The 461373-nt window shown below is 55.6% G+C and carries 359 protein-coding genes, 3 tRNA genes, 1 other RNA gene and 1 riboswitch (1 of these 364 only partly in view); of the genes, 170 read left to right on the top strand and 193 right to left on the bottom strand.

The window, feature by feature from the left end; translation table 11 throughout:
• The 3 genes in view from CA54_RS01815 to CA54_RS01805 are tightly spaced (at most 35 nt apart) and all read left to right on the top strand, a layout consistent with a single transcriptional unit that may run on beyond the window.
• A protein-coding gene (locus CA54_RS01815; RefSeq protein ID WP_146369169.1) for a transglutaminase family protein crosses the window boundary here: on the top strand, positions 1–849 show its end. The gene continues 2553 nt to the left of window position 1, outside the view; 849 of the gene's 3402 nt are visible here — the last part of the coding sequence; its start codon lies off the left edge, out of view; its stop codon occupies positions 847–849.
• Between the two features lie 35 nt (positions 850–884).
• Positions 885–3452 carry a circularly permuted type 2 ATP-grasp protein gene (locus CA54_RS01810; RefSeq protein ID WP_146369168.1) on the top strand — a complete coding sequence of 856 codons (2568 nt, stop codon included), beginning with the start codon at positions 885–887 and terminating at the stop codon, positions 3450–3452.
• Entirely contained in the window at positions 3449–4333 is an 885-nt protein-coding gene (locus tag CA54_RS01805) for a transglutaminase family protein (protein WP_146369167.1), read from the top strand. Before CA54_RS01810 ends, CA54_RS01805 begins: the two co-directional genes overlap by 4 nt.
• A 154-nt stretch (positions 4334–4487) precedes the next feature.
• On the opposite strand, the gene CA54_RS01800 is transcribed toward CA54_RS01805, so the two are convergent.
• The 7 genes from CA54_RS01800 to CA54_RS01770 form a co-directional block, all read right to left on the bottom strand.
• On the bottom strand, positions 4488–4820 hold the full coding sequence (locus CA54_RS01800) for a response regulator transcription factor (protein WP_146369166.1): 333 nt from the start codon (positions 4818–4820) through the stop codon (positions 4488–4490).
• A gap of 29 nt (positions 4821–4849) precedes the next feature.
• Positions 4850–5011, bottom strand: a complete 162-nt coding sequence (locus tag CA54_RS30125; RefSeq protein WP_390815384.1) for an ATP-binding protein — start codon at positions 5009–5011, stop codon at positions 4850–4852.
• A 501-nt stretch (positions 5012–5512) separates the two neighbouring features.
• Positions 5513–6178, bottom strand: a complete 666-nt coding sequence (locus CA54_RS01790) for a carbonic anhydrase (protein ID WP_146369164.1) — start codon at positions 6176–6178, stop codon at positions 5513–5515.
• 184 nt (positions 6179–6362) lie between these two features.
• Positions 6363–7232 carry an aldo/keto reductase gene (locus CA54_RS01785; protein WP_146369163.1) on the bottom strand — a complete coding sequence of 290 codons (870 nt, stop codon included), beginning with the start codon at positions 7230–7232 and terminating at the stop codon, positions 6363–6365.
• Between the two features lie 46 nt (positions 7233–7278).
• A complete protein-coding gene (locus CA54_RS01780) occupies positions 7279–8589 on the bottom strand; it encodes a sulfatase-like hydrolase/transferase (RefSeq protein WP_197532125.1) in 1311 nt (436 codons plus the stop codon).
• Positions 8590–8677: 88 nt separating this feature from the next.
• Positions 8678–10081: a sigma-54-dependent transcriptional regulator gene (locus CA54_RS01775; protein WP_146369162.1), complete on the bottom strand. Its 1404-nt coding sequence runs from the start codon at positions 10079–10081 to the stop codon at positions 8678–8680.
• Positions 10078–11526 carry an ATP-binding protein gene (locus tag CA54_RS01770; protein WP_146369161.1) on the bottom strand — a complete coding sequence of 483 codons (1449 nt, stop codon included), beginning with the start codon at positions 11524–11526 and terminating at the stop codon, positions 10078–10080. The genes CA54_RS01775 and CA54_RS01770 overlap by 4 nt, the downstream gene beginning before the upstream one ends.
• A 398-nt stretch (positions 11527–11924) precedes the next feature.
• Here CA54_RS01770 and CA54_RS01765 point away from each other — a divergent pair, with 398 nt between their 5' ends.
• On the top strand, positions 11925–12941 hold the full coding sequence (locus tag CA54_RS01765; protein ID WP_146369160.1) for a DUF1559 domain-containing protein: 1017 nt from the start codon (positions 11925–11927) through the stop codon (positions 12939–12941).
• A gap of 32 nt (positions 12942–12973) precedes the next feature.
• On the opposite strand, the gene CA54_RS01760 is transcribed toward CA54_RS01765, so the two are convergent.
• From CA54_RS01760 to CA54_RS01735, 6 genes are all read right to left on the bottom strand, one after another.
• Entirely contained in the window at positions 12974–13588 is a 615-nt protein-coding gene (locus tag CA54_RS01760) for a cytochrome P460 family protein (RefSeq protein WP_146369159.1), read from the bottom strand.
• 11 nt (positions 13589–13599) lie between these two features.
• Positions 13600–14754, bottom strand: coding sequence for a Gfo/Idh/MocA family protein (locus CA54_RS01755; protein ID WP_146369158.1), 1155 nt, complete (start codon positions 14752–14754; stop codon positions 13600–13602).
• A 4-nt stretch (positions 14755–14758) separates the two neighbouring features.
• Positions 14759–15709: an amidohydrolase family protein gene (locus tag CA54_RS01750; protein ID WP_146369157.1), complete on the bottom strand. Its 951-nt coding sequence runs from the start codon at positions 15707–15709 to the stop codon at positions 14759–14761.
• An 89-nt stretch (positions 15710–15798) separates the two neighbouring features.
• Positions 15799–16788 (bottom strand): WD40 repeat domain-containing protein, encoded by a 990-nt coding sequence (locus tag CA54_RS01745; protein WP_146369156.1) that lies wholly within the window; start codon positions 16786–16788, stop codon positions 15799–15801.
• A gap of 38 nt (positions 16789–16826) precedes the next feature.
• Positions 16827–18119 carry a DUF1501 domain-containing protein gene (locus CA54_RS01740; protein ID WP_146369155.1) on the bottom strand — a complete coding sequence of 431 codons (1293 nt, stop codon included), beginning with the start codon at positions 18117–18119 and terminating at the stop codon, positions 16827–16829.
• 100 nt (positions 18120–18219) lie between these two features.
• On the bottom strand, positions 18220–21078 hold the full coding sequence (locus CA54_RS01735; RefSeq protein ID WP_146369154.1) for a DUF1549 domain-containing protein: 2859 nt from the start codon (positions 21076–21078) through the stop codon (positions 18220–18222).
• Between the two features lie 316 nt (positions 21079–21394).
• Here CA54_RS01735 and CA54_RS01730 point away from each other — a divergent pair, with 316 nt between their 5' ends.
• Positions 21395–23698 (top strand): serine/threonine-protein kinase, encoded by a 2304-nt coding sequence (locus CA54_RS01730; RefSeq protein ID WP_197532124.1) that lies wholly within the window; start codon positions 21395–21397, stop codon positions 23696–23698.
• A gap of 97 nt (positions 23699–23795) precedes the next feature.
• On the opposite strand, the gene CA54_RS01725 is transcribed toward CA54_RS01730, so the two are convergent.
• The 3 genes from CA54_RS01725 to CA54_RS01715 form a co-directional block, all read right to left on the bottom strand.
• Complete coding sequence (locus tag CA54_RS01725; protein ID WP_146369152.1) at positions 23796–24581, bottom strand: SDR family NAD(P)-dependent oxidoreductase; 786 nt, start codon at positions 24579–24581, stop codon at positions 23796–23798.
• Between the two features lie 95 nt (positions 24582–24676).
• The gene (gene epmA, locus CA54_RS01720) at positions 24677–25744 is read right to left on the bottom strand and encodes an EF-P lysine aminoacylase EpmA (protein ID WP_231962930.1); all 1068 of its coding nucleotides are present in this window, start codon (positions 25742–25744) and stop codon (positions 24677–24679) included.
• Positions 25745–25837: 93 nt separating this feature from the next.
• Complete coding sequence (locus CA54_RS01715) at positions 25838–26692, bottom strand: hypothetical protein (protein ID WP_146369151.1); 855 nt, start codon at positions 26690–26692, stop codon at positions 25838–25840.
• Between the two features lie 93 nt (positions 26693–26785).
• Between CA54_RS01715 and CA54_RS01710 the strand changes: the two genes are divergently transcribed.
• Together CA54_RS01710 and xerD are read left to right on the top strand one after the other, a co-directional pair.
• Positions 26786–27049 carry a hypothetical protein gene (locus tag CA54_RS01710; protein ID WP_146369150.1) on the top strand — a complete coding sequence of 88 codons (264 nt, stop codon included), beginning with the start codon at positions 26786–26788 and terminating at the stop codon, positions 27047–27049.
• 150 nt (positions 27050–27199) lie between these two features.
• The gene (xerD, locus tag CA54_RS01705) at positions 27200–28150 is read left to right on the top strand and encodes a site-specific tyrosine recombinase XerD (protein WP_146369149.1); all 951 of its coding nucleotides are present in this window, start codon (positions 27200–27202) and stop codon (positions 28148–28150) included.
• Positions 28151–28174: 24 nt separating this feature from the next.
• On the opposite strand, the gene CA54_RS01700 is transcribed toward xerD, so the two are convergent.
• From CA54_RS01700 to CA54_RS01665, 8 genes are all read right to left on the bottom strand, one after another.
• A complete protein-coding gene (locus CA54_RS01700; protein WP_146369148.1) occupies positions 28175–28669 on the bottom strand; it encodes an ExbD/TolR family protein in 495 nt (164 codons plus the stop codon).
• Positions 28670–28777: 108 nt separating this feature from the next.
• On the bottom strand, positions 28778–29260 hold the full coding sequence (locus CA54_RS01695) for an ExbD/TolR family protein (RefSeq protein WP_146369147.1): 483 nt from the start codon (positions 29258–29260) through the stop codon (positions 28778–28780).
• A gap of 81 nt (positions 29261–29341) precedes the next feature.
• Complete coding sequence (locus CA54_RS01690) at positions 29342–30235, bottom strand: MotA/TolQ/ExbB proton channel family protein (protein WP_197532123.1); 894 nt, start codon at positions 30233–30235, stop codon at positions 29342–29344.
• Positions 30236–30393: 158 nt separating this feature from the next.
• Complete coding sequence (locus tag CA54_RS01685) at positions 30394–31545, bottom strand: tetratricopeptide repeat protein (RefSeq protein ID WP_197532122.1); 1152 nt, start codon at positions 31543–31545, stop codon at positions 30394–30396.
• Between the two features lie 293 nt (positions 31546–31838).
• Positions 31839–33068: a hypothetical protein gene (locus CA54_RS01680; RefSeq protein ID WP_146369145.1), complete on the bottom strand. Its 1230-nt coding sequence runs from the start codon at positions 33066–33068 to the stop codon at positions 31839–31841.
• On the bottom strand, positions 33058–34551 hold the full coding sequence (guaB, locus tag CA54_RS01675) for an IMP dehydrogenase (RefSeq protein ID WP_146369144.1): 1494 nt from the start codon (positions 34549–34551) through the stop codon (positions 33058–33060). The genes CA54_RS01680 and guaB overlap by 11 nt, the downstream gene beginning before the upstream one ends.
• A gap of 117 nt (positions 34552–34668) precedes the next feature.
• Entirely contained in the window at positions 34669–35601 is a 933-nt protein-coding gene (rsmA, locus tag CA54_RS01670) for a 16S rRNA (adenine(1518)-N(6)/adenine(1519)-N(6))-dimethyltransferase RsmA (RefSeq protein WP_146369143.1), read from the bottom strand.
• A gap of 54 nt (positions 35602–35655) precedes the next feature.
• The gene (locus CA54_RS01665) at positions 35656–36252 is read right to left on the bottom strand and encodes a riboflavin synthase (protein ID WP_146369142.1); all 597 of its coding nucleotides are present in this window, start codon (positions 36250–36252) and stop codon (positions 35656–35658) included.
• Positions 36253–36555: 303 nt separating this feature from the next.
• On the opposite strand from CA54_RS01665, the gene CA54_RS01660 reads away from it, so the two are divergent.
• The 6 genes from CA54_RS01660 to CA54_RS01635 all read left to right on the top strand — a co-directional run bounded on the left by CA54_RS01660 (position 36556) and on the right by CA54_RS01635 (position 44619).
• Complete coding sequence (locus CA54_RS01660; protein ID WP_231962929.1) at positions 36556–37122, top strand: LOG family protein; 567 nt, start codon at positions 36556–36558, stop codon at positions 37120–37122.
• A 63-nt stretch (positions 37123–37185) separates the two neighbouring features.
• The gene (locus tag CA54_RS01655) at positions 37186–37866 is read left to right on the top strand and encodes a hypothetical protein (RefSeq protein ID WP_146369140.1); all 681 of its coding nucleotides are present in this window, start codon (positions 37186–37188) and stop codon (positions 37864–37866) included.
• A 137-nt stretch (positions 37867–38003) separates the two neighbouring features.
• The gene (locus CA54_RS01650) at positions 38004–39314 is read left to right on the top strand and encodes an aminotransferase-like domain-containing protein (protein ID WP_146369139.1); all 1311 of its coding nucleotides are present in this window, start codon (positions 38004–38006) and stop codon (positions 39312–39314) included.
• A 205-nt stretch (positions 39315–39519) separates the two neighbouring features.
• Positions 39520–40203 (top strand): YkgJ family cysteine cluster protein, encoded by a 684-nt coding sequence (locus tag CA54_RS01645; protein ID WP_146369138.1) that lies wholly within the window; start codon positions 39520–39522, stop codon positions 40201–40203.
• A 631-nt stretch (positions 40204–40834) separates the two neighbouring features.
• Entirely contained in the window at positions 40835–43375 is a 2541-nt protein-coding gene (locus tag CA54_RS01640) for a thioredoxin domain-containing protein (protein ID WP_146369137.1), read from the top strand.
• Positions 43376–43533: 158 nt separating this feature from the next.
• Positions 43534–44619, top strand: a complete 1086-nt coding sequence (locus CA54_RS01635) for a Gfo/Idh/MocA family protein (protein WP_146369136.1) — start codon at positions 43534–43536, stop codon at positions 44617–44619.
• Between the two features lie 277 nt (positions 44620–44896).
• Here the strand turns inward: CA54_RS01635 and CA54_RS01630 are convergent, their stop codons facing one another.
• Positions 44897–45661, bottom strand: a complete 765-nt coding sequence (locus CA54_RS01630) for a hypothetical protein (protein ID WP_146369135.1) — start codon at positions 45659–45661, stop codon at positions 44897–44899.
• Between the two features lie 566 nt (positions 45662–46227).
• On the opposite strand from CA54_RS01630, the gene CA54_RS01625 reads away from it, so the two are divergent.
• The 3 genes from CA54_RS01625 to CA54_RS01615 all read left to right on the top strand — a co-directional run bounded on the left by CA54_RS01625 (position 46228) and on the right by CA54_RS01615 (position 47907).
• The gene (locus CA54_RS01625) at positions 46228–46752 is read left to right on the top strand and encodes a macro domain-containing protein (protein ID WP_146369134.1); all 525 of its coding nucleotides are present in this window, start codon (positions 46228–46230) and stop codon (positions 46750–46752) included.
• Positions 46753–46845: 93 nt separating this feature from the next.
• Positions 46846–47265, top strand: a complete 420-nt coding sequence (locus tag CA54_RS01620; protein WP_146369133.1) for a hypothetical protein — start codon at positions 46846–46848, stop codon at positions 47263–47265.
• 84 nt (positions 47266–47349) lie between these two features.
• On the top strand, positions 47350–47907 hold the full coding sequence (locus CA54_RS01615; RefSeq protein ID WP_146369132.1) for a hypothetical protein: 558 nt from the start codon (positions 47350–47352) through the stop codon (positions 47905–47907).
• A 20-nt stretch (positions 47908–47927) separates the two neighbouring features.
• Here CA54_RS01615 and CA54_RS01610 read toward each other — a convergent pair whose 3' ends face one another.
• A complete protein-coding gene (locus CA54_RS01610) occupies positions 47928–49769 on the bottom strand; it encodes a glutaredoxin family protein (RefSeq protein ID WP_197532121.1) in 1842 nt (613 codons plus the stop codon).
• Between the two features lie 469 nt (positions 49770–50238).
• On the opposite strand from CA54_RS01610, the gene CA54_RS01605 reads away from it, so the two are divergent.
• Positions 50239–50601, top strand: a complete 363-nt coding sequence (locus tag CA54_RS01605) for a hypothetical protein (RefSeq protein WP_146369130.1) — start codon at positions 50239–50241, stop codon at positions 50599–50601.
• 34 nt (positions 50602–50635) lie between these two features.
• On the opposite strand, the gene CA54_RS01600 is transcribed toward CA54_RS01605, so the two are convergent.
• Positions 50636–52384: a glutamine--tRNA ligase/YqeY domain fusion protein gene (locus tag CA54_RS01600; RefSeq protein ID WP_146369129.1), complete on the bottom strand. Its 1749-nt coding sequence runs from the start codon at positions 52382–52384 to the stop codon at positions 50636–50638.
• A gap of 73 nt (positions 52385–52457) precedes the next feature.
• The gene (gene gltX / locus CA54_RS01595) at positions 52458–54020 is read right to left on the bottom strand and encodes a glutamate--tRNA ligase (protein WP_146369128.1); all 1563 of its coding nucleotides are present in this window, start codon (positions 54018–54020) and stop codon (positions 52458–52460) included.
• Between the two features lie 323 nt (positions 54021–54343).
• Between gltX and CA54_RS01590 the strand changes: the two genes are divergently transcribed.
• The 3 genes from CA54_RS01590 to hisB all read left to right on the top strand — a co-directional run bounded on the left by CA54_RS01590 (position 54344) and on the right by hisB (position 57610).
• The gene (locus tag CA54_RS01590; protein ID WP_146369127.1) at positions 54344–55669 is read left to right on the top strand and encodes a Gfo/Idh/MocA family protein; all 1326 of its coding nucleotides are present in this window, start codon (positions 54344–54346) and stop codon (positions 55667–55669) included.
• 78 nt (positions 55670–55747) lie between these two features.
• Positions 55748–56821 carry a histidinol-phosphate transaminase gene (gene hisC, locus CA54_RS01585; RefSeq protein WP_146369126.1) on the top strand — a complete coding sequence of 358 codons (1074 nt, stop codon included), beginning with the start codon at positions 55748–55750 and terminating at the stop codon, positions 56819–56821.
• A gap of 201 nt (positions 56822–57022) precedes the next feature.
• Positions 57023–57610, top strand: coding sequence for an imidazoleglycerol-phosphate dehydratase HisB (gene hisB / locus CA54_RS01580; protein ID WP_146369125.1), 588 nt, complete (start codon positions 57023–57025; stop codon positions 57608–57610).
• A 227-nt stretch (positions 57611–57837) separates the two neighbouring features.
• On the opposite strand, the gene CA54_RS01575 is transcribed toward hisB, so the two are convergent.
• The 7 genes from CA54_RS01575 to CA54_RS01545 all read right to left on the bottom strand — a co-directional run bounded on the left by CA54_RS01575 (position 57838) and on the right by CA54_RS01545 (position 65767).
• The gene (locus CA54_RS01575; RefSeq protein WP_146369124.1) at positions 57838–58038 is read right to left on the bottom strand and encodes a hypothetical protein; all 201 of its coding nucleotides are present in this window, start codon (positions 58036–58038) and stop codon (positions 57838–57840) included.
• Between the two features lie 118 nt (positions 58039–58156).
• On the bottom strand, positions 58157–59134 hold the full coding sequence (locus tag CA54_RS01570) for a hypothetical protein (RefSeq protein ID WP_146369123.1): 978 nt from the start codon (positions 59132–59134) through the stop codon (positions 58157–58159).
• Positions 59135–59180: 46 nt separating this feature from the next.
• Entirely contained in the window at positions 59181–60326 is a 1146-nt protein-coding gene (locus tag CA54_RS01565; RefSeq protein ID WP_146369122.1) for a 2-aminoethylphosphonate--pyruvate transaminase, read from the bottom strand.
• 198 nt (positions 60327–60524) lie between these two features.
• Positions 60525–61943 carry an aldehyde dehydrogenase family protein gene (locus CA54_RS01560; RefSeq protein WP_146369121.1) on the bottom strand — a complete coding sequence of 473 codons (1419 nt, stop codon included), beginning with the start codon at positions 61941–61943 and terminating at the stop codon, positions 60525–60527.
• A 116-nt stretch (positions 61944–62059) separates the two neighbouring features.
• Positions 62060–63070, bottom strand: a complete 1011-nt coding sequence (locus CA54_RS01555; protein WP_146369120.1) for a hypothetical protein — start codon at positions 63068–63070, stop codon at positions 62060–62062.
• A 185-nt stretch (positions 63071–63255) separates the two neighbouring features.
• Positions 63256–64515, bottom strand: a complete 1260-nt coding sequence (gene phnA, locus CA54_RS01550) for a phosphonoacetate hydrolase (RefSeq protein WP_146369119.1) — start codon at positions 64513–64515, stop codon at positions 63256–63258.
• A 253-nt stretch (positions 64516–64768) separates the two neighbouring features.
• Positions 64769–65767, bottom strand: a complete 999-nt coding sequence (locus CA54_RS01545; protein WP_146369118.1) for an acrylyl-CoA reductase family protein — start codon at positions 65765–65767, stop codon at positions 64769–64771.
• Positions 65768–65986: 219 nt separating this feature from the next.
• On the opposite strand from CA54_RS01545, the gene CA54_RS01540 reads away from it, so the two are divergent.
• Both CA54_RS01540 and CA54_RS01535 read left to right on the top strand, forming a co-directional pair.
• The gene (locus CA54_RS01540) at positions 65987–67234 is read left to right on the top strand and encodes a sulfatase family protein (protein WP_146369117.1); all 1248 of its coding nucleotides are present in this window, start codon (positions 65987–65989) and stop codon (positions 67232–67234) included.
• Positions 67235–67282: 48 nt separating this feature from the next.
• The gene (locus CA54_RS01535; protein ID WP_146369116.1) at positions 67283–67708 is read left to right on the top strand and encodes a peptidylprolyl isomerase; all 426 of its coding nucleotides are present in this window, start codon (positions 67283–67285) and stop codon (positions 67706–67708) included.
• A gap of 19 nt (positions 67709–67727) precedes the next feature.
• On the opposite strand, the gene CA54_RS01530 is transcribed toward CA54_RS01535, so the two are convergent.
• Complete coding sequence (locus CA54_RS01530; protein WP_146369115.1) at positions 67728–68237, bottom strand: STAS domain-containing protein; 510 nt, start codon at positions 68235–68237, stop codon at positions 67728–67730.
• A 132-nt stretch (positions 68238–68369) separates the two neighbouring features.
• Positions 68370–70808, bottom strand: coding sequence for a tetratricopeptide repeat protein (locus tag CA54_RS01525; RefSeq protein ID WP_146369114.1), 2439 nt, complete (start codon positions 70806–70808; stop codon positions 68370–68372).
• Positions 70809–71377: 569 nt separating this feature from the next.
• On the opposite strand from CA54_RS01525, the gene CA54_RS01520 reads away from it, so the two are divergent.
• Positions 71378–72664: a glucose-1-phosphate adenylyltransferase gene (locus CA54_RS01520; RefSeq protein WP_146369113.1), complete on the top strand. Its 1287-nt coding sequence runs from the start codon at positions 71378–71380 to the stop codon at positions 72662–72664.
• Positions 72665–72762: 98 nt separating this feature from the next.
• On the opposite strand, the gene CA54_RS01515 is transcribed toward CA54_RS01520, so the two are convergent.
• Together CA54_RS01515 and CA54_RS01510 are read right to left on the bottom strand one after the other, a co-directional pair.
• Positions 72763–76164, bottom strand: a complete 3402-nt coding sequence (locus CA54_RS01515) for a PVC-type heme-binding CxxCH protein (RefSeq protein WP_197532120.1) — start codon at positions 76162–76164, stop codon at positions 72763–72765.
• Between the two features lie 370 nt (positions 76165–76534).
• Positions 76535–77068: a helix-turn-helix domain-containing protein gene (locus tag CA54_RS01510; protein ID WP_146369111.1), complete on the bottom strand. Its 534-nt coding sequence runs from the start codon at positions 77066–77068 to the stop codon at positions 76535–76537.
• A gap of 1108 nt (positions 77069–78176) precedes the next feature.
• Here CA54_RS01510 and CA54_RS01500 point away from each other — a divergent pair.
• From CA54_RS01500 to CA54_RS01485, 4 genes are all read left to right on the top strand, one after another.
• The gene (locus tag CA54_RS01500; RefSeq protein ID WP_146369109.1) at positions 78177–79781 is read left to right on the top strand and encodes a cation:proton antiporter; all 1605 of its coding nucleotides are present in this window, start codon (positions 78177–78179) and stop codon (positions 79779–79781) included.
• A gap of 105 nt (positions 79782–79886) precedes the next feature.
• Entirely contained in the window at positions 79887–81560 is a 1674-nt protein-coding gene (locus CA54_RS01495; RefSeq protein ID WP_146369108.1) for a serine/threonine-protein kinase, read from the top strand.
• A gap of 545 nt (positions 81561–82105) precedes the next feature.
• Positions 82106–83275: a DcaP family trimeric outer membrane transporter gene (locus CA54_RS01490; protein WP_197532119.1), complete on the top strand. Its 1170-nt coding sequence runs from the start codon at positions 82106–82108 to the stop codon at positions 83273–83275.
• Between the two features lie 325 nt (positions 83276–83600).
• Positions 83601–84035, top strand: a complete 435-nt coding sequence (locus tag CA54_RS01485) for a Fur family transcriptional regulator (protein WP_146369106.1) — start codon at positions 83601–83603, stop codon at positions 84033–84035.
• 12 nt (positions 84036–84047) lie between these two features.
• On the opposite strand, the gene CA54_RS01480 is transcribed toward CA54_RS01485, so the two are convergent.
• Genes CA54_RS01480 through mreB form a run of 4 tightly spaced genes read right to left on the bottom strand, consistent with a single transcriptional unit; the run spans position 84048 to position 88909 of the window.
• On the bottom strand, positions 84048–86321 hold the full coding sequence (locus CA54_RS01480) for a penicillin-binding transpeptidase domain-containing protein (RefSeq protein WP_146369105.1): 2274 nt from the start codon (positions 86319–86321) through the stop codon (positions 84048–84050).
• Positions 86322–86323: 2 nt separating this feature from the next.
• Positions 86324–86860 (bottom strand): rod shape-determining protein MreD, encoded by a 537-nt coding sequence (mreD, locus tag CA54_RS01475; RefSeq protein ID WP_197532118.1) that lies wholly within the window; start codon positions 86858–86860, stop codon positions 86324–86326.
• A gap of 22 nt (positions 86861–86882) precedes the next feature.
• Positions 86883–87836: a rod shape-determining protein MreC gene (gene mreC, locus CA54_RS01470; protein WP_146369103.1), complete on the bottom strand. Its 954-nt coding sequence runs from the start codon at positions 87834–87836 to the stop codon at positions 86883–86885.
• Between the two features lie 29 nt (positions 87837–87865).
• Positions 87866–88909 carry a rod shape-determining protein gene (mreB, locus tag CA54_RS01465; protein ID WP_146369102.1) on the bottom strand — a complete coding sequence of 348 codons (1044 nt, stop codon included), beginning with the start codon at positions 88907–88909 and terminating at the stop codon, positions 87866–87868.
• A gap of 359 nt (positions 88910–89268) precedes the next feature.
• Here mreB and CA54_RS01460 point away from each other — a divergent pair, with 359 nt between their 5' ends.
• Positions 89269–91869, top strand: a complete 2601-nt coding sequence (locus CA54_RS01460; protein WP_146369101.1) for a tetratricopeptide repeat protein — start codon at positions 89269–89271, stop codon at positions 91867–91869.
• A 58-nt stretch (positions 91870–91927) separates the two neighbouring features.
• On the opposite strand, the gene CA54_RS01455 is transcribed toward CA54_RS01460, so the two are convergent.
• Positions 91928–92461, bottom strand: coding sequence for a hypothetical protein (locus tag CA54_RS01455; RefSeq protein ID WP_146369100.1), 534 nt, complete (start codon positions 92459–92461; stop codon positions 91928–91930).
• A 102-nt stretch (positions 92462–92563) separates the two neighbouring features.
• A complete protein-coding gene (locus CA54_RS01450) occupies positions 92564–93037 on the bottom strand; it encodes a hypothetical protein (RefSeq protein ID WP_146369099.1) in 474 nt (157 codons plus the stop codon).
• A gap of 633 nt (positions 93038–93670) precedes the next feature.
• On the opposite strand from CA54_RS01450, the gene CA54_RS01445 reads away from it, so the two are divergent.
• The 3 genes from CA54_RS01445 to CA54_RS01435 all read left to right on the top strand — a co-directional run bounded on the left by CA54_RS01445 (position 93671) and on the right by CA54_RS01435 (position 99728).
• Entirely contained in the window at positions 93671–96097 is a 2427-nt protein-coding gene (locus tag CA54_RS01445) for a DNA gyrase/topoisomerase IV subunit A (RefSeq protein ID WP_146369098.1), read from the top strand.
• Positions 96098–96211: 114 nt separating this feature from the next.
• On the top strand, positions 96212–98134 hold the full coding sequence (locus CA54_RS01440) for a DNA gyrase/topoisomerase IV subunit B (RefSeq protein ID WP_146369097.1): 1923 nt from the start codon (positions 96212–96214) through the stop codon (positions 98132–98134).
• A gap of 202 nt (positions 98135–98336) precedes the next feature.
• On the top strand, positions 98337–99728 hold the full coding sequence (locus CA54_RS01435) for an arylsulfatase (RefSeq protein WP_146369096.1): 1392 nt from the start codon (positions 98337–98339) through the stop codon (positions 99726–99728).
• 197 nt (positions 99729–99925) lie between these two features.
• Here CA54_RS01435 and CA54_RS01430 read toward each other — a convergent pair whose 3' ends face one another.
• The 3 genes from CA54_RS01430 to CA54_RS01420 all read right to left on the bottom strand — a co-directional run bounded on the left by CA54_RS01430 (position 99926) and on the right by CA54_RS01420 (position 103047).
• The gene (locus CA54_RS01430; protein WP_146369095.1) at positions 99926–100321 is read right to left on the bottom strand and encodes a hypothetical protein; all 396 of its coding nucleotides are present in this window, start codon (positions 100319–100321) and stop codon (positions 99926–99928) included.
• A gap of 188 nt (positions 100322–100509) precedes the next feature.
• Positions 100510–101565, bottom strand: coding sequence for a D-cysteine desulfhydrase family protein (locus CA54_RS01425; protein ID WP_146369094.1), 1056 nt, complete (start codon positions 101563–101565; stop codon positions 100510–100512).
• A gap of 288 nt (positions 101566–101853) precedes the next feature.
• A complete protein-coding gene (locus CA54_RS01420) occupies positions 101854–103047 on the bottom strand; it encodes an amidohydrolase family protein (protein WP_146369093.1) in 1194 nt (397 codons plus the stop codon).
• Between the two features lie 191 nt (positions 103048–103238).
• Here CA54_RS01420 and CA54_RS01415 point away from each other — a divergent pair, with 191 nt between their 5' ends.
• The 5 genes from CA54_RS01415 to CA54_RS01395 all read left to right on the top strand — a co-directional run bounded on the left by CA54_RS01415 (position 103239) and on the right by CA54_RS01395 (position 108043).
• Positions 103239–104192 (top strand): sugar phosphate isomerase/epimerase family protein, encoded by a 954-nt coding sequence (locus CA54_RS01415; RefSeq protein WP_197532117.1) that lies wholly within the window; start codon positions 103239–103241, stop codon positions 104190–104192.
• Between the two features lie 73 nt (positions 104193–104265).
• Complete coding sequence (locus CA54_RS01410) at positions 104266–105369, top strand: sialidase family protein (RefSeq protein ID WP_231962928.1); 1104 nt, start codon at positions 104266–104268, stop codon at positions 105367–105369.
• A gap of 158 nt (positions 105370–105527) precedes the next feature.
• Complete coding sequence (locus CA54_RS01405; protein ID WP_146369091.1) at positions 105528–106160, top strand: SMI1/KNR4 family protein; 633 nt, start codon at positions 105528–105530, stop codon at positions 106158–106160.
• A gap of 43 nt (positions 106161–106203) precedes the next feature.
• Complete coding sequence (locus tag CA54_RS01400; protein ID WP_146369090.1) at positions 106204–107220, top strand: hypothetical protein; 1017 nt, start codon at positions 106204–106206, stop codon at positions 107218–107220.
• Positions 107221–107251: 31 nt separating this feature from the next.
• The gene (locus CA54_RS01395) at positions 107252–108043 is read left to right on the top strand and encodes a sugar phosphate isomerase/epimerase family protein (protein WP_146369089.1); all 792 of its coding nucleotides are present in this window, start codon (positions 107252–107254) and stop codon (positions 108041–108043) included.
• Between the two features lie 141 nt (positions 108044–108184).
• On the opposite strand, the gene CA54_RS01390 is transcribed toward CA54_RS01395, so the two are convergent.
• The 5 genes from CA54_RS01390 to CA54_RS01375 all read right to left on the bottom strand — a co-directional run bounded on the left by CA54_RS01390 (position 108185) and on the right by CA54_RS01375 (position 112588).
• On the bottom strand, positions 108185–109807 hold the full coding sequence (locus tag CA54_RS01390; protein WP_197532116.1) for a sulfatase family protein: 1623 nt from the start codon (positions 109805–109807) through the stop codon (positions 108185–108187).
• 56 nt (positions 109808–109863) lie between these two features.
• Positions 109864–110640, bottom strand: coding sequence for an enoyl-CoA hydratase (locus CA54_RS01385; protein WP_197532115.1), 777 nt, complete (start codon positions 110638–110640; stop codon positions 109864–109866).
• A gap of 196 nt (positions 110641–110836) precedes the next feature.
• A complete protein-coding gene (locus tag CA54_RS29075; RefSeq protein WP_197532584.1) occupies positions 110837–111004 on the bottom strand; it encodes a hypothetical protein in 168 nt (55 codons plus the stop codon).
• Complete coding sequence (locus CA54_RS01380) at positions 110985–111827, bottom strand: hypothetical protein (RefSeq protein WP_146369087.1); 843 nt, start codon at positions 111825–111827, stop codon at positions 110985–110987. Before CA54_RS01380 ends, CA54_RS29075 begins: the two co-directional genes overlap by 20 nt.
• Positions 111828–112039: 212 nt before the next feature.
• Positions 112040–112588 (bottom strand): hypothetical protein, encoded by a 549-nt coding sequence (locus CA54_RS01375; protein WP_146369086.1) that lies wholly within the window; start codon positions 112586–112588, stop codon positions 112040–112042.
• A gap of 771 nt (positions 112589–113359) precedes the next feature.
• On the opposite strand from CA54_RS01375, the gene CA54_RS01370 reads away from it, so the two are divergent.
• Positions 113360–114133, top strand: a complete 774-nt coding sequence (locus tag CA54_RS01370; RefSeq protein WP_146369085.1) for an STAS domain-containing protein — start codon at positions 113360–113362, stop codon at positions 114131–114133.
• A gap of 295 nt (positions 114134–114428) precedes the next feature.
• Positions 114429–115673, top strand: coding sequence for a GspE/PulE family protein (locus tag CA54_RS01365; RefSeq protein WP_146369084.1), 1245 nt, complete (start codon positions 114429–114431; stop codon positions 115671–115673).
• A 722-nt stretch (positions 115674–116395) separates the two neighbouring features.
• On the opposite strand, the gene argH is transcribed toward CA54_RS01365, so the two are convergent.
• Positions 116396–117775 (bottom strand): argininosuccinate lyase, encoded by a 1380-nt coding sequence (gene argH / locus CA54_RS01360; protein ID WP_146369083.1) that lies wholly within the window; start codon positions 117773–117775, stop codon positions 116396–116398.
• Positions 117776–118130: 355 nt separating this feature from the next.
• On the opposite strand from argH, the gene CA54_RS01355 reads away from it, so the two are divergent.
• Positions 118131–119054 carry a hypothetical protein gene (locus CA54_RS01355; protein WP_146369082.1) on the top strand — a complete coding sequence of 308 codons (924 nt, stop codon included), beginning with the start codon at positions 118131–118133 and terminating at the stop codon, positions 119052–119054.
• A 4-nt stretch (positions 119055–119058) separates the two neighbouring features.
• On the opposite strand, the gene CA54_RS01350 is transcribed toward CA54_RS01355, so the two are convergent.
• Positions 119059–120825, bottom strand: a complete 1767-nt coding sequence (locus CA54_RS01350) for an FHA domain-containing serine/threonine-protein kinase (protein WP_146369081.1) — start codon at positions 120823–120825, stop codon at positions 119059–119061.
• Between the two features lie 637 nt (positions 120826–121462).
• Here CA54_RS01350 and CA54_RS01345 point away from each other — a divergent pair.
• On the top strand, positions 121463–122635 hold the full coding sequence (locus CA54_RS01345; protein ID WP_146369080.1) for a peptidase: 1173 nt from the start codon (positions 121463–121465) through the stop codon (positions 122633–122635).
• A 178-nt stretch (positions 122636–122813) separates the two neighbouring features.
• Here CA54_RS01345 and CA54_RS01340 read toward each other — a convergent pair whose 3' ends face one another.
• Complete coding sequence (locus tag CA54_RS01340; RefSeq protein WP_146369079.1) at positions 122814–123647, bottom strand: DUF1571 domain-containing protein; 834 nt, start codon at positions 123645–123647, stop codon at positions 122814–122816.
• A 685-nt stretch (positions 123648–124332) separates the two neighbouring features.
• The gene (locus tag CA54_RS01335; RefSeq protein ID WP_146369078.1) at positions 124333–125862 is read right to left on the bottom strand and encodes a HEAT repeat domain-containing protein; all 1530 of its coding nucleotides are present in this window, start codon (positions 125860–125862) and stop codon (positions 124333–124335) included.
• Positions 125863–126677: 815 nt separating this feature from the next.
• Between CA54_RS01335 and CA54_RS01330 the strand changes: the two genes are divergently transcribed.
• Positions 126678–127622, top strand: a complete 945-nt coding sequence (locus CA54_RS01330; RefSeq protein ID WP_146369077.1) for a histone deacetylase family protein — start codon at positions 126678–126680, stop codon at positions 127620–127622.
• Between the two features lie 28 nt (positions 127623–127650).
• Here the strand turns inward: CA54_RS01330 and CA54_RS01325 are convergent, their stop codons facing one another.
• Positions 127651–127890: a biotin/lipoyl-containing protein gene (locus CA54_RS01325; RefSeq protein WP_146369076.1), complete on the bottom strand. Its 240-nt coding sequence runs from the start codon at positions 127888–127890 to the stop codon at positions 127651–127653.
• Between the two features lie 74 nt (positions 127891–127964).
• A complete protein-coding gene (locus tag CA54_RS01320; RefSeq protein ID WP_197532114.1) occupies positions 127965–128309 on the bottom strand; it encodes a rhodanese-like domain-containing protein in 345 nt (114 codons plus the stop codon).
• Between the two features lie 147 nt (positions 128310–128456).
• Here CA54_RS01320 and CA54_RS01315 point away from each other — a divergent pair, with 147 nt between their 5' ends.
• From CA54_RS01315 to CA54_RS01260, 12 genes are all read left to right on the top strand, one after another.
• Complete coding sequence (locus CA54_RS01315) at positions 128457–129452, top strand: Gfo/Idh/MocA family protein (protein WP_146369075.1); 996 nt, start codon at positions 128457–128459, stop codon at positions 129450–129452.
• Positions 129453–129746: 294 nt separating this feature from the next.
• Positions 129747–130379 (top strand): RNA polymerase sigma factor, encoded by a 633-nt coding sequence (locus tag CA54_RS01310; RefSeq protein WP_146369074.1) that lies wholly within the window; start codon positions 129747–129749, stop codon positions 130377–130379.
• 73 nt (positions 130380–130452) lie between these two features.
• Positions 130453–131139: a phosphate signaling complex protein PhoU gene (gene phoU / locus CA54_RS01305; protein ID WP_146369073.1), complete on the top strand. Its 687-nt coding sequence runs from the start codon at positions 130453–130455 to the stop codon at positions 131137–131139.
• 236 nt (positions 131140–131375) lie between these two features.
• Complete coding sequence (gene panC / locus CA54_RS01300; RefSeq protein WP_146369072.1) at positions 131376–132233, top strand: pantoate--beta-alanine ligase; 858 nt, start codon at positions 131376–131378, stop codon at positions 132231–132233.
• Positions 132234–132277: 44 nt separating this feature from the next.
• Complete coding sequence (gene lgt / locus CA54_RS01295) at positions 132278–133366, top strand: prolipoprotein diacylglyceryl transferase (RefSeq protein WP_146369071.1); 1089 nt, start codon at positions 132278–132280, stop codon at positions 133364–133366.
• A gap of 264 nt (positions 133367–133630) precedes the next feature.
• Positions 133631–134206, top strand: coding sequence for an RNA polymerase sigma factor (locus tag CA54_RS01290; protein WP_146369070.1), 576 nt, complete (start codon positions 133631–133633; stop codon positions 134204–134206).
• Positions 134207–134359: 153 nt separating this feature from the next.
• Entirely contained in the window at positions 134360–135871 is a 1512-nt protein-coding gene (locus CA54_RS01285; RefSeq protein ID WP_146369069.1) for an anti-sigma factor family protein, read from the top strand.
• A 154-nt stretch (positions 135872–136025) separates the two neighbouring features.
• Positions 136026–137339, top strand: a complete 1314-nt coding sequence (locus CA54_RS01280; RefSeq protein WP_146369068.1) for a PQQ-binding-like beta-propeller repeat protein — start codon at positions 136026–136028, stop codon at positions 137337–137339.
• A gap of 102 nt (positions 137340–137441) precedes the next feature.
• Positions 137442–138239 carry a ComF family protein gene (locus CA54_RS01275; RefSeq protein WP_146369067.1) on the top strand — a complete coding sequence of 266 codons (798 nt, stop codon included), beginning with the start codon at positions 137442–137444 and terminating at the stop codon, positions 138237–138239.
• Positions 138240–138296: 57 nt separating this feature from the next.
• Entirely contained in the window at positions 138297–139448 is a 1152-nt protein-coding gene (locus CA54_RS29070; protein WP_197532112.1) for a DUF502 domain-containing protein, read from the top strand.
• A 188-nt stretch (positions 139449–139636) separates the two neighbouring features.
• Entirely contained in the window at positions 139637–140569 is a 933-nt protein-coding gene (gene hemC / locus CA54_RS01265) for a hydroxymethylbilane synthase (RefSeq protein ID WP_146369066.1), read from the top strand.
• Positions 140570–140636: 67 nt separating this feature from the next.
• Positions 140637–141479: a phytanoyl-CoA dioxygenase family protein gene (locus CA54_RS01260; protein WP_146369065.1), complete on the top strand. Its 843-nt coding sequence runs from the start codon at positions 140637–140639 to the stop codon at positions 141477–141479.
• A gap of 1 nt (position 141480) precedes the next feature.
• On the opposite strand, the gene CA54_RS01255 is transcribed toward CA54_RS01260, so the two are convergent.
• Both CA54_RS01255 and CA54_RS01250 read right to left on the bottom strand, forming a co-directional pair.
• Positions 141481–141765, bottom strand: a complete 285-nt coding sequence (locus CA54_RS01255; protein ID WP_146369064.1) for a hypothetical protein — start codon at positions 141763–141765, stop codon at positions 141481–141483.
• Between the two features lie 56 nt (positions 141766–141821).
• Positions 141822–142094 (bottom strand): hypothetical protein, encoded by a 273-nt coding sequence (locus tag CA54_RS01250; protein ID WP_146369063.1) that lies wholly within the window; start codon positions 142092–142094, stop codon positions 141822–141824.
• 179 nt (positions 142095–142273) lie between these two features.
• On the opposite strand from CA54_RS01250, the gene CA54_RS01245 reads away from it, so the two are divergent.
• A complete protein-coding gene (locus tag CA54_RS01245; protein WP_146369062.1) occupies positions 142274–143896 on the top strand; it encodes a sulfatase family protein in 1623 nt (540 codons plus the stop codon).
• A 150-nt stretch (positions 143897–144046) separates the two neighbouring features.
• On the opposite strand, the gene CA54_RS01240 is transcribed toward CA54_RS01245, so the two are convergent.
• The 6 genes from CA54_RS01240 to eno all read right to left on the bottom strand — a co-directional run bounded on the left by CA54_RS01240 (position 144047) and on the right by eno (position 148203).
• The gene (locus CA54_RS01240) at positions 144047–144616 is read right to left on the bottom strand and encodes a hypothetical protein (protein WP_146369061.1); all 570 of its coding nucleotides are present in this window, start codon (positions 144614–144616) and stop codon (positions 144047–144049) included.
• Between the two features lie 164 nt (positions 144617–144780).
• Complete coding sequence (locus CA54_RS01235) at positions 144781–145035, bottom strand: hypothetical protein (protein ID WP_146369060.1); 255 nt, start codon at positions 145033–145035, stop codon at positions 144781–144783.
• Positions 145036–145119: 84 nt separating this feature from the next.
• Positions 145120–145389 carry a hypothetical protein gene (locus tag CA54_RS01230; RefSeq protein ID WP_146369059.1) on the bottom strand — a complete coding sequence of 90 codons (270 nt, stop codon included), beginning with the start codon at positions 145387–145389 and terminating at the stop codon, positions 145120–145122.
• A 131-nt stretch (positions 145390–145520) separates the two neighbouring features.
• A complete protein-coding gene (locus CA54_RS01225) occupies positions 145521–146105 on the bottom strand; it encodes a M50 family metallopeptidase (protein WP_146369058.1) in 585 nt (194 codons plus the stop codon).
• A gap of 149 nt (positions 146106–146254) precedes the next feature.
• Positions 146255–146758, bottom strand: coding sequence for a hypothetical protein (locus CA54_RS01220; protein ID WP_146369057.1), 504 nt, complete (start codon positions 146756–146758; stop codon positions 146255–146257).
• Between the two features lie 167 nt (positions 146759–146925).
• A complete protein-coding gene (gene eno / locus CA54_RS01215; RefSeq protein ID WP_146369056.1) occupies positions 146926–148203 on the bottom strand; it encodes a phosphopyruvate hydratase in 1278 nt (425 codons plus the stop codon).
• A gap of 616 nt (positions 148204–148819) precedes the next feature.
• Here eno and CA54_RS01210 point away from each other — a divergent pair.
• On the top strand, positions 148820–149800 hold the full coding sequence (locus tag CA54_RS01210; protein ID WP_231962926.1) for a phosphatidylserine decarboxylase family protein: 981 nt from the start codon (positions 148820–148822) through the stop codon (positions 149798–149800).
• A complete protein-coding gene (gene pssA / locus CA54_RS01205; protein WP_146369055.1) occupies positions 149797–150663 on the top strand; it encodes a CDP-diacylglycerol--serine O-phosphatidyltransferase in 867 nt (288 codons plus the stop codon). Before CA54_RS01210 ends, pssA begins: the two co-directional genes overlap by 4 nt.
• Positions 150664–150690: 27 nt before the next feature.
• Here the strand turns inward: pssA and CA54_RS01200 are convergent, their stop codons facing one another.
• Both CA54_RS01200 and hpnE read right to left on the bottom strand, forming a co-directional pair.
• Entirely contained in the window at positions 150691–151674 is a 984-nt protein-coding gene (locus CA54_RS01200; protein ID WP_146369054.1) for a potassium channel family protein, read from the bottom strand.
• A 135-nt stretch (positions 151675–151809) separates the two neighbouring features.
• The gene (hpnE, locus tag CA54_RS01195; RefSeq protein WP_146369053.1) at positions 151810–153225 is read right to left on the bottom strand and encodes a hydroxysqualene dehydroxylase HpnE; all 1416 of its coding nucleotides are present in this window, start codon (positions 153223–153225) and stop codon (positions 151810–151812) included.
• Between the two features lie 484 nt (positions 153226–153709).
• On the opposite strand from hpnE, the gene rpsD reads away from it, so the two are divergent.
• Positions 153710–154318: a 30S ribosomal protein S4 gene (gene rpsD / locus CA54_RS01190; protein ID WP_145375370.1), complete on the top strand. Its 609-nt coding sequence runs from the start codon at positions 153710–153712 to the stop codon at positions 154316–154318.
• A 78-nt stretch (positions 154319–154396) separates the two neighbouring features.
• On the opposite strand, the gene CA54_RS01185 is transcribed toward rpsD, so the two are convergent.
• Both CA54_RS01185 and CA54_RS01180 read right to left on the bottom strand, forming a co-directional pair.
• Entirely contained in the window at positions 154397–155689 is a 1293-nt protein-coding gene (locus CA54_RS01185; protein WP_197532111.1) for a neutral/alkaline non-lysosomal ceramidase N-terminal domain-containing protein, read from the bottom strand.
• Positions 155690–155896: 207 nt separating this feature from the next.
• Positions 155897–156256 (bottom strand): SpoIIAA family protein, encoded by a 360-nt coding sequence (locus tag CA54_RS01180; RefSeq protein ID WP_145375372.1) that lies wholly within the window; start codon positions 156254–156256, stop codon positions 155897–155899.
• A gap of 158 nt (positions 156257–156414) precedes the next feature.
• Between CA54_RS01180 and CA54_RS01175 the strand changes: the two genes are divergently transcribed.
• The 6 genes from CA54_RS01175 to CA54_RS01150 all read left to right on the top strand — a co-directional run bounded on the left by CA54_RS01175 (position 156415) and on the right by CA54_RS01150 (position 162567).
• Positions 156415–156723, top strand: coding sequence for a Rieske (2Fe-2S) protein (locus CA54_RS01175; RefSeq protein WP_146369052.1), 309 nt, complete (start codon positions 156415–156417; stop codon positions 156721–156723).
• Positions 156724–157146: 423 nt separating this feature from the next.
• The gene (locus tag CA54_RS01170; RefSeq protein WP_146369051.1) at positions 157147–157608 is read left to right on the top strand and encodes a hypothetical protein; all 462 of its coding nucleotides are present in this window, start codon (positions 157147–157149) and stop codon (positions 157606–157608) included.
• 366 nt (positions 157609–157974) lie between these two features.
• A complete protein-coding gene (locus CA54_RS01165; RefSeq protein WP_197532110.1) occupies positions 157975–159486 on the top strand; it encodes an ATPase in 1512 nt (503 codons plus the stop codon).
• A gap of 153 nt (positions 159487–159639) precedes the next feature.
• On the top strand, positions 159640–160587 hold the full coding sequence (locus CA54_RS01160) for a tetratricopeptide repeat protein (RefSeq protein ID WP_146369050.1): 948 nt from the start codon (positions 159640–159642) through the stop codon (positions 160585–160587).
• 72 nt (positions 160588–160659) lie between these two features.
• Positions 160660–161523: an HDOD domain-containing protein gene (locus CA54_RS01155; RefSeq protein WP_197532109.1), complete on the top strand. Its 864-nt coding sequence runs from the start codon at positions 160660–160662 to the stop codon at positions 161521–161523.
• A gap of 81 nt (positions 161524–161604) precedes the next feature.
• The gene (locus tag CA54_RS01150; RefSeq protein ID WP_146369048.1) at positions 161605–162567 is read left to right on the top strand and encodes an L-threonylcarbamoyladenylate synthase; all 963 of its coding nucleotides are present in this window, start codon (positions 161605–161607) and stop codon (positions 162565–162567) included.
• A 237-nt stretch (positions 162568–162804) separates the two neighbouring features.
• Here CA54_RS01150 and CA54_RS01145 read toward each other — a convergent pair whose 3' ends face one another.
• Positions 162805–163299, bottom strand: a complete 495-nt coding sequence (locus CA54_RS01145; RefSeq protein ID WP_146369047.1) for a hypothetical protein — start codon at positions 163297–163299, stop codon at positions 162805–162807.
• Between the two features lie 434 nt (positions 163300–163733).
• On the opposite strand from CA54_RS01145, the gene CA54_RS01140 reads away from it, so the two are divergent.
• Positions 163734–165260 (top strand): amidase, encoded by a 1527-nt coding sequence (locus CA54_RS01140; RefSeq protein WP_315851688.1) that lies wholly within the window; start codon positions 163734–163736, stop codon positions 165258–165260.
• 98 nt (positions 165261–165358) lie between these two features.
• Here the strand turns inward: CA54_RS01140 and CA54_RS01135 are convergent, their stop codons facing one another.
• The 4 genes from CA54_RS01135 to CA54_RS01120 form a co-directional block, all read right to left on the bottom strand.
• Entirely contained in the window at positions 165359–165742 is a 384-nt protein-coding gene (locus tag CA54_RS01135) for a hypothetical protein (RefSeq protein WP_146369045.1), read from the bottom strand.
• 103 nt (positions 165743–165845) lie between these two features.
• Positions 165846–167462 (bottom strand): DUF1254 domain-containing protein, encoded by a 1617-nt coding sequence (locus tag CA54_RS01130; RefSeq protein ID WP_146369044.1) that lies wholly within the window; start codon positions 167460–167462, stop codon positions 165846–165848.
• Positions 167463–168198: 736 nt separating this feature from the next.
• The gene (lpdA, locus tag CA54_RS01125) at positions 168199–169584 is read right to left on the bottom strand and encodes a dihydrolipoyl dehydrogenase (protein WP_146369043.1); all 1386 of its coding nucleotides are present in this window, start codon (positions 169582–169584) and stop codon (positions 168199–168201) included.
• A gap of 176 nt (positions 169585–169760) precedes the next feature.
• The gene (locus CA54_RS01120; RefSeq protein WP_146369042.1) at positions 169761–171161 is read right to left on the bottom strand and encodes a DUF1501 domain-containing protein; all 1401 of its coding nucleotides are present in this window, start codon (positions 171159–171161) and stop codon (positions 169761–169763) included.
• Between the two features lie 256 nt (positions 171162–171417).
• Here CA54_RS01120 and CA54_RS01115 point away from each other — a divergent pair, with 256 nt between their 5' ends.
• Positions 171418–171879 (top strand): SMI1/KNR4 family protein, encoded by a 462-nt coding sequence (locus CA54_RS01115; RefSeq protein ID WP_146369041.1) that lies wholly within the window; start codon positions 171418–171420, stop codon positions 171877–171879.
• 248 nt (positions 171880–172127) lie between these two features.
• Here the strand turns inward: CA54_RS01115 and CA54_RS01110 are convergent, their stop codons facing one another.
• The 3 genes from CA54_RS01110 to odhB all read right to left on the bottom strand — a co-directional run bounded on the left by CA54_RS01110 (position 172128) and on the right by odhB (position 174531).
• Complete coding sequence (locus CA54_RS01110; protein ID WP_146369040.1) at positions 172128–172541, bottom strand: hypothetical protein; 414 nt, start codon at positions 172539–172541, stop codon at positions 172128–172130.
• A gap of 214 nt (positions 172542–172755) precedes the next feature.
• Positions 172756–173256 carry a hypothetical protein gene (locus tag CA54_RS01105; protein WP_146369039.1) on the bottom strand — a complete coding sequence of 167 codons (501 nt, stop codon included), beginning with the start codon at positions 173254–173256 and terminating at the stop codon, positions 172756–172758.
• Positions 173257–173343: 87 nt separating this feature from the next.
• Complete coding sequence (odhB, locus tag CA54_RS01100; protein WP_146369038.1) at positions 173344–174531, bottom strand: 2-oxoglutarate dehydrogenase complex dihydrolipoyllysine-residue succinyltransferase; 1188 nt, start codon at positions 174529–174531, stop codon at positions 173344–173346.
• A gap of 205 nt (positions 174532–174736) precedes the next feature.
• Here odhB and CA54_RS01095 point away from each other — a divergent pair, with 205 nt between their 5' ends.
• Positions 174737–175006, top strand: coding sequence for a hypothetical protein (locus CA54_RS01095; protein ID WP_146369037.1), 270 nt, complete (start codon positions 174737–174739; stop codon positions 175004–175006).
• Between the two features lie 9 nt (positions 175007–175015).
• On the opposite strand, the gene CA54_RS01090 is transcribed toward CA54_RS01095, so the two are convergent.
• The 8 genes from CA54_RS01090 to CA54_RS01055 all read right to left on the bottom strand — a co-directional run bounded on the left by CA54_RS01090 (position 175016) and on the right by CA54_RS01055 (position 181647).
• Positions 175016–175936, bottom strand: a complete 921-nt coding sequence (locus CA54_RS01090) for a cobalamin-binding protein (protein WP_146369036.1) — start codon at positions 175934–175936, stop codon at positions 175016–175018.
• Positions 175937–175946: 10 nt separating this feature from the next.
• Positions 175947–177026 carry an alpha/beta fold hydrolase gene (locus tag CA54_RS01085; RefSeq protein WP_146369035.1) on the bottom strand — a complete coding sequence of 360 codons (1080 nt, stop codon included), beginning with the start codon at positions 177024–177026 and terminating at the stop codon, positions 175947–175949.
• 125 nt (positions 177027–177151) lie between these two features.
• Positions 177152–177808 (bottom strand): DUF6580 family putative transport protein, encoded by a 657-nt coding sequence (locus CA54_RS01080; protein ID WP_146369034.1) that lies wholly within the window; start codon positions 177806–177808, stop codon positions 177152–177154.
• Positions 177805–178470, bottom strand: coding sequence for an adenine nucleotide alpha hydrolase (locus CA54_RS01075; RefSeq protein WP_146369033.1), 666 nt, complete (start codon positions 178468–178470; stop codon positions 177805–177807). The genes CA54_RS01080 and CA54_RS01075 overlap by 4 nt, the downstream gene beginning before the upstream one ends.
• A gap of 33 nt (positions 178471–178503) precedes the next feature.
• Entirely contained in the window at positions 178504–178839 is a 336-nt protein-coding gene (locus CA54_RS01070; RefSeq protein WP_146369032.1) for a hypothetical protein, read from the bottom strand.
• A gap of 99 nt (positions 178840–178938) precedes the next feature.
• Positions 178939–179754, bottom strand: coding sequence for a DUF1559 family PulG-like putative transporter (locus CA54_RS01065; RefSeq protein WP_231963102.1), 816 nt, complete (start codon positions 179752–179754; stop codon positions 178939–178941).
• Between the two features lie 376 nt (positions 179755–180130).
• Positions 180131–180333: riboswitch (cobalamin riboswitch) on the bottom strand.
• Between the two features lie 173 nt (positions 180334–180506).
• On the bottom strand, positions 180507–181310 hold the full coding sequence (locus tag CA54_RS01060; RefSeq protein WP_146369030.1) for a hypothetical protein: 804 nt from the start codon (positions 181308–181310) through the stop codon (positions 180507–180509).
• Positions 181288–181647 carry a PadR family transcriptional regulator gene (locus CA54_RS01055; RefSeq protein WP_145375397.1) on the bottom strand — a complete coding sequence of 120 codons (360 nt, stop codon included), beginning with the start codon at positions 181645–181647 and terminating at the stop codon, positions 181288–181290. The genes CA54_RS01060 and CA54_RS01055 overlap by 23 nt, the downstream gene beginning before the upstream one ends.
• A gap of 236 nt (positions 181648–181883) precedes the next feature.
• On the opposite strand from CA54_RS01055, the gene CA54_RS01050 reads away from it, so the two are divergent.
• From CA54_RS01050 to CA54_RS01030, 5 genes are all read left to right on the top strand, one after another.
• Entirely contained in the window at positions 181884–182642 is a 759-nt protein-coding gene (locus CA54_RS01050) for an RNA polymerase sigma factor (protein WP_146369029.1), read from the top strand.
• A 385-nt stretch (positions 182643–183027) separates the two neighbouring features.
• Positions 183028–185187: a serine/threonine-protein kinase gene (locus CA54_RS01045; RefSeq protein ID WP_146369028.1), complete on the top strand. Its 2160-nt coding sequence runs from the start codon at positions 183028–183030 to the stop codon at positions 185185–185187.
• Between the two features lie 66 nt (positions 185188–185253).
• The gene (locus CA54_RS01040) at positions 185254–185664 is read left to right on the top strand and encodes an acyl-CoA thioesterase (protein WP_146369027.1); all 411 of its coding nucleotides are present in this window, start codon (positions 185254–185256) and stop codon (positions 185662–185664) included.
• A 125-nt stretch (positions 185665–185789) separates the two neighbouring features.
• Positions 185790–186182, top strand: a complete 393-nt coding sequence (locus CA54_RS01035; protein ID WP_146369026.1) for a BlaI/MecI/CopY family transcriptional regulator — start codon at positions 185790–185792, stop codon at positions 186180–186182.
• 1 nt (position 186183) lies between these two features.
• Entirely contained in the window at positions 186184–189789 is a 3606-nt protein-coding gene (locus tag CA54_RS01030) for a M56 family metallopeptidase (RefSeq protein WP_146369025.1), read from the top strand.
• Between the two features lie 144 nt (positions 189790–189933).
• On the opposite strand, the gene CA54_RS01025 is transcribed toward CA54_RS01030, so the two are convergent.
• Positions 189934–190926: an FAD:protein FMN transferase gene (locus tag CA54_RS01025; RefSeq protein WP_197532108.1), complete on the bottom strand. Its 993-nt coding sequence runs from the start codon at positions 190924–190926 to the stop codon at positions 189934–189936.
• A 59-nt stretch (positions 190927–190985) separates the two neighbouring features.
• On the opposite strand from CA54_RS01025, the gene CA54_RS01020 reads away from it, so the two are divergent.
• Positions 190986–192137, top strand: a complete 1152-nt coding sequence (locus CA54_RS01020) for a formylglycine-generating enzyme family protein (protein ID WP_231962925.1) — start codon at positions 190986–190988, stop codon at positions 192135–192137.
• A gap of 146 nt (positions 192138–192283) precedes the next feature.
• Positions 192284–193639, top strand: a complete 1356-nt coding sequence (locus CA54_RS01015) for a Gfo/Idh/MocA family oxidoreductase (protein WP_146369023.1) — start codon at positions 192284–192286, stop codon at positions 193637–193639.
• Positions 193640–193699: 60 nt separating this feature from the next.
• On the opposite strand, the gene CA54_RS01010 is transcribed toward CA54_RS01015, so the two are convergent.
• The 3 genes from CA54_RS01010 to CA54_RS01000 all read right to left on the bottom strand — a co-directional run bounded on the left by CA54_RS01010 (position 193700) and on the right by CA54_RS01000 (position 198603).
• Positions 193700–197227: a PVC-type heme-binding CxxCH protein gene (locus tag CA54_RS01010; RefSeq protein WP_146369022.1), complete on the bottom strand. Its 3528-nt coding sequence runs from the start codon at positions 197225–197227 to the stop codon at positions 193700–193702.
• 80 nt (positions 197228–197307) lie between these two features.
• Positions 197308–197577: a hypothetical protein gene (locus CA54_RS01005; RefSeq protein WP_146369021.1), complete on the bottom strand. Its 270-nt coding sequence runs from the start codon at positions 197575–197577 to the stop codon at positions 197308–197310.
• Between the two features lie 240 nt (positions 197578–197817).
• Positions 197818–198603 carry a M90 family metallopeptidase gene (locus CA54_RS01000; protein WP_146369020.1) on the bottom strand — a complete coding sequence of 262 codons (786 nt, stop codon included), beginning with the start codon at positions 198601–198603 and terminating at the stop codon, positions 197818–197820.
• 249 nt (positions 198604–198852) lie between these two features.
• Between CA54_RS01000 and CA54_RS00995 the strand changes: the two genes are divergently transcribed.
• On the top strand, positions 198853–199980 hold the full coding sequence (locus tag CA54_RS00995; protein ID WP_146369019.1) for an LptF/LptG family permease: 1128 nt from the start codon (positions 198853–198855) through the stop codon (positions 199978–199980).
• Between the two features lie 265 nt (positions 199981–200245).
• On the top strand, positions 200246–200902 hold the full coding sequence (locus tag CA54_RS00990) for a GntR family transcriptional regulator (protein ID WP_146369018.1): 657 nt from the start codon (positions 200246–200248) through the stop codon (positions 200900–200902).
• 57 nt (positions 200903–200959) lie between these two features.
• Here the strand turns inward: CA54_RS00990 and CA54_RS00985 are convergent, their stop codons facing one another.
• Positions 200960–201724 carry a hypothetical protein gene (locus CA54_RS00985; RefSeq protein WP_146369017.1) on the bottom strand — a complete coding sequence of 255 codons (765 nt, stop codon included), beginning with the start codon at positions 201722–201724 and terminating at the stop codon, positions 200960–200962.
• Positions 201725–202136: 412 nt separating this feature from the next.
• Between CA54_RS00985 and CA54_RS00980 the strand changes: the two genes are divergently transcribed.
• Positions 202137–202535: a VanZ family protein gene (locus tag CA54_RS00980; protein WP_146369016.1), complete on the top strand. Its 399-nt coding sequence runs from the start codon at positions 202137–202139 to the stop codon at positions 202533–202535.
• 25 nt (positions 202536–202560) lie between these two features.
• Here the strand turns inward: CA54_RS00980 and CA54_RS00975 are convergent, their stop codons facing one another.
• The 4 genes from CA54_RS00975 to CA54_RS00960 all read right to left on the bottom strand — a co-directional run bounded on the left by CA54_RS00975 (position 202561) and on the right by CA54_RS00960 (position 209268).
• Positions 202561–203619 (bottom strand): sigma-54 interaction domain-containing protein, encoded by a 1059-nt coding sequence (locus CA54_RS00975; RefSeq protein ID WP_146369015.1) that lies wholly within the window; start codon positions 203617–203619, stop codon positions 202561–202563.
• A gap of 436 nt (positions 203620–204055) precedes the next feature.
• A complete protein-coding gene (locus CA54_RS00970) occupies positions 204056–206341 on the bottom strand; it encodes a HEAT repeat domain-containing protein (RefSeq protein ID WP_146369014.1) in 2286 nt (761 codons plus the stop codon).
• Between the two features lie 511 nt (positions 206342–206852).
• On the bottom strand, positions 206853–208130 hold the full coding sequence (lysA, locus tag CA54_RS00965; protein WP_146369013.1) for a diaminopimelate decarboxylase: 1278 nt from the start codon (positions 208128–208130) through the stop codon (positions 206853–206855).
• A gap of 112 nt (positions 208131–208242) precedes the next feature.
• Complete coding sequence (locus CA54_RS00960) at positions 208243–209268, bottom strand: aspartate-semialdehyde dehydrogenase (RefSeq protein ID WP_146369012.1); 1026 nt, start codon at positions 209266–209268, stop codon at positions 208243–208245.
• A gap of 345 nt (positions 209269–209613) precedes the next feature.
• Here CA54_RS00960 and purD point away from each other — a divergent pair, with 345 nt between their 5' ends.
• From purD to CA54_RS00940, 4 genes are all read left to right on the top strand, one after another.
• Positions 209614–210885 (top strand): phosphoribosylamine--glycine ligase, encoded by a 1272-nt coding sequence (purD, locus tag CA54_RS00955; RefSeq protein WP_146369011.1) that lies wholly within the window; start codon positions 209614–209616, stop codon positions 210883–210885.
• A 51-nt stretch (positions 210886–210936) separates the two neighbouring features.
• Entirely contained in the window at positions 210937–211503 is a 567-nt protein-coding gene (locus CA54_RS00950; protein WP_146369010.1) for a DUF456 domain-containing protein, read from the top strand.
• A gap of 314 nt (positions 211504–211817) precedes the next feature.
• Positions 211818–213227 carry a parallel beta-helix domain-containing protein gene (locus tag CA54_RS00945; protein ID WP_146369009.1) on the top strand — a complete coding sequence of 470 codons (1410 nt, stop codon included), beginning with the start codon at positions 211818–211820 and terminating at the stop codon, positions 213225–213227.
• Positions 213228–215384 (top strand): SO2930 family diheme c-type cytochrome, encoded by a 2157-nt coding sequence (locus tag CA54_RS00940; protein WP_146369008.1) that lies wholly within the window; start codon positions 213228–213230, stop codon positions 215382–215384. It abuts the gene before it with no gap.
• Between the two features lie 346 nt (positions 215385–215730).
• Here the strand turns inward: CA54_RS00940 and CA54_RS00935 are convergent, their stop codons facing one another.
• The 5 genes from CA54_RS00935 to CA54_RS00915 form a co-directional block, all read right to left on the bottom strand.
• Positions 215731–217242 carry a hypothetical protein gene (locus tag CA54_RS00935; RefSeq protein ID WP_146369007.1) on the bottom strand — a complete coding sequence of 504 codons (1512 nt, stop codon included), beginning with the start codon at positions 217240–217242 and terminating at the stop codon, positions 215731–215733.
• Positions 217243–217380: 138 nt separating this feature from the next.
• Complete coding sequence (locus CA54_RS00930; RefSeq protein WP_146369006.1) at positions 217381–218853, bottom strand: hypothetical protein; 1473 nt, start codon at positions 218851–218853, stop codon at positions 217381–217383.
• A 450-nt stretch (positions 218854–219303) separates the two neighbouring features.
• On the bottom strand, positions 219304–220599 hold the full coding sequence (locus CA54_RS00925) for a twin-arginine translocation signal domain-containing protein (RefSeq protein WP_146369005.1): 1296 nt from the start codon (positions 220597–220599) through the stop codon (positions 219304–219306).
• A gap of 527 nt (positions 220600–221126) precedes the next feature.
• Positions 221127–222551, bottom strand: a complete 1425-nt coding sequence (locus tag CA54_RS00920) for a DUF1501 domain-containing protein (RefSeq protein ID WP_146369004.1) — start codon at positions 222549–222551, stop codon at positions 221127–221129.
• A 154-nt stretch (positions 222552–222705) separates the two neighbouring features.
• Positions 222706–224187: an HTTM domain-containing protein gene (locus tag CA54_RS00915; RefSeq protein WP_146369003.1), complete on the bottom strand. Its 1482-nt coding sequence runs from the start codon at positions 224185–224187 to the stop codon at positions 222706–222708.
• Between the two features lie 317 nt (positions 224188–224504).
• Between CA54_RS00915 and CA54_RS00910 the strand changes: the two genes are divergently transcribed.
• On the top strand, positions 224505–225857 hold the full coding sequence (locus tag CA54_RS00910) for a DUF1501 domain-containing protein (protein ID WP_146369002.1): 1353 nt from the start codon (positions 224505–224507) through the stop codon (positions 225855–225857).
• A 104-nt stretch (positions 225858–225961) separates the two neighbouring features.
• Here CA54_RS00910 and CA54_RS00905 read toward each other — a convergent pair whose 3' ends face one another.
• Together CA54_RS00905 and CA54_RS00900 are read right to left on the bottom strand one after the other, a co-directional pair.
• Positions 225962–227254 carry a DUF1501 domain-containing protein gene (locus tag CA54_RS00905; protein WP_146369001.1) on the bottom strand — a complete coding sequence of 431 codons (1293 nt, stop codon included), beginning with the start codon at positions 227252–227254 and terminating at the stop codon, positions 225962–225964.
• Positions 227255–227369: 115 nt separating this feature from the next.
• Positions 227370–229226 (bottom strand): DUF1549 domain-containing protein, encoded by a 1857-nt coding sequence (locus tag CA54_RS00900; RefSeq protein ID WP_146369000.1) that lies wholly within the window; start codon positions 229224–229226, stop codon positions 227370–227372.
• 595 nt (positions 229227–229821) lie between these two features.
• On the opposite strand from CA54_RS00900, the gene rpsU reads away from it, so the two are divergent.
• Positions 229822–230013 (top strand): 30S ribosomal protein S21, encoded by a 192-nt coding sequence (rpsU, locus tag CA54_RS00895; RefSeq protein WP_146372229.1) that lies wholly within the window; start codon positions 229822–229824, stop codon positions 230011–230013.
• 283 nt (positions 230014–230296) lie between these two features.
• Here rpsU and CA54_RS00890 read toward each other — a convergent pair whose 3' ends face one another.
• On the bottom strand, positions 230297–230641 hold the full coding sequence (locus CA54_RS00890; RefSeq protein ID WP_146368999.1) for a hypothetical protein: 345 nt from the start codon (positions 230639–230641) through the stop codon (positions 230297–230299).
• A 305-nt stretch (positions 230642–230946) separates the two neighbouring features.
• Between CA54_RS00890 and CA54_RS00885 the strand changes: the two genes are divergently transcribed.
• Positions 230947–231867: a sugar phosphate isomerase/epimerase family protein gene (locus CA54_RS00885; protein WP_146368998.1), complete on the top strand. Its 921-nt coding sequence runs from the start codon at positions 230947–230949 to the stop codon at positions 231865–231867.
• A gap of 323 nt (positions 231868–232190) precedes the next feature.
• Positions 232191–233507, top strand: a complete 1317-nt coding sequence (locus tag CA54_RS00880; RefSeq protein WP_146368997.1) for an SH3 domain-containing protein — start codon at positions 232191–232193, stop codon at positions 233505–233507.
• 96 nt (positions 233508–233603) lie between these two features.
• Here CA54_RS00880 and CA54_RS00875 read toward each other — a convergent pair whose 3' ends face one another.
• The 6 genes from CA54_RS00875 to CA54_RS00850 form a co-directional block, all read right to left on the bottom strand.
• On the bottom strand, positions 233604–234971 hold the full coding sequence (locus tag CA54_RS00875) for an MFS transporter (RefSeq protein ID WP_146368996.1): 1368 nt from the start codon (positions 234969–234971) through the stop codon (positions 233604–233606).
• Positions 234972–235104: 133 nt separating this feature from the next.
• On the bottom strand, positions 235105–236379 hold the full coding sequence (locus CA54_RS00870) for a nucleoside permease (protein WP_146368995.1): 1275 nt from the start codon (positions 236377–236379) through the stop codon (positions 235105–235107).
• Between the two features lie 234 nt (positions 236380–236613).
• Entirely contained in the window at positions 236614–236943 is a 330-nt protein-coding gene (locus CA54_RS00865) for a hypothetical protein (protein WP_146368994.1), read from the bottom strand.
• A 169-nt stretch (positions 236944–237112) separates the two neighbouring features.
• Positions 237113–239239 carry a heparinase II/III family protein gene (locus CA54_RS00860; protein WP_146368993.1) on the bottom strand — a complete coding sequence of 709 codons (2127 nt, stop codon included), beginning with the start codon at positions 239237–239239 and terminating at the stop codon, positions 237113–237115.
• A 52-nt stretch (positions 239240–239291) separates the two neighbouring features.
• On the bottom strand, positions 239292–241451 hold the full coding sequence (locus tag CA54_RS00855; RefSeq protein ID WP_146368992.1) for an alginate lyase family protein: 2160 nt from the start codon (positions 241449–241451) through the stop codon (positions 239292–239294).
• 6 nt (positions 241452–241457) lie between these two features.
• On the bottom strand, positions 241458–242531 hold the full coding sequence (locus CA54_RS00850; RefSeq protein WP_146368991.1) for a class I SAM-dependent methyltransferase: 1074 nt from the start codon (positions 242529–242531) through the stop codon (positions 241458–241460).
• A gap of 422 nt (positions 242532–242953) precedes the next feature.
• Here CA54_RS00850 and wecB point away from each other — a divergent pair, with 422 nt between their 5' ends.
• The 6 genes from wecB (at position 242954) to CA54_RS00820 (ending at position 251277) form a co-directional block, all read left to right on the top strand.
• Positions 242954–244108 carry a non-hydrolyzing UDP-N-acetylglucosamine 2-epimerase gene (wecB, locus tag CA54_RS00845; RefSeq protein ID WP_146368990.1) on the top strand — a complete coding sequence of 385 codons (1155 nt, stop codon included), beginning with the start codon at positions 242954–242956 and terminating at the stop codon, positions 244106–244108.
• Between the two features lie 150 nt (positions 244109–244258).
• Positions 244259–245470, top strand: coding sequence for a UDP-N-acetyl-D-mannosamine dehydrogenase (gene wecC / locus CA54_RS00840; protein ID WP_146372228.1), 1212 nt, complete (start codon positions 244259–244261; stop codon positions 245468–245470).
• A gap of 120 nt (positions 245471–245590) precedes the next feature.
• On the top strand, positions 245591–246427 hold the full coding sequence (locus CA54_RS00835; RefSeq protein ID WP_146368989.1) for an ABC transporter permease: 837 nt from the start codon (positions 245591–245593) through the stop codon (positions 246425–246427).
• A gap of 25 nt (positions 246428–246452) precedes the next feature.
• Positions 246453–247265, top strand: a complete 813-nt coding sequence (locus CA54_RS00830) for an ABC transporter ATP-binding protein (protein WP_197532106.1) — start codon at positions 246453–246455, stop codon at positions 247263–247265.
• Between the two features lie 85 nt (positions 247266–247350).
• Positions 247351–249147: a glycosyltransferase family 4 protein gene (locus CA54_RS00825; RefSeq protein WP_197532105.1), complete on the top strand. Its 1797-nt coding sequence runs from the start codon at positions 247351–247353 to the stop codon at positions 249145–249147.
• Positions 249148–249873: 726 nt separating this feature from the next.
• The gene (locus CA54_RS00820) at positions 249874–251277 is read left to right on the top strand and encodes a hypothetical protein (RefSeq protein ID WP_146368986.1); all 1404 of its coding nucleotides are present in this window, start codon (positions 249874–249876) and stop codon (positions 251275–251277) included.
• A gap of 80 nt (positions 251278–251357) precedes the next feature.
• Here CA54_RS00820 and CA54_RS00815 read toward each other — a convergent pair whose 3' ends face one another.
• Positions 251358–251966: a MarC family protein gene (locus tag CA54_RS00815; protein ID WP_146368985.1), complete on the bottom strand. Its 609-nt coding sequence runs from the start codon at positions 251964–251966 to the stop codon at positions 251358–251360.
• A 361-nt stretch (positions 251967–252327) separates the two neighbouring features.
• On the opposite strand from CA54_RS00815, the gene CA54_RS00810 reads away from it, so the two are divergent.
• Positions 252328–252642 carry a Dabb family protein gene (locus tag CA54_RS00810; RefSeq protein WP_197532104.1) on the top strand — a complete coding sequence of 105 codons (315 nt, stop codon included), beginning with the start codon at positions 252328–252330 and terminating at the stop codon, positions 252640–252642.
• A gap of 61 nt (positions 252643–252703) precedes the next feature.
• Positions 252704–253915: an FG-GAP repeat domain-containing protein gene (locus CA54_RS00805; RefSeq protein WP_146368983.1), complete on the top strand. Its 1212-nt coding sequence runs from the start codon at positions 252704–252706 to the stop codon at positions 253913–253915.
• 115 nt (positions 253916–254030) lie between these two features.
• On the opposite strand, the gene CA54_RS00800 is transcribed toward CA54_RS00805, so the two are convergent.
• The 5 genes from CA54_RS00800 to CA54_RS00780 form a co-directional block, all read right to left on the bottom strand.
• Positions 254031–257522, bottom strand: coding sequence for a PVC-type heme-binding CxxCH protein (locus CA54_RS00800; protein WP_197532103.1), 3492 nt, complete (start codon positions 257520–257522; stop codon positions 254031–254033).
• Positions 257523–258022: 500 nt separating this feature from the next.
• Positions 258023–258646: a hypothetical protein gene (locus CA54_RS00795; protein ID WP_146368981.1), complete on the bottom strand. Its 624-nt coding sequence runs from the start codon at positions 258644–258646 to the stop codon at positions 258023–258025.
• Positions 258647–258869: 223 nt separating this feature from the next.
• Positions 258870–259580 (bottom strand): hypothetical protein, encoded by a 711-nt coding sequence (locus CA54_RS00790; protein WP_146368980.1) that lies wholly within the window; start codon positions 259578–259580, stop codon positions 258870–258872.
• Positions 259581–259794: 214 nt separating this feature from the next.
• Complete coding sequence (locus CA54_RS00785; RefSeq protein ID WP_146368979.1) at positions 259795–260463, bottom strand: hypothetical protein; 669 nt, start codon at positions 260461–260463, stop codon at positions 259795–259797.
• A 430-nt stretch (positions 260464–260893) separates the two neighbouring features.
• The gene (locus CA54_RS00780) at positions 260894–263746 is read right to left on the bottom strand and encodes a serine/threonine protein kinase (protein ID WP_197532102.1); all 2853 of its coding nucleotides are present in this window, start codon (positions 263744–263746) and stop codon (positions 260894–260896) included.
• Between the two features lie 257 nt (positions 263747–264003).
• On the opposite strand from CA54_RS00780, the gene CA54_RS00775 reads away from it, so the two are divergent.
• The 10 genes from CA54_RS00775 to CA54_RS00730 all read left to right on the top strand — a co-directional run bounded on the left by CA54_RS00775 (position 264004) and on the right by CA54_RS00730 (position 274991).
• A complete protein-coding gene (locus CA54_RS00775) occupies positions 264004–264528 on the top strand; it encodes a glutaredoxin family protein (RefSeq protein ID WP_197532101.1) in 525 nt (174 codons plus the stop codon).
• 39 nt (positions 264529–264567) lie between these two features.
• A complete protein-coding gene (locus CA54_RS00770) occupies positions 264568–265245 on the top strand; it encodes a TIGR04282 family arsenosugar biosynthesis glycosyltransferase (protein ID WP_146368977.1) in 678 nt (225 codons plus the stop codon).
• A gap of 83 nt (positions 265246–265328) precedes the next feature.
• A complete protein-coding gene (locus CA54_RS00765; RefSeq protein WP_146368976.1) occupies positions 265329–265793 on the top strand; it encodes a response regulator in 465 nt (154 codons plus the stop codon).
• A 92-nt stretch (positions 265794–265885) separates the two neighbouring features.
• Positions 265886–267148 carry a class I SAM-dependent rRNA methyltransferase gene (locus CA54_RS00760; protein ID WP_146368975.1) on the top strand — a complete coding sequence of 421 codons (1263 nt, stop codon included), beginning with the start codon at positions 265886–265888 and terminating at the stop codon, positions 267146–267148.
• 505 nt (positions 267149–267653) lie between these two features.
• Positions 267654–268979 carry a DUF1501 domain-containing protein gene (locus tag CA54_RS00755; RefSeq protein ID WP_146368974.1) on the top strand — a complete coding sequence of 442 codons (1326 nt, stop codon included), beginning with the start codon at positions 267654–267656 and terminating at the stop codon, positions 268977–268979.
• 428 nt (positions 268980–269407) lie between these two features.
• Positions 269408–270256 carry a DUF6159 family protein gene (locus tag CA54_RS00750; protein WP_146368973.1) on the top strand — a complete coding sequence of 283 codons (849 nt, stop codon included), beginning with the start codon at positions 269408–269410 and terminating at the stop codon, positions 270254–270256.
• Positions 270257–270550: 294 nt separating this feature from the next.
• Positions 270551–271633, top strand: a complete 1083-nt coding sequence (locus tag CA54_RS00745; RefSeq protein WP_146368972.1) for a substrate-binding domain-containing protein — start codon at positions 270551–270553, stop codon at positions 271631–271633.
• A 54-nt stretch (positions 271634–271687) separates the two neighbouring features.
• Complete coding sequence (locus CA54_RS00740; protein WP_146368971.1) at positions 271688–272923, top strand: ABC transporter permease; 1236 nt, start codon at positions 271688–271690, stop codon at positions 272921–272923.
• Between the two features lie 125 nt (positions 272924–273048).
• Positions 273049–274578 carry a sugar ABC transporter ATP-binding protein gene (locus tag CA54_RS00735; RefSeq protein ID WP_231962923.1) on the top strand — a complete coding sequence of 510 codons (1530 nt, stop codon included), beginning with the start codon at positions 273049–273051 and terminating at the stop codon, positions 274576–274578.
• Between the two features lie 65 nt (positions 274579–274643).
• A complete protein-coding gene (locus tag CA54_RS00730; RefSeq protein WP_146368970.1) occupies positions 274644–274991 on the top strand; it encodes a hypothetical protein in 348 nt (115 codons plus the stop codon).
• Between the two features lie 30 nt (positions 274992–275021).
• Here the strand turns inward: CA54_RS00730 and CA54_RS00725 are convergent, their stop codons facing one another.
• From CA54_RS00725 to CA54_RS00715, 3 genes are all read right to left on the bottom strand, one after another.
• Positions 275022–275570 (bottom strand): Uma2 family endonuclease, encoded by a 549-nt coding sequence (locus tag CA54_RS00725; RefSeq protein ID WP_146368969.1) that lies wholly within the window; start codon positions 275568–275570, stop codon positions 275022–275024.
• 76 nt (positions 275571–275646) lie between these two features.
• Entirely contained in the window at positions 275647–277068 is a 1422-nt protein-coding gene (locus CA54_RS00720) for a sulfatase family protein (protein WP_146368968.1), read from the bottom strand.
• A 102-nt stretch (positions 277069–277170) separates the two neighbouring features.
• The gene (locus tag CA54_RS00715; protein WP_146368967.1) at positions 277171–277914 is read right to left on the bottom strand and encodes a sugar phosphate isomerase/epimerase family protein; all 744 of its coding nucleotides are present in this window, start codon (positions 277912–277914) and stop codon (positions 277171–277173) included.
• 397 nt (positions 277915–278311) lie between these two features.
• Between CA54_RS00715 and CA54_RS00710 the strand changes: the two genes are divergently transcribed.
• Positions 278312–278758 carry a hypothetical protein gene (locus CA54_RS00710; RefSeq protein ID WP_146368966.1) on the top strand — a complete coding sequence of 149 codons (447 nt, stop codon included), beginning with the start codon at positions 278312–278314 and terminating at the stop codon, positions 278756–278758.
• Between the two features lie 225 nt (positions 278759–278983).
• Here the strand turns inward: CA54_RS00710 and CA54_RS00705 are convergent, their stop codons facing one another.
• The 9 genes from CA54_RS00705 to CA54_RS00665 form a co-directional block, all read right to left on the bottom strand.
• Entirely contained in the window at positions 278984–280552 is a 1569-nt protein-coding gene (locus tag CA54_RS00705; RefSeq protein ID WP_146368965.1) for a hypothetical protein, read from the bottom strand.
• Positions 280553–280598: 46 nt separating this feature from the next.
• Positions 280599–281861, bottom strand: coding sequence for a rhomboid family protein (locus CA54_RS00700; protein ID WP_146368964.1), 1263 nt, complete (start codon positions 281859–281861; stop codon positions 280599–280601).
• 116 nt (positions 281862–281977) lie between these two features.
• On the bottom strand, positions 281978–282832 hold the full coding sequence (locus tag CA54_RS00695; RefSeq protein WP_197532100.1) for a DUF58 domain-containing protein: 855 nt from the start codon (positions 282830–282832) through the stop codon (positions 281978–281980).
• A 40-nt stretch (positions 282833–282872) separates the two neighbouring features.
• Complete coding sequence (locus tag CA54_RS00690) at positions 282873–284495, bottom strand: ABC transporter permease (protein ID WP_146368962.1); 1623 nt, start codon at positions 284493–284495, stop codon at positions 282873–282875.
• A gap of 63 nt (positions 284496–284558) precedes the next feature.
• On the bottom strand, positions 284559–285563 hold the full coding sequence (locus CA54_RS00685; protein WP_146368961.1) for an ABC transporter ATP-binding protein: 1005 nt from the start codon (positions 285561–285563) through the stop codon (positions 284559–284561).
• Between the two features lie 54 nt (positions 285564–285617).
• Complete coding sequence (locus CA54_RS00680) at positions 285618–287672, bottom strand: hypothetical protein (RefSeq protein ID WP_146368960.1); 2055 nt, start codon at positions 287670–287672, stop codon at positions 285618–285620.
• Positions 287673–287848: 176 nt separating this feature from the next.
• On the bottom strand, positions 287849–288928 hold the full coding sequence (locus tag CA54_RS00675) for an AAA family ATPase (RefSeq protein ID WP_146368959.1): 1080 nt from the start codon (positions 288926–288928) through the stop codon (positions 287849–287851).
• A gap of 67 nt (positions 288929–288995) precedes the next feature.
• A complete protein-coding gene (locus CA54_RS00670; protein WP_146368958.1) occupies positions 288996–290399 on the bottom strand; it encodes a DUF4175 domain-containing protein in 1404 nt (467 codons plus the stop codon).
• Between the two features lie 187 nt (positions 290400–290586).
• On the bottom strand, positions 290587–291039 hold the full coding sequence (locus tag CA54_RS00665) for a hypothetical protein (RefSeq protein WP_146368957.1): 453 nt from the start codon (positions 291037–291039) through the stop codon (positions 290587–290589).
• 197 nt (positions 291040–291236) lie between these two features.
• On the opposite strand from CA54_RS00665, the gene CA54_RS00660 reads away from it, so the two are divergent.
• Together CA54_RS00660 and CA54_RS00655 are read left to right on the top strand one after the other, a co-directional pair.
• Positions 291237–291554 carry a hypothetical protein gene (locus CA54_RS00660; protein WP_146368956.1) on the top strand — a complete coding sequence of 106 codons (318 nt, stop codon included), beginning with the start codon at positions 291237–291239 and terminating at the stop codon, positions 291552–291554.
• A gap of 100 nt (positions 291555–291654) precedes the next feature.
• Complete coding sequence (locus tag CA54_RS00655) at positions 291655–291852, top strand: hypothetical protein (protein WP_146368955.1); 198 nt, start codon at positions 291655–291657, stop codon at positions 291850–291852.
• Between the two features lie 28 nt (positions 291853–291880).
• Here CA54_RS00655 and rfbD read toward each other — a convergent pair whose 3' ends face one another.
• Together rfbD and CA54_RS00645 are read right to left on the bottom strand one after the other, a co-directional pair.
• Positions 291881–292729, bottom strand: coding sequence for a dTDP-4-dehydrorhamnose reductase (gene rfbD, locus CA54_RS00650; protein ID WP_146368954.1), 849 nt, complete (start codon positions 292727–292729; stop codon positions 291881–291883).
• 129 nt (positions 292730–292858) lie between these two features.
• On the bottom strand, positions 292859–293599 hold the full coding sequence (locus tag CA54_RS00645) for a class I SAM-dependent methyltransferase (protein WP_197532099.1): 741 nt from the start codon (positions 293597–293599) through the stop codon (positions 292859–292861).
• A 692-nt stretch (positions 293600–294291) separates the two neighbouring features.
• Here CA54_RS00645 and CA54_RS00640 point away from each other — a divergent pair.
• From CA54_RS00640 to CA54_RS00625, 4 genes are all read left to right on the top strand, one after another.
• Positions 294292–294373 (top strand) — tRNA-Leu (locus tag CA54_RS00640).
• Between the two features lie 75 nt (positions 294374–294448).
• Positions 294449–295540: a hypothetical protein gene (locus CA54_RS00635; RefSeq protein ID WP_146368952.1), complete on the top strand. Its 1092-nt coding sequence runs from the start codon at positions 294449–294451 to the stop codon at positions 295538–295540.
• A gap of 209 nt (positions 295541–295749) precedes the next feature.
• Positions 295750–296193, top strand: a complete 444-nt coding sequence (locus CA54_RS00630) for a putative signal transducing protein (protein WP_146368951.1) — start codon at positions 295750–295752, stop codon at positions 296191–296193.
• 250 nt (positions 296194–296443) lie between these two features.
• Positions 296444–297487, top strand: coding sequence for a hypothetical protein (locus CA54_RS00625; protein ID WP_146368950.1), 1044 nt, complete (start codon positions 296444–296446; stop codon positions 297485–297487).
• Positions 297488–297508: 21 nt separating this feature from the next.
• Here CA54_RS00625 and CA54_RS00620 read toward each other — a convergent pair whose 3' ends face one another.
• The 6 genes from CA54_RS00620 to mazG all read right to left on the bottom strand — a co-directional run bounded on the left by CA54_RS00620 (position 297509) and on the right by mazG (position 309136).
• Positions 297509–299230 (bottom strand): glycerol-3-phosphate dehydrogenase/oxidase, encoded by a 1722-nt coding sequence (locus tag CA54_RS00620; protein ID WP_146368949.1) that lies wholly within the window; start codon positions 299228–299230, stop codon positions 297509–297511.
• A gap of 177 nt (positions 299231–299407) precedes the next feature.
• On the bottom strand, positions 299408–301258 hold the full coding sequence (locus CA54_RS00615) for a hypothetical protein (protein ID WP_146368948.1): 1851 nt from the start codon (positions 301256–301258) through the stop codon (positions 299408–299410).
• Positions 301259–301436: 178 nt separating this feature from the next.
• Positions 301437–305888 carry a tetratricopeptide repeat protein gene (locus CA54_RS00610; RefSeq protein WP_146368947.1) on the bottom strand — a complete coding sequence of 1484 codons (4452 nt, stop codon included), beginning with the start codon at positions 305886–305888 and terminating at the stop codon, positions 301437–301439.
• 422 nt (positions 305889–306310) lie between these two features.
• Positions 306311–306820, bottom strand: a complete 510-nt coding sequence (locus CA54_RS00605) for a hypothetical protein (protein ID WP_146368946.1) — start codon at positions 306818–306820, stop codon at positions 306311–306313.
• A 69-nt stretch (positions 306821–306889) separates the two neighbouring features.
• Positions 306890–308089 carry a methyltransferase domain-containing protein gene (locus CA54_RS00600; RefSeq protein WP_146368945.1) on the bottom strand — a complete coding sequence of 400 codons (1200 nt, stop codon included), beginning with the start codon at positions 308087–308089 and terminating at the stop codon, positions 306890–306892.
• A gap of 132 nt (positions 308090–308221) precedes the next feature.
• Positions 308222–309136, bottom strand: coding sequence for a nucleoside triphosphate pyrophosphohydrolase (gene mazG, locus CA54_RS00595; RefSeq protein WP_146368944.1), 915 nt, complete (start codon positions 309134–309136; stop codon positions 308222–308224).
• 196 nt (positions 309137–309332) lie between these two features.
• On the opposite strand from mazG, the gene CA54_RS00590 reads away from it, so the two are divergent.
• The 4 genes from CA54_RS00590 to CA54_RS00575 all read left to right on the top strand — a co-directional run bounded on the left by CA54_RS00590 (position 309333) and on the right by CA54_RS00575 (position 315123).
• Positions 309333–310238 carry a formylglycine-generating enzyme family protein gene (locus CA54_RS00590; RefSeq protein WP_231962922.1) on the top strand — a complete coding sequence of 302 codons (906 nt, stop codon included), beginning with the start codon at positions 309333–309335 and terminating at the stop codon, positions 310236–310238.
• Positions 310239–310566: 328 nt separating this feature from the next.
• The gene (locus CA54_RS00585) at positions 310567–312354 is read left to right on the top strand and encodes a S1 RNA-binding domain-containing protein (protein ID WP_197532098.1); all 1788 of its coding nucleotides are present in this window, start codon (positions 310567–310569) and stop codon (positions 312352–312354) included.
• A 187-nt stretch (positions 312355–312541) separates the two neighbouring features.
• Positions 312542–313777 carry a peptidase T gene (gene pepT, locus CA54_RS00580; protein WP_146368942.1) on the top strand — a complete coding sequence of 412 codons (1236 nt, stop codon included), beginning with the start codon at positions 312542–312544 and terminating at the stop codon, positions 313775–313777.
• A gap of 665 nt (positions 313778–314442) precedes the next feature.
• Positions 314443–315123: a methyltransferase domain-containing protein gene (locus CA54_RS00575; protein WP_197532097.1), complete on the top strand. Its 681-nt coding sequence runs from the start codon at positions 314443–314445 to the stop codon at positions 315121–315123.
• A 398-nt stretch (positions 315124–315521) separates the two neighbouring features.
• Here CA54_RS00575 and CA54_RS00570 read toward each other — a convergent pair whose 3' ends face one another.
• The 3 genes from CA54_RS00570 to CA54_RS00560 all read right to left on the bottom strand — a co-directional run bounded on the left by CA54_RS00570 (position 315522) and on the right by CA54_RS00560 (position 322267).
• Positions 315522–319772 (bottom strand): outer membrane protein assembly factor BamB family protein, encoded by a 4251-nt coding sequence (locus CA54_RS00570; RefSeq protein WP_197532096.1) that lies wholly within the window; start codon positions 319770–319772, stop codon positions 315522–315524.
• Positions 319773–320009: 237 nt separating this feature from the next.
• Positions 320010–321776, bottom strand: coding sequence for a hypothetical protein (locus CA54_RS30070; RefSeq protein ID WP_146368939.1), 1767 nt, complete (start codon positions 321774–321776; stop codon positions 320010–320012).
• A gap of 2 nt (positions 321777–321778) precedes the next feature.
• Positions 321779–322267 (bottom strand): hypothetical protein, encoded by a 489-nt coding sequence (locus CA54_RS00560; RefSeq protein WP_146368938.1) that lies wholly within the window; start codon positions 322265–322267, stop codon positions 321779–321781.
• A 538-nt stretch (positions 322268–322805) separates the two neighbouring features.
• Here CA54_RS00560 and solA point away from each other — a divergent pair.
• Entirely contained in the window at positions 322806–323942 is a 1137-nt protein-coding gene (gene solA / locus CA54_RS00555) for an N-methyl-L-tryptophan oxidase (RefSeq protein ID WP_146368937.1), read from the top strand.
• Between the two features lie 21 nt (positions 323943–323963).
• Positions 323964–325409 carry a sulfatase gene (locus tag CA54_RS00550; protein ID WP_146368936.1) on the top strand — a complete coding sequence of 482 codons (1446 nt, stop codon included), beginning with the start codon at positions 323964–323966 and terminating at the stop codon, positions 325407–325409.
• Between the two features lie 147 nt (positions 325410–325556).
• Here the strand turns inward: CA54_RS00550 and CA54_RS00545 are convergent, their stop codons facing one another.
• From CA54_RS00545 to CA54_RS00515, 7 genes are all read right to left on the bottom strand, one after another.
• Entirely contained in the window at positions 325557–328673 is a 3117-nt protein-coding gene (locus tag CA54_RS00545) for an AAA family ATPase (RefSeq protein WP_197532095.1), read from the bottom strand.
• The gene (locus tag CA54_RS00540) at positions 328670–330067 is read right to left on the bottom strand and encodes a metallophosphoesterase family protein (RefSeq protein ID WP_146368934.1); all 1398 of its coding nucleotides are present in this window, start codon (positions 330065–330067) and stop codon (positions 328670–328672) included. Before CA54_RS00540 ends, CA54_RS00545 begins: the two co-directional genes overlap by 4 nt.
• Positions 330068–330181: 114 nt before the next feature.
• Positions 330182–330910, bottom strand: a complete 729-nt coding sequence (locus tag CA54_RS00535; RefSeq protein ID WP_146368933.1) for a hypothetical protein — start codon at positions 330908–330910, stop codon at positions 330182–330184.
• Positions 330911–331100: 190 nt separating this feature from the next.
• Positions 331101–332567, bottom strand: a complete 1467-nt coding sequence (locus CA54_RS00530; protein ID WP_146372224.1) for a DUF1501 domain-containing protein — start codon at positions 332565–332567, stop codon at positions 331101–331103.
• A gap of 67 nt (positions 332568–332634) precedes the next feature.
• Positions 332635–336183, bottom strand: a complete 3549-nt coding sequence (locus tag CA54_RS29065; protein WP_197532094.1) for a DUF1553 domain-containing protein — start codon at positions 336181–336183, stop codon at positions 332635–332637.
• A gap of 205 nt (positions 336184–336388) precedes the next feature.
• Complete coding sequence (locus tag CA54_RS00520) at positions 336389–336799, bottom strand: KOW motif-containing protein (protein WP_146368932.1); 411 nt, start codon at positions 336797–336799, stop codon at positions 336389–336391.
• Positions 336800–336878: 79 nt separating this feature from the next.
• Positions 336879–337460 (bottom strand): hypothetical protein, encoded by a 582-nt coding sequence (locus tag CA54_RS00515; RefSeq protein WP_146368931.1) that lies wholly within the window; start codon positions 337458–337460, stop codon positions 336879–336881.
• 125 nt (positions 337461–337585) lie between these two features.
• On the opposite strand from CA54_RS00515, the gene CA54_RS00510 reads away from it, so the two are divergent.
• Together CA54_RS00510 and CA54_RS00505 are read left to right on the top strand one after the other, a co-directional pair.
• Complete coding sequence (locus tag CA54_RS00510) at positions 337586–337888, top strand: DUF167 domain-containing protein (RefSeq protein WP_146368930.1); 303 nt, start codon at positions 337586–337588, stop codon at positions 337886–337888.
• 68 nt (positions 337889–337956) lie between these two features.
• On the top strand, positions 337957–338727 hold the full coding sequence (locus tag CA54_RS00505) for an SDR family NAD(P)-dependent oxidoreductase (protein ID WP_146368929.1): 771 nt from the start codon (positions 337957–337959) through the stop codon (positions 338725–338727).
• A 57-nt stretch (positions 338728–338784) separates the two neighbouring features.
• On the opposite strand, the gene truD is transcribed toward CA54_RS00505, so the two are convergent.
• Entirely contained in the window at positions 338785–339828 is a 1044-nt protein-coding gene (gene truD / locus CA54_RS00500) for a tRNA pseudouridine(13) synthase TruD (RefSeq protein ID WP_197532093.1), read from the bottom strand.
• A 94-nt stretch (positions 339829–339922) separates the two neighbouring features.
• Here truD and CA54_RS00495 point away from each other — a divergent pair.
• Both CA54_RS00495 and CA54_RS00490 read left to right on the top strand, forming a co-directional pair.
• A tRNA-Glu gene (locus tag CA54_RS00495) sits at positions 339923–339995 on the top strand.
• 138 nt (positions 339996–340133) lie between these two features.
• Positions 340134–340655: a hypothetical protein gene (locus CA54_RS00490; protein ID WP_146368927.1), complete on the top strand. Its 522-nt coding sequence runs from the start codon at positions 340134–340136 to the stop codon at positions 340653–340655.
• 64 nt (positions 340656–340719) lie between these two features.
• Here the strand turns inward: CA54_RS00490 and CA54_RS00485 are convergent, their stop codons facing one another.
• From CA54_RS00485 to CA54_RS00460, 6 genes are all read right to left on the bottom strand, one after another.
• Positions 340720–341565: a LolA family protein gene (locus CA54_RS00485; RefSeq protein ID WP_146368926.1), complete on the bottom strand. Its 846-nt coding sequence runs from the start codon at positions 341563–341565 to the stop codon at positions 340720–340722.
• Positions 341562–342092: an RNA polymerase sigma factor gene (locus tag CA54_RS00480; protein ID WP_146368925.1), complete on the bottom strand. Its 531-nt coding sequence runs from the start codon at positions 342090–342092 to the stop codon at positions 341562–341564. Before CA54_RS00480 ends, CA54_RS00485 begins: the two co-directional genes overlap by 4 nt.
• 297 nt (positions 342093–342389) lie before the next feature.
• A complete protein-coding gene (locus CA54_RS00475) occupies positions 342390–343043 on the bottom strand; it encodes a hypothetical protein (protein ID WP_146368924.1) in 654 nt (217 codons plus the stop codon).
• A 200-nt stretch (positions 343044–343243) separates the two neighbouring features.
• A complete protein-coding gene (locus CA54_RS00470) occupies positions 343244–343711 on the bottom strand; it encodes a hypothetical protein (protein ID WP_146368923.1) in 468 nt (155 codons plus the stop codon).
• The gene (locus CA54_RS00465; RefSeq protein WP_146368922.1) at positions 343701–345113 is read right to left on the bottom strand and encodes a neutral/alkaline non-lysosomal ceramidase N-terminal domain-containing protein; all 1413 of its coding nucleotides are present in this window, start codon (positions 345111–345113) and stop codon (positions 343701–343703) included. The genes CA54_RS00470 and CA54_RS00465 overlap by 11 nt, the downstream gene beginning before the upstream one ends.
• Positions 345114–345247: 134 nt before the next feature.
• Positions 345248–348313 carry an FHA domain-containing protein gene (locus CA54_RS00460; protein ID WP_197532092.1) on the bottom strand — a complete coding sequence of 1022 codons (3066 nt, stop codon included), beginning with the start codon at positions 348311–348313 and terminating at the stop codon, positions 345248–345250.
• Between the two features lie 126 nt (positions 348314–348439).
• On the opposite strand from CA54_RS00460, the gene htpG reads away from it, so the two are divergent.
• The 7 genes from htpG (at position 348440) to CA54_RS00425 (ending at position 355982) form a co-directional block, all read left to right on the top strand.
• Entirely contained in the window at positions 348440–350557 is a 2118-nt protein-coding gene (gene htpG, locus CA54_RS00455; protein ID WP_231962921.1) for a molecular chaperone HtpG, read from the top strand.
• Positions 350558–350869: 312 nt separating this feature from the next.
• Positions 350870–351541, top strand: a complete 672-nt coding sequence (locus CA54_RS00450) for a DUF1326 domain-containing protein (protein ID WP_146368920.1) — start codon at positions 350870–350872, stop codon at positions 351539–351541.
• 228 nt (positions 351542–351769) lie between these two features.
• Complete coding sequence (locus tag CA54_RS00445; protein ID WP_146368919.1) at positions 351770–352447, top strand: hypothetical protein; 678 nt, start codon at positions 351770–351772, stop codon at positions 352445–352447.
• Positions 352448–353065 (top strand): hypothetical protein, encoded by a 618-nt coding sequence (locus CA54_RS00440; protein WP_146368918.1) that lies wholly within the window; start codon positions 352448–352450, stop codon positions 353063–353065.
• A gap of 69 nt (positions 353066–353134) precedes the next feature.
• Entirely contained in the window at positions 353135–354085 is a 951-nt protein-coding gene (gene mch, locus CA54_RS00435) for a methenyltetrahydromethanopterin cyclohydrolase (RefSeq protein WP_146368917.1), read from the top strand.
• 32 nt (positions 354086–354117) lie between these two features.
• Positions 354118–354993, top strand: a complete 876-nt coding sequence (locus tag CA54_RS00430; RefSeq protein ID WP_146368916.1) for an ATP-grasp domain-containing protein — start codon at positions 354118–354120, stop codon at positions 354991–354993.
• Between the two features lie 47 nt (positions 354994–355040).
• Positions 355041–355982, top strand: a complete 942-nt coding sequence (locus CA54_RS00425) for an alpha/beta hydrolase family protein (RefSeq protein ID WP_146368915.1) — start codon at positions 355041–355043, stop codon at positions 355980–355982.
• 219 nt (positions 355983–356201) lie between these two features.
• Here CA54_RS00425 and CA54_RS00420 read toward each other — a convergent pair whose 3' ends face one another.
• The 4 genes from CA54_RS00420 to CA54_RS00405 all read right to left on the bottom strand — a co-directional run bounded on the left by CA54_RS00420 (position 356202) and on the right by CA54_RS00405 (position 363355).
• Positions 356202–357389 carry an exo-alpha-sialidase gene (locus CA54_RS00420; protein ID WP_146368914.1) on the bottom strand — a complete coding sequence of 396 codons (1188 nt, stop codon included), beginning with the start codon at positions 357387–357389 and terminating at the stop codon, positions 356202–356204.
• Positions 357390–357450: 61 nt separating this feature from the next.
• Positions 357451–361254 carry a hydantoinase B/oxoprolinase family protein gene (locus CA54_RS00415; protein ID WP_146368913.1) on the bottom strand — a complete coding sequence of 1268 codons (3804 nt, stop codon included), beginning with the start codon at positions 361252–361254 and terminating at the stop codon, positions 357451–357453.
• A gap of 139 nt (positions 361255–361393) precedes the next feature.
• Positions 361394–362461, bottom strand: coding sequence for a protein-methionine-sulfoxide reductase catalytic subunit MsrP (gene msrP / locus CA54_RS00410; RefSeq protein WP_146368912.1), 1068 nt, complete (start codon positions 362459–362461; stop codon positions 361394–361396).
• Between the two features lie 114 nt (positions 362462–362575).
• The gene (locus CA54_RS00405) at positions 362576–363355 is read right to left on the bottom strand and encodes a glycerophosphodiester phosphodiesterase (RefSeq protein WP_197532090.1); all 780 of its coding nucleotides are present in this window, start codon (positions 363353–363355) and stop codon (positions 362576–362578) included.
• A 219-nt stretch (positions 363356–363574) separates the two neighbouring features.
• On the opposite strand from CA54_RS00405, the gene CA54_RS00400 reads away from it, so the two are divergent.
• From CA54_RS00400 to CA54_RS00390, 3 genes are all read left to right on the top strand, one after another.
• Complete coding sequence (locus CA54_RS00400) at positions 363575–364186, top strand: hypothetical protein (RefSeq protein WP_146368910.1); 612 nt, start codon at positions 363575–363577, stop codon at positions 364184–364186.
• Between the two features lie 3 nt (positions 364187–364189).
• Positions 364190–366283: a flotillin family protein gene (locus tag CA54_RS00395; RefSeq protein WP_146368909.1), complete on the top strand. Its 2094-nt coding sequence runs from the start codon at positions 364190–364192 to the stop codon at positions 366281–366283.
• 284 nt (positions 366284–366567) lie between these two features.
• Entirely contained in the window at positions 366568–371994 is a 5427-nt protein-coding gene (locus CA54_RS00390) for a DNA repair ATPase (protein ID WP_146368908.1), read from the top strand.
• Positions 371995–372090: 96 nt separating this feature from the next.
• Here the strand turns inward: CA54_RS00390 and CA54_RS00385 are convergent, their stop codons facing one another.
• Genes CA54_RS00385 through CA54_RS00370 form a run of 4 tightly spaced genes read right to left on the bottom strand, consistent with a single transcriptional unit; the run spans position 372091 to position 376165 of the window.
• Positions 372091–372336: a hypothetical protein gene (locus tag CA54_RS00385; protein ID WP_146368907.1), complete on the bottom strand. Its 246-nt coding sequence runs from the start codon at positions 372334–372336 to the stop codon at positions 372091–372093.
• A gap of 3 nt (positions 372337–372339) precedes the next feature.
• On the bottom strand, positions 372340–373335 hold the full coding sequence (locus CA54_RS00380) for an FAD binding domain-containing protein (protein ID WP_146368906.1): 996 nt from the start codon (positions 373333–373335) through the stop codon (positions 372340–372342).
• The gene (locus CA54_RS00375; protein ID WP_146368905.1) at positions 373332–375536 is read right to left on the bottom strand and encodes a xanthine dehydrogenase family protein molybdopterin-binding subunit; all 2205 of its coding nucleotides are present in this window, start codon (positions 375534–375536) and stop codon (positions 373332–373334) included. Before CA54_RS00375 ends, CA54_RS00380 begins: the two co-directional genes overlap by 4 nt.
• 2 nt (positions 375537–375538) lie before the next feature.
• Complete coding sequence (locus tag CA54_RS00370; RefSeq protein ID WP_146368904.1) at positions 375539–376165, bottom strand: (2Fe-2S)-binding protein; 627 nt, start codon at positions 376163–376165, stop codon at positions 375539–375541.
• A 423-nt stretch (positions 376166–376588) separates the two neighbouring features.
• Here CA54_RS00370 and CA54_RS00365 point away from each other — a divergent pair, with 423 nt between their 5' ends.
• Together CA54_RS00365 and CA54_RS00360 are read left to right on the top strand one after the other, a co-directional pair.
• Positions 376589–376879 (top strand): hypothetical protein, encoded by a 291-nt coding sequence (locus tag CA54_RS00365; protein ID WP_146368903.1) that lies wholly within the window; start codon positions 376589–376591, stop codon positions 376877–376879.
• Positions 376880–376927: 48 nt separating this feature from the next.
• Positions 376928–377896 carry an aminotransferase class IV gene (locus tag CA54_RS00360; RefSeq protein ID WP_146368902.1) on the top strand — a complete coding sequence of 323 codons (969 nt, stop codon included), beginning with the start codon at positions 376928–376930 and terminating at the stop codon, positions 377894–377896.
• Between the two features lie 86 nt (positions 377897–377982).
• On the opposite strand, the gene CA54_RS00355 is transcribed toward CA54_RS00360, so the two are convergent.
• Positions 377983–378459, bottom strand: coding sequence for a YMGG-like glycine zipper-containing protein (locus tag CA54_RS00355; protein WP_146368901.1), 477 nt, complete (start codon positions 378457–378459; stop codon positions 377983–377985).
• A 395-nt stretch (positions 378460–378854) separates the two neighbouring features.
• Between CA54_RS00355 and CA54_RS00350 the strand changes: the two genes are divergently transcribed.
• From CA54_RS00350 to CA54_RS00330, 5 genes are all read left to right on the top strand, one after another.
• On the top strand, positions 378855–380504 hold the full coding sequence (locus tag CA54_RS00350; protein ID WP_146368900.1) for an alkaline phosphatase D family protein: 1650 nt from the start codon (positions 378855–378857) through the stop codon (positions 380502–380504).
• A gap of 52 nt (positions 380505–380556) precedes the next feature.
• The gene (locus CA54_RS00345; protein ID WP_146368899.1) at positions 380557–381525 is read left to right on the top strand and encodes an acyl-CoA acyltransferase; all 969 of its coding nucleotides are present in this window, start codon (positions 380557–380559) and stop codon (positions 381523–381525) included.
• Between the two features lie 138 nt (positions 381526–381663).
• Complete coding sequence (locus CA54_RS00340; RefSeq protein ID WP_146368898.1) at positions 381664–383076, top strand: sialate O-acetylesterase; 1413 nt, start codon at positions 381664–381666, stop codon at positions 383074–383076.
• A 226-nt stretch (positions 383077–383302) separates the two neighbouring features.
• The gene (locus CA54_RS00335) at positions 383303–384964 is read left to right on the top strand and encodes an SLC5 family protein (RefSeq protein ID WP_146368897.1); all 1662 of its coding nucleotides are present in this window, start codon (positions 383303–383305) and stop codon (positions 384962–384964) included.
• A 4-nt stretch (positions 384965–384968) separates the two neighbouring features.
• A complete protein-coding gene (locus tag CA54_RS00330) occupies positions 384969–385202 on the top strand; it encodes a hypothetical protein (protein ID WP_146368896.1) in 234 nt (77 codons plus the stop codon).
• A 37-nt stretch (positions 385203–385239) separates the two neighbouring features.
• Here CA54_RS00330 and CA54_RS00325 read toward each other — a convergent pair whose 3' ends face one another.
• The 5 genes from CA54_RS00325 to CA54_RS00305 form a co-directional block, all read right to left on the bottom strand.
• Entirely contained in the window at positions 385240–385539 is a 300-nt protein-coding gene (locus CA54_RS00325) for a hypothetical protein (RefSeq protein WP_146368895.1), read from the bottom strand.
• 57 nt (positions 385540–385596) lie between these two features.
• On the bottom strand, positions 385597–388008 hold the full coding sequence (locus tag CA54_RS00320) for a hypothetical protein (protein WP_146368894.1): 2412 nt from the start codon (positions 388006–388008) through the stop codon (positions 385597–385599).
• 488 nt (positions 388009–388496) lie between these two features.
• Positions 388497–389408, bottom strand: coding sequence for an Lpg1974 family pore-forming outer membrane protein (locus CA54_RS00315; protein WP_146368893.1), 912 nt, complete (start codon positions 389406–389408; stop codon positions 388497–388499).
• Positions 389409–389422: 14 nt separating this feature from the next.
• Complete coding sequence (locus tag CA54_RS00310; RefSeq protein ID WP_146368892.1) at positions 389423–390385, bottom strand: Lpg1974 family pore-forming outer membrane protein; 963 nt, start codon at positions 390383–390385, stop codon at positions 389423–389425.
• A 14-nt stretch (positions 390386–390399) separates the two neighbouring features.
• On the bottom strand, positions 390400–391365 hold the full coding sequence (locus tag CA54_RS00305; protein WP_146368891.1) for an Lpg1974 family pore-forming outer membrane protein: 966 nt from the start codon (positions 391363–391365) through the stop codon (positions 390400–390402).
• Between the two features lie 1325 nt (positions 391366–392690).
• On the opposite strand from CA54_RS00305, the gene CA54_RS00300 reads away from it, so the two are divergent.
• Positions 392691–393149, top strand: a complete 459-nt coding sequence (locus tag CA54_RS00300; protein WP_146368890.1) for a Fur family transcriptional regulator — start codon at positions 392691–392693, stop codon at positions 393147–393149.
• A gap of 47 nt (positions 393150–393196) precedes the next feature.
• On the opposite strand, the gene CA54_RS00295 is transcribed toward CA54_RS00300, so the two are convergent.
• Together CA54_RS00295 and CA54_RS00290 are read right to left on the bottom strand one after the other, a co-directional pair.
• Positions 393197–394318 (bottom strand): ZIP family metal transporter, encoded by a 1122-nt coding sequence (locus CA54_RS00295; RefSeq protein ID WP_197532089.1) that lies wholly within the window; start codon positions 394316–394318, stop codon positions 393197–393199.
• Between the two features lie 82 nt (positions 394319–394400).
• The gene (locus CA54_RS00290; RefSeq protein WP_146368889.1) at positions 394401–394685 is read right to left on the bottom strand and encodes a hypothetical protein; all 285 of its coding nucleotides are present in this window, start codon (positions 394683–394685) and stop codon (positions 394401–394403) included.
• Between the two features lie 143 nt (positions 394686–394828).
• On the opposite strand from CA54_RS00290, the gene CA54_RS00285 reads away from it, so the two are divergent.
• The 5 genes from CA54_RS00285 to CA54_RS00265 all read left to right on the top strand — a co-directional run bounded on the left by CA54_RS00285 (position 394829) and on the right by CA54_RS00265 (position 397811).
• On the top strand, positions 394829–395599 hold the full coding sequence (locus tag CA54_RS00285) for a HoxN/HupN/NixA family nickel/cobalt transporter (RefSeq protein WP_146368888.1): 771 nt from the start codon (positions 394829–394831) through the stop codon (positions 395597–395599).
• A gap of 149 nt (positions 395600–395748) precedes the next feature.
• The gene (locus tag CA54_RS00280; protein WP_231962919.1) at positions 395749–396057 is read left to right on the top strand and encodes an ArsR/SmtB family transcription factor; all 309 of its coding nucleotides are present in this window, start codon (positions 395749–395751) and stop codon (positions 396055–396057) included.
• Between the two features lie 66 nt (positions 396058–396123).
• Positions 396124–396471: a hypothetical protein gene (locus CA54_RS30120; RefSeq protein ID WP_146368886.1), complete on the top strand. Its 348-nt coding sequence runs from the start codon at positions 396124–396126 to the stop codon at positions 396469–396471.
• A gap of 298 nt (positions 396472–396769) precedes the next feature.
• Positions 396770–397132, top strand: a complete 363-nt coding sequence (locus CA54_RS00270; protein WP_146368885.1) for a hypothetical protein — start codon at positions 396770–396772, stop codon at positions 397130–397132.
• A 205-nt stretch (positions 397133–397337) separates the two neighbouring features.
• A complete protein-coding gene (locus tag CA54_RS00265; RefSeq protein ID WP_146368884.1) occupies positions 397338–397811 on the top strand; it encodes a Fur family transcriptional regulator in 474 nt (157 codons plus the stop codon).
• 345 nt (positions 397812–398156) lie between these two features.
• On the opposite strand, the gene CA54_RS00260 is transcribed toward CA54_RS00265, so the two are convergent.
• Positions 398157–398241 (bottom strand) — tRNA-Ser (locus tag CA54_RS00260).
• A gap of 509 nt (positions 398242–398750) precedes the next feature.
• Here CA54_RS00260 and CA54_RS00255 point away from each other — a divergent pair.
• A complete protein-coding gene (locus CA54_RS00255; protein ID WP_197532087.1) occupies positions 398751–399761 on the top strand; it encodes a PIG-L deacetylase family protein in 1011 nt (336 codons plus the stop codon).
• A 75-nt stretch (positions 399762–399836) separates the two neighbouring features.
• Here CA54_RS00255 and CA54_RS00250 read toward each other — a convergent pair whose 3' ends face one another.
• Entirely contained in the window at positions 399837–400643 is an 807-nt protein-coding gene (locus tag CA54_RS00250; protein WP_146368883.1) for a phosphatidylinositol-specific phospholipase C/glycerophosphodiester phosphodiesterase family protein, read from the bottom strand.
• A 189-nt stretch (positions 400644–400832) separates the two neighbouring features.
• Between CA54_RS00250 and CA54_RS00245 the strand changes: the two genes are divergently transcribed.
• The 4 genes from CA54_RS00245 to CA54_RS00230 all read left to right on the top strand — a co-directional run bounded on the left by CA54_RS00245 (position 400833) and on the right by CA54_RS00230 (position 405750).
• Positions 400833–401057 carry a hypothetical protein gene (locus CA54_RS00245; RefSeq protein ID WP_146368882.1) on the top strand — a complete coding sequence of 75 codons (225 nt, stop codon included), beginning with the start codon at positions 400833–400835 and terminating at the stop codon, positions 401055–401057.
• A gap of 171 nt (positions 401058–401228) precedes the next feature.
• On the top strand, positions 401229–402557 hold the full coding sequence (locus CA54_RS00240) for a DUF1501 domain-containing protein (RefSeq protein WP_146368881.1): 1329 nt from the start codon (positions 401229–401231) through the stop codon (positions 402555–402557).
• 158 nt (positions 402558–402715) lie between these two features.
• Complete coding sequence (locus CA54_RS00235; protein WP_146368880.1) at positions 402716–402919, top strand: hypothetical protein; 204 nt, start codon at positions 402716–402718, stop codon at positions 402917–402919.
• Between the two features lie 908 nt (positions 402920–403827).
• The gene (locus CA54_RS00230) at positions 403828–405750 is read left to right on the top strand and encodes a hypothetical protein (RefSeq protein ID WP_146368879.1); all 1923 of its coding nucleotides are present in this window, start codon (positions 403828–403830) and stop codon (positions 405748–405750) included.
• A 19-nt stretch (positions 405751–405769) separates the two neighbouring features.
• On the opposite strand, the gene CA54_RS00225 is transcribed toward CA54_RS00230, so the two are convergent.
• Entirely contained in the window at positions 405770–406723 is a 954-nt protein-coding gene (locus tag CA54_RS00225) for a sulfotransferase (RefSeq protein WP_197532086.1), read from the bottom strand.
• A gap of 321 nt (positions 406724–407044) precedes the next feature.
• Between CA54_RS00225 and CA54_RS00220 the strand changes: the two genes are divergently transcribed.
• Positions 407045–408487, top strand: coding sequence for an MBOAT family O-acyltransferase (locus tag CA54_RS00220; RefSeq protein ID WP_146368877.1), 1443 nt, complete (start codon positions 407045–407047; stop codon positions 408485–408487).
• On the top strand, positions 408456–409778 hold the full coding sequence (locus CA54_RS00215; protein ID WP_146368876.1) for a multidrug effflux MFS transporter: 1323 nt from the start codon (positions 408456–408458) through the stop codon (positions 409776–409778). The genes CA54_RS00220 and CA54_RS00215 overlap by 32 nt, the downstream gene beginning before the upstream one ends.
• Positions 409779–409818: 40 nt before the next feature.
• On the opposite strand, the gene CA54_RS00210 is transcribed toward CA54_RS00215, so the two are convergent.
• Together CA54_RS00210 and CA54_RS00205 are read right to left on the bottom strand one after the other, a co-directional pair.
• Positions 409819–412128, bottom strand: coding sequence for an efflux RND transporter permease subunit (locus CA54_RS00210; protein ID WP_231962918.1), 2310 nt, complete (start codon positions 412126–412128; stop codon positions 409819–409821).
• 250 nt (positions 412129–412378) lie between these two features.
• Entirely contained in the window at positions 412379–414349 is a 1971-nt protein-coding gene (locus CA54_RS00205; RefSeq protein WP_146368875.1) for a redoxin domain-containing protein, read from the bottom strand.
• 502 nt (positions 414350–414851) lie between these two features.
• Between CA54_RS00205 and CA54_RS00200 the strand changes: the two genes are divergently transcribed.
• The 3 genes from CA54_RS00200 (at position 414852) to CA54_RS00190 (ending at position 418578) form a co-directional block, all read left to right on the top strand.
• Positions 414852–416186 carry a sulfatase-like hydrolase/transferase gene (locus CA54_RS00200; RefSeq protein ID WP_146368874.1) on the top strand — a complete coding sequence of 445 codons (1335 nt, stop codon included), beginning with the start codon at positions 414852–414854 and terminating at the stop codon, positions 416184–416186.
• A 295-nt stretch (positions 416187–416481) separates the two neighbouring features.
• The gene (locus tag CA54_RS00195) at positions 416482–417846 is read left to right on the top strand and encodes a DUF1501 domain-containing protein (protein WP_146368873.1); all 1365 of its coding nucleotides are present in this window, start codon (positions 416482–416484) and stop codon (positions 417844–417846) included.
• A gap of 261 nt (positions 417847–418107) precedes the next feature.
• Positions 418108–418578 carry a CBS domain-containing protein gene (locus CA54_RS00190; protein WP_197532085.1) on the top strand — a complete coding sequence of 157 codons (471 nt, stop codon included), beginning with the start codon at positions 418108–418110 and terminating at the stop codon, positions 418576–418578.
• Positions 418579–418853: 275 nt separating this feature from the next.
• On the opposite strand, the gene CA54_RS00185 is transcribed toward CA54_RS00190, so the two are convergent.
• The 10 genes from CA54_RS00185 to CA54_RS00140 form a co-directional block, all read right to left on the bottom strand.
• The gene (locus CA54_RS00185) at positions 418854–419228 is read right to left on the bottom strand and encodes a putative signal transducing protein (protein ID WP_197532084.1); all 375 of its coding nucleotides are present in this window, start codon (positions 419226–419228) and stop codon (positions 418854–418856) included.
• Between the two features lie 94 nt (positions 419229–419322).
• On the bottom strand, positions 419323–419760 hold the full coding sequence (locus CA54_RS00180) for a VOC family protein (protein WP_146368870.1): 438 nt from the start codon (positions 419758–419760) through the stop codon (positions 419323–419325).
• Positions 419757–420104 (bottom strand): DUF1805 domain-containing protein, encoded by a 348-nt coding sequence (locus CA54_RS00175; protein ID WP_146368869.1) that lies wholly within the window; start codon positions 420102–420104, stop codon positions 419757–419759. The genes CA54_RS00180 and CA54_RS00175 overlap by 4 nt, the downstream gene beginning before the upstream one ends.
• A gap of 136 nt (positions 420105–420240) precedes the next feature.
• Positions 420241–420438, bottom strand: coding sequence for a cold-shock protein (locus CA54_RS00170; RefSeq protein ID WP_145375567.1), 198 nt, complete (start codon positions 420436–420438; stop codon positions 420241–420243).
• Positions 420439–420673: 235 nt separating this feature from the next.
• Positions 420674–422113, bottom strand: coding sequence for a DUF1501 domain-containing protein (locus CA54_RS00165; RefSeq protein ID WP_146368868.1), 1440 nt, complete (start codon positions 422111–422113; stop codon positions 420674–420676).
• Between the two features lie 4 nt (positions 422114–422117).
• Positions 422118–424577 (bottom strand): PSD1 and planctomycete cytochrome C domain-containing protein, encoded by a 2460-nt coding sequence (locus tag CA54_RS00160; protein ID WP_146368867.1) that lies wholly within the window; start codon positions 424575–424577, stop codon positions 422118–422120.
• A 65-nt stretch (positions 424578–424642) separates the two neighbouring features.
• Positions 424643–425800 carry a sialidase family protein gene (locus tag CA54_RS00155; protein ID WP_146368866.1) on the bottom strand — a complete coding sequence of 386 codons (1158 nt, stop codon included), beginning with the start codon at positions 425798–425800 and terminating at the stop codon, positions 424643–424645.
• Between the two features lie 1025 nt (positions 425801–426825).
• Positions 426826–427371: a hypothetical protein gene (locus CA54_RS00150; protein WP_146368865.1), complete on the bottom strand. Its 546-nt coding sequence runs from the start codon at positions 427369–427371 to the stop codon at positions 426826–426828.
• A gap of 113 nt (positions 427372–427484) precedes the next feature.
• Positions 427485–429050 (bottom strand): HTTM domain-containing protein, encoded by a 1566-nt coding sequence (locus CA54_RS00145; protein WP_146368864.1) that lies wholly within the window; start codon positions 429048–429050, stop codon positions 427485–427487.
• Positions 429051–429108: 58 nt separating this feature from the next.
• Positions 429109–429756: a hypothetical protein gene (locus CA54_RS00140; RefSeq protein ID WP_146368863.1), complete on the bottom strand. Its 648-nt coding sequence runs from the start codon at positions 429754–429756 to the stop codon at positions 429109–429111.
• 322 nt (positions 429757–430078) lie between these two features.
• Here CA54_RS00140 and CA54_RS00135 point away from each other — a divergent pair, with 322 nt between their 5' ends.
• The 4 genes from CA54_RS00135 (at position 430079) to CA54_RS00120 (ending at position 434625) form a co-directional block, all read left to right on the top strand.
• Complete coding sequence (locus CA54_RS00135) at positions 430079–431461, top strand: TAXI family TRAP transporter solute-binding subunit (RefSeq protein WP_146368862.1); 1383 nt, start codon at positions 430079–430081, stop codon at positions 431459–431461.
• Positions 431462–431551: 90 nt separating this feature from the next.
• The gene (locus tag CA54_RS00130; RefSeq protein WP_146368861.1) at positions 431552–432097 is read left to right on the top strand and encodes a 3'-5' exonuclease; all 546 of its coding nucleotides are present in this window, start codon (positions 431552–431554) and stop codon (positions 432095–432097) included.
• Positions 432098–432500: 403 nt separating this feature from the next.
• Entirely contained in the window at positions 432501–433166 is a 666-nt protein-coding gene (locus CA54_RS00125; protein WP_146368860.1) for a hypothetical protein, read from the top strand.
• Positions 433167–433512: 346 nt separating this feature from the next.
• Complete coding sequence (locus CA54_RS00120; protein WP_197532083.1) at positions 433513–434625, top strand: fatty acid desaturase family protein; 1113 nt, start codon at positions 433513–433515, stop codon at positions 434623–434625.
• A gap of 21 nt (positions 434626–434646) precedes the next feature.
• Here CA54_RS00120 and CA54_RS00115 read toward each other — a convergent pair whose 3' ends face one another.
• Positions 434647–434949 (bottom strand): hypothetical protein, encoded by a 303-nt coding sequence (locus tag CA54_RS00115; protein ID WP_146368858.1) that lies wholly within the window; start codon positions 434947–434949, stop codon positions 434647–434649.
• Positions 434950–435163: 214 nt separating this feature from the next.
• On the opposite strand from CA54_RS00115, the gene rnpB reads away from it, so the two are divergent.
• Positions 435164–435533: RNase P RNA component class A (gene rnpB / locus CA54_RS00110), an RNA gene on the top strand.
• A gap of 66 nt (positions 435534–435599) precedes the next feature.
• Positions 435600–436376: an SMI1/KNR4 family protein gene (locus tag CA54_RS30115; RefSeq protein ID WP_390816711.1), complete on the top strand. Its 777-nt coding sequence runs from the start codon at positions 435600–435602 to the stop codon at positions 436374–436376.
• A 479-nt stretch (positions 436377–436855) separates the two neighbouring features.
• Here the strand turns inward: CA54_RS30115 and arfB are convergent, their stop codons facing one another.
• Positions 436856–437275 carry an alternative ribosome rescue aminoacyl-tRNA hydrolase ArfB gene (gene arfB, locus CA54_RS00100; protein WP_146368856.1) on the bottom strand — a complete coding sequence of 140 codons (420 nt, stop codon included), beginning with the start codon at positions 437273–437275 and terminating at the stop codon, positions 436856–436858.
• A gap of 40 nt (positions 437276–437315) precedes the next feature.
• Positions 437316–437744 carry a GNAT family N-acetyltransferase gene (locus CA54_RS00095; RefSeq protein ID WP_146368855.1) on the bottom strand — a complete coding sequence of 143 codons (429 nt, stop codon included), beginning with the start codon at positions 437742–437744 and terminating at the stop codon, positions 437316–437318.
• A 376-nt stretch (positions 437745–438120) separates the two neighbouring features.
• On the opposite strand from CA54_RS00095, the gene CA54_RS00090 reads away from it, so the two are divergent.
• Positions 438121–440268: a terpene cyclase/mutase family protein gene (locus CA54_RS00090; protein ID WP_146368854.1), complete on the top strand. Its 2148-nt coding sequence runs from the start codon at positions 438121–438123 to the stop codon at positions 440266–440268.
• 43 nt (positions 440269–440311) lie between these two features.
• Complete coding sequence (locus CA54_RS00085) at positions 440312–440824, top strand: CBS domain-containing protein (RefSeq protein ID WP_146368853.1); 513 nt, start codon at positions 440312–440314, stop codon at positions 440822–440824.
• A gap of 8 nt (positions 440825–440832) precedes the next feature.
• Here CA54_RS00085 and CA54_RS00080 read toward each other — a convergent pair whose 3' ends face one another.
• The 6 genes from CA54_RS00080 to CA54_RS00055 form a co-directional block, all read right to left on the bottom strand.
• On the bottom strand, positions 440833–441834 hold the full coding sequence (locus CA54_RS00080) for an ABC transporter permease (RefSeq protein WP_146368852.1): 1002 nt from the start codon (positions 441832–441834) through the stop codon (positions 440833–440835).
• Positions 441831–442838, bottom strand: a complete 1008-nt coding sequence (locus CA54_RS00075) for an ABC transporter permease (protein ID WP_146368851.1) — start codon at positions 442836–442838, stop codon at positions 441831–441833. The genes CA54_RS00080 and CA54_RS00075 overlap by 4 nt, the downstream gene beginning before the upstream one ends.
• 20 nt (positions 442839–442858) lie before the next feature.
• On the bottom strand, positions 442859–444382 hold the full coding sequence (locus CA54_RS00070; RefSeq protein ID WP_146368850.1) for a sugar ABC transporter ATP-binding protein: 1524 nt from the start codon (positions 444380–444382) through the stop codon (positions 442859–442861).
• 69 nt (positions 444383–444451) lie between these two features.
• Positions 444452–445411 (bottom strand): amidohydrolase family protein, encoded by a 960-nt coding sequence (locus CA54_RS00065; RefSeq protein ID WP_146368849.1) that lies wholly within the window; start codon positions 445409–445411, stop codon positions 444452–444454.
• Positions 445412–445469: 58 nt separating this feature from the next.
• Positions 445470–446486 (bottom strand): SMP-30/gluconolactonase/LRE family protein, encoded by a 1017-nt coding sequence (locus tag CA54_RS00060; protein ID WP_146368848.1) that lies wholly within the window; start codon positions 446484–446486, stop codon positions 445470–445472.
• On the bottom strand, positions 446459–446962 hold the full coding sequence (locus CA54_RS00055) for an acetolactate synthase (RefSeq protein WP_146368847.1): 504 nt from the start codon (positions 446960–446962) through the stop codon (positions 446459–446461). Before CA54_RS00055 ends, CA54_RS00060 begins: the two co-directional genes overlap by 28 nt.
• 268 nt (positions 446963–447230) lie before the next feature.
• On the opposite strand from CA54_RS00055, the gene CA54_RS00050 reads away from it, so the two are divergent.
• The 10 genes from CA54_RS00050 to CA54_RS29705 all read left to right on the top strand — a co-directional run bounded on the left by CA54_RS00050 (position 447231) and on the right by CA54_RS29705 (position 461074).
• Positions 447231–447854, top strand: coding sequence for an HAD family hydrolase (locus CA54_RS00050; protein WP_146368846.1), 624 nt, complete (start codon positions 447231–447233; stop codon positions 447852–447854).
• Positions 447855–448349: 495 nt separating this feature from the next.
• A complete protein-coding gene (locus CA54_RS00045; protein WP_146368845.1) occupies positions 448350–450905 on the top strand; it encodes a M1 family aminopeptidase in 2556 nt (851 codons plus the stop codon).
• A gap of 45 nt (positions 450906–450950) precedes the next feature.
• Positions 450951–451241: a putative quinol monooxygenase gene (locus CA54_RS00040; RefSeq protein ID WP_146368844.1), complete on the top strand. Its 291-nt coding sequence runs from the start codon at positions 450951–450953 to the stop codon at positions 451239–451241.
• Positions 451242–451298: 57 nt separating this feature from the next.
• Positions 451299–452171, top strand: coding sequence for a GGDEF domain-containing protein (locus CA54_RS00035; protein WP_197532081.1), 873 nt, complete (start codon positions 451299–451301; stop codon positions 452169–452171).
• A 77-nt stretch (positions 452172–452248) separates the two neighbouring features.
• Positions 452249–452551, top strand: a complete 303-nt coding sequence (locus CA54_RS00030) for a Dabb family protein (protein ID WP_146368842.1) — start codon at positions 452249–452251, stop codon at positions 452549–452551.
• An 18-nt stretch (positions 452552–452569) separates the two neighbouring features.
• Positions 452570–454573, top strand: coding sequence for a YjhG/YagF family D-xylonate dehydratase (locus CA54_RS00025; RefSeq protein WP_146368841.1), 2004 nt, complete (start codon positions 452570–452572; stop codon positions 454571–454573).
• Positions 454574–454646: 73 nt separating this feature from the next.
• Entirely contained in the window at positions 454647–456053 is a 1407-nt protein-coding gene (locus tag CA54_RS00020; RefSeq protein WP_146368840.1) for a c-type cytochrome, read from the top strand.
• Between the two features lie 47 nt (positions 456054–456100).
• Positions 456101–457051 (top strand): hypothetical protein, encoded by a 951-nt coding sequence (locus CA54_RS00015; protein WP_146368839.1) that lies wholly within the window; start codon positions 456101–456103, stop codon positions 457049–457051.
• Positions 457052–457801: 750 nt separating this feature from the next.
• Entirely contained in the window at positions 457802–459763 is a 1962-nt protein-coding gene (locus tag CA54_RS00010; protein WP_146368838.1) for a cytochrome c3 family protein, read from the top strand.
• A 555-nt stretch (positions 459764–460318) separates the two neighbouring features.
• Positions 460319–461074, top strand: coding sequence for a response regulator (locus CA54_RS29705; protein WP_231962917.1), 756 nt, complete (start codon positions 460319–460321; stop codon positions 461072–461074).
• The last annotated feature ends 299 nt before the right edge of the window (positions 461075–461373 follow it).

The raw sequence follows: 461373 nt of genomic DNA, 5'->3' as shown, positions 1-461373 counted from the left end.
AAACTGTATTCGCCCGACAGTGCGACGGGACGCTTGGGATTAGTGGAGTTTCGCGCCTTTGAGATGCCCCCGCATTGGCAAATGAGTCTCACACAACAGTTGTTGTTGCGAGCATTGGTCGCACGGTTTTGGGAAAAACCTTATCAGGCGAAGCTGATGGACTGGTACCGCTCGATTCATGATCGCTGGATGTTGCCGCATTTCATTCGGCAGGATTTCAACGATGTGATTGAAGAAACAGCAGTGGCTGGGATTTCATTGGACGCGGATTGGTTTGCGCCGCACTTTGAGTTTCGTTTTCCGGTCATCGGTGAAATGGAGCAAATGGGGATTTCGCTGGAACTGCGGACCGCTGTGGAACCGTGGTACGTGCTGGGTGAAGAACCGGCTGGCGGCGCTACGGCCCGCTACGTCGATTCGTCCGTACAACGACTGCAGGTCAAGGCACGGGGCATGTTCGATGCGCGTCACGTGATCACGTGCAACGGACGCAAGGTGCCTTTGCATCCCACCGGCACAGCGGGCGAATTTGTGGCCGGTGTGCGGTATCGGGCTTGGCAACCACCGAATTGCCTCCATCCTACAATTCCTGTCGATGAGCCGTTGGTGTTCGATGTGTTGGATACATGGTTGGGCCGTTCGGTCGGTGGTTGTAAGTACCACGTCGGACATCCCGGCGGTCGGAATCCGGATGATTTCCCTGTCAATGCGTATGAAGCGGAGGGCCGCCGTGCTTCTCGGTTCTTTAAGATGGGGCATACCGGCGGAGCAACAACGATTCCAGACGACGAGCAGAACGAAGTGTTTCCGTTTACGCTTGACCTTCGCCGAAATCGCGTCAAAGTATAGACTTCCGATTTATTTCGATTAGCGAATCGGGCGTCATGGTACAACTTCAGGAACCGAACGACATCGTGCCCACATCCCCTCTGTCCGTGAACGGTCTGATTCAAAATTACGCGCCGCCTGGCGGGGCTTATGATGAATTTATTGCCGCTAATGGAACTCCGCGCGCACATACCCGCGGCTTTTTGGATTCCATCAATGGAATCGGCCGTGAAGAATTTGCGCGGCGTTGGCAGCAAGCGCAGCGGACGGTGCAGGCCAATGACTTTGCGTTTGGCGGCTATGCTACGCCCGAAGACAAGTTGCGGCCGTGGGAGCTGGATGCGATTCCGCTCATGATATCCGCAGCGGAATGGGATAAGGTTTCCGTGGCGCTGACACAACGCGCCCGGTTGCTGAACCTGGTCCTGCAGGATTTGTACGGTGAGCAAACACTCGTTAAGCAAGGGTTATTGCCGCCGGAATTGTTGTACGCGCATCCGGGATTTTTGCGTCCGTATCACGGACAACTGAATCCGTCCCAGCACATGCTCCACTTTTATGCAGCGGATTTGGCGCGTTCGCCCAACGGAGAATGGTGGATACTGGCGGACCGAACGGAAGCTCCCTCGGGGCTGGGATATGCCTTGGAAAACCGTATCGTCGTCTCGCGGATGTTGCCGGACATTTTTCATCGCTGTCAGGTCGAGCGGTTGGCTCCGTTTTTTATCGCGGCCCAAGAGACATTGCACAGTCTTGCTCCGCAACATACGGAAAACCCGCGGGTGGTGTTGCTGAGCCATGGACCGACGAGCCTAAACTATTTTGAAGATTCCTATCTGGCTCGCTATCTGGAGTACACCCTGGTCGAAGGGGGTGATCTGGCCGTGCGGAACGACCAAGTCATGCTCAAGACTTTGGGCGGATTGCTGCCGGTCGATGTGATCCTGCGGCGGCAGAACAGCAGTGATTGTGATCCGTTGGAGTTGGGATCGAAGTCGGGGCTGGGTATTGCCGGGTTGCGACAGTCGACGCGTAACGGCACGGTGGGCGTTGCCAATGCCTTGGGGAGCGGGCTGGTCGAATCCGTGGCGTTTATGGCATTCATGCCGCGGTTATGCCAACTGTTGCTCGGCGAGGAACTGTTGATCCCCGGCGTGGCGTCGTGGTGGTGTGGACAACCGGACGGTTTGGCACACGTACTGAAAAACCTGGACAAACTGATTATTCAGCCGGCGTTTCGCAATCGTGGAAAAGATGGCCCCACGCGCGAGGCGTTGGCGAATATGTCCTCAACGGAGTTAGCGAACACGATCAAAGCCAATCCGGTGCAATTCGCGGCCCAGGAGAAGGTAGCCCGTTCCACGGTTCCCATTTGGAGGCGTGATCTGCATCCGGCCTATTTGGCGTTGCGGGGCTATTTGGTGACGGATGGCGAGAAATATACAGTCATGCAAGGGGCATTGGCCCGCACGTCCTCAGCGCTCGATCCGCTCGAACTGTCGGTTCGCAAGGGAGAAGGCAGCAAGGACGTTTGGATCTTAGCCGACGGACCGGTCGATCAGGTGACCCTGTTGGAAGAACCGGGCCGGGCCATTACGCTGCGGCGCAGCGGAGCCGAGCTTCCCAGTCGAACGGCCGACAACTTTTTTTGGCTGGGACGTCAAATGGAACGCGCCGAGGCAACGGCGCGACTGTTGCGATCCGCAGCAAGCCGGCTCAGCGGCGAAACGCGGTCCACCAGCGACGTGGAAGTCCCGGTGCTGCTTAGATGTTTGGCGGACCAGGGCCAAATCGAACCGGGTTATGCCATCAACAAAATGCGCGGCCAACTGCCGGCGATTGAATACGATTTGCCGATGGCGGTCTTCGATTCTTCGCAGCCCTCCTGCTTGCGTTCGATCTTGGACGAAGTCTATCGGTTGGGGGCAATCGTACGCGATCGCATTTCGCTCGATACCTGGCGAATTATTCACGGCATCGACGAAGATTTTCGCCCAGCCGAACATGGGACGACGACCCTGTCGGACTTGTTGGCGATGACCGACGAGTTGATTGCCAAATTCGCGGCGTTTAGCGGGGTGATCATGGAGAGCATGACACGTACGCAGGCGTTTCATTTCCTGGAATTGGGACGGCGGCTGGAACGTTCGTTGCAGATCATCAGCTTGGTGAAAAACTGTTTCATCCCCATGCCGGAATTTCCTGGGCCGGTTTTAGGAACTGTTCTGGAGGTTGCCGACAGCCTGATGACGTATCGCGCGCGCTATCTGGCCAACCGGCAGTTGGCGGCAGTCCTCGATCTGGTGCTCACGGACGAAACGAATCCGCGTGCGCTGGCGTTTCAGTTTGTGCAGTTGGTTGAACATGTGGAACAGTTGCCGCGCGATAAAACCTCGCCCGATTACGCAGCCGAACAACGGTTGGCCATGTCGTTGCTGCATTCCGTCCGCCTGATGGATATTCAAGCCATCGCCGAAGTGCATGCGTTGGGCGATCATGAACCGTTGGAGCGACTGACGGCCGAATGGGAGTCCCAACTACCAAAACTTGCTGAAGCGATTTCGCATCGCTACCTTGTTCACGCAGCCCCATCTCACCAGCTTGCTGATATTAGCCCGCAGTGAATTACCACATCACCCACACCACGAAATATATGTACTCCGAAGCGGTACCGGTGTGCCATAACTTGGTGCATCTCGCTCCGCGGACGATGTCCAACCAAGTCCCTGACGAATTCCGTCTGTTGATTCATCCCGAGCCATTCTCGGTGAGTTATGGCAGGGATTACTTCGGCAATAACGTCTCCTATTTTTCGATTTATCAAACGCATCGCGGTCTGACCGTTACGGCGACGAGCGACGTGGCGGTTTCCGCTGCCCCGGAATATAATCCCGACGACACGGCCTCGTGGGAGCACGTGGCGGCCCAGTTGAAGACGGACCGGTCGGCCGACGTACTCGATGCGTATCAGTATGTGTTTGATTCGTCGAGTATTCAGCGTTTCCCAGAATTAGCGGAGTACGTCAAGCTATCGTTTCCCTCAGGGCGACCGATTTTGGCGGGCGTGATCGACTTAACTGCACGGATCTACAACGACTTCACTTATGATCCCCGGGCGACGACGGTCCACACGCCGATCCGGGAAGTCTTTGAACAACGCCATGGCGTTTGCCAAGATTTCGCTCATTTGCAAATCGGCTGTCTGCGCTCGATTGGCTTAGCGGCGCGCTATGTGAGCGGCTATTTGAGAACCGAGCCGCCGCCGGGGAAACCGCGACTGGTGGGCTCGGACGCGTCGCATGCCTGGCTAGCGGTGTATTGTGGAGATGTCGGCTGGGTCGGCATCGATCCCACGAACAATGTCTTGGCTTCGACCGATCACATCACAGTCGGATGGGGACGCGAGTACAACGACGTCTGTCCGATTCAAGGCATCATCATTGGCGGTGGCGAGCACCGTATGAGCGTCGAGGTCGATGTTGTTCCGCCCGAAGTAACAAGCTGATGCCGCTCCCAACAACATTTGTCATTCGCACTGCAGCGCGGTGTGAAAACGCAGTGATCGAGTTAGCCTTCCCCGACCGATGTGACGTTCTATACTGAGAGACGCCGCCGCATTCTATATGATTGGCCAACCGCGAAATGCGTGAGGATCTGCTTCAATGCAGGCCGTAGCGGCTCATTTTATAATGCAGCGTCCGCACACTGACCCCGAGTGCTTTTGCGGTTTGTTCGCGGTGGCAGTCGGAGGCGGCCAATGCAGCTTGAATGGCATCCTTTTCGGCATCTTCGGCGACTTCCGTCAGCGAGCGGATACGCGTTGGGGCGGCCGTGGAGACGAGGCGGTAATCCCCCTCGTCAAATATTTCTAGCGCATGGTGGACGTCCCGAGCGGTGGCAATGACGTCCGCCTCTTTCATGAGGCCATTGGCCAAACCGGAGCGAATGTTGGGTTCGTCATCGACAATTAATATGTTGAATCCGTCGTGCATAGCTGCGTGAAATTCCGTCAAAAAATGCCTTAACCCAACGGAAGCGTGATGGTGAAGGTGGTTCCTTCATCTCCACTGCGAAAATCGAGGCTGCCACGGTGTTGGCGGATGATCTTGTCACACAACGCAAGTCCCATGCCAGTCCCATGATATTGCGCAGCGATTCTTGCGATGAGCGGTAAGCTCGCCACAGTAACACGACCGCAATACCAGTCACAATCAGATTCAGTACGACGAGGATTGTTAGGCGAAATTGCCAGCGAAGTTCACCGGCCAGTTCTTCGGCAGAGGTCTCGGGGCGCCGGCGGGTAGGAGTTGGATCAGATTTTGAACAATCTCTTGTTACCGCAGATAAACGACCATGATCCAAACGGTGACGGCTAAGGAGACGACGCTTAGCGTCAATAGACCGACGATCGCTAGCCGATAAGTTCTATCATTTTCTGTAGATTGGACTTCGAACATCGAGTCTCATCTAAAGACTATGGGATGTGTCAGTCAGCAGTCCAAGTGGGCACTTCTATTATAGTCCCGCGGCATGACATTTTGCGGGAAGTCATTGCGCGTCTTGTCATCAACGAGCAAGCGAATCAGACAACGACTCCGGTGTAGATCCTATGCATTGTTACACAGAATTGGGTCGGTGAGGAGTACGCAAAGAGCGAAGCATGCCGCTGGAATTCAATCCACCTTTAAATGGGGGGGAGCGACCAGTCGGATTGGTTTTGGGGCCGTTCCACATCTTCGACCGGCAGGAACTGACTCTTGTCAGGATTAAAAGCGAACACATCGCCTGTCTCAAACTTGTAGACCCAGCCATGCAGTTTGAGGTCGTTGCGACTCAGTGCGGCTGCCACTGTTGGATGGGTACGTAGGTTTTCGAGTTGGACGAGCACGTTTTCTTCGACAGTCAGTGTCAGTCGTTTTTCGGGGTCGGTGATATGCGTATAATTTTCTTCGACGATGCGGCGTGTCGCTTCGGCGTGATCCAAATAGGCCTTAACGGCCGGCATTTTTTCGATGCTCGCTTGGTCCAACAGTCCACTCATTGCCCCGCAGTGAGAGTGTCCGCAGATAATGATGTCCTTCACCTTGAGAGCATTGATAGCATATTCAATCGTTGCCGCCTCTCCCCCCATGACTGCACCGTAGGGGGGCACGATGTTGCCCGCAGTCCGTTGGATAAACAGTTCCCCCGGTTTCGTCTGGGTGAGCCAATTGGGGTCGATGCGGGAGTCGGAGCAGGTGATGAATAACGCCAGCGGTTTCTGTCCGTCCACGAGTGTCTCAAACAGCCGTTGGTTCTGGCTGAACAAACTTCGTTGGAAACGGTGAATACCTTCGATCAATTTTTGCATGACTGTCTCCCGTTGAAAATTGCTCTCGTGCCGCTTCTCGACATGCAGAAAGTTGCATGCATCCTGCAAATATCTGCACTCTTTGTCGGGGGAGGTGAACGGATCTTCACCCATTCGTTGGATTATATCAGATGGCTAGAGGCAAAAAAGGGGGGAGACGGTGGTTCGGCTGCCAGTTCAACGATTATTTAGGCAGGGCATTCAGTGCTTGGTCGACGTGTGACTGGTTGCGGGCGCCGATGAGGACGGACGTAATACCCGGTTGGCTGAATGTCCAGGAGAGCGCCAGTTCAATCATGCTGCGACCGGTCCGTTCGGACTCAGCCCGCAATTCGTCCAAAACGCTGAACCCACGCTCAGTGAAATAAATGGGTTGATGGCCGGGAATCACGTCGAAGCGGGTTCCGGCGGGGACCTCACCGTCGCGGCTGTATTTGCCCGTGAGAAATCCGGCGGCCAATGGGCTGTAGCTGATCACACCGATCTGTTGTTCGGCACACAACGGCAGCAGGTCGGTTTCGATATCGCGTTGCACGAGATTGTAGGGCGGCTGCACCGATTCCATTCGCGCACCACCGGACGCTTGGGTGATTTCCAATGCGTCGCGTAATTGTGCAGCCGTCCAATTGCTGCAACCGAGATAGCGCACCTTGCCTTGATCGACCAAGGCGGATAACGCCGCCAGTGTCTCTTCCAGCGGCGTCTCGTTGTCCCAACTGTGCAATTGAAACAGATCAATGCAGTCGGTCTGCAACCGTTGCAGGCTCTCTTCGGCGGAGGAGAGGACCCGCTGTCGGGTGAGCGTGCCGGAGACCTTTGTGGCTAAGACGATCTTGTCTCGCACACCACGGTCGGCGATCCATTCACCGAGGACAGTCTCCGAGGCGCCGGCGGCGTATGCTTCAGCTGTGTCGTAGAGAGTGATTCCCTGTTCGTAGGCATGATCGAGAATCGTGAATGAGGTCTCTCGGTCAATCTCGCGACCGAATGTCACGCAGCCCATCCCGATGGTGCTGACTTTCAAATCCGTGTTGCCGATCGCTCGATATTGCACGTTGCGTTCCTTGTTCGGGCAGAAAAATTGCGTACTGATGGGGATGTCAGCGATCGAATTGAAGTAACGATTGCCCTTCGCTGGGCATCGACTGCAGTGCGGCTGCCAATTTCTTTTTGGCAGCAGCGGCAGCACTGCCCACTTCGATTTGTTGTATGGGAGATTTCTCAAGCACGTCATTCGCGACGTCATAAAACCGACCGTCGCCGTACAGTTTCCAGCGTTGGTCGCGGACGAAGCGGCTCGGCGTGGTTCTTTCCGGTCGCGAACAATAGTAGCAATAGATCCATTCTCGCGGCGTTCCGGTTTGGCCCTGCAATTGCGGCCAAAAACTACGCCCATCCAGTCCGTCAGGAACGGGTGCTCCGACGGCCTGTAAAGTGGTGGGGAGCATATCGGAGAAGTCGACAAGATCCTCGCACACGCTTCCTACAGGGACGGTTCCGGGCTGCAGTGCGACCAGTGCCACGCGTGTTCCGGCGTCGGTCATCAGTCCCTTTCCCCCTTGGATCGCGCGACCGTTGAGCTGTGACGTGATTTTTTTGTTCGTTCCATTGTCGCCGACAAAAAGGATCAAAGTCCGCTCGGCAATATCCAGTTCTTCTGTCGTGGTGACAATCCGTCCCACGAGTTTGTCCATATAGGCAACCATGTCCTCAAAATTGCGTTGCTTTTTCTTTTTATTGGATGACTGGCTATCGGGCGTTGGTACAAACGGGTTGTGGACGAGAATCATGGGGTAATACACAAAGAATGGTTCGTCCTTTGAGCGTTTCATAAAATCAATCAGATAGTCGCAAGCCACCTCGGGTCCGTAGTGACTTTTGTCGAATTGGCGGTTCTTGCCATCGATCTGCAACAAGGGCGCTTTGTACCGCTCTCCCAGGCGATCGACTTGCCACAAACAGAAGTTCTCGAACCCCGCATCCCCGGGCAGCGTCCCTTGGCCGCGGAAGCGCGGCTTGTAGTGCTCCGCGCCATACAACTGCCATTTGCCGGCCACGGCTGTCCGAAATCCTGCATGGCCGAAGTAATCGCCGATTGTTTTTTGACTTTTGTTGAGCACCGAGAACGCCGAATAGTTGCGGGCATTGGACAGGCCCGTCATCAGTTTTACGCGACTTGGTGTGCAGAGCGGTTGTGAATAGCAATGCGTAAACCGCATTCCCTGCGCGGCCATCGCATCGATATTTGGTGTGCTGTATTGCCGACTGCCGTAACAGCCGAAGCATTCGTAGCCGATGTCGTCGGCCATGATCAGAATCACATTGGTCCGCGGCGTCTGCTCAGCAGCTGCGGCCATTGAAGCCGAAATGGTGGCTACAATCAGGCAAGCCATGCTGGGGGCGATTCGCATCGTCGATCCCTTTCACTCACAACGGGAAGTACAAAGTATCCATCTGGATTAGCATACCCAGAGAGTGAGCACGATTGAAGGGGTGCGCCTACGGCGCTTCGATACGATGCTGGGAGAGTTTTTGCCGCAACGTCGTGCGGTGCATCCCTAACCAGCGTGCAGCGTGTGAACGGTTCTGCGAACAGCGCGCGATCACCTCGGCAAGCAACGGGGGCTCGACGAGGTTGAGGAACCGTTCGTATAAATCGCCCTCGTCGGATTCACTTTCCATCTGGTCGGTCAGCCAGTCCGCCATCAGGCCACGCAATCGATCATCAGTCGACATCGTTTCAGCGTGTGTTGGATTCGCCGGCGGCGGTAAGTGTTCTGGAGCGATGGTCTCACTCCGAGCAACAATCGAGGCATGCTCGAGGGCGTTTCGCAATTCGCGGACATTGCCATGCCAGGGGCGCGCACAGAGTTCCCGCATCGTCTCCTCACTCAGTCGCAGGTTCTGCAAACCGTTGCTGAACTTTCTGAGAAACGATTCCGCAAGGAGTGGAATATCGGTCGTCCGTTGGCGAAGCGGTGGGATTTCAATATGAAATACGCTCAAGCGGTAAAACAGGTCTTCGCGAAATTCTCCGGAAGAAACCATCTTCTGCAACGGACGGTTGGTAGCGGCCACGATGCGAAAATTCGCGGCGTGCGGCGAAGCGTCTCCGACCGGTGTGACTTCCCTGCGTTCGATGGCCCGCAACAGTTTGACTTGCAGTGGAAGGTGAATATCGCCAATTTCATCGAGGAAAACAGTCCCCGCATCGGCGATTTCTAAGAGTCCTTTGCGGTCCGTTTCCGCGCCGGTAAATGCTCCGCGGACATGTCCAAAAAGTTCACTCTCAATGACGTTGGAACTCAGCGCGGGCACACAGACCGGCAGAAACGGCCCATTGGCACGGCGGCTGTGCCGGTGGATAGCAGTGGCAACGAGGTCTTTTCCGGTTCCGCTTTCCCCGGTGATCAGTACCGGCGTGTCGCGCGGCGCCACCAGCGCAATCTGCTTGAAGATATTCTGCATGACGGGCGACTTGCCGATCAGCAGATCTTCATTGTCCTCGGTCGGCAATTCGGGTTGTGTCACCGAGGCGGCATCTGTTCCTTCCGTAGCGCGCAGTAGAACCTGAATGGCGTCCTCGAGTTCGAACGGCTTAGGAAGATAGTCGAATGCGCCGGCTTCGACCGCGCGTACGGCGATGTCCAGACTTCCAAATGCGGTCATCACGATGATCGGCACATGGCCAAGGCGATCGCGGAGATGTTTGATCGCCGTCAGCCCGTCCATCCCGGGCAATCGAACATCAAGCATCACCGCATCGGGAGCATCCTCTTCAATTCGGGCCAAAGCCTCCTCGGCTGAAGGCGCCACGCTGACCTGATGGCCTTCATCAGTGAGCAGCTCCCGGAAACCCCAACAAATGCTCGGCTCGTCATCAACAATCAAGACATGACTCATTGGGAGCTCACTCCTAGCCGCAATGGTGTCGGCGTATTCAAACGGGGTGATGCGGCTGATTCGTGGGAGGGGGTGTCGTCGTCGGCCAGGACCGGCAAGCAGAACGTGAATACCGTGCGGTTCTCATCGCGCCGCCAAGAGAGCGTCCCGCCATTGGCGGTCGCAGCCATCTCGGCGAGGGACAACCCCAGTCCGACTCCTTCAGGTTTGCTGCTAACAAACGGGTCTAAGATACGATCCTGCATGGCATCCGGCGGACCCGGGCCGCTGTCGGTCACCGAGATCTCTAGTAAGCCAGCGCGGCAACGTGCCGATAACCGCAGCGATCCGCCGACTCCCGCGGCTTCTATGCCGTTTAGCAGCATGTTTAAGATGGCCGCCTTAATGTCTGCTCCCGACGGAACACTAAGGCTGTTGTCCTCCAAGTTATCCGTGCGCTGAAAGTCGATTTGTGTGTGTCGGCAGACCGGATCAATCAGTGCGCTGACTTCATCGAGCAGCGGAGCAACTTCGACGGGGGGGAGTTTTTCAACACGATCCTTGCCCAGCGCCAGCAGGCCTCTCAACTGTTCTTCTGTCAGCGTCAATTGCTGCAACGCCACGTTGAGGCTTTCGTCGTCGCCTTCATTGGGAAAGCGGCGTTGATGCAATTGGATCGCCATACGCGCACCCGTAACGGCGTTGCGCAATTGGTGCGCTAAGCCGCCGGCCAATTGCGCCAACAACCGCAGACGCTCAGTGCGCGAAAATTGATCGCGCAGCGTCGAGAGTTGGTCCGAAAGACTATTGGCCGACAACAGAAGATCCCGGATTTCATCGTCGAGCTTGCCGACTTTCGCGTGATCAAAATGTCCGTCAGCCAGCTTGGCAAACAGTCCGCGTACCGCCTGAATCCGACGATCCAAGCGACGTGATAACGTCATCGAGATGAGGCTCATGAGCAGAATGGTCACTCCGCAGACCAACAGGGGAGCCCAGATGGCATCGCGTTGAATTTGCAGCCAGTCCGCCTCGGGATAGAGGACGTACAACGAAGAAGCATTACCCATCCGCGCCGGTTCGATGTGCGCGACGAAATACCGACTGCCGCCAATATCGACAGAGGGGAAATCGGTTAACGTCTCAATGGTGGCCGATTCCGGGGTGCGACTGCGGATGGCAGCGGGATCTACGGGGTGGGTGAGCGTGGTCGCTAAAATACGATCTTGCGGATCAATTGCCAGGAAATGAGACCCTGACAATCCGCGCATTTTATCCACGACACTTTTTGTATAGGGGAATGTTGACTGGCCGAGTGTTTCCACCACATTGCGAATTCCCCGTAGGGATTCCGCGCGGCTGCGGCGGGCATCGAGGTAGGCGGTCGCCAGCGCGGTCGTGGTTACGGCAACAACCAGGGTCGCTGCGTAGGGGACCAAAATCTGGTTGCGAATGGGCCAACGCATGCGTTGCCCTCCTATACACGTCACTCGAGCAGTTTCATTGATGTCCTTACCATCATACACTCAACCTGCAGAAGATGCACACCGGCTTGGGGACCAGAAGGCGAAATGGCGCTGTCGCAATAATGTCCGCCGGTGTCGAAAAAATGTTCAGCCGTGTCGAGTGTATTGCCAAGTCATACAGGGGCAACACCGGGGATATTCAGGTTTTCTCGCCGCTCGCGGTCTGACATTGGCACGGCATGAAAATTGCGTCTTCTCGTGAACTAGCACGCGTGACGTGATTGTCTGCGCGGGCCGAGAAACACGACTCGACTCTCCAGTGCTCGCGGAGTCTTGTTGACTAGATGGAATCACCTTTAGAGCTCGACAACCAGAACACACGAAGAAAGTCGCTCACGATGCAAAAAACCGTACAACGCCGTCAGCACGGCTTTACACTCATTGAGTTGCTAGTGGTGATTGCAATCATCGCCATTCTCATCGCCTTATTGTTGCCGGCAGTCCAGCAGGCGCGCGAAGCAGCGCGGCGTACGCAGTGTAAAAATAACCTCAAGCAGATCGGGCTGGCGATCCACAATTATATGGACGTCGCCACCGTCCTGCCCCCCAGTGCCTGCATCAATCCCGATATCACCGCAACGGGGAATAACGGTTCATGGGGCGTGCATGGACGGATTCTGCCCTTTTTGGATCAAGGCAATCTGTATAACGCCGTCGATTTGACCGAAGCCTGGGACTTTCAAGCCGCCATCGATGGCTTAAAGATTCCGACGTACGTTTGTCCGAGTGATCCCCAAGGAGATACCGCCCGCGATCCCGGCAGTGGAAAAGTGACTTTGTATCCGACCTCCTATGCGTTTAACTTTGGGACATGGTTTGTGTTTGATCCGGTGACCGGTCGTGGCGGCGACGGCGCGTTCCATCCCAATGCCCGGTTGCGGTTTTCCTCATTCACTGATGGAACCAGCAACACGCTCTTGACCGCTGAGGTGAAAGTCTGGCAACCCTATCGTCGCAACGGAGGCCCGCCGGTCACGACAATTCCCGACAACGTCACCGATGCCGAAGCGGCGATTGCCAGCGGCGTCCAATTCAAAAATACCGGCCATACCGAATGGCCCGACGGACGCGTGCATCACCATGGTTTCACGACGGCCATGACGCCCAACACCGTCGTCAATTGTACCGATGGCACGGAGACCTTTGACTGCGACTACAACTCGTGGCAAGAAGGGAAAGACGGCGTTGCTGGAAATCCCAGCTACGCCATCGTCACATCGCGGAGCCACCATACCGGAATGGTGAATGTTGTCTTGGCCGATGGTTCAACGCGTTCGATTTCGGAGAATATCGACCGCTCCATCTGGAGGGGGCTCAGCACGCGAGCCGGCAGCGAAATTCTCGGCGAGTTTTAGTCGAGACGGTTGTGCATAGACTTCGGACCCCGCTATTTCGTCGACTTCTGCAAGCGACGTAACGAGGGGTAATACTGCACAAAGACGTTGTCGACCGCACCGTGTTCGGCGTGGCAGTCGTAGCATTTGTTGGTTGCGAAGGCTTTCGCGCTCTTTCGTAGTGCGTATTGGCCTTCTTTCGGTGAGAAGTCGAAGTAGGTCCAACCGTCCTCGGAATTCGCACGATCTTTGACGGCCAATTCCACCGCCAAGAATTCCCCTTCGAAGGCTCCCTGTAGTTTTAATTTTCCCAGCGGCTTTTTCTTGCCTTGCCGGTAGACGGCCATTGCTAGCATCGTTTTTTCGGGGAAGCTGCCGATGCGTTGGAATTGTGCATAGGCGGGCGGCGTGATGTAGACGTTGGTGAATTTCTCTTCGTCTTCGTACGGACCATGCTCCGAGTAACTCAACCCCAATGCGGCGCCGACAAAAATCCATTCGCGAAATTCGCTCGGCAACTTCAATTCACCGTCGTCTGTGTATTGCGGGATGTATTTTGGCGCCGCCGTTTTTTTATCGGGTTGCTCGTCACTTTGCCCGTGATGCGTCCAAATTCCCAAACAAATGGCAAATGTAACCGCGCTGATTGTGAGTCGTCGTTGGATCATCTGTAAATCGCTCAACTTTCATGGGGAATCGTGACGGGTTGTCCCTCAGCTGCCGATTGATAACCGGCCAGAATGACTTCGAGCGCGTGCGCGCCCAGAGCTACGGGAACGTCGCTCGGGCGGCCTTGCTCCAGGCAATCCAGAAAACTGACCGCATCGTCCGCGACCGCCGGTTGTATGGGCAGCCAATCCGTTTTGGCTTGCACTCCGCCGGCGGTTTGCGTGCTCGACCAAAACCCCATCGGATCTTCGGGATGTCCAATCGCCGGTTGCCGCCAAGCGGGACCGTCGTTGTGGATTTCTAAACGCGGCTCATACGCATCCAAATCCACCGAGTCCGTTTCACCGACGAGGTGGATTTTGTGAAATCCGTGCGAGGGATGACTCGACCAACCCGTGCGACCGCAGGTGACGGTTGCTGTGAGTCCCCCTTCCATCTCCAACAACAGGCAGGAAAAATCCTCGACGTTGTTGATTTGGTGTTCGGCAAAAAAATAGTTACTCGTCGTCGCATAGACGCTCGTCACGCGCCGTCCGGTGAGCCATGGGAAAAATATCAGCGGATACCAGCCAACGCAAAACAATTCCCGTTTAGAGTCGACGAACGTAAACCGCTCGGCGGCCGCTTGTTCCTGGCGCGGACGGGTCAGGTCGGCCGTTCCGGCTATCCCCTTGGCGAACATCAGCTCATAGTGGATCGCTGACAAATCCCCCAGTCGCCCCGATTCGACGATCTGCTGCGCGTGGTACGCCGTGGGGGTGTGCACCAAACTGAACAGATGATTGGTCACACCCGCCTCGCTGACGGCAGCGACGACGTGGCGCGCGTCTTCAATGGTCGTGCCGAGCGGCTTGTCGATGTAAAGATGTTTTCCCGCCCGCGCGCACTGTGCGGCAATGCGTCCACGACGTTCCGGTTCGGCGCAGATGCTGACAATCTGCACATCATCACGCGCTAGCGCCGCAGCCAAATCGGGCAGCAGGGGGATTCCCAATTCATCGGCCAGCATGCGGTTCAGTTCCGCTCGCCGCGGCGGAATGTCTGCTTCATCCGTCAAACCAATCAGATGGCAACGGGGATCAGCCGCCAGCGCCCGCGCATAGTTTTCCTGATGCGTCAGGTTCCCGGCGATCAATAGCAGTCCATAAGGTGGATTGGTTGGCATGCGGCTAACTCAGTTTGAGGACGCGGGTCGCATTGCCTTTGAAGATCTTCTGCTCAACGTCCGCGGGAAGTTTTAATTCGGTGAACAAATCAAATTGCGGAACGGCTTGTCCGGGGGCGAGATAGTCGGTCCCAAACATAATCCGGTCCTGCCGACGAATGAGAAATTCGCGGCCGAATTCCAGGTCGCGGGCGATGGAATTGTTTCCCGATCCGGCGGAGAGGTCCCCATAAATGTTGGGATAGTTTTCCATCAAACGGTCGATGGCGCCTCCGGGTTGTACTTTGTCTTTGGGGTAGCCGCCGAGTTGTTTTTGATCCAAACCGCCGGAGATCGACGCCCACCAACCCGGTCCATGTCCGATGAAGTTCAATTCCGGAAACGTGCTGACCGCATTTTCCAACCGCGTCAATCCGGGCACGTCTTTGCCGCGAATGTTGTCGATATGAAACAGCAGCGGAATGCCCACTTCCTGACAGGCTTCGTAGACGCGCATCATCAGCGGATCATCGAAGTTGAGTCCGACCTTATGTTCGCCAAACCCCTTGGCCCCTTGGTCTACCCAGGCCTGTATGATCTTCACCAACCCCTTTACGCCGCCGCCGACCATTTGCCGCGGGTCGATGGAACAAAAGGGAATCAAGCGATCGGGATGCGCTTTACCCGCTGCGAGGGCGGTGTCGGTCAATTGCAGGAACGTGGTCGATTCGGGAGAAGTCAGCGGTAGTACAACCGCTTTTTCGATATCATTTTCGTCCATCCAGGTCAGCAGTCCGTCGACAGTCAATTTTTTTGTCGGATCGGTATAGCTGCCGATGTGTGTATGTACATCGATATATTTCGTAGCCCGCTTGGGAGCAGGTTCGGCGGCAAATAGTCCCGGCATCGTGAGCATCCCAGCCAGCGAAGCGGCTCCGGTGGCAATCGATGACGAGAATTGGCGGCGGTTGAGCATGATGAAGATTCCTGGGGCAAGACATCAAGAGATTGTTGATGGCGAGTTTCTCAGTATAACGCACGTGGCGACGAACCGCGAATGGCCGATTAAGCCTTGGGCGTCATGCTGCTGATGCGGATGTGGTGGTCGTAATGCGCTGTGGCAATTCGCAGACCATCGGGATGCAAGTCCATATCGCGGACCGTGTCGGGAAGCTTAACGGTATGAAACGGTTTGTCCTGATCTGGTTTCCAAAAGAACAGCAAGCCGCCGCCGCTGCCGCCGCAACCCCCGATCAAAAATGCGTCGGGATGATAGACCACCCGCCAGATGATGCCCTTTTTCCCATCGGAAAAGTGCGAGACCTTCTTCTTTTGTGATTCCCATTCAAACAATTCTACAAGCGGCTCGTTCACCGCACCTAGCGGGTTACTCGCCTTATGCAGGCCGCCGCAGGCGAAGTGCTGGCCGTCGGGGCTGAGCGCCATGCTGCGGATTCCGCCGTAATCAACCGCTTGTCCGCCGTTGTAGGTGTGTAATGTTTTGGCATCGAATTCCCGCACCAACTTGCCTGTAGCAACCTTCCATTGTTTCACTGTACCAAGCAATGTACCGGACAGGATAAACTCGCCGCCCGGATGAAAAAACGTGCTGTAGACGTTGCTGTCGTGCGACGGAGATTCGTGAATCAGCGTGCCATCGGCGATATTCCACAGCTTTAAGCGGTTGTCATTGCCGCCGCTGGCGAGGATTTTACCATCCGGACTGACCGCGAGAGCGCGAATCCAACCATCGTGTGCGGCCACCATGCGTTGTGGCTTGGGCTGCGCATCGGCAACCGGCCACCAAACCAGTTGCCCATCACTGCCGCCGGAAACCATCGTTGCGCCATCGGGTGTGAACGCAAAGGCACGGACCCAGCAGTCATGCTCGGGCAAAGTCACCTTGGTGCCGGTGTCGACCTCGAAACGATGAATCGCATAATCCTCAGCCCCGGCAAATACGTAGCGGCCCTGCGGATCGAATCGACAGCAAATGAAGCGGCTGTCGTGTTTCCACTGCGTGGCGACGTGTGTTTGTTTCGGGTCAGCTGCCATGTGAGGAACTTTGCTAATGGGATTTCAGTTTGCGGATTCTAGACTAACAATTCGTCGATTGCCGAAGCCGCGGGATCGGCCATGGGCAATTCACGACCTCCGACATGGAAGCTTTGCGTGGAATCCAATCCCACAGCCTGCAGGTAGGTATGGAACAATTGCCCGTGGTCGACTTCTTTGTCAGAGACGGCGGTACCGTTCTTGTTGGTCGCACCATAGACGGCGCCGGGATGGATGCGGCCGCCACCCAAAACCACCGACCAAGCGGTCCCCCAGTGGTCGCGGCCGTAACGGGAGTTGATTCGTGGTGTGCGGCCGAATTCGGACATGACGACGATCAGCGTGCTCTCCAACATGCCCCGCACGGCTAAGTCGTTGACAATGGCAGAAAACGACCGGTCGAATTCGCCCACTTGTTCGAGGTGGAAATTGAAATTTTCGTTGTGCGTGTCGTAATTGGAGTGCGAGACCTGTACGAAGGTGATACCGCTTTCCAGCAGCCTCCGTGCCAGCAAGCAATGTTTGCCGAATGCGTGTGTTCCATATCGTTCGTGATCAGCGGCCGGTTCTTTCGAGACGTCGAACACCTCTCCTTGCCGCATCAACTGTTGCGCCTGTTCGTAGTTGTAGGTATAGACATCGGTCTCGGCGGTCTTTCGACGAGCCGTAAAGCGGTTGTTCAGTTGGCGGCGAAATGCGTTGCGGCGGCTATCCGCATCAACGGTCAGTTCCGCTGCACGTGCTGAATTTTGCGGCGGCTTGCCATTCCCCAGAATAATGCTGGCATATTTGGGGCCTAAGTAGGCGGCGTTGTCGCTGCGACCGCCGCTGCCACCGGGCGTGATGTGGATGTGTCCCGGCAATGTGGCGTTTGCGGGGGACAAGGCCTTGGCGGCCACAGCTCCGATATGCGGATATTTCGCCCCGGCCATTTGCCGGCGTCCGCACTCCATCATAAACCTGCCTTTGCCGTGCTCGTTCTCTTTGGTGTTCACGCTCCGCACGATCGCCAAATGATGCATCTGTTGTGCAGTGAGCGGTAGCAGTTCAGAGATATGCGTCCCTGGCACGCTGGTGGGGATGGCGCGAAACGGTCCGCCGGTGTCGGTCTTGGGCTTGGGATCCCAGCTTTCTAATTGGCTCAAACCTCCCGACATAAAGAACAACAACACGCGTTTTTGCGACGTTGCCAACTCCTTGGCGGCGGCTGGTTGGGCCAAGGTCCCGAGACCACCGACGATGCCCGCCGCACTCCCGGCTGCCAAGCCGCCGAGAAATTGACGACGCGCAATTCCATGATCCGCCGTTCCACAAGCATAGTCACAACGCATGACGGTGATCTCCAGTGTTTGAGAGGTGTGAGGCTTGAGAGTGAGGTTGCCGTAACCGACAAACGCACCGTTTGTAGTCCTGTAGCCTGACTCCTATCGTTCAGTGTCCAAAACGAAACTCGGCTGATGTCAGCATGGCCCAGGCAATTTCCTGAAAGGCGGCTGTTTGGTCTGATTCCGACTCGACCTGGAGGTACTCGACCACTGCGGTCGCTTCTTGCTCGGTCGGCCGGCGGGTGAATATTGCCAAGTAGAGCTCCTCGGCGCAAGCCGCGGGGTCTTTTAATTTTTTAAGCCGATCGGTCAAATTGCCACCGGAAGGGTTCAGCCAACTTTGAATTTTTTTCCCGTTGGTGAAAAACAGGGCTTGGTCGACCGTGGCGAAAAACTCGTCCTGGGGCTGTCCGCCGCCGGCACCAAAGGTTTTTATGAACAGACGGACGTTGCCCTTTAATTTCTCATTGACTGTGGCTTCCAGCAGTGTCTCCCGTTGCGGCGGCGCGGGTGGATTCTTTTTGTCCAATTTTGCAACGGCTGCGGAGGACTGTTTCGCGACGACTCCCGTCGCCTGCATGATGCTCCAGGACAATTGTTCCGGCGTCAGCGGCTTCAGCGCGCTGGTTGCGAACCGTCCTGCGAATTGTTCGGTCAGATCCTGGTAGCCCATGTCAACCAGTGCGGTGTGCGTTTGCTGGGCCTGGAGAGCAGCTTGTAGTTTTGCGTCAGTATCGATGGTGAGCTGTTTGGCCTGTTGCTGTTTCTCCTGCGCAGCTGCCAGTTCTTTTTGTGCGGCATGCATTACGGCGGCGGCTTCGGTGACCTTCGCTTCGGTCATTCTGAGTTGCTCGGTGAGCGGCGATAGGTCGTTGTTTAATTGTGCGGCCAATTCCGCCAATTGGCCAGTGCTGGACTTGAGGCCTTCGTCTTCAGGGAGCAAAGCCAACGCTGCCTGTCCGGCTGTGGCTGCTTCGGACACTTGCCGGGCGAGTTTGTGTTTGTCGGCGTGCTGCGCACGAATCAACTGGGCATGCTTTAGGGCCGTGGCATGCCGTTGCTGCGGCACGGTTACCTTGGCCAGAGCGGTTTCAACCTCCGACTCGGCTTGGAGGGCCGCTGTTTGCACGCGGGTCAATTCGTTGCGCGCTGTGGCAACATCGGCGACCAGTGCCTGTTGTTTCTCGGTCGATTGGCGATAGGCCAGGATCGCGTTGAGATGCTCCAGTTGTTGCTCGCGATGTTTGGCGAGTGTGCGTGCGTCACGATAGGCATAGAGTTTTTTCAGGTACAGTTTGCGAAGTTGCTCGACTGTCTGTGTTGCCGCTGCCAGTTTATCCGCTGCGGCCTTAGCGGCGCTGGCCGGTGCGACTGTTTTTTCCGCGGCGGCCTTTGCGGCAACGGTTTGTTTCTCGATGAGTGTCTTGAGCGCCGCAATTTCGTCCGTCGATGTTTTTACGCGTTTGCGATAGGTTTCAGCGGCCGCCGTGAATTCCGCATCTTTGGGAAACTGTTTGACCACTTCATCCGCTTTAGCCACTGCCTCGTTGAGCACAGTGAGCGCTTGTTCTTGTTTTGACAGCTTTTGCTTCGAGTCCGCTAAGGTTTTTGCGGCGGCGGTGCTCTGTTTTTGGACGGCGGCCAGTGCGGCGATGGCTTTGGTGTTTTCTGATTCGACGTCGAACATCGCTTCCTGCGCCGCCAGTACGCCATCAAGCAGGGTGTCGACTTCTTTTTCCAACACTGCGACAGCTGCGGCACGTTGGGCATGGTCGGCTGTGACGCGGGAAAGATGACTTTCAATGTCCGGCGAGTCAGCAGCCAATTCCGCCGGCATGTCGAATCCGCGACGATACGTCTTGGTCAGGGCCAGTTCCCGCAGGAAGGCCCGCATGTCAAAATTCATGGCGACAAATTCGTCGGCAAGCAGTTCCAACAACTCGGGATGCACAGGCGGATTGCTCGGATGGTGCAGGTCGACCGGCTCGACCAAACCGCGGCCCATCATGTGTGCCCACAGCCGATTTGCGATATTCCGATTGAAAACACGATTCGTGCCGTCGGTTGCGTGCTCTGCCAAGGCGGCACGGCGGCTGTATTTGGGAACGGGGCGGACATCTTTGGCCGGCTTGACGGTGTAAGCCTCAGCAGCAGCAATGGCTGGGTCCTCGATGATCAATTGACCTGGCAACCGAGGACCGGTCTCGCCTTTCACAGCAGTGAACACCGACGTAAAGACCGCTTCTCCGTCAGCTGTTTCGGCGAAGAACGATTTCTTGGCTTTTTTATCGACGAACAAAGTGCCGCGTTGGAGGAACGCAAAAATGCCGAAGTAGTCATCTTGCAGGTAATCATCAATCAACGGGTGGTCGTGGCATTGCGCGCATTGCATGTCGCGGCCGAAGAAAATGCGTCCGACATCGCGGGTGAGCAAATGCGGTTCACCCAGACGATCCAGATAGAACTTGGCGGCCGGTCGCATCGCATCGTCCACGCCATCCGCACTGAGGATTTCGCGGGCCAGTTGATTGAACGGCTTATTGGCGACCACCGAATCGTGCAAGTACGTGTGCCATTCGGGCGATTTGACATGCGTATCGCGGCGACGTTCCATCAACATCACATCCAACACCGTAGCCAGATGCCGGGCGTAACGTGGCCGGTTCAGTGCGCGATCCACCAGGGCAGTCCGTTTGTCGGGCGAGGGATCATCGAGAAATGCGCGGGCTTCGTCGGCGGTTGGGATGGTGCCGTTGAGGTCCAGTGTGACCCGCCGCAAGAATTCGGCATCGGTACAATCCTCGGCAACCGGGCCGATTTGCGTTTCGTCGATCAGCCGATCGATTCGCACATGCAGCGGATCATCGGCACGGGCTGCGGAGAACGCTCCCAGCAAAATCACCACGGTCAAACAACCGCGTCTCAGAGTCGAGGGAATGTCAAAATCCGCTTTTCGCTGCATCATGTCCCATTCTTCCGAGCGGTCATTGTGTGTACGTTGTGTGAACTACGACACATAAACATTTATTGACATGTTACCAGACCCACGCAGCGAGCGTCAATTGTTAGATTCTATGTCGGCGACCTTTTAAACATGGTGGTGAAACAGTTTGCGCCGCTTTCGTGATTGCATTTCGGGGCGCACGCAGTAGACTCAATAGCGGAGCGGCGAGCTACCAAAACAGTCTCAGCCGCGCGGTTCTTGCTAATGAATCGGGGCATACGCAGTGGACAGTCCGTCATCGCCATCGCCGAACGAACCGATAGACTCCGCTACCGATGTGGATAACAACACAGAAGTCGAGTCCAACACAAACACCGGCAGCGAAGCTTGGACATTATTGGCCGGGCATGTCGAAGGTTTTGTCGCCGCCTGGGACGGAGAAAACGCGCCCCCTTCGATCAGCGATTTCCTCCCCGAGACCACTGGCCCACTGCGTCGACTGGCGCTGTTGGAAGCAATCAAGATCGACTTGGAATACCGCTGGTTGCATCACAGCTTGCCGCGTAAGGTCGAGGAGTATCTAACGGAGTTTCCCGACCTGTCCGACGAAGGGTTTCCCTGTGATCTGGTTTACGAAGAATTTCATATTCGCAAACAGGCCGGCGAGGACGTCGATCCGCAGGAGTATTTCGAGCGTTTCCCCCAACAGGTGGAGTTGATCGGCCGACATTTGGGGATTGACACGCCTTATACGCCGACGGCGCTGTTTCAGCCCAAGGCAGCGGACAAACTTTTGGAGATTCAAGCGGGGGACCGTCTAGAGGATTTTGATCTGCTGGCGACGCTGGGCAAGGGGGCGTTTGCCACCGTGTTTTTGGCCCGCCAGATTTCGATGCATCGCATGGTTGCTTTGAAAATCTCAGCCGACCAGGGAGCCGAACCGCAGACGCTGGCGCAATTCGACCACGAAAACATCGTCCGCGTTTATGATCAACGAGCATTGCCTGATGCAGGTTTGCGGCTGCTGTATATGCAATGTGTTCGTGGCGGAACCTTGCACCCTGTCGTCAATCACGTGCAGGAAACACCCGCTGAGAAACGGACGGGGCGATTGTTACTTAAGGCGGTTGATCGCGCGTTGGATGATCATGGCGAAGCGGCACCCGCTGAATCGTCGCTGCGCAAACGGCTGGCCGGCATGCGTTGGCCGGAGGTCATCTGCTGGATCGGCAGCCGCTTGGCCGATGCGCTGGATTATGCCCATCGTCGCGGCGTATTGCATCGCGATATCAAACCCGCCAACGTGTTGCTCACCGGCGAGGGAGCACCCAAACTGGCCGATTTTAATGTCAGTTTCAGTTCTGCCGTTTCCGACGTAACACCCGCCGCTTATTTTGGCGGCAGCCTGCCCTACATGTCGCCCGAACAACTCGAAGCCTTCCATCCCGGCCACATTCGCGAAGCCGCGTCGCTGGACGAACGGAGCGATATCTATTCGTTGGGGGTCGTGTTGTGGGAACTCTTGACCGGATACCGACCGTTTCGCGATGGACACCTGGAAGAGGGATGGACGGCAACGCTCGATCAAATGATCGACCGCCGTCACGCAGGCGTCGGCGAAGAAGCCATCAAGTCGCTGCCTAAAAAAATCCCGCACGGCCTGAAAACCGTTTTGCTCTCCTGTCTCGCCGCCGATCCACAGGCCCGTCCACAATCGGGCCATGAACTGGCGCAACAACTCGAGTTGTGTTTGCAGCCCCGGTTGCAGGATATTCTCAATCCCCCCGAACGAGGATGGCAACGTTGGGTGTTGGCCTATCCAATGGTCGCGCTGATTCTGGCGGCTTTTGTGCCGAACCTCTTGGCGGCGCGTTTTAACTATGTCGTCAACAACGTCGATATCATGCCGTTGATCGAGGCCGCCTCGCCGTTGGCCCGGCCCACGTTCGAGAAACTGGTGATGTGGATCAACGGAATCGCCTTTCCGCTCGGCCTGGGCTTAGCCGGCTATTTGGCATCTCCCGTGTTCAAAACCATTCGCGAGCGCGGTCGCGGCGTGAAGCACAGCGTGGAACATCTGGCGCAGATGCGCAACCGGTCTTTAGAGTTAGGACACTATGCCGCCTGCATTGGAATCTTACTATGGACGATCGCAGGAATCGCTTATCCGATTTGTTTTCGCATCGTGGTTGGCAGTAATATGCCGCTGCGGGTCTATCCGCATTTTATCGCGTCCTTGTCGATTAGCGGTTTGATTGCTGCTTCCTATCCGTTTTTGGTGGTGACGTTCTTCACGATCCGCGCTTACTATCCGGCCCTCTTATCGCTCGATCAACTGCCGCGGCAAAACTTCGAACGGCTGGCCCGCTTAGGGCGTCGCACACGGATTTATTTCGTGCTGTCTGTGTTGATTATTTTTGTAACGATTTTAGTTTTGGTGGCTAGCGATACCAAAGCAAAATTCGCCGTCTCGATTTTGTGCGTCGCCGGAATCATCGGTTCCTATTTAGCATTTCTACTCTATCGCGCCATCCAAGGAGACTTAGCCGTCCTCTCCATCCCGGCGATCCAATCGGGCGAGTCGAGCGACATCCACAGCGAATCCGTCGAAGCCCTCGCCTCAGGCACATGGAATCCATGATTGTGGAGGCGTGAGGCTTGAGGGAACAGGCTTGAGGAGGAAGGGGACCGCCCACTGTCGACTTCTTTTCTGGCCACCGGCCACTCGCCACCGGCCACTATTTCGGCGGAACGCCCAGTGATTTCCCGCCGTCGATGCCGACAGCTGTGCCGGTGACCATGGTGGCGGCGTCACTGACGAGATACAGGACGCTCATGGCGATTTCGCGCGGGTCGGTCAGGCGGTTGTAGGCTTTGGCCAACGGGCTGGCATCGATGAATTTTTGCGCCATCGCTTCTCGATCCCCGGTCGCTTGTAGGTCCGCTTCCATCATGCGTGTTTGACCGACCGGGCCGGGACAGACGGCATTGATCCGCACGCGATCCGCCGCATGACACAGGGCCAAACTTTTGGTCAAGGAAATCAAAGCCCCTTTACTGATTGAATAGACCGGATCATGCGCCCGGGGCAGCAGACCGGCATTGCTAGAAACATTCACGATGGCTCCGCCCCCGGCAGCACGCATGTGGGGAATCGCAAATTTGCAACCAAAAAATGCCGCTTTGAAATTCGTATCCAGGCAAGCATCCCAGTCCGCTTCGCTGACGTCGTCAATCTGCTTGACCATACCGATGCCGGCATTGTTGACGAGAACTTTCAGTGGACCAACCGCGGCAGCTTCGTCGATGACTTGCTGTAACTCGTCGACCGAGCGGACGTCGCAACGGCGATGCTCGATGCTCAGATCGGCGAATTGCGATTCATTGGCATCCAGCGGATCGTAGTCGGCGACGAACACCTTGGCTCCCTGTTCAGCCAGCAAGACGGCACACGCGCGGCCAATGCCACTAGCGCCACCGGTAACAACGGCGACACGATTTTTCAGGTCGATGGAGAAATTCATGACAATTCCGTGGGTGAATGGGTATTGAGGGACTATCGTGCTTCGTCAAACCTGAGACATTGGCACTCTAATTTAAGCACAAGCTTTTTAAATCATTAAGCACGAGTGATTGGAAAGGCGGTCACGTCGGCGATATTGTTCGAACCGGTCAAAACCATCATCAACCGGTCGAATCCGAGTGCGACGCCGGAGCAGTTCGGCAGCCCGCACTCCATCGCTGCCAGCAGTCGTCGTGGTTCGGGCAACGGTGATAAACCCTCGCGTGCCCGTTTGGCTGATTCGCTTATAATGCGTTGCCGCAATTCGTCGGGGTCGGTCAATTCGTCGTACCCGTTACAGATTTCCAAACCATGGATATACAGTTCAAACCGCTGCGCGACTAGCGGGTTAGCAGGATCGATCCGCGCCAATGCGGCTTGGCTGGCGGGATAATCGTAAACAAAATCCGGACCCTGCCGACCCAGGTGCGGTTCAACAAGTTCAGCAATCAACAGATTCAACCAGCCATCGCGGTCGTCGTCGCCGAGCGTTTCCGGGATCGTCAATTGCCGTTCAGTCGCAATCCTTCGCAACTCGTCACAGCTTTTGTCTAACACCCCGCAGCCCAATTTGTCACAAAAAACTTCGTCATAGGTGCGGCGCGGGAAGGGCGTGTCGGTGAGTTGCAGTCCGGAGTATTCAGGAGAATCGACGGCGACGGCGCGGATCAATTGCTCGACAAAATCCATTTGGTCATGGTACGTGTCCCCGCTGCGGTACCACTCGGCCATCGTGAATTCGGGATTATGTAATTGTCCGTATTCGCCGCGACGGAAGGCGCGGGTGATTTGAAAAATCGCGTCCGCTCCGGCCGTCAATAATCGCTTCATCCCCAGTTCGGGAGACGTCTGCAGAAAATAGCGTTGTTCGACCACAAAGGGATCGAGATGCGCGTCGACGACCGATTCGTGCGAGAGGAGCGGCGTCTCCACTTCCCAATAACCGTGGTTGTTGAAGGTTTCCCGCAGACGGAGCAGTAACTCCGCACGATATTTTAAGAGCCGTAATTCGGCGGTTGGTAAAAAGTCGGCGGTCATAGCGATCGGGGCCGGCGGTACGCGGTTTTCGGGAGATAGCGATTCCCCCCTGTCATCGCGATTTTCAGCGCGGCTGTCAACCAGCATCGAACCGATCGCTGCGATCCACAATCCCTAGGCGATTCTTCGGGCGCAGCATAAGCCTTGATATCACGCGATTGAGCAGGGGAGGGCGGTGGTTTATTGAACCGTCTCGTGGGCATTCGTAGTGCGCGTATTGAACTCGCGATACAGCCAAACGAAGAAGACGGTGAAGATGACCGCGGCCATGCCAATCATCATCCGCACGCCCAAGATGGAATAGGGGCCAGGAACGATTTCAAACCAATCCAAGCCGGCGTACCAACGAAAGGCGGCGGCGTAGACCAGCATCGGCGGCAGGGTCCACAGCAGCACGTGGTAGCCGCATAAAAAATCCGACATCCCTCCCGGTACGATGTATTGTCGCCAGGAAAGTTTTCCGCCGCCGGTCGTCGCTTTCAGAAACTCGGCGTATGTGAGCGGTGCATCGTTCATCACATCGGCAAACCATGCGTGGCGATGCCGGAGGAATCCAGCCCAGAGCAAGATCATAATGCAGCACAATATCGACTGCAGTCCCAACCCATAGACATAGATGAAATCAGGATCGTGGTCGGTATACAACAACGCGCTGATGACCATATTGCCTTCGAGGGCAAGATCCGGAGATTGCAGCAATGTTGCCCAAACGTCGAACGCGATCCCGCCGACGATAAAACCAAAACCCATCCAAAACGGGAGTCGTGTCATGCGGCCTTGCCCCTTGGCAACAAACAGCATGGACAACAGCAACAGGCCGACAGCAGGGATCACCAATAGGTACGCCGCCCAGACATGCCACGTCACAGGAATGTCGACGATGAACAACACGGCAACACAGGCGGTCGCACAAACCGACAGCAGGATCGCCAGTGCCACCCACCGAGTTTGGTGGACAATATCCAATTCCGCTCCACTGTGATCAACATAGCTGCGATCAACACGGTGGCGTTCAGTCGGACGAGTTCGGTTCAATCGTTTCCCCATATCTTCAAAGTCAACGGGTGACGAGTTACGACATTGGTCGATTATACGCGAGAAGGTCAGGCACTGGAAAGGAAACTTTCTTTGGAATACTTGTTTCCCAACCAATGTGCGCAGCGTCCTCTCAATAATGAACAACGAAAAACCGGCGCCATATTTCGCGCGATTCCGGAAGAAGTTGAGGGACTACACCAAATTTATTTCGCCACGCAGCTTCGATTGCCTCAAAATGCAGCAGGTGCACGCGGCAGCGGCAGTGCTGCGGGCCTAGAGGGAACCTTTACCGGAAAAGGTTTCTGGGCTGCCATTGAAACGTTCATCGCCGGGATGCGATTTCGCCGATCTTAATACTACCAGTATCGCGTTGAAGAATGCGTGCCACTGGCGGCAAGTGGTCCGTTTTAGAATGTTTTTCAGACCAACGGTGTGTTGTATTGGAACACTGTGCTGATCTCGGCAATACAAACTTGTGCAACCGTCATTGGGAGTTAGCTATTTATGCCACCACGTAAAAAACCACGCAGTGCGGCGGCGGTGGCGGCGACGGGTGGGCAAAATCCGGCGCAGTATCTCACATCGTTTCTGCAATATCTCGAAGTCGAATGCGGTATGTCCGCCAACACACTGAGCGCTTATCGTTCGGATTTGGTTCAGTTCTTTACTTGGTACGCAACGCAACGGACCGTGCGGGTTGCAGATGTTGATCTCAAATTGCTGACCGGTTATCTACAACATCTCAATGAACGGCAGTTGGCTCCCACGACCGTGTCTCGACACTTAGTGGCGATCAAAATGTTCTTCCGCTATTTAGTGTTGGAAGGCATTTTGTTGCAAAACGTGGTCGACCTGCTCAACTCGCCCAAGCTGTGGCAGTACTTGCCGACGGTGCTCAGCCCTGACATGGTCGACAAATTGCTGGCAGCGCCTCAGGGCGAATTCGACCGGTACCCTCGACGGGATCGTGCGTTGTTGTCGCTCTTGTACGCCACCGGTTGCCGTGCTTCGGAGGTCTCCGATTTGACGTTATCCGACCTGCATTTGGATGAGAACTTCGCTCGCTGTGTCGGCAAGGGAAATAAGGAACGGATCGTCTCGCTCAATCCGCTCACTGTGGCGGCGATTCAAACCTATTTGGAACAGGAACGCCCCGAACTGGCCCAGTTCCGTGATGCGGATTGGTTGTTCATGTCGCGTAGCGGCGGGGGACTGTCACGGATTTCCATTTGGCGATTGGTGAAACGCTATGCCGCACGGGTCGGCGCCAGCCAGCGAGTCAGTCCCCACACACTGCGCCACAGCTTTGCCACACATCTGTTGGCCGGCGGCGCGGATATTCGCGCGGTGCAAGAACTGTTGGGGCATGCCAGCATTTCGACAACGCAGATCTATACGCAAGTCGAACACAGTCGGCTTAAAGCGGTCCACCGTGCCTGCCATCCCCGCGGCTAATTGGCGAGACGTTCTACCCGGCAGTCATTCCGCTTTGCGGGGTTGCGAGAATTTAATTTTCTCGATGTATTTCACCGGTTGGCCTTTGGAGTTCACTTTGCCGGTGCAGGCGCTGATCGCTTGGACGGTGTAGCGATAATGCAGACCAAAATCAGCATCGATCTCGACCTCCATGTCGCTAGTCAGCGGATTGCCGGGCTTGCCAATAACTCTGAGGATTCCGGTGTTGAGCCGTTCAAAGGCGACATCCGTGTTGCCCAGTTGTTGGTTATTCAATGAGACTCCGGCCAGTTGCCCGTTTTCGTCGGCCGTCAGGCGAACTTTGATCGGCAGTGTTTGGATATCTTCATTTGATGGGGCCGGAGCGCCGATCGGCATATTGATACTGAAGTCCCCCTCAGAGGAAACGACCTTCAACGTCAACATGAAGAAAATCAGCAGCAGAAACACCACGTCGATCATCGGCGCCATCTGTGCTTCAATGCGGCGATAACCGCTGCGCTGTTTAGAAAATCGCATGGAATTCTCGTCCGTTCGACCAATCGTTGCAAAACCGCGGTGCGCCGCCTCCGTTGGGGAGCACAGCGCGATGACCTAGCGACCGACTTTGTGGGAGGCTGAGTTTCGTCAAGGCTCTTCCGACTTGGCCTTGAGGTGAAATTTTTCGAACTTGGCTTCGCGACACAATTTAATCAATTCTTGAATCATCCCCGTGGGGACTTCGGCGTCGGCACGGATGATCACTGTTGTTTTGATGCTGTCGTTGGCGACCTTGTTTTTCCGTTGAAAGAACTCCGCTTCGAGATTTAATTTTGCCGCCATGTCCGAGATGCGAATTTTTTCGTCACCGGCATAGAAGACAAACGGTTCGGGATCGAGCGGATTCCCATCCTCATCCCGTACGAAACCGATATTGAGCACCAACTCCTGGTCGGGCTTGACTTTAGTCGGTCGTGCTAAGTCGCTACTGGGGAGTTTGACCCGCTCGTCCGCCTGAGTCGCTTCGAAGTTGATGATCACCATAAAAAACGCGATCAACTGAAACACGACGTCGATCATCGGCGTCATGTCGGCTTCAGACAAAAAGGGATCGTGTTTATGGAATCGCATGCGGTGTTCTCGAATTCACTTGTCGCTCGTGTGGAAACGCGATCACCGTGCGGTCAATCGCAACAAACCACTCGTGATCCACTACTCCTTGGACGCTTGTGAGGACCCGCCCGATGATTTTCGCGAAGGGGTCAACTGGGTGATCAAACTTTCGCTCACCATGCCGACTTCGCTTGACAACCGTGCCAAGCGGTTGCGAAGTACCAGATAAGCCACCATGGCGGGGATTGCCACAATCAACCCTTCGAGTGTGGTGAACAACGCCGTCGAAATCCCTTCGGCTAGTTGCGCCGGTTTGGGACTGGTTTCGCTGTTGGCGATCACGCGAAAGGAGGCGATCATACCGTACACCGTTCCCATCAGTCCGAACATGGGAGCGATTGAACCGATTAACGCCAAAAAGCTGAGCTTGTGTTCGATTTCCATCGCCTCTTGTTCGCCGGCCTCTTGCATGCCTTCCATGGCCTCTTTTTGTCCCCGGCTGATTTTACCCAATCCGGCTGTCATCACCCGTGCGAGATAGGAGTCGTCGTTGCGTGCTGTGTCATAAGCCGTTTGATAGTCCTTTTTCGCGATCTGCTGTTCGAACGTTTCGACGAAGGCGGGGGGGATGAAAATGTCACGGCGGATCTGCAGTGCATTCATCACGGACAACGCCACCATGACGAATGAGAGCAATAACAAGATCAGACCAAAGACTCCCGAAGCTTCAATCATCCAAAACAGTAAGCTGCGATCGCCTGATTTCTTGGCGGGGGTCGCTGCTTCAGCTGCGGGCGGCTCTGCGGCGGCGGGAGCGGGAGCGGCGGCAGGCTCTGCGTTATCGTTGGCGGCTGCGGGATCCGCCTGGGCGTGTACCGAGGCGGGGCCGATACCCGGTAGGTCGGCGGCCGCAAAACCAAGCAAAATGCCGGAAATTACCAACCATGACCAAAAGCGAATCCGTCCACCCGGCATACCAAAGCGGTTCAACATGTTCTGTTCCCCTTATGATCCGGCCAATTGCCGGACGTCATTGCGTAGAGCAAATTTCTGAATTTGTGATTTTGCGAACCGCAGAAACGGCGAAGACTTGGTGACTTACATTGTAAACCTGATGGTGACTCAAAATCCAGCAAAGGTGTTTTCAAACCTCAGTTGTCGTTCAATTGCTTGACCCACCGGCTCTCCGGAAATTTTGTTTCCAGCTTCATGCGGGCATCTTCCCCCCGCTTTGTTTTACCGACTTTCGGCCACAATCGCGTTAAATAGTACAGTGCTTCGGCATGCGGCCCTTGGGCTTGAAACAAGAGCGTATCGACGTGCAAAAACGACAAGACGGCTAATTTGTTTTGATCGGCCGCCATGTGGCATTTGCCTTGTTGAATGTAGGCGTTGGCCAGAACCTCTTCATCGGTAATGTTCGTATCGGAAACAACTTGGTCTAGAATTTCTAGCGATTCGGCATATTTCTGTTCGCGAACCAGGCAGCGGGCCAGTCCCAACTTCGCTTCAAACTGCTTGTTTTTTTCACTGGGGGACGATACATCCATTTTGATTACAGCATCGAATGCCGCCTTGGCAGCTGCTGTGTCATCACCACCCTGCGATAGCAGAATACGCCCTTCGCCGATTTTGGCTGTCATCTGGTATTCGGGCAGCGAGGATTTTGCTAGCTCCTGATAACTGCGTTCCGCATTGTCCCAAGCTTGTTGTTGAGTGTACAACCGGCCCAAGAGCTCGAGGCTTTTGTAGTAATGGTAGCTTTGCGGGTACGCCTTGAGAAATGCTTCGAGTTGAGCGACCGCATCGGCATCGTCCCCCTCGGATTGCAGTGCCAATTCCGCCGTGCAGTTCGCGATGCCGAATTCTAGGTCGGTCTTTAACTCTGCCGACGGGGAATTGATCGAACCTTGAATTTCCTCGTAGTCTTCCAACGCTTCGGCAAATCGTCCGCGGCGTTCATCGCCGCGCGCGATATTGAGTTTCGCCGGTTCCTTCGACCATTTGATTGCAGCCACGTCGTTGGCCGGAATTTTGACCGTTCGCGAGAGCGATTTCACCGACACCGAATCTCGGGTGATTTCAGAAACATCGCCGCTGACGGTCTTGTTGGTACTTTTTATCGTAACCGTGTCGGCCCCGTTGACCGTTGATAATTGTCCCGTCAGCACGACGAACATGGCACACAAACCGGCACGGAATACGCGGCCATTGGTCGCGAGAGCGGTCAAAGCGACTAGCTGTTCCCGATGTTTTTGCGACGTGGGCCGACTTATCCCGGTAGTGAAACTGATGTCTGTCATTTTGTTTTCGTCTCCCTGAAACCCAAAAAACGCCGCATATTTGTAGAAACGAGTTTTCAGGCGGCGCATTGCCGCAAAAAACAAAAAACCGCATCGAAAATATTCGATGAGGCACACTCGGTGAACCGGCGCATGTCAACGGGTTGGTCAACGTGCGTGTGAATCTGCGACGGTTGCCTCTTTAGAGCTACACTAGAGTTATACACTAGATATACACAAAAACACCCCCGTCGCGGTACCGCGACGGGGGTGATTCTTTTCCAAATTTTATGATTCAAGCGCGAAAGCCGGACCTACGGGAAGGCGTAGATCATGCCCGTATAAAAGGCGCCTGTGCGGACGGCGGCATCGGTATTCCACGGCACTTGATAGTACAAGTACGGGGCACATGTACCGGGACGGTACCAGCCCAGAGCGTATTGCTCCTCGCACATCGGATTGATTGACATCTGGTAGGGCAATCCGAAGAACTGCAGGCCGAATGTCCCAAAGGAGACAAAGGGTTGGAGCAAAGCATTGTGAGTATGGCCGTAACGCTCCAAGCTCACATCCTCGAAATACAACGGATAATGCCAAAAGTCGGTGGCCATCCATTGATAGTCGACGTGCGCCAAATTGCGGTGTTGATACAACTCATCCCCTAAGTCGACCACTTCGGGAAACTGTTTGCCTTGTTCGCTCTCGACGATACCATCTGGACGTGGGAAGACGTTGCGGTAGGGATCGGTTTCCAAAACTCGCTGGTCCGGCTCGTAGTCGAAGTACGGCTGAATTCCCGATAGCGGTTTGAGGTCTTGGGGACTGCTAATCAATTCCCCCAGTGGTTGGTCTTCAGGACGGTCGTCGAAGTTCGGAACTTGAGCGACGCGTGCCGGTTCGGCGTAGGTCGAATCGGTTGGCTCAGTTGCGGGCTGTTCGACGGACAAGTATTCATTGCCCGGTGAGTAATTCTCGACCGGTGCATATTGCTCAACTTCAGGAGCCGCGGTCGTATTGATGCGGATACGTGGGAATTCTTCTTCAATTTCCTGGTAAATCGAGTCGTCTGCTTTGGCCGGAGCTTGTGAGAACGTCGCAGCATCCTGTTCGACTAATTCAGAGGCGGGGAAGTCGCGTAGCATCTCGTCGTCTGCTCCGTCGGTGTCGATTAAATCGGAGCGCTCCGCAGGCAGTACCGGTTGTTCGTGGCCTGCATTGAGGAACTGATCGGCATTGGGAGACGGTTGGCGTCGCGGTGTTTCAAACACTCCAATCGCCGCATCCTCACCCGCATCAGGTTTTGCGGCGAAAGGCCGCTGCTGCGGATTGATCAGCGTCGCATCGTCCGCTGCGTTGTTGAGGCTCTCCCAGCGTTGCTGGGGCGAACGATTTTTTAGCCGGTCCAACGGCGATAGATATTGCCGTTGGCCTGTATTCGCGGGCGCTGCACTGCGCTGCGACTGTTCCTGGCCCTGAGTCCCGCTGGCCGTAGCGGCGACAAGTAGGATGCACGAGGCGGTTATGGCGGCGCATTTAGCCGGCATCCACCGGAGCGTGCTCCACCGTGTAGTTTGGTGCTTCTTGTGTGATACTAATGTCATGCGGATGGTTCTCCCTCACCGTCGCCGCGGAAATCTGTATGAATCGCGCGTCTCTCCGCAACTCGGAGATTGACCGCGTGCCGCAATAACCCATGCCAGCACGCAGGCCCCCAATCAATTGATAGAGAAAATCATGCAGAGGCCCTTTGTAAGGGACTCGGCCTTCAACTCCTTCAGGTACTAACTTTTTGTCCGTCTTTGCACCGTCGTTCGACAGGCTTTGGCGGTAACGTTCGCTACTGCCTTTGACCATCGCCCCCAACGATCCCATTCCCCGGTACCGTTTAAAACTGCGGCCTTGAAACAGGACCTGTTCTCCGGGACTCTCCGCCAAACCGGCCAGCAAACCGCCCAGCATGACGGTGTGCGCTCCGGCGGCGATTGCCTTGGCAATATCTCCGCTGTATCGAATTCCTCCATCGGCGATCACCGGAATTCCGGCGTCTTGTGCAGCCTCCGTCGCGCTGGCTACCGCGGTAATCTGCGGTACACCGACGCCCGAAATCATTCTCGTCGTGCAAATGCTACCGGGGCCGATCCCCACCTTCACCGCGTCCACTCCAGCGTCAATCAAATCACGGGCGCCTTCTTTGGTGGCGATATTTCCCGCAATTACATCAATTTCCCAACGCCGTTTGATTTCCCGTACGGTCTCCAAAACGTTCTTGGAATGACCGTGCGCGCTATCAACCACGAGCACGTCGACACCTTTGTTGATCAAAGCTTCAACGCGCTCGAAATCGTGGACACCGACGGCGGCCCCCACACGCAGGCGTCCTCGCAAATCTTTGGACGCCAGTGGAAACCGCAAATTCTTGTCAATGTCCTTAATCGTTATTAACCCTCTCAGTTGATAATTTTCGTCAACCAGCAAGAGTTTCTCGACTTTATTTTCTCTTAAAATCCGCTGCGCTTCCTCCAAGTCGGTGTTTTCTCCCGCGGTGACCAAGTTGTCTTTGGTCATAACCTCCGAGATCCGCGTCGCTTCCGACTCAAGAAACCGCAAATCGCGGCGTGTTAAGATGCCGCGTAAAGTTCCGTTTTCCGTAATCGGTACTCCGCCGATATTCCGCGAATCCATGATCTCACAAGCTTCCCCCACCGTCGCTGAGGGGGGCAACGTGACCGGATCGACGATCACGCCATGCTCGCTCCGCTTGACGAGGTCGACTTCGAGCGCTTGGCGGTCGATGGGCAAGTTTTTGTGTACGATGCCAATGCCCCCTTCTTGAGCCAAGGCAATCGCCATCTCGCTTTCCGTGACCGTATCCATCGGGCTACTGATCACGGGCAGATGCAAGGGAATATTTTGCGTCAGCCAGGTACTGACATCAACCTCTGATGGCATCACCTCGCTATAGGCCGGCTCCAGCAGCACATCGTCAAAAGTAATGCCCCGGTAAGCCAATCGTTCGCTAAATTTCATGACGCTCTCCTGATAAAAAATTATCCCTCCCCCGATCGCGACAATTCCATCGATGTCGTTGGTCGAGGCTCGTTTCGAGCGGGACCGGGGTGGGATACAGGTTTTTATAGTCTTCGTTTATGTGGGGTCCGCTGCGATTCGTGCCGGCACATCTAATGCGGCGCGAAATGCGGCGGCTAAGTCCACCAAGGTTTTGACGTCCAACTCTTCCGCCCGCGCCGTCTCCTTGAATTGGAACGGGGCCAGAATGGAGTCGATGTCTGGTTTGCTGAATTGTTTACGGTACATTCCCACCAACACGCTCCGCAGCAATTTGCGACGATGATGAAAGAGCCGGCGGACGAAATCTTGAAAGAAATCGCGATCCAAAATCCGCTTTTTCAACTTCGCATCGGGCAGCAGTCGCACAATGGCGGAGGTCACCTTGGGACGCGGCCAAAATACAGACGGCCGCAACCGTTTGAGCGTCTTCACCCGTGCCTGGGCTTGCAGCCAGACTGACAACGCGCCGTAGTGTGACGATCCAACCCGTGCCCCCATGCGTTGCCCCAATTCCCACTGTATCGTAACGATAATCGCTGACCAGGGGAGTTCGGTCTTGACCAGATTCGAGACCACCGGCGTGGCAATCACATAGGGCAAATTGGCGACAAGCTTCAGTTTGCGCCCCGGTCGCTCTTCTAGTTTCTCCGCAATCGCTGCCAAGACTTCCGGTGCGAAAGTGTTTTTGTTCTTCAGCGCGTCGCAGTTGAGCAACGTTACATTATCGAACATCATGACCGCTTCGCTGGCCAATTTGTGCATCACCGGGTCGACTTCGACCGATATCACCTCCCCCGCTTCGGCTGCCAGCATTGCTGTCATGCTGCCTGTGCCGGAACCAATTTCCAGAACCAAATCGTCGGGCGTCAAGCGCGCCTGTTCGACGATGTATTCCACCAAATTCAAATCGATCAAAAAGTTTTGACCAAGAATTTTGCGCGGACTGATCCCGCGTGAATCAAAGAGATCTCGCAAATGTGTTTGCGTTTGCCGCTCGGCTTCGGACATTCTGGGGAGGCTTGAGGCTTGAGGTTTCAGGCTTGAGGGAAAGTGGCAGCGAGGTTAACGGGTCGCACCCAACATTTTATCCATGTATTTTCCAATGATATCTGTTTCGAGGTTCACGCTATCGCCGACTTGTTTTTCGCCGAGCGTTGTCACCTCTAATGTGTGCGGAATCAGGGCGACGCTAAATCGGTCGGTTTCGACTTCGACGAGCGTGAGGCTCACGCCTTCGACGGTGATCGAGCCTTTGGAGACCATTTGATAGGTCAAAGCCGACGGCGCGGAGAACCAAATGGTGATCCATTCGCCATCGGATTCGATGTTTGCGACTTGGCCGACGCCATCGACATGTCCTTGGACGAAGTGCCCGCCCAATCGTCCGTCAGCCGGGAGTGAGCGTTCCAAGTTGACGTGACTTCCAACCGTAAGTTGGCCCAGCGTGGTTTTTGCCAGGGTCTCGGGCCCCGCTTGAAAACTCCAGACCTCGTCCCGTAGGTCGATGACTGTCAAACAACACCCATTAATCGCGATGCTGTCGCCCAGTTTTCCTTCGCCGGCAAATTCGGTGGGAACCTGAATCTCCAGGCGCACACCCGCGTCCTCCTGACGAATTTCCCGCACAACACCTTGGCCTTCGATCAGCCCGGTGAACATTGATGACTCGACTATCTTTGGAAGGAACGGACTGCCAACTCTGTCTCCCGAAACCGCACTGCCTCGGCTGACTTCGGGTGAATCACTTAGCTTGACGAGTTCAACACAATTCGTCTAGGCCAGCGACCGCCAAAATCCTGTTGCCGTGGCGGATTTCCCTTCAGCGGACTAGATTTTTCGCAATCATGGCCAAACAATCAACCATTCCAATTTCCCAACCGACCGCCAGCTCGCCAATTGAGCCAGGTTTCGTCATTCTCTGACCCTTCAACAGAATCAGTATTCCCAGCTATGCGAATTTGCGTGTTTTGCGGCTCCCAAACAGGTAGTCGCCCAGAATATCATCAACAAGCGGCCGAATTGGGGCGACTCTTCGTCGAACAAGGACATTCCCTGGTCTATGGCGGAGGGCAGGTCGGCTTGATGGGGATCATCGCTGATGCGGTCTTGGCCGCCGGCGGAGAGGTCGTCGGTGTTATCCCCGAGCAACTGGCAACCAAAGAACTGCTGCACACTGGCGTCACCGTCATGCATCGCGTGGATAGCATGCACGCGCGGAAGGCCAAAATGGAACAACTCTCCAACGCCTTCGTCGCCCTGCCGGGCGGTTACGGCACTTTGGAAGAACTCCTGGAAATCATCACCTGGGCTCAGTTGGGCATCCATCGAAAAAACATCGGGATTCTCAACACCTCCGGCTATTTCGACGGCTTGATTGGTCTGGTCGAACACGCGATTGCTGAGTCGTTTATGCGACCCGATCACCGCAAACTTTTGGTCGTGGCAAACAGCCCCACGGAACTGTTAGAGCGTCTACAGGAACACGAGTTGCCAACCACACGCAAGTGGTTCCGGGCCGAGGATTCTTAGAGCGCCGCTGATGGTTGCTGGATCACATCCCGCTCAAATCTCACAAAAGGAAACGATTCACCGATGCCCCGATTTCTCATTGTCATGCTGCTAGTCGTAACGCTGGTCTCCTGCACCGAAACTGAATCGACGTCCCCGCCTGAGGAGGCGGAGGTTGCAGGACAGGACCAGGTACCCGACAAAGGCTCTTGGGACTGGGAAGCTGAATTTCAAGAAATGAAAACGGCATTGGCGCTTGGCAAGGAGGACGCTGAGAAATTGCGGGCTGCTTTTGAATCGACAGGCCAGGAAATCGAAACGTGGTGGACGAACAAGGGCGACGAATTGATCAAACGTGAGGCGAAAATCAAACAAGCTGTCAAGGAGCGCGACTTAGCCGGCGTCAAATCGGCCACTGCAGCAGCCCGCCCACTCCGGAAAGAGATCACGGAACTGATCAAACAACGCAAGCAGGAATTGCTACTCGTGCTGCCACCGGAGTCGCAAACACAGTGGCAAGCGCACCAAGTCGCTGACATGTTTTTCGATATCGCCGAAGAACTGCAGCTCACCGACGAGCAAGTTGAGCAGGTCCAGGCCGCGGCGCTCACTGCGGTTGAGTCTTCAACTCAAGAGACGAATCCCCGCGCCGCCGCCTATCTAAAACTCGAGAAATCGATTGAGCAATCCATTCTTGAAGGGGGACAGATCGCCAAATTTGAAACCATCAAACGCAATAACCCCATGCGGTCGCTCAGTGAATAAACAGGCGAACCTTTGAGCCTCAACGGCCTCCTCTGTCGTAGTCTGCCAATATTCGCGGTTTGCCGTAGCACGCCCTCTCCGTACAATGGAAGTTCAGGGCTACGCTAGTTAATGAACCGTTGAGCGACCTATTTTCGATGAGCACCCAACAAGAAAACACCAACGCACCTCCCCCGTCGCGGCTCAGTTTGCGCCGGCATTGGGGGGGCGATCAGCCGATTAGCTTTTTGATGCAGCAGGGGGTTGCCAATCCCGACTGTATTTCGCTAGCGGCGGGATTGGTGGATCAAGGTAGTTTGCCCGCCAGCGAAGTTCAAGCCGCGCTGCAAGAGATGCTGGCGGACGACCATCTTGCCAAACGCGCTTTGCAATACGGCACGACGCATGGCAACGCCGAGTTGCGCGGGCAATTGCTTGGGCATCTCGCGCGATTGGAGCATGTCGACGTTGACGCGTTGGGCGTTGATGTCAATCAGGTGATCCTGACAACCGGCTCGCAGCAATTGTTGTCGATCGTGGGAGAAATCCTGCTCGATCCCGATGACATCGTCCTGGTGGCTGCTCCGACGTACTTTGTGTATTTAGGAACGCTCAACGGACTGGGTGCGCGGATCATCCCCGTGGCGACCGACGAGGATGGCATGCGGATGGATGCGCTCGCAGCGAAACTCGAGGAAATCGAAGCTGCCGGGGATCTGGATCGTGTGAAATTGATCTACTTGGTCAGTTACTACGAGAATCCCAGCGGCATCAGCTTGTCCGCACAGCGGCGCGCTGAGGCGGTCGCGATTGCCCAACGATGGTCGAAGTCGCAGCGGATTTACATTTTGGAGGATGCCGCTTATCGGGAATTGCGGTATGACGGCCCGGAATTGCCGAGCATTTGGAGTTTTGATACCGACCGTCAAACGGTGATATTGGCGAAGACATTCTCTAAGACTTTTGCGCCTGGATTGCGAATTGGCTTCGGCGTTGTGCCGGCCGAATTAGAACGTCCCATTTGTGATCGCAAAGGCAATGAAGATTTCGGTTCGGCGAATTTCAATCAACATCTGCTATCGCAGGTGTTCCGCATGGGCCTCTATGACTCGCACGTGGCAAGCCTACGGGAGATGTACACGGCAAAACGCGACGCCATGTTGAAGGCTGCGGAAACTTATTTCGGCAACATTCCCGGGGTGAGCTGGGTGCATCCCTATGGCGGGTTGTATGTCTGGATGACCTTACCCGAGTCGTCCGATACTTCGCTCGATGGCCAACTGTTCCGCGAGGCGGTGCAAACCCACGGCGTGATGTACGTGCCGGGCGAGTTTTCCTTTGCCGGCGAGCGCGCCGAGCGACCCAACCATCAGATGCGGCTCAGTTACGGCGTGCAGGATGCAGCCGGGATCGACCTGGGGATGCAGCGTCTCGCCGCCGCTGTCAAAAGCGTCCTCGCAGAGGTGTGAGGCTCACAGGTTTTAAGATAGCGCCCGCGCCTCCTGTGGCTGTCTCCAGATCGCCGCACTGCTCCTCTCAATAGTTGTCGAATCATCAACTTCGACTCAACCGATGGTATCGATTATTTCGATAACAACGTTTGAAGGGTGGCTCGATTTTCTAGTGTCCACCTCACTTGCCGAGGCGCTTGCCAAGAATCCGAAAGGGCCATCCATGAGTATGTGTGACTCGTGCCATGCCGGCTGTTGTCGCTCATATGCCGTGCCGATTTCCGGCGCAGACATCATTCGGATTACGTCCGATTTGGGACTCTCCTTTTGGGACTTCGTCTGCCGTTGGGAGGATCCCGACGGGGAAATCGCCCAAAAGTACGCTCCGCATTTTCATTTTGAAGATGAACCGGAAATGCCGTTTGTGATGTGCCTGATCCGCGGCGAAAGTCAAACATGGCCCGGCACCGGGAAATGCATGTTCCTGGAAGAATCGCCCGTGACCAAAGAGCATCCCTTGGGAACAGCCAGCTGCGGTATCTACTCCAGTCGGCCCGCCGCATGTCGAGCGTTTCCCACAAAACTGAATCCGTCGTCCGAATTGGCCATCATTTGCGATGTTCCCGATCGAGGACGACCGAGCACCGACCCGATCTATGAACTCTGCCCCGGGCCGTGGGAAAAAGAGGATTTTGATGCAATCCACACGGTGCAGGATCTGATCGTCGCCGAATACGAGATGCAGTTCTTCAATCGCATCGCCTCAGCCTGGAATCGCCAGCCCGGCCCGTTTTCCGCCTTCCCGGACTTTGTAAATACGGTGTATTCACAACGGATCCGCAAGCAAACTGCCGAGGACGTCGCTCGCAACGACCGTCCAGATAGCGACCTCAAACGCGCTGCCTAAGCGGAGTCGACAACGCCGCTCAGGAATAACTTGTGCACGCGGACGCGATTGCCGGGGGTTGGAAATCACGAAGGCGCATTGTCCGGCACAGATCGCACAATGCGATCGCAAGCATTTGGCTTGGATTTTCAACTGTCGCGCCCGATAAACTGTATTCTATCTGTGGCGAAGAGAATAACTGACACGCTTGTTTGCGGACGAAGGTCGCCCTGCGCTCTCAATTCACCTGTCGTCAAAGCTTCGCACAATTTGCTAGGTTGACAGCCCGGCTTCCCCCGGCCGCTGACTCGGCAAATAAAAAGTGAGAAATGATACGGACGTGGCGAATTTAGCCTGTTATAATGCCGCCAAGTTCGTAGTCACTTGAGTAGCGTGTCTTCAACTTGGAAGGGCGAGGCTCCTGCCGGGCCGCGGTGTAACCTAGCGCTGGCTTCGGCCATGGGAATTTCGACCTTTCCCTACACGAAACGCCTTGATACGGCTCAGCAACAGCTTCGCACTCCCGTGACGCTGAGAGGCGATTGCAAAAATATATTTTGAATACACGCTCTTAGGATCTCCAATACCCAAATTGTCAGTCACGCTCAGCCGCCGTTAGTGCGGTCAGAAAATAAACTCAGAGGATGCCAGGATGAAGTTGCCAATGTCGTTACGGGCGCGCGTTTTGTTGTTAACGTTTAACCTCGCGGTCGTCTCTTGCGGAGTGGGTATTGCTGCCGCTGCCGAAGAGAAACCGGACGCCCAAAATGAAAACCGCCTGGCCCATGAAACCAGTCCCTATCTGTTGTTGCATGCCCACAATCCCGTCGATTGGTACCCGTGGGGACCGGAGGCGTTGGCGAAGGCGAAAGAGGAAAACAAGCCGATCTTTCTGTCGATCGGTTACAGCAGTTGTTATTGGTGTCACGTCATGGAACGTGAGGTGTTTTCCAATCCGGAAATCGCCAAGTACATGAACGAACATTTTGTGAATATCAAAGTCGACCGGGAGGAACGCCCCGATATCGATGAGTTGTACATGACGGCGCTGCGTGTTTATTACCAGGCCCTTGGCGCGCCGCAAGCGGGAGGCTGGCCGCTCTCGATGTTTCTGACTCCCGACACAAAACCGCTGGTCGGCGGGACCTATTTTCCACCCGTCAACAGAGGGGGGAAAATCAGTTTTCCCGAGTTGACGGAGAAGGTGATTTCGATTTGGACCGACCAGCGCAAACAAGCCCAGGCCAATGCCGACTTTCTAACGACACACCTCAAGCGTGCGATGAAACCGAATCCCCTGCTTAAAAAGGTCACGTTGGATCGCGAATTACTCGACGGCATCTCCGCGGCGATCACGGCTGACTATGACGAGCAATACGGCGGATTTGGTTTCAGTGCCGACAACGATCAACAGCCGAAGTTTCCCACGCCGACAAAACTCGCCTACTTGCAATATCAAGCGGCTGCGCACGACGACAAGGCTGCGGCAGCGATGGTCAATAACACCTTAGATCACATGGCCGACGGCGGTATCTGGGATCATTTGGGCGGTGGGTTTCATCGTTACAGCACGGATCGATTATGGCGCGTCCCGCATTTTGAAAAGATGCTCTACGACAACGCGCAGCTTGCCGATATTTATGTCGCGGCATTCGAGCAAACCGGCAACGAAAAATATCGCCGGGTCGCCGAAGGGATCTTTGATTTCATTCAACGCGACATGACCGCAGCCGAGGGGGGATTCTACTCAGCTATCGATGCCGAATCCGATGCGGTCGAAGGCAAGTCGTACCTCTGGTCGGCCGAGGAAGTCAACGAGGTTCTCCCGGAAGCGGACGCCAAAATGTTCGCCATGGCCTATGGACTCAACGACGATCCGGAGCTTGAAGGCCGGCACGTTCTGCGGCGCGTGGCCGACACAGCTGCGGTGGCCGAGGAATTTGGCATCTCCGTTGAAGAAGCCGAGCAATATCTAAAAAACGCGCGCACGAAGTTGTTGGCAGTGCGCGATAAGCGGAAGACGCCGCTCACCGACGATAAGGTGATGGTCGATTGGAATGGGTTGATGATTCGCGCCTTGGCCAACGCTGGCGCGGCACTGAACCGGCCAGATTACATCCAATCCGCCGAGAAGGCTGCTGATTTTATCCTCAACAACATGCGCGGCCCGCAAGGGGGGCTGTTGCACACCTATCGGGACGGCAAGGCCAAATTCGCGGCCTATGCGGATGACTACGCATTTTTCGTCGAGGGATTGTTAGCCTTGCATGCCGCGACCGGTGAGGAAAAATGGCTGGCTGTGGCGCAGCGACTGACCGATCTACAGTTGGAGTTGTTCTGGGACAAAGAGCTGGGAGGCTGTTACTTCACCTCGCTGGGACATGAAGAACTATTGGCCCGTAGCAAACAAACATTCGACTCCGCCCGTCCGTCGGGCAACAGTGTCACCATCCGCAATTTGTTGCGGCTCGCCGCACGGACTCAGGACGCAAGCTATCAAGAAAAAGCCGCGCAAGCACTCCAAACATTTTCCCCGCTGCTGGAACAAGCCCCGCTGGGAGTGACCAACATGGCTTTGGGGGCGGCTGAATACCTCGACAAGCCGGACTTGGGCACTCGCAAATCCGGCAAACAAGATCAGAGCGCGGTCACCACCGCACCGCCGAAGATTCGACTGGCCTCAGCACTGCAACAGAAAAAGAAGGAGCCGGAAATCGTCACCGGCAAGGCGTACCTGTCGGTCGACAAACTTCCGCCGGGCAAAACCTGTGAGGTGATTGTCGTGCTCAAAATCGACGGCGGTTGGCACATCAACGCCAATCCCGCCGGCGACGAGTTTGCTTTGGCAACGGAATTCACGATGAATTCCAAACTCAAGACCAAACTCGGCAAGGTGCAGTACCCCAAGGGTAAAAAAATGGCGGTCGCCGGATTCGATAACCCACTGTCGGTGTATTCCAAATTCGCGGCCCTACGCGCCACACTGGAAGTCCCCGCTGCGGCAGCCGGTCAAAAGGAAGAACTGCTGCTGAGTATCCATTACCAAGCCTGCGATGACAAACGTTGCCTACGGCCCACGAAGCTGGAACTCAAAGTTCCCATTGCCGTCGCCCGCGAAGGGGAACCAGTCAAAAAGATCAACCAAAAGTTGTTCGCTAAGAAGAGAAAAAACAAAAAACGGGATGACAATTAGTCGGGGTGGGCGAAAACGATGACGAATAAGTTTGCATCACTGCGCAAAACCCGTTTAGACTTTGTGTGAGTTGCACTGTTGCTGCTTACTAGTCCCAACACTTCGCGCCGTTCTGCGAAGTACACAAGTCCCTCACACCCGCGCGGAGATCTCACGCTATGTCGCAAGTCGGCGTCGCTCTAATCGGTTCGCAGTTCATCTCCAGTATTCACTATGAGTCGCTGCAGCGCGTCGCCGCTGCCGAGGTCCGCGCGGTTGCTTCGCGGACCGAAGAGCATGTGCGGCAATTCGCCGAGGAACGCGGCATCCCCCATTGGACCACCGACTACCGTGAACTGCTCAAACGCGACGACATCGACATGGTCGTGCTTGGCGTGCCGAATTATCTGCATTGCGAGATTACCGTCGCCGCCGCCCAAGCGGGTAAGCATGTTGTCGTCGAAAAACCGATGGCAATGAATGTCGCCGAGTGCGACGAAATGATCGCCGCTTGCCACATCGCCGGCGTGAAGTTGATGTATGCGGAGGAACTTTGCTTTACTCCCAAATACGTGCGACTCAAAAAACTGGCCGACGAAGGAGCGCTGGGCGATCTGTTTTTGATCAAGCAATCCGAAAAACACGACGGTCCGCACGCCCCTTGGTTTTGGGACGTGGAAAAAAGTGGCGGTGGGGTCATGCTCGACATGGGTTGCCACGGCATCGAATTTGCCCGCTGGATTTTAGGCCGCCCGCCGATCACCAGCGTCTATTGTGACCTGAAGCTAAACATGCACGCCGACAAAACCCGCGGCGACGACACGAGCATTCTCATTGTCGACTTCGAAGGAGGCGCGACCGCTTACATCGAAGAATCCTGGGCCAAGCTGGGCGGCATGGATGACCGCGCCGAAGTCCACGGCACCGGCGGCGTCGCCTATGCGGATATTCTGCAAGGCACATCAATCCAAACCTACTCCAAGGAGGGTTACGGCTACGCTGTCGAAAAAGCGGGGGACACCAAAGGCTGGAGTTATACAATCTACGAGGAGGCTTGGAACTACGGTTTCCCGCAAGAGATGGAGCACTTCGTCCACTGTGTCCGCGACGACCAGCAGCCATGCATCACTGGCCACGACGGCCGCGCCGTCATGGAAGTCCTCTACGCCGCCTACGCCAGCGCCGGCCAAGGCCGCCGCATCGACCTGCCCTTTGAAACCGATGCTAAGACGCCGTTTGAACTTTGGGGCGGGGTGAAAGAGTAGGCAGAGCGCGGCTGGCAGTTCTGTAGAGCGACTGAACGGGAAAAAATCGTTCGTTGAATGCGTCCACGAAACGGTGGCGTGAATCCGTCACTGGTTCATCAATACGAACTTATTCGTGGAGGAGGACTTTAGGGACTCGATGAGCATTACCATCATTCGGTCGTATTTTGCAACCTAGGAGAAACGGTTGAATTGATGGGATTCGCAAACATCACTCAATTGCAATTCGTATCATTCACTGCGTGCAAAATCCTCTGCGCTCTACGAGAATAGGTGACTATCGTTTTTCCAGCAGATCAGGCACAGGTGGCTGAACGATCGATTCCCAACCTGGTGGAGTTTCCCATTTCTTCAAATGCTCGATTCTCCTACGCATTGCACGAGATTCTTCCTTTCCAACGTCTCTGTGATCGACCGGTCGATAACAATCAGGCGATTGCCCCGTTTGGACCCAGTTCGTTGCACATTGTAAGACCACGCTCATAGAAAAGAAGTAATAACGGCCTTCCCGTTCGCTGATGCCAAAGGCTGTGTCCAGTTCCACTAACGGACCATTTGCCTCTTGCGGTCGCCGGCCGTGCAACAGGATCTTGTAAGGATGGTTCAACATCACGGAATTGTTTCCAAGCAAGGAAAAGTTGTTCTCTGGGGTCGGAACGAATCTGCGAATATAGTCCAGTCGCGGGTTTTTTGAGCCGAAATCGAGAGTTACGAGTTCTACCTCCTCCAGATCAAACTCAAACAGCTTCGGTATTAGCCCTTCGTCTGGCCCCATGCTTCCAAAAATGGAATCGGTGTCTTCCCAAGGAGCGACATAGAAGTCGTGGATTGCCCGCATCGCCTCAATATCTTTGGCTTGATGTGCTTCCTTGTACCGCCTCAACAATTCGGGAATGTCGGTTGCGCCAAGCGTACCTTTTGCCGGTTTGGCTGGAGGTTTAGCCGACAAGGGCAAGCGCCAACCCCAATCCAGCTCATTCGATTTTTTTTCTTCGCAACCACAAATCAGGAGGAGACATGCCAGCTGGACAGCCAAAAACATTTGCGCACATCGCTGAGGTGTGGACATTATGACGCTCCCGTTGTTGTGCAATGATCGTCAAAAGGTTGGCGGAGTCCCATTGGCGACAGGTTAGTTTGGATTTCTCAAAACCATCTGTGCAGCGACTTCTGCACAGAGTACCAGCGTCGCCCCAATGCCAAATTCAATTGAGAGGCGTACAATACTCAATTCTATAACGGAGTACATACTATTACGACAGTGCTAGGTTGAATTCCACACACAGCGAGGGAGTTGAGTTCGCTAAATGCCCTTTTTGCGGAGTTTTTTTCGAGATCTTTTGATATGGCTCTTGCGGGCCAGTGCGTTTCGTTGTTGTGTGTATTGGATCGTGCTTGCCGTATGCTCCAGCAATTTGGCGAATGCGCATCAGCTACGTGACGCAGGGCAAGCTCCCACCGGCCATCGATTTCCGTTAGACTAACCACGGCAGGCAGGAGCCTGCCCTATGCGACTGCACTACGGATTCACGACTTTGCAACCCGATGCAAGATGTGAGACAATCTTCGTCAGGGTACACCAAAATTCCTACAAAGCGAGAAGAGCCGATGACGACTAGCGATCGCGTTCAATTCATCGTCGGGGATATTACCGCATTAGAGGTTGATGCCGTTGTCACCGCTGCGAATGAATCTCTTATTGGTGGGGGTGGGGTCGATGGAGCAGTACACGCTGCAGCTGGCCCTGGATTATTTGAAGAATGCCGGTCCATCGGGCTTTGTCCTGAAGGCGAAGCGCGCCTCACTGGCGGCTATCTCTTGCCCGCGAAACATATCATTCATACCGTCGGCCCAGTTTACGAGGACGGTTCATTCGGCGAAGCAAACGTGCTTCGCTCTGCTTACGAATCATCACTGCGTTTGGCGGAAGAGAATGCGATTCGATCCATCGCCTTCCCTTGTATCGCCACTGGTACGTATGGATTTCCCAACGCCGCCGCCTGCGAAATTGCGGTCGACACGGTCACTAAATGGCTAGAATGTCATGAGTCTCCTGAATTTATCGTATTCTGCTGTTTTGAAGAACCGGATATCTCGCTCTACCGCGAGCGACTAAGTAACGCAGTCACGTAGGGCAGGCTCCCGCCTGCCATCGATGTACGTTAGACTGAACACGGCAGGCAGGAGCCTGCCCTACGCTCAATGCTCGTCTACGGAGGGGAACGCATGCTGCGAATCACGCTTGGAGGGCTGCTGCTCTGTCTCGCCGGTTGTGCCTCGGGGGATCAAGAACAGACCTCTCTCACAGCTCAATTCGAAGAGACAGTTTCCAAATCGTTGCCAATGTTGGCCTGCCTGCACCGCCTGTTAGACACCCCGGTTGCCGCCGATGCGGGGATTCCTCAAACACCACCCGATAGTCTGGAGATTCTGGCGATTCCGACCCCCGAGGACCTGGCGCAAGACGGGTGCCGTTACACCTTACACATCGACCGCGCGGCGCAACGTGCCTGGGTCAAGACCGACGGCGGCATCGCCGACCACCTGCACGAGACAACCGGGCCTTGGCCGCTAATGAATGCCGACGTGAAAGCGCTCATGGCGGAGTTAGCCAAAGCCGAGAAAAAGTCTCGGGACGAAAAATAGTGCCGGATAGCCGCAGATGGGCGTCAAACACCGTTTCATTTCAGACGACAGTTAATGCGCGGCCGCTGATACGGTCAGTAGGTAATGACTGTCTCTACGAAAGACCAGTTGATCGTCTTTTTTGGCGCTTCCCTATATTCTGGAATTCTTTCCGGTTTTGCAGCGAGCATCCCTCTTTTGGGCACCCTTGCACCGGGCGCACTGTTCGGTTTTTGGCTCGCTTGGGCAATTGATACCACAATTCACCCCCTCCAATTCCGTCAAGTGGCTACTTTGGTCGCCTCTGCGACAGTGTCGTACATCATTGCTTTGATAATCTCTGTCAATTTCCCATTGAGGGAATTGAATATTGGGATGTGGTCAGTGGCAGTCCAAGGGGCGCTGGCCGGGGGAGCTGGTGCCTTCGGCCTTGCACTTTCGACTGTCGCCACTATTCCCCAACTCCGGTCATGGCAATTGTTATTCGCAATGAGTGTTGCCGGAGCAGCACTTGGCGGACTGTGTGAATTGGCTGCAATGTATATTCTTTTCCACACAGGATTGGTCGAACCGATATCGAACGTCCCGCTATTTATGTCATGGCAGATCGGCGTCGGCGCCACCCTTCCATTGACGGCCAAATTTGCAAATCGTGCCAAATAGTAACGTAGCGCAGGCCCCGGCTAAACCAGCCATTCCGGCTTGAAGATCATCACAACGCCCAGAGCGAGAATCAGTGCCCCGCTGACGAGTTTCAACCATCGCCCTTCTTTCTCTTGTAGCTTGCGGTGTCCCAGGGTGATTACCGCGATCAAGACCATCAGGCTGTCATCGAACATATAGGCCACGTTGTACAGAGCAAGATAGGCGTAGTTTTTTGCGGCGGGATATTCCTGCATCATGAGGACGTTGGTGTAGAGCGCCGGCAGTCCGGCGGTGCACAACAGCTCCACGATGTTGACGAGCACCGCCAATACAACAGCACCGGCCATTGCAGCCCACATAGTCTCAGCTGTCACAATCCGACGCGTCCGTTCGTAGATTCCGGGCTTGGCAGATTCAGGAATCGAGAGCGAGATTCCCTTCTTGAACGCGAAAAAATCCTTGACATGAATGCTGCCGACAACAATAGCCAGCACGCCCAGCGCGATCTGCACCCCCCTCAAATAGCCCAGGAACATAAATATGTTGAGCCAGGCCGCCATGAATGCAAAATAGGCAATCCCGCTGATCAATACGAACACGCCCGCAATAGCGAACATGCGGCTGCGGCTTTTCAGATGCACCAACACCGACAGCAAAAACAGTAGGACCCACATCGCACACGGGTTAAAGCCATCGACCAAACCGACGAATATTGTAAAGGCAGGCATGCCAACTTCAGAGGCACGCACTCGACCGAAAAAAGGTAGGTCCACTGAATCGTCATCGAGCGGTTCGATGGGTAGATCCAAAGGCGCATCGTCACTTGCGGAAGGAAACGGCGGTGGTGCGTCGTCACCTGGCAGGGGGAGATCGTTACCTGCCACAGGCGGCACATCACCTGAAGGCACAGACGGGAGATCAGAAGAGGGAATCGGAGGAGCATCCGACTGCGACGCAGGGACCGGTGCTTCACCCGGTAATGGCAATTCCACCGGATCTTCATCCGTCTCTGAGGATGTGGTTGCGGGCGGATCAGGATCGGCAAACAGTAAGCCGAACAAAACAACTGAAGCCGCCATCGACGATCTCGTTGATGAAAATCGGGATGCCGAGACTTTCCGGCCAGCTCGATCGACTGTGGACCTATTTTGGGGTCCTGGACAAGCCTTGGACCAGTAATCCAACGTCTTTAGGATTTGCCGTCCTGTGGTCTCATCGCGATCAAACCCGATTGTCAGCTTGTTGCAATAATGCACGACCGGCAGACTCGCCGCCTGTTGCTTGTAGCGGCGAATCACCGAGTCCATCTCATCTCGTGCCGTCTGATCGGAGACGACTTCCCGATAGACAATCTTGAGTGCCGGGTAGCGGGAACCATACTTGCCCAAAAACTCTTTTGCCGCCATGCAGTGGGGACAACCGCTCCGCACATAAGCCGTGAGAGTCAGGACTCGTTCCAAACGGTTTTGTTGTTGCTCTTTGGACGACAATTCTGCGAGAAGGTTATTTAACCCATAGATGGCCGGCAACTTCATCTCCGCTACGCCGAAATACTTCGCGATCTTCGCAGCTTTTTCTTGCGTTTTTTCGTTTTCATGCAGGTCGCGGAAATAGATGCGGAGACCCATACGCTTTGCAGCAAACTCCTCAAGAGCGGCCCGGAGTTCAGCAGCCTCGTCCACGCCGGAATCATAGAAAAAGTCCAGCGGAAAACACTGCAGCTGCCGCGCAGGTTGCGCAGGTAAGTCGCTGCTTCCTGCGCAGAGTACAGTTGCAGCCACAGCGATTAACCAGAAGTAGCGCCGGATACGCCGCCGTATCGCCTCGTTTGTAGACACTTGGATTGGAAACTCGGGGGTCGGCTGCACGTATCGTTTCATTGAACCATTTCCGACGAATCTGCGAACTATTATCTTGTGGAGAGGCCTTGCCATCGCAGTGCCTCCCGGTCATAAAAAAAGCCCTCCCGGCACTATGTGTGCACGGAAAAGCTCTCATTGCCAGTAGTGATAGCCAAACATCGGCTAGACAACCATGATTCTACCGACCAGGAGTCACAAATCAAACAGCTGGCATTAGACTGTGTGGCAAAACCTTCGTATTCGATCACAACGCGTTTGCCGCACAAGTCAGGGTCGAATCCGCAAAAACTGGATGGGCCGCCACTACAAGTCGTTTCAAAACCCTCTGATGCGTCCGGCTGACACTGATCTGCAAAGTCTGGGAACAAGCGTAACCGGGTCTTGACTCTAGTCCTAGCAAGATTCCCCTAACACTTCGCGGTGCTGAGGCATAGAATACCCTCAGAGGGCCTCAAAACTCCGATCGTATTCGAACTGAGCTCAAACCATGACTTCGCCACATCCTTTGCTGACTGAATGGCAACAACGGATCGATGAGTTGAACGAACGGATCGCAGCGCCGTCACGGTCGAAATGGCTGTTCGAGATTCGTGCCAAGATCTTGAAGTACTTTGTCTCCCGCTACGGTAAACAGCCGCCTCGAAAAATCGAAGCAGCCCGTACCCAAGCAACCACCGTGCGACCTCAAGCAACCACCGCCCGACGCCCCGCCTATTTCGCAGCCGGGACCACGACTCTACACGGCCGTGATCTCAAATCGCGGGCAACGATTCGCATGCTGCTTGATCGAATTCATCAGACCGTGCACCCCCCGCGCAGCAACAATCCCCGAAGCAAGTCGAATTCTTAAATTTGCGGATCTCAGTTGCCGTGCAGGCAGAAGCTTACTTCTTGCCTTTATTCTTACCCTGGCCTTTACCTTTGCCCTTTCCCTGTCCGCCACCCTGCTTGGCGATCTTGGCCCAGGCATCCCGCAGCGTGACCGTGCGGTTAATCACCAGGGCGTCCGGTTTTGAGTCCTTGGCATCGATGCAAAAATATCCCAGCCGTTCGAACTGCACGCGGGTGCCCGGTTCTAAGGTGGCGACCGAGGGCTCGACGATGGCTTTGCTCGCAACTTCCAAGGAGTTCGGGTTGAGGTTGGTTTTGTAATCCACTCCCTCCTCCACGTCGCTGGGGTCGGGGAGGCTAAACAGATGGTCGTACAACCGAACTTCCGCCGGCACGCCTTTTTCGGCCGAGACCCAATGCAGCGTCGCTTTGACCTTCCGTCCGTCAGGCGCAGATCCGCCGCGGGTTTCGGGATCGTAGGTGCAGCGAAGTTCAACGATTTCGCCGGTCGCTTCGTCCTTGATGACTTCCTCACAGGTGATGTAGAACGCATACCGCATGCGGACTTCTCGGCCGGGGGCGAGGCGGAAGAATTTTTTCGGCGGGTCTTCCATAAAGTCATCCCGTTCGATGTACAGCTCGCGCGAAAACGGTACCTTGCGGCTTCCGGCCGATTCATCTTCGGGGTTATTGACGGCGTCCATCTCCTCGACTTGCCCCTCGGGATAGTTGGTGATCACAACCTTGAGCGGATCGAGCACCGCCATCACCCGTTGCGACGTCTTATTCAAATCGTCGCGCAGACAGTGCTCGAGCAAGGCAAAATCGGTCGTGCCGTCGAATTTGGTGACGCCGATTTTTTTGCAAAACGCTCGCAGCGCCGCCGGTGTATAACCGCGGCGACGCAAGCCAACAACCGTCGGCATCCGCGGATCGTCCCAGCCATTCACGAATCCCCCCTCGACCAATTCGAGCAATTTCCGTTTGCTCATCACGGTGAAGGTCAGGTTCAGACGGGCGAATTCCGTTTGCTCAGGATGGTAGATCTCGAGCGCATCGAGAAACCAATTGTAGAGCGGGCGGTGGTCTTCGAATTCCAACGTGCAGATGGAATGTGTGATCCGTTCGATTGAATCGGATTGTCCGTGCGTAAAGTCGTACAGCGGATAGACACACCACTTGTCGCCGGCGCGGTAGTGATTTACGTGGCGAATGCGATAAATCGTCGGGTCACGCAAGTTCATGTTGGGAGAGGCCAGATCGATTTTCGCCCGCAACACATAAGCCCCATCAGGAAATTCGCCCGCTCGCATCCGCTCAAACAGATCCAGGTTTTCTTCCACCGACCGCGAGCGGCCCGGCGATGGCTTGCCCGGTTCAGTCAGCGTGCCTCGGTATTCCCGCATCTGATCGGCGCTCAAATCGCAGACGTAGGCCTTATCAGCTTTGATCAATTGCACCGCGAACTCGTAGAGTTGCTCAAAGTAATTCGAGGCATAGTATTCGTGCTCGCCCCAATCAAAACCGAGCCAGCGGACGTCGGATTTGATCGCTTCGACGAATTCGACACTTTCCTTCTCCGGGTCGGTGTCGTCCAAACGCAAGTGACAGACGCCGTCGGGGAACTCCTGGGCGATACCAAAGTTCAGGCAAATCGATTTGGCGTGGCCGATATGCAAATAGCCGTTCGGCTCGGGAGGAAACCGGGTGACGACGCGGCCGTCGAATTTGCCGGTGCGACAATCCTCGGCGACTTTCTCGCGGACAAAGTCAGAAACTGTTTCAGTATTATCGGCAGCCATTAACGGCGTCTCCGTTCGCGTGTGGATTATCCATTGAATTCTATAACCAAAACCGTCGGTTTCGGACCCTTCATTAAACGCGAGACAGCGCCAATGTAATCCGTGACACGCACCGCTCGCGGCCCAGCAGTTCCAAACAATCAAACATCCCCGGACCGGCCGGCTTGCCGGTGACAGCGATCCGCAGTGCATGGATGATCCGGCCGATCTTTGTGTCCTGTTCTTCGACAAACGTCTTCAGCGCCGTCTCTAAGTTTGCTGCGTCAAACGGCTCCACAGTTTCCAAAATCGGCTGGAATTTTGTCAAGAGGTTTACGGCGTCCTCGGGCTTGGTGATTCGCTTGGCAAAAGCTTTTTCATCGTACTGAAGTGCGTCGTCAGCGACGAAAAACTCTTCATAATCCAGAATGTCGCTGAACACCTTCAATCGGTCCGCCACCGCGGCGATCAACCGGCCGACAAATTCTCGTGTTTCGTCGTCGGCAGGGTCCTCGATAGCCTTGGCAGCGGTCAAATACGGCAAACAGGCCTCGATCTTTTTCTCGTCCGACAGTTCGCCCATCCAGTGCGCCTGATAACTGAGCAATTTGTCGGGATCCAACCCCGCCGGGGATTTGATCACGCGGTCCAACGTGAAGTTGTCGACGATTGTTTTCCGCGACATGATTTCCGTTTTGTCGTCCAGCGACCACCCCAGCCGCGCGAGGCCGTTGACCATGGCGTCGGGCAGATAGCCCATCCGTTCGTAATACTCGACCATCACCGGGTCGAGACCAGCCGAGTCGCCCAGACCGATTTTCGGCAGGATCACGTCTCCCCGCTCGAACAGGCGTTTGAACTGAGGATTGTTGCGGTATTTATCGAGTTTGCGTTTGCTGAGTTTTTCTTTGGTCCCTGGAGCAGCGACATAGGGCACGTGGGCGAATTGCGGCGGGGTGTGGCCGAGCGCTTCGTGAATTCGCAGTTGAATCGGGGTGTTGGAAAGATGCTCTTCGGCGCGGATCACGTGCGAGATTTCTGCGTGGGAATCGTCAATCACTGTCGCAAAATTATAAAGCGGCGTCTGATCGGTCCGCATAATCACCGGATCGGAAATTAGCTTCGGGTCGAACTCCACGCGGCCACGGATTAGGTCGTCGATGACGATCGCCTCGTCGCGGGGCATCAAAAAACGTACGACGTAGGGCCGGTTTTCTTCGTGGTATTGCTGTAGCTGTGCATCAGTCAATTCCAACGACCGCCGTACATGCACATACTGCCGCTTCTCCGCCTCTGCAGCGGCGCGATCGGCGGCGATTTCTTCCGGGGTGGAATAGCAACGATAGGCCAAACCCTGTTCCAGCAGTCGTGCCGCAGCTGCTTGGTAGAGGTCGCCCCGTTGGGACTGGAAATAAGGACCGTGTGGGCCGCCGACTTCGACCCCTTCGTCCCAATCGAGTCCCAACCAGCGGAACGCGCGGAGAATCGGCCCGATCGCCGCATCCATATTGCGTTGCTGATCGGTATCATCGATTCGTAGAATGAATTGCCCCCCATTGTGCCGTGCCCACAGCCAATTGAATAAGGCAGTCCGCATGCCGCCAATATGCATATAACCGGTGGGACTGGGAGCAAAACGCGTACGGACAGCGGACATGGGGTTCTCAACGGGATAATTAGAGCCAGTTTCAAAACCGGGTTGCGCTCGTTCCGGAAACTTGCAGATCAGTCTCAGCGGGACGCGTCAGTGGGTTTTGAAACGATTTGTAATGGTCGGCGATCATAGAAATCCCTGAGCCAACGGGTCAACCCCCACCGAACAAACAGCAGCGGCAGTGTGTCCTAGCATCGGTTCCACGGCCAAAATCACCCCAGATGCATCCACAACATCCCGGATTCCTTGCAAACCACGGGCCTGATTGCGACGCTATAGACTAGTTGTCACTGCCGAAATCAACCCGTTTCCCGGAGAATCATGCTATGGCCGACGAAATCACCCGCCGGAAGTTTTTGGCCACCACCGCCACCACGGCCGCAGCCATCGCCGCTGCGTCGGAAGCAGCGGCATTTGCACCACAACCGGAACGAATACGCGTCGGACTAATCGGTTGCGGGGGAATTATGAGCAGCCATGTCCGCAGGATCGTGGCCCGCGGCCTGCCGGTGGAATTTACCCACTTGTGCGACGTCGACGACCACCAACCGGAACGGCGGGGGATTGCTAAGGCAATCAGCGGGTTTCAAAAACAGGAGCCCCAACGAACCCGAAATTTTGAAGAGGTGCTGGACGACAAAACCGTGCAAGCGGTCATCGTTGCCACGCCGCACCACCAGCATGCGCCAATTGCCCTGCCGGCCATGCAGGCCGGTAAAGATATCTACCTCGAAAAACCGGGATCGCACGTCTTTGCCGAAGGCCCGCTGTATATTGCCGCCGCCAAGAAATACAACGTCGTGTTCCAACACGGCTCTCAAATGCGATCCAGTCCGGTGACCGAAAGCGCGGGGGAACTGTTGGCATCGGGAATCCTCGGCGAAGTCAAAATGACCAAGGCTTGGAATTGCCAGAACCGAGAGGTTCGCAAACCAGTCGCTGACTCAAAACCGCCGGCCGGGGTCGATTACGACCGTTGGCTGGGACCGGCCCCGGAGCGGCCATTCAATGAAAACCGCTTCCATCAATATTGGCGGGTCTTTCGCGATTACGGCAACGGCGACATCGGCGACGATGGGATTCACGATATCGACATGGCCCGCTGGGGACTGGGCGTGACCACGCATCCCAATCGCATCACAGCACACGGCAGCACGATCGCCAAACGGGGAGACCGCGATTATCCTGACAACATGATGGTCGCCTTTCACTACGACGACGACAAAGTGCTGTTATATGAGGACCGGTTGTTCACGCCGTATGGCTATCGCGGCTTCGACAGCGGAAACACGTTTTACGGCACCGAAGGCTATATGATTTTTTCACGCCGCGGTTACTATCAGGTCTATCTGGGAGCGAAGGAAAAAGAGGGGCCGACCGTCCCCAAGGAAATCCGCGGCGGTGCCGGACGGGGATACGATGAACACATGGTCGATTTCCTGAAGTGCGTCCGCACGCGGGAGACAGCGATCTGTACGCCGGAAATCTCGCACCTCTCCTGTTCGCTAGTGCACCTGGGCGAAATCGCCTTTCGCGCGCAAGACGTAATCAACTTCGACCCGGCGACCGAAACGATCCAAGACAATCCCGCCGCAGCCAAACTGCTGACGAAAACCTACCGCGCCCCCTACGGGTTGCCTACGGATCTATAACAACGTATCCGGCAGGAGCCTCGCCCTCCCAAAAGAGCATCACATTTTTTGTTAAACGACATCACGAGTTCCCCACCTATGAGCCTTTTCCGTCCGAATATCGATCGCATTGACGGCTATGTCCCCGGCGAACAACCGCAGACTACCGATTGGGTGAAGTTGAACACCAACGAAAACCCCTATCCCCCCTCGCCGCGGGTTTTCGAAGCCATCCAAGCCGCGGCGACTGACCGCTTGCGACTCTATCCCGACCCGATCGCCACGGAGTTTCGTACGGTGGCGGCGGAGCTTTTCGGTGTCGATGCCGATTGGGTTTTGCCCGCCAACGGCAGTGACGAGAATCTGACGATCATCATCCGTTCCTTCGTCGACCCGGGCGAGTTAGTGGTCTCCCCCTATCCGAGTTACATCCTCTATGAAACGTTGGTTGATATTCAGGGAGGCCGCCATGAGCGGTTGCCCCTCAATGCCGATTGGTCGTGGGACATGCAGACTTGCCGGCTGTTGATTGAACAAGCCAAGCTGGCGCTGGTCCCCAATCCTAATTCCCCTTCGGGCAATCGATGGAGCTTAGACGAGATCGCGGAACTCATTCCGCCCCAGGGGATGTTCGTCCTCGATGAGGCATACGGCGATTTTCCCGACCAGCCGCATTGCGGAGAAATCTTTTCCCGTCATGCTGGCGAGCGGGTGATCGTCACGCGGTCGTTTAGCAAATCTTATTCACTGGCCGGCATCCGCATGGGCTTCGCCGTCGCTCATCCTGATGTCATCACCGGCATGCGGAAGGTCAAGGACAGCTACAACTGCGATGGCATCGCTTTGGCCGCTGCAACCGCCGCACTACGCGATCAACAATGGATGCTAGACAACACCGCCAAAATTCAACAAACGCGGGCGACCTTGTCTGCGACGTTGGTCGACCTCGGTTTCAATGTCGTTAACAGCCAAGCAAATTTCGTTTGGGCTACGCACCCGCAGCGTGAACACTGCGAAATCTTTGAAGCCCTCAAAGAGCGAAAAATTCTGGTGCGGTTTATGACCTACCCCGATGTCACCTACCAGGACAAACCGCTCACCGGATTGCGGATGACCATTGGCACTAATGAGCAAAACGAAATACTCTCGGCCGCCTTACGCGAAATCGTCTGACGACCCCATCCCTCGGCTTCGTCGGGGGGCAGGCCGCTGGATTCACGCGGCCACAACGTTTGTTCCGGTTATATCGCTCAAATCGCCGGCGAACCGGGGGCGAATTTCCCAGGCCCCTACCGCGGCGCAATTCGCTGTGATACTAATTAGAAGTCGTTTCTCTCTCGACCGGACATTTTTTCTTTTGACGATGAGTCCACCATGAGTCGCACCGCCACCATCGATCGCAAAACGGCCGAAACGCAGATCACGCTCACGCTGAATCTCGACGGCATGGGACAATCCAAAATTCAAACCGGCGTCGGTTTTTTTGACCACATGCTGACGCTGCTCGCACGGCACGGTTTGTTGGACTTGGAGATCGACTGCAACGGCGACCTAGAAGTCGACCAACACCACACGGTCGAGGATGTGGGCATCTGCTTGGGGCTAGCGATCGCTGAAGCGTTGGGAGACAAACAGGGCATCACCCGCTATGGCGGCAAGACATTGCCCATGGAAGAGACGTTGATTACCTCAGCCGTCGATTTGAGCGGACGGGCGTGGTTTGTCTACAAGGTCGAATTTCCCACGGAGAAAATCGGCGAGTTCGATTCGCAATTGGTCGAGGACTTTTGGCAAGCGGTCTCGGCCAACGCCAAGATGAACCTGCACTTGGTCCTGCACCACGGCCGCAACAGCCACCACATCTCAGAAGGCATCTTCAAAACCACCGCCCGCGCCTTGCGCGAAGCGGTCAGCATCGATCCCCGCGAAACCTCGGTCCCCTCGACCAAAGGCTCGCTGTAGCTGCGCAGTTTCAGCGGCTTGGGTTCAGGGATCTTAGCCACAGATTAACACGAATCGAACACGGATAAAAAAAGATGGGTTCCGTGGCGCTTCTTGGTTATCTCCAAAATTCGTCTGTCGACCGACGCTGATTTGGCAGCTGTTAAGAGACCTAAAATAGCCAACTTTATCCGTGTTTCATCGGTGTTAATCCGTGCCTCACGATTTTGAAATGCACGTCACTGCTGCTAATGGCCGTAGGAGTGCTTTTCGTCGTCTCCGCGCGTATTCCAGGCGTCGCCAGGGATCGGATCTTCGACCGAGAAGAGATAGTGATCGCTACTGGGGCCTTCGCCGCGGTTGAGTAGATGACCGGATTCACATCCGACCACAGAACCAAACATCAACGCTGCAAGCGCGCAGAGAGGCAGACATTGCCGAATTCGCATGAGATTTTTCTCCTTGCCGAGGAAGTCCGGCGACAAGAATTGAGAGATGAAATGTAGAGTTGAGAGAGCGCGGATTCTATCGGCCACTGCCTAATGTGCCAAGACCAATCGCCGCCGTCTACATTCCATCCCGAAACGCGGCATGGCATTGTGAGCAGTGGTTTTGCAACCGCTGCATCAGTTTGGCTGAATCTTCAATCAACGTCTGGGAACGGTCTTTCGCCAACGCGCTGAGACGTCTGCTCAGCGTCGTGGCTGTCTCGTTCGCGGCGGACAATTGACGCAGATAGTCACCACATAGTTGTTTACTATTTTCGTTGCGGGCTAGTTCGCGAAAATGTTCGGCCAATTGCAACGCCTCTTGATCCGGCACGACATCGGGATGGTTGGGTAATGCACGGAAACCATGCTTTTGGATTTCCTTAAGCCGTTCCCAACAGGCATTAATCGTCACCATCGCTTCGACGGTGGTGGATAGCTGGGCAGTTTCAGGAAAGTCAGTCGGCACCTTGGCCAGGTCGTCTTTGGAGGGCATTTGAAACTCGCGGACGACGCGAAACAGTCCCGCATATTTGGGCGAGGTCTCCGCCTCCTGTAACCAGGCGAGGGCCGTCTCGTCATCCCATTTTTCCGTTGCCCGACAACAGATTGCTGCGGCAGCGGGACCACGGTGGCGGCCGTGATGACAATGCACGAAGACCGGACCATCAAGCGTTTGCGCCGCTTTGACAATTTGCAACATCCGTTGCGATTCGACGCCATCGTAACCAATCGGCAAATGCACATACCGCAGCCCGTGTTTGCGAGCAGCTGATACATCCGGCTTTGTCCCATCCACACTGATGATGGTTTTGACGCCAAGCTTTTTCAATTCACGAAACGCCGCCTCTCCCTCAGGTTGTGCCCCGCTCAGGAACTTGGGAGACAGCCGATGCAACCGGTCAATGGTCGGCGATTGAATGGACTCGGGGAATTCCTCGCCGTGACAAGTCACAGAATAGCCCAACAAACAAACCAGCAACCCAATCACCGGCACACACAACCACGCCCGGTTTCTTGCAAAAATGGCCTCGCACCAAAGCGTGGAAATCATCATCGAGCGCCTCTCCCTAACTTTCCGGCCACTGGCTACTAGCCACCTATCAACACGCAGCCACCATTGTCATGTCCAATTCCATTACTGCAATGGCATCTTCAATGGCTGCCAACAGATTCTCCACATCAGCGGGGAACATGTGTCCAATGGTGCCGATGCGAAAACAATTGACGTCGCCCAATTTGCCGGGATAGATAATGCTGCCCCGTTCTTTGAGCACATTATAAAACGTGTCGAAATCGAACTTTGGATCCGCGGGGTAATGAAATGTCGAGATGATGCAGCTTTGTTGTTCCGGCTGCAGGTATTCACGAAAACCGAGCCGCCGCATACCGGCGATCAGCGTGCAGCGATTCTCCTCATACCGAGTCGCACGACCCGCCATGCCGCCCTCAGCCTCAAGTTCGACCAACGCCTGTTCTAACGCCAAAAAACTATGTGTCGGTGGGGAGTAGCGAAACCGACCATGCGTTTCAAACGCTTGCCATTGGTCGAGTAAGTCCAGACACAAACTGCGGGCATGGCCTTCGCTCGCTTCCAAGACCGCGCGCCGCGCTAGTACAAACGAGAACCCCGGCACGCCTTGCAGGCATTTGTTGGCCGATGAAATCAAATAGTCGATCTGGCAGGCCGGTAAATCGATTGGTAACGCGCCAAAGGAACTCATGGCATCGACGGTATAAATCCGCCCCGCCGCAGCGACGATCTTGCCGATTTCTTCGATCGGATTCACGATCCCCGTCGTCGTTTCGCAATGCACGACGATCACGTTCGTAATATCCGCATCATCGGCCAAGGTTTGCCGCAATTGCTCGATATCGGGAATTTCATTTTCCTCAGAATGCAGCACCACTTGATCGATTTTCAAATGCTGCGCCATTTTGGCAATCCGCTCGCCATAGGCCCCGTTGACCAGCGATAACATTTTTCCGCCGGGCGGAACGCTGCTCCCGATCGCCGCTTCGACGCCAAACGAGCCGCTTCCCTGGAGAGGAATCGCTTCGTAACCCGCTACTTTCGAGACACCGGCGAGCGTCAGCAGTTGGTTTCGAATCCGCTGCACAATGTCAATAAATTCCTGGTCCCACGACCCCACATCGCGCAACATCGCCTGCTTAACCGTCGGACTCGTTGACAACGGCCCGGGCGTAAAGAGGACTTTATCGGGAGGGGAGGTTGGTGTTGAATTCATGAATCTAGTTTTCCAAGAAGAGTGATCCTGACCACCGGACATTTTGTCTAAATCGCTTGCCAATTACGACCGCAAGCGGTCAGTTTGGGAAAACTTCAGCCGTTCAAAAGAGGCTTGAGGCTTGAGGGGACAGGCGTGAGGTTGTGGTGGGAGAGCCAGGAACGGTGCGAACGTCTCTCTGGCCACTGGCCACTTAGCCTAAAAGGGCAGCGAAAACGTCTTCACGTTCGACATACACTTCATCGCCTCGATAACCCCCTCTTTAATGCCCAGGCCGGAATCTTTGACGCCGCCGAAGGGAGAGCACTCGATACGATAGCCGGGGACTTCGTTGATGTTGACCGTGCCGGTACGAATGCCTTTAACGGCTCGCAGCGCATGGTCCAGGCTGTCGGTGACGACGCCCGAGGACAAACCGAAATCGGTCGCGTTGGCCAATTCGATCGCATCATCGATGTCACGGACCGACATGATTGGCGCCAAGGGGCCGAACGATTCACAGACCACCATCTCCGCATCGCGAGGCACGTCAGCAATGACCGTTGGCGATAACTGAGCACCGCGCCGCTCGCCACCCAGCAGCACCTTGGCCCCGGCAGCGACCGCATCGTTGACGACCGACTCCAATCGCATTGCCGCCGCTTCGTCAATCACCGTCCCCACACGCGTCTGTTCCTCGGCGGGATCGCCGACAACATACTCCGCCGCCCGTTCCACGAATCGCTGTGTGAATTCGGCAAGGATATTCTCGTGCACCAACAACCGTTTGACGGCTGTGCACCGTTGGCCGGAATTGCGGAAACAGCCCTCGGCCGCCAAATGAACGGCCAAGTCCATGTCGGCATCATCAAGAATGATCAGCGGCGAGTTTCCGCCCAATTCTAAAACGACCTTTTTGTATCCGGCTTCGTGGGCGATCTGTTTACCAATGTTGACGCTACCGGTGAAGGTGACCAACTCCACGCGGGGATCAGTCACCATGGTTTTCGCCACTTCGTCCAACGGACCCAGCAGCACGCTCAACATCCAGCCGGGTAACCCCGCCTCGTAGAGCAGCTCCGCGCAGCGAATGGCGGTCAGTGGGGTTTTTTCCGATGGCTTGAGCAAGACCGGTGCGCCGGCGGCAATTGCCGGTGCCAATTTGTGGACGACCTGATTCAGTGGATGATTAAAAGGCGTGATCGCTGAGATCAATTTCACCGGTTCGCGCAGCGTAAATATCTTCCTTGCCTTGCCGGTCGGCGAGACGTCGCAGGAGAAAATTTGCCCGTCATCCTTCAGCGCTTCCATGGCGGCGAATTGAAACACATCGCTCGCCCGGCCCACTTCGTAGCGTGTTTCCTGCAGGCAGATTCCCGATTCGGCACAGATCAACCGCGCAAAGGCATCGCTGCGTTCCAGCAGCAGATCGCGGGCCGCGTTGAGAATCTCGTACCGCCGATACCGTGACAACGGCTCGCCCCCCTCCAGTGCCGCTTGGATCGCCTGCTCTGTCTCAGCAGGTGTGACCTGTGCAACCTGGGCGATGACTTCGTTGTTGTAGGGATTCGTAACGTCAAAAGTCGTGCTTGATGCAACGGCCTTGCCGGCGACGAAGCAGGGGAATATATCGTCCAAAATACTGCGCACCTATCAGAATTCAGCTTGGATGAAGCCAGTCGGCTATGGATTCGATGACGGTACAGGATTCACGCGCACCGTATATAAAAATAAAATCTTACCACTCGGTAAAACTATTCCGCCTTTGATTCGGCGGTTGATTCAACTGCTGCTTCCGCGGCCGGTTCCAGTACGTAACCTTCAATCGGATCAGCCGTGTCGGAGGACCATTCGCCGTCCGGTCCTAACTCACCGCTGGTTTCCAAGGAGAAGGAAATGTCGAGCGTCTTGCCCAACTCGACGATTGGCTTGCCATTTTCGTCGACCAGGAATCCCTTCATCGGAAAACAGATCTCGGCTTCATGCTCGTCTCTAGAAATCGCTCCGGTCACAATCCCGTGCACGATCGGTCCTTTATCGAGCACAAAGGTAATCGTGTCGTCCTTGTGGTAGACCCACTGCGTGTATTTTTTGTAGGTCCCCGGTTTCAGCCGCATGAATCCCGCGGGATACGGCCCATCCTTGCCCTTCACGTATTTCCCCGACGATTGCTCCAAAAATGCTTCCTGCAACTCGGCATCGTCGAGGCAACAGTGATTTAAATAGGGAGCCGCATTGAATTCGCCGTTGTACCATTCGACTTCGCAATTCACATCGTAGCCCCGCGACGTGGGATAGTAGCCCCCCTCGTGCAGCCAATATCCAGTTTCGTCGTTGTTGTCGACGTCGATCGTCAAGATGGCATAAAACCGCCCGGCAACGCGTACCTTCTGGCCTTTGCCCCTCCCGCGACCGCGTCGGCGACGCGTGTTGACCGGTCCGGTCGCACCGCGCTGCGTCCGGCCGAATTTTCCGGTTGTTTTGAAATAGGCATACAGATTCTCCGCATCGTGCGTGAATTTGAATTCGATCAAATCCGCGCCAGGATTCCGCACCGTCTTGGGTTTGTAGTCTTTGGTTTCTCCATCGGTATCGTGGCAGTCATACGCTGGATCCGTGTATTTGGGCAATTTGGCCCAGTCCAGAAATTTGCCGTCGATTTTGATTTCCGACGGCGGCGCAGCAACGCTCGTGATCGCCCCGCCCAAGGTCAGCATGATCACCGGCAAGATTAAGCTGCTCATTCGAATAAGTCGCGTGCTCATCGATCCCAAGTTCCTCGCTTGCAAACTCTTCACAGCGTAAAAAAGTCACACACCGGACATCAAACCGGCAACCCACAATTGTAACAGCCCACGCAACCTACGTATCTAGGCTCGGGCGGGTTTCACCGGTATTTCACCGTCAGATCATTGGTCTCTTCAATCCGCCACATCTCAAGCCTGTCGTCTCAAGCCTCAGCCCCCGTCCCATTGACGGCAAAATCGAACACGTCGAAATTTCGCGGATCGCCACTCGCCTTGCGGCGGTACGTATCGTTCAATGGCTCCGAGACCAGCAGCGGGACCATCTCCTCGTACCGGCCGCCATGCGAGCGGAGTCCGCTGGCCACCGCTTTGAGGTCATGGTGCCCCGGTGAGCGGCCCAACACAACGTCCCGTCCCGACAACACAACTAAATCGCCGATCCGGTCGGGGGCCAGTTCCAATTTTCGGACCGCCGAAGCCCGGCAATGGACTTCCGTAATTCCATCGATTTCCATCAGGCGAGAAATTACCGGATCAGTCCGCACCGAATCGGGCAGATGTACCATGGCCAATGACCCCAACGCCCCGTGATGCGCGACGTAGGGATCGGTGATCGGTAGAATGACCTTGATGTTTGCATCGAATTCTTCGGTCAACAGCGGTTCGAGGTAAATCACATTCGGGCTGCCGTCGGTTTTTTGTTTGGCGTTCATACCATGATCGGCGGTCGCCGCTACGATCGCCCCGGCGTCGAGTAGCCGTCCGATCTCCCGGTCGATCCCCGCATGGAACTCCAATGATTCTTCTTGCCAGGGATCAAACTTGTGTTGCATAAAGTCAGTCAGCGACAGATACAAAAAATCCGCCCGCCCCTGTTCGACCAATGCCGCTCCTGCTTGGAGCACATATAAACTGGCGTCGCCGCTATAAATCTCCGGCGTGGGGGCACCAACCAGTTCTTCGACGTCGTCGATGCCGTGCGTGGCCATTTGGGCTTCGTTTGCCTTCTCCGCCGAAAAAGCGATGCCCGTTAAGTTGTGCGACAGTATGTCCCGCAGTTTCTCTTTGGCCGTGACCATCGCGACCTTGCGTCCGGCGTTGGCCGCAGCGGCCAGAATCGTTTCGGCCCGTAGATATTTGGCCGAATTCATCATCACCTCTTCACCGGTATCGGGATCGAGGAAGAAGTTGCCGCAAATCCCATGCACCGCCGGCGTCACGCCAGTGCAGATGGATGAGTTATTCACGTTTGTGAACGACGGCAACGCCCCGCGGGCCAGCCCGCGATATCCCTCACCGGCAATCCGCGCCACGTTTGGCATGCGGCCTTTGGCGATCGAGATACTGAGATATTCGTCCGCACAGCCGTCGATACAAATCACCACGATCGGCCGCGCAGGCGGGCGATAGGTGCGGTCATTGATGGTAAATTCTTGGGTGGAGATGTCGCCGGATGTGGTCATGTGTCCCTGTCGTTTTCCATTCAATCACAAGCATATTTCAGTGGCGATTCGCCACCAAAATCAAATCTCAAACACAAACCACCACCCTAACGCCCCCCGCCGATCAAGGCAATCCTCGCCCTAAGTCCTTCGCCACCCGGTTCTATGTATGAGATTTACAACGTTCCATCATTTTCTTTTTTTTCGTGTCATTCGCGTTTTTCGTGGTTCTTCCGTCTGCATCCATCGAAACCATGCGCCCAACACTCAAGCATCACTCCACCGCCACCAACGTCCGGCCAGCGACTTCGCCGCGCAAGATTTTTTGCAACGAAGGTTCGATGTCGGCCAATGGTACCGTTTCGGTGAAATCCGCTAGCTTGTCCAACCGCCATTCGCCGCCGAGTTTCTCCCACAACTTCAAACGCAAATCTCGCGGATACCATCCCGAGTCGATCCCCACCAACACCGCACCGCGGAGAATGAACGGAAACACGGTCATATTCAATTTCGGCCCCGCCACCAAACCGCAACAGGTCACGCAGCCGCGTAGGTCGGTCGCTCGCAGGATCGACGTCAGCATGTCGCCTCCAACACAATCAACAGCCCCTGCCCAACGTGCGGACAACAGCGGCCGCGAACTGTCATCCAAAATCTCCTCCCGACCGACGACCTCCGTGGCACCAAATTCCTTGAGCTGCGCGTGCATGCTTTCTTTGCCGGTAACAGCCACGACTTGATAGCCCAGTTGGGCCAACAGCATCACAGCAATGCAGCCCACGCCGCCCGTCGCTCCGGTAACTACAATCTTTCCGCTCGCCGGTTCGATACCGTGATCAACGATCGCTTGCACCGACATCGCCGCAGTGAACCCCGCCGTGCCGTAGTGCATTGCTGATTCCAACGTGAGTCCGTCCGGTAACGGAATCACCCACTCGGCCGGCACGCGAATGTACTCCGCCCAGCCGCCCCATTGGCCGGCGCCCAGGTCATAGCCGGTGACAATCACCGGTTGTCCGGCCTGAAAATCGGCATGGCTGCTTTCGGCGACTGTCCCGGCCGCATCGATCCCCGGCACGTGCGGATATTTCTTCGCCACCCCCGGCTGCCCCGTCGCCGCCAGCCCATCTTTGAAATTCAAAGAGGACCATTGCACGCGGATCAACACCTCTCCCTCCGGCAAAGCCGCCAACGGCCGCCGCGTCATCCCAGCACGGACGGTACCGTCTTCGTCTTTTTCCACAAGATAACAGGCGAATTGTTCGGTCGACATGGGTTGGCTCCGATACGTTTATAAGCTGAGGGCGAAGGACTGTCATATTTGGCTCGTGTTCAGTGTGGCTTGTCCAACGTACGGGCCATGTTCTCTGGCAACTGATCTACCGGCCACTCGCCACTGCCTGCCGCTGTTGTACCTCACCACCACATCGGTCGCAATCACTTCAGCGACTCGTTAGCATGCACGAAGACCCATTTATTGCGGAGATTCTCGATGAAACCACTCGCCCTGTGCTTGCTCGCCCTATTTGCATTGCCGGTTAATGCCCAGGCCAAGCCGCCCAATGTCGTGATGATCATCTCCGACGACCAGGCCTGGACCGATTTTGGATTCATGGGGCACCGGGACATCAAAACGCCCAATTTGGACCAACTGGCGCGCGAAAGTGCGGTCTTCACTCGCGGTTACGTCCCGGCCAGTTTGTGCCGGCCTTCACTAGCGACAATGATCACCGGGCTGTATCCGCATCAACACAAAATCTCCGGCAACGATCCCCCCAAAGGGACCGATCGCCAGTTGATGCTCAAGCATATTCAAAACGCCCCCACATTGCCGCGGCTGTTGGGAAAACAAGGGTACCGCAGCCACCAGAGCGGCAAATGGTGGGAAGGCAATTACCGGTTGGGCGGATTCACCGCCGGCATGACGCATGGCGACCCCAAACATGGTGGGCGGCACGGCGATGATGGACTGAAAATCGGTCGGCAGGGGATGGAGCCGATATTTGATTTCATTCGCGAATCGAATGACGAACCGTTTTTTTTATGGTACGCCCCATTCTTGCCGCACAGCCCCCACAATCCTCCCGAGAGGCTGCTCAAGAAATACGAAAAACCAGGCCGCTCAATACACGTTGCTCGCTATTACGCAATGTGTGAATGGTTCGACGAAACTTGCGGAGAGCTGTTGGATTTCCTCGATAAGAACAATCTTGCCGACGACACGCTGGTCGTCTTCGTCACCGATAACGGTTGGATCCAGAGCACCGATTCGCGGCGCTACGCACCCAAAAGCAAACGCTCGCAGTACGACGGAGGAGTTCGCACGCCGATCATGTTGTGTTGGCCGGGGAAAATCGCTCCTGGTGAGAATACCACCTTGGCCAGCAGCATTGACTTGGCGCCCACAATCCTCAAAGCGTGCGGCATCGATCCGCCAACGTCAATGCCGGGAATCGATTTGGTCTCGGTCGCGGCGGGCCATCCGACGAAAAGAACTGCGATTCACGGCGAAATCTTCGCACATGACATCGCCGACATCGACAGCCCCCGCGCGAGTTTGCTATACCGTTGGGTCATTCAAGGGCACTGGAAATTGATCGTTCCCGCGGACGAGTCCGCCGGGGTTGAACTCTACGATCTGGATGCTGATCCGCATGAAACAAAAAATCTCGCGGCGGATCACGCCGACAAAGTTCGCGAACTGACTGCGAACATCAATGATTGGTGGGCGGCCCAATAATGGGCGACGGACCACAACACTAAAACTTATCCTCACAAGGGAAGACTCATGAAAACCGCGACCATCGTCACAAACAAAGGCACCATCACGTTGGAACTGTACGACGACAAGGTTCCCAACACCGTCGCTAACTTTGAAAAACTAGCCGGCGAAGGGTTCTACGACGGCTTGAAATTCCATCGTGTGATCGAGGATTTCATGATCCAAACCGGGTGTCCGCAAGGCACGGGCACCGGCGACGCCGGATACAAATTCGACGATGAATTTCACGCCGATCTCAAACACGACGGTCCCGGCGTCCTGTCGATGGCCAATGCCGGTCCGAACACGAACGGTTCTCAATTCTTCATCACCCACGTCGAGACCTCATGGTTGGACGGCAAGCACTCTGTCTTTGGCCGCGTGACGGAGGGGCAGGATGTTGTGAACTCGATTGAACAAGGGGACAAAATGGAGAAGGTCTCCGTCGCGTAGTCCCAACTGTGGACGACGTTTATTCCGTCACATCCTCGTCGGCCAATTCTTTGGACAATTGGTCAGCGACCAATTGAAACACCGCCGCCTGTGGGCCACCGATTTCGGCCAACAGGCGGTGGCATTCGATGGCGTGCAAGGTGAAGTCGCGCGAACTGGCCGGAGGCGTGGGGATCGGTGAGCGGTTTCCTGAACACTCCGGCGCGCGGTCGGTCAGTTTGAGAATCAAATCCAATCGTGCCGAAACCAGTAGCCGAGCGCGCGATTCTCGTGATGCTGCTACGATGAATCGTGGCCGCTCCGTCACAGAATACTTTTTGTGCAGCGAAATCAGGCCGCCCAAAAACGTACTGTCCATGTATTCGCAGCCATCGGTGCAGACGACCAACGCCGGTTCTTCCGCATGATCGAGCAGTTGTGTTACGAACGTGTGAAAGGCGGGGCCTTCGTTCATCGTCGCCCGACCCTCTAAAAACACGACGTAGCCAGCATCCGATCGCGCCACCGTCAAAGTCGAGGGGTCTGTCATGATCAGGCTTCTCCAGGAACACGAGCAATCGTTGCCGTGTTAGACATCATGACAAATTTCGAGCGACCGGCCAAGGTGACTTGTGCGAACTTCCCCGGAAATTCCAGCAAATCCGGCCGGGAGTAGGAAACCTTACTCCTGCTCTTGAGTGGCATCGGCCGCAGCCGGTTTGGGCTCCTCAGCAGGTTTCGCTTCGTCGTCCGGTTTTTCTTCTTTCGCCGGTTCCTCGATCTCATCCAGAAATTTTAGGTCGACGATGGCTGATTGCAGCACCTCTTTGGTCTTGTTGTTCTGCACAAAAGCAGCGAGTTTCAGTCTCACCGGTCCGATGGGATAAATACCATACTTGAATTCTTCTCCAAGCAGGTTGCTACGCATCTCTTCGTACGATTGCAGTTCGTCAAGCAATTGTTGACGGTAGTCTTCCAGCAAGAGCTCCGTTTGAAATGCCAATTTCCCATCTTGGGGAGCAATGCCCTCGGCTCCGCCCGGCATAATACGCACGAGATTTTCATGCAACAGCACACCGCTGGGTGTCTCGACTGCGACCTCTTCCTCCACCAACACCAACCGCAATCGAATGTCGTCTTCAAATTCTGAAGCCGACAATGCCTGGACGTCAATCTTCATCCTGTCTTCTTCGACCGTTGTGTTGAGTTTTAATTCGATGTCGACGGTCTCTACCAAGATCGGTTCCACCAATTCACGCAGGTATTTATAGATTGTTGCAGCATGTGTCAAACGCCCAGGCTCCACATTCACCTGCTTGCCATCGATATACATCAAAGGCACGACTCTTGAATTGTAATAGTTGAGTCGCTCCTTACATTGCGGACCAGCCATGGGGTCTGGCTCTTCCGTGGGCAAATGGTAACGTAGTGCCACGAGTTCTGACGGGCCAAAAGCGTGTGTCAAACCCGTCACAGCAACATCAATTCCCACACCGAGAGGAGCATCGGCCGTGGTGAAAAATTCCAATAACACCACGCGGTTTTGAGTCCCTGGTTTCGGCGGCCGCGGTTCCATTTGATCGCTCACAAAACTACGAATGCCATTGTGATAGGCTTTGAGAATGTGTCCGACAAACGCAGCTTGATCGCCGGCGTCTGAGCTATGCTTATCCCATAATTCCTGCAATTTTTTAGTCACAGGAGTGTATCCGGGCTGCCCTTCAAAAGTTTGATCCAGCGATTGCTTCATATTGGGCAAGCAGGCCAGTTCCGAATAGATCTGTAGTGCGCCGGCAAACTCTCCGCGAGACTCCAGCATCTCGGCTGCGTAGTAGGCGCCGAGCGGTTCGAACGGATGCAATTTATGAAATGCGTTCATTCGCTGCGAAGCCTCATCCAATTCGCCCATTTCTTGGTACATCAATGCTGCATGAAACGGAACCAATATCGTCCAAGTCTGCGGAGACGTGTCGGACAAAAACGCTTCGGCCTCAAGGAGGTACTTCAACGCCAACTGTGGATGTTTCTTCTGTTCGGCGATTGAGACGCCGGCATCGACAACCGCTTGTCGCCGCATCAGTTCACCCCAATATTCGGCGTTGTCGATGTAAGATTTTGCCAGCGCATCGATTTCTTCTTCCTTCAAACCTCGACCGGTTTCGGACTTCAACATCCTCATAAAAGTGTCCATCGCCAATGGACTCTCCGGAAAATCCTTGGTGAATTGTTTGTTCGCTGCAAATTCGTCTTCGGCGATGGTTGACTGGCTAAATTCATTCAATCCTAAGGAGGGTTTCACTCCGCCGGTTTGGGCCATCGCTTTTGCTGCTGTAGCTCGCAACTTGCCGGGACGTGCCGCATTCTTATCGGCGATGAAATTTCCGATCACTTTTCCGTCACGCAATCTACCTGTAAATACATAGGTGTGTTCAAAGGAGGAGTTCACAGGCAACACTACGACTCTTAGAGTTAAGATTCCGTCGGTGACTGCGATTGATTCAACGTGCACCGACTGGTTTTGGTTGTTGAAATCCACCACTTCGGCTGACACTTTGCCATCTTGATCTCTGATGTCCAAAACCCAAAAGGGAATATCGCGCCCTTGGATCGAAACCATTGCGACCCAACGACCGTTCAGCGAGGTCCGGTTGGCAATCATGGCATCTGGGGAGGAGGGATAGCGGTCGACCAATCCGATTAAGTCGGTCAGTAGAACCGTGTCGGCTGGTTGGTCCTCCTCAACCGGCAGGACCACCTCGCCTGATTTGTAGGGCAGAACGGAACTTCCGACGTAAGTCCATCCAGCTGCGTCATCGAGGCTCGGTTGCAACAAAATCAGATATTGTTGTCCCTCGTCAAACAGCACAGTGCTCAACGCTCCATCGTGGTCCACGACGACCGTTTCCTCTTTTCGTCCTCGGCCCCGCAACGCGCGATCGATTGATACCGTCACGCTGCCTGCCTCCCGCAGATCTGCCGTCTCCTGGGCGGTGGCGATGAGAACTCGCTTAGCGCGTGGCAACAAATCGGCCAATGGGGGTTCACTGCCATGCAATAGATCCGCAAAGTTGCCAAGCGTAACCATCGCGACAAACAGCGAAAACAACAATCGTGAAAACATCACTTGATTCCTAAAACTAGATCACCGTGAGAACTTGGGTCGGGTATTCAAACTGACTACGCAATATTCCGCCTGATCGTTGGCAAAATCGTGGTCGGGCGAATCCTCGGCACTGGCTTGGTCGATTAACCATTAGCCACCATCATAAACCACGAGCGCCGCCCTGCACAGCGTGGCCGCTACGGTCAAAACCTACAGTAACCCAGCCCCCATTCGGCCCTGATCGCAGCTGCAGCCTTGGTAAAACGGCAGAGAAATTCCGGTGTGATTACGAGTGAAAATAGGCGGCAATTGACGATTCTTCAGGACGGATCGTCCCTGCGCCGCGAATTGAATTTCTCAACGGCATATCGACCGACATTAAAATCTGGTAGAAAAATGGTAATTGAGCACACGGAGACACGCGGTCGGTCAAGGAGTAGGCCAGCAACTTAGACGTCGTGACGAGGGGGATTCAGCGCCAGAATGCCTTGGTTTGTTAGAACGCGAGGTTGCGAGGCGTGTCAGCCGGTGCAGCGACAAATGAATCAGCCGGCAACAACAAAGCCCTTCAGATTTGAGACCCTTTGATGAAAAACATCATCTCCTTAATCCTCGGCGGTGGCCGTGGAACGCGACTGTTTCCCCTGACCAAATATCGCTCCAAACCGGCGGTCCCCTTCGCTGCGAAATATCGCCTGATCGATATTCCGATCTCCAATTGCCTCAATAGCGGTTTGAATCAGGTTTATATCCTCACGCAATTCCTTAGCGTGAGTCTGCATCGCCATATCACCTCGACCTACAAATTCGACACATTCGCCGCTGGTTTTGTCGAAGCCCTGGCCGCGCAACAAACCCTGGATAGCACCGATTGGTATCAAGGAACCGCCGACGCAGTACGGCAAAATCTGCGATATATCCAACAGCGGGGGATCGAATATGTGCTCATCCTCTCCGGCGATCAGTTGTACCGCATGGATTACCGTGACATGATCAAAACCCATATGGATAACGATGCCGATGTGACCATCGGCACGTTGCCGGTACCGCGGGAGGACGTGAGTGGCTTTGGAGTGGTGAAGTTGGATGAAAACGGCCGAGTCGTCGAATTCGCCGAGAAACCTCAAACCGAAGAAGATATCAATCATTATCGGACTTCGCCGGAATGGTTGCGCAGCCGTGGATTAGAACCGCGCGGACGCGAACATCTCGCCAGCATGGGCATCTATCTTTTCCGCCGCGACGTCCTCGTCGACTTGCTGACTCGATACGAACATACCGATTTCGGCAAAGAGGTCTTCCCCAGTTCTATCGCCAGTCACCACGTGCAATCGCACCTCTTTGACGGTTATTGGGAAGATGTTGGAACCATTCGCTCCTTCATGAAAGCCAACCTGGATCTCACCACTGAAAACCCGCCCATGGCGCTCGACACTGAAGAGTTCCGCATTTTTACGCGGCCGCGCTACCTGCCCCCCACGCGAATGGCGGGTGCAATGATCACAGACAGCCTGATCGCCGACGGCTGCACGATCGGTTCAGGAACCGTTATCGAAAACTCCGTCATCGGCGTCCGTTGCCGTATCGGACGGGATGTGACCATCCGCGATTCCGTAGTCATCGGCGCGGACTACTATGAATCCGACCAAGAGTTTCAGCGAAAATCGCCGACTACACCCGCCGTCGGTATCGGCGAACGGAGTGTCATTCAAGGGGCCATCATCGATAAAAATTGCCGCATCGGTCGGGACGTCCGCATCATCAACGACTCTGTCACCGAACAAAAAGAGCGAGATAACGTGACAATCTGTGACGGCATCGTCGTTTGCGCCAAAAATACCGTCCTTGCCGACGGTTGGAAGCTAGGGCCTTAACGGGAACACACCGTAGACCTTTGTGTTTCACCGCCGACCGTCTCAACCATTGACGTGCGCCTGGGGCTCCCCCCGACTCTGGCCACAGTCTTCCCGCTCTATTTCTGCTCCCCACCGGCCGCTGTCGCTTCAACCCGCGGTTGTCCCAGGCTCTGTAAATACCGGTACAAATCCGCCAATTCCCCTGGCTGCAAATCCTTGAGCAACCCCGCCGGCATCAGCGATGTATTCACCAGACGTTGCGACTCGATATCCGTCGCTTCGATCCGATACGTCTGATTCAGACCGTTACGCAGTGTGACGCCATCCACGGAATGGTAGACAACCAATCCGGTGAAGAGTTTGCCGGATTTGGTCTCCACCACAGTCGTCTGATAGCGGGACGATACGTCACGATTGGGTTGTGTGATCGCCACAAACAAATCGTCGCGGGAAAAACGCCGCGCCACGCCTGCCAAGTCGGGACCAACCGATTTAGCTCCGCTGTGGCATTGGCTGCACGAACGTGCCTTAAAGATCTCAGCACCTCGAGCGGCATCCCCCGCCTCCCAATCCACCGCAGCGAGGCGCTCACGAAGCTGCGCCGCATCTTCTTCGTTGCCGCCGGTCAATTCGGTGGCGCGATCAGGAAATGTATTGGCCGCCCATTGCGTCCATTGATCGATCACCCCCTGCTGAGGGATCGCACCGCTATCACCAAATGCAAAACCAAAGTCCTGCTTCGTATCACGCCGCAACAAACGGATCGCTCGTTCTCGCAGGCGATAATCTTGCTTCGTGCCCTGCAAGCGTCGCAGCACACGCACTAAAGGCACCACTTCATCGGCCGATAATTCCGCCGGCAATTGCTCCAGTGCTGCCAGCGAAGAACTGATCACCTCAAATTGCGGCGACTCCAATCCGATCAGAAACTTCGAACGATCTTCGGCCTGTGGATCTTGGGACAAGGCCATCGTCACCGCTTCACTGAGCGGCATCTGTTCGTACAACTCCCGCAGATAACTCCGCGTTTCATCGTTCATCACATTCGCGATGGCGAAGACCACGTCGTTGTTCCAGGCATAATCCTCATCCGCGTTGACAGCCTGTAGCAACCGCTCGACCGCCCGCGGTATTTCTTTTTTACTCAAACCGTTCATGAACACCATATGCCCCGGATGCCCAAATTTGTCTTGCTCGATCAACTCGGCCGGCAATTCCGTATCGAGTTCCACCAATTGCAGATACATCTCGCGTATACGATCGGTCCAGTTCGTGTCTTCTTTCCAATCGCGCGCGGTCATCTTCGGCTCAATCTCCACCAGCGCCTTGGCAATGGCGGCCCGCTGTGTAGAATTTCGCGCGACCGGAATACGGCCGGCGATGAGCAAATGATGAATATCATCCGTCGGGCTCGACTCATCCGTAATCTGCGCGAGCACCTTGTTGAGCACGTCGGGATTGTAGGAGGTCAATACGGCAATCAACCGGCCCAACTCGTGGTCCAATACTTTATCCCCCGTAGGAAAAAGTTCGGCCAACACCGTGCGGGCGTCGTCGAGTTGCCGTTCTAGCGGCTCGATGTCCTCAGCGGCGGTATAACCCGACATCGCTGCCGGCACACCACGGCGTTGCGCCAATCCACCCAAACCAAGTTGCATAAGCCGTGTCGCGCGGATTTTTAATTCTGCCGGGTGGTCGCCTTTGAGCGCCAGTTGCGCCGCCCGGACCGCATACAGACTAATCCGAGTTTGCGCCGGATCACGGCGAAACAAAAAGCCAGCCGTGTTGGAAATAATGCCCGACCATCCCAATTGCGGGACCGCTTTCCCCAGCGCGCGAAACGTGGCATCGTCCAACTCACCCACAGCCCGCATTGCCGCATGCCGTACAAACCGATCCCGGTCCACCAGCGATAACGACATCGCCGGCAACAGGTCCCCGGCATTCGCAGCACCGGCTCCGCTGGCAAACGACTCGACCGCAAACCGCCGCACGGTGGCGTCGGGATCGATCAAGTAAACCTGCAGCACCTCCGCATCCAATTCCGCATCCGGCTTGCGTCCCAACGACCAAGCCACGGCAGCGCGGACCGCTGGCGACGCAGTCGACGAGACCTCGCTCGCCAATTCCCCCGAAATTCCCGTATAAACTTCCGTCAAAATCTGCACCGCGCGAATCCGCTGCGAGTCAGACAACTGCGTGTCGAGCACCGCTTTCTCAAACGGTCCGACCCCCAGTTTCTCCGCCACCGGCATCCACGCCTTGCGCGACCAACTGCTCAAGGGCTGCGGCGCATCCAGGCAGGCCAACAGTTCCTTTTGATCCGTAGGGGCTTCGGCGTTTGGCTTTTCAGGCTTCTCCGCAACAGTCTCCGCTTCAGGCTGAGCATCGGTTTCCGCCGCCGCTGTCTCTGGTTTCGGTTCGTCGCCGTCATATTGAATCCGATAAAGCCCGCCGCGCGTTCCCCGTCCGCCCACGCTGACGTACAAACTGCCGTCCGGGCCCACCTCGATATCGGTCGGCGCGAAACCAAATTCTCCTTTGCCCGAAATGAACTCCTGCGGCGCACTGGAATACGTCGAGCCTTCTGCCGCCAACGGCAGCGCGATCACCCGGCCGAAGGTCCAATCCTCGACGAACATCGCGCCGCGATACTGTTCCGGAAACTGCGTGTGGCGATAACAGACGACTCCCGAGGGCGAACCCCGGCCGAATGCTCCCACCACGGGTGGCATGTCCAGAAAATAATCGGGAAATTTCCAATTCCGGCTGACCCAACCCGCATCGCCTCCCGGTACAACGTGAAACACCCGCGTCGGCCGATACCAAGGAAGCGAAACCTCGCGTTCACCGTCGCTGTCGAAGGTGAAGAGATCTCCCGCTTCGTTGAAGTCAAAGTCATACGCGTTGCGAAAACCATCGGCGAAGACCTCGCCCCCGGTCAGATCCGGTTTGAGCCGCATCACCACTCCCGCCCGCGGATGTTTCACCGGCGAACGGGGCAACGTCACATATTCGTCGTTCACCCCGCTCATATTGCCGGCAATCAGATACCACCAACCATCGGGGCCTTTGCGGATCGCATGCGGACCGTGCTCGCCACCGACTTCCGTCTTCAAAAACCGATCCGGCGGTCCGTCGGCGACTCCGTCAGCATCTTGGTCGCGATAACGCAACAAGCCTTTGGCATCGACGCACAACAAATCATCGCCATGAAAATACATCCCCTGCGCGCCGCTCTCGGGACCGTCGACAAATTGCTGAGCCTCATCCGCTCGGCCATCTCCGTCACGATCGATCAACCGTTTGACATACCCGCGCCCCGAAACGACCAACCGTCCCTGCGAATCGAACGTCATCGAGAACACGTCGTGCGCCAAATCATCATCGGCAAACAGCGTGGCGGTAAATCCTTCAGGAACAGTCAACGAAACCGGTTCGTCGGCCGGCAATGCAGCGGGCAGGAAAGCAGTAACGGCGAGAAAAAGCAAATGGCATCGCGAGGCAAGTCTCGGCATGGATCGGCGATCTACGAAGCATGAATAAGGAAGAGCACCGCACCCGTTTCGGCGGTGGAGGGCACAACAGAATGAAGAGACCGGCAACGGCCGCACCATTCAATGCCCCGCATCTTACTCGCAGACCCCATTTTCAAGCAATGCGGCCTTTTTTCGGGGGGCCTGGTAGGCAGTAGGCAGTAGGCAGTAGGCAGTGGGCAGTGGGCAGTGGGCAGTGGGCAGTGGGCAGTGGGCAGTGGGCAGTGGGCAGTGGGCAGTGGGCAGTGGGCAGTGGGCAGTGGGCAGTGGGCGGGACAACTTGGGGTGGTTGACTTGGATTGAGATCCTATTCCGCTGGATTTACTGGTGAGTCCTAACCAGCAATATCACGTTAGGAGAGCACTGCTTTGCGGATTGTTTTCACCAATTGTGGTTTTAAGCCTTCTTCTCGTCGAATTGACAGAAAGGAATTGATGACGTTGATGATTGACGATTGCTCCACAATTTCCTCGTCCAGGAAGTTGTTAACGTGGAGCCATTCCGCGACTTCTCCCCAACTCCATAGCTTCTGGCCCGATTTTGTATCGCTCATAGGAGGCGGGAAATCCCCCGGGCCGCGTTGGCCCGAGACATATTGGTGCACCATTTGGCGGGAAACGGATAGACGGCGGGCGATGTCCGATTGTGTGACTTGGTCAGCCTCATCAATCCGCCACACTTGGTATCCCCCCCGATGCACGTCAGAGATGGCCGACAGCACAGCTTCAAGAAACGAATCCGCTTCTCGATCGAAGGCGATGAAGACACGACCGCAACTTGAGCCGCACGTCCCATCATCGCAGCCCGCCTCAAACATCGCGTTGGCAAATTCGTCCGTGGACTCGGTCATGCCATCAATGAACAAGGTGAATTCGTAGGTTTTCAAAAATCCCCCTTTAGTGCGGGCAACGATCTATGGCTCACATCAGTCGTCGCGCATGGTTCTGTGCATTGCGCGGTGTTGAGTAAATATTTTCGATGCAGCCGCCTCGTTCATTGTGCGGGCAAAACATTCTCCCCCATGCATGCCCGTGCGACATCACAATCATCCAACCGTTTCGTTCCGCGTACTGGACGGCTTCTTCGATGTGCTGACTGGGATGTCGCGGTCGGCTCATGTGTATTTTGAATTATACTTGTTGCTTGACGAATGTCAATCAGTTTGTTTTCAGGATTACGCGACAATGCTGGTTCACGCTGGCTGCTAGTGTATATTCGTGTCCACCGATTCTCACATCTGAGGGGCCTGCCCGATGATACGCCATCGATTGCTAATGTTTGTCGCGCATTTCATCTTGGAACTGAATTAAACATCGTTCCATGTACGCAACCGCTCGTTTCCGGTATCGCCAAGGTTTCGTTTTAGGCGGCAACCGGCTCAGCCAATGGGAATTGGGGCCCTGGCTGGTCCCGCGTTCTTGGGACAATCTTATCGTCGTGGGAAGTAGTTTTAGTGATAGCGTTCGAATGCAGGTTCGAAGTTCGTCGAGCGATGCGAACTCAAAGGTACATCCGTCAAACTCTATGAAAAATCGAGGATATCCTTCGCCAGGCACCGGTGCTGGGAGGGGTGGTTCAAAGGTCGAAACCCTTCGACCTGAAGCCGCATTCGTCTCAACGAGGACCCAAAATGTCATCGGTCCAGGTTTCCAGCGATCGCAATAATCAATCCAGTGTTTTTTCAATTGTTATCGTCGCATGAAAAAGTCCGCAGGGCGCGCAGAAGGCGACATCCTACCCCCTCCGCACCACCAAGTCACGAAATTTCCATCACCCATGCCACCCTCGGCTGCAATTCTCCGTCCCGGCCACGATTGCCACCCCCGCAGCGTATACACTGCCAAACTCGCCGCACACAGCCATTTCCGCTGCCAAGTTGCTTTTCTTCGGCCGCTGGATTTGCTAAGCATGGACCAACAGGAATCGGCGAAAGACCGCGGGGGACGCGGTTGGCTGCTTTGACGTCCGCAGACATTACTAGGAGTGAACGCTTCGTGTCCGGGAAGCTATCGCAGACAATCGAACCACTGAAACTGGCCAAACATCCGCGCAACCGTCGTGGCGCCTGGACTTGGCGATGGATGGCCCTGTTGCTGTTCGCCGCTTTGATGATTTCCGGCGGTCGACTTAATTCCGTCTGGGCGCAGGCGACCACTACGGACCATCCCCCAGCTGCCGGGGAACAGGCCGAAGGCGACGCAGCCCATGCAGAAGGCGCTGTGGAAGGCCATGAAGAAGGTCACGAAGAAGGGCATAGCGGGGGACACTCCGATCCAGTTGCGCCGCTATTGGCCGGAATTTGCATCATCCTGTTTTTGGCCAAAGTGGGCGGCGATCTCGCCGAGCGGGCCAAAATGCCGGCCGTCTTGGGCGAACTGCTGGTCGGCGTGCTGATGGGAAATTTCTTGCTACTCACCGGCTCCGACGTACTAGAATTCCTCAAACCACCCAACGCCGAACTCCTGATGGGGAATTTGGTGTTCGGGCCGCAGGAAAAAATCGGCGAGTTTGTCGCAGAGCGGATGGAACCGGGCGCGACGCTCGACATGCTGGCCCGCGTCGGCGTGATTCTGTTGCTGTTCGAAGTCGGCCTCGAAACCAGCGTGAAGCAGATGCTTTCGGTCGGCAAATCGTCTTTGTTTGTCGCCGTGCTGGGGGTGATCGTCCCCTTCGCCTTGGGTTACATCGTCTCCAGAATGATCATCCCCGCCGCCGGTAGCAACGCACACTTATTCATCGGCGCCACATTGTGCGCCACCAGCGTGGGCATTACCGCCCGCGTGCTCAAGGACTTAGGAAAGCATCAAGATAAAGAAGGCCAGATCATTCTCGGCGCTGCCGTGATTGACGACGTGCTAGGTTTGGTGATTTTGGCAGTTGTGACCGGAATCATCGAACATGGCAGCGTCGATCCAATGGCGCTCACCAAAACCATCGGCCTGACGATGGCGTTTTTGGGGGGAGCTGTGCTGTTGGGGACCGTACTGATCACCCGCCCGCTCTTCAAACTGGCCAGTGTTCTCCGCGGGCACGGGCTACTTGTAGCGACAGCACTGGTGATCTGTTTCGGATTCTCGTGGCTGGCGAACGTGGTCGGTCTGGCTCCGATTGTCGGCGCCTTTGCGGCTGGGTTGATCCTCGAACGGGCGCATTACAAGGAACTCGGTCAGAAGGAACACTTCGAACTCGAAGAAGCCTTGGAACCGCTGACCGCTTTGCTCGTCCCCATTTTCTTCGTGCAAATGGGCATCCAGGTCGATTTGCGGAGCTTTGCCAATACCGATGTTCTAACCTTGGCGGCCGGCATCACGATTGTGGCGATCATCGGCAAACAGGTCTGTTCATTCGGCGTACTTGAAAAAGGGCTGAATCGTCCCGCTGTTGGTTTGGGAATGATCCCCCGCGGCGAAGTCGGTCTGATCTTCGCCTCTATCGGCCGCGGACTCAAAGCCCCCGGCACCGGCGAAGCGATCATTGACGACGGTACATACTCCGCCGTGGTGGTGATGGTGATGGTCACCACCATGATCACCCCACCCGCACTCAAATGGCAATTGACCCGCAAACAGAGCGCGCCTCCACCTCCTTCGGAGGTATGAGGCTTGAGCGGTGAGGCGTGAGGGAGTAGGGTTGAGACGTAATGATCGTCCGGCCCCCCCCATTCTCTGGCCACCGGCCACTCACCACTGGCCACTCCCTAAAACATGTCCGACGACCGCGAAGCCCGTTTGGCGCAACTGATCGATGAGCTATTGCTGCGCACCCGCGATGGCGGGCAGGTCGACATCGAACAGGTTGCCGCTGAATATCCCGATCTAGCCGATGAGTTGCGCGAGCTCTGGACGACCGCCATGATCGCCGACGACCTGGGCTCCGTCGCAGCGGCCTTGCTCGAAGCGGACCTGTCGCTGACGGTCGACAGTCCCGAGAACGGCGACAATCCATCGCCTCTCCCGTCACAAATCGGCAAGACGATCGGTGATTACGAATTGTTGTCCGAATTGGGGCGCGGCGGAATGGGGGTCGTTTATAAGGCCCGGCAAAACAGTTTAGGCCGAACAGTCGCTTTGAAGATGATTCTCCGCGGCGACATGGCTTCCGCCATCGACCTGGCGCGGTTTCGCGGCGAAGCCGAAGCGGCGGCGCGGCTCGATCATCCGCACATCGTTCCGCTCTTAGAAGTCGGCGAACACGAGGGTCGGCCCTACTTCAGCATGAAGTACATCCCGGGCGAAACCCTGTCGCAACGACTTGTTGCCGGGCCGCTTTCCTCAAAAGCGGCAGCGGAATTGTTACTCCCCGTCTGTCGCGCCATCGCTGCCGCTCACGCCGGCGGAGTGCTACATCGCGATTTAAAACCGGCGAACATCCTCATCGATACCGATGGCCGGCCACACGTCACCGACTTCGGCTTGGCCAAACAGATGCGCGCTACTGATGACCCGCGGACGATGGCTCAAAGCCTCACCCACAGCGGCGCGATCGTCGGCAGTCCGAGTTACATGGCCCCCGAACAGGCTGCCGGGAATCGCGGGGACATCGGCCCGGCTGGCGACGTCTATAGCCTGGGAGCGGTGCTGTATCACATGCTCACCGGTCGCCCACCGTTTCAGGCAGCAACGCCCGTCGATACGTTATTGCTGGTCCTCGAACAAGACCCATTGCCGCCCCGCGTCTTGAATCCGGCAGTCGATCCCGACTTGGAATTGATTGCGCTCAAATGTCTGCAAAAGCCGATTGACCTGCGTTATTCAATGGCTGACGAATTGGCCGACGACCTACAGGCGTACCTACGTCACGAACCGATCTCCGCCCGCTCCTCGCACATCACACAAATCGTGGGCCGATTGTTTCGCGAGACGCACCATGCTTCGGTGCTGGAAAACTGGGGCGTGCTGTGGATGTGGCATAGCCTGGTGCTGCTGGTGCTCTGTTTGCTCACCAATTGGATGCAACTGAGCGGCATCGAATCGCGGCTGCCCTATTTGGCGGCCTGGGTCTTCGGACTGGGAACATGGGCTGCCGTCTTCTGGAATCTCCGCCGCCGCTCCGGACCGATCACCTTTGTCGAACGCCAAGTTGCCCACGTCTGGGGTTCGAGCATGGTCGCTAGCACGCTGTTGTATCTGGTCGAATATTTGATGGGGCTCACGGTGCTGGAACTCTCACCGGTGTTGGGCCTGATCACCGGCATGGTCTTCGCCGTCAAAGCGGGGATCCTCTCCGGCCGCTTCTATGTGCAGTCCGCCGCACTGTTCGCCACGGCAGCAGTGATGGCACAGTTCCCGACCTACAGCATCTCAATTTTCGGCGTGGTCTCAGCGGCCTGCTTCTTTTTACCGGGGTGGGAGTATTACCGCCGGTATCGCACTCGGTGATACCGCTTCGGCCATTCTGTTTCATGACGAAACTCCCCACGGGTTGTCATGACTGCAAATGTCAGCACCCGGCGGCACATGAGATCATCGTCCGCCTAACCGCTATAACCGTTAAAGTCAAACATCGTTAAGTGTCGAGATTGGAAGTGACGTCCTCTCCACTTCAGCGCGATTTGCCTCGCTGCATCTCAATACTTTCAATAAATTACTGCGCAATGCCGTACATCAGCCGCGCAACGACTTTCATTCTGCGAACAATGCTGCTTGCCGGAGTGTTGTTGGGGCAATGCGCATTTGCGCTTGGTGATGACCGATCTCAAAATTCCGAGCGTGATTCGGTCTCGGCTCTCTCAGAACGAATCGATACGGCAGAATCGGAACTGCGCGGTCTCAGGCGACGACTCGAGGAATTGGGAACGTCCCAATCGGTTGAGGCTGCCGGAGAGGCGGGCGTTGTTCAAATTGGGGAAGCGACTCTCCCGGAGGAAGAATCCACGCTGCAAACGAGTTTTGTTCGGCGTTCCTGGCAACAGGGGTCTTCGTTCATGGATTCGCTTCAAGTTGTCGACGGTCAGAATCTTGATCCGCGCTTCACCAACCAGGAATTCGAGGGGGAAGTCCCCTTTGATAGTCGCGGAGCGCGGTTTTATCGCTCACCGGATTTTGACGAAGGAATCATCATCGAAGGCGAGGGGGCCGCGATGAAGATTGGCGGTTTTGTCAAAGTCGACTTGATTCACGACTTTGATCCGATCGACTCGCAAGACACCTTTAATCCGTCCACGATTCCCATCGGAGCCCCCCCACGACAGAACACGCATTTTCAGGCCAACACGTCGCGGCTGAGTTTTGATACGCGGTGGCCGACCGAATATGGGACGGCACGGGCGTACATCGAAGGGGACTTCTTCAGCGAAGGAAATCGCTTCCGCCTCCGCCATGCCTACGGCGAGATGGGCAGGATCATTGTCGGCCAAACCTGGACGACGTTTACCGACATGCGGTCATTGCCACAGACACTCGATTTCGAAGGTCCGGTCTCGGGAGTCTCGCGCAGACAGGCGCAGATTCGCTGGACGGAATCGATTTTTATCGAAGAGCTCACATGGGCCACAGCTCTGGAAAATCCGCAAGTTATCTTTGAACTGCCGGAAATGGTACAAGGGGAACAGCGGACCGAGTCTCCGGATCTGGTTACTCATTTGCGGTACACGACCGATGATGTGCAACTGCAGGCAGCCGGTGTTGTTCGCCAAATTGGCTTTCAACCGGTCGGCGAACGCGTGAGTTCGGAAACCGCCTGGGGATTCAACTTCACCGGTTACATCCAACCGACCGAAAGCGACGCCGCCTATTATCAAATCTTGTTCGGCGACGGCATCGGAAGTTATCGCGGCCTGCCCGATGTTGCCCCGACCGGTCCCACGTCCGCCTTTTTGTTGCCCACGTTCGGTTGGCTGGTGGGCTACAAGCACAACTGGACTGAGGATCTAATGTCGAACTTCATTTACAGCCAAAGTCGCTTGTACCCCTCCGACTTCCAGTCGGCCGATTCCTTACGAGAGACGACGTATCTGGCTGCAAATGTAATTTGGAATCCGACGGAGCGATTTTTTGTGGGCGTCGAATATCTATTTGGAACCCGAGAAGACGCTGATGGAAGCCGGGGTGAGGCGAATCGCATCCAATCGAGTTTCGGGTTCTATTTGCCATAGGAAGTCCAAAACTTCCCCTCGAAGTTCCGTAGGTCGTGCCGTGCATGACGAGATTACGTTAGTGGTGCACAGGTACACGTGCTATGGTAGCTGCATGATTATCGCTGCCAACGCCCTTGCGTATTCGAACCCAGCACGCCAAGTCAAGGATCTTCTCAGGTAAAGCGAAGCCTGGTAACGAAGGGAGCAATGTAAGGGACGGTTTACCTCTCGCCGCAAAGAATTCTCGCTCGGAATCAGCGCCGCAATCTGATACCGTAAGGGCCAATGTCCTCTGCTGCCCGTTTTCCAATTATTAATTATTCGTTCAGGAACCCCGCCTACCATGGCTGATTCGCATGCCGATGAAGTCGCTGCTATACGTGCCCGGATTCGTGGAACCGGGTTGCGGAGCACTTCCGCGCGGATTGCCGTATTGCAACATATGCAAGCCGCCTCTGCACCGTTGACGCACGCGGAAATTGCCACAGAACTTGTTCCGCAAGGCTTTGATAAAGCGACCGTCTATCGCAACCTGATCGACCTCACCGATGCGGGCATTGTGTCGCGGTCCGAATTGGGCGATCACGTTTGGCGATTTGAGGTCCGCGGCGAGGGAGCCGGGCACGATGGCGAACATCCGCACTTCGTCTGCGTCTCTTGCGGGTCAGTCACCTGTTTGGGCGATGTGAAAATCACGCCCACCAAGAAAAAAGAATGGGCCGGCATTGCCGACATTAGCGAAGTACTACTCAAAGGGCATTGCGTGAACTGCGCCTAAGGGGAGGGAGTGTTATTCGCCTGAGGCCAATTCGAGTTTGCCTTCGACGAAATCTAATTCCACCAGTTTGCGCACGAATTCGCGCGCCAATGGTCCCGCAGCATGGCCGCCTGATCCAGCGTGTTGCAATACAACCACAAACGCAACTTGTGGTTGCTCAGCTGGTGCGTATCCGGCAAACCACGCGTGGTCCGCGCGATTGGCTCCGACTTCAGCCGTCCCCGTTTTTCCGGCAATCGCTACACCCGGCAGGCGGACGGTTTTATATCCCGTTCCATGCGATTCCTCGACGACACGCACCAGACCGGCGTGAATTTGCTCCAACGTTTCACCCGACAGCCCCGCCACGCGGTGCGGATTTCTGACTGCCCAATCGTACTCGGTTTCAGACTCATTGCCCGCCGCATGTATCGCCCCAACATGGCTGACCAGATGTGGTGTGACCAGATATCCACCGTTGGCCACGACCGCCATCAAGCGGGCAATCTGTAGCGGTGTGACCGTCAACGACGATTGACCGATGGCCAGTCCCAAGGTGTCGGCGATTTGCCAACGTCCATTACGTCCGCTGCCTGACTTCAACGTGGGGACATTGCCGCCCCGTTCGCCCGGCAAATCAATCCCCGTTGGTTGCCCGAAGCCCAACCGGGCGGCCCAGTCCACAATCGGCTGCGGTCCGCTCCGCCGCGCAGCGGAATAGAAATAAACGTTGCACGATTGCTCCAGCGCCGCCTGTAAATCGATGTGACCATGCCCCACACCGTAATGCCGGAAGATATAGCAACGATGATGCTCCGGATCATCCAGATACCCTTGGCAAAAGAAATCCTGATGCACACCGATCGCACCACTTTCTAGCACCGCCGCGGCAGTCAATGTTTTAAAAACCGATCCGGGGGGCAGCGTCATGCGGGTCACCCGTGGTAAAAAGGGACTGCGCTGATCCTTTCGTGCGGCTTCAAACACCTCTTGATCGCCTTGGGCCAACAGGTCCAAATCAAACCTTGGCGCCGAGGCCGCTGCCAGGATGGCTCCAGAATGCACGTCCAACGCCACGATCGCGCCGCCGGCTGGAATCGGCAACTCATCCTTTTCCGCTTCCTCAGTTACTGCAGGGCGACGATTCAGTGCCGCGTCCAACAGTTGTTCCGCATGACGTTGCAACCGCGTGTCCAACGTCAAGTTGACGTCGGGGCGTACCATCGGTTTGCGTTCAATTTCGGTGCGAATGATTTCCCCGCGGTGGCTTAGAAACCTCCGCCGCTGTCCCCGCAAACCGTGCAATTGCCGTTCATAAGCCCGCTCGATTCCCGTCTTGCCGATTCGGTCTCCCGCCCGATAGTCCAACGGATCCGCCGAGCCGAAGCGCGCTTGCCGCTCCGCCAATGCCTCGCCGCTGATTGGTTGGCGATAGCCGATGACGTGTGCCGCCAATTCCCCGTGCGGATAACGTCGCCGCGTCGATTCGACCAGCTTCAGTCCGGGAAACCGTTCCGGATGCGCTTCGATATGCATTCCACGTTTGAGATCGATTTCAAACAGGATCGTGTGGTAGTCCTGTTGTTCCCGCACAACAATCGGATCGAGCCGTCCACGATCCGGAGCAGTAGTCAATGCCTTCACAAAGGCGTTCCAGCCACGTTGCCAAGCGGATTGACCAGATTGATCCGACGACGAAGCAGTCTCCGACGACTGTTCCTCCTCAAATCGTTCCTCGCGCCGTTTTTCAACCAACTCAACGATCCGTTCCACACGTCGCTGGATGTCGCCTCTGCGCTGGGTGAGCTCCTTTTCATCCATTCCACTCAGCGCAGCCAATTCCTTCCACATGCGTTTTTGCTGTGCAAGGACTTCCAACTCGGCGGCTTCCACAAGTTGCGCGTCGCGACGCTGTCCACGCGTGAGCCGTTCGCGGGCCTTCATCCGCAACCATTTTGGGTCGGGAGGAGATTCCAGCCAGCGATAATATGCCGCCACTTGGAAATAGCCCACATCTTGGGCCAAAACCAGTCCATCCGCGCTGACAATCCGCGCATCCCGACTGGGCATCGATTCGACGGTTTCGCTGATCGTGGCGAAATCTTGTTGATATCCATCGGCCAAGTGAACCTGCAAATAGGCCACGCGGACGATCACAATTGACAACAACACCAAGACCCCGGCGAACAGACCCCACAATCTCCCCCGGGGATTTTCGTCAGGCGTCCAGGCGGAGGTCGCTGTGGACCTCGTCGTATCGAAACTTGTGACACGATTCCGCATAGTTGGTGTTTTGGATTTCCACATGATTACCAGGGAATCGCCGGCCGACTCCACTGCCGGTCCTGAGCCTCATGCCCAGTGAGGTGTCGCGTGCCGCGGAGCAGGATGTTGTGCGCCAAAATCGAGGCTGTCGCAATGGCGAAGGTATAGAGTGCATTGCCGGCCCACAAAACACCCAACTGTTGAGCATGCTCGACCAACCTCCGCAACGGCCAATTGGCGGCGATCTCGATCCCGCAGAGCATTACTACCGCCGCTGCGGCCGTGAGAAGAATTCGCATGGGTGAAATCGTTTTCCGTGGCTCGGTCTGTTGGAGCAGCACGGCCACCAGCGTAAAACCAATCATGTTGATTCCCATAGGTCCCGTCCCCATCGCATCGACCGCCAGTCCCCAAACCGCCGCGCCGCAGACCGCCCATTGCGATCGACGTCGATAAAAACAGGGCACGCACAGCGCGATGAGTAGGTTTGGTGTGAACGGTCCAAGAGCGATCGACGGGCTGAGCGTCGTTTGCAAAACCAGTAGGACATATGTCCCGATCACCCAAAACAGTACCTGCACGCGAATCCCTTTTTTCCTTAATTTATTGTGCCATCATTCGCAGCGGGTTGAGACTTTGACGCAAAACATGCACGCTGCGCAGCGCGTCAAGATTACCCGCCGGTTCGATGCGGATGTCCCATTCCACCGCACCGGGTCGCAGTTCCGCTTCAATCACTCGTCCGTAAAACATGGGATGGGGCAGGGCACCGTCTCCCTGCACGGAAAAAACCAAATCGCCCACGCTGACCAACTGCGTTGCCTCGATGGACCGCAGCCGACAATGCGCCGCTCCGTCACCTTCCAAACGCCCCGCAGCTCCCCAAAGCATGCCGCGATCTGATTTGCGCGCCAGCCGCGCTAATGCTTGATATTCTGGATCGGTGATCAAACGAATGGAACTGGTCCAACGCCCCACCGTGTCCACTCGGCCAATCACATTCCGCGCACTGTAGACATCCTGTCCAGGCTCGATCCCCGTCGTCGCACCCTGGTCCAACAACGGTTGTTCGCCATCTAAAACGTACGCCAACGGATCCACGGCATCGCGATTTCCGACATCGATGGCTACCGCTTGACGCAGGTGGTCGGCCGTTTTTTTGCTCAACACATTCGCACTTAACAAATTGGGGACGACCAACGGCAGACTGCCTTGCTTGGCGATGGGAATTCGCATTTCCGCCTGCAATGTGTCGCGTTCCTGTTGGAGCGTTGCATTCTCAGCCAGCAATTTTCTTTCGCGCAATTCAGCGCTGGCGAGATCGTGCCGCACCTGTTCCAACTCGGCGTATTCCTCGGCTTGGAATTGTGGAGCGGATCGCCAATCGCGCACACGCTGTTGCACGTCCACTAGAATGCGTTGTCCCGGTCTGAGCAGATCACGAAACGGAACGCGCAGCGCTGCTGCGGTCGACGCCGGTGATGCTGCCAGCACCAACCCGACCAGGCAGAGCAGACCGGCTGGCCAAATCGCGATTTGTGAACGTTTTTGTCGCACGCCTAGAGACCGCTCCCTTTGCTTCCGGATTACTCGTCACCGGCGTCCAGGCTTTCACGCCATTTTGCCAGGTGCTCGACGCAAATTGCCGTCCCGCGGGCAACGGTCGTCAGCGGGTCGTCTATCACCCGTACGGGGATTCCCAATTGTTCGTTCATCAACGAATCAATACCCCGCAGCAACGCGCCGCCGCCGGTGAGAACCAATCCATTATCCACCAGATCCGAAACCAATTCCGGATCGCATTGTTCAATCACGTTTTTCACGCCGGCAATGATTTTCTCCAACGGATCGAGCAAGGCCTGCCGGATCTCTTCACTGGTCACCATCGCCTTACGGGGGACGCCGCTAATCGTGTCCAACCCACGCACGTCGTGCGTCAATTCTTGTTCGAGCGGATAAGCATTTCCCAGACCAATTTTGAGTTTCTCAGCGGTCTGCATCCCAATTTTGAGGGAAAAATTTCGTTTCATATAGTCGACAATCGCCGCATCCATTTCATCGCCGGCCACTTTGAGCGACGTTCCTGCTACGATGTCGGACAGGCTCATCACGGCAACTTCGGTCGTTCCGCCGCCGATGTCACAAATCATGCTGGCCATCGGTTCGGCAATGGGCAGTCCCGCGCCGATACAAGCGGCCGTCGGTTCTGGAATCACATACACGCGCCCCGCACCGGCGCGTTCGGCGCTGTTAAAAACCGCGCGGCGTTCGACCGGGGTAATTCCCGCGGGAACCGCAATCACCACGCGGGGACGCAACCCACGGCGTTGTCGACTCGCCTTGCGCATGAAATACCGCATCATCGCTTCGCACAGTTCAAAATCGGTGATCACACCATCTTGCAACGGGCGGGCGGCCACGATCGAATCGGGGGTCCGCCCCAACATCTGTCGCGCGAGTTTCCCAACAGCCGTACCTTGCCCCAGAACGCGGCGTGTTCCCTTTTGCAGGGCAACAACGGACGGTTCGTTGACGACGATCCCTTCACCGGGCACTGCCACCAATGTATTGACCGTGCCGAGATCAATGGCCAGGTCTGGGCAGGCCCATCTGCGAAATCTATCGAGCATCCGTACTCTTAGGCGGGGTCAGGAGCGGCGTGACTTGCGGGCAGAGAAGGGGGATTCCCGCGAGTCGCCACATTAAAATTGGAAGGTTACGAACCGACGATGTCCGCAACCTGTGCACTTTGTACTGTCTAATCTGTAAATCAAAGCCGTCACGTGACTTGCAAGTCCGCAATTTGTACCGCTTGTCTCGAATTCTCGCAAGATGCACTTTGAACAGCACCGGTATCTCAAAACTCGCAAGCGGTCACAGGCAAACGGACATTGCCCTAAAACGGCGGCGCAGGTCTAATTGTTATTAGAAACTGCGGCCAATTCGTTTCGAGATAAGGCCGCCTTCCCGGCAATCAACTGTGAGTACGATGAATCGACCGACACGACAACTCAATTTTCCGCCCTCTCCGCTCACCCTAGCTTTATTGTTGTCGGCCCTGGTTCTGTTGGCTCCGCTGGGCGCTTGTGGAGACGAGGCGTCGCTCACAGCTCGCTATTTTGATGGACTGCGCAGCCGTCAGCTTTACGAAGTTGCCGAATTGTACGGCCGGGACCAACTGCTTCGAGACGATTTGCTACCCGAAGAACGCCTGGAATTCACCATCGAATTGTCGCGGACTCTGGCCGACCATGCGATGCACGCCGGCGACGCACAGCAACAGGCAAAATTATGGACCGAGGCACGTGAAATTCTCAACACGTTGATTCAGCAAACTCCGCAGCAGCAATTGTCGCTGGAGTTTCAATTGGCCCAGTTGGACGCCCTCCGCGGCCAATCCTTACGTTACCAGTCCCAAATCGCGCCGTACGACCACGTTCTCCGCGACCAAGCGGCGAAAATCCTTGTCCAGGCGATTGAACAATTTCGCGCCGTGCAACGCTCCGCGGTCGAGATATTGAAAGGATTGGGCCAAGCGACCAGTTCCGCATCGCCCTACACCGAGTCGGAACTTGCCGGTTTGGTGGCGCAGGTCAAACAGTCGGAGGCGACAGCGCTGTTTGATTTGGCCATGGTATTGCCCAGTGATTCACCCGACCGCGCGGTTGCCCTGATCGATGCGGCGAAACGGTTAAAAGAGTTGCCCAAAAGCAGCAGTGGTCCAGGAAAAATCCGCGCAGCTGAGGTTCAGTTGCTGTACGCGCGCTGCTTGCGATTGCAGCGTCACTATCAACAGTCATTGGATTTGCTCAACCAGTTTTCCAAAGCCGGCGCGAATTCGGTGATCGGCGATCGTGCCACCGGCGAGCGGATTCGCGCGTTATTGGGCATGAAACGGACGGATGAAGCGGCCAAACTGATTGACGATTTCACAATCGCCGGCCGGGAACTTCCCGCAGAGTTGGAGTTTCTCAACGTGCTCATCTTGTCCACGCAATGGCAACAACAAGTCGCTGAGGGCAATTCGGCTGCAGCGACCGGCTTGTTGGAATTGATTCATCAACAAGCGGAAAAGGCGCAAAAGCAAACTGGCGGGTATTGGGGAGCGCGCGCCTGGGCCTTGTGGGAGTTCAATCAAGAATCCAGCCAATACGGTGAGGAAGTCGCGCTAGCGATTCGCGAAGCCCGCGCCCTGTATACACACGGGAAGGTACTCGACGCGATCGAACGGTACGGCCAAGCCGCCTCGACGGCATTTAGAACGGGACAGCGCGACTTAGCGTTCGATTTGGCATTCACCCGCGCCTCGTTGCAGCTCCGCACCAAACAATACGATGTCGCCGCACGCGCGTTTGGCGAGCTGTTTGAAAAATTTCCACAAAACGCCCGCGCCGCCGATGCGTCATTGTTGCGCGCATTCGCCTTGGGACAGGTCTATAATACAAGACGTACTCAAAGCAAGCGGAAAGAATATACGCAGGCGTTGGAGCAACATCGCGAACAATTCGCCGACCATAAAACATCCGCCGCCGCCACGTGGATGCTGGCAGAATTGGAGGAGCAGCGGTTACAAACAACCGTTGCGCTTAGACTGTATCAATTAATTCCGGCCGACCATGCTCGCGGCCCCGCCGCGCTCGTTGCCATTGCCCGTTGCTATGAAAAAATCCTCAGCCGACTGCAATCGCTGGGGCGTCCGATGGACAGTTGGCTAGAGATTGCCACCACCGAATTGCAGGAATTCCTTCCGCAGCCTCCCAATCCCGGTTCCCCGCTCACAGAATCGCAGTGTGAGATTGCGACCTACTTGGCCAAGATTTATTTGCATGCGACGCCCCCCAATTTTGCCGCTGCGGATGCCGTGTTGGCGCGGGTGTTTGACGGCCGCGCCACTGGTGAATCGACAAACTATTCACCGCAATTACGCAAGACATTGGCCGCGGCAATGCAGCTCCGCGTGGTTTCTCTCGCCGGACAAAACCGGCTGGCCGATGCAGGTAAATTGCTCAATCAACTATCGGAAACCAGTCCGGTGGAAATGTTGGGCATCCTGGGCGGCTTGTCCAAACTGGTGGAAGGCGCCGGTAACGAAACGGGCCGCGATGTCGGCGCGCTGCAGCTACAAGCTGTCGAAAAACTCGACGCGCGACGCGCGCAACTCACCCCCGCTCAGGCAAAACGCTTAGACCAATGCCGAGCACAAGCCTACGAAGCCCTGGGGCGGATTGATGAAGCGATTGAGCTCTACGAAGCGTTGCGGGAAACGTTTCCCAAAGATCGCGAGTTACAAAGAAATCTGGGGGAGGCTCTGATTCATTGCGGAACGCAACGTTGTTTGAATCAAGCAACACAGTTGTGGGCGCGTCTCGAAGTGGCAAATAAGTCGGGGACACCCCGATGGTTAAATGCGCGCTACTATCGCGCGTTGACCGCTTTCACGCTCGAGGATTACGACCTCTGCCACAAATTGACGGGAATCGCTGCGCAGCTCTACCCCGAATTGGGGGGGGCGGAACTGAAGGCTCGCTACGAAGATTTGTCGAAGCAATGTGACGCCCAGCGCGCAAAAAACGGGACACAATCGCCCTAAGCAGCGATTGCGTCCCGTCTGAAAGTCCAATGGAACCTCTAAGAGACAGACTCGTGGGTTACCACGGTGTCCGCATGTAGTAGGCACCTTGTTGCATGGTGTCGGTCGGCCAGTAGACCATGGCGGGAGAGTTTTGTCCCTGCACCATCGGAGGGCGAGTCATTTGCCAACCGAACGGAACATGCGTCAATCGTGACGAGGGCAAGCCCCAGCCGTAATTGTATTGCTTGCAGACAACCGGCGCCAGCGGCACCGTGACCGGTACACCGTACCCTTGTTGGGAATTGATGTATTGATCGCGACAATCATTTCGGCTGAATGGCTCGGGTCGGCAGTAGCGCCGACGGTAGTCGGGGAGGTATCGCCTGCGGTGGCCATAACCGCCACCGTAGCCGTAGCCATTGCATTCGGCGCCGACATACCCCTCATCGACAACTGTCGATGAGGTCGTTTCGGGGCTGGTGGTGGTCACAGGGCCGCCGGTCGGTTCGGGGACCGGCTCCTGCGCTTGCCCATTATTCAGGCTAAGTGCTGAAACCATCAGGCAGGCCATCCCGCCTGTGGCAAGCACTTGAAAAAATCTGATTTGCATAGGTCAAATCCTAGGTCACGAGACGGGGGATTATTGGGAATGAGGCGGTCCGCATCACACGCGATTCCGCCCAACGGCCTTTTGGGCCGAGAATCGTGGGAATCAGCGTGGTGGCAGGAACAACGTTTTGAAGATCGAACGTTTCCGCTTATATTTCACAATGATTTCTGTGCCCTTCAATTTGCAGTTGCCTTTGCAACCACCCATACCGCACCGCGGACAGACATCTTCACCACATTCGTCGTTGCAGCGATTTCGGAGATGCTTGCCCGGCAGGCCGAAAGGACCGGTCTTGTGCTTGTAGTAAAACGGGGGCGCCAGGTAGTGATGCTCGTGAGCATACAAGTATTCGTGGGGATAGAACGCAGGGTTGGTGATGTAGGTGCCACCCATCCGCGCTGGGACGGTTTGGACCGGCATCGGATACAGACCGGCATTCATCACAGGCGCGGTCGTGCCCGGCCCGCCGTAGTAGCCCTTGTCCGAGTAGAAAATATCACCAGCCTGCGCGGCTTGCGAAACGATCAGTGTCAAGGCGACCCCTGCCAGGGCCGCGCACATTATCCGTCGGGTCATCGGTTTCCCTCCTTGGGATCAGTCTGCCATTTTTGGATTCGCGCCGGGTGCGCGGTTCCGGAATGAGTTCTCGGCAACCTCACCTCCGGCGAGGCCGTTTCAAATCTGCCGTTTTGTATCTTGGGTCGGTGCTCAACCGCACGAATCCATTCGTGATCCGGCTGAAAAAAAATCTCATCAATCGGCGCATCGCCTTGCGGCGGAATGGAGCCAATCAGTACAGAAATTCGGCTCATAATGACTACCGCAATTAGTCATTCCTTCCGCTCAGTTCGTATTCCGAGCATTTTTCCGAATTCTCATGCTGGTAAGGCCTTACGACTGCCGTCGCTTGTGGAAATACCGTCATGAGGACTACAATCCGAGCAATCGCGTGGAGTGAAAAAGTCGCTAAAATCGATACAGTCACGTTCGTGGAAAAGTAACGATTATTACGGTTGCATCAATCGCTGGAGTTGCCACAATTGGCGCCGCGGCATCGGCCCTGCATTCCGGCAGTGGTGCAAACACAGCGCAGGGAGGCCTCCGTCATATCGCCGCAGTGTCCGGCAGCACAGATGCGGTTGCCTTCGCTAACTTTGACAGACAACACGACAACTGGCAGTGGCAACACTGTGGCATACGGAGAAGACATTGGCCCCGAAACGTAACCCGAAACGCAAGCAGAGCAAAAAGGCCGTCGCCGCGAAAAGCAAAGGCGGCAATTCCAACGGCACCAACGGCAGTAACGGTGCAGATCGAATTGAGTACGTTTCCATCAGCCAGGAAACCCGTCGGCGCTACCTCAACTACGCCATGTCGGTCATCACCGCCCGCGCTCTGCCTGACATCCGTGACGGCCTCAAACCGGTCCAGCGACGCATCTTATATGTCATGTTCGACGGATTGCGGCTGACCTTCGATGCCAAGCACCGTAAGTGTTCCAAAATCTGCGGCGATACCACGGGAAACTTCCATCCCCACGGCGATGTGGCCGTCTACGAAGCGCTCTGCCGTATGGCCCAGGACTTTTCCTTACGCAAGCCGCTCATTGACGGTCAGGGCAACTTTGGCTCGATGATGGGACTTCCCGCCGCCGCCTCGCGGTACACCGAGGCGCGATTGACCACGATTGCTGCTGAGTTGATGAGCGAATTGCGGTACCAAACGGTCGACATGCGGCCGACCTATGACGCGGTCACTGAGGAACCGGTCGTGCTCCCCGCGCGATATCCCAATCTGCTCGTCAATGGCGCGCACGGGATTGCCGTGGGCATGATGACCAATATCCCACCGCACAACCTGGGTGAGGTCGTGTCCGCCTGTATTTACATGATCGACCACTCAAACGTCACCGTTGCCCAACTACTGAGATACATCAAAGGCCCCGATTTTCCGCTGGGAGGCCGGTTGATCACCGATCGTCGTTCGATGCGCAAAGTGTATGAAGAAGGCCGAGGATCACTCAAGGTCCGTGGGGAATGGAAGCCGGACCGCCAAGGACGCAAAACCCTTTCCAACCAGTTGGTGATTTATTCCATGCCGTACAGCGTGGAGTCGGGCAACCTCGTCAATGAGATCGGCTCGGTGGTGCAAAATCGCAAACTGCCGCAGTTGCTGGATGTGAATGATGAAACTAGCGACGACAACGGATTGCGGATTGTCCTGGAACTTAAACCGGGCGCCGATCCCGAAGCGGTGATGGCCTATCTCTACAAACACACGTCGCTGGAACAAAATTTCAATTTCAATTCTACCTCGCTCATCCCCGACGGGCATGGCCTCACGGTGCCGGCGCGGTTGAATCTTGTTGAAATGTTGCAGCACTTTCTCGACTTTCGTTTCACCACCGTCCGTCGCCGTTTCGAATATGTGCTTGAGCAACTCCGCAAACGAATTCACATCCTCGAAGGTTTTGAAATCGTCTTCAAAGGCCTCGACAAAGCCCTGAAGATCATCCGCAAAAGTCAAGGTAAACAGGATGCCGCCCAGAAATTGATGCGGGTATTTCCGTTGGATGAAATCCAAACCGACGCAATTCTCGTCATGCAGTTGTACAAAATCTCCACGCTGGAGATTGACAATATCCTCGAAGAACTCGCCGAAAAACGCGCCGAGGCGAGTCGTATCGAGCGGATTCTTAAATCCGACAAACGACTATGGGGCGTCGTCAAAAACGAATTGAAGGAACTGGCTGACAAGTACCCCGATAAGCGGCGGACCAGTATCGGATCGACCGACGAAATCGCCGAGTTTGATCCCGAAGCCTACATCGTCCGCGAAAACGCCAACGTCGTCGTTACGCAAGATGGCTGGATCAAACGGGTCGGTCGCATGGCGAAAGTCGAAAGCACGCGCGTGCGTGAAGGGGACGCGGTGCTAAACGTGGTTCCCGGCAGTACGTTGGATCAGATGATTTTCTTTTCGACCGAAGGGGTCGCCTATACGATGCGGATTGATGGCATCCCCGCTTCGGCCGGTTACGGCGATCCGCTGGGCAAGCACTTTCGCTTAGGGGACGGCGCCAAAATCGTTGCCGCCATGTCCACCGATGTGCGATTTGTTCCCGAAGACAAAAAGAAACGCGGCCAAGCCACACCCACGCCGTATCTGCTTGTTGCCACGGCGCGGGGCCAAGTGATGCGGATTTCGCTCAGCACATTTCGCGCAATTTCAACGAAAGCCGGTCGCAAGTTTTGCCGACTCAGCAAAGGGGACAAAGTCGTCTTCGTCGAGTTGGCTACTGAGGCGGAAACAATGTTTCTGGCAACGAAGTCCGCCCGCATTCTGCATTTCCCGATCGATGAAGTTCCGATCCTCGGCGGCCCGGGCAAAGGGGTTCGCGGCATCAAACTCCAAGACGACGACGAAGTACTCGGCGGCGTGCAGCTGATCGCAGCCCGAGATTGCTTGCGGGTAAAAAATGAACATGACAAGCTGTTAACGTTTGGCCAAATGAAATACAACGTCACCTCCCGCGGGGGCAAAGGGGTCAAAACCAGCCACCGCACCGATTTCGTCGAAATCATCCGTCCTCATATCGAACTCGTCGATTGGACAGCCATGGAAGAAACTGAATAATCACATTGGTAGCTCAGGCAGCCGTCTGACGAAGTTCACTACTCAAGGTTTGCATCCAATAACTCGCAATTCATGCAAAGCATGACCTACTTTAGACTCTCTTCATAATAAACTATGGCGACCGCGACACCGAAATCGAAATACACAGCCAAGAACATTGAGGTCCTAGAAGGACTCGAAGCGGTCCGCCGCCGTCCCTCGATGTACATTGGCGGCGTCGACAATCGCGGCTTGCATCACCTGCTGTGGGAAATCGTTGACAATGCGGTCGACGAATACCTCGCCGGCGAAGCAGATCGTTGTACCGTCACGCTGCACAAAGATGGTGAGTCGCTCACCATTCAGGACAATGGCCGCGGGATTCCGGTAGATAAACATCCCAAAACCAAAAAACCCGCGCTGGAATTGATCCTCACCACGCTACACTCTGGCGGAAAGTTTTCCGACAAAAACTACGCGCGGAGCGGCGGTCTGCATGGCGTTGGTTCCTCGGTCGTTAATGCTCTGGCCAGCGAAATGGTCGCCACGATTCATCGCGACGGACACGAATGGGTGCAACGCTATAAGCGAGGCAAACCGACAACTCCGGTCAAAAAAACCAAGCGATTTCGCGGTCACGGAACGACGATTTATTTCCGCCCAGATGTCGACATCTTTAAGCGTGTGCACTTCAATTCCACAGAGATCTTTCAACATCTGGAGGACATCTCCTATCTACACGCCGGATTGAAGATCGTTTTTCATGACGAGACCAAGGGCGAAAAACACGAATTCTCTCATCCCGACGGCATCGGGGCCTATGTCGACAAATTGATTGTCGATGGCGAAAAGAAATCGATTCACGAGGCGAAGTTTCAAGCAGAAAAAGACGACAAAAAATGCCGCATTGAGGTCGCCCTCAAATGGACGCAGAGCACTGATGAGCAGATCCGCAGCTACGTCAACGGCATCCGCACCCATGGCGGCGGGACGCATGAAAGCGGCTTCCGTAGCGGCATCGTCAAAGCCGTTCGCAATTATATGGACGTGCACAAAATCAAACCCAAGGGGATTTCACTGACCGCCGACGACATCCGCGAAGGCTGCGTCGGCATCCTGTCGGTCTTCCATCCCGATCCCATGTTTCAGGGGCAAACGAAGGAAAAACTCAATAACCCTGAAATGACCGCCCAGGCCGAGGGACTCGTTCGCCCGGCACTGGAAAGCTGGCTCAACAGCAATCCCACCGTCGCCGAAGAAGTCGTCGCCCGCATGGTCCTGTCCGCTCGCGCGCGGATGGCCAGTCGCGACGCCGCTTCCGATGTCCGTCGTAAATCGCCCGCGAACAAACGCGCCAATCTGCCCGGCAAACTTTTTGATTGTCGCACCAACAAACCGAGCGAATCCGAATTGTTCATCGTCGAAGGCGATTCGGCCGGCGGCAGCGCAGCTATGGGCCGAAACAGCAAAACGCAAGCCGTCCTGCCGCTGAGGGGCAAGGTACTCAATACCGAATCGATTTCCTCAGCCAAGGCCATGAACAGCCAAGCCATCAACGATCTCGTCGAAACGCTTGGCACTGGGATCGGCGACAAATTCGACCTGCACAAACTCCGCTACAACCGCGTGATTTTGTTAATGGACGCCGACAGCGACGGTCACCACATCAGCACGCTGCTATTGGCGTTCTTCTTCCGCCACATGCGAGATTTGATCCGCAGCGAACACCTCTTCATCGCACAACCTCCGTTGTACAGAATCGAATCAGGCAAACAGACGTTCTACGCCGCTGACGATCCGCACAAGGAAGAGATCCTCGCCGCGCTGCCGGAAAACCGCAACCCGGTCATCAGCCGCTTCAAAGGTCTGGGCGAGATGACCGCCAAGCAATTGCAAGAAACCACGCTCGATCCCAAAACCCGCACGCTATTGCGGGTCGACATCGAAGCCCCTTTGGAAGCCGACAAAACCTTCCAACAACTCCTCGGCAAAGACCCTGCACCCCGCTACGAAGCGATCATGCAAGATGCCAGCTTGGTGGATGAACTGGACGTATAAAGGAAAACGTTACAGCCAGCGCGCATTTTGTCGCCAAATCTATTATGCTGTAGGTTTTCGTCCTCATCCAAAAAAGCCGTGCGCCAAAACGCATAGCCGCCAAGAAAAACCGCAGTTCATTGCCTTTCTTCTTCTTTGCGCCTCCGCGTCTCTGCGCGAGATCTTTTTTAGTTTTACAAACACTCCCAGTAGGTGATCTCCCATGCCCCCACGCATCACCACCGTTTTCGTATTGGCCATCCTCTTCTGCGCGGCAACTAACCTTCCCGCCGCTGATCCGCCAGCGAAACCGAATATCGTTTTCATCATGGCCGACGATCTCGGCTACGGCGACTTGGGGTGTTACGGGCAAAAGCGAATCCAGACGCCGCACTTAGATGGCATGGCGCGCGAAGGGACGCGGTTTTTGCAGGCCTATGCCGGGTCGACGGTCTGCGCGCCGTCGCGGTGTTGTTTGATGACTGGTGTACACAACGGGCATGCGCGGATTCGTGACAATATTCCGCACGGCACGTTCTTACACGACGACGATGTCACATTGGCCGAAGTCCTCAAACCGGCCGGGTATCGCACCGCGGCCATCGGCAAGTGGAGCCTTGGCGTGCACGGTTCCGAAGGAAAACCCAACGATCAAGGTTTCGACGATTGGTTCGGACACCTCGATCAGGACCAGGCGCATTTTTACTATCCGCACTACCTGTGGAATAACGATCGCATCAAATTGCTGCGCGGCAATCGTGCCGAAAAGCGGGGTAAGTATACGCACGACCTGTTCACCAAGCGCGCATTGCAGTTCATTGAACAATCCGGTGACAAACCCTTTTTTCTATATTTGGCCTACACCTTGCCGCACTGGTCCGACTTTCCCGGCAACACGCCCGAATCGCTCATCGTCCCCAGCGACGCGCCTTATACCAATCGCTCCTGGCCGCAGGTTGAAAAGAACTACGCCGCCATGATCACACGCATGGATCGTGACGTAGGCGCCATTTTAGCATTGCTCAAAAAGCAGGGCCTCGATGACAACACGATTGTGTTTTTCACCAGTGACAATGGCCCCTGCGCGACAGCCAGCCAATCGCATCGCCCGAAGTACTTCAACAGCCGCGGTCCCTTTCAAGGACAAAAACGCGACCTCTACGAAGCGGGCATCCGTGTGCCGATGATCGTCCGTTGGCCGGGACACGTCCCCGCCGGACGCGAAAGCGATCAAGTCTGGGCCTTCTGGGATGTGATGCCGACCTTGGCGGAATTGGCGGGAGTCCCCGCTCCGGAATCCACGGATGGCATCTCCATGGCACCGGCAATATTAGGAAAGCCGCAAACTCAACAACACGATTTTCTTTATTGGGATTACGGACATTCACGCGGCAATTTTATGCAGGCGGTCCGCATGGGGGATTGGAAGGGCATCCGCAACGGCATCGATGCGGACATCGAGCTGTATGACTTAGCTGTGGATCCCGGTGAAAAGCAAAACGTCGCCACGGAGCACACGTCGATTGTCAAAAAAATCGACCGGGCGATGCAGGATTCCTTCGTCGAAACCCCCGCATACCCAATCGTCCATCCCCAAGACCGGAAAGGCCGCTGATGAGAATATTAGGTGCAAGTCGCTGGCATGGCGAATGACGTTATTGCTGACGATCTTCCGGGGCTTCAGCTGCGCATATAATTACCCTGATTAGAAAAAAAGACTCTCGCAGAGGCGCAAAGTCGCAAAGAAAAAGAGAGGCATTCGCAGACACATCTTGGCGACTTTTCGTGAGGCCTTTTACGATGCGTTGGCAATCATTCACCGCCAACATCGAAAACGTTAACACGGCGTTTCTCGTCTCCCTCTTTCCAATCAGGCGGAAACACGTCTAGGTGGGTATCGCTGCCGACTTGCTTTTCTTTTAGAAATGGAATGAGCCGTTGGATGACGTCCTCCGCTGATGCGGAGTCCACTTCTAAATCAATATTCCAGCCGGTGTCGCCCGCCCCTCCGCCTGAGACCATACCGTCGTCGCCCAGAAAATCCTGTAAATCCTCCTCTAACTCATACCGATCAACAGGCGCAGGCGACTTCGAGTAGATGTAAATTGAAGTCGTCTCTCCACCGACTTGTGAATTCAAGCTGTCATCGGGTGCGCAGCCGACCATCAATGCTGCAAACAAAATTGTGCATAAAGACCAAGTTTTCACGGTGGATTTCGCCTCAAGCACTTTGGGGTGTTTAACATTCTAACAGAAACAATAATTGTAGTTGCCGTTCAAATACTACCGTTCGTGTTTCGTATTTTCAAATTTCGACCAGTGTTGTTCGATGGTCGTTTCCTGTCTGTCAGCAATGATGTCGAGGCTCCGTGGATCTTGCCTTCCCGGTGGGGTCATTATTCCAGCTCGCGCGGTCCAATGCCTTGCATGATTTCGTCATTCAGCGAAAACAGCGCCGGGGTGCCGCCGGTGTGGACGAACACCACGTTTTGATCCGCTGTGAATCGGCCTTGGCGGATGTGGTCGATCAGGCCGGACATCGCTTTGCTGCTGTAAATCGGGTCGAGCAAAATGGCTTCTTCGCGGGCCATGAGTGAAATCGCTTCCAATCCGGCTGGTGAAGAGGTCCCGTAACCCGTCGGGCCGATGTACTCTTCGGACAGATCGATGTCATTTGATTCCACATCGATCGAAACGCCGATCAATTCGCCCGCTTCACGAGCAATCCGCGCCATATCGGCCCGCGTGTCCCAGGGCCACACGATTGGGGCACAATGCGTGATGGGTAAATTCAAACCCAAAGCTTTGCTCCCCGCCACCAAGCCGGCGCCCGTTGATCCGGCGGAACACAGGTAGACCGCATCGGGCGTGAACGATTGCGCGGCGGACTGTTCGGCGATCTCGATCATCGCGGTCACATAACCAATCGCCGCCAATGGCTTGACGACTTTGCGGTCCCAGGAATACACCGTCCGTCCCGCTGCTGCGTATTCGCGGCTGCGGTGCATGATATGTTCGTCGACATCGGGACCGATCGCGCCCTCAATAATTTCGACCTTCGCGCCGACCAGATAATCGAGCAACAAATTACCTTGAATCGGATCAGGCCCGTTCGCCGGACGACCACGACCCAGTACCAGATGAATATCAATGCCCGCCTTCGCGCAGGCGGCAGCGGTTTGACGGCAGTTATTGCTGTGGATGCCCGCCCCCCAGACGAAGATGTCCGCCTGTTTTTGAATTGCATCGCCCAGAATCAATTCATTGTGCCGCGTCTTATTTCCGCCAAACGTCAAGCCGGTGCAGTCGTCCCGCTTGATATAAATCTGCGGCCCGCCCAACAGCTTGGATAGTTTCGGCAGATGCTCCAGCGGCGTGGGAGTATGGGCCAACGGAAAATGCGGCAATTTCGCAACAGCAGCACGGAGTTCATCGGGGGTCAATCGTGGCATAGCAGTTCTGTTTTCGCAGTTTTCATAATTAAGCAGGTATCACGCGGAATCACAGGAGCCGTACTATTACCATGCGCAGGCCAGTTTTTCGACCGGTAACAGAAATTTCAGTCATCCCCCAAAACCGTCAAACAGAATACAGTCAAACAGAATTCCCTGCAAAAACACCGAAACCCCGAAGGGGTGAGACATCCTAGCCCAGGGTAAGCGGCAAAGCCGCGCCACCCTGGGAACGCGTGTCACCGTGGAGCGAACCCTGAAGGGGTTCCACTTTGGATGTGAGGAGAATTAACGCGCGATCCAATCCCCGGCGCACATCGTGGCGGTGATTTCGGTTTCCGGAGCAAACAATTCACCCGCCGCCCCATTCAAAGCCACAACAGCCATGTCGGCAGATTTCCCTGGCCGCAACGTGCCGATTTCGCCATCTAGTCCTAAGGCCCGCGCCCCGTTGTTGGTCCCCAGCGTTAACAACTCCGCCGGATCGACATCGGGAAACGTCCGTCGCAAAAATTGTAGTTCCCGCCACAGGTTCAAATCGGGATTCGATCCGCGGCTGTCGGTGCCGATCGCCACAGAGACACCCGCCTGCAGTAGACGTCGCCAGGGATGGGGTTCGTGAGCGAAATAAGCGTGCGTGCGGGGGCAGTAGACGACCGTGATGTTGGGATGCTCCGCCAGGAATGCGATTTCTTCCTCATCCAGATAATTACCGTGAATCGCCAACGCATACTCGGCATCCGCCAGTGGGCGGAGGTAATCCATTGGGCGCGATCCAGTCGGGATTGCCGTCGGATCCCAGACGCCGAATTCGCGGAGCATCTCCACAAACTCGCCGCTGCCGGAACTGAGCAATTCCAACTCCGCCCGCGTTTCCGCAAGGTGCACCGCCAAGGGGCATTGATGTTCCACGGCCAGTTGAACGAGCGCAGCGTACAACGCCGGACGCACGCTGTAGGGCGCATGGGGACTGAGACCGTAAATCAGCCGGTCCTGTTGTGGCTGCTGCAAATGTTCACGAGCGAGCGTCAATTGCGGATCGTGTTGCGCAGCCGCCAGTCCTAGGATTTCTTGAAACACCACGACGCGGGCAGCGGGCGGGAAAAACTCCGCAGCCTTCCAACCGGGCGAGGCAATTTCACCCAGCAGGGTCGTGCCGGTTCGTTCCGCTTCACGCTTGCCTGTGGCAACGGCACTTGTCGACGCATCGCGGCTGCGCCGATTGGCGACCAAAACGCGAATCCAATCCGTAAAGGGCAATGCCGGCCCAATCGGCTGCGTCAGGTCGCTGAACTCCAAATGCGTATGCGCATTGACCAACCCCGGCACGATCGCCACATCACCCAGGTCTTGCGCTGCGCTGTCGGTGCGGTCATGCACAGCGGCAATTCGCCCCGCCTCGATTTCAATCACTCCACGCTCCAGCGGCGGCCCGTCCCCGGGAAACACCCACCGCGCGCGATATGTCTGTCGCTGATTCATGTACCAAATGTAATCCAAACCAAGCCAGGATACCAAGCACCTCCCTCAAGCCTGTCCCCTCACGCCTCAGGACGAACCCCCGCCCTGTCTTGGACAGCCGCGGCTTTTACGTCATAATCAAACTGTTATCCGGCGGCGGCTGTCGTCTACGGTCCGCGTTCTTCAATGCCAACCACAAGGCTACAAAAATCATGTCGCAACCCAACCGACGAACCTTTCTCCACCAAACCGCACGTACTGGGTTGGCTCTGGCGGCCGGGGCGACCGTCTTGGGACAGTCTCGTTCAGCTGTAGCAGCGGAGGCGAAGACCGGAAATCCGCTCGCCGTATTCAGCAAAAGTTTCCAGGACCGCCCGATTCCTGAAGTTTGCCGCATATTCAAAGAGATCGGCGCCGATGGTTTGGACCTGACCGTCCGGCCCGGTGGGCATATCGCTCCCGAAAACGTCGCCGAAGAATTGCCAGCAGCTGTCCAAGCGGCCCAGGATGCCGGTTTGAAGGTTTATTTTCTAACAACCGCCATCACCGAGCCAAACGCGACCGCGGAAAAGCTCTTGGCGACCGCTAGTGATTTGGGGATCGACCGCATCAAATTGGGCTACTACAAATACAAAAAATTTGGTGCAATGGCTCAGGAGATGGATGCAGTCAAAAAACAATTGGCCGCTGTCATCAAATTGGCCAAACCGTATGGCGTGCTCCCCTGCGTGCACATCCACTCAGGAAAATCAATCCCCTCGCACGGCACGCATCTGTACGAATTGATCAAAGACTTTTCCCCCGAAGACATCGGCGCCTATGTCGACCCGCAGCACATGACCAAAGAAGGGGGTATCGACGGTTGGCGGCAAGGCTTGGATTTACTCGGCCCCTGGATTGCCCTCTCCTCGATGAAGAACTTTGCCTGGGAAAAAACCGACCGAGACAAATACGGCCAACAACATTGGCAAACAATCAACGTCCCCGTCGCCGACGGCGTCTGCCCGGTTCCCAAATTCATCGAAGCTCTGCATACGCTGGGATACCACGGCGTGATTTCGATGCACAGCGAATACAAAGGCCGGCACAGTTTCCAAAATCTAGATACCGACGGCTGCATCGCCCAGACGGCCAAGGACATTCAATTCGTACGGCAGTTTGTCTGAAGCGTCCAAGTCCCAAACCGACGGCTCTGCCGTCGCAATCGACTACCGCTTGGCAATGCAATGGAGCAAACTCATGAAGCGGTTTCTATACACCGTGTTGACGCTACTCTCGCTTTCCACGTTCGTTGGTGCCGATGAACCGCTCGGTCCTGCGGAAGACGCGCAGGGGAAGGATGCGGGTGACGTCATCCACACCATCTTCGAGGGCCAGTCTCCCGACAAACTTGTCTGCGACACCACGCTCCGCGCGATGCCGGACGGGTCGTGGGTCATGGTGATGCTCGGTGGAGGAGACAAGGAACCGTCGCCGCGAAACCGGATCTTTCTCACCCGGAGTCTGGACCAGGGGCGAACTTGGTCGGAGATGCAGCCGATTGATTTTGGTGTCAAGAAAAATGATCCCAACCGCGCTTTGGTCCCCACTGAATTGATGGTGCACGGCGAACGCTGCACCCTGTTTTTTACAACGCATGACGGCCGTTTCGGTGAGGCGCGGACATGGCAGGCACACAGCAACGACTCTTGTCGCACTTGGTCGGCAATGACCCCCGTGCCCGATCCGTTGCATAAAGCTAGTTTCATACGGAATCACATTGTGACCCGCGACGGACGCATCATGCTGCCGTTTCAGTTTTATGTCGGAGAACGATTCCCGCACAATCCGCGCAACGGCGTGATGATCAGCGAGGACGATGGCAAAACTTGGTCCGTCCACGGATGGATTAGGCTGACCGACAATGACAAATACCGAGGCTGGGCCGAAAACAACATCGTCGAGTTGGCCGACGGTACGATTTCGATGCTGATTCGCGCCGACAAATTGGGGGGCGTCTTGTATCGCACCGACTCGCACGACGGGGGCAAGACCTGGCCCGATTTCGCCACAAAGACCGACATCCCCAATCCCGGTTCCAAAGCCACCTTGTATCCTCTCGGCGGCAACCGTGTGGCGATCTTGCACAATCCCAATCCCAAGCAGCGCAATCCCCTGTCATTGTGGATCAGCGACGACGGTATGAAAACTTGGCCGTATCGCCGTGTCCTGGTCGACTCTCCCGGCCGCTTAAATTATCCCGATGGATTCGTCAGCCCCGACAAAGAGTATTTGCATTTCGCATTTGACGACAACCGTCACCGCGCGGTGTATGTCGGTGCCAAGCTACCGGCTGCGGATTAGCGGCACTGTAACGCAGGGCATCTATGTATTTCACACAACTCCCGCTGCTAGTGATTGCAACAGCGGCTGATGAACCACTCCGTTTGGCAGAGGAAATGGTCGCTATCAATGCCGATGAAGCAAGGATGTGAGCCATTTGAATTTGGGGACTCTTTGTCATGCAGTGGTTTCATCGCACAATCGAACTGTTGACAAAACATTTTGACAATGTGCGTTTACGTACGCCGATCACGGAGGACGAGATTATTGGTTTACAATTCCAACGCAGTACGGCAGCGGAGGAATTAAAGTATTTTTACACCCAAACGAACGGACTCGCCGTTGGACTCCATGATAGTGTAGTCGGGCTGATTTTCGAATTTGAAGAATCCCAGAAATTACTCTCTCTGATTTCACATAGGGATGGTGCGTATCAGCTACTGCCGGTTCGGGGCGACGGATGCGGTGATTACGACTGCTTAGTGATTGGGGGAGGCATCGCTGAGGGGGCTGTCGTTTTCTATGATCATGAAGTCAATGAAGCTCCCTCGCATTTGTTAGCGGGCTCGTTCGCATCCTACTTTCAGTTGTGGGCCGATTATCTCACCACGAAATATCAAGCTAATGGAGAAATTGACCAACGGTATGTCGCTCCTAAGCTTGAAGCATGGCCTTGGCTGGGAGAACCTCAGCGGAGGCATCCTTGGCCATTTGATGAGGCGTGGCTCAAGGTGAATGATGAAAAAGCGGCAATACTTCTCGAAGACGCTGCCACACGGTCCTGGCTGAACAGACAGAATGATTTGACGTGATGACGTACATAATTCATCGACAACGTATTATGAGGCAGGGCTGATGATGGAAAAACTTTGCGGCTCGCTGATTGTGTCGTTTCTAATCACAGCGGCCTCTGCCGACGACCGTCTCGGCCCGGCTGAAGAAACCATCGACATCCAATCCGGCAACCTCACCGTCCAATTCCGCGACAATTCCGCCTCGCCCAAGATCCTCAGCGGCGTGCAGTCGCTGTTCAATCAGCGCGATGCACTGGGGTACGATGCCTATGATCCCGATGGACGTGGCGCCTCGGCGGGGCTCAATTTTGAGCACATCATTTCCGGACACCAAACGCCCCACAACAAATTCACGCCGCGGCATGGGCGCTTCACACTGCACCGGCTGCTGGATCAGAATTCCGTGCAACTAGTGCGCCGCGCCGAAGACAGCCCTTGGAAGGTGAGTAGCACCCTGACCTATAAGGTCACCGCGCCACATTACATCGACTTCGAATTTTGCTGCCGGTTCCAAGACGCGGAGCTTTTTGGTGAGCGGGAGTGGGCGTTGTTTTTCTTTGCGAATTACATGAACGACGTTGCTGCCGTTCCGCTGCATTTTCGCGGCATTAAGCAGCCCGGCGACGAGGAAACCTGGATCGCCGGCGACGCACCAGCCGGTCCGGCCGATTGGAACACGGGAGGCACCTATCGGCACGTCGACGCTGCCCCGCTGAAGTATGACGACGACGTGAAATTTCGGCTCAATAGCTGGAGCTACAACGCACCGCGGTTCACCAAACCGTTTTATTACGGCCGGGCAGCACGCGACATGACGTTGATCCTCATGTTCGACAAGGCGCACACGCCGGTCGACGAGATGCGGTTAAGCCTGTTCAAATTCAAACTCTCCCAACATCCCCGCCCCGCTTGGGATTTTCAGTACGTCGTGCACCGCGTGGAAGAAAATCGCGAATACGGCTTTCGTGGGCGGCTGGTCTGGAAAAGGTTTGTCAGTCCCGCTGATTGCCTTGAGGAATACCAAACCTGGGCGAAGAACTTGCCAGCCCTCCCACCCGCCAACGAGCCGTCCAGTTGATTCTTCACGGCTTGAAGATTAAAAACACCACATGCCAACTTTAAAGAAAGCGGTGACCGCCGCCTGTTTGAATCTCCCCGTCCGGGAAACCTTGATCGCCGCCTCCGAAATGGGGGCTGAGGGAGTGCAGTTCGATGTACGGACCGAATTGCGTCCGTCCGATCTGTCGCACACCGGCCGCCGGCAGTTTTCGAAATTCCTCTCCGAAATGAATCTGGAACTGCCCTCGCTCCGCTTTTCTAGTCGCCGCGCGTTTTACAATGCCAACGACCTGGAACGCCGCATCGCGGCCACCAAAGCGGCGATGGACTTCGCCTATCAACTTGGCGCCAAGATCCTCACACTCCGTATCGGACGCATCCCGACCGATGCCGAATCGCCCGACTATTTGATTCTGCGGGAGGTGCTCAACGGCATCGCCCGTTATGGAAATCATGTCGGTGTCGCCGCCGCAATCACGCCCAGCGGCGATAATCCGGCCGATTTGGCGCGGCTGTTGGGAGATATCACCAAAGGCCCCTTGGGTCTCGATTTCGATCCCGCCGGGTTTCTGATGTCCGGCCACGACCCGTTGCCCATGCTTCGCGAATTACATCAATGGATCTTCCATGTCCAAGCCCGCGATGGACTGCAAGACGCCTCAGGCAGCGGATTGGAAGTGGCGTTAGGCCGCGGCGAGATCGATTGGCTGGAATTCGTCGCCACGCTCGATGAAATCGCCTATCGCGGCTGGCTGATCGTCACCCGCACCCAAGGTGAAGACCGCGCAGGCGACGCCGAACGAGCCCTAAAATACCTCCGCAACATCGACGCCCCCCAATAAGCCGGTTGCGTCCCCATGAGATTCGGTTCAATTCCCATTTTGTGCGGCCCCACACGGTCAAGTTTTTTTAAATCCGTGTTAATCCGTGTTAATCCGTGGCTAAAAAACTTGCCCAGATGATAGCGGCCCCGGCGTGATAATCTATTTCGGGCGGCGTTCTTCCACCCAATCTTGTTGTGGAACGCGTTCCGGATGCTCTTTCGCCCAATCCGGTTTGGGGAACCAACGCAACTTGCTGTAGCGGCGATATGTTTCCCAGATGTCGCCGCCGTCACTTGCCGTGACCCGCGCGTCGCCGGTCTGTTTGAGGTAATCCATCAGCCGCGCCGAAAGCTGTTGTTGGACTTCAGCAAAACGTGGATCCCCAGCCAGATTGTTCAGACAGCCGGGATCGGTGCGAATGTCGAATAGTTCCTCTGCCGGCCGTTTGTCGACTGCTAGATGGAAGAAGCGCGAGATTTTGGGATCGTCACGGTGCTCGATCAGAAAATCGAGAGCGGGGCAGGCGTCGATGTCGTGGTATCCGCCGTGTTCCGGACCCAGATCGTCGTTCGTCACCGCGGCCCCTTTGGCGTACTGTCCATGTCCAAATTTTCGCGGCGCACCGGCCGGCCAACGTTCGGGGCGAAAATTGCGAATGTACAAATAATCAGCCGTGCGGATGCAACGTTGCGGATAGCCCAGCGAATTGTATCGCGACGACGAATGCCGTTCGCGACCCGAGAAGATCGCATTCCGCTGCGGCTCAACGACGCCGCTTGCATCGGATTCCAATAACCCTAACAAACTCTTTCCCGAGAGCGGATATTTCTCCGGCGGTTTGACATCCGTTGCTGCGTAGATCGTGGCAGTGACGTCGATCAAATTGACCAGATCATTCACAACTCGGTCGCCGGGGATTTTTGCCGGCCAAGCGATCGCCAATGGCATGTGAATCCCGTATTCATAGGCGTTTGCTTTGGCAGCCGGGAAGGCCATCCCATTGTCGCTGGTGACGATCACCAACGTATTCTCCAATTCGCCCGCCTCTTCGAGCAGGTCCAACATGCGTCCCAGGTGCTGATCGAACCATTGGATTTCGTAGCAATAGTCCAACAAGTCGTCGCGGATTTCCGGCGTGTCGGGCAGAAAAGGCGGAACGACCACCTTGTCTGGATCCAGCCCATTGCGACGGCCAATTCCCTTCTCAAAAACCCGGTGCGGCTCCGAGCCCCCATACCAAAAACTAAACGGCTGATCTTTTGGACGCTCAGCCAGAAAATCAGCAAAGTTGGCTGCGTAGTCGGTGGCACGAATGCCGGGCGGGGTCTTCGCAGTCCGCTTAGAATACTGCGGCCCCGCGGGATTTCTCGTCCGCCCATCAGCCTCCCAATTGCCCGGTCCCCAGCCCTTGCCGGTGAACCCGACAAAATAGCCCGACTCCTCCAACTGGTCCTGGAAGCCGACGTATTTCGCTGGAAACGAACTGGCGTGCGTCCCGGCATGCTCCAATTGCCAGATATTTCGGCCAGTCAGAAAGGCCGCCCGCATTGGACTGCAGCCTGGCGCTGGGGAAAACGCATTGTGAAACAAAACCCCCTCCCGCGCGACACGGTCGAAATTGGGGGTCTGGATCGCCTGATATCCATATGCCGACGCGTGCGGATAGGACTGATCGTCCGAAACAGCAATCAACACATTCGGTCGTCGCTCGGCAGCGGCAAGGCTTGCCGTGAATGTGGTCGCTAAGATCAGACATCCAGCCATGCGAAAAAAAACGACCATGGTCAGCTCACATCAAACACGAGAATGGACAAAGAGGGGCGAGCGAAACGCGCGGGTTATTCAAAACTTGAAAAGTCGGGCGGACGACGTTCGAAAAATGCGGTCATCGCTTCCCGGGCTTCGGGTGATTTTAGCCGCTGAGCAAACGCTCCCATTTCCGCCTGCATTGTTGTTGCGACCGTCGGAGTTGCGAACTGTTTCATCAGTCGCTTCGTCTCCCGCAGCGCCGAAGGCGGCAGCGCTGCCAACTCTTGGCAGCATTCGACGGCAGCGTCGAGCACTTCGCCGTCGGGCAACACGCGGTTCACTAGGCCATACGCACACGCCGTTTCCGCCGAGAACGGCTTGCCAAGCAACAACAACTCCGCCGCCCGCTGATGACCGATCAATTGCGGCAGTAGATAACTGGAAGCCGCTTCGGGACAGAGTCCCAGATTCACGAACGGCAATTGCAACGTCGCGCCCGACCCGGCAAACACCAGATCGCAATGCAACAACATCGTGGTGCCAATACCAATCGCCGGTCCCGTTACAGCTGCGACCAACGGTTTGGTGGCGGTACTGATCGCCTGCAGGAATTGCGCAACCGGACTGTCCGCCTCCGCGGGGGGCGAGCCTAAAAAGTCCTTAAGGTCGTTGCCGGCGGTAAAACATTCCGCGGCTCCGTGGATGAGTATCGCCCGCACTGTCGGATCCGCTTCGGCTTGTCCGATGCCTGCAGCGAGTAATCCATACATCTCGACAGTGATCGCGTTTTTCTTTTCTGCGCGATTCAAGCCGAGTCGCACGACGCCTTCGTTGTTGGTGACGATAACCGGTGGTTGTTGATTCACGTTCCGTTTCCCTCTTTCCCGAATTGAAAGCTTCCGCAAACAAGTATGCACATTGCTCGACGGTGTGGGAAGTGACTGACGGAATCTGTTGCGACTCAAATGTGGTCGCGCAACTGTCATCGCGCAGCACTCATTGCGCAAAAAAGAACGCCGTTCGCGGGGAACGGCGTTCTTCAAGTGTCTCGACGTCAGTCGGTTACGGCGATGTGAATCCGTAGGCATCCAATTCGACCCACAAGAATCCAATCCCGGTGATTAATGCGGCGACAGATACGAACAACAAGGCGACGTAAATGTCCGCCTCGGGCGGGGGGCCTTGGGGCTTTTTCTTCGTGCGGCGACTGCTAGAGCTTCGTGGTGACATTGTCCCCCTCCTGAATCAGTCCGATTTTGGCAGTCGACAGCACTTCCGCGACAGCCATATCAGTCGATGTTTCTACAATTCTTAGTTCACCGAGGTATTTGCCGCCTCGATAGACGGTTAAAGTGTGTCCCTTGATCAAGCCATCGTCCGAGCCGATGTTCACTTCCACTAGGTCAACAGTGCCGCGACGATTTTTCTTTACGCGTCGCACACGACCATCAACATCTTGCGGGGGAGCTTGTGCAATCGGTCCCGGTGTGTCCGACAGGCCGGCCCGGCGTAACGCCGATTTGAGTTGAGCGATGTCACGCAATTGACCTTTCAGCGTTTCATTCAGCAGAGTCGTTTTCTCCTTCTCGGCCGTGAGCTCGACTTCCAGACGTAACCGTTCCTTCAGTTCTTCATGGCGTGAATCGGTAATCTGCTTGTTTTCTTTTCGCAGCGTGACCGCTTCGTTGGTCCGGTTTTCGGCGTGCTTCAGTGCGATCCGTGTTTGCTCCTGGGCCACATTGGCGTGGTTTTCATGGTCGTTTTGACGGGATTTGTATTGATTATTTTCATTCGTCAAATTTTGGACTTCAGCGACAAGCGTGTCTCGCTCTTTTTCTAATTCCGCCGTCAGCTTTTCCGTTTCAGCATCTAACTGCTCAAAACGGTTCTGAAGCGCAGTCATTTGATTCGTCTTAGACTCCAATTTGGCTTGGGTAGCTGCGTTTTCCTGTTTCCAGTTCGTATGCGTCGCAAAGACCGCACCGGCGAACGCCATGAAACAGACGCTCAACACGACCTGCAACACGACTAACAGTTTTCCAACGAACGACATGGAGGTGGCTCCCTCGAAAGTTGCGCTGACTAAAATTGCATGAGATAACGGGTGAAGAGATTGGGATGGCCCCTTGGATCGTCAGCTCGTGACGAGGCCCCCCTTATACTAAACGTTTTCTTCACCTGGGGATTGCCGACACTGTCCGGCAAAGTCTGTTTTTTAAAGTCTGTTTCTTCTGAACTGTCGTCCCGCAGGACGCCACCGTACGGCTAATTGTTTTTCAGTCTCTCGTTTCGCCGTTGGGTGGATTTCAATAATTCTTTGGCTTGGATGACTCGGTCTGCAAGTCGTCGGTCTTCCTCACGGGCGATTTCAATTTGTGAACGAAGTTCTTTCAACTGATTTTGCATGCGGACCACTTCTTCGTGCCGGTCGGTCGTTTGATTTTTAATGTCGATCACCTTGTTGCCGGTGACCGTGGCTTCTTTGGTCGCCGCAATGACTTGCCCATTCAACTCTTCAACCGCTGCGACCAGTGCGGCTTCGCGTGCGATGATCGCGGCGGTATCTGCCTCACGTGTTGCTTTGGCATCTTTTAAGGCGGCTTCGGCGGCTTGGAACTCTTCCCGCAACTGACGCAATTCGTCTTCCTGGGCTTTGACCTTCTCCGCATAGGTCATCGTGCCGCGGTCGACCCGTTTTTCAGTAAGAAACGTCTTCCAATTCGTGCTGCCCAATGACGTCACGGCGGCAAAGCCCATGAATGCCACACTGGCAAACGCCAGAAAGACGACCAGGCTTTTCCCCAATTTTGTCATCAAAACGAACCTTTCCGAGCCTATAACCTTTTGTCGCCGACACACACCCGCGAAAAGGGGGCGCCAGTTTTTTAGTTCAAAACAATAGCTACGCTGATTGAACGGCAGATTTCACTGTTGAGACTTTCATTCGCACGCTCCGCCGTAATGCGAGAGACTTTTATTTACGGCCATGCGATTCAGTCTTTAGTATACGGATCGAAAAAAACGGATGTCAATCAGAAAAGCATATCTTACCGGATTCCCCCAAACGTCCCTGTACCTGTCTCCGCCATCCCGTGTGGCCGCCATAACCAACACGACCGGACCAACTTCGCCTTTCCTTCACAATTCCAACAGGCCCCACGCCCCTGTTTTGTGGCTGAATTTGTAGCGAAGTCGCGGGAAAACCATAATAATGCTTGGATATTTTGTGCCAACTCGTGCAAAATAGCGGGAAACACTTTGTCTGCGAGTCTCAACACTTCGCTGGCGCGTGGGGGGGACTCGTGTGCTAGCCTCGTTTTCACTCACATGACACGTAATCACTATCGGCACCGTTCAATCGCAGGCTGCACTTAGCTGACGAATGACGGGGAAGTTGTTATCCTGAACGGCCACAGGAACGCGTGGCTCGCGGAAATGGCATGATTGTCATTATCGACGAGTCTTCACACATCGATAAAGTCTGCGTTCGCTACGGGTTTGATTTGAAAGGCACTGCCACGGGCTACCCGGCCGGTCCAGGGCTGTCTTTTTGACCACTTCTTGAACAACCTCGGAGAGATCCACGTGTCGACCAGCGATGCCCCTTATACTCTCGAAAAAACACGAGGGTACGTTGTCCTGTGCCTCTTGCCTAAGCTGAACGAAGTCCAGTGGGGCGACGTTCAACAGGTCGGTAACGAAATTATTCCCGATTTGGATGCCCTGCGGTCCCCCGCACTCCTGGTCGACCTCTCGGCATTGGACTACATGGGTAGTTCAATGGTCGCGCTGCTCGTCAGGCTCTGGAAAGCCGTTCAAAAGAAAAACGGTAGAATGGTCGTCCAAAGCGAACAGAAAATGGTCACGGAGGTCTTGAGCATCGCCGGACTCAATTCTCTATGGGACGTCGTCCCCACGCGCGATGAGGCCATCGGCGCCATGAAGCACGCGCCTCCGACTTCACAGAATGGACCTGCAGAAGCCTCTTGGACCGGACCAATCATCGCTCTGATTGCAGCAGTAGCCGCCGGTTGGGTTTGGTGGACCACACACTCCGGCGACCCTCTCTTCAACGACGCCAAACAATCGGTGTACGTGCTATTCGCGCTGGCGGCCGTTGCTGTTGTTATCAGCGGCTTGACGTTAGTCCGCAATGCCGGCGCTGCGCGGATTGTCGGCGGGCTAATTCTCCTCGTTGGCCTCGCAGTCAGCGTAGGTGGGTTCCAACAACTGTCTGCCGCAAATGCTGCTCCGCCCGTCGTAGATTCCGATGCTGCCGCCGCGGCGGATGCTACCGAGCAGACCCCCAAGCCACAATTAAGAATAGACCGACTCGACAGCGACAAAAAAGACAAGTGATCGTCGAATCGGTATGCCCCCCGCAGTCACATCCACCGGTCAACCAAGGGGTGCTGTCCGGCATGAATCACGCAGCCAATACGATGCGTTGTCTGGAACAAAGACGAGGAATTGCCCATTCTTGGCACGGATGCCATCAGCTACACGCGACGACTGGGGCACTGCCGAAATGATATTTATCAGCAGCGTACGTTTGTTTGCGGCGGAACTTCCAACAGCGTCCCGCCGTTTGATTTCAGCATCAATCGATAGATCCAGCAAAACCAATCATTCACGGTACTAGGGAGTTGCAACAATGGATTCCAAAAGTAAAGAACGCGACATTCGCCAAAAGGCCTTGCAGCAAGAATTAGGCGAGTTGGTGGATGTTGTCGGCCCCGGTCCATTGGTCGATTTGCTGCTCGAACGTGCCTTTCAACTCAACGCCACCGATGTCCACTTCGATCCCGACGAAAACGGAATCCGCATCCGGCTCCGCGTCGATGGCCTGTTGCACGCCATTTTGCACGTCCCTGCGGCCCAGGCCGCGCACATGATCTCACGCATCAAGTTGATGGGCGGCATGGATATCACCGAGAAACGTCTGCCGCAGGACGGCCACATTTCCAATCTGGTCATGGGCACCCAGCGCGATATCCGCGTCGCCTGTGGACCCACGAATTACGGCGAACGAGTCGTGATGCGTTTGATGCCCGGCGAACAGGCATTCCACCGCTTAGACGATCTCGGCTTCGATGATGCGCAACTCCCCATGCTCAAACGGTTCCTGAACATTCCTTACGGTATGATTCTCACGGTCGGCCCCGTCGGAGCGGGCAAGAGTACCACCATGTACGGTTGCCTCGACGAATTAAACGATCCCAGCAAGTCGATCTGCACAATCGAAGACCCGGTGGAACGCCGGATGGACGGTATCAATCAGACGCAGATCAATACACAAATCGATTTCACCTTCGCTCGCGCTCTACGAATGTTATTGCGGCAAGATCCCGACGTGCTCATGATCGGCGAAATTCGCGACCCCGAAACCGCGCAAATCGGTTCGCGCGCCGGACTGGCGGGAACATTGGTCCTCAGCACGCTCCACGCCAATGACACCACCTCCACGTTCGACGTGCTTCGTGGTTTCAATGTCCCACCGATGGTGATCGCCGATTCTGTGTATTGCGTCGTCACGCAACGTCTGCTGCGAAAAATCTGCCAAAACTGCAAGGTCGCCTACCAGCCTGACGAACCGCAATGCGAAATCCTGGGACTTGACCCAGCAGCCGCCGGTACGGTGGAAATCTTCAAAGGCACCGGCTGCGATACCTGTTTTGGCACCGGTTACCTCGGACGGACCGCCGTCTTCGAAGTCCTGGGCATGGATGCCGACCTCCGCCGCGCCGTCCTGCATCACAAACCACGACTCGACATTCTGCAAATCGCCAAAGAAAAGGGGATGGAAACCCTGGAAATGGCTGCGTCCCGCAAAGTCATCGCCGGACAAACCAGCTACGAAGAAATGAACCGCGTCCTCTCCGCCTTCCCCGGCGAATAAGCAAGGCGGCACAACCGCTTGGTGCGAGCTTCCGCTCGAAGGGCAGGGGCCCCGCTCCAATCCCCACTCCACCGGGCAACACACTCACTTGGTACAACGGCTACTGGAATTCCTGACCGACATCGATTCCTACACCCACTGCATGCTGGCCTTTTCAACCAAGTTGGTAATGTATGGTTTCATCGGCTTGCGCGGTCCGGTCGCATCGTGATGTAGGGTGAAACTACGTGCTTGCCAACGCAATTGACAAACCAAAATAAACACCTATGGCAAGACAAAATAACCATACGTAAGCCACATAGCGGCCCCAGCCGGCACCGTTAATAAGCCACAGAGTTGATGTGACTGAAATCAGTAGCCCGAACACCATCTCAAAGATTTCTTCAAAAGGGTGGCCCATTATCCCCGGTTGAGGTGGTGATTCCATTCGATAAACTGCACCAAAGACTGTTATGATCCCGAAAACTATATGAGCAATCGCGATACATGATCGGAAACTAGGAAAATGCAGACCCATCGTTGTACACACTCCTTTTGAAACCGGCACCAACACCGCGGGTGGCACGGATTGCTGACGGCAATCCGTGTGCCAAAGGCACAAGACGCAGCATTTCCAGCAGTCCGTGCCGATGAGGCTTCTCTTGCCAACGATTGAGGTAACTGCGGCTTCTTGCGGGCTACGCCCGCCCCGATTGCTGTGGCAATCGCGGCCACCCTGCATTTTACATTTTTAGCTCGTCTCGCCAATACTTGACGCGCTCCGCCACCGGTTCTTTGCCTCCGGAACCATAACTTTGGAAGGCGGCGATGGCGTTGGCTGTGCCGAGGACACTGTAGACGTCGTCGCTGATTTTGTCGCAGGCGTCTTGGAGTTCCGTCAGCGAAAGGTCGGCGAGTTTGCAGGATTTGGATTCGCACAGTGCGACCAGTTTGCCGACCGTTTCGTGGCCCGTCCGCATGGGGACGCCTTGTTTGATCAGGTACTCCATCAAGGTTGTCGCATCCAAGAAGCCCTCTTCGATGCGGGCGTTGATCGTGTCGCGCTGCAGTTCGGCTCCCTCAACAACGGCGGCTGCCAGTTCCAAACAGGCCGAGACGGTGTCGTGCGCGTCGAAGGCGGCCAGTTTGTCTTCCTGCAAGTCGCGGTTGTAGGCCATGGGCAGGCCTTTGATCAGTACCAGCAATTGCCCAACAGCGGCGATGGGGCGGGCCGATTTACCGCGGATCAGTTCCAACACATCGGGATTGCGTTTTTGCGGCATGATCGACGAACCAGTTGTGTACGCATCGGGCAGTTTGAGGAAACCAAACTCGGTCGTGAACCAAATGATCCACTCCTCGGCCCAGGTACTCAGGTGAGCGGCGATCAACGACAGGCAGAACGTGAACTCCACCAGAAAATCGCGGTCGCTGGAGACATCCAGACTATTGCCGGCCACAGCGGTAAAGCCCAGCAGGTCGGCCGTCATTTGGCGATCGATGGGAAGCGACGTCCCCGCCAAGGCCGCGGCACCGAGCGAGCAGACGTTCACGCGCTGCAGACAATCCTGCAATCGCGCGCGATCGCGGCTGAATTTATCGCAATAAGCCAGCCAATAATGCGCAGCTAAGACCGGCTGCGCGCGTTGCAGATGTGTGTAGGCGGGCAGCACCACATCGGCATCCCGCTCGCAGCGGGCGACGAAGGCGGACTGTAAATCGCGGAGTAGCCCGTCGATTTGCCCGATGGCGTCGCGGACGTACAGCCTCAAATCGGTGGAGACCTGATCGTTGCGGCTGCGGCCGGTGTGGAGTCGGCGTCCGATATCGCCCAGTTTTTCGGTGAGCGCCGACTCGACGTGCATGTGAATGTCTTCCAATTCCGTCCGGAATGGAAGTTGGCCGGCGGCGATTTGGCGGCCGATCTCGTCGAGCGTAGTGACGATTTGGTCCCGCTCGTCTTCGCTGATCAGACCGACGTGGGCCAGCATAGTCGCATGCGCTTGCGACCCCTGAATATCGTAGGGGGCCAATCTTGCATCGAAACTGATCGACTCGGTGAATTTTTCCACGCGCGGGTCGGTCGCTTGAGCAAACCGACCACCCCAGGCTTTTGCAGCCACGGAACTGACTCCTGTTGACGTTACTGATGAACAATCGCGGATTCGAAAAACCGCCTGACGCACTTTAGAGGCGAAGGAAACAGGAATCAACCACATCGCCGGTCAGGCCGTGATTGTGGGGGCAAATAACCAACGTTCTGGGATTTCCTTCTACGTAAGACGCAATGAACACAACTAGGTTCAGTTTGCATCACGTCCAATGCGGGAGCCGACCTGTGAGGGCTATGCCGGTTATAACGCTGCACCAAATCAGCTGTAGTCTCGGAAAGGTAACTTGCCGCAGTGGCCGTAAGCTATGCTATAAAAATGCCCCACAGGCCGGAATTCCGCTCCCTCGTCGTAGGCCCCAATCCCCATGACCGATGCTTCGGCCAAAAAACCTCCGGAACGCCGCACAAATTACCGGCAGTTGTTCTCCTTTGCCGTTTGCTGTGGCTTGATCTGTTGGATCATTGAGTACCCCATTCAGCCGGTTTTCGCCGCTGCGAATCAAAATACGTTGCTGATTGGCAAGCAGGCACTGTCGCAGGATTCCTATATGATTCCCATTGCGCCGGTGAGTTCGTTTGGCGGGATGACTGTTGAGGAAATCCTGCGATTGCGCGTCAAAGCGGTCTGGCAACAACCGCTGCTGATTGGCATCAATTATCGGCCGTCCGAAGCAGTGTTTTGCCGCCTGCGCAGCCGGTCTGCTTGGCGCGAATTGCCCGGCGAATCCCAGTCCGTGAGTGACGCTGAGCCTGAACTGTCGGCCGGGTCGGAGTATGTGTTGAATCCCTATTTGCTGGTAGCGGCGAAACTTGCTCCGCCGCCGGTCGAGCCAAACGTCGATGCTTCGGCTGGGCAGCTGTTTCCCATCTCGTTGTCTTGGGAATCCAATCAATGTCGCGCAACAGCAGTTTATGACGTGAGTAGAGACTTGCGACATTCCGAACGCTTGGACGTGGAACCGGTCTCGCTGGATGAAATTTCGCTACAGCTAGTGGGCATGAACGCGCGGGACATGAATCTGAATTATGCAGCCATCTTGCCCAACGAAGCGAACGGCGTGTGGCTGCCACAAAAACTGTCTGAGGCGGTGCTGATTGAACAATACCTGCGGCATGATCCGCACTGTGGTGCACCGGGCGGCTGCAACGAAGTCAGTCCGCCGCAAAAAGAATTCACCGGGCTGCGGCTTACGGACTTACCGGCGCGGATGACGATTCGCCTGTGGAGAGATCGACCTGAGTCTCCGGATGCAGCACCCGAGATGCGGTTCGTGCTTGAGTTCCGGTAATCGACTACCGTGCGAGAAACCACCACCAGGCGGTTGCGGCGGCGGCTCCGACTGCGAGGCTGGCTACGATGGCCGGCCAGGTGATGCGGGCCGACTGAGGTTGTTGGGCGGTGGTCATAAAGCGGAACCGCTGCAACTTGCCGAACGTGAGTTCATCCCCTGATTGGATCGCATGGGACTCGACCGATTGACCGTTGATTTGGATGCCGTTTTTACTCCCCAGGTCGGTGACCGTCCAATGCTGTCCATCACAGCGAAATTCGCAATGCCGGCTGGAAACACCCGCCCCGTCGATTGTGATGTCGCAACCTTCGTCACGGCCAACCACCAGATACGGTTGATAGAGCTTGATGGGTCGGCCGCCAGCTTGGGATGTCAAATAAGCCGGTGCAAATGTGGCTGATGCGATCGACTGTGGCCTGGACGAGGGAAACGGTTGCGTGCCCTGTTGTGGCCTGGACTTGGCTTTCATGTTAATGGTCGGAATTTTTGAGGCGGTATACGAGTCCAGCGGGTTGACGAGTGAAACGGCGGAGCGCCGCGGTCGCGTTTCGCCGGGAACACCAGTATCGACCCCCGCTTGCAGATGCTGGCTCGAGGAATCCAACATCATCCGTCGCGCCATCGAACTGGAGGAACTTGCCTCGGCTATTTTTCGTCGTCGTTGCTTGATCGCAGAGACCCGGCGCTGGGCGTCCTTACAACGCTCGACCAGCATGGCCGGAAAATCGAACGGGATCAGTTTGCGTTCGGCAAATGGCTCAAGCGCGGCTTTGACCTCAGCGGCGGTTTGAAACCGTTCGCCGGGATCTTTGGCCATCATCTTTTCGACGGCGGCGATGACCGGTTCGGGGAGCGACGGTACGAGCTCACCAATCGATTGCGGTGTTTTACTCAGATGCGCACGTAGTTTTTCCGGCGTGGTCTTGAGTGGAAACGGCACCCGGCCGCTGAGCAGGAAATACAGCGTGCACCCCAGGCTATAAAGGTCGGCGCGTGAATCGACCGCATAACTTTCGCGGGCTTGTTCCGGCGGGATGAAGTCATCGGTCCCCAAGCAATCATGGCCGAAAATCATCGCCAACGAAAATTCGTCTTCGTCGTTGCGGGTCAGCGCCAAACCAAAGTCTAAAATCTTCACCGTGCCCAATTTGTCAACGATTAAGTTCGACGGCTTGATGTCGCGGTGCACGAGTCCGTTGCTGTGGGCATGTTGCAGACCGGCCGCGGCCTGGCAAATAAAATCGCACGCTTGCGGAAACGAGGTGGGACCAGCCAGCTCTGACCATTCCTGCAGATTGATCCCCTCGACATATTCAGTGACGAGGAAGTCGACATCGCCAGTGTGTTCGGCCTTGTAGGCGTGGACGATGTTGGGGTGGTCGAGTTTTTGGCCGGCGCGGACTTCCAGCTTCATGCGAGCCTGCATATCGACAATATGCTGATGATGCTCTGAAAGAACTTTGAGCGCGACGACGCGGCCCGATTGCAGGTCCTCAGCTGTATAGACCCAGCCCATACCGCCGACACCGAGAATTTCCAGGACCTTGAAGTTGCCGATGAAAAAACCACGATAGCGGCCCTGCATCAAGCGGTCTGCTTGAAACCGCGAGAGCACCCCATTGAGCACCAGAGTCTTAGCGGCTTCGAACCCCGATGGCATTTCCTGGAGCTTTAACTTGCGCACCACCGCATTGAATTGCGCAGGTGGCAGCAATTCGCTCTTTTCGAGCAACTCCAAAAACGAGTTTGTCAGAAGCTGCGACGCCATTCTTCCCTCGCAAATAACAGCTGGGCTGAGCACATAGTACCGCTATCAGGATACCGATTGCGAGTACAAATTCGCACTAGAATAACGATCTCAGGGAAGATCATTAGATTTCGGCACATCCCTGAAGAACCGTCCAGTTTCCGACGATCAGCAACGAATACAAACTTGGGGTTTACCACTACCTGCACGGTCGTCGTTTTTTTGTCGGCCCACAAATGGCAAAACCACACGAAACGCCGCGGGAGACCTGCTCGTTGACCGACCGTGCAGCGCCCCACTTAAGTAGTGGGACTTACATAGGTAGTATTATACACCAATTTCACCCGGTGTGTACGCCGGAGGCGGTCTCTATCCGCGTCTTTGGGGCGCTGTCAGTTCAGACGAAACAGTTGGGCGGTCTGGGGAACTGTGCCACAAACTGATTGGATCACCTACCTTGGGGCGATTCGTCTAGCGGGTTGGACACTCTTAGTTTTGGCTGGAATGGCTTGGGTGGTCAGCGGTTGTTACAATGACACACGGCCTTTTGTGGAGGGTACGCCCTGTTCCCCTCAGGCTGACCGGTATCAAATCCCCTCAACGTTCGTGGGTCATGGCGTTTCAGGCGTCGGCCTTCCTTTCAGGTGGAGATCAACCGATGACGCGAAAACCGGCAACTTTGACGGATGTGCGTCCCCCTGCTAAGCGACCGACATTGACCGAGTTAGCAAACGCTCTCACACCCCTCCGCGAAGAGGTGCTGGCCAACCTGGCGATGTTGGCCCAGATCCCCGTTTCGGACGGCGTGGAATCACAGCGGAGGCGTTATCTGCTCGATCGCCTCGTCGCCGCTGGGCTCCCCGAGGCGAGTTCGGATGCTGCAGGCAACGCGATCGGATTTTTACCGGGAAAAACTGGTCTCCGCACCGTAATGCTGGTAGCGCACCTGGGCACCCCGATTTGCCATGCGACGGAGCCAGACGTCGTTATCGAGGCGGATCGCATTGTGGGTCACGGTGTGGCTGACAACTCTCTTGGCGCCGCGGTGATGTCCATGGTCCCTTGCTGCCTTAAAGAATTGGGCATCACGCTGGACTCGAACCTGCAACTTATCGGCTCGGTCCGATCGCTAAAACGGGGCCACGACGAGGGACTTCGATACGTTCTTGATCATGCAGAACGGCCCAGCGATTTCGGACTGGTGTTGGAAGGCATCAGGTTGGGACGGCTCAGTACGTTCGCCACTGGCACGGTTCGCGCGGACATCATCTGCAATATCTCTGGGGATAGCGGGAACGCGTTGATAGTCTTAAACCGGATCATTGACCGTCTGCTGAAGATCGCAATGCCGACGCGACCGTACACCAAGATTCGATTGGGGCAAATCAAGGCGGGCGAGTTGTATCACGTGGAACCGGTCTACGGTGAGTTGGGACTGGAAGTCCTCAGCGATTCCAGCGAAGAGTTGGACCGGATTGTGGGCGAGATCGAGGAGATTGTTGCGGAATCCTCAGCCAGCAGCGGTATCCAGACCCGTCTGGATTGCTTTTTCCGACGCGAACCGGGCGGAGTCCCTTTTTCGCATTCTCTTGTTAAATCCGTGGTCGATGTGATGTCGCAACTCGACATTCAACCCGCCCAGGACGATCGCCCCTCCGAGTTGTCGGAGTTTATTGCCGCGGGGATCCCGGCGGTGACTTTGGGGATCACTGACGGCCAAACGCATTTGCGCCGGCCAGATTTTGTGATGATCGAACCGATTCTCACCGGCGTCGCCCAGATTATCGGCGTGCTGCTGGAAATGGATCGTGGGGCGTGCGACGAACATTAAGACATCGTTCGTCGCGACGCATACTGCCGTCGCGTTTCACCTTGTTTGCACCCGGCCGTAATGGCACGGGCGCAGCTTTCAGGCAACCGTGATTGGCTAGGGGTTGCTACCGATTTCCACCTACAAACACTTACCGAAGTGCGACCAGATCCACAACACAATATGCGGGTGCACCGCCTTAGAAGTTGTACTGAGGATTGCGACGATCGAAATCGGCGTCGCGAAGTCCGACGTTGGTCTTGATGTTGGAGTAGGTGAATTCCTCGACGATCGGCGGTTGTTGTCCAGCGCGGCTGGGCCAACCGTACTGTTCCACACGGACGAGCAGTTTGGATTTTTTATCAACATAGACGCGGGTCATATGATACGTGAACTGCCGGCGCGGCGTGGGGTGGCTGCATTCAATCGCCATGCAGTCGACATTGCCCAATTTGGCGCTGTTGTAGTATTTGACGGTCGATTCGCCAACTTTGGATTCGCCTTCCCACTGCGCGATGACTTTGTCCACCATGTTTTTCAGACCAACCTTGGTGATTGGATAGCGGTTTTCCTTCATCACTTCGCTGGCGGTCGGAGCAAAAGTGAGCGTACCAACGAGCGACGCGATGCCGCTGCCTTCATGAACGACTAATTGGTTGTTATTGCGGCCGTTGACGTAAATCACTTCGCGACCTGCAGCGTCCTTGTTTTGGAAGAAAAAGTAGACGCTGAAAGGTTCCTCGCGAAATTTCATTCGCATGGTTTGCGACAACAGTTGGCGGCCGCCGCGGCCCAGGCGTTCCTTTTTCGAAAAGGTCGCGGTGTAGTCCTTAACGCCATCGAGTGCTTTGCGGCTTTGACGGACGATTTTTAGCGGCTTGACCAGCGGGTGCTCTTTCGGGGCCTCCTGACCATGTGCTTCACATGTGGCCATCCCCATGATGCCAGCGGTGATTGCTACGGCAATCGTGGCCCGAGACGCTAAGAGTTGTACTAAGAAACCAGAAACCCGCAACTGCCTAAACTGTCCCATGAACACACCTCGATCAAAATGATCATTCAAGCCGATGGAGTGGTTTGAGCTGCCGAGAAATTCAAATTTCCCATCCGCCCACCACAAGAAAGTATCCAAACCGCAACTTCAATTTCCCCTGTCGCCGAATTGACAGGAATTTCAAATGCCACGCAAAAAACGGAGTTTTGATTTTGAGATAAACGCGTCCCTCAACTCATCCGAGCTTTTTGCTTCGCGGCAAAAAAGCCTTACTCGTTTTCGGCAAATTTTGGCCAACTGTTCAACTGGAGCATAACCGCGCTGCAAAGTGACCCTAATTCTAAAGGTTGACAATAGTCGTGCCAACCGAACGTCAGGTATGTCACACTGGGCGGTTAATCTCAGAAGCGAGGCGGAAGATAGTCGATTCACGCCGGGTCCTGCCAGCCCAATTCCACAGAAACCGCTGTTTACGCAAACGGTGACCGAGCCAAACTCATCGTGTGGATGCGCACGCGGCAAAAAACGGCGACAGGCAGCACCGTCAGAGCGGGATTTTAGAAATTACCTGCAATTCCCCGCCGGAAATATGCCGCCGTTTCCCTAAACCTACGTCCTGGCGAGAAAATCTCCAACGAAGCGTTGATCGCAAAGTATCGCAAAAGTGGCGCAGCGAAAGCGGAAGTGGTGCGGTGGCAGCGGTGTGACAGCAGCAGGGCGGCGATTAATTATTCGCATCCGTATTGCTTGCGGTCGCACTCGAGATGGTGCCGGGAGCGCGGGATTGGTCGTCGCTGATGATTTCCTGGAAGGAATCGTGCACCTTGCGACTTTGCGGCGTGTTCGCCTGTATCCATTGCAAAATGGCATCCTGATCCTTGGAGTCAATTGGTTTTTCCACGAGGATCGAAAGGATCAACGGCAGTACCTGACCATACGCGCTATTGACCGTTTGTTTGATCGCCCCGTTCAGGCCATCCTTGTTGCTCAGGCCATGTCCACGCTCAATATTTGCCCGTGTATCCCCTTTAAACGCCAGATACAGGTTGTAAAAACTTTTCTTCCAGGCGACGTAATCTGGTTTCTGTTCATTTTTCACTGCATTGGCCGCCTCTTTTTGGAAGGCGTCGGCCATTTCCTGAGCGAGGGCGGCGATTTCAAAGGCAATCAGCCGTACGTTGATCGTGTTGTCCAATGAGAGCCGCCCCAGGGCTGCTGCGGCTTCACTGCGAGACCGATAACCTCGTTTTTTGTCCGCCAGTGCTTTTGTGAGAGCATTGACAACGACCGGTGTGCGATCACTGCCATTGATGATTCCCAATCTGCCAAGTTCTTCGGCAATGGTGGTGGCAAGCTCGTCGTTTTTCGGGTCGCCGTTTTGCAGCTCATTGACAAAAGCGGTAATAATATCGTCGCGTAATTTTTCGGGTGGCTGACCATCCCGAATCACTCGTGCTAAGCCCCGCACTGCGGGAACACGCACGACACCGAGTTGGTTTTCCTGTCCCAGAAAATCTAACAGCGGTTCTGTCACTGCCAATAACGGTACTGCAGGTTTGTTATTTTCTTCCGGGGTTTCGTTCAATTCGGCCAGTAGCACAGCCGCATTCAGCCGAGCAACCATATGGTACTTAAATAATTTGGGGGTTTCCCGCACAAGAGTGTCGACATACGCCTGGAAGATGGTTGGGCTAGCTTTGCGGGCGCGATCGACGTCACGAAGCCATTTTGAGCGCATGGCTCCAATTTGTTGTTGTTGGGCATTGGCGGTCAAATACTTTCGCAGCGTGAATTGCGATAACCGCCACTGCACGTATTTATCGAAGTTTTCGCGGTCCTCGGCGGATTCGAAATTTCCCCGGTTGAACACGGAGAGGAAGTCTCGTCGTGCATTGTCCGTCGCGCGTTTGCCTCCGTCTCCAAACTGCACGATCCATTCTTCATCGCTCGAGGCGCCCGGCGGGAGGACCGCGGGTGGCTTATACCCATAGGGTAACTGCGAGTCAGGTTTTTCCTGCTCTGCAGTCGCGGGGCTTTCAGCCGGAGCCGAATCCGCTGGCGTTCCGTCTGCTGCCATCAGCTGCGTCGGTCCGAACGCTGCTGCGATGGGCATCACCACCGCCATGGCAGCAACCGATAAAATCGGGGCCAGAAGGCGGGATCGGCGACGGAGTTGTAAACACATGGTCGGTTGATCGTCCCTGTTGACCATGCGGTTGCTAATTCCGGTCTCTTCGTTGAGTACTCGATTCATGTGTCGATTCAGTCGGGGCACGTTTAGAGAACCTAAGTAGTGGCTGAGTCTTCGAATTCTTTCTCAGGCACAATTCATGCAACACGTCGGTATCGCTGACATATTACCGCAAACACGCACAACATCCGACTGTTACGAAGGATGCTGCAGTTCGGCCGATAACCGGTCAAAGCTGACATTCTGATATTATGCCGGAGATCAATGGCCAAGAGTAGCAAATTTGCAGTCTCAGAGTCTTTTTTCGCAGGAATGATCGATTCGCAAGGATTTCATGAAGACCATTAGGCCGCGATCAATCGACCAATTCCACCTTACCCAATGAAAAGTGACCGAAAAATAACTCGGTTCCGAGGACATAGCCCTCTTAAGTCGGATGGCGCAAAAAATGCGAAATAAGGAATGACGTGGCCCTCGCCTTGACGGCGACCCGCAATGAAATGACTGAAAACGATAAAGAATAACAACAGTAATGAAAATCTACGTTATCACCGCAGAGTCGGAAGTGTCAAGTTGATTCCCTAAGAGAGCCACTAAAACTTTGGGACAAGTTTGCTGAAGTTCTGATTCTCAGGACGCAGCAGGCTGTGTGTTGACCATATCCCTTGGCAAACCCCCACTTCCATCCCGGCCTCTAAAATGACTCATTTCCAGTGCTGGAGACCAATCGTTTTTTCCAGTTATCGTGGCTGGATCGATTGTCCTGCCAAGCAAAATTCCGGATACTCTTAAACGTCTTAGCAATAATTGAGCATACGTCATACAACAGTAGGCGTCGGCTCTGAGCCGAACCGATTCTAGAATCGAACTCCCTCGCCATGCCTTTACTCTACACTGATCCGCTGTTTCTCGAACACGAAACCGGCCACCATCCGGAGTGCCCAGAGCGATTGTCGCGCATTCTGGAGAACATTGACGGATCAGAACTCAACAAACGTTATACGCGGCCCCAGTTCAAAGCGGCGACTGGTGAGCAAATTGCCCGCGTTCATAATTCAAACTACGTCCAATTGGTTTCAAAATTCGCTGAAAAAGGGGGCGGCCGTATCGAGGCGGACACCGTGGTCAGTCCCCAGTCCTACGACGCCACGCGCTTGGCATGCGGCGCGGGAATTGCCGCCGTCGATGCGGTGCTGACCGGCGATGAGATCCGCGCAGCCTGTTTGGTCCGTCCTCCGGGACATCACGCCTTACGGCATCAAGCTATGGGTTTTTGTCTATTCAACAACATTGCTGTCGCCGCCAAGCATGCAGTGGAACACCATAAGCTATCGCGTGTGTTGATTGTGGATTGGGATGTGCATCATGGCAACGGCACACAAGCGACGTTTTATCGTTCGGAAAATGTGTACTTTCTCTCCATCCACCGGCACCCGTTCTATCCAGGCACGGGGACCGAAGACGAGACGGGTGAGGGTCCCGGCCTGGGAACAACGATGAATCTGCCGATCGAATTCGGTACGTCGCGGGATGATTATTTTTCCCGCTTTCAAATCATGATCAAAGATATTGCCGCCCAGTGCCGGCCGGAACTGGTGTTGCTCAGCGCCGGGTTCGACGCGCATCGGCTCGATCCTGTTGGCTCGCTGGGATTAGAGACTCACGACTACATCATGCTGACACAACTGGTCGCCGACATCGCCAACGAATACGCCGATCGACGGCTGATCAGTTTCCTCGAAGGGGGCTACAACCTGGAGATCCTCCCCGATTGTGTGCGCGTGCATCTTGAGACATTGGCCGGCGATGCAGAGGGGATTTGACGAAAACGGCCTGGACCACGGGAAGTGCTTAGGCGGGGTGGATTTTCCCCAACGTCTCTCCTTCGGCAATCGACGCCCCTTCGCGAACATCAATAGCAGCCAAGGTCCCATTGCAACTGGCTGAGATGTCAAACGTCATGCCGGGCAGCATGACTTCCACCAAGCGGTCCCCGGCGAGCACCTCCTGGCCAACATCGACAAACCAGAGGCTCACCTGCAGCGGTTGACCTTCGAGACCGAGTTGGGGGACAACGATCGCAACGGCCATTTGTCCTGCCCTTTGCAATTTCTAAGAATGGTCGATCAACGCAGGGGTACCGCTTCGCGTGTCGACCGATTGCGTTAATAGCGGGTCAGCGCGGTGTCAATCTCCATCGCCCATTGGTCAATGCCGCCGGCCATGCTTTTAACGTTGGCAAAGCCTTGTCCGTGTAGCCATGTGGCCACCTGCAAACTGCGGCCGCCGTGATGACAGTGGATGATGATCTCGCCATCCTGATGCGGTTGCAACTCAGTAACGCGATCTTGAATTTCACTCATCGGCACCAACGCTGCTTCGGTGATATTCACGAGTTGATGTTCGTCTGCTTCGCGGCAGTCGAGAAAGAAAAACTCATCACCGCCATCGAGTTTGGCCTTCACGACGGTGCAACTGATTTCTAGCGGATGCAATTCCGGTTGTGACATAACAGACGACTCTCGTAGGATTTTTCTGCGGAATAAATTTCAACACGGGGCGATCCCCCAACGGTTGCGATCTTAGGCCGGTCCGATACAAATGACAACGCCGGACGCATCCTGCCGTACCCCGAGTCATCCTCATTGGAATCGCCGATGGACAGACAACAGCTGCCGTTAACACCTCCGGTCAAAGTCGCCTTGATCGGCTGCGGTCAAATTGGCCGCCTGCATGCACAACGGTTGGCCCGCGATCCCCGCGTGACATTGGCCGCATTCTGTGACCCGCTCCGCGACAACGCTGTGCAACTGGCGGAGGAGTACGCAGCCGACAGCCAAGTCTTTGACGACTTCGCAGCCTTGTTGGAGTCGTCAATCCCATTGGACGCAGCCGTCATCTGTACGCCGACGCAGTTGCATTTCGAGCAGACGACCGCCTGTCGTGCGCGGGGGTGGCATGTACTGTGTGAAAAACCGTTGGCCGAATCGCGGGAGCGGATTGTCGAGATGATCGACGCAGCCGGGGCGGGGGGGCCGTTGCTGTCGGTTGCCTATCAACGCCGTCACTGGGCGATTTATCAAATGCTGCGCCGCGAGTTGCAATCGGGCCGCTGGGGACCGATCCATACGGTGACATTCGACTTGGCCGAACGTTGGCAACAAACCATCGGCGGCACGTGGCGCGACAGCCATGAACACAATCCCGGAGGGTTTCTGGGCGATGCGGGCAGCCACAAAGTGGACCTGTTGTTTTTTCTCACCGGCCTTAAACCGGAGGAGGTGTACGCCGTCAGCCATCGTCATGGCAGCCATATTGAAATCGTCACGGCCATCGCCGGGAAACTCACAAACGATGTGACATTGAGCATGACGCTGACCGGCAATGCTGAACATTATCACGAAGATATTGTGATTTATTGCCGGGACGCTGATTTGATCGTCAAGCAAGATCGGTTGTGGCGTGCGGAGAACAATGATCTGCAGGAAATCCCCATCAACGAGACCTGTTCGGATCCAGATCGCGGATTCGTAGATTGTTTGGTAGCGGGGGCGGCGAATCCGGCGCCGGCGGATTGCGCGCTGCCGGTCTTTGACTTCACTGCGGCAGTCTTGCGCTCGGTCACAACCGGCCGGATGGTCCGTTGTGAATAGAACCCGGTTCAAAACCTGGTTGCGTTTGTTCCGGTAACTGACAGCCCCGTATCAGCGGAACGCACCCGAGGGTTTTGAAACAACTTGACGGGAATGCTCAAAACCTGTTGTCAATTTGCCGTCGTTCGGGATAACATCCAACTCGGTAATCCGCGGACGCGCGGCGGCCCACGTCATGATGAGAACCCGTTTCAAAACCCGGTTGCGCTTGTTCCCGAAACGGTCAGATCAGTGTCAGTGGGATGCGTCAGTGGGTTTTGAAACTGCTTGTAAACAGATCCAGGAGCGAATTGCATGTCCGACTCCGACGCACAACTTGTCGAACGCGTAAAACAGGGGGATACCGATGCGCTGGGGGAATTCATTGAATTGCGTCGCATGCAGTTGCTGGCATTCATCAACCGCAATGTCAGTTCCGCATTGGCCAGCAAAGTCGAACCGAACGACCTGCTGCAGGAAGTGACGATTCATGCCCTACGCGGTTTGCCGGACATGGAATTCAAAGACCGCGATCCGTTCAATTGGTTGTGCCAAATTGCCGAACGTCGAATTATCGACGCGCATCGAAAATACATCGGCGCACAAAAACGATCGGCGAACAAAGAGGTCTCGGGTAATTCGCCGGTGGGCGGTACGAGTTCCACGACGGGACAAGGGGGACTGATCGACATGCTGGTCGTGACCATGACAACGCCCAGTCAGGCGTTCTCCCGCGATCAGCGCGAATTCAAATTGCAAGAAGTCCTCGCCACGCTCCCGGCGGAAAGCCAAGAGGCACTGCGTTTGCGGTATGTCGAAGGTCTGCCGACCAAAGAAATCGCGCAAAAAATTGGCAAGACCGACGGTTCTGTCCGCGTGCTGCTCAGCCGCTCGTTGAACAAACTACAAGATCTACTCGGCCCGGACGCCAACCCCATGGGGCGGTGATTGCCCTGTTTGCGGGAATCGAAGTTTACTATTCGCAAGGACGATACATTCCTTCGCAAGGACGGACGTTTCATTGTCCAGACATCTCACACGGGATTTGGAAACCCTGCACCGCAACATGCTGCTGATGTGTGGTATGGCGGAAGAGTTGGTGCATAAGTCGCTGGCGGCGCTGCAGGAACCCGATTCGGCTGTTTGCCATGATCTGGTCACGCAAGACGATGCCATTGACGATTTGGACGTCCGCTTGGAAGAGGACTGCCTGAAAATTCTGGCGCTGTATCAGCCGGTTGCCGACGATCTGCGGCGGATTACCACAGTGTTAAAAATCACCGGTGAGTTGGAACGTGTGGCCGATTTGGGCGTGAATATCGCCGAGCGGGCCGCCAGTCTCGCCTCGGGTCCGGTGGTCACGATTCCCGAAACACTGGAGCGAATGGCTGGCGAAGCGTTGTCGATGCTGCACGATAGTATCGATGCGCTGGTCCAACTCGACAGCCACTTAGCGCGCCGCGTTTGCACACGGGACGAGACCGTCGACGAGTACAATCGCAACATCATCCAGGAACTGACCGAAACGATGAAGCGGACTCCGGATCTGATCGAACCAATGATGCATCTGTTTTCGGTCTCGCGCCACGTCGAACGTGTTGCCGATCATGCGACGAATATCGCCGAGGATGTGATCTATCTGGTAGAAGGAGAAATCGTCCGCCACCGGCCGGAAATCGGAGAGTCGCCCGACAGCGACGATGCATAATCCACGCCTGTCTGCTGCTCACCCCTGAGGTTTCACCGTCAGGTCTCGCCTTAAACGTCGCAAACCGTTAAAATTTCGGCGGAAATCCTCAGGACTTGGTCCCAGCGCATCATGAGGGGGCCGGTGGCATCCCCCTAAAAATTGAGACAAGCGATGGAGTGACTGGGAATACTTAAATCGCAAGCATTATCGGTGAAGGCGGAGACAGAAGGTTGGCTGCTACGGATCTGCAAACAATGAACATCGCAAAATCGATCGCCGACGTGCGAGCGGCGGTTGCTGTTGCTCGGCGCGCGGGGAAGAAAATCGGTCTGGTGCCGACGATGGGCGCACTGCACGAGGGCCATCTCAGTTTGATGCGTGCCGCGCGGGAGGAGTGCGATTTTGTGGTTGTTTCGATCTTCGTCAATCCCACCCAGTTTAGTCCGCGCGAGGATCTGGAACGCTATCCGCGGCCGATTGAAGCGGACCTGCGGGGCTGTGGTGAGGAAGGTGTCGACCTCGTATTTCATCCCGATGTGCCGACGATTTACCCGGCCGGCGACCAGACGATTGTCGAAGCAGTCGAGCTTTCGACCATTGTGGAAGGGGCGCATCGGCCGGGACATTTTCGCGGCGTCACGACGGTGGTCTTAAAGCTGCTGAACATCGTTGCGCCCGACGTCGGCTATTTCGGTCGCAAGGACTACCAACAGCAATTGATCATTCGCCAGATGTGTCGCGATTTGGCACTGCCGGTGGAAATTACCACCTGCCCCACCATTCGTGAGCCGGACGGATTGGCGCTGAGCAGCCGTAACCGCTATCTCAGTGAATCGGAACGGGAAACGGCGCTCTCCCTCAGCCAGTGCCTACAATTCGCTTGCGATCGGGTCGCAGCGGGGGAAACCGATTTAACAGCCCTCCGTCAGGAGATGGTACAGCGGATGCAACAAACTCCCGGCATTGAGTTGGACTATGCAACCATCGTTGATGCGGAGACGTTGAAGGAGGACGCACAACCAACGGCGCGTCTTGTGGCGCTTATTGCGGCTCGGGTGGGGACGACGCGGTTGATTGATAATATGGTCATTGAGCCAACGAATACTCCGTAAGCAAAACCAGATTTTTCAGACTCTCGGACAAGGATACACGCAGGATGCGGCAAACACTGTTCGTCATTCGATTTGATGGTGAGATTCCGCTGGGGTCGCTGGGCGACCTGCCGGTCTTCGGTCTAGGGTTACTGCTCGCGGTCTGGGCTGTGATCGGCGCGAGCTTACTCTATGTCCGTTATCGCGAAACCGAGTCGCTCGTGCCTTCGCTGTACGGGGTTGGGTTGTGGACAGCGGTTGCGTTAGCCATTTTTTACGCCCCACACCAACAGCGCTTAGTCGGGATCCCGATTTTTGGCTATGGGTTCATGTTGTTTCTTGGTTTCGTGTTTGCGACGACCATCGCCTCGTACCGCGCGAATCGGCAGGGATTCCCTGAAAGTGCCGTCTGGGATTTGACCTTTTGGGTCTTCTTGTGCGGGATCGGCGGCGCGCGATTGTGGTACGTGATTCAATACAGCGAGCGGTATTTTGGACCGGGCAAGAATCTGGCCAATCTGATCAATCTCCCGGACGGCGGATTGGTCTTTTACGGCGGACTGCTGGGCGGAGTTTTGGCGACGGTGATCTATTGTCGCGTTAAGAGTATTCCGCTGCTGAAACTGGGAGACATCGCCATCACGTCGGTGTTTGTGGGAATGATGTTTGGACGCATGGGATGTTTTCTCAATGGCTGCTGTTGGGGGGATGCCTGTGCACTCCCTTGGGCAGTGACCTTTCCGCCGGAGAGCGTGCCTTTCATGGCCGAAGTGCAGCGCGGGATCATCTTCCCCGACGCGGCCGGCAGTCGACCGCTGCATCCGACGCAAATCTACAGCGCGATCAACGCCCTCGTCTTGGCGGTGCTGACGTTTTGCTATTATCCCTATCGCCATAAGGATGGTGCGGTCTTGGCCGTTGGCTGGTTGGCCTATCCGATATCGCGGTTTACGATCGAGTTTTTACGAAACGACGAGGGGGGCAAATGGGGGACGCCGTTCACGCCGGCGCAGCTCTTTAGCTTCGGGTTACTGGCAACGGCATTGGCCTTTTTATGGTACGTCACCCGCCAACCGGAACGATCGTTTCAACCGCCGCAACCGACCCCGCTCAATTCAAAACCACAAGTAAAGTCAACCGCCAGCCCGGCATGAACCCAGCACGAACATAGTGGGGGCGGGGAGCGGTCTTCCCGGCAAAACCTGTGACTGAAGGCGGAGTTGGTAATCGCCGTGGAGTACTGACGACTCGATCTGCAGCGAAAAACCGGCCAACATATCTACTGATTGGGCCTGCGGTTGTGTAAAATCGTCGGTTTACGCGTATAAACGTCAGACGCAGGTGTCACAATTACTTCACAAAACTGTGGATTTAGGGAACTTTCCGCCGCCTCAGGGCGTCACATTGAACGGAAGACCGTGAAACAGGACGACCGAGAACTGATTGCCGATTGTCTCAGTGGCCAAACGCAGGCGTTTGGTGCGCTGGTGGAGCGCTATCAGGACCGGCTTTACAACAGTCTTGTTTCTGTGGTTGGATCCACGGATGAAGCGCTCGATGTCGCGCAGGATGCCTTTGTACAGGCCTTTGAAAAATTAGATTCATTCCGAGGCGATTCGGCTTTTTATTCTTGGTTGTTTCGCATCGCTCTCAACGCGGCTGTTTCCCGCCATCGCAAGAAACGACGTGCGACCGTCTCGATAGACGCCGCACGGGACAACACGGGACAGGAACCGGCCGACACACACCCACAAGCATTCCCCGGATTTGCACTCGAACAGACAGAACGACAACTTGCCGTCCGGACCGCTCTCGCCGAACTCCCAGAAGATTTTCGCACAGTTTTGGTCCTCAAGGAAATTGAGGGCATGAAATACGAACAGATTGCTGAAACGCTCGATTGTCCCGTGGGAACGGTTCGCAGCCGCATCCACCGCGGGCGGATCGAATTACGAGCAAAACTTCAGCGCATACTCAAGGACGAAGAAGTTTGACAGGAAACGTCCTACGCAGAACGGCCTATTTTATTTGAAGGGGTGAGCAGCGGTTTTTAACAGTCGGGTCGAGGGCAATGATTCCCCGGCAGCTGTGGCCGCGAATGTCTCACAGAAAATCGACGTGCCTGAGGCACATGTGATCGGTGCGGTATGAACGACAAAATATCCGAAGAATTGCTATCCGCGTATCTGGACGGGGAACTGTCGCAGAGTGAGCGCGCGGATGTGGCGCAGCTGTTGGAATCCTCTCCCGCTGCGCAGCAACAACTGGCGGACTTCCAAAAGCTCTCGCAGTGGATGCAGGAGCTGCCCCCCGCGCAGCCTCCGCAAGGATTCGCGCAAGAAGTCCTCCTCCAGGCGGAACGACGTTCATTGCTGCGCGAACCGACCCCTCCGGCCCCCGTGACCACGACCCGGCGATCCTGGCTGAAACCAACATTGGGAATCGCCGCCGCCGCAGCAGCTGTGGTGTTTCTGGTCCGCGCAGTGCCCGCCCCCCAACCGGTGCAGCAGCCCATGACAGAAGCGATAGTCGTGGAGGATATGGACAATCATCAGATGGAGGCCGAAACCGCTCCGGCCGAAGCTTTGACGACGGATGCCCAATCGGATCTAAAAACAGTTTCCCGGAATGCGGCAACCGTTGCATTACCAGCGATCAATAGCGGACAAACCGCTGACGCTGAGAAATTCATTGCGACGGATGAGGCCGACACGATGCTGCGGCAAAGCAAGCAGCCCGCGATAAAAAAAGACAAATTGGTGAGATTGCCCGCCGGTCAAAAATGGAACCGTAGCCGAATCGGCGAAGTCATCCACATGACGGAACTGGACGAGTCACAAGAGCAAGTGGCGGTTTTCAAGGCGGTTGTGGTCAATATCGATCAATGGATCGGTGGCACGCAAGTGGATGTCATTGGCTTGGAAGGCGCGCCCGATACGATTGCCATCCATCTAGAAGGCTCGCCGGAGGAATTGGCGGATCTTGTCGCCAATATCAACGACGATGGCGGCCAATTGCTGGACCTGGAGGCTGGCCAACCGATTCTCGTTGCTCAACTCTCCACCAAAGAGCAGGCCCACTTTGGCGCCTCTGGCGGTGAGCAAACCGATGATCGTGCTGACGATGCGCTATCGGTTCCCCCACAGTTTGGCAGCCGAACCTCTCCGCAGTCGCACATCCCCAAGGATGTCCCTCCCCCCGCACTAGGTTCGAAGAAACGATCGATCACGCGCAAGAATGAGACCGCAAAGGAAAGCCGTGGCGAGGGGCAAAGCGATGGGAAGCAAAAACCGAAGGCTTCGAGATTGGAAGGGAGCCAAATTGTTGGCCGCGCAATCGCCCGGCAAACAACACGAGCTCAAGTCACAGCCGTTCCCGAGGCTTTGCAATCACAGATTCCGGCAGGCACGGTCGACATTGAGAAAACGCCCAGCAAACCTGCAGTCCCCTCTTCGAGTGAAGAATTAGCGGACAAACCTGCCATTAAACTGGCCGAACAGGAAGCCATCGGCGTGGACAACGCTGAAATCAAAAAGCAAAACGCTGACGCGCCGCGACGTGTACGCATGATTTTACTCGTGCGGCAGCAATCGCCGGCGGCAAAAAAAGTCCCAGCCCCACCCGCGAAAAAAGCGGGGGACGGCGGCGGGGCTGCTTGATTTCGAGGCCTGCTGCCCGCTGCACGCAAACGGTGGTTGGCTTGGCACGCCATGCTGCGTATGATGCGGGGGTCGCGCGCATGGCCGGGAATTGGACATGCATCGCTAGAATCAGTTTGTCCAGCCCGCTCATCACACCTCCGGGAGTTCCTCGATGCCCTGCCGATTTGCCGTCGCGCCGACGACTTGCCTATCCTTCTGCTTTGCGGTCCTGCTGTTCGTGATCCCCATCCGCTCCAGTTTCGCCGAAGATTGGCCCCAATGGGGTGGGCCGCACCGGGATTGTGTTTGGCGCGAAGACGGGATCGTCGAGTCCCTCCCGCCGGGACCATTGCCGCGCGTTTGGTCGACTCCCTTGGGAGAAGGCTACAGCGGCCCGGCCGTGGCGGACGGACGGGTATTCGTTACCGATTACCAACCGGCGGACCGCCAAGAACGCGTCCTCTGCTTGAACGCCGAAACGGGCAAGGTTCTGTGGCAGCACGCTTACGACGTCCGCTACACAGTCAGCTATGCCCATGGCCCGCGGGCGACGCCGGTGGTCGATGGCAATCGTGTCTATACAATCGGCACGCAGGGAGACATGTTTTGCTTTGACGTCGAACAGGGAGAAATCCTTTGGAAAAAGAACTTCGTCGAGGAGTATGGGACCGCACTGCCGAACTGGGGTATGGCGGCCTCGCCGCTGGTCGATGGCAAACAATTGATCACCCTCGTCGGGGGCAGCGACGGCGCGTGTCTGGTCAGCTTTGACAAAATGACCGGCCAAGAACTGTGGCGGGCAATAGATGATCCGGCCGTGGGGTATGCTCCGCCGGTGATTTATGAGTTCGATGGAGTGCGGCAACTGATTGCTTGGCACCCCACAGCCATCACGTCTCTCAATCCAGAAACCGGCGAAAAATACTGGGAGTTCCCCTTCGATGTGCGCGTAGGGCTGACGGTGCCGACGCCGAAACGTCAAGGCAATCGGCTATTCGTCACTGCGTTTTACAACGGACCGCGGATGCTGGAAGTTTCCTCCGATCCCCCAGCGGCGAAACTGCTTTGGCAAGGAAATAGCGACAGCGAAAAAAAGACCGACGGCCTGCATTCGATTATGCCGACGCCGATTTTTACAGAATCGCACATTTACGGAGTCTGTAGTTTTGGACAATTGCGCTGCCTGGACGCCGAACAGGGAGATCGTGTTTGGGAGACATTTGAGGCGACGGGGGAAGACCGTTGGTGGAACGCGTTTTTGATCCCCCACAAGGACCGCGTGTTCATCTGCAACGAACAAGGCGAATTGATCATCGCTCGTTTGACGCCGGAGGGTTACGAAGAACTGAGCCGCGCAGAATTGCTCGAGCCAACACGCAAAGTCCGCCGTCGCCTGACAATCTGGTCGCACCCGGCCTTTGCGATGCAGAGCGTTTTTGCGCGGAATGATAAGGAAATCGTGCGGGTCAATTTGGCGGCTGAGTGAATCTTGAATTCTTTTTAGCCACGGATTAACACGGATGGACACGGATAAGAAATAAAAAAAGAGGATTTCCTTACTGGTTACCGGCGTGGGTTGGGGGAATCGATGGCATCACGATCAGAAATGCAAACGCTGAGATCTCGTCTGCCTGCGGCAGTCTCGGGGGCGATACAGGGCTTTGGGCGGTGCGCAGTAGATTTTGTTTATCCTCGCCACTGCGCCGTTTGCCAGACGGCCCTTCCGGAATCGCTGACGTGTCGTGCTGAGATTTGTGACGGTTGTCGACGTGACTTGTTGAGCAATGCGGGGGTGTCTTGTGATCGTTGCGGGGCGCCGATTGGACCGTATGTGGATCCGGCGCGTGGCTGTAATTTTTGTGTTCGCCAAAAGTTCGCCTTCGAACGGGTGATACGGTTGGGGATTTATGAGGATCAATTACGGCAAGCCTGTCTGGGAGCCAAAGGGGGGCGACAACAGGCATTGGCGGCGGGGTTGGCGGAATTGCAATGGGAGCGCCGAGTAGAAGCGTTTCGAGATACGCCGATTGACGTCGTCGTCCCGGTGCCTCACTTCTGGTTGCAACGCTTGTCCCGTCTGCACAATCCAGCGGAAACGCTCGCTGGTGTCTGGGCACACAACTTGAAGGTCCGTAAGAGTGACCATATACTTGTGAAGGCCAAATGGACCAAGCCGCAACGATCGTTACCGGCCGACCGGCGTCGCGAAAATGTGCGAAAAGCCTTTAAAGTCTGCCGTCCGGAAGAAATTCAAGGGGCGACGGTGCTGTTGGTCGATGATATTATGACGACCGGCGCCACGGCGCACGAAGCGGCGCGGGTTCTCAAACAAGCGGGTGCCGAGCGCGTGATTACAGCGGTCGTTGCCCGCGCCATGCGGAATTGATCGGCGACCGTGTGGCGCTTTGGAACAGTGAAAAATCAACCAGCGAGGCGGTTGCGCATGACCGAAGATGGAGCACGGATTAAAAAGAAATTGCCCAAAGGGGCCGCGACGCGCGTCTTCCTCCGCGGGCTGTCGATCAGTCTGCCGCCGATTTTGACGTTGGTGATCTTGCTGTGGGTCGGCCAAGGACTCAATACGTACATCATCCAACCGATTGGCGATGGTGTGCGATGGACCATCGCCAGTACGGTCAACGAGATTCGGCAAGAGCGGGAGCTGCTCCCCAGCGAAGAATTGCCGCCGCTTCCTACAATCGGAAACCGCTACCGCATTACACCGGGCCTGCAAAAAAAGATTCCCGAAATCGACAAGTTGATTGCCGAGAAGCGCGCTGCTTCCCCGGCAGGCAAGCGGGTGGATCAGCGGCATCTGTGGGAAACCATTATCCGCGAAGATACGGCAGAAAAGGACTTTGCCTACAACAGCGATGCACTCTCCAAGAACATCTACATCCCCATGGGGGGCGGGTATATTCCGCTGCACGTCTATGCGACCGTGGAGCGACAGGTCGGTCCACTAGCCATGCCGCCGACGGCGATCGGGGCGTATATGGATTACGTCACGACGCAATACTTCTACAGTTTTTGGCACCTGAGCGCGCTGGCGATTTTGCTCACCGTAGTGGGTGTTTATTTCGTCGGTCGATTGATGACGGCCCAGTTGGGCTCTTGGGTCGTGCACAAAATTGAAACGAAAATCCTGGCCAGGCTACCGTTGATCCGCAATGTCTATTCGTCGGTGAAGCAGGTCACCGATTTTCTGCTGACCGAAACCGAAGTCGAATACAGCCGGGTTGTGGCCATCGAATATCCCCGCCGGGGAATCTGGTCGTTGGGTCTGGTGACGGGCGAAAGTATGCTGGATATTGCCACAGCTGCGGGGGAACCAATGATCAGCGTGCTCATCCCCAGTTCACCAATGCCGGTGACGGGCTATACGATGAACGTGCCCCGCAGTGAAGTGATCGACCTGGACATCTCCGTTGACGAGGCCTTCCAATTCTGTATCTCGTGCGGCGTACTGGTTCCCGGACGTCAACAAGTCACCCCTGAAGTGCTCAAAAAAGCATTCGGCAAACAACTCCCCTCGGCGCTGCCGGCGATCAGCGACAGCGGTACAATTTTGACCGGTCCGCCCAAAACCGAGTAACGCGAATCAGTTTGTCGTGAATCGATTACGCGGTCGGTTGCTCCACAGCGCTGCATCGACGACACTGGCGGGAAACTGTCATTGTTAATATTGCAACGCCCGTCTTCGTTTTATTACGAAGCCCGAGTTCTTTTTTTGCAGAGCCCGTCTTCTTTTTTGCAGAGCAAAGTAGATCGAGACCCGACCTCGTGAGTGAGACACCGCCTATTCGGATTGCCACACGTTCCAGTCGTTTGGCGTTGTGGCAAGCCCATCATGTGCAGCAACTGCTCAGCGCCGCTGCGCCCAGTACGAGCATCGAAATTGTGCACGTGTCGACCATTGGCGACCGCGACAAATCGGAGCCGCTCTCCAGCCTGGGCGAATTCGGGGTCTTCACCCGTGAAGTGCAAAAAGTGGTGCTGGATGGCGATGCGGATATCGCCGTGCATAGCCTCAAAGATCTGCCCACCGAAATGGTCGCCGGGCTGACGCTGGGAGCGATTCCCCCGCGCGGCGCGGTGCATGACGCGTTGTTGCTACCCGCTTCACGCCGTGGTGGCGCTCTAGATGACCTGCCCGAAGGCGCTATCGTGGGGACCGGCAGTATGCGCCGCCGCGCGCAATTGTTGCACCAGCGAACTGATTTGAAATTTGCCGAAGCACGGGGCAACGTCGAAACCCGTTTGCGCAAACTCGATGAGGGCGAATTCGACGCCTTGATTCTAGCGGCAGCCGGATTGATGCGGCTGGAACTGGCCGAACGGATCGATTGTGAGTTGCAGCCACCGGTAATGTTGCCGGCCATCGGTCAAGGGGCATTGGGCATCGAATGCCGCAGCGACGACGTCGTTGCGCAGGAAATACTGGAAAAGATCAACGACTCGGCAACCCAGCAGGCGACGACTGCGGAGCGATCTTTGTTGCACGAACTACGCGGGGGCTGCCATGCCCCGATTGCTGCTGCAACGAGTCTGCAAAATGATCAGCTGGAATTAACAGCCGTTGTACTCAGTTCCGACGGCCAACAACGACTGATGGCGACCGCCATGGGTGAAGATGCCGTGGCTCTGGGGATCGCTGTTGCCGGCGACTTGCGCACGCAAGGGGCTGATGCGTTGATTACAGCTGCGGAGTTTTGAACGGCGCTGCTCGCAGCAGCTATGACAGACGGGAGTCTGCCCTATGGTTCTTTGGGGGATTGACGCGATGCACGACCGACCGCTGGAGAGGGATTGGCGGGCACTCGACCTCGGGGCCCAGATTCAGCACCTGGAAGTGGAAGGCTTTTTGGTGCTGCCCGATTTGTTGGATGCGGAGCACATTGCGCGGCTCAATCGTGAAACGCGCGAGCTGGACACCTTTGCGGTTGATTACAGCGTGCATCAACAAGTCTATCCGAATGTGCAATTCGCCGGCCCGGCAATCACCGAGTTGATCGCGCATCGGCCGACGCTTGAATTTCTCACGGCCTTGTTCGGTGATGAGATCGTGATGATGGATTACGGCTACGCCCGCTCTGCTCCCGGGCATCCAGGGATCAGTCTGCATTGTGACGGGCAGCCTTGGGGTTCGGAGATTTTTGGCTTTGAGCACAGTTGCCCGCGACTGATTCGCGTGCTGTATTATCTCGATGACCTGACGCCGGAAGTCTCGCCGTTTCGCGTGGTGCCGCGCTCGCATTTGTCGCTACATGCCGATGCGAATCCCTATTTGCGATACGAAGGACATCCCGAACAGGTGATGGTGACCTGTGACGCGGGGTCGGCGGTGTTGTTACAGCAGAACGTCTTTCACGGCAATTATCCGAACACCGGCGATTTCGCCCGCGAAATGTTGGCGATCGCCTATCGCCCCGCGTGGGCCGGACCGGCGGGGGAGGTGCGGGAGTGGGACGCCAGCGAATTGGCAAACGTGCCGCCAGAGGTCCGGACACTGATGACCGGCCGAAATCGCCGCGTCTGGTTCCCCGAAGGGGGAAACAAACCAGCAGGCATGCAGGACACAGCGACGGGAATCAACCCCAGCCGCTGGGGACGGGCGGAGGAGTAGGTTACTCCTCCGGTTTGCCAACGTCGACTTTCGACCAGTCGACTTCGGAGTCCGAGTCGGACAAGTCCGCTTGAATTTGGGCGTACACCTGCTGTGCCTTTTCGAGTTGTTCTTGCCGCACAATGATATCAACGCGACCTGGAGCTTCGGCGCGAAAACCGGCGGTGATGCCGCCGGTCGTCGAGGCTTCGACACCATGACCGGCCAAAGCGGCAACGATCATCGCCGCTTCGGTTTCAGCGTACAAGCTAGCGAGGACTTGCGGTTCGCGGGGATCGGTGGTCATACGGTTGAAGCCTTATTAAATCATTGGGCGAAATGACTAGCCGACGAGCTTCCCGGTTACTCCTCCGGTTTACCAACGTCGACTTGCGACCAGTCGATGTGTGATTTTTCTTCTTGGATTTCAGCGTACGCCTTTTTGGCAGCTTCGAGATGATCCTGGCGGACGACAATGTCGACATGCGTCACGCCTTCGACCGGAATACCAGCCGGATCGCCGCCACCGCAAGAAGCTTCAATACCCCGTTCAGACAAATCAGCCACAATCATCGTCGCTTCAACTTGGGAACGGACCGTTGCGAGAATTTCAGGTTCCAGGGGGTCGGTAGTCATGCGAGAATTTCCCTATTCATATTTAAATTCGGTGATTTCATGTCGTCGCCAATGGCGCGTTGTATATTGTACGTCGCTGGTGGTCTATGTGACAACATTACCCCGGAGTTGAACCTTACTCGGAAGTGGGTAGTAGAAAATTAGGCTCTTGCATTCGTTTTTTTGAAGTCCGCAAAAGCTTGTATTTCTTATTCATAATCGGTGAGAAAGCTGTCATAATCGCAATGAACACCAGAGGGCTGTCTCTGCCACTTGAGTCAAGTCTTGTTTCCTATCAGCTTGAAATGCTTCGTCAGGCAGCATTAGCGAGCCTGGAGTGCCACACTACACTTAATAAATGGGATGGGGCCCTCGTGCAAAACACTCCCACCCGGAACATCTTGTGGATCTGTGCCGACGATTTCTCCTGCGAAGCGTGCCAGCCATACGGAAATCGCATTGCGCAGACACCCCATATCAACCGGTTGGCTACGGAAAGTGTTAGATTTGATCGTGCCTACTGTACAGCTCCACTTTCAACACCCTCTCGCCAATCGTTTTTGACTGGTAAATTCCCCTGGTCCATCGGTGTCACGCTGTCACCGACTCCACTTCCAGATTACGAACTGACAATTGCCGATCGTCTGAGACGCCATGGATATCACACTGCCGCATTTGGTAAAACGCATTACTATGCTGATTTGAAACATCGCTTCGACAAGGCAATCGATCATAGAGACCATGCAGAATGGCTTGAGACGCACGGGGAATCGTCCTTGCCGCCGAGTACGCCCAACGGCAAGGTCTTGCCGGATTGGCGTCCGTTCTTTGACCCAGCAGCCGTCTGGCTGAATAGCATGGTTTGGCCTTACGCGGCAAGCGACGAGCAAATGTACGGCACGTACGTTGCCCAATCAGCCGTAGAATTCCTTTCGAAGCCCCCTGTTGAGCCATTTTTTGCGTACGTCGCTTTCCATGAGACGCACTCGCCATTTCATTTTCCGGTCAATTTTGAATACCGCTGCAAGCCTGAATGTGTTGAACCACCCGAACCACGCGTTGAACATTCAAAAATCCCGGAGATATTCGAGAGCCTGACCTGGAAAGAAAAGCAGGGCATCATTGCGTCCTACCACACCTGTGCGTCATACATGGATAAGAACATCGGTTTGATTCTCGACGCTTTGAGAAAATACAAGCTTGTCGAAAACACACTGGTGATTTTCACTAGTGATCATGGATACTTGCTAGGGCAGCGCGGCCGGTTTGAAAAACATTGTTGCTATGAGCCGGCAGTCCGCGTCCCGTTCCTTCTCCGAGTGCCCGGCGACACCGCTGGCGGAGCAGCGTGCGATAAACTGGTGTCGCTCGTCGATATCGTCCCCACGCTGCTGGATTTCTGTGATATCCAAATTCCCCGCGAGTTGCCCGGACGGTCGCTGTGGCCGTTGGTTATCGGCGAAACGTCGGATTGGCGACGCGAACTGATTTCACATTACGCGTACAACGAGGAAGCCTGCCTTGTGGAGGAACAGTGGAAGCTGGTCTATGGTACGGGAGCATGTTATTGGGATGATGGTTACCAGTTACGAAACCCCGTATTCGGACCAAAGTTCGAACTCTATGATCTCAAAAACGACCCGGACGAAGTAATCAACCTCGCTGAAACCTCCAAAGAACAGCAACGTGCAATGCGGATGCTAGAATCGCTTGAAGAGGCGATCTTAAAAACACATATCAATCAAAATGCCATCGCTAGCCGAGGGGGCTCCTTGTTCGAACGGCTCAATGCATGTTTGGCGCCCCCTGAGATTTTGCTATGAAATGGCTTCACCTTCGAGGTATTGTTTGAGTGCCATTAACCGTTAACGTGTTTCGCGTGCAAGGATGCATCGGATAGACGGTCTCAAGAGATACGCAAGGCACTGAGACTGTAGCTCAAAGCTGTAGCGGGCTGTGTTCCCGCATCGCACTTATTTCGGGGACAACTCTGCACTGGCGAAGGTCGGCTTCTTTTCCGCGAAACGCAATCTCGTCAAATAGAGCAGATGTAGGACCATCAAACCGGTGACCCATGTGGGAATTATTGCAGCGAAAAAGATGCTGGGGTGGACGTCGCCAAAGGCCTTTGCGATGAGCAGGATGATCAGCAACGCCACTGCGGAAGTGATATTTGCGATCAAGTAAATGCGGCGACGCCAATCAGCCGTTTCGGCGAGTTGCGGCGCGTCGTGGTTGCGAGAAAACTCGGCGACCCCGCGAAGCAATTGCCAAGTCATCAGCAGCTGCATTAAGGCGACCGGAATCGCCAGCAGAAACGACGATCTCGTGAACATCACAGTGCCTGCGACGCTCAGTACCGCGAAAAATAGACACAATCGCTGAACCTGGGTAAACTTCGCCGAATACTGTGCGAGATCCCGGCATGCGAGAGCGACGGCAATGTATCCAAACGCGACCAACAAGCCGCCTAGACCCTCGATCACTCCGCCGAACGCGACGAATAGCATGCCGCAAAACAGTCGATCGAATTGTTGAAACATGATTCAAACCCCGCGGTGCGTTGAGCAGTCCATATAGGATTAGAACCCATGATAACCCGCTTGGAACGCGTTATCGATTCCAATTGCAAACTGACGCGCATGGGGATGACTGATCAGAAGTTACGCACAGCTAGGAGCCCATCCGTGCAATTACGATTTCCAGTTCACCGGCCCCGCGCTTGAATGTATTGAGAGTAGAATTGTTGTGGCTGGTCCACTCGAAATTCAATGTGACCGCATTCGCCGCAAACGTAAGCCGTCACATCTGCCATGATTCGGTCCTTAAAAATCACCGCATTGGGTTTCCCATAGGCAACAGCTTTATAGATTCCCGTGGAATAGTGACCTTGGTCGACAATCCGCGCGTTAGTAATAATTTTTTCAGATTCGCAGATTTGACAGCAGGTTGGCTTTATCATGGCGGAGATCACGGTCCTTTGGAGTATGACCAATTGCCGAGTGCAGGCCATCGGCCTCCCATATCGGGGGGGCGAACCGGTCCGTCAAACCCCGCCCACGTGCGGCTGCCAGCCACGTTTCAGTGGTGAGCCGCGTCGTCGCGAGAAGAGACTGCGGCCTTGGATTGGCCGCAGTGTGCGGTAGGTGCAGTAGGCCAGTCCGCCCAGCCATTGCGTGGCGATGATCGTGACGAGCCAGAACATGCGGCCGCGGCTGGTTGGTTCGTGCTCGTTGATTCCCAACAGCATCCAAATCCCGAACCCTTCCATCAGCATCACGACAGCGATGACGAATAGTGCGATCAAGATTTTCATAAGATTCCCTCCTTAGCTCCTCCCCGCGGGCGCCGGGGGAGGAGCGGCTTTAAAACTCCTGGTTGTTTCTTGCTGTTTCTCTCAAGTTGGCCGCTGTCTGCTAGACAGAACGGGGCTAGCCCGGGTTCGGTTCAAAAAATCGCCCCGGTTTCTCCAAAAAATAACGACTCGACTAAAACCAGCAGCACAAACAGTACGGACAAGGCCACGGCGTGGGATTCCTTGACTCTGCCATGGGCAGATCCCAGGCCAAAATGTGGTCCCAGCCCATGCCACAGCCAAAACCCGGGTCCGATTGTAACGATGCCAAACAGAAATAATTGCCAGGCGGGCGCACCATGTTTGAGCAGGTCGCCGGCGTCGCCCACGCGGTCGAACGAGCCGATAGCTAGGTAGCAGCCGTTGGCGATCCAGCAGAATCCGGCGAAAAAAGCAGCGAGGTACGTCCACGAAGAGCGCCGCCAGCGGGCAAGGCTCCAGAAGATGAGTGGAATCAAACACCCGCCGACCGGTCCGCCCCAGATTTCCCACAGTGGATGCGGATTGGGATCTACGTCGGTTCGCGAGATAACCAACGGGCCCAAGACAACCTGGGTGACCGTTCCTCCAGTGAGCCAAGCCAGCAGAACGTGCCCAGCTTCATGCACGATCATCATGCCGAGCCAGGATGTCCCTAGCGTGGCGAAGATCAGCAGGGTTTGGTGTAGGCGCGACATGGGGGCGGCATTTGTGTTTTGCACGCGGTTCGGAAGCGAGCGACGGTTCTTCGCCCTTCGATATTGTACGTCGCTAGAAAACGTGTGCAACGCAGGTTTGCGAAGGGAATTCGTTGGTCCTACGTGAGACTGGTGCGTCGCGACGTATGCTACATGCGCGATGCGACCGGGCGGTGCAGGCCGATGAAACCGTACATCACTAACACGGCTGCGAAGGCCAGCATGCAGTCTGTGTAGGATTGGTTGTTGGTCAGAAATTCCAGCAGCGGTGTGTACCAAGCCAGGGTGTTGCCCGGCGGCGTGGGAATCGGGGCGGCGGCGATGGCGTTGAGCGTGAGGCCGTTGCCGACCGGGATGCGTTGTTCGGCTGGATTGACCGCGTCGAATTCGATGCGGGCCAACTCTGCTTGAAAACCGGGATCGCTTTGCAGCGCATCCTGCACGATTTTTAAATGTTCGCAATGCTCGCTAAGCGTGATCAATTGGGCCTGATTGTCGTCATGCCGGCTACTGAGTCGCGCGTGCGCGAGCAGTTTGGGGGCCAGAAATGGAATCGCAAACAGCGCAGCAGCTACGAACAAGCAGAGCCAGAATGCCATCGAGGGCACCCAGCTCTGCTCCAAGTTCGTCCGTTGTTCGAATGCGACTTTCATTCGGGTTAGGCCTTAGGCTGTCGGCTTTAGACGGTAGGGTTAGGAGTGGAGAACCAAATGTGGTGCGCGTCAGGCGGGAGCCTGACCTACACCTTTCTGGCCACTGGCCACTAACCACCGGCCACTCACTTCTGCCTACTGTCTTCCGCCGACTGCCTACTAAAAATTTACCGTCCCCAGATGCGGCCGCCGTAACGGGCGTCGTCTCCGAGGAGTTCTTCGATGCGTAACAATTGGTTGTATTTGCAGATCCGGTCGGTACGGCTGGCAGAACCGGTCTTGATTTGACCTGTCGCCAATCCGACCGCCAAATCGGCAATCGTTGTGTCTTCGGTTTCGCCGCTACGATGGCTCATCACAGCTGTGAAGCCGTTACGGGCGGCCAATTCGCAGGCGTCGATCGTTTCGCTCAAGGTGCCGATCTGATTGACCTTCACCAGGATGCTGTTGGCGATCCCTTCGTCGATCCCACGTTGCAGGCGTTTGACGTTCGTGACGAACAGGTCGTCGCCCACCAGTTGCACTTTGTCTCCCAGGGCGGTCGTCATGGCTTTCCAACCGTCCCAATCGTCTTCGGCACAGCCATCTTCGATCGAGCAGATGGGGTACTTTTCAACCCACGAAGAGAGCAGGGCGATGATGTCGTCGGAGCTATGCGGCTTGCCTTCCAGCGTGTACTTGCCGGTCTTCTCGTCGTAGAACTCCGTCGAGGCGACATCCAAAGCGATTTGAATTTGTTCGCCCGGTTTGTACCCTGCTTTTTCGATGGCGGTCATGATCACGTCGAGCGCCATTTGGTTGCTATCAAGTTCCGGAGCAAAGCCCCCTTCGTCGCCGACTGCCGTATTCAGGCCTTTGTCGTGCAATACTTTTTTGAGTTGATGGAACGTCTCGGTTCCGGCACGTAGGGCGTCGCTGAAATTATCAAACCCCAGCGGCATCACCATGAATTCTTGTACGTCGACGTTGTTGTCGGCATGCTCGCCGCCATTGATAATGTTCATCATCGGGGCCGGCAAGTACTTGGCGCCGGCTCCGCCCAGGTAGCGGAACAACGGCAAGAAACTTGTCTTGGCGGCTGCATGGGCACAGGCCAGTGAGCAACCCAGGATGGAGTTGGCGCCCAGGCGGGATTTGTTTTCCGTTCCGTCCAAGGCGATCATCAGCCGGTCGATCGTCAGTTGGTCGGCAACGTCCAGCCCCAACAATTCCGGGCCGATGACTTCATTGACGGCTTCGACCGCCTTGGTGACTCCTTTGCCCAGGTAGATCCCTTTGTCACCGTCGCGCAGTTCGTGGGCTTCGTGCACACCGGTGCTGGCTCCACTGGGAACGGCGGCGCGTCCGATATTCCCGTCTTCCAATTCGATATCGACTTCCACAGTCGGGTTGCCCCGGCTATCCAAAATTTGCCGTCCGTGGACGGCGACAATCGGCATGCTCATCTTTACGCTTTCCCTGAAATAAAAAACCAAATGGTCTGAAGTTTCGTGGTGTACTGTCCAGCGGTCCACAGTGGAATCGGCGGCTGCGGGCCAATCAAACCCGATCCCGACCGGACGCTGCAAACAATATTCCCACAGTAGCGAAGATGAGTCAGCGGTCCAGGTCCACGGTGGCAATTTTCGTGGTTTCTTAACGAAATCGCACGCAGGGATTCCCGACCACCGCAGACCGTTCCGATAGTCCAATTATCGACGCAAGTTCAATCCTAGCTTGAGGGTGCGAGCGTTCCCGCCACTCGTTTCCACCCGGATATGACGGTTGTGATTGCCTCAGTTTCCGAAAATAGGGAGAGCAACGGTTACATTGTCGCGATTATTGCGTCGTGTAGCTAAGATGAACCGTTCACGGCCGTTCAGAAATGCGCCAAGGAGCCAAGGAATATAGACTGTAAACCATAGGCTGTAGGAGGGAGTTGGATTACCGAACCCAACAGTCTGTCGTCTAAAGCCTACCTCCTAAAGCCTTTTTACTCTGTGTCCTCCGTGGTGAATTCCAACTTACCGCCAACCGCCAACTACAGACTAACGAGCGTACTGCAAAGAAAGTCCTCAGACGATGCCCGATTTCGTGGCTGAAGAAACGCAACGTACGGAATTGCAAACCTTGGATCCGCAGGTGACCACCATTCAACCGGGGGGAGGGATCTGCATGCAGATCGAACTTGCCTGGGGGGCACTGCGGCGGGCGTATTTGAAGACTTTTCGCCGCGGCTACGTGCGTAAGATGGCTGAGTTACGGCAGGGGACGGAGAATGTTTGTCCGCACGAAGTGCTCGATCCGCGCGACGTGAAGTTTTATCAGAATCAAGGCGGGTACTATTGGCGGCCTGAAGACGATCCCTTCACATGGCGCGACCGACTGCCGTTTGCCCGTGCGGGCTTAGCGGAACTGATCATATTGTCGGTGGTTTGTTTCGGGGCGACTGCTGTACTGGCGTATTATTATTGGCCGGCGGCGATTGTGCCGGCTGTGTTTGGTCTGTTCTTCGTTTCGTTTTTTCGCAATCCCAACCGCACGGTTCCGGCTGGAGCGGGGGTTGTGGTCTCGCCGGCGGACGGAAAAGTCACCACGATCGAGGAAATCGAGCATGACGAATTCATCGGCGGTCCGGCGGTATTGATTGGGATTTTTCTCTCGATCTTCAACGTCCACGTCAATCGTGTTCCGGTGCCGGCGCGGGTGATCGGCATCGTCTATCGCAAAGGCAAGTTCCTGAATGCCATGCGCGCCGAATCGGCACGGGAAAACGAACAACTCGCGGTCCGCATTGAAGAAAACCGCGCACCGTACCGTCGTATGACCGTGCGACAAATCACCGGTGCCATCGCTCGGCGGATTGTATGTTGGGTCAAGCCGGGGGATGAATTGGCTGCCGGCGAATTGTTCGGAATGATCAAACTCGGCTCGCGAACCGAACTGGTACTGCCCCGCGAAGAGGGGCTGGAGATTGTCGTGAAATTGGGGCAAACCGTGAAGGCGGGGGCGACCATCTTCGCACGGTATCCCGCTGCGTCGGCTGAGGAGTCAGCGTCATGAATGAACAGTTTGACGAATCGCTGGCCGTCCCGGCCAAGACGAAACGCACGCGCCGGCAAAAAATGTTTGCTGTGGTGCCGACGTTACTGACGTTGGGCAACGTCGCCTGTGGTTTCGGCAGCATCACCTTTGCCGCGAAACTCAACGGCACCGAGACAGATCCTCACAACCTGTTTGTGGCCGGTTTGTTGATCTTTATCGCCATGGTGTTCGACATGCTGGACGGCAGCGCCGCGCGATTGGCCAAAAACACCAGCGATTTTGGTGCGGAGTTGGACAGCCTGTGCGATGCGGTCAGTTTTGGCGTTGCGCCGGCGTTTATCCTCGTCAAGTTCTCCACACCGTTTCACGGGCGGATGTTGTGGGCGATTGCCGTGTTGTATGTGATGTGCGCGGTGTTGCGACTGGCACGATTTAATGTGGAAACAGGTGAAGAGGATACGCACGAATCGTTCAGCGGGTTGCCTTCGCCGGCAGCGGCCGGAACGGTGGCGGCCTTCGCTGTCGCCTACCCCGAGTTTTTAGAACGGATCACGGAATGGCAATCCAGCGCTTTGGAATCAGTGCGACCCGACCTGGATACTTTCGCTCGCATGGGACTCCCGTTTGTGACGTTGGCAGTCGGTTGCTTGATGGTTTCCCGCATCCGCTATCCGCACGTGTTCAACCAACTCTTTCGCGGCCGGCAAAACTACCACCACATGCTGCAACTGATTTTTACGATCGCTGCCGTCTACGTCGTGCGCGAGATGGCTGTGCCATTGATCTTTTGCGCATTCGCCTTTTGGGCACCGCTCCGGGCACTGTGGGCACAAATTGCCAATCGTGGTTGGCGAAACTCTAGAACCTCGGCCGGTGGATGACACCGGTGGATGATGTCCGCGGCGGCATCATTCGGGCATGTTGCCGATCATTTCATTGATCGCTGATGAACTACCGAACGCGAACAAGCAATCGCCCGACTCGATTTGAGCGGTTCCCGGCGGCGGCATCAGGCGTTCTCCGTTGTTGCGGCGAATGCCGATGATCATCACACCCATCGCGCGCAGATTGGTTTCGGTCAGTTGTTTTCCCACGTAGGGGCTATCGTCGGCGACTTGGATATCGACCAGTTCCAACTCCTGCCCCCGCTTGCCGGCGATTTCCAGAAAGTCCTCGACGTTGGGGCTGACCATAAATCTTGCCATCTTCAACGCGCCTTGGCGATAGGGACTGACGACACGATTGGCTCCCGCTTGTCGCATTTTAGCGGCCGCCTTGTCGTCGCTCGCGCGAACAACAATCTGCAATTCCGGGACCATCAACCGAGCGGTCAGGCAAACGTAGACATTGTCCGCGTCGGTGGGAAGTACGGCCGCTAACGATTTGGCCCGCTCGATCGCCGCCAATTGCAAAATTCCGTCGTCGGTGGCGTCACCCACGATATGGGGCCAATCTTTCGATTGGCAGAGCGAAATGACCCGTTCCTCGTCCGTGTCGATCACCACAAAGGGCTGCCCTTGTTCCTCCAGGTTGTCGCAGATCGTGCGTCCCATGCGACCCATGCCGCAGACGATGTAGTGCCCATCCAGTTGATCAATTTTTTTCTGCATGCGACGCAATTCCCAAAATGAGCGCATTTCCGCGCTGACCACCCATTGCCCCAACTGAAAGGCACTGTACGTGAAAATACCCAGACACGTGACCAAATAGAACGTGACGAACAACTTGCCTTCGTCGCTAAGCGGGTGGATTTCGTAGCCGACCGTCGTCACGGTCACGACCGTATAGTAGACGCAATCGATCCAGTCCCAGCCTTCGATCAACCGGAAACCGATGATCCCCACGGTCGTCAGCACGAGCAACAACAGTATGATGATCAGGATCCGTCGCATACGATATTGATGCCAAGCCAATCCGTGTCAGTGACGCAACCACTAGGGAAGGTCACGATGCCATGCACTAAGGTCCCTACCAATTCGAGTGCGTTTTCGCAGATGGCAAGATAACATGTTCCACCGGTCGTGCCACTACAAACCGAAGAGAAATTTGGAAAGCAAACTCACCGGCAGTTCCTCGTGAACCAGACGCATCGGCTTTCCGCTGTCGGTCAGGATCTGTTCCGCCGCCCAATACCCGCTGCGCACCGCACCTTCCATCGTGCTGGGCCAACCGGTCGCCGTCCAGTCTCCGGCGAAGTACAAACCGTCGATCGATGTCGCCGGTCTGGGGCGCAGCGCATCGACACCCGGCACCATGGAGAGCACTGCTTTGTGTTCCGTCACCAACCGTCCATGTTGCAATGTGGCGCCTTCTGCCTGAGGAGTCAGGCTCGTTAATTCTTGAACGATTTGTTCAATCACCTCCGCCTGCGGACGTCCTGAGAGTTCGTGCGAAGCACTGATCACCACTTGATAATAATGCCAACTCGCGTCGTCCCCTTCTTCACCGGGAATCGGAACTTCTCCGCGATAAAACACCCATTGGCTGAGCCGTCCCACGAGCACCGCATGTGGCAAATCCAATACCGCGCGGTCGAACCACAGGTGCACACTCGAGATGGGAGCGGTCTCCAAAGCTGTGGCCGCCTGAAACTCAGCCCGCCCCCCAATCGCCGCCGGAAACAACGCCGTGACACGATCCTGCGGAACGGCCAACACAATTCGATCCGCCTCGACCAATGTCTCGTCCCGCAACCGCACGCCCACCGCCCGCTCTCCTTGCAACTCAATGGCCGCCACACCGGTCTTCAGGCGGACCGACACGCCTAGTCGCGTAAACCGTTCGGTCAGTTCGTCGCCGTATAACCGATCGAGCGGGACTGAGGGAATTCGGACTTCCCAACCGCTGCGATTGGCCACAAATCCATCGGCAAATACTTTGCGGGCCGAGGCAATGCCGATGCGATCCAGCGATTCACTCAAAGCACTAACAAGCACCACTTGCCAAAAATGATCGATGAGTTCGGCCGTCTGTCCGTGTGCCGGTAACCATTCGGCCATCGATTGCTCATCATGTGCCGCAGCGGGTGACTTGATGAGCGCCGAAAGGCCGCGCAACAGCCTCAGTTTCTGCCGGAACGAAAAATGCCGTAGTCGTAGTAGAGCGGGAAGTAGATGTAGCGGAGCCGGTAACGGCGCGGCGGCAAAGCGGCTGCGTTCTCCTTGGGGACTGATGAACCACAATTCCCGTTGTGTGTGAATCAGGTGCGCAATGCCCAGTGACTCGCAGAAGTGATCGAAATTCGTACAACACCCCATCGAGACATGTTGGCAATTGTCGATCCGGCTTTCGGTGGTCGCGTCGACAAACGAACTTGCCCGCCCGCCCAGCCGTGGCCGGGATTCCAGCAGCGTGACGGAATACCCCGCTTGCCCCAGGGCAGAGGCTGCCGCTAACCCGGCCAACCCGCCTCCCACGACCAACACCGTTGTTTCAGATACCATGAATCCGCAAATTCCCCTTGGTTTCGCTACGAAACTGCCCCGAGGACGTTAGCACAACCCAGCGCGCGTATGAAGCGCAGCAATGCACAATTTCCGCTGTTTCAGCGAATGGTCTGTGTTATGGAATGGTCGTATGTCCTTTTCAGAGAGAGTGTTATGGGGTATTCTGTGCACCGACGGTCCTTATGCGCCTCTCTGCGTTAGAGGATATCTGAGAGGCGGATCCCTCCTCAAATCGTTGCGCAAAGCAAACATTCAGGCGAATCTTTGCCGGTCCGGTTGATTCGCGGTGGAGGCGTTTGTATAACACTTCTTTAGCATCGGGTTGACTGTCCGCGCACGGCTTCTGCGCGTGACGTCCCAGACGCGTGTCTTGCACGCGGACCGAAATACTGAAATACGGCAATTTCGGTGGCTGCGCCCCGACCAGCCTCGCGCCACAACTGACATGAAGTAAAACTGACATGAAAAAGGTACGTTGAGTATGGGTCACTACACTGGACCGAAGGGACGCATTAACCGCCGTCTGGGTGGAATCATCTTTGAGGACGCCGGAGCGCGTAAGGCTTATGAAAATCGGGATTTCCCGCCCGGTATGCACCAACGCCGCCGGAAAGTGACCGACTACGGACTCGCGCTGACCGAAAAGCAAAAAATTAAATACTATTATGGCCTGCGGGACAAAAAACTGCGGAGCTACTTCGATAAGGCGAAGCACATCAAAGGAAACACGGGTGAAAACCTGATGGTTCTGTGCGAACGCCGCTTGGACAACGTCGTCCGTCGTGCCGGTTTCTGTGCGACACGGCCCCAAGCCCGCCAGGGAATCGTACACGGCCACTTTTGCGTGAACGGCAAAAAGCTCGATCGTCCTTCCTATCTGGTTCGCCCCGGTGACACGATCACGATTCGCAATCGGCCGAACCTCAAAAAGCTGTACGCCGAATTGGCTGAGGCGCCCCGCCAAGAGGGAACCGGTTGGCTGAGTTTCGATGTGAGCGGACTGGAAGCCCAAGTCGCGGCCCTGCCCACACCGGATGACGTGAGCTTGCCCATCGATCTCAACGTGGTTGTTGCGTTCCTCTCGCGGTAACCCACAAAGCTGCAAACGAAAAAACCGCGGACCGATTCATTTCGGTCCGCGGTTTTCTTTTGTCATGGAGACCGTTAGTTACTTCGATGAATCGGGAGCCGGTGACTTCTTGACAAACTCCAATGATTTGTCGATCAGGATTTCGCCGGTCTGTTCGCCCAACGATGTCCCTGAAACATATTTGTAGCGATCAAAACTGCCGAAATCGACTTCGGTCAGAATATAACCAAAGGCGTCGTTAGTTAGACCGAACAGCAGGTTGTGTTTGCCGCGCATCTTGCGTTTCAGGAAAAAGCCGATGTTGGGCAGCGCTTCGCCGGGGATCGTAAGAATCTGAGCGTCACCGATGTTCACCAGATTGATGCGGGACGTGATGCTCTGATCCTTGTTGTGCGGGTATTTCAGCGGTGAGCCGGTAATGACTGCCCACATCAAATCAGAGTCGACAGGAAACCGCACGTCGATGGCGTCGCAAAACAGTTGTGGATTCTTTTGAATCGGAGCATCCTGAACGATCCGCTGCGCTTCGTCCGCCATCAGGTGTCCGATGCGGAGACATTCTTCCCAGGTCCGTGAATCATACCAATAGCCGGTCAGTGGATCCTTGGGCTTATTCAGATCACGATTGTCGGCGGTGATCATTCCCCCTTGCGCTCCATTCATAAACAGCGCCATCCCTCCGGTATCCTTCTCCAACTTGTCGCACAGCGGACCTACTAAGTCGGGACTCAGAACGCCTTCACTGTTGCCCAGCACCTCGGGGTGTATGGCGTAATTGACCAATGTGGCGATTGTCTTGCCTTCAGGGGTGACCGCCTGGATCACGCTCATCCGCCGGTCGTATAGATTGGGAGCGTAATAGTTGTAGGCAATTTTCCCTTTGGCTGCGCCGGTATTGATTTTCAAATACCCCGGCTGCAGATTGTCGATCGCAGTGTTGATCGCCTGAGCGGCCTTATTGCATACGTCGTCCATGAACTTCAAATTGCCGGTATGTCCGCCGGTCGGCAGTGGGAAGGCATAGCAATCCGGGCCGCTGTGCGTATGTGACGAGCCGATCATGATATTCCGTGCATCAATGCGCGGAACTTGTTTGCGGACACGATCGGCCAGCACCGAAGGGAATCCCAGCAGGTCCAGGCCAACCACCGCAACGGTCGTCTCCCCTTTGCGAAATACGATGGCCCGCGCCGTCAATTCGCCCTGTTTTCCCGTTGCCGGTTTCGGAATGCCCATGCCACCGGAAATTGGGAGGAGCGGATCGGGGGTAATGACCTGCATCCCGGTGCCTACTTCAAAGTCTGCAAAAGCAGCAGACGTTCCCAATAGGATCGAAGACATTGCGCACATAAAAATCAAGAGTCGATTCATCAGAGGCTCCGTAAGAAGGGATCCGTTTTTTGATCTGGTGAAACTGGCAGTGCAAACCTCATGAATCACCAGCGGTCTTATTAGACCTATCGGACGCGCACGACTATGCGCCCTCAGGCGGCCGGTCCGTCCGTGGGGCTATTCCATCCTGGCATGACCTCGGCATGCGGCGCTCTGCTTGCCGGTCTCAGCTCGCGTGATCGTCGATTACTCTTCCCGTAACCAAGCCCACGCTTTGTCGATGTCGGCGGCATCAAAGTATTCGATTTTGGCCATCGTGAACGGCTTGCAGACCATGGCCATCCATTTTTCCCAGGACTTGTCGCCCACCAATGCGATCCGTTCCATGGCGGTGCAGTGTTTCGTGGCAAATTTGATGTCATCCCAGAGTGCGTGCGTATCCCAGCCATGGAAGTCGTGGAATTGAGACAGCAAGCGAATCTTGCCGTGGGCTTCCACTGCGCGTTCTACGATCGGGACAAAGACCTTGTAGTCCTCGTCGTGCAATTTTCCGCTGAGTTGGAACGCTAAAATATTACTGTCGCTGGATTCAATTTCTGTAATCATGACTTTCTCCGTTTGATTCGTCACTTGATGAAAAACACAGCCTTGTTCCTTTGAGAAATATTACGCTGTCGAGCGCCAAAACTCCACCGGAATTGAATGCTCTTGGCCCGCTTGCTATGAATGGAGACGCCCCTTCCTATTCCTTGAGACCTGAGACGATGTCCAATCGCATACGTGTCGCTGCCGTAGCTGAGATTCCCCCGGGAACTGCTAAGGAGGTTCTCGCCGGCGAGCGGATTTTGGCAGTGTATCATGTTGAGGGCGAATTTTATGCACTGGACGGCATCTGCCCTCATGCTGGCGGTCCGTTGGGAGAAGGTACACTGCAGGGGAACATCGTCACCTGTCCCTGGCATGGTTGGCAATTCGACGTCACCTCCGGTCAGCATTGCCTCAACGATCACCTCAAGCATCCTTGTTTTCCGGTGACTGTTGACGGAGGCGAGGTCTTCGTCGAATTGGGATGACCGCGCGCCCGCAAAGTTTGCGCAGCTTTCCCCTGTTTTTCGCTAATTTCCAACAATCCGCTAAAACCGGTTTTCTCGTTATCACCGTGCGGACCGCTAGCCGATATCACCCAAGCAGGTCACTGTACCAGGCTGGATTGAGATCGACCTGTCGGGCCTTTCCGGTCACGGCGTGCTTCGCCATGCCCTTCAAACCAATGAAAATCGGGGTTTCCGGGAATTATGGATATGAGAATTCAAAAAATACGTTCTGTTTTGACTTTGGTGTTTCTGGCTGGCCTAACGAGCATGGCCTCTGCCGGTGACGATTATTGTGGCTGTTTTAGCAGCGAATACAACCACCCAGGTGGTTCACGCCAAAAATACAAATTTGGAAAAAACTGGCCTCCCTACGCCCGTCCGGTGGGATGTAAGGAGCCATACATGCACAAATACCATCGCGCCCACTATTGGCCGTACCCGTATATGTGCGACGATCGTTCGGTGATCCGTCAAGTCGTGCAACAGCAATCCGATAACGGCTGGATGAATTACACCACGCTGTATGACTACCACTTTGATGCATCCACGCAGGAGTTGAATCAAGCGGGACGTCTGAAATTGCAGTGGATCGCACTGTACTCCCCGGAACGATATCGCACGGCTTATGTCGCTGCCTCACTCGATCCGCGGGACAGCGAAATCCGCTTGGCGAATACGACTTCCTTGATTGCGACGATCTGCGGCTCGGAAGATGCGGCACCGCCGGTCATGCTGCGTCGTGCACAATCCATCGGTACGCCTGCCGAGGAAGTCTACTTGATTCGTGGTGCTTACCTGTTGAGCACGCCGGCACCGAGATTGCCTTATCAAGCCTACGGAGCCGATGCCCCCGAGGGGGAATAACGCCAACGGCAGACGGCAGCAAGAAGTCATAATAGACCGGGGCCGCGCGCGGCCCCGGTTTTTTTGATATTCCAGGCTCATCCTGGCGGCAGTCACGCGATTTTGCGTGTTACAGTTCATTGAAGACTCAAACTGCGCAGTTACCGTACGCATTCCGGCGGTTAGTCGGGTGTAAGCCGCAAAATCGGCACAGTTCGACTCCTTCGCCGTTGTCTCTGCAGTCCATCCACGACAGAAGAGTGTCGCGGGCCAATCAGTCAACTTCAATGAGAGTCCCCATTGTCCGAGCCGGTCGAACATCGGACAGGACATGTGATCACCAGGTGAGTTGACGTTTCACAAACATTGCTGCTCCAGGGGGGAGCCATGATCGATCACCGCAGGAATCAACCGGAATCACCCAGCACCGAATCGGATGTCAAGCCGCAGGGGCGGACTGCCGGCGGCGCGATCACTGAATTGTACGGGGAGCTATTCGAGAAAAAATGGTCGATGCCCAAAGAGGTGACCGCGATTCCTCGCTCTGAGGCGCCCCCCACAGCTTCCTTGCCACCGGGAGAAGGTATCCCGTCAATTCAACATTGCGAGGCCCCCTCTGCGCCCCAATCCTTGGAAGAAACCGGATTGGCGTTAATGCAGGTCTGCGATTTGATTCTCAAGCAACTCTACTTGCAAGGGGGGCTGTTGGGGCTGGATTTGGCCAAAGAGGCCCGCTTGCCATTCAACGTCGTCGATGAAGCCTTGCGGTTTCTCAAAGATGAAAAATGTATCGAAGTCGCCACTGGGGAATTGATCGGTCGCGTTTCCTACAAATTTCATTTGACCGACTTGGGCCGTAACCGCGCCCGCGACGCATTTGAACAGTGCCGGTATATGGGGCCCGCTCCGGTCTCGTTGGAAGATTATGTTCGTCAATGCCATCGGCAATCCGTTGTGGGCATGACCTGCAACGCCACCGCGTTGATGGCTGCTTTTGAGAATATGATCATCCGTCCCAATCTCATGCAGGAATTGGGGCCGGCGGTCTGCAGCGGCCGCTCGATTTTCATCTACGGCCCTCCGGGTAACGGCAAAACGATGATCGCCAAGGGGCTGGGGAATTTTCTCAATTCCGGCGGCGGCGAAATTTATGTGCCTTATGCGATTCAAACGGAAAACAGCGTCATCACGGTGTTTGATCCGACGCTCCACGACGTGACCGACAATGACGATGATTTGAGCGTCGATGATTCGGACGAATCGATGCGCCTGCTCAATGAAAACACTGTCGACCGTCGCTGGCGCCGCGTGCGGCGACCTGTAGTCATCACCGGTGGTGAATTGACGCTCGAAATGCTTGATCTGAGATACAATGCGACCGCCAACTTTTATCAAGCCCCGCTGCACATCAAAGCCAATGGCGGCGTGTTTTTGATCGACGACTTTGGCCGCCAAATCGTCAGCCCCCGCGACTTGCTCAATCGCTGGATTTTGCCATTGGAAGAACGGGAAGATTATCTCACGCTGACGACAGGCAAGAAATTCTCAGTGCCGTTTGAGCAGTTGATCATCTTCTCCACCAACTTAGATCCACGGGAATTGGTCGACGAAGCGTTCTTGCGGCGGATTCGTCACAAGATCCAAATCGGCCCGCCTTCGCGGGAACTGTACACGGAGATTTTTGAGCTATCTTGCAAGCAGCGGAATATCCCATTTGCCCAGCCCGCCGTGGATTACCTTTATCGCACGTTTTACGATGCCGGAAAGCCGCCCCGGTCGAGCGATCCACGGGATTTGTTGGAGATTTGCCAGTCGATCTGCCGATTCGAAGAGCAGGAAGTTGTGCTTTCCGAGGATCTAATCTCCGAGGCTGCGCAGCGGTTCTTCTGTCAGATCTAAACGTTGGGGAATTCCGTCGGCAATTCAAAAGCCGGCCCCCGCGGCAGAGAACAATCCTCTCCCTTCAATATCATTTCCGCGGACTTATCTTTTTATGATGCAGCATCGTTGCGCGCTCTGCGTAACGCCAATGCAGCACATGGAGGTGCCCCGATGTCTCGTCCTTCTCAATTCCAAATTTGGTTGACGCTTGCTGCCGGATTGACGCTTCTCGTTCCAGGCTGCGCTAGTACTTCCAATACGGATGTGTCGCTGAACGACGCCGGCTGGATGTCCTCGCTGAAAAAGAAGTTTACGCCCAAAACGGAATACGCAAAGATCATTCAGCCGACACATACCGGCGAACCAAGTTCGCAGTTGTTTGTCGCCTACGGGAAACTTGAGGAGAGCCGCAAAAATGTGAACAAGGCTCACGATGCCTACTCTACTGCGCTGGCCAAAGATCCCAAGTCCTATGAGGCGATCCTCGGTTTGGCTCGGTTGGAACAATTGGCCGGTCGGCCCGAAACCGCTGAACAAGGCTTTCTCAAAGCCCAAGCGATTGCTCCCGGATCGCCCGATGTGATGACCGCGCTGGGACAGTTTTATTCCGATCAGAACCGTTGGGATGAAGCAATCGCCCTGCATCGCCAAGCGTTTCAGGCCGAACCCACCAATACCCAACTCCGGTATGGTTTGGCACGCGTGCTGACACAGGCCGGTCGCGTTGATGAAGGCTTGGCCCAGTTCGAAGAGTCGCTACACGAAAACGTCGCAAACAGCACCGCTGCCGCGGAATACAACGTCGGCGTCATCTTGCACGAACAGGGCCGCTTTGTCGAAGCCGAACAACATCTACTCAAAGCCACCATTCACGACCCCAGCATGGCTCAAGCACAGGAATGGCTGGATGTGGTACGACGCGATAAGTCACGACAACAAGCGATTGCCGCCATCAATACCAATGGGAGACGCATTCAGCAAGTTTCGGCTCAGCAACACATGCAACAGCCTGCGGCCTCTGGGGTCTCACCGGCAAGTCACACCGAATACTCTCAACCACGTCCGACCGCCAACATTCAAGGCGTGCAACCGATCCAGGCCGGCAACCTATCCCGATAGATGGGCTCGGCTCCGCCTGCTGGATTCGCACAAAAGACAATCGACTACGACGCGTCTAACGCGGCCTGCGGTATGACTCCCATCAATACGACAGAACTGTTAAGGCAGGTGTGCGGCACGCAACCGCCGCCGATTCCCGAACCGGGGCTGCAGTTGTGTCTAGAGTTGGCCGCCGACGAGACCACCTCGCCCCGCTTCCTGGCCGACTCTCTCTCTGAGATGCCGTCGCTGAGTCGACGTTTTCTCATCTTAGCCAACAGCTTGTTGCCCACCTCGGCCGCCGCGCGCAATGCACAAACAGCCTGTGCGACAATCGAGCCCGCACTCACGGCCGACGTCTTGTGGGTCTTGGCGCTGAGCGATGCCATGCAACACACGGCAACGCGCAGCGGCCTCCGATTGTGGAAGCATTCCCTGTTGACCGCTGCCATGGTGCGTCACATCCAGCAACATCTGGTGAAGCCTCCCGGCGGGTCCGCTTGGGTGGCGGGAATGGCGCACGACATTGGACATCTCTTCCTGAACGGTCCGGCCACCGAGCAGGGCATCGACTGGCATGTCGAGCATGATCGACTGCTGGATCAAAATCCGGGACCGCTGCCGCAACGCAACCATTGCCTCATCGGTGCCGGCCTGCTGAGTCTGTGGAATACGCCGTCGGCGATCATCAGCGCAGCCCAATATCACCATCATCCGGCGGACGCAGATGCGGAAGTCCGTTCCCTGGTCGCGCTCGTTCGCGTGGCGGATCTAATCGCCGAACATGTCGATGCCGAACATCTCCGCGAGGAGTTAAATCTCGAACAATCCGCCGCTTGGCAAATTGTCAAAGACACGTGCGGAATGAAATCGCAAAGCGTCGAACAGCTCCTCGCCGACGTGCTGATCCCCGCCTCCCTGCAGGCAGACCGGCTGGCTGGATTGCTAGCCAAATAATCCAGCAGTGGTTGCAATCGCCCCTCAGGATCGCTATTCCTGCGGACTGTCGAATCTCGTTACTCATGCTTCACCCAGACAATGTCCACATCGGCCGACATCTCGCATGCCGCTCAACTTCTCCGCGATGGAGGGTTGGTGGCGATCCCCACTGAAACGGTTTACGGCCTCGCCGCTCATGCGCTCGATCCGTTGGCCGTAGCGCGGGTCTTCGCCGCCAAGGGGCGCCCTAATTTCGATCCCTTGATCGTGCACGTCCCCGAGCGCGAGGCCTTAGCCGATTTGGTCAGCGAGTTTCCCGCAACGGCTGTGAAACTGGCCGAACAATTTTGGCCCGGCCCGCTGACGATGGTATTGCCCAAACGCGATATCGTCCCCGACATCGTCACCGCTGGGCTATCCTCCGTCGCCATCCGCATCCCCGACCACCCCGTCGCCCAAGCACTGCTCAAAGAAGCCGGCATCCCCTTAGCCGCTCCCAGCGCCAATCCATTCGGACGGCTCAGCCCCACCACAGCTGCGCATGTTCGCGAGCAGCTCGGAGACGCGGTCGATTTCATTCTCGATGGCGGCCCCTGTCGCGTTGGTGTCGAATCCACCGTCGTGCAGATCACCGGCGATCAAGTGCAGCTGCTTCGTCCCGGCGGGGTGACGTTGGAGGAGTTAGAGGCAGTCGTCGGCAGCGTCGTCATCCCGTCTGCTAACGCGCATCCTTCCTCCGCCGCCCAACCCTCGCCCGGCACATTACCACAACATTATGCTCCCGGCACGCCGCTGATCTTGGCAACGGGCGATGATCAAGCTCCAGCATCCGGCAAACGGACCGGCCTCCTGTGCCTCACCGCCCCGTCCAACACGATCGCCTACGTCGTTGTCGAAGAGCTCTCAAACACCGGCAACCTCACCGAAGCCGCCGCCAACTTCTTCGCCGCGCTGCGCCGCTTAGACGCCGCCGGATTGGATGTCATCATCGCCCAACCCTTCCGCGACACGGGCCTAGGCCGCGCCCTCAACGACCGTCTAACCCGCGCCGCAACCAAGTAATCCCCCAACCAACCGCTAAAAGGCGTTCACCAACATTCCCCCTCTCCCCCTGGGAGACAGGATGGGTAGCCGTGTGGAACGGGTGCCGTTCGCGTGGGTGCGTGGGACAGTGCGGGCCGGCTGATTCCGAAATTCGGTCGTTTTTCGGGGTTGCTCTCGAGCATACGAGAAAATGAAATCATCTCGCTTTGTTTAGGATCGCTCAGGAGCAAATCACTTCACTCCATCCCATTCCCGTTACTCGCCAACCTTATGATCCAGCTTCCAACCGCGGATCTTGACGCCTTTAAGGTCGTCGAGCTTTACAACGGACCAGGTGGTCTGTTTCCTGGTCTTTACGGGTTTAGGGTCAGAGGGCGAAGCGCGTATCTCTGTGTTAGCTGGTACGATGCGATGCTTGATCGCATCGGCATTTACCAAAGCAGTCAAGGTGACCATGCGAGGCGCATCCGATTTGGTATTGATCGTCAATGAGTGCTCAAGGCGATACTGGCCCGTCTTGAGCTTCTGCACCACTTGAGCGCTAGTGCTTATTTGAATTCCGGAAGGCGTGCTTGATTGTCGTGTCTGCAATCTGTGGTAGTGCTTGGCGACATCACCGGTAATTTCCAGGATTACATTCGCACCGACGGTAACCGGAGGATTCGGTGTCTGCTTAGCCGGAAAAACTGATGTGAATGGGGAGAAGCAGAGGGCGATGACGGCTGCAAAAAAGAGTGCTGGCGGGCGCATTGGAAAACTCCTTTTCGTGGTAGATTATTGAACCAGCGGAGAGTACCGGATTTTCTGTGGACGACATAGCCCAAATTGAAATTGTCACTGCTGCATCACGACCGCGATGCATAGGGTTTGCCGAAATACGTTCGAGTGATCGGGCGCGCTCGCAGCTGATTCTGACGACAGGCGTTACGACAGTAAGGTTCCCAGAAAAAGTGAGTATTCCTGAATCGCTCGGAGGGTACCGAAGAAACATGGCTTTCCAGCACTTTGTCCCCGCCCAGTCAAACAGTTTGTGGTTGTTCGGCGTGTGTCCGGCACCTCGATTTTTTGGAACGATCCGCCGAACTCTCTGAAGTCGCGGACCGCGTAACCTGTGTCGTTGAGTAGACCGACGTTAGCGAATTCGCGAAGATTGCGTCAACTGTCATACCCAACTACCTAAAGCGGTGTTCAAAGTGACCGAGGGCTTCGCCATGGAAAACGCGGATTTGAGCATTGCCGAACTCCAAGCCTGTTTCGATCGCGGCGAACAGACTGCAGCGACCGTGTGCGAAGCCTTCTTGAAACGCATTGCGAGCATCGATCGTGCCGGACCTGAATTGCGGTCAGTGATTGAAATCAACCCCGATGCACTCGCCACAGCCACGGCACTGGACTCAGAACGACAATCGAAGGGGGCGCGTGGTCCACTTCAAGGCGTGCCGATGCTAGTCAAGGACAGCATCGACACGGCCGACCGGATGATGACGACGGCAGGTTCTCTAGCCCTCGAAGGAAATATCGCCACTCAGGATGCTTTCGTTGTTCAGAAACTGCGCGAAGCTGGCGTCGTTTTGTTGGGCAAGAGCAACATGAGCGAATGGGGTTACATGCGCTCAACCCGCGCCTGTAGTGGATGGAGTAGCCGCGGCGGCCAAACACGCAACCCCTACGTGCTCGATCGGAGTCCCCTTGGTTCGAGTAGTGGATCTGGAGTGGCGGTGGCGGCCAATTTGTGCCTGGGTGCGATCGGTGCGGAGGTTGATGGCTCGATTGTAAGGCCGGCTTCAGCCAACGGTATCGTCGGCCTGAAGCCGACCGTCGGACTCGTCAGTCGCTGTGGAGTGATCGGTGTCGCTGAGCCCCAAGATACAGTGGGCCCCATGGCCCGATGTGTGGCCGATATCGCGGCCTTAATGAATGTCATTTCAGGCACCGATCCGGAGGACCCGGCAACGGCCGCGGCAGATGAAAAGCGTCCTTCGGATTTTTGCGACGCACTTCAGCCGGATGCCTTACGGGGCGCTAGACTAGGCGTGGCTCGAGAATGCTTTTCGGGCCACGAAGGGACGAATGGCGTCATTGAGCGTGCCATCGCAACGCTCCGGAAGGTCGGAGCCGAGATCATCGATCCCATTCGAGCCACGTCATTACCTTTCTTCGGCCCACTAGAACGTGAATTATTCCAATACGGTATCAAATCAAATATTAACGCATACCTGGCAGCACACCCGACGGCCATGATTCGTGACTTCGACGAACTCATCGAATTTAACCGACACCATGCGGATCAGGTCATGCCGTATTTTAAACAAGAGTTTTTCGAAATGGCGCAAACCAAAGAAGGCTGGGACGCAGCACGATGCGTGGAAGTCCGGAATGAACTGCGCCGTTTGTCGCGTACCGATGGCATCGACAAAGCACTGTCGGAGCATCAACTCGATGCAATCATTGCCCCCACGGAAGGGTCACCGCCATTCGTGATCGACCCAATTGTCGGCGACCACATCATTCCATTTGGCTGCTCGACTCCTCCGGCGATTGCAGGTTATCCGCATATTACTGTGCCATCCGGTTTTGTTCATGGCTTACCAGTCGGACTCTCATTTTTTGGCGGAGCATTTCAAGACTTCAAGCTCATCGGGTACGCCTTTGCCTTTGAGCAAGCCACACACGCGCGGCAGTCTCCGCAGTTTCTACCGACCATCCCCTAAGGCGGCCGTCAACATGACGACGTCAGCGTGTTTGTCTGGCCCACCGACTTTGAATCCAACGATCATGCCAATTTGCTTCGGCACACCGACGCAACTTATCACCAGGTGCTCTTGCACACCCCGACGCCGTTTGCAAGCCACACCGCTTCGCGGAGGGCAGCGTCGCCCCCACCGAATACCCAGGCTCCACCATGCGTGTGCACCAAGACACGGTCCGCAAAGCGTTTGTCGATCTTTCTGGGCGTGATGAGATAGGTCCGGACGCCGGCGATCTTCCGGACTTCGTACGTAGCGCCGTTGTATTCGGCGCCCTTGCGGCCAGGCTCATCTCCTGGTGCATCGAACAGCTTTTGAAGCTCGAGCCATTCCTGCCTTGTCTTGGGCGCCGGGATGACCGGCGGGATTTTCCGCTCCTTGACCACCTTAAGCTTTTCTGGAGAGAGTGCTGCCGGGGCAGGGATCGTCCGTTCTCCTACCGTCATAACGCCTGGGAGTGCCGAAACTTGGTCCTGAGCATGGCTTTCTTCTGCAAAATGGTGTGCCCGCCTAGGATTTCAGATGTTGTCAATCGGGGTGTGACCAGACCTAGTCAGCCAGTTCAATTTCCCCCGGCCGCCAAGTCTTGTCGAAAAAGGATTCTAGCGGGCTGTACAGCCGCAGGATCACAAACCAACCCTTGTCCGGATCGGTCTGGATCCAATTGCCTCGGTCGACTCCATCGGGCCGCTCAGGAGCGAAGTAAATCGTCGTCGAACCGTCCCCGTTCATTGTGGCTGCTGGACTTGGATAGCTTTGGCTTCCGGCACGGGGGTACTTCTGCGGGGTCTGCAGCATCGATCGAGACTGGTTGTCATACACAGTAAATGACCAGAAGCGTGCCGCCGGAATGTCCTTGGGAAGATTGACCTTGTACGTTTTAGAACCGTCGAACGGCTGACCATTCGCATCAAGATTGGCAATGAGATATTGGGAGCCAACATTGGTCAAGAACATACACATTGCTGGTGTGATTCCAGTTGCGGTGTAAAAGAATCCGGTGCGGGAATGAACTCGACGTGCTCCTAGATTCGGAGACTGCTTGACTTCGCCATTTTCCATGATCTGCGGAGGGGGATTGAGGAACTGATACCCACCCTCGAACAGCATGTTCCACCACGCAGAAGATTCTTCGTAGAAACGCCAACGGTCGGTCGGGTGCGCTCCCACACCGAGTGTGCGGGACGCCGCATTTCCCACAACGACCGCTTTCTCCAAAACCTTCCTCATGCGGGCATCGGGGGCAAACTCTTTGCCCTTAACGATGCCGATAGCCGCAAATTGACCGGCAAGTTCCGGATCGAGCGCTTCGGCCGGCTCCATCTGTACCAACTGATTTAGCATTTCGAAGTGACCGAAGTCATTGGGCGGTATGGTGTTGACGACAAGACCTGATCCCTCGACGAATCGCGGGGTTGTGCGCTTGGAGGGCGACGTGACCAGCGGAGCCTTGCCGGACAGATAGCTGCCCACGCTGTTCCCGTAGCTTCCCGCTTGGTAGGGATAGATTTTTAGCGTCTCTTTGGTGCGGGCGATGGCGGGTGCGGGATCGTTCTCTTCAAGGAAAGCTCGAAACAACATCGTGACATGGTTCGTCCGCGATCGCAGAACAAAAAACCCACCTTCCGGAAGTGGTCCTTTGTAGCCGGGGCCCACGAGTAGAAAGGTCCCACCTTTCCCCTTGTCCGGTCCGGCAAGTCCGAAGTCTCCGACCCATCGGAACCAGAAATCGTCGAAGATTCCCAGAACCATTGGTGGCGTCTCAACCACAAGCGGCCCTGCAGCAAGATCAAGATTCCCCCAGAAATAGACCGTGTCCGCATTGGCAGTCAGGAACAGAGAATTCGAATCTAGCATCCTCGATGTGTAGATGAAATCGCCATCTTGCACTCCGACGTCCGCGAACCCCTTTCTAAGGGCGTAAAGAGAGACACCCTGAATCGAATTCATGAACGCATCGACGCCATGGAGATAGTCGAGTTCGTCACGAATCTTTTCCGCGGTTTCTTTAGTGGGGTATCCGTCTTTGAAGCCCAGAGCTCCAAGTTTCGATTGGACGTGATCCGGTGTCGTGACTTGCTTTGGAATTTCCCCCTGAGCCCGGGCTTGTGCGACGAATGCAAACGTCACTGTCAGCGCGATTAGAGATGTCGTCGGTCGCTTCATTTTGTTTCTCCGGTTGAACCGCCTGTGGGGGCGTAATCGGCATCCAGGCTGCGTTGGGAATTTGAACCGCTCCCGCTTCCATCCTGATTACGGACGAACCGGCTGGCCTGCCGAAAAAAAACGGAGAGGTGACAGGCACCCCTCCTTGGCACTGGTTAATCAGTGCCCAGTATCGAAAGTCTGCTCTCCTTGGTCAACTGACTACGGCTATGTCCCGAAATACGTTCCGTTGCCGAAACACGACGGTCGCACCCACGAATCAGGCTTTCACGTCGGTCACGGGCTCCCATATTTCCATCTGCGAATTCAAAATGCCATCCGTCCGTCGTGCAGCCGGTAGATGGCAATTGTTTCGCTGTGGCGAATTGGCAGACACCGCAACGCCGGCCGTGCTCAGCCAACAACTGAAATTCGTTCTGGTTAGATACCCAGTCGGTTCCCGTCACCTTCGTTTGAATTCGCTGGATAGAAGGCCGCAGGTACTTCACCGAGGACGACTTGCCAAAGCACGGTGCGCGAAACCCGCTGTCCCATTTCCAGTTACAACGATCTCTGAAATTTCTCGAAAAATGTCCTAAATCGCTTTACGAATTGACCAGTCCGCTGGAAATGAGATGTTAGGTGAGCGTGGTGCCCAACGATCCCAACGGTCGATCGAACGCCGGATTTTACCGACGTATTCGTCATCGGTTTGCCGAATCGGAAAGAGCTTCACAAAAATTCCTGTCTGCTCGGGTTACATATGCAATGCCCGCCCGTCCACCGCCAGTGACGCTTCCTTTACCGCTTCTGCCAACGTTGGATGCGCGTGGCAACAGCGGGCAAGGTCTTCGCTGCTGGCGCCGAATTCCATGGCCACTGCTGCTTCGGCGATCAAATCTCCCGCGTGCGGACCGATGATGTGTGCGCCTAAAATGCGATCGGTTTTTTCGTCCGCCAGAATCTTCACGCGGCCGTCGGTGTGTCCGATTGCTCGCGCGCGTCCGTTGGCGATGAAGGGGAATTCCCCCTTGCGATAGGCGACGTCGGCTTCCTTGAGTTCATCCTCCGTCTGGCCAACCGAGGCGATTTCCGGCGCAGTGTAGACGATGGCTGGAATCGTGTTGTAATTCACATGCCCGTATCCGTTGACGATCCCTTCGACGCAGGCGACACCTTCCTCTTCGGCTTTGTGCGCCAACATCGCGCCGCCGATCACATCGCCGACGGCATAGATTCCCTCAGCCGAGGTGGCGAGATGTTCATCGACAGGCACAAACCCGCGTTTGTCGGTCTCAATGCCGACCGATTCCAGGCCCAACTCTGCTGTGTTCGGTTTACGGCCCACGGCAACCAGTACGCGGTCGCAGTGGATCGCATCGGCCCCGTCGATGTCGACCGTGCAACCTTTGCCGTCGGTCGTCACGCCGGTCACTTTGCAGCCGAGTTGGAAATTCAGTCCTTGCTTTTTGAAGATTTTCAATGCTTCGGTGGCGATGGCGGAATCCATGCCGGGCAGAATGCGATCCAGATATTCCAGAATCGTTACGCTGGCTCCCAGTCGCCGCCAAACCGTCGCCATTTCTAAACCGATCGCACCCGCGCCGATCACCACCAGATGCCCCGGGACTTCGCCATAAGTCAATGCTTCGGTGCTGGTGCCGATGCGGTCTCCATCCAGTTCAATGCCCGGCAATGTCGCCGGCACGCTGCCGGTGGCAATAATGATTTTATCGGCCGTAAGTTCCGTCTCCCCCTCACTGCCCGACACAGTCACCTTGCCGGCAGCAGTGATACGACCGCGTCCTAGGTATCGGGTGATCTTATTTTTCTTAAATAGCGAATCGATCCCGCCGGTCAGCGCGCGGACAACGCGATCCTTGTTTTTGAGCATCTTCCCCAGGTCCAATTGCACGCCGTCGACCATGATCCCGTGCGACGACAGGTCCCCTTTGATCTCGGAGAATTGTTCGCTCGATTCCAACAGCGCCTTGCTGGGAATGCAGCCCACTCGCAGGCAAGTGCCGCCCAGAGATTTATCGAGTTCAATGCAGGCGACGTCCAAGCCGAGTTGGGCAGCACGAATCGCCGCCACATATCCACCCGGCCCGCCGCCGATGATGATGAGGTTGTGTTTGGTCATTTGTTCTTTAGTAGGCTGTTATTAGTAGGCAGTAGACAGAGGGCAGTAAAAAGTGGCCGGTGGTCAGTGGCCGGTGGTGGGTGCATGATCGTCGAACGGCATCGGGGCGCCAAGCCTACGGGCTATGGTCTATAGCCTAAAGCCTACTACCTCACGCCTGTCCCCTCGCGCCTCCGCTAAACCAACTGGCGGATTGGTTGCGGAGCGGTGATGATTTGTTCGACGTCTTTGGGGACGTTGGTGAGCAGGCGGACTTCGGCGATGTCGAATAGCGTGTGCATGACGGTCGCTAACACGTTTTTGCTGCTGATCGGATCCGAGGCGGGTGAGCCAGCGGTGCTGTCCGAACGGCCGACGACTTGGCCCATGTTTAAGCCGCCACCAGCAAACGCCAGCGTGCAGAGATTGCCCCAATGGTCGCGGCCGCCATGTTTGTTGATCCGTGGCGTGCGGCCGAATTCGCCCGTAATGACCAGCAGAATCTTTTCACTCAGACCCCGCTGCGCGACATCTTCAATAAACGCCGAAGCTGCTTTGTCGACCGCCGGGGTGAGCGAACTCAACCCGTCGGCCATCGTGAATTCCTTGCCTCCGCCATGCATGTCCCATCCGCCGCAAGTCACGGTGACAAAACCGCACCCCGCTTCACACAACCGCCGGGCTAACAACATTTGTTTGCCCAAGGCGACCGGTGAAAACTGTGTGGCATAACTGTTCCGCTTTTTAACCGCATCGGTGGGCTCAAATTTGCTGGTGTCGTAGCGAGCGACATTTTGCGGGTTTTCCTTCGACAAATCAAACGCATCCGCCACGCCGCGGGTCAGCACGTCGAACGCCTGTTGTTGAAATTGATTGGCCGATTCCACCACGCTGCCGGAATCAAATCGTCGTCGCAGTAGATCGAGTTCGTTGAGCAACATCCGCCGATCATCGAGCCGGTCCCCTTTGAGGTTCAGCCGCATGTTGTCGATAATTTCGCCACCGGCACTGGGGTCGAACGGTTTATAAACCGAGGACAAACTGCCTGTTTGCGAAACGCGACCGATGTTGTGGTACAGCTTTTTGTATTGGTCTCCCACCGCGCTGGGCGTGACCAGCGCATTTTCCGGCATGCCGGTCTTCGGATTGGTCAACCCGGCGACGCGGGCATACAGCGCCCCCATCATCGCCCCGGTTGAATTTCCCCCCGCCATGACATGCATGGCCGCCGGGCCGTGACTGGAGATGCCGTGCCGATACGACCGCACAACCGCCATTTTGTCCGCCAGCGCCGCCAACTGCGGAAACGACCCGCCGAACGTCACACCGGGCAGCGAGGTTTGGACTTCGCCCGTGATGCTGCGGATTTCCTGCGGAGCGGTCATCTTGGGATCGAACGTCTCAAACTGACTCGGTCCCCCTTGCAGGTTCAGCACCACAACCGATTTGTCCCGCACCGCATGACCTTTCGCTGCCGCCTGAGCCTTGAGCGACAACAACGACGCCATCGACAACCCACCGACAGCAGAGGTTCCGATTTGCAAAAACGAGCGCCGCGATCCTCCACGGCTGCGCGAATCACCAGAAATTGTGAGCATACCTCGACTCCCGAGGGGGTTTGAACGTTGAGCATAGGGAACGCAACAAATCGACGTTTGTTTATGCTACACGATCCGACGGCGTTTGTCGCTATGGAATTGATAGAAAGGGGTGGCCAACTGCTCAGCGATTGGGCGCCGTTCTTCACAAGACGCCTTCTCTCAGTTTACGGGGGTTTGCCACGGTGTTAATAAGGGAAAAGGCAGTGCGACAGAATGCCCCACTTTGCAATTGTTGAATCCACGGACGCTCCCTATGACGTCATTCACCGACGATGAAGTCCTTCAAATTTTTGAGGATCTACCAAATCATCTGGGCTGTTCGCCTGCAGATCTTGATGATGCCGAAAAGGCATTCGGCGCCGTCTTTCCCCCAATTTATCGTCGACTCATGTTGCTCGATGAACGCCGCATGCTTTCAATAGGCTGGATACTTCCTGTTGGCAAACTCGCTGCGTGGAAACGCGATGCGGAACATCTTCTAAAAAATGATGAACACACTTATCGGTTGGAACCCCATCATGTCGTTTTTGCTTGGTATGACATCCACTCATTCTATTTTTTTACCGCCGATGGTAGTGATGATGTCCCGGTATATCGCTTCAACTACTATTCTGACGACGACGATTGGCTCCCAGCTATCGAGTCCACTTCTGTGCGTGAATTTCTCATCAAGCGAATCCGATCGTATTTGAAGCTTAACTTTGCGGACCTTTAATATTGCCAGAATAATCTGACCGCCCAACGGCAGGCTGTCGTAGCATCTGGCAACTTCGTAACCCAGTTAATCCAAATCGGTCCGACCGCAGCGTTCACATTATTGGCCAAAGGCCAATATTCACTCTAGCCTAACAGCAACGCCCTAGGTGTCGAAGAGCGTAATTCCCCCCATTAGCCAACGCCCAACGTCACCCGTGGCGCCGTTCGTTACGTGTTGAATACGGCCTGCGGCCAAACCTGTGCGACTCAAATAATGCCGTAACCGATTTCTTCTCGCATCGTTGACCAGCACGCATTTGGGTCATCGAAGCAGTTTTTGTCGATCGCCAACATGAAATTGCTGAATATTCGAACTCGATCCTCATCCAGAACTTCGTCGGGGATGTTCCACATGTTGACTCTTTCAAAAGATTGCATCATCTGTGGAAACGACGAATTGATGAATATCAATCTACTTGGTTCTAGGAAGTGGACACTTCCCGTTTCAGGATCAACCACGACGGGAACGTCGACATCATTCCTCCCGATTTCAAAATAAGTCCACTCGCCAAATTGATGCGACATGAAATTGAAATCGAGCGAATACCGAACACTCAAGCACTCGAAGTCCAGTGTTTCGCCCGTGCGGCCGATCTGTTTAAGGTATTGTTGACGTTCCATGACGTGCCTCGATTCCGCTGCGCCCACCACATTGGCCAACGGCCAATATCACCGGGTCATGCTTTCGTCGCATTATGTATTTGGCCTTCAGCCAAAACCACGTTCTTGCGCTTCTCCCCTGGGGCGAATGCCCCAGGCTATGGTGTCGTAAGGCCTTCGGCCATACTTTCTAGACGGGAGGCGCTAGTATTTGAATTCACCGTAAACCAAACAATTATTGATTGCCGTAATAGTCTTCAAAAAGGTCATCAAAATCGCGGTAGCCGCACATCCCCAGAGTGGCGAAATGATCAAGGGGACTAAGGAAACGGCGGCGAACCCCCAAAATCTTCAGTGCCCGATTGATGGGTTCATTTGGACCCTTGTTCGGCACGATGACTTCCGTCGTCGCCGGCGCCATGATTTCCGCCGTCCCCTGATAGACGGCGGCTGCTTGCAAGCCGACTCCACCAAAATAGTCCGTTTGGATCACCGCGAACGGTGCTGACCCTGCCACTGACTGGACAATGTGATGTACCACGCAAGAATTCAACAGCGGGACGTCGGCTACATCGTCATGAATACCAAGTCGCTCAGCCCAGGCATCGACGTAGGCCGGTTCGAGTGCGATTACCGTGAATCCCTTGAGGCACGGTACGGTTTTGACGTCAAATTCGCGCGCACGCTTAGCATCAATTTCGCCGGCAACCACCACTGCCGAAATAGAATGACCCATATAAGAGTAAACCTCTTCAGGGCTGAATTACACTACTAACCCTACAGTCTAAGGCCTACTGCCTAAAGCCTGCGGCCAACGGCCGCGTCACACCTCCAACACCAAACGTGCCGGGTCCTCGATCACCTCTTTAATCCGCTTCAAAAAGCTGACTGCTTCGCGGCCATCGACGATGCGGTGGTCGTAGGTCAGGGCGACGTACATCATGGGGCGGATGACGACTTCGCCGTTGACGGCGATCGGGCGATCGATGATGCCGTGCATGCCGAGCACACCGCTTTGAGGCGGGTTGACGATGGGCGTCGAGAGCAGTGAACCGTAGACGCCGCCGTTGGTGATCGTGAACGTGCCGCCTTGCAGTTCCTCGATACCGATTTTATTTTCTTGCGCTCGGCGACCGAAATCGTTGATGTTTTTTTCGACTTCGGCAAAGCTCAGCCGTTCGGCATTGCGGAGCACCGGTACGATGAGCCCCTTGCCGCCGCCCACGGCAATCCCGATGTCGTAGTAGTTGTAGTACACCATCTCTTTGCCGCGGACCTGCGCATTGACCTGCGGGAATTCGTTCAAGGCGGCGACGGCTGCTTTGACGAAGAAGGACATGAAGCCCAATTTGACGTCGTGCTTTTTGATGAATGCGTCTTTGTACCGAGCGCGGGCATCTTTGACGGCTGACATGTCGATCTCGTTGAACGTCGTCAGCAGAGCGGCGTTTTGTTGGGCTTCGACAAGTCGTTCGGCAATGCGGCGGCGGATGGGACTCATCGGCACCGTTTTTTCCAACCGTCCGTTTTCTGAGGCGGCCGTCGCTGGTGTTTGTGGTGACGATTGGGGCGTGTCAGCGGCGCGCTGCACGTCCTCTTTGAGCAGGCGTCCACCCGGCCCGGTCGCGGTGACGTCGCTAGCGGCGATCCCCGTTTCGGCCATCATCCGTGCAGCAGCCGGCATGACAATCTGCTCTCCGGTTGAGGCGGTCTCGGATTTGGTTTTTCTCGCTGCTGCTGCGGTCGCTGCCGGTTCACTGCCGCCGGGATTCTCCACCGGCTCCAATTGCCCGATGATTTCCCCGATCGCCGCTTCCTCACCCGCCTCTTTGGTGATTTTAGTAATAATGCCGCTTTGCGGAGCGGGAACGTCAAACGTGGCTTTGTCCGTTTCGAGTCCGACAAGCGGTTGGTCCATTTCGATCCAGTCCCCTTCGGCGACGTGCCACTCGCCAATGAAGACCTCGTTGATCGATTCCCCCACCGTGGGGACCTTAATATCAATAGACATCAGTATACGTGCCTTTTTGGTGTGTAAGTATCAGTCCGCGCTGCTCAATGCGCATTGTTGATGGATTGCTTGGCTTTGTCAAAGCTTGTCTCGCCGAATTCACAGTCATATCATAGACTCGTTGAATCCCGCTTGTGGTAGTTTCAACGGGTAGATACAAGGGGCTTGGCGACGAACCATGAAACTTTTCCGGAAACAGCGGCAAATGCAATTTTTTAATATTCGCTGGGCCATGATTCTCTGTGTTGCCGCCGTGATCATGGTGGCGGCAAACAAATACGGGCCTTCACCGGCCTTCGCAGCGGATGCCACGCCCCCGGCCGAAGTGCTAAAACCGGCCGACGCACCTGTTCCTCCCTCGCCGGTGGTCGAGTCGAACAATCAGGTGTTCAAAATCACGCTGGCGGCTGTGTGCGGCGTCGGCGTCGCCTTGGCGGTCGGTTCATGGATCTTGTTTCGCAAACGCCCGTCGTAATCCCAATCGTTAAAGCAACACCCAACCGCTGTCGGCGTGGCCGAAATCGAACGTATCGGGATGCAAAATCTCGGCGAAAATCTCCGCCGATTCGACCAACCGGGGACCAGGGCGATTGAAGTATTGATTGCCGTCGGTCACACAAACCCGGCCGTTTTGCACGGCTTGAAGTTGTGACCACTGTGGCTTGTCCATGAGTATTGACATTTCCTTGCGGGCGCGGGGGATGTCGAAACCACAGGGCAGAATCGCGATTACCTCCGGATCGGCGTGGATGAGCTCCTCCCATGTCATCCAGGGCGAGTGCTCACCGGCTGTGCCGAATAGATTCGTGCCGCCGGCAATCCTCACCAACTCCGGCACCCAGTTTCCCGCCGCCATCAACGGGTCAATCCATTCGATGCAAGCGATGGTTGGTTTGTGCGGCAGCGACGTCGTGCGGCTTTCTAGTTCCGCCAAGCGCTGCTGCGCCGTGGCAATCAATTCCTCACCTTGCTGCGGCACATCAATCGCAGAGGCGACAGCGCGGATGTCGCCCCAAACATCTTGGAGCCAATTTGGTTCCAAGGCGACGATATTTGGTTGCGACGAGACCATCTCGCAGACGGCCGCCTCAACATCCTTAAGGCTGACCGCGCAGACTTCGCATTGTGTCTGCGTGATGACGACGCTGGGTTGTAGTTCCTCCAGCATCTCGGGAAACACGCGATACACCGAAACTGCATCCCGCAGAATCGCTTTCACACGGTCGTCGATCTGCCGACTCGTCCCATTAACATCCAGTTTGGCTTCGCTGCAAGCGGGGAGCTGTTCGACTGTGGGGGGATAATCGCATTCGTGCGAACGTCCGACCATTCGATCGGCGCAACCCAGCGCCGCCACAATTTCTGTCGCACTAGCGATCAGTGAAACAATACGATGTTCAGGCATGATCAATTTATCACTTGGCGTTTGGTGGGGAACCATTTTTTGCTTGTTCGACAACACGCAGGACAGCATCGATGACAACGTCAGGCCGATCATTCTGAATGTAATGCCCGGCGTCCTCTAAGGTTTGGTGTTTTGAATGTGTCGACCGACTTGCGAGATCGCGCTGAAGCTTCTCCCAGATTTGGCTGATTTCCATGGCGTCAGTCTCGCCAGTCGTTTCCATTGGCTTTCCCGCACTGAGCACTTCGAGCGGGAGGTCGCCCCAAGGAATCGCCGCATCCGCAGTTTGCCGCATACTTGGGAGTAGTGCCGCCATTTCCTCGGCAACTGCAGTCAATTGAGAGTGCCGAGCGGAGAGCGCCGTCTGTGTGCTTCGAATTGATTTTGGAATGTTGCTTTCATCGTTTTCCTCATCGCTGTCCAACAGACGGACCAGTCCGAATCGGGCGGTCTGGCTGAACAACCACAGCATCTCCTGAACTTGCTCAAACTGCTCGCGCACAGTGGGTGGGAATGTTTCCCATTGCTCTTCGTGGGAGGAATCAACCAGCACAATGCCTTTCACCTCTTCGGGGTAGCGGTACGAGAACATGCGAACGTGCACTCCACCAATTGAGTGGCCGACCAATACATACGGTCCTGCAATCCCCTGCGCCTGCAATGCCGCATGCAGGTCTTGCACCACAGCATCCGAGTCGCGTGGTGCCGGGGCTGGATCGCTCCAACCCAATCCCGCGCGGTCGTAGGTGATCACCTGCGTCGATTGAGCGACTTCCGCTGCAACGTGGTGCCAACCGAGGCTAAATTCGCCCAGACCAGCTTCGAAAATCACCGTCGGCGAGCCATGCCCCTGCACGTGCATATGAATCTGTCTGCCCTCGACATCCACCAATTCGCCCGATGGCGGATAGTTCGTTGCGATGCGTGCCAACGCAAATTGCTCGTACACAAACCCAGCGAACATCAACAGAGCAATAAACAGCACTGTCAACGCGAGTCCCCACTTCGCCAAGCGCATTATGCGACGAGGGCGGCGCGGTTTCGGCTGGGCTGGCCCGCCGTGCGAATCGTGTGGGGAAGGTTGTGTCATGAAGCGCGTAATCGGCTATAACGGGTCGTGACAAGCATGCTACCGGCGACGATTCTTGAGGTAAAGACGAACCGCCGCGGTGGCAAGTGCCGGAATCATGCAGGACGCTTGAATGAATGGCGGTCCTAGTTTTCTTTGGAAAGAATGTTAGCGGTCGGTTGCGTCAGGATCAGTTGAACGACCGCGAACGCCCCGAAAAACAGCGTGGTATAAAACGCATCACCGACAATCGTCGGTCGTAAAAACGGTAAACCGGCGACGTAACATTGAATCAATCCGGCCAACGTATGCGGATACGTCGTGTACATCATCCACATGCCGAAATTTGTAATCAGATAAAATAACAACGATCCGCCCAGCGTCGCCACGCACAAGGGAAACCCACGGCCCGCCGTACGTTTCCAGGCTGTTTGCGGTTCGGATTCGGTATGCTCCCAATTGGCACGGACTCTATGCCCCAACAAAACGTACAGCACATAAGACCCGTAGACAAATGGGATGACGCTGTGAAACGTGTACGTCATCACATCACCCCGCATCAGTCCCCAGGTGATATCACTGAGCAGCATGGCAGCCAGCGGAATGGCAAACGCCCAGCGCGAGCGGCTGAAATACACTCCGGTAAATAAGGCGATTCCCCCCACCGGCGTGAGGTTCCACGGTTGGCCCAACCACCGTAGCAGAGCGGGGAAAACGATGACCGCTGCCAGCAACCAATAGTTGATTTTGGGGCGCGTGTCGGAGGGTTCTATGTGCGGATGACTATTTTGATTTGTGTTCATTGTGGATTCAATTCACAAAATAGAAAGTTGTCGCGGTCGATGACTTCGCCGCGTGAAAAACAAACGGGTTCTCGAAACAACGGTCCGTCAAAAACGAATGAGTGGAATTCCCCATTCTCTCCGCAAGGATCGACGCCCTCGGGGAGATCATTCAGAAACTCGTCGTCGATGATTCGGCCCGCAAAGGAGGCGTCGAGTTTTCGTGGATCAACACACGTGGTGATAGCGCGGTAACCCAGATCGATAAACAACCGAACAAGGTCCGCCGTCTCACGTTGCCATAAGGGAAAATGACATTGCAGAGCATGTCCCGCTAGCTGTCGCTCGCGATACTCCTTGAGGTCTTGCAGAAAAATATCGCCGAATGCAATTGTGTCGATCCCGCTTTGGACGGCTTCTTTCCAGGCCCGTCTCATGGCCGATTCGTATTCGTCGTTATTGGCCTGTGGAGAAATGGCCACTTCCAACAGTGGGATTTCTAGTGCAACCGCCTGGCGGTGCAGCAACTCGCGGCGGACACCATGCATGCTGATGCGGTCGTATCCGGCGGTGATGGTCGTGATCAGTTTCACAACGTCCCACTCCCCGGCGGATTTCAGTTCGTGCAACATCAACAGGCTATCTTTGCCGCCGCTAAAACAGACGTAAATCAATGCGGACATGAGTTGAGTTCTCGTTGCGACCATTCAAGGCCGTTACTCTGGTAGCGGACCTTGTTCCTGCATCGCCAGCTTGTGCTGTGGACAGAGATACCCCGCAACCGGGCCGTTGTGTACATTCGGGGGCGGCACGACATACCAGTGCTGGCACTGCGGACAATACAGTGCCCGTTGCAGCGTCGCGCGACCGGTGTGCGGGTTGACCGCCGGGACCGGTTGCGGCGGTGCGGAAACATAGTTGCCGGTTTCAGAGCAACGATAGACAACATCGACCGGCTTGTCGGCAGGGGGGCCATTGGAACAACCCGTTGCGAATAGCACAGTCAGCGCAAGCGGTAGCAACATGGCTGCCACGGATTTCGAGAGTGACAAATCGACCTCCTGTCAGAAAAAAAGTGCAGGGAATAGCGAAGGACAAACCGCGGCGCCGAGGTGGCGCGCGGTTTTCCTTATTCAGCGTGACTCGCTTCACTATTCGCGGTCGTACAGCTCATCGTCGGGACCAATAAAACCAAGTTCATGGTCTCGATTGGCCTGAACGTCGGCGGGTGAAAACCACACCGGCAATTGAATGAAATCGGGCGTCTTCATTTCCACATGCCCGTCCATGAACGCCACGACGGCTGCGCCGCTATGCCGAAAGTGCACCGAAGGTTGCGTCCTGCTTGGTGGTTCGAGCAACCAGTTTTCTAGAAACGTACCGGTGGGATAGGTCCACGTGTTGTAAATGGCGCTGTCAGAGAACGCGATCGTTTGCGTCATTTGTCGGACAGCATTGAACCGGTAGGTCATTGGCTCGGAACTGACTGTGATCGTCGGCCAACTCCCATAATCGTAGTCCGTCCCTTTGCCCAGATAGTGCCCGTTGTATGCATACCCGCTGGCCATTTGCCCGAAACGAACCACGTCCACATCGGACTCATCGAAGTTGGGACATTGAAACACCGAGCGATTGGTTTCCAAATAGGGAGCCAATATGGCGGACTGGAATTCAAATTGTGTATTAGGGTCCGGGTTCGCGAAATCAACCGTGCCGAACCAAAACTTAGTCGTGCCCCGCACGCTACCCGCACCGATCTGATAAGCGATTTCCTGCGCATCATCAATGCGATACGGCGGCATCATTTCTCCATAAACATCCGCATAATTATGCACCGCCAACACAAGTTGTTTGAGCCGACTGCGGCACTGCGTCCGCCGCGCCGCTTCACGGGCTTGCTGTACAGCCGGCAGCAACAACGCTACCAAAATTGCAATAATGGCAATCACCACCAGCAATTCAATCAGCGTAAAACCACGCCGACGGCCAGTGGAGTGCGTCGGACCGTTGCGGCCAGGTCTCCCGACCTGGCCACTTTCCCGACCGCAGGTTTTCACAGTGCGGGGTCGTGAGACCCGCGCACAACCTAGCTGGGAAACCCGCGCAGAACCAAGCTGGCAATCGCGCTCAGAATTATTCTTCAAACTCATGACAATACCTCGTTGTCAAACATCGCCGCGCACAGCGCGCAGCTTCATCGCGAACGAATTAAAAACGAGGCAAAACAGCGGCGCAATCAGCCGAGACCCGGGGCGCGGAAAAAATCCCTCTAAAGGAGACGCGCAGCAGAATATCGTGCGTGGTCGTGGCGCAACGTCTTTGTCCTCGAAAGAGCCGTTCGCAAAAAAAATCGACGACTGGGCAGGTCTTCTGGCTCTCGGATCGCACTACTGACTGCACCTTCCCGCGGCATCCCGTGCCAACAGTGGTTTGTTGCAGCGTTCGTCCCCGATTACAGCGGCGGGACCGCAACGGATTTGCACCGTTTTCCCTATTCTTCTCCCGAACACCAAGTTACGAGAGACACCCAGGTCTTGTGGCACGTCCAGAGACCAATGTCTCCCAACGTGCGAAGTCCATCCTACCAATGCCGATTCGGTTGTCAATGGCGCGCCGGAACGGGGAGATCGGGTGATTGCGTGGTCCTTAGCTCATAAAAATTGGGGACGGAGCCCACGCTCCCTCCCCAATCACTTGGATCTATAAAACCCGCGTGTGCTTAATGACTAGCTGACATGGGCGCTGCCTGCGTCAGCATCGGCGGTCGCGGCGTTCCGCGTGAATTGCGCCACAAAAACAATCCACATACCGCAAACGGCAACAGCGGAAACAAAATCCGTCCCAGCAGATGCCGGTTCGTCGCAAACGAAATCGTATCCGTCTCCGCAGCGACAGCAGTTACTCCCCAGGCAGGAAACCCAAATCCGGTAGAGAGTTGTCCGTTACCCGGCTGCGTGGGCAGCGCCATTTGCGAATGAAACACGGCAGCGACCAATGTCACGATCAAACCGGCGGCCAACATCCACTTGGGACCCCGCGCCGTCCGTTGTGCCATCCAACAAAGTAAACAGGTCGTCAGCACAAACGGCGCCGCCGCCCAGATATAGAATGCGGTTTCCATCAACAACAGCGTCGTTGATGAGACCGTCGACTTAGTGATGCCCTGCTGTCCGTCGTTGAATTCCTCGACCAGTTCGGCAGTGCATACAAACACCAACATGCAAAGTATCCAACTCAATACCAACATTGGCAACGGTGCGATCAGAAACGTCAAAATCGGATGACGTCCCAGCCACGTCCGCCGGCGATACTCCTCGCCCGCTGCTTGGGCCAACTGTTCCGGTTTCCCGACCCGCTCCACCGGAGCATCGGGTATTTTTGTCGCGTCCATGACGTTCGTCTCCTCCTTGAGACATAGCGCGTGATCGAGCAGCTCATCCATAAGCCGCTCGGTATAAAGCCGCGGCAAGCCTTGCCGGGCGAGTTCCTGTTGTAGTTGGTTATGCCAATTCCGGTCGACCATGCGTCGCGCCCTCCAACACACCGCCGATGGCTGCCACAATCCGCCGCCAATGCGCCTCAGAAGCCGCCATGCGTTTTTTGCCCGCAGCTGAAGTGCGATACGTCACCCGTTTGCGGCCTCCTACGACGCTCTTTTCGCAGGTCAGTAGCTTTTGCGCTTCCAGCTTATGCAGCAGTGGATAGATACACCCTTCGCCGAATTCCAATACTTGGTCGGTCGACTGTTTAATTTCCTGCACGATCTCATAACCGTACATACTCCGCCGCGACAGGAGTCGCAAAATGAGTAGTTCCGGCACACCGTTGAGGAAGTCAGGATTGGTTCGTTTGCGTGTCATGGCGGGGGTGATACCTTTTAGTTCGAGGTATGTCAACCCGAAGCTTTCCCAAGAAAAGTCACCCTCGTCCGAATGTCTTTCCAGCCGACCGCTGGCGGTCTTGCGCCGGGTCCCACTGGCGGCTTGCCCGCCAGTGCTGGATCACAGCCACGACAGAAATCCCAAATAACCCGCCGCTCAGAAGTTTTCCCAAGTCCAATCACGTACCCGATTCATAGCGTGTTACAATACCCGGCATGCACACCGAACACCCCAGCCCATCACCGGTCCCACACCGCGCCGCGTTCGCCACGACGCGGTGGAGTGTCGTGTTGGCCGCCGGGCAACGTTCCTCACCCGCCGCCGACGATGCGCTTGCGACGTTGTGCCAAACCTATTGGTATCCCTTGTATGCATTTGCGCGGCGCCGCGGATACGCTCCGGAAGATGCGGCAGATTTAACGCAAAGTTTCTTCGTCAGTTTGATTGACAAAGGTTTTCTGCGGACCGCCGACCAACAGCGCGGTCGGTTTCGTTCGTTTTTGCTAACGGTATTCAAGCGGTTCTTGTCACACGAACATGAGCGGCAGCAGACGCAGAAGCGGGGTGGTGGACGGTCACTGTTTTCGATCGACGTCGCCGTGGGGGAACAGCGGTACCAATACGAACCCACCGATGATTGGACGCCCGAAAAGATCTACGCCCGTCGTTGGGCATTGACGCTGCTTGACGACGTGATGCTGCGTCTGGAAGCGGAATATCAACAGAAGGGCAAAGCGGACTTGTTCGCGCAATGCAAAATCTATCTAACCGCCGGCACACTCGCTCCCGCGCACGCGGAGGTCGCCGAAAAACTAGCGATGACCCCCGCCGCCATACGCGTCGCCGTGCATCGCCTACGACAACGTTATAAGGAACTGCTCCAAGAAGCGGTCGCCCAAACCATCGGCCCAGAAGAATCCATCACCGAAGAAATTACCCGCTTGCGCTTAGCCGTGCGTGGTGGTGGAGCGTAACAATATTTCACACCGTAGGCGTCTGACATCATAGCTCAGGGTCGCGAACGAAGTGAACGCACCCTGGGTAGAAACAAGCGGGACAGGCAACCCTGAAGGGGTTGTTCAATTGATCATCCCTTCTGAATTCACGTGCACAACAGGTCAGGAACCCCTTCAGGGTTCGGCCAACCCAATTCGGATTTTTCCCAGGGCGGCGCCGCTTTGCCGCTTCCCCTGGGCTATGTTGATGAACCCCTGCGGGGTGATTTTGAATCGACGTTCCATTCGGGTGAACGCGTTCAGGGCGAGAAAATTTCAAAATATTTCTGTAACATTATTTGGGGAATCCGCAAGTAAGGGGTGTCCACTCGTGCGAAGTTCTGATATTTGAGGCGAAAATATCATGGCGACTCTTCCCCAATGCCCGACTTGCGGCTGTGAAATGGCTTTTGACTTTCCGTCGGGGCTTTGCCCTGATTGCCTGTTTGCAGCCGGGCTGAATGATGACGACGGTGGCAATGATGGTGCCAGTTCCGCCGAAGCAGGGTTGTTGGTTGTGAAAACTCCACCAGCGGGCGGCTTCGTTCCGCCGCTCCCGACGTTATTGGCCAAGCATTTTCCACAACTGGAAATCCTCGCGCTGCTAGGGCAGGGGGGGATGGGAGCGGTCTATACGGCGCGGCAGAAAAAATTAGACCGGCTCGTTGCGTTGAAAATCATTCGCCCCGAATCAGCCAACGACCCCGCCTTTGCCGAACGCTTCAATCGCGAAGCCCGCACGTTGGCTCGCCTCAGTCATCCCGGCATCGTTGCTGTGCACGACTTCGGTGAAGTCGTGATGTCGCAGTCGGATCTCGGCGAAGAAACGCCCAGCGCGTTGTATTACTTCGTGATGGAATTTGTCGACGGTGCCAACTTGCGGCATTTGATCGCCGGCGGGGATCTCTCTGCTGTGCAATCCTTGGCCATCATTCCGCAGATCTGTGACGCACTACAATTCGCACATGAAGCCGGTGTGGTGCATCGTGACATCAAACCGGAAAACATTCTTCTGGACCGCAGTGGCCGGGTGAAGATCGCCGACTTTGGTTTGGCAAAGCTCGCCTCCGGTTCGGAATTAGACTTTACCCTGACCGGCACGCATCAGGTGATGGGGACGCCGCTGTACATGGCCCCCGAACAGATGGAGGGTTCGAATACTGTCGATCATCGCGCCGATATTTATTCACTCGGCGTGGTGTTCTATGAAATGCTCACCGGCCATCTTCCGCTGGGACAGTTTGATCCTCCCTCGCAGCAAATCGAAGTCGACGCCCGTTTGGATAAAGTCGTGCTGCGCGCCTTGGCCCGTGAACCGGATCGCCGGTACCAGCATGCCGGTGAAATCAGCGAGCAGGTGAATCTCATTCGCGGTATCTACAGCAGCGAGGCGCTCCAGAGCATTCAAGAGTTGGGCGGCGTCTGGCCGGGAGTCTCGACAATTTTTGAAGGCGCAGTCGGAAAAGTCGCCGGCGGCGTGCGGCCCAGAGCGATTCGCCGTTTCTTTGCCGCCCCAGCGGTCCCCGGCGTCGCGGCGGCGATTCTCAGTGTGATTGGATTCCTGCTGGCGTTTATTCCTTGGGCAAACAACACTCGGCATTCTAACAGTCACGGTTTGCATAGGTTCGGCTACGACCATTCGATCAGTGTTATTGTGACGGTTGTGTTTTTCGTCCTCGCATTGGCCATGATCGTTGGAACCACATCCAGAAAACGACCTTGGTGGCGGCCCTGGATTATTTTTCTCGCTAGCGTGACCTCGTTTTGTTTTGTTTTGCTGTATGCTGATGTGTGCCTGGATCGCACGGACGCAAACCCAAGCGTCGGATTCCTGATGGCCCTGGGGATCAGTATGGCCTTGATGATTGTTGGAACCTGGGATCTAAAGTATTGGCTACAACGACGTCCCTCAACTGAACGACACAATTCATTACAGCAAGCCATCAGTGCCGCGGGACGTGCAGTGCCATACTCAGCATCAACGTCGCCATCCACGATATCGCGCAACACCGGCCGTGATTGGGTGTCGTTGACGCGGCAGCAGGTCGAAACGGAATTGCTACCCGACGTCTGCATGGTCTGCGGAGTACCGGCGTTTGAACGCGTCAACCATACGTTCACTGATTATGGGATGTGTAAGCGAGTCGGCGATTATGGATTTATGAGAACGACACGCATGCGCATCCCTTGCTCGGTCTGTCCCAAACATCGCCGTCATTGGCGGCGGTTACTCAAATGGGCAATCAGTGGTCTAATCGGAGTATCGCTATTAACCGTAGTGACATTTATGATCTTAGCCGACGCCTATTGGAATGATCCAGACGTAGTCGTCGGGGGGACGATCACAGTGGGCACCCTTGCTGTCATTCTCTGGATCAGTGCCATCCTCTATATCGCTTGTACGCGTGTCAGCGCCGAATCTATCACTGACCAGCACATCAAACTGCAACGCGTATCTCCTGAGTTCGTGGCGGCGGTCTTGCAAAAATGGCCGGAGAATGCTTCCGCTGCTTCCACCGGTTGACGTCGACGGTTGCGAAACGTTTCAATGGCTGCCGTCACCCATTCACATCCCCAGACGAGCAGTCTCATGTCCAAATTGGCCTTCGACCTCGAAATCTATTCCTACCAAATCGATTTCGCGCAGCACGTCAGCAACATCGTCTATATCGAGTGGATGGAAATCGGACGGCTGCAATTGCTCAAGGCGATGGGCATGCCGCTCGACCGAATCGCCGAGCAAGGCTTTCATCCGATCTTGGTCGAGACGCAAGTCAGCTACAAAAAGCCATTTTTTTTGGGCGAAGCCGTTCGCGGGCACGTGTGGGTCACTGGACTCGCCAAAGTCTCCGTCTGGCTAGAGTTCAGCTTCGCCGACGAGCAAGGCGAAACCCGCGCCACCGGCCGTCAGCGCGGCCTATTCGTCGATTCAGCTACCAGCCGCCCAAAACGTTTGACCGCCGAGCAAGCCACGATCTTCGAACGCTTCAGCGACGAGTGATGCATCGCGGGAGACTACGTGCGACGTTTTCAGTCGATGTCGATTGACGACGGCAGGGAGTGCTACTACAATCGCATGTGCTACTGTGGTAGCATTTATTGAAGGGTTGAGGAGCATCGCTGCACATGAAGAAGAAACCGGCCAATCAACCGCTCGGACACCGTGAGCGGCAAATTATGGATGCCATATTTCGGTTGCGAGAAGCCTCCGTCCAAGAGGTCTTGGCGGAAATTCCCGATCCGCCCAGCTATTCGGCGATCCGTAAGATGATCAACGTCTTGGAGGAAAAGGGGCTGTTGGTTCACCGCCGCGACGGGACCAAATACATCTATCGGCCGACCACATCCAAACAAACCGCCAGCCGGTCGGCGGTCAAGCATTTGCTCACGACCTTCTTTTCTGGAACGGCCACCGATGCGGTGAACACCATTCTTGATGTTTCGTCGGCGAACATGTCCGATGAGGATTTCGACCAACTGCGGGAAATGATCGATAACGCGCGCAACAAGGGGAAATAACATGCTGCTCAATTCCACGACGTTGGCATTGGTTTTAGAGTTCACCCTCAAGTCGAGCCTACTGTTTCTCGCTGCTGCATTGGCGGCGTTGTTATTGCGACGGCAGACTTCCGCCCTGCGGCATCGCATTTGGTGTTTGGCATTCGCTGCAGCGGTGTGCCTTCCCCTGCTGTCGCTCATCATCCCACGATTCCAGCTGCCGATCCTGCACCCGGCAACTGATCCCGCAATCGCGCCGATCGATGTCACCGTGGCCAACGATAGTCCGCAGGGTCCCACGGATTTGAGCGAACTAAAATTCTCGACAATGGCACCCACAGATTCTGACACCGACGAGATATTACCCTCGCCACACCCGTCGGACCTCGATCAACCCCATGTTGCGCAGGTCCTCGCACAGCATGCGTCGCGCAATCAAGATGTCGCGGCAATCGGCGTCGCTCCAAAATCGAATTCCGCCGCCAAGTGGGGGCTGATGATCTGGTCGATCGGCTGCGTATTGGCGGTTTTCCCCCTTCTACTAGGTGCGGTCCGCCATGAACGGATCTTGTCGGCCGCTGTCATCGCCAATGATTCTGATTGGCAGCGCGAATTGCAGGACTGTGCAAATCAATTGGGCTTAAAACGTCCGATTCGGTTATTCATCGCCAATGACGACACGATTCCTATGACCTGGGGCATTTTTCGGCCCGTGGTCTTGCTGCCGTCGAGTTGTGCGCAGTGGAATCTGCAGCGGCGGCGGGTCGTGCTGTTGCATGAGCTGGCCCACATTCAGCGGTGGGATTGTCCGGCACAACTGGTGGCCCGTGTCGCTTGCGCGGTGTATTGGTTCAATCCACTCGCTTGGTACGGTTTGCACCGTCTGCGGAGTGAATGCGAGCGCGCCTGCGACGACACCGTCGTCAATGCCGGCCAGCGCGTCATCGACTATGCCACTGAACTGGTCGACATTGCCGCCGCCTATCGCATTCCGCGTATGCCGGAGGCGGTTTGCATGGCTGGACAATGCCAATTAGTAGAACGCGTCGCTTCGATGCTCGACCCGTCCCGCGCGCACACGCCGCTTACCCGCCGCGGAGCATTGAGCACGATTTTGGCAACCATGGCACTATTAATGGCAACGGCGATCATTCAACCAGTCACCCGTATCGTCACAGCGGAAGAAAACGCCCCACCCGCCGCCGATTCAACGGACAACGCCAAACCCACAGCCGAGACGAAACGCCCAACGACCGATGCGCTCGGGGACCCACTGCCCGACGCGGCCCTGCTCAGAATGGGAACGATCCGCTTCCGACATCCTTCCAGTGTCGTCGATATGGCGCTTTCCCCTGATGAAAAAACCGTTGTCAGCATGGACGAAGAATTTATCGTCTGGGATGCGGTCACGGGCAAGGAACGCTGGCGAGGAAATACGCAAGATTTCGGATACCGTCTGCCACACGCCGCGTACGGTAATCGCGCAATCGTCTTTGCGGCGGACAGTCAAACATTTTATACGCCCGGCCGTTGGAACGAAATCGTCGCCTGGAATGTCGCTACCGGTGACCATGAAGTGATTATCCTGAAAGACGAGCAGCCAGAGCCGCGACGTCCGTTAGGACATTACAGTTCCCTTTCCATTGACATGACACGCGACGGTCAAATGTTTGCCTACGGCAATAAATCGAGACTGGCAGTGAGCAACAATGCTGGACAAGTCCTGTATGATATCGCCAATAATCCTGAAAATCTCATCAAACCCCAAGACATGAATCGGGACCGCTTGCACGCTGGCGGTGACTTTAGCTACGGCCGGTTTTCGCCCGATGGCACGGTCTTAGCCGTGGTGAACAGCGAATCCCCCAAAGAAATCCGACTACACGAGGCTAAGACTGGCAAAGAACTCCGGCGGATTCCCGTCACCTCGCTGCTCGTCCGTTTGGCGTTTTCGCCCGACAGCAAACAAATCGTCGCCACCGAACGGGACAGCGCGGTTCGCCTGTATGAAGTCGCCACCGGCGAAAAACTATGGGACTACAAAATCGAATTGAAAAATAAGGCGGAAAGTTATACTAGCGCTGTCGCCTTCAGCCCGGACGCCGAGACGATCGCTGTCTGCGCGCCGATTGGATCCGATCACGACATTCACTTGCTCCGGGCAGCTGACGGAAAACGCTTCGGCAAGCTGATCGAACATGGTTGGAAACCGTGGGCGGTCGCCTTCACAGCCGACAGCAAGACGCTGTTTTCCTCCGGCTGGGGTGGTGAGATTTACCGTTGGGATGTCGCCACACAAAAACAATTGACCTTGCCCGGCGCCCTTCGCGCGGGAGGGGCCTCGGCTGCGTCACCCGACGGAACAGCGGTGGCCTTTTGCGACGGCGAGGGAACGGTGCACGTGCTCGATCTGCCCGGTGGTGGCGAGCGGCAGCAACTGAAAATCCCGGGGACATACTTTTCGCTATTGACCTTCTCTCCCGATAGTCGGCAATTAGCGGGGGCGGGAGTCGCGGGCGATCAGGTGCAGACCACCGTGTGGGACCTGGCGGCGAGTGAAGTCGTTCACCGCTGGGATTGGCCCAAAGGCCACGATACTCATTCAGACTTCACCGACCTTTGCTATTCACCCGACGGGCAATTATTAGCGGCTGCGGTCTTCCGTCAGGACACAGGTTACATTTGGAATCTGACGACTGGCGAGCAGTTAGCCAAGCTCCCGCACCAAGAAATCCACGGACTCTCATTCAGCCCCGACAACCGCACATTAGTCACAGCCGGCTGGGATAAAATGGTCCGTTTTTGGAGCACTGAAACTGGAGAGAAGCTCCGCGACTTCAACATCGGCCAGTTAAAAGACCCTAAACTTGAAGGCGATATACGGATGCATTCGGTCCGTTATTCACCGCAAAGTAATCTGCTGGCGACTTTGCATTTGGACAGCCTCGTACGCATCTGGGATGCGGATGACCTGAGTTTGATTTCGGAAATTGACAATGAGGCATCCTTTAGCCAAGGTGGCACGGGGTTCTCACCCGATGGGCAGTGGTATGCCACCGGGGATCGAAAGGGACAGGTGCGGTTATACGATCCGCTCACCGGGCAAATCGTCTGGGAGCGGGGTCGACATCAAGACAGCACCAAAGCCCGGGGATTCGGCGGCAATGGGGAAACATTAATCAGCAGTGGCGACGGCGTTTGCTATCTGTGGGACCTGGAACCGGCCGAGCTTCCACTCGACAAATCCGTCGATGAACTTTGGAAAGATCTAAGCGGCGAAGACAGCCCCGCGGCGTATCGCGCCATCTGGGCCTTGTCGAAACAGCCGCAAGCTACAGTGAAACTATTTGGCAAAAAACTGCGGGCCGTTGAGGACGTCGTCGACATGAGTCGCGTCGGCCTGGACCTGTCCGATGAGGAAGCAAACCGCCGCAAACGCTTGAAGCGGCTCATGGTCGCCAAAAAACCAAGGATGGAAACCTTACCCACCGTTCAACGCGCGATCTCCTTGCTAGTGCAAATCGGCACGCCCGAAGCGGTCGCGTTGATCGAGAAACTCACCATCGCCAACAACAAAGCCGTCAACCAATCCGCCAAACACGCGCTATCACGAATCGAGAAACGCTAAACGCACAAGTCATAGGGGGTGGCCCCGAAAGATTCTTTCGGGGCGGCGCAGCCGCCGGAGCCACTACCTTGTACTCTCTCGCAATTCCGAAAACTCTCCCACCGACTTCGTCGGCCCAGATAGAATCTATCTGGGTCACCCGCGTTATTCGTCCGCTGGAAATGCCTTCGAGGCATGCACGACCGGTTGGTCCTCTTCGAGCGTAACAATGAGCGCCGAAGTCCCGCAGGTTTTCTCAATCAATGCCAACCCTCGCTCGACACCCAACACGCTCACCGCTGAGGCCAAGGCATCGGAGGTAATCCCGTCGGCGGCGATCACCGTTACGCTGCTCCGCTCGGTGAGGCCGTAACCGGTTTGGCGGTCGATGATGTGTGAATAACGTTGGCCGTCGATTTCCACAAACTGCCACGCATCCCCCGATGTGGCGATGCCCGCGTTTTTGAGTGTCACAAATCGGCTGGGCGGACCGTCTCGTTTTTGTAGCGGAGCCATGCCGATGCGCCACCCATCTTTGCCCGGCGGCGGGTCCCCGACAACGATATCACCGCCGGCGTCAATGAGCGCGCGGGACACGCCATGCTTCTTCATTTCACCTAGCGCTTGATCAGCGGTATATCCTTTAGCGATCCCCCCCAGGTCAAGCCGCATATTCGGTTTAATCAGTCGTACTTTTGAACTCTGGGCGTCGAGAACGACGGATTCGTATCCCACTGCCGCACGGGCCTCGGTAAGTGCTTCCGCTGTGGGGAGTTGCCTTTTGCGGCGCGCCTTGCGCCACAGTTTGACCAGCGGTCCGACGGTGACGTCGAAAGCACCGTCGGTTTTACGAGAAACGCGTAACGAATGTTCCAGTACGACCTTGAGGTCTTGAGAGACCGGAATGTCGCGGTCACTTCCCGCTCGTGCGCAGAGTTGCATTAACTCGCTGTCGGGGTCGTAATCGCTTAGAATTCGGTCCAGTTGTTTAAACCGCGCAAAAGCGGCTTGGGCGGCATGTTTTGCGGTATCATCGTCGGTCGCATATAATGAAATCTTGACCGGAATACCCATGCGGATACGTTGAAATTCGTATCGATGCCAAGTTTCCGGTGCGTTGGGATTCGCTGACAACAGAAGTACACACAACAACGTCACCAAAATCTCACCTCGAGTCTCTCAGTTTTACGAAATTAGCCATCACTGTTGGAAACCGAATGAACCTACCTACCACACTATGCCGACTTGCCGGTTCACGGCAAGTCCACTGCCGCTCTCGCAATGTGAGCACGATTCTTTCTCGCCTGATGCGTGTGCAATCACCGTCAGCTTGGTCCTTTCTTATCGCTGCTGTCGTGACCCTCAACGTTTTGACCGCCGCGAACGCCGCTGATAAAGAAACAGCCGCTGCGGATGCCAAAACCGAAAAGGAAATGAAACCCTACAAGCAAACCATCACCGGAACCGACGTCACTTTCGAAATGCTACCGATTCCCGGCGGAACCTACACCATGGGCAGCCCCGAGGATGAAGCCGATCGGTATAAAGACGAGTCTCCACAACGAGAAGTGAAGATCGAACCGTTTTGGATGGGCAAATGCGAAGTCACTTGGGACGAATACGACATTTGGTCCTTCAGTCTGGATCAAAAAATTCGCAAAATCCGTGGTGTTGATCCGACGGAACGCGACAAAAAAGCGGATGCGGTGACACGTCCCACGCCCCCGTATACCGATATGACGTTCAGCATGGGGCACGATGGCTTTCCCGCGATCTGCATGACGCAATTGGCGGCAAAGACTTACTGCAAATGGCTCAGCGAAAAAACTGGCCATTATTACCGACTGCCGACCGAAGCCGAGTGGGAATACGCCTGCCGCGCCGGCACGACGACAGCGTTTTCCTTCGGCGATGATCCGGAAAAAATCGGCGACTACGCTTGGTATGGCGATAACAGCGACGATCAGTATCAAAAGGTCGGCAAGAAAAAACCAAATCCCTGGGGCCTGCACGATATGCACGGCAACGTCAACGAATGGGTGCTCGACCAATACCAGGAAACCTATCCGGCCCCCGACAAATCCGTTCAAGGACCGCTGCTGGGGCCCTTGGTTGTCGCCACGGAATTGTACCCCCGCGTGGTTCGCGGCGGTTCCTGGGAAGATGATCCAGCAGATGCCCGCTCTGCGACACGTCGCGGTTCTGAGGAGGATTGGAAGTACCAGGACCCGCAAATCCCGCAAAGCGTCTGGTATCATACCGATGCGCTGTTCGTCGGATTTCGCGTCGTGCGACCGCTCCGCGTACCCAATGACAAAGAACGAGCGGAATTAAAACTCGATGCAAAAAAGGTCGTCAACCAGCGTTGATGTTGCGGCCCGACGGTGATTACCAGATAATATACGGTGATTGCTTAGGCTGTTTTGGCGGATGACAAACCACACAGTTCGCCGCTCGCCGACGTAGAGAATAACTGTCCATCCCTATTTCTTTGATGCCAAATGGAAGGCCGATTATGTCCGAAAAGTCTAACGAATCCTCAACAAGGCGTGATTTTCTGAAGGCTTCGTCGGTCGTTGCCGCCGGCGCAGGCGTATTGGGTAACCTCAGTTTCGCCTCGCAGGCATTTGCCGCCGGCGACGACACGATTCGCGTGGGACTCATCGGTGCCGGCGGACGGGGACGCGGTGCTGCCTCGCAGGCGCTTTCCACCGAAGGCAATATCAAATTGGTGGCTATCGCTGACGCTTTCTCCGACCGACTGGAAGATGGTCTGACGCACATCAACGGGCAAATGCAGAAGAACAAGACGCCCGAGCGTGTGGATATCGCCGAAGAGAACAAGTTCGTCGGTTTCGATGCCTATCAAAAGGTGCTCGATAGTGACGTCGATGTGGTGATTTTGGCCACCCCGCCGGGATTTCGTCCGATTCATTTCGAAGCGGCCGTCAATGCCGACAAGCATGTCTTCATGGAAAAACCGGTCGCTACCGACGCACCGGGCGTTCGCAAAGTCTTGGCAGCCGCCCAAGCCGCTAAGCAAAAGAACTTAGCCGTCGGTGTCGGATTGCAACGGCATCACCAAAAGCCGTATCTGGAATTGGTCGATCGCGTACATAACGGCGCCATCGGCGACATCGTGGCCATGCGGGTTTACTGGAATGGCGGCGGCGTCTGGGATCCGCGTCGGACGCGCGAAGAATGCTCCGGAGAAATGGAGTACCAAATGCGGAACTGGTACTACTACACGTGGTTGTGCGGCGACCACATCGTCGAGCAGCACATCCACAACCTCGACGTCGGCAACTGGCTGATGAAGGCCAACCCCGCCACAGGAGAGGGTTATCCCGTTTCCGCGTCTGGCATGGGGGGACGGCAAGTTCGCACCGACAAAAAGTACGGCGAAATCTTCGACCATCACGCAGTCGAATACGTGTACGACAACGGCACGCGAATGTACAGCCAATGCCGGCACATGCCGGGTTGTCCCGGCAACGTCACCGAGCACGCGCACGGGACCAAAGGGGTTGTGCATCTAGGTGGCCGGGACTACTCCATCGAAGGTGAGAACAACACCAAATTCAAAGGCAAGTATCGCGATCCTTACCAAGTCGAACACGACCAATTGTTCGCCGCCATCCGCTCCGGCACGCCCTACAGCGAAGCCGAACGCGGCGCCTATTCCACGTTGACGGCCATCATCGGCCGCTTGGCGACTTATTCCGGGAAAGAGATCAAATGGAATCAAGCCCTCAATTCTGAGATCAGCTTGATGCCCGAGACTTATGCCTGGGACGCCGCCCCGCCGACACTGCCCAACGAGCACGGCGAATACCAGATCGCGCATCCCGGTTTAACGAAAGTCGTCTGAACCGGAATCACAATAGAATGATCAATCCCCCCAGCATCCCAAGATGCCGGGGGGATTTTTTTACGGCAACTCAAACGTCACATTGCCCCGCGCCTCGACCGACAACGTCAATCCGGCGGTTCCCCCGGCTTGGTCGAGCTTGAGCAGGATCAGGTTCTTCCCCTGCTTCAACTGCACGTCAACCTGGTCTTCCCCCGGCTTGAGGCCGCGCAGTTCAGGGAACTCGTGAATCTTCTTTCCCTCTAACCAAACTTGAATTCCGTCGTTGGATCCAATATTCAACCGTGCCGGTTGAGCGATCGCCGAATCCAGTACGACGGCGAAATAGTAGATAATATAGTCGTGCCGAACTTTGGCCCGCTCGGAGAGCCGCGTCAGGTCAATCGCCGGTGCGCCACCGTTGTAGGCCCGTGTATTTGAGTCGATCCAATGCACCGTATTCTCGCCCAGCCCCTTGTATTTCGCGGCGCCATCAAATTGTCCCGGCTCTTTCTCGGGACCGTAAACCGTGGTGCGGTGCTCCGGTTTATCATTTGCAAATGGACCCACCGCGCGGAATTGCGTTGCGTAAACCTCCGCATCCCGCAGGCTCACCAAATAGGCCAACAGATCGGCAGCATCTTGTGCGGTGACATTCTTCAGCACCAACTCCGGCATCAGGGACGTTTTTTGTTCCACGTCTTCTTCGATGTCGTCGTTGTTGATCCGCAACAAGTTGCCTTCGATGGTTTTGAGCACCACCGCATCGTCCGAACGCTGTTGCACAAACCCAGCGAACACCTTGCCCCGTTTCGTTTCCACGACGTGCGGCACATATTCCGGTGCGATGCCCGCGCTGGGGTTCATGATGGTTTCTAATAACGCCATGCGTTCATATTTGCGGCCTATCAGACTCAAGTCGGGACCAATGTCGGCTCCCTGGTTGCGGACGCGATGACAACGGTTGCATGAGGCGGCGCCACTACGCAAAAACACGCTCTTGCCCCGCTGTGCATCGCCGGTCAGCTTCAAAATATCGTCAGGCGTAAAGGATTGCCCCAACGTCTTGGGCCGCTGCGACTCCGGGACGAACTTTTCATAAAGCAGCCGCACATTCACATCCGCATGCTGCACTGCTCCGTCGATTGTCCGCTGCGCAAGTTCTGGCGACAGCCGTTTCTTTTCTACCAACGGCAGCAACATCACCGCTCCGCTCGAAGATTGCAGCAGCAAGTCGACAGCCTTGGTCTTCAATCCATCAGCCAACGTCGCATCGGCCAAGATTCCGGCGAGCGAATCGGTCACCTGCAGCGCCACCAAAGCTCGCAAGGCGGCATTTTGAATTTGTGCGTCTTCCGATTTCAAATACTTCACGATTGCCGGAGCGGCAGCATCCAACATTAGATTGGCCGCTACGGACATCGCTTTGATTTGAACCTGTTTGTCGGACGAATCGATCAGGCCCACCACGTCGCCGCCGAAATCTTTCAAACCCGCTGCGGCAATCACCATCAGCGCGTCGTTTTGTAACTGGGGATCGCCCAGCGACGCTCGCAAGCCGTCAGTGACTTCGGGCGACTTCTTAATTTCACTCCACGGCCCCGAGAGCTTTCGCATCAAGGCTTCCAGCGCCAACCGTTTGACATCTGCCGAGGCCTCCTGTGCGGTGAGCACGCCGGCCACCGATTTGCCTGCTGCGGGGGTGGTCACAGTTTCCAACGCCGACAGCAATGCCGCACGCGCCGCGGGAGTCACATCGGTCGTTTCCAATTTCGTCGCCAAATACTCCGTCGCATCTTCGGGTCGCAAGATCCGCACCAGATTCACCAACCGCGGGTCCACCCCAGCACCGGGCAGATCAACGACACGGCGAAACATCTCCTCCTCGCGTCTTCGGGAAGCAATGTGCAGCGTCTCCAACAAATACCGGTCGCCGCCGTCGTAGCGCTCGAAGAGATCAATTAGCGTTTCGGTCGCTTGCTGCGACTTCAAATTCGGCAGCGACAATGCGATTTCGCGGATCACTTCTGGATTGTCATCGTCAGCGACATTCAGGATTTCATTTTCATAGTCAGCGCCATGTCGGCGCAAAATCCGCACCGCCAACGCGCGGAACTTAGGATTGTCGGATGCGAGTTGCTTGGTGACATAATCGCGACCACTGCCGCCGATGCGGTCCAAAACCCACAGCGCACGAGCCTTGAGCCGCGCATCTTTCCCAGCGACCAACTCTGCCAATTTCGGCACCGCCGCTTCGCCGCTTTCCAAGAGTCGCTGCCGCGCCAGAAACGTCGTCGCATGATTCGGACTTCCCAGGGCGACGATGGCATCGGCATCGTTGTCGTACGGGCCCGGCTTTTCGCGGCGGACCAATTTCTTGCCTTTGGGGGTAATGCGATAAATCCGGCCGCGCGTCGGGTCGTTATAGGCATGTCCTCCCACGCCGCCGTCATACCAATCGGAAACAAACAGCGCCCCGTCGGGAGCAACGCAAACATCGTCGGGCCGGAAATAATTGTCCGTGCTGGTGATCACGTTTTCCGCAGTGACGCCGTATCCAATGCCCGTTTTTTTCTGCGGTTTGTAGCTGCGAACCTCACGCGGTCCGGCGTCGCAATGAAAAATCGCGCCGTCATATTGCGGACCGAATGCCGAGCCTTCGTAAAACGTCATCCCGCACGGCGAACCGAATCCGGTGATCAACGCGTACGGCACAAAGCCCGGTTTGTCCGCCCGCCAGTGGTGAATCGGATCAAAGCTGCCGTCGGGATTGCGGATGTTCTCCGGCCGGCCGAACCAGCCGTAATTGCCCCCTTCCAGAATCCAACAAATCCGCGTGCTCTTTAGCCCGTCGTTGTCGTTGTCGCTGCACCACACGTTGCCGTACGAATCGACCGCTAATTCAAAGGGATTGCGAAAATTGACGGCAAAGTCTTCCAACTGCGTGCCGTCCCCTTCGCAACGAATCATCGCTCCCCATTGAAACTTGATCTGTTTCCCATCCGGCCCCGTCACATCAAACCCGGTATCGCCTTGCGTCATATACAACTTTTGGTCCGGTCCAAACACCAAGCTGTGCACGCCGTGATCGTGATTCTGTCCCCCAAAACCGGTGAGAAACAGCTTGCGCGGCCCATCCGGCTTAAGGTCGCCATCGGCATCTTCGTAGACATAAATGTTGGGCGATTCGGGCACATAAATTTTGTCCCCCGCAACACAAACCCCCATGGCACAATTCAGATCGGCTGTGAAGACGGTCATCTTATCCGCGCGGCCATCGCCGTCGGTGTCTTCCAGAACCTTGATGGTGTCGATTGGGGGATTCTTTTGAGCGCGGCGATAGTTCACCCCTTCGGTCACCCACACGCGTCCCTGCGTATCGACGTCGATCGTGATCGGGTTGGAGATCATCGGTTCCGTGGCAAACAACGTCGCCTCGAACCCATCCGCCACCGTAAACGACTTAACCGTCTCCTCCGCCGGTTGTTGTGCCACAGCTGGAAGAGTGGCCAAACCCCAAGCGATGCCAACCGCCGCTGCAACGGTCAGAGCGCAGCGCGTGGCATTTTTACGAAACGAACAGACTGCGTGTCCCCTGGACGAGCACATCTCGGAAGCTCCTTGTTGAATATCCTAAGGCGATAACAAGGTTCCGATTCTCGGCGAAAAAAAGCCGAATTGCAATGCGCCTAGCGGAGGTGTGGGTGGGCTTTCAAGAATCCGGGGTGCTTCTTCAGGAATTCTTTCCGGTGGGGGTTGTTCTTAAATCCTTCGATCGATTTCTGGCGCATCTCTTCCTGATACATACGATCGGATCGGTACTTACCCAAGACAGCTCGCCTAGCTGCATGCTTCGCCTGGTACCCAATCATGCCCTCCTGCTGAGTTGCCAGAGAAATCACCAAGAATCCAGCAATAACAAAGCCCGCGACCAGGCGAGGATTGATGGATTTTTGCATAAGATCTCCATGCAGACCCGAGGAGTAATCGAGAGCTGTCCGACTTGACCGTAACCGCCCAGGCTGTAAGTCAACGAAGCGCCTTAGACTGCCACAGCTAACGCTGTGCGAGGCGGAGCGGCAGGAACACGCTTGAGTCAGTGAAGTGCTCTAAGTGAACTCTAGCACACATTCTGGCGTTGTGCGTTGATTACCCCGGTCATGATTCAGCGATGTGTTCGCGGACCCGACCTTCACTGCCTATCCATGTACAGACCTCCCCGCCGGATCCTGACGGTAATAATCACTCAACAACCCATACAACTCCGGTTGCCGTTTCCGCATCGCCTTCGAGCGTTCAAAGAAACACTCCGTCGCTACGGCAAAAAACTCCTGGGCATTTGTCGCCGCATACGGATCCAACAACGTCGGCCGGCCGTGGCGTAGGTCGTGGTGTAACTCTGCTTGGGCTTGTCGGGTGATCTGCTGCCACCGCTGTTGTTGGGCTTTGCCGGCCAGTGGCGGCATGCCGTCGACGACGCCGTCTAGCATGTCCAACTGGTGCGCGAATTCGTGAAACACCACGTTGCGTCCGTCCCGTGCGTTTTGTCCCCCTTCTAGAGCATTGGTCCAGGACAAAATTACCGGACCCCGCAACCAAGCTTCCCCATGCCGCGCCGAGGGCCCTTCTCGGACCACGCCGTCGGGGCCGACGGAACGATCGGGGACCACGTAATCGCCGGGGTAGACCAAAATTGTCCGCACCCGGTCGAACATTCCCTCGGGCAGCTCCAGCGCCAACAAGCAGGCATTGGCGGCGATGGTGACTTGGATCTCGTCGGACATCTTCAAGCCATTGCAGCCTTCCCAATCCTTCTCGGCAATAAACACCCGCAAGTCGTCGCGCAATTTCGCTTGTTGCGGCGGCGTGAGTTTTGAGAAAAACGCGGCATTGCGGTGCAGGAGTTCTTCCCACACGTCCGGGAACGGTTCCGCACACAGTTTGCGGCGACGTCGATTTCGCCACCAAGATCCAATGAGCAACATAGTTTTAAGATAAGGCCTGTTGTAAGAGGGAGAGTACCGTTTCACGCTATGCCATCTTACGCCGTGGTCCGATCCGGGCAAAGCGTGAGGCGCGCCCCTTCCTCAGGCCTGAAGCCTGTCGCCTCAAGTCTCCTCGGCCCCTTGATATTGACGTTCCGCCGGTTTTTATAGTAACCAATGCCCCACATCGGCGTTACCGGCTGCCTAGTTTCCGAGACGGGTTCTCTCCGCACCACGACTTGAACATCCATGTCCACATTTGATCGCTACATTTTACGCCGATTTTGGCATGTGTTTGTCGTCAGCTTCATCGCGATGATGGGGTTGTACATCGTGATCGATGCTTTCAACAACATCGATAATTTCTTCAACGAAGGGGACTCAGGAACGCTGGGCGTGATGGGGACCATGGCTCGGTTTTATCTCTTTCGTTCCAGTATGTTTTTCGACACCATCGGGGGAATCGTTTCGGTGACAGCCGTCACCGTGGTTCTGTCTTTGATCTTGCGACATGGTGAATTGAATCCTGTGCTGTCGGCGGGGATTCCCACCTATCGCCTGCTGTTCCCCTTGTTATGGGGCATGGTGATGGTTTCGGCGATCATGGTTATCAATAAGGAACTGATCATTCCACGCATCGCCGATGAGTTACAGATCGAAGCCGGGAAATCGGGTGATGAGGACGAACCAGTGGAACCGGTGTGGGACTTTGCCACGATGGTACAAATCTCGGGGGATCGGCTTTTCCCGGCACGGAATGCGATGACGCGGCCGGACTTTGTGTTGCCGACACCGGAATTCGTCGATAACCCGACCGCTCTGTCCGGCTCTGAAGCGATCTTCCTGCCCGCCGACGAAAACCGCCCGCGCTCCGGTTGGTTGATCAAAGAGGCCGAACCGTCGTTCGACAAATTGAAATTGACACTAAAGAAGGCGGGCCGCGCGACCATCACACGCGGATCCGCGGCCGATGAAATCTTCATCGCCACGGAGATTGATTTTGACCGCCTCTATCGCCCGAATAAAACCGTCGACTTTATCTCCACGCCGGAGCTAATTCGCAGAATCAAAAGTCCGGCCTACGATGTGCTATCGGTCCGCGAAAATAGCCTGTATCTGCATCAACGTTTTACGCAGCCGATCCTCAACATCTTATTGTTGTTCCTGATCTTGCCACTCATTGTTCGCCGCGAAGCGCGTGGACTGGTTGTGAGCATGTGCCTGTCGGGGTTGATGCAAGGCGTCGTTTTTGGAACCGCCCAGGCCTGTTTGTGGTTGGCCGGCATCGAGGTCATTGGACCGGATCTGGCTGCCTGGGGCCCCGTCATCGTCACCGGCGGTCTCGCCACTTGGTGCTGGCCGATGCTCCGCACCTAAAGGCGGGTTGTTGATCCGACGCAGGGTGACGTTTGCTTTTCCCAGCAGATTCAACCTTTGCTGCAACGGGGGCGGGACCGATTCGTCGACGTTTGTGGTATCGGCATCGCCCCGCAGCTCAGTTGACCACCTCCTGGCATTCCAGTAGCATTTCAGACGGCAATTGTTCTACCTGCACTTCAAAACGCGTAAATGTCCCGCTCTGCTGCCTCACCGGTTCGGTCTTTGCACTGCCGCCACGCGCCGACTATCTGAATCAACGACTATGACAACAGACAACCCATCCGGTCGCGCCCCATCCCTTAAAAATGTCGCCTACGGCCAACTGAAACAGTTGATCTTAGAGGGAGGAGTTGAGCCCGGCGCGGTCTTGTCGGTCCGGCAGTTGGCTGACCAGTTGAAGATGAGCAAGACACCCGTCCAAGCCGCTTTGGAACGGATGGAAGCGGAGGATCTGGTCACGTTCGCTCCGCAGCAAGGCGTGCTTGTCCGTCATGTGTCGATTGAGGACATCGCCAACCACTTTGAAATCCGCACGGCGCTGGAATCGTTCATTGTAGAACGTCTAGCCGGTGGTCTCACGGACGAGCAAATCCAGCGTTTGAAGGCCAATTTGACTGCGCAGCATGAACTGGCTCAATCGGGTGACGTGCTGGGCTGCGTCAAAAACGACACGGAGTTTCATTTGCTGCTGTGTGAATTCCATGGGAATCAAGAATTCGCCAAAGTGATGCACCGACTTCGCGACCGTGTCTTTCAGGTGGTCTTTCGCATCGTCAAGCAGTTTCCCAACCGCATTACGGAAACGTATGAGGAACACCACAAGATTGCGACCGCCATCTTCGATGGTGATGGCGAACTCGCCGCTCAGCAGTTGGTTGTCCATTTGCAAAATGGATTGAAGCAGTTTATCCCAGCCTGATCATTCGGCCACAGACAACTGTCGCTGTTGCAAGATCACAAAGCGCTTGCGGAAAGCTTACGGCTTCTTGGGAGCGGCATCGTCCGACGGGCGGTAGATCCATTCCGGATGGCCGTCTGGTTTGATCTCGCCCTCGTCTTGGTCCAGTTCATCGCCGGGGCGAGTATATTCTTGGATGATCGTGCGGCGGTCGATGCGGTCGTCGCCCACTTTGATGTAGCCGTTGGAAAACCCAGACATGAAAATCCTGAAGAAGTCAGTCTTGGGGTCCACACCCCGCCATATGGCAACGCCATAGGTCGATTGTTCCAGCTTGGCATCCGCGTCGGTCAATTCCGGAATCGCGCCAACGATCTCAACGGAATTCTTATACTTATTGCTGCCGGTCCGCCCCTCGCGGCGATTGATGGCGGCTTGTGCTGCAGGAATGATTTCGTCGAAGTAGACCTGCTGCACGCCGTTATCTTTGGTGACCAATTCAAATTCCGGTACGAACTTGGGACGTTTTCCGTCAGGTCCAACCGGCGGCAGACTACCTTTGATTTGCCGATTGACCACGCGATACGGCAGATACCAAATCAGTTCCTTCCGCAGTTCACCGGTCTTCGGGTCCGGAATCTCGACCCAAATCATTCGCACCGATTTGTAGTAGACTTCCAGAGCCCAGATGTCGGGTTGTCGCGATCGTTCCTCACCGGTCACCGTAGGCCGCACTCTGGTTTCCACACCTGGCGGAGCAGCGGGGGCCGATTCCGCATGGGCGATCATCAAGATTGCTGCACAGGCTGCTGGCAGAACTCGACCTATAGCGATGCGTGACATCCACGTAGCTCCAAAGCAATTTTGTCTATCAACCCAATCATCGGCCGAGACCACAAGGTCCCAGGAAAACGCAACCGATTCTCGTGAAAAACTCAGTCTCTACAGAAACTCCACTATATCACCCCGGAAAAGCACAGGTCAAGACGCGCGTTTTGCAAAGTCTGTGCAAGAGGCTCCCCCACCGTAATCCTGGCCGATTGTCGGGAATAGAACGGCTGACCGGTCACACACAGGGGCCTTTGTGGCCTCGTTGCGACAGAATCGGCCCGCCGTACAATATCATTCCCGCTGCAGTCGGTTCGTCTTCCGGTTTGTGGTAACGCCAACGTTGGCGGTGATCAGTATTTTTGTATAGTGTCCACAATTCCACAGCCAGCAGTCAATTTCTATCTTCGCGAATCGTCTCGGATTTATGATTTTTCAACGTTACCGAACTTGGATCCGGATCGTATTGATCGTCTATTGGTCCGCACTGTTTATCGGAACGCATGCACCAACGGTTCCCTCAGGAGTTGCGGAGGTTTCGGATAAACTGCTGCATTATCTCGCCTACGGCGGACTCGCCTTTTTGTTGGCGATGGACCAAAACGCGCGCGGACCACTCACGTGGCGGCGTCGAGGCCAGATTTTTGCCGTCGTGGCCGTTTATGCCGCACTGGATGAGTTGTTGCAAATCCCGGTGGGGCGGACGGCGGATATCCGCGATTGGGTGGCCGACATTCTCGGTGCCCTCTGCGGACTGGGCGGGCATTTTCTGTTTGGCTGGGGAATTCGACGTATCTTTGGCGAGACACCGACCCAGGACGGTTGAATCGTTGCGATGATGCGACAGCCGATTATTCCAACCCGTAGTCGGTGATCTTTTTGTGCAGGGTATTGCGATTGATGCCCAAACGCGTGGCGGCCTTGGTTTGCACGCCACGACAAGAGTGCAGGACCTGTTTGATCAATTCCCGTTCGACGAGTGACACGATCTGTTCGTGCATGTCCGTCGCTTCGTCGCTCGCGCGCTGCATGCCCAGTTCAACTAACTCGGTGCAGAGCATGCCGGGGTCCTTGACCGCTTGACGATGTAATCGAGCTGGTGCCAAGCCACGCACGTGCCGCGGGAACAATTCCGGCATCAGCTTGTCCCCTTCGCACAACACGATGGCCCGCTCCATGTAGTTTTGCAACTCGCGCACATTGCCGGGCCAGGCATACTCCATCAGAAGTTTCAAGGCTTCGGGCGAAATCACCGGTGGCGTCCGACCGTCCGCTTCGGAATAGCGGCCGATGAAATAGTCCGCCAACAACGGCACATCTTCTACTCGCTCCCGCAGTGGCGGCAGATCGATCGGCAGCACGTTGAGGCGATAGTACAGGTCCTCGCGAAACCGGCCCGCTTCGATTTCATCGAGCAAATCCCGGTTTGTGGCGGCGACAACACGGCAATCGACGCGAATGGTCCGCGAATCGCCCACCCGTTCAAACTCTTGTTCCTGCAAGACACGCAGCAGTTTGACTTGCAGCTTGTAGCTGACGGAATTGACTTCGTCGAGAAAAACAGTGCCGCCATGAGCTGCTTCGAAGCGGCCGGTGCGATTTTCATGCGCGCTGGTAAAGGCCCCTTTAACGTGACCGAACAGTTCGCTTTCCAACAGGCTTTCGCTCAGAGCCCCACAATTCACACGCACAAACGGGCCTGTCGCCCGACCGCTCAACTCATGCAAGGCCCGGGCAATCAGCTCCTTACCCGTGCCGGTTTCGCCGGTGAGCAATACGGTGGCTGAACTCGGCGCGACCTGTCGGGTCATACGGTAGACCGCTTGCATGACATCGCTGGCGCCGACACAACCCTCGAACATCGAAGGTTGGCCGTCCGTTTGAGCCGGTGCTGTCGGTGAAGCTACCATGTTTCAGTTGGCGACTTTCAAGGGGATGCCGAGCGAATTCATTAGGGTGAATCGAATGGGTGCGGCCGTGCACTAATTATTAGCACGCTGCTGGTCCGAAGTGAAGGCGAATGCAGCCATTGCCCGGTTTTTTATCGAAAGTCGCACTCTGAGTTCACTAAAACTTAACGGTCGCCTGTTTTTTGTGCATTCATGCTGCTGTGTAGCTTGATATGCGCGCATTTTGAGCGGTTTTGAACGAGGAGTCTTGACTGTCCTGCGCGCAACCATTCGCTAGAAAATCGTGCATCATGCGCAATGAGTTGGACAGTTCCCTCAATCTCAGCGGAGAAGCCGTCGCGGCGCTGCCAATATGGGGCGCCTCACTGTGCAACGGAAGCGCACCGGGAGGAAAGGGAATTCCATCGCCGATGCCTGTTGCAAAGGGGCGGGGCGATTAGGGTTGGATCAATTCCAAAGCGGGTTGCTCTTGGAATTCCTGCAACCGCTCACCCACGAGACGGGAATTAGGCCGCAGCGAACCGATTACAGCACCGACGGCAGTATGCAACGCCGGATCGCCGGGGGTTTCCCACATTTCGTGGATCTGAGCAATCTGTTCGTTACTAACAACGAGCCCGTGACGTTGAATATGGAAGGCCAATTGAATGGCTGCTGTGGCTCGCAGACGTGTCTCGACGCCATCGTCGAGTAGTAGCTCGGCCATCTTCTCTTGGGCTTCCCGCGAGGCAATCGTACCCAGGGCCAGCAAGCAGTTCTCCGTTAGCGGAACATTGTGAGCCGCTACCAAAAGCGAGGGGACCGCTGCTTGCAGGTCGTAAATCTTTGTCCGCTGCCCTTCGGCAATGTGGGCCAGCCAGTACGAAGCCACTTCGGCTTGGATCGCACGCTGTTCTTCGTTGAGTGGCGGAGCAGTCAAGTTTTTCAAAAACGGCGTCAATTGCGCCTGTAGCCCTTGGGTTGTTCCCGTGATACCGAAGTAGGTGACCAGCGGGTTGTCCTCGACATAGCGGTGCATGCGTCCCGAGAAATCTTCAGGACCGTACAGAACGATCGGAATGGAGGCGGTCCGCGAATCCGCACGGAAGTTCGACAGTGTTGAGCTCAGCGGCCATTTGACGGTCGAGGGGTGAATGAAGACGAGTTCGACATCCGCGTTTTCGGAGGCGAAACGAAAACCTTCGCGGCCCGTGGTACGCAAATGGGGAACGTAGCCCAATTCGTTGAGAAATCCAGACATTTGTGAGGCTCGATCCGGATTGGGATCAATCACCAAGGCAACCGGTTTACCTTGTCCGGTCAAGGCCCGCGATAAAATGCCGATCACGCGATCCACACCTGGAAATTTGGCTTGTGGGTCCAGTTGCATCACCGTTCCCGCCGCAGCGAATTGCACACGGGTGTCGGGATAGTTCAAGGCAGCCAATACCGGCGAACGACCGGCGTCGGCCGAACGGACCATCCGCAAGGTTCCAATTTGTCCGAGAACCCGCAAAGCGGCGACCGCGTTGGCGATTTGGCCCCCTTGAAGAGCTTCCCGCAAGACGTCGGCGACGACATCTTCGCCGGCAACCAATGACAGGTCGTGTGCCGTGCCTGGTCCGGTCGGCAGCGGCTTGTCCCAGCCAGCCAACATTCCGTCGGCGGCGAGTGTCATGCTCAAAAATAAGACTTGAATATCCCGCCGTTCCGGTGACAAAGCCAGGGCTTGACGGGCGAATTTGCTTCCTAAGATGTTCGAGGCCACGCGGGGCGGAACTTTCACCAAGACGACCGATTCCGCTTCCCGTTTCCAGACCCACAGCGAGACGTTTCCGTCATCGTCGACAAGCCAGTCATATTTGTGTTGATAATGCAAACGGGCCAGACGATTCAATTCGGTGACGACGCTTTCCACAGGGGAATCCGCCAAACGTCCGGCATCCATTTTGACGATGCGGGCAATCGCGTCGCGTGCGGCGGCTTTCACACCAGCGGGGACCTTGGGGGAATTGGCGTAATACCACAAATGGCTCAGGGTCTCGCGGTTGCCGACATGGCCCAAGACCGAGATCAATCCGGCGCGGACATCGTCGTCCGGCATGTCCAAGGCGGCGACCAAGGGAGCCTCGGCACGGTGTCCCAACAGCACCAAGATATGCAGAATGTTGCGTTCTTCTTCGGGCGTCGGACTATGTTGCAACATGTTGAGCAACGGCACGACGATGGCTTGTCCACCGTTTTTTAATTCGTGCTCTGCCAGCAGCCGCTGCTCGTTGGAGCCGCCTAGGTCAGCGACCAATTTTTGGATTCGCACGGGATCTCTGGCACGGTCTGCCATCAACCGATTCACTTCTTCCAGCAAATCGCTGGAGACCGGTTGTAATTCCTCGATGTTTGCCATCTTCATGAATTCGGCCGGACCGTACTTCAATCGCAGGTCCAACAGCGTCTGAGCATCGGGCTTCAGCTCCATCAATTGGTCCACATACAGCCGGGCCAGTTTGGGGCGGGCCAGATCGACCATCAGCACGGCCGCCTCGAACAAATCCGGAGCGGTCTCGGGCTGCAGCGGAAGTGGCGAGGTTTTGAGCAGATCTTCTCGCCGTTTCGCTTCGGCTGCTGCTGCTGCGTCCGCATCCACTGGAGATGCATCCTGAGCGATCAGGCTTCCCAGAAGAAGGCCGAACGAAAGCATCAGCAAGACGAGGGTGCCGACAAACCGGCGTGACACGTTGGCCATCAACTCAACTCCGACAATCTTCTGCGTGGACGGTCAAACTGCAAGGCGTGAACTCAATTCACGAAACACGGGGACCGCCATTCGGCCGCTCCGCGAAACGTTGCCTCATCCAACCGAAGAAATCATTTCGGTAACATCAGTGGGGATGCTGTGTGTGCTCTAAATACGACTGCCTACCCTCCCATGGGGGGTGTAGGCGATCGGGAATCAATCATCATATTTTGAGATACCATTGCTATGGTAAAGTGTTTTACGAGTAGATAACAATCATTTTTTCCCTATTACACGAAAATCGAACGACTTGGCCTGTTACTCAAGCCTCGAATTCGCACTTTGACTACTTGTTGCGTTTTCGCATCATCCCAGAAGTGATTGGGACACTGCATCCGATTGTGCCGAAAGTGGCGGCATGACCGCTGGCGACGAATGGTCTCAATTTACCGGATACTTACAGCCATTTGGCCGTAAGTCCTCTGAAATCTGGTATTTGATTTCAATTCGACAGGGTTCGTTACGATTCAATAATTTCGTTCGCCACCAGGTCCTCATACGTCTCGCGACGACGAATGACGCGGTGTGTTCCGCCGTTCACCATCACTTCAGCCCCACGGGGCCGGGAGTTGTAATTGCTGCTCATCGTGGTGCCATAAGCCCCGGCGCTGAACGTGCTGATCAAGTCGCCGCGTGAAGTTTCCGGCAGCCAGCGTCCTTTGGCCAGGACGTCTCCCGACTCGCAAACAGGCCCCACAACGTCGACCGGCTCGCAGCCGGGAATCTCGCCCTCATAGTCGTCCGGAGCCGCCACAGCCGGCTTGACGGGCCAAATCCGGTGAAATGCGTCGTACATCGCCGGACGGACCAAATCGTTCATCGCCGCATCTTGGATCACAAACAGCTTGCCCCCTTCGCGTTTCGTAAACGTTACGCTGCTGATCAGCACGCCGGCGTTGCCGCAGATGAACCGGCCCGGTTCTAGTGCCAAACGGCATCCTGCAGCCCGAATCGCTGGAACGATCACATCGGCGAATGCTTTCGCGGGTGGGGCCTCGTTTTGCTTGTAGTTAATGCCAAACCCGCCGCCGAGGTTGATCCAATTCGTGTCATGGCCGGCAGCGCGAAATTCGTTGACGATTTCGACTCCCTTTTTAACGGCCAGGGCATAAGGCTCGGTCGTTAAAATCGGCGAACCCAAGTGCATGTGGATCCCAACCAAAGACAAGCGCACGTCGGCCAACACCTTAGCTGCCAACTCGCCAGCGCGTTCGATGTCGATGCCGAACTTGTTCCCCTTCTTGCCGGTGGTTGTTTTAGCGTGTGTTTTCGCGTCGATATTTGGATTCAAACGCAGCGCCACGGGAGCCACAACGCCCATGTCGCCTGCCACGGCAGCAATGGCGTCGAGTTCCGCTTCGCTTTCGACGTTGAACATCAAGATGTTCGATTCCAGGCCGAAACGAATCTCTGCATCGGTTTTACCAACGCCGGCAAAGGCGACGCGCGTCGTGTCGCCGCCCGCTTGTTGGACGCGATACAATTCCCCGCCGGAAACGACGTCAAAACTGCTTCCCGCTTCGTTCATGAGCTTGAGAATGCTCAGATTGGAGTTCGCCTTCACCGAATAGCAAATCACCGGTTCCGCTTCGGCAAATGCGATTTGGATTTCCCGCAGATTCGACAGCAACGCATCCTGGGAATAGACCCACAGCGGCGTCCCAAACTCGGCCGCTAGATCAGCGATACGCACTTCCTCACAAAACAGTTCGCCGTCACGATATTCAAAATGGTCCATGATGTCCCGCTAGAAAAAATGATGTCCCGCACGCAAAAACTCGTTCACGGGTCTGAAAACCAGCTAAAAATCACGCGGCCCCCGCTTTTACAAGGGGGACCGCTGTGCGGCCTTATTTCGAGCCTGCTTTGGAAAAACGGTGGGCAGCGAGCAATTCGGCGATCTGAATCGCATTCGTAGCGGCCCCTTTGCGGAGGTTGTCGCTCACGCACCAAAAGCTCAGCCCGTTGTCATGTGAAATATCGCGGCGGATGCGTCCCACAAAGACCTCGTCCTGATCGGTGCAGTTCGAGGGGAGCGGGTAATGTCCTGAGGCGAGATCGTCGTTCACAACGATTCCTGGGAAATTTGCGAACAGCTCTCGCGCTTGGGTGGGGGAAATGGGTTGCTCGGTCTCGACCGTAATCGATTCGCTGTGGCAATTGGCAACCGGAATCCGCACGCACGTGGGATTGATTTGGATCGACTCGTCCCCCAGGATTTTGCGGGTTTCGTAGACCATTTTCAGCTCTTCGCTGGTATAACCATCCGACTTTTCGCTGCCAATTTGCGGAATAGCATTGAAGGCGATTGGGTGGGCGAAGGCCTGGTAGGCGTAGTCGTCTCCATCGAGGTGCGCCTTGGAGCCAGCTACCAGATCGACGCTCCCCTGCGTCCCGGCACCGCTGACCGCCTGATAGGTGCTGACAATCACGCGTCGAATGGGAGAGGCATCGTGCAGGGCCTTGAGGGCCACGACCATTTGTGTTGTGGAGCAATTCGGGCTGGCGATGATCCCCGTCGCATCGAGCGCCGCTTGCGGATTGACTTCGGGAATCACCAACGCCACATCGGGATTCATCCGCCAATAACCCGACTCGTCAATCACGGTCGCGCCCGCTTTGACCGCCGAGGGAAGGTATTCGGCTGCGATGTCGTCTGGCGTGCTGGCGATCACCAGATCGCAACCGTCGAAACAATCGTGCGTGAGTTCCTCGATCATGTGCTGGCCGCCATTGAACGTCAACGTTTTTCCCGCACTCCGCGCCGAGGCGAGGAACTTATAGCTTTTCGCGGGAAATTCACGTTCTTCCAACAGACGCAGCATAATCCGGCCTACAGCACCGGTCACCCCGATTAAGGCCACCTTTTCAAACACGATTCCGTACTCCTAAAAATTGTGCGGCAGCGGATCAATGCCCGCAGCCTCAAACTCAACGAAAGAAACGTCTAACAATCCCGCTCGATGTGCGCACGACTTCCACGATTACCACAGGTTTCGCCGAGGAATTGCGTGCAAGTAGGCACAAACGGGCGGGATTCGATACTATATCGCGATTTGGGCGGCAGATTCAATCATCGGCGGTTGTGGCGGTCGCAGTCGGTCGCAATTGATAATTATCCGCGCCGGTGAATTCAGTCCCTCCGCTTCGATTGCTATACTGCCGAATACGACAACGTTTTTGAGTTTCGAGTTCGCGTCCACAGCGGAAGATCATTTGCAATGAAAGTCTTAGTCGTCGGCCAAGGAGGACGGGAGCATGCCCTGGCATGGAAGTTGTCTCAGTCCCCTTCGGTCTCGAAAATTTACTGTGCGCCGGGCAATGCCGGTACGGCCGCCGATGCGGTCAACATCGATATTTCCTCCGACGACATTCCGCGTTTGGTGCAATTCGCGCAAGCCGAGCAGATTGGTCTGACCGTTGTCGGCCCCGAAGCGCCGCTGACCGCGGGGATTGTTGATGCGTTTCGCGTAGCGGGCTTGACGGTGTTTGGTCCGTCGAAAGCGGCGGCTCAGTTGGAGGGGAGCAAGTCATTCTCGAAGGAATTGATGAAACGCGCCACCGTGCCGACCGCCCAGTTCGCCGTATTCAATTCAGCCGACGAAGCGGAAAGTTACATCAATGATCGCGAAGAAACTCCGTTGGTCGTCAAGGCGGATGGACTAGCTGCCGGCAAAGGGGTGGTGGTCTGTGCGAAAAAAGAAGAGGCCATCGACGCACTCAACCGCATCATGCGGGAAACCGAATTCGGCGATGCCGGTCGCCGTGTGGTCATCGAAGAACGTCTCGACGGGCTGGAAGTGAGTATCCTGGCTATCGTCGACGGCAACACAATTATTCCGCTGGAAACCTCGCAAGACCACAAACCGGCCTACGACGACGATAAAGGTCCCAATACGGGCGGGATGGGTGCATATAGCCCCACACCGCTGGTTTCGCCGGAGTTGATGGATCAAATCATCACACAAATCCTCGTGCCCACCGTCGACACGATGAAGAAGTCAGGTTGCGCGTTCAGCGGCATTTTGTACGCCGGTTTGATGATCACCAATCAAGGCCCCAAGGTGTTGGAATACAACGTCCGTTTCGGCGACCCCGAAGCCCAACCGGTGCTCATGCGGTTAAAGACTGATCTGGCGGAAATCCTCTTGGCCGGGGCTCAGGGGCAGTTGAGTAAACTTCCCCCCCTGGAATGGGACGACCGCCCGGCCGTCTGTGTGGTGATGGCGTCCGAAGGCTACCCGGGCGATTACGAAAAGGGACGAGTGATTCGCGGTCTGGACGCAGCCGCTGAATTGGCCGACACCAAGGTCTTTCATGCTGGGACATCCTTGCGGGGCGAAGAGGTCGTCACCAATGGCGGCCGTGTGCTGGGCGTGACGGCTTTGGGAAACACTGTGGCCGACGCCAAGCTGAAGGCCTACCAAGCAGTCAAACGCATCCGCTGGGACGGCGCCTGGTGCCGACACGATATCTCGGACAAAGCGCGGTGAAGCGATTCAAGATTTTCTCGTGCTCGACGAAGGACATGAAGTGAGGTCCCTATGAGCTACTTCAGTCTGAGTCCCGAAGTCATTTACTACATCTGGGCAGTATTATTGATACTCGCCTGCATTGGTGCGTGGTTATTGACGCTCTTTACGATGCCCGGCAACTGGTTGATCGTGGCCTTGGCGGCTGCGTTTGCCTGGTTTTATCACTCGCCGGCCGTGCACGGGTTGTCGTGGTGGGTTGTCCTTGGGCTGGTGGCTTTGGCCGGGCTGGGCGAATTCGTCGAATTCGTGGCGGGTGCTGCCGGCGCTGCGAAAGAGGGGGGCAGTCGACGGGGGATGATTCTCGCCATTGCGGGTGCGGCGGTCGGCAGTATTGCCGGCGCCATTGTCGGTGTGCCGATTCCAATCGTGGGTTCGATTGTCGCCGCTCTGGGTGGAGGCGCTGCGGGCGCGTTCTGCGGAGCCTATCTTGGGGAATCGTGGAAAGGCGAAAAGAACCATTCCGAAACGCTGGCCGTCAGTAAAGCGGCCCTGATTGGGCGGATTTTGGGAACGGTTGGCAAATTGATCGTGGGGGCGGCGATGGTAGCTGTGGTTTCGATCGATGCCTTGTTTTAGTCACCAAAATAAATGGATGTCCGTGTCCGTTTATAGCCGAAGTTGCGTGGATACCATTGGCGCAGCTGCGATTTCTTGTATCCTGATGTGTATCGAAATTTAATAGTCTTTGCGTGCGGGTGCTGAGGCATTGAGCCTGCAGATAAAACTTTCGACCCATTTGCCGGCGATATTCTCGCCAATCGAAGTGAGCTTCCCTGTGCGGGTTTGTTTAATTCGCGAAAAGTACCTACCAACCGGTAGGTAGAGGCGTTGCGTCCAGCAGTCATTTCAACGGTACACACTTCTCACCATTTTCTTCGGAGAGTCAAAAGATGAAACTCAGTCATTGGGGTGTTGCGCTATCGCTTTGCAGCTGCCTAGCTCTGATCGGGTGTGGACAACCACAGCCGACTGCATCAAGCACGGGTGCGTCCACCACGGAAAGCAGCGATGCGCAAGCGGACGAAAGCATTGTGGCCGCCGTTGACGATTCGACCGCGCCGGCGGCAGATGGTACCGAAACACCAGAAGCGACCGATGACGCAGCAGAGACCGAAGAGGAAGTGGTTGTGATCGAACCGGGTCCCGACGCGCAAAAGGCCGCTCAAGAAGCATTGATCTATGCCGAAGAGGGAGACGTGATTGAGTTCGCCGCAGGAGAATTCAAACTGACCAAGACGCTTTCGTTGGATGATATAAAAAACGTGACGATCCGCGGGCAGGGGATGGACAAAACGATCTTGAACTTTGCCGACCAACAAAAGGGAACGGGCGGCGAAGGGATTTTAGTCAAAAACGCAGATGATTTTACGATTGAAGATATCACGCTGCAGGACACGCCGGGCGACGCGATCAAAGTCGATGGTTCTCACGGTCTGACCATGCGTAGCGTCAAAACATGGTGGTCCAATGGCCCGCACGCGGAAAATGGCGCCTATGGCCTGTATCCGGTGCTGAGCGAAAATATTTTGATCGAGGACTGTGTCGCAGAATGTGCCTCGGATGCGGGGATTTATGTGGGACAGTCGAAGAACATCATCGTCCGGCGCTGCCGCGCGGAAAAAAATGTTGCCGGCATCGAAATCGAAAACTGCATTGGTGCCGACGTTTATGAAAATGTTGCCACGAACAATACAGGCGGGTTGTTGGTTTTTTCTCTGCCGGGTCTAGAACAAAAGAACGGTAGTAAATGCCGCGTGTTCAACAACAAACTCTACGACAACAATCACGATAACTTCGCCGCTCCAGGAAACATGGTTGCCACCGTGCCGCCGGGAACCGGTGTGTCGGTGATGGCCAATGATCAAGTCGAAATTTTCGGGAATGAAATCAAGAACCACAAAAGTACCAACTGTTACATCATCAGTTTCTTCACTACGCAGCGAAAATTTGAAGACGCAGCGTACGACCCATATCCCGAAGCGATTTCGGTTTACGACAACAAATTCGAGAAGGGTGGCTACGATCCGCAAAAAGCGTGGGCCGACGTGGTCGCGTTTTTCCCGGATGGCAAGTTGCCGGACATTGTCTATGACGGGATGGTTGACGAGAAGAAAACCGTCGATGGGAAATTGCCCGAAGGAAAACAAATCTTCATTGGTGATAACGGCGACTTTTCATTCGCCAACATCGATTATCCCAAACTGATGTCCGGTCAACCGCCGGAACTAGATTTCAAATTGGAGGCGTACTCGACCGAGCTGCCCAAGCTGCCGGCGATTACGATCCCAGGAGTCAAGTAAATGGTGTCGTCTCGACCACATTCCGCCAGCGCCGCCGGGCGTTGGCGGATATGGCTCGTATGGGGATGTCTGATTGCATTGATCGGCGGATGCGGGCCTAACGAAGCGCCTCCGCCTTCGGGTGATCAGGCCCAAGAGCCAGCGCAGGTCGAGAAGGTCGCTGCGAAACCGGCGACCGTTGTGGCTGAGGTTAAAAAGACCCCCAAGAAGAAAAAGCGCAAACGTAGAGAACGCCCCAAGCCCTATTTGTCCGAATACGGCCTGTTCGAAGGCCCCATGGCTGAGATGCGGCCGGCTGCGGGGGTGATGCCCTACGACCTCAACTCGGCGCTCTTCTCCGACTACGCTTGGAAGTCTCGCTTTATCAAAGTGCCCGAGGGGGAAAAGATCGAGTACCGCGAGGGAACCGCTTTTGAATTTCCCGTCGGCACGGTCATCGCCAAAACGTTTTACTTTCCCACCGATTTTAACGATCCCGCGCAAGGCCGGCGATTGATCGAAACGCGAGTATTGTTGTTGCGGGAATCGGGCTGGATTGGCGTGCCCTATCTGTGGAACGACGAACAGACCGATGCGGTCTCTGAAGTGGCCGGTGAGACGGTGAATGTCTCTTGGACACACTACGATGGCGAGCAGCGATCGAACCCCTACATCGTGCCGAACGCGAACGACTGCAAACGCTGCCACACAACGGGTGAATTCTTCGAACCGATCGGGCCGCGAGCGCGCTATCTGAACAAGGATTATGACTACCCCGATGGCCCGGAAAACCAGTTGGTGCATTGGACGCGGACCGGCATTTTGACCGGTGCTCCCGACGATCCGTCACAGGCGCCGAAGTCGGCTGCCTGGAAGGATGAACAGTCCGGGACGGTCGCCGAACGGGCGCGGGCCTGGCTGGAGATCAACTGCGCGCACTGCCACAGTTCGACCGGACCAGCGCGGAATTCCGGGCTGCACCTACTGGCCAGCGTGACCGATCCGTACAAGTTGGGCGTCTATAAAACACCCGTCGCTGCCGGTCGCGGCTCGGGCGGACACAAATACGATATTGTCCCGGGCCATCCGGACGAATCGATCATGTTGTTTCGCTTGATGGCGACTCACCCCGGTATGGCGATGCCGGAATTCGGGCGGTCCCTGGTCGAAGACGAATCGGTCGCGCTCATCCATCGCTGGATCGAAGAGATGCAAGTTCCTGAGGGGTTCGATGTCAGCAACGGCATCGGCGAATTTGAAACGCTGACCGACGAACAATTGGCGGAGTTCGCGCAAGAAGTCGCGGAGCAGGGGGATGCGGCGCGGGGGGAAGAGATCTTCCACCGTCAGCGCGTCAATTGCTTCAAATGCCATACCATCGGCGGCGCGGGGGAAGGTTTTGGCCCCGACTTATTGAAGCCGTTGGGAGATCAGTCGCTGAACTATCTCATCGAAGCGCTGCTGCTGCCCAACAAAGCGATCCCCAAGGGCTTTGAAACAGTGAACGTGGTCACTGACAGCGGGGAGACGTATGCCGGCATTGTGTTGGAGGAAAACGACAGCGAACTGGTGCTCCGCGATTTGACGCGGCCGGAGATTCGTATTCCCCATAGCTCGATTGAGCAGCGCAACGCTGGAGTCTCCTTGATGCCGGCCAACGCTGTCTCAACATTGCCGCGACAGGATGTGGTCGATCTACTCCGCTTTCTGACAGAATTGGGGCAACCGGGCGAATTCCAGGTCACGCCCGCCCCGGTGATCCGCAGTTGGCAGGTCCTCGATCCACTGCCGAGCAACATTGCCCGCGTGGATGCGAATCGATTCATCGCCGACTTACCCCAGCGGCGCGATCTCACGTGGGAAGCCGCCTATAGCCGCACGAACGGCGCCTTGGCGCTAGAGTCGGTAATGGCTGTTCCCCAGTCCAGCCTGCGAATCGTGCGCTGCCAGTTCAACGTGACTGAAGCGGGCAACGTCGCCGTCAAACTTAATGCGACCGACGGCTTGCGGATTTGGCTAGACGGCGACGCGGTTGATCCAGCGCAACTGAATTCGCTCAACGTCGAGCCGGGCACGCGCGAAATCACGTTCATGATCGACCTGGATCAGCGCGACGACAAAACGCTACGATGCGAAATCCACCCCGCCGCCAATCGCCCCGCAGCGGTACAACCGTAGGGCACGTTGCGGCGCATCTTTCGATGTAGGACGGTTGGTTATCCCCACGAATCCATACGCAGCCCACGCCGTGTTGAAAGGGATTAGCCACAGAGTTCACAGAGGGTTTCTTACATAGTCTTCTCTGTTCTGCAGGCGGTCAAACTTCGTGCGCAATGCGGATCGCACAGTGCGATCGCGAGTGGTCGGTTCTGGATATTGGAGTGTTAGACCGGAAGTCCGTGTTTCTTCTGTGTTCAATCTGTGGCTAAGAAATAACGGTCACTTTGAGTTGCAGCTCAACTGGGCTAAGTCCTAAGCGGCTTTGCGTGAGGTTTTAATCCCTATCGATGTTTGGACGACGTGGTCACGGCCCGCCGAGTTCGTTCTCGCCTTTGGGTTCCATGCGGATCGTGATCTCGGTCGTTTCGTCCGGTTTCATGCCAACGTAGGTGGAGCGGCGGTTTTTCTCGATGGGTTGGACAAATTGCGGGTGTTCGGCGAGGAGACCGACGTTGCCGTTGCTGGGCAGGTTGTAAATTGTGGCGATGCCTTCTGCGTTGGTCGTCGCTTGGTAGGGGGACTTCCAGTCCGAAAACTTCGGCACCTTTTTTCCTTGCGCCAGTGCACGGAGCGATTCACTCACCCGAAAACCAAATCCCAATAATGTGCCGCCACCACGCAGTAAGATTTGATTCGGCCACATCAATACTACAGCGCCGGGCAGCGGTTTGCCGCTTGGGTCGAGCACGGTGGTTTTGCAGGCCACGGTGCGATCCATCGCGATTGTGGGTTGGATCGTCTCCTCATCCAGTGCGAAGACGTGAGGTAAGACGCGATTACTAATGTGCTGGTCATATTTCCAAGGGACGACCGATTGGATCTCTGCCTGGTTGGGCGTGCGAGAGACCCAACCATCGCACACGGCAATTAGTTGCACGATGTCGCCGCGAGGCAGCGAAGTAAATTCAAATGTTCCATCCGGTTGGATGTCGGCGTAGTCTTCCCACCACCACCATTCGAATTCCAAGTGCGGGTCCTCTACAATCGGGCCGGCGGAGATGTAGGCGATGACTTTACCTGCCTTGATGGGACGGGGGACGGCATCATCAATTTTGCCTTGGACACGCACACCACGATGGAGCGGGATATTCCGCAAAAACACGCGGCTACCATTTTCGACGCGGTCGACAGCGAGCAATTCGCTATAGAGAGCCGGTCCGTCCGGAGGCAAGGCGATTAGCCGCAGAAAAAAATTCTCAGCATCGAATGTCCGCGACAGTAGCACGCCGCTTTTAGCCAGATTCCATTCGGCGAAGTCAAAATGCCGATCGCCGTTCATGTGGGCGAAAAGATGTTCTTTGATCGGCGCTTTTGTCTCCGCATCGATGGCGGTCGCAGCGATGCGGTAGCCGTCTTGCAGCTTAATCTCGGCCGGGGCGTCGTTGATATTGTGGTCTTCCCGATAGATGACAAAATCGCGATGATCGACTTGCCAAGTGACGAGGCCGACTTCGACTTTTTCCATGGCAAATTTCGCTACCTTCAAGGTAGCGGTGCCGTCGGCACCGGTTTTGGCGCGGGGACGGGGGCCAAGACGCGATTCTTTCCACCCCCAATGCGCTTGCGGTTCGCGACGCGGGCACAAAGCCCAGGGAGTGACGAACGCTCCCCCAACCGGTTCACCATGGGGATCGACAACGCTCACCCGGCATTTGATAAATTCAATGTCCGGCTTTTGCGGTGCCTGGGCATCGTCGCCGGCTGCACAAATGCCAGCACTCAATAGAATCAGCCCTGCACGAAACAAGGAGCGCGATGGGAACATGCTGCGGAGCTTTTGATAACGGACAGTGTTGGCCGTGTTTATTATCTGCATTGTATTGGATCAATAAAGTCTCACACAAAGCCGCAAAGCTCGCCAAGGAATAACACGGCGGCGTCCCTCGAAAACCTTCGCGGACTTGGCGGCTTTGCGTGAGTTATTTTATTCCCTACCGATCTTCAGGCTACGTGGTCACGGGGCGCCGAGTTCGTTTTCGCCTTTGGGTTCCATGCGGATCGTGATTTCAGTTGATTCGCCCGGTTTGAGATCGACGTTCCTAAAACGACGTCCCTGTAGGGCGGGTTGATCAAAGTCGTTGTGTATGACATTCAGCCCAATGTTGGGGCGGCCGGGGAGATTCAGAATCACGGCGACTCCCTCGTCATTGGTTTTTGCTCGAAAGCGCATTTTATCCTGCATGATCGCCTGCCAATCCAATTCTTCCCCTTTCTCGATTGTCCGCAACAAATCCGTTGATCGATATCCGAAGCCCAGGACTGTTGACCCCCCTCGCAACTGCTTATGATTCGGCCACATCATGACCTCTGCGGCAGGTAATGGTTTGTCGTCGGGATCGACCACCTTGATACGGCAAGTTGCAGCTGTAAACATTCCGAGCGTCGGCTCAATTTTAGCTGCGTCGAGCGAGAAGACTTGCGGCGTCGTGAAGCTATTGGCAAGCCCGGGATTCAGATTCTCTTGCCAGGGAAGCACGGCATCGAGTTCGGCCTGTGTCGGATTTTTGGATATCCAGCCGTTACAGACTGCGATCAATTGTACCACTTCGCCGCGGGGGAGCGATTCGAAAACGAAAGAGCCGTCCGGTTGGATTTTTGTTTCGTCGTTCCATCTCCACAGCGCGGCACGGGATCCATCTTGGGGTACTTCGCCGGCTGAAATAAAGGCAACCACATTTCCCCCAGTGACGGGGCGGGGAACGGCGGGGTCGAGTTTGCCCGCGACGCGCGTGCCGGGTTTGAGCGGAATGGATCGCAAAAAGATGCGGCCACCGTCATCGGCGCGGTCCAGGGTGATCAAATCGCTAAATCGCGCCGGTTGGCCGGGCGTTAGCGCAACCAAGCGGAGTGTGATTTGTGCTTCGTCGAATACCCGCGACAACAAGACGCCGCTTTTGGACTGGCGCCATTCCGCGCCGAGTGACATATTGTAACCGCTTTGTACGGCATACAGATGCTCTTTGATCGGCTCGGTGGTGGCCGCATCGACGGCGGTGGCAGCAATGCGGTAGCCATCTTTGAGCGTGATTTCGGCCGGATCATCATTGATGTCGTGGTCTGCGCGGTAGACGACATGGTCAGGATTGTCGACCAGCCAGGTGACTTGGCCGATCGTTTGTTTTTCCGTGACGAATTTGGGGACTTCGATTTCAGCGATGCCCTTGGGGCCGGTTTTGACCTTTGGGACCGGCCCGAAGCGTTGCTTGACCCAGCCCCAATGCGACCCCGGTTCGGCGCGGGTCCGAAAGCCCGACGGCATGACGACAGCCCCTTGGACCGGCTGCCCCAGCGCGTCGACGACCAGCACCCGGCATTTGATGAATTCAATGTCCGGCTTCTGTGGTGCCTGGGCATCGTCGCCGAGCGCAGATTGAGCCGCCGCGAGAAACAGAAAGACAGTACCAACGATTGAGCGGGGAGCGACCATGCCAGCAGACCTTTCACGAATGGAGGTGTTCGCTGATATGATCCGAAAGAGTGTCGGTTTTGTCTATGTATTCTTGAGGATTGCACCCAAGTTCGGCATCGATCGCTATTGGACTGCCGGTCCTTGAAAACTCATGCATGCACAAACGCAGACGGTTTTCGAGTTCCCCACGGTCTAGGCATATTGGAATTAGCCACAGAGAACACAGAGTTCACAGAGGATTTCTTACAAAGTCCTCTCTGTACTGCGAGCGTTCACAGCTTGTGCGCAGTTCGGGCGCACAATGCGACCGCAAGCGGTCGGTTTGGGATTTTGGGGAGTCACGCCGGAGATCTGTGTTTTATCTGTGTTCAATCTGTGGCTAAGAAAAACGGACACGCTGTGTTGCGGCTCCGTCTCGCTAAGTTCTCTGTGTCCTCTGAGACCTCTGTGGCTGCTATTGAATTCCCTTCAACTCACCCAGAACAACGTTTTGTCCGGCACCTGGTACTCGACTGCTAGGTGCGGCGTCTCCAGCTTCTTGCTGTCTTGCGCTAGCGATTTCATGCCCGCTTCGACGAGGCCGCCGGTGAGTAATGTGCGTTCGACGGGGTAGGGGGGCTTGCCGGTGAGGAAGGTCTTTTCGGCGTTGGACATCAGGGCGGCGGAGTAGACCACGTTGGGGTTGGGGGGCAGGTAGAACAGCGTTGAGAGCGGATTTTTTTGGCCCTTTAACTTGGCGGCAAACGTGAAGTCATTCACCAAGCCGTTCATGAGTAGCATCGTGCCTTTCAGGCCATCGGCGTATTCGAAACGGTAGGCGATCGGCTTTTTGACCCATTCCCGGATCTGAGCAGTGGTGGGGTAGCGATGACTGTAGGTCTCGGGTTGGGCTAAGGTTTGCGTGCGGGTCAGGCAGGCTTTGAAAAGTTGAGGGTCCCAGCCGCCCGCTTTCCAAGGACCGGAGTCCATCGCTTCCCAGACATCGTCGCCGCGAAGAGCCTGCATGGAAACCACACCGGTTTCGCCTCCCTTGCGGCGCTCGGCCATGCACTGCATGACTTCTAGTGCGTGAAAGTCGTAGCTGTCCGTACCGCCGATGGCGACCGACATGATCTCCTCGACCTCGGCGCCGTACGGCATGTCGATCGAGGGCATCCGCCATGTGACCGGCAACGAGGAACCAGCGAGGAATGGGATTTTTTGTTCGCGCGAAATGTCGACCATCTCTTTGGCCCAATCCCAGTTCCACGACAGGTGCTTGTCGTTGAAAATGGGGAGGACTTTTCCGTCTTCGGCAAAGACATCGGTGACCGCTTTGAAGAACTCGTAGCGGGGATATTTTGTCTGGCCGACGTCGCTTTTGTCGTACTTGCCATGTTCGCCGATGATCAGCACAGCATCGATGTCGAGTTTGTCTTTGCCGTTGCGCAGCGCTTCGGCAATGGTGGGGGTGATTTTGAAACCGAACTCTTTAGCGCGGCCGCGGCTGAGGTCGTTGTCGGGGAATTGATCGACGTAAGCGGTCACGACGTCAAACGGCGGGTGATGCCATTTGCCATTGATCGGATAACCGGTCAGAAACCGCTCCGCCATGTGCCAGGCATGGGAGTGAAACCGCCATTCGGTGGTGATGACAGCCAGCTTTTTCTTAGGCTTCGTCTCGTCCGCCTGCAACGACCAGGGCGAAAACGCCAAACCCGTTCCGGCAGCCAATGAACCGGCGAGAAAGCCACGGCGGGAGATATTGTCATGGAGAGGATTCATGGGGTGGGTCTCCGGTTTGATGGGAGGGAAGGATTTTTAGCCACGGATTAACACGGATGAGACACGGATAAAAAATAAGACATTACGTCCTGCTCCCGGCGTTCTAGCCGTCTTTCATTTGTCATAGGTATAGCTGAGATACCTGCTCTCTCCATCAAGGTTCACATACAAGATGCCCCACGACAGGAGCCTGGTGTATACCAAGACTCTTCCATTCTGTTGAACACTTCCTGGGGACCCAAGCATGCGGATCGTCTCATCCTTCGTTGCATGGAGAGAGAGATTCTGAACAGCATAATATGCGTGTGGTGGTTGGTTGAAATTCCATATCCCAATCCCAAATATCATCCCCAGCACAGCAATACCGATCACAGAAGAACGTATTAATGTGTGTTTACAACACATTGGCGCCCCCGGACATATGGACGTTGCTTTTGGCATGTCAGTCGTAGGTCATGCACAGCATGACCTACTTTTACTTATCCGTGTTTCATCCGTGTTAATCCGTGGCTAATATAACTGTGCAACTAAAACAATTCGGTCAGCGGATAGCCGTCGGGGAGTGCGTTGTAGGGGCGGCCTTCGCGGTCTTGGAATTCGATGTCGTCGACACCCATGGCGTGGTAGACCGTTTTGGCAATGTGGGCGGGGGTTACGGGGCGGTCGGCGGGGAATTGGGCGAAGCGGTCGGTGGCGCCGTAGACTTGTCCGCCCGACATGCCACCGCCGGCGAAGACGTTACTTAGGCAATGCGTCCAGTGATCACGACCGGCGCCGGCGACGCCGCCGGAACGACGGTCGCCGATTTTGGGGGTGCGGCCCATTTCGCTGCTGACCAGCAGCAGTGTTTCGTCCAAGAGTCCGCGGTCGGACAGATCTTCGATCAGTGCTGAAAATCCGCGATCAAATTCCGGAAGTAGGTTCTCTTTCAAGCAGTTGAAGTTGTTGCCGTGTGTGTCCCAACTGCCGGCGCTTTTGCATTTTTTATTCAGCGCCGTGTCCCCTTTCCAGAAGACCGTAATGAACGGCACTTCGGCTTCGACCAGTCGCCGCGCCAACAGCAGGCTCATGCCATTGATGGTTTCACCATATCGCTCCCGCAGGGCGGCCGGTTCCGCGGCGACGTTGAACGCCTCGGTGGTGCTGGAGGAGAGCAGTAGATTGACGGCTCGTTTTTGTTGGTTGCTCCAAGTTTTGGGGGAGGCGTTTGTTTCGAAATCGCGGCGGGCAGCATCCACAGTGCTGAGTAATTCGCGGCGGTTGGTCAGCCGCTCGGGAGAGACATCCCCTTCTAGGACCAGTGACGGGGCGTGGAACTCAAGTGGATTTTTATGGCTGCCGTTGATGTAGAGCGGATCGAATTCAGGACCAATCCGTGCGGCGAATTGTCCCGGCCGGGTATAGGGCGCTCGACTCGGTTTATGGGGCAGGGTGATCGCGCTGGGAAGTTGCGGGCGGGCCGGTTTTTTGGCGGCGACGACCGAACCCATAAACGGCCAATCGTCTGCAACCGGTGTGCGGTTATTTCCCAATGTCACGAACGTGATGTCCGGCGCATGTCCGGTGAGATTGTGGTAGTACCCGCCGTGGTGGTCGTTGGTGTTCACGGTGGCGCCGACCGATCGGACGATGTTCAAATGGTGCGCTTGTTGCGCGAGCAGCGGCAGGTGTTCGCTCAGTTCAATGCCGGGAGCAGTGGTGGCGATCGGGGCAAAGGGGCCGCGATATTCGATCGGGGCTTTCGGTTTCAGATCCCACATGTCGATGTGCGAGGATCCGCCACAGAGGAAAAACAGGATCGTCGATTTGGCGAGCTTGCGGCCTTGCGGCACATTTGCCGCCGCGGCTGGTGCGGTCGTTCCCCGGGCCGTTCCCGCCAAACCCATGCCGGAGGCGACCAGGAATGAGCGTCTGGAGAGCGGCGTATTGATCCCGTTGTGGGGTGAACTCATGGGCAGGTCCTTAATTCAACCGTAGCGGCGGGCTTTTTTGAGGCGGGAGGGGCGGATTGCCAATCCTTAAAAGTATCGGCGATTCGCTATTCGATTGTACAGTCAACCGGCAGGCTGCGGTAGTGCGTTTGCACGCGTGGGCAGGGATTGTGCCCTAACGGCCAGTTGGTGCCCGTTGCTGTGGAACCACCGCCTTAGGAAGTTCGATTCCAATCGCTTGGGGCCACTCTTTCGAGGGCACGTCCCACGGTTCTGCTCGTAACGGTTCTGTCAGTGGGTTGATCCAAGATTGGTGTTTCCAGGTGCGATCGACTGTCAAGAGATCCAATTCCGGGTCGAATATCAGTTGGGGTTTGCGACCGTCGAGCGACAGGATTGATACCGCATGAATCTCGACTTTTTTCAGGCCAGCCTTGGTGGCGCCCTCAGCCAGGAACCGGGCGACTGCCGCGGTCTGTTCAGGCGACTTGGCGATGTCTAACAACTGCCGCTGCGTCAGCAACCTGCTCGCAGGAATCTGCACAATTTGTCCCGTCACTCCGTCTGTGGCATAAAAACGGATGAAGACATCTTTGTTGTGCAGCATCATCCGCCACGAGAAATTTTGCCCTTCTTCCGTCCACAGCGCATTTCCCGGATACACGTAGTGACGTAAGGGGAAGACCAGTTGCCACACAACAAAAATCCCAACAATGCCCAGAGCAGCGCGTTGTAGCAGCGACGGCGTTAGGCTTGCTGTGATTGCAGCTTTGGGGATTGTGAGTGCCGGTCGACGCAGTAGTTTCCGCGGCCAGTCGGGGGCAAAAAAGATGGTGGTTAGCAGAATCATCGTCCAGGGGAAGATGTCGATTTTGAACAGCACCGAATTCATGAGGTGGAAGACGACCACCGCGAAATACGCGAACAATCGGGTCCGCCGCCATAACAGCAAAGGCACGATTGCCAGGTCCAATACCAGACCCGCATAGCTCAGTGCCCACGCCACCCAGGGCTGTGCGAGATATGGGCCGACGATCGGGATATGCGTTTTTTGGGGAATCCAAATGCTCATCGGCATTGCTTGTAGCCAGTCGCCATTGAGCTTGGCGATCCCTCCATAAAAGTAAGGCAAGGCGATGAGAAATATCAAACTCCAGCGGCACCAGTTGGGAAGGAACGGACTGGCTTTGTCGGGAAACACTAAAGCATCGACCGAAAAGGAGCGATGTGCTGGAATCAAGATGAACAGAAAGGCGATCAGACTCATTAAGTAGTAATGATTCTGATACAGCGCCGCTTCGGCTAATAACGTGTATGTAAAAGTGACGAAGAGCAATATCGCGCTGAGACGGTAAAACACCCCGAGGCCGACACCTATGGCGGCCAGTCCCATCAGCAGATGAATCCGCCACATGCCGGTGCCGCCCAGCGCCTGGACCCATTCAAAACCATAAAAGCTGAGGTGATACGGGCGGTTGGTGAAGTAATAGTCGACCCAGCCGGATGTGAGGACCAGTCCGATGTGCCACAATGCCATGCTGGCAAACGCAATTCGGAAGAAAACCACAGACGCGCTGTCGCATGGTTCCCACAACCGCTGTCGCCAGGACGCAGATGGCTGTGAGGTTGTGGCACGTTGCTCATCCGATTGCTTCATGAATTATTGTCTTTCCAGGTTCAGCCGCGATTCTTTGACCCGCGATCACATCTTATTTGCCCACAGGGCCGCGGTCATCATCGATGATCGTTTCAGCATATCACGTCTCTTGCCGGAATTCTTCTCTGCTCAGTTCTGAGTTGTTGCTCGACTGCCAGAATGAAGCTGTGAGACCCGATCCCGAGATTTTCGGTTACTCGCATATATCAAAGGTTTTCTATATGATAGAATGAGTGTCGCAGCTATCGTAAGCAAGCTGCTGTCTGTTGTTGTTTGGATTTCACAACTGCTCTTCGCGTCATTGGAGACGAGCCGCGATGTTTCATCGTCGTGAACTTTTGCAAATTGGTTGTTCGTCATTCTTCGGACTCGGTCTGTCGCAAATTTTGCAACAGCGGGCCGTTGCGGCGACGGCGAAAGAGAGCCGTGTGAAGTCGGTGGTGCTGGTTTTTTTAACCGGCGGCGGCAGCCATATCGATATGTTTGATCCCAAACCGGAGTCTCCCGAAATCAAAGGAGAATTCGGGCCGATCGCCACCGCACTGCCGGGTATCAATTTTTCGGACAAGATGCCGGGACTGGCGGAGCGGGCGGGGAAATTGGCGATTGTGCGATCGATGGCGCATGGTGACAACCGCCATCTGTCCGGAACGCACAATATGCTGACCGGCGCGGTACAGCCTTTTACTGGCAACTCAAACCAAGACAAATCACTCAAGCGGTCCGACTGGCCGTCGATCGGTTCGTCGGTTTCCTACTTGCGACCGCGGGCGGATAAATTGCCGAGCCAAGTGACATTGCCCAATCCGCTCATCGAGGGCGTATTGGTCTGGCCGGGGCAACATGCCGGATTTTTAGGCCCTAAATACGATCCGTTTGTGCTCAAAGACGACCCCAATAGCGAAAAATACAAGGTCAATGGACTGTCATTGATCGACGGGTTGGATGTCGGGCGATTGAAGCATCGGCAACAGTTGCTCCAGACCATCGAAGGGGCGCCGACCGGTGTAAGTTCCTCGCCGGCAGGTCAAAAGTACGCTGGCGAACAGGAGTTGGCCATGTCGATGCTGACCTCCTCGAAGCTCAAGCAGGCGCTCGACATCAATGTGGAATCAGCAGAGACGCGCGACCGTTATGGACGGCATCAGTACGGCCAAACGCTGCTGTTGGCCCGCCGGTTGGTAGAGTTGGAGATGCCGGTCATTCAGTGCAACATGGGGAGAGTGCAATCGTGGGATACTCACGTGAACCACTTCCCACGACTGAAGACCATGTTGCCGGCTCTCGATACGGGCGTGAGTGCTCTGTTGGACGATCTGAGCGAACGCGGGCTGTTGGATCAGACGTTGGTGATCTGCGTCGGCGAATTTGGTCGGACACCGCGGATATCGCCGCTGGCCGGACAATCGGTGCCGGGACGTCATCACTGGGCGATGGGCTATACAGCCGTCTTTGCCGGCGGAGGCGTGCGTGGCGGGCAGGTGATTGGGAAATCGGATGCGATCGGCGCCTATCCGCTGACGACTCCGTATCACCCCAACGATATCGGCGCAACGATCTTCACGTCGCTAGGCATCGATCCGCACATCATGGTCCCCGATCGCGAGAATCGTCCGCGACATTTGAATCAAGGCAAGGTGATGGATGTCTTGTACACCGGAGCCACGTGAGTGCGGTTGGGCGGTGACCCCCCGGCAGAGCCGGGGGCTGATGGGACGATTGTGCTGGGATACCGTCTTTTAGCCCCCGGCTCAGCCGGGGGGTGATTGCAAGTTCACGCAAACAGCTGTTCCACGGGAGTGCCGCCATCGACGATTTTCATCGGGCGGCCGAGCGGGCTCATGTTTTCCTTGTCGGATTCGACATTGAGCGACCGGCAAACGGTTTGCAGCAAGTCAGGAACCGTGACCGGTGTCTCCTCGACGGTTGATCCATCGTCGGATGTTTTGCCGATGACCTGTCCCCCTTTGATGCCGCCGCCGGCAATGGCCGCGTTGAAGGCACGGGGGTAGTGATCGCGACCGGTGTTGGCATTGATCTTGGGGGTCCGTCCGAATTCACCGGCCCACACCACGAGGGTCTTGTCCAACATGCCGCGTTGTTTGAGGTCGTGGATCAAGGTCGCGAAACCGGGATCGACGTCGCTCGCGTTTTTCTTGACCCGCTCGAAGTTATCTTTATGCGTGTCCCAGCCTCCGTGGCGAACTTCGACAAAAGTCACACCAGTTTCGACCAGTCGGCGTGCCAGCAGGCAGCCGCGGCCGAAGTTCGAATTGCCATACGCTGCGCGGATTTCGTTGGATTCGGACTCGAGGTCAAACACCTTGACGTCGGGACTTAAGACCAGCTTCGACGCTTTGCCGTAGACCGTTCCATGATCGGTGACGTTCGTTGCTCCGCCGCGACTAGAGAATTCGCCTTCCAGTCGCTTCATCAGCCCCAGTCGCTTGTTGTAACGGGGGTGGGGCACGGTAGAGGTCAGGTTTTGCGGCATTTCACCCGCTGTATTGACCTCGAATGGCTCGTAGTCGACACCGAGGAATCCGGCTCCGGTATTATCGTTACGTCCGCCGCCGACTGTGACGAAGGACGGGAGAGCGGCGTCCAGATTGCCGATTTCACGGGCGATGTTGGAGCCCAGTGCCGGATGCTTGACGCTGCCCGAGGGAACATAGCCGGTGTGCATTTGATAGGTCGCGCGGCGGTGATTGCCTTCTTTGTTGGTCATCGAGCGAATCAGCGCGATATCTTGCATCATCGCAGCGGTTTTTTCCCAGCCGTTGGCAATTTGAATGCCCGGCACGGCTGTGTCGATCGCTTCGGTGGGGCCGCCGTTTTCTGCTTCCGGTTTGGGGTCGAATGTTTCCAGATGGCTGGGTCCGCCGGCCATCCAGAGCAGGATCATTGACATCCCCTGTTTGCGAAGTTCCTCCGCTTGCAGGCTCATGACATCGCGGAAGTTCATGGCGCCGGCCGCCACTGCTCCGGCGGAGAGCGTTTGCAGAAATCCGCGGCGTGAAAAACCGTGGCGAGAAACATTGACCGATTGGTGATGGAACAAGTTCATGTCAGTCCACGCTCATCGATTGAGTAGATTTGGTGATTTGGTAATTGCGAGTCAAAGAGGGCCTTGTTGCCAAGTGCCGGTTGAGCTGAGAGCCGATTGAAAAGATCAAGCGGGATCAGCGTTTAGTGCGGAACTCGGTCGAATTGATCAGGCTCCACATAATGTCCTCAAACGCTGCGTCACGTTCGCCCGTTTCCGCAATGTATTCGCGGCAAGTTGTCAATTCGGTTTCCGTAGGTTCGCGGGCCAGCACAAGGAGATACAGTTCGGCCAGCACGTCTTCGTCGTCGGAATAGGTTTTCAGTAACTTGGCCAAGGGCGTATTGCCTTGGGCTTTCACGCGGTTGTTCACGAGGGGCGAGTTCATCAGGAACAACGCCTGCGGCACTGTGCCGGTGAGGTCCGCTTGAGGCGTGGAAGGGTCGTACCCAAACGTGAGGGCGAAGGCGGCACGTGGTCCCGCTGGTCGACGATAACCGCCAGGGCGGCGATTCGCATTTGCGGGCCGCTCGGCGAGGCCGAGCACGCGGGTCAGGGCACTGTAGAGTTGGTCGGAACGCATCCGCATGGGAATGGCAGCGGCAAACTGCGGGCCTGCGCCGGAGGGATCGACCGGACGAATGCGGCGTTGATACGCCTCGCTGTTGGTGATGGTTCTTAGCAGCCATCGGACGTCATAGCCGCTGCCGACAAAACCATCGCTCAGTGCGTCTAGAACTTCGGGGTAAGCAACATCGCGATCGGGTCCCATGTCGTCGACCGGCATCGTAAAACCGGCCCCGAGGAGTTCTCCCCAGATACGATTGACGAAGGCGCGGGCGAACCAAGGGTTATCGCGAATCGTGACATAACGGGCCAGCATGTTTCGCCGTGATTCGTCATCCAAACCAACTTCTGGTTTTTGTCCTGCTACAAAAAAGGCAGGATCGATGCGCGTCCCTTTGGAGGTGGGGTCATCCAGGTCCGGCATGTAATACTCGGAATTTCGACGTCGGTTATTGGCTTGCTGGCGGGGTAAATTTTTGATTTCTTCGGCGGACAAACCTTTGTCGCCATTTTTGTCGCCGACTTTCAGCATCCGCCCAAAGATGCGGCTGAGCAGTTTCCGCTGTTTGACTTCATCCTTCGTGAGGATCCCGTCGCGGTTTTTGTCCAACTGACGGAACAACTTGGCAGGGTTTTGTTGGAATTGGCCAAATCCGCGTCCACGTCCCGCCCCTTCAGGGCGATTGAACGAAACCACTTCAAAGGTTCGCGGCTTGGAGTCCTTGATCACCCGCACGCGAACGCGGGGGAAGAAAGCGGCCAACTGGTGAAATTGTTCCCGCTTCCATTCGTCGGTGGGATGATCGTGGCAATTCGCACATTGTATTTGGATGCCCAGGAAAATCCGCGAAGCTTCGGCGGCGATTTCTTCGGCGCTGCCTTGATGAGCAAACATCAACGCGGTTTGGCCTTCTTCGCGGACGCTCCCGGTGGCTGTGATTAACTCGCTGGTAATTTTGTCCCACGAGACGCCGTCGCTTAGTTGATCGGCCATCCATTTCTCAAAGGTGCCAATCATCAGTCGCGCCCGCTGGTCGGTGGCGCGGGAAAAGATGACATCCCGCCAGTACCGCGCCCAGTTGTTCGCGTAATCGTCCGATTGCAGCAGTCGTTCAATCAACTCGGCCCGTTTTTCGGGATTAGGATCGAGGCCGAAGAGCGTAATGTCGTTGGGTGTGGGCAGGCTGCCGGTCAAATCAAAGGTCACGCGACGGAGGAAATCCTCGTCGGAAGCGGTGGGGGCGACCTGCGATTCGGTCGCGGCCAGATCCTGCTGAATGATCTGATCGATTTGTTGGGTGACATCGACCGCCTTGCGGGCTTTGAAATTTTTAGCCTGAAGGTCGGCAGGGAGCGTGGACAATAACCCCGCTGCAAGTCCCAGTACGGCAACGCGTTGGAAAAATGAGCGTGTGGAGAATTTCATATTTTCGTTCCTCGACAGCCTTCTGGAAGAGTGCGTATCTGTGGACTTTAAGCAGCCGCCGCAGCTGAATGGAATCGGAGCTGCTGCAGCGACGGAATGGCCCAAAATCGTGAAGCTGCAGCATCTAAGGTGAACACTGTATAAACCCTGTCTGTACCGAAAAGTTTCGTGAAGTTCGAAGAAAATCTCTGCGAGTGCTACAAAAAACCAAAATTAGAGTGTTCCCCAAAATTCTACGATTTTAACCGGCCGCGCGAATCCGAATTCTCGGCAAAACACGAATTTTTGAGGATTGAGGTGGCTGACTCTTTGCCGAATCGCGATGATTTGCTATGCTTTGTTGCTCAATTCCGGCGAATTTGCGCCGAAGAATTGTGCCCCAATCAAGCGGAGACGGCCTGCGGGCGACGACTTCTCTTCATGGGGGCCGTCCGATTGCGGTGACTCGACTCGTTCGGGGACTGTGATTTGGGACTGAGATGACACTATAACGTTCGATTCTCGTAGATGTTTCTGGTGGGCTTGTCTCCGAAGAGAAGCCATGTTGGAAACGCGAGAATTGGGGAAACAGCTTAAAATCGCCGAGGAGGAATTTGTGGTCAAACTGCGCGTGAGAGACAAAGAGTCGATTCAGGATGCGGTCCGCCGCTTTCGCAAGCTGGTGGAACATAGCGGCGTGAAAAAAGAGATGCGTCGCCGGGAATATTATGAAAAGCCGAGCGATGCGGCTCGCCGTGCCCGCCGCCGTGCGGAGCGCCGTGCCAAGATGAATCGCACGATGGGCTAACGCACATCCCCCGCACCGGAATAGCGGTTTGCGGGGGACTGACGGGGAAAGATCACTCCGGGGCAGGAGTGATGCATGACAGCAGAGCGCGGTGCCGCTTTGTCTGCAGCCAGGTCCCGCGTGGTCGGAGACAGGTCTCATTGGCCACCAAGTAGACGGCCTTCAAGTCGAACTTGGGCCACCGGTCTGCTTTTTTTGGTCGCTAGCGCAGGAGGGATTGCGTGGTTCCCCTCCAGCGAGCTGATACTGATCGCTGGGCCAGCAGTCATGGGACGGCGGAGTGCTATTCTTCGGCTTCGGTCTCGGCTTTGACCGGTTCGGGAAGCGCTTCTTTGATCGGTTGCACGAAGTAGGTCCGCTTGGTTTTGGTGGCAAGTTGAGCCGCTTTTTCGTCGGCAGCCTTGCGTTGGTCGTAGGGGAAGCGAGCTTCTTCCTTGAGGCTGCTGCTAAACACGCCCCATACCAAGCGTTTGCGAACGACCGCTTTGACCTTGGTCCGTTTGCTGGCTTTGCGTTTGGTCGCCTTCTTTTTCTTCTTCTTTTTGGCGGGCGCTTTTTCTTCGCTATCGCCCATGGCTTCGGCGGCTTCGGCCTCTTTCCGCAAATCCAAACGACTCTTCCGTGCCATGCGTCACGCTCTTTCTGCAATATTCGTCATCATACAGGGGTTCTGCCACGCCACCCCGGGTCGGCCATCTGTTCCGATCTGGAAGGCAATAACATAGCAACTTGCTTGCGACGAGGCCACACTCAGAGCGGTCTGGAGCCTCAGACAGGGGGAAAATCATCGTTTTTCGGGCGAGCAGCCTGGTTGCCCCCCTCAGGACGCTACGCTGGCGGGGCAATGGCTGGTTACTTATGATCGAGTTTCGAGCTTTTTGAAGTGCTGCTTGCAATGATTTTCGCATCCTCCCCAGATTCCCGGAGTTGACCATGTCCGACTACCTCGATCGCCGCAATTTTTTGAGCCGTTCAGCCGCAACCCTGGCCGCATCGACCGCTGCGGGATCACTGTTTGCCGCCGAGGGGGAATCGCAACCGGCGGCCAAGAAACGGCATCTTCTCAAGGCAGTTAAAATTGGCATGATCGGGGGAGACTTGTCGATGCTGCAGAAATTCGAACTGCTCAAGGAGTTGGGATACGACGGCATCGAATTGAGCAGCCCCAACGGTTACGACCGTGACGAGGTCATCGCAGCGCGCGATCAGACGAAATTGCCGATTCACGGTGTCGTCGATTCGGTGCATTGGAAACAAACGCTTTCCCATCCCGATCCAGAGGTCCGTCAACGCGGGCTGGAGGGACTGAAAACCGCGCTGCGGGACAGCCATTTCTTCGGCGGAACCTCGGTGCTGCTGGTGCCCGCTGTGGTGAACAAAGACGTCAGCTATGCTGACGCCTACAAGCGGTCACAAGCGGAAATCCGCAAGGCGTTACCGTTGGCTGAGGAGTTGGGCATCAAGATTTTGTTTGAGAATGTCTGGAATGGATTTTTGCTCAGCCCGATGGAGACGGCCCGCTACATCGATGAATTCGACAGTAACATGGTCGGTTCCTATTTCGACGTGGGCAATGTCGTCAATTTTGGTTGGCCTGAGCAGTGGATACGTATTCTGGGGGACCGGATTGTGAAATTGGACATCAAGGAGTACAGCCGCAAACTCCGCGACAAATCAGGACCGGGTGCCGGTTTTCGGGTGAAACTCGGCGAGGGCGACTGCGATTGGCCAGCCGTCATGGCGGCGCTGGATGATATCGGCTTTGAAGGTTGGGGAACGGCCGAAGTTCGCGGCGGGGATCGTGAGCGGTTGCAGGATATCGCTCAGCGGATGGATAACATTTACGGGATGTGAGGTTTGCGTTCGCTGTGCGGCTTCTATGCTGCTCCCCCTGCGGGTCTAGCTCAAGCGCCCGAGGGGTGATGCGGTTTATGTGTTTCTTGCGCCCAAAGTTTAGCTAAAAATCATGGAATTCGATTTAAGACAGAGATTTTCTATCTTAATCTTGAGTCGTTTGCCGATTTTCATTAGCAATCGCTTTTATGTCTCTCCGACTGCCGGCGCGTTGAATATCTTCATCGTGCATCTCACAACTGCCGGCGACCGAACTGCTGCTACCCATCCCCGCCGATATCACCTGTCGGCCGAGTTACCGTATTTCAAGGAGTTTCAGCAAAATGCGGCTGACACTCGCTGCCATCATCATCGCCACTTTGTTTCCGGCCATGCTCTGCGCACAAGAACAGCGTACGCCCTACGAGGCGGAGATCCATGCCGACGACGTGTTTGTCCGCAGCGGGAATAGCCGCAGCCATTACCCAACCGGCAAACTGGGACAGGGAGATCGGGTCACCGTCCATCGCCGCGAACTGGGTGGCTGGCTGATGATCTCGCCTCCGAAGGGAAGTTTCGACTGGGTGGCGGCCGACACCGTTCAAATCGAGCAACAACCCCGAGCCAATCAGCCGGCGCGGGGGGTGATTCGTGCTGAAAGAACCGTCGCCCGCATTGGTAGCGGCCTGGAGCCGGACCGTCGCGACAATTGGCATGTGATGTTAACGCGCGGCAAGCGGGTCACGATTCTGGGTGAGAAAGTCTTCGATACACCCGAAGGACCACAACGGTGGTACAAAATTGCTCCCCCCGCCGATGATCATCGCTGGATTCTGGGACAGTTCGTTCAATCCGTCGAACAAGGTGCGGGTCGTACCGATCCTTTCGAAGCCAATAATGGAGATTTATCACCGCCTGACATCGAGAAACAACGGAAACGCAAACGTGCGCAGCGTATGCTCGCTGAACAGCAAAAAGGCGCTGGCTACGACGATACGCCCCCTGCGGATCGTGGCGGGCTGAAGGAACGCAAGATGGTGCGGATCGACAGTGCCCCGAAAAAAACAGACAAAGCGGGAGGTGCGCGGACCGGTCCGACTCTAGCAGAGCTGGAAGACGACCGAACCCGGATGAAACGGTTGGACGGTGTGTTTAACAACATTGTCCGCAGCAAGACCAGTCAGTGGGACTTCCGCAGATTGGAGCAAGACTACCAAAACCTACAACGTTCGGCGGCCGACAATGCAGTTCGCCGTCAAGTGGATTTGCGGTTACGCAAAGTGGCGCAATACAAAAAGATCAAAGCGGAACATGACGAGTTTGTCCGCTTGACCCGCGAGTCGGATGAACGCGAGGCGCGGATTTTATCGATGCGGTCGCAACCTGCGGCGACACCCGTCAAACGGGAACAGCGGCGACGATTCTCCGGTGCGGGAATTGTACAACGCTCGATCGGCGCCCCACGTGGCGCCCCGGTGCACGCCTTGGTAGCGCCCGACGGGCGCGTCTTGGCGTATCTGCAGGGGGCCAAGGGTGTGAATCTGGATCGCTATTTGGGCCGTGCCGTGGGCATCAACGGTCCGCGGACGCATCAGCCGAAGTGGAACACCGATCACATTTTGGTCGAGAAACTTACGCCGGTAAATTTGAAACAACCCTAAGGTGCATCCCGCATCGTCCACTGAATAGCCCGTTGCAAACCATCTCACGGAAAACACTGCTGGACAAGCCAGCAGTGGCACCCGGCGTGGGTGATCTCATGGTGAGGCGTCTTTCTCTGGTGATTCCGGCTCCGGATTTTGCGTCTCGGTATCGGAATTTGGCGGTGGGGCAACAGCGATTGTTTTGGGGCCTTCGAACCGCTTCCAGAACACAACGAGCAGGATCAAGCAACTGGCGGCGGCAATGGCAAAGAGCAGCGGGTAGTTGCCGTCAAACCCGTCGTCGAGTTTTCCTGCGAGGAGCAGCCCTAGAGGCATGCCGATTCCTAACGTCACAAATGCCAGAAAGTTTTGCGCACTGGCTCGCAAGTCGTGGCGGCATTGGGAATCGATGTAGAGTTGCGCGACAATGATCATGAAGACATGACAAATTCCGTGCAGCGCCAGTCCGACCAGGATCAATGAATAGGCTCCGCCTGAGATGGAAAATAGGCCGTAGCGCAGAAACCAGGCTCCGATGCCGACGGAGAAGGTGATCTTCATGCCCAGGCGTTTGAGGAACAATCCCAACAAAAGCAGCGCGGGGAATTCGGAGATTTGCCCGATCAGCATCACCGCCGGGACCCACCCATCTTCGATGTCGCCGGTGGTCAAAAACACGGGGACGACGAGGTTGTACATCGGAATCAGCAGCGCCATCAAAAAGCTGATGCCCATGAACAGTCGGAAGTCGCGTGAGCGGAACATCTTGAGCATTTCCAACGGCGCGATGCCGTCGCGCTGAGTTCGCTCAGGCGGGGTGTGCGGCAAGAAAATACAAAAGCTGCTCAGAGCAAATGAGAGCAGCGCGGCGATGGAAAAGCAGTCCGAAGGTTGCGGTGAGGGAAGCCACTCGCAGGCGGCGGCGATCGCGCTGCGCGGTGCGTCGATTCTCGGGAATCGCGACAGCCAACTGCCGAATTCATCCTGCATCAACCACAGCGACAGGAACAATCCGGTCGACATCCAGCCGACGGTGCCCCACACACGGACCTTGCCAAATTGCGCGTCCGGGTCGGTCAGGTGGCGAAACGTCAACGAACTGGCCAAGGCCCAGGTGGGGATATAGGCCACGGAATAAATGCCGCTCATCACCAACAACGTGACGAAATTGTCGCCGGTTTGTTTATACGTTTCAGCGGCATGCGGGAAACCGACCAGCGTCAGTCCGCCGATGAAATGGCTGACAGCCAGGTATTTTTCACTGGCCAGCCAACGGTCGGCGACCTGCCCGACGAGAAACGGGGCGACCCACAACCCCACAGCCGCCACGGCGAACAGCGAGGCCGTTTGGCTGGTGGAGAGTTGAATCGTCTGTTTCCAGTAGATGGGCAGATAGGTGAGCAACGTGCCGGAGATGCCCCACTCCAGCGCCCACAGCACAGAAAGCCGCCAGCGCAAGTGAAACCCCAACCGGCCGGCCATGCGATGCGACTCCGTGTGAAAGGTGAATTGGGGTCGGGGATTTGCTGTACTCAATCGTTTTCACGTGAACCGGCACGGGCGGACTAGCTGCCAGCGGCACCCGTTGCCGGTTGCTTCCCGACACTGAAGTCTATCACGGATTGGGCTCCAAGGCGGCGGCACGGGCGACATCGGCTTCAACAATGTCCGGTTCGCCACTCCGGGGGGGATCGCGAAACATCACAGCAAAGAGGACCATAATGACCCCAGCTGCGATGGCGGGCCCGGTCCATAATTGTTGCCAATCCACAACAGCCGCTTCGCCTTCGCCCGTGGTAAAAAAGATTTCGACAGCGCCGGCGACTTGTGCCCCGATCAGCATTCCCAGTCCCAATGTGAACAAAACGAGCATACCTTGGGCCTGGCTGCGGATCGCCTTGGGGGCGACGTTGTCGGTATAGATTTGTCCAGTGACGAAAAAGAAATCGTAGCAAATCCCGTGGAGGACGATTCCGCCGATGAGCATCCAGACGACGCCATCATTGGCACCCAGTGCGAACAATCCATATCGGACCACCCAGGCCAGCATGCCGACCAGCAGCATTTTTTTAACGCCCAGCTTCGAGAAGAAGAGCGGCATGATGAGCATGAAAATCACTTCCGATAACTGGCCGAACGACATTTTGAAAGCGGGATTCGCCAGTCCTGCGGACGTGATGAATTTTGTTGCGAGCTGATAATAAAACGCGAGCGGAATACAGATGAGAAACGAGCTGATCATAAAGATCAGATAGGAGGGTTGTTTCAACAGGACCAACGCATCGACGCCGAGCAACTCACGCGCGGTGATTTTTTGTCCGGCGGCCGGCGGCGGGGTGTGCGGTAAAAAGAAGCTGTAGATGCCCATGGCGAACGATGCACCGGCGGCGATCCGAAACGGCATGATGCCCGTATCCCAGCCTCCTCCGCTGATGACAAATCCAGCGGCAATCCAGCCGAAGGTGCCGAACACGCGAATCAAGGGGAATTGTTTTTCCGAGTTGGTCATGTTTTGCATGGCGACGGAATTGGTCAGCGCCAGCGTAGGGAAATAGCAAAGCATATAACCAAACAAGGCGAGGTTAATCATCAATGGTGTTGCGGGGTTGGCTTCGTTCATGAGCGACACGGCCAGCATCATGAATCCGCCGCCGGCGAGATGCATCACGCCCAGCACGCGCTCCGAGGCAAAAAAGCGGTCGGCGATCATACCCACGAAGAAGGGGGAAATGATGCCGGCGATCGGTCCGACGCTATACGTCCAAGCAATTTCGCCGCCGGCAAAACCGATCTTCCCTAAGTACAAATAGGCGGTGACGTACCAGGAACCCCAAATAAAGAATTGCAGGAACATCATTGCCGAAAGACGTGCACCGACCAGGGCGTGCATGTGGTTATCCTCGTATGTAGATCTAGTAGAGTCCGGGTATGGCGTCTCGCTCGGCCCGATAACATCGTCGAAGTGCGCATCATGCCACGTTGATTCGCAGGACATTGAGCGCATTGCGGGACCGATGTTCAGATCATGTCGATCCTACGGCCATCAAGCAAGCATGAATCGCAATTCGTCGCGAAAAAAATCGCGTCAAGCCTGCTTGGTGGGCAGCGTGAGCGGAGTCGCGATTCAGCGGACTTTATCGGCTGGTTCACTAGCCAGGACGGCGGGAACGCGCATGAGACCGACGGGTTGGCCGTTCTGGCCACCGCGATAGTCGAAGCCGCGCTCTTGTCCGTTGAGTTGCCAGCGGACTTGGAATTCGTCTGTTTCGGCGTTGTAGACGGTCCGTCCCGGGATAATATCCGCCTGGGGACCGGTCAAACTGAACAGTGTGACGTAGAGTACCTGTTTGCCGTGGGTTCGCAATTCGACCGCAATATTGGGAGTCATTTCATTTGCAGCCAGACTGGTCCAACCTTGCAGTCGCGGCGTGGTCTGTCCTTTGATGAGCTGCATCTCCAGACTCTCGCCCGGGGGCTAGCGGAAGGACATTGAGCGCGGTCTCGGATTCGGGCAGTGAGGTGGAAATGCCGCGTCCGGAAATCGGGTGGAAGTTCAACTCCGGGTTGAAGCACAAGGATGCGGCGATGATGTGCTTTGAGCGATCCTGATTGCGTCACTTACATTAGCGTGTGGCTGAGCCTGGTTTTTCGGCGGTCATGGCTGGGGGGCTGAGGAGTTTGAGCGAGGTTCCTGATTCGTCTTCGTGCAAATCAAAACCCTGGGATGCCCCATTGGCCTGCCAACGGACTTGGAGGTTGTGTGGGTCTTGATTAGCGGGAACCGGTATGGGCTGTAAATTCGCTTGAGGGCCGGTCAGTGCGAGTACGGTGACATACTGCACGTCGTTGCCGCTTGTGCGGAGCTCCAATGCGTAATTGGGGGTCATGTGATTTGCGGCAAGACTGGTCCAGCCCTGCATCCGCGGTTCGGTTTGGCCGCGAATGAGCGTGGCGGTCACCGCATCGCTGGGGGAAAGTGAAAGCACGTTGAGCATGGTGTCGGTGTTGGGCAAACGCGCGGCCACGCCTCCGGTGGAGGTGTGGTGAAACATCAGTTCCGGACCGAAGTGAAAACATTGCGCGAATTCGTGTGACTCTGGTGACGTGAGATTGTCGATGACAACCAACCAACGGCCGGGGCGAAACACGAGGGTGCGTTTGTGGTGAGTTTTAAAGAATCGCGAGCGATTGACTTGGGCGGTGACGAAGTATGCGTCATCACTTTCGCCGCCTGCGACGATCGCCGAGCCAAAAACATCGTTTGTATAACGACTGAAATTTCGGCCGTCGATTTCCACCGTATTGTGGGCTCGTGTGCTTTCGACGTATTGGCGATGGGGATGATCGTATTTGTAAGAATAGCGGCCACTGTCAATCAGTAGGCTGCGACCCTGTTCGGACCATTCGAACGTGAAATCATCCGCATGTTTGTGCGTTCGGGAATGGAAAGCGGCAGAGAAAAACAGATAGGGGGCTTCGCGCCAGGGCCGGTGATCCCAAGACCCGCGGAAGACGGCGTATCCCGATTCCTTGAAGATCTGATAATTGGTCGGCGGTTGGGTTCCTGATTTCCCTTTACTGAGGACGTATTGCAACTGCGGATCGTCCGCATACATGATGCGCGCGGCAGCTTGGGTTTGGTCGCCGTCCCCGGTGCGGATCAAGTCTCCATGGGGATGGCACATCCAAGCAATGTTGCGTTTGGCGAGTTGGAATAAGTTTAATGTCTCGTCATCGTCGATCAGCCCGCGTTCGATGAGCAAGCCGAGCGTATTAATCAGGGCGACGTGATAAAACGGCGAGTGTTCGAGGTGTATGCCTTCATCGCTAAAATGTTGGCTAATCAGTTTGCACAGCCCTTGTTTGGCAAACGGTTTGAATTCGTGCACGCCGCTTAACTCGGGCGTCGACATGCCCAGCGACAGGAGCCCGACCAGTTGATAAATCCCGTGATTGGAATGCCAGGCAATTTTGTCCTCACTATGTAGTTCGACGGCGTGCCGGCGGGCGGCTGTGAACAGGAGCAACAAACGTTCATTGCTCATCACATCGGTGCGGAGGTTGGCATCAATCAGTTTTCCTAATAACAGCGCACGGCGGCCGATAGCCATGTCGTACCAGGTGAAGGCGTTGTCGTTCTCCGCGACGATGTATTGGTCGATCCAATCCAGAGCGATTCCGTTGGCGAATTTCAGATAGCGTTTGTCACCCGATTCGTCATAGGCGGCTAAGATCGGTTCGAGGACGCGCCAGGCGTTGAGCCACATCCGCCAGCCCCGGTCGTTGTAAGGGTTTGCGGCCCAGTCAATTGGTATGGCGACGGGGTAGGGTTCACGTTTGCCGAACCGCCAACCCCCTTGGATCACGCCGTCGGCGACTTTGATGATTTTTTCCGGGTCCCTGGGGGCGAGTCCGTGCGGAAAAACAGGCCGCTCCGGCGCCTGTTGGTGCAATTCACGAATCCGCGCAACGGCCGCATCTAGTCCGTCACGCTCAGCGATATCAACAACCTCTTGTAGGGGTGGCTGAGTTGTATCGAGTACGCGGGACAATTGTTTGGCGATGACTTGATTGGGCGATTCTGCTTTGTCCGCCGTTTGCGAGGTGGCAGTCTCGCGCACTGCACTAGCGGGCGGAACCTCGCCATGCGTCTGGTCCTGGACAAAGAAAACAACAGAGCCAACCAAGACGGCCAGTCTTGCCATCGTGAGGCTGTTGAGTTTGTTCTGTTGAGTGATGCGCGTGGACATGACCGTCAATTCTTTACGAGGGATAACTGGAGCGACGTTTCGCGTACGGCGTTCACCGTACAGGGGCGGCAGGAGGCCGGTTGGCTAGGGGAGAACGGTTGAGCAGCGTCAGTTTTCCGCCCGACTTTAAACGGCGATAATCAAAGCCCGCTTCGCCATCGGGTAATCGCCAGCGAACGTGGATCGTATCAATCTGCTTGTGGATCTGTGTGTTTCCCGGGTGGAGGTTGGCGCGGGGATCGCCCAGCCACAGCAGCGTGATAAAAGTTGCGTTGCGACCGCGAGCCGTGAAGCTGGCGGCGTGATTTGGGGTTAGTTCACCATAGTCCAAACTGGTCCAACCCTGCAGGCGTGGCTGATGCTGGCCGCGTATGAGGGTTTGCTGTAATGTCTCTTGGCCGTACAGGGGGATAACTTGAAGTGACTTGTCCCCAACAGCCAATGGGGCAGAAAAACCAGTGTTGTCTGCCGTGACCGTTAGCTCCGGTGCGAAGTGGAACCATTGCGTGAACTTATGGGGATCGGGCGAATGGAGTTGATCGATCACTGCCAACCACTGCCCCGGTTGAAAAACGAGTATGCGGCAATGCTTGGTTTTGAAAAAGCGTTTGCGGTCGACCTCGGCCTCAACAAAATAGGCGCCGTCGGCGGTTCCGCCCGCGGTGATCGCCGAACCGAACGCATCGAGCCGGTAACGGCTGAAGTCCTGACCGTCGATTTCCACAGTGTTGTGCGCGCGGGTGCTCATGGCGTATTGCCGCTGGAGGGATTTTTTGTCGTAACGAAATTTTCCGCTATCGATGAGCAGTTCCTGCCCTAAGTCGGCCCACTCAAACGTGAAGTCGTCCGCTTGTTTATGTGTTCGACTATGAAAACCGGCAGCGAAGAACAGATACGAACCGTCTGTGTGTGGTGTCTGTTGCCAGTCGCTGCGAAATGCGGCGTAACCTGATTTTCGATAAATCTGAAACGCCGTATCAGGTCGCACACCCCGTTGACTGCGGCTGAGTACGAACTCGAGTTGTGGCGACGGCGGAAAGAGAATCCGCTCGGCGGCTAGGTTGGTATCTCCATCACCAACGCGGGAAAGGTTTCCGTTGGGATGCACGTAACTGATGATGTTGGCGCTGGCGGACTGATATAACTTTTGCAGTGGGGCATCGGCAATCAATCCGGTATCCAATAGATGCCAAAGGAAGTTTACGAGTTCAACGTGGTAGACCGGCGAATGTTCTTTGTGGATGCCTTCGGCGGTGAAATGTTTGTTGAAGAGTTTTTTGAGGCTTGTGTGTGCAAATGCGTGGCCGGCTGTCGCTCCGGACAATTCGGGGACAGCGCGGGTCAATGCAAGTAAACCGGCGAGTTGCGCTAAGCCGTGGTTGCTGTGCCAAGCAATTTGCGATGTGTCTGAGAGATATTGCACATGGATGCGGGCGGCAGCGAGCAACTGGATTAGGTCAGCGTCAGTCACTTGAACGGCCGGATCGCCTAAGGCAGCATCGAGGATTTTTGCCAATTGCGCCGCACGGCGACCGGCGGCCATGTCGTACCAGGCGAAGTTATGTTGTTTCGCGTCGGTAATATGTTGTCGAGACCAGTCGACGGAGATGCGCACGGGAAAGGCGAGGTAAGCGGGATCATTTTTTCGTTCGTACAACAACAGGTGCGGATCGAGAAGATGCCACGCATTCAACTGGAACCGCCAACCGCGATCATGAAACGGGTCGGCTTGCCAGTGAATGGGAAACGACAACGCGTGCGGAGGGTACTCTTTGAATGAGAAACCGTGTGCTACGCAGGCGGTGGCCAGGGTGTCGAGATGTTCCGTGGAATCGTTGAGCGTCTCTTGCGGAAAGACTTGAAGAAAACGTTGCCGCGGCCGTTGGCGGTGCCGTGCGCGGAGTTGGTCCAATGCGGCGGCGACGCGATTCAAATCGGTGGCGCGAAAGATTGGTGCCAATTCGGTATTTCGCGTGTCGAGTACGTGATGTAACAGCCGTGCATCAGCGCGATTGGCGGGGCCGGCTTTTACGATCCGGCGGAAGGACGCGAGTTCGTCGGCGACAACGGCGGGCGGATTCTCAGCGGCGACCGCTTCTTGAACGAAGTGCCCAGGTGTTGCCGGCAGCGGCAGAATGATCCACGCCGCGATCAGCAGCAGGAGACCGCAATCGCGGCGGGACCTGCTCGAGATTTTGGAGAAAGCAATCAACGTCTATTAATGTTTCGGAGGAGTATTGGCGGAGAGTTTGCTGCCGCGAAGTGTGTGAGCGACATGGCGGAGCAAACGATAGGTCTTACCAACGGCACGATAGAAGGGGGAGTTCAGCAGGTCGAGGACTTCTTGAGCGGTCGTTTCGTCCATGGGACGAGACATCGGCAGTCGCTCCGCTGTCGCGCGCAAGAAGGCATCGTTGTGTTTGATTTCTTTAGTCGAGGTCGGCGTGTCAGGTTCCGTCGGGGGACGTTTATTCAAAATGACGTCGAAAAACTCCGTGGTCAGGTCAAACTTGGGATAGCGCGACAAGACGTCATCGAAGCGATCATAGAGATTCTCATCCAGGGGCCGCTGCGTGAGGTGCTCCCAAATGACGGAGAAACCTAACATCTCGAAGTAATGCAGATATTGCGCGTAGGTCAGCGTATTGACCCAAGCTGGACCTAATGGCTCTTGTCCCATCTGTTCGTAGAATTCGTAGAAAACCGAATCATCGAACAACAGGTGCGACCAGGGGAAAAACACTTCGCGGTAACGGTGCGAGGCGGTCGCGCCGCGGTGCAGGTTGGCTCGCAGGTAGAATTTTCCGCCGTCGACGAGCAGGTCACGGCAGGTCTGCAAGAGGGTATACGGATGTTGGACGTGCTCCCAGACGACCAGCGAGACGATACGGTCGAATGACTCGTGAGCAAAATCGTGTCCCTCAGAGATGTCGGCATTCACGTACCGTAGGTTTTCGCAGTCGAGATCTTGCCACGCACTTCGCACCTCAATGTCGACCCCGACGACCTCGCATCCATATTCCGTAGCGAGCACGTGCGAAAGGTACCCGTGGCCGCAGCCGATTTCCAAAACGCGTTGTCCCCGCATGCCGATCCGTCTTTCGAGCTTTTCCGCCCAACACCGGGCGGCATCAAACCGCGAAGAATCGGCCTTCAGCCGTGGCGCGGCTATGATCGGTTTGTCCTTGTATTCTTTGTTGAGCTGCTGAAACAGTTCGAGATTGAACTGCCGGATGCCTGGTTGGGGATTGAAGTTCCGCCCGATAGTTTGTTGCTCGGCCACAGCTGTCATTGTGAGATCCCCTTGAGGTTCGCTATGCCGCTGACAAGCAGCACCGGGTGGTATGTGGCACGGTGACAAGGCTTTTATGCGGGCTGGCAAATAGTCAAACCCAATCCGCAACGCAGAGTCCTAATCGGCCGACAACTTGAGCAAAAAACGGCGACGGAGTATGCCAGCGAGCCCGTTTTGAGTCAATCCCGCTTAGGTTTACTCGGTGGTTTTACACGGGGAATCGTTATTTCAAATCTGGCCTTGCCTTGATTCAACAACCGGTATAAATTCCCCGCCGCTTTATCTTGGATTGACGACCGGTTCAACGCATGGATGGGTTGAGATTGACCGCCGTTTGCCGAGATCGAAGCCTCTAAACCACAAAAAAAACTAATTTCGCGTGCTCATGCACGAGGTCCTTAAGGGGAAGGGATGCCTCTTTGAACCGTCTTCGCCCATTGCTTATCGTCGGGACGCGTCCCGAAGCCATCAAGATGAGCCCCGTAATCAAGGAGTGTCGGGATCGCCCCCGCGAAATCGATGCCATCGTCTGTTCCACCGGACAGCATCGGGAAATGCTCCAGCAGGTGGCGGACTACTTTGAAATCAAAGTTGATCTCGATCTGGGATTGATGCGGCCGAATCAAACACTGGCGGGTTTAACAGCGCGGTGTCTAACTGGGCTGGAAGATGCGATCAACAAATACAATCCTGATTGCGTGGTCGCCCAGGGCGATACCACGACGGTGATGGCGGCCTCCTTGGCAGCGTTTTATCACCGGATTCCTTTTGTGCATGTCGAAGCCGGTTTGCGTACGGGCGATCTTCAGGCACCGTGGCCGGAAGAGATGAACCGCCGTGTAGCGGGGATTGTCGCCGATTTGCATTGTGCCCCGACGCAGCGTGCCGCCGATGCCCTGCTGAGCGAAGGGACGCGTCCCGACATCGTGCAGGTAAGTGGAAACACAGTCATCGACGCCCTGTTGTGGACCGTCGCTCGCGAACGCAACAACTCGGAGCAATGGGAAGAGAAATACGCATTTTTGCAAGACCGACGGATGGTGTTGATCACCGGACATCGTCGCGAAAACTTTGGCGGCGGATTTGAAAATATTTGCCAAGCGATTTCAACCTTGGCGGCTGATTTTCCTGAGACAGATTTCGTCTATCCCGTGCACTTAAACCCCAACGTCCAGGCACCCGTTAAAAGCGTGTTAGGCGCGCTGAGTAATGTGCATTTGGTGGCACCGGCGCCGTATCCCGAATTTGTGTGGCTGATGGATCGTTCGTCCGTCATCTTGACCGACTCCGGCGGCGTGCAGGAAGAAGCTCCTTCGCTGAAGAAACCGGTGTTGGTGATGCGGGATACGACCGAACGTCCCGAGGCCGTTGAAAGCGGTGCTGTCGAACTGGTGGGAACATCAATCGATGCGATTACGCAAGGTGTCTCCACACTGCTGTCCGATGCTGCGGAATATGCCAAGCGACAGATCGATGACAACCCTTATGGCGACGGCCGGGCTGCGCGGCGGATTGTGGACGGCATGCTGGCCATGTCGTGGCAGTCGACGCAAACACTGCGGCGGGCAGGTTAAGAACTGATAACAATCGACCATTGACGACAACTTGTGTCAAAACTTTATACACCTCCGACTGAATGAGGGAATTTCGTGACTTCTGAATTGCAATCGCACAAAGATACGGACGTCGTTTCTGAGTCGCGTTCCGGCGGACAAGGACAGGCGTTGTTTCCCACCTCATCAGTTTGCGTGGTCGGGTTAGGATACATTGGATTACCGACAGCCAGCATTTTGGCCAGCAAAGGGTATCAGGTCGCCGGTGTGGATGTTCGCGAAGACGTCGTCGAGACGATCAATCGCGGCGAAATTCACATCGAGGAACCGGATCTCGATGTGCTTGTCAAAGCCGTCGTGGCCAACAATCGTCTCAAGGCGATTCGCGAGCCGCAACCGGCAGACGTGTTTATCATTTGTGTACCTACACCGTTCACCGGCGATCATCGGCCGGATCTGTCGTATGTCGAAAAGGCGTCCAAAGCGATTCGACCGCACGTGCGGCCGGGAAATCTGATCATTCTGGAGTCCACGAGTCCTCCGCGGACAACCGAAGATGTCGTTGCCAAGCATGCGGTTCCCGAGGGCTTGGTGGTCGGCAAAGATGTGTTCGTCGCGCATTGTCCGGAACGTGTTTTGCCGGGGCGGATTTTGATCGAAGCGGTGGAAAACGACCGCGTCATCGGCGGCATGACACCCGCCTGCACGCAAAAAACAAAGAGTTTTTACCAGTCCTTCGTCACCGGCGAAGTCATGGCGACGACAGCGGTGTCGGCCGAATTGACCAAGTTGGTGGAAAACTCATTCCGCGATGTAAATATCGCGTTTGCCAACGAGTTGTCGGTTTTGTGCGATCATTTTGACGTCGATACGTGGGAAATCATCGAGATGGCAAACCGCCATCCACGGGTGAACATCCTCAGCCCGGGTCCGGGTGTGGGCGGTCATTGTATCAGCGTCGATCCTTGGTTTTTGGTCGATGCCGCACCGGAATTGACGAATTTGATCCGCACGGCTCGCGAAGTCAACGAGAGCAAGCCGCAGCATGTGATCGACAAGGTTTTGAAACTTTCCGCACGATTTACCAATCCGGTGATCGGTTGTCTGGGACTGACCTACAAGTCGGATGTCGACGATCTGCGCGAAAGCCCGTCGCTGGATATTACACGCGCATTGATGAACAGCGACGCGGGCGAGGTTCTGGCCTGCGATCCGCTGATTACTGAGGATCAGTTTTCGGAGTTCCCGTTACACACCTTGGATGAAGTGCTGAAACGGTCAACGTTGATCGTGTTATTGACGGACCATCAACAGTTTCGCGAGATTTCGCCGGCGGTGCTGCACGAAAAGGTGGTCGTGGATACGCGTGGAATTTGGCGATAGACGCTGCCTGCGAGGCCAGCGGTTCGCCGTTGACTCGATTTTGCAAGTTGAACTATAAGCCATCGCCAATCGAGTCAGATTGGCGATGGAAGTACGGATTTTCAGGGGAAACGGCAGGGCATGTCGCAATCTATCATTGCATTTGATCCGCACTCAGGCACCTCGGTGCGGGCGTTGCCCAACAATTGCTTTCGATTGGCGCGGTATTTGGCCAAGGTGCGACTCACGCTGTGGGTCCGCGATCGTTGGCTGGGCCTGTGGTGGTGGCTGTTGCAACCGATGGCGATGGGCGCGACGTATGTGTTCATGGTCCGGTATGCTTTTCCGGGTGGTGCTCGGCCATTTCATGCCTTGTTTATCATGTGCGCGCTGTTGCCGTGGACTTGCTTTATCGCTGCCACCAATCAAGCCGGTGCGTCATTTGTCGGCAATAAGAATTTGCTGAAATCCTTCCGCTTCAATTACCTAGCGCTGCCGTTGGCGGAGGTGATGGCGGCTACGTTCCGCTTTGCCTGTTCGTTTATCGTCTTGGGCATTTTGATGCTGTATTACCAAGTAGCGCCAACGGTGCATCTGTTGTGGATTCCGTTGTTATTGGCGGTGCAGTTTATTTTTATGTTGGGCGTGAGCAATCTCTTGGCGGTGAGTCAGGTTTTTATTCAGGACACGCCGAACGCCTGGCAGGTGGTGAGCCGGATCTGGTTTTACGCGAGCCCGTCGTTGTACGGATTGGATCGGATTTCCGAACGCATTCCCGCCGATTACCGTTACATCTACAACATCTATATTTTGAACCCGTTTGCGACGTTGTTCACCGCCTATCGAGACGTTGTCATTTACGGTCGCCAGCCGGATTTGTGGATGCTGGGTTATGTCACACTGCTGGGAAGTGTGGTTTTGGCAGTGGCAATGTTTTTAGTCAGGCGGTTGCACGGCGTGCTGCCGATGCATGTTTGAGTGCGAGCAAGGATTTTTCGCTTCGATGATTCACCTTAAGGATGTGGGCGTTCGCTGCGGGCGGACGGCTCACCGTGATCGAAATTTTAATCGTCTGCTCAAGCGGACTGCGGGACGGTTGCGCAATGTGTTTGCCAAACAACCGGTCGAAATCGCATCGTCGATGACCTCGGAATTTTGGTCGCTGCGGGATGTCTCTTTCGATATCGGCCAAGGGGAATCGGTGGGCATCGTCGGCACGAATGGCGCCGGCAAGTCGACTTTGTTGCGGGTCGTGGGTGGGATCTATCGTCCGACGACCGGGCAGGTGACCGTCAATGGAAAAATCACACCGTTGTTGGCGCTACAGCATGGATTCAATTCGGAACTGACCGGCATGGAAAACCTGCGAATGGCAGGGATCTTGTTGGGATTAGAACCAGAGCAGTTGGAAGAATTGATTCCGAGCATCATCGAATTTACGGAACTCGGAAACTTCATCGATAAACCGGTGCGGACTTATTCCTCCGGCATGCTGGCTCGGTTGGGATTTGCCGTCTCGACGGCCGTTGTCCCTGACGTACTCATTTTGGACGAAGTCATGGGTGTGGGGGATGGAGCATTTCGTGAACGTTGTAAAGAACGTTTGGTGACGTTGATTGCTGAAGCCAGGATTTTATTACTGTGTTCGCACAATATGAATTATCTAAAAGAACGCTGTGAGCGGGTGATCTGGATGAATCGCGGACAGGTCGAGTTGGATGGTCCCGTGGATACCGTCTTGGAGCGCTATCAAGAGTTTCTATCCCAAGGGGGCAATCGTACGGCGGCCACCACGAAACTCAAACAAGCTGGATAAAACAATCGCCAAAAGCGCGTCGTAGCGAGGATGACTGCTAGTTATGGGAACGAATGGAAGTCAGATGGGCGGGAAGTCAATCACAGTGAACGGACCACGCGCGGCGGACGCTGCAAACAGCGAGACGTTAAAGCGACCGCTGCGGGTGATGCACGTCTTGTCGGTCAGTATCCCACACATCAATGGCTATGCGTTGCGTAGCAAATACATTGTGGAAACACAGGCCGAATCCGGACACGTGGAACCGTGCGTGGTGAGCTCTCCTTTTTATCCAGGACTAAAAGGGACGGCGCAGGATTCAGAGATCGAGGGGATTCCCTATTATCGAGTGGCCAGTCCACAGGATAAAGGTCTATTCAGCCATCCGCGGTTGCTGCCGTTTGTGCTCCTGCATTGGTCAAAAAACGTCGTGAATTGGGCAATTCCGATGTTGCGTCGTCAGCGCAAAGCTGGTTTGCGAGTCACGCGGCATATCACACGTTTTGTTCAGCGTGTCTCCAAACGTTGTTTACGGTACATGGTGCGTGTGGCTCGCTGTGCGCGGCGCGTTGTGGCGACTACCGCTAAACTTGTTGAAACTGCGACTGAACCGTTTGTCGGCAAACGCATTCTCCCCGCCGTACATATGGTTTTGCGCGTTGGTATGGTGGCCACGTGGCTGGTGTCGCGGCCGTTTGTCTCAACAGCACAGTTTGTGGGACGCGAAGGTTATAAACTCATCCGGTCGTCGGGGCGTTTTTTGAAGTCGCTCCTGCGACGAGACCCAGAGTCGGCGGAGGCGGAGGGCGTGCCGTTGCGGACGCGGTTGATTCGAAAATTGCAGGACAAGGAAAAGTCACTGTTGCTGGCGATGTTTGAGCGGGAATTGGTGCGGCTTTGCAAGCAGGTCCAACCGGACGTGATTCACGTGCACAGCCCTTATTTCTGCGGAGTCCCGGCTGTGAAAGCAGGGAAACGCGTCAATATTCCTGTGGTGTATGAAGTCCGCGGGATTTGGGAAGAAAGCGGCGTCGCGCAAGGCAACTTCGAACGCGATAGCGATGTCTATCGCATGTGGCGCCGCGAAGAGACATGGGCCATGCAAAACGCCGATGCCGTGACCTGTATCTGTGATGAGTTACGTCAGGATATTGTCAGCCGCGGTGTGGATCCACACCGTGTGTTTGTGGCGTCCAATGCGGTCGACTCGACGTTGTTTACGCCGGCGTCACATTCTGCGGCAACCGTCCGGGAGATTCCCGAATCGGTGGTTGAATTCAAACAGCGGCTGAGTAAAGTCACAATGGGCTACATCGGTAGTATTCGCCCATTGGAAGGAGTCGATGGGCTTGTGCGGGGAGCCGCAGAGGTCATCCATCGTGGACATGACGTCACCTTGCTCGTCGTTGGCGGTGGCAAGGGGATTGAGGAACTCAAAGAATTGGCCGAGGAACTGGGCATCGGCGATCGGGCGGTCTTCACCGGTCAGGTTTCGCACGACGAAGTCCAGTTTTATTACGAATTGATCGACATCTTTGTCATTAGTCGCCCCGCGAGTCGGGTTGCGAAACTTGTGACACCGCTCAAGCCGCTTGAGGCTATGGCGATGGAAAAACCGTTGATCGTTTCGGATCTGCCCGCGCTGCGGGAATTGGTCGACGAGGGCGAGACTGGTTTGATCTATCGCGCTGAAGATTCCAGCGATTTGGCCGATAAGTGCGGCCGCTTGATTTCTGATGCGGCCCTACGCGAACGTTTGGCAAAAACCGCCCGGAATTGGGTTGTAAACGAGCGCAGTTGGAGTCATACGATCATTCCGCAACTGCATGCCTATGCACTTGTCGTTCCCAGCTTCGCCGCTCCCCAACCGGTGGAGCAAGACGCGCCAGCCAAGGCTGCTTGATCGGACGTCGGTGGGGATCACGCAGACGTTTTGACACGTTGACTTCCCGCCGTCTCTCAATTGGCCATCGCCTTTCGAGCTACTTAACAAACCGTCACAGACAGCGCGATTCGTGGCGAATGTTAGAAGCCGCATCTTCGGTCCGCTTTCACTACACCGAACAATGCGCTAACCGCGCGGCTAAACGTTACTGAGTGTTCGCTAGGCTATTAAGGCCCATCATCTAAAAATCCGAATTGAATATTGAGGTTTCGGGTAATCCCGAAATCAAGACGGAACGTTCGGATTGGTGCGAGCTGTGAAATCAGCAGTGCGAAGGCGATCGGTCCCAGTCAACAGTATCAAGTTAGTTCTTTCTTCAAAGTGGGCTAAGTAGATGCTTTGCAGGCTATCGGGTGATCCGGTAAAATGCAGCATGGTAGTCCAAACAAGGATTGGTGAAGGAAGGACGCCCAAGGCCGAGGTGCCCCCACGTCGCGCGCCGTTTGCCGGGTCAAAAATCTCGCATGACCATCCAGTTTCCGCTGGATGATGTGCTTGGTTGATCGATCGGACAATGGACGCACCCTCTAAAACGGGGGGAGACAGCACGGTGCCGCTGCCGGGCGCGTAGGGAAGTCAGCGCGACCGGTATCACTGTGGAATGTGGAAGCATTCCGATACAGACGCACAACGCATTGTGCTTTCACCGACGAACCAATCCTTAGAAGCATTTAGGCTGTATTCATGATGTTGCACCTTGGAAAGCGGTTTGCCGTTGCCGCGTTAATATGTGTCATTTCCGCGGACGCGATACAAGCGGAAGAAAAAACCAAAGTCGCCAAACCCAAAGCGAAGGTGGCCAAAACCGCTGTCGTCGTTGATCCTCTGGATGTTCAGATTGATAAAGCGATCGAAACGACCAGTAAGCGGCAACTGACCGCCGGTGTGCATACGCCGTGGCAAATCATGCATGGCGTACTGGCGTTACGGCACGATTTCCACTTAAAGAAAAGCCGAGACAGCAAGACGACTGAGACCATCAAAGCGATTGATTGGATGGGCAGCGGCGCGTTGCACGACGGTCTGACGCTGTTTGAGCGAACGCAATTCGGCGGTCGCGCGCGGCCATTCACAAAGCCGTATGCCTTTGAGGGACATGCCAATCAATTCTTCGGCATCTTTGTGATGTCCGACTTGCCGAATGACTTTGCATTCAAGGCGGGTCCCAATGAAGTTTCGATTGATGACATGATCGAAAACGCAAAGATGGAAGTGAAGGTCGGCCCAGAAATCACGTGGACCTTGTGGGCTCTGAGCCATTACCTCGACACGAACGCCCAATGGCGGAATCGTTACGGCGAAGTCTGGAGCATCGAGCGGATGGTCCAGATACAAACGCGGGAGTCGGTGATTTCGGCTCCGTGCGGCGGCACCCATGGCCTGTTCGCGTTGTCTTATGCCCGCAACAAGCATTTGGCGACCGGCGGCAAAATTCGCGGAGTGTGGATGGAAGCGGATCAGAAGATCCAACGCTTTATCGAAGAAGGCCGCGTTCTGCAAAACCGTGATGGTTCGTTTTCGACTGAGTATTTCCGGGGACGCGGATTCAGTAACGAATTCAACGACCGGATCGCCCACTCGGGTCACATGTTGGAATGGCTGATGATGGCCCTGCCGCAAAGCCGGTTGAAAGAGCCGTGGGTTCGTAACGGACTGAGCCGGCTGGCAAACGATCTGGTCGAGAATCGCAAGACAGCCGCCGAATGCGGCCCGTTGTACCATGCGTTGCATTCGATGATTTTGTATCGCTTGCGGACGCGGTCGCAGGAATACGGACCGGACAAACCGACGTTGATGGTCAAAATGGAAAAGAAAACCGACGAGTCGAAAAAGTCAGCTGAAGAGGAAAAAACAGCGGCCAAACCGTCCGAGGAGAAAGCCACCGACAAAAAATCGGCGGAGGTGAAATCGGACAAGCCAGCAACTCCTGCGACAAAAGTGTCCGAATCGAAGGTGACCCCGGTGGCTGCGGAAACGCCCAAGGAATCCACTCCAGCAGTAGTTATTGAGGCACCCGTCACGGACGAGGTTGAGGAAGAATCAACCAGCGATGCCAAGTCGGAAGAACAACCAGCAAAGGCTGACTGACAGCAGCCACGAGAAACGCATTGAGAGCGCCGTTGTCGGATTATCCGCCAACGGCGTTTTGTTTTTCACAGGCTGTGTCGCTACTGGGCGGCGAAGGCCAGCGCGATTCCGTCGATCAGGGATTCAATCGCTAGTGCGGCGAGAATCATACCCATCACGCGCACCAGAATCGCAGCTCCGTTGTTGCCGATGACGCGATGAATGCGTTCCGCAGCCAATAGCATCGCGCCGGTGATCGCCAGAACGACCAGCATCGTCACGGCAGTCGCCGCCTGTTCGACGATTTCGAATTGGTCGTTGTCCGTGGCCAACGTCACCGCCATGATCGCGCCGGGACTGGCAATCGAGGGGATGGCCAGTGGAAATACGGCAACATCGTGCGACTCGTCTTCCTCGGTTTTCTTGGGGGCAGCGCTGCCAAAGATCATCTGCAGCCCGAAGAGGAACAGGATCAAGCTACCGGCGATTTGGAAGGAATAGAGGCTGATCTCCATGGCGTCCAGCAACATCTGTCCCACGATGATTGTGGCCAGCAGGATGATGGCTGAATAGGCGATGCAGCGCAAGGCAATTCCCTTACGCTGCTGGGCGGAGAATGCGGCTGTGACTCCCAGGAACAGCGAGAGGGTACCGATCGGATCGATCGTGGCCCACAGCATCATAAAATCGCGGATCAACTTTTCGCTCATGGGGAAAATTCCCGCTTTCCGTGCTATTTACTTTTCCTGGATTTGTCTCTGCCGCCATGGTTTGGCGAATCAAAGCCGTATCGTTTCAAGCTGACCGTAACGACAGTACGTTTCTTAATAGGGGACTTCGTACACGACCACAAGCGGTCGGTTTGAGGATTCCCCACATATGTGCGGTGAATCGGTGCATTCACTGTGTGCTCACTGTGATACATGAACACGCGTGCTGTTGACGGCGAGGCTGCGGTGGGTGGGGTGATGGTCGAGGGCAAGGCGTCTAGAGTTGCAACGGCCGGGGCATTTCATCCACAATGCACCTTGGCTGCCGTATTGATTCACTTCAGATGCAACGAGGATGTCGATGGCTGCGATTCAACATATGGTTCTGGTTCAATTCCAACCAGACGTGTCAGACGAATTGATTTCGGGAATTTATCGCCAACTCGCCGAATTGCAAACCCTGATTCCGGGAATCACCGGTTTTAGCGGCGGAGCGTATGCGAGCCCTGAAGGTCTCAACGGCGAATATACGCACGGATTTCTGGTGACATTCGAAAGTCCGGCGGCCCGCGATGTTTATTTGCCACACCCGGAACACGAACGGGTCAAAGCGGCGATTCTGCCTCACGTCGTCGCTGTAGTGGCGTTTGATTATGAAGTTCGTGACTGGAGTTGATGTAGGGCATCGGCACGGCGCAAATTTTCAGAATTTACAAACCAACAAACGAGAAACAATCATGATTCGCACGCGTTCTGTTTTAACCGTTATTGCCATTTGGGGAATCTTGTGCAGTACGGTCGTGGGCGAGGAAATCCGTTGGAAGCGGATCCAACTCGACGATGTGTTCCGTTCCGAAGGCGTCGCCGCCGGCGATATTAATAAAGACGGCTTGATGGACGTGGCGGCGGGGGACGTCTGGTACGAAGCTCCCGACTGGACAGTGCGTCCGTTTCGCAAGGTGGGCGAATACAAGTTTGACGGAGACTACAGCGAGAGCTTTTCCAACGAAGTGGTTGACGTCAACGGCGATGGTTGGCTGGATATCGTGATCGTCGGTTTTCCCGGCAAGCCGTTCCATTGGTATGAAAACCCCCAAGGCGATTACGACGGCCATTGGAAAGAGCACCAGATTTGGCACAGCGGATGCAATGAATCGCCGCAGTTTCGTGACCTGTATGGCAATGGCAAACCGGTTTTGTTGGTTGGTTCACAGCCGGAAAGCCAGTTGGGTTTTTTGCCGTTACCTGCATTGGACAAAGCCACGGAAAAGTGGGATTTTCACGCGGTCGGCAAGCCGGGCGATCCCGGTAAGAACGGCTCGCACAGGTTTTATCACGGCCTGGGCGTGGGGGACGTGAACAACGATGGCCACAACGATGTGATGATTCCACACGGTTGGTGGGAAGCCCCTGAAGACCGGGAACAGCTTCCGTGGGAATTTCACGAGTGGTCACTCTCGGCGGATGGCAAAGGCGATTCGCTGCCGGCGGCCAATATGTACGCTTATGATTTCGATCTCGACGGAGACAATGACATCGTGATGAGTTCGCCGCACGCGCATGGCATCTGGTGGTTTGAAAACGTGGGCGGCAACGACGACCCGCAGTATAAGTACCACCTGATCGACGACTCGTATTCACAAACGCACGCGCTGCAGTTGGCGGATGTGAATGACGACGGACATCTGGACCTGATCACCGGAAAACGTTTCTATGCCCATAACGGGCACGATCCGGGAGGCAAGGATCCGGTCGTGATGTATTGGTATGAAGTCCAACGCAAACCCAACACGCCGCCGAAATTTATTCCGCACGAAATCAAAGCGGGCCGCGACACCGGGATCGGAACGCAGTTCACCGTCAAGGATTTTGATGGTGACGGCACGTTGGATATTATTTTGGGGAACAAAAAAGGCGTCAATGTGTTGTTGCAAGAGAGGGACGAATAGTCCTGCGTCACGGTTTGATTTGGGAATGTGTGCCGGTGGCTTTGCCGGTGACGGTTCAATGGTTTGCAAATCGTTGCAACGCACTGGCGGAGTCAGTGGCACCCCCGCCGATGTCCTATTTGTCTTCTTCGACCTGCGCGGTTTGTTGTAATAGAAACGCCAACAGGTCGGTGAAGTCCTGTTCGGAAAATGCTTTTGTGAGGCCTTCGGGCATTAGCGAAGTGCGGGAGGTGAAGCGTTCATCGACCTCTTTTTGGGGGACGGTGAATTCTTCACCTTTGTTGTTGATGAGCACATAAACCGCACCTTCTTCGCGGCGGAGCAACCCGCTGACGACTTTACCGCTCTCGAGGGCCAACGTGGTTGTTTGGAAAGCTACGTCGACATTGCGGTTGGGATCGAGCATGTCTTCGATCACGCGATCGGAACCGCGATTGCCGATACCGTCGAGTTGAGGTCCGACAACCTTGCCGAGCGTGCCGATGCGGTGGCAGATCGAGCAGTTCTTTTCGAAAACCTGCCGGCCGCGGGTCGCGTTGCCCGATTGAGCGGCGAACGATTTTTTGCGGTGTAGAATATCCTTTTCAATCTCCGCTGCGGCGGGGGGCAGGTCGGCGGTCAATTCCTCGATTTGTGCCGTTAGCTCCGCAGACTTCAAGGCAGCTAGGCTTTGTCGCACGCTTTGGTTTTGCAGCAATTGCGGCGGCGCGTGGCCCGCTTTGATCATGGTCAGCAGCGCCTCAGCTCCGGCGGCGTCGACGGCCAGCGCTTCAGCCATGGCTTCTTGCGGGCGACGGGCGAGAATGCGAATAGTTTCGGCCAACGCCTTATTAATGGCAGCCGGGTCGCGATTCACGACGGTTTGACAGACCTCATTGCGTAGCGAATGCGGCAGTGCCGGATTGTTGATCGCCGGGACCAAGGCAGAAACGCGGGTGTCGGGCGCGAGGGCGACGAGCGCGCGGGACATGTTCGCGCGGGCAGAGAAACCGGCGTCGTTGGAGGCGACGATTGCAGCCAGACGCGGCTGCAAGTCTTGTAGTTGGAACTGCTCGATCAAACTCGCAGCCGCTGTCTGTCGGCTGGCAATGAGCGCTGGATCCAGATGTGGCAATTTTACGACGGGTGGCTGAAAGCGTCCCACCGCTAACCAGGCATAGCCTCCGCCGTTGAGACCGTCGACCATTTCGAGGTACCCGCGCTGACCGGCATGTTTGGCAAGATCCCATTCCACGCGGCGAGCTACGTCGTGACGGGGCGGGAGAGCTTCGGTGATGAGCGAATCATCATCAGCGCTGCGCAGCCTGACAAAATTCTCACGCTGAGCCGGTTTCTCGGGCACGCCCAGGTGACCACACAGATAGAATCTGAGCTTTTCAGGAATCACAAACGTCGGTGAGCGGAGCACACCGGTTGGGGGTTCGCCACCGGCTTTGCTATCGATGAACTGGCCGTCGTTGTTTCCATCCTCGGAGGGCAGGGTTCGCACACCGAACGCATCGGGGCTGTTGGCGAATTTGGCCAGAGGGGAAAATGTCCAGGTCGGTCCGGCGGCGATGGTGGAATCCAACAGTTCGGTTGCAAGTTGTTCGCTCCATGCGCGGATCTTGGGACTGACTGCGACGCCGCGTTGCTTGAGGCCGGCATTGAGTGAGGTCAATAGCCGCAGCTGCATGTCGACGTTGTTGGCGAATTTCTCGCGGGCCAAACCAGCGATCTTGTCGATGTCTTCTGTCGGGATATAGCGTGCGGCATGTTCGAGATACTTAGCGACATCGCCTTGCGGTGCCGGATTTTCAGAGATGTACCGCAGCAGAAACGAACCGGCTTGCGGCGAGGGGATCGACAAGCAGAGCGGGGCAATGACGTGTGGCTCATCGCCGGTCAGTTGTTGAGGCAATCCGACAAGGCTGTTGGGGGCCCGCAATTGATTGCGCAGCGCCATCCGCAGGACGTGTCGTAGGTGGTTGTCGGCTGCGGGGACCGTAGGCAGCGCATCCAGCAGCGGGCGGATGTTGTCTGGATTGGGGTGTTGTCCCAACGCATCGGCGGCGGCGCGTTGGACAAATGGGTCTTGGTCGCGCAGCCCAGCAAGGGCCAACGTGTGGTCGGCATCGGACCACTTGGCGATTTCACTGAGGACTTTCATTGCATGGACGCGGACTTCGCGTTGTGTATCGGTTGCAGCGCTTTGTAGTTCATTTTTCTGCAGTGAGCCGCGACGGTGCAGGACCCAAAGGGCGCGGCTGCGCAACATGGGATTCTTGGAAGTGTTGAATCGCTTGCGGACTGATGGAACGACCTGTGGAGAATCGTCGTCAGCTAGCGTGTTCATTGCCAGTGTACGGCGTTTGAGGTTGTCTTCACCCAGCGCGGTGATGAGTTCGTTGATGTTTGTTGTGAGCGGTTTTGCGGGTTTTGTCTTGGGTGCGTCGTCGCCGGTGTAGGTGATGCGCCAGATGCGTCCGCTTTCGCGGTCACGACCGGGGTGGTCTAGCGGGACTTCGTAGTGGCCGATGATGCGATTGTAAAAGTCGGCGACGTAGAGCGCACCGTCCATGCCGAGTTGGACATCCACCGGGCGGAACCAAGGGTCGGTGGTGGAGAGGAAATCAGGTTCTTCGTGGGCCAGGATCGTCGAACCGTGGTAAACCAGCGAGTCACGGTTTACGCGGCTGGTCATGACGTTGCCGGTGAAGAGGTTGTTTTGAAATTCCGGCGGAAAGTTGGGCGCATCGTAGACAGCGATTCCCGCGATTGCTGTGGAGCCATGGCCGTGCTCCATCATCGGCGGCACAAACCCCAGTCCGTCATCCGGTTTGCCGAAACTGGGATAATAGGCGCCCCGGAGCATTTGATAGATCGGCTTGCTGTGGCAGTCGGCTGTGAAGAGATTTCCCAATTCATCAATGACCATGCCAAACGGATTGACCTGTCCCCAGGTGTAGTGCTCGATGCGCGATCCGTCCAACCGCATGCGATAGGTGTTTCCAGAGTTCATCGTGATCGTATGTCCGTCCGCACCACTGACGGTTGTTTCGTTGTTGAAACCATGGCAGGCATACAGCCAACCGTCGTAGCCGCGACGGAACGAGTTGTTCAATCCGTGCGTATCGCGATCGTAGGACATCGGGCCAAACAATTTTTCGCGTTTGTCGGCGCGGCCATCGCCGTCGGTGTCGCGGAGCCGCCAGATGTAGGGGATGCTGAACACAATGGCGCCGTCTTTGTAGGGATAAACGCCGATCGGCACGTTGAGGTTGTCGGCAAAGGTGGTGATTTTGTCAGCCCGGCCGTCGCCGTTGGTGTCCTCCAGAATCTTCACGCTATCCCGAGCCTTACCCTCTTCCGGAGCAGGGTAGGGGTATTCAATCGTATTGGTGACCCACAACCGACCGCGGGCGTCAAAGGCCATGTTGAGCGGCTTGGCGATGTCCGGTTCGGCGGCGAAGAGTTGGATTTCAAAACCGGGGGGAAGGCTGAATGTCGCTTGTTCATCAGCGGGGGATAATTTGGGCGTTGGCCGAATGTTGGAACGAAATGGATCTTGTGCGGCGACCGACGAATTCAATGCGGCACCCGTGAACACGAATGCAGCGAGGAGCATCAAGCATTGTTTTGGCAGTCGGACATGCTTCGAGCGGCACGCGTTGGGGGGAGTCGCGAGTGGATACATCTTGAGTATTGTTTCCTGAAGAAAAGAGGAACGTCGAAGTCTTTTCGGGAGGGAGGGGTTTGATACGGGAGGGTATTCGGGGCTCGATATCGTTTAGTAGAACGCAAACGATTGCGATGTTGCAAGTGGGCCGCTGAAGTGCTGACTTTGCCGAGTCGATTTGCGTCTGATTGGAATGACGTATTTTCTCGCTGGTGAGGAAGGCAACCATTCGCTATGGTGTTGAATAGCACCGCACTTCTTCCGTCGTCGCACGACACTGCCAATCAACGATAAATCGAGGCAGCCCGGGTTGAGAATCGTCTGTCTGCCCCCAGACGAACTCCCTGGGCTGCCATCGGTACAACCGAATTGTGCGAGCTGCCGCTCGGATTGTTGGGTACGCTCCCGTTAGTCGCTTTCCGTCATTGCGAAAGGGTTACAGGGACGCGCTAAGCTACTGATGAGGTATGCGGTGGCTTCACAGGTCTCTGTGATTCAACATAGCGAATCGTCAGCCAAATACTCGGTACTGTGGTCCACAAACCGATTACCAGCAGTGACGGCCACTCTAACGCGACCGCATGCGCGAAAAGCGTAAACGCGGTGGCCATGGCATTGCTCCACAAGCCGAAGCGTAAGCACGCCAATGGTTCGTAAAAAACTTTAAAAAAATACCGATCAAAGATCCCGTTGTTTGCCGGTTCGTTACCAGAGAGCAATTTGTTTAGAAACGTCACAGTCCAAAAAAGCCACGGTCCTGATCCGATACTAAACAACAGCACAGCAAACCCAAAGCTTGTCTCCATTTCAGCGGGCGCGTTAAATGGTCCGCCGGGAACACGATGGAAGACAAACGGATATGCTGCACCTACCACAGCACTGAGAGCGAGGCTAAAAACTAGGAATGCGCGATTGAACCCAGAGTCGGAATGCCGGACGGCGGGCGGTGCATCGTCACGTTGGACGGAGTGCTGAAAATCGGGATCGACCGTCCCGTCGCGGTCGGTTCCGCAACACCAGCAGATCTCCCACTCTGATTCCATCGATTCCGCGCATTGAGGGCAGATCCACATGGAGTGCTTTCGGGAGAAGAACCAAAGAATGACCTTGGGCGTGGACGTGTCGCACCGTGACCTGCCATGGTAACGGATCTCAGGGACGACGGGATCACCATTTTACGACACTTTTCCCGTGAAATTGAACGGTAAGCGTTCAGCTGCAGACGCCGCACAGTCGCTCAGTTCGCACAAGGCGCGGTACCCCAGTTTGTGGATCAGGAGGTTTTCAGGTCGCGTTCTACGTTTGAACTGAGTATCCAAAAATACCGGCAATGCTACCTTGATTCGTCAGTCCCACTGCTAGACGAGGTAAGACGCAGCCATTAATTTCTGTTCCGTCCGGATAGGATTTCGTATCGAGATCCTGCAGAGCTTCCAGGTCGCCAATACGAACAAAACTGGCACCACTCAGGTGTGGTGAATCCCTGAGGTAAGACATCATGCTCCGCCAAGGTGCCAGATAGGATTCAAGTTCCTCTCCAACGTAGCCGTTAGCGTCAGCCATCACTTCCGACCACCACACGCCTTGCTCAACTAATGGTTCGACGGTAATTGTCACCGGCGGAAATAAAGTACCGCGAAACTTCTCTCGAATGAATTCTTCGGTGATCAAGCTCGGTACAGATTCGCCTCTATTCGCAGTGATGTAGAATTCGTTGAAGGGATCGCTGGCCTCGGAACCCATGCCCACGTCGGCACCCGAAATCGACGCGTTGGCTTCGGCGGCGATACGCTTACACAACTCCCATTCGGCGGGATCGACATCATGTACGACAGGATCATCTCGATCAGCTATGACGCCACTGCCGTAAACGACAGTCGTTCGTGAAATGATGTTATTGGGCCATTTGGCGCCAGGTTTGCCAACGTCATAATTCTCAATGCACTCCCCAATCACCGCTAACCGCTGCGGATCTTGGTCAAAGTGTGTGATCGGTTCGCTATCCACCTGAACACTCCCTATGTTTCTAGGTGCGCACGCTTCGCGCTGCGAAATGAATTGAATGAGTCGGGCAATGCCGAACGTGAGCACGGCTAACGTTTATGCGCTGGAAACGGTAACGAAGGTCATCTGCGAGCGCAGTTTAAACCCCTGAACTTTGGGAATCAACAAAAATGTTCGATTGGGGTGTTGAATTGCGTCGCTGACAGTGCACAGCAGGTTAGTCGCGCAGTTCGCGGGAGGCGCGGTAGCCGTGTTCGATGGCGAACCAGTTGGCGTAGCGTTCGCGGGCTTCGAAATTGGTGTTGCGGTGGTCGTTGTGGTGGCCTAGTTCGTGGATCAGGATGTTGTTGAGATAAAAATCCTTGATCGCTGCTTCGGTCCAGGAGAGTCGCCACAGGTTGCCGTCGGGCGACCAGACGCCGCCGTGCATTTCGGTTTCGATCCGCTGTTGCGGTGTGGGAGGGCGGACGTAGGCTTCTTCCAGCGTTTCGTCGATGGGGTACAGATAGATCGCTACGCCCCATTGCATGCCGTAACAGGGAAAGAGGCTGCGTTTGCGTGTCATGCGGCTGAATTGCACGACTTCCAGTCCTTCGGTGAATTCCGCCGGCAGCATTTCTAAGCGGGCAGCCACCTCGTCGGGTGTGACCGGATGCACGTACCCGTTCCCTGCGGGGTGCTCGAGATAGCGGGTCGTCTCGCGACCGGTTGGTTCATGCCAGATTTCGGGGGCATTGAAGGCTTCTGCTCCGCGCCCGCACCGATTTCCCCGCATCTGCACACCGATGGCGATTTTAGCATCGGGTTTATGGACCTTGCGCCGCGCGGCACGAATGCTTTGATTGACGCGACGCGAGTTTTGCTGATTGCGTTTTGTATTTCGCATGGACGATTTCACCACCAAGTGGCTGCCGGCGTATTCCTCCGCCGACCCACCATTTTGAGTTATGAGGGGTCAACCTTTCATCTATATCCATGCTAAGGCAGTCGAGGAGGGAGCGACAGGTGTACACCATAAGTGGTGTTGGCATAGGCATTTGCGCACGCAACTTGCTTCCGACATTCGCTGGGTGGACTTGAACTCGGTCAAGGTGGGCAATTTGCGATATGGGCTAATGTGAATTCGGGGTTCGAGTTACGCAGCGCCAGACGTGGTGAAGTGTGTTTCAGGGCGATTTTCCATGCCCGATTTGTTCACTGCGAATTTTTAAAGCATTTCGCAGTAACGGTTTGCGGGGAAAGTCCTGTGAAGGAATACCGGTCGAAGGGGCTGTACTGGCAGGCCGCCGCTGATGGACCGGGGAGCGAAGAGGCGTTTAGCGGTCAGCTCCGGTGTAGCCAATTGCCTGGAGCTGGCCTTCGCCGTCGGGGATGAGGAAAACTTCTTTCAAGCTGGGATCAGTCGATTTGAATTTGAAGTCCGCAGCAGTGCCCCCTTGGCGAAAAATGTCGGCATCCTTCTCCTTAAGCGGCCGATCCGACCAATTTGAACCGTTTGTGGCACGTTTGTTCAAAAATTGGATCGTTTCGTAGTTTTCAAGGATGCGTACGGCTGCGTCTTCGCAGGCGATGAATGCGTTTTTCTCAATCGCAAATTGGGGATACCCGATTTGCTGCAAATCTTTGAATTGCACGCCGATACCGCATTGATAGAACGAATTGTTCGTGATCCGCAAACTGCTGCCGGACTGATTGGCATAGCTGAGGTCGATGCCGACTTGGGTTTGATAAAAAATGCACTGCTCGACTTCGATGTCATGCACCGCGGCAGCGAATTCGAGACCCGCGCGCATGGGCCCCAGAAACCGGCAGCCGAAAAGATTTATATTCGAGGGTGCGTCCTCTTGGGCTTTGGGGCGAGTGAGTTGTACGGCAATGCTGGAGGGAGACTTTGATTGAAAGGTCAGGTCGGACAGGACAATTTCTTCATTGTGAAAGGCGCGAGGAGCATCTCCCTGGATCCCGATCTCCGTGTAGCCGCTGAGTGATGAGCGTCTAATTTCGCAGCGCGGTAATACCCCCGCCATTTTGATGGCAACAGCTGCGCCCTTGGCATCGATATTGAAGCCTTCTAAGTGCAAGAAACTGACATCCGTCTCTTTGGCGTTTCCTCCGATGATGGAGATCACCGGCTCAGGACCGCCGGGGGCCAGGGTGGCCGTTCCGTCTTTGACCACGAAGTGCATGCTGTGTGGATACTTTTGGGTCCCGCTGCTCGAATTGTTGATAACGATCCGCTCTTTAAAGACCTGATCGGCGACGACGGAAAAAAGGAAATGCGCGTCGCGGTGCTGGCCCAGCGGCGTTTTTGCGGCAAACCCGAGAGCGGCGGAGAAAGTCTGAAAATCTCCATTCGGACCAATCGTCTTGCTTACAAAATTGGGGCCGGCCGGGGGCGCAGGTGTTGGTAGTTCGGTCGGTCTGTCAGCGTCTTCTGAGCCGGGTGGTTTGTCCGTTGTTGCTGGTCCAAAGCCGAGCATGATAATGGCCACGCCAATCAGCAATGTCGAGACACTGATCGCAATGGCCAATTTGGGGCGTCGACGCATCAACGAAATCGAACTATTGCGCAGTTGCGAAATTGCAGAAACGCTTTGAGACGCCTTGGAATCGCCCAGGACAGAAGACGTGGGAATGGCGGGATCGGATTTGATGACATTGGTTGTCGAAGAAACCGGTGCAGCCGTCTCGCGGTTGAAGTCAAACGAATCGCTTGCCGGTTTTTCATCGTCAGCTACTGTTGCAGCGGATTCCGTTGCGGCGGATTCGTAAGGCGACTTGGATTTGGTCGATCGCTGTGCCGAGATTGTCTCTGCTGTTTTTGGATTGCGGGAGCCCGTGGATGGAATTTCAGCAGTGACAGTCGAGGCTTCTGCTTCGCTATCGGACAGCGAAAGGTCACTGTCCGAATTGGACATGGCGGCCAAAAAGTCAGCCATCGCGTTGTCGTGCGTGCTTTGTAGCTCTGGGGTCTGTGGCTCAGGTGTCTGTGTCTCCGCAGTATTTGACGAATCGACCACGCGGGGGACGTTGGTGGTCGGCGAATTTTTGCGGCGGCGCGGAACTGACTTGGTGGATTTCGAGGCGGCGCTGTCCAGAGCAGCGGACTTCATCGTTTTCCAAGTGTCCCCACCATTTTTATTGAGCCAACGTTTGCAGACGGTCGAGACATCCCGCACGGTTTGGAACCGATCCTCGGGTTCCTTTTGCATCATTTTTTCCACGATCGCCACGATATGCGGTTGAGTCTCGGGGCGTTCTGCTTTGAGCGATGCAGGCTCTTTCATTTGGTGGAACATCAGCCGCTGTGCCAACGTCCCGTCGGGAAACGGCGGGTGTCCGAGGAGCAGAAAGTACATCGTGCAGCCCAGGCTGTAGATGTCGGCACGCGTGTCGACTTTGTGGGAGTCGAGTGCTTGTTCGGGGGAAAGGTAATCAGCGGTTCCCAAGACCTTCTCATCATATTGGAGAGTCAGTGGGTTCTCTTCCTCGGCGTGAAAAAAACGGGCTAAACCGAGGTCCAGCATTTTGATGACGCCTCGCTCATCGACAAGGAGGTTTGCTGGTTTGATGTCGCGATGAATCAATCCGGCATCGTGAGCGTGTTCGAGACCAGCGGCGATTTGTCGTACGTATTCGACAACCTGCACAAAATCGAGTGGGCCATTTTTGGCAACCAACTCCTGCAAGCTTTGGCCGGCGACGTATTCCATAACCAAGAAGTGCACGTTGCCTTCTTGATTGACGTCGTACGCGCGGACGATGTTGGGGTGATCCAAAGCGGCAACCGCCTGGGATTCGCGGTGGAAGCGTTCCAGATACGAGGCGTCGTCCACTCGGCTCTGGGGGAGTACTTTAATGGCGACCTGCCGCCGCATGAGCGTATGTTCGGCCAAATAGACCGAACTCATGCCGCCGGTGCCCAGCAGCGTCAACAAACGGTACTTGCCCAGAAAGAAACCGCGGTGTTTGCCTTGCAGCAGTTTTTCCGCCTGCCAGCGTGTAATCAATTCCTCTTTGACCGCTTGAATGGCAATTAACCGAGGCCGAGTAACGTCGATGTCGTTGGATTTCCATCGCGCTACGGCGGCGTCCAACTGATCACCTTCGACCAGTCCGCTTTGCTTGAGCATTCGGATCAAGACTTCGGCGGTAAGTATCGTGGCCATATCAAATCGTGAGGAAGTTTGTGGGCCCTTGGATCGGCGCACGACTCGAACGCTTCGCCCCAGCTGCCAAGCCAGCACGTTCAAGTATAGTGGACGCCCGCATATACATCCAAAGTACCAATCCACAGACGCTGATGCTAGAGAGAACTGCACTTTTGCGAGGGAACCGCCTATACTTCGAGCAGGAATGTGACGCCGTGGAACGGATCGTGCGGCGTGCAGCAAAGTAAGGCTTGGTTTCATTTGAAGTAGGAATCATGACGGATAGCAAACAAAAGACCGCAGCACCGGCCGGTGAACATTCCAGGAGGGTGGTCGGTACGATCGGATTGTATTTGGGTGTGGCCTTGTTAGGGTTGTTACTGATTCACGCCACGTATGGGATTTCCTGGTCGATGCCTCGTTCGTGGTATCGTGATCAACCGTTGTGGGGCGCCCTGTCGTTTACTTTGATCGGTATCGGCTGGTGGCTGTTGCGACAGCGCCCGGCGTCGGCAACGGTCTGGACGCCCACAAAACCGGGACTGCGTTTCAACAACGTTACGTTGTATACCCGCGTCGGCTGCCATCTCTGCGATGACTCGCTGGAATTGTTAGAAGGCTATCGATCCTATTTGCCGCCCATCGAAGAGGTCGACATCGATGGCGATCCGCAACTGCTGGGACGGTTTGATACATGTGTGCCGGTTGTTGAAATCGACGGTAAGGTGCGGTTTCGCGGTAAGATTGACGAGGTGTTACTACGGCGATTAATCGAGGGAACGCCGCCGCACGCGATGTAGTCGCGTAGAAAATGCCATCCCATAGAGAATTTCAGTGCGATGAATAAATTGGGGATTTTTCTCAAGCAACCCACGGCGGGGCGCGTGAAGACGCGGTTGGCGCGCGACATCGGCGACGAAAATGCCGCGGCACTTTACGAAGCATTTATACAGGCGGTCACACAGCGGTTTGCCGCGACGGCTGAGCACCGGTCTCTCTGCTATGCACCGGCCGAAGCAGCGGCGTATTTCGAGCAGTTGGCGGGTGCGGACTATCAATTGTGGCAGCAGCCGGAAGGGGACCTGGGCGCGCGGCTGCATGGGTTCTTTGCCGAACATCTGGATGCTGCGGAGGATCGCGTCATCGTAATCGGTTCGGATAGTCCCACCTTGCCGGTCGATTTCATTGAACGCGGCTTTGAGTTGCTGGACGATGCCGAATGCGTGGTTGGCCCGGCGGCGGACGGGGGGTACTATTTGATTGGCATGCGGGGCCGACTGTTGCCTATTTTTGCTAAAATCGCCTGGAGCGGCGCAATGGTTTTGGACCAGACTGTTTCGCGGATTATCGATGCCGGGGCTGCGCTGGCGATGCTGCCAGTGTGGTACGATGTGGACACAGCAGAGGATTTGCGGCTTTTACGGGGGCATGTGCGGGCATTGCGTCATGCGCAAAGTCCGTTAAACTTGGACGCGGTCGCCCGGATTTTGGACAAATTGACGGACGACACCTATTGATGGACAACGAAGCGTTATTCCGCGATTTTTTCAGTGGTTAATACAGTATCCCCGGGCGACTCCGATTCCGGGGGGAGAGCAGCATGGCATTTGAAGTCAGCGACGAATCGTCACGGGTGCTGATCGCCGACGATAATATTCCCAACTGCGAATTGCTCGACGCCTATTTGGCGGACGAGGAGTACGAGATTGATATGGCACATGACGGTCAAGCGGCGCTCGACCGAGTGGCCGCGCAGCAGCCGGATTTGATCTTGTTGGACATCATGATGCCCAAAATGAGCGGCTATGAGGTCTGCCAACGTCTCAAAGAGAGTCCGTCGACCTGCGACATTCCGATAATCATGGTGACCGCGCTCAATGAGATGGGCGATATTGAAAAAGCGGTCAATGCGGGAGCCGATGATTTTCTCACCAAACCGGTGAATCAATTGGAATTACGGACTCGAGTGCGGTCATTGCTCCGCGTGCGGCATTTGACCAATGAGCGGGACCGTTTGCTGGCCTATTTGTCGGAAGTCGAGTCAGTCCGCGACAAGGCCCCCTGATCGCTAGCGTCCCGATTTCCAAGTCATGTTTTTTCAGCACCCTCGGCTTTGTCGAGGGGATTTTTTTGTACTTAGCCCATTATTGTGAATTCATGACGGACAACCCCATCGAAGTTGAAACAGAAACCACGATTGCAGCGGAGGCGGATTCTGCGCCCACTGCCTTGCCTGTGGTGGTGATTAAAAAACGCCGCGCGTTGCCATTTTTTTCGCGGCATCCGTGGGTTTTCACCGGGGCAATTGCACGTGTCGACGGTGATCCGCCTGCCGGTGCTGAAGTGCAAGTCGTTACCGATAGCGGCGAATTTATCGCGCGGGGATTATTCAATCCGCACAGCAACATCCGGGTGCGGTTGTATAGCTGGCGGGCGGATTGCGCGGTGGATGACGCTTTCCTCTCCGAGCGACTCGATGCGGCGCTCGCTTTGCGGCGTGATGTGCTCGATCGAAATCAAGCCGAATCGGCGTGCCGGTTGGTGGCGAGCGAAGCGGATGGACTGTCGGGATTGACGGTTGACCGTTACGGCCAATGGTTGGTGTTGCAATTGACGAGCTTTGCGCTGGCGGAGCGTCGAGATGTGATTGTGCGATTGCTCAAAGAAAAACTCTCACCCGCTGGGATTTTGTTGCGGACGGAGAAGGGAATCCGCGACGCTGAAGGTTTGCAACTCACTGACGGACTGTTGGAAGGTGAAGCGCCGCCATCACCGATGTTCATTGAAGAATACGGCGTGCGATATGGATTGGATTTGCTGCAGGGACAAAAGACGGGGTTTTATCTTGACCAGCGCGACAATCGCGCAGCGTTCGCAAAATATACCGCCGGGCGCAGCGTGTTGGATTTGTTTTGCTATACGGGCGGATTTGGACTGAGCGCGATGGTGAACGGAGGCGCTCGCGGGGTGCTGGGGGTGGATGCTTCGGAAGCGGCGTTGAAAATTGCCCAGGCGAATGCCGAACTCAACGGGGTTGCCGACCGGATGACGTTTGAAAAAGGGGATGCTTTTCGCGTGCTGGATCGACTGCGCGAAGAAGGCCAACAGTTCGGCGCCGTTGTTTTGGATCCGCCGAAGATGGCGCGGCATCGCAGCGCGGTGCCGTCGGCGCTGAAGGGCTATGCCCAATTGAATCGCGCGGCCATGGAATTGCTATCGCCCAATGGAATTCTGGTGACGTGCAGTTGTTCGGGATTAGTGACCCGCGCGGACTTTGAAGCGGCATTGGCCAAGGCGGCGATTGATGCGGGGCGGAATTTGCAAATTCTAGAAACCCGCGGCCCAGCGGCCGATCATCCGGCGTCGGTGTTCTGTCCGGAGAATCATTATCTGGATTGTTATATCTGCCGCGTGGAGTGAGCAAGTGCTCGGTCAAACCAAATAAGTCGGGTGCCACTGGCTTGGCCAGTGTTTTGCAGGAATACCGATCAGAGTCTTTGCGACACTCGCAAATCTTCAGTTGATCCCTAAAAAAGTAAACCACGAAAGAAACGAAAAACACGAAAGCAATGCAGAGGCAACGGCAAAGGCTTGCGACGCTGAAGTAGAACTCATAACAAAAGTTGTATGAGAAACATAAATCCTTTTTCGTGCCTTTCGTTTTTTTCGTGGTTGAATTTTTCTATCGTTGCCGCAAAAGCTGCGTTAGGAGTAACGTACACTTTGATCATTGCACTCTCAAAGCCAGTGGCACCCGCTTCTATTATTTCAATGAGGCAAAACACTTGGCACGCGGTGTTTTTGTCGGAGCAATTGCTAGGTTGAGCGGTCGGTTGGTGTTGTGAGGCGATTGGGGGAAACGTTATGATATTTCTTGCGTATCGACGTCTGTGAATGTTTCCATGCTGCAGGTTCGGGAGCGGAGATGCTCGGGTTTTATACGGGGAACGATCAAACCTGCGGCGGGGTTTCCCGGCGGGAGGCGCTCCGCATTGGCGGGATCTCCGGGCTGGGGCTGAGCCTGCCGAATTGGCTGCGACAGCAAGCGCTCAGCGATGAGGCGGCGCGACCGAAGGATGTGAATTGCATTTTCCTGTGGCTGCTGGGTGGTCCGAGTCAGATCGAGACCTACGACCTCAAGCCGCACGCGCCGGTCGAAATCCGTGGTGAGTTTCAGCCGATTCAGACGGCGACGCCGGGACTGCTGGTCAATGAGTTGATGCCCAAGTTGGCACAATCGTCGCAATTGTATTCGGTCATTCGCTCGATGACCTCCACCGTGACGGGGCATCCGCTGGGGCATTATTATCTGAACTCCGGCCGCCAAAAATTGCCGGGGTTCACCCCCGCCGGATTCGGCGCTGCTGTGATGCAGCAACAGCAGTCGGCGGCAGATGTTCCCGGATTTGTCCAACTGGGAAAAACCTATCGTCCCGATGTGGGCAAAGGGGGCTACCTAGGCCGCAAGTTCGATCCCATCGAAATTCGCCAAGACCCCAATCGTGGCCCGATCGATTTGAGCAACTTCGCCCGGCCCGACGCGGTCGACATGGATCGCTTCGACGGGCGACAGCGGTTGTTGTCGGCGCTGGATGCCTATCAAGAACAAGTGGAGTCGCAAGCGGCGTTTGGCGTGACCGATTCGTTTTATGAAAAGGCGTTTTCGATACTCGCCTCACCCAAGACAAAACAAGCGTTTGATTTGTCGCAAGAACCGGACAAAGTCCGCGATGCCTACGGCCGCAATCGCGTGGGGCAACGGATGTTGCTCGCGCGGCGATTGATCGAAGCCGGGTCGCGGTTTGTGCGTGTCCAGGGGCATGCGTTCCGTGGCTACGATACGCACTTCAACCACTGGGACACGATGCGCAAGGAGTTGCCGGTCTACGACAGTGCCTATTCGGCATTGCTGGAAGACTTGCAGGATCGCGGCATGTTGGAAAATACGTTGGTGGTTACAGTCGGCGAATTCGGCCGCACGCCGGTGATCAACAAAGTCCGCGGTGGCCGCGACCATTGGTCCAATTGTTTTAGTTTGACTCTCAGCGGCGGTGGAATCAAACCGGGGCAGTTGATCGGCGAAAGTGATCGCACCGGGGCCTATCCCAAGTCACGACGGCTGACCGTGCCCGATTTCGCGCGTACAATCTATCACGCACTGGGGCTGAATCCACACGACGAATTTCACACCAACGACGGCCGGCCAATTGTGGCGCTGCCGCAAGGGGAAGTGGTGCGGGAATTGGTGTAGCGGGGGCGGGGCTGATTGGTGCGGATTGAAAATTGTGCGGTAGATTTGCCGCATCGATTTTCTTAGGAAAAGAAAGGCCTCGCGCAGAGGCTCCAAGACGCAGAGAGGTGTTTTGTAAGCATCAGTTGTTGTGATTATTTGAATTGGTGACGCGCGGCTTGGTTGGAAATGGGAACTATTGATTTATTAACGCAGGATTTAGCAGTTTCCTTTTTTCTTCTTGGCGGCTCCGCGTCTTTGCGCGAGTCTTTTTTTAGCGAGTCATCTCTCGTACGGCATGGAAAGGTGCGTCGCGACGCACCCTACGCGGCGCAATTGGTGAATTGTTGTGGACCAGCGGGCAATAGTGTGGCATACTTCCGACAGGACAAGGTCTTTTTTCCGGCATTTTCTTCAATCACACACCCGCTCATCGCAAGGAACCGCTCATGTTTGCACGTATTGCCAATGGTTGGGAATTGGCTAAGGCCAGCCTGAATGTGTTGAGGTTGGATAAGGAATTGATGCTGTTCCCCTTGATTAGCGGGTTTTGCTGTTTGCTGGTGTTGGCCAGTTTTGCGGTGCCGTTGTGGAATACCGAGTACTTTCAAGTCGTGATGGATGACCAACAGGCGCCGCAGAATCCGCTCGCCTATGTCATCATGTTCGCGTTTTATTTCGTGAACTATTTTGTGATCATCTTTTTCAACTCCGCACTCGTTGCCTGTGCGGTGCTGCGGTTTCAGGGGCAGAATCCGACGTTGTCCGACGGACTGGGGGCGGCTTCGCGACGGTTGCCGCAGATCTTAGGCTGGGCGTTGGTGGCCGCTTCGGTGGGAATGATCCTCAAGGTGATCGAATCGAAATCGGAACGCGTCGGGCAAATCGTGACCGGCTTGATTGGAATGGCGTGGTCGATCACGACGTTTTTCGTCGTGCCAGTGTTGGTGGTGGAAAAGGCCGATCCAATGACAGCGTTTAAACGGTCCGCATCGATCATTCGCAAAACGTGGGGCGAAGCACTCTCAGCGAATTTTGGGATCGGCATCATCACGTTTCTATGTTGTCTGCCGTGCTTTGCCGTCATCGCGCTGGGGGCCTATCTGATCAGCTCAGCCGGCGCCGTGGTCGGCGGGGTCGTGATTGGGATCGGGGTGCTGATGTTGTTGTTGGTTTCGTTGATTTCGACGACGCTGGATTCGATTGTCTTGGCGGCGCTGTATCTGTATGCCGCGGACGGAACCGTCCCGCAATACTTCGACGCCGGTATGCTCTCCGGTTCGTTTGCCCGGAAATAACGGCACAACTTCTTCCACTGGGGGCGGGCGTAGCCCGCAAGGCGGTGCGGTTGCCGCTTCGAACTTGAGAGGGCAATTGTATAGCAGGGAGACGCCCAAATTGCGGCTTCTTGTGCTTGCGGCACACCGATTGGTTCCCAATCGCTGCTACCCCGTTGAGGGGAAGGCTTATGCGATTCCCTCATTCGTTGACGCGACTGTGGGTGGGGCTTATTCTGGGAGGCTTGGCATGTCTCCGCTGCTCGCTTGCTTGGGCGGCATTGCGACTTTCCCTGAATTGAGGCCTCGTTAGCTATGCGTATTCGTTCGATGATTGCCGGTTGTCTGTTGCTTGGTTTGGCGGTCAGCACTAGCGGGTGTGGTTCCGCTGAAGTGCCCGAACCGGTGGCCAAACGGATTATCATATTAACGAACGGCAACTCCCCCTACTGGGATGCGGCCGCTACGGGGGCCCGCGATGCGGCAGCGGAACTGAAGGTTGAGGAGGCGGGCCTGACCGTAATGGTCGATCGCAACGACTACGAAGTCGAAGGGCAGATCAACAAACTCAAACAGTACGCAAATTCGACCGACGTGGCGGCGGTGGGAATTTCCGTGACTGATGCCAAAAATGCAGCGATCGCGGATGAATTGCGCCACCTGCGCGAAAGCGGCATTAAAGTGGTTACGATCGATTCCGACGTCGATCGCGATACCGCCCGCGATGCACGCTTTGCTTATTTGGGAACCGACAATATACAGGGGGGCCGCGAATTGGGAGTGGCCGCCCAGGCACTGTTACCCGACGGGGGCGAGTATGCGACATTTGTAGGCCTCAAAGGGGCGACCAATGCGATCGAACGCATCGGTGGGTTTGCCGAAGGGGTGGGGGCGAAAATTAACGCCAAAGAAAATATGGGAGACGGCGGTAAGGCTGACCCCGCGCGGAAGAACGTGCGTGATGCGCTGGACCGCAATCCGAATTTGAATTTGTTGGTCGGTATCTGGTCCTACAACACACCGGCGATTGTCGATATCGTGAAGGAGCTGGGAATCCGCAACAAAGTCAAAATCGTCGGTTTCGATGCGGAGCCACCGGCGATTGAAGCCATGGCCGATGGCATGGTGGATGTGATGGTCGTGCAAAATCCGTATCAGATGGGTTATCAAGGAGTCCAATTGCTCAAAGCGATGGTTGAGGAGGATCAGGCGACGGTCGCGGAACTTCTCCCAGATCAGGGGAGCGAAGGAGGCGATTTGTGTCGCACGGGATTGAAGGTTGTTGTGCCGGATGGGACGACGTCGCTGAAGCGCGATATGTTCGACCCCCAAACCGAATTCCTCACGCTGAGTGAATTCCGCGCCTGGTTGCGTGAGCATGGGTTGAGCGGTTCATAGTCCAACGGCGCGTAGTCACTCGTCCCGTCGATCATCTCTCACAGAAGCGTTTTCATGTCCCGCAATGATTCGAATCCCGGCAATCTCGCGCGCTGGTTGCAGCGGTACGGGAATGAGCTGGGGTTGCTGTTCGCCATATTGGTGGTCGTCGGGATCACTGCCGGCATGGATGACTCCTACAGGCAAAAGCCCAGCCAGAATGCGGCGGAGATCTTGCGGCAAGCATCGCTGCTGGGGATCTTTGCATTAGGCGCTGCCACGGTGATCATTGCGGGGGGAATTGACCTTTCCAGCGGCTCGGTGATCGCCTTCAGCGGGGCGATCTGCACGTCGATTATGATTGCCCTGGCGCCGGTCGACGATGCCGGCAATCTGCAGACGCGAGAACTGGGTGCGGGGATTTTATGCGCGGCCGTTGCGGGAACGCTGTTGGTGGCGGTATTGATCGGCAGTTTTCATGCGTGGTTGATTACGGTGATCGGGCTGCCGCCATTCATTGCAACATTGGCTTCGCTGGTCGGTTTGCGGTCATTGGCGCGGGTGTTGGTACAAGACGTGACAGCCGCTGTTACGACGCAAGGCCGCAATACGCAAATCTATGTCAACGATGCATCGTTCCGCAGTTGGGGAAGCCGCTGGTGGATTCCGCTGGTGATATTTCTGGTGCTGAGCGGATTGATATGGATCTTGATGAGCAAAACGGTCATCGGTCGGCATTTGTATGCTCTGGGCGGGAATGAAGAGGCGGCCAAGTTGAGCGGGATCCGTACCGATCGCTTGAAGTGGTTGGCCTATTGCGTGGGGACGGTGACCGCTGCGATCGCGGGGATTTTGTACAGCAGTTACGTCGGCATGTCGAACCCAGCGACGCAGGGAATGGGCTATGAGTTGAACGCGATTGCCGCGGCCGTGGTGGGAGGTTGTTCGCTGGCCGGCGGCATCGGAACAATCCCGGGTGTCATGCTCGGTGCTCTGTTTTTGCGGGTGGTGATTGACTCCGTGGCGAAGACCGTGAAGACGAATCCCGATGAGTTCCAAGGTTTGATTGTCGGTGCATTGGTCGTGTTGGCGGTCGCGTTTAACGAATTGCGCAACGCAGGAGCCTTAAAGAAACAATTCTTTCCCGGCGGATTAGGCGTCGTGAATATCTTCATCCTCTCGCTGCTGGGAGGCGTGATCACAGCGGTGTTGTCGAGCGATTACAAACTGATGATCGGCGGCAGCACGGCGGCGGTGATCTTGGGCGTGTTGGCATTGAAGAAGTTTTTGGAAATGCGGTCACGGAATTAATTAGTGACCGCACGATAGAAATACGACATCCCGGGAGGGTGAAGCTCCTGCTGAGCCGTTTTTGTTAATTTTATATCTTTTGTCCTATATAGAAAGGTGCGTCGCGACGCACCCTACGTTCATCCGTGTCCAATCATTCTCCCAACAACGACGTGCCGGTGATTGAGGTTGCTCGCGTGACGCAGCGGTTTCCGGGTGTTGTGGCGTTGGATGATGTGTCGTTAGCGATTTCCGCGGGGGAGACGCATGCGATTGTGGGTGAGAACGGCGCCGGTAAATCGACGTTGATGAAGATCCTGGCAGGAATCAATTGCGATTACGAGGGGGAATTGCGGATCGCCGGGCGTGCGGTGCGGTTTACCTCGACGCGGGATGCCGAAGCGGCCGGGGTGAGCATCATTCATCAGGAATTGAATCTGGTGGATGAATTGTCGGTGGCGGCGAATATCTTTTTGGGTCGCGAGTTACGAGCGGGGTGGGGATTTCTGGATGACCGCACCATGCATGACAAGGCGGGGGAGTTGTTGCGGAGGTTGGGGTGTGAAATCTCACCCGACACACCGGTGGCGCGGTTGCGGGTGGGGGATCAGCAGTTGGTCGAAATCGCCAAGGCGCTGCTGTTGGAAAACCGTATTCTGATCATGGACGAACCGACGTCGGCGCTGACCGGTGTTGAGACGGAGCGGTTGTTTCGCGTAATCGCCGATTTGAAACAACAAGGCGTGACGATCCTGTACATCTCGCACAAAATGGAAGAAGTCTTCCGCTTGGCGGACCGCATCACGGTGCTCCGCGATGGAGAGTGGATTGCGACCGTTGCTCCGGCGGAGACCAACGTGACCGCTGTGACTCATCTGATGGTGGGACGCGAAATCGATGCCGAGGCATTTGCCGCCGGCCGCGCGATTGGTGAAGAAGTCCTGCGCGTGGAGAATCTGCGCTTAGCTGTGGCAGGTTCGGCGAAACGTTGGCGGTTAGCTGATATCAGTTTTACGTTGCATGCTGGTGAGATTCTGGGCATTGCCGGATTGTTGGGGGCGGGGCGGACGGAGTTGTTGGAAGTGCTGTTCGGCATGGCGGAGGGGGAGACGGAAGGCACGATTTCTCTGTGCGGACGGACAATAAACTTTTCGCATCCCCGCGAAGCGCTGCAGGCGGGAATGGCGTTGGTGGCGGAGGATCGCAAGCGGTTGGGGCTGTTTGAGAATGTCGACGTGGGAGCGAATATCACGTTGTCGAGCCTGGAGAAATTAACCGCCGGTGGGTTTGTCTCCAGCCGCGCGGAACAGCGTGCAGCTGAGGAGTCGATTGCGAAATTGGGGATACGGACTTCCGGACCGGGGGCGGCGATTACGGAATTGAGTGGGGGGAATCAACAAAAGTGCATTATCGCGCGGTGGCTGCGGACACAGCCTCAAGTGTTGTTGTTGGACGACCCAACACGAGGAATCGACGTGGGGGCCAAGGCGGAGATTTATCGGTTGGCGGATGAACTATGTCGGCAGGGGATGGGGATCTTAGTGACTTCGAGCGAATTGCCGGAATTATTAACGCTGTGCGACCGAATCTTGGTACTCAGCGACGGGCGGCTGACCGGAACGTTTTCCCGCGAAGAGGCCACCGAGCAAAATTTGATGGAAGCCGCAACGCAGTAGCGGGCTGATGTTTTCTCGCTGGGGTGCATTGCCGCTGAGGTGAGTCATTCGACATAATAGGCATCATGAACGACTCGACGACTTATATTGGCCGGACACAAGTTGGTTTTCTCGCAGCGATTTGCTTGGCAATCGCCGGGGCGGTGTGGATCTTTTCGCCGGAACGCGAAGCGCTGCTCGCAGCGTTTTTCCGCGTGGGGATCTTGATGACCGCTTTGTGGTTCGCTGTACCAGCCAAGGGGGCGGAGCTGGTGTGGGAAAAAATACTCCCGATCGTTGCCGGTGGCTTGGTATTGATCGTGCTCGCCAAGCGGATAATCATCGTCGCTTTGCCGCTAGCAATTGCAGTGGGCGCGGCGGCCTATATGCTCCGCCCACGGAATAAAGAAAAACCGGGCGAACGCCGGCGGTAGGTTCCCGGTTGATTGTGGGACTTCGATTGGTTATTCGAAGAATCCGGCCAATGGTAAACAAAACCCTGGGAGGACAGTGCCGCCGTCAAGCGATTCCTCGTGGGGGATGACCAGCGGTGCTGCTTGGGGACGGTAGACGGTTACGCATTGCTGAGCGGGATCGATGTCCCAAATCAATTCACCACCCGCGGCTAGCCAGCGGATTGCTTTTTCTTGTACGGCGGCGTCGCGATCTTGTGGGGAACGGACTTCGACCACCAAGTCGGGCGCACTGGGCCAATAGGCCTGTTCCGGTTCCGTGTCAGGCAGGTTTTTTACAGCAATAAAAGCGATGCCGGGGGCGAGGACCGTGTCGGGATTTTGTTGGATCAGAAATCCCGTTTCCGCTCCGAAACAACGTCCGAGCCGATTCTGTTCCACGTACGCACCGATCAGCATCGACAGTCGAAACACCAACTCCCCATGTCTCCATCCGGCGGGCGACATCATGTGCAGTTCTCCGGAGACCAATTCGTAGCGCGTTGAATCGTCGCAGATACGGATTAACTCATCAGCTGTGACTGGTGTGGTTGTGGCCATCTTACCACCTTCTGTTTTGCATGCGGGGGATGTTCCTGCACTTGCATTGTAACAGATTGCCGTTGCGCATTAATGATCAAATCCGGCCGGGTTGGCGGGTGCCGCTGCCTTTTTGTTTGGTGGCCGAATCACCCAGTTCGCTGCGGGCGGCGTCGGCGAGTTTTTTTAGGCGGGCGACAACTTCAGGGTGTTGATCTTTCACGTCGGTGGTTTCGCCAATGTCATGGACCAGATCGTACAGCGCCATGTCTGTCTTACCGACGGTATAACCGTCCGGTTGTCCGTCTTTGCCGGGAGTGCCGGTCAGGCTGCGGAATTCGTGGGGGAAATGCAATTTCCATTGTCCGCTACGGATTGCCTGCAGGTGTCTTCCCCAATAGTAATAGAAGACCTCGTGCGGTGTTTTGGCGTTCTTCTCGCCCGACATCAGGGGCCAAATGTCTTTGCCGTCGATCGGATGATCGGGGAGTTGGGTATTCGTCAAACCGGCCAGCGTGGGTAGGATGTCGATCGTGGCGGCTACTTCATCACAGACGGTTCCGGCGGGGATTTTTCCCGGCCAGCGCATAATGCACGGTTCGCGGACGCCCCCCTCCCAGGTGGTTCCTTTGCCTTCGCGGAGCGGTCCAGCGGAACCGCCGTGATTGCCATACGATAACCACGGTCCGTTGTCCGAGGTAAAGATGACCAACGTATTGTCATCCAGGCCGTTTTTCTTGATCGCTTCTAGAATCTGCCCAACCGACCAATCGATTTCAGAAATCACGTCGCCATACAGGCCTTGTTCGGATTTGTCTTTGTATTTGTCCGACACAAACAACGGCACGTGCGGCATCGAGTGCGGCACATAGAGAAAGAAGGGCCGGTCCTTATTTTGATCGATGAATTTGACGGCGTGTTGGGTATACGACGTTGTCAGTTGCGTTTGGTCTGGATTGTGCTCAATGGTTTTAGTTCCAGCGATTAACGGCAATGGCGGATATCGATCACCAGCGGTCGGATGGTTAGGCCACATGTCGTTGGAGTAGGGCAGACCGTAGTAATCGTCGAAGCCGTGGTTGGGCGGCAGGAATTGTTCGTGGTGGCCGAGATGCCATTTGCCGTAGATGGCTGTGGCGTAGTCGCGTTGTTTGAGCAATTCCGGAATCAACAATTCCTCGTCGTGGATGCCGTGCTTGGTGCGGTGGCTGGGAGCGCCGAGCATGCCGATGCGGTTGGGGTAACAACCGGTAAGTAGTGCCGCCCGCGATGCTCCGCAGACCGCTTGAGCGACATAAAAGTTCGTGAACCGCATGCCTTCAGCCGCCATGCGATCCAAGTGGGGCGTTTCGAATCCTTCTGCACCAAAGCAACCAACGTCGGCGTAGCCTTGGTCGTCGGTGAAGATGATAACCACATTGGGCAGTCGTTGGGCCTCTTGAGCGCGGGCGCTTAAGGCCGTTGTGAACATAACGGCGATGGCACAGAGACCGCTGAGCAATGCGGGATGTCGAAGCATGGCGAAACCTTTGTGGCGCGGGAATGGGTGTCGTTGTGAATACGATTCCCATTATGAGCAATTTTGCGCGCACCGCAAAGCAATCGACCGCTTCGATCGAAATTACAGCAGACTTTCCAACAGCAAACGCATCTTCCGCATTTCGACGGCGCGATCAATGTCGCCCAAACGCTCGGGAAGGAGTTCCACCGACAGGGCCAAGTTGTACCCATTGCGTTGGAGTTGGCTGATGATGCGGCTGTAGTCGATCTCACCCAAACCGATGCGGACCTGCAGGTTGTCGGGGAGCGTGTCACGCAGGTGTGTGTGGAAGACGTACGGAAAGACTTGGTCGTACGATTGGTTGGGAACCGGGCCGCAGATGTAATAGCTCGGATCGAGCGTGATTCCGACACCCGGCGTGGCTTGGCACAATTCGACGGCTGTGTGCGGATCCTCGGTCAGTTGGCCGGTTTTGGTTTTGATGGAAACATGAACGCCGTCCGCGCTGGCAATGCGGTGATGCGCACGGAGGCGATCGATTTCAGCGTTGAAAGGTGTTCCCAATGGCGACGCGGGGATCGTAATTTGTGTTAAGCGGAAAAGCTGCGCCACGCGAACCAGGGCTTGGAAGTCCTCGAGAGAGACTTCGTTTTCTAGGTTGATGGCGATCGGCGTCATGCGAGTGACGTCGCGGAAACGCGAGCAAAACGACTCGGGATCTGCAATCACATGGGATGGCTTGAGATGATCTTGCGTTTCATCCAGCCAGAGTTCCACCTTATCGTATTGCAACTCGGCGAGCTGTTCGCAGGCATCTTCAAACGGTCGGTCCGAAAAACAGCGGGTAGACGCGGCAACAAACACTCCTGACACTCCCTTGAAATCCGGCCTCGAGCTCGTAATCCATTTCACTGTAAGACTTTGCGAAATGCCATGCGGAAAGGCCGGAACGCATTGGCTTCGCTGGATGTGAATTTAGCGGAACCAGGGGAATTCTGCAAGGTCGATGGGTTCGTGTTGTCACAATGATCGGTCAATAGGCAACGATCGGTACTGTTGTGACATATGTGCTGCCGATAAAGCTTGCACACCGGATGGCCGGCTACCCGTTTCGACCCAGAACAGGCCGTCTGCGAGACCCACAGGCCGGTTGAAAAACCCGGTTGTGTGCATATTGGAGCTCAACGTGCGTTCCGACACTGCGCAGTGGAGGGTTTTGAAAACCAGTCAAAAAACATGAAATCACGGAGGGCTTCTTAGAATGCGAAATCACGCATTATCGACAATGTTTGCAGCGCTTTCACTGTTTGTCTGTGTTGGCTGCGCGACGACGGAATCCGGTAGTGTTTTCCGCGGCCAGGAGCCGTGTGGAGAATGCCAGTCCTGTCAAAATGGCGGCTACGGCGGCAGTTACGGTGGAGGTTATGCCGGCGATGGATGTCCCGGCGGATGCCAGGATGGAAGCTGTTACGACGGCATGTGCGGAGACGATTGCTACGGCGATTGCCGTGGTGGTTGCCGCGGTGGTTGCCGCGGACGGATGCGCGGACTGTGCCGATTCCCGGACAAATGGTCTGGCTCGAACGTGCATCACTACAACTCCAGCATGGTACCGCAATGCAATGTAGGAACAGGGATGCCGATGATGGTCCAATATCCCTACTACGCCACCAAAGGTCCTGACTGCTTCTTCTATTGCGGCGACTGATGTGCCGCTTCAATTATCTCGCGAGGAACCATTCAAGGAGGAATGTCTGGGGAACGTTGGGTTTCACTGATAACGGCGGCAATGATTGCCGTGTTCCTCGCGTGGCGCCGGAATGACGGAAACGTCGACGGTCACAAAGAAGCCAGACGATACGTTGGCCACCGCTGTCTCATTAGGGGCGGCGGTGGCCTTTTTTGTTTTCGTGACCGGTTTGCCTATTAGCGATTAGGGGTGTTTGCGAATGAAGATGGCGGCGATGTCATCTTCAAAGACTAGGGTCCAGTGGTCGCTAGCGCGAAGTCGCGATATCAATGCGCTGCGATTTCTGTGATCGATTACAACCGTCTGAACATCGTATTGTTCCAAACGTTGTTCCCAGTCCGCTGGTGCTCCGATCAAGGCCATGTAATCGACCCAGACTTGCCGGGGGACTAAATGCGCGTGTGAGGCGACGTAGATGGGCCAACGTTGAGCATGACGGTGGCCGACCCAGGAAAGATAATCACCCCATTCATACGTGTTAAACATCTGCCCCGCCGGTTGTCGCTCTAACAAGAACTCAGCAGCTGCGACGGGCGTTTGCGACGAGACCGCTGCGTTGAAATCGACCGGTGGTCCGGACCAAATCAAGCGGCCGAGCGGGCTGAACGCCCCTGCCGTCATGATTGCCACTGCGACGAGTGTTGTCCTTGCCCAGTTTCGCCGAGGTGTTCCGAGGGGGCGAGGCCGGGGGTGGAAAACATAGCGGTTCCAGAGTGCGCCGCCATGCAGCGCGAAGACGTAAGCGGCAATCGGGGCGAACCAGACGATCATGCGTGACGTCCAAACCGTGGCGGCACCCAGTCCGGTGAGCAATAGGATTTCCGCAGTTGTTATGCGGCGGGGAGAGAAATAGAGCATCGGAATCAAGAAAATCACAGCGGCTGCGAAGATTTGTCCTTGTTGGGACGTGAAGGACAGCAACTTCCATTCGGTCAGGTCAGCCAGATTCGGGTTCCGCGCGAATGTCAATACGTGGAAATAAAGTTGTGGGCCATAGGGATTCACGAAGACCGCCAATCCGCCACAAAGCGTGAGTACCAACAATTGTCGTGTCTTGGTGTCGTGCGCGATGGCGGTCAGTCGTTTGCTGCGGCGAACAACGTCAATGGCTCGTCCCAGCGTAAAACAGGACAGCAATCCCAGGCCCATGATGAAGGACCCGTGCAAGTTGGCCCACAGCAGCATCAAACCCGTGACAATGACAAACACCGACACGCTGTAGCGGCGCTGTGATAGGCAGGTGAGTAAGGCTAAAAAACAAACAGCGCCGGCCAGTTGTGGGCGGATAACGGGCAGCTGCTGCCACTCCAGCGCGAGCCAAACAGCCACCGCCGCCAAACTGATCACCGGGCCGCGACCATGTCGATGACTGAGCCATAGCAGCAATCCACAACAAGCGGTGATGCAAGCAGCGTAGAGGCATTGCAGTCCAGCCACTCCGGCAGATTCGAAGACCTTAAAGGCGATCACTTGGGATAGCCAAGCGGAATCGACAAAGGGGACACCCGCTGCCAACGGCATGATCGGTTCAGTGGCGGGAATCGCTTTTTCAGTGCAGAGGATCTCGCCATATTGCAGATGCCCCCAAAGATCGGTATGCCACAGCGGAACGTGAGACAGCAGGACAAACATCACGCTCAACGCCACGGTGAACAGGACTGTGACACCCCACACACTTTGCCAACGGGCGGTTGACCGCAGTGGAGCCGCCGATCGGGAAGCGGGGTGGATGTCGCTGGGCGATCGGTTCATAAGCAAAGTTGTGCGAAACGTGCGCGGGTTGCCATCTTGGACACGATTACGTTGCGGTTCCCACCGCGGCACTATCGGCCTCGTCGGGATCGGGGGGCGCCAACGGTTCGTTTTGAGGATTGGGATCGATTCGGGCAGGCTCGGGTAGTTTTACCGGTTTGCCGATCTCGTATTTGTTCGGAGGGTCGGTGGGAAGCGTGAAGCGAAAGCGTTGTGAGCCGGGAGCTTGGGCCAATAGCCGTTCGGCCCAGGCGGGGGCATCGTCGTCAAAAACATCGTCCAAGATTCTGCGGGCCAGTTTCCGGTTTTCCGGCGTCTGGAAGAGCTGGCCCATAAAGGCGGCTTTGCGAATTGCGGTTGTGCTTGAGGGATTATTGTGCACGCCCTGCAAGATCGCGGTCCAGGCATTGTGCAGATTTCCGCTCTTGAGATATTGCTTATAAAGTTCCACCCAAACGGGATCGAGTTGTGGGTTGATGGCAACCGCTTGCCGGAGGTGCATGATGCGGTCTTGTCGCGAAAGTGACTGGCTGGTCCCCAGATGCCAGTGATAGGCAGCATTCCAAACTGGGTGGACCACGGCGTACAATCCTATGGGAATGAGTAAATGCGCGGCCAAAAAACCGGCGCGGGCTGAGACCTTCCACGGGGTTTGCGCATAGGCGACACGGGCGGCCAGATACCCGTATCCCAAACCGGAAAAGTGCGCCAAATTGGCGACGGGCAGGATGTCGAAATAAGTGGCCGGAATGCAGGCGACCAACCAAATCAACATGATGCGGACTACTTGGTCGGGTAACATTTCCAAGATGTATCGATCGTGGTGACGCAGGACTAACAGATAACCGAACATCGCGCAGATCGCCCCGGACATTCCCACAGCCGCCGATCCCATCAGGAATTCCGGCAGCATAGAAACGACCAGCGACGAGACGAACAGCAAGGCCATGCGCAGGCTGCCGATGCGGTATTCCAGCAGTTGTCCCAAATACCACAGGCCGAGGCAGTTCATCACCAGATGAATCAGACCGCTGGTCATGCTGCCGCCATGGTGTAAGCCGGCGAGAATCACGCGCCACCACTCGCCATCCCAAAGTTTGGTAAACCCGAGTTCGATATCGGCGGTGCCGTTTTGACCACCCAGCATCACAAATTTCAGTGGGACGCCGAGTTGTTCTTGCGCGATGCGGTAATTGGCTTCTTCGAACAAGACGAGATAAAAAATCCATGCCAGCAGTCCCGAGCAAATGAATATGATGCTCGCTGTGACTGGGGCTGTGCGAAAAATTTGCCGGACGGTGGTCCACATATAACGCGCCAAAAAAGAAGAGTTGCTCAAGCCGCTACCGCGCGAATCACGTTGCGCGTGTTGCTGGGCGCATCATATGCCGTATGGGGAATTCAGGGAAGAGGGACAGCTGAAACTTAAGCGATGCGGAGGACTTCGGCGGCGCACAGATCCTCGCGGCAGAGCGTTTGCAGCCCCTTATCGGCGATCAAGGGAACAAACGTGGCATGTACGCGGCGACAATTGCGGGCCAATTCCGCCTGGAGTTGCTGCAACCGTTTTTGATAGCCGGCGATTGTTTTGCGATCCAAAATGAGATCAGTTTCGGCCGCCGATTCGATATCGACCAGACGACGGCCCCCACTGGTGGTCGGATCGGCTTCCCAGGCGTTCAATAGTTGCAGGACCCACAGCGCACTGGCGCCGGTGGCCAAGCGGCGGATGAGCGCCGCGGGGTCGTGGGGAAACAGAAAATCGCTGATCACGATGCGGACCGACTGCCGGGGAAGGGGGACTTGGTTATTTTCCAACAGATCCACCAACGTCGCGCGGGAATCAAACGGCAATCGCTCGATTAAATCCAGTCCTTCAAGTCCTGTGCGTGTGGCGACCTGATCGGTGAGGGTGACCACCCCCGCGCGGCCACCCAGTCGTCCGCAGAGCAGGGCGAACATCGCTGCCAATTGCTTGGCAATGAGCGGCTTAACAGTTCCGCCGGTACGCATCGAGGCGCTGCCATCGATGAGGATTTGTGTTTGCGGACTGATTTCTTCACGGTACAGGCGAACCATCAAGGTGTCGCTGCGGGCATAAGCGGACCAATCGACATGGCGGATGTCGTCGCCGGGGATGTATTCGCGAAATTCCTGAAACTCCAACGAACTTCCCGTACCGCGCCCCAGCAACTCGCCCGACCGCCCGGCGACGGGAGTGCGGGGTAGTCCGAGTTGGAAGGTGTCGACGACACGTTGGACGTCCGGATCATTTCTCACGAAATCGTAATCCTTATCGGTGATTGATCGCGACCGTTAGTTAACTGCTGGTCGACGGTTCCGGGGTGGCTGCTGCGTCTAAGATTCCCGCGGTGGCTGATGGGCCGTTGGCCATTTGAGATTGTGGGAACATGGCCGTTTCGTCCGCAGCAGGTTCGCGGAGGAAGACGACTTCGGTGAAGCCGCGCCACATGGTGTGGATATTGAGCAGCAGAGCGACTCCCCCCATCACCAGCAGGGCTGCCATAACTTCGTCGGCCCAGTTGAGATTGTTGTCCAGAGTCTCCAACGTATTGATGGGGTCGGACAAGTAAAATAGAGGATTCGCGACGCTGCGAGAATTGCGGAAGATGTTTGCAATGTTCGGCGCCAGCCAACTGAGTGCGAACATCACGATGGCAAACGCCCGTGTCTGAGCAGGACGAAATAAGGGAGTCGCCTTGCGCAACCAACGCCCCAATGCGGCGGACATTCCGGCGTAGAAGAGGATGTAACAACTCAGCCCAACCGTGAATTTTGAAATGTGGGTCCATTTGGGGTCGTGGATGAATTGTCCGAGGGCGAATGCCAGACCTACGAGCGCTGCCAAATGCAAAACCGCCATCAACATCCCGCGTCCGCCTCCTGGGAGAAACGGCACGGCGAGAAATCGTAGGAGAAAGCTTTTAGGGAGTTGGCTGCGAATCCGCCGCGAAAGCCCATCGGTCTCGGTGGCGGCAAACAGGCAAACAGCCCCCCAAAAGACCCCCAAGAAACTGAGGACCACATAGACCGGTTCGATCATGAGGGTCGAACCGGGCGAAGTACCGCCGAAGACAGCCTGATACAACCCGAGTCCCAGCCAGCCGAGCGTCAGCCAGTAGAGAGCGGAGCTGCTAAGTCGGATTCCGGTACTGCGATTGTCTGATTCGAATGTCAGTTGCGCGCGGGCGATCTGCAAGCAGAGCACGAAAGTCCCGATGTAATAACTGGCGATGACCAAACCGCCCCAATAGAATTCTTGGTCGCTGAAATCGATGCTTTCGTCGGCGACAAAATACGTTCCGAGTGAAATCGCTGCGCCCATGACCCAGACGAGTTGCCCCAACAGGACCAGGGAGAGCACGACCTGTGCTTGTCGCTGGCGGGCGAATGTGCTGAAGGTGAGCGACAGTAGCGACAACATCATGGAGGCGAACATCGCCAAGACCAGCACGAATATCAACGTGGGAAAGTCAACGCCACGAAGCAGGTAGGTGAAGGCGACAAACGGGCTGATAGCGGAAAAGTAAATGAACGTTTGCACCTGAGCGCTGAGCCATTTGCCCCACACAATTTGTTGGGGGGACAGCGTGGTGATGTTGAGCAGTTCGTAGGTGTTGAGGTCCCGTTCGGCCAGCAGACTGCGAAAGGCGCCGAAAGGGACGACGAGCATGACCGTGAACGCTAACAGGCCGAAATAGAAGGGGAAGACGTATTTGCCATACGGGCTGTCGTCGTTGCCGCCGACAAGCATCATGAGCACGAACGCCGATATCAACCAGCTACCAAACAGCATGATTGCAAAGGTGGCTAGAAACTGTTTGCTTTTGAGCGCTTGGCGCGTCTCCTTGACGAGGATCGGGTTGAGACGATCACTCACCTGTTCGGCCCAGCGGCTTATCGTATCAGGTTGAGAGGCCATGGTTGTTACGGATTTCCTTGGCCCACGGCTCAGCCGCGGGCATCTCGTGTGTGACAAACGAAATTACTGTGTGATGCCTTTTGTGACGGCCATGAAGACGTCTTCGAGCGAATGGGCACGGCCTTGGAACGAGACGACCTCGATGTCGCTTGCGATCATCGCTTTGAGAAGATTCGCTTGTTGCTGTTCGTTGCCGGTAAATTCAAAGCGGGCGTTTTTATCGGCAATGCGTACCGCACCGACGTGCGGTTGTTCCAGCAACCAGCGCTGCAACTTATTGACCTCGCCGACGACGCTGACTTCTAATTCCACCGATTCATCCGGGCCGGTCCGACGATGCCCTTGCATGATGGCGTCACGCGAACCGCTGGCTAGAATTTGTCCGGCTTCAACGATTGCCGCGGAGTGACAGATTTCAGAAAGTTCGGTGAGGATGTGGGAACTGATTAAAACCGTTTTGTTCAACTCAGTCGCCAAGAGGAGAATCAGTTCTCGCAGTTCGACCCGAGCGCGGGGATCCAAGCCGGCTGCCGGTTCGTCCAGGACCAGAACCTGCGGGTCGTGAATTAATGTGCGGCCCAAACCGAGGCGTTGTGACATGCCCTTACTGAGCGTATCGATTGGTTTTTCGGCGAGTTTGCGTAATTCGGTGAAGACCAACACCCGTTCGATGGCATCCCGGCGGGCGGCGCCGCGGAACCCATAGGCGCGGGCGAAGAAGTCGAGGTACTCCAGGACGTTGACGTTTTGGTATTTGCCGAAACTATCAGGCATGAATCCCAGAATACGGCGGACTTCATCCGGTTTGTCGACAACGGAGTAGCCCCCCACAAAGGCGTCGCCAGCGGTGGGGACGTCCAGTGTGGCCAGAATTCGCATGGTCGTCGTTTTACCCGCACCGTTGGGGCCGATGAAGCCCATCACCTCACCCGCGTGCACCTGGAACGAGACATCATTGACCGCTTTTAGGTTTCCAAAAAACCGATGCAGATGATGGATTTCAATCGTCGGCGTCGCTGTCGGCGGCGGTGGTTCCAACGTTGCGGTTTCGGTAGATGATTCGTTCATGAAAGTATTGAGCAGTGGGAATCTTGCAGTGGAAAAAGCGGAGGCGGCGCGATTTTAATACTGTCCCCAGATGACGTGGAAATCCCCTTGGGCATCGGTGTTTTCCACACCCAATTCGACACCAGGGTTTTCGCTGAGGATCGCGATATAGCTGCGGTGCAAATCGGTCAGTGCCGTCGCATTTTTAGGTTTCAGCAATCGGGTGAGCGTCCGTTCCAGATTGCCGTCGTTGTAGTTCAAATTCAAATTGAGTTCATTCGACGGGTATCCCGAATATGTCGTGATGGAAGTGCTGGAGGTCACAGGTGCGGCTCCGCCTGGTTGGATTTCAAGTGGATGCGTCGTGTACTGTCCTTTGAGAACAGAGACGACCTCATCGGCTTCGGTGCGTTTGAGCGCGGTTGAGTCTCCTGCGGGAAGTTTCGATCCCAGAAATGTATTTCCTTCCTCATCAACAACGACCAAAGTTTCGATGTTCCAAGCCAAGCCGTTGGCGACGTTGATTGTGGCGGAGTCGCTGCTGGGGGTGATTTCCAGTCGGCCCCGTTCGGTGCGACTGACCGTGGATAAAAACTGCATCGGCGTGCGAGAACGAATCCAACCGGACGAAAAGTGTTGGCCGTTTGTCCAATCGACCGACCCATGCGGGGAATCCTGTCCCGCTGACCAAATCGGAAACACAGCGGTGTCGGCATCGAACCGCAAGCCATCCGCGGGGGCGACGCCGGCATACAGCGCGGTGCGTCCCAAGGCGACCGCTGTCTTGGTGCGTTGGTCCAGAAGGGTCACACTCCGCGTACGTGAGGTGACGCCAAATCCGTCCGAAACGGCGGCGTAGGCGAACAATGCACAACTTGTCAAAAAGGCGATACTGGGGATCGTCACCACCAGCAAATACAACTGTTGCCGCCGCTTGAGGAAAAAGTAATTCAACGGGCCGATCACGATCGTGAATGCCGAAATCAACACGATGAATGCGATTTTGGGGACTCCACCCACACCGGGGATGGCAAACTCCGCAAAGGATGAATCGGGTTGCCGCGTGGAGATGCCTTGCCGCGTAGTCCATCGCCACGAGTCCGGAGTGAGCGAATTCATCATCCAGGCCCAATCTTGCGGCGTGCCGGGAAAGGGATTGTCGGGCATGGCGATGACGTAGCCCAACACCTGTGGGTGAACGGCGAACGTATTGGAGGAATTCTCCCAGTCATAATCGCTGGAGAGTTCAGTGTGAGTCGTTCCTATTTCGCTCACCATCATCCCCTGCAGCTCTTCTTCGGTCACGATTTTGATCGGTTTACGGGCAAACAGCGGGGCGTGTTGCCAGGTTTCGGCGTCGGTGAGTTCCAACAATCCTCGCAGTTCCGGAACATCGGCGGCCGCAGCTCCGGTTTCGTAGACAAGCAATTTTCCACCGGTGCGGACCCAGTTGTTGATGGCGGACCGTGCGCCCTCGGGAATCTTTTTGAGCGTCTCCAACGAGAGGGCCAGAATGTCCAGTCCCGAATAGTCGACCGCCGATTGGGGAAGCATAATCGGATCAATGACTTGATAGTCTTCCGACGAGCTAGAGCCATACGGGCTCGTCATCCCTTTGGCCGCTGAGAGAGAGTTGGCTGCGGACAAAAACGGTTCGCAGTCGACTTTTTTTCGCGAAACTACTAACAGTGCGGGGCAATTCACCGTATCCGTGCGATTGTCGGCGAGTGTCACCGCTTCGCTGAGATTTTTAATCTCGCGACCATTGCGGAATACGGTGAGTTTCCCGCCAAAGTAGCCCGATTCGCCGACTAAGGGGACAGCCATCGTGAATTGCCGGGTTTCGTTTTGCCCGATCGTAATCCGCTGTTGCACCTCCGGGAATTTGGTGTAACCGTCCGAGGCAAATCGAAAGAAGAGTTCTTGCGGTTTGCCGGTATTACCCAGGCGAATTCGTATCGGAGCGTACCCGCCGAATCGGCCCCCTGCCCAGCGAGAATCGACCGTCAGCGTCAGGTCTTTTGTGCTCCGCGTGAAATCCGAACCGGAGGCGAACAATTGCGATGTGCCGGTTGCCGTCAGCAGCAGGATTGCCGCATAAAGGATGGTCCGAGCGCTCCTGGAGTTCATGCCGTCTCCTTGATCGTACCCAGTAACCCGGCCAGGCATTGCCGCCTGCTGGGATGCCACTTTGCTCGCTCACACCGTTGGCGCTGGGGGGAGCGTGCAGGTTTTCGATTACAAAGTCTCAACGGAGCTCATCCCTCAAGGCTAAACGAAGTTTGATGCTTAGGATTCACCCGCTATTAGGCTGGGGATAAGTCTTCTGGCAAATCCCGACCGACTTCAGGAACGGCGTCGAGCAGGCTTTGGATCATTTTTGCAGGGGTCCAACCTTCCAATCGGGCTGCATAATCCAAAATCAACCGATGCCCCAGGACGCTGAGGGCCACTTTTTTGACTTCGTCGAAACCGACATTCGGTTTACCCGCCAAGAGCGCCGCAGCGCGCGATGTGCCGGCCAATGCGATCGCGGCCCGCGGCGAAGCGCCGAATTTGACAAATTTGCGAACCGTTTCGGGGGCATCCGCTCGATCGGGATGTGTGGCGGTGACCAGTCGGGCAATGTATCCGGAAACGGCGCGGGGCAGGTGAATGGCATCGACCTTGTCGAACAGTGTCTCCAATTCCATGGCGGAGACAACCGGCGAAAGCGCCGGCGGTTGTCCGTGGCTGCGTGTGGTGATGATCTCCTGCAAGGTCTCGCTGGAAACATTATTCACGCTGAGTTTGAACGTGAAGCGGTCGAGTTGCGCTTCGGGGAGCGGATAGGTCCCCTCCAATTCAATGGGGTTTTGTGTCGCCAAGACGAAAAACGGCAGGGGGAGCGGATGCGTTTCTCCCAGGACGGTGACGCGGCGCTCCTGCATGGCTTCCAGTAGCGCGGATTGGGTTTTGGGGCTGGCGCGATTGATTTCGTCCGCTAAAACTAAGTTGGCGAAAATCGGTCCTTTGTGAAAGACGAGGCTCCGGGATCCTTGTTGGTTCTCTTCGAGAATCGGCGAGCCGACAATATCGCTGGGGAGCAAGTCAGGTGTGAATTGCAAACGGCGGAAGTCCAAACCGAGCAATTTGGACAACGACTTGATCAATTCGGTCTTACCGAGTCCCGGCAACCCTTCGAGCAGCATGTGTCCGCGGGCCATCAGTGCGATGACGACCAACTCCAACAATTCCTCCTGGCCGAGAATCGCCCGTTTTAAACCTGAGAGCAGGCGGTCTAATGTGGCCCGCGCCTCCTCAAGCTCGTGCGGCGGCACCAGACGATCGCTGTCACGATCTCCGTCGACAGTTGCGTCGGCGGTTCCCACGGTTTCACGGTCCATCAGGGGCGTCTCCTCTAGGTGATCATTCGCAGTCTTGTGTGTGTGAAATTCCGGGGAAGCATTGTTGTCACGGTTTGGAGGTATCGAAATACTTGCGCACCGCAGCGCGATGTTTGGGGCTGAGGCGGCGTTGCACGGTGGTGGATCCGGCGGACGCCGCACTGTCGTGCGCGGCGCTGCGGGGAGCAGCGGTGGCGGGGTCGACATCCGGAGCGGAGGCCTTGATGCTGTCGATTTCATCTTTCGCCTGTTCGCGGAATCCTTGCGGCAGGACACTCTCTTTGAATTTGACTCCTTGTTGATCCGATTCATCACCCCAGGACATCGACGCATCACCACGTCCGCGGTTGACGCCACCGCTGCCGGGTCGGCCGTTGTTGGAATTGCCGCCTTGTTGTCCCGGCCCTTGGCAATTCCCTCCTTGGCATTGTCCCCCTTCGCACTGCCCGTTTGGGCATTGACCATTTTGGCAAGCTTTGCAATTTTTGCGGATCTCTTTTAGTTTGTCTTGCTCTTCTTCTAAAAACTTCTGCAACTGTTCGAGTTGTTGTTGCCGCGCGGCTCCATCTTTGGCCAGCGTCAACTTTCCGTTCTTCATCAGTTTTTGCAGATCGTCTTGCATCCCTTGGGGGGCATTGGCGAGGTTGCCATTTTTGCTCAATTTGCTGAGGGCGTCGGCCAATTGTTTTTCCAACAGCAGCTTGCGCTCCAGCGTTAATTTCTCGCCACTCAATTCGGCCCGCCGTAATTCCTCAGCCGCTTCAGTCGCTTTGGACATGTTGATCTCGGCACTCGTCATCCGCGTTTGCATTCGTTCGCGGAGCGCATCCAGCGTTTCCCATTTCTCACTGGTCAACGGTGACTGTTCGGTCTCTTCGACGAGTCGCTGGATTTCTTCTTTGAGTTTTTCCTCTTCGGTTTCCTCCAGCACTGTGGTCGCTTCGAGTTCAGCGAGCAATTCCTCCAACTGTTCGGTGGCATTGCGGGCCGCTGTGTTTTTCAGCACCGGTGCGGTCGAGGCCTCTCTTAAGGGCACAAAACAGGCCGCCACGGCGAACATCAATGGCAACGCCAAATAACTGACGAAGCGCGTGGGGCGATATTTTGGCAGCGCCTGACGGTACTGCAGGTCCACTTTCGGCAAGCGGTCTCGCCAAAACGGATCCGGCCGTTCGGTCAGGGTCATTAATAATCCGCCGGTTCCCAGGGCCTTATCCAACAGTGCCACCGAATCGTCGCGACTACACCAACTGCGGCGGGCATACCACCAAGCGGCGACAGCCGTGGGGACCGCACACAGGGCGATCCATAGGACGTGTGGCCACAATTGGGGGATTAACAGCTTGACCACCAGCACGATGGTGCCGAAGCTGAAGAGAAAGACTGCGCCAAACTCAGCCGCACGTCGCAGGAATTCTCCGATACGCACGCGCTTGAGGAATTGATCGATCCATTTGTCCGCGGAACCCATGAGCGCTCCTTGGTCTTTCGAGGGTGGACGAATTCATTGGGCACATCCCGATCTAAGGCCGAGAGGCCGACGTCGGTTATTGTATCCGTGTCAGCGGTCGTGCGACACCCCTGATCAGGGGCAACAGCGCGGTTGGGCAGTTTTTTGTTGCGTGGGCAGTCGGTCGCTTTTCCTCAAGCCTGTCGCCTCACGCCTCCCCCTGGGGAATCACAACGGCCGTTCCAGAGGCGTGGCTTTCAGACAGCGCTTGTCGCCAACGGATTGAAGCGGGAGATTCCTCGGGCAGCGCTGCTGGCGACCAATCGACCTTTTCCAGATTCGCGATACCGTGATTGCCGATGAGTGTTAAATGGATGCTCGATGACTCAACTGTGCCGCCCTCGAGAGTCGCGAACAACGTAGCCCCCGACACGCACGTAACCAAAACCGTCGCCTGGCGTTGAAGGTCACCACGCACCATCAAGCGTGCCGGCGGACTGTCGAACAATTCTCGCGCCATGCCTATAGCGGTGACACCCCCGGATTGGAGATCCGCATCCGTGTCGGATGATTTGAGGTACACACGCAACGCGACCGGCGATCCAATCTGGCCATTGGCCACCGCTTGCTGGAGCTTGGGTTGTAATTCTAGTAACGTCACCTATGCCTCCCACTGACCTGACAATTTCCGAATACGAGCATACCCGGATACTTCGTCGCTGGCAAAGCGACGGGCCGTTTAGCTAGCGTTGGCAAGAAACAAGGCAAGCTTGACGCCGAAAAAAGGCCGGTGGCGTACTCGGCAATCGATACCTATTTCTTAGCTCAGGACCAAGATTCCAAGCGATCGTCTCCCACATGATCGGCAAGGCTAATGAAGCGACGATGCGAGCATTCATCGACGATCTGGCCACGATATGCACGAGCCACATCGAGCGGCTCCACTGCACGACGCAGATGTTCGCTGAGAAATCCTGCCGGCTGACCTTGGCTATCAGCAAGAAACTTGCGAACCTGGAAGCGGCTGTCGCAATGTGCATCGCCAATTATAACTTTTGTTGGCGTCCTCGCGAAAACGGCAAGAGCGGGCGGAAACGGCCTACCCCAGTGATGCAATCACGAGTCGCGGATCGGCTTTGGAAGTATGAGGATTTGTTCAATGTCGCAAAGGGATAAAATCCAGCAACGGAGAAAACGGTGCGTAAACGTTTTCGCGCAGATAGTTGGTTTATTCATGTGCTTGTTGGCATGCCCGGCTTTATGGGATGCCGGCGTGATGGCAAATCAAGAATATATCCATTTGATTGAGACTACCTCATGGAGACAAATCAGTGGACCTGATGGAGAAGACCAAAATTTCCAATTCATGGTATTCAACGGAGCCATCGGAAGCTTCTTCTTCGTGTTTGGTTGCGGGCTGATCTTTCTTGGGGCAAGAGAACGCAAAAGGTCGCAGCCAATTGCCATTGAATGACCAGCCAAATCTCAAATTAGGAGTCGACCTAACGCCGCGAGAGATAATTCGCCAACGCCTCTTGCCAAGAGGGCAGTTCCAGGCCGGTCGCGTCGGTGAGTTTTTGGCAGGACAACACACTGTAAGGGGGGCGGGCAGCGGGGGCGCCGAATTCGGCGGTTGTGATGGGACTCAGCTCCACTTGCGTGCCCGACTGACGGAAAATCTCTGCGGCAAACTCAAACCAGGTCATGCTGCCTGAATTGGTAGCGTGATACAAACCGTATTGGTCGGTTTCGATCAAAGCCGCAATCGCGCGGGCGACATCGACCGTCCAACTGGGGGTGCAGCGTTGGTCGTTCACGACGCTTAACTGATCGCGTTCGCTGCCGAGTCGTAACATGGTCTCCACAAAATTCCCCTTGCCCCGCGTCGAGGCGATTCCATACAGCCCGCAGGTGCGTATGACGAAATGCCGCGGGCAAATGCTGCTGACGAATTCCTCGCCGGCGCGTTTGCTCTGAGCATAGGCGCCTTGCGGGCCGGGGGGATCGTCTTCGGTATAGGGCACCGCACGCTGCGCGTCTTGCCCGAAGACGTAGTCGCTGCTGATATGCGCTAATCCTATTCCCAGGTCGGTGCACGACTCTGCGAGGTTTTTCGGCCCCGTCGCATTCACGGCATACGCAACTTCCGGTTCCTCTTCGGCTTTGTCCACCAGGTTGTAAGCGGCGCAATTGATTACGAAATCGGGTTGGATTTCCCGCAACTTGGCCGCGACGTCGTCGGGGCGGGTGATGTCCAACTCCGCATGTCCTAAGGGGACCACGTCGTTTCCGAGTAAGGGGAATAAGTCGCTGGCGAGTTGTCCCCGCGCCCCAGTCAGTACAATTCGCATGGATGTCGTCGAGCCGAAAGAGAAGGTGATCGCTTGATGAAAAGAGAATGATCACCATCGCGGGCCACAGCTGCAAGGTCGGCGCGCGAATTGATCGCTGCCACCATAGCGGATATCAAGGGCGCTGCGTTAGGCGGCGCGACGAATTTGGACATCGACCGCCGCTTGGCGGCGCGCCCAAAGGCAGCAAGGGACTTGCGGCCGCGCTGTTTCGTTGGCAATCCATTGGTGCCACTCGAACCGCGAGATAGCCTGTTTTGGCAAGTGCAGCGATACTGCGATTTTCCCCGCGCGTGGGCGGCGACCTAATACCCAGTTCCAAGTCCGTTGATCAGAGAGCGCATCGGGCACCATGATCTTGGTCGTCGAACCGGGGAAACGGGAGAACAACCGGGAATAACAGGACGGCAGATGTCCTAGCGGATTTTGTAGTTGAACAGGATCATGCTGGACGAGAAACATCAGCGAGCCGCCGGCACGCAAATACCCAGCCATGTGCGCCGTCCAGCGTAGGGTGGCGTCCGCAAACAGGTCGCCCGCCAACATCTCGCTGCCGTGCACAATGACGAGATCAAATTTCCCATCTTCGCCCAGTCGCTGAGCATCGTCTTTCCAATGGTGAAATTCGACGTCCGGAAGTGTTTGGATGGCGGATTTGAGTGATATGGTATCTTGTTCGTAGGCGGTCACTTCCAGCGAAAGCCGGTGCAAATGCCGCGTGAGCTGCCCCGTCCCACAACCGATTTCCAGAACGCGGGATCCGGGTAACAAATCGTGTTCGGTCACCACATATCGCAGTAATCGTCGCGAATACCGTTCTGGCGAATCGCTGGACGCGATTTTGAGACGAGACTGGGTGGCTGGATTCACGATTTTCCCCTCTCCCTTCTATGGAACCTGACAGGAAGTTGACGAACTGAGGGCGGAGTCTATCTCAGATGGGTGAAATCGGTCAATATGATCGTGTTGGCCGAACAAAATGCGCTAGCGAGCGACAGTTTGAACATTTCACGGAGTAGAAATGCAAACAGCCGGGAGTACTTTTGCGGTGGGGCAGGGACCACAAAAATCCAACATCCGGCTGTTCACGAGTTGGATTCTAGTCACATCAATTTCAAGGGGCAACCTTTTTGAGCACTCTTAAGAGATGAAGTGATGGATGCGTGTGGCGATGATCGGTCTGTAGTGCTCTCTCATGGTCAGAACGACTACAACGAAGTTTGAGGCTCCTCTTTTGGAAAGAGTCATCGAAATCTGACGCATCTGTTTAACTGTGAATAAGTTGTGAAGACTGCAAGTCTGGATTGATAATTTCCTTCATGAGCTGGTGTGACTTAGTCATCGCTCCGTGTGCGCCGAGTGCAGGGTTTCTAGGTAGTATTTCCCCTACCTGGGCAAAAAGTCTTCCAGTGGCACCAAATTCGTCATGTCGAGTCATTTTTTCTTGGGGTATACCCTATTTTCATAGACAGTCGGCGGATTGTGGAAAATTCGTGGAGAGCGAATGTTGCCAAATGGTTCGCCAAGGCGTATATACCAACGACTGAGAAGAGGTTCGCACCGGGGCTGTGGCGGAACTGGCAGACGCGCTGGATTTAGGATCCAGTTCCTTCGGGAGTGCAGGTTCGATTCCTGTCAGCCCCAATTTTTCTTCGCATAGAAGGACTTACGTCGAATTCGGCGTGAGTCCTATTTTTGTTTGCGTCCGGGAAAATGACTATGAGCGATCTTTCTACGCGTGCACAGGAATGGAATGCGCTGATCTCTACGGCTGTGGAGACACCGGATGCTGTGCTGGCGAATTTTAGGATCACGCGATTGCATTATTTGCTGTCGACTGTGCTGCGGGAGGTGGTGGGAGCGGAGGCGGGGGCCAATTTTCATAGCTGGGCGGTGTGGGGTTCGCGCAAAGCGGGGGTGACGATTCGGCAGGATGACAAGGATCAGGCGTCTCGTGATGCGACCGTTGTTGCTGGAATCGTTGGTGGACTGGTTGGCGTGGGAGTCGGTTGGGCGTTTGCCGCTTACGCGGGTTGGCTGTGGTGGGTGTCATTTGTGTTTTGGCTCGTGGTCGGGATCCTCGTGGGCGGTTACTGTGGGTTTCTGCTGGCGGGTTATACGCGCAAGGCTGCTTCGCGTTTGATTCTTGAAGGCAATTGCATTGTGCTGGACGATATCGGCCGGGAGACGGCGCGGTATTTGGAATACGCTCATCAGCACAGTTCGCGCGATGCCGGTCGAGCTGCGGCTTGGCAGGAATTCCTCGCGACATTCCGTGACGGCCCGACGGAGCGCGGTGGGCAGGATTTGTTGCGTCGCACGTTTGAACAATATGAGACTGCGCGGCTGACCAATGATTATCAAGTGGCGCATGAGTGCAATTATTTCGCGAATTGTCTGGCGGTGTTGCATGAAAATATTCGGTTGCAACCTTACATCAGCCGTTCGTTGCCGTATTTGATTCGTAAATGCGTGACGCAGCGGTTAATGACCTATAGCGTTGGTGAGCAGTTGTTAGCGGTGCATGAGGATGTGCCGTCGTTGGATGGGGCAGTTTTCCCGGAAACGTTGATGACAATTAACAGCTCCGAATTGCGCGCATTCCTAGACGGTCCCGAGGGTTGGGATACGGGGCGTGGGACGCTGAAGATTACGCGGACCAATGATTGGACAAAAATTCGCGAGCGGATGGGCTACATCGTGAATCTATTTCGCACGCGGCACTTGGATCCAAACGTCGTGGCTTCGCCGTATGTTACGGAGCAGTTGGCGGCGATTACTGTGGGAGAATTGCCAGCGCGGCCTTGGTGAGCTGCAAGCAAACGAATTTGCGTTATCCAGTGCTTTGGTTTCGGCAGGCCAGCAGGAGCGATCGCATCCATTTCAGGAGTGTCTCCGAGATGTGAAATTGAGGATCAAGGTTTGACTCGCCGCTGTGGTGAGAGGTAGATTTATAAGAATCTGTTGCTGAGTTCGCGAACCAGTCACGTGTTCGATCTTTCTTGGGGAATACTTAGATAATGGCACTCAACGATCCAGTTGCCGTTTACAATGCAGCGAAGAATACTGAAGCGCAGAACGTTTGTTTTGCCCTCGAGCAATCGGGGATCGAGGCCCACATCATTGAGGACGTGTCGCCGGGTGGGATGTGGGCGTTTGGGACGCTGCCGGAGATCCACAAGCCGCAGGTCTTTGTGGAGAAGACCGATGTGGAGCGCGCGGTGCCGATCATTGAGGAGTTTGAGCAGACCCAATGCAAACGTCGCGGGGAGGGGAGCGACGACGCTGCGGTGAGTGAGACCGTTGAGGCAGAGTGCGAGGGCTGCGGCCGGCGCACGGAGTTTCCCGCTGCAAAAATCGGAACGGTCGAAACGTGTCCGCATTGCGGTGAGTACCTCGACGTGGGGGGCGACGACGACGATGAGTTTGATTGGTCGGAAGAGGAAGCAGCCACGGACGAATGAGCCGTCGCCGGATTTGATGCTTCGTGCAGCGTCGAATCTTTGGATCAAGATTTGACTCACTGTTTCGCAGTCGGGTAGCTTATGAGAACATTTCACTGTGTTTGCAGTGGCAGACCAAAATACGCGCCGCAAGTGCTCACGCGTGCGCGAGAAATTTGGTGTCATTACGGGCGATGAAATTGATGGCGAGGTTGGTAAGCACGATTCCTTTCCCGTCGATCCCTTCCACACGATAGAGACGAGCGCGAGCATGACGATTCAAGTCAGTTGTAACAATTGCGGGAAAACCTATAACGTTTCGGACAACATCGCCGGACGGCAGATTCGTTGTAAGGAATGCGAAACGATCATTTACGTCCCTGCAGAGGAACCGATTGAAGCGGTCGAAGTTTGGGATGATGAAGACGAATTCAGCGAACAGGCAGCGCTGCCTCCGAGACGTCGCCGCTCGAGCGGGCCTGCGTATGAGGACCACCCGCCGCAGCAGGGATTGAGCGGCACGCAAATCGTGCTGTTGGTGGTGGGCGCCGGTTTTCTGATGTTGCTGCTGGCCTGCGGGGGCGTGGCCTATATGGTGATCGAAAGAGCGCAGGAAGTCATCGCGGAGGTTCAAGAGGGAATCGAGGAAATGGAAGCAGAGGCCCGTGCAGCGCGGGAACAACGCGCTGCAGAAATGGCCGAAGCTGTGTTGGCTCCCTTGGATCTGGCTGCGGTGGGATTGCCGCTGGTCATCGACATGCCCGAAGGGACGACGGTGGAAGCGGTCGAAAACTCCGATTCAGAAGACGATTCAGATGACGATGACGAAGATGGAACGGATTCGATGACGGTCTACTTCCATTACGGAAATTTGATTCAATGGCAAATGAGCAAGAATTCGGAATATGAAACAGTTGAGGATCTGAAGAAATATGTGATAGAGACCTACGGAATACTCCCCAAGAACATCGAGGTTGTGGACGACCAAGCCGTCATTTACAAGTACGAAATATACGCCCCATTCGATGACGACGCTCTCTATAATTTCATGGCCCTCAAGACAGTCGGCGAGGATCGTCTGCTTTTTCAAGAAACGGTTGGTGAACTCTATACACGGCAGGAGGTCGAATACTTCGCGAATTGCATCAAGACGCTCCGGCCCCAAGGCCAGTCCGTTGTAGAGTCACCGTCCGATGAAGCACCGGTGAAAGAGACCACACCGGAAGAGGCACCTGAAGAGACACCAGCAACTGAGACAACGGCGACAGAGACTCCAGACGAAGAGGCGTCGGTCGAAGTGGGCACGGAACAGTAACGTGGGGAGCAGGCGAACAGTTCAGCCCGCAGCTGCAACGGTGATGCCGTAGAATTCGGCCAATCGCGCGGTGGTGGTTTCGATGGCAGCGTCGACGGCGTCCGCGTTGAGTTTGCCGCTTTCGACGAGCAAGGTTGCCAGTTGTTCGAGTGCCGGTCGGCAGAGGGATGGCTGGAACATTAGCAGGATGCGGCGCTCGACGAGGTCGCCGAGTGTGGATGTCCATTCGTGGGCGATGATCCAACGGATGACCGGCAGCGGCAGGTGGGTTCCCGGTAAGTTCTCGCCCGGCAAGCCGGGGCAAGCTTTGAGGACTTCTTCGGTTTGAGTGCCGAATAGCCGCCAGACCGCTGTGGTCTGCTCAGGGGATAAGCCGGAACTCTTGGCGAGGCGAGCGATTTCGACTTGCAGCGCTGCGGCATCGGCGGGGTAATTTTTGCCGCCGGGGACGTAGCGGTCGCGGGTGTTGGCGATGCGGGGGTGATTGATTAAGCCGAGCACGCGGTCGGTGGTTTGTTCTCCGAGTGCGCGGCAGGTTGTTAGTTTTCCGCCGATGAGCGTGAGCACCGGCAGTTCGCCGAGTTGCTGTTCTTCAATCCAATGTCGGCGGGTGACGGCGCCAGGGGACTTGGCGGAGGATTTGGGCAAAGGGCGAATTCCGCTGTAATGCAACGAGACGTCTGTGCGGTTTAAATCGACGTGCGGAAACAAATCGTTGACGGCGCCGATGAGGTAGTTGATTTCGTCGTCGGTGGCGTTTGCCGTTTCGGGAGGAGCATCGAACGGTTCGTCCGTTGTGCCGACCAGCACAGCGTCGTCGAAGGGGAGCACAAAGACCAACCGGTTGTCGGGGGCTTCGGCGTACACCCCTTGTTCGTGCAACGCGGCTTTGAGTCGGGGATTGTAGGTGAGGATATGGCTGCCTTTGGTGCCGGCGAACAGTTGCGGCGTATTGGCGCCCAATTGCTTGAGCGTTGCGTCGCCACCGGCGCCGGTGGCGTTGATGATGAGCGACGGTTGAATGGCGGGCGTGATCGGTTGGCCGTTCTCAAGGCTGACAATGTCAACGTGATCGAGACCGATTTCAGCGCGGTGGTAGGTGTGGATGTCGAAGCGCAGTTGTTTCTCCGCAGCGACTTGCCGAGCGTCCTCGAACAGCGCCAGGATCCAGCGTTCGGTGTTGACGATTTGCCCGTCGCTGTAGGCGCACAGCCAGGGGAACTTTTTGGCATCCACCCGTGGCAAACCTACTTGGCCGGTATTGTGCACACTGTATTTCGGCATGGTGCGATCGCGGGCGTAGATTTGATACATTTTCAAACCGGCGCGGACCAGCCACATCCCGCGGGTCTTGTGGTTGGCGGCTGTGCCTTGATGCCGTTTGCTCCAGGAATCGGCCCAGCTTTCGAGTTTGAGAAAGCGGAGCATCGTGGGGAGCACGCCGGAGAGCCGGTTGTTGACGGGGATGCACAGTCGCAACGGTCGAACGAATTGCGGAGCTTGGCGGAGCAACCGAGTCCGTTCTTCGAGGGACTCCCGCACGAGGTGGAACTCTCCATATTCCAAATAGCGCAGCCCGCCGTGAATCAGCCGGGAAGATTTGGAGCTGGCACCGTAAGCAATATCGGCGGTGTCGACGACAACGACCGAAACACCGTTGAGAACCAATTCTCGCGCGCAGGCAGCGCCGTTGATGCCGGCTCCGAGGATCAACACAAGCGGGGCTTGGGGGCGGTCCATCATGGGTGCTTACTGTGTTTGAGGCGGATGTGTCACTTCGTCCCTAGGTGACCGGAATTGTAGCCTGAGTGGCGGGTGATTGGGAGCGAACATCCTTTTTGGGAAGATAAACGCGGCCGGTCCATTGCAATGAGGAGGACGAGGCTGGCGGCGTTAGATCCGCGATGCGCTGGCCGCAGCTTACTCGGTGATGTCGGCGGGGGCGCTGAGTGTTTCCAGCCATTGTTCCAGGTGCCGACGTAGGCCGATGCGGTCGTCTTCGACGGATTGCCATTCTTGCTGCAGTTCGGCGCGCTGGAGGTCCAATTGCTGCGCTTCATCGGCGATCAGCAGAGCCTGTTCGGTGGCTTTGCGCTGTTCCCGCTCCAACTCGTCTCGTTCGGCTTGCACGGATTCGCGTTCGGCGGCGAGTTCTTGCAGTTTCGGTTCGAAATCGGCACGGGCTTGTTGTAGTTCTTCGCGTTCACCTTCAAGTGCTGCTTGTTTGTCGGCCAGCGCATCGAGGTCGCTATCGATTTGGGCGCGAATCTTCTCGAGGGCTTCGGTTTCCTCGCGTAATTCTTGTTGGCTATTTTCAAAGGCTTCACGCTGGTCGGCGAGGGACTTCTGTTCCTCTTCGAGTTGGTGGCGAGCCTCTTGCAGTTCTTTGCGTTGGGGGTCGAGATCCGACTGGATGCGGTCCAACTCTCCCCGTTCTTCGTCGAGCTGTTGCCGGTCAGTCTGTACTTGATAGCGATCTGCCTCAAGTTTGCTCCATAGCGACTCCAGTTCCGTGCGGTTGGCTTCTAAGGATTCGCGTTGTTCGCACAGTTCCTGTTGTTGTTGGGTGAGTTCTTCGTGTTGGCGAGCGAATTCTGCTTGTCGGGTTTGCAGCTCCGCTGCTGCGGCAGCGGTTTGTTCTTTGCGCTGGCCGACTTCGTGACGGGTTTGTTCGAGTTCTTCCCGCGCAGCCGCAGTCTCTTGGCGGCATTGTTCAGCGGCGGCGGACTCTAGTTCAACTTTTTGTTGTTCCTGTTTGAGCGTTTCCCACTTGGCATCCAGCTCACTGCGTTCGGCGTCAAAACCATCGGCCCGCGCTTGGAGGTCGTGGCTTTGTTGTTCGAATTGTTCGCGCTGCGACTCGAATTCAGCCGTGCGGTTTTTCAGGACCACTTGCTCGTTGCTGAAGGAATCTTGGGCGGTTTGGAGTTCCTGGCGGGCGGTTTCCAGTTCGGTGCGCTGTTCGGAGAGTTGCCGCCACTGTTCTTGTTGTTCAGCGTGAGCTGCTTCCAGACCCCGCTCTTCGTTTCGCAGGAGGCTGAGTTCTGATTCGAGACGTTTGACGTCAGCCCGTAACCGGTCAAGTTCATGAGTCGATTGCGCGGGCTGTGGAGTCTCGTCGGCCTTTTTTTGAGTCTGCTGTTGTCCGACTGCCGTGGGTTTTGGAGTGGGCCGAACGGGGCTGGCTGCTTCTACGGCGGGTTTCTCGTGCCAACTGCGATACAGCGGTCCGAGAACGCCTTTGGTCGTCGGATCAATGGGATCTCCCAGGTCGGGAAACCGGCCCAGTTGCATGCGTTTGAGCATTTGCCAGTCAAAGCCGGCGGCTTGAATAACAGCCTTATCCACAGCGACGGCAGCATCAACGGTGGTGATTGCGGCGATGACGACAGCTTTGGCGATCTCAGCTTTGTTTTGGCGAGTCTTGATCAATTCTAGGGCTGCTGAGGTGGTGTTGGCCGCGGCATAGGCGGCATTGGCAGCGTATGCGGCGTCGTCCCCAACATTGGGCGATTCCGTAGCGGCTATAACGGCAGCGATAGCGGATTCTTCTGCGCGTTTGACCCGTTTTTGATCAATGGTGATACCCGAAGCAAAATCGATCGCAACCAAGAGCGCATCCTGCACGGCGGAGACGCATTTGGGGCTGTCGGGGTTGTCATCACCGAGTTGGTACAAGGGAGCGACGCGTTGTGCGCAGCGGACTATGTAGGCAACGATAGCGCGAAGTGGGAGTTGTCGTAACTCTTGGGCGGTGGGAAGTCCAGCCATCGTGCGATCGTCGACTTTCGAGTCTGGATTTGATCGAGGGTGAGGTTCTTATCCTACAAACCTAGCTTACGGATCATCCTCATGTCTCAGATCCCGCCCGGGTCGTATAATTGAGGGACCGGTTACGCGGGCTGTAGTGAGCGTAACAGCGGCGGATCGCTACGGGTTCCGTGCGCGACTAATTCAGCTTGCTGCTTAGTTCCTGGAAACGGCTATGTTCCAAGGGATGCAGTTGTGCTGCGGAGAACCCGGTCGCTCGTGCCTTTCGAAATGCGGTCTTGGCGGCGAATTGATCTCCAGCCAGTTCGCGGGCCTGTGCCATGTGGTAATACTTGGCCGGCGAGGCGTCTTCTTCGAGGGCAAGCTTGAGGTCGTCGATCGCCAGTTTGGCATTTCCCATGGCTAGATGAATCATGGCCCGCGAATCGAGCAACATGGCATTGGGGCCGGAAAGATAGATGGCGCGGTTGATCAATTCCAAGGCTTCGTCCAAATCGCGTTGATTGAGGGCCAACAAGACGGCAAGCTCATTGAGCAGATTGACGGAATTTGGCGAAGAGACAAGAGCCTGCCGATACCAACGGATTGCTGTATCGTAGTCTTGTTGTAAGTGGGCCAAATTCGCTGCTTGGAATAAAAGTTGCGGCGAGGGGGTGGATTTTTCGATCTCAGCTTCTAGGCGTTTGCGAAAATTCGAAATCCACTTGTCGGAATCGGGTACTTTTTTCAGCAGGCCCAAACTCGCTTCAGCGATTTGTTCGGGGGGAGCGAGGGTCCAGGAGTCGTTGAGTAATTCCAGGGCTTGTTCGTATTCGCCGCGAAGTTTTAGCAACCTGACAAGCAGCAGTGTTTGAGCGGGATTGTCTTGCATGGTTTCGCGCAGGTAGTTTTCGGATTTATCCGAAAACCGTTCGACGTCCACGGTTCGACCGGTCCGATCCATGAATTCCGCAAAACCAAGGTAGATGAGGGCGATCTGCGACTTGGTTGCGATCGGGGTTTGATCATCGACCGGTTGCATAGCGGAATCCAGCAAGGCAATGGCTTCGTCGTTCTTGCGCAGCGCTGTTAAATACCGTGCTTTGAGTTCAAGTGTTTGTAGTTTATCTGCTTTTTTTGCGGCGAGTTTGTCGATCAATTTGCCGACCTCGTCGAGTTCGCTGCGATTCATCAATGTGCGGATGCCGAAGGCGAGATCCGAGGGAGGGCAGGCGGGATCATTCATCAATTGCAGAAGAATGGTCTTGGCTTGCGGCCATTCGCCGAGCGTGAGCAACAATTTGGCCAGCACCATGCGGTCTGGGGGGAGGAGTCGTCCTTCCTCGTTGAGTTGCCGGTAAATGTGTAAGGCTTGGCGGCGGTTTTTGCGACTGCTTTGTCGTGCCAATAATAAGGCTTTGAGTCGTAGGTCCGACGTGGTCTGGATTTCCTGAGCAAGGTTTTTCTCGACCAGTCGTAACGCGGATTGTGTTTTTGGATACTCGCCATTGGCTGCTAATGCTAATGCCAATGCGCGTCGCGCGGTTGCTTTTTCGGCGGTGGTTGCCTTGGTTTCGTCGGAGAGGACGTGGCGAAGGTGCGGTTCGGCCTCTTGCGGTTTACGGATGCGATTGAAAAACTCGGCGGTGGAAATACGCAAGTCGGCGTTGTTTGGATCGAGTGCGACGGCGGCCCGATAGTATTTCTCTGCAGCCTCGATATCGTCGATGGCTTCGTAGATGTTAGCCAGTTGCAGGGGCTGTTTGTCGCTGGGAAACTGCTGAAGCGCTTGTTGAATGTTTTTTTCAATTTCAGTAGTGCGGTGTTCAGCTTTGAGAAACTTGAGCAATGCCACCCAGGTTTCGACATGATCCCGCCCAAGATTCCAAGCGGTCTTCAGTGAAATCTCGGCTTCTTTAGTTTTTTCTGCGGCGATCAACAAACTGGCCAACCACAGCTGTTCTTGATAGTTCGTGGAGTCGGGCGAAATGCTTTGCATTGCCACATATATCGCTTGGTCATAATCGCCGGCGAACGCCAAGGCTTCGGTCGCCATGAATTGCAGTTCGTTGTTGAGGGGCCGGCGGGAATTTTTGCGATATTGATCAATAACTGCTGAGGCTTCGGGGAAATTTGATTCGGCATTGAGTCGGCGGACGAGTTCACGAATCACGCGAGGATCGGTTGAACCTTTGGCAATAGCCTCGCGATATAGATCGGTCGCCTCGACTTGGTTTCCCTCTATCGCTTCCCAATCCGCAAGACTTGCCAGAACTTTGTCGGTCAAGATAAATCGGTTGCGAAGGTCGTCGAGGATTTCTTTGGCTTGATCGAGACGTTGTCGATCACCGCGACGCGCTTTGGCGATCAAAAGTTGCGCGCGCGCTAAGCGGACGTGGTCGCCGTTTTTACCTTCAATGGCGGCCATTTTGGCAAGGGTTCCGTCGTCGCCTTGGATGCGATCCAATTTCAATGCTTTGAGCGCGAGTTGGAATTGGACCAAGTAGGCTTGGAAATTCGCCGGTTCCAGTTGGGAAAATTCTTCCCAGGTGGCGAGGGCTTCGTCGATGTCGCCCAATTGCTCGTATGCGGTCGCTGTCAATTGAAGTATGGCAGTCCGCGGCGTTGAATCATCGTGGTGCTTGGCAAGTTTTTCCAGGAACTGCCTGGCTTTATTTTTGTCGATCATCGACAGGGTCGAAAGTTGGGCCTGAACGATGCTGAGGTGCCAGCCGAATTTCAGTTCAGCCTCATTCAGTTGTTGCAGCGCTTTTTCAGGCGAACCTGTCTGGGCCTCCAGGTCGGCCAAAGCGACCCAAGGGGCAATCCGGTCGGGGTATCTCTGTTGCGCCTGCTCCAGAAATTGTCTGGCTGCTTTACGGTTCCCGATATACTGTTCGACCTGAGCACGAAGAATCAGCACATCGACGAGGTCTTCGCCTTGGCTGGCGGCGATATCCAGTTGCTGTTGGGCTGGGGCCCAATCACGCTGTTTGGGGGGTAGTTGCAGGTTTTTTTCAATTGCGATGCGCGCCAACAGCAGGGGAACGCCGGTCGAGGAGAAGGCTTCTTTCAGAATGCTTTCCGCTTCTTTGACGCGTCCCAAACGTGCAAGGGCGCCGGCCAAGCCAATTCTGGCTTCAGCGGATCCGGAATCGGCATTCACAGCTTGTTGGTAGGCGATAAGTTCTTGTTTGATATGTCCCAGTTTGCCTTCGCAACGCGCTCGCAAAATTTCGATTCCGCCAGGAAACATGCGTTGCAAGGTGCGATTGGTGGCGATTTTATCACAGGCATCGATTGCGGCTTGCCATTCTCCTTTTGCTTCGAGAATACGAGCCTGCAGAAAACTTTTGAGTGGGCCGGGAAGGTCCTGTTCATCGATGTCGTCCAACAGGACCTGAGCGTCTTGCAATCGGCGTTGACTGATGAGAATGTTTGCCAGTGACCACCGAAACTGAACGTTGTCTTTGGAATCGTTGATCGCGTCGGTCAATCTTCGAATTGCCGCTTCGGACTGCCCGGAGACTAAATCCAAATTTGCCAACGCTTCGATGAGGATGGCACGTTGTCGCTCGATTTCATCAGCTGAGTTTTTATCCGTTTCAGGAACGTCACCGACCTGCTGGAGGGCATTCTCCAAATTTTCACGAACGTCCTGAACTTCGAAGCTGTGGATCTGTCCGCGGGACTTGGATTCCGAAGAAATCATCGCTGCGACCAGGAGCAAAATATCCGAGTCATCGGGCGCTTTTTCGTAGGCGGTGCGGCCGTCGCGAATCGCAGCTTGGAGATTGCCCGCATCGAGGTAGAATTTCGCCCGGGCTGCATAAGCCTCGGCCATATCCGGACGGTTCTGCACCAGTTTTTTAAGAACGTCTTCCGCCTCGGCGCGTTCGCCTTGTCGGGACAACAATGTCGCCAGTCGTTCGCGGGCTTCGACATGTCCCGGGTCAATACGAATGGCGTAGCGATAGGCGAGAATCGCGCCATTGGGGTCGGTTAAAATTTCGAAACATACAGCACGCAACAAATACAACTCCAATAGGTCCTGCTGAACTTCGTCAAAAGTTTCGTCGTCTGGACCGATTTCCCGCAGGTTATCTATCAGCACGTCCAAGTCGTATGCGGCTTGGGTCAGGTTTTGTTCTGTGTAAGGGGGGGCACCAATCAGCAGGTCGACCCGTTTGCGCCGTAGATCGTCACGGCCGGGAACTTTGGCGAGCACCGCACTGAGTTGGGCATAGGCATTTTGTTTTCCCGCTGGAGTATCAGCGGATTCCAACAGCAGCAATGTCATCCGTATCCGGGTATCGATATCATCAGGTTTAAAACGAAGATATCCCGCCAGATTCGAGGCTGCCTTGACTAGGTTTCCCTCAGCCTCGTTTTGGTCGGCGCGTTCTAACAATGCGGAACCCATCCGCTGCATCTGAAACGCATGCACTCCCATGATGAGCAATGGGGAGACGACGAGTAGAGCCGCTAGAGTGATCAGCAGCCTATAATTGAGCCGGACTACAAAATTTTGCGCCGGTTGCATGCGGTCCGTTTCACCCTCAGGGCGAATGACCTCGCAGGCGTCGTCCCCTTGGCTCGGCACCATCACGCCGTCAGGGGTTTGAATTGGGAATTGTCCACGCTTCCGCATAAGTCAACGATCGTTGTGTATCTGACGTTGTTGTTGCTGTAGGCGAAACATCGGCCTGAAAACAACTGACTGAGAAAAACGTCGCTCGCCTAACTGACCGGCAAGCGACATCAATTCCGTCGGTGATCCCTAGGTCAAGGAGACCTGACGGAATTCGCTTAAACGGAACGCCAATTCCGCACAGGTATTCCTGTACACTCTATATACGACCAATCGGCTTTGGATCGTGGGGTTTCGTCGGAATTGCGGTGTTTTGGCGAACAAAACGTTCCATCAGGAGTATCAAACGGAGTATAGGCGAAGTCAATAACAATGCGTTCAATCGGCGGCAATCCGAGATTCGTTTCAACCAATTTTTCTGACAGCGCAATCCTGGGGTGCTGTTGCCAATCGGAAACATGATGCCTTTTGGCAACGTGCCGCTAGTCTGAGGTGGGGAGCAGATCTCCCAGTTCCGCAGCCAGACGGCAGATCAAATCCCACTCGGCGTGCCCCGGGGTCAAATCCTTGGCTGTGGAAACCGCTAAAACCCCGTTGATTGAGCCGTTGGCCGATGTGGGGGCTGCCAATGAACGTCGTGCTGCGAAACGGGCCAACCAGGTTGCCGAGGTCTCTAGGATTGTTGTCTGAGAATCGAGATCCGCCAATGCGGGAGTGGCGGTCTGTACTGCTTTGACGATGCCCAGTCCTGTTTCGTCCAGCGGCACACGTTTAGTCGCAGCGGCAAAGGCGTCGTGTGTTTCCGCCGGCATGTCGTCGGCTGTGCAGAATCCGATTTGCAGGAGCGCATCGCCTTGCCGTTGCCAAAGTCCAACGGCTCTGCCGGATGTGGCATTCAAAATGGCCCGCAGGGCATCGAGCGGAGGGGTACCCGCGGCCAAGTCTTTTTGAAACGCGGAAAGAATGGGGTCCAAATCAGATGATTGTTCCATGGCGAGCAGTCATTTCTTAAACGTAGAAGGTCCGGCGATTGTGTACCGTGGGAAGTGTTGACGACAAGCTCAACAACATCCGGTAGGCCCGCAGCAGTCTCCGTCTTGCAGCTGAGGCAAACTGCCAAGAGCATTGTCGGGGGCATTTTTTGTGTCGCTGGGGGCGCGGAGTTCATTCTTACTACAGTTAAATACGGCGGCCTCGTCGAGGGGGATTTCGACCTGCGGTTCGATGGCCGTACACTGATCTGCGTAGGGAGACTGATTGTAGATGTTGAAGGTCTTGTCGCAAACGGCCATCCGTTTTCCGCGATGGAGCGTATTGCCGTCGTCGTCGACGACCATCTTCCAGGGACCATGATAGACAACCGCTTGTTGGCGATCGAGGCAGGGGCCCGCTTTGCCTTGGAAGGCGCGCACGGTGAGGCTGCGAAATTCAATGCCTTCAATCACGCGCCAAGGCGCTTGTTGGCGTTCGATGATCTCGATGCCGTAAAAGCCGGCTTGTTCGAAAGCTTCTAGAAATTCGTCTTCGCGAAACGCGCCGCTGAGGCAGCCGCTCCACAATTCGGGGTCTTGTTTGAGGTGCTCCGGGACCGTTTCGTCGCTAACGATATCACTAATCACCGCCCGTCCACCCCGGCGGAGCACGCGATGGATCTCGGCGAATAGCTGATGCCGGTCCTCATTGCGGACGAGATTGAGCACGCAATTGGAAACGACGACGTCGATGGAATCGTCATCGATCAAAGGAGCCGTTTCGCGGAGGTGCTGCGCTTGTTCTTGCGCTTCGAGCCAGTCGCTGCTGCTGTTGACCTGATGCGATTTGAGGTGGTCATCGAGCAGGTAGAGGTTCAACTGCAGGTCTTGAATGCGGCCTTTGCGAAATTCGACGTTGTGGTATCCCAGGGTATCGCCAATCGGTTTGCGGTGGCGTCGCGCCAAATCGAGCATGGTGTCGTTGCAGTCGACGCCGATCACCCGGCCGGTGGGGCCGACGACTTGGGAGGCGATGTAACAGATCTTGCCGCCGCCCGAGCCGAGGTCCAACACCGTCTCCCCGGCCTGCAGATGCCGCGAGGGGTCGCCGCATCCGTAATCGCGATCGATGATTTCCTGCGGAATGATTTTTAGGTAGTCCGCATTGTAATCGACCGCGCAACACAGTTGCGGTTCGGCGGCCTCAGCGGCGGCTCCGTAGCGGGCGCGGACGGCTGCTTCGACATTTAGCGGGGCAGCGTTGGGGTAATCGGGTATGGCTTGTGACATGGTTGGATGTCTCCTGTGCTGACGGCTGGGGGTCACGATTGGGGCGTGTTGAATTAGGTAGCCGATCACGGCCGGCGATTCAGTGCGTCAGTTCACATTGGAAGGGCGTGGTCGAGGGAGGATTAGGGAGTATTAATGGTTTTCTTTGGCTTTGCCTTGCTGGTAGAGTGCTTCCATTTCGTCGAGGGTTGCGTCGCGAATGTCGCGGCCGACTTTTGTCAATTGATCTTCGATGTAACGAAACCGTGCGGTGAATTTCGCATTGCTTTTTCGCAGCGCTTGTTCGGGGTCAATCTTCCACCGCCGCGCAATGTTAGCGACCACGAACAACAAGTCACCCAGCTCGTTTTCAATCCGCGATTGCTGAGCTGCATCGCCGATCGGTTCGTCTGTTTCGACTTGTCCAGCGACCGAAGCGGGTACGTCGGGCACAACGCCACCGGGAAAAAGTTCATCCGCCAATTCGCCAATCTCTTCGCGGAGTTTGTCGAATAGCATCTCCCGCCGGGGCCAATCGAACCCGACCTTGGCGGCCTTGCTGGAGAGTTTTTTGGTATGGGCCAATGCGGGTAAGGCCGGGGGGATTCCCGACAACGCTGATGGCCGCTGTTTTTCTTTACCTTTCACATGATCCCAGTGCCGGCGTACGTCCTCGGGGGTTTCGGCGTGTGCATCGCTGAAGACGTGCGGGTGCCGTCGAATCAGTTTTTCCGTAATCCGCTCAATCACGGGAATCAAATCAAAGCGACGTTCGTCGGCGGCTATTTGCGCGTCGAGGACGACTTGCAACAAAACGTCTCCCAATTCCTCGATAATCAATTCATCATCGCCCGAATCAATAGCTTCGAGCAGTTCGTAAGTCTCCTCAAGGGTGTAGGGCTTGATCGATTCGAGAGTTTGTTGGCGATCCCACGGGCAGCCGGAAGGGCTGCGCAAACGGGCAACGACATCCACCAGTTGGACAAAGACCTCACTGACTTGTTGCGCATCGGGGGGAATGCCCATTGTTGTCGGCGGATCGGCGGGTGTTTTCTCAGTGTGCGACATATTGGAAACGGAATAGGCAGAGCGAAGAGGCAATGATTACTGTGGTGAGGAGACTTTGGTCATTTCTATGTAGTGGCGGTGGCGTTGTAAAGTTCGACACGAATGCCTTTGGCAAATGGCGACCGCGGCGATATGATGCGGTTGGGTTTGTTGAGAAGAATGCCGAGTAAATTATCGCACCAGCAGAGGAGTTATCGTGAAAAAGGTTGGCCGAACAGTGTTATCACGCGGGGTGTTGGTCCCGGTCATTCTCACCTGTGCGGCAGTGAGCACCGTGACTGCTTGGGGGTGGGCGGATGAGGCTGCTCAAATCGAGAAAAAAGAAATGGCCTTGCTAGAAACCTTCAACAAAGAATTCGTGCATATCACTCCGGGCAAAGGAAAGTTTCCTGAATCGTTTTCGATGGGCAGCGAGACGGGTGAGGATACGGAACGTCCGGTGCGGAAGGTGACGCTCAAGTACGATTTCTGGATGGCAAAATATGAAGTACCGCAAGATCTGTACGAAGCCGTCATGGGGAAAAACCCCAGTCGATGGAAAGGTCCGCGGAATTCTGTAGAAATGATGGACATTCGACAGGCTGTTGAATTCTGTCGCCGGGCGACGAAAAAGATGCGTGCTGCCCAATTGCTGAAACCGGACGAAGAGATCCGGCTTCCCAGTGAAGCGGAGTGGGAATATTGCTGCCGTGCGGGGTCAACGACCGCCTATAGCTATGGCGAGAGTGCCAAGGGTGACGGAGACGTCGGCAAAGAGGCTTCGGTGTTAAGTGCGTATGCTTGGCACACGGGGAATGCGGCGGGCAACGACCCCCCAGTCGGCGCGCTGAAGCCGAATGCGTGGGGGCTGTACGACATGCATGGTTACCTGTGGGAATTCGTCAGTGACAGTTGGAGCGATGATTATTCGGCTGCGCCGACAGACGGAAAAAGCCATGCCCCGCAGCGCGCATTGGGCAAAGACGGACAGGTTGTGATGCGTGGTGGGTCCTGGAAAGATCGCTATGAAGAACTCCGGAGCAGCGTTCGAAAGAAGGGTCCGAACGGTTTGAAAGACGATGCTGTTGGGTTTCGCTGCGTGAAAGATCGCGTCAAACCTTAATTTCCTCTCCAAATCGATATTGTGAATATTCCAAATTTGTGGCCATTTTGACGTTACTTTCCATCGCAAGTTGTTTACGCTTGCCTCTTAACGGTGATGTGCGTACGCGCAACAGCGACGTGCAGAAGTTCAGGCGAGGGGGAGTGGCTCCTTCGGTTGAGCGACAGACCACCGCGAGCCGCTCGTACAGATTCCCAAACAACTCCGGTTTTTTGGTGGCCTGGCAGTGGTTATCGATCAACGACATGATTTCGCTACGTAGAGTCCGGTTGCCCGAGAAATGCAAAGTCATTTCGCCGGCATCCACAAAGTTCATCAGGATGTAGTTATGAATTCGGAACAGTCCACTTCAAGTCACAATCCCAATACTAATCAGACGCCCGTGGATGAGCCCGCCGAAGCTGGCGTCGATCAAAAGCCCGCTGACAGCGAAGAGTCATCGCTCCCTACGGCGTCGCCCGAGGCGGGACGGACTGAACCGGAAACCCCGGCTGTGGCCGCCAGCTCTCCCGAGGAGACGAAGCCCGCTGCCGAAGCAACCGATGCTGTTGCCAGTTCACCGGAGCCGCCAGCAGAAGCTGCAGCACCCGAAACGGAAACGCCAGCTACTGAAGCACCGGTCGCAGCATCAACCCCTGATGCGGCGAGTGCGGAACCAGCAGCGCGGCCGCGTGTGAAACTGAACCCGACTGTCGATCCGGCTATGTCTGTGGCGATTCCCAGTCCGTCGCTTGCCGATTCCCGACCGACTAAGCCATCCACCGAGACAGAACCGACCGGTGAAGAAGCGGCTGCAGTCGCTGAAGCACAGGCTGTCCAGTCGACACCTCCTCCGCCCGCGACGCCCTCAGCCGATCCGGTGGCGCTCCCCCCGGCGAACGTCGACTTAGAAGCGGACGTCGAAGCGGAACTTGCCGCTGCCTTAGCTGGCGAAAAACCGACCGAGACGCCGAAGGTTGTGGCGGCTGAAGGTGGGGAAACGACGGAACCGGTCACTGAAGAAGACCTCGAGCCGGGCACAAAACTCAAAGGCCGCGTGCAGTCGATCCAAAAGGACAGCATTCTGCTCGACGTCGGTTTTCGTTCGTCAGCCATGATTCAGCTGCGGCAGTTCGAAGGGCGCAAGCAACCGCAGCTGGGGCAGGAACTAGAAATTGTCATTGATCGTTTCGACGCCGCTGACGGTTTATTGTTAGCCAGTCTGCCGCGGATGGCTCGTTCCGCTGGCAATTGGGATGAAGTCTCGGTCGGACAGATCGTAGACTGTTTGGTCAAAAAATCGAATAAAGGCGGACTGGAAGTCACCGTCAGCAACTTGCGGGGATTCATGCCGGCCAGCCAAGTTGACTTGGGTTTTGTGGAGAGTTTGGACGAATACGTCGGCCAAAAGCTGACCGTGAAGATTATTGAAGTCAAACCCGAGAAACGAAACCTGGTGGTCAGCCGCCGCGCCTACCAGCAGTCCGAGCGGGAAGAAGTTGCTCAAGACTTGTGGAAAACGTTGGAAGCAGGTCAAACGCATTCCGGCACGATCAAGACCGTCAAGGATTATGGGGCGTTCGTCGACATCGGCGGGATTGACGGCTTGTTGCACGTGGCTGAGATGAGTTGGACGCGGGTCAATCATCCGCGCGACATTCTCAAAGTCGGGCAACAACTCGACGTGCAGTTGATTTCGGTCGACGCCGAGAAAAAGAAAATCAGCCTGAGCCTTAAGCAGTTGAAGAAAAACCCCTGGGATGACTGCGTGCAGCGGTATCCCGTGGAGTCGATTGTTCAGGGCAAGGTGACCAACATCACCAATTTTGGCGCTTTCATCGAAATTGAAGAGGGCGTCGAAGGGTTGATTCACATCAGCGAAATCGACTATCGCCGCATCAACAAAGTGTCGGACGTCTTGAAAGAAGGGCAGGAAGTGGAGGCCAAGGTTGTTTCCATTGATGGGGAACGCAAACGGATTGGCCTGTCGATGAAAGCCCTCAAGGCCAAACCGGAGACGGCGAAAAAGCCCAAGGATGAAGACCTCTCACCCAGCGGCGGAGAAGCGTACCAACGCAAACGCAAAGGTCCGCTCAAAGGGGGCACAGGCGGCAGCAGCGGACCGCTGTTTGGTTGATCGTATTAGCGGTGTTACGATGGTTTCGTAGACCGCTGGTGGCGGATTCCGGCAACCCCTGTTCTTGGTGTTGCGATCTAATTAATCCTTGATCCATGTTTCATCCGTGTTCCCTCTGTGGCTAAAATACCCGCCACGGCATTCATGATGGTCCACTTGATTCGACAGGCTAAAGGAGACACGCCCCGTGACCACGCTACTCGACCGGTTTTTGCGCTATGTACGGATTGATACGCAAGCCGATGAAACCAGCGACACTTCACCTAGCACGAGCAAACAACTGACATTATCGCGGCTACTGGCCGAGGAATGTGAGGCGATCGGGCTAGCGGATGTCTCCTGCGACAAGTTCGGCAACGTGATGGCCACGATTCCCGCGACGGTGGATCACGACGCCCCGGTGATCGTCTGGGTGGCACATGTCGACACGTCGCCCGAATTCACAGCCGAGAACGTCAAGCCGATCGTGCATGAGAATTACTCCGGCGGCGACATCGTATTGCCGGGCGATTCGACGCAAGTGATTCGCGTGGATGACAATCCCGTTTTGCGGGAGTTGATCGGTTCGACGATTATCACCACCGACGGAACAACGTTGTTGGGGGCGGATGACAAAGCTGGGGTGGCGGTGATCATGACCGCGGCGGCGTGGCTGATTTGCGATAATACCTTGCCGCGTGGGCCGGTGCGGGTTTGTTTTACCTGCGACGAAGAGATCGGGCGGGGGACGGAGAACCTGGATCTGAAAAAACTGGGCGGCGTCTGCGGTTATACGCTCGACGGTGAAGGGCGGGGAATGATCGACAACGAGACCTTCTCGGCCGATCAAGCGGTGATCACCGTGACGGGCGTGAACACGCATCCATCAAAGGGCAAAGGGGTGATGGTCAATGCGATTCGGATTTTAAGCCGCTATATCGCCGCAATGCCGACCGATTGGCTGAGTCCGGAAACGACTGACGACCGCAATGGGTTTTTGCATCCGTATGTCTTCGAAGGGGGCGTAGCGCAGTCGACGGCACGGATTATTCTACGGGATTTCGATACGGCGAAATTGGCGGAGTATGCGGAACTGTTGGAGGAAATTGCCGAGCCGCTTCGGGAAGAATTTCCAGAGGCCAAGATCGACGTGGCGATTTCGCAGCAGTATCGCAATATGGCCGACGGTTTGAAAACCGAGCCGCGGGCGGTCGCCAAAGCGGTCGAAGCGATGCAAGCGGTGGGGATCGATCCGCTACTGAGCATCATTCGCGGCGGGACAGACGGCTCGCTTTTAACAGAACAAGGCCTGCCAACACCGAACCTTTCCACCGGCCAACACAACCCACACTCGCCACGAGAATGGGCGAGTCTGGATGAGATGCAAACGGCAGCGGATGTGTTGATTAAGCTGGCTGAAGCGTGGAGCACGGAGCGGGTTTGAGCTTAACGCAGCGGAGCCGTAATCTAATCTGACCGTTCATTGCTTAGCCACAGATTGAACACGGATAAAACACAGATTTTCCGTCGGGACTCTCTAACATCCCAAACCGACGGCTTGCCGTCGCATTGTGCGTTCCGTGCCAGACGACGCGCCGGTGTATTGGCAGCGGTGTATATCGCTCGAGCGCTCTCTGCTAACTCAAGTCTCTTTTAAAAACGATCTTCCCGCCACGTAGCGGTCATTCCTGAACCGGTTGATCCTGGTTCCTTTTCTTTGCGGCCTTGGCGAGTTTGCGTGAGGCTTTTTTTCTGCGTTTTTGGGAATATCCGAGATCGATGAGGCCGGTGACAGTCCTCCTCGACTGATGTCGATCATGATATTTGCTGGGTGACTCAGTCGGGCAGGCATTGTATTTGACCCAACCGTGTTAGACTGGGGAAGACGGGATGCTTGTGTTCTGATTGCTCTTGACGGATTTCGCGGATTGTCTTAAATCCACGCGGCGATTTGGGATGGGCTCTCCCCTTTTAGGATTTCAGGAGTGTATACCGGTGAATGCAGTTGCAAAAGAAGTGTGGACGAGAATGCCGGTTTTCGTGAGAAGATTCCTGCACGCGACCAAAACCGATCTGCTCGCCAGACGCTCGCAAAATCAACAAGTCGGTATGGAGAAAGATAGGAACTGGCAGAAGTATTTCTCCGACCAACTTTCCGGCAGGGGGTTGGAGATCGGGGCTCTGCACCAACCGATGCTGACCCATGACCGGATGCAGGTCGACTATATCGATCGTTTGACCACAGCGGACTTGCGGCTACAGTACCCCGAACTCAACAATTTGCCGTTGGTTGAACCGAACCTCATTGGTGATGGGGAAACGTTGGCGAACGTGGAGAATGACAGCTACGATTTTCTGGTTGCATCGCATGTCATCGAACACATGAAAAACCCGCTGGGCTCATTGGCGCAATGGTGCCGCGTGGTCAAGCCAGGAGGGAGAGTCTATCTCGCAGTTCCGGATAAGCGGGCGACCTTTGATGTGAAACGTGAGCGGACCTCGCTTGCGCATCTGATCTTGGATTACCAGCGTCCCTCAGCTGAGCGTGACTATGAACACTACCTCGATTATGCAAATCTGGTGAACCATACCAGCGGCGACGAAGCGATTGTAGAGGCCGACCGACTTTGGGAAATCGACTATAGCATTCATTTTCACGTCTTCATTCCTGAGGACGTCACGGAACTCGTGAATTGGTTTTCCGCTCACGTCTCGCCGGTCAAAATTCTGAAAGGGCCGGTCAGGAATTCGGGCAGCCATGAATTCCACTTCTTGCTGCAAGTGGATTGAATTTGGGGCTGTGCTGCACAACGAAAAAAGCCTCACGCAAAGCCGCAAAACTCGCAAAGCGGTTTGCAATGTCGATTTGATTGGGATGGGTTGTTGTCGATCACGTCGACGCACGACGCAACAGCTTCGGCCGATACCGCCTATCTTATCCCCACCGCGAGAAGCCCCGTGAACGAGGCTCCGTAGTGCACTGTCACGGGCCGATAGACCCGCCGTGAACGACGGGCCTATTACCGCTGCGCGGCCAACGCCGGTAAACCGGCGTCATGCAGATCCCGGCCATCCCGGCCTCCGGACCGGTGCTTGCCAGACTGTCGGTCTTCATCAAAGAACAAACCTGCGTAGAAATCGTCTAGCGCGACTGCGAACGGTCGGTTTGGGTGACCCACCCGGGGTAATTAATCCTCAGCGATTACCTCGACGCCGGATAGGACGGCCTTGTTCGGGCCGGTGGTCCCTAAACCGATGGTGAGGGTTTCTTCGATGGGGATGCCGTGGAACTCACGTATCACCGCACGTTGGGGGCCCTCAGCGGCGGCGGTGATGTCGAAGTCTTTAAGCACGGTTGTGTCTTGTAATGTGACATCGAACTGCCGTTGGCCTGGTTGCAAAGAGGAATTAGGCTCGGTGAAGAAGAGCCGTACCGTGTAGGGCCGGATTGCGACTTCCGCCTTCTTGGGAGCACTGTCCCCTATGTCTAATACCAACTGCGGGGCTCCCTCTTTGTCGCGGTCGCGGGCCTTGGCGACGTGGCTGCCCGAGCCTTCGATGAGAAATGCAACGGCGTTGCCCGGTTTCCAATCGGGACCGTCGACGATTTCCTGCAGCAGGGCTGTCAAATCGGCGGTGCGTTGATCGAGGCCGGTGTCTCCCTCTTTGAGCCACGGTTTGGGTTTCCAATTGACTTCGGCCTTCGTCCGCTTGCGGGAGGAGAGGTTGTCTACTTCCTTTGTAAATTCCGCGGCGTTGGCTGTGGCTTCGGCGGTGATGGTCATATCCGCTTCGGCGCTGGAAGGCTCATCGACTTTGAACTGAATGTAGGCGGACTTAATTTTGGTGCCGCGAGGGATCGGGACGTCCTGAAAACGAATCCCGACCGTTTGGCTGCTGCTATCTTCGACCAATTCCAAGTCACTGCTTCCCAGCGAGACGTCGCCGTTCGAAGCTTCTTCCGCATCGTCGCTGTCCTGTTTGACGGGAACATGCAGGCCAGCTTGATCATTCTGTTTTGGTGTGAGGTGAATCACGATGTCCTGGGCGCCGGTGACTCCCGAAGCGGCGACCCATGGTTGTTCACCGTCGATTCGCGATGCGTGGTGCCGAAAGTAATCGATGTCTCCGTTGACGCTGACATCGATATTTGGGGAGGGGCCGCCCACACTGGGGAACTCCATCCACAGCGTGCCGTTATCCGCGCGACGATCGCCCGGCGCGCCGAAATTAATGCCGACCTGTTTGACACGGTTGCCATCATAGGCGAAGTCGTTGTGCGTCCAGATTTCTAGTCCCGGCATGTGCACCATGGCCAGCGATGTTTGGTTTTGGAAGGAACAACGGCAGGTGCGGGTGTAATCGGGGGCGTTGAGCAAACCACCGGCGGCGATCAAGTTGGACGTACAGCCCGATTTGAATCCACCGAAGTGTCCCGTCCCGCCATCGCCGGTGAGATCAAAAAACGCAGCGGCCGACGAACGGAACGTAATTAGATTCTCGCTGGCGATGGGGTAGTTGCACCCTTTGGTCGAAACGAATGTCCATTCCGCTTTTTGACCGGTGATTGGATCGGTGCGATACCTGACATCGCCGGTGAGTAGGCTGTACATTTTTCCGCCGGCAATGATGTCATCGCCATGCAGAATGGGCGGAGTGGAATATTTCAGCGGCTTGTCCCAGACGACCTCACCGGATTTCGCCTTATAAGCGATCATTCTCGATCCATCTTCGGTACGAACCGTATCATTCGAGGGGCGGGTCGATTGCAACATGAGACCGTGCTCTTGGGAGCAGCTCAGCCAAGTGCCGAAGACATTTTCATTGGTTTGCCAAAGCGGTTCGCCCGTTTGCAGGTCGTAGGCGGTCAATTTGTAGGTTTCGGGCTTGGCTTGTCCCCGGCGCCGGAGTTTCTCTTCCAAGTTGGGCGGCAATTTGTCCAAGCAGTACAAAACACCGTCCATGGCTGTGATGGCGTTGTGTAGAAATCCGTGTTGGGCCTTGGCTCGCCAGCGGATTTTTCCGGTTTGCCGATCCATGACCACCAGAGCGGCGCTGGCCGATTTGTCGTAATCGGTGAAACGCCACTTGCTACGACGTTTGTCGCTTTCATCGTGCGGCATGTTGAGCTTTTTAGAGAAGTCGGCAAATCCGGCTCCGGCGATGAGTGCATCTCCGGCGACTCCCAAATACCCCCAACTTTCCGGCGACTCGCCCTCAGCATTTTTGGGGAGCGGAATGGAGGTCACAGTCGATCCATCGCGGGCATCCAATACACGGATGAACTTCCCTTCGATGATGTAGACCTTATCCTCGGTGGCGATAAAGTTTGTGCCCCGCGCATTGGAGCCGGGAATGTGGACTTGATTGTATTCGGTGCTCAGCGGTGTGTTTTTGTAGGTCTGGTCGAAAAACGTACCGTAGGTTCCGAGGTTTTTAAGCAGCGTTTTCCAGATCACGCGGCCGGTGTAGACGTCACGGGCGCTTAAGCTGTCCATGCCTTGGATGTATAGCCGTCCACCGATGATTTGTTCCGGGGGACCGTGTCCGTGACGGGGGAGGACGTCCATGTTGGAACTACCGCCGAACCACAAAATCCCCAAAGGCAGTTTGACGAGCTTGTCGTCGGATTTGATCGTGTTGCGGATATTGCCGTATTGGTGTGTCCAGTCGCCCGCACCGGGGAGTGCACCTTTTCGGGTGACGATGCTGATGTCTCCCATCCGTCCATGGAGTACGCCTTCTAGTCCGGCCTGCTCGATCAATTTTTTGTTCGCATCGAATTCACCCACGAACAATGCTCGGCCCCCGTAGGGACGCAGGGTCTCAAAAACCGTCTTCAGCGTCTCCGGATCGTCAACATGAATACCGAAGGTGAACGACGAGAAATAAGGGGGCAGATCGAAGCTGTCGACCTCGCCGACGTGCAAGGCGATACGGCTACCGTACAGTCCGGCATCATCCAATCGTCGTCGTAGTTTTTCGACAATTTCCGCATCGGGGCTGACACCGATAATGTTAAAGTCTGTCTGCCGCGCGAGTGCTTCGAGTGCATCGTTATCTTGCACACCGTACATGACGGCATACCCATTGCGATCGTCGGTGGCATGCAGGGTCTCTTCGACGAATTTTTCGGTTTGCTCGTCCAGTTCGTTCTTAGTGGGCTTATCAGTAATCACCACCGGCTGGGCGACTTCGTCGGCGCCGAATGCCATGAGCTTGCCGTCGAGCGTCACTGCGAATAGACGGTCGTCGGCGGCGATTAATCGTTTGACATCGCCCTCGACCGGAATGCGGCCGACGATTTTTTGAGGCTCGCCGTTTTGGGGGAGTTGAATAATGGTGATGCCATTTTTGCCGGCGGCGTACAGCCGATCACCGGCGCGGATCATGTCGTTGTTTGCATCCGCTTCGAGTTCCCAGGCGGCATTGCCGGGAGCATCGAGCGGGCGTTTGATGATGGAGTCGCCGCAATAATAATAGCCATCGTCGGAAACAACGGGCTGTTTGCCTTTGCTGCGTCCCAGGGAGTTCCCGGTTTTGATGTCGAAGCGGGAGTATTCGTCATCGCGTTCGTGACCAAAAAAGATATCGTCGTTGGCAAATGCCCAAGACCCTCCCGACTTGCCGTACTTGGCAAGATGGAAGTATTCAAAACGGCCGGTCTCTCGGTCGAACACAGCGGGGATCGAGCGCCCGCCGGGGATGATCAACTTGTCCTTGGTGGCTACCAAGCAGCCTTGGGGAGCGACGCCGGCGAACGCGGGATAGTTGTGTGGTTGTTGTAGGTAGTCCGCGCCGGTGCCGTCATTGACCCATTGGATCTGGCCGGTTTCGGCATCGAGGGCGTAGATGAATGTTCCCATGAAGGGCCAAATGCTGGCGGCGAAATAGACCGACCCATCGCGGAGTACCGGTGCGCCGCGTGCGGGCCACGTGGAGATCAATCGTTCATTGCCCAGGATGCGGCGATCGGAGGGGCCGCCGCGGAATTTCCAGATTTCTTCGCCGGTCTCGGCACTTACGCAATACAAAAATCCATCGTCACTGACAAAATAGACTTTGCCATCTTCCGCTGCTGGAGGAAATCGCACCGGGCCGTCGACATAGACTCGCCATTTTTCCTCGCCGGTTTTGGTGTCGAGCGCGACGACTTTGTCGCTGTCGTTGAAGCCGATATAGAGTGTGTCGCCCAGAATGATTGGTTCAAACACACGATCGTATTTCATGAGGTCTTGGTTGAGCGGATCATCCCACACTGTAATGCGAGGCGAGTACTCTCGGGCCCATTGCAACTGCAGGTCGGTGGGCAGTTCGTGTGGCGACGAGGCGGTGCGGCCGGCGTCGTAACGAAACATCGGCCAATCGCCGGCGGTTAGGTTCGTGGGCGCGGCCATGAACAAGGTCGCGACGAGTGTCAGGTTGGCGAGGATTGGCATGCGGCTGTTCATGTCGATGTAGCTTTCTCTCGTGCGCGAGCGACGCCGGGGAGTGGGACAATTTTGCTAATGACTCTAATTATCGCTTCTGTTGCGCGAAGCTGCAACAGGCAGATCCAGAGATTTTCCTGCATGAGCAAAATCGGTCCTGTGGATATCAAAAAAGGCGCGGAAACGCCTCAGGGTTCCCGCGCCTGTCTTCTCTTTTTTACAACTGAAAATGAATATTCTGTTACGTTATTTTTTGAACGTCAGTCCAGAATCTTCATCGCCGCCACCTACGATTTTGAAGTTGAAACTTTTGTCGTCGACCCATTTGAGTCGACCGACCAGGGCGTTGTGATCAGGCCGTGCCAGCGTCAGCAATCCGTTGCCAATCACGTATTCACCGCTGAATTTATGGGTTTCTCCTTTGGCTGTATAAACCCAGGTGAAGGTTCCCTTGTCGGTCAGCGTTAACTCAAACTTCATATTGTCTTCGCTGACCGACTTCCAGGTTCCCACATATTTCTTCAAATCCGCTTTGGGAGCGGCCTGAGGGACTGCCGGATCGGGTTGGTCCTCCTTCGTGGCTGGTGTCGATTCGTCCGGCGCATCGGCAGCGGGCTGTTCCGGTTTCGGCTCCTCGGTTGCGTCAGGTTGTGAAGCGTCCGGTTGAGCGTCGTCCGACTGCGGTGCTTGCGGCTGGGCGTCGGCGGGCGCTTCTAACATGGGTTGTTTGTCGGAAGGTTGTTCTTCCGCAGTCGGCGACTGTGGTTTGAATTCTTCTGCCGCAGGAGGGGTGGGAGGTTGTTTCACCTCCGGTTCCTCAGCGTCCCCAGGAGGAACGACGATTGGTTTTGTAAATTCGCCCGGCGCATCGTCGTTGGCGACGGGGGCTGGATCCTTTGTTGCAGCTGGTAGGTTTTCGCCCGTGAGTTGCTGATACAAGTTACGTGACAGTTGATCATCGGGTTGGAGTGCGACCGCCTTGGCAAATTCGTCGGCCGCTGCCGTGTTGTGACCACAGGTCAAATACTGGTACCCCAACAAGAAACGGACGAGTGCCGATTGCTTGTGATCGTTGCGGTATTTCTCCAAGGCGCGCAGTTGTTGTGTATAGACGTCGACATTGGTGTACAGTCCCAGCAACGTCGACCAGTTCCAACCGGGGCCGGCTGACAAAACGGGATGTAGCACCGATGCGGCTTCCTCGTAATTGCCTTGCGCAAACAGAATCAAGGCGCGGAATTCGTGCAACACACTGTCCAACGGCATGGTCACCAGCGCGCTATCGACCAATTGCATTGCCCGGGTGTAATCCCCTTGCTTAAAGGCAGCACGAGCATCGTCGAAGCTTTGCAGGCCAGCATCCGACGCCGATTCTTCGGCGGGTTCGGCGAGTAGTTGTGAGTAGTCGACGACGGAATTATCGACGGCTACGTAATAGGGATTCGAATAGTAGGATGGGTAGCCCCAATCGGTATAGGCTGAGTAGTAGGGGTAGCCATAGCCGTACCCACCTCCATAGCCATAGCCTCTGGAGTACCAGGGGAGTCCCCAAAAACCGAAGAGCCAATTGCCATAGTATCCGTAATAGCCCCTACGGCCGTAGCCATAACGACCGTATCCACGTCGGCCATATCCATAACCACGCCAGCCATAACCACCTCGGCCGTAACGCCCCTTACCGTAACCGCCGCGGCCACGATTATAACCACCTCGGTTTCCGGAGCGATTTCCACCACGGTAATAGGAGGAGTTGCCGCCTGGCCCGCCACGTCTTCCGCTGCCTGCAATTTGATTCCCACGACCACCACCTGGGCCTGCGTTACCACGACCACCACGACCGCCGCCTGGGCCTGCGTTACCGCGACCACCGCGACTGCCGCCTGGGCCTGCGTTACCACGGCCGCCGCGACTGCCTGGGCCTGCGATCGAACGTCTACCACCGGGGGCAGTCACGCCACCGCGGATTCCACCGCGTCCACCGGAATTGATATTGCCACGACTTCCAGGACGCATCGTTATTGAGCCACGTGGTGAAGTGCCACCACCACGACGACTGCCGCTGATTCCGGCTCTGCGCGGACTGCTTCCGGCGCGACTGCGGCTGGATCCGCCGCTGCGGGCGGTACTGCCACCTGATCGACCACGTGAGCTAAAACTGCGGCTGGACGTACCGCCGCGCGAAGGACTGCGGCTGGAAAAACCACGCGAGGAACTTCCGCGCGAACTTCTGCCGGAGAAGCCACCCCGTGATCCGCCACTGGACCGACCGCGTGAGCCACCGGAGAAACCGCCACGTGATCCGCCACGCGATCCACCGCTAAAGCCGCCACGCGATCCACCGCGCGAACCTCTGCTAATGCCACCGCGCGATCCGCCTCTCGAACCTCCACGACTAAAGCCGCCGCGTGAACCTCCTCCGCCTCGAAAGCCGCCCCCGCGTGATCCGCCGCCACCTCGGCTAGCACCGCCTCCGCCGCGGCCACCACCCCCTCGACCCCCACCACGTTGGCTGAAAGCCTCTTCGGTCGTGACCGTAATTAAAAACAATAACGTCAGAGCAATAGTGAAAGGTTTCATCGCGCTGCAGCCTCCGCTAGAGAATTCGAAATTCTCAAGACAATGGAATAGTGAAGACTGGCAACCCCCGTAACTCAGTCGCTTCTCGTGCGCGTGACCGGTCACAAGTCACGCATTCAATTTTATAGACATGGTTTCAATCGTTACGCCCACAACTTTCGCCTACCAACAAAGGTTGCAAACACGACATCTTTCCGTTCTGCGACTGGCCGACCTGTGAGTCAACGTGCGTGGCAGACGTCCAAAACCGTCTGGGGTTATTGTAAGCGGTGACAATTCGAAATCCAGACGTTTTTTGCAATTGCAGGTCTCTTTTTCGCTGTATGTCCCCATTTCTCGGGGATACGGGCCGATCAGGCGGGCGATCGGGGAAAATTGTGACGGAAGACGCGCGTTGCATGTCCTGGACAGGTTCCGTTTAATGACGTCGGCAAGAATCCCAATTCGCACGCGGGAAAATTCGTTATGTCGGCAACATTTGACTTCATCGTTCTGGGCGCCGGAGGATTCGGCAGCAGCGCGATCTATCATTTGTCAAAGCGCGGCGCGCGGGTGTTGGGACTGGAGCGGTTCGGCGTGGCCCATGACCGGGGGAGTTCGCATGGGGAAACCCGGGTGATCCGCAAGGCGTATTTCGAGCACTCCGATTACGTACCGTTGTTATTACGGGCTTACGAATTGTGGAGGGAACTTGAGGCGGAGTGCGGCGAGGACTTGTATCACGAAGTCGGCTTGGTCATTGGCGGAATGCAAGATTCCGATGTGGTGACCGGGGCGAAAATCGCGGTGGCAAAGCATGCATTGACAATTGAATCGCTCACCGCCGCCGAAGGGAGGAAACGCTTTCCAACCTATAATTTCCCCGAGGAGTTTTCCGTCGTGTATGAACCGGAAGCGGGGTATTTGGACGTGGAGGCCTGCGTTCGCGCCCATTTGGATGCAGCGGTGAAATACGGTGCCGACTTGCATGTCAACGAAACAGTTATCGATTGGCGGATTGAGGGACCGGGTGTGCGTGTGCGGACTGACCGGGGAGAATACGCGGCGGGTGGTTTGATTATTTCAGCAGGTGCGTGGAGTCGGCCCTTACTGGCGGATTTGAATGTGCCGCTCGAAGTGTTGCGAAAAGTGTTGCTGTGGTACGAAACGCCGGCCCAGAAATTCGATGTGGCTGCGGGCAACCCCTGCTTTTTCTTTGAAACGGCGGGTGGGGAGTTTTATGGATTTCCGCGGATCAACGGGCGGGTCAAATTGGCGGAGCATACCGGTGGGGAGACCGTCGCGGATCCGTTGCTGGTTGATCGTTCGTTGCGGAAAGCGGACACCGTGGGGCCTGGCGAATTCATTGCTAAATTCATGCCCGATCTTCCCACGCGCGCGGCGCAGCACGTGGTTTGCATGTATACCAAAACGCCCGACAGCCATTTCATCGTCGACCGGCATCCGGAGCACGACAACGTGGTGATCGGCGCGGGTTTTTCGGGGCATGGCTTTAAGTTTACCTCGTCGATCGGCGAAGTGCTGGCCGACTTAGTCGATCAAAAGCGAGCGGCGCTGCCGATTGAATTTCTGTCATTAGGACGTGAGGCATTGCGAGCGTAGGTTGCAACAGGGAATCGACTCATGAAAAGTATTGCTACTTTGTTAATCAGCGCATTGTCCGTTGTAGCTGCGTGTGGAGATCGGTCGGTCGCGGCTGAACCGGTGGAGCGGCCGAACATCGTGTTGTTGCTGGTCGATGATTTGGGCTGGGCCGACATTGGGTGTTATGGGGCGGACCTGCATGAAACGCCGCACATTGACCGGCTAGCGACCGAGGGTTTGCGATTTTCCGACGCCTATGCAGCGGCTGCGATTTGTTCGCCGACGCGGGCGGCGATCATGACGGGGAAATACCCCGCGCGGATCCCCATGACCATTTGGCACGAACGGGCAGCAGCCGGCCCAGAACAGGGACGCAAACTGTTGCCGCCGAAATCATTAGCGAATCTGCCGCATGATGAAATCACATTGGCCGAGGTATTGCAGCAACGAGGTTATCTGACGGCGCACATTGGCAAATGGCATTTGGGGACCGCCGGATATTATCCCGAGACACAGGGGTTCGACTTCAACATTGGGGGGACGTTTTGGGGCGCACCGGCGACGTTTTTCCATCCGTTTGCTGGGGCATGGTCGGACGGCGAACCGAGGTACGTACCAGGACTCGGGCCGGGCAAATCAGAGGATTATTTGACCGATCGACTGACCGACGCGGCCGTCCAAGTGATTGAGGAAGCGGGGGAGCGCCCCTTCTTTTTAAACATGTGTTATCACACCGTGCATAGCCCGATTGAAGGGAAGGCGGAGATTGTGGAGCGGTACCGCAAGAAACTGAAGCCGGGGTTGCTGCACAAAAATCCCGACTATGCGGCGATGGTGCAGAGCTTGGATGAAAGTGTGGGCCGTATATTAGAAACGCTGACTCGACAAGGGATCGCCGACCGGACCGTGGTGGTTTTTACGTCGGATAACGGGGGCGTCGTGAATCCGGTGCGCGGGCAAATTCCGACGACCAATGCGCCACTGCGATCAGGCAAGGGGGCGATGTATGAAGGGGGCCTTCGCGTGCCGTTGATCGTCGATTGGCCGGGTGTGACTGATGCGGGAGCGGTTTGCAATCAACCGGTTTCTTCAGAGGATTTGTATCCCACAATTCTGGAGATTGCCGGGGCTGATGACCGGTCGCAGTGGAACGCTGTTGTCGATGGCATGGATCTAGTGCCGTTGCTGAAAGACCCTTCTGCGGAGCTTTCCCGCGATGCGCTGTATTGGCATTTTCCGCATTATTACCCAACGACCACACCGGCCAGCGCCATTCGGGCGGGGGATTGGAAGTTGATTGAGTTCTTCGAAGGGGACCGCGTGGAACTCTATAATCTATCTGACGATCTGGGGGAGCAACACGATTTGGCCAAGTCGAATCCGCAACGCGCCACTTCGATGCTCAAGCAGTTGCGAGCGTGGCGGAAGAGCGTCGGTGCGGGGATTCCCACTGTCAATCCGGACGTTAGCGCGGGGGGCCGATGACGACGGGTGCGCACCTTTTTGTATAGGACAGCAGGTTGTCCGACCGAAATTCGGTAATGGGCGACGACTGTTGTGCGAAAACTCTCACTCCGGCCCTCTCCCAGAGGGAGGAGAGGGGTTTGAAGTCCAGGCGCTTAATTAAGCATGCTATGCGGCTTCGGCGGTGTCAGTGCGGCTGGGGAGCCAGATGGGTTCGCAGCCTTTGGTCTTTGCCATGTGTGCCAAGTGGCGATGGCAGGTGAACATCAGCACTTGGTGGCCTTGCCGGGAAAAGTCGGAGAGGGCTTCGAGGGCGGCTTCGGTGCGATTTTCGTCGAAGTTCACCAGCACGTCGTCCAGGACCATCGGCAGCGTGACGCCGTGGCGGGCGTAATCATGAATCAACGCCATGCGTATCGCCAGGAACAATTGTTCCCGCGTGCCGCTGCTGAGGCTTTCGACGGAGAGGCTATGGCCATGTTCGTCGTCGATCCGAAGGCTGCGTTTGCCGAGCGGGGTCCAGATGTTGCGGTACTTGCCGCAGGTAATGCGTGTGAGGTAGCGCGATGCGTCGGCGATGGTGACCGGTTGCCGGGTGCGTTCGACATGGTGCCGCATCTGTTCGACGGCGAGCTTGGCACGCTGCAGAGCGAACCATTCCGCCCCAGCGGTGTGGATACGTTGTTGAACTTGCGCGATTTCCCGGCGAAGATGTCGCGATTGTTGGTCGGCTTCGATGACCTCCAATTCTCGGCGGAGACTGCCTTGGTTTTTGTAGGCCTCCTGCAGGTCGTTTCGCAGGTCTTCTTGTTCCATCTTTAACAGGTCAATGCATTCCGTATTGTGGGCGGCATCGAACAATTCTAAGTCTTCTTCGGTGACGGCGAGTTCGTGATCGCTTTCGCCGGCTGTTCGCAGATCTTCGTTGGCTTGTTGGAGTTGGCGCTCTAGTAAAATGCGGCGGGACAATGCTTGTGACCGTAATTCAAAGTCTTCGCGGTCCGTAGCACCCGCTTCGCGGAGCAGGGCGGCGCGTTGATTTTTGTAGTCTTGGACCGCAGCGCGACATTCGGCGGCGGTGCGGGCTAGGTCGCGGGCTTCGCGGCGGAGACGGCGACGTTCGTCGCGACCCCCGTGCAGTGCTTTGAGCTGTGCTTCCCAATGGTCCAAAACGACCAAGGGTTGATCAAAGTTGTGTTCCCATTCGTGCATGCGGCGACCGACGGCGGCGATACGGCGACAGAACGACGTATACATTTGCCGGCGGCTTTTGAGTTCGATTTTGGCAATGCGAAATTTATGGCGATCGTGAGACAACTCGACGAGCGATTGCCAAATGGTAAAGGCTTCATTCACGTCCAATGTTTCAGGCAGTCCGAGTTGCGAGAGCAGTTGTTGCCAGCTCTGCCGCGTCCCGGCGACATTGCGTTGCGATTCGTAAATGGCGTTGTTGGCGTTTTCCAAGCGTTGGCGATTTCGTTCGAGTTTGCGTTCCGAAACCGCCAAGCGTTCCAAATCGGCGATTTCTCGCGCGCAACTCCGCATCTCCTCCGCCTCGGGCAACCAGTTTCCGTCATCGGCTTTGCCGGGAGAATCACCAAGCACCTCGAGGATTTCTTCGCGGACACGACGCAGCTCTTCAAAGTTTTGATCGGCCGCTAATGAGATTTCCTCTAAGCGATGATCGACGCCTTGTTCGAAATGGTGTTTGGCCAAACGGCTGAGCATCACCAACATACAACCGATCAGTGCGAACACAGCGCCGATGGTCATTTGGTTAGTCACGCCTTGGAAGGCCCCGACCAGAATCGACAACACGCCGCATGCGGTAACGGCCCAGGTGCAAATGTAGTAACTGGCCGGCAGGGCTAAGCGGATTTCGGTATGTTCTCGTAATTCGTCGAAGCTGAGTTGCCGCTTGTGCAGTTCGCGCTCGTTGAGTTTAAGCTCTCCCAGCGTCTCCATATTGGTGAGCCGTTCGCGGACGACTAGCAGTGCGTCTTGCGCCGAATCGACGCGATACCGGCTCAATCCCGCAACGAGTTTTTCCTGTTGCGACTGGCACAACTTATTGAGTCGTTTTGCCCGCCGTTTGGTTTTTTCACGGCGAGCGACAACACGTTTGAAGGCGCGGGCCGTGCTCACTAGCCGCGCGTAGGCGTTGGGGCTGGTGTCGAACTCAGTGGCAGGGTCGGCAATATGTCCTTCGCCCCATTGCGGTTGGCGTTCCAGGACTTGCTTTTCCAGGTTATCATATTTGGATTGCGCATGGGAAATCTGCTGTTCCAGTTCGGCGATCCAGTCGCGTTGGTCGACCAAACCTTGCAGCGTGACTTCGTATTTGGCGATGTCTTTGTTGCCGCCGAACGTGGCGGCTTGTTCCAAGTGGTGCTTGGCTTGTTTTTTTAATCGGTCGCGTTTTTCGGCCGCTTCGGCGAGTTGGAGTTCGATTTCGTCCAACCGTTCGATACCGTTTTCAGGAAAACTGTCCACAACGGGAAGTTGCGACAATTCGTCTTCCACTGCGCGTACACGATTCCAGGGGGCATAGGCCCGTTGCATATACAAATGGCCGCGGAGTTGCGATTCGATCCCCTCTTGGCGGGCGTTGATGTCATCGATTTCGCCTTGCAACTTTCGTTGCGAGTCGGACAATTCTCGATGGCGGTCTTTGAGTCCCGCCAGTGCATCGAGTTCGGCTTTGAGGCGGTCCCGTTCGCCAAATAGTTCCGGCAGGCGACCGTGTTGCGGATTGGCCCCGATCAGTTTTCGTGATTTGTTGTCGATGTCGTCCAGCGCGTGCAATATCCGTTGGCTTTGCGGTCCGAGCGTTAAGCCGTAGATTTTCTCAGCGACTTGATCTTCATGGAGCGACGCTAGTTTTTGCAACTCGCGTAGCCCGACAGCGAAGACGCGGTGGAAAACTTCTTGGTCCACGCCGCCTAATAATTCTACGAATTCATCGCGATCGACACGGTCGCCATGGGGGCCGATGATCGTGACGGCATTTTCGACGCCTTGTGTGTAACGGCGTTCAATGCGATAGGATCCGCTTTCGGTGGAAAGCGTGAGTGAGCCGGCAACATTATTTAGCTCCGACTGCCCACCGGGATCGCCCAGCCCGCTGCTTTTGAAGTCGTACAGCATGCCGCGCACGAAGCGCATGAGCGTCGACTTGCCCGCTTCGTTGGGGCCATAAAAGACGCTCATTCCCGGGTCGCTCAGTGGCAGATTTAAGTTGTGCCACACGCCGCAATGATCGATCGAAATGTCTGTGATCTTCATGCCGACTCCTCCGTCTGTTCCACGAACCATTCGCGTCCCAGCGCCGCTGCTTGGTCAAGCAGGTCGCCGTCGCTGAAGGTTTTTTCTAATTCTCGCAGTTGTGTCTCCCACATTCCGCCCGAGATAACCGGCAATTCCGGTGGAGCCTCTTCGTCAGCATCTGTGTCGGAAACCGTTGCCGGTTGGGGACGGGTCAATGCGGTCCAATATTCGGCGGCCAATTCTTCTTGAGGGGCCGATTCCAGAATCGACGCGGCGTCGTCCGACGATGTGATTCCCAAACTGCGAATGTAAATATCGCGGTCGTGGAAATGCGTCCGGAGGTGCTCGTCGATGTCGTGTTGGAAATCGCTGTCGGCCAATAAATCGCGACCATGGCCGTATCCGCGGACTTGCCAGGACAACAGCCAAGCCGTTTCTGAGGGATGTCGATGGACGGCGGCGACCGCTGTGGTGAGTGAAGTCAGTAATTCGTCGCGGTCGGTGTGGGGGTGGACGTTTATCTCAAGAGTTTCAAAACGCACAGCAGCCGTCGGCACGAAGGTCAGTTCTATGCTGCCGGTTGTGTCGACTTCGACCAGCGTACAACCGTGCTGTCCGGACTGCGCGGGAGCGATGCCTTGCGTTCCACCGGGGTGATGCGCGACGGCTTTTTCCGCATAGACGGTTCGCCGCGCAGGGCCAGCATTCAGAACCCAATAGCGGACAAGGTTTTCGTTGAATTCTGGACTTGCTGATGATTTCGTGTCTAGTGCAGGTCGAACGTCGTTGGAGACCAATTCGTATTCGGTTGTCGGCCCATCAATGCGTTCTTCCTCAAACTGCCGCGCGATGGGCGGAAAGAAGTCTTCGTGTTGACGAAACGCGATGGGGAACGGGGCGTCGGTGGTCGTACGGATCTTATTGGCCGACGGATGAATGGTGGCGATCACGGTTTCATCGCGCGTGATCGACAGGGGGCGTTCGCCGCTCAAGATCGTGGTGTTGTTTGGAAGCGGCGGTAACGACGACCAACAGGCGGCAGGGTCGGTCTGGCCGGGGACGATGTAGACGTCAATCCCCTGTTCGTCTAATTCCTCAAGGCCGCGGAGCAAGGCGATTTCGGCAAGCAGACATTGGTCGGCCGCGTCAAAACAGTTTCCGGTCAACAACAGAAAGTCGGCTTGTTCATCGACAGCGGTCCGCACCAGTTGGCGGAACGCGGCGAGGGTGCTGTCTTCGGCGATGGCACATAAGTGCGGATCAGCGTAGTCGATCTGTTGGAGTTGGTGGTCCAGTAACAGGTTGGCGGCATGAATGAATCGAAACGGCTGCATCGATAAATCGAACTCCCTTTCGTTATCGGCGTAGTGGGCGGGTTTGGGGGCATCAATGGCTGTAAACTCGCCGGGCACCCATTCCTTGGGTGCTGCACATGTGGTCGCGAAGTGTAACGGGGAGAGCGAATTGAGGAAAGGCCGATTTTGAGACAAGCGAGCCCGCGCGATTTTTGCGGAGGCCGCTTTGCGTCAAAGACTCGGGTCCGGAGTCGGCTTCAAAGCGGGGGGGAGCGGCATCATGTTGAGTTGAGACGCTGCTTTCTTGGAGGCCGGCCAGGCGGGGTCTTGCCTGGTTTGTGGGGAGTAGATCGGATCTGTCAGCATCTGGGCGGTTTGTTGATAACTCTTCAAACCCGCTTGGCTGATCAGCGTCGAACGCAGTGAGAGAAATTGCAAACGAGGCATATCACCAAGGAAGGCAAGCCCCGCATCGCTGACACGCGTGGCATCGAGCACGAGATAGGTAAGGTTTGTCAACTCTTGCAATTGCCGCAATCCCGCGTTCGTGATTTGTGTGAGCCGCAGATTGAGTCCTTCCAGCTTTGGCAATTCACGTAGGTGGGCGAGTCCCTCGTCGCTGATACGGGTTTGTGCCAATGACAAATTTTGCAGATGCTCAAAGAGTTGGAGCTGTTGTAAATGTTCGTCTCCAATGCGGGGGCCATTTAGCTCTACGCGAACCACCCGTTCGAACAATGTTAGGTAGTCGTCATGGATTGCGTCGGGGATCCAACAGGGACGCATCATTGTGGTTTCCGCGGAACCACCCAACTGCTCGATCTTGGCGACGACGCGTTGTTCAATAAAATAGGGTGCGCAGGACTTCAAGCCAAGACCGAAGACAAAGGCAGTGATGCCGCTAATCAGCAGCGCGCGCAGACTGATCGCAGGAAATTTGAATTTTGCTGACTTAGACACGACCGACACTCCTGGACATCAATGACGAACAATTGCTCGTTCGTATCGATGAGTTGCTAATCTTTTACGCACTCAGCAAAACTATAAACACCGCTCGGGGGGATTGGTTTCGCTGATCTTCGGCGGGAAACCGGACGATTCGCAAATTGCGTCCCCGGCTGGTTTCGGGGGAAGGCGTATTGTGCAACTCTTATGCCAAGATTTCATGAACAACCCGACCGTGAATGTCGGTCAGGCGAAAATCGCGGCCTTGGAAGCGGTGCGTCAGTCGTTCGTGGTTGATGCCCAGGCAATGCAAAATGGTGGCATTGAGATCGTGGATGTGCACAGGATTTTCGACGACGTTGTAGCTGAAATCATCGGTTTCGCCGTAGACGATGCCCGGTTTGACGCCGCCGCCGGCCATCCAGACCGTGAAGCAGCGGGGGTGATGGTCGCGGCCGTAGTTGGTTTTGGTCAAAGTGCCTTGGCAATAGACCGTGCGGCCGAATTCGCCGCCCCAGATGACCAAAGTATCATCCAGCATGCCGCGTTGTTTGAGGTCTTTGAGCAGAGCCGCACTGCCTTGGTCGACATCGCCGCATTGTGAACGAATATCTTTGGGCAGGCTGCCATGTTGGTCCCAACCTCGAATGAAGACTTGCACGAAGCGGACATTACGTTCCGCGAGTCGACGAGCCAATAAACAGTTGGCTGCGAATGTGCCCGGCTTGTGGACATCGGGACCGTACATATCGAGCGTGGCCTGGGTTTCGCCGGAGATGTCGGTCAATTCGGGAACCGACGTCTGCATTTTGTAGGCCATTTCGTATTGCGCAATACGAGCATTGATTTCCGGATCCCCGACAGCGGCGAATTGTTGTTCATTCAATTTGGCGAGCGTATCGAGCATGTTCCGACGCACATCCGGAGAGACGCCGGGAGGGTTCGACAAATACAACACAGGATCGCCTTGCGAACGCAGGCTCACGCCTTGGAAGCGAGATGGCAACCAACCCGCGCCCCACAAGCGGGCATACAGGGCTTGTGCATCGCGTTTCGCACTCCATGATGAATGTAGCACCACGAAGCTGGGTAAATTCCGTGACGACTCGCCCAGACCATAGGACAGCCACGCGCCCATGCTGGGACGTCCGGGAAGTTGCGCGCCGGTTTGAATGTAGGTGATCGCCGGGTCGTGGTTGATGGCTTCGGTGTTGACGGTCTTGATGATCGCCATGTCATCGACCATTTTGGCGGTGTGCGGCAACAATTCGCTAATCCACGCGCCCGATTGGCCATGTTGTTTGAAATTGAACAGCGTCGGGGCGATGGGCAATCGCTTTTGACCCGAGGTCATGGTGGTGATCCGCTGCCCTTTGCGGACCGAATCGGGCAGATCCTTGTCGAACATCTCAGCCATGTTCGGCTTGTAGTCGTACATGTCCAATTGCGAGGGAGCGCCCGACATGAACAAGTAGATGACCCGTTTGGCCTTGGCGGGAAAATGCGGTTGGCCAAGCACACCGTGGTCGGCTGTTTCGGTGGCCGATGTCGGAGCACCGAACAGCTCCGGATTTAACGTCGACGCCAAAGCGGCTGTCCCGATTCCCGTAGCGGTCCGTCCGAAAAAATGCCGGCGGGTTTGTAACAGATGTGGGTCGAATATGTTGTTCATCATTTATCCCCGATGCGTCAGGTTTTCCCCGGAAGAACCGGAGGCTGAGGGCGCGTGTGGTTTTGGATCAGCCTTTGGTGAGCGTTTCATTGAGGTTCAGGATTGTGTTGGCGATGATCGTCCAGGCGGCGAGTTGGGCGGGGTTGAGCTGGGGCTTCCGCGGAGCTTCGCCGACTGATAGAAGTTTTTCCGCCGCTTCACTGTCTTGCTGATACGTGGCCAATTGTTCGTTATAGAGATCTAGGAAAAGTTGGGCTTCGTCCTTGTTGGGGTGCCGTGCGGTGGCGGCGCGGAAGGCGAATTCGATTCGCGACTTGGCGTCTGTCCCCCCTTCAGTCATGATCCGCTCGGCGAATTTCCGGGCCGCTTCGACGTATTGTTCGTCGTTGAGCAGCACCAGCGCTTGCAACGGTGTGTTGGTTCGCGCGCGGCGGACGGTGCACGATTCGCGGGACGGAGCATCGAAGGTGATCATCGATGGTGGCGGGGCTGTTCGTTTCCAAAAAATGTACAAGCTCCGGCGATACAATTTGTCGCCATTGTCGCGGACAAAGTTCACCGTGTTACTTCCCGAATAGCCGACCGCTTTCCAAATGCCGGCTGGTTGATAGGGGCGGACGCTTTTGCCGCCGACTTTTTCGACGATTGTGCCGCTCAGGAATAACGCATTGTCACGCAGCATTTCGGCGTCGAGGCGGAATCGCGGTCCGCGGGCCAACAACCGGTTTTGCGGATCGTGGGCGTGCGACTCGGGGGTGATATTTGATGATTGGCGGTAAGTGCCGGACATCACAATTAACTTCTGCATCCGTTTGACATCCCAACCCGTCCCAATGAACTCGGTGGCGAGCCAATCGAGCAACCGCGGATGGGAGGGCCATTCGCCTTGCGAGCCGAAGTCTTCGGCCGTTTTGACGATACCGGTGCCGAAGAAATGTTGCCAATAGCGATTGACCGTGACCCGCGCGGTGAGCGGATGCTCGGGGGCAACCAACCATTGCGCCAAGGCCAGCCTGTTTTTGGGGGCGTTTTCCGGCAGCGGCGGCATTGAGGCGGGGACACCCATTTCGACCTTTTCGCCTGGTTTGGTGTATTCGCCTCGCTCGAGAACAAAACAATCCCGCGGTTCGTCGCGGTCTTTCATGATCATTGTGGCGGGAATGGCATCGACGAGCGTTTTGCGTTCTTGGTTCAACTTCGCCAGTTCGTCGCTCAATTGTTGCCACTCAGGCGAAGAATTGCGACGGAAGTAGTCGCGCAGTTGTTTCTTTTCGTCATCGCTACGACTCTCAGCGGACTTCGCCAATATGGGGGTAATTTGTAGGACTTCGGAGTTGGCGTTTTCGATGGTCTTGTCGAAGTAGAATTCGTGCCGCGATCCGTAGTTGACGACTTTAAGCAGGATTTCGTTTTTGCCTTGTTTCAGGTCGACTGTGACGCGTTCTTGGTCGGGGGCGACGGTGCGTTGGACATCATGGGCTAAGACTTCCTGACCGTTGACCCACATCTTGATCCCATCGTCGCTGCCGAGTCGGAAGGTCGCGCGGCGGGGTGACGGTGCATCGATGGTGCGGTACAGGTAGGTCGCGCAGTTGGTCCCCTCAAGCCGGTGGGATTTCCCGTCTTTGAATTTAGGGCGGCTGGCCCAGGCGATTTTGTCCTCGTTATATTTCGCTGTCAGGTCGACTGCGGATTCAGGGGGGTAAGCCGTCTCGAAGGCTGCCTTGCCGCTTTCAGCTTCAAAGGGTCCAGCCAAATGCCAGTCCTCGACCTTGGCGGGCAGGACCGCGCCATCGTCGGTGATGGAGAGACGGAAGCGTCCGATGGCATGGTTGTCCCACTTCGATTGTTGCTTCAATTTGATTTTGAGAATCGTGCCGCCTGCGAAACCGAACGGTTCAGTCGGCAGGAAAAAGGCGGTGCGGTCTTCGTGCCGCTTGCCGCCATCGACCGCCCAGCCATTGTCGTCGCCGAAGTCGCCATCGATTGCCTTGGCAATGAAATATTTGCCATCGGCCTGCGAAAAGTCGGCCAGAGCCTTGGCGAATTTAATCGGTTGGAATTTTTCCGGATCGCTGACCGGCGCGATCTCGGCTTCGAATTCGGTGAGCAGAAAGTTTCCGTTGCCCGCGCGGCCGGGACCGTTGTCGGCCAAACTCTCATGAGTCAATGCTTCCAAACGTATCGCGGTGATCCCTGGTGTCTCGATTTGCGTGATGATTTCGTAGTCATCTTTAGCGGGGTTCTCGCCGCTGGCTAAGACGGATGAGTCCTCTAATGAGCTCAGTGTTGAACCGCCGGATGAGGTGAATTGTTGCGGGTTCAACATCTGCCAACGGTCGCGGAGTTGTTCGCTCCACTCGGTTTCCCAGACGGTTTGAGCGGAATCGACTTCGGGCAGCGGACCGTCGACCAACGCTTTTTTCTCAGCAATCGCCGCATCCAACTCCGTTTGCCGCGCCATTTGATCCGGTGTGGGAACCTTCATAACCGGCGGCGGCAACAGGGCGTTGCCATCCATCGGGTTTTCGTCGATGTTGTTGTAATAAGCGAAGAGTTGATAGAACTCTTTTTGCGTGAATGGATCGAATTTGTGATCGTGACAAACCGCGCAGCCCAGTGTCATGCCCATCCAGACTGTTGAAAGTGTTTCCACCCGATCGACGGCGTAGCGAACGCGGTATTCCTCGGCAATCGATCCCCCTTCGCTGGTGGTGACGTTGCAGCGGTTGAAACCGGTGGCGATCTTTTGCGACATCGTCGCTTCAGGGAGCAAATCGCCGGCGAGTTGTTCGACGGTGAATTGGTCAAACGGCATGTTGTCATTGAAGGCGTTGATGACCCAATCGCGATAGGGCCACAGCGATCGTTCGTTGTCGAGATGCAAACCGTGGGTATCGCCATACCGCGCCGCATCGAGCCAAAACCGGCCTAAGTGTTCACCGTAGCGGGGCGACGCTAATAACCGGTCGACGACTTTCTCATAGGCGTTCGGCGAATCATCAGCGAGAAACGCATCGAGTTCGGCAATTGTGGGTGGTAGACCCGTCAGGTCAAAGGTGACGCGACGGATCAGCGTCTCCTTGGCGGCTTCGGGAGCGGGGGTGAGTCCTTCGGTTTCCAGTCGGGCGACGACGAAGTTGTCGATTGGGTTTTTGACTGCTGCTTGGTGTTCGACAGCGGGAACGGCCGGTTGTTGGGGCGCATCGAACGACCAATGGCCCCGCCACTCGGCGCCTTGGTCGATCCATTTTTTGATGGATTCAATTTGTTCCGGCTTGAGTTGTTTGGCAAAGTCCTCCGGCGGCATCTGCAGGGCGGGGTCTTTCGAGGAGATGCGTTGGAAGAGTTGACTTTCGCTGCTCTTGCCGGGAACGATCGCGAATTCACCGTCACTAAGTTCACCGAATGCCCCCTCTTGGGTGTCCAGCCGCCAATCGGTCTGCCGCTGATTGCCATCGGGTCCGTGGCATTCAAAGCAGATATTGGAAAAGACCGACCGCACGTCGCGATTGAAATCGACCTCGGGTTCGGCAGCCGAGAGATCGGTGGCTGCTAGCAAGCCAGTACAGGCGGCGAGAACAAACCAAATTCCGGGGCGAGGGATTGTGTGCATGGTCGTATCCAAAAAAATGCTCAGCAGATGGAGTACTACGCGATATCGGCCAGCCGATCAGGCAACGGAGGGCATTTTGGGCGGGTGACTGCGGCTAGTCATTCCGCCTGCGCAGTCGATCGACCGTGGTATTTATTATAAACGGCGGCTGGGGAGATGTGAACTGCGAGCGGGAAATATCAGGGGGTAATTGCCCCATAGCTAGTCATATGAGCTTCGAGCACCAACCTTGCTTTTCACATTGATAGGCCTGAACCGTAACCGGCTCTTGGTTGCCTTCCAAGACAATGTCGACTGGTCCGGAATATTTTCGATTGTGTCTTTTCAGGACGATCCCAGTCCGATTTTCAAATTCGCCATCGATTATGCGGACCGAGTTTCCAGGTCGTAGCAAAGTCAGATAATACTCGATGCCAAGCATGATCCCCGCCAACAATGCGAGTGCCGACCAAAAAAATAACGGCCACAGTACTACGTGAAGTGCAACTCTTGTCACCGCTTCCATGGTGGACGCGTCATTAGGAAGTTCTCGGTAAGCGACTAATCCACCAATGACAGCCATCTGACCGAGGGCGATCAACATTATCCAGATGAGCAGTGGATGTTGGCTTCGCATGAGGTTCTTTGTTCAACAAATGCGTAGTAGTTTAAATTCCGTGCGTAGGATTCTATTGAACGTGCGCATCAGAGAGACCTCATTTTTTGTCATTTGTTTTCTCTGCCTGTTGATCTTCCCAGCGTCCAGCAAAACCGTTGTTGCTCCATGCACGCAATTTCTCAAGAATTAGGAAGTCGTTACGTTCCCGCATGACCTTAGGTGTTGTGAGTGAAACGAAAAGTCGTTTGGCCTCCAGTGGTTGCGGGAAGTGCTGATAGATTTCTATTTGCTCATCGGGCGTCAGACGCCAGACCACGCGACCGGGGCGATTTTCGTTGTCGCCGGCTCCTCGTGCCACGCCCAAAGCATCGACGTTTTGTGATGTTGGATTTGCTGCCCAAAGATGTTCATGCGTCGCCGCCACGTGCTTAGCGTACCATCGGGAACAGGAGGTTTCGCGGAATGTGCTGGTTAATTGTCCCAGCGGTGAGGTGACGTCCGTCCGCTCAAGCCGGCAGATGGCGCACGTATGCCGGTGACGCTGCCATGCCGATGTGCTCAGGAGCATCGCCGTTAAAATCACCAGCACGATGGCCCATTCGGTGATCGTAAGGAAGCACCAGCGCAGCTCGCGTGGTTTGGAGTCCGACGCTCCGGTGTCAAATGGTGGATCATTCATGTTTGCGGGACCAGTTATTTACACTTAAATTCTAACAATGCGTTCCGCAGTCTGTCACATTTTTTTACAAATAAGAGCGCGGCTCATCCGCGCATCGCCACCGCTGCTTTGGTACGATATTCCACATGATCGACATCGAACCAACCACCGACGGCGTGCTGCTTCCTGTGCGTGCGCAAGCCGGCGCGCGGAAGAATGGCGTGGTGGGGGTGCATGATGGGCGGTTGAAGGTGGCAGTCACGCTGGCGCCGGAAAAAGGGAAGGCGAATGGGGCCATTCAAAAGGTGTTGGCAAAGGCGCTGGGACTGAAGAAATCGCAGGTTGAATTGGTGGTGGGGCCGACCTCGTCCCAAAAAAAATTCCGCATCACCGGCGTCACTGCCGACGCATTGCGAGAACGGATTGCCTCCCTATTGGCTGAAATCTAAAACTCCCAAACCGACGGCTTTGCCCTCGCACACAGTATTCATAATCACAAAAACTAAGGATCAACAGCATGGGACGACTGGACGGGAAAACGGCTATTGTCACTGGCGGGGGAGCGGGGATCGGGCGGGCGACGTCTGAACGATTCGCTGCCGAAGGGGCGAACGTGATCATTGCGGAAATCAACGAAACCAACGGTGCGGAAACGGCCGAAGCAATCACGGCCAATGGCGGACATTGCCGTTTCGTGCCGACTGACGTGACGCAAGAAGAGTCGATCAAAAACATGGTCGCCCAAACGATCACAACATTCGGGCAGATCGACATCGTCGTGAACAACGCCGCCGTGTTTGTGTTGCATGGTATCGAAGCCACTGTCGAACAGTGGCATCAATCCTTGGATACCAACGTGATCGGTACGGCGTTGGTCTCGAAATATGCCGTTGAGGAGATGCGAAAATCCGGCGGTGGGTCGATCATCAATCTCGGCTCGATTTCCAGTTTTCTGGGCCAGCCGAATTTTGTGACGTATAACGCAACCAAGGCGGCGATCGCCACAATGACCCGCTGCATGGCGCTCGATCTGGCTGACGATGGGATTCGTGTGAATGCCGTTTGTCCGGGGACGATTTGGACGCAGATCGTGGAGCGGCTGACCTCTGAAGCGGGTATGGACCGCGCTGCTGCGGACGCTGATCCGGACTGGGGTGGCTCCTGTTTTCTGAAACGGATTGCCGATCCGAGCGAAGTGGCGGCGGCGATTTTGTTTTTTGCTTCGGATGATGCGTCGTATTGTACGGGGGCGCATTTGATGGTCGATGGGGGGTATTCGGCACAGTGAAAAAAAGAGGTTGCGCGCACAGTCGCTCCGCGTCTTTGCGTGAGGCTTTTTTCGTCTTTAGGGTTGAGGTTCGGTTTTCATGAACTCGCGCAGCAGTGTGGTGGCGTAGACGCCTGCGGGGAGTGTGAATTGGAAGCGGAGGCCGTTCGTGCTGGGGTCGACGCGCAGGTCTTCCGGGCGGATCAGGTACGGTCTTCGCGTGCCGGTGGTTAGCTTGGGGAATCGGGTGAAGGCGGATTCGTCGAGTCCGAATTGGTTGAGTACTTGCAATTCGCGATCACGGGCAGCGCCGGTGGGCTGTCGCATTTTGGGGCCGAACATGGGGCCGGTGAGGGCGATTTCTCCGGCGTCGAGTCGGGGTTGTTCGGCAGCGACATCTTCCACGACGAACGGCCCGCGCGACTCGACCACTTGCATCACATCGCCCGGCAGCACGCGGTGTAGCAAATCGTCGTGCATTCGTTGTATGAGCGCCGCGTTGAACAGTTCAGCTTGAGCGGCCGAGAGGGCCAGTTTGAGTAGGAACTTGCGTTTTTTATACGGAATGTCACCGGCCCGTTTTTCGCCGCTGAGCAATTCAAAGCCGAGTTGCGAGGTTTCGCCCGCGCGGCCGAAACGTTGCTCCCCGAAATAATTAGGGAACCCCCAACGGCCGATTTGCTTAGCGATCGACTGTGCCTGCTCGGTTGCAGCCTCGTCGACGTCACGGACCAGGACCGCAAAGCGGTTGCCGCGGAGTTGTCCGGTGCGGAGTTTGTTGCCGTGCAAAGTCGACTGGAGAACGTGAATGTCGTCGGTCTCGATATCGGCAATTTTGTCGGCGGCGCGGGCGGGGACGGAGACGTATTGTCGCGTGACGGCTTGTTTGTCTTTCATGCCGGCAACGCCGATGTCGCCGTTGGAGATACCGAGTGTGCGGGCGATGTGTCGCGACAGTTCTGGAGCGGCAATGCCCCGTTTTTCGATCCACAAAAACAGATGTTCCCCCGTCCCGCTCGGGAGGTAAGCGGGGATTTCCTCGACGTCAAAGTCCTCGGGCTGCTGTTTGAGGCTGCCCCCTATTCCCGGGCAATCAGCGGTTAAAAACGGCAAATTCGACAAAATATCCCCTTATATACCCTGAGTCGGCCGCAGCGACGGGCAGCGGTCGAGCGGTTTGACATGTCCGTATTGATCCGCTAATAATGGGCGTTTCGCCCCGTTCGTCTAGAGGCCTAGGATACCGGGTTCTCAGTCCGGTGACACGGGTTCAAATCCCGTACGGGGTATTTTGTTGGGGGTTGTCTGAGCAATCCACAAAAAACAACGGCACCAGCGAGCATTGGCTGGTGCCGTTGTTTTTTTAGGTGGCTGTGATTTATTGAGGCGAAAGAGAAACATTCTCAAAGTTGCGGAGATTGATGAAGATGTCAGCGCCACCGTTTGTCATCATTCAGCGCATCCGCTCTGAGTGGACTAAGGAATCGCGCGGAGGTGAAGGAGCACGGCGACGCAACGCTGTACCACAGGCTTTGCCGTTGCCAGAGAGCTGCTTTACGGATCGTTTCGCGCACCAGACCGTTCGTTTTCTGGAACGGGAAGAATTCCGACGCCCGGAGCGTGATTCGATAGCCATTGGTGACTCGTGGACGGACATGGCGTGCAGTGATTTAGAAATCACTGTGGTAACTGAGGGGCTCCAGGTGCGATTGGTAACCGACGCCAGGAACGCAGCCTCGGGAGACGTGCAGACATTCCGTGCATTCACGCTTGTCCCCGGTACTTGGGGGCAACTGATTTATAATGCTCGCTACGTTCACGTTTACACAGGCATCTGGACGTATGAGCGTAGCGTCTTGAACATCGGGTATCTGAAAGCCGTCCAACCCAAGCGCTTTACGTCGTCATCGCCCAATGAGACTTTTTCGAGAATGCTGCGACTGCATTAGCTGTTGTTCCAGTCCTTCAGAGCCCGTCTTGCTGGCCACTGTAACGAATGGCAAGTGTTTTTACCTATTGAGCGGCCTTGTTGATGGTCGTTACTTTGTAGCCCTCTGGTGCGGTGAGGGAAAAAAGGGAGTCATCCAATTCCTCATTCCACACAAATCCATCGAGCATTGCTCGTCGTTTGCCCATCCGTTGTTCGATTGTGATCGGTAAGCCGGTTTTCACGTCGACCCAGACTTCAATTTCCCATTTTCTACCGGCGGGCCCTATCTCATGTGCAAGAAAGCCTTCGGCTTTCTGCTTGTCTATTTCTTTCTTGCCCAGCATGTTCACATTTTCTTGGCGGAGTTTTTTGAGCAATTCTACAACCTCGTCGATTGGCTGTTTCTTCTGCTGAGGATTGTCCAGGATAATCGTCGCCCTATTCTTAGCAGGCTGCAGCGTTATGGCGATGCCTTTGTTCATGTGGTTAATGCGAATATCCCCGGTCGAGTCTGTTGTTCTCATCCGACTCCCTTTGATTGACCGCTCGATGACCCTCACCAACGGTTTTCCCTTGTCCTTGGGATTAGGCTGGGAGGTCTCGGCCCGAAAGCTGAGCGTCTGCGTTTTTTTCACGTTTTCAATTACGTCCGCCAATGCGATCGCTTTGCCGTTTCCAGAGACAAAGGCAAGTACAAAGGCAATGATCAATACGGCCGTGGCTGCGAAACTAGTTCTCTTAATCATGGTCCAATTCCTTGAGGCTGGAAGAATAGGGGCATCGGTGACTGGTCGGTTTTCTAGCATGCTTACGACAGCATCTACCAAATCACGTGGAGGTCCGTCGGGCACAGAAGTTTTACGCAGGGCAGTTGTGGCCTTGTTTAACAAGTCATCCTGTTCCGCATTGGGGGTTAGCTCAGTGTTCATGGTTGGCCACCTTTCGAACTAGCGCAATCCGTTTCGGATCGTTCCCATAGGTTTCGCAATCGCTTGCGGGCTTTGTGGAGCAATACTCCGACGGAATTGGTGGTCAGCCCTAGCTCGTCGGCGATTTCGTCATAGCTCAGTTCGTCAATCAACCGCAGACAGAACACAGCTGCCTCTCGCGGCGGGAGATGACGAAGCAAATCTCGCAGCTTCTCGGCTAACTCCGCGGTCTCGGCGGATTGCTGAGGATCAATCGCGTCATCCGGAATTGAGCTGCAATCAAAGCGCTGCACCGAGCCCGCTCGGTCGACTCCACGTTGTCGCAGTCGGTCAATTGCCCGCGCTGCGGCAAGTTTACGCAACAGAGCGGGCCAGTGGTTGACTTGACCCTTTTCTGCAACACCCAGAGCCGACAAAAATGTTTCCTGGAAACAGTCAGCCGCATCGCTTTCATTTCCGAGAATTCGGTACGCCGTTTTCCAGACGATGGGGCCGAATTGTTCAACGATCGCACGCCAGTCGGTCATGTACGTGGGCGTCCCTTACTAGGCCCTTCACTGATGTATTGAAGAAGTCTCAAAGCGGAGACCTCAGTGACCTAGTCGAACGACTGCGGTGATTTATTACCTATGCGTGCGCAGGATTCCTGTATTTTCGGAAATTCATCGAACTAACACAGCGTCGGCGAGGACTTGGTACTCGAAGGGGACCGGTTCTAGCCACAAAGGGGTGCTGTGCGGCCCGGCGGCCGTGTAATACAACGCCCACTGTCTAAGCACCGTCTCGGCCCCTACGAGTTGTGTGAATGAGTGCGGAGTCGATGGTTATTGTTGTGTGCGGCGGATGAGGTCGACTTCTTTTCGCATTTTCATCAGCTCGTTCTCCAGGGTGGCGACGCGCCAGCGAAGTTGGGTGGTGGGGTCACCGGACTGTGCTGCTTTGCCGGCAGCGGTGTCGAGTTGGGCCAAGGTGACATAGGCTTGAAGTTCTTTGAGCCGTTGTGAGGGGACCGTTCCGGGGTTGTCTTTATTGAGTGTCTGGGCATTGGCCAGTTCGGTTTGAGCAGCCTGCAATCGTTGTTCTGCTAAGGACAAGATCGCTGCGGTGCGGTCGAAACGTCCGCTGAGTTTTTCTTGTTTCAGAAGCTTTTGCCAGATTTGTACAGACCCGCGGTATTGGGCAAGCTGTTCGTCTGAAAACGTACGCGCCGATTCGCTGTTCATGTGCTCGGCATAGGCCAACTGAGCTTCGGCCAACTGCAGGTAGACCTGCGCGTAACTCGCAGCGGACGATTTTTTCCCAGCAGGAGGATCTGCCGCATCGCTGGATCGCCAGTTCGTTCCAACCACAAATGCACCGGCTGTAAGGCAGGCGACAAGAACCGGCAAGCGTGCAGTGCGGGTCAAGCGTGAGAATCGCGAGACGCTGGAATCAGTAATCGCGTTCGTCGTGGATGCGTGTGGGGTCCGGTCGGCCATGCTGCTAGCTCCTGTCAATGAATGATTGGCGAGTCTCAAAAATCTCAATCGGCGTGCCGAAGGGTTGGGTGTTCTATACACAATCTGAGCGCGTAGGCCAAGAGGGATGGGTAGTGGTGGAGACGTCATGTTTTCTTTGGGGGGTTGAAGAACTCGCGCAACGGCATTGAGGCAGTTAGTACTGCTAATCGTTTTCTCTACTAATTCTTCCGCGCTACCTGCACCCAGCGGGTTTTGATGACCTTGAACTTTTCCAGGTCGTTGGGAATCCTCCAATGAATCTGCTTCGCAGTTTTGGACGGCTCTTTGGTGGCAACCAGTTGGCCATCGGCAAATGACTCAGGTTGAAAATAATATGCTTGATCGGCTGACTCAAATACCCGCCGGTCTTGCGTATCGATGATCAACATGCGTTGTCTTCGTAGGATGATGCAATATGCGCAAAATTGAGGAACTGCTAAATAGCGTGAATCGTCCGACCAAATAAAACTCGGATTGCATGCTTTGAGTTCCAGGCCACCTGATAAACGCAGTAATCCATAGGTGGGATTGCTCATCGAAACTTCGTAGGCAGGATCAATCTCGGCGACCATACGGCCGTCCGGTGAAGTTGAACGGTGCGCCCGCCTCCAGATGGGTAGATTGTATGGCCATTCTCTATCGCTCATTTGCCCGTTCCCCACCCAACTCCCGCAATAACCCGATCGCGGCATCGACCATCTTCTCGCCACTGCCGGTTTGTACGCGGGAGTTCACTGTTTCGTAGCTGCCTTCGGCGAAGGCTTTTTGGGTGGGGATGTAGCCGGGGGCGTCGTTGGTGAGTTCGATGACCAACGTCGTTTTGAAGGGCGAGGCGTGTTTGATCGCCATGCCGAATTCGACGAAAACTTCGCCCGGAAGTGTGACGATGGCGACGTCTTTGCTCAAGCGGAAGGCTTGAATTTCTAACGGAATCGTGTCGCCGCCGCGGAGGGCCAGGGCAGCAATTTTGTAGGTTTCAACCCGCTTGAGAAAAGGGACTTTGCCGTCGGCGACGCTGTCCATCGCTTTTGCGGAAGCTTGGGTTTGATCGGCGGTGTATTTTTGTAGCGGAGCGTGGTAGACGGTTTGGCGTACGGCAAGTTCGGGGGCTTTGATGGGGGTCAGTGATTTGAGGCCTTGGCTGACTGATTCAGAGAGCAGTCCGCCAATTTCGGGAGCGGTGCGGCGTTTGGGGGCGGTGACGTCGACGTGATTGATGTCACCACAGGTGCCGGCGCCGAACAGGGAGAGAAAGTCTTCGCCGTATTCTGCTTGCAGTTTGTCCTGCAGATGTTTGGGGTAGTCGCCGGAATATTTCGTGCCGCCCACCGTGTCCAGATGCAGCGCGAACGATACGACTGCGGCGAACGGTTTTTTCTCGCCCGGCTTGGCGAAGCTGATCAATCCGACTTCGGGGTCGATAGGGCCTGCGGCGCGGATGATGTTGGGGTTTTTGTAACCGGGGTTAAAACGGACGGAGCCGTTTTTCATGTGAAAGCGTCGGTTGAAGGAGAGTCGTTTTTCCTGGGCATAGCCGGCAGCCAAGTCGACAGGCTGCAGCGCCGCTTGTGCCTGTTTGATGGCGGCGGCGAGTTTCTCGACGAGCTGCGTGGGATAGTCGACGGTCTCGTAGATGTCTCGGCCCTGGTCTTCAATTGTCTTTTTATGAAAGTGCGCGCGGAGCGCGCCGAAGTAGAGCGGGCCGGTGTGAGAGTGCGTGGCGGCAATGGCAATGTGAGCGACGGGGATACCGGTTTGCTGCGCAGCCAGTTCCCGGGTGCGCGAGGAAACGTCGTGTGAGATGCCGACCATGTCGACAAAGACGAGTGCCGCTGACGTGTCACCCTGTCGGAAAACGACAACTTTGGCATAAAGCGGATCGAGAATGCCGGTACTGAGCCGCTCGCGGAAATATCCGCTCATGCGGTACGGGACCGGCGGCGTGACGTCGACTACGGCAATGCCCGCGGTGAGTGGCTCGGCAGAAGCAGCGGCAGGCAGCAGAGTGACGAGCAGAGTGGCGAACAAGAAAAAGTGACGTAGGGGCATGATGTTCCTCGTGCTGGCAATCCGTACAAGTAGTTTCAAAACCCTCTGGCGCGTCACACAAACACTTGCATTATAGAATCCTGAACAAGCGCAACCGGGTTTTTAAACTGGTTCTAGGAACCGTCCATTCGGTTTTACGCGGGCGGGGTGTCGGTAGTGGGGTTGGTTGGGTCGGTGAGTCCCTGTTTTTCACGTTCGAATCGCTCGCGGTCGGCGCGAAACGAGGCGATGGCGTCGCGAAAGCGATGTTGTTCGTTTTGGAATTGCTGCACGTCGGCTTGGAAGCGACGATGGGCTTCTTGGAGTTTGCCCTTTTCGGTCTCCATGTGTTCGCGTTCGAAGACGAGTTCGGTGGCCGCCGCATGCTGTTCCTGTTCATGGCGTGCTTTTTCAGCTTGGAAGGCTTTAACAGCTTCGCGAAAACGTTGTTGTTCAGCGTGGGATTCCGGAGACGATTCGCCGCTTGCGCCGGCAGAAGCGGCAGGGGCGGGGGCGGCTTTTAATTTGGCGACTTGTTGTTCGAGTGCGGTTTTATCGGCGCGGAGTTGTTCTAGCTCAGCTTGCAGTCGAGCTTCATCAGCTGAGACTTGCGCGATTTCCTGTTTGCTGGCCAATTCAAATTTCGCGACGGCGGCGGTGAATTGTTGCTGGTCGATCCGCAGTCGCTCTTTTTCGGCTTTGTACTGCGCCAAATTGGCGTTCAACGCTTCGCGGTCGTTGAGGAGTTTTTCTTGCCCGGCCAGCAGTTGTTCGTTCCGTTTTTGCAATTCTGCTTGCGAGTCCGTTTGTGATTGTTCACGCTGAGCATTGAGGGAATCCTGCTCCTGATTCAACTGTTGCTTGAGCGTTTCGATTTCTTTCCGCTCTTGTGCAAGTTGTTGGGAGCGTTCTTCCGCTTCGGTTTGCAGACGGGTGAATTCCTCGCGCTGGGTTTCAAGTTGCTGTTGCGATTCCTTCAACGCCGCCAAGTCCGATTCGTGAGATTCCCGCTGCGCCGCGGCAGCGGGGAGGGCGTTTAATTCAAAATCGGTGACGCGTTGGTTGAATTCGTTTTGTTCCGCACTCAAGGCGTCGCGTTCAGCTTGCAGTTGTTGGCTTTGCTGTGCAACGGCTTCTTGTTGGGACCGGAGTGCTTGTTCTTGTTCGGAGTAGTTCGCGGTTTGCGATTTCAACTCCTGCTGCTGTTCGTCCAACTCCGCACGTTGCTCTTCCAGTTTCGCTTGTTGTTGTTGCAAGTCTTCCTTTTGCGACTTTAAGGTCTCCTGCTCATTGTTTAGCTGCGCTTGTTGTTCGTCGAGTTGTTCCGTTTGGGTGGAATGTTGTTGTTGATTGGCGGCCAAGGCTGCGATTTGCTCTTCGAGTTCGTTGCGTTTTTGTTGCAACTCATCGCTTTGACTTTGCCATTGTTCGCGGTCTTGTTGGAAGGCCAGTTTTTCCTGTTGGAACTGATCTCGCTGCTGGTCGAGTGATTCGCGGTCGGCTTGGAGTGTTTCTTGTTGTTGCGAAATTGTCGCGGATTGTTCGTCGAATTCGGCAATTTGAGTCTGCAGTTCGGCTTGTTCCGCTTCTAGATCGGCCGCTTTGACGTCGAGTGCGGCGCGTTCTTGGCTCAATTGCTGCTCGAGTTGCTCAAGTTCCGCGGCTCGCGAATTGTGGCCTTCCTGGTCGGTGGCGATGGTGGCGAGTTGGGCTTGCGCGGTTTGTTGTTCAGCGGAGTGGGCTGCGATTTGTTCTTCCAGCGCACTGCGTTGTTCGTCGAGTTGTTGCCGTTCGGTCTCGAGTTGCTGTTTGGTTTGAGTCGACTCCGCGACAGCGGCTTCGAGATCTTGCCGTTGGGATTCGAATTCTTTTTGCTCGGCTTCAAGCGTAGTGCGGGTAGTAGCGATTTCTTGCTGGGCGGCGGCAGTATCGGCGACACCGGCCTCGGTTTGCGCTAACTTCTCTTCCAACTCGGCGAGTTGATTGCCCATGTTCAGTTGTTCGGAGAGGATCGTTTTCCGTTCTTCTTGCAGCTTTGCCTTTTCGGCTTCGAGACTGTCGCGCAGGTCCTCGATTTCTTGGCACCGCTGGGCATGTTCGGCGAGGAGCGTTTCGCGTTCTTCGGCCAGCTCTTGTTTATCGGTTCTGAGCAGAAGATGCGCTTCTTGAAGTTTGTCGCGTTCGTTTTGCGACTCGACTTGGAATTCCTGTTGTTGGCGTTCCAGTTCAGCCCATTGTTCATCCAGCTCGCGATAGACGCGGCCAGTTGAACTCGACATGGCGGACGAGCCTCGAGAGCTGCCAGAGAGATCGACCTGCGAATAGGCGGAGGCTGACAAGTCGTCGACTTCTCCGGAGAGTACAACATCCGGCGGATCTTCAACTTGAACAGGAGGAGCGTGTGCGTCGTCCATGTCGGGGAACGGCGGAAGGGCATCGCTGGCGGAGAGTGAAAGAATATCTTCTTTGGCGGACTCGGCAGTGGCTGGAGGGGCGTCTTCAAATTGCGGGCCGGTGTACTTGATCCGCATTTGGTAGCTTTGTACTTCGAAGTTATCGCCATGCTCCAGCAAATGGCATTGAACGACTTTATCGTTGACGAGTACGGTTTGGCGATTGAGCAGGTCGATAATCCACATGCCTTGACGGGTTCGCAGCAGCGAACAATGCACGCGGGGGTTGCCGCCGGCGATGCGGATCTTGCAACCGGAGACCTTGCCGGCCAAAGTGAGCATACGGCTCACAGGCCAAAATGTGTTATTGCCGTCATTGCGAACGAACTCGAATTCCGCGTCTGGCAGCGGCCCGATTTCGTCCTCATAGCGATTCAACGGATTGAGATTGCCCAGCGTCAGTGTGGTGTCCTGACCGGCGAAAGGGTCCTCGGGATCGATTTCGATATAGTACGAGCCCATACGGACGCGGCGGCCCGGGATCAGCCAATCGGCGCGGCGCTGGCCACCAGCCCAATGCGTGCCGTTGCGGCTACCCAAATCGATGCAAAATACATTGCCATTGATGACCTGCAAATACGCGTGCCGGGAGCTGACCTTGGCGCAGTCGAGTTGTACATCGCAACTTGGAGTGCGACCGATGATGGCGTACGGGGTCTCAATGGTCTGAACCCAGGTCTCGTCGTCGCTCGAATTGGTGATTGCCAGCCGTATTGGCCCCTCAGCACCCACCGCGCTGCGCAATAATTCAACGAGCTGGTCATCCACGATATTCGCTCCTCTCTCCACGTTGCACTGCCCTGGCACCGCTGCTGTTTCTGCCCTTCACGCATTCTGTATAGTTAAGGTTGTATAAGTCAAGCACCGATCGTCCCAACCAAGAAATGCCGGGAAATGACTGTCGCTTGGGGCCGGTTACATCAAGTTGTGAATCGGGTTCTGGGGGGGGCCGTGCGTCGATTGAGGACCAGTCGTGATCGCCGAATTGACTTATCCGCCTGCCGGTATAAACTGGCCATTTTGGCTAAGGCCGCAAAGTCGCCGCAGAGGCGGGTTGCGAGCAACGTTCAACTAGTGACGGCATTTTTGCGAAGTGAGGTGATGCAGATGGCTCAGGCAGCGGACAAAGAACAATTTACGTTTCAAACTGAAATCAAACAACTGCTGCATTTGTTGTCGCATTCGTTGTATCAGAATCGCGAAATCACGATCCGTGAGCTCGTTTCCAACGCGTCGGACGCATTGGACAAAATGCGATTCATTCAGGTCAACGAGGAACAGTATCGTGACGATGAAGACCTAGTCATTCGTCTGGAGCCCGATAGCGAGGGGCGGACGCTGTCGATCGTCGACAACGGCATTGGACTGACGCATGATGAATTGATTTCGAATCTGGGGACAATCGCGCACAGCGGGTCGTTGGAATTCCTGAATAAACTCTCGGGAGACGCCGCTGCGGATTTGTCGCTGATCGGGCAATTCGGCGTCGGGTTTTACAGTGCTTTCATGTTGGCGGATTCCGTTGAGGTTATTACGCGGAGTTATCAAGAATCGACCGGTTGGCGGTGGGAGTCGGATGGAAGTGGGAGTTTCACGATTGAGCCGGCGGAAGATTTGCCGCGGGGGACGACCGTCAAATTGCACCTCAAGGAAGGGTATGATGAATTCTCGCAAGAGGAACGTCTGAAGTACATCATCCGCAAGCATTCCACCTTCGTCCCACATCCGGTTCGACTGGGCGACGAACAACTCAACGAACAACGCGCGGTTTGGGCGGAGCCGAAAAGCCAACTCGACGATGAGGCGTATGACAAGTTTTATCAATACCTGACGCACCGCGGAGATGAATCGCCGCTGTGGCGGTTGCATCTCTCGGCCGATTCGCCGATTCAATTCCACACATTGGTCTATTGCCCAGCCACGAATTTGGAGTCAATGGGCTTCGGTCGCGTGGAGCATGGCATGCACCTTTGCGCTAAGCGGATTTTGGTGCAAGATGACTGCCGCGAATTGGTGCCGGAATACATGCGGTTTTTGTACGGCATCGTCGACTCAGCCGATTTGCCGTTGAACGTGTCGCGACAGGCGCTGCAGGACGACACAATCTTTCGCAAGATTCGCAAGGTGCTCGTCAAACGGGTGTTGGACCATTTGACCAAAATGGCCGAACAGCAACCGGAAGAGTATTTAACCTTCTATCGCATGTTCGGTACGACTTTGCGAGAAGGGGTCAGCACTGATTTTGAAAACCGCGAAAAAATTGCCGGCCTGATGCGGTTTGAATCGTCGCACTCAGATACGGCAGGCGAATTGACGTCGTTGGGTGAATACATCGAACGGGCCGGTGAGGATCAAAAGCAGATCTATTATCTGGGCGGCGCGGATCTCTCGGCGATTGAGAAGAACCCGAACTTGGAGATTTTCCGCAAGAAGAAACTGGAAGTGTTGTATCTGGCCGATCCGGTCGACGAAATTATGCTTTCCAACCTATTGACCTACGATGGCAAACAGTTGACGTCGATTGACGCAGCCGACTTGGCGTTTCCGGAAGACGAAGAGACGGACAAGTCCGACGACGAGACCCCCGCAGAGGAAACAGACGAAAGCAGCACACCCGGATTTGAAAAGGTCGTGTCGCTGTTCAAAGAAGCGCTGGGGGATCTGGCCGAGGACGTGCGGGCTTCCAAACGACTGACCGACAGCCCGGTCTGCTTGGTCAATCCCGAGGGGTCCATGAGCACGCAGATGCAAAAAGTGCTGCGAATGAGCAACAAGGATTTCCAAATGGCCAAACGAATCCTGGAAATCAACCCGTCCGCTCCACTGATCAAACGGTTGAGCGATCTTTCGGGCAATAGCGACCACAGCGAATTCATCCGCCAATGCGCCCGGCAGTTGTTCGACAACGCCATGCTGCTGGAAGGACTGCCCCCCAGCGTTGAGGATGCCGTCTCCCGCACACAGCAGTTTATGTCGGAATTGGCGGAGAAGCGTTCACCGATTATTACGTAATAGTTGTTAAGCTATCGAATCCCTATGGGTTGTCGAATTTCCATCAGGCTGTGTTGAGTGGCAGAGTCGGCGGGGGAAGGTTCGTTCTTGACGGCGGGAGCGGCGGTTGCGACAATTCAGAGACGCGGCTGTTCCGCGATCTGCGCGTTGAAAATCGGTAAACATCCAGGAGTTGGATGCCACTACTGGCGTGCTTTGCACTGTATTCAGTCATAGGTTCTGCACTGGCGGACAAGCCGCCAGTGGCACCCCTTTTTAAACGTGCCGCTAAGGTCTTTCTGACGAGTCGATTGAAATGGGAGATATCAAGTCATGACCTGTAAACCGTTGTTACTGGCCGGCTGCCTCACGATTTTGGCTGCGACGCCTGGTTTCGGGGCTGAGATTTCTGGTGAATATCTTGAAGCCCGTTCGTGCGATGTTTGGACGGGACCCTGTTTCGCAAATGGCGAAATCGGCTTGTCGGGCAAAGAAGCGGTCTTGGCTTGGAAAGTCGACAAAGGTTCTTGGCAAGGTGTCGAGTTGAAAAACCTGTCTGCTGTCTTGGTGATCAAAGGCGAGGATACGCTCGGTTTTGGCGGATCATTCCGTATCAGTCCCGATCCAATCGAGTCGGTCATTTTGGTTGATAACAAAGCGAATCAGCAACAACGCGACGCGCTGATCGCCTTTGTGAAGTACTCAGCCAAAAAATTAACCCAACACGTTAAACGGGTCGAATCGACCGATATTCAATTCAAAAACGACCACGTCGAAGGGGTGGGAGTCTTGAAGGCGGGCGATTTGGCGGAAATTGAAACGCGCGAACTGAGGCATGGTGATTGTATTTGCACGAACGAGGATATTTTTTATCCGCCGTTGACCGATGTCGACAATTACCACCCGGCCTTCACTAAGCAACTCAAATACACGGGCAAGGGATTAAACCAAACGTGGGAACTCCCGGGTCAACGGAGTGCATTTTTGGCCACGTTTGAGAAATAACGGGGACGTACACCACTTTGCTAACGCATGATTTTTCGAGCGGGATGTCCGGTATTGCCGGCTCCCGCTCTTTTATTATCCGCAACGCACCCGCTCAACCTGTAACCGAGCCGCGAGTCTGCGTACAATGAATACGACGTGTCGGGCATTGGCGGCGTCTGTCCTGGGGTTGTCGATGCGGTCTTACCATAGAGCTATTTGCGACCATTGAGGTTTTGGGGATTGCATATGAAGTTTTTTAGCACACTTGCTGTCGGGTTCTGTCTGTTCGCCGGACCCTTAGTTGCGGCCGAGTCTTCGCACAAACTCAAGGAAGTGAAGGGCCTGCCCGAGGGGTTGTCGCCCAAAATTGCTGCGGTATTGCACGAGTCCGGACAACAAGTCACAGGGCCTGACGGCGTGCTCTGTGTGGTTTGGTTGGCGAAGGACTTGGCGGTGAAGCCAAAATTTAAGCCGAGTCAGAGCGTGGCGTATCCGTTTACGAATGGCCAACTACTGGGGGCGATTCAGTTTCCCGAAGGCTCGAGCGGATTCGATTTTCGCTCCCAGGAAATTCCGGCAGGCGTATATACGTTGCGATATGGTCAACAACCTGAGGATGGCAACCATTTGGGGACGAGCGAGATTCGCGATTTCTGCATGGCGCTCCCGGCAGAGCGCGATAAAGATCCCAAACCGATCTTCAATCCCATGCAACTGAATGAGCAGTCAGCTGAGGCGGCTGGATCAACACATCCGGCGATTTTTCTGATGAGCGCCCCTCCTGAAAAACCGGAGAAGGAATCGAAAATCATCCACGATGAAGACCACGACTTTCAGATTCTGCAGTTGACCACGACCGGCAAAGCGGCCGACAAGCCGGTTCCGTTGTTGGTGCGGATTGTGGTTGTGGGAGCGGGGGAATAGATGAGTCGCGTTATTTTGGGTTTGCTGTGGATCGCAGCGGCTGTTTGCGTAGTCGAGGCGCGCGGTGAAGAAAAAACTGCACCCGCGCCAGAGGCAGTGGCTGAAGAGCAGACGGAAAAACAGGACAAGGCCCGCAAGGAATTGCTGACCGGCCAAGTCAAGTTTCTGGGCCCGGCTCTGCGTGCTCGGGGCGTCAAAGCCTACGACGAGATGGACAAGCAGGTCGTGCTGATTGCCGAGAACGGAGACTTGGTTCCACTGGTGGCCGATTGGCGAGGCCGCGCGTTTTATCAGGATGAGCGGCTGCGGGATCGCAAGGTGCAACTCGTCGTGCGGCGCCGGTCTGACAATCCTTATGCCCAAGTGTTGATCGTCTATACCTTTGATGAGAAGGGGGAGCGGAAATACACCGACTACTGGTGTGATATTTGTTCGATCCCCATGTACGAGATCAAAGAATGCGAGTGTTGTCAGGGACCGATTCGACTGCGCTTTGAAGATCGTCCGCTTCCGTCGTATCTGCGGAAAGAGATCAACCGCTCTACGCAGCGGCAGTCCAATCCGGAGACTGACTCCGCCACTCCCGACGTCGAAGCCGATGACGATGATGGCAAGTAAACCTACTGCGTAGAAAGGTGCGTCGCGACGCACCCTACATTTTTTGACTTCCGCTGGTTAAGAAGCGTTATGGATTGGAATCTCAACGAACGAGCGCTGGCGGCGGTAGAGGGTCTGCTTCCCGTTGCCGAGCAATTACGGATTCAATCGCACTCAGTTCCTGGTGGGGGGCGAGTGATCGATTGTGGTGTGAACGTCGGCGGCGGACTGGGCGCCGGTTTGGCGCTGGCGCAGGTTTGTACGGCGGGGTTAGCTGAGGTTTCGATGATCCCGGGTGATATCGGCGGGATCGGTTGTCCTTACGTGCAGGTGGCGACTGACAATCCCGTAGCTGCGTGCCTGTTGAGCCAATATGCAGGCTGGCAGATCGCCGTCGAAAAGTTCTTCGGTATGGGCTCGGGACCGATGCGCGCCGTGGCAGCACGCGAGGATCTGTATGAGAAACTCGACTACCGCGAAAAACCGTCGCAATGTGTCGGCGTGTTGGAGACCGATCAACTACCCGATGAAAAGGTGTTCGCCTTCATCGCCGAACGCACCAAACTGGCTGCGGAGCAGATCACCATATTGGCGGCGCCGACGGCGAGTATTGCCGGCAATTTTCAAGTCGTCGCCCGCGTTGTCGAGACCGCTTTGCACAAGCTCTTGGAGCTTGGCTTTGATATGAGCCGGATTGTCAGCGGATATGGCACGGCTCCATTGTCGCCGGTGGCCGGGGATTTTCTCAATGGAATCGGCCGCACGAATGACGCGATCCTCTATGGCGGACGCGTGACCTTATGGGTGACGGGAGACGATGATTCGTTATCCACAATCGGGCCGCAAGTCCCCTCGGTTTCTTCGCAGGCTTATGGTCAGCCCTTTCTGGAAATCTTTGAGGCAGCGGGGCGCGACTTCTATCAGATCGATCCTCATCTGTTTAGCCCGGCGGAAATTATGTTTCAAAACGTCGAGACCGGCAACGTGCAGCGGTTCGGCAACGTGGCTCCCGATATTCTCTCCCGGTCGTTTGGCTTTTAAAATCTCTCGCGGGTAGCTGACGTTTTAATTTCATGCATATCGTCGTCTTAGCAAATGCCGACAGTTGGTACCGCCGCGATTTAGAACGGGCGGCGCACGTGCGGGGGCATCGATTCTCCCGCGTCGATTTTCGGCGGCTCACGGCGACCGTTGTCGCGAATGACTCGACCATGCACGGCGATGACATTGTCTTGTCCGACTGCGATGCTGTGATTGTGCGGACGATGCCGCCGGGGTCGTTGGAGCAGGTCGTGTTCCGCATGGATCTGTTGGCGCAATTGGAATCGGCCGGGGTCACGGTACTCAATTCGCCAAAAGCCATTGAATGCGCGGTCGATAAATATTTGACCACGGCCCGGCTGCAAGCGGCCGGTTTGCCTGTTCCTGCGACGGTGGTGTGTGAGAATTCCGAATCCGCGATGGCGGCGTATGATCAATTGGGAGGCGATGTGATCGTCAAGCCGATCTTCGGGGCTGAGGGGCGAGGGATATCGCGGGTCAGCGATCCCGATTTGGCGTTTCGTACGTTTCGCACATTGGAACGCACGCAGGCGGTGTTGTATCTGCAACGGTACGTCGATCACGATGGCTCGGATCTACGAGCGGTTGTGTTGGATGGTCGCGTGATCGGTTCCATGCGGCGGCACGGCAATGGAGATTACCGCACGAACGTCTCCCGTAGCGGTACAGCGACAGCGGTGGAATTGTCCGCCGACGAAGCCGAGTTGGCATTGCGGGCCGCAGCGGCGACCGGGTGTCGGTTTGCCGGGATCGATCTGTTGTATGATAGCGACGGCCGCGTGTACGTCATCGAAGTGAATGCCGTCCCCGGTTGGCGGGCGCTGGCACGGGTCACGGGGGTGGATGTCGCTGGCGTGGTGATTTCGTCGTTGGAAGCGGGACGTTGAATACCCCATGCCATCGATTGAGAAAACGAAGTTACGGAGTTTGTGAAATGAAACAACAACGTGTGATCATCGCCGTCAGTTGGATATATATCTGTCTCACTACTTCGGTGATACAGGCCGACGAACCCAAACCGGTGCCGCCGATCGAACGGTTGAGCGAGGAGGCGTGCCGGGCGACTTCGCGTGTGTTTGATTACGACGCCAAGATTCCGTTGGAGTCACGGATCGTCGAGAAGAAAACGGACGACGATGGTTATGTGCGCGAGAAAATCGTCTTTCGCGGAGCGGCGGGGGAGCTAGTACCGGGGTATCTGCAACTTCCCCAGTACGAAGCGGAGCAGCATCCTTGTGTGTTGTTGTTGCATGGTTGGTCGGGAGCCAAGGACCGTTGGTTTGTCGACGGCGGATATATGAGCGGCGGCCAAGTCCGCAAGGCGCTGCTGGCGGCCGGGTATGCCATTTTCGCCCTTGATGCGCAATGCCATGGAGATCGGATTGCGGTGAATGACTACGCGCCGGTCAATCATTACCAGGCGGAAGGCCCGCAGCCGCGCAAAGGATATTTGATGTTGCCGGAGATTTATGCGCAGACGGTCAAGGACTATCGCCGCGGGATTGATTATTTGGCGTCGCGAGGAGATATCGACGTCGAGCGGATCGGCATGGTTGGCTACAGCATGGGGGGCACGCAGACGTTTCTACTGACCGGAGTAGAACCGCGGATCAAAGTCGCCGTCGCTTGCGTCGTCCCGGCGGAGCGGGACAAATACTCGCTGGTCGCGCCGCAGAATCAGACGTACGGTATCGGCGAGCGTCCGCTCTTGATGATCATGGGCCGCAGCGACACGATGTGTCCGGTCGATCATGCCCAACAATTACGGGCCATGCTGCCGGCGAAAACGTCCGAGCTGATTTTTATCGACGCGGGGCACAAACTCTCACTCGATTACGTGCCGCACGCGGTGCGATGGGTGACGGAGCGGTTGTGAGGTGGTGCTAGTGTCGTTCCACTCGTCCGGCCCTACGAGTAAAAGAACCACGAAAAAAACGAAAGACACGAAAAAAGCTTCTGCTTATCATGCTCGGGTATCTAGGAATCTAATCCAAGGGATAAAGCTTTCCATCGTTTGTCTTTCTTTATTATTTATTTTCGTGTGTTTCGTGCCTTTCGTGGTTTTATCCCGTCGTCGTGATTGGGCATAGGTCGCTCACTCTGGCGTGATTTTCACGATCAACACTTTGTTGTTGTCCCTCTTGCGTTTGCCGTGGGCCAGCATGCCTTCGCCGCAGGTGACCCAGGCCTGGTTGTCGCTGATGCGGCAGGTACCGGAGTTGCCTAAGGTGGCGTGGTTTTCCGGGAGCAAAATGCGCTCGGTCTTGCGGATGACCCGTAAAGATTCGGGGTCGACTTGTCCAATGAACAACGGGGCACGGTTCCGGATGATGTGGTCGTTGTTGGCGCCGCGGCGGGTGTAGATCAGAAATAGCCCGTCGCCGACCGTCACCCAATGCTGCTGCGTGTTGTGACTTCCCAGCAACTTGCCGTCGTCAAACTTCCATTCCTGCGGGGGATCAAAATGGATCCCATCGCTGCCGCTGGTGACAAATGCGGAGCGGTCAGTGCGGAGTGTGAGGTAAAACTTCCCCTGGAACTCCTCCAGTGAAGGTTCGTAAAATCCGCGGCGCTTGGGGAGGTTCAATTCCGAACCGTGTTCTTTGTACGTCAACGTTTTCCCGTCGAATCCGCAGCGCATGACGACGCTGGTGTAGTTGCGTTTTTTTGCATCCCGCTGATAGCGGACCGGCAGGAGGACGTCGCCGTCGGGCAGGTCGACGCGCTGATTGCAACCGGCATTGGGGGCGATGATGGGAAAACCGGCGTGATCTTTTTCTGGGGTTTTTAGAAACTTGAGCGGACCCCACTTGCGGGTTTGCGGATCCATGACCGCATAGGAGACGCGTTCACGGGTGAAGTTTTCTTTGGTGCCGCCTTTGAAATTGAAGGTTTTACCCGTGATCAAGACCGTCTTGCTTTCGGCGTGCCATTTCGGCCACAAATCGCCCGGGGCGACTTCGTATCCGTCGGATTGTTCGTGGCGGCGGAGGGTGGGAATGATCTCCGGTTGCGACCAACTCTGCCCGCCGTCTTCGCTGAAGGTTTGATAGATGTCGTGAAAATTGTGTGTCCCGGTTTTACCCGTCTCGGACATCGTCGTGACCCAGAATGGTTTTTGCACGGGGATGTATGCCGTGCGGGCCTGCCACCAATCCCATTGATTCGTGCCGTCAATCGAGGTTAAGTTTTCGAATTTCAGCGGGACTGGTTCGACGGCCTGGGCTGTCACGGGTAATAGCGAAACTGACAGTGCGGTGATTATGAAATAATACTGGAGCATGGTCGTGGTTTCCTTGAAGTCGTTTCCGCAAGCGTCCGAGATAGCAGGACTTACTAATCTACTACGATTCACCAAACCCGCCACCGCCGGGGGTTTGGATTGTCAGGATGTCGCCGGCCGCAATATTGAGTTGGACTTTGCCGCCCAGGTCTTCCGACAAGCCGGTACTTTGATGTTGCAATGTATTTTCACCCAATGCGCCGGATTCGCCTCCTTGTAATCCAAACGGCGGATAGGGGCCGCGGCGTTCGGTGAGCAGTGAGACTTGTAGTGGACGTAAGAACTCGATGCGGCGAACGATACCGTCTCCCCCACGATGCCGCCCCGCGCCGCCTGAACCGCGGCGGACGCTGAACTCATGCAGACGCACCGGATAGCGACGTTCGATGACTTCCGGATCGGTCATGCGGGTGTTGGTCATGTGGGTGTGCACAGCGTCTGCGCCGTCAGCGTCGGTAGTCGCGCCGCTACCGCCGCAGATGGTTTCGTAATAGCCGAACTGTTCGTCGCCGAAGGTCAGGTTGTTCATCGTCCCTTGGCTGGCTGCGGCGACTTTCAGAGCGCCGAGCAGTGTATCGACGACGCGTGACGATGTTTCGACGTTGCCGCCCACCATGGCGGCGCATTGAGCGGGGTCGTCGTGCTCGGGCGGATTGAGCAGACATTCGGGCAAGATGATTTCAACCGGATTGAGCACGCCGCTGTTGAGAGGAATATCTTCGGCAATCAAGCAGCGAAACACATACAACACGGCTGCGGTCACGATGCCGCGATTGGCATTCAGGTTGCCGTCCAGGACCGGTCCGGTGCCGGTGAAATCAACAGTGGCGGTCTCACCGGTGATGGTGATGTTCACTGCGATCGGCGAGCCATCGTCGAGATGATCCGTGTGCGCATAATCGTCGTCGGGAATCACCGCCAAGGCCATTCGCATTTTATGATCGGCTGCATCTTGAATGTGTTGCATATAGGCCTGAACGACCGGCAGCGAATATCGTGCGACAAGTTCTTGCAGCAGGTTCACGCCATTGTTATTTGCGGCGACTTGCGCAGCAACATCGGATAGATTCTCTGTAACCGCGCGAGTGGGGTAGGGGGCGCTCGTGAGGAGTTCTCGCAATTCTGCTTCCCGAAACTCGCCGGCATCGACGAGTTTAAAATTGCGGATCAACACTCCCTCTTCGCTCAAGCGTTTAGAAAACGGGGGGAGGCTGCCGGGGATGATGCCACCGATTTCCGCGTGATGCGCGCGGCTGGCGGTAAAGAAGAGCAGTTCTCCCGAATCGGTGTTGTGCACCGGTGTCACAACGGTCACATCGGGTAGATGCGAGCCGCCGCGATAGGGATCGTTTGTAACAAAAACGTCGCCGGGTGAGATTTGCGGATTGTCGGCGATAATGCGGCGAACGGTTTCGCTCATTGCGCCGAGGTGGACGGGGATGTGCGGAGCATTGACGACGAGGTCACCCGTGGGGGAAAAGACCGCGCAGCTAAAATCGAGACGTTCCTTGACGTTTGTCGAGAATGAGGTTCGCTGCAACGTGATGCCCATCTGTTCGGCGATCGAGGCGAAGAGATTATTGAAGATCTCTAGCATCACTGGGTCGGCATTGGCACTGATGTGTTCCTCGGTTTGTCCCTGACTGTCGTTGATCACAATCTCGCCGCGCGCGGTGATCTGTGCTGTGAAACCGGGGTCGATGACGACCGTTGAGGTCGGTTCGCACACAATCGCCGGGCCGGTCAGTTGGTCGCCGGCTCGTAATTCGCCGCGCTCAAATACTGCGGTTTCCAGTGGTTGTCCGTCGAACCATGTTTTGGTGGTTTCGCTCGGCGTGGGATGCCGTTCGACAACGTCGGCCAATTCCTCAGGCGGGTCGGGAGTCGTGCCAATGACTTCGACGCGCGCTGCGGTGATTTCAATCGCCCGGCCGGTATGGACGTAACCATAAAGTCGGCGGTGCAATTCCTCGTAGGCGCGGGCATAGTCACCGTCGGGGGGGCAAAGGACGTTGATTGTTGATTCGACGCCTTGATAGCGGAGGTCGAGCGAGCGGAGTGGTGCTTGGATTTGTGCAGTGGCAATTCCTTCGGCCAGCACTTCGTCGCGTGCTTGGCCTTCCAGTTCAGCGAACAATGGTTCGAGTTGTTGGAGTTGTTCTTGCGAATACGCTTTGAGCACCGAGCGCTCGGCGAAGCGGCGGACGTCGGCCAAGCCGATTCCATAGGCGCTTAGAATTCCGGCCAGCGGGTGAATGAGCACGTTCCGCATGCCGAGTGAGCGGGCGATGGCACAGGCATGCTGTGCGCCGGCCCCGCCGAAGGAGACCAACACGTAGTCACGGGGATCGTAACCTTTAGCGACGGAGATATTGCGAATCGGGCGGACCATGTTGGCATTGGCGACCCGCAAAAAACCGTCGGCCAATTCGATGGGTGTATAACGCGTCCCGGTGGCGGATTGGGCGATTCTTTCGCAGAGGGCTCTGAGTTTGCGTTGGACCACGTCTTGATCCAGCGGGAAGGGGAATTTAGCGGGCAGGATTTTACCGAGAAATAAATTCACATCGGTAACCGTCAACGGCCCGCCGCGTCCGTAACAAGCAGGACCGGGCGATGCTCCGGCGCTTGCGGGACCGACGGTTAGTTTGACTCCGTCGAAATCACAGATGCTCCCGCCGCCGGCAGCGACGGTTTCGATGGCCAGCATGGGAGCGACAACCCGCACGCCCGCTTTTTGTGTTTCGAACTCCAATTCATGACGTCCGTCAAACCGCGACACGTCCGTGCTGGTGCCCCCCATATCGAAGCCGATCGATTTTTCAAAACCGGCGCGCTGGGCAACGCGCGAAAATCCGATCACGCCCCCCGCCGGTCCTGAAAGAATGCTGTCCTTGCCCACAAAGCGATCCGCGTCGACCAGTCCGCCGGCGGAGGTCATGTTTTTTAATGGGGCACTCCCCAAGCAACGTCGCAATTCGCGAATGTATTGCCGCAAAATCGGATTCAAATAAGCATCGACAACTGTTGTGTCGCCCCGGGAGACGATTTTGATGAGCGGTGAAAGACGGCTAGAGACGCTGATCTCCTCGAAGCCAATTTCGCTGGCAATCCTCGCTACGATTTCTTCGTGCTTCGATTGGGCAAAGGCATGCATGAAACAGATGGCGATCGATTCCACGCCGGTCGCCTTAAGGGCGGTCAGTTGTTCCCGCACCTGGGTTTCATCGACCGGGACAAGCACGTTGCCGTCGACGTCGAGCCGCTCATTGATTTCCACCACTTCCTCAAACAGCGGACTTGGCTTTTGAATCGCCAAATCAAACAACCGTGGCCGGTCCTGGTTGGCGATCAATAGAATGTCGCCAAAGCCGGCAGTCGTCACAAAACCGGTGCGTGCTCCTTGTCGTGTCAGTAGCGCATTGGTTCCGCGTGTGGTGCCCAATCGGACAGAGACTTCGGGAATGGGATCGCCGAGGCCGACTCCTAATAAGTAGCGAATCGCCACGATCGGCGATTCTTCGCCGCCGGTCAATTCATAGTTCGTGCCTGGAACGATATCCGCAGGGAGAGCTTGCCGCAAAGTGAGCCGTCCTGTCGAGTTCTCGAATTCATGGATGACGCCGACGTGCATGGCAGCGCCGCTGTCGTCGAGAAAACGAATCTCGTAACCATTCCAAAACCCTGGCGGGTCATCGCTACGACCGGGATCAACAAAACTCGACGCGCCGTCGGCCGCATCAACACGCCCCTTGGTGACACCGCTGCTGAGCAATTTCAGCTGCAACAGCTTCCCATCCGGATCCCGCGCAATACAATCCGTGAAGGTCCCGCCGACATCGATCCAAAATTCCCAGGAAGGCATAGTTGAGCTTCTATGATGGTAAAAAGAGAGGACAGGCATGAGGAGACAGGCATGAGGGACAGGCTTGGCGCGTACTGTCTACTGCCCACTGTCTACAATTTTCTGGCCACCGGCCACTCGCCACCGGCCACTTTTCCAATCAAGCATACAGTTTCGCCACATAGTCCCCATAGCCGTTATAGATGACCGTGTCGTAGCGCGTGGCTTGCGACGGTAGCATCCATTCGGTGGCTTGTGACCAGCGTGGATGGGGGACTTCCGGATTCACATTGGCGGTGAAACCGTATTCTTGCGGTCCGAGCGTATTCCAAAAAGTTGCCGGCTGTTTGTCGGTCAGCGTGATTCGCACGATCGATTTGCAACTCTTAAAGCCATACTTCCAGGGGACGACCAAACGAATCGGCGCGCCGTGTTGTTTGGCGAGCGGTTTGCCATAGATGCCGGTGGCGATGAATGCCAATTCGTTCATCGCTTCGTCGATCGTCAAGCCTTCGGTATACGGCCAGGGGTAACCGGAGGACATGTTCGGCCCGGCAAATGTGGGCAAGCCGGCCTGCTCATCCTTTTTGTTGGGGACATCGAACGTTTGGAAGCCGACAAATTTAGCTTGGGCGGTCGGTTCGACCTTCTTGAGTAGTTCGCTCAAAGGAAACCCGGTCCAGGGGACGCACATGGCCCAGGTTTCGACACAGCGATGCCGATAGTCCCGTTCTTCAAATTGCATCATTTTGTAGATGTCGTCGATGTCAAACACGCGCGGCTTGCCGCATAGACCGGAGATTTCGAATTTCCAGGGATGCGGTTCAAAATCGCCGACGCGGCTATAGTTGTTTTTACTGCCGGAGAATTCATAGAAGTTCGTATACCGGCTCGCGTCTTCCTCTTTAGTTTCCGGACGGCCGTATTCAAAGTTGGGATTGTGCAGCGCGCCGAAGGAATTGTCCTTGGCGGGCTCCCACTCTTTTTCAGAGACTTCCGGCGCGCGTTCCGCCAAGGCTGTGGGGACTTCGACTTTTCCCGATTGGAGAACTTCTTCGTCGGTGGCCGTTTCGCAGCCGATGAGATGCGCGCCGATGCCCAGTCCTGCGGCGCTCAGTCCCAACGTGCGGAGAAACTCGCGGCGATGCCAGCGGCGGTTGACGTATACGTCTTCAGGCGTGTGAAGTTTTTGCGCGAGTTGCCAAGGTTTGCGGATGTGATACTGCATCGTATGTCTTCGCGAGTGAATACTAAAACAAAACAGGACACCGACGTGGCGGTGCTGATACAAGCATGTATTGTAGAGGCGGGGCAGGATTTGAAAAGGTGAACTACAAGTCTCTCAATGGCGGCCGAGGCGTTTGAGGAACGGGATCAGCTTTTCGGGATAATCGGTTTGAATCGCGTCAACGCCCAAGTCGAGTGATTTTTGAAAGCCAGCTTCGTTGTCGTTTTCGCCTAAGTTATCGACCCAAATTTGGGCGCCGGCGGCGTGGGCTGCTTCGGCAAGTTCAGTATTCCAGTCGCGGACGTTGCCGTCGAAGGTTTCGGCCTTTAGTTCGCGGCGAATGGCGTTGATTTTTTCGATCGATCCGGGATTCGGCGGCATGATCCAGATCTTGGGATTGAGTTTCTTGAACGCGCGCAGTCCGTCCAATGAACTATAGACGATGACGTCGTTCACCATTTTGTGCCGCGTGACCGCATCGACGATCTCAGCGGGTGGCGCATCTTTGTGATCGATGTAAATCTTGATTTTGCCGCGGCAGAGTTTCAGGGCCTCGTCGAATGTTGGCACTTTATCGGATTGTCCCACGGTCAGTTTTTGGATGTCGGCATAGGTCAGCTCGTTGACTTTTCCCTGCCCATCGGTCGTGCGAGCCACGTCGCTGTCGTGCATCAACACCAGCACGCCGTCGCTGGTGTAGCGGACATCGACTTCGACGTAATCACAACCGAGGTCAATTGCGTGCTGGAATGACGCGAGCGTATTCTCGGGCGATTTTTTATGGGCACCGCGATGGGCGATGACGATGATCCGTTTCGGTTTGGGGGTTTCAGCGGCCATAAGCGGTGCGGTTCCAGCGAAGACGAACAGGACGATCAGCAGACGTAGGGGCATGGTCCGTGGTCCTCGATCAGGGAATAGTTGGGAGGTGTGTACGGATGACCAAACGACAGAAACCGGACATCCGGACAAACGGATGGGACCGTCACAAATCGGCAATTCCGGGATTGCCACTTGGTTTTCGTGATCCGTTTCGTGGAAATCTTCGTTATACCAGATGAGCTGCTCAGATGCGTTGCATAATAGCAGCATGTTGCGATAGGGGAGCACCCGGTGATGGAAACCTTACAGACTTATTTCAGCGGGCCGATGCTCGTACCCAGCGTATTGCTGGGGCTGGTCTGTCTATATTGGTTGTTTGTCATCCTGGGTGCGTTTGATATCGAATTGTTTGATTTTGACATCGATATCGGCGCGGGAGACGGATCCGTATTCGATTTGGGGCTAGTCTCGTTGAAATTCATCAACCTGGGCGATGTGCCGTTGATGATTTGGAGCAGCGTTTTCAGTTTTGCGTTTTGGATTTTGACGGCGCTCGTTGTCGAGAGGCCCGATGTCGGCGGAAATCTCCACCCTTGGATGATTGTGACGGGTTGTGGTTTCCTAGCTGTGTTGGTGACGAAAATTGTAACCAACCCGCTGCGGGGCAAATTCGACATTAAGGAACCGAATACGCTCAAGGAACTGCTGGGGCGGGAATGCACGATTACTGTGGATTCAACTGAAAAATACGGACAAGCGATCGTCCCGTCCGACGGGGCGCCGCTACTACTAAATGTCCGGACTCACGAAGGCACACTGACCAAAGGAACTACGGTCAGGATTGTTGATTTTGATCAGGAAACGCACCTTTATTACGTCAGCAACTCTGACCGGGAGGAATAGAAGATGAATTGGTATGTTATTGGTGCCCTTGTGGGCCTTCCTGTTCTGGGACTGATTGTTATGGCAATCCGATGCTATCGCAAAGTCGGACCCGAAGAAGCCTTGGTCAAATCTGGTGCAGGGGGATTGCAAGTTGCCACGGGGAAAGGCATGTTGGTCTTGCCCGTTTTTCATCGCATCGAACAGATGGACCTATCTGTCAAACGGATTGAAATTGCACGTCGCGGTGAGGCGGGCTTAATTTGTCAGGACAACATTCGCGCCGACATCGAAGTCGCCTTCTTCGTACGCGTCAATAACACCGGGGTCGACATCAAGAACGTTGCTCAATCCTTAGGCTGCCGCCGCGCGTCGGATCAACGGGCTCTTGTCGAATTGTTCGATGCCAAGTTTTCCGAAGCGTTGAAAACCGTCGGCAAGCAATTCGACTTTGTCGAACTCTACAACGAGCGGGATAAGTTCAAAGCCGAAATTCTCAATGCTATCGGCACCGATCTGAACGGTTATGTCCTTGACGACTGTGCGATCGACTTTTTGGAACAAACTCCGATTGAATTGCTCAGTCCGAATAATATCCTCGATGCCGAAGGCATCAAGAAGATCACCGAGCTGACGGCGAATGAATTCGTGCAAGCGAACAACTTCACCCGCGAAAAAGAAAAAACCATTAAGAAGCAGGATGTGGAAGCGCAGGAGGCGATTCTGGAATTGGAACGTCAACGGGTTGAGGCGGTCGAAAAGCAGAAACGTGAAATCGCCGAACTCACTGCCCGGGAGCACGCCGAAGCCAAGCGGGTCCAGGAAGAGGAACGTCTTAAAGGGGAACGAGCGCGGATTACCACCGAAGAGGAAATTAGCATTTCCGAGGAAAACAAGGAGCGGCAGATTATTGTCGCCCGCAAGAGCAAAGAGCGGACCGATGCGGTCGAAACCGAACGGGTGGAAAAAGATCGCATGCTCGAAGCGACCGAGCGCGAGCGGATCGTGACATTGGCCCAGATCGACAAAGAAAAGGCGGTCGAAGTTGAGAAACGGAACATTCAAGACGTAATCCGTGAACGAGTCGTCGTCGAACGGGCGGTCGTGGAGCAACAAGAAAAGATCAAAGACACCGAGGAATTCGCCACCGCCGACCGGCTCAAACAGGTCACTGTGACTAAAGCCGAAATGGATGCACAGGAAGCACTGGTCAAGGAGGTTAAAGCGGCTGAAGCATCGAAGACTGCAGCTGATTTCCTGGCCGAACAACGCATCATCGAAGCCGAAGCGGAACGGGCTGCTGCCGAGAAGGAAACATTGGCGCAAAAAATGTTGGCTGAAGCCAAGACCGCGAATGCGGCCGCCATCGGGTTGGCCGATGCTCAAGTGCTTGAAGCCAAGGCCGTTGCCATCGAAAAAGAAGGAAGTGCCGAAGCGAACGTCTTGCAGCGTAAAGCTGTTGCTGAAGCGAAAGGCATCGAAGCTCGCGCCGCTGCTGTCGAAAAAGAAGGCACGGCCGAAGCCAGCGTGATGCACCTCAAGTTCACCAGTGAAGCCAAGGGAATCGAGGAAAAAGCCAACGCCATGAAATTGTTCGACGGAGTCGGACGCGAGCACGAAGAATTCAAGCTGCGGCTTAACAAAGAGAAGGACATCGAAATCGCCGCAATCAGTGCACAACAAGAGATCGCCGAATCCCAAGCAGGGATCGTGGGCGAAGCCCTCAAATCGGCCCGTATCGACATTGTGGGTGGCGAAACGACCTTCTTCGACAAGATCGTCGATTCGATCAAAGCCGGAAAATCGGTTGACCGTTTCGTGCACAACAGCGAAGTGCTGACCGATGTGAAGAATTCGTTCTTCAACGGCAATCCGGAATACTTCCGCGACAAATTGCAGGAGTTCGTCGACCAGTTCAATATGAGCTTCGACGACGTCAAAGACCTATCCGTGGCGGCCTTGATCGGAAAAATGCTGACGCTCACCGACAGCGATGAATCGAAGTCAGAATTGAATCGCATGCTCAGCGCCGTGAAGGGGATGGGAATCGCGGATAAGAAAGTCAATACGCTGGACATCGGCGGGCAATCGCTGACGGTCAGCGGCAAGAAGAGTTAATCCTGTCCGCCGCCCGGTTCCCAAATATCATTTGGGAACCGGACTGACAGTGGCTCGACTTCGACTCTTGTTTTTAGGCTGACGAGTATGGATGGTCATAAGCAGCCGGCGAAGCGGAGCTTCGCGAAGGTTCGTTCCCAAGCAGAGCTTGGGAACGAGTTGGAAGAGTCCTGAGGAGAGAAATGCGAGCGTAGGCTCCTATCGCCTACAGTCGAAAGCCTAAAGTCTAATCGTCTCCGTGTCTCCGTGGTGAACTATAATCGTGAAAGTCGGAAATACTCACAATGGCTCAAGCAGAACTCGAAAATACCGCTGACGAGGCAGAACCGGCGGTTGAGCTGCAGGGGGGCACGTATGAGATCATTCGCAACCGTCTGGATTTGCACGGGCAGGACTTGCGGGCACGGTTGAATCAATTGAACGAGGCCCGCAAAACGGTCTTCGGCTCGATTGATACGGTGCTAACCTCAACCGAGCGGATCACAACAGCCCACAATTGCGTTCCCCGGGATATGGTCGCGGCTGGCCAGCGGTTTCTGTTCGGCTACAACGTCCATTTCGGATTAAAGACTGAGCGGAACCTTTCCGATGTCTTTGCCGCCTACGAGTTCAAGGAGGGGACGTTCCACGAGATCTCGTTGGACTTGATTGGCGATGCGCAATTCGAAAAAGATTTTCAGGACGTCTATCGTTACTACAAGAATGCGGTCTTCGCCAAGTTCTTCGTCCGTGGTCCGCACCTGTACATGATCTTTCGTGTGGGCAAGGGTGTGGGGGATATCAAGACCTTCAAGTGGGTCATCCAGGGCGAGGAACTGGTCTACGTCGATAACCGCAGTGACCACGAAGTCCGTTACCCGCCGCAACACGAATTTGAGTGGACCCGCACGCATCGCGACTTGCATCAAACGGGACGGCATCCGCACATTTCCATCGATGATCGGATTTTCGTCGAAACGATTGGCGGCGACCTGACGATCAAAGTCGAGGATAACACCGATTCGGGCGAGGGGATCTACGCCGAGCCGGTGGACGACCCGGATCAAACACTGGACGATGCGGAAATCCATTATGCGCTGGTGGGGAACGTGATCTTGCTCAAGGTCCGTCCTTATCAAGAAACGGCATTCCGTTACTTCGTGTACAACGACAAATTGAAACAGGCGCAGCGGCTTGATTCACTGGAATACGCCTGCGTGCTGTTGCCCGATGACCACGGTCTGATTTTTGCCGACGGTTATTATTTGCAGACGGGGCTGTGTAAGACGTTCGGCAGCAATTTGTCTGATATGATCTTCGAGCGGCGTATTGCAGCGGCGAACGGCGAAGATTATCTGTACGTCTTCTACAATCGCCTAGCCGGCGTGTATGTGCTGTTGCAATACAATCTCATCGAACAACGCGTGGAAACGCCGGTGATTTGTAGCGGCTTCACGTTCTTTCCCAGCGGTGAAATGGTCTGTTTCAAAGCGCAGGAAGAACCACAAAAACACCATGCGGTGCAGATTTGGCAAACGCCTTATGTCGACGAAGACTTTGCACCGCCGGCGCAGACCGACTCCTACTTGTTCAAGATCGGCAACAAGGATGTCGTGCGGGGCATGTCGGAGTGCCATGAGTTGTTGGAGCTGATCGAAAAAGAGGACACCTACGCGAATCTGTATGTCGACATCGTCAAAGAGTCGACCGGCGTGATCGATTCGTATTTCTGGATCGATAAGCCCGAGACATTCGAGCTCAAAGAACCGCTCACAAAAATTCGCGACGCAGCCGGTGCGGCGATCGACGAATTCGACAAGGTGCTCCGCGTCAAGCAAGACACGGCCCAACAGACCAAACGGGTGCGGGAAAAAACCCGTGAGATTGTCTCTGCGGTGGGACGCAAGCGATTCGACCACATCAACGATTTTGTCGGCTCGCTACGGGACCTGCGTTCGGTGCGGGGAGATATTATCTCCTTGCGCGATCTGCGGTATGTAGACGAGCCGCTGATTGAATCGTTGGAGACGGAAGTTTCTGAAGAAGCGGACAAATTGGCGCAGCGGTGCGTGACCTTTTTGCTCGACCCGGCAGCCCTGACTCCCTACGAGCAGAAGGTGGCTGACGAACAGGCCAAAATCGGCGAATTGACGAAGGTCGCCGACGCCAAGGTCGTGGAAGAGGAAATTGCCAATAGTGCCGCCGAGTTGGAAATGCTGATCGAGATCGTCAGCAATCTCAAGATCGACGATGCGACGCAGCGGACCGCGATCATCGATAACATTTCGGCAATCTTCTCCACCGTCAATGCTGCTCGCGCCGCTCTGAAGAACAAGTCGCACGAGTTGTTGTCGGTCGAAGGCATCGCCGAGTTCGGCTCGCAGATGAAGTTGCTCAATCAGGGAGTCGTCAATTATCTGGATATCTGCGACTCACCGGATAAGTGCGAAGAATTCCTCACCAAGGTCATGATCCAAATTGAGGAGTTGGAAGGCCGGTTCGCGGAATTCGACGAGTTTGTGTTACAGCTGACGGAAAAACGGGAAGAGATCTACAACGCGTTTGAAACGCGAAAACTGTCGCTGGTTGAGGCCCGTAATAAACGTGCGGGTGCGCTGGCCAATGCGGCGGATCGGATTCTCAAAGGGATCAAGACCCGCGTGGAGAGCCTGGAGTCGATCAACGACATCAACGGCTATTTTGCGTCGGATTTGATGATCGAGAAAGTCCGCGATATCGTCAAGCAATTGCAGGAGCTTGATGATTCGGTCAAGGTCGACGACATCCAAAGCCGCTTGAAAACGGTCAAGGAAGATGCGGTCCGGCAACTCAAGGACCGGCAAGAGCTCTTTGTCGACGGCGCGAATATCATCAAACTGGGCGGACACCAGTTTACGGTCAACGTCCAGGCGCTCGATCTGACCACCGTACTCCGCGACGGCGATATGAACCTGCATCTGACCGGAACGAATTTCTTCGAGCCGATTGAAAATGCGGAATTGATTGCTACACGCGACGTTTGGGATCAAGAAGTGGTCTCCGAAAATCAGTCCGTCTATCGCGGTGAATATCTCACCTATAAAATCCTACGGTCCCTCTCGCAGTCGGGTGCGGAACCTTCTATGGAGGACGTCCGCCAATACGATGCGGATCAACTCACCGCTTTTGTACAGCGGTTTATGGGTCCGCGGTATGGTGAAGCGTACGTCAAAGGGGTCCATGATCACGATGCGGTCAAACTGGTTGCAGACCTGTTGGAAATGGAGTCCACGATCGGCTTGCTGCGGTATCATACCCGCGCACGTGCGTTGGCGTTGGTGGTCTGGCAGCATTTTGTGGACAAGAAACATAAGACATTATTGACGGCCAAGCTCAAAGGGTTTGGCACGATCACGCAACTCTTCCCGGCTACCGTCGCGCAGGCACAATACGTGGCGGATTTGCAGAACGTTTTACGAGCAGCGACCGCAGAGTCGGATTTGTTTTCCGAGACGTTTTTGCCGCCCGCTGCGGAATACCTGTTTCATGTGCTGGTTGGCGATGGCTTTGCTATCAGCCCGCAAGCGGCGGATTTGTTTCGCCGGTTTGAAGAACATCTGCATCACAACGGGTTTTCGGACAAATTTACCGCATCACTCAAAGGCGTGCATCGCGAACCCGCGAGCGCGTTTTCTCTGGCTAGAGATTGGGTGGGCGCCTTCATCGAACAACAAGACGATGCCGCTGCCGAAGACTATGTGGACGAAGTGGCCGGATTGCTGCTGGAAGGCAAACTCAACGACCGACAAATCGTCAATGCCTCGGTAACCCGCGACGTGGCGGGGTTGCTGGGGACACACGCGGCGATCCAAGAGGGCGGCTATCACCTCAGCTACGGCGACTTCACGCAAAAACTTGCGGAGTACGACCGGCAAGTCGTCCCGCGGTTTAATAGCTATGTGCAGTTGAAACGGGACATTGTAGAAACGGCGCGTGATGAGATGAAGCTCGAAGAGTTTCGTCCACGGGTGTTGACGTCGTTCGTGCGGAACCGTTTGTTGGATGAGGTTTACCTGCCGGTCATCGGCGACAACTTCGCCAAACAAATTGGCGCTGCAGGGGAAGGAAAACGGACCGACCGGATGGGGCTGTTGCTGCTGGTCTCGCCTCCCGGTTATGGGAAGACCACGTTGATGGAATATGTCGCCAATCGCTTGGGGGTGATCTTTATGAAGATCAACGGCCCGGCCATTGGGCATCAAGTGACATCGCTGGATCCGGATGAAGCACCCAATGCCGGTGCCCGCGAAGAAGTCGAGAAGCTCAACCTCGCTCTGGAAATGGGCGACAACGTGATGATTTATCTCGACGATATTCAACACTGCAATCCGGAGTTTTTACAAAAGTTCATTTCGTTGTGCGATGCGACGCGCAAGATCGAAGGCGTGTACAAAGGCCGCACGCGGACCTATGACCTGCGGGGCCGCAAAGTCGCCGTGGTGATGGCGGGTAACCCCTATACCGAAAGCGGCGAGAAATTCCAGATTCCCGACATGCTATCCAACCGAGCCGATATTTATAACCTGGGCGAAATTATCGGCGAGCATGCGGCTTCGTTTGAGATGAGCTATCTGGAAAACTGCTTGACGTCGAATTCTGTGTTGAATCATCTCGCCACACGCAGCCAAAAAGACGTCTACGCCGTGATTCGCATGGCTGAGCGGGACAGTGCTGAAGGAGTGGAGTTGGAAGGCAATTACTCCTCCGCGGAACTGGGTGAGATGGTGGCGACGATGAAAAAACTGATGCGGGTTCGCGATGTCATTCTGGCGGTTAACCGCGAATACATCCGCTCCGCTGCTCAATCAGACGATTACCGCACAGAACCGGCCTTCAAGCTGCAAGGGTCGTATCGGAATATGAATCGCATTGCTGAAAAAGTGGTGCCGGTTATGAACGATGACGAATTGCAGGCTTTGATTGTTTCGAACTACGAAAACGATTCACAGACGCTGACCTCCGACGCCGAAGCCAACATGCTCAAGTTCAAAGAACTGATGGGCATCCTCAATGAAGATGAGGCCCGCCGTTGGGAGTCGATCAAACGGTCGTTCCAGCAGAACGTCAAACTCAAAGGAGTCGCGCCCGACGATAAGATTGGGCAGGTGATCGTGCAGATGGGTTCGTTCACCGACGGGCTGGAATCCATTCGCCGCGCGATGACCGACGGTATGGCGGCGATGGCCGAAGAGGACGATGATTCCGCTGTGCTGGAAGGACATGTGACACAACTCGTCGCACAAATCAGCGGCCTGCGGGAAGGCTTAGATGCAATCCACGGAAGTTTAGCGGACGGTATTCCCGCACTCGTTACAGCTGCGCAAGCCGCCGAACGCGTGATGCCAACGCCAATTGCTGAAGTCGCACCACCGCAACCCGATCCGGAGCCGCAGGTCGCAAAAATGCCCGCTCCCGAAGTGGTTGATGCGCCGTTCGACCAGCAGCAGGATGACGAAGAACCCGAATCAACAAGCGATAACCGTCACAAGATTACGGTCGTCAACAAAATGCCGCGCAGCATCTACAATGTGCTACAACAGCAGTTCGAGCTGATGAACAGTTGGATGAAACCGCTGCTCGACGCTTCCAATTCGCAGTCAGCCGACATCAAAACATTACGCAGCCAACTGCATCAATGCTTGAAGGACTACAAGCAAATGCTGCGGCGGATCGAACGTAGAGAAGACGGTTAAGCGGCGTTGACGGCTTCCATGAAATTATAAAAAACGGGACCGGAGCGTACTGACGCTCGGTCCCGTGATTCGTTTTTGTCCACCAACAGCGGAATGTTACAGCGATTCGTAACAGCCGCGGCCGGTGTGGCGGCATTCGCCGTCGCCGACCAATTGGTCGTCGGGGCCGTATGTCGCTTGTGTTTTGCCGCACCAGAAATTGCCGTCGCCCGTCACGCGTTCGGTGAGGCCATAGTTCAGGTACAAGCCCTTGCAGAGCAGATTACGACAGCGTTCGTTTGGCTTCTGCTTGCCTTGTTGCTGTTGTTCCTCGTCGGTCAGGATGTTGAGTTTTTCAGTCATGTGCTACAGACCTCCTTCCAGCAGTCCGGCGGAACGCAAAATCGCCCGCTTGACCGCCGTACGGGCAAGTTGAACCTTGTAACCGTTATCCGAAAGTGGAGTGGCGCGACTGACCGCCGCATCGCCGGCCGCTTGGGCCGTCGCTTCGGAGATCGTCTTGCCGAGCAGTGACGTCGCCGCGTCGTGCGAGACCCACGGTGTAGGAGCAACGTGCCCCAACACGATACGGGCATCGCTCACGCGCCCGCCGGAAATTGTTAATGTGGCCGAGGCCGAAGCCAAGGGCCAATCGAGACCTTCGGTTTGCAGCACATCGTAATTGCCGCTCACCGTACCGGCGGTTTTGGGCAACCAAATGTGCGACACCAATTGTCCCGGCTTGAGCACTGTCGTCCCCTGCCGTTCAGTACGAGGGGTGGTGTAGAAATACTCCAAGGGGAGCATTTCCGCTTCGTCCGGTCCGGGGCCGATAATCCGTACTTTGGCGCCCCATGCAATCAATGCGGGAGCAAAGCGGCTGGCGGTGACAAATTTCGCCGGGCCGGAGTTCCCGAAGATGGCGTGATAACGGTTGTCTCCCGTTTCGGGCAGTGAAGTGCCGTTCTCAAGGCCCAACATGCCGTAACCGTTGCGGTAATACCAACAGTTGGGCAGATGGCACAAATCGCCGGCGATAGTTCCCGAAGATTGGATCTGAATCGCGTGGACCGCATCGGCCGCTTGGGCGACAGAAGCATATTCGGCGATTTTGCTGTTGTCCAACACCTCTTCCAATGTGGTCAAGGCGCCGACCATCAAGCCGTTATCGACTTCAGCGACATCGTGCATCGAAGTGATGTTTTTGATGTCCACCACGCGCTCGGGGCGAATGATGTCCGCTTGCATTAGCGAAATTAAATCCGTTCCCCCCGCCAAGACGGCGGTTTGTTCGGGGTGATCGTTCATCAATTCCAAAGCTTCCGTTTCGCTTTGGGGATTGGCAAATTCAAAAGACTTCATGCGGCACCTCCTTTCTGCAACGCGTCCAGGACCCGTTGCGGGGTCAAGGGGAGCACGGGAACGCGGACACCGGTGGCATTGGCCACGGCATTGGAAATGGCGGCTCCCGGCGAAATCACCGGCGGCTCACCCAAGCCAACCACACCGCGATTGTATTCGCTGGCGGGTTGGTACATCTTCACCTGCAGGTTGCCGATGTCGCCGATGCGCGGCAGCTTATAATTCTCCAAGTCGGCGTTCATATAGCGACCGGTCTTGTTGTCCATGATCCGCTCTTCAGTAAGAGCATAGGAAATTCCCATGATCATGCCGCCATAAACCTGGCTGCGGGCGGTCAACTCATCGATGATGAGCCCACAATCCTGCACGCAGACAAAGTCGTTGATGCTCACCTTACCGGTTTCGGTATCGACCGAGACATCGACCATTTGCACGCCGCCCACACGGGAGGAGGTTAGGCCTTCTTTTTCCGTGGCGCCTTGGATTTCCAAAGGCATCGGACCGACCAGTGCGGCCGCCTGTTTCCAGGAACAGACCGGCTTGCCGCTGGAGAGGATTTGGCCTCCCTTTGCGGAAAGCGTATCGGCCCCAACGTTGTACTTCGCCGCGACAAGATCAAAGATCTTCCACAGTGCCGATTGGGCAGCCATGCGGTGTGCGCTGGAAACGCCACCCACGGTGATGCTACCGCCCGAAGCTCCCGATTTGGGGTACTTGCTCGAACCGAGGTTCACTTTCACGTCATCGAGATTTAGGCCGAATGTTTCGGCCATGACGATCGCGATCACGGTCCGCGTTCCGGTTCCCAGATCCTGACTGCCGAGGAATGTTTCCACCGAACCGTCAGGATGGACCTTGAGCAGGCATGTACAAGGACCGGCACCGCCGCCCCAAGTATGGAGTGCCATCCCTAAGCCACGTTTGACTGCGCCGTTGCCGCCGCCTTTTCCGTGGGGATGCCATTTGCCTTTCCAGTCGATCATTTCCGCCGCGATTTTCATCTCTTCGGCGTAGACCTCCGCACGCTCTTCAAACGCTTTGCTGACGTGCTGCAAATTGTTCATGAACAGGTCATAACTGTCCATTTGCAGCTTGGCCGCCACGTCGTCCATGGCGGTCTGGGTCAAAGCGCAGAGCTGTGGATGAGGGGGCGCCCGCCAAGCCCGGTTGGGTCCCGTATTGCAAATCAATCCGGTCGCATTGCGATTCACATTCGGGAAGTCAAACACATAGGGAATCTGGTTGGGGGAGACCGTTCCGCCCGCCATTCCACTGGATCCCCAAAGGTTGCTGTCCCAAGAGACGATATTTCCTTCCGCATCGGCGGCAATGGTGATTTCGATGAAACCAGAGGGGCGAGTGCCGGCGACTTTTAGGTCGGTGGCTCTGTCGAGCATCAGACGGACAGGCTTTCCGGCTTCCTTGGCCAGCACCGCACAGGCAAGGCCCCATTCATCAGCGGCAAATTTCGAACCGAAGCCGCCCCCTTCGTAATTTCCGATGACCTCCACCGCGGACTGCTCCAGTCCCAGCGGGCCGGCGAACTGGCCGGGCGTTCCGGAAACATTTTGCGTGGAGAGATGGACGTTGAGTTTTTCGTCGCCATCCCATTCGCAATGTGAACCGTGTGGTTCCAGGCAGCAGTGGCTGATGGTATGAATACCATAGTAGCCAGTGTGGACGACAGCCGCCTCTGACTGAGCGGCTTCGACATCACCTTTTGAGCTTTTCGGAAGTTTCTTGATCCGTTTTTCGTCCGTCTCCTCTTGGGCTTTTTGTGCTCCTTCGAGGTTTTCTTCGTCGACGAAGAAGGGCAACGGCTCGTATTCGATTTCGATGGCCCGTACGCCATCGGCGGCGATTTCCGGCCGGTCTGCAGCCACGGCGACAATCGGAGCACCGTCCCAACGGATCTCCTTAGATTCACCCGTTTCGACATCAAACGCAGTCGGGAAGACATACACCGCCCGCACACCGGGAACGGCCTTGGCTGGTTCGATGTTCAGCTTTTTGATTTTGGCGTGGGCTTGATTCGAGGTTAACAGTCTGGCAAACAGCGTGCCGGGGGTGTTGATGTCGGCGGTATATTTCGCCTTCCCCGTGGCCTTGGCAATGCCGTCGATGCGCTGAATGTCTTTACCGATCAGTACGTTTTCTTCGCGAGGTCCCCAAGCGAACTCGCGTTTTGTTTCGTCCGCCATAATCAGGCACCTCCTTTTTTGCACAATTCAACCGCAGCGGCCGTCACACCGGCATAGGTCCCACAACGGCAGAGGTTGCCCCCCAGTCCTTTGTGGATTTGTTCCAAGTTGGCACCGGGATTCTTGTCGAGAAATGCCCGGACGGCGACGACGAACCCCGGCGTGCAATAACCGCACTGCGTGGCATCGTGTTTGACGAAGGCTGTGATCACTTCGTCGACGTTCTTGCCTTCGGACAGGCCTTCGACGGTGGTGATGTTCTTACCTTCGACTTCGATGGCCAGCCGGGTGCTTGCGTAAACCGCTTTGCCGTCGATGATCACCGTATCGGCGCCGTCGTTACTGACGTTGCTCACTTCTTTGGCGCCGGTCAGGTTCAAGTCGTTACGCAATGCTTCGAGCAGGGTGACCCGCGGCTCGATCATTAATGTGTGATCTTTGCCGTTGACAGTCAGCACCACCTTTTGTGCTTTCGCGGACTTCAGCCGCGCCGGCTTATTGGCTTCGGCGACGACTTCAGTCGCTCCGGTGGCCACGGCTGTTGCGGCCACAGCCACACTGGAGCCTTGTAAAAAGGCGCGACGGCTAACCGTTGAGCCACCTCCGCCGGTCTGTTGTCGATCTTGCATCAGCAGGTCTCTCCCAAGAGTCGAGGTGAGAAAACACCGGACAATTGCACTTCGCTTAGGCGGCGACGGTTTTATTTGACCATGTGCGCCCAATCGCTTTACCTCATTACAGTTATCAAGTTTCAGAACCGATTCCAAGCTTGAAGTTGAAAAAACTCGATTTTGACGACTGCGAATTCCGCGTTGACTTTTCGGCCAGTTTGTGAACTGTTTGACAGAACCGAACGAGCTGGCAAATCCGCGCTGATTGCTAACAGTCGCTCGGTCGACGCGACTGGGGGAATTTCACCAGCATGCGCGGCCGCACCAGCATGCTCAGCAGCACGGGGATCGGGACAAATTCTTACGAATTTCAAATGGTACAGTGGAAAAAAATCCCCCTGCTGGTTTACCATCGAATCTATGAAACAGGAATTCCCCCACGTGACCCATTGTTTGACGCATCAACGGCCCGAAGACCAGACCAGCATGCTGGGTTTGGTGTGCGTCGAGTGCAAACATCGTCTGTATGCGGCGCCACCCAGCGGAAACCGTCGCAGTTTTTGGGAAAGCCAACCAGCGGCATATTCACTGGATCGTCAACCTTGCTTTGTCTACACGTTGATGTGGGACGACTTTCGAATTCGTTCGCTGCACGCGGTCGAATCGATCGTCGATGCACGCTCGCCGCTGCACGCCGAAAATTCCGAAAGCTCGCCGCCCAATTTGTTCTAGCCACCGATTTGAATCACCGATGCCGAATTGCTCGGCTGATTGCGTCACATGCCCAACCGAACCGTCTATTTTAATGGCGAATACGTTGCCGAAGCCGATGCACGCGTTTCCATTTTCGACTCAGCGCTGATGTTCGGCGACATGGCGTTTGAAATGACACGCACCTTTGGACAACAACCCTTTCGGTTGCGGTCGCATTTGGAACGGCTGTTCGCTTCGCTGAGGTTGTTGGAAATCGAATGTGGGCTGACGATCGACGAGATGGAAGAGCTGACGCTGGAAACACTGCGTCGCAATCTTGGTACCGAAGCGGAGGACGTCGATTGGCAAATCATGCACGATGTTTCGCGCGGTCCATTGTCCTTGTATAGCACGGTGTTTCCCGACGGCGGCCGCCCGACGGTCTCGATCAATTGTTGGCCGCTGATCAAGCACATGGGGCGGTTTGCGGAAAACTATACCGCGGGCGTCGATGTTGCCATCGTGGCGCAGCCCGCTATTCCTGCGACAATGTTGGATCCCAAAGCCAAAACGCGCAGCCGTGCGCATTATCAATTGGCCCGCTTGCAAGGCGAGCGCATTGGACCGGGCGTCTGGCCGCTGTTGGTCGATTCCGACGGGTATCTGGCCGAAGGGCCGGGGTGGAATCTGTTTTTGGTCTCCAACGGCACAATCTATTCACCCGAGCCGCGGAATATTCTATTGGGCGTCAGCCGCGGCACGGTCGCCGAGTTGGCGGCCAAGATCGGCGTGCCGTTTGAATCGACAAATCTCGGCCGTTACGAAGCACTGCAGGCGGATGAAATGTTCTGCACGGCGACCACATTCAGCGTAGTCCATGCACGGTCCTTCGAGGGGCAACCGGTCGGCGATGGTCAGTTGGGGCCGATCGTATCGAAGCTACAACAGGCTTGGAAGGAATTCGTCGGCGTCGACTTCATTGCCCAGGCGCAAGAATATGCGCGGCGACTCCCCGCTTGGGAAAAGCGAGAAATTGCCGCGCATGATGTCACGTGACGTTAATTTTGGGGCGGACAACATGATTGACGGCAGGCAGGAGCCTGCCCTACCAGTCCTGTAGCAACCGTCCTTCTTAGCGCTGCTTAATATCGTGCCCGTTCTTGCATGACTGTGAGCACGTGTTCGCTGACGCCGTTTTCATGGAGAAACAGCATGCCTTCGGTGGACATGTCGAACCGTCCACCGCGGCGTTTGATTTCGCCGATGATGAATTCGTCGCTCACATTGCTTTGAGCAAATTTGATCACGTCGTGATTGTTCATCGCATTCTTTTCGAATTTGCGTGTCGCTTCTTGTTGAGCGGCATGCTCTCGATACATTTCCGTTTCTTCGGCATTGTCCTGCGCCTTACCGACCGCGCCACCGAAGAGCGTTCCGGCTACGCCACCAATGGCTGCGCCGGCGCCAGTGCTGCCGAGTTGTTTGCCGACGATTGCTCCAATACCAGCGCCGCTGGCTCCTCCGACGACGGCGCCTTTTTCCGTGTTGTTCATATTTTGGCAGCCTGTGGCCATGACGCAGATAGTCACAACGCCGACCAACCAATTCAGTCGTAGCATGTTCCGCTCCGTGTTTTGAGAGATGTTAGCGCACCGCCACCCAGGATACCGAAGCGGTCTCCGCACTGATGAGAATGGTGGTGTAAACAAATGAGAGTTGAGAGAGTCGGGGATTCTCTAAAAGATAGAGATCAAGTCAAGAGGAAAAAACAGCACACACGATCACGATCCGTTATAATCGGCGGTATCTCATTTGCATTGATACAGGGATTCACCACGGAGGCACGGAGGACACAGAGTTAAAGAGACCTTAGGCTATAGTCCGTAGGCTTTAGGGATGGACTGCCAATGCTATTTCTACAGACTACGGTCTAAAGCCTTCAGCCTCTTTTCTTTCTCCGTGTCCTCCGTTGTGAATAAATTATTTCGCGACAAACACTCAGGATATTCAACTCATGATCCAGCGTATTGCTTTTGTGCTATTGCTCACCATGCTCGCAACTCCGCTCCTTGCCCAAGAGGATGACCCGTTGGGTGGGGCGTCGCGGCCGAATCCTCAGATGGTTTTGAAACGTGGCGGGCGGCAGTACAAACGTAACCACCAGTTTGCGCTGCGGCTGATTGTGTTGGACCGTCTTGATGAAGCGGAGGAGTTGCTGCAGCAATTATTGATTGCCGATCCCGGCGATCCGGAATCGCACTACATGTTGGGACTGCTCTATGCCCAGCAAGAGAAGACCGAACAGGCGATCACGGAAATACGCAGAGCGGTTGTCTTGGGACTGCCGCCGGGACGCGTGTTGGCTGGGCCGCGCGCGTTGATCAGTGAGTTGCAGGAGAATGCGTTCTTTGACGTATTGCGAAAAAGCCTCGCCGGCGTGCCGTTGCACGGTCCGCTGGTAGGAAACGTCACCGACCATTCAGCCGCCTTTTGGGTTCGCACCGCGGAGGCTGACAAGGTGATTGTTACGTTGCGGGAACAGGCGGATAAAGCGGCGCCGTTGCACAGTGCCGGGAGTCTCTCAAAAGCGGACGATGATTTTACGGCTGTCGTTAACGTCGATGGCCTCAAAGCGAATACTGTCTATTCTTATGAAGTGACAGTCGGCAACCACCCAGCGGAACTCACCGACGATTCGCCGCAATTCCAAACCTTTCCCGCTCCGGGAGAGGCCAGCAAGTTCAAGTTGGCCTTCGGTGGCGGCGCCGGTTTCGTCCCGCCGCACGAACGGATGTGGGATACGATCGCCAGTTACCACCCACTAGCGCTATTACTGTTGGGCGACAATACCTACATCGACGACCCTGAATCGGTCGAGATGCAGCAGTACACCTATCAGCGGCGGCAATCGCGGCCGGAGTATCGTCGCCTGACAGGCCGTACAGCGGTGTTTACGATTTGGGACGATCACGATTTCGGCACCAACGACTGCTGGGGTGGTCCGTTAGTCGACAAGCCCGCTTGGAAACGGGACAAAGCCTGGAAGGTTTACAAGCAAAACTGGCCCAATCCCGGTTTCGGCGGCGGCCCAGAACAGCCCGGCTGCTACTACGCATTCTCGATCGGCGACATCGATTTCATCATGCTCGACTGTCGCTATTACCGCACCACTGCCAAGATCGACAACCCCTCAATGCTCGGCCCGGTGCAATTGAAATGGTTCGAAGAGGAACTGCTCAAATGCCACGGCAAGTTCAAGGTGATCTGCTCCTCCGTCCCCTGGGACTTCCGCACCAAGGGTGACAGCCTCGATACCTGGAACGGCTACAAGGAGGAACGCGAGAAGATCTTCCGCATGATTGAAGACAACAACATCCCCGGCGTGGTCCTCATGTCAGCGGACCGCCACCGTTCCGATGCCTGGAAGATCGAACGGGCAGGGGGGTATCCCTTCTACGAATTCAACTCCTCCCGCCTGACCAATCAACACGTGCACCCCACGATGAAAAAAGCGGGCGCGATTTTTTCCTACAACGCCAAACAATCCTTCGGCCTGGTGACCTTCGACACCACGCTCGAAGACCCGACGGTTATGTATGAGGTGATTAATATCGATGGCGAGCGAATTGATGGGTTGACGGTGAAGTTGAGTGAGTTGCGGTGATGTGTGAAGGTGTAGATGGGATTGAACAACCAACGAGGCCCAATACCACGTCATGCACGAACTCTTCGCATTTTTATTCTCAGTGACCACGGCGTATGGTTACGCGCTGGCTGCGTGGCCGGTCTTGCGTTTGCGGGGCAGGGTGGTGGTTTCGACGATCACCGGGCTTGCGGTGTTTGTTTGTCCGCTGTTGATTCCGGCGGAGCACGTGATCCTGCGTGCTGCGGTCACGTTTCTCTGCGCGGAGCTGATGTTAAAAATGCTCGATGTTGCGCGGCAGTTTCGCCGTCGCGGCCGAGGCGCTGTTGGCTTCCCCGCATACGCGCGATTCCTGATTCCGTTTCCCGTGTTGTTTGTCATCTTCGGCCGCCGAGAGAATCGCACCCCCTTCCGCGGATCGTGGAGGCTGATGGGGCTCAAGGTTTTGAGCGCCGCCGTGGTAATCTTATTGGGGTTTGCGCTCGTTGACTTTTTTGCACAGTTTTCGATCGTGCGAACCTACTTTCTGGTGGATCACCTCCTGAAGTTGGCCATCTTCGTGCTGACGATCGAAGGCATCTCACGTCTGGTCAATGGATTGGAACGGCTGGCTGGCTTTGACATCCGACCGGTGATTGACCGAGCCTATGTTGCGCAAACCGTTGCCGAATTTTGGTGCCGGTACAACAACCGCGTTCACGCATGGTTCGAGCATAACCTGTTTGGTCCGGTTGTTCGCCACGGTTCACCAGCATGGGGGATCACGCTTTGTTTCTTCGCCAGTGGGGTTTTCCACGAATTGGGTTTCGGTATCGCCACATCACGGTTCGACGGATATCAATTCCTGTTTTTTATGCTGCAAGTACCGGCAGTGTTAATTTCGCGGCCGCTGCACCGCTGGGGGACACGCGGTGGAATTGCGAATAAATTGGCGGCGCACGGCTTCACCGTTGCGTGGATGTCGGCCACATCGATATTCTTTTTTCACAGTGTGAATCGTGTGTTTCCATTTTACTACGCCAGTGAGCCATGGTTGCCCTGAGGGCGACCACGGACCTGGATTTTCCGTTTACCTTCGCAACCTCAAATCCGTCGCGTTAGAATACGGTGTGGAACAATTGATCCAATCCACCCGTCCCCATTTCGTCCAGCCATACGACATCATAAAAAGGAAACCCCTGTGACTCACTCCACTCATCGTTGCCGCTGTTTGTGTCTGTTGTTGTTAGCGATCGTTTTCACCGCACCAGCTGCCGTAAACGCGGACGTCACCGTGCCGCAGTTTTTCGGCAACCATATGGTGTTGCAGCGGGATAAACCGGTGAAGCTGTGGGGGTGGGCGGACAAAGGAGAACATGTCACCGTCGCTTTGGGCGAGGCGCAGCAGGAAACCACGGCCGATGACGATGGCCGGTGGAGTGTTCAGTTTCCCGCGCGGCCTGCGAGCCGGGAGCCGGTGGCAATTACGATTCAGGGCAAAGACTACAGCCTCGCATTCGATGACGTGTTGTTCGGCGATGTTTGGATCTGTTCCGGACAATCAAATATGGAATGGCCGGTCACCCGCACGAATGATGCGGAAAAAGAAATTGCCGCTGCCGATCATCCCACCATGCGATTATTCACTGTCAAACGGTCCAAGCAGGAGACCCCGCAGCGCGACGTGTCGGGATCGTGGGGCGTCTGTTCGCCGGAAACGGTCCCCGGTTTCTCCGCCGTCGGATACTTTTTCGGTCGGCATCTGCAGGAGCATGTCGACGTGCCTATCGGCTTGATCAACAGTTCTTGGGGCGGGACGCCGGCGGAGTATTGGACGCCGACTTCGGCCTTTGAACATGATTCCGAGCTGAAGTTGACCAGCGACAATGAACACGCCAAAAACGTGATGAGCACTCCCAGCGTGCTCTACAACGGAATGATCGCACCTCTTGCGGGGCTGCCGATTCGCGGGGCGATTTGGTATCAGGGCGAATCAAACGTCCCGATGGCCGAACATTATACGAAACTGTTTTCCGGCATGATCAAAGGTTGGCGCCAAGAATTTGGCCAGGGGGAATTCCCGTTTCTGTTCGTGCAGATTGCTCCTTGGGACTATCGGAAAATCGCAGCCTGGCCGGCAGGCGGAGCACCGGTCGTGCGCGAAGCACAGCGAAACACCTTGGCCGTTCCGAAGACAGGCATGGTTGTGACGACCGACATCGGTAACGTCGAGGACATTCACCCCAAGAACAAACAAGAGGTCGGCCGTCGCCTCGGATTAGCGGCGCGGGTGATTGAGTATGGTGAGAAGATTGTCTATTCCGGCCCGATGTTTAAGTCGGTCAAGTTTGACGGGAACAAAGCAATTCTTTCATTCGATCACCTGGGCGGCGGACTGATGGCCAAGGGAGACAAACTGACGCATTTTCAAATCGCCGGGAAAGACGGGGAATTCGTCGATGCGGATGCGGTGATCGAGGGAGATACCGTCGTGGTCAAAAGTGCGGAGGTACCCACGCCACAAGCCGTCCGTTTCGGATTCAGCGACGTCGCAGAACCAAACCTATTTAATAAAGACGGCCTGCCGGCATCACCGTTTCGCACGGACGACTAGCGTTGCCATCTGTGTTGGAGCGACTACCGTGAAAAAAATGCCTCGCGCAAAGACGCAACGCCGCGAAGAAAAAGAAGAGTTGTATTGAATGCGTAACGAAGCGCCGTGGTAATATTTCGTACAGTGGCTATACCAGAAAACGAGGGGCCTGCCCTTTCTTCTCTCTTTCTCTGCGTCTCTGCGCGCAATTCTTTCTTAGTGAACCACAAACAACGAAACTAATCACATGCCGGGACAACTTGCGGGACTCGATTTTGTTGTACTCGCCGCCTACCTGGGCGGAACGTTGTTGCTCGGTTTGTACTTGGGGCGGGGGATTCATACCGGCAAGGACTATTTTCTTGCCGGGCGAAACCTTCCCTGGTGGGTGATCGGTATGTCGCTGGTCGCTTCGGATATTGGGGGTACGGATATAATCGGTGTCGGCGGCGCCGCTTATTCCTACGGCATGGCGGTCGGCAATTTCGAATGGATCGGCTGCATTCCCGCGATGCTGATTGGGGCCTTCGTATTCATTCCCTTCTTTTGGCGATCGGGTGTCTACACGATTCCGGAATTCATGGAGCGCCGCTACAACGCCGCTGTCCGCGCGGCATTGGCATTTTGTTGGCTGGGCTTCATGGCCTGCAACTTGGGAATCATGTTGTTCGCCTCAGCTAAGATGATGAACGGTATGTTGGGGCTGGAGTTTTTGCCCGCTGACTATCAGACCTTGGCCTACATCCTTCTCACCGCTGCCCTAGTCGGCGTTTATACCTATGCCGGCGGATTGGCGGCGGTGGTCTATACCGACACCATTCAATGCGTGGTGATGATCGGCGGCTGCCTGTTGGTGGTGGTGATGGGCATCAACGAATTCGGCGGCTTAGGTCCGCTGCGGGATGCCGTTCGCGAGAACGAAGCTCAAGTGCGACAGGACCAGATTGCCGAGCTCGAAGCGGCGGACCCAATCGACGAGCGGGAGTTGCAGCACTTAAAGAATGCCGATCCCGATCATATCGAACATACGGAATTGATTCTTCCGGTCGATACCCGCAGCCCCTTCCCCTGGCCGGGCATTTTGATCGGTCTGGCGATGGTGCTTTCGCCCGCATACTGGTTCGGCAATCAAGCCATCGTGCAGCGGTCGTTGGGCGCAAAAAGCGAATTCCAAGCCAAGGCGTCTTATGTCTCCGGCGCGCTGCTGAAAAACCTGATTCCGATCATCATTGCTGTGCCGGGCGTGATCGCCTTTGCCAAGTTTCCCGAACTCAAAGACGCCGATACAGCGTTCCCGACGCTGGTGGCCCATTTACTGCCTAGCGGGCTGCGGGGATTGTTCCTGGCTGCGTTTTTAGCGGCACTGATGTCGAGCGTCGATTCCTACCTCAACTCTGCTGCCACAATCATCACCAACGATTTTTATATGCGGTTTTACAAGCCCGACATCAGCGATGAACACGTGTTGAGCGTGGGGCGCGTAGCAACCATCGTGCTGCTCCTCTGGGCGATTGGATTTGCCACGGCGGTTAGCTTCATGGAGGGGTCTGGAATTTATACGATCTTCCAAACGCTGATGGCGTTTTTCCAAGGACCGGCATTGGCAATTTTGTTGTGTGGTGTGTTATGGCGCCGGGCCACCGGCATTGGTGCATTCGTTGGTTTTGTGTCCGGTGTCGTCTTTTCCGTTACGTTGTTCACCTTAAACCAGGAAGCCGTCTACACCGCGCTGGGAATCGAACCGCTATTTCAAATCGCAGATCCGTTTTTGTACTTTTCGGTGTGGGCGTTTTTGGTCTCGCTAACGGTGATCATCATCGTCAGCCTGTGCACCAAGCCAGAACCGGACGAGAAAATCGCCGGCCTAGTCTATCAACGACATCTCCGCGCCGCCGAGAAGAAGGATTAAACCGATGACACCGCTACACCACATCGGCGATTTTCTTCGCGAAGCGCTACTACAGATTCCTCTCCCAGCAGTGCGCGTGCTGTTTGTTGCCTTGCAAGTGGCCTTATTGATCTGGATCCTCACCCTGCCACGAGAAGCCACCAGGCCTCCCGACGGCAGCGGTGGCTGGGCAGCAAACCTCAAAATCTGGGCCGCACTGGCGATTTCCGTGCAGGTATTGGTCTACAGCGTGTTGTGATGCAGGTCGACGAATTGACATGCCGCCATTTTGGGATTCAACGATTTAACGTCACAAATACGGTCAAGGCTTGGCTATTCCACGTAATAAGACCATCGTCATATTCTCCTTCGACGTAGCGATCCGTGGCAATAGAAACCAACTCATCGAACTCCTTGCTTTCGTACTCCTCGAAATGCTGAATCGCTGGATGACACGTCAAGCAATAGCTTCCCAAACAACCGCCTTTAGCATCACTCACGGTCATACGGATTCCTTTTCCCCATTTGAACGAGAGTTCCGAGAAATCCAAAACCTGTCGTTGACCGTTCTTGTCGATGTCTATTTGTCGAGCCATCGTTTGTCGCCATCTACCGCAGCGAGGAATATCGTTTTATATTCTTAATCGCAGTCGTTATTCCTCAACAATAAACCCGTAATACCGTCCCATGTGATACGGCAACAAAAATGACGTGCCGTCGGCCAAGCTTGTCCCGTTGCCGCCCGCATCCAAGTTCCAGACGTCCTTGTTCCAGTGTTCGACAAAATGTTCGTCAATGGGTAAGGTTACGCCGGTCCGCAAGTAGCCTTTGGGATTTTTCCACCAATATTCAAACCAGCCGCCCTCGATGAATTGAATATCTTTGCGATGGCTGTTTTTGTATCCCCAGCGGAAGCGGTCGAGTGGGTAGCGTTTTAAGGTAAACAGCGCATCTTCCAGGCAGGATTGCGGCGTTTTTCGTTGGTAATCCCCGGTCTCGATGGTGTCCCAGCAGGATGCGAAGATATAGTTGAAGAGCGGATTCCGTTCTGCTTCGACCAGCTTCCAATACGGCATCATCGAAATCAGGTAGTGCATCCGTAAATTGGGATCGTCTTCGTAATTGATCAGTCCGTAGTACGCCATGAAGGCCATTTCGTCGTCCGATTGGTTGCCGGTGCCGATGCCCATTTGGCGTTTGGCGACCAGCGCGTTGGCGGCATACTGCTCGTCATCAATCAATTTCATATAGGCTGCTTGGTACTTCTCATCGCCCGTGACGTGCGCGGCCACCTTGAGATATGACAGCACACTCAAGGAGTTCATGCCTCGCAGGCCGGTGGAAAAATCAAGATCGCGATTCAATTCGTCGGGAGTGAAGCGTCCCCATCGCGTCGGTTTTCCATCATGGTCGACCATTTGGAAATCGTGAGCGATCAGATGGTCAGTCACACGGGCCGTTACTTCCTGGACCATTGCCTTTTCTTCATCGGTTTCAGCGACGAGGTCATAATACAGGCCATACAGGAAGTAGTGGCCATCCAATTCGTCGGAGCTAATATCGGTTTTCCAGTACCACTTGCCATCGGCGCTCACCGGCCAACGGGGCACGAGGACTTTCCAGAGTGGATCTTCTTTTTGTTTGCGGAGGTCGTTCTCACGGTTGTCGTGGTCGTTGGGATTGCGGCCGTCGATCGGCAGCACAGTCCGCGCGGGAAAACCGTGCGGGGCAGGGTGCTCGCCCCCTTGGGTGATGTCGCTCAGGAATTTCATTGCCAACATGGCTTTGTTGGCGCGCTCTTTTGCTTTAGGATCCTTCGTTGCCGCGTAAGCAAAGCACTCAGCCGCCCCGTACATCGACGTCCACAGACCGTCGTTGTCGCTGTCGCGTTGCGTGACTTTGGATTTGTCACCCGGTTTGTCCACTCCGACCGACAACACGAATTCATAAGGCGTGCGGCGGTGGTATTTATCGATTTCTTCTTCAAAAAACTTCGCTTTGTCCGCCAACGAGGTTTCGACCCGACGAATGCGTCCGACGCCGCCCGCTGTAGCGAACCACGCGTCTCCATTGGGAGCGACCGCGACGTCGTGAATGTCATCGGAAGGCACCCAACGCTTTCCTTGGCGGTAGGACCATACGCCGTCCAGGTAACGAATCGCACCAATCTTGGTACCGAACCAAGCTCCAGAATTGCCTACCGCTAACGCTGTGAAATCGTCGTAGGGAAGTCCTTCAACTCCGGTAAAGAGTTGCCATTTTCCATCGCTCCGCACACCGGCGCCTTGTGGGCAGGCAAACCACAATTGGTTTTTCTCGTCATAAGCAACGCCGCGAACTTCGATTGGCGCCCAACTATAATTTCCGGCCGCTGGTAGAAGTTTGTTCCACTCCCCTTGCTGGTTGCGCTCGTACAAACCGGTTGATGTTCCGACCGCCAAGTCGCCGTCCGTGCTGACTGAAGTCGCATAGACCGCCGTGTCAGGGGACGCCAAGTTGGCGAATTTTTCAAACGGTCGCACTGTCTGTCCGTCGGCGTAGAATAGGCCCTGTGTGGTCCCCAGTAACAGGCTTTTGCGTCCACCCAACCACAACAGTTCGTCCCCCTCATCCCAATCCGCCGGCAGCGACAACAACTTCGAGATGCGGCCATCTTTATCGTATTGCATGATGGAACCACCCATTTGAAATACGGCTCCGTCCCCCCAAGGCGCGACGCGTGTCACGGCCTGTGCGGCATCGGAGAGGGGATGGAAATCGTTCCCCAACAATCGCGCTAGTCCTTTGTCGGTAGCGGCTAACACTGTTCCGTCTGTTGTGACGGCAACGCTGTCAACCGCGTCAGATGGCAAACCATTTTCTGTATTGTAGAAGCGGCGTTCGTCATTCAGAAACTGACCGACTTTGATGCCGCCCAACCCTTTGTTGCTATTGTGCTCTGCCAACACCGTCGTCGCGGTCGAGACCGCCACAGCACAGACAACGGCCCATCTCAGCAGCCAAGAACTCGATTTTGACTCTGTTTTACGCAGCATTGGCGGGTTGAGCGTGGTGTTTTCGTGCATGGTGTATTGACCTTCTGTAACTACAAGTCGTTTCCAAACCCTCTGACGCTGAACCGTGAGTTTCTGGAACAAGCGTAACCGGGATTTGAAACTGGATTATGCAAAGTGAATGATGACATCTGTTCAAACATGAAGCCCCTTGAAAATAGATTTCAGGGGCTTGGTGAGCAAATGACATAGCGGAGGAAAATGGTTACGAACCCCGGTACCGTTACCGGCACACTGGTTTTCGCGACTTAGGCTATCAGTCCTGGTGACACGGAAAGTACCGGGATTTCAAGCCTTTCAGCCCGCTGGTCACAACGCAGTATACGCCTACGGATATGCCGATGGAAACACTCATCGACATTTTTTTTCTACCCCCCAAAGAGTCCATCCAAGTAATCTGCACTCGGGCATGCTGGAAAATCCCTGAGCGTGCGGTCATTTTGCCGCTTTGTCATGGGATTCATGGGATGGAAAATTCCTTGAGCCTATTCGTCGTCGTATCAAAAGCGATAGCTTGCTTGGACGGTGAGGCCTTGGAGGAGCAGGTCGTTGTTGTGGGGGCCGGTGGCGTCGTCGAAGATCTGGCATTGATTCAGCCAGTCGTTGAGCTCATAGCCGACCGTGGCTGAGCAGCGACGGTAGTTCAGCGTAATGCCGACGATGGCCTGGAAGGCGACGGCGCCGAAGTCGCGACTGGGAACGTCAATGATTTTTGTCGACTGGGCAGCAACGCCGTTTGTGGTGGTCGTGATCGAGGTCACGTCACTGATATTCCAATGCCCTAACAAATAGGCGGCGTAGAAATTGGCAATGCCCTGGATTTGGATGTCGTCCTCTTGCCAAAGAGTGAGCATTGTTTCCACGCCAACCTTGGGACCGATGCCCCAGAAATTGTTTTCGATGTTCTCGACAAGATGTTCCTGGGTAGTCGATCCCGGTCCCCCATATTCGGCTTGCAGGGCGGACTGAAAGGATTGATCAATCCAGCCACCGCGCAGGCCGGTAACGGGCCGGATGGTGAGCGAATCGACAGGCGTGAACCGTTTGCCGATATCCCAGTCGAACATGCTGTAGCGGATTGACGATTTGATTTGTCCCGTTTCAAAATACAGCTGTGGAGCGGGGGGTTGGGCTTGTTTCGCCCCCAAAAAAGCACCCGTTAAATGGCCTGACGCACTATCCGAGGTGTCGACATGAAAATGCGTATAGTAGACCTTGGTGTCCCACTCCCCTTCGATGCCGCCACCGACCCGTAGTCCAGGTGTCCAGTCATAGGTCAGCGTTTCGTAGTCGACGTACTGATTCGAGGGATCTCGATTGGTATTCAGCACCCAGTCGACCGGTTCGGTCGCATGCCAATACAGCATCTCAGCGAAGAGGTGTTCCTCCGCGCGAGCAACCGTTGTCGGCATGAGGCAACCGAGAATTAGAATGAGACAGCAATACCGCATGTGAGACCTTGTAATGTCAGATCGCCGTGCATAGGAAGTTGTTGAAACGTGGTGAGTCGTTGCTGGTTAGCCCACCATTGCAACTCATACCCCGCACGGGCGGTGATATCGACGTTGCCCTGCCAAGCCCATTCGCAGCCCAGAAAATAACGCAGCATCAGCGTCCCCAATTTGGAATCCGATAAGTCGGTCGTGAATGCTCGGTACGAATTCAGCTCGGGTTGGGGATCGGTCCGTTGATAGGTGTCGTGGACGTTCCAGACGCCGTACATAAAGGCGGCGGAAAACGACCCGATGACCCGCAAGTTCTGGCAACGCGGCACATCCCAACGCCCCTCCATGCCAAAACTGGGTCCGATGCCGCGAAAGTCGTGGTCGACATCTTCAGTGGCTGCTAAGAACAGAAAAGGATCGGACCACTGGCTGCGAATCGTTTGCCGAATCACAGCGCCTCTCACGCCCAAGGTGGGATAAAGTCGTAGCGAGTCACTGAGCTGCAATTCGTGGCCGACCTCAAAGTCGAACGTATTGAACGCTAATTCCCAATCGATGGCGGCATTGGTAAACAGATACGCGTCTCCGCTGGCAAAACCGCTGAAGAATTCCGGAATGACGAGTTGGTCCTCCGAGGTGAACGCAGCACGGTCGGAGGTGACGAAATGCGTCCAATACAGCTTAGCGCTCCATGCGGAGTCGTCTGTTTGAAACTCCAAACCAGTGCGGAGGCCTGCGTTCCAATCAAAATCGATTTCGGTGGGCGAGAAGGTGGTCGTCGGGCCGGCCGTGGGGCTGTCACTCCCCGAGACGGCACTGGCCCACACGGAAGAGGTCTCTTCCGAGGCGCGCCACAGCAAAGCGTCGGCGAACGGAGCTACTCCGTCGGCGCGCGCCGTGCAACAGGCGAGGATCACGATCAGAAATGTCGCGTGACGGACCATCAGTGTCGTTTGTCCTAAAAGTTAAGGGACAACTCGAAGACGCCGCCATGTAACGACATCAAGTTGTTGAGGCGACCCATGTTGTAGGAATAAAATTGCATTTGATTCAGCCAAATTTGCGCTTCATATCCCAGTCGCAGGCTGGTGGTGATTTCAGAACCGTATTGGACCCACTCCAGCCCCAACACCCCTCGTGCCATTGTCGCGGCTCCCGTAATAGGATCCGTATTGATGTCGACTACTGCCGGCGTGGGATGTGCGGTCGACGTCGGCCCGTTGTTGCGGTATTGGTCTTTGAATGTCCAGCGTCCATACATGAGCGCGGCAGACGGGCTGGCGAAAATGCGTAGTGAATAGTCCGTTTCGCGTACAATCGGAATCACGGCATTCACGCCCAGTGAAGGGCCGATTCCCCAGAAGTCCTGTTTCAAGTCTTCTTCAGCAGCGGTGAAGAGGTACGTCTGCGAAGACGTGTTGATCGGATTGCTCCAGTTGGAATGGATCGACTGATCGATCATGGCCGACTTCAAACCGAGGAATGGTCGCAACGACAGTGAGTCGCTGATCGCAAATTCTCGCCCCAGTTCGAGGTCGATCGAATCAAACTGAAAGTCCCAGTCGACCGAAGCGTTACTGTAGTAAGGACCGAACGAGGTTCCATCCGGATTGCCGACGTAGAAGTTCCCCAAAAAAGCAGAGTAGACTTCGCCCGTGGCTTGATTGGTTGCATTGGTCCCAAAGTGTGTGTAGGAAACCGACAGGTCAAATTCGCTGTCAGGAGGCTGGTAGGCCGCACCGATACGAATTCCGGCTTTCCATTCAAACGGCGCATCGACCAGCGTGGCGGTTCCAAAGGTCGTCCCAATGCCAAGTGGCGTGATTTCTTGCGCCCAGTTTTCCGCGCTGCCTTCGGTGACTTTCCAAAACAACACCGCAGAGGAAAACGTGATCGTTCCTTCATCGTCCGGAGCAGCACACACGGCGGGACCGCATCCCGGCGGTATCCCATACGGCTGTGCGCTCGGTGGGGATGTGGAGACGGAAAACGCTACCTCACTAGGCCGAAGCTGCGGACCGGTCGTCGGAGGCTGAGCCCAAGCCACCTGCGGAAGGATGAGTAAGATTAGGAACAGAGTCCGCATCGGAGATTCAATTCACACAACGGGTGAGTCGCGATGAGCATCGCGGTTTTGATAGGAGATCTCAAAACAGACGTGAGAGAATCCGGCTGCGCGAACGGCACCCGGCGCCGTGTCTCATAACGGCGTACCTCCGCTATGTGGTCGTTACTTTTTACGTTATCGGCAAACTTTGCGCAATTGATTAAGTCGCCAGCAGAGACTTTCTCTTCATTTGCCCAGAAAACCATAAAAACAGAACGACATTGAGGCCACTCGATTACCCACACATCCACCGGCCGAGTCGTGTGCAGCCGAGGTTCCTGGAGATGGGCAAAATAAAGCAGGGAGCGAAATCACCCGATTGCGGATTCAAACGAGGTATCGCATGGTATTCCCTCGAACTTTGTCCGCAGTCGATGCATGACGCGCGACTTGGCTTTACGCACCGAGTTGGGTTTCATCCCCAATTCTTGGGCTGCAGCCTCGCTGGTCCAGCCTTCGATGGCCGTCAACTGAAACGCTTTCCAGGTTGTCGGTTGGAATTCATTTTCGACCAAATCCAAGCATCGCGCTACAAGTCCGCTCAGCTTTCCGGGGATCTTGGGTTCATCGAATTCGGCCGATTCTACTGCAGGAAATTCCTCTGCTGCTCAGGGAAAGACGAGCTAATGGAGGAGGCTCAAATATGGGCGTTGGGTGATGTCATTAAGAAGCAGCCGTCACTTAGCGAGTTCATGAATGTTACGGTTGGGACAAGGCTTGTTCGTTCTAGCGATTCTTCGCCGTGGAACGTTCAAGTTTTGAATACGGTAGTTTCATGAGTGTCACTAAGCTTGACGACTTGCCCCAACCGATGCAGCTTCGAGCACTGCTATTTGTTACCGCCAGCGGCAACTAGGCTCCGCATGTGCCAATAGGCAAAACACCTGTCGAACAGTGCTTCGCATTTGCCAGCAGCAACATCCTTTTATTGTTCCCCATCTCAGGTCTGTTGTGCCTAAACTCTTGTCAGAATTTACCTTGCGTCTGGCGGTTGTTTCCCGTTTCACAGCCCGCATAGAGACCGGTCCATATCTGCAATTCGCATGCAGATATGGACGGTAGTAGGTCGTTCTGCTAAAATTACTACAACGCTGGGGTTCACAAAAGGTTCAAACGGTCACCTCCAATCAATAAGGCTTCCAATGGTCGGACATACACGCCGTGTTGACGCGAATGAAGTTGAGGAAATCCGCCAATTGCTTCGGGATCGGGCAGTCCGCGCCACTCCAGCACGGATCGCGGTCCTGCAAGAGTTGCGGAGTGCGACATCGCCATTGACTCATGCTGATCTTGCGGAAAAGCTGGTGCCGCTTGGATTTGACAAAGCGACGGTGTTTCGCAATCTAGCCGATTTGACCGACGCAGATCTTATCATGCGAACGGAATTGGGCGATCACGTTTGGCGATTTGAAGTCTTGGATCCCAATAATCCCAATAGCGACAAACACCCGCACTTTGTGTGTGTCGAATGCGGTGACGTTCGGTGTCTAGGAGATATGACATTCACGGCCAGTTCTCAGCGACGTGCCAAAGGCATTGGTCGGATCACTGAGATTCTGATCAAGGGACACTGCAAAAACTGCGACACCGCAGCGATCTGAGGAAGCGAAGGAGGCGATGTCTCTGCGTTTCTCATTCTCAGCCATTCTCAATGGTGCAAATGTGCCGGTTCGAGAAACTGAATCGCCCAGGCCAAGCCGATTCCTAATAGCAAAGCGGTGCTTAAGCGAATGCGATTGTGCGAGTGAAACTCCATCTCCGGAAGTAAGTCGGACAGCGCAATGCAGATAAAGACCCCCGCGGAAAATGCCAAGGTGATTCCGACGATCAAGTGTCCCCCTTGGCTCATCTGACCGACCCCGAACAGGAACGCCGCTGCGCCGATTGGGCAAAGTGTCGCATAACCCAGGTTCGCGATCCAGCAGGCTTTCGTCGACTTGCCGGCATTGATCATTAACGTGGTGATTGACAGAGAGTCTAGCGGTTTGTGCAGAGCGATGGCCAGAAAAACGCCCACACCAGCGAACGCCGAGACTCCGTGCTGGGACTCTGCCTGCATGGTCGCCCCCAATGCCACGCCATCCAGTAGCGTGTGTACCGCTAGGCCGAAGAAGATGCCGATCCAGTTCCATCGACTTTGAGGGGCATGATCGTGGTCGCAGTGTGACCCCTGTGAGTGATTGTGATCGTCGTTTTTGTCTTCGGCGAAATCACCTGCAAGCGGGCTATTTGTCTGGCCGTCAATCTCTGGCTGATGATGATGTACGTGGAACGCCCGCAGCAAAAAGAACATCATCAAAATTCCTGCCATGGACCACTTTGTGGCAACATCGACTCCCTGAGGCCCAATTTCATGTATGGCGTGAGGTAGCAGGTGAAGTAGGCCGATCCCTAAAATCAGCCCGCCGACGGTGCTCATCACCAGTTGAAATTGCAGATGCGAAATATGAATGCGACTGGGCAACCATCCGCCGAATAGAGATGCGATTGCAATCAGGATGGAATAAATCCCGAGCATGCCCCACTGAATGGCGGCTGGTTCACTCGATTCTTGGTCAGCATTTCCATCGAGTGCCGAATGATGATCATGGGAATGCTCATGCTGATGGTCGTGGTCGTGACCATGGTCGTGGGCATGATGGTCGGCTGGCTGTTGTGTCTTTCCCAGCGTCCCGGATTCCGCTTGCGCCCAGATGTTGCCAGCAAGGCACGCGAGGCTGGTGACGAGGACTGCGCCAACAACGATCGACCGAAGTGTCATTCTGTTCATTGGGGGTCCTTAAAGACCTTGCGTTCTATGCGTTGCTTTTTCATTGACTATCCAGTTGCTGATCAATTGTAGATAGCGCCATTCACTGGATGCAATGAAGACGCACCTTCGTAATTCCGCCGCGAAGCGCCCCGATGGCCGTCAACACGTTGCGGCTTTGGCGAATTCCCTCACATACAACGGCAATTTCTTCACTGTTAAAACTGAGCCCTTCCTCGTGAACCAAATGGCGACTCCTCCCGGCTTTCAAGCATGTGTTATGTGGTTGCATGGTGTGTGCAGTAGCCATTGCTGCGGATTTCTGTCGAATTGAAACAAATTGCAGGAATTTGTTCAGCGCGAGGCGATTTTGTCGCGTATTAAGCATGGCATTGTCCTGCAAAGTGCTTGCGTCTGGGTCCCCAGTAGGGTGGAATGGATGTTGCAGGCGTGCTCTCGGTTCCCCCCTCGATCTCGACCACCTCTTAATCTCGAAGTTAATCTCGACGCAGTAATTGAGGCTATTCATCAATGCACAATCATGCGCATGACGTGACTCTTGGGCTGGCCTTCCTGTTGGGGGCGTTTCACGCACTGGAACCGGGCCACGGAAAAACCGCGATGTTTGTGTACTTGCTGGGGGGGCGGCGCAGTCCCTGGCATCCATTTGTCATGGGGATTTCCACAGCGTTTTCGCATTCCATGTCACTGTTTGCCATCGCATTTGCCGTGCATCTTGCTCATCATGTGGTGACTGGGGACCATCATCACGAGGATCAGATTTCAGCAATTCTGCCGTGGATCAGCGCGATTCTGGTCGTCGCTGTCGGTTGTTATCTCGTCTGGCAAGCGTATCGCGGTAAACAGGTTCGATGCTGTGGGCATCACCATCATTCCGATGACCATCAACATGACTGTACGTCCGAATCGAGTCTGGTCCAGTTGGGATCGGAATCCCCTAAAGCATTGAAACAGGAGCAGTCGGCACCGCGAACGAGCTACAAGACAACCGCTCTGCTGGGAATGGCCGTTGGTTTACTTCCCTGTCCCTCGGCACTTGCGGCCTATTTTACCGGCTTATCTACAGGCTCGCCGGTGGCTGCCTACATGATCATTGCGTTGTTCGCCGCTGGTATCGCATCTTCTCTGACGCTCGTGGGGCTGTTGCTGCAACTATTCGGTGACCGCCTTGGAAACCGCGTCTCGGCAGCTTCTCGGATTCCATGGGCACACGTGCGGGCGTTTTTAATCCTCGGGATGGGGGCCTTTTATACGGTCCGCCTCGTGGTTTCCAGCACGTAACAGCAGCCATTTCCCAGCGACGCATTGCTGATTTACCGGCTTTTCCGGAATTCACCTTGACCGAATCGAAATCCAGGACTATCATACACTTGTTCAAATGATGAAGTGTGTAAGTGATGAATGATAGCTGTAACGATAATGATCATCAGGTGAGTGTTCAACTTGCACTCGATGAAGCTGTGTGCGCTCGTGCGGCGGGGATATTTCGCGCACTGGGCGATCCTGGACGGCTGAAAGTGCTCACGATGTTGTCGAAGCAGGAAATGTGCGTCACGGAAATTGCGATCTCGTTGGACGAGCAAATGACCACCATTTCTCAACGACTCAAACTCCTCAAAAGCGAACGGTTGGTGAGGAGTCGCCGTGACGGCAAACACCTGTTTTATTCCTTAACAGACAACCACGTATTACGCTTGGTTTCCAATGCAATTGACCATGCACAGGAACCGGACGATTAACCAGCGACAGTTCACGTAGCATATTGTCGCGTTACCGCCTCATGGCAAAGAAATCAAGGAGAATTGATGGCAACTTCACATGAGAACCACGATCATCAACACGGTGCCGGATGCGGGCATACCGCTGTAGAACATGACGGCCACACAGACTACCTGCATGATGGCCACCTGCATCACCAGCAACAGGATGGCAAAGTCGTTGAACACGTCCTGGAAGTAAGTGATGCCAATCCCGCGGACTGCACACCAGACCACAAGTGCAGCGGACATGAGAGCGGTCACGTTCATGGCGCCGGCTGCGGACACGAAGCGGTTCCGCATGGCGACCATGTGGATTATCTCGTTGATGGCCACCTGCATCACCCGCATGGCGACCATTGTGACGATCATGGACAGGTAAACATTACGAGCTAAAGCCTTCCGGGGCCGCACCCAGGGTCAATGATTCAAAGCCGCGCTCACCGTGAGCGCGGCTTTGGCGATATCGTGTGTTCTCGGTCCGGTCGATTTGCTGGAATGTGTCGATCAGTAGGCATTTCATTCCAGTCGCCGTCTCCGCCGAAGCGCTTGCACTCCTTTCGCAATGAAATGCTAACGCATACTGTATGTACATGCATTTTTATCGCTTTAATGTGGCGAGGATTGCGTTGTCGACTCGCCCATCGTAAACTACATGCATATCAATTGCATAAACACAAGAGAGGAAGGCACCATGCAGAAGGCTAAGTCTAAGCACTCGCGTTGCAAAAGTGCTGGGCAAGCCTTACTTGAATTTCCCTTTGTTGCGTTCGTTTTAACACTCCAACTCGGTGCGATGTTGATCCTCGGCTTTATGTTTATTCCTGCCAAGGTGCTCCAGGTCAGTGGACTGTATCAGCAGGCGGCCGATCACAAGGAAGAAGCGACAGACCTGAGAAGCGCTTTCTACTTGCCGGTGACCCGGGACATGATAGCACAGCAGAAGATGGTGCGTTTCTCGTGCCGCAGCGACGGACAGACTCAGAATTCAGCCCGGCATCTGCTATTGATCGCATTGGCTCAAAAAATGCATCCGCGAAATGGTCGATGCCCTTAGCGAAGTGCCGACGAAGGACCTATCAGCGTTGCTTGAACTTTGCGGTTCCCAATCTGAGCCACTCCTTGCTCCCGCTCTAAGGCGAACCATGCCATGACATGCGCGGGGGCTGCATTCGAAATTCATCGGAACTGCTGCCGATAATGAACAAATTCACCAGAGCACCGGTCGCACCCGTTGTGAATTCCTAATACTGAGATCCGGCATGACGGCTGAAAAAAAACGTATCAGTGTTGAAGACGCAAGCGATCTGCTGAAGAGAGTCGGTTTACGCAAGACCTTTACACGAATCAACGTCCTGCAATGCCTCGCGCTACAGACCATACCCATCACTCACGCAAAGGTGACCGAACAATTGTCACCATTGGGGTTTGACGCATCGACGGTGTTTCGTGGGCTGTCCGATCTCGTCGATGCAGCGATCGTAGCTCGCCTTGATGTCGGGGATCGGATCTGGCGATTTGAGCTACGCGATGAAATTCCTTCATCAAACACACTGCAACGGTTTCACCCCCACATATTATGCCGGATTTGCGAGCGTATCGAATGCCTGGATATGCAACATCATTGTGCGGAAGAAAATCCGTTGACAGATTGGCATATTGAAGAAGTCTTCTTTCGAGGTATTTGTGCCGATTGCTTGTCAATCGAGCTTGGTCATCCGACAAGGAAACAATGAGATAACCGAATTTGGATGGAAGGCGATCAAAGCTTCCCCGTCGAGGAATTGTATGAGCCAAGGGTTGTCGGCCCCCCCTATGCATGCCGCCCTACAATACCTCTTCCGATCGCTCGAAAGATTTAGACCTGTCCCCCGGGGCAGGCCAGGAGGGCGTTCGACATTGCTGCGTGCAACCGCTGGGAAGACATGGTTTCACGGCATCAGCCGTTCAGAAGTTGTATGCCACATCCAAAGATGACCGCTTGCGACCGTTCTTCGTGCAGTGTGCTGAAGATATCGCAAACCCCGTTGGGAACGGGGTGGGGGAGCATATCGTGGGGTTGCCAAAGGAGATAGGAAAAGCGGAGAGAGGGGGATTCGAACCCCCGGTACCTTGCGGCACACCGGTTTTCGAGACCGGCACGTTCGACCACTCCGTCATCTCTCCGAGGACCAGGACGCCGATTTTGGACGGTGCCCTGCGAACGTGTATCGTTTTGACGTTTATAGCGTGTTGCAGGTTCAGACGAAAGGCAAAAACGGCCCATCTCTTTGGCAGAAATGGGCTTATCGTGGGGCTCCGCACCGTCAGTCTCGGCGGAAATCCTGATTCCGCCCGATGCAATCAGGCGAAAAAACCGCCGGCGCGCGGGAGTCGGCGGTTGGAAATTCTTGGGCTTTGCCTTTCAGGCGGCCTGCTGCCGCGGGTGTTGCAATCGACTTCCGATCCACTCTAAACCGTCGAATGCCCGGGGGTTTATTCCCGGGATTCGTCCTTTCCCCCGACCGCTACATTGCACGAACAGCCGACGGTTCCCACAATGAAATGCATTCGGTCGCAAACGGCCGATCATGCAGCAATTCATTTTATCCGTGTTTCGTCCGTGCGAATCTGTGGCTGAAAAACTACGTGCAGCACAGCGCACTTGATCAATGAGTACCAACGGAGACCTCAACATGCGGCAATCTTCCGCGATGACATTTGTCTTGACCATTTTTTTCCTGGGGCTGCTCTGTGGTCGTGTCTGGAACGATGCACCGAAGGCATTTGCTGAAAATGCAGCAGCGGCAAAGGAGACGCAAAAATCTGTAAAGGACAACGTCAAACAGAATGCAAAGCCTGTACCCGCAGAGGATGGCAAGTTGCGGATCATCTGCTTTGGCGCGCATCCCGATGATTGTGAAATCAAAGCGGGCGGCGTCGCGGCGCTTTGGTCGCAACAGGGGCATCATGTCAAATTCGTCGCGCTGACCAACGGCGACATTGGCCACTGGAAAATGGCAGGAGGCCCCTTAGCACAGCGACGCAATGCCGAAGTGCAACACGCGGCCGATCTGTTGGGGATCACGACCGAAGTGCTCGATATTCACGACGGCGAACTGATGCCCACCTTGGAAAATCGCCGCAAGGTGACGCGGCTGATTCGCGATTGGAAAGCGGACATCGTGATGGGCCCGCGGACGAACGACTATCACCCGGACCATCGCTACACCGGGGTGCTCGTCCAAGACGCGGCCTATATGGTGGCGGTCCCGTTTTTCTGTCCCGATGCGGAACCATTGGCAAAGAACCCGGTGTTTTTATACTACCCAGATCGTTTCAAAAAACCGTATCCGTTTCAGGCGGACATAGCGGTCGGCATCGATTCGGTCATGAACCGCAAGGTGCAAGCATTGGTCGACATGGAGTCGCAATTCGTCGAAGGGGGCGCACTCGGATCGGCCGATTTGATCGCTGGCGGAGAGGAGCAACGCCAAAAACGTCGCCGCAAAGTCCAGGACGCTTTCGAAGCCCGCGACCGAAAAACAGCCAAGGCTTATACAGCTGAATTAGACAAATGGTACGGGCAGCGTGCGACACCTTTGGAATATGCCGAAGCCTTCGAAATCTGCGAATACGGCCATCAACCGACACCGGAGGAATTACGCAAGCTGTTTCCGTTTTTCCCGGAAGCGAAAGCACCGTGATGTGGTTTGGTACTGTGGCTAAAACCTGCGAACTGAATCTTCAACGTTCTACCCAGAAAGGCGCGTCGCTACACACTATTTTTGTTCAGGTTGTTTGAGCAAGAAGGTTTGTAGGCCGGCGAGATCGTCGGTGTTGATGTGATCGACGCCGGCGTCGAATAGCAGTTGCCAGACTTGCGGGTTTTCGGGGGTCGCCCAAAACCGGACCGTTCGACCGGCGGTGTGCGCTTTTTTTACGATCGTGTCGAACTTTTGTTTCTCCGCTGCGGGGATGTCCCCTTTACCTTGCCAACGAAAGTGCGCGCCCCAGCGGTCGCTGATCATCGGCATCAAATGTGCCGGTGCTTTGGAATCCAAATCGGATAACCGTCCGTCGATTCCCGCGTGTCGCATCTTGTCGGCGGCGATCACTTTCTGTGGGCGATCGCCGCTGATCACAATCGTCACCGCTCCACGCTGAATCTGATCGTCGGTGATGGACGTTAACATCGGCGCGTATTTCTTGAGCAGGTTCCGCAAAGCGGCGTAGGTGCGTTTGCCGTCGTTTTTGAAGTCGATCAGCAATGTGAATTCCGGCCCGTCGCGATAAACCCGGCCGCCGTTGTTTTTGATGCGTTCTTTGAGCGGTGTAAGATACAACTTTTCCAACGTCCGCTCCGCTTTGAGTTCATCGCGGGAATGCCCGACAAGCAACTCGCCGTCCACGAGAAACACATCTGCCTCGACGCTGCAAAATCCATGCTTGAGTGCATCCCCCAACGGGACGTCGTGATGATAATCGTTGTGGGCATGCGCTTGGGGGAGCGGCGTGACCTGGTCCGCCGCCGCAGCACAATCGGCCCCAAGCAGCAACAGGCAGGAAAAAAATGCGATGCGAAACATGGCGGTCCGTCTGGAAAAAATTAGGGTTTGTAATCAGAAAGGCTTGGAGAGTTGAGCATACCAAACCCGCTGAGGCTCAACTAGCAAATTCGTCAGCGATTCCTGTAACAAAGCGTCCGTTTTTGCGCTTGTGAAAATTAGGTGGAGACGCACTTTCTACGCACAAACACAAAACAGGATGGGCGAACGATGGCACTTTTACGGTTTCTAGGGCAATGGCTGGTGATCGGCGTCTTGTGTCTGGTCGTGATCGGTATTCCGCTGCTGCGATTGGCCATTCATACCTATCAGGCCATCGTCACCAAAAGTTGGCTTTCGCTGGGGTTCTGCGTGGTGCTGATACTGTTTTTTGCGTGGATTCTCGTCACCAGTTGGCTGAATGTTACAACCAAGAATAATCACGTTGGGAAGTAACGGGGATCCTGCGTTGGCAATCAACTGTTGTTCCGTGGCGTGCATACGTGGTATGCTATTTGCGTTGACGGTTGAGACCTGAGTACGCCCTCATTGGTACTGCGGCTAAATCGCCCAATCACTCCGAGGGAGTGCCATTTCTTCGACAGCCTGCCTAGTCTAGGGGGGGAGATGTTCGATATTCGGGGATGTACGTTTCGCAACTGCGACCGGGTCTCTCGCCGTGATGTGCTGAAAGTGGGCATGTTGGCGGCGGGTGGATTGACCCTGCCGGACCTGTTGCGCCGCAAAGCCGAGGCGACCCGCGCCGGAAAAAACGTGCAGCAGACTGCCGTGATCCAAATCTTCTGCGGCGGCGGCCCCAGTCATATCGACATGTACGACATGAAGCCGCACGCGCCGGCCGAGATTCGGGGTGAATTTCAAGAGATCTCCACGAACGTCGCCGGTTGTCGCATCAGCGATCAACTGCCGCTCCAAGCCCGCGTGATGGACAAATTCGCCATCGTGCGTTCGGTCGCTCATTCGACTCCGGCGCATGGAATCGCCTCGCAATGGATCCTAACCGGCCACAATCCCGGCCGTGTTACGAACGATAATATCTTCCCAGCCTGTGGATCGATCGTTGCCAAAATGCGCGGCGCCAATCAGCCAGGCCTGCCCGCCTATATGGCGGTACCGCGGAAGGTTTCGTTCGGCAATGCGGCGTATTTGGGCGCCGCCTACAATCCATTCACAACTGAAAAAGATCCCGTGGCTAAGGATTTCCAAGTCAAGAATCTCCAACCCGTGACGGGCATGACGCTCAATCGACTGGGGAATCGTCGACAACTACTCGCGGGCCTCGATACGATGCGGCGCGACGTCGATCTGCATGGCGACTTGCAGGGGATGGATGCGTTTTATCGTGATGCCGTTGGTATGATCACTAGTGACAAAGCCGCCAAGGCGTTTGATATTCATAGCGAAGATCCCAAGCTGCGCGCCAAATACGGGCACACGTTCATCGGGCAGAATTGCCTACTAGCGCGGCGGTTGGTGGAAGCAGGCGTGTCATATGTGACCTGCCTGTCCGGCGGTGGTTGGGATACGCACGCAAACAACTTCGCAAGGCTGAAAAAAGAGACGCTTCCGCGCTACGACCGGGCGATTGCCGCACTGGTCGACGACATCTATGAGCGGGGGTTGGACAAGCAAGTGTTGGTGATGGTCTTCGGCGAGTTCGGCCGCACACCGCGGGTGAACAAAGATGCTGGCCGCGATCACTGGCCGGGGGCGATGTCGATGTTGCTATCCGGTGGCGGTTTAAAAGTTGGACAGATGATTGGCAAGACCGACTCAAACGCTGCCTATCCGATCAGCAAGCCGTACACCCCTGGCAACCTGCTCTCAACGATGTATAGAGTGATGGGTATCGACGACGAACATCATTTCTACGATGCCAGTAATCGCCCCATTCCTATTTTGGGAGACGGCGGGCCGATTCCTGAATTATTGTAGCTACAACACGGCCGATGTTTACCAGGGATTCTACAGCCCAATTAAGCCAGATTATTTTTGCATTCCACCGGCGAATCTGCGATGCTTTCCGATGTTCGCCGGGATTTGAACCGGTGAGTCTTCTTTAGACCAGTGCTTGGAATCAAGGAGATGTGATTATGAAATTGTTTGGAATGATCGCGGCGATCATGGCGGTGACGGGAATTTCAGTAGGCGCAATCAATACATCATCGGTGAACGATCCAGCGGTCGGGAGTTCCATCGCACCGGTGAGCGAGGTCGACTTCGAAGACGACTACGAACACTCGGAGGAAAAGTTGACCGGCGGTTGCGGTGAGAGTGCCCACAGATTCAATGATTGAAGTTCTGACCACTCGCGCCTAGAAAAGGCGCAGCAGGTAACGACTTCGGATTGCGAACCACTTTCCATGCGCAGCAGCACCAGTTGCGGTGTGTTCTTACTTGCGCCGCTAAACGTTCTCCGTCCGCCCACAGGGAAGTCGGCTTCAGCGGATGGCTGCGTATTCAGACAATGCCGTTTATTCCGGTTACCAAGTCGGTCGACTAAGGTCTTGATCGCATCTGGGCACAGGAAGCCGTTCTCTGTGGGAAAATCGCAACGGCGACAAGAAAAACAAGGTCGTTTTAGCTTTCGACTGTATGGTACAATAGCACAAAGCTATGCATCGACCTATTGGTTGACTAGGGCGAGATGCAAGTGCTTGGGGGCTTTGTGTTGCCATAGATTCGGCCGAAAAATAAGGGTGTCCTTGAACGTGAGTACAGCCCATTCCGCATCACCCTATCGAATCGCTCGCCGCGTCCTGTCGGTACTGAAATGGACCGTCGTCGCGAGTCTGTTGACATTGGGCGTGGTCTCAATAGCGGAGTACTTTCGCGATGCTGATCGATTGCAACAGGTGGCTGACCGACCCAAATTTTTTTCTGCATTGCATAAGTAATAGATATTTTTAGCTGCATACCGAGTTGAATCAGGGCAGTAATAATGAAGAGATCGTACACGGGATTTGCAGTGGTGGCCGTTGCGACGGCGGCAATTGCGTTCGTCGCAGGTGAGGCATTTCTGCCTCAATTGGCGTTTGATTCGACTGTCGAAGGCGGACAATTCAAATCCGGTACAGCCGCCTCCTCATCGTCGGCAGTTGCGCCGCCCAATGGCATTATTCCATTAGAAATCAACGGCCGCCAATGGTCATTTCGCACGCCCCCGCCAAAGGGAATCAAGGTCCGCGCGGATCATCCGCGGCTGTTGATTACCAAGGAATCCTTACCCGAAGTACAAGCAAAACTCGACAACTTCGCCTTGTATGGTAATGAAATGAAGGCAATCGTTAAGCAGCCCGCGCTACAAGCATTATTTTATGCTGTCTATGGCGATGCTGTCGCTGGCGAGATGGCGAAGAAAGCGTTAATTGAAACGCCTGACAGTATGAATACTGGTGATGGCACGGACGGCTTTTTTTGGTGCTTGGTTTACGATTGGTGCCATGATCTGTTCACACCGGCCGAGCGCGAATTTGCCATGCGGCGGATTATGGAAAAGTATCGATTAGAATTCCCTGCTCCCGGAGAGTCTGAATTCAAGGACAAAGTGGTTCTAGAAATGGGCGGTGGGTATTCGTATGACAATAATCCGCATGAACCAGGTGAGCATGCTATTGGATTTCAATTGCGTGGCGTGATTGCTTTGGCATTTTACGGAGATGGCGTGCGCGACGAGTGGTGCGAGAATGTCTTTCAAGCGATGCTGGGGCGAAAGCGGGACAAAAAAATCTACCCGATCTATGAGCCGTTAGGTGGGGGGCTGCTCGACGGGCACAATTCGATGGCACTCGATAGCGGCGGCAGCCAGGCGGGGAACCATTCACATGGGCCACTATCCGGTTACAATGAAATGTTTTTTAGCACTGCTTCGATGTTGATGTCCGCCTGGGAATCGGCAACCGGCGATGAACTTTTCAGTCGCGACAACTTTTATCGCAAACTCCCCCATTGGCTAGTATACGACCTTGATGTTGAGCAAAGCATTGGTAGCGCCAGTGGAATGCAGGTTTTGAGACAATTGACAGGTATTTACAAAGAGATCGATCCAGAAATGGCTAGCCTGGCAGCTTGGCTTAGCCAGAAATACGGAGAGGGGCAATATAACGAATTGGTAACATTGATACTTGGCGACAAGACGGTCGTGCCCAAATCGCCGGAGGAAATAGGTCTTCCTACATCTGCGTTTCTGCGGGGGGCTGATCGTTGGTATTCTCAAACTGGCTGGTCTGAAAATGACACGCGTGTCGAACTGACGACAAGGTCGGTTGATACGAACCGATATGAGCCAGCCGCGGGATTGTTGTCAATCACATCGGACAAAGAAAAACTGCTGATCTCCGGTCAAGCCAAAAAAGGGTCGAAGAGCGTTGTGTTCGGTTCCGGCATTTGGCTCTGGCCGACCGATAACAGTCCGACTCATATTCAGGAGTCCAGCACGTATTGGGGAGGGAGACATCTATCTCGAGACGAGAGGGTTCGCCGGGCTAGTAACCCGTACAAGGTAGCCACTCAATCGGGATACTGGGGCGTATTGCCTACGGAGGATCACGGCGAGGAAAACTATCATGTCTTCACCGTTGATGCATCGCGTTTCGCCTATGATGGTAAGAAATCCAAGTTGGATGTCAAGAAAAACAAACGGACGGTGGCGCACCTGAAACCAGTGGATGGCCGTGAGTTCATTGTTGTCTATGATCGGGTGTCCGTTGGAGATGGAGTTTCGCAGCTGTGGGGGGGGCGGTTTATGAATCGTCCCGAGGTGAGCGGTGATACGTTCATGTCGACTAATAACAAGATGGCGATCCATGGCACAGTTTTAGCGCCCAAGGCCGTGCTTGACGTTCGCGGCGGTCCAGGTAAAGCCACCAAAGGGCCATCCGGGGAATCGTACGATGGGGTTGGCTATATTTTCAAAGATGACGACTCGTCGCGAGCTGTCTTCGGAAGTTACTCGCTATTTATCAAGCCGGATTACGTTTCCAAGCAGCAAGTATATTGCGTCGTGTTCGAGATTGGCGCAGCGGGCTTCGTGCCGGCCAAAGCGAAGATCCACGATCACATCGTAACCGTCGGCGGTTGGCGAGTCGATTTCAACACCGAGGATGCGACGAAAGTCTCGCGTCAATGAGGGACAATCGCGAGTGGGATTATTTGGCGAGCACCTTATGTTCCCAGATGCTTTTTAATCGCTGGGGAATCCGTTTGGCGATGTCAATTGCCCTCAGGCGGGCCATTGCGGTGGCTGACAGTTGTATCGAATCGGTCGAATGCGGATCGTATCCCAGCTTAGTGAGGTTGTCCCCAAAAATCGCTTCTGATACGGCGATGTCGTAAGGACTCCAACGCTTCCACTTGTCGAAATTCTTGGTACGGATGCCAAGTTGTTCGATACGTTCATCGACATTTGCTGGAATAGCCAGTCCCGATAATTCCGCAAAGTCACGCACGAATTCATGGGGAGTGGCTAACAACGTTTCGTATTTCGTGGTCAGCGATGTGTCGGGATGACTTTCCGTTTCCCGCAGATAGAGATCCAGCTGATGATTGACATATCGCGAGGCCGCGTAGACGGTCCGCGGTCCGAAATCCTTGTACATGATTGAATTGGCATTGTCGCGTGGATCGCGCACAAGCAAAATGTTTTTACGATGCGGAATCACCTGATCGATTTTGTCCAATTGCTGCCAACAATCGTCGCTCTTAATTCCTTTTTCCTGGCAGTCATCCACGTAAGCGTGGTACGCGTAGAAAAAATCAGCAAATTCCGCAGGTGAGGTCATCGCTGTTTGGTGCAAAACGTCTTGGATTCCTTGATAATTCGCCGCCTGATGAAACCATTGCCTTGGCAACAGGCGTTTACGAATCGCACTAGGAAACAGGCATTGATAGATTTTGTCCCGTCCCCTCTTCAGGTTGTCCGGCGAGGATTTTCCCACCAAAGACGCTGCTGTGCCGAGGATCAAGGAGCGATCACGCACTACCGAGATTTCGAATACCTTGCGCAGAATCTGCGCAGTCAAATTCGTGCCGGATCCCTGAACTCCTAATATCACGTAGGTGGGCTTATCCTGCAGCGTCTTGTGAAATTCCGCAAAATTCATGGGAAACGTGCCTTGATGATTTGCCCTAACGGTCCCGACCATGCGCATGAACGCTTCGCCTAGAAAACCAATTGTGTGTAAAACATGCTATGAAACCACCGAAAAGTCAAACCCAAGCCGTCAAATACGCCAAGCACGGCTGATGCGCCGTTTCATCGCCATAAACGGAATTTTCGGAACCGCTCAAAGGCTCGCGGCCAATTCCAGGCAATCCTGCTTGCACCTCCCGAGCCGGTGTCTAATGATGAATGTGATTGTGGCAAGCTTCTGTCCGAATTTGTTCGTTTACTGAGTCGATAGCGGCCCCGGCACCGATTCGAAATGATCTTCAATTCTCTGGTCTTTTTCGTCTTCTTGTGCATCGTGCTGCCGCTGTACTTTCTGTGCCGGCATCGCTGGCAAAACCACGTCTTGTTGGTCGCCAGTTACGTTTTCTATGGATGGTGGGACTACCGGTTTTTGTCGCTGCTGTTCTTGTCGACCGTTGTCGATTATGTCTGCGGACTGCGGATTAGCCGGTCGGACTCCGATACGGTGCGGCGTCGCTATTTACTCCTCAGCTTGATAACCAATCTGGGCTGCTTGGGGTTTTTCAAATACTACAACTTTTTCGCCGAGTCCGCCGGACGGTTGTTAGAGGGGCTTGGCCTGGCCGTTGACGCGCCCACGCTGAATGTGATTCTGCCGGTGGGGATTTCGTTTTATACGTTTCAATCGCTCAGTTACACGATCGACGTCTATTGTCGACAGTGTCCACCGGCGAAACATTTTTTCGACTTCGCGCTGTATGTGTCGTTCTTTCCGCAACTGGTCGCCGGTCCCATTGAACGCTCGCTGCACTTGTTACCCCAAGTCGAGTCGCCACGAACATTCAGCGCACAAGCGGCGGTGGACGGCATTGCGTTGATGGCTTTGGGGTATGTGAAAAAACTGGTGATCGCCGACCGTTTGGCGCCGCTGGTCGATACGGCCTTCCAAGGCAGCAGCCTGCCGTACGCTGATGCCGGTTCGTGGATTTTTATCTACGCCTTTGCCTTTCAAATCTACGGCGATTTCTCGGGTTACTCGGATATCGCCCGCGGCATCTCCAAGGTGTTGGGCTTCGACCTGATGGTCAATTTTCGCGCGCCGTATCTTGTCTCCAACCCGTCCGCTTTTTGGCAACATTGGCACATCAGCCTATCGTCGTGGCTTCGCGATTATCTGTATATCCCGTTAGGCGGCAATCGGCACGGCGATTGGATCACCTACCGCAACTTAATGGCAACGATGCTGTTGGGGGGCTTGTGGCATGGAGCGGGGTGGGCTTTCGTCATCTGGGGCCTATTTCACGGCCTATTGTTGAGCATTCATCGCCGGTTCACACCGCTGCTAAAACAGATTGACGAACAAGCTGCCAAGGTTCCCCTGGGACGTCCCCTGTGGCGGGGCCTGACGGTTGTCGTGTTTTTTCATCTGACTTGTATTGGCTGGTTGATCTTTCGAGCCGGTGCCATTGAAGCGGCCGCAGTCCAGTTTCATATGGTGCTGAACAGTACATCGGTGTTGCTGACTCCGCCCAACTGGGGACCGCCGTTGCAATATGCCCGCATGGTGTTGTTTCTGGGGGGCCTGGTTCTGTTGTTTCAATGGAAGCATGAAGCCTTTGAGCGATTTCATACCTGGCCGCTTGGGCGACAAGTCTTCGCGTTTACGGCTGCCTTACTCTTAATTACCTCACTGGGAATTTTCGGTGGATCACAATTCATCTACTTCCAATTCTAATTGGCGGCCCGAAGCTTGGTTGCTGGCCCTGTTTTTGACGGCGGTAGCGGCCTATTGGGCGTTTGACTGGCTCGGCGGCGGATTCGTTGCTGAGCAACTCGCTGATCGATTTGGCACAATTCTCATAGAAAAAAGCCGTGAACGAATCACGCAACCCGCGGAATTCCTATCCATCCGCATGCGCGAAAGCCTGTGGTTTCTCGCGATGGCTGTGGGGATGATCGGTGTGGCGTTGTTGGCAGCGCGAATTGTGCGCCGCTTGTGCTCGCCGATGTGGGCTTGGTTACCAATCTCCTTGATTGCATTCGCAACGGTCAACGGCGTGATCGGAGCGGGCGGGGAAACCGGTACGTATTGGATGGTCTTGTTCGCCGGCAGCGGCGATAGCAAACAACCGGAGTTTCAAATTGCCCGAATCCTGCATCGTGATAGCGACGCGAAGGAAAAGGTGGTCATCCTCGGTTCCAGTCAAGGACTCAGTGAGATTGATGAACCGACATTGAATCGGCGGTTTGGTCCGCAAAAATATTTTGCCAACCTCTCTTACGTTGGTTCCCACACGATTGAATTCTTGCTGACAGAACCATGGTATGGAGGCGAACACCCTGAAATTGCGATCTGTTACCTGAGCGAATTGAACTTTTACACCAAGGTGTCGGGAGCCCGGTTGCTGCCGTTGCTTAAGGTCTCGGAATGGCCCACCTTGCAAGAGTTGGAGATCGAAAAATTCGATATCGGCAATCGCGGTATCAATGGTTATGTGGGATCGGTCTTGCCGGCGTTCCAATCGCGTCGCAGTCTTGAGTATTTTCTGTTTGGCACCCCTGCGGTCGAAAACAAAATCAAACGTGACCACCCGACGCTGGGATCAGCTGCCGAGTCGGTTGATCAGAAAAAGCAGCGGCGCGAGCAAGCGCATGAAAAAACCATTGCGAGGATGGCGAAGACTTACGCCGTCAACGACGATACCGAATTTCACAAAACCACATTAGAAATGTTTCTCCAGCGGGCGCAACAAACGGGGACCCAAGTTGTCTTGATCTTTGGGCAGGTCAATCCGGTCCTCAGTCAAAAAATTGATCCCGATGTGCGCCGCGATTTTCTAGACTATCGGGATCGCTTAAAGAAACGATTTCCCGACGTACTGATCCTGTCCGACGAACTGCCCGTCCATCCAGAATCCGATTATCACGATATGATGCACCTCACCGAAGAGGCGCAGATTCGCCACACACACAGCTTAGCGGATGTGTTACAGGATCGCTTGGGGTGGTCGCCCGACAGTGATTGACTCAGCCGGGCCTTTAGCAGAATGATTAAGGTGCCGCTGATCAAACGTCGCCGGGAATTTCGTCCTCGGCGGAATCGCTCCGCGGTTTCGCCCGCGCAAATCGCGATAGCAGTGCCGGCAAGAAGACCAAATCTCCGAATAGGGCCGAGCCAATCGTCAAGCCGCTCATGGCGGCAAAAATGCGTTGGTCGCGCATATCACTGAATAGCACCGTCGAAAAACCGACGATGAGCACAGCGGTGGTCATAATGAGTGCCGTCCCGACCCCAGTGAATGAGGCGCGAATGGCCTCGTGGTCGTCGTCAGTTTTCTCCCGTTCTTCTTGATAACGCGTAAGAAAATGGATTGTGTCGTCCACGGCGATTCCTAAACAAACGGTAAACGCGCAGACACTCACCATCTCCAACGATCCGCCAGTCAAGACCAGCGCCGTTCCGGTGACCGCTAGGGGAAAAACGTTAGGAATGATGGAAATCAGTCCCATCCGCACCGAGCGATACACGAACGCCAAGACGACAAAGATGATGATCGCAGCACTCCCGAGGCTTGTCGCCAGATCGACCACGATTTGGTACAGGTGCTCCCAACGCCGAACGGCCGAGCCGGATAAATCAAAAGTGAAGTTCGGATAGTCTTGCTGTATTTTCTCCAATCCCGTTTCCAACCGGCGAAACACTGGGCCATACGTGGCGATTCCCAAATCACGAACACGAAATGTCACGGAGGCTCGGCGGTGCTCGGGCGTGTAAAAGGCGCGCTTCAAAGGGGGAGGGAGTAATTCAATCATCGACATCCGTTCGGAGGCTTTGCCTTCGCCGGGTAAGGCGTCGATGAGATTGCGGATGGAAAGCGGGTGGCCGATCAACTCCTCCGATAGCAGTAAATCATCAACAGCGGAGACCGCTTCGAGTATTTTCGGCGAATCCGCAGGCACGTCAGAGGACCAACTGATGTCGACGGCCGAGTATTCCAACCCGCCAAAAGCATCATCCATGTGCCGCATGGCAACGGCCGCTTCTGAGCCGGTCGGCATGGCATCGGTACGGCGTTCGTCGGGCCGGAGCGTTAAGGAAATCATCAACAGGACGAATGTAAGCCCGATCGCGATATAACTGAGCGCCTTAGTATGCCGCAACACGAACTCAATGATGCCGCCGATCCGATTCAAGTGCCGGTCAATCAGTCCCCGCTCGTGACCGATATGGACCCGCCGTCCCATGCGTGTAGAGCAGGCCAGCGGAATCACCGTCACCACAGCCACAAACGTCAACAGCACACCCATCACGCAGCTCCAACCGAACTCTTGCACGGTTTTGTGATGCGCCAAAGACATTGATCCAAAGCCGATTGCCGTGGTGAGCGAGGTCAGCGCGCAGGCCAAGCCCACTTCGCGAACGCCGGCGCGGGCGGCATCGCGTTCGCTCATCCCCGAGGCACGATATCGACGGATTTGCACCATCAGATGCACACCGTCGGTGAGCCCCACCAAACTCAACAGCACCGGCAAGATGACGTCGTTGAAAGGATTGTTTTGCAAATCAAAATATTGCAACATCCCTAACGTCCAAAACACCCCCATCGCGGGCGCCAGGGCGACGATTATGACCGCTGTAAATCCGCGGAATAGCACAATCGCGATCAAACCGATCATCGAATAGCCGATGATTTGATATTTATATTTGTTCTCTTCGTGGGATTGTACGATTGTCAAATACGTAGGGACGCGTCCGGAAACGAGAAACGACATATTGACGTCGGGAAAATCGGCCGCCGCTTTTTCCGCTTCCTCTCGGAGTCGGGACGTGCAATCTTCGTCGTCCGAGACGAACAGCCAATCGAATTTGATCAGCAGCAACAACGTTTTGCCGTCATCGGACAGGAGTTGGCCCGCCACAAGAGGGTGGGCGTCCGCCTTTTGACGCGCCGATTCGAATCGCCCGGCAGAAGCAGTCGCCGAGGGTAAAATCGGTTCCGGCAAGCCAAAGATGTTGAGAATCGGAACACGATCCATCCACAAGATGCTGCGCACATAATCCAGCGACTCAAGTTCGTCGACCACGTGCCGTACCGCAGCAGCGCCGCGTTGTGTGAAAATCGCGTCGCAATCAACAACCAAGACAGCATCTGAGTCCGACAGGCTCACCGGGTCGACGTCGGGGGGCGTTTCGAATTTCTCGCGTTTGGTTACGGGTGACTGCTGGTCGGGAGCATGGACCGTGAACAAATCGGTGAGTCGCTCTGGAGCAATGTATCCCAGCAAGGCGAATCCACTGATGACCAGCAAACCGAACGTCACAACGGAAGGGTGGTCGACCATCCAACCGGTCGTTCGGTTAAATCGGCGAGGCATAGAAGCTCAGCTTTCAGCAATAAGTGTTGTGATTCATTCGCAGCCGGAGACGGTCGTCGCGCTGGATCGTCGCCGATCAATCACGTTCGTCCCGCGTCCTGCGAACGCGGAGGACTGAAATTCGCCGGAAGGGGAGGGTGCATAATACGGGCAATAAAAATCAGTGTTTCAACCGTGTGAATCGTGGCTAAGCATCCTGTCGAATTCAACGAACGTCGACATGACTTGGTTTTTCACGATCCTGGGAAGATCAAAACCGGTTTTTCTGGCGAGCGGCTTCTTCGACTTCACTCTTTGTGAGCCGCCGGTCCTTGTCCTTGTCGATATTGCGGAAGCCAAATCGGCGAAAACCGAGGGGAGCTTCCAGCCATGCGACTTCTCCGTCGCCATCTTTGTCAAAGTTCTTCAGGAATGTCGCCACAAATTCTTGGATCTCATTCTCACGTACTTGGGGATCCACCGGTTTCTTGTCACGTTTCCACTCATCCTTTTTCCCACGCGGAATGGCGACTTCAAAAAACGCGACCGCCATTTCCTCCCAGGTTTGATCGCCCCAACTGACAAATTGAGTCGGATCGGGATTAGCGAGGTTCGCTTTGGAGTTGTCAAACTTCACGGTGAATTCCAACGCCTTGACCGAAGACAACGGCATCGGTTCAGCCAACTCATAGACATGCTGCCAATTGAAATCGTATTGCGGCACGTCCAGCAGCACTTCGCGATCCGTTTCGTGTTTGCCGAACAACCGAAACGACTTGCCGCGCAGATGCATGTGCGGCACGATTGCCAGCAATTCTCCCTGCTTGGGCAATCGCTTGACGCGGCCATCCACGGGATAGTCGGCTGCGTGCGGCGGGATTTCGAATTCCTGATCAATGCCGACCAGCGTCAGTACTTCGTGGGTAATGTCTTGTTCTTCACCAAACAGTAGCCCGATTTTTGTCAGGTCCTCCTGCTCGGACCCATTGGGGGTGTAGTGCATTTGAAAAACCAGTTTTGATCCCGCCGGAATTTTCCGGCCGCGGTGTGGCGGGAGCATCGTGAATCGCTGGCCCGGAACATAGGCCGATAACCAGCCGACGCCTCGGAAATCGGAGCCGTCCGGCGGCCTGATAAACACGATGCAGTGGTGCACAACTCCTCGGTTTCCAGGAATCACCTGCGAGCCGGTGACCCATTTGTCTTCTTCAAATCCCGGGTCAACGACAAAGTATTGATACTCCACAGTCCCTTCGGCCGGAACCGTATAGGGGTGATCGCGCATCTCGACGACGGCATCGGGAGTATCGGGCATCAACCAGCCGTCCGCAAACTTCGGCAACTCGGGCAAGTCCTTCACATCACCGTACGGCATGCCCCCTTCGACCCAATCGGTGAACGCTTGCTTGTCCGCATCGGGCATATGCCGCGTGTTGGAGAATTCTCCGTGCTGGGGATTGGCATGCCAGGGCGGCATCCGGCCATCGTCGATCGTTTCCAGCATCATGTCCGCCCAACCAATCACCTCGTCGTAGTCGGTTAGCGAAAACGGGCCGATTTCGCCCGGACGATGACATTCCACACAATGTTGGTTCAAGATCCGTGCGATGTCTTTGGTGAAGGTCAAATCTGTGGTGACCTCCCCCTTTTTTTCACGGCCGATAATACAACCGTTCGGCTCGGTGACCGCCATCGTGACTGGCTTTCCCGACAACAACTCTTCAATAGCAATCTTTAAATCCTCGCGAGCCGGCTTCGTCCGCGCTCGTCCCGGCAGGTATTGATCGTCGATCCGCCCGCGATACCGGATCGCCAGTTGCTCATCCACCACGAAGACTTCCGGCGTGCGTTTGGCGTGATATTGGTCAGCGATCTTGTTTTCGTAATCCTTGGCCATCGGAAATGTGATGGCATATTGCTTGGTATATTCGCGGACATCCTCCGTCGAGTCTTGGATGTTGCTGTTGATGCCTACGAACCGCACGCCCTGCGATTCAAATTCCGCTGCCAGTTTGTTCAATCCCGGCCCATATAACCGAGCCAGCGGGCATTCGCTGCCCAAAAAGCAAACAACCGTCAATCCCGCCGGGCCGTCGGTCAACTCCACGACCTTGCCGTCGACCGTAGGCAATCGAAAGGTCGTTGCGGGGACTTTCGGTTCTGGGGCGGCATCATTTGCTGCAGCGGCAGTGAAATGAATTGCACAGACCAAAACAGCAAAGCCAAAACTCCGATATGTCATGGACGGCTTCCCTACAAAATGTTGCGTGGTATTGAAGCTGTATTGTGCAATCCCGCTAGGTAGTCCACAAGTGTGATATTTTCGTGCACCTGCATCCAGTTCCGGGAGTGTCGAGGCATTATAGAGTCGACTGGAAAAAATGAAATGGGAGAGGACCAGCCAAAATCTCTGCGTCGTTCTACATCAAAGGGCAAACACGGCCAAAGAGAATAGCAGCTCAGCAGGAGCTTCGCCCTCCCACAATGTTGATTGACCATCGCAAAAATGTATTTTGAAACGCGATCTATGGCTAAAACCCAGATGCCATTTTCGCAATGACTGGGATTTGGTGGGTGTTGGTCGTTTCCCGATCCCATCACAGCCTCAAACCCAGTCGGTTTTTTCCTTTCCCAAAAGTAGGTATTATACGAGGTCGATCGTCTGATGCCCGGTTGACTAACCGCAGGGGACCATTATGGCTCGCATGCTACTCGTTTTGTGTTGTTTCTCGGCGCCATTTTTTATGGATTACCGTGTCCAAGCGGCGGATGCGGCGAAGCCGAACGTGTTGTTCCTGTTTACCGATGACCAACGCGCCGACACGATTGCCGCCTTGGGCAATCCGCACATCAAGACACCGAACATCGACGAACTTGTCCGTTCGGGATTCGTGTTCAACAATGCTTATTGCATGGGCTCCACCATGCCGGCCGTCTGCAACCCCAGTCGGCACATGATGCACAGCGGGATGTCGCTGTTTCGCTACGACCCCAAACAGATCGAGGGGACGTTCGGGGAAACAATGAAGCGGGCCGGTTACACCACCTATCATGAGTCCAAGCGGGGCAATACCGCTCGCAAGTACCACACCGCGTTTGATCACTCACAATATCTCAATGATCAAGCAGAGCGAACTTCCGGGCATCATGGACGAACGATTGCCAACCATGCGGTCAAATTCCTCAAAGACTATGACCGCGACAATCCGTTTTTCATGTACCTCGGTTTCGCCGGCCCCCATGACCCTCGCGTCGCCGCAGAGGAATGGAAGGCTTTATACGATCCGGCTGAACTTCCATTGCCGGAAAACTACAAACCGCTGCACCCCTTCGACAACGGCGAAATGGTGATCCGCGACGAACAACTCGCTCCCTGGCCCCGTACCGAAGAAACGGTCCGCGAACATCTACGGGACTACTATGCCTGCATCTCGTCCATCGATTTCAACATCGGCCGCATCATCGCGACGCTCAAAGAAACCGGCCAGTTTGAAAACACGATCATCGTATTCTCCTCGGACCATGGTTTGGCCGTCGGCAGTCACGGTCTGTTCGGCAAGCAAAGCCTGTACGAGCACAGCATGAAAGCGCCATTGATTTTCAGCGGACCGGGAATCCCCCACGGACAAAGCGAAGCCTTTTGTTATTTGTTCGATATCTTTCCCACCGTCTGCGATCTGGCGCACGTGCCGATTCCGGCGGGTCTCGATGGCAAAAGCTTATCACCGGTGATCGACGGAAAATCGACCGGTGTTCGCGACGATATTTTCTTGGCCTATCGCAACGTGATGCGCGGCGTGCGACACGGTGATTGGAAACTGATACGTTACCCGCAGGTGAATGTCACGCAACTGTTCAACCTGCGCGAAGACCCCCTCGAATTACACGACCTTTCTGAAAGCGACCAGGAGCAAACAGACCGGATGATGACGCTGCTTATCAAACAACAAAGTGTCTACGACGACAAACAACCGTTGATTGTCGAAAACCCCCAACCGGCGACCATCACCGTCGAAATGATCAACAAGGCGGCCGAGCAGGCCGCGAATAAGAAACGTAAGGTGAAACGGCGTAAATGAGTCGTGCACTGATCAACAAGATCTGTCGGGCTAAGGGTGGCTGGGGACGAGCACTCGCTCGCCCCCAGGTCGTTTGACATCCCTACGCCCAACGCACTGGGGGCGGACTTCGCCCGTCCCCAGCCACCCGGATGCTTACACAGGCGATCGGTAAAAATCGCGGTCTTGGTTCTGCCCTCACGCCTCAATTCTCAAGCATCGGGCCCGTCTTACACATTGCATGCGAGGAACGAATCGGCGATAATCTATACGTCGTAACCCAGGCACGGCGTTTTCATCCAGGAGCCATCCACCCATGCCGGCACCCCTCTGCACCGGTCCGATCCAGCGTCGCGAGTTTCTGCGCGTGGGTACGCTAGCACTTGGTGGAGTGATGTTGCCTGACTTGTTGCGGTTGCAAGCAGCTTCAGAAAATCCGCGACTGACGACGTCGGTGATTTTGTTTTGGATGTGGGGCGGACCCAGCCAACTCGAAACCTACGACATGAAACCCGATGCTCCCAGCGAGTATCGCGGGCCGCTCAATCCGATTCGCACCAATGTGCCCGGCATGGACATCTGCGAATACATGCCGCTGCAGGCGAAGATTGCGGATAAGTTCTCCATCATCCGCTCGTTGCATCACGAGATGTCGGCGCACAACGACGGCAGTATCGAGGTGCTGACCGGCCAGACACCCAGCGTGCCGGATCCGACGTCGCAAGCCCACTCGAAACATCCCGACTTCGGCATGGTCGCCAGTCGCATTCGCGGCCCCCATCCCGAGGGCCTGCCGCAATACATCGGCGTGCAGCGTTCGCCGTTTATGACGCAACCTAATTATTTGGGAGCAGCACATCGGTCGTTCGATACGGGCGATCCTTCTTTGCCCGGTTATGCCCCGAAAAATCTAACGTTGGCAACCGGTGTCGATCATCGTCGCTTGGGGGATCGTAGGCATCTGCTGGGGCAATTCGATCGCTTTCGGCAACGGTACGAACATGACATCGACGGCGCGGATGAATTCCAATCCGCCGCGTTCAGTATTCTAACCAGCAGAAAAGTGGCCGACGCTTTCGAGATTGCGCAAGAAGATCCCAAATTGCGAGACCGCTACGGACGACATCGTTGGGGGCAAAGCTGTCTATTGGCGCGGCGACTGGCCGAGGCAGGCGCAGCCGTCATTAACGTCGATGCCACTGCTCCGAACAGCACGACTAAGAATTTCAGCTGGGACGACCACGCCGGCGCGTTTCATCTCGACTACGCGCAGCGAGAACGTCTGCCGCAAATGGATCAAGCGCTGTCGGCTTTGATCACTGATTTGCATGACCGAGGCCTGAACGAAAATGTGCTGGTGATCGCTTGCGGAGAATTTGGCCGCACACCGCGCGTTACGCATGCTCCGACGAACTTTTCCAATCAAATCGGCCTGGGCCGCGATCATTGGCCCGGGGCATTCAGCGCACTGATTGCCGGCGGCGGATTGCGGATGGGGCAGGTTGTGGGGCAGACCAATTTCAATGCGGAATATCCCTTGCACGATCCGGTGACGCCACAGGACTTGCTGGCGACGGTCTATCGGCATCTGGGTGTGGATCCACAGCAGCAGTTCACCAGCTTCGCCGGCCGTCCGATCCCGATTCTCCCCGGCGGCCAACCGATCAAATCGTTGATCTAGCTGACGCAACCCGCGTGGGGGTGATGATTTCCGGCCGATGATCTTGCCAGATCCGCACAGGCCGCACTGACCGATCGAAGTCCGCAATCCTCGGGCAACGGACCATTTTCTGAATAATTTCTTTGCGTATTTGGAATGGGGATGCCTATAATCGTCTCATTGGAAGTCATTCCTAATGTTGCGTTGGGTAGCCCATCAACATGCGCGATGGTTGCGGGGGTACGGGTCTATCAATACAGCACGGCGGACTGGAGATTCGGAATGTATACATACCAATTGGCTAAGGACATCATGGTCACCAAGTTGGTGACCCTATCGCCGGAAGTCGACGTGTTCAAGGCGATTGACCTGTTGCTGAAGCACCGCATCTCTGGTGCTCCGGTGATCGATGCCCGACGCAATTTTCTTGGCATGTTCTCCGAAAAAAACTGCATGTCCGTGCTGTTGGAATCGGCTTACGAGCAGCATCCCACGACGCACCTGTATGCATTCATGGATGTCGAAGTCCCCACGATCAACGAAGACGCCGACCTGCTCGACATCGCGCGGATTTTTCGTGACACACATTGCCGCCGCTTGCCGGTGATCCGCAAATCAAAACTCGTCGGTCAAATCAGCCGCCGCGACTTATTGAAAGCCGCGCACAGCATGATGGCGTCCGCCCCGGATCGCGAGTCCACCTGGCTGTACCTCAGCAGCATCGCCGAACGTCACGAAGCCCCGATTGTGTAATCGCGGGCGAGCGGGACGGGAGAAACATCGCACAACGGCCAACCCGCCCGCTTCCCAAACCGACGGCTTTGCCGTCGTTCACAGCGGTAGCAAGGCATCCTCGCGCACCTAAAACGTGGGACGGCAATCTGCCCATCGGCCCGGACGACAAGCCTTTCTAAAGTTCTCCATCGCTGCCGATGTTGCGGTGCTTTGCGTGGTAATACATCACAAACAGGAAATACCCCAATAACAGCGTTGAGACAATCGTCGAGACTAGTCTGAAAAGGTCGCCATCAGACATTGCCTGTGCGATGCGCAGCGAGACGTCCAACACAAATAGTCCGACAAAAATCGGCTTCACGCCAGGCGGAAATGCACCGACCGATGTCTTCGACCTTCGCTGGGATATCCGCGTCTGCCATTGCGCCAGCAGTTGTTCCGCGCTGCGCGTCAGCACTGGCAACCCACAGTCGGGGCGCCGTCGGTTCTCCGAACGGGATACCGCCTTTGACGGAATCCAACATCTCACCGACGACTTGAACCTCGATTCCCTCATCCTCCAATACCGTCGCTGCCGCGTGCGCCTCGATGCAATCACCGGCGGCGTAGATTTCCACGACAACCGGATTATTTCGGTCCATTACGCTGGATTGGTCTATCGCGGACATACTGGTTCCTCGCATGAAAATTCGAAGTGGTATTCAGAATTCAATACGATTCGGCCATGCGGGCCATCGTAGTCTCTACCACTGGGCCGAAGACTCACTCCGCCGGCACCGAAAACAATTCCACCGAGTGCCCGTCCGGATCAGAGATGAAAGTCTGCACGTAGCCATCGGGACGTAACTTCGGCTCGCACATGAACTCGATGCCTTGTGCTCTCAAAGCGTCAGCGGCGGCGTAGGCGTCGTCGACTTCGAAGGCAAAGTGGTGCGTCCTTGTTGCAGCACCGGCTTGCTCACTCGGTTGCGGTAGGCCTGCGGGGGAGGATTGGTCGTGTTCTAGAATCAAGTGAATCTGCGACGGGCCGGCTTGAAACCAACTTCCGGGAAAACTGAAACCGGGACGTGTGACTTCGTCCATTCCCAACAGACCCACATAAAAATCGCGGCTGCGATCTAAGTCCTTGACGATTAAAGTCACATGGTCAATGCACTTTACTTGAATCGGTGCGGCAGTGGTCTCAACGGGTTGATTCATTCCGATGGCTCCTGATTGGCCTGTAGCATTAATTCGACTGCTTCTTTGCCGGTCATGCCGAGAGTGATACCCAACGCGCCTGCCTGCGGCGTAATGCCGACGATCTTGGCATCGAACAGGTCTTCCGGCTCGACGAGCGGATTCGCGGGTGTCCCTTTGGCAATGGCGATTGCTTGATTGAATTCAGCGGGAGTCACCAAATCGTAGATCCCGCAGCCGACGATTCCTGCAGCGGTGAGAATCGTGCAGTATTGTCCACCCTGCCAACGGTTACTGATGCCGAGGGCCGAACCGTTTTGGAATTCCAACGTGCGATTCGTCGAGCGGGGGAGGGCGTCGTTCATCGTTTCGTCTCGTGTCGGAGAATAAACGCAGCACGCTATTTTGATTGAGCGGCGGTGTTCTCGTTCTTAGTGTGAATGAAAAAAAGAAGCCGACGAAATTCGTCGGCTTCCTGGTGTTCGTCAAACGTCCGTTATTTTAGACCGGCTTGACGTTTTCCGCTCGCGGTCCTTTGGGACCTTCCCCGGGGGTGTAGGAGACCCGTTGACCTTCATGAAGTTCTTCGTAGCGAACTCCTTCGAGATTCGACATGTGAAAGAACATGTCCTTGTCCGTTCCGGTGTCAATAAACCCGAAACCCTTGTCCGTCAGCCGTTTGATCGTACCTTCAGCCATTCAACCAGATCCTGAAAAAAAGTGAGTTTTGGGCGACGCCTGGAACTCAACCGCCAGGCAACTCCGCCGCATGCTATTGATTCTATCACCCCCACCCTGTGCGTCAACACGCATCTCTGGTTCCAAGACATTTCGTAAAAAAAGTCTGAAACAGTTTTTCCACGCATTTATAGTGGTTTTGGACCATTCGACCGCCCTGGCTGGCGGAATCGCACAGCGGTTAGCCCGGCCGCGCTCAGGCTAAAATGTCGCGCACGACTTGACCGTGAATGTCGGTCAAACGGAAGTCGCGCCCTTGAAAGCGGTACGTCAGCCGCTTGTGATCGATGCCCAATTGGTGCAACATCGTCGCGTGCAAGTCGTTGACGTGTACGATGTTATCGGTCGCGTTGTAGCCCAGTTCATCGGTCGCGCCGTGTGTCACACCGCCCCGGATTCCGCCTCCGGCCATCCACATCGAGAACCCACGGATATGATGGTCGCGGCCCGGGTTCTTCCCTTTGCCTTGGAACATCGGCGTCCTGCCAAACTCGCCGCCCCAGATGAGGAGCGTGTCATCCAACATGCCCCGTTGCTTCAAATCCGTCAACAGGGCCGCCGTCGGTTTGTCGGTGAGGCTGCAACACGTTTTCATATACGAGACCAAATCGCCGTGATGGTCCCAGCCGCGGTGGTATAGATGTATAAAACGCACCCCCCGTTCGGCCAACCGCCGCGCCAACAAACAGTTGGCGGCATAGGAACCATCGGCCCCTTGTGTACCGTACATGTCTAATGTGCTTTGAGTTTCGCCCGACAGGTCCATCAACTCCGGCACGCTGGCCTGCATACGGAAGGCGAGTTCGTATTGTCCGATGCGGGTTGCGATCTCTGGATTGTCGACTGTTTCATTGCGGACCCGATTGAGCGCATTGATCGTCTCGACAACATCACGTTGCCGCGTGTCGGACACACCGGCCGGATTATTTACGTAATGCACAGGATCGCCATTGGAGCGGAACTCAACACCCTGCATCCGGCTGGGTAAAAATCCGCTGTGCCATTGCCGCGAAGAAATCGGTTGCGGGTTGCGGCCTCCTTCGGAAGTCAGCACAACAAATCCCGGCAGGTCTGCCGATTCACTTCCCAATCCGTAGTTGATCCACGAACCCATACTCGGTCGACCCGAAATCGACGTGCCGGTGTTCATCACTGTGTGCGCGGGATCGTGATTGATTTGATCCGTCCGCATCGAGCGGATGATGCACAAGTCATCCGCCAACTTGGCTGTGTGCGGCAGAAAGTCGCTGATCTCTTGTCCCGATTCGCCATGTCTGTTGAAACCAATTAGCGGACCTTGGCAGCGAAGCGTTTGTCCTTGCAGCTGCGCGATGGGTTGACCGGCTGTGAATTCCGCCGGCATCGGCTGACCGTCCATCTCGGCCAGCTTGGGTTTGTAGTCAAAGGTCTCCAAGTGCGACGGCCCGCCCGCCATGCACAAAAAGATGACCCGCTTGGCCTTCTGCGGAAAGTGCAAAGGCTGAACCACACCCCCGACGCGCTGGGCACCGGATGGCGCCGCCCAACTATCAGCGTTCAATAAGGTTGCCAGCGCAGTTGCTCCCAGCCCCACCGAAGAATTCTGTAGGAAGGACCGCCGCGAAGAGTGCGCCATATGTTGTTCGAGAGGATGCATCACATCAGTTCCTGGTGATAGTCTCGTTGAGGTTAATGATCGTCCTCGCGACGGACGTCCAGGCGGCCAACTCGATCAAGTCGCTGTCGGGCGGCTTTGAATGCAGGCCGACTCCCATCAGTTTCTCAGCCGCCTCTTGATCGTTGGTATAACTTTGCCGGTGTTTGTCCAACAGTTTTCGCAGCAGTTCCATTTCTCGGTCATCGGGTGTTCGGGAAACCGCTTGCCTCCAAGCCCAGCTCAATTTATCGTCGTCTGTCGTTCCGCCCTCGTTCAAGATTCGTTCGGCAAATGCTCGTGAGGCCTCGACGAATGACGGATCATTGAGCAAAGTCAGTGCGGCTAACGGCGTGTTGGATATAGGACGCTCGGCCGTACACTCTTCGCGGCTCGGCCCGTCGAAGGCCAACAGCATGGGATGCAGGAACGTTCGCTGCCAATGCATATACACGCCGCGTCGATATTGCAGGTCACTGTTGTGCGGCTGATAAGTCCGCTTGGGGAAATTGAGGTAACCGTAGTAGCCGGCCGGTTGGTAAGGCCGAACCGGTTCGCCGCCGATCTCCTTCACCAGCAGCCCGCTGATTTCCAAAGCCGTGTCGCGCACAAATTCCGCTTCAATGCGAAAGCGGGATTGCCGTGCTAACAGACGGTTCTGAGCATCGCGTGTTCGCAGTACGTCGTTGTCGAGCGATGACTGGCGATAGGTCGACGACGTGACAATCAGGCGAATCATATGCTTGATGTCCCAGCCGCTCTCCATAAATTCCACCGCCAACCAGTCGAGCAACTCGGGATGACTGGGCCGCTCTCCCTGTGAACCGAGATCGTCCAACACCGACGACAGGCCGCGGCCGAAGTACAGTTTCCACAGGCGGTTGACGAACACTCGCGCCGTCTGAGGTTGTTCGCGCGAGACGAGCCACTGAGCCAAGTCCAACCGTGTCGCCCGTCGCTCCATGGGCGGCAATGACCCCAGTGCGGCCGGAATGGCGGGTTGCACGATCTCGCCCGCTTCATCCATCCAATCCCCGCGAGCCAGAACACGCATCTCACGCGGCTCTCCGGAGACCGGGCTGATCGTTTTGCGAATCGTACTCAACAAACGCTTGTGTAATCTTTTAGCGTTGGCCAATTCGCCTTTCGCAGCGGAGAGGCGTTGCTTCAATTCTTCATCAACCGCCGGCTCTTCGCCCGATTCGGTTTCGGTCGGCGAAGCGCTGCTGGCCTGTTGATTCTCCGCAACTTTTTTGTGCTCGGCTTCCAACGCGTTATAGGTCGCCTGCGCGGCGGCAAGTTGGGTTTCCAGTTCTGTCAACTCTTGCTGTTGTTCTTCGGTCGGCAACAACAAATTCGCCGCCGGATTGGCGACCCCTTTTTGTTGGATGTCGGCGAAAAAACTCGCGAAGCTATAAAAATCCCGCGCCGTGTACGGATCGAATTTGTGATCATGGCATTCCGCGCAACCCAGCGTTGCTCCCATCCAAACGACCGACGTCGTGCGGACGCGGTCGGCGGCGTATTTGGCCAGATACTCTTTGGCCTGCGCACCGCCTTCGATGGTTGTCATGCCCAACATGTTGTAACCCGCAGCCACCTTCTGCTCCCGACTGGCATTGGGCAATAAATCGCCCGCGAGTTGTTCGATCGTAAACTGGTCATAGGGTCGATTCGCGTTGAAGGCGTCGATCACATAGTCGCGATAGGCCGAGACTGAACGAGTTTGGTCGCCGTGATAACCAACCGTGTCGGCGTACCGCACCAGATCCAACCAGTAGACCGCCAACCGTTCGCCAAAATGCGGCGAAGCCAGCAACCGCTCGACGAGCCGTTCGTATGCGTCGGGACGATTGTCGTCGACGAAGGCTTCGACCTCCTCAACCGTCGGCGGCAATCCAATCAAGTCAAAACTCAATCGGCGAATCAACGTCACGCGATCCGCTTGCGGGGAAGGCGATAACCCTTCCGCATCCAATCGGGCCAAGATGAATTGATCGATCGCATTCCGTGGCCAGTCCGGTTTCGATACGGCAGGCGGCTGAGATCGTTGCGGCGGCACCAAGGCCCAATGCTCGTCCCAAGCTGCGCCGTCATCAATCCACTGTTTCAGCAACTCGATTTGGTCAGCTGTCAACCTCTTATTGGAATCTTCCGGCGGCATCCGCAAAGCGTCGTCGTCGGATGTGATCCGCTCAATCAATTGGCTCTCCGCTGACTTGCCCGGCACAATTGCAAAGCTGCCATCGCTCAATTCGCCAAATGCCGATTCCTTGTGATCAAATCGCAGCTCCGTCTCCCGCGATTCGCCATCGGGCCCGTGGCAAGCGAAACAGGTGTCTGAAAGAATCGGGCGGATGTCGCGGTTGAAATCGATCTTGCGCGGCGGCGGTTCCGCAGCGCTCAATGGTGCCGCTATGCAGCAGATCAACAGACTCAGCAAACCAACAAATCGTCGCATGGCCATCGAGAGCGTACCTTCATGAAAAGACTGATTTCACTGCTCTCAATTTTAACAAATGCGCGAGGAGATCACACGGCGACCCGGAATTTGAACCAGCGGATCACGCTCACACAGTCCTCGTAGCCCCAAAACGCCACATAGACGTTGCCATCGGCCAGAGATGTGATACAGGGAGCACCAAATCGCAAAACTTGAAAATTCGAGACCATGGATTCGTCGGTCGCCGTCAGCCCCCCGGCATCGTGTCCCCAGAGCGGCTGTGCGTCGTCGTTGAACCAGTCGTCCGCCTCAAGATGCGCCAGTTGGCACCACAGCCCTGGACTGTCCATGCGGCGATAAACACACAGAATCCGGTCGTCGGCCAGCACCAGCGGTGTCATCGTCTGTCCGAGTAAACCGGTCGACTTGGGAGCGGTCCAAGTCGCGCCGCCGTCGTGACTGAGCGCGTAGTGATTCGGCAGATCGCAATGATTCGTGTTGTCGTAGACCCAAGCGACCGCCAACAATCGTCCGTCGTGCAATTCCACGACTTTTGATTCCCAATACAACAGGTCGTCGCACTCACTGCGCATGACATCGAAGTAGCTGGGCCAAGTTTTTCCTTGATCGTGCGAAACAAACGCCAGCATGCGGTCGCCGCTGGGATGTTCGCCGTCCCATCCCCGCCAGGTCGAGGTCGGCAGCAGCCAGCGGCCATCTTTGAGAACGGTGATCGGGCAACACAACTCGAACGACGGCCCGACCAACGGCGGTGTGATCGATTGCGGCGGCGACCATGTCTGTCCGTTGTCCGTCGACCGCGCCAGCGCAAAGTCGGTGGGAACAAAGCCCATCGTCTCCGGATTGGCCAACCCTTCATGTGGGTGCGCGGTGCGGTCATGGCGATGCAGCAGGGCGACCAGTTCACCGTCGTCTAAGGCGGTGATCCGCCCGCTCTCGGATATCAACTGACCGTCAATGTCCTCTGCCAATGGACCTTCGGCTTGCCACGACTCCCCTTGGTCGGTGGACCGGGAAACATGCTCCCGACAATTCACCGCTTCAAAGGCCTCGCCGAGCATATAAGTCGCCACCATTTCACCGTTGGGCAAAACGGCGACCGACGGGAAATAGGCGTGCTGACTGGTGAGGTGCGGTTGCGGGTTCTTGTAGATGACACCGGTTTGAACATCGGCAAGAATTCGAGGCGCATCCGCGGCCTGCGAATTTCCCAAGGGGGCGGCCATAGCGATTCCTTCTGTAGGGGATGATGAGCAATCCCGAAACGGTAGCCTGTCATCCCCCTAAACGCAAATCCGCCGTAACTTGTCAGTTAGGCGTCGTGCACGAAAAACCGGTTGGCACGCAACACAGAAACTGCCAGGCGGTGGTCTCAGCGCAATATCCCAGCTCGCACTTCTTTGAGTTGCACTCCTCGATTAGCAATGTAGCCGCTGGTATCGCTCTTCGGGGGGAGAGGGGGATAAAGAGGATATCGAACGAGCTGGATGTTGCAACAACATGAACCAGCAAGCGTTAACCAGCAGCGTTGCTTGATAACTCAACCAGGAGCCAGCCGGTTGTCTAAGCAATCCTAGGTACCCAGACCCGCACGAACGCTCTAAGCCGATTCAGCGTCGTCGCCAAGGGTGGTTCCGAACCTGTAGCAGTGAGCGAGGTTTCTTCCGGGATTTGCAAGTGATCGCGAACCCGCACGGTTGAAACCTAAAGTTCGACTTATGTCTCTTGGGTGCGTCCTGAAGTCTTGTCGCTATGCAGAGTCGTTTCAATAGCATTGGGCGGAGTGGATGGTGGTCTGGCATCAGGGATATCCGGTCCATCCAGTACCGGTTCTAATGTACTGTTTCCGCAACGCGAGCAGCGAACCGATTCATCTTTTGCATAAGATGACATGATCATGCCGCATTTGCATTTTAAAAGGGCCACATACGACTCCCTATTAGTGATTTTCAATCGCTCGTATTAACTTAGTTAAGGTTTTTCCCTACCTGTTATATTGGCATATCGTCACCAGAAATTCATGATAAATACCAATGAAGCGGGGTATCCCTACCTATATTAGCCGTATTTGAACTCTTTAGGTGAATGTTTTCTCAGAGACACTAATGAGATAGGCCATGGGTGTAGTCTGTTTGTACCAGGGCGGAGTCAGCCTTCAGCGATCGACCTTGTCGCATCGCGCAGCATGCGGAATTTTGACGCCCAGGCAGCTGATATGCAGCACTTTAGAGGGGGCTGTCGCGGTGGCTCGCTACTGCCAAGAAAAGGGAGTGATTGTCTCTCCGGACGTTGGATGCAACCGCTCGACATCAATCACCTTCCAAGCCTCACCTTCGCGCTGCCAGGTGAGTTCCCACCGCGTGCTAAAGCGTTGGCGACCCACGGCGATGGCGGTCGCTTCGCCATTGGCGCGGAAGTGGGTCTTGGCGCGACTGCCTTCGGCGAGCAGTTCTACGTCTACATCAGTGATGCGGAGCGTGTTAATATCGGTGAGCATATCGCCGCCTTGGCGGACGTAGCCGCGAATCGGTTCCGCCTGTACCGAGAAGAATTCCAATGTGCCTTCGATATCAAGTCGGTGAAAGGCATCGGTCATCTGCAGCAGTTCACGTTCCACCAACTCCTCATCGGTTACGATCGACTCTTCCAGGACGTAGGTGGCTCCCCCCAGAACGAGCATCGCGGCAGCGGCGACTAAGAGGATTTTGCGGCGCTTTGAGGTCCAAATCGCAAAGAAGACGACCGCCAGGCAGGCAAACAAGACGATCGGCGGCCAAGGATTGTCAGTGAACCACATACGAAGCGCCTCGATCCGGGAAATTCCGATGCGAAATGATTTCAGTCTCGTTCGCTTCGCAAACGGGAGAGAAATAGCAGACGAACATCGATGCAGTTTAAGCGAACGTTTGCTTAGTTGGCAACCGGCGCCGGCAACTGCGATCCCTCATCCGACGGGAGCAAACGGAACTTCCGCCGCGAGATTTCCTGTCCACTGCTTTTGAGGACGAGCTCATAATCACCCGGCTCAAACGATTCGTCCAGGCGATAATTGAAAAAGACCCGCAAGTCCTCACGGGGCACGATTTGGCCGACGTGCGACACTTTCTTACCCTCCGAGTCATGCAAATTCACTTCGACCCACAAATCTTCGTGCGGCGGATTGAGTGCCGCTTGCACTAAAATCAACTCACCAGTCTGAAAAGTGTCGCGTTGGTTCAACAGGTGGTCAGCTACAATCCAATCCCCAACCTTGAAGGACAGAAACTTATCTTGTTCCCGTATCGAGGTGTCGTTACTCAGCATGTTGCGAACCTCTTCCTCGGGGATCCGCTCCAGCGTATACAGTCCGTCGGGATGCCGCACACCGTAGTGATCGAGTCGATATTCCAGGGCGACTCCCGCGACACTGAATAAGCCAATGGCAATCAGAAACGTGACAGCCGAGGCCACGCGGCGACCTGTCGATGCCCGCGGCAAAGCCGCACCTTGGCCCCATACGGAGATTCTCGTCGACATCCGCGCGAGCAGCGGAGAATGTCGTTTCCACCGTCGCCAACTCGCAGCGAGTCGTTGCACATCGTGTTGATTCAAAAACGACAAATAGATCGTCAGCATGATCGCAGGGAAAACGACCAATCCTAACATGAACACGGTTCCCAAATGGAACAGCACGCCGATTCCCAGCATCCAACCCCGCAGACGCCCACGCCATACACAGGCAAGAAACAACGCCTCCCAGATCACCGTGGTATATGCGGCGATAATCGAGACCATCGGATATTGCGAGAGATAGTCTCCCAACGGCTGATCGTAATAAATGTAGGTCATCAACCAATACTGCATTTGTTCGCCGCTGAAAAACGCCGGCGTATGCAACTTGGTGATCATGGCGGCAAAGTACATAATTGCGATTAACAATTGGATCAACCGTTGCGGCCAGACAGCGACTGTGGGAAGCTCGCGATGGGCTTCCCCGGGCCATGGAGACCGTTCACGGCGGCCTTTCAACCAAGCATCCACCGACCAGATTGCTCCCGGACGTGCCAAACAGAGCATCAAGATGACGTGCGTGGCGACCACTACATATTTTGTCGTGGAACTGATCCAGTCCAACATGCAAAAATAAGGGTATAGGACCAATACGATCGTCGTCGAGGTCCGAGTGAACCATCCCAAGGACATCGTAATCAGACTAAACACCAGCGCTGTGTAGAGCGCTACGACGATTGTCCCGGAAAACTCCGGCAGGTAGTTCAGATATCCGAACGATTGTGCCAAGGGCGCCGTAGCCCCATCGGTCGAAAATAGCTCGCGGGCATACGGCCAGCGCCGCGCGACGTCGAACATCATGACCAGCGGGAGAATGATCCGAATCATCGCCAAGCCGTAGGGGACTTCTTGGGCAAAGAAAAACCGGTCCCAGCTGCGTGCTAGGCTCGAAGATTCATTGCGAAGGCGGGCATATTCGTTCTTCATCGGATTCCTATTCCACAGAAGAGGGGAATGATCGTTTGTCGCAACGGCGACGCAGTAACTACTGCGCGTTCGGCGAGAGCTTGAAGGGCAGGGCGGGTGAATTGTCGCCGTGATTCTGTGTTGGACGCGTCACGATGTAAGGTGAATCGTTTGAGCGCGCATCTTGCCGCAGCCGCGGATTGTCGGTCATCACCCGCGCGACTTGTGACTCCAGCCACGAGTTGCGCACGCCCGTTGTCGTTCCATCGGGTGTGACTTCCGCTCGTACACGATAGTAAAATTGCACATCCTTTGGCTCTGCGTAATTCTGTGCCCAAACGTTGTCGGGCACATTGAATTTCTTGGGCCACGATTTTTCGACAACTAAAATACGTAGCATCGCTTCGTGCGAAGTGTGTCGTAAAATGTTGGCGGCAATTTTTCCGGTGAACATGTTGTGCGCGTCATAGTCCTGCCGCGGCCCCGTCGCGAACGGCACAAAGTCACCCCAGGGAGCAGGGGTCAGTCGATAATAATCGCCACTTTCCCCTTCAGCAATCAGGTGCAGTTCGCTGGAATGCGCCGACCAACCACAAAACATATCCCAAACGATGAAATACATTGCGGGGTGCGATCCCACGCCGAAGGTGAATGTATGCGCCAAAAAACCGACGGACAAAGCGCCGAGATAACAGCAAATAAAAGCTGTGGCTAACCACTTTTTCATGGGCGACATCCCTTCCTTGGTTGCCGGTTTCCGACGAATCGCCACGAGGCGCGGCGATCAAACGGGCGGGAATATCTTAAATTCTGCCAGACAGGTCAAGACGAGGTTGTCCGGAATTGTGCCACCCACCTCGCGTCCACCGCTTTACCCCGTCTGTAGGGGCGATTATCGTTTCCTTAAGAAACGGGAGCGATCCTAAAATATAGTCTCAGATTTTTTGCTCCACTTCGATTCACCTGACGTTGTCCTGATAGACTCTCTACTTAACGACGACTAAACCCCCTGGTTCCCATCACCCTGGTCACGACAAACGAGGCACCAAATGCGAAAAACCATCATTGGAATCGCTATTGTAGCTGCCCTGGCTACGATGCCCTTTCTGGTGCCCGCCCTCTACCACCAATTCACAGCCTTTCCCAAGTCGATCATGATTGCCAGTGGTCCTCAAGAAGGGCAATATCAACAAATCGCCGCGGATCTGGCAAAGGAGATCGAGGCGCAGTTGGGGATTGAGGTGAAGTTGGAGAAGGATACGCATGGTTCGCTCGACAATCTGCGGTTGCTTCGTCAAGGCGACGTAGATTTTGCTTTGTATCAACCCGGGACCGAACGCGTCCTGGACCCAAAACATTCCGATAGCAGCAAGTTACAACCACGGTTTGTCGCCAACGTTTATCCTGAAGTGACGCATTGGTTCGTCCGCCGCGGATCGGGAATTACGTCGCCGGGGGATCTTGTGGGGCGGAAGGTGGCGCTCGGCGAAAAAACGTCCGGCGACTACGCGATGAGCAAATTGTTGTTGAAGCACTTCGGCCTAAAAGAAACGGATGTCGACGCCCAGTATCTGAGTTTCGTCGATGTCCGTAAGCAATTCGCCACAGGGGAACTCGACGCTGCGTTTATGACCCTCGGCACGCACGCCAAAACCCTGACGCAGTTGGCCGAGGAAGAAACGTGCGACCTATTGACGATCCCCTATGCGGAAGCGTTCACTCGCAAACTCATCCTCCCCTCTCCGTATACGATTCCTGCCGGAATGTATGACTCCTATCCCTCGGCGTTTCCGCCGACCGACGTGAAGACCATTTCCATTCGCGCCAGCTTGTTAACGAACAACGGCGTCGACGCCAACTTGGTCGAGGCGGTGGCAAGTATATTTCTGTCTGAGAAGTTTTTGCTGGCAAATGACCTAGGAGATCTGGTGGATGGCGGCAAAGCGGTGGCCATGCAAAAACCGGAATTCGAGATGCATCCCGGCGCCACAGCTTACTACGACCCCGAGCTAAAACCGCTGCTGCCGACCGATTTCGTCGAGGCCACCGAGGGAATGCGGTCTTTTTTGGTCTCCTCAATGATTGCTGTGTTCCTGTTGTTTCGCTGGTACGCAGCAGCCGCTCGCCGCCGCAAAGAACATTGGTTAGATCAGTGCATCAAATCGTTATTAGAAATCGAACGACGACAAGTCGATCTCGATCAGAAATCAGGCACCGACGATTGCACGCGTCTGCAAAAACTACTCGACGAGGTCACCGACCTGCGGCAAGGCGCGCTGCGAAAAGTTTCGGCGCACGATCTCAGTGATGACCGCGCCGCCGATTGCTTTTTGGAAATGTGTCACGCACTCAGCGACAAAATCAACGCGAAAATTACTCGGCAACGCTTGGAACGAAAGTTCGAGGAATTGAGCGGTCGCTTAGGCAATTGACGACTCAGGTCTTGATGAGAGTCACAACGGCCCGCTACTCACAAATCTCAGCCAAGAATTCGATGTCGCAATAACGGAAGTGTGAACCCCATGGAAACCATTGGCCACTACCTTGTCGTCGATCTCGAAGCCACGTGCAGCGACGATGGTTCGGTTCCGCGTGATCAAATGGAAACCATCGAAATCGGCGCTGTCATGGTCGAAGCGACGAAATTGCTACCTGTCAGCGAGTTTCAATCATTCATCCGTCCCGTACGGCACCAGCAGCTTTCCGAGTTTTGCCGGGAATTGACTTCCATCACGCAACAGGATGTCGATGTCGCCCAGGGATTTGCAGAGGTCTTTGAGCAATTCGTCGCCTGGTCTCTTGGTTTTGCCGATCCGCTGTTCTGTTCATGGGGTGACTACGACCGGCACCAATTGCGTCAGGATTGCGCGCATCACGGTGTGGATTATCCTTTTGGCGAGGACCACCTGAACCTGAAGGCCCAGTTTTCTATCCGTCTGGGCATCCGCAAACGATTGGGAATGGCCAAGGCCATGACGCGCGTCGGTCTCGAACTAACCGGGACGCACCACCGGGGCATCGACGATGCCCGCAATATCGCGCGGCTGTTGCCGCACATCGTGCGCTAAGGCCGGCCGTGGCCCCATCGGCTGGTCAGCGCTTTAGCTTGCGCAAATTCAGCAAAACCAGCTGAGGTGACGCGCAGTCACTGTGCGGTGTCGAAATATGGGCGCATTGCCGCCCCGTGCGCCCATAATGTGACTACATTTAAATCAATATGACTGCTCGCAGGTTGGTTCGTCATTAAAAGGGCGTGTTTTGCAAGTTGTTTCTGGATAAGTGGTTACGGGTATGTTTTTGCAGGGCATGGGTTTTGGCATGCTCGTTGCTTTATGTCACTTACATATCCGGAAGTCAGAACGAGCCGGTCAGGAAACACTAGAGGTCGCCAAACAATAAAAGCTGGTCGTGGAGGACACGGGGGCACGAAGCGGCGGCGGGAAACACACAAAACACACAAGGGGAACAACGATGAAGGCTTTTCAAATCATTTTGACAGTGGCGGTCTTGGGTGGAATTGGCAACATGGCGGACGAAGCGAAAGCTCAGAACCCCATCGTCGGCGGCGGCAGCCAAACCGATGTCTACTACGATCCGTTCAACGATCACACCTACGTCAAACGCGAACGCGTCAGCGTGCGTGAGAGTGCCTTCGATCCCGGTCGGATGTACGTCGATCCCGGTTCGAAACGTTACATCGATCGCTACTTCCGTGACAACAACGGTCAGTTGGTTCGCGAATTTGGTTGGACCTGGACCAGCTACGGTCGTCCGCACGGTAAATTGACCCGCCAACGCGTCCGTCGTTACTCGAATCCCCACCCCGGTTGCAACCGGCCGGGACCGGGTGGTGTGACCATCGACGATCAAGATACGGTGGTCTTCAGCGTGGGGGGAAAGAGCCGACGTCCCAAAAACAACCGACGACCTAACTACAACCGTCGTCCTCGCAACAACCAGCGTCCCGGTGGCACGACCATCGATGATCGCAAAACCGTGGTTTTCGATGCCAATAGCCGCAACAACAACCGCAACCGTAACAACAATCGAAATAACAACAGCAACAAAAATCGGAAACGGACCGGGCGAAATCAATCCCGCAACGGTCGTCCCGCAATGTTCGGATCTTCCCGTTAATTCGGAATCAACTGTAGATTGGCAACAGGACCATTGAATGCGGCCGGCGAGACACTGTTTCTCGCCGGCCGTTTTTTTTGTAAATCGCATCTCAAAACGTCGCCGGGAATGCCATTTTCATGGCAAATTAGAGGCAAAAATCCTGTCTCAATATTCGCCTTGCTCGTTCTCTGGAATTCTCTTAGGATCCCCCTCAATTGGCCAGTCAACATCTCTGGCTCTGTGGATTTTATCCCTGTCATATCCCCGGATTGGCCCGTCCGCCGATCGCTCGAGAGGAGCGATTCTCATCGATAATTCGCCAAGTTTACGCCCTGGAAGCTACTACGCTAAAGAGCTAAAACAGGTGCTTCCGCCCGAGGTGTTTGAGCGGAATCCGTGGCAACTTCTGTGGCTGATCCCGCATTTGGCAATCATCGCCGCCTCGATCAGTGCCCTGTTATTGACCAATATCCATTGGGGTTTTCGTTTGCTGTTGTCCGCGGCGATTGGCCACAGTTTTGGGTGTTTGATGTATCTAGCGCATGAGATTTTGCATGGAACGGTCGTGAAAAACGGCACGCTGCAAAACTGGCTCAGCGGGATCTGCATGCTGCCGTACTGTATCAGCCCCGAACATTGGAAGGCCTGGCACAATCGCTCGCATCACTGTCATACGTCCAAAACCGGCCGCGATCCCGATTCGTTCGGCGACGTCTACATGAATCGCAAAGCCCCGTTTGCGAAATTCACGACGAAACTAGCTCCCGGCTCCGGCTATCTCCGCAGTTGGTTTTTCATGGGCTTTTGGTTTTCTTTCCATGCACTGGTTACGTTGTTCGTGCACAGCAAAGTGTTCGAATACTGGAAACCGGCACAGCGACGTAAGCAATTGGCACTCTTTTCGGCCATGGTCGCGTTTTGGGCCGGAGTCGGATACGCCGTCGGCCCCTACAATTTTGCCTTCATTTATCTGCTTCCCATGGTTGTGGCGAATTGTGTGCAGATGTTTTACATCAGCACCAACCATCTCTTCTGCGACGAGACGCAGGACGAGAACGATCCGCTCATCAATTCGCTGACCGTTTCGACGCCCCGTTGGGTGAGTTGGTTGCACCTGAATTTTGGCTACCACGTCGAACACCACGTCATGCCTTATGCGAACTCCAAACATGCTCCCAAGATTCAAGCGGCGCTTAAGGAACATTTTGGCACGCGGTACCACGAAATGCCGCTCCAACAGGCGCTGCGTGTGTTATACGAAACGCCTCCCGTTCATTTGAGCCGGCAGGAATTGGTCGATATGCGCACGGGCATTGTTTACAGCACGCTCGGCCCCAATGGCGAATTGCCCCATGTCGTGGATCAAGTTGCCGTTCCGGTCCGTCCGCGCAAACGCGTGAAAAACCGTCCCGCTGCTGTGGATGTTCCCGTGACGGAAACATCCCCGGAAGATGTCAAGCAAAATCGGGCCGCTTAGACGGGTACCGCTACGGACTTGCTACCAACCGTAGTAGTAGCCATAGGCAGGCTGTCGATAGACGACCAGCGGTCGCGGCCGGTAAACCGGTCGTGCATAAACCGCGGGTAAGGGCGCATAGACCACCGGCGGTGGATATTGGTAGGTGATGATCGGGGCCGGCTCCACCACCATGTACTGCGGGTAATACCACAGCGGCGGCTGCACGTAATACGAGGGGGGCGCGTAATAAATCACGTCGCCCGCTTTCGCCGGCTGCGTGTCTAAAGCATGCCCCACGGTGAACGCCGTCACCATCAAGGTCAGCATCAAGAATCGTCGCATCGTCCGCCCCCAGTTTTGAATATTCCGAGTGGTTGTCGCAACAGTGACGCTTTCACGTCCGCATCGCAAAGTGTACCGTCCGCCAATTGGCCGTTTCCAGTGTAAAAACGGATTTTTGGCAGGGGAAGGCATCACACTTGAACTGCTGCCCGCACGACGTCCTACGCTCCTGAGCTACCGCAATGCACGGGCGGGCGATATGATTGCAGGTTCCGGAGTGGGCTAAGCGATCGCTGCGAGACGACAGTCTCGGAGAGGAAAGTCCGGGCTTCATAGGGTACAGCGGTGGGTAACGCCCACCGTCCGCGAGGATCGGGAAAGTGCAACAGAAAGAATACCGCCCGCAAGGGTAAGGGTGAAATGGTGGGGTAAGAGCCCACCGCGAGGCGGGTGACCGTCTCGGCATGGCAAACCCCGCTGGAAGCAAGACCAAGCAGAAAGCAGTTCCGGGAAGTCCGCTTCCCGGGCGCGAGTCGTCCCGGCTCGTTACGACTTTCGGGTAGGTTGCTAGAGGCGGCGAGCAATCGTCGTCGTAGAGAAATGATCGCTCACGACACAACCCGGCTTACAGGCCCACTCCGGTTTTTTATTTTTGCGGCACAGATGTGGTAAGGATTCTTAGCCACAGATTGAACACAGATCAAACACAGATGGCAGCGCCCCGGAGGGTGCGTCGCGACGCACCTTTCTCGCATAGGACGTGTTGCATCACGTGTTCGAAGACGTGGCACAGCGAAAGCCCAAGTCGGTTTCAAAAAACCTCACGCAAAGCCGCCAAGAGTTTGCGGTACCGCCCGTCATGTACTCTGCGGCCTTTGCGCCTTGGCGTGAGGCTTTTTCGGCAATGTGATTTTGACTTCATTGTGTCGGATGAAGATACGGTCATGAAACTACATGGCAACGGCCGGTACAACCGGCGCTACGTCACTGAACGCCAAAGTTGTTCGTCGCAACCCAGTGATTTGAATCGTGATCGGATTGAAGCAATGGACCCAACTTTTTCAAGACTGGAAGCAGTGCTAAATTCCTGCTTCAACAGCGGTCCGGTATTAGAAGCAACTATAGCCTCGGCTGAAGTGGAGCTTGGCCTCCTGTTCCCGCCAAGCTACAGGTTGTTTCTTAGCCGTTTCGGTGCCTCGCTCGGGAACGGAATCGAAATCTATGGTCTACCCCCGTCTACAGATCCAGATCAGCCGCCCCAATGGTCCGATGTAATTACGGCAACCGTACGTCTTCGGCCACACAGTCTGCCTGAGAATTCCGTCGAAATCTCACACGACGGGATGGAATACGGCTATTTCCTGCAGTGTTCGACTTCAGACCCTCAGTTTGAAGGCCCTGTGATAGAATGGGGACCATCTCATGATGGCGGCCAAGTTGTGGCTCTCTCGTTCATGGAGTTCCTTCAGCAGCAATTGAGCCGATAACAATTTGATGCACCCGGGTTACCGTCGGGGCGGAATTTGAAATCAAGATCATTAGCCACCCTGCCGAAGAAGTGCAGAGTCACAATGATTCAATGGCGCGTACCTACCATGTCTTTGTACTGCAAATAGTCAAAGTTGTGCGGTAAGCGAATTACATGTGGCGGTTTCAGTTGATCATTGCGGATTGAGACGCTCTGGCAATTCTCCTGCAACAAAAAAACATTTGTTTCCTGTTGGGAATCACGCTGGCACGTCGTTCGGCATGGATCACACAATGCGACCGGAAGCGGTCGGTTTGGGGTTTTTAAGAGTCTCGTCGGAAATCTGTGTTTTATCTGTGTTCAATCTGTGGCTAAGAAAATAACGGTCACGCTTGATTGCGGTTCCGTTGCGCAAAAGGCATTGCGTGAGGCTTTTTTAAGTAGGTGCGTCCATTGTCCTCTGTGAGAACGGTGTATCGCGACACACCCTACGGGCTCTTATTCCATTTTGGGGGGGCGGCGGCTTTGTTTTTTTTCGGATTGGCGGCGTTTGTTGTCGATCCGTTTTTGGATTTTGGCGCGTGAGACTTTTTTGCGTTTGCGGACGGTTGGGGGGGCGGCGACTTCTAGCAGTAGCTGTCGCAGTTTGTCCAAGCAGTCCGCTACGTTGCGGCCTTGGTCGCGAAAACGTTGGCTGTGCATCACAAAATCGCCGTCGGTCGTCAGGCGGCGGTGATACGTCTTCATGAACCGCTCGCGGACTCCCTCGCTGAGGCTGGGGGAGGTGGCTACGCCCCAGCGGAGCGTTGCCTTGGTGTTCAGCTTATTGACGTTCTGTCCGCCCGGTCCGGAACTGCGGCTGAAGGTGAACGTCAATTCCCGTAGCGGGATCTGAATCGCCTGGTTGACGTACAACATGCCGGATTGCCTTTCGGGTCAGAAAACGCTGTGGCGGCGATCAGTCGTCGCGGGTTCGCACGAATAGAGCCTTCTTCTCGCCCGGCAGCGTGAAATCGAAGCCGCACGATTTGAAGAAGTCTTCCGACGAGGTGACCGCCATCACTTCGAGCACGTTTTTCGAACGTGCCAATTCGACACAGGTGCTGACCAACCGTTTGCCGATGCCGGTGCGTTGGAAATCGGTCGAAACGGCGAGGCTGCGAACTTCGGCGAGCTTGGGGGAATAGATTTCCAGAGCGGCGCAGGCGACGATGCGTCCCTCGAATTCAGCCAGAAAACAATGCGGAATCAAGCCCATCAATTCGTCGACCGTGCGCGGCAGCAGCTTTCCCTCGGTCACGAAGGGCGTAATGAATTCGGACAATGCATGCGCATCGCCGGTTTCGGCGTGGCGGACTTGGATTGCGGAAGCATCGAGGTTGGTCATTTTGAGATAGCAATACATCTGTCAGCGGAAAGCGGGCAACATCGGCACGGGGATGGTTTTAGTTATATCGATCCCTATTCGCCAAGCAAGGCAAGCTGAAAAACTGCTCGGAGCCCGCTGTCCGGATTCCTGGGACCGAGCCCACACAATCGCCAAAAAACCAATCACTGTTGCACCGTAACGATGGACGGCATAACATTTCGCCTCGCTGAGCAGCGTAGGTAATGGATGCGGCAGGCGCTACTTTTGCCGCTCCGTTTCACGGGTTCTCAAGTTAACAGTTCAATCGATTCATGAACGATTCGGTTGCGGGACACGCTTTGTCCGACGAGGTTCGCGTTTTTTGACCAGCTGAGGCCCAGGAAAGGGACCTGACATGGATGTGGGCGGGCAAGGGGACCATCGGTCTCGCTTTGAATACTCTGGAGCATCGCGTCCGGACAAAGATGCCGCCGGTACCACACAGCCCGAGCCGGAACTGAAATCGGGGCGGTTTGCCAGCGATGATTTGTTGGGGCAGACAATCGGCCGGACGCGCGACTATCTGCTCAGCCAGCAACACGAACAAGGGTATTGGGTTGCCGAGCTCGAAGGGGACACGATCCTCGAGTCGGAATACATACTGCTGCTCGCCTTTCTCGGTAAAACCGACACCGAGACCGCCCGTTTGGCTGGGAATTATCTTCTCAAGCACCAAACCCCTGCGGGAGGCTGGGCTGCTTATCCGGGCGGGCCGTTGGAAATTAGCGGTTCGGTCAAAGCCTATTTCGCTCTCAAACTGGTCGGGCATTCTCCCGAGGCGGAGTACATGGTCCGCGCTCGCGACGCGATTCTTGCCGCCGGGGGGGCTGAAAAGGTTAACAGCTTTACACGGTTCTATTTGGCGCTGCTGGATATCATCTCCTACGAGCAAGTGCCAGCAGTGCCGCCGGAGTTGATTCTGCTGCCGAACTGGTCGCCGATCAATATCTACGAAATGTCCGCTTGGTCGCGAACGATCGTCATTCCGCTGAGTATCCTCTGGGCGCATCGCCCCTGTCATCCGATTGCCGATGAACACCGCATCGATGAGTTGTTCGTCAACTCGCCGCAAGAGTTACCCGCCTCGATGGGCAGCTCCGAAACCTTGGATGCCATGCAATCCGACACCTGGTTGGATTGGGACAAGTTCTTTCGCCGCGTGGATTCCGGTTTCAAGTTCTTAGAGCGGAATCGCATTAAGCCGTTGCGGAAACGTGCACTCAAAAAAGCGACCGCGTGGATGGAGGAACGCTTTGCCGGATCGGACGGGTTGGGCGCCATTTTTCCGCCGATTGTTTGGAGCCTCATCGCGCTCAAATGCCTGGGACACGATGACGATTCGCCCGACGTTGTGCGAGCGATGGACGAACTCGACAAATTGATGATTCGCGACGAGGATTCGATACGCCTTCAACCCTGCAAGTCGCCGGTTTGGGATACGGCACTCACCACAATCGCGTTGCGGGACGCCGGTGTTTCAGCCGATCATCCGGCGATTCGACGTTCGGCCCAGTGGTTGCTTTCCAAGGAAGTGCGGCAGGCAGGGGACTGGCAGACACTCAATTCCCACCTGAAACCGGCCGGCTGGTTTTTTGAATTCAACAACCAGTTCTATCCTGACGTTGACGACACGATCATGGTGATCATGGCGCTGCGGAAAACCTTGCCGCCGGAACACGAAGCGGAATTTTACGCCGCCTACAGTGCGTTTGATGGAGAAATGGCAGCTGTGATTTCCGGGAATCAGCCACTCAAATCGGCTGCTGTTTCCCAAGTGGAATCGGTGCGACCGGTGCTAGAAGCCATCAATCGTGGGACGCGGTGGGTGTTGGGTATGCAAAACTCCGACGGCGGTTGGGGAGCCTTCGATGTCGATAATAACCGCGAAATCCTCACGCGCGTCCCCTTTGCCGACCACAACGCGATGATCGACCCCAGTTGGCCCGACATTGCTGCCCGCGTGGTGGAAATGCTGGCGCAGATTGGCTTCAGCAAAGAGCACCCGCAAATCATACGCGCGCTGGAGTACATCTTCGAACACCAGGAAACGGATCACTGTTGGTTCGGACGCTGGGGTGTGAATTATATCTACGGCACGTGGCAAACCGTCGTCGGCTTACGAGAGATTGGTGTTCCGGTGCACGACCCGCGGATTGAAGGGGCCATTGCTTGGTTGAAGTCGACCCAGCAGGACTGCGGAGGCTGGGGCGAGACACCGCAGAGTTACGACGACCCCAGTTTGCGGGGCCAAGGAGAAGTGACACCGTCGCAAACCGCTTGGGCCTTGTTGGGCTTACTCTCTGCCGGCGAAGAGAATTCCGTTGCCGTGCAGCGCGGCATCGATTATTTGATCGATACCCAATTGCCTGACGGGACTTGGGATGAATCGCAGTTTACCGGTACTGGATTTCCCCGGGTGTTCTACCTAAGATATCATTACTACCGGTTATATTTTCCATTGATGGCCCTCGGCCGCGCTGCCGCATTGCGAGCTGGCAAATAACGCGTGAGCCGCTCCTTTCATTCGATTTTCCCCGGTGCGCATCATGACCGAACTTCCTGGACGATTGGGACGCCTGGCTGCACGAGACATCATGACCTCTAAGTTGGTCATCTTGCGCGATAATGAACCGATTTCCACAGCGGCGGCCACGCTGAAAGAACATGGAATCACCGGGGCGCCGGTCATCGATCAACACAATTCGCCGATCGGGATGTTGTCGCTTTCAGACATCATTCAAACCGTCTTGCCGGAGGACGTCGAAACGCCTCGTCCGGCGCCGGAAGTGCTCTGCGGCGACGCGGCCCACACGTGGGAACTGTTTGAACATGTTGCCGACAACATCGAAACCGCCGGGGATGAGGTGGTGTCTCAACGGATGTCGCGACTGTTGGTGACGGTCGCCGACAACACCCCGCTGGTCGAAATCGCCCGCGTGATGTGCGATGGACATTGGCATCGCGTGGCGGTCGTCGATGAGTCCGGTAACCTATGTGGGATTGTCTCCACGATGGATGTTTTAGCGGCTATGATCAATGCGGCTGATGAAGGCTCCTAAGTGATCGCTCAACCGTTGGAATTGTCCGCGGGGCGGTTGATCCAGACGCCGATCACCAGCAGGGCTCCCATCAAGACGTACTTCAAGTGTTGAATCTTAAAGGGCAGGACGTCGGCGTGGAACATTTCCGCGCTCCGCAAACCTTCATCCAAGACGGTGATCATCAACAGGCCGATCACCGAGCCGATGATCGATCCATTTCCCCCTTCGACGCGGGTGCCCCCCAATACCACGGCGACGATGACTTGCAGTTCCAGTCCGGCAAACGATGTTGCCGAGACCGAACCGTTACGCGCTGTAAAACAAATGGCCGCCACAAACGCGAACCCGCCCATTGCCGTGTAGACCTGTGTCGTGCGGCGAAACACCGGGATTCCCGCATATCGAGCCGCGACGCGATTGCCGCCTAACATCAACAGTTCCCGACGAAGACGCGAATGGAAAAACCAACCGCCGCCCAGCACGACCACCAGCGTAATTAGCAACAGCGATCCACTCAGCCCGCCAAACCACGCATAACCGGGAACATCGTAGAACGTGCCGAATTCCTGATCTCCCAACCTGACTTCGCACAAACCGCGGAATAAAAACAAAGTCCCCAAGGTGGCGATGATCGGGGGGACATCCAAGCGCGCAATCAAAAATCCGTTGAAGCAGCCCAGACCCAATCCACACAGCAGTCCCAACGGCACCGCCGTCCACCAAAAACTCGCACCGGGATCAAACGTTGCCATCACGGCAGCGATCAAGGCCACCATCGACCCGATGGACAAGTCGATGCCGCCGGTCATCAGCACGGCAGTCATCCCCACAACTAGCACGATCAACGGCGCAGCATGCGTGATCAAATCGGTTGCATAGTAACGACTGGAACGCCCGAATGCTTCTGTCGAATCAAACTGCACGCCGCTGATCGGAGCAAAGACCGCCAACTCCACCACAAAAAGTAGGGGTAAAACCAGCAGATGCCATGATGTGAATCGGCGCATTGTGCGTGTGGGGGCGCTCATCGTAATTCATCCAACAATTTTCGTCGGCGATGGAGGGCACAGTCAAAACCAATGACCGCTACGATCACGGCCCCTTCGATTGCGGTCCGCCAATACTCGCTTACGCCGGCATAGAGCATGGCCTGTCCGATCAAATACAAAAACAAGGCGCCGAGCACGGTGCCCAACATTGTTCCCTCACCGCCAAAAATATTCGTCCCTCCCAGCACCACGGCTCCGATGACGCTCAATTCAAAACCCATGGCCATCCGCGCCGGTTCGATGACTTGCCGATTGGTGACATACAGCACGGCGGCAACGCCCAGAAAAAGGCCGCCGACCAAATACGACATCTGCAAAATACGCCTCGGATGCAGTCCCGCGATGCGGCATGCCTGCGGTGAACAGCCGAGCGCCAAAAATTCGCGAAATGTTTTTCCATACGCCTCCCAGACCAACGCAGCAACAACAACGACGGCTAATATCCAACCGGCATATTCCTTGGCGGGAGTTTGATAGGCCGCCTGTTGAATCGACATCCCGCCGCCAAAGTCCGGCATCAGCGTGTCCGCCAAGATCAACGCCAGTCCGCGATAAAACTGCAAACCGGCGAGCGTGATGATAATCGGTGAGATCCCCAACCAGCGCACTAACAGCCCGTTCCACGACGAAAGCGCCACGGCCGTCAGCCAACAGCCGAAAAAGCAGACCCCAGGATTGGCTCCGTAATCGTACAGAATGCCAAACACCGTGCCGGCAACGACGATGATTGTTGAAATCGAAAGATCGATGCCGCCGGCGAATATAATCCCCGTCAGCCCCAACCCGGCAATGATCACCGGAGCGAGATAAACCGGAATCCGCGACAACTCAGCGAGAAACGACGAGTTGTCGTCCGCTGATGTTTGCCAGAAGATAAATCCCAACAGCAACGCGCAACCCACCAGCAAAAACAGCAAGCGATGCCGCACCGTCGGCGTCACGCGGCTGAAATATTGAATCACGATGTTGTGGGATTGCGGCATGGGGAATGAGTGGCCGGTGGTTAGTGGCCAGTGGCCGGTACGTCAGTTGGTGACAATCCTGAGGCGGCTAGGATCACGTTGTGTTCGGTCAGTTTCTCGCCGCTGAGTTCCGTTTCAATGGTGCCGCGATTCATGACCAACACGCGATCGCTCATGCCAATGAGTTCCGGCAAGTCGCTGGAAATGAATAACACCCCTTTTCCCGCTCCCGCTAAACGGTCGATGTGTGCGTGGATGTCGGCTTTGGCTCCGACGTCGACGCCGCGGGTCGGTTCGTCGAGAATAATCATCCCCGGGTCCCGTTCCAACCAGCGAGCAATCAAAGCCTTTTGCTGATTGCCGCCGCTGAGTGTGCCAATGGCTTGTTCCGGGCCGGTGGCGCGGATGTCATAATTCGTTAAAGCGGCCGAGACCATCTCCAGTTCTCGACGGCGGTTCACGAAGCCCAGCCGATTTGCAATAACCGCGAATCCGATGCTCAACGATTCTCGCAGTGAATGGTCCAACACCAAACCCTGACGTTTGCGTTCTTCAGGAATATAGACCAACCCGCCGCGCAAGGCCGCATGGGGGTCTCGTGGTTTCCAAGTATTTCCGTTTAACATCATGGAGCCCGAGTCCGCCGGGTATAACCCATAGATCGCGCGGGCCAATTCCGAACGACCCGCCCCAACCAATCCCGCTACGCCCACGATTTCTCCAGCGCGCACGTTCAAACTGATGTCGCGAAACATCCCCGACCGCGTCAGCGAATGCAGTTGCAACACCACCTCTCCCAATGTGCCTAAGCGGCTGCGAGGATAGACCTGATCCAGGGGGCGGCCGACCATGTCGTGCACCAGTTGCCCGGCGGTCACTTCAGCGGTTGCGTGCGTGGACACCAAGTCGCCGTCCCGTAGCACGGCGATGCGGTCCGTGATTTCAAAAATCTCGTCCAGGCGATGCGAAACATAAATAATGGCTACGCCTCGCGCTTGCAGTTTGGTCAGATGTCCGAACAACCGCCGCACTTCCGGTTCACTAAGACTGGCTGTCGGTTCGTCGAGAATCAATAACTGTGCGTCGCGGGACAACGCGGCAGCGATTGAGACTTCTTGTTTCTCCGCTGCTGTCAATTGATCCATCGTGGCGTGTGTTGGCAAATCAATGCCAAACGCGCGAAGTCGCTCTTGTGCTTCCTCGTGAAGAGACCGCCAATTCACACCGCCAAAAAACGAGCGGGGCCAGGACTCCCCCAGCAGCAAATTCTCCGCCACCGTCAATTGAGCCGCATACTCCAATTCCTGATGAATCGTAGCGATCCCCGCATTGATCGCCGCACGCGGTGATTCGAAACGCAGCGACCGTCCGCACAACGTGATCGTCCCTGTATTGGGTTGGTGCAGACCGCTGAGCAGTTTGATCAACGTCGACTTGCCCGCACCGTTTTCGCCAACCAGTCCTAGAATCGACCCCGGTGCCAGTTCCAGCGAGAACGGTTTCAGCGCGGGCACCCCGCTGAAGGATTTGGCAATGCCGTTCAGTTTGAGGAGCGGTGTGGTCATGACGATGTGAACGTGTCGCGGGGTGTCGACCACGAAAATCGGTCTGAAAGTGCAACAGCAGTACGTGGATTAGGCGTTGCCGAATTTCCAAAGTTTAGCGGCATTAATGCCCATGATTTTTTGCCGGTCTTCATCGCTAAAAAATGGGATCTCTTCGCGAATCAATGCCAACTCATCCGTCAACGGCGGACGTCGGTCTTGGGCCCGTGTTGCTCCGGGAAAGCCGGTGCCCCACATCAAACGATCCGGTCCAAACGCATCGTACATCCGCTCGACCCAAGGCCAAGTGTCTTTATAGGGGAACTTTTTCGAAGGCGAACGGATGTTTAATTCCGAAACCTTGCAGTACACCTGCGGGTACTTGGCCAGCGCGAGCAGTTTGCCGAATTCCACCGACGGATCCGCGACGGTGAAATCGGTGTTGGCCAAATGGTCAATCACCACCGGGACCGTGGGATGCCGCGCGATCATCTCATCGAGCTTGGGGAGCTGCTGGCTGGCGATGAACATATTGAAGATCGCCCCCAACTCCGCCGCTTTTTCCCACAACGGATCGCGCGACCGGGCGTTCAACCAATCGTCCTTACCGCGATAATAAACCGGGCTAAACCGCATCCCGGCAAACTGATGCTCGCGCATCCAGTAGTCCAACTTGTCCGCCACGTTTGGATCTTCGGGATCAATCAAGCCATGGCCGCGAAACCGGTCGGGAAAGCGTTTGATGCACTCGGCTACGTAGCTGTTGTCCCAGCCGTGATAAATCACCTGCACCAGCACGCAATAATCGATGCCGAACTGATCCATCTCCGCATTGAGCAATTCCACGGTCGCGGGGATTTTCGGCGCCTTCATTTTGCGGGCGAAGGGAAACATCTTCAGATCGGCCGCCCAAACATGCATGTGCGTATCGACGACCGGGGTCTTAGATTTTCCATCCGCTCGCGCCGCAACACTCGCCATAGTCAGCGAAGCCGCGGCGGTGGTTTTCAAAAACGAACGGCGGGTTGTCGATGAGGTCGTGCGCGGCATAGCGTTCCCTGTTTCGTAAAAAACAGACGTCAGATCCTAGATAACAATTCCACAAAGTTCACAACTTCCGGTGTACCACAAACCCGGGGATCGTTGTGCGCGTTTGGAACAGCGTTTTCCCAGCCGTGACAAACAGCGTGCGGAGATCGTCGCCGCCAAACGTGACATTGGTAAGCACGTCTTCGGGAATCGGAATCCGTCCTTGAATCTCACCCGCCGGCGTCACAATCCAAATGCCGGGTGGCACGTCGTCCGTCTCATGGGGGCCCCGCGGGCGGGCAATTCCAGCGGCGAGGTACAAGGTACCCTGCGTGTCGACCGCCATCCCATCCACGCCGCGTCCCGGCGCGAAATCAATCACGCATCGCTGGTCGCTGACGTCACCACTGTCCGAAAGCGTGAAGGCCCAGATTTTGCGATTGCCGCCGACCACCGGGCAACTGTCGACGATGTATAGCGTCTCTTCGTCCGGTGAAAGCGCGATTCCGTTGGGGCGTTGGATCTCCGGTTGCGTGATCAACCGCGTGACGGCTCCATCGGGATCAATGCGATAGATCGATTCATGCTCCATTTCCATCTGTGAGCGGTCACCGTAACACGGATCGGTAAAGAAAATCTGACCGTTGCTGCGGGCGGCGATGTCGTTGGGCGCATTGTATCGGGCGCCTTCAAAGCGTTCGGTCAGCACCTCGTACTGGCCGGTCTGAACATCGGTGCGCGAGATCCGCCGATTTCCCGTATGCGGTTGCCAGTTATCTCCCTCGCAAGCCAACAACCGGCCGTCGGCGTCGAACAGCAGTCCATTCGCGCAACCGCTGGCAATCCTCCAAGGCTGGCAATCGCCGGTTGCCGTATCCAGGACCATGATGCGGTTGTTGGCGATGTCCGAGAAAAAGACGCGGCCATCGGCCGTCGCAGTTGGGCCTTCCAGAAAAGCGACGTTGGCGGCGGCGGAAACGGGATCGGCCGTTTCCAGAAAATCCGTCGGCGGTCCCACATTACGAAAATCCAAGGTGTCCCCTTTGCTCAATGTCGGCGGCGCGGCGGTTAGTACATCTCGTCGTCTTGGTCCCACAGATCCCGTTCAGAGATCAACCGCAGTCCTTTGTCCTGGAGCGTTTTCATCGCCAAGTCGACATCGTCGACCGACAATGCGATGGCCCCCCGGCCATTGCGGCGGAACAACAAGGGATAGGTGTAATGCACGTTGAGTTCTGCTTGCAGCAGGGCGATGCATATTTCAACATGCGGCTGTGAGCTTTCTGGAAGCTCCACGCCGACCAGATCCACTTCGGAATAAGTGAGACCGGACAGGTCGAGGATTTCCCGTCCTCGTTCGGTGTTGTTGAGCATCAAGCGCACGATGGCACAGTCGACAGAATTGTCGATGCTTAAAGCCACGACACGGATGTCATGTCCTTCAAATCGCCTCAACAGACTGTGGAGCGCGCCGACGCGGTTTTCTGCGAATACGCAAAATTGCCGCAAACCCGGCCAATCGCGGCCGCGCATCGTCAACGGATCCATCACTTCGTCATCGCCGAAACTCATCGGCCCACTCTCCCCACGAGAATCATTTTTAGCGGTCGTATTCGTGGACTCTCCACGGACGCGCCTTTGCGAAAACGGCCGACTGGCTTGATTTCCTATTCACGCGCCGCAAATCTTTTGCTATTGCAGTTTATGACAAATCCGCGTCCGACCGTCAACGTTTGCCGACTGGATGCGTTATTTGTTCCTTGATCTACAAACAATTCGGCGATCCACAAACAATTCGGCCCGCGGTTCTGCTGCGGTGCTTATCTACGAGAGAAACCTGATGATCCGCACATTTCTGTTCGATATGGGCAATGTCCTCGTCCATTTTTGCCACGATCGCATGTGTTCGCAAATCGGCGATCTGTGCGGCAAATCAGGACCGGAAATCCGCACGGTATTGATTGAATCGGAACTGCAATTCAAATTCGAGCGGGGTTGGCTGTCGGAGGACGAATTCCAAGCCGTCTTGCAACGCCTGTTGGAAGCATCGTTCGACCGCGACGAACTGTTCCATGCCGGTTCTGATATTTTTCAACCGAATACCTCAATCGTCCCGGTCCTCAAAGCTCTCAAAGCGGCTGGACACCGCTTGGTGTTGCTCTCCAATACCAGTGCTCCGCACCTACGATTCGTGCAGGAAACCTACGATGTGCTGGAACATTTCGACGATTTCGTATTGTCCTACGAAGTCGGCGCTGTGAAACCCGATGCGGCGATTTTCGAGGCAGCGCTGAGTAAAATCAATTGCCCGCCTGAAGAATGTTTCTACACCGACGACATCGAAGAATACGTCATCACTGCTCGTCAATTCGGTTTACGCGCCGAAGTCTTCACCGATACGGAAAACCTATTGACGCACCTGGAAAGCCATGGCGTGAACCTGCCCCCCAACTGGGCCGCATAATGTCCCCGCAGAGGACGCCGGGGAGTTCTCTCGAGCAATACAACTCACCAAACAAAGCTCGGCGCCCTCTGCAGCAAATTGCATCTAGCTGTGGGGGGAAAATCATCGGGTGGCAGCGATTGCCAACGGCAATCGGTGTGCCGTAGGCACAAGACGCAGCAGTTTCAGTTGTCCCTGCCAACGCGACTTTGCTTGTTATAAGAGCGGGGAGATTGCGGCTTCCTGCGGGCTGCGCCCGCCCCGATTGCTGCCGCAATCGCGGCTACCCCGGACTCTTTGCCTACCGAAGACAGGTATCATTGCTCGTCTCCCAGATGTAATCGATTGCTCTGGGAGCGGGGCCGGGGTGAGAGGTTTTGTTCCGCAGTTACTCTTGCACCCACCTAGCGCGCGGACCAACCATTTCCCACCGCCACTTTCCCCGACCGTTGTGGGGATGCTATGCTGCTGGTTCTCCGTTTTTAAAGATCTGTTATTACCGCACAGGTGCCTCCCATGCAGCAGAAATGCCTTCGTTTGTGGCTCACGATCGTTATATCCGTGATTTCCACCGCGCAGTTATTAGCGGCGGACGAACCGCTCCGTACTGCGGGGGACCGGCCGTTTGATATTCAACACATTCGCCTCGATTTGGACATCTCGCTCAAAAAGAAGCAGATTACCGGCGCTGCCACGATCGATTTGCAGCTACTACGCCCTCTGCAGGTCTTGAAGCTGGATGCGGTCGGATTGGAAGTTTCCAAAGTCCTGCTCGCTCCGGATCAGTCGGAATTGGATTTTTCGACCACCGACGACCAATTACGGATTGATCTCGGCGCAACCCGTCCGCGAGGAGAAAAACTTCGCGTCGTCATTCGTTATCAAGTGCGCGATCCCAAAGCGGGGATGTATTTCTTCGGTCCCACCGAGGGAGAACCTAATGTGCCGTGGATGATGTGGACCCAAGGGGAGCCGGTCGCCAATCATCATTGGTTCCCCTGTCTTGACCATCCCAACGAACGTCAGACGACCGAAATCGTCGCCACCGTCGACGCCGGTTACGAAGTCCTTTCCAACGGTGATTTGCTGTCGCGCAAAAAATCCACCGATGGCAAGCGCGAACGATTTCACTACAAGCAATCCCAGCCGCACGTCGCCTATCTGGTGACGCTCGTTGTCGGTGAGTTCGAAATCGGCCGGGAAACTTGGGGGGATGTGCCGGTGTTGTATTATGTCCCGCCCGAACAGGCTGGTGATATTCAACGGACATTCGGCCGCACCAAAGAGATGCTGACCTTTTTCAGCGAGCGGTTTGGAATCAATTATCCTTGGACGAAGTACGCGCAGATCGTTGTCGAACAATTTATTGCCGGGGGAATGGAAAACACTGGAGCGACGACGTTGTACTCCAAGGTGATGCACGACGAACGCGCGATGTTAGACAGCAGCCCTGATCGGCTGATTGCCCACGAACTGGGACATCAATGGTGGGGCGATTTGGTCACCTGCAAAGATTGGTCGCATTTGTGGTTGAACGAAGGTTTTGCGACCTTCTGCGAATTGATGTGGGCCGAACACGATTTGGGTGTCGACGAACACGACTACATGCTGTACGGCAAAGGCAAATCCGCCCGCTCCGACGGACCCAAAAAACGTCCTATTGTCGACTACCACTACTCTGATCCCGGGGCCATGTTCGACGCGCGGGCCTATCCCAAAGGGGGCTGGGTGCTGCACATGTTGCGGCGGCAATTGGGGGATGATCTGTTCTACACCGGACTGCAAAAATACGGCGAAAAATTCCGCATGAAAACCGCCGAGACATCTGATCTGCGCAAAGTGCTTGAAGAGCACACCGGCCGCAATTTGGAACGGTTCTTTTACGATTGGACCGCTCGACCGGGACATCCGGAACTGGAAGTCGCCACCGAATACGACCCCGAAGATAAACTCGCCAAAATTTCCGTCAAACAAACGCAAAAAGGGGACGCCTTTCATTTTCCACTGGCCATCGAAATTCGCTGCAAAGAGACTTCCGGCCCGATCACGGTCGACAAAGAGATCACCGAAAAGGAATTGACCTTTTACCTGCCTTTGCCTGCCGCTCCCGAATTGGTTCGCATCGATCCGCAGGCGGCTGTGTTGGCGGAATTGAAAGAGAAAAAATCGCGTGATCTGTGGAAAACACAACTCTTAGAAGCCCCCACGGTGATCGAACGTATCCGCGCCGTCGAACATTTTGCCGAGAGCAAAAAGGCCAACGATCGTGAGTTGCTCAAACATGTCTTGGAGCAAGACCCGTTTTACGGTGTGCGGATCGAAGCGTCGAAAGCGCTCGCTAAATCAGGCGGCGATGTTTCACGAGACGCGCTGATTGCGGGATTGTCACAAGAGCACCCCAAGGTACGTCGCGCCTGTGCTGATGCGTTGGCAAAGTTCCCACGCGACGAGAAAGTCATCGCGGTACTCAACCAGCGCCTCCAAAACGGCGATGCTAGTTATTACGTCGAAGCAGCGTTCGCCACCGCATTTGCCAAAGTCCAAGACGAACCGCCGGTGGAGCCCTTGCAACGTCTGTTGTCGCAAGACTCACACGGCGAGGTGATCCGCTCAGCGGCGCTACGCGGACTGGGATATTCCACCGATCCGGCGACCTTGGATTTGTTGGTCGAATGGACCGGACGGTCGAAACCCCGCAGCTGCCGTTTGGCCGCAGCGGAGGCGATTGCGACCTATTTTTCCCGCAACGAGGTTTCCAAACCGGTCCGTGAAAAAACGGTGGAAACGTTGGCCGGATACTTGAAGATCGACAACCGTCATGTGCGGCGCAAAATCATCGAGTCGTTGGGCAACATGGGCAAAAACGCCGCAACAGCGCGCAGCATACTATCCAGCGTTGCCGATCAAGATCCTGACGACCGCGTCCGGGCGGCGGCAAAAACCGCTTTGCCGAAATTGGATGCCGAGACCCCAGCCACTGCTGAAGTCGGCAAGTTGCGGACCGAATTGGATAAGCTGCAAAAAACCAACAAAGAGTTGGAAGACCGCCTGCAAAAACTAGAGAGCAAGTAAACCTCTGGCTGCCGGACAATACTCACACATTCAACGAGGCCTCCCATGATTCATCTCAACGTCCTACTCACAGTCAAAGACCCTGGAAATGTGGACAAGGTTCGTGAATTGCTCACCGAGTGTTGCCGACTCTCACGAGCCGAACCGGGCTGCGCGCGATTTGAAGTGTACCACTCCAACAACGATGCGACGCGGTTCGTGCTCAACGAACACTGGGAATCCCCCGAAGCGCTCGACGGCCATCGGCAGGCCAAGGCTTATACCGAATACTATCAGCCGCAGGTCCTCCCCCTCGTCAGCCGCGAACCGCATCCCTCGACTTTGCTGGAACCTTAAAGCGGCACAAATACTGCTGCTTTGAATCACTTATCGAAGATGTTTTTGTTGCGCACGATGCCTTCTACTATCGAAACTCTCAATCGTTTGAAATCCTGGCCGCTCTGGCTGGCGGTCCTTGCCGCACTGGCGCTGGCCGCCGTCGTCGGTTGGGTCGACTATATAGTCGGCGATGCGTTTGATTTGTCGTTGCTCTATGTCCCGATCATTGCCATCGTCTGCTGGGTCGTGAACCTGCGGGCCGCCGTGATGTTTGCCGTGCTTTGTTCGCTCATTTGGCTCATGGACGATTGGATGGCGTCCGGCATTGCCTTACACGAGGTCAACGTCTATTGGGAATCGGCCGTACGGTTTTTGTTGTTTGTGGCCTTTGCGGTCGTGTTGACTCATTTGCAAACCGCATTGCAACGTGAATCGGCCTTGGCCCGTAGTGACCCATTGACTGGTTTGGCCAATATGACCTCCTTTGTCGAAGAGGCTGAGCGAGTGTCGCACCACAGTCGTCGCGGACAGACACCGATCACAGTCATTTTCTTGGATTGTGATCATTTTAAGGAGGTCAATGATCGATTCGGTCACCCGCAAGGAGATGCCCTCCTGAAAGATGTCGCCGATTGCATTCGCTCCAGTATTCGTCACCAAGACGTTGCTGCGCGTATGGGGGGAGATGAATTTGCGATTCTCTGTCCTAGCATGGATGAATCGCTCGCCCGACAAATCGCCGAGCGGGTCAAAGGGGATTTGGATGTCAAGATGCAGAGCGGCAATTGGTCAGTCACGTTTAGCATCGGCGTCGCCACATTCCCGATTGCCCCTCCCTCGGTTGCCGATTTGATTCGAGAATCCGATAATCTGATGTATGCCGTCAAACATGCCACGCGCGATGGCGTGCGGTTTAAGACCGTCAGCAACGTGCCCGACGTCGCATAGCCGCGTAAGTCTTAGAATAAACACCCGCCCGATGGCGGTGAATTTCCTTTCCATTTTACTCGTGAGAAATACGAAACATGCTGGCACACAACGTCTTTTTTTCGCTGGACGACCCCACCCCGGAAAATACGCAAAAATTGTTGGATGACTGTAACGCCTATCTCAACGATCATCCCGGGTTGATCTTTTTCGGTTGCGGCACCGTTGTCCCCGATTTAGCACGCCCGGTAAACGATCACGATTTCGATGTGGCTCTGCACACCGTTTTTGAAGATCGCGCCGCTCACGACGTCTACCAAACGGCGCCGCGGCATCTAGAATTCATCGTTCGCAACAAAGAGACATGGAAACAGGTCCGCGTATTTGATTCACAAGACTGACCGAAACGACTGAAACTTATGACTTTGGAATTAGCCGACCTGCTCGCCGATGACAATGACGCGGTTTACGATATTCAAACAACCGGCGCCGGCCCGGCGGGAAGTTTGCCGCTCAACGACGAGATGCTGCGGCACAGTCCCAGCGGCGACCTCTTCGGATTGACGCAAAACGCCGGCATGGGCTGGGATCCGCAACAGTTGTTGTGGCCCCAGTATCTGATCCTCAGCACCCAAGGCGGGATTCGCGGAGAAGACGGCCAACCGATTGCTTTGGGATATCACACCGGCCACTGGGAAGTCGGCCTGTTAATGCGCGCCGCCGCGGAACGGTTAGTGGCTTTGAAATGTTTGCCGTTCGCGGCATACGTGAGCGATCCTTGTGATGGTCGCACACAAGGCACGACCGGCATGATGGATTCATTAGCCTATCGCAACGATGCGGCTGTGGTGATGCGGCGCTTGATCCGCTCGCTACCGACGCGTCGCGGCGTGCTTGGCGTGGCGACCTGTGATAAGGGACTTCCGGCGATGATGCTCGCGTTGGCCGCACAACACGATTTGCCGGGGGTATTGATCCCCGGCGGCGTGACCTTGCCGCCCACGGTTGGCGAGGATGCGGGCAAGGTGCAAACCATCGGCGCACGTTTTGCTCACGGAGAAATCACACTCCAAGAAGCCGCCGAAGCAGGGTGCCGCGCGTGCGGTTCCGCGGGAGGCGGCTGCCAATTCCTCGGCACGGCCGCCACGGCGCAGGTCATCGGCGAAGCCTTAGGTATGACATTACCGCACGCAGCCTTGGCTCCGTCCGGGCAACCGATTTGGCTGCAAATGGCCAGTCAATCGGCGACAGCGGTTGTGGAACAGGAAGCGGCCGGATTAAAAATGTCGGACATTCTCACCGATGCCGCCCTACACAACGCCATGGTGGTCCATGCGGCTGTGGGAGGGTCCACCAATCTGTTGTTGCATCTGCCCGCCGTTGCCTTTGCGGCGGGATTAAAGCGGCCCACCGTAACGGATTGGAACCGAATCAATCGTCAAGTACCGCGCATTGTGGACGTGTTGCCCAACGGCCCGGTCGGGCATACCACCATCCGCGTATTCCTTGCCGGCGGTGTCCCGGAAATCATGTTGCACCTGCAGCGACTCGATTTGTTGGATCTCACTGCGACCACCGTCACCGGCCAATCGCTGGGGGACGTACTCGCTTGGTGGGAGAAATCCGAGCGCCGCGAACGACTGCGCGAGGAATTGCGCCGCCGCGATGGCATCGACCCCAACGATGTCATCATGACACCCGATCAAGCCCGCGCGCGGGGACTGACCAGCACGGTAACATTCCCCGTGGGCAATCTGGCGCCCGAAGGGTCAGTGATCAAAAGCACCGCCATCGATCCCTCCGTCGTCGACGAGGATGGCGTGTACCGCAAATGCGGACCGGCACGAGTGTTTCATCGCGAACGAGATGCCATCGCCGCCGTCAAAGGACAGACCGACAATCCGGTCAAAGCGGGCGATGTCGTGGTTCTCTGTTGCCGCGGACCATTAGGGGCGGGCATGGAGGAGACCTATCAAATCACCTCGGCACTCAAACATCTTCCTTTTGGTAAAGAGGTCGCTGTAATCACCGATGCCCGGTTTTCAGGCGTCTCCACCGGCGCCTGCATCGGACACGTGGGGCCCGAAGCTTTGGCCGGAGGACCGATTGGCAAGGTGCATGACGGCGATTTGATCGAAATTGTTATCGACCGCGAAGAATTGACCGGTACAATCAATTTGGTGGGACACGCAGAGGAAACCTTCGGGGCGGAGCAGGGGGCGGCACTGTTGGCTTCGCGAACTTCGCAACAACCACTCACCGCCGACGACAATCTCCCCGACGACACCCGTTTGTGGGCCTTGTTACAACAAGTCGGCGGCGGCACCTGGGGCGGCTGTGTCTACGACGTCGATGCCATTGAAGAAGTATTGCAAGCTGGAATGGAGTCGCTCAAGAAAAAACGCGATCACGCTGAAACTTAACTTTCAGCGTGGAACATGATCGACATTTGGGGGTCCCTTTTCCGGATCGGTTGAGGGCCGGGAGTGAGGTTTGATGAATAGTCCGTTCCAGAAAGTGCGGGACGCTAAAACCAGACAGCCGCTCATGCTCTTTCTGCTGGTCTGCTTGGTTTACCTCATTGCAGTTGGCGACCGCTGTATGGCCGGCGAACCGCGCGACGCGGTGCACCCCGGCTATCGCATTTTGCGCACCAAGGCCTACTTGCCCCCCGATTTCGATGACACGGTGTTCGACGAATTATGGAAGCAATGGCCGCCGGAACTGCGTGATCGCGCCGCCGCAGCCTCCTCCACGCAGCGCCGCGAAATGCTGTTCACCGAATACGGCTTGATGCCCTCGCCGGATGCTTTTGGCGGTGGTAAAGCCCTGGGGTATGTCGATGACGGTCGCGGGGGCTGGGTGATGAACTGTTTGACTTGCCATGCCGGCAAAGTCGCCGGTCAAGTGATTCTAGGTTTACCGAATTCGCATTTGGCGCTGCAAACCTTGGTCGAGGATGTGCGGGCCACCAAAATTCAGATGCAGAAACCGCTATCCCATATGGATCTGGGATCATTGGCCATGCCGCTTGGGACGACCAACGGCACCACCAATGCGGTCATGTTTGGTGTCGCTTTAGAGGCACTGCGCGACGATGATTTGAACGTCCATCTCACCAATCCGCAGCCCAAAATGCTGCATCACGATATGGACGCGCCTCCATGGTGGCATCTCCGCAAAAAGCAATGGATTTACGCCGACGGTTTCGTCGCCAAATCGCATCGCGCCCTGATGCAATTCATGCTCATTCCACGCAACGATGCCAAGACCTTTAAGAGTTGGGAAGCAGACTACCGGCAAATCCTCGCCTGGATCGAAACCATCCAGCCTCCCAAGTATCCCTTTGAAATCGACGATCAACTCGCCGAACAAGGCCGCGTGGTTTTCGAAGCAACTTGTTCCCAGTGCCATGGTACCTATGGTGAGGAATGGACCTATCCTGAGCGGATTGTCGACATCGATGAACTCGGCACCGACCCATTGCGGTTGCAGTCGCTCTCGCCTATCTACCGCCGCAAATACGGCCGTGGCTGGTTGGCCGACTATGATCCCACCCGCGTCCGTGAGCATCCGGGCGGATACGTCGCTCCGCCGCTAGATGGTATCTGGGCGACCGCTCCTTATTTTCACAACGGTTCGGTCCCCACATTGTGGCATCTGCTGCATCCCGATCAGCGGCCGACGGTGTGGCGACGAAGTATCGACGGCTACGACACCAAACGGGTGGGCCTAGAGGTTGCTGAATTCGCGGAACTTCCCGGCGATGTACAATCGCCGCGGGCGGCCCGCGGATTTTTTAAGACGCGGGCATTAGGAAAAAGTGCCGACGGTCATCGATTTCCCGAAACACTCACCGAAACAGAGCGCTACGCCGTGTTGGAGTATTTGAAAACGCTGTAACGGCAGTGCGGCACGCCAAGACCATAAAGTCCAACTGGAGCACTGGAATGGGGTGGCTAAAATCATTGGATTGTCGCGTATTCTTTTCCGTCGTATTGATCGGATTGTGGACCGCTCAACAGGCTTGCCATGCCAAGGATGACGATTGGGTGGATCAGCTGAAAGTAAGATTGCAGGCGGCCAAAAAGGACGGTGACGTGGACGTGTTTTATCGCGAGTATTTCAGCACCGCTTCTGATACGCACGTTGAAGTGCTGACAACATGCTCCGACGATGGACTCGCCCTGCAGGCAAGTTGGGAACAACTTCTCCGCTCGGTGCCTCATCTACTTGCCAAACGGCCGGAGACCAAGAAACTAAAGCTCAGTCGGATACAACTGGCGCGCTTTCTAGGTTTTACGAATGGCCGTCTCAAGGTGAATATCCCCACATGGTGGGACGCCCAATTGTCCCAAATGACGGCAATTAAGGTTAATACCAGAGTGACACCTTATATTTTCGGTTTGTCATTTAACGGAAACGAAGAACACAATCCATATCACACTACAGGCATCGGGCTTGATGCGCCAAAAGAAATAGAGATTGTCTTCGGCTCTAAAAATCAACTTGAATTGTCCGTCGATGGTGACTTATTTGAGGTCCCTTCGTGGTTAATTGATAAGGACCGCGTCCAGAATAGGGAAGTGGAATCAATAACAGCTCTATTAACTGACCAGTATTGCTATTTGGCGATGCCGGAATATGGGAACGGTTCGGGTAGTTACACCATGTGGTGTGTGCGACGAACGGATGGAAGCAAAATGTGGTCAACCGAAGTCGGTGGTCCATCCTGGGGTGGTTATACAATTGGTGGCCCGACAAGGGTGCCACATCACGTAACAATTGTCTTGAATCGAGGGAGCGTTTTGTTGTTCGGCGGCGACATGGATTCGATGTATATTGAGGCGTTTGCCGCGGAGGATGGGAAACTGCAATTTCGGTTTTGTACCTTGGATTGACGATTGCGGCAGCGTGGCACTGACGCAAAATGTTGAATTGGCCCTGAGATGGGGTGCCTTTGGCTCTGCCAGTGAACTTCCGGGACGTTGGCATCCTTCCTGGCCTTGCATTCTTTATCTGCCCGCCCATGGCCTTGACTGACCCCGCAACAACGCTGGTAAAGTCAATCGTTTCCAATTGCGACTTTGTAAAAAGCGGTATTTAGCCTGCCTAGAAGAATTCACTAGTGACGTTCATTCGGCCGCTGCGTGCAGCCCATGATAGGCAAGGGAAAGATTGATGGAGCTTTTCATATTAAGTTTATTGGGTCCATTAACCTTAGTGGCGGATGTAGCTCCGCAGAACCAGCTTACCGGTGCAATTCTCACGGTGGTACTCGTACCCTGTCTATTTGCATACGCGATTCGACAAAACTTCCTCTGCTTTTGGGTGACGATGGTGTCGATTTTTGTTTGGTTGTTCGTTGGGATGATTGGCGTCGGGATCAATTGTTAACAGTGAGCGAGTCGGCGGGGTCGCGCTGAGGGACGTCGTTTTGTGATTTCGTGTTGTGTGTGATTGGCTTTGCCAGTGCGTTTGAGGACAGTGCTCGTCGGTCAAAACAGGTGAGTGGACGACGCTCGTCTCGCTAATTCCTGCACTCTCTTGTCGCGTCGAGTTTCATGAATTCCTCAAGGCGGATACAATCAGGCTCCGGAATGTCGTAAACTGAAAGCCTGTCACATCACCTATCCGGCCGGGGCCAAAATATGACTGTTCAAGACGGCTCCGATCACTCGGAACCACATTCCTCAGAGGAACCCGCTGCAAAACCGTCCGTCCTTGGGGCCGCCGTTGGTGTCGCCATCTTGTGCCTGCTGGTCGGTGGATTCGTCTATCTGTTGATGCCTCGTCATGAACGGCCTCCGCAACCGCCCAAGCAGACCGAAGATCCTCAGGATCTCGCAATGCCCAAGCCGCAGCGTGATTGGCATTCGGGTGAATATGTCGGCAGCCAAACCTGCGCCGAATGTCACCCCGAAATCGCGGAAGCATACGCGCAGCACCCGATGGCAAACACGCTGGCCCCAGTTGCTGATGCGTCTCCGATCGAACTCGTTGAGGGGGATTCCACCGAATTCGAGAGTCATGGGCGACGTTATCGAGTCCAGCGCGATGGCGACCGCATGATTCACACCGAATTCATGACCGACGCCGACGGCGAACTGGTTTACGAACAATCGGAAGAAGTGGACTATGCCGTCGGTTCTGGTGAGAATGCCAGGACCTATATGATTAACTATGGCGGGGTCATGTTCGAGTCCCCGATCACTTGGTACACCGAAAAAGGAATATGGGACCTCTCGCCGGGGTATCATGACAACCCGGCTCAACGCTTCAATCGCCGTATCCTTGATGGCTGTGTCCAGTGTCACTCCGGGCATTCCATTCCGACGGGGGATGGGACCTCAGCTCGTTTCGAAGAACAGCCGTTTACGGAACTTGGAATCAGTTGCGAGCGCTGCCATGGACCGGGAAAGCGGCACGTCGAAAAATTTCAAGCCGACGATTGGGAGGCTGGCGACAAGTCTGCTGAGGACATGCTGATTGTGAATCCCTCTCGACTCGAAGGGCGACTCGCGGACAGTGTCTGCTACCAATGTCACATGGGGGGAAAACATCGTGTCTTGCGAAAAGGCAAATCCTACCATGACTTCCGACCTGGGATGGCCACTGAAGACATCTGGACGGTGTTGGTTTCGCCAACGCAGGTATCGGCAGATGGCAACGCAGAGTTTCTTAGTCATGTCGAGCAAATGGAATCGAGTGCTTGTTTTCGCGGTTCTGATGGACAGATGCGCTGCACCACTTGTCACGACCCGCATCGTTCTCCCAAACCTGAGGAGCGAGCGGCATTCTATCGGCAGCGCTGCAATAGCTGTCATTCCGATCGCGGCTGCTCGCTTCCCATCGAAGAACGTGAACAACCGCCCGCACTCAATTCGTGCGCGCATTGTCATTTGCCATCATCCGGTTCCAGCGACATCCCACATACCTCGGCGTCGGACCACCGTATCTTACGGAAGCCTCCAACTAAGCGTGATGTGGCGCAGGATTCAAATCGAGGTGTGGCTTGGACAATTTTCGACGGCAGCGACCAACGTATGCCGCAGTGGGAAGTGCAACGTACCAAAGCTCTGGCACTGGCCGAACAGGCCATGCAAGAATCGGACCAACGACTCACGATCCAAGCCATTGCGGCACTGGAAGAGGCGTTGCGACACGACCCGCATGATGTAGAGTTATCCAGTAGTTTGGGCGTATTTTATTGCATCACGCGTAATGATGCAAAAGCAATGAGTTGGCTTGAAGCCGCTCTGCAGGTCGATCCGCATCACGAATTGAGCCTCAAGAACCATGGCATGATGGCGCTTCAAACCGGTATGCTAGACAAGGGACAACGTAGTTTCGAAAGCTATCTTGAAGTCAATCAGTGGGACGGCACAATTTTCGGCCCCTACGCGGCAATTCTAGCGAATACCGGTCACCTGCAGGATGCTGTGAAGGTCGCCGAACGTGGATTGCGACTCGACCCAACACAACTGAAACTTCGCGGTTTCGCCGCGCAATTGTACGCGCGCCTCGGCGATCAGGAGAAGAGCCTGCAACACCGTGAAATCTTGCAGAAGATTCAAAAACACCTAAGCGACGCTGAACCCAAGGTGGATTGATGTTTGAATATGGGGCCCGCAATCGTCCACGAATCCCGCACTTCTCCCTTACCGCAGACCATTCTAAAGCACTCCGCACCAACGCAAGCTGAACCGAGAGCACCGTATGCCCGTGATTCCTGGGGAAACACTCATTCTCCTCTTCTTATGCATCGTTGTCAGGGTCACTTTCGCCTGCGATTAGTGCGCCTCCCGTGGGTGGTTTCGGATTTGAAAACGTGCGACCTGTCCTGGTGAGCAGTTCGAGAACAGGAGAATTGTCGTTACAGTGAAGCAGCTTAGGGCGAAGTGTCGCTTGCGAGTTCACTGATAAAACAGACTGGGCTTCGTTTCCTATTCCGGTGAAACATTGGGGTAAGCCCTTCTTGTTCACGGGCCTAGAGAAACATAACATTGAATCTCCTGTCGATTTTCCTGAGACGCACCTCATTGAATGCTATTTCACACCCCCGCTGGTCAACATTAGCTGGGGGTTTTCTTATGCACGGAAGCATCTTGGAACCAATCACACTTCCTCAATAAATTGTTTTTGAGGGCTGTCATGGAGGTATCCAGATGTCGAACCAACGTTCCCTTCTAAGGCAACTTGTTTTTTCTGAATTGAAACGTGTCAGAATTGATGGGCAAAGACGAAGTCTTACGGCACTCATTGTCGATGTCCTAGAACGCGAGGAATTTCGTTTATCCCGAGAACCCTCACTCGAAGATATGAAGTGGCTGCTGTGGCAAGTGTTTCGCATCCCGCATTGGATTCTCTCCCCAATCATGGATGATCCGTCGATCGACGAGTCGGACTCGTTGTTAGCCGAAAACTCGTACGACAGTGAATTCCAATATCAAGTTGCCCATGACGGCATCATCATGCAGAAACCGACAACCGCCAGGCCCATGGAAATCTTGATGATCGAGGATAGTTTGACATTTGCCCGCATCACGATGACGGCCTTACGGCAGGGGAACATCGAGCACCGCTTGACATGGCTCACCGACGGACAAGAAGCACTCGAGTTTTTGCACCAGTGCGGAAAGTACCGCCATTCACCCCGGCCTGATCTAATTCTTCTAGATTTGGGTCTACCAAAAGTCGACGGGCGGAAAGTGCTGGCCGACATCAAATCGGATAACAAGCTGCGCTGCATTCCGGTTGTGGTGATGACTGTCTCTACCTCCGAAGAGGACCGCTTCGAAAGCGAACGTTTGGAGGTGGAAGCGTATTTGACCAAGCCTGTTGATCTTGGCAAGTTTCTGGAGCTTGTCACTGATCTAAGCGAATACTGGCACGAAGACATGATTGTGCCGACTATCGGTTGAATACATAAAAAGTGCGTGGTGGAGTCGCCCTGAGAGGAATCATCAGTCATAAGCAAACTGAATGTCCTTTCCCCCGCACTTGCTTGCCGGCGGGAACGCACTCTCCCCCGTAAACCTTGCGCTGTTTCGCTACTTGCCGCAGTTTCGTTGATCGCTGCGATCCTGGCGACCGTTGTGAGTCCTCTAATGAGATAGCGGCTTGTGGTTTTCTGCTGCGCTGCGAGGGGGTTCCTGCCGAAGCTTTACCAATAATGCCTCGTCAGATTGTTTCGCCCCTGATCCGTTGATCCTGGCGACCG

The organism is Symmachiella macrocystis (assembly GCF_007860075.1).
In the GTDB taxonomy this organism is placed as follows: Bacteria; Planctomycetota; Planctomycetia; order Planctomycetales; family Planctomycetaceae; genus Symmachiella; species Symmachiella macrocystis.
The sequence above is the reverse complement of the archived record's forward strand: the minus strand, read 5'-3'. Positions and strand labels throughout refer to the sequence as shown.

What these genes read in the sequence shown, in the direction of transcription:
- CA54_RS01810 (WP_146369168.1), top strand. Translation starts at nt 885, where the DNA reads ATGGTACAACTTCAGGAACCGAACGACATCGTGCCCACATCCCCTCTG.
- CA54_RS01800 (WP_146369166.1), bottom strand. Translation starts at nt 4,820, where the DNA reads ATGCACGACGGATTCAACATATTAATTGTCGATGACGAACCCAACATT.
- CA54_RS01790 (WP_146369164.1), bottom strand. Translation starts at nt 6,178, where the DNA reads ATGCAAAAATTGATCGAAGGTATTCACCGTTTCCAACGAAGTTTGTTC.
- CA54_RS01780 (WP_197532125.1), bottom strand. Translation starts at nt 8,589, where the DNA reads ATGCGAATCGCCCCCAGCATGGCTTGCCTGATTGTAGCCACCATTTCG.
- CA54_RS01775 (WP_146369162.1), bottom strand. Translation starts at nt 10,081, where the DNA reads ATGAGTCATGTCTTGATTGTTGATGACGAGCCGAGCATTTGTTGGGGT.
- CA54_RS01770 (WP_146369161.1), bottom strand. Translation starts at nt 11,526, where the DNA reads ATGCGTTGGCCCATTCGCAACCAGATTTTGGTCCCCTACGCAGCGACC.
- CA54_RS01765 (WP_146369160.1), top strand. Translation starts at nt 11,925, where the DNA reads ATGCAAAAAACCGTACAACGCCGTCAGCACGGCTTTACACTCATTGAG.
- CA54_RS01760 (WP_146369159.1), bottom strand. Translation starts at nt 13,588, where the DNA reads ATGATCCAACGACGACTCACAATCAGCGCGGTTACATTTGCCATTTGT.
- CA54_RS01755 (WP_146369158.1), bottom strand. Translation starts at nt 14,754, where the DNA reads ATGCCAACCAATCCACCTTATGGACTGCTATTGATCGCCGGGAACCTG.
- CA54_RS01750 (WP_146369157.1), bottom strand. Translation starts at nt 15,709, where the DNA reads ATGCTCAACCGCCGCCAATTCTCGTCATCGATTGCCACCGGAGCCGCT.
- CA54_RS01745 (WP_146369156.1), bottom strand. Translation starts at nt 16,788, where the DNA reads ATGGCAGCTGACCCGAAACAAACACACGTCGCCACGCAGTGGAAACAC.
- CA54_RS01740 (WP_146369155.1), bottom strand. Translation starts at nt 18,119, where the DNA reads ATGCGTTGTGACTATGCTTGTGGAACGGCGGATCATGGAATTGCGCGT.
- CA54_RS01735 (WP_146369154.1), bottom strand. Translation starts at nt 21,078, where the DNA reads ATGATGCAGCGAAAAGCGGATTTTGACATTCCCTCGACTCTGAGACGC.
- CA54_RS01725 (WP_146369152.1), bottom strand. Translation starts at nt 24,581, where the DNA reads ATGAATTTCTCCATCGACCTGAAAAATCGTGTCGCCGTTGTTACCGGT.
- epmA (WP_231962930.1), bottom strand. Translation starts at nt 25,744, where the DNA reads ATGCTGGTTGACAGCCGCGCTGAAAATCGCGATGACAGGGGGGAATCG.
- xerD (WP_146369149.1), top strand. Translation starts at nt 27,200, where the DNA reads ATGCCACCACGTAAAAAACCACGCAGTGCGGCGGCGGTGGCGGCGACG.
- CA54_RS01700 (WP_146369148.1), bottom strand. Translation starts at nt 28,669, where the DNA reads ATGCGATTTTCTAAACAGCGCAGCGGTTATCGCCGCATTGAAGCACAG.
- CA54_RS01695 (WP_146369147.1), bottom strand. Translation starts at nt 29,260, where the DNA reads ATGCGATTCCATAAACACGATCCCTTTTTGTCTGAAGCCGACATGACG.
- CA54_RS01690 (WP_197532123.1), bottom strand. Translation starts at nt 30,235, where the DNA reads ATGTTGAACCGCTTTGGTATGCCGGGTGGACGGATTCGCTTTTGGTCA.
- CA54_RS01685 (WP_197532122.1), bottom strand. Translation starts at nt 31,545, where the DNA reads ATGACAGACATCAGTTTCACTACCGGGATAAGTCGGCCCACGTCGCAA.
- CA54_RS01680 (WP_146369145.1), bottom strand. Translation starts at nt 33,068, where the DNA reads ATGCCGGCTAAATGCGCCGCCATAACCGCCTCGTGCATCCTACTTGTC.
- guaB (WP_146369144.1), bottom strand. Translation starts at nt 34,551, where the DNA reads ATGAAATTTAGCGAACGATTGGCTTACCGGGGCATTACTTTTGACGAT.
- rsmA (WP_146369143.1), bottom strand. Translation starts at nt 35,601, where the DNA reads ATGTCCGAAGCCGAGCGGCAAACGCAAACACATTTGCGAGATCTCTTT.
- CA54_RS01665 (WP_146369142.1), bottom strand. Translation starts at nt 36,252, where the DNA reads ATGTTCACCGGGCTGATCGAAGGCCAAGGTGTTGTGCGGGAAATTCGT.
- CA54_RS01655 (WP_146369140.1), top strand. Translation starts at nt 37,186, where the DNA reads ATGCCCCGATTTCTCATTGTCATGCTGCTAGTCGTAACGCTGGTCTCC.
- CA54_RS01650 (WP_146369139.1), top strand. Translation starts at nt 38,004, where the DNA reads ATGAGCACCCAACAAGAAAACACCAACGCACCTCCCCCGTCGCGGCTC.
- CA54_RS01645 (WP_146369138.1), top strand. Translation starts at nt 39,520, where the DNA reads ATGAGTATGTGTGACTCGTGCCATGCCGGCTGTTGTCGCTCATATGCC.
- CA54_RS01640 (WP_146369137.1), top strand. Translation starts at nt 40,835, where the DNA reads ATGAAGTTGCCAATGTCGTTACGGGCGCGCGTTTTGTTGTTAACGTTT.
- CA54_RS01635 (WP_146369136.1), top strand. Translation starts at nt 43,534, where the DNA reads ATGTCGCAAGTCGGCGTCGCTCTAATCGGTTCGCAGTTCATCTCCAGT.
- CA54_RS01630 (WP_146369135.1), bottom strand. Translation starts at nt 45,661, where the DNA reads ATGTTTTTGGCTGTCCAGCTGGCATGTCTCCTCCTGATTTGTGGTTGC.
- CA54_RS01625 (WP_146369134.1), top strand. Translation starts at nt 46,228, where the DNA reads ATGACGACTAGCGATCGCGTTCAATTCATCGTCGGGGATATTACCGCA.
- CA54_RS01620 (WP_146369133.1), top strand. Translation starts at nt 46,846, where the DNA reads ATGCTGCGAATCACGCTTGGAGGGCTGCTGCTCTGTCTCGCCGGTTGT.
- CA54_RS01615 (WP_146369132.1), top strand. Translation starts at nt 47,350, where the DNA reads ATGACTGTCTCTACGAAAGACCAGTTGATCGTCTTTTTTGGCGCTTCC.
- CA54_RS01610 (WP_197532121.1), bottom strand. Translation starts at nt 49,769, where the DNA reads ATGAAACGATACGTGCAGCCGACCCCCGAGTTTCCAATCCAAGTGTCT.
- CA54_RS01605 (WP_146369130.1), top strand. Translation starts at nt 50,239, where the DNA reads ATGACTTCGCCACATCCTTTGCTGACTGAATGGCAACAACGGATCGAT.
- CA54_RS01600 (WP_146369129.1), bottom strand. Translation starts at nt 52,384, where the DNA reads ATGGCTGCCGATAATACTGAAACAGTTTCTGACTTTGTCCGCGAGAAA.
- gltX (WP_146369128.1), bottom strand. Translation starts at nt 54,020, where the DNA reads ATGTCCGCTGTCCGTACGCGTTTTGCTCCCAGTCCCACCGGTTATATG.
- CA54_RS01590 (WP_146369127.1), top strand. Translation starts at nt 54,344, where the DNA reads ATGGCCGACGAAATCACCCGCCGGAAGTTTTTGGCCACCACCGCCACC.
- hisC (WP_146369126.1), top strand. Translation starts at nt 55,748, where the DNA reads ATGAGCCTTTTCCGTCCGAATATCGATCGCATTGACGGCTATGTCCCC.
- hisB (WP_146369125.1), top strand. Translation starts at nt 57,023, where the DNA reads ATGAGTCGCACCGCCACCATCGATCGCAAAACGGCCGAAACGCAGATC.
- CA54_RS01575 (WP_146369124.1), bottom strand. Translation starts at nt 58,038, where the DNA reads ATGCGAATTCGGCAATGTCTGCCTCTCTGCGCGCTTGCAGCGTTGATG.
- CA54_RS01570 (WP_146369123.1), bottom strand. Translation starts at nt 59,134, where the DNA reads ATGATGATTTCCACGCTTTGGTGCGAGGCCATTTTTGCAAGAAACCGG.
- CA54_RS01565 (WP_146369122.1), bottom strand. Translation starts at nt 60,326, where the DNA reads ATGAATTCAACACCAACCTCCCCTCCCGATAAAGTCCTCTTTACGCCC.
- CA54_RS01555 (WP_146369120.1), bottom strand. Translation starts at nt 63,070, where the DNA reads ATGAGCACGCGACTTATTCGAATGAGCAGCTTAATCTTGCCGGTGATC.
- phnA (WP_146369119.1), bottom strand. Translation starts at nt 64,515, where the DNA reads ATGACCACATCCGGCGACATCTCCACCCAAGAATTTACCATCAATGAC.
- CA54_RS01545 (WP_146369118.1), bottom strand. Translation starts at nt 65,767, where the DNA reads ATGTCGACCGAACAATTCGCCTGTTATCTTGTGGAAAAAGACGAAGAC.
- CA54_RS01540 (WP_146369117.1), top strand. Translation starts at nt 65,987, where the DNA reads ATGAAACCACTCGCCCTGTGCTTGCTCGCCCTATTTGCATTGCCGGTT.
- CA54_RS01535 (WP_146369116.1), top strand. Translation starts at nt 67,283, where the DNA reads ATGAAAACCGCGACCATCGTCACAAACAAAGGCACCATCACGTTGGAA.
- CA54_RS01530 (WP_146369115.1), bottom strand. Translation starts at nt 68,237, where the DNA reads ATGACAGACCCCTCGACTTTGACGGTGGCGCGATCGGATGCTGGCTAC.
- CA54_RS01525 (WP_146369114.1), bottom strand. Translation starts at nt 70,808, where the DNA reads ATGTTTTCACGATTGTTGTTTTCGCTGTTTGTCGCGATGGTTACGCTT.
- CA54_RS01520 (WP_146369113.1), top strand. Translation starts at nt 71,378, where the DNA reads ATGAAAAACATCATCTCCTTAATCCTCGGCGGTGGCCGTGGAACGCGA.
- CA54_RS01515 (WP_197532120.1), bottom strand. Translation starts at nt 76,164, where the DNA reads ATGCCGAGACTTGCCTCGCGATGCCATTTGCTTTTTCTCGCCGTTACT.
- CA54_RS01495 (WP_146369108.1), top strand. Translation starts at nt 79,887, where the DNA reads ATGTCCGACGACCGCGAAGCCCGTTTGGCGCAACTGATCGATGAGCTA.
- CA54_RS01490 (WP_197532119.1), top strand. Translation starts at nt 82,106, where the DNA reads ATGGATTCGCTTCAAGTTGTCGACGGTCAGAATCTTGATCCGCGCTTC.
- CA54_RS01485 (WP_146369106.1), top strand. Translation starts at nt 83,601, where the DNA reads ATGGCTGATTCGCATGCCGATGAAGTCGCTGCTATACGTGCCCGGATT.
- CA54_RS01480 (WP_146369105.1), bottom strand. Translation starts at nt 86,321, where the DNA reads ATGTGGAAATCCAAAACACCAACTATGCGGAATCGTGTCACAAGTTTC.
- mreB (WP_146369102.1), bottom strand. Translation starts at nt 88,909, where the DNA reads ATGCTCGATAGATTTCGCAGATGGGCCTGCCCAGACCTGGCCATTGAT.
- CA54_RS01460 (WP_146369101.1), top strand. Translation starts at nt 89,269, where the DNA reads ATGAATCGACCGACACGACAACTCAATTTTCCGCCCTCTCCGCTCACC.
- CA54_RS01455 (WP_146369100.1), bottom strand. Translation starts at nt 92,461, where the DNA reads ATGCAAATCAGATTTTTTCAAGTGCTTGCCACAGGCGGGATGGCCTGC.
- CA54_RS01450 (WP_146369099.1), bottom strand. Translation starts at nt 93,037, where the DNA reads ATGACCCGACGGATAATGTGCGCGGCCCTGGCAGGGGTCGCCTTGACA.
- CA54_RS01440 (WP_146369097.1), top strand. Translation starts at nt 96,212, where the DNA reads ATGGCGACCGCGACACCGAAATCGAAATACACAGCCAAGAACATTGAG.
- CA54_RS01435 (WP_146369096.1), top strand. Translation starts at nt 98,337, where the DNA reads ATGCCCCCACGCATCACCACCGTTTTCGTATTGGCCATCCTCTTCTGC.
- CA54_RS01425 (WP_146369094.1), bottom strand. Translation starts at nt 101,565, where the DNA reads ATGCCACGATTGACCCCCGATGAACTCCGTGCTGCTGTTGCGAAATTG.
- CA54_RS01420 (WP_146369093.1), bottom strand. Translation starts at nt 103,047, where the DNA reads ATGAATCAGCGACAGACATATCGCGCGCGGTGGGTGTTTCCCGGGGAC.
- CA54_RS01415 (WP_197532117.1), top strand. Translation starts at nt 103,239, where the DNA reads ATGTCGCAACCCAACCGACGAACCTTTCTCCACCAAACCGCACGTACT.
- CA54_RS01410 (WP_231962928.1), top strand. Translation starts at nt 104,266, where the DNA reads ATGAAGCGGTTTCTATACACCGTGTTGACGCTACTCTCGCTTTCCACG.
- CA54_RS01405 (WP_146369091.1), top strand. Translation starts at nt 105,528, where the DNA reads ATGCAGTGGTTTCATCGCACAATCGAACTGTTGACAAAACATTTTGAC.
- CA54_RS01400 (WP_146369090.1), top strand. Translation starts at nt 106,204, where the DNA reads ATGATGGAAAAACTTTGCGGCTCGCTGATTGTGTCGTTTCTAATCACA.
- CA54_RS01395 (WP_146369089.1), top strand. Translation starts at nt 107,252, where the DNA reads ATGCCAACTTTAAAGAAAGCGGTGACCGCCGCCTGTTTGAATCTCCCC.
- CA54_RS01390 (WP_197532116.1), bottom strand. Translation starts at nt 109,807, where the DNA reads ATGGTCGTTTTTTTTCGCATGGCTGGATGTCTGATCTTAGCGACCACA.
- CA54_RS29075 (WP_197532584.1), bottom strand. Translation starts at nt 111,004, where the DNA reads ATGTCACCACGAAGCTCTAGCAGTCGCCGCACGAAGAAAAAGCCCCAA.
- CA54_RS01380 (WP_146369087.1), bottom strand. Translation starts at nt 111,827, where the DNA reads ATGTCGTTCGTTGGAAAACTGTTAGTCGTGTTGCAGGTCGTGTTGAGC.
- CA54_RS01375 (WP_146369086.1), bottom strand. Translation starts at nt 112,588, where the DNA reads ATGACAAAATTGGGGAAAAGCCTGGTCGTCTTTCTGGCGTTTGCCAGT.
- CA54_RS01365 (WP_146369084.1), top strand. Translation starts at nt 114,429, where the DNA reads ATGGATTCCAAAAGTAAAGAACGCGACATTCGCCAAAAGGCCTTGCAG.
- CA54_RS01355 (WP_146369082.1), top strand. Translation starts at nt 118,131, where the DNA reads ATGACCGATGCTTCGGCCAAAAAACCTCCGGAACGCCGCACAAATTAC.
- CA54_RS01350 (WP_146369081.1), bottom strand. Translation starts at nt 120,825, where the DNA reads ATGGCGTCGCAGCTTCTGACAAACTCGTTTTTGGAGTTGCTCGAAAAG.
- CA54_RS01345 (WP_146369080.1), top strand. Translation starts at nt 121,463, where the DNA reads ATGACGCGAAAACCGGCAACTTTGACGGATGTGCGTCCCCCTGCTAAG.
- CA54_RS01340 (WP_146369079.1), bottom strand. Translation starts at nt 123,647, where the DNA reads ATGGGACAGTTTAGGCAGTTGCGGGTTTCTGGTTTCTTAGTACAACTC.
- CA54_RS01335 (WP_146369078.1), bottom strand. Translation starts at nt 125,862, where the DNA reads ATGAATCGAGTACTCAACGAAGAGACCGGAATTAGCAACCGCATGGTC.
- CA54_RS01330 (WP_146369077.1), top strand. Translation starts at nt 126,678, where the DNA reads ATGCCTTTACTCTACACTGATCCGCTGTTTCTCGAACACGAAACCGGC.
- CA54_RS01325 (WP_146369076.1), bottom strand. Translation starts at nt 127,890, where the DNA reads ATGGCCGTTGCGATCGTTGTCCCCCAACTCGGTCTCGAAGGTCAACCG.
- CA54_RS01320 (WP_197532114.1), bottom strand. Translation starts at nt 128,309, where the DNA reads ATGTCACAACCGGAATTGCATCCGCTAGAAATCAGTTGCACCGTCGTG.
- CA54_RS01315 (WP_146369075.1), top strand. Translation starts at nt 128,457, where the DNA reads ATGGACAGACAACAGCTGCCGTTAACACCTCCGGTCAAAGTCGCCTTG.
- CA54_RS01310 (WP_146369074.1), top strand. Translation starts at nt 129,747, where the DNA reads ATGTCCGACTCCGACGCACAACTTGTCGAACGCGTAAAACAGGGGGAT.
- panC (WP_146369072.1), top strand. Translation starts at nt 131,376, where the DNA reads ATGAACATCGCAAAATCGATCGCCGACGTGCGAGCGGCGGTTGCTGTT.
- lgt (WP_146369071.1), top strand. Translation starts at nt 132,278, where the DNA reads ATGCGGCAAACACTGTTCGTCATTCGATTTGATGGTGAGATTCCGCTG.
- CA54_RS01285 (WP_146369069.1), top strand. Translation starts at nt 134,360, where the DNA reads ATGAACGACAAAATATCCGAAGAATTGCTATCCGCGTATCTGGACGGG.
- CA54_RS01280 (WP_146369068.1), top strand. Translation starts at nt 136,026, where the DNA reads ATGCCCTGCCGATTTGCCGTCGCGCCGACGACTTGCCTATCCTTCTGC.
- CA54_RS01275 (WP_146369067.1), top strand. Translation starts at nt 137,442, where the DNA reads ATGGCATCACGATCAGAAATGCAAACGCTGAGATCTCGTCTGCCTGCG.
- CA54_RS29070 (WP_197532112.1), top strand. Translation starts at nt 138,297, where the DNA reads ATGACCGAAGATGGAGCACGGATTAAAAAGAAATTGCCCAAAGGGGCC.
- CA54_RS01260 (WP_146369065.1), top strand. Translation starts at nt 140,637, where the DNA reads ATGCACGACCGACCGCTGGAGAGGGATTGGCGGGCACTCGACCTCGGG.
- CA54_RS01255 (WP_146369064.1), bottom strand. Translation starts at nt 141,765, where the DNA reads ATGACCACCGATCCCCGCGAACCGCAAGTCCTCGCTAGCTTGTACGCT.
- CA54_RS01250 (WP_146369063.1), bottom strand. Translation starts at nt 142,094, where the DNA reads ATGACTACCGACCCCCTGGAACCTGAAATTCTCGCAACGGTCCGTTCC.
- CA54_RS01240 (WP_146369061.1), bottom strand. Translation starts at nt 144,616, where the DNA reads ATGTTTCAACAATTCGATCGACTGTTTTGCGGCATGCTATTCGTCGCG.
- CA54_RS01235 (WP_146369060.1), bottom strand. Translation starts at nt 145,035, where the DNA reads ATGATAAAGCCAACCTGCTGTCAAATCTGCGAATCTGAAAAAATTATT.
- CA54_RS01230 (WP_146369059.1), bottom strand. Translation starts at nt 145,389, where the DNA reads ATGAAAATCTTGATCGCACTATTCGTCATCGCTGTCGTGATGCTGATG.
- CA54_RS01225 (WP_146369058.1), bottom strand. Translation starts at nt 146,105, where the DNA reads ATGTCGCGCCTACACCAAACCCTGCTGATCTTCGCCACGCTAGGGACA.
- CA54_RS01220 (WP_146369057.1), bottom strand. Translation starts at nt 146,758, where the DNA reads ATGAAAGTCGCATTCGAACAACGGACGAACTTGGAGCAGAGCTGGGTG.
- eno (WP_146369056.1), bottom strand. Translation starts at nt 148,203, where the DNA reads ATGAGCATGCCGATTGTCGCCGTCCACGGACGGCAAATTTTGGATAGC.
- CA54_RS01210 (WP_231962926.1), top strand. Translation starts at nt 148,820, where the DNA reads ATGCCCGATTTCGTGGCTGAAGAAACGCAACGTACGGAATTGCAAACC.
- pssA (WP_146369055.1), top strand. Translation starts at nt 149,797, where the DNA reads ATGAATGAACAGTTTGACGAATCGCTGGCCGTCCCGGCCAAGACGAAA.
- CA54_RS01200 (WP_146369054.1), bottom strand. Translation starts at nt 151,674, where the DNA reads ATGCGACGGATCCTGATCATCATACTGTTGTTGCTCGTGCTGACGACC.
- hpnE (WP_146369053.1), bottom strand. Translation starts at nt 153,225, where the DNA reads ATGGTATCTGAAACAACGGTGTTGGTCGTGGGAGGCGGGTTGGCCGGG.
- rpsD (WP_145375370.1), top strand. Translation starts at nt 153,710, where the DNA reads ATGGGTCACTACACTGGACCGAAGGGACGCATTAACCGCCGTCTGGGT.
- CA54_RS01185 (WP_197532111.1), bottom strand. Translation starts at nt 155,689, where the DNA reads ATGAATCGACTCTTGATTTTTATGTGCGCAATGTCTTCGATCCTATTG.
- CA54_RS01180 (WP_145375372.1), bottom strand. Translation starts at nt 156,256, where the DNA reads ATGATTACAGAAATTGAATCCAGCGACAGTAATATTTTAGCGTTCCAA.
- CA54_RS01175 (WP_146369052.1), top strand. Translation starts at nt 156,415, where the DNA reads ATGTCCAATCGCATACGTGTCGCTGCCGTAGCTGAGATTCCCCCGGGA.
- CA54_RS01170 (WP_146369051.1), top strand. Translation starts at nt 157,147, where the DNA reads ATGCACAAATACCATCGCGCCCACTATTGGCCGTACCCGTATATGTGC.
- CA54_RS01165 (WP_197532110.1), top strand. Translation starts at nt 157,975, where the DNA reads ATGATCGATCACCGCAGGAATCAACCGGAATCACCCAGCACCGAATCG.
- CA54_RS01160 (WP_146369050.1), top strand. Translation starts at nt 159,640, where the DNA reads ATGTCTCGTCCTTCTCAATTCCAAATTTGGTTGACGCTTGCTGCCGGA.
- CA54_RS01155 (WP_197532109.1), top strand. Translation starts at nt 160,660, where the DNA reads ATGACTCCCATCAATACGACAGAACTGTTAAGGCAGGTGTGCGGCACG.
- CA54_RS01150 (WP_146369048.1), top strand. Translation starts at nt 161,605, where the DNA reads ATGTCCACATCGGCCGACATCTCGCATGCCGCTCAACTTCTCCGCGAT.
- CA54_RS01145 (WP_146369047.1), bottom strand. Translation starts at nt 163,299, where the DNA reads ATGCGCCCGCCAGCACTCTTTTTTGCAGCCGTCATCGCCCTCTGCTTC.
- CA54_RS01135 (WP_146369045.1), bottom strand. Translation starts at nt 165,742, where the DNA reads ATGACGGTAGGAGAACGGACGATCCCTGCCCCGGCAGCACTCTCTCCA.
- CA54_RS01130 (WP_146369044.1), bottom strand. Translation starts at nt 167,462, where the DNA reads ATGAAGCGACCGACGACATCTCTAATCGCGCTGACAGTGACGTTTGCA.
- lpdA (WP_146369043.1), bottom strand. Translation starts at nt 169,584, where the DNA reads ATGACCAAACACAACCTCATCATCATCGGCGGCGGGCCGGGTGGATAT.
- CA54_RS01120 (WP_146369042.1), bottom strand. Translation starts at nt 171,161, where the DNA reads ATGCTCACAATTTCTGGTGATTCGCGCAGCCGTGGAGGATCGCGGCGC.
- CA54_RS01115 (WP_146369041.1), top strand. Translation starts at nt 171,418, where the DNA reads ATGACGTCATTCACCGACGATGAAGTCCTTCAAATTTTTGAGGATCTA.
- CA54_RS01110 (WP_146369040.1), bottom strand. Translation starts at nt 172,541, where the DNA reads ATGGAACGTCAACAATACCTTAAACAGATCGGCCGCACGGGCGAAACA.
- CA54_RS01105 (WP_146369039.1), bottom strand. Translation starts at nt 173,256, where the DNA reads ATGGGTCATTCTATTTCGGCAGTGGTGGTTGCCGGCGAAATTGATGCT.
- odhB (WP_146369038.1), bottom strand. Translation starts at nt 174,531, where the DNA reads ATGTCTATTGATATTAAGGTCCCCACGGTGGGGGAATCGATCAACGAG.
- CA54_RS01095 (WP_146369037.1), top strand. Translation starts at nt 174,737, where the DNA reads ATGCAATTTTTTAATATTCGCTGGGCCATGATTCTCTGTGTTGCCGCC.
- CA54_RS01090 (WP_146369036.1), bottom strand. Translation starts at nt 175,936, where the DNA reads ATGCCTGAACATCGTATTGTTTCACTGATCGCTAGTGCGACAGAAATT.
- CA54_RS01085 (WP_146369035.1), bottom strand. Translation starts at nt 177,026, where the DNA reads ATGACACAACCTTCCCCACACGATTCGCACGGCGGGCCAGCCCAGCCG.
- CA54_RS01080 (WP_146369034.1), bottom strand. Translation starts at nt 177,808, where the DNA reads ATGAACACAAATCAAAATAGTCATCCGCACATAGAACCCTCCGACACG.
- CA54_RS01075 (WP_146369033.1), bottom strand. Translation starts at nt 178,470, where the DNA reads ATGTCCGCATTGATTTACGTCTGTTTTAGCGGCGGCAAAGATAGCCTG.
- CA54_RS01060 (WP_146369030.1), bottom strand. Translation starts at nt 181,310, where the DNA reads ATGGTCGACCGGAATTGGCATAACCAACTACAACAGGAACTCGCCCGG.
- CA54_RS01055 (WP_145375397.1), bottom strand. Translation starts at nt 181,647, where the DNA reads ATGACACGCAAACGAACCAATCCTGACTTCCTCAACGGTGTGCCGGAA.
- CA54_RS01050 (WP_146369029.1), top strand. Translation starts at nt 181,884, where the DNA reads ATGCACACCGAACACCCCAGCCCATCACCGGTCCCACACCGCGCCGCG.
- CA54_RS01045 (WP_146369028.1), top strand. Translation starts at nt 183,028, where the DNA reads ATGGCGACTCTTCCCCAATGCCCGACTTGCGGCTGTGAAATGGCTTTT.
- CA54_RS01040 (WP_146369027.1), top strand. Translation starts at nt 185,254, where the DNA reads ATGTCCAAATTGGCCTTCGACCTCGAAATCTATTCCTACCAAATCGAT.
- CA54_RS01035 (WP_146369026.1), top strand. Translation starts at nt 185,790, where the DNA reads ATGAAGAAGAAACCGGCCAATCAACCGCTCGGACACCGTGAGCGGCAA.
- CA54_RS01030 (WP_146369025.1), top strand. Translation starts at nt 186,184, where the DNA reads ATGCTGCTCAATTCCACGACGTTGGCATTGGTTTTAGAGTTCACCCTC.
- CA54_RS01020 (WP_231962925.1), top strand. Translation starts at nt 190,986, where the DNA reads ATGAACCTACCTACCACACTATGCCGACTTGCCGGTTCACGGCAAGTC.
- CA54_RS01015 (WP_146369023.1), top strand. Translation starts at nt 192,284, where the DNA reads ATGTCCGAAAAGTCTAACGAATCCTCAACAAGGCGTGATTTTCTGAAG.
- CA54_RS01010 (WP_146369022.1), bottom strand. Translation starts at nt 197,227, where the DNA reads ATGTGCTCGTCCAGGGGACACGCAGTCTGTTCGTTTCGTAAAAATGCC.
- CA54_RS01005 (WP_146369021.1), bottom strand. Translation starts at nt 197,577, where the DNA reads ATGCAAAAATCCATCAATCCTCGCCTGGTCGCGGGCTTTGTTATTGCT.
- CA54_RS01000 (WP_146369020.1), bottom strand. Translation starts at nt 198,603, where the DNA reads ATGTTGCTCATTGGATCTTGGTGGCGAAATCGACGTCGCCGCAAACTG.
- CA54_RS00995 (WP_146369019.1), top strand. Translation starts at nt 198,853, where the DNA reads ATGTCCACATTTGATCGCTACATTTTACGCCGATTTTGGCATGTGTTT.
- CA54_RS00990 (WP_146369018.1), top strand. Translation starts at nt 200,246, where the DNA reads ATGACAACAGACAACCCATCCGGTCGCGCCCCATCCCTTAAAAATGTC.
- CA54_RS00985 (WP_146369017.1), bottom strand. Translation starts at nt 201,724, where the DNA reads ATGTCACGCATCGCTATAGGTCGAGTTCTGCCAGCAGCCTGTGCAGCA.
- CA54_RS00980 (WP_146369016.1), top strand. Translation starts at nt 202,137, where the DNA reads ATGATTTTTCAACGTTACCGAACTTGGATCCGGATCGTATTGATCGTC.
- CA54_RS00975 (WP_146369015.1), bottom strand. Translation starts at nt 203,619, where the DNA reads ATGGTAGCTTCACCGACAGCACCGGCTCAAACGGACGGCCAACCTTCG.
- CA54_RS00970 (WP_146369014.1), bottom strand. Translation starts at nt 206,341, where the DNA reads ATGGCCAACGTGTCACGCCGGTTTGTCGGCACCCTCGTCTTGCTGATG.
- lysA (WP_146369013.1), bottom strand. Translation starts at nt 208,130, where the DNA reads ATGGACCATTTTGAATATCGTGACGGCGAACTGTTTTGTGAGGAAGTG.
- purD (WP_146369011.1), top strand. Translation starts at nt 209,614, where the DNA reads ATGAAAGTCTTAGTCGTCGGCCAAGGAGGACGGGAGCATGCCCTGGCA.
- CA54_RS00950 (WP_146369010.1), top strand. Translation starts at nt 210,937, where the DNA reads ATGAGCTACTTCAGTCTGAGTCCCGAAGTCATTTACTACATCTGGGCA.
- CA54_RS00945 (WP_146369009.1), top strand. Translation starts at nt 211,818, where the DNA reads ATGAAACTCAGTCATTGGGGTGTTGCGCTATCGCTTTGCAGCTGCCTA.
- CA54_RS00940 (WP_146369008.1), top strand. Translation starts at nt 213,228, where the DNA reads ATGGTGTCGTCTCGACCACATTCCGCCAGCGCCGCCGGGCGTTGGCGG.
- CA54_RS00935 (WP_146369007.1), bottom strand. Translation starts at nt 217,242, where the DNA reads ATGCAGATAATAAACACGGCCAACACTGTCCGTTATCAAAAGCTCCGC.
- CA54_RS00930 (WP_146369006.1), bottom strand. Translation starts at nt 218,853, where the DNA reads ATGGTCGCTCCCCGCTCAATCGTTGGTACTGTCTTTCTGTTTCTCGCG.
- CA54_RS00925 (WP_146369005.1), bottom strand. Translation starts at nt 220,599, where the DNA reads ATGAATCCTCTCCATGACAATATCTCCCGCCGTGGCTTTCTCGCCGGT.
- CA54_RS00920 (WP_146369004.1), bottom strand. Translation starts at nt 222,551, where the DNA reads ATGAGTTCACCCCACAACGGGATCAATACGCCGCTCTCCAGACGCTCA.
- CA54_RS00915 (WP_146369003.1), bottom strand. Translation starts at nt 224,187, where the DNA reads ATGAAGCAATCGGATGAGCAACGTGCCACAACCTCACAGCCATCTGCG.
- CA54_RS00910 (WP_146369002.1), top strand. Translation starts at nt 224,505, where the DNA reads ATGTTTCATCGTCGTGAACTTTTGCAAATTGGTTGTTCGTCATTCTTC.
- CA54_RS00905 (WP_146369001.1), bottom strand. Translation starts at nt 227,254, where the DNA reads ATGAACTTGTTCCATCACCAATCGGTCAATGTTTCTCGCCACGGTTTT.
- CA54_RS00900 (WP_146369000.1), bottom strand. Translation starts at nt 229,226, where the DNA reads ATGAAATTCTCCACACGCTCATTTTTCCAACGCGTTGCCGTACTGGGA.
- CA54_RS00890 (WP_146368999.1), bottom strand. Translation starts at nt 230,641, where the DNA reads ATGGCACGGAAGAGTCGTTTGGATTTGCGGAAAGAGGCCGAAGCCGCC.
- CA54_RS00885 (WP_146368998.1), top strand. Translation starts at nt 230,947, where the DNA reads ATGTCCGACTACCTCGATCGCCGCAATTTTTTGAGCCGTTCAGCCGCA.
- CA54_RS00880 (WP_146368997.1), top strand. Translation starts at nt 232,191, where the DNA reads ATGCGGCTGACACTCGCTGCCATCATCATCGCCACTTTGTTTCCGGCC.
- CA54_RS00875 (WP_146368996.1), bottom strand. Translation starts at nt 234,971, where the DNA reads ATGGCCGGCCGGTTGGGGTTTCACTTGCGCTGGCGGCTTTCTGTGCTG.
- CA54_RS00870 (WP_146368995.1), bottom strand. Translation starts at nt 236,379, where the DNA reads ATGCACGCCCTGGTCGGTGCACGTCTTTCGGCAATGATGTTCCTGCAA.
- CA54_RS00865 (WP_146368994.1), bottom strand. Translation starts at nt 236,943, where the DNA reads ATGCAGCTCATCAAAGGACAGACCACGCCGCGACTGCAAGGTTGGACC.
- CA54_RS00860 (WP_146368993.1), bottom strand. Translation starts at nt 239,239, where the DNA reads ATGTCCACGCGCATCACTCAACAGAACAAACTCAACAGCCTCACGATG.
- CA54_RS00850 (WP_146368991.1), bottom strand. Translation starts at nt 242,531, where the DNA reads ATGACAGCTGTGGCCGAGCAACAAACTATCGGGCGGAACTTCAATCCC.
- CA54_RS00835 (WP_146368989.1), top strand. Translation starts at nt 245,591, where the DNA reads ATGTCGCAATCTATCATTGCATTTGATCCGCACTCAGGCACCTCGGTG.
- CA54_RS00830 (WP_197532106.1), top strand. Translation starts at nt 246,453, where the DNA reads ATGATTCACCTTAAGGATGTGGGCGTTCGCTGCGGGCGGACGGCTCAC.
- CA54_RS00820 (WP_146368986.1), top strand. Translation starts at nt 249,874, where the DNA reads ATGATGTTGCACCTTGGAAAGCGGTTTGCCGTTGCCGCGTTAATATGT.
- CA54_RS00815 (WP_146368985.1), bottom strand. Translation starts at nt 251,966, where the DNA reads ATGAGCGAAAAGTTGATCCGCGATTTTATGATGCTGTGGGCCACGATC.
- CA54_RS00810 (WP_197532104.1), top strand. Translation starts at nt 252,328, where the DNA reads ATGGCTGCGATTCAACATATGGTTCTGGTTCAATTCCAACCAGACGTG.
- CA54_RS00805 (WP_146368983.1), top strand. Translation starts at nt 252,704, where the DNA reads ATGATTCGCACGCGTTCTGTTTTAACCGTTATTGCCATTTGGGGAATC.
- CA54_RS00800 (WP_197532103.1), bottom strand. Translation starts at nt 257,522, where the DNA reads ATGCTCCTCGCTGCATTCGTGTTCACGGGTGCCGCATTGAATTCGTCG.
- CA54_RS00795 (WP_146368981.1), bottom strand. Translation starts at nt 258,646, where the DNA reads ATGTGGATCTGCCCTCAATGCGCGGAATCGATGGAATCAGAGTGGGAG.
- CA54_RS00785 (WP_146368979.1), bottom strand. Translation starts at nt 260,463, where the DNA reads ATGCGAAATACAAAACGCAATCAGCAAAACTCGCGTCGCGTCAATCAA.
- CA54_RS00780 (WP_197532102.1), bottom strand. Translation starts at nt 263,746, where the DNA reads ATGGCCACGATACTTACCGCCGAAGTCTTGATCCGAATGCTCAAGCAA.
- CA54_RS00775 (WP_197532101.1), top strand. Translation starts at nt 264,004, where the DNA reads ATGACGGATAGCAAACAAAAGACCGCAGCACCGGCCGGTGAACATTCC.
- CA54_RS00770 (WP_146368977.1), top strand. Translation starts at nt 264,568, where the DNA reads ATGAATAAATTGGGGATTTTTCTCAAGCAACCCACGGCGGGGCGCGTG.
- CA54_RS00765 (WP_146368976.1), top strand. Translation starts at nt 265,329, where the DNA reads ATGGCATTTGAAGTCAGCGACGAATCGTCACGGGTGCTGATCGCCGAC.
- CA54_RS00760 (WP_146368975.1), top strand. Translation starts at nt 265,886, where the DNA reads ATGACGGACAACCCCATCGAAGTTGAAACAGAAACCACGATTGCAGCG.
- CA54_RS00755 (WP_146368974.1), top strand. Translation starts at nt 267,654, where the DNA reads ATGCTCGGGTTTTATACGGGGAACGATCAAACCTGCGGCGGGGTTTCC.
- CA54_RS00750 (WP_146368973.1), top strand. Translation starts at nt 269,408, where the DNA reads ATGTTTGCACGTATTGCCAATGGTTGGGAATTGGCTAAGGCCAGCCTG.
- CA54_RS00745 (WP_146368972.1), top strand. Translation starts at nt 270,551, where the DNA reads ATGCGTATTCGTTCGATGATTGCCGGTTGTCTGTTGCTTGGTTTGGCG.
- CA54_RS00740 (WP_146368971.1), top strand. Translation starts at nt 271,688, where the DNA reads ATGTCCCGCAATGATTCGAATCCCGGCAATCTCGCGCGCTGGTTGCAG.
- CA54_RS00730 (WP_146368970.1), top strand. Translation starts at nt 274,644, where the DNA reads ATGAACGACTCGACGACTTATATTGGCCGGACACAAGTTGGTTTTCTC.
- CA54_RS00725 (WP_146368969.1), bottom strand. Translation starts at nt 275,570, where the DNA reads ATGGCCACAACCACACCAGTCACAGCTGATGAGTTAATCCGTATCTGC.
- CA54_RS00720 (WP_146368968.1), bottom strand. Translation starts at nt 277,068, where the DNA reads ATGCTTCGACATCCCGCATTGCTCAGCGGTCTCTGTGCCATCGCCGTT.
- CA54_RS00710 (WP_146368966.1), top strand. Translation starts at nt 278,312, where the DNA reads ATGCGAAATCACGCATTATCGACAATGTTTGCAGCGCTTTCACTGTTT.
- CA54_RS00705 (WP_146368965.1), bottom strand. Translation starts at nt 280,552, where the DNA reads ATGAACCGATCGCCCAGCGACATCCACCCCGCTTCCCGATCGGCGGCT.
- CA54_RS00700 (WP_146368964.1), bottom strand. Translation starts at nt 281,861, where the DNA reads ATGTGGACCACCGTCCGGCAAATTTTTCGCACAGCCCCAGTCACAGCG.
- CA54_RS00690 (WP_146368962.1), bottom strand. Translation starts at nt 284,495, where the DNA reads ATGGCCTCTCAACCTGATACGATAAGCCGCTGGGCCGAACAGGTGAGT.
- CA54_RS00685 (WP_146368961.1), bottom strand. Translation starts at nt 285,563, where the DNA reads ATGAACGAATCATCTACCGAAACCGCAACGTTGGAACCACCGCCGCCG.
- CA54_RS00680 (WP_146368960.1), bottom strand. Translation starts at nt 287,672, where the DNA reads ATGAACTCCAGGAGCGCTCGGACCATCCTTTATGCGGCAATCCTGCTG.
- CA54_RS00675 (WP_146368959.1), bottom strand. Translation starts at nt 288,928, where the DNA reads ATGGACCGTGAAACCGTGGGAACCGCCGACGCAACTGTCGACGGAGAT.
- CA54_RS00670 (WP_146368958.1), bottom strand. Translation starts at nt 290,399, where the DNA reads ATGGGTTCCGCGGACAAATGGATCGATCAATTCCTCAAGCGCGTGCGT.
- CA54_RS00660 (WP_146368956.1), top strand. Translation starts at nt 291,237, where the DNA reads ATGATCGGCAAGGCTAATGAAGCGACGATGCGAGCATTCATCGACGAT.
- CA54_RS00655 (WP_146368955.1), top strand. Translation starts at nt 291,655, where the DNA reads ATGGCAAATCAAGAATATATCCATTTGATTGAGACTACCTCATGGAGA.
- rfbD (WP_146368954.1), bottom strand. Translation starts at nt 292,729, where the DNA reads ATGCGAATTGTACTGACTGGGGCGCGGGGACAACTCGCCAGCGACTTA.
- CA54_RS00635 (WP_146368952.1), top strand. Translation starts at nt 294,449, where the DNA reads ATGAGCGATCTTTCTACGCGTGCACAGGAATGGAATGCGCTGATCTCT.
- CA54_RS00630 (WP_146368951.1), top strand. Translation starts at nt 295,750, where the DNA reads ATGGCACTCAACGATCCAGTTGCCGTTTACAATGCAGCGAAGAATACT.
- CA54_RS00625 (WP_146368950.1), top strand. Translation starts at nt 296,444, where the DNA reads ATGACGATTCAAGTCAGTTGTAACAATTGCGGGAAAACCTATAACGTT.
- CA54_RS00620 (WP_146368949.1), bottom strand. Translation starts at nt 299,230, where the DNA reads ATGATGGACCGCCCCCAAGCCCCGCTTGTGTTGATCCTCGGAGCCGGC.
- CA54_RS00615 (WP_146368948.1), bottom strand. Translation starts at nt 301,258, where the DNA reads ATGGCTGGACTTCCCACCGCCCAAGAGTTACGACAACTCCCACTTCGC.
- CA54_RS00610 (WP_146368947.1), bottom strand. Translation starts at nt 305,888, where the DNA reads ATGCGGAAGCGTGGACAATTCCCAATTCAAACCCCTGACGGCGTGATG.
- CA54_RS00605 (WP_146368946.1), bottom strand. Translation starts at nt 306,820, where the DNA reads ATGGAACAATCATCTGATTTGGACCCCATTCTTTCCGCGTTTCAAAAA.
- CA54_RS00600 (WP_146368945.1), bottom strand. Translation starts at nt 308,089, where the DNA reads ATGTCACAAGCCATACCCGATTACCCCAACGCTGCCCCGCTAAATGTC.
- mazG (WP_146368944.1), bottom strand. Translation starts at nt 309,136, where the DNA reads ATGTCGCACACTGAGAAAACACCCGCCGATCCGCCGACAACAATGGGC.
- CA54_RS00585 (WP_197532098.1), top strand. Translation starts at nt 310,567, where the DNA reads ATGAATTCGGAACAGTCCACTTCAAGTCACAATCCCAATACTAATCAG.
- CA54_RS00575 (WP_197532097.1), top strand. Translation starts at nt 314,443, where the DNA reads ATGGAGAAAGATAGGAACTGGCAGAAGTATTTCTCCGACCAACTTTCC.
- CA54_RS00570 (WP_197532096.1), bottom strand. Translation starts at nt 319,772, where the DNA reads ATGCCAATCCTCGCCAACCTGACACTCGTCGCGACCTTGTTCATGGCC.
- CA54_RS30070 (WP_146368939.1), bottom strand. Translation starts at nt 321,776, where the DNA reads ATGCGTCCTGGAAGTCGTGGCAATATCAATTCCGGTGGACGCGGTGGA.
- solA (WP_146368937.1), top strand. Translation starts at nt 322,806, where the DNA reads ATGTCGGCAACATTTGACTTCATCGTTCTGGGCGCCGGAGGATTCGGC.
- CA54_RS00550 (WP_146368936.1), top strand. Translation starts at nt 323,964, where the DNA reads ATGAAAAGTATTGCTACTTTGTTAATCAGCGCATTGTCCGTTGTAGCT.
- CA54_RS00545 (WP_197532095.1), bottom strand. Translation starts at nt 328,673, where the DNA reads ATGAAGATCACAGACATTTCGATCGATCATTGCGGCGTGTGGCACAAC.
- CA54_RS00530 (WP_146372224.1), bottom strand. Translation starts at nt 332,567, where the DNA reads ATGAACAACATATTCGACCCACATCTGTTACAAACCCGCCGGCATTTT.
- CA54_RS29065 (WP_197532094.1), bottom strand. Translation starts at nt 336,183, where the DNA reads ATGCACACAATCCCTCGCCCCGGAATTTGGTTTGTTCTCGCCGCCTGT.
- CA54_RS00520 (WP_146368932.1), bottom strand. Translation starts at nt 336,799, where the DNA reads ATGCGAAGCCAACATCCACTGCTCATCTGGATAATGTTGATCGCCCTC.
- CA54_RS00515 (WP_146368931.1), bottom strand. Translation starts at nt 337,460, where the DNA reads ATGAATGATCCACCATTTGACACCGGAGCGTCGGACTCCAAACCACGC.
- CA54_RS00510 (WP_146368930.1), top strand. Translation starts at nt 337,586, where the DNA reads ATGATCGACATCGAACCAACCACCGACGGCGTGCTGCTTCCTGTGCGT.
- CA54_RS00505 (WP_146368929.1), top strand. Translation starts at nt 337,957, where the DNA reads ATGGGACGACTGGACGGGAAAACGGCTATTGTCACTGGCGGGGGAGCG.
- CA54_RS00490 (WP_146368927.1), top strand. Translation starts at nt 340,134, where the DNA reads ATGTCAGCGCCACCGTTTGTCATCATTCAGCGCATCCGCTCTGAGTGG.
- CA54_RS00485 (WP_146368926.1), bottom strand. Translation starts at nt 341,565, where the DNA reads ATGAACACTGAGCTAACCCCCAATGCGGAACAGGATGACTTGTTAAAC.
- CA54_RS00480 (WP_146368925.1), bottom strand. Translation starts at nt 342,092, where the DNA reads ATGACCGACTGGCGTGCGATCGTTGAACAATTCGGCCCCATCGTCTGG.
- CA54_RS00475 (WP_146368924.1), bottom strand. Translation starts at nt 343,043, where the DNA reads ATGGCCGACCGGACCCCACACGCATCCACGACGAACGCGATTACTGAT.
- CA54_RS00470 (WP_146368923.1), bottom strand. Translation starts at nt 343,711, where the DNA reads ATGAGCGATAGAGAATGGCCATACAATCTACCCATCTGGAGGCGGGCG.
- CA54_RS00465 (WP_146368922.1), bottom strand. Translation starts at nt 345,113, where the DNA reads ATGCCCCTACGTCACTTTTTCTTGTTCGCCACTCTGCTCGTCACTCTG.
- htpG (WP_231962921.1), top strand. Translation starts at nt 348,440, where the DNA reads ATGACTGTCGCTTGGGGCCGGTTACATCAAGTTGTGAATCGGGTTCTG.
- CA54_RS00450 (WP_146368920.1), top strand. Translation starts at nt 350,870, where the DNA reads ATGACCTGTAAACCGTTGTTACTGGCCGGCTGCCTCACGATTTTGGCT.
- CA54_RS00445 (WP_146368919.1), top strand. Translation starts at nt 351,770, where the DNA reads ATGAAGTTTTTTAGCACACTTGCTGTCGGGTTCTGTCTGTTCGCCGGA.
- CA54_RS00440 (WP_146368918.1), top strand. Translation starts at nt 352,448, where the DNA reads ATGAGTCGCGTTATTTTGGGTTTGCTGTGGATCGCAGCGGCTGTTTGC.
- mch (WP_146368917.1), top strand. Translation starts at nt 353,135, where the DNA reads ATGGATTGGAATCTCAACGAACGAGCGCTGGCGGCGGTAGAGGGTCTG.
- CA54_RS00430 (WP_146368916.1), top strand. Translation starts at nt 354,118, where the DNA reads ATGCATATCGTCGTCTTAGCAAATGCCGACAGTTGGTACCGCCGCGAT.
- CA54_RS00425 (WP_146368915.1), top strand. Translation starts at nt 355,041, where the DNA reads ATGAAACAACAACGTGTGATCATCGCCGTCAGTTGGATATATATCTGT.
- CA54_RS00420 (WP_146368914.1), bottom strand. Translation starts at nt 357,389, where the DNA reads ATGCTCCAGTATTATTTCATAATCACCGCACTGTCAGTTTCGCTATTA.
- CA54_RS00415 (WP_146368913.1), bottom strand. Translation starts at nt 361,254, where the DNA reads ATGCCTTCCTGGGAATTTTGGATCGATGTCGGCGGGACCTTCACGGAT.
- msrP (WP_146368912.1), bottom strand. Translation starts at nt 362,461, where the DNA reads ATGCAGTATCACATCCGCAAACCTTGGCAACTCGCGCAAAAACTTCAC.
- CA54_RS00405 (WP_197532090.1), bottom strand. Translation starts at nt 363,355, where the DNA reads ATGCCCCTACGTCTGCTGATCGTCCTGTTCGTCTTCGCTGGAACCGCA.
- CA54_RS00395 (WP_146368909.1), top strand. Translation starts at nt 364,190, where the DNA reads ATGAATTGGTATGTTATTGGTGCCCTTGTGGGCCTTCCTGTTCTGGGA.
- CA54_RS00390 (WP_146368908.1), top strand. Translation starts at nt 366,568, where the DNA reads ATGGCTCAAGCAGAACTCGAAAATACCGCTGACGAGGCAGAACCGGCG.
- CA54_RS00385 (WP_146368907.1), bottom strand. Translation starts at nt 372,336, where the DNA reads ATGACTGAAAAACTCAACATCCTGACCGACGAGGAACAACAGCAACAA.
- CA54_RS00380 (WP_146368906.1), bottom strand. Translation starts at nt 373,335, where the DNA reads ATGAAGTCTTTTGAATTTGCCAATCCCCAAAGCGAAACGGAAGCTTTG.
- CA54_RS00375 (WP_146368905.1), bottom strand. Translation starts at nt 375,536, where the DNA reads ATGGCGGACGAAACAAAACGCGAGTTCGCTTGGGGACCTCGCGAAGAA.
- CA54_RS00370 (WP_146368904.1), bottom strand. Translation starts at nt 376,165, where the DNA reads ATGCAAGATCGACAACAGACCGGCGGAGGTGGCTCAACGGTTAGCCGT.
- CA54_RS00360 (WP_146368902.1), top strand. Translation starts at nt 376,928, where the DNA reads ATGCCCAACCGAACCGTCTATTTTAATGGCGAATACGTTGCCGAAGCC.
- CA54_RS00355 (WP_146368901.1), bottom strand. Translation starts at nt 378,459, where the DNA reads ATGCTACGACTGAATTGGTTGGTCGGCGTTGTGACTATCTGCGTCATG.
- CA54_RS00350 (WP_146368900.1), top strand. Translation starts at nt 378,855, where the DNA reads ATGATCCAGCGTATTGCTTTTGTGCTATTGCTCACCATGCTCGCAACT.
- CA54_RS00345 (WP_146368899.1), top strand. Translation starts at nt 380,557, where the DNA reads ATGCACGAACTCTTCGCATTTTTATTCTCAGTGACCACGGCGTATGGT.
- CA54_RS00335 (WP_146368897.1), top strand. Translation starts at nt 383,303, where the DNA reads ATGCCGGGACAACTTGCGGGACTCGATTTTGTTGTACTCGCCGCCTAC.
- CA54_RS00330 (WP_146368896.1), top strand. Translation starts at nt 384,969, where the DNA reads ATGACACCGCTACACCACATCGGCGATTTTCTTCGCGAAGCGCTACTA.
- CA54_RS00325 (WP_146368895.1), bottom strand. Translation starts at nt 385,539, where the DNA reads ATGGCTCGACAAATAGACATCGACAAGAACGGTCAACGACAGGTTTTG.
- CA54_RS00320 (WP_146368894.1), bottom strand. Translation starts at nt 388,008, where the DNA reads ATGCACGAAAACACCACGCTCAACCCGCCAATGCTGCGTAAAACAGAG.
- CA54_RS00315 (WP_146368893.1), bottom strand. Translation starts at nt 389,408, where the DNA reads ATGCCGACAACGGTTGCTCGCGCGGAGGAACACCTCTTCGCTGAGATG.
- CA54_RS00310 (WP_146368892.1), bottom strand. Translation starts at nt 390,385, where the DNA reads ATGGTCCGTCACGCGACATTTCTGATCGTGATCCTCGCCTGTTGCACG.
- CA54_RS00300 (WP_146368890.1), top strand. Translation starts at nt 392,691, where the DNA reads ATGGTCGGACATACACGCCGTGTTGACGCGAATGAAGTTGAGGAAATC.
- CA54_RS00295 (WP_197532089.1), bottom strand. Translation starts at nt 394,318, where the DNA reads ATGAACAGAATGACACTTCGGTCGATCGTTGTTGGCGCAGTCCTCGTC.
- CA54_RS00290 (WP_146368889.1), bottom strand. Translation starts at nt 394,685, where the DNA reads ATGCTTAATACGCGACAAAATCGCCTCGCGCTGAACAAATTCCTGCAA.
- CA54_RS00285 (WP_146368888.1), top strand. Translation starts at nt 394,829, where the DNA reads ATGCACAATCATGCGCATGACGTGACTCTTGGGCTGGCCTTCCTGTTG.
- CA54_RS30120 (WP_146368886.1), top strand. Translation starts at nt 396,124, where the DNA reads ATGGCAACTTCACATGAGAACCACGATCATCAACACGGTGCCGGATGC.
- CA54_RS00270 (WP_146368885.1), top strand. Translation starts at nt 396,770, where the DNA reads ATGCAGAAGGCTAAGTCTAAGCACTCGCGTTGCAAAAGTGCTGGGCAA.
- CA54_RS00265 (WP_146368884.1), top strand. Translation starts at nt 397,338, where the DNA reads ATGACGGCTGAAAAAAAACGTATCAGTGTTGAAGACGCAAGCGATCTG.
- CA54_RS00255 (WP_197532087.1), top strand. Translation starts at nt 398,751, where the DNA reads ATGCGGCAATCTTCCGCGATGACATTTGTCTTGACCATTTTTTTCCTG.
- CA54_RS00250 (WP_146368883.1), bottom strand. Translation starts at nt 400,643, where the DNA reads ATGTTTCGCATCGCATTTTTTTCCTGCCTGTTGCTGCTTGGGGCCGAT.
- CA54_RS00245 (WP_146368882.1), top strand. Translation starts at nt 400,833, where the DNA reads ATGGCACTTTTACGGTTTCTAGGGCAATGGCTGGTGATCGGCGTCTTG.
- CA54_RS00240 (WP_146368881.1), top strand. Translation starts at nt 401,229, where the DNA reads ATGTTCGATATTCGGGGATGTACGTTTCGCAACTGCGACCGGGTCTCT.
- CA54_RS00235 (WP_146368880.1), top strand. Translation starts at nt 402,716, where the DNA reads ATGAAATTGTTTGGAATGATCGCGGCGATCATGGCGGTGACGGGAATT.
- CA54_RS00225 (WP_197532086.1), bottom strand. Translation starts at nt 406,723, where the DNA reads ATGAATTTTGCGGAATTTCACAAGACGCTGCAGGATAAGCCCACCTAC.
- CA54_RS00220 (WP_146368877.1), top strand. Translation starts at nt 407,045, where the DNA reads ATGATCTTCAATTCTCTGGTCTTTTTCGTCTTCTTGTGCATCGTGCTG.
- CA54_RS00210 (WP_231962918.1), bottom strand. Translation starts at nt 412,128, where the DNA reads ATGCCTCGCCGATTTAACCGAACGACCGGTTGGATGGTCGACCACCCT.
- CA54_RS00205 (WP_146368875.1), bottom strand. Translation starts at nt 414,349, where the DNA reads ATGACATATCGGAGTTTTGGCTTTGCTGTTTTGGTCTGTGCAATTCAT.
- CA54_RS00200 (WP_146368874.1), top strand. Translation starts at nt 414,852, where the DNA reads ATGGATTACCGTGTCCAAGCGGCGGATGCGGCGAAGCCGAACGTGTTG.
- CA54_RS00195 (WP_146368873.1), top strand. Translation starts at nt 416,482, where the DNA reads ATGCCGGCACCCCTCTGCACCGGTCCGATCCAGCGTCGCGAGTTTCTG.
- CA54_RS00190 (WP_197532085.1), top strand. Translation starts at nt 418,108, where the DNA reads ATGTATACATACCAATTGGCTAAGGACATCATGGTCACCAAGTTGGTG.
- CA54_RS00185 (WP_197532084.1), bottom strand. Translation starts at nt 419,228, where the DNA reads ATGTCCGCGATAGACCAATCCAGCGTAATGGACCGAAATAATCCGGTT.
- CA54_RS00180 (WP_146368870.1), bottom strand. Translation starts at nt 419,760, where the DNA reads ATGAATCAACCCGTTGAGACCACTGCCGCACCGATTCAAGTAAAGTGC.
- CA54_RS00175 (WP_146368869.1), bottom strand. Translation starts at nt 420,104, where the DNA reads ATGAACGACGCCCTCCCCCGCTCGACGAATCGCACGTTGGAATTCCAA.
- CA54_RS00170 (WP_145375567.1), bottom strand. Translation starts at nt 420,438, where the DNA reads ATGGCTGAAGGTACGATCAAACGGCTGACGGACAAGGGTTTCGGGTTT.
- CA54_RS00165 (WP_146368868.1), bottom strand. Translation starts at nt 422,113, where the DNA reads ATGCATCCTCTCGAACAACATATGGCGCACTCTTCGCGGCGGTCCTTC.
- CA54_RS00160 (WP_146368867.1), bottom strand. Translation starts at nt 424,577, where the DNA reads ATGGCCATGCGACGATTTGTTGGTTTGCTGAGTCTGTTGATCTGCTGC.
- CA54_RS00155 (WP_146368866.1), bottom strand. Translation starts at nt 425,800, where the DNA reads ATGGCCGCCCCCTTGGGAAATTCGCAGGCCGCGGATGCGCCTCGAATT.
- CA54_RS00150 (WP_146368865.1), bottom strand. Translation starts at nt 427,371, where the DNA reads ATGTGGTTCACTGACAATCCTTGGCCGCCGATCGTCTTGTTTGCCTGC.
- CA54_RS00145 (WP_146368864.1), bottom strand. Translation starts at nt 429,050, where the DNA reads ATGAAGAACGAATATGCCCGCCTTCGCAATGAATCTTCGAGCCTAGCA.
- CA54_RS00140 (WP_146368863.1), bottom strand. Translation starts at nt 429,756, where the DNA reads ATGAAAAAGTGGTTAGCCACAGCTTTTATTTGCTGTTATCTCGGCGCT.
- CA54_RS00135 (WP_146368862.1), top strand. Translation starts at nt 430,079, where the DNA reads ATGCGAAAAACCATCATTGGAATCGCTATTGTAGCTGCCCTGGCTACG.
- CA54_RS00130 (WP_146368861.1), top strand. Translation starts at nt 431,552, where the DNA reads ATGGAAACCATTGGCCACTACCTTGTCGTCGATCTCGAAGCCACGTGC.
- CA54_RS00125 (WP_146368860.1), top strand. Translation starts at nt 432,501, where the DNA reads ATGAAGGCTTTTCAAATCATTTTGACAGTGGCGGTCTTGGGTGGAATT.
- CA54_RS00115 (WP_146368858.1), bottom strand. Translation starts at nt 434,949, where the DNA reads ATGCGACGATTCTTGATGCTGACCTTGATGGTGACGGCGTTCACCGTG.
- CA54_RS30115 (WP_390816711.1), top strand. Translation starts at nt 435,600, where the DNA reads ATGGCAGCGCCCCGGAGGGTGCGTCGCGACGCACCTTTCTCGCATAGG.
- arfB (WP_146368856.1), bottom strand. Translation starts at nt 437,275, where the DNA reads ATGTTGTACGTCAACCAGGCGATTCAGATCCCGCTACGGGAATTGACG.
- CA54_RS00095 (WP_146368855.1), bottom strand. Translation starts at nt 437,744, where the DNA reads ATGACCAACCTCGATGCTTCCGCAATCCAAGTCCGCCACGCCGAAACC.
- CA54_RS00090 (WP_146368854.1), top strand. Translation starts at nt 438,121, where the DNA reads ATGGATGTGGGCGGGCAAGGGGACCATCGGTCTCGCTTTGAATACTCT.
- CA54_RS00085 (WP_146368853.1), top strand. Translation starts at nt 440,312, where the DNA reads ATGACCGAACTTCCTGGACGATTGGGACGCCTGGCTGCACGAGACATC.
- CA54_RS00080 (WP_146368852.1), bottom strand. Translation starts at nt 441,834, where the DNA reads ATGAGCGCCCCCACACGCACAATGCGCCGATTCACATCATGGCATCTG.
- CA54_RS00075 (WP_146368851.1), bottom strand. Translation starts at nt 442,838, where the DNA reads ATGCCGCAATCCCACAACATCGTGATTCAATATTTCAGCCGCGTGACG.
- CA54_RS00070 (WP_146368850.1), bottom strand. Translation starts at nt 444,382, where the DNA reads ATGACCACACCGCTCCTCAAACTGAACGGCATTGCCAAATCCTTCAGC.
- CA54_RS00065 (WP_146368849.1), bottom strand. Translation starts at nt 445,411, where the DNA reads ATGCCGCGCACGACCTCATCGACAACCCGCCGTTCGTTTTTGAAAACC.
- CA54_RS00055 (WP_146368847.1), bottom strand. Translation starts at nt 446,962, where the DNA reads ATGAGTTTCGGCGATGACGAAGTGATGGATCCGTTGACGATGCGCGGC.
- CA54_RS00050 (WP_146368846.1), top strand. Translation starts at nt 447,231, where the DNA reads ATGATCCGCACATTTCTGTTCGATATGGGCAATGTCCTCGTCCATTTT.
- CA54_RS00045 (WP_146368845.1), top strand. Translation starts at nt 448,350, where the DNA reads ATGCAGCAGAAATGCCTTCGTTTGTGGCTCACGATCGTTATATCCGTG.
- CA54_RS00040 (WP_146368844.1), top strand. Translation starts at nt 450,951, where the DNA reads ATGATTCATCTCAACGTCCTACTCACAGTCAAAGACCCTGGAAATGTG.
- CA54_RS00035 (WP_197532081.1), top strand. Translation starts at nt 451,299, where the DNA reads ATGCCTTCTACTATCGAAACTCTCAATCGTTTGAAATCCTGGCCGCTC.
- CA54_RS00030 (WP_146368842.1), top strand. Translation starts at nt 452,249, where the DNA reads ATGCTGGCACACAACGTCTTTTTTTCGCTGGACGACCCCACCCCGGAA.
- CA54_RS00025 (WP_146368841.1), top strand. Translation starts at nt 452,570, where the DNA reads ATGACTTTGGAATTAGCCGACCTGCTCGCCGATGACAATGACGCGGTT.
- CA54_RS00020 (WP_146368840.1), top strand. Translation starts at nt 454,647, where the DNA reads ATGAATAGTCCGTTCCAGAAAGTGCGGGACGCTAAAACCAGACAGCCG.
- CA54_RS00015 (WP_146368839.1), top strand. Translation starts at nt 456,101, where the DNA reads ATGGGGTGGCTAAAATCATTGGATTGTCGCGTATTCTTTTCCGTCGTA.
- CA54_RS00010 (WP_146368838.1), top strand. Translation starts at nt 457,802, where the DNA reads ATGACTGTTCAAGACGGCTCCGATCACTCGGAACCACATTCCTCAGAG.
- CA54_RS29705 (WP_231962917.1), top strand. Translation starts at nt 460,319, where the DNA reads ATGTCGAACCAACGTTCCCTTCTAAGGCAACTTGTTTTTTCTGAATTG.